This window comes from Pseudoalteromonas sp. GCY, from assembly GCF_016695175.1.
Lineage (GTDB): Bacteria > Pseudomonadota > Gammaproteobacteria > Enterobacterales > Alteromonadaceae > Pseudoalteromonas.
In genome coordinates, this window is the sequence record NZ_CP068023.1 from 2,031,201 (window position 1) to 2,492,573 (window position 461,373).

Consider the following 461,373-nt stretch of genomic DNA (forward strand, 5'->3'; position numbering starts at 1 on the left):
CCAAGGCAAACACTGCAAGAGGGTGATATCAATGCACAAAGCGCTGATGTGCCGTCGGTACTTAGCGTTAAAAATGTCGTAAGACCGAGCAAGTTACTTAATTCTCCTGATCAGGCTTTACATTGGCAGCTCATTAGCTTGTTGAATATGCGTTTTTCTCAGCTTGCGGAGCCAACCCAGCTGAAAAAGCTATTGGCGCTGTTTGATTGGTCGGAGCGCTCTGAAAATCGAAACCGTATTGAGAGTATTCAAGGCGCTGAATCTAAACCTATCTCATTGCTACAAAAGGGCGTGTTCGTTAAAGGGATAGAGATCCACTTAACCCTAAATGAAAAGAGCTTTGTTTGCACAGCCGATGCGTATCATTTTTGTGATGTGTTGCATCAGTTCTTTAAATTATATGCGCCAATTAACGAATGTTTAAAAACCAGAGTGACGCTGCTGCCAAGTTACCATGAGTGGGAATGGGACGTGACGGCAGGCGACAGTTATCAGGTGTAAATGATGGAGCAGCAAAACCAACCCATTTGGGCAAAACTGCCAGAGCCGATAGCTAATTTGATGGCCACACCTTGGCGCTTTAGCTTGTACAAGGCGCTAACGCTTATTGAACAGCACTGGGCGAGCAATAACGAGTTACAAAGTGGCCACAGTCATCGCGTTGAAATTGCACCGTATAAAGAACTTGGGTTTCCAGCGTCAGACGTTAGACGCTGCGAATTACAAGTAAGGCAACGAGGTAAACTAAGGCTTGAAACGTCATTTCTCGGTTTATATGGCGTTGACGCTGCGATGCCGCACTACTTATTAGAGCAAGCCGCAGGAGATGAAGAGATAGGTGCAAGAACACGCGCATTTTTAGATCTCTTTAATCATGTATTGTATTGCCAGCTATTTCAAAGTTGGAAGAAGTCTCAGATTAATCTCGCTGGCATTGGTGCGCAGCAATTTGATCAGATAGTTGCTGCGGTATTTGAAAATAACCAGTCGGATAAGAGCAAACTAAATCTTATTAGTGCCAAACAAACCAGTGCAGCAGGGCTTGAGCAAGTATTAAAGCAAGCGCTACAAGACGAAAGCTTAACGCTAAAAGACAATATCGTTGAGTGGGAAGATATTACCGAAGCGGGCAAGTTAGGCTCAAAACAAAGCGGCTTTTCATTGGGTGGTAATGGCGTATTGGGTAAACGCGTACTGGTCACCGGCAATCGTATTTGCATTGAGCTTGGTCCAATGGACGAGGCTGAGGCGCAGCTATATGAGCCAGGTGGTGTAAAGGCGAAACGTTTATCACAATTATTAAATTGGCACACCTCAACCAAAATGAATTGGCAACTGTTAGTGCAGATCAATCGCCAAGCGCGCGAGGGAACTCGGTTAGGGGCTGGCAAGCTTGGGATAAGTTGTGCGATAGGTAAAGTGAACGCACGCGTAGAGAAGAAAATATATTCACAATCACAGTTTTAATGCGAACGGGAATAGCAAGGATTAAAAGATGGACGCAACAGGCATAAAGAATCTCATAGACAAACTCAATCATCACAGCGCGACAGCGTTAGAAGCTGCGGCTGGATTCGCAGCGAGTCGAAAGCATTTTGAAGTGCTACCAGAGCATTACCTATTAAAGTTAATGGAAGAGCACAATGACGGCGATGTTGCGAAGATTTTACCTTTCTTCGAAGTTGATCAAGACGCATTGTGGAATAGTGCGCTCGAATTTATCAATCAACAAGATGCTGGTAACCCGAGCAAGCCGGTTTTCTCCCGTCGCCTCTATGAGTGGTTAGAAAAAGCGTGGCTCAGTGCAAACATGCGCCATCAAAATGATTGGATCACAGGAGCTGCGCTGATTGACTCGTTCAAAGACATGGCGATATACAGCCCTGCATTTGGACTGGCGCGCGAGTTCGACAAGATTGATACGCACTTCTTAAAGCAGAATTTAAATAAGATCTGTAAAGGCTCGACGGAGCGTCAAGTATTTAGTAAGCCAAATGCTGATAACACGGTGTCGAATAGCCGTTCACAAGGTGAAAGCGCGCTAGAAGCATTTTGTGAAGACCTCACTGAAAAAGCACGTTCTGGTGCAATTGACCCAGTCCTTGGGCGCAACGAGGAGATCCGTCTCGCAATTGATGTGTTGTGTCGTCGCCGTAAAAATAATCCAATTTTTGTCGGTGAACCCGGTGTTGGTAAAACGGCAGTGGTAGAAGGGCTTGCTCAGCGCGTTGTTGAAGGGCAAGTTCCGCCAGAACTTAAAGAAGTTAAGATCTGCGTACTGGATATGGGTCTGCTACAAGCCGGAGCAGGTGTAAAAGGTGAATTTGAGCGTCGTCTTAAACAAGTCATTGATGAAGTAAAGAGCTCAGCTACGCCCGTTATCTTATTTATTGACGAAGCGCATACCTTGATTGGTGCTGGTGGCGACGCTGGCATGGGAGATGCCGCAAACCTACTAAAACCTGCGCTTGCACGTGGAGAAGTAAGAACACTTGCTGCAACGACATGGAGCGAATATAAAAAATATTTTGAGCGCGATGCTGCGCTTGAACGCCGCTTTCAATTAATAAAAGTCGATGAACCAACCGAGCAAGCTGCAAAGCTCATGCTCACGGGGCTGAAAGATAAATACGAAAAGCACCACCAAATTCAAATCACAGACAGTGCAATTGAAGCCGCGGTTACTTTGTCTGCTCGATATATCACAGGTAGACAATTACCTGACAAAGCCATTGATGTACTAGATACCGCAGCTGCTATGGTCAGAATGGGACCGGCAACGTCGCCTGTGGTGATTGATAAAGCCAAAGAGCAGATCCGTTACTATCAAAGCAGAATTGAACGCTTGGCAATCGAATCAAAGCTTGGGATTGCAGATCAAACCTGTATTCAAAGTCTCACCGATGCGCTTACACAAGCCCAAGAGCAGCTTGCTGAGCTTGAACAAAGTCGTGAGCTGCAAATTGATACTTATAATGCCTTACACGGTGCGAGCGACGAAGAGAAACCTGCGATTAGACAAGCGCTCGCTGCGTTAAATCAAGATGACAATGCGATTTTCTCCGAAGTGACCAGCGATACGGTAGCGCAAGTGATTGCAAGTTGGACTGGGATCCCTGTAGGTAACATGGTGAAAGACGAGCTGGAGAACTTACTTCAGCTTGAGCAATCACTGGCACAAAGTGTTGTGGGGCAAAATGCAGGGTTGACTGCGATAGCACAAACCTTACGGGTAGCAAAAGCGGGTGTATCGGCCTCATCTGGCCCACTAGGCGTATTCTTATTAGCTGGTCCTTCAGGGGTTGGTAAAACCGAAACTGCAAAACACATAGCTGAACTACTATTTGGTGGCGAGAAGTTCTTAACCACGATAAACATGAGTGAATATCAAGAAGCGCACACGGTATCACAACTCAAAGGCTCACCACCGGGCTATGTGGGTTATGGTGAAGGTGGGGTGTTAACCGAAGCTGTGCGCCAACGTCCATATTCTGTGGTGTTACTTGACGAAGTGGAAAAAGCCCACGCAGATGTCATGAATATGTTCTACCAAGTGTTTGAAATGGGCGTAATGCGTGATGGTGAAGGGCGTGAAATCGATTTTAGAAACACGGTTATCATCATGACTTCTAATTTAGGGGCTGAGCAAATCATCAATGCTTGTACACCAGAAACCGAGCAGCAGGCCATGCAGCAAATGGTGGATGGGATCATTCAGCAAGGTGTAACTGAAGACGAAGAAGCACAAGACAGCAACGAAGAAGAAACACCGTTTGAGAGACCGAGCTTTCAGCAGCTAGTCAGCTTAATTAAGCCAAACTTGCTCGCGCATTTTGCACCTGCGCTTTTAGCGCGTATGCAGGTTGTGCCTTTCTTCCCGCTTGATACTGATGTGTTAAAACATATCGTGGCACTAAAGCTTGAGAAGGTCGCGGCGCGACTTCGTGACAATCACGCTATACAACTGCGCGTAGATCAAACGGCGCTAGATTATCTAGCCGATAAATGCGCTATGTCTGATAGCGGCGCACGATTGGTTAACGCAACAATTGAACAACAAATTTTACCTGGGATCGCTCGCTCAATTTTGGGCTTTATGAGCGAAGAAGATATGCCAGATCTGCTGACGCTGACACTGGATGAAAATGGTGAAATTGAAGCCGTATTCGCCGACTTAAGTTAACGGTAGATACGAGTAAGGAGACAAAAATGGAAATGTTCGCATCACTTGCCGATAAACTGCCTAAGGCAAACGAGAGTCACTTTGCAATCGAAATTGCGGGGTTGTCTGGGAGTTTATTTAAAGTATTGAGTTTTGAATCACAGAATGACAGCTTATGCAGTGACTATCGCTTCGATATTGAGGTGTTAAGTGAGGAACTAATTGAGCCTGATCTGGTGATTGGTAAAGATGTTACATTTTCCATTACGTGGGCAATGTCTGACAGAACGGTTTCGGGAATTATTACCGAATATGTCTGCCATGGTCGCAGTCATCAAGGCTACGTGTATACCTTATCCTTTCAATCACTTTTGGTGTTGCTCAAGCATCAACGATCTAATCGCGTTTTTACCGACATGTCTGCGGATGCCATCGTTAAAAGTGTGTTAGATAAGGCAGGGTTCCCGTCAGGAAAATTGCAACTAAAGGCATCATCACCTTCCCTTGCCATGACAGTGCAATACGACGAAAGTGACTTTGACTTTGTGACGCGTCTAATGCGCCGCTACGGTTTTGTTTACGGCAGCACAGAGTCAACCGGTAGCCAAGCCAACCTGTCGGTGTTTGGCAGCAGCAGTGATTTTTCGTCAGAGATGGAAGAGATCACTTTGCCTTATGCGTCACCCACCGGACAGGTTAGACCGAGCGAGTCTGTCTTTGCCTTTTCTAAAAAAGCGAGCCTACTAAATAGCGGCTTTAGGCTGTATGACGAAGACTATGAAAAAGGCTGCGCACTGTCTGTAAATAGTAATAATCAAACAGAGGTTGGCGGCTTTGGTGAAGACAGTATATTCGCTGAAAACTTCATGACTGAAGGAGATGGCGACGCACTTACCAAAGTACACCAGCAAAGCATTGATTGTCAGCGAAATCTTTTTGTAATCGATACTGACTGTCGAGCGCTTCGCCCTGGCGTAGCTTTAACCATAACCGATCACCTTAATTATAGTGGTCGTTACTTAGTGGTGTCCGTTGCCCACAAAGGCTGCCAAGGCGGTAGTGTTGAATACGGTTCCAAGGTAAAAGGCTTAACCTATAAAAACCAAGCGACGATTATCCCAATTGATGTGCAGTTTAAAGCGCCTGTTATTAAGCGCAAAAAGGTTTTTGCATCGTTTAACGCCACGATTGAGCAAGAAGTGGATGACAAAGGGCGCTATAAAGTCAAGCTTCCATTTAACCAAGATGGTGAAGGAGAAGAGAGTAAACCGACTCGACTTATGCAGCACTATGGTGGGCCTGGCGGGCACGGTATGCACTTTCCTTTAAACAAAGGAACCGAGGTTATGGTGGCGGGCGAAAATGGTGACTTAGACAGACCAGTTATTCTCGGTGCGCTATTTAACGATGAAGCACTAAGTCCGGTGACTGCAGAGAATGCCACCGAAAATAAATTGGTGACAAAGGCAGAAAACACTTTGTTGATGGATGACAAACAAGGCGAAGAGAAAATCCAACTGTTCACCAAAGCGCAAGAAAATATGCTCGAATTTAATGCCACAGAAGGCAGTGAATTTATCAAGCTTGAAACCAAAAAAGGTTACATCGATATTAAATCGAAAGAAGCGATGACGCTGCAATCACAAGCGAATATTGTGGCACAAGCCGACAAAGAAATAAGCATTCGCGCAGAAGATGCTGTATATATCCAAAGTATTGAGTCCAATATTGAGATCAATGCCAAAGAGGCTATTCAACTCACCGCAGACACCGACATTAAAATCCAGTCTGCTGACAGCAATATTCAATTTGAAGCACAACAATCTATCAATCTTGAGGCCGCGCAAGACATCAGTTACTTCAGCGTTGATGGTAATGTTGAGCTTGCGGCGCAAAATGGTAACTTCACCATCAATGCCGATAGAAACATTTCTATCGTTGGCCAAGGTAGTGGCTCAATTCAGCTTTCTCAAGGCGGCGGCAAAATAGAAATTGATGCGGCAGGTAATATTACCATTGATGCGAACAACTTGAACTTAAGCGCCAGCAACATTTCAGTGTCTGGCTCAGCAATTAGCCATAACTAAGCAGGGAGCAAAGTCTATGAAAACCAATGTCGTACAATTTCCACCATCGTTGAGTAACATCGTATGGCGTGTATCTGCCATTGATAAATTAGGCAAAGTGTTACGAGTGAAGTGTGACGAATCTAATGTAGAAATGAAGGTTAAAGGTCAATTAGACAGTGTGACACGCGTAAGTATTGACGATGAAGTGTTGCTACATAGCGTGGCAATGCCTATCGTTATTGGTCGCTTAGCTGCACCGCAAGACTTTCCGGCCGCGTCGGTGACAAATAACAACGGCACTGTGGTGTTAAATGGCGAGCAAAAAGTCTGTGTCAAAACCAAAAATGGCAGCATTGCAATTAACGGCAATGGTGAGATACAGCTTGAAGGTAAACTGCTAAACGCCGATATTGAGCAAGATCTCAGCCTCCAAGGCTGGCCAATTCGATTAAATTAAGCTGATACGGTGTGACTATGTTTTTAGCTGCAACCAAATTGGCCGTTCACCGTCAACAACTCAAGTCGCTTTGGCGTCATTATCAAAAGTTTAATGCACGCCAAGTAGTTGAAATTGGGCGTTTGCATGCCCTTGAAAAACAACTATTAAATCATGTGTATACCTTAGCTGCGACGGACGAAGAACACTGGATAAACCACTCACAACTAGATTGTATCGCGCATGGGTCGATTGATGATGTATTTACGTTAACTCAAGAGATTGACTCACCTCAGCTGTTGTTACTCATTAACCATCTCTTTGGGACAAGAGCACTTGAAGATCAAGCTAGTGTAATCATCACGGCGATTAACAGCGAGCCTGCGCTTGCAGAGCTACTCATTCATAACTTGTCAGCATGGCGCATTGATTTTGGTGATGCACTCAGGCAGCGAATTTTATCAACAGATGAAAATTGGCCTACGAGCCTTATCTATTTAGCATTTAGTACGGCTAACTTGTCGCGCCACCAACTCATGGCCGCACTTGATCATAGCAACCCTGAAATAGCCTACACGGCATTGGTAAATATGTGGTTGTGTAATACAGAGCAACTTTCAGAGCACTTAGTAAAGCGGTTTGCGATGACCGATGATGCCGCGCTAAAAGCAAAATTATTGCAGCTGGCAGGTTTACTCGATGAGCCCAAATGGGATGAACCATGCTTACTTTATTGCCAGCATAACCCAAGCTACATTGCAGAAGTATTTCCGTACTTTTCTCATATCCGCTCATTACAAAATCTAGTTAAGTTACTCGAAGTCCCCAGTACCGCTCGTCCGGCTTACGAGGCATGGAAACAAATCACCGATCGCGACTTGCCTGAAGAATTCGCAATAAGAGATGCACAAACTGGCGTTAAATCTCAAAAATCGCAAAAATTACCCAGTTTTAAGCAAGCAGAATACGAACGCCAAGCCCTAATAACAGCAAATACCCAACATCAACTCGCAGGGCGTAAAGTCTCTGAGCCAACGGCTTGGTTACAACAGGGATTGGCTGGCCTTGCTATACAGCGCAAGCTTTCCAAGATTTCCTCTCATGCACTTGGCGCTGCGCTTTTTTACATGCCGATGGCTTATCTTCAGTGGCAATCAGTGAAACAGGAGTTGAACCATGCTAGTGAATGAATCCGAGTGGCAAAGTAGCACGGTTGAGGCTTGGGATGAGGAAAAAGATCCCATCGTAGTCATCGCTGTGAAGCAAAACTTTGAATACGACGTAAATGGTAATGTGTATCCCGATCCAACTGGAGCGCCTGTTGTACTTGCTGATGACTTTGACGGTGAAGGGCTTGAAGCCAGCCTAACCGCCGTTAGCGAAGTTCAGCCCTATAAAACCGGTTTTGAAGTATATGGTGAATTGACCTGCTTTCCACCAACCGACAAGCAAGCGCGAGTGATTGAAGTAGGACTAAAACTCGGCTGTGACGACAAGGTATTTGTTGATAAATTACTGCGAGTTACTGGTGAGCGTGTGTGGAAGCGGTCTCTATTTGGACCTGTGGCGAGCGATCCACAAGTCTTATCGTCCTGTGTATTAAATTACCAACTTGCCTATGGCGGCACAAGTCCGTCGGATGAAGAACAAGTTTCGACCCAGAATCCCCTTGGTCGTGGTTATAAGCTCAAAAATAAAGAAGCGAAAGGCCAGCCATTGCCACAAGTGGAGTATGCTAATCAGGTATTAAAAAAGCCTAGTCACGACACTGCGGTTGCAAGCTTTGCAGCGCTCCCACCATTTTGGTCGCCAAGGGTGGATAAACTTCCTGAGGTTGACGAAGCCCATGCTTTAGCGGGCAAGTTCCCATTTAAAGAAGCAGTCCCCGCTGCGCATTATCAAGTCGCACCGCAAGACCAACAAACTCCAAACCCATTTAGTGATGGCTGGTGGATTGACATGATGGGCTTGACGCCTGATTTGCCTTATGGACAAAGCTTAAAACTGGCGTTACCAAGAGCTGTGCCTCGTTGTCGTTTAGTTAATGGCCCAGACGCCACGCCTATTGATATGCAGTGTGATACGCTGGTAATTGACTCGCAAACACAGCAGTTTTCATTAATATGGCGAGGAAGGGTAAAAAAGAGCCAAACAGGCAGTAACAGTGTGTTCTTAGTAGAAGAGGCGCAAGCGCAAGGAGTGGCACATGCAGTTTGAATTAATCGCGCTAGAAACCCCCGCCGGTAACCACCCCAGTGCTTTATATACCGCGGTCGCAAACAACATGCGATTTTGCACGCCAAGCAAAGCCATTGTTAGATACGATAGAAGCCTCGATGCCCCATATTTGCGCGCACAAATTGAAGACATCTCGGTCACACGACGTAAAGACCGCTGTTTAGCCATTCTAGAATCTTTATTAAGCCAGACTAAGCAACGGTTTGATGGCAGTGCCAACGCGTGGGATGGCACCATTAATCTAGTTACTGCCAACACAAAAGCAGAAGAGCCATATATAGAGCTGTCCGATATTAGGATGCTTTGTGACTACCTTGAGTTGAATGTTGACGACATTCAGTTGCATCAAACGCTTGATATTGATTCGCTCTCGCCAAATAGCCTCTATGTATTTGTAGATAGTTGCGTTGGTTATGATGAAGCGTCAAAGCCAAACTGGGTAGGCAAGCTACAGGTTGTTGGCGGTCCTGAAGGTGTTGTATTAAGTGAAGGCGGTTGCGTACTGCTTGGTACAAACGCGAGTAAAGATGGATGCCAAATTAAAGCATATCAGGGCGACTTAGGTGAGCTATTAAAAGAGCTGCACGCAGAGATAAACGAGCCTTATATTTCGACCCGCTTACTCAGTGAGCAGTGGCAAAGAGAGTGGCTTAATGCCAGCCGTGCCTTGTACCAAGAGCATGACGCGTTAATTGAACTCAACAACACGGCAAATACCATTGGTTATATTGGCGCTGGCCATAATGCAATGGGACTTGCGGTTGCCAGTAGTTATTTACATAACCCGTTAAATCGCCATATTGACAGAGTGTGGCTGATCACAGAGCAAGAAAAACCACAATTAATCTCAGTAACAAGGAGTGTGTTATGAGCTTTATCGCGGCAGTAAAAGGTAAAGAACCAGATTCAATTCAGTACGATCAAGATGCAATGTCGGCAACGCTTCGAGTAGGTGGGAGCGTGTCGTGGCGACATAATAATCCTGCATTGTTAAAGCTTACTATCGCAGCGAAAAATAATGGTGCCATTGGCTGTGTAAATGGGATAGCCGTATTTCCTGACAAAGCCAGCGGTGAAAACGCATTTATAGATGAGATTGCGCGCGCTAAATATGGCGATATGATGCTGGGTGAAATGATAACCGAGTTTGCCAGTGACTATATTGTCCCACCGCCCAAGTGGAACGACGAAAAAAACGAGCCAGTTTTACCTCATCAGGAACCAGAAACTGGCATGGATATGCACATGCCCATTGACAACCCTCGGGCATTTTTAGATTTGGTTGAGCGCAAAATCGGGTGGCAAGCTGGCACTGAGGAACAAATAGAAAAAGATGTAGATAGCGAAGCACAGCAAGTCGGTATCGTAAGCGGCCAAAACGTATTAATTAATGGTCGCACCGCAGTCCATAAAGACAGTGGTGGCATGCTAAATACCATAGATGTGTGCTGGACTAAGATTGGTAAGATTGTTGTGCCAATTCCTTATAGCAATCTCGCTAAGTCCGGTGATGCAGCGAGCACGGCAAGCTCGGTAAAAATTAACGGCAACCCTGCAGCCAATATAAAAAGTAACTTTTCAAAAAGCACAGGCGATCAGCCCGGCAGAAAAAAAGGTATCGCTAGCGGCACTATAAAAGGCAAAGCCGAATTTATTCTTGGCTCTTTTGATGTGTATATCGAAGGAAAACCCGCCGTTCGTCAAGGAGATCTTATGATCTCTAACAGTAAAAATACGCCGCCTTCTCCCCTTAATCAACCAGGCGGTGCTACTCCTAGCTCACTGTCAGTGGCAAAAAGAGATGCAACCCCCGATAAATCAGGAAGTAAAAAGTTAAAAGTAAGCGTATCAGGTAAAGAGTATTACAAGGATGGAGTGAAACTAGGATGAGTGATTTTACAGTACCAGACTTAACGAATCTTGAAACCGCTCACAGAGAGCTAGTTTTTGAAGGGCTAGCAAACGACCAAGAGAAAGTGTCTTTGATGGTTGCTGATACTAACCCAGATCTTGGCACCTCGGGATACTATAAAATACCACTTGGTACTTCTTCGGCGAATGACACTGCGCAAGATGCAGAAGTGGAGTTGGTCCATATTTATCCGTTGAGAATGGGGATAGAGGGAGAAGATCAGCTAAGAGAAGGGTTTATCTATATTTATGTTGACGGCCATTTGTGGCGAGAGCTGGAAGTACTTCCAAGGGAAAATGGTGAGGGTGTCGCGTTTAAAGATGTCAATTTAGCCTTTCAAAAAGGTCATAGAGTCATTCGTGTTGCTGAATATTCTTATAAAAAAGATAACTATGGCACAGCGTGTAGTGTAGATAATACAGAATTGGCACTTGAAATGGTCGACAAAGGTGAGCGAAAAGCCACCACAGAAGAGCTCAGTACCATCATCGTCCCAAACAAGTTGTATGGTCAACAGTGTAGTGTAGAAATTGCCTATTCAGAAACTCAATGGAGCTGGAAGCAAATTGAAGCATTTGGCGGTATGGCTGAAACGGATCCGCGTTTAAATTATGGACCAAGTGTAAAGCCCGGTCTTAACGGAGACCAAGCGACCAACAGACGTGCCAACAGAATGCAAAAACTCGATAAACTGGCAAGTTTTAAGCAGGGTTACGATAATTCGACATTACCCGATCACCTAGTTTTACCTGTTCCAGATATGTCAGGTGTGTATGTACCGGTACTAGCCGACAGTGTAGGGTTAGCCCGTGACACCAGCGCCAGGGTTGCGATATATCGCAAGGAGTTGTTAAGCCTTCCCGTAACGTCAATACAACAAGATCCTGAATTTAAAGCAGAGTCTAAGACTGAACGTTTCGAACCTAGTCCAAACCAATTGGCAAAGCATTCGTTAGCAACTGCAATTCAGAGCACTTTCTTTCACTATCCAAAAGGAATAGAAAAGAAGAAGGCGCTCGGAGTGGAAGTTGATGAAGACGCTGAGGATCTTGCACAGCAGTATCGGGAGTATATAGAAGATAGCTTCAGCACCACTGAATTTAGAAAATATCTTCACACTGACCGCGCCTTAGAACTTGGTCTATTAATAAACCAATCAAAAGCGAAGCTCTTTGAGATTATTAGCGACGAGCAAAAAAACAATTCTTTTTATTACTCCATTGAAGACTATGCCTACTACGATGATATACGCCGGTGCTTACTATACGCAGTATGCTCCGATGTACTCGGCCCAATAAAGGACTTAACCATTACCCTGATCAGTCATTTTGCGGTGTCAGACGATGATTTCAAAAAGTTAGATGAATTGGATGCGAATGACGTAGGGCAAGAGTGTTGGCTAAAAGTGATGGGGATGCATCCGACTGAAAGGCTAAGATTAATTGAGCTGCTCTATCCTAAAAAGATAAAGGATGAGATGACTGCGTATGAGTGCCGTCTTAAAGGTTCAAACGACGAATTTGACACGCGCTTTGATCTTACGCTTATGCAAGATAACTTGCAGCCCATGCATGACCAAGACGCATCATATACAGATGCGGTAATACAAGTACTCCGAAGAGCCTCACAGGCGATGTGGGGATTCTTGGTGATTGGTCTCGAGGTGCCAACTGGATTAAATGCAGCCCAAGGGCAGGATATCAAATCGGTATACGGAGACCGTAAAGCTAAAGCAGAAACGTTAGCGCTTGATACAAATGCACTAAAAGATGAAAAGGTGGCACTAGAGCGCTCTATTGAAGCTAAACAAGCGGAAATTAATGCTTACATTAAAGCGCGTAACCAAATTTTAAATGCGGCTGTTGCAGGAGGGATGAATCCTGACTCAGTAGTGGCACAGCTAGACTTACAAATAAAACGCCAAGAGCAAGCATTACGTGATATTAAAAAAACTGCCTCCAATGTGCAATATCAACTAACGAATGCAAAGAGAGAGCTTAGTGTATTGTCAAGCTCTATAGAGTATGCAAAATCAGCTAGATTTGAAAACAGTGTCAGAGGGGATCTCTTTGGTCGATTTAAGCAATTAGTAGATGTTTCGACAAATGGTTTGATAAAAGAGATTAACCTATCAATTGCAGACTATTTAGATGGCAATTTACCTGATGGATTTTTACCTCTGGATTTTCAGTCAAAAGCTGAACGAGCATCTAAGCGCCTGAATGAGCTGGAGAAAGCCGCAGAGGCATTTACTGATAGTCATCAGAAGAATCCTGTAGCACACCCTTATGTCAGAACTGAGTTAGGTGGAGGACAGATTGTTCAGCAACAGTTAGATCATATTTTGTCTCTAGACGGCACGTTGGGTGAAATTGAAAAAACACTGGAGCGACAAAAAATAAAAGCCGAATTTGCACAAAAACGCTTACAGCAAAAAGTATTGGTGTTGGATGCGAGAAAAGTTAAAGGCTTGACCGGTGATATAAATTCCGCTGAAGCAAAGATCAGAGACTTATTAAATGACATTGATATACAAGAGTGGCAGTTTGATAGTCTACAAAAGGAAGTTGAGTCATTGGAAAGACTCTCAAAGTTTAGTGTAAAACCTCGAACTTACAATATAGCGTTAAATGGGACACTATCTTTTATTGCTGCATTAGAAGTAATTAATTTATACGACACAATGACAAATGCTAACGCTAGTGGGCTTGCTAAAGTGTCAGCTGTATTTGACTTTGCCGATATTATGATCAACATCGGTGCGAATGTGGTAGAAAAAAAGGCAGGGTTACCCACCGCGAAACAGGTTAACGCTATTTTAAGGAATTCAGCGGAACATATATCCCCAATTGGGATGTTAAGAGGAATACTGGTTTTTACTGCAAATGCAGTAACATTAATTGCTGCAGCTGTTAGCGCTTATGTTGCGTTTAAGGATGCGATGTTAGAAAAGAAAAGCGGAGATACCGCATTATATTATGCCAATATGACGATGATGGTGGGCTTTTTGTCACTAACCGCTTCAGCAAGTTTAGTCGCTGCAACACATTTAATTTCCGCCTTAAGTGTTGGCGCTGTCGCAACATTTGGCGCTATTGCAAGTGCGCTAGGGTTATTGGGGTTGTTGATTATCTTGATTGGTGCTGGCCTACTACTGATTTTTCATGAGTCTGAAATTGAGGCTTGGCTAAATGCCTGTCCTTGGAGTAAAAAGCGCCAACAAAAATATAAAGACGATAGCAATAAGTCTTCAGCTATACGGGCGTCAACATGGCAGCAAAAAATGGAAAATGCGTTAACCGATTTTTATAGTATGTTGTACTCTCCCTCGATAAATATTCAAAGATTTTTAAGTGTGTTTAAGGTGCAGGTAAGCGCGCCACTAACCAATGAATCAGAAGGGTTTTCTGCTCGTTTCTATTGGTCAAAAGAAGGTGATGATAAAATACAAGAGATAAATCATCATCAGTTGGCCAAGCTTAGCAGTGGTTGGAAGCTATATCCTAATCGAACCGGTTATTACTTTGAGTTCACTGAAGGAAAGCTTTGCGAACTATTAAATCTAGAAGTTGGTAGCTCTATTGAGTTAATCATAGAAGTAGAAAGCTATCCCAATGGTAAAGGAAGAAAAGTGATAGAAAGTGCAACTAAGTTGTACTCTTTACCAACGGTGGTGACTAAAAAAGATGATGGTTATTTGATCACTAAAGGGGTTAGATACATAAAAGAACTATCCAGATTAAATCAAAAGTTCAGATTTCCTGAAAGGCCGCCAATTAGATAGAAGGAAACGAAGTATGAAAAAGATTGAAGATATGACTCAAGCAGAGTTAGATGAATACCTAGAGGAAAGAGCAAAAGAAAGAGAACGATATTATCGAGAAGAAGCTACCGAAGAAGAAAAAAGAGAAAGAGCGAAGAGGCATGCCTATGTAAATCGTAGGTCAGACTATAGACTTAGTGGTGTTTTTTATGAAGAACTATCCAAAGATCATCTTCATAACTTAAGCTATGAGGAACGCTTAGCCAAGGCTGAAGAACTAAACGGTTGTAAGTTTAAAGAAGCAAAACCCTGTAAAGACAGATTTGCGCCGAGAGACGACTTTAGTGGTGTAAGTTACTCTAGTAAATGTGATGGCCAGATTGTTTCTGTACCGCGCTCTCCAGGGCTATGGTCACTTAGATTGCTTTCATTGGTATGGGGTCCTTTGGCTGGAATAAGTTTATTAGTAGTTAGTATGACAGACGACAGTATGCCTGCTTGGCATTCATGGTTAGGGCTGTTTTTACTGACTGCATTCCCTTTAATAATGTACAAATTAGGGAATGCAATTCGTTTTATTGATGCAATAGAGTTTAATCGCCATACCGGTCTGGTAAAAACGCCTTACACCTTATTCAGAAAGCCATTTTATATCCCCATAGAAGATCTTGAGTATGTTGTTGGTCCAGAAGTAAAGAACGCACGAGGTAGCGCATCGATGCAAACGGGTTACTTAAGTTGTAGAAAATACCCAGAACATTATTGGTTTGGAAATCGTATTGGTATTGCTGGGGGAGGTGATGTTCACGATTGGTCACAAATGAATAGGTTTATGGATATTACTCAACCGATTGACGAGTACTATCACAAATCTATGGAGATCCAGTTTAAGAATAACAGGAATGCTCATGGCAACGGCCCATTTCCAGAGGTGATGAAAAAGTACTTTGATGCAGATGACTGTCAAATTAATCGCATGGAAGTGTGGTAAGCGGTTAATCACTACAGATGCTTTATAGTAGTCAGCTAAAAGGAGTTGGTGATGAAAAAGATTGAAGAGATGACTGAAGAAGAGCTAGATAGCTATTTGGCAAATAAAGCGAAGGAAAGAGAACGATATTACCGAGAAGAAGCAACTGAAGAAGAAAAAGAAAAGAAAGCACAAAGAGATGCATACTTGGCTAGTGTAGTGGTCAACTAATTTTGGCCACAGTTTTAGAATCTTGGTATCTAACCTCAGATTCATTTGGCGCTAAACCAGCATTATAATGATGAGGCCTAACGTTGTTATAATATCCGTTGATATAATCACTCACACCATATTTAGCATCTTTAAAGTTTTCGTATCCAACCTTTGGCATCCACTCCGTTTTAAAGCTTCTAAAAAATCGCTCCATTGGCGCATTATCCCAACAATTTCCGCGCCTGCTCATACTTTGTGTAATTTTATAGCGCCATAAACGTTGGCGGTACTTCAAGCTTGTATAATGGCTTCCTTGGTCTGAGTGAAACATCAATCCACTTGGTTTACCTCTGCTTTCATACGCGAGTTCAAGCGCTTTTAGCGTTAAGTTAGTATCTGGCGACAACGACATTGCCCAACCAACGACTTTACGTGCAAATAAATCAACAACGACCGCTAAATAGGCCCAGCGATTGCCTGTCCAAATATACGTCACATCACCGCACCACACCGTATTCGGCTCAACAACATCAAACTGCCTATCTAGCAAATTTGGGATTTCAAGATGCTCATTACCACCCCTTTTATATTGATGTTGTGGTACTTGGCAGCTCTCTAGTTTTAGTTTAACCATTAGCTTAGCGGCGCGATAACGGCTTAATTCAAAATCGTTATTCGTTGCGATTGCTGCGATTGTCCGTGCCCCAGCTGAACCGCCGCTCATTGCATGTATGGCTTTAACTTCAGCTTCTAGCCTTATTTGCTCTGGTGTTGGCGTTGTATCCCGTATGGCCCAATATTTATAGCTGCTGCGATGCACATTGAATACGCTACACAACACGCTAATTGGGTAACGCTCTCGTTGATTTAATTTCTCAATTAACGAGAATTGTTCAGGGAGTCTGACATCAAGAGAGCGGTAGCCTTTTTTAATATATCCTTTTCTAATTCAATACGTTGGATTTGCTTTTTAAGTTCGCGGATTTCAATTTGTTCGGGTGTCATTGGTGAAGCTAATGGGGACTGGCCATTCCGTTCTTGCTTTAATTGAGTTACCCACTTACTTACAGTTGATTTACCAACCCCCATAGCTTTGGCTGCATCTTCTTGCGTGTAGCCTTGATCAACTACAAGCTGAGCTGTTTCTAATTTGATTGCAGCAGAATACGTTGCGCGTTTTAATTTCGTCATTTTTTCACCCAAATTTGTATGCAAATAGCATAACATTTCTTTCTTAATGGGTGGCCAAATTAACTATGCCACTACAGGATGTGTGGTAGGGGTTAATCATTACAAGTGCTTTATGGTAGTCAACTAAAAGGAATTGGTGATGAAAAAGATTGAAGAGATGACTCAAGAAGAGCGGGATATTTATTTAATAGAAAGGGCTAAAGAAAGAAACAGAAAATACCGCGAAGAAGCTACCGAAGAAGAAAAAGAAGACTTTGCAAAAACTGACGCATATATAGATAGAGAAACAGGTTACCGTCTTAGCGGTATTTTTTATGAAGAACTACCAAAAGATCATCTTCATAACTTAAGCTATGAGGAACGCTTAAGCAAGGCTGAAGAACTAAACGGTTGTAAATTTAAAGAAGCAAAATCCTGTAAAGACAGATTTGCGCCGAGAGACGACTTTAGTGGTGTAAGTTACTCGAGTAAATGTGATGGCCAGATTGTTTCTGTACCGCGCTCTCCAGGGCTATGGTCACTTAGATTGCTTTCATTGGTATGGGGTCCTTTGGCTGGAATAAGTTTATTAGTAGTTAGTATGACAGACGATAGTATGCCAGCTTGGCATTCATGGTTAGGGCTGTTTTTACTGACTGCATTCCCTTTAATAATGTACAAATTAGGGAATGCAATTCGTATTGTGGATGCAATCGAGTTTAACCGTCATACCGGACTGGTAAGAACGCCTTACACCTTATTCAGAAAGCCATTTTATATCCCCATAGAAGATCTTGAGTATGTTGTTGGTCCAGAAGTAAAGAACGCACGAGGTAGCGCATCGATGCAAACGGGTTACTTAAGTTGTAGAAAATACCCAGAACATTATTGGTTTGGAAATCGTATTGGTATTGCGGGAGGTGGCGATGCTCACGATTGGTCACAAATGAATAGATTTATGGATATTACTCAACCAATTGACGAGTACTATCACAAATCTATGGAGATCCAGTTTAAGAATAACAGGAATGCTCACGGCAATGGCCCATTTCCAGAAGTGATGAAAAAGTACTTTGATGCAGATGATTGCCAAATAAACCGTTGGAAGGTGTGGTAGAAAGCCAATTGATGACGCCAGAGCGTTTTTAAACTTGGTTGAACGCAAAATAGGATGGCAAACTGGCACTGAGGAACAAATAGAAAAAGATGTAGATAGCGAAGCACAGCAAGTCGGTATCGTGAGCGGCCAAAACGTATTAATTAATGGTCGCACCGCAGTCCATAAAAACAGTGGTGGCATGCTAAATACCATAGATGTGTGCTGGACTAAGATTGGTAAAGTTGTTGTGCCAATTCCTTATAGCAATCTCGCCAAATCAGGTGATGCAGCGAGCACGGCAAGCTCAGTAAAAATCAATGGCAATCCCGCAGCAAATATCAAAAGTAACTTTTCAAAAAGCACAGGTGATCAACCCGGTAAAAAGAAAGGCATTGCCAGTGGCACAATCAAAGGCAAAGCAGAGTTTATTACCAGCTCTTTTGATGTGTATATCGAAGGAAAACCCGCCGTTCGCCAAGGAGATCTTATGATCTCTAACAGTAAAAATACGCCGCCTTCTCCCCTTAACCAACCGGGCGGTGCTACTCCTAGCTCACTGTCAGTGGCAAAAAGAGATGCAACGATTACTGAACAAGACCCAATCCAGAGTGCATTTGGTCTAAATAACCAAAGCAGCCGTAGTCTTATTTCACAGGGAAATTTCGTGATAAAGCAAGGCGCAAACAAACAACAAAAAAAACTAGAACAGGGAGGGCAATAAAGCATGGGCGCACATATTTTTAATACGGAACTCAACGACGAGCAAGCACCTTGTACGCTGGAATTGCAACTTCAAGGATTAAATGGCAAAGATTGTACAGTGCCACTTGGTTTTGCTGAAGTTCAACGAGCGTCATCACCAAAACCGGATGACCAAATTCCTTTTGTAGAGACGGTAGAGTTACGTGTATTCTCAGAAGCTTCGCTTGATATTAATAAAGCAAAGGCACCTGAATACGTGCCCATGTTTAAAGATCAAAAAGAATTTCAAGAAGATGAGCCGGTTGGTTACTACTACTTTTTTGTTAATGGTTATTTGTGGCGAGAAATAGCTGCCATTTCAGGTGGCATGCTCAGTGAAGTTGACCTTCGTGAGTATCACGGTCAAAGCTTCAGGCCCAACAACGGCACGCATATGCCAAGACTCACACTACCAATTCGCGCAAAAGGCCTATTCTCAAACTCAACTTCTGTCGAAACCATGACTTATCAAGTTGCCTTTTCGCGCGTGCAATGGTCGTGGGATTACATCAGCGCGCTTGGAGATATGAAACCTGATGACAGCCGCTTTGATAAAAAGCCAATGACGTCAAAGTGCCCAGACGAAGGTAAAGCCTCGACCTATCGTAGCGAGCGGATGCAAACCATCGATTTTTCATCAGCCCCCAATTGGGACAGTATTGAAAACCTAAAAGCCAACGAAGACGGTGAACCCTGTATTTATCTACATGACGTTTTGGGGATAGCGCAAAAATATTATTTAGAAGGGGAAGCTGCATTACATAGCCTGAGAAATAGACAAACTGAGCTGTCTAAAAATGGGTTTCAAAAGTCAGCATTAATTGCTCATAAGCTCCTTTTTGATGAGTCACTCTATGAAATTGATTACACAAAAATGAGAAACAGACTCGCAACAAACTTATATGAACAGAATGACAGTACTTCTAAAGTGCTCAGAAAGGCAGCAGCCTTAGTATCTGAGGATAAGTTAGAGCAATTTCTTCTAGGCGAAAAACCACAAGAAGTTGTTAACGAATTGCAGTCAATAATTGATGCTAGAAATAACTTGTATGATATCTACAATAGAAAAATTGAGGCTCATAACACTCCACTTTCTAATCTTTGTTCTAGAAATAATATTGCGAGCCCGCCTATCCAAAAATCTGTACTAATCGATTTTAGTACACTTGAACAATCGGCTTTTGATGATGGACTAGGACTAACATCCGAACATTTTTTACTGTTGACTATGCCCGACGATTCTATACCTTTATACATTGATTCAATGGTAAATAAAAAAGAGTTAACACGAATCAGAAAAGACCTACAGCTTCAACAAAGTAAAGCGCTAGAGTTTGTATGGCAACATTTTGACAATGAGAGTAGCTTTTTTAATGTTCTATTTTGTGCTCACCCAGATGCTTACGGAGATATGCTCAAAAGTTCCATTTATGACGAAGAATTGATTTCCTCTGAGCTTGGCGAATTCACACCGGAAAAGTTTAAAAGTAATATCCAAGGTAATCAGCACATCAATATGGGAGGATCCATTTTTAATATTGCTAAAGGAGGAGCTGATATTTCACTAAAGGGTGTACAAGAGTATGTTGCACTTCAGCAACAGTTAGCTGTACTGAAATTTGAGAAGATATCATCAAGTGAAAGACTATTACATATTGTTGGTGCAACGATAAAAGCGAGGTCTCCAAATTGGTTTGGTGAGTTAGAGATCCACTCTTTAGGAGCTATACCAAACGATAGAGTCGCAATTACTAAAGAATTCGTTGATTTGCCTGTTTTGCAGAAGCTTGTTACGGGCGAGGCAAAAAAACCTTTTCAGCGGATACTCAGACAGGCAAGTAACGGAAAGCAAGCAAATATAGCAAAAAGAGATCTTGAAATTGTTGCTGGTGCATTAAAGCTAAAAATTAAAGGGCCTGGAAACAAACCTCACAATGCTGAAATGTTAAAAAAGACCAAAGAGGTTATTATAGCTTTAGCATTGAGAGTTTCAGATATTAAGGAGGTTCAAGACACTGTGCTCAGAGGTAAAAGTGCGCTCACCATGCCAAAAACGTCACTTTATAAAGGTGGATTTGCTTTTAATGTGGCACAAGAGTTAGGCGGAGACTACTCCATAAACGGAATATCCTCTACAAAAGCAAACTTAGGTGCTCAGCTTATAAATAAATCCGTTGCCCATATTGTTTTTATGTTAGTTTCTTACAGTACCTATCTTGCTTATTCTGATTATAAAAAGAATTTTGAAGGCAAAGGAGATATATATGAGTATGAGAAGAACATCGCAATAATTGGAGCACAAATAGCGGCGTCGGTTTCACTTTTCAATGCTATTAAACAAGTTAAAGAAGTGGAACATACTGCTAAACTTTGGCGTTTTAGATTGTTATACACGAAACTCAGACTTTTTAGTGGAATCGTCGGATTTGTAGGAGCTGATATATTATTAAAAGACGCTTTGAAGCTGATTGAGAGAAATGATACGGTAGCGGGTACGACAATGTTAATAGCTTCTGGTGTGACATTTTTTTCGGCGATATATGGTATATTTGCTGCCACAATGGGGCCGGTAGGTTGGGCTTTACTTGTTGGGAGTATACTAGCTACTATAATAGCTGAGTCATTAATTGAGTCAAAGTTAGAAATCTGGGCTAAAAATGGTCCATTCTCAAAGGGTAGTGAAAACCTACCTGCTTTTACAAACCCTGAAAAGTATTATAATTATATTAACTCTATACTTTTTGAGCCGAAACTCTCAATTTCCAGCTTAGGTGACAATGCTTATTTGGTAAAGGTGTTAACACCAAGGTTTGAGGTTGGGCTATCTGACTTGAGCCTAGTTGTTAGTTATGAGTATCGACATAAAGTGACACTTAATAAACATAAAGGAACATGGGTTTATGGGACTCAAGATTATAATCCTACTTTTTCTAAAGAAAATGAGCACCTTTCAGGTGACTTCTATTTCAAGATTCCAGATGATGTAACTAGCATTAGTATAAGTCCTAAGTTGATTTTAGATGATTACATTACTCTCCCTGTAGATTATGAAAGTTATGAGACCGGTGGAGGTTATTGAAAGTGAGAAGTACACGTTACAATGGTTTTTTCGAAGAGTACAATATATTGCACTTTATGGGGGGGAGAAAAAAAGGGCTGGCTTTATTTGACAGTGAAACGGATGGAGAGGATTTTCAAACGATCCAGCGGGAAATGTGGCGATTTCACTTAGTGTTAGATGAAGGGGGGGTTAAACGATTTTTGATGTTTTTACCTCTAGGTTTATGCGGTGGACTATGGTTTCTCTTGTTATTTAATATTGTGTTGTATTTTTTTTTGGAAGATATCACTAATGAAGGGTTAATTGATCTTTTTTCTGGGCGATTTTTATTTAACTTAGTTATTTCGCTTTTTTTTCTGAATATTTATCCATACTTTTTGAGAATGTTGGGGCATAAATACGCTTATTTCGATAGAGTTACACAAACCGTTAGTTTTAGTTTTGATGTTGGCTCAGACGAGCTGGATGAGTTTGGCAATCAGTGTTTTCCATGGCTGGATATAGAAGCGGAAATTTTTGAGCAAATTGGCGATATGGGAGTCCCACGTTTTTTTGTCCGTTTAGTGCATAAAGAACGCGATAAATACCCAAAGGTAAGTCTTCGTATGGATGTCGTGGGAATACAAAACTCAGCTATGTACTGTCATTTAAGGTGGGAGCTGATAATTCGACATATGGATAATACTAAACCATTACCAGATATTCCTATTTATGAGCTCGATAGAAGCAAAGATGACTTAACGAGGGAGTTTGATAAGCAAAACAATCGACCAAAGCTTTTTTGGGCTGGGTTTAGTTTGGGAGAGCAGAGTCGATTAAAACGACTTTATGAAGAAGACGCTGCAGATTTTAACTTCACTTACGGCCCTGAACGTGAGGAAATTGTAAAGCCTTGGTTAAAGTGGAAACCAGATCTGACTCAAGAGCAGGTCAACAAAAAGCAAAGCTTTATAAAAGTCGCGTTAATACAGGTTCTAACAGGGTTACCATAACAGTTACTACAGCTTTTTCAGGGAGGAAAATAGTGAACACACTTCAGAAAAATAGTTTCTTTAATCGGTTTTATAGTGAGCATAGTTTTAAAGGTGGAATCGATGAAAATAGATTTGGGTTTGCAATTTTTAGAAAGTTTCATAAACCAAATGAAAGTAGCTACTTTAATTCAAAGCAAAGATATTTGTACATAGCAAATCCTCAAAGTTTAAGATTGATTCTGCTTCTTCTTCCTGCTTGGATTTCTGTCGCACTTTGGCTCTACCTATTTTTAAACTTATTGATTCTTATGGTCGAGGGTGAATCTTTTTTTTGGGGTATACTGGTTATCATACCAATGTATTCTATTTTAGTGCTAAATTTTACAGGTTTATTTTATGATCGAATAAAATATAAAGGAGCTTATTTCGACCGAGTAAATAGAATGGTGAGCTTTACATGGAATATAAGCAATGCTGAAGAATTTGATGGTTTTGGTAATCCAACATTCGATTGGGATAATATAGAATGCCGAATTAAAAATGAGTTTGGAGCGCTAGGTATTATGAAAGCGTTTATTGAAATCAGACATAAAGATTTCGAGCGTTACCCGAATGCGAAACTAACAATAAATGCCTCTGGTGATACGTCGAAGCCTGTGCGATGTTTTTTGGAATGGGAGTCGATTGTTAGGCACATGGAGCAAGATAAACCTTTACCTGATACACCAGAATACGAGCTGTATCGAGAACTGGATCCAATCACTAAGTCTTTTGATGAAAGCAATGGTCGACCAAAAGGCTTTTGGACACAATTCAGCCTTGAACAGCAAAGAGAAATTGAAGAGCAAATATTTCGAGAGGCTTTAAAATTTGACTGGTCTGAGGCCAAAGTTCAACCAGAAATTACAAAGCCGTGGGAAGTATGGACCCCTGATCCCAAACGGCCACCCAAGCCAAGAGGTATGTTCACCATGATAATGTTACAGCTAGTATTTTGCTATCCGGAATAGGAGTTGTGGATAGCTTTTAACTTCTGATGCTTTTATAGGCTCGGCAGCAACACCCGGTTGCGAGCGTATTTAGCCTCATACAAACCTAGATTGATTTAGTCTGCGCTCCGGGCGTCAACATGGCAGCAAAAAATGGAAAATGCGTTAACCGATTTTTATAGTATGTTGTACTCGCCAGCGATAAATATTCAAAGATTTTTAAGTGTGTTTAAAGTGCAGGTAAGCGCGCCACTAACCAATGAATTAGAAGGGTTTTCTGATCGTTTCTACTGGTCAAAAGAAGGTGATGATAAAATACAGGAGATAAATCATCATCAGTTGGCCAAGCTTAGCAGTGGTTGGAAGCTATATCCTAATCGAACCGGTTATTACTTTGAGTTCACTGAAGGAAAACTCTGTGAACTGCTAAACCTAGAAGTTGGTAGCTCTATTGAGTTGATCATAGAAGTAGAAAGTTATCCCAATGGCAAAGGTAAAAAAGTGATCGAGAGCGCTACAGAGTTGTACTCCTTGCCGACGGTGGTGACCAAAAAAGACGATGGTTATTTGATCACTAAAGGGGTTAGATACATTAAAGAACTTTCAAGATTAAATCAAAAGTTCAGATTTCCTGAAAGGCCGCCAATAAGATAGAAGGAAACGAAGAATGAAAAAGATTGAAGAGATGACTCAAGAAGAGCGGGATATTTATTTAATAGAAAGGGCTAAAGAAAGAAACAGAAAATACCGCGAAGAAGCTACCGAAGAAGAAAAAGAAGACTTTGCAAAAACTGACGCATATATAGATAGAGAAACAGGTTACCGTCTTAGCGGTATTTTTTATGAAGAACTACCAAAAGATCATCTTCATAACTTAAGCTATGAGGAACGCTTAAGCAAGGCTGAAGAACTAAACGGTTGTAAGTTTAAAGACACAAAACCCTGTAAAGACGCATTTGCACCGAGAGACGACTTTAGTGGCGTAAGTTACCCTAGCCAATGCGATGGTAGGGTTGTTTCCGTACCGCGCTCACCGGGATTATGGTCTATTAGGCTACATGGGTTGGTATTAGGCCCTATCATTGGGATTTGTCTGTTAGGGGTAAGTATGACAGACGACAGTATGCCAGCTTGGCATTCATGGTTGGGGCTGTTTTTACTGACTGCATTCCCTTTAATATTGTACAAATTAGGGAATGCAATTCGTATTGTGGATGCAATCGAGTTTAACCGTCATACCGGATTGGTAAGAACGCCTTACACCTTATTCAGAAAGCCATTTTATATCCCCATTGAAGACCTAGAGTATGTCGTCGGTCCAGAAGTAAAAAATATGCGAGGCAGCGCATCGATGCAAACGGGTTACTTAAGTTGTAGAAAATACCCCGAGCACTATTGGTTTGGAAATCGTATAGGTATTGCAGGAGGTGGCGATACTCACGATTGGTCACAAATGAATAGATTTATGGATACTACTCAACCAATCAACCGCTATTATTATAAAGCTATGGAGTATACGTTTAAGAAGAATAGGAATGCTCACGGCAATGGCCCATTTCCAGAGGTGATGAAAAAGTACTTTGATGCAGATGACTGCCAAGTAAATCGCATGGAAGTGTGGTGATACGAATTCTAAAAACTTTTATCTGTAGATACGCGGGTCTCAGCATGATAGCTATTTCAACAAGCAATCCAATTTAATATCAGTCTCCAATTAGGTGGATACCAAGGTACCAGTAATAAAGCGGGTATTCATTTTTGGCCGTCTAGAGTGCATGTTAAGTTTTTGTGGCAAAGCAGCTGCATGTACTAAATGAGCCAAAAATTTAGGAGATTATGTAATGGATAGAAAATGGTTATTACCATCATTATTGGCATCAAGTAGCCTTCTGGTCGCATGTGGGGGCGGTAGTGATGACGAACCGCAACCTGGCGATAACACCGGAGCCAAAGGTTCAATAAAAGTCATGGTACAGGGCTTACCCGCAGGTGCCGAGGCAGACCTAACGTTAACAGGTCCTTCAAACTATAGCGAAGATATTTCTACTACCACTACACTCAACGCGCTTGCTACGGGTGAATATAAGCTAACCGCTACCTCTCGTTCTGTAAATCAGGCACTTTATCAACCTAATGAAGAATCAATTACCGTTGATTTAAGCAGCAATGAAGAAGAAACGATCACCATCACCTACCGGACATCGGTCAATGCTGAGGGAACGGTAACGGGATTCGGCAGTGTGTATGTGAACGGTGTACGCTATGAAACGACACCAGAGCAACAAGCAAACCTTAAAGTCGGTATGCAGGTTAATTTACAAGGTAAACAAGGAGCTGATGGTGGCTTTGCGGTTGCAGACTCTATTACCTACGACGCAACCGCTAAAGGTGTAGTGACCGCAGTAGACTATGCAAATCAAACAATTACCGTTTTGGGTCAAGAATTTGGTGTTGATAAGCGCACAAAGCTCACTATCGCATTTACTGAGTTAAATACGGGAGACTTTGTTGAGATCAGTGCGCTGCATCAAGGGCAGGGTCAATACACCGCTACCCGTATCGATGTTGAAGAACTAAATGGAGAGTTTGAGGTTGAAGGCAAAGTTTCTGAACTAAACCTCGATGCCAAGACATTTAAATTAGGGGCGCTTATTGTCGACTACAGCCAAGCGACAGAGGTTGAAGGCACAATAGAAAATGATGCAATAGTAGAAGTGGAAGCATCAAACTTACCTGTAGAAGGCGTTTTACTTGCGGATAGCATCGAAGTTGAAAGCGCCAATTCAGCGCCTTCGGGAGCGGTGGCTAAATTCGAAGGCATAGTAACGCAAGTCAGTGACGATGCTTTTGCAATTGGCGGCCATAATTTTATATTGAGCGATGAGACTGACTTTAAGAAAGGCGACGATGACGACTTAAAAGTCGGTATGCGTGTATTTGTACTTGCCGTTGTTACAGATGATGGTCTGATTGCAAAAAAAGTACGCTTCGACAAACAGTCAGAAATAGAACTAACTGGTGTCATTGACGCAATTGATCTTGAAGCACAAACACTAACGGTATTTGGTAGCAGTTATTTTGTAGATAACTATACCCAATTTGAAGATGAGTCAGATGCTGAGGACAAAGAGTTAAAACTCGAGAAGCTTAATATTGGCGATGTCGTTGAAATTGAAGCTTTTGGCTTTGAAGATGCTTATGTCGTGAGAGACTTAGAGCGCATCTCTGCGAGTGATTTTAATGATCAGCAAGAGCATGAAGTTGAAGGAAAAGTTACTGCTGTGAATGCAGCTGAGCAGACAATCACTGTTGGTAAACTGGTCTTTGCTATCAATGGAGCAACCGAACTTGAGCTTGAGAGTGATGTTGATCTAACGAAATTTTTTGAACAAGTGGCAGCAGGTGATATCGCGGAAGTTGACTATGTGATCCAAGGTGATGCACTTATCGCCACGAAAGTCGAGGTTGACGACAAAGACGACGACTTTGATGACCGAACTTTTGAATTAACAGGTAAAGTTTCGGACTTTAACCCTGTCGATGCAACTTTTAGCCTCAATGGTAAAACCGTGTTTTTTGATGAAAACACCGAGTTTAAAAACGGCATATTTGTTAATGACGACTTCGTTGAAGTCAAAGCGATTCAGCGTGCCGACGGCTCAGTTTTTGCGCTTAAAATTGAAATCGAATCTGAAGACGGCATTGAGCTTGAAGTTGAAGGTGACGTCACCAACTTCGTCTCAGCGTCTGAGTTTATGGTGAACGGCATTTCAATTACCACGGATAACAATACTGAGTTTAAAGATGGAAGCAGTGAAAACTTAGCTAATGGCGTCTCTGTTGAAGTCGAAGGGGTGTTAACCGAAGATAACGTACTATTGGCTAAGAAAGTTGAATTTGATGATGACGATGCCGAAGAATTAGAGATTGCGGGGGTTATCGAAGACTTAGTTAAGGACTCTCCGTTTGATTATCAGTTCAATCTCGGCGCGCAACGTGTTCAAGTTAACGCAAACACAGAGTTTAAGCATGGTAATTTTGAAAAACTAGACAATGGTTTAGAAGTGGAAGTCGAAGGATACACCACAGATGGCGTGACAGTGGTTGCTAAAGAGCTAAAGTTTCAAGCAATAAAATATGTAGAAGTTGAGGGTTTAATCACGCAAGTTGATTCAGCAACCATGTTTTATGTACTTGGCCAAAAAATTAAAGTGTCTGAGCAAACTCAGTTTGAAGATGGTGGTCAGTCTGATATTGCAACGGGTAAAAACGTTGAAGTGGAGGGGTATTTAGTAACCGAGGATGGTGAAACTTATATTCAAGCTGAAAAAGTAGAGTTCGAAGACTAAGTATAACTAAATGTTAAGCAAGCAATTAAAGCCTCCAATATGGAGGCTTTCTTGTATATTTATCACTTTAAAGTTAATTCACTTCGCCTGACTTAGTACCGTCATATTTCTAGCACCTAACTGCCATAAAAGCTTAGCTTTCTTGACTTTTTTCCCTCGTATAGTGACACCCGCCACGCAAAACGCAACGGTTTATACTGACTCGCTGTGCTTCTAGGTTCAGCTTCTATGAAGTGGAATAAGAAGAGACGTGAATTGGTACTACTGAAATAACTAAAAGCATGCGCACGGGTATGCAAACAAAGTAAAGAAAGGACTTATGAAAACAAAACTACTTCCAATCGCACTACTGTGCGGTGCCACAAGCATTATTACTGGTTGCTCAGATTCAGATAACGATGTTGATATAAACGTGCCGAAAGGAACTGATATTCCAAAAGAGGGCACTGCGGTGTCTTTGCGTTTACTAGAAACCACAGATTTGCATGCGAACGTATTGAACTACAACTACTTTTCAGACAAGCAAGATGACAAAGTGGGTCTAGTGAAAACCGCGGCGTTAATCCATCAAGCGAGAAGCCAAGTTAAAAACTCCATGCTGGTAGATAATGGCGACTTAATCCAAGGTAGTCCTCTTGGCGACTATATGGCGAAAATCAAAAATCTCAAAGAGGGAGAAGTTCATCCTGTTTATAAGGCCATGAACACACTAGCGTACGATGTCGCAAATATTGGTAATCATGAGTTTAACTTTGGCCTAGCGTTTTTAGACGAAGCAATCGACGATGCGAACTTTCCCTATATTAGTGCAAACGTGTTTAAGGTTGATGGCGACGAAGATGAAACAAATGATGTGCCGTTATTTAAGCCTTATCTAATTCAAGAAAAGCAATTCTTTGACGAGAATGACAAGCTTCAGGTGATTAAAGTCGGCTTTATCGGGTTTGTTCCACCGCAAATCATGCAATGGGATAAGGCCAATCTTGAAGGCAAAGTGATCGCCAAAGACATCGTAAAAATGGCAAAACACTACGTACCTAAGATGAAAGCTGAAGGCGCGGATATTGTCGTTGCTATTCCGCACTCAGGTCTTGATGTATCAGCCGATAAGCCAATGGCTGAAAACGCATCTTATGCTTTGTCCAAGGTGGATGATATAGACGCCATTATGTTTGGTCACGCGCATGCAAACTTCCCAGGTTCGGGCTATGCAGACTTAGCGGCACATGGTGTTGATAACGATAAAGGCACAATCAATGGCGTTGCGGCTGTAATGCCTGGTTTTTGGGGCAATCATCTTGGTGTAATTGACCTAGATATCCAATTTAAATCAGGTAAATGGGTGGTGGTTGACTCACAGTCGACGCTGAAAGCTATCTATGAAACGGATGAAAATCGTAATACGGTATCGTTGGTAGAAAGCGATGCAGCAATTGAAGCCGCGGTACATCGTGAGCATGCTGAAACTCGCGCATGGGTGAATGAGCCTTTTGCTAAAATAACCAACACAGTGAACAGCTATTTTGCGTTAGTGAATGACGATCCCTCAATCCAAATCGTGACTGACGCACAAGCATGGTATACAGCAAAAATCGTGCAAGGTACTGAGCTTGATGGATTACCTATTCTGTCTGCGGGGGCGCCTTTTAGAGCAGGGCGTGGCGGGCCAGATGACTTTACCGCAATACCTGCAGGTGATATCGCCTATCGTAACGTTGCGGATATGTACATTTATCCTAACGTACTTAAGGTGTTGAAGCTCAAGGGCAGCGAAGTGCGCGAATGGCTTGAAATGTCTGCAGGACAGTTCAATCAAATCACACCAAATACTGAAGGCGTTCAAGCGCTGATCAATCCAGACTTTCCTTCATATAACTATGATGTACTAGATGGTGTGACGTACCAAATTGATGTCACTGAGCCTGCACGCTACGCGGCAAATGGTGAAAAAGTGTCAAACGGTAACCGCATTAAGGCATTGAAGTATCAAGGTGAATTGGTGAAGGACGACCAAGTATTCTTGGTTGCAACGAATAACTATCGTGCATCTGGTGGTGGTAATTTCCCAAATATTAAGGGAGATAAAATCGTTGTCGACTCGCCAAATGAGAACCGTCAGGTCGTTGCTGACTATATTACTTTTGTTAGCGACCAAAATGGTGCAGCAGGACTTGATCCGTCCGCCGATATGAACTGGTCATTTGCACCTGTAGTTGGCGCCAATATTGAATTCTTTAGCTCAACCAGTGCGGATGCTGAAACTTACAGTCAGCAATTTAATCATATTCTACCTACCGGCAAAACCGACGAAAGAGGTTTTGCACTTTATCAGCTGGATTTAACACAACCGCTGAACTAATACACTACGCCGCCATATTCTGGCGGCTTTTTTATTGCTTCTTTTTATAATTTTCAACGGGATTTGACGAATGAAACAAGTAAACTTCAAGCTTTGCAGCGTAGTTTTGGCTGCAGCTATATCCACATCTGTATTTGCAGCGCAGCCGTATGACTGGAATAACCACATTCCAGTCAAAACACCAAGCACAAACAACAATGGTAAGACAGTATTATTTGATGTGTCACACGGTGGCGTCGAAGGAAACGCCGATTGGGTTATTGATGGTGCGTTTTCAGATTTTGCGGATGCATTAGTTAATGAAGGGTATACCGTAAAAGAATATCGTGGTGTTGATTTAAACAATGACGGCAAGATTAGATTCTTTGACGACCGTACCTCTCAAAGCAATCAAAATGAAGCGGTTATCAGCTACGAGGCGATTAAAGGTGCAGATGTCTTTGTATTGGCAGAAACTAACCGTCCTTTCACTCAATCAGAGCAAGCGGCGTTATTGCAGTTTGTATCGGATGGAAAAGGGATATTTTTTATTGCAGATCATTATGACGCGGATCGTAATCTAAATACATGGGATGCCACTGAAGTCTTTAACGGCTACAACCGCTCAGATCTGGCCAAGTATAATCTAGGTGGTGAGTACGGTGACTGGCGTAATCCAAAGTCAGCAGACATGGGATGGCTTGCAGAAAATTTTGGGATCCGCTTTCGCTTTAATGCCGCTGACTACAAGCAAGGCGTAAGTGGTATTGAGTCTGCGAGCAAAACAGAAGGGATCACACTTGGAGTTACTCCTGTATTGATGGCCGCAGGCGCGACGCTTGCGATTGTAGATGAACAAAAAGCGAAGGGCTTGGTTTATTTTTCACCTTCAGATACACCAGCTAAGTGGCGTCATGCTAAAGATGATGGACTTTACTTTGGTGGTAGAAATGAAGGCCCGTATGTTGCTATCTCAAAAGCTGGGTTAGGCAAAGCCGCATTTATTGGTGATTCTTCCCCAATTGAAGACGCTACACCTAAGTACAAGCGTCAGGATAATGGCAATAGTAAAAAGACGTACCCCGGCTGGACGGACAGTGGTAATGCGGCTGTACTTTCGGTCAACATCATCAATTGGCTAGCAACGCCTGAGCCGTATCAGTACTTTGATGGTACTAACGGTCATGCGAGCGGTGAAGTAACACCAGTGCCAATGGCGCCGCAAGAAATGTCTGATCCAAACAATGGTCAGCCATGGGGGACGCCTGCATCGGGTTTTGATGCATGGAATACAGATAGCTATAAAAATAACTCTTTCAATGCGCCTTATGGTTCAGAGCAAACCAACCCAGATCCTAATCCCGATCCAGAGCCAACTCCTGATGGCGCGATTTCTGTAGCACAGGCACTTGCTGCTTCAGCTGGGTCTAAATTTGCTGTGTTAGGTAAAGTGACAGCCGAAGTAAACGGTATCTATGGCCTATTACTCACAGATACTGCCAACGCATCGTTAAGTATCAACGTAAAGCTTGAACCTGCTCAGCGCAGTGACTTTAACCCGCAACTCAATCCTGAGATCCTTGGTCAATCAGTCATAGTGACTGGTACTCGAGACAGTTATATGGGTGAGGCTGGTATTCGTTATGTAAGCGATATTCAGATTGCACCAGTGGCATTGTCGGTTGAGCAGGCGCTTGCAACCGCCGAGGGCAATGAAATTGAGCTTGTTGGGCGTGTTAAATCTGCACTTAATGATATCTATGCTTTAGTACTTGAGGACAGCCAAAATCCAAATCATACGATAAATGTTAAACTTGAAAGTCACCAGCGTGCTGCATTTAGTCCGCAGCTTAATCCATCCATTCTTGATTCTACTTTAGTTATCAAAGGTGTTCGCTCATCGTATATGAGTGCACCGGGGATACGAGAAGTAAGTGAGATACAAACCGTTGTTACAACGACAGAGCCATCTAGTGATATGAGTGTTGCTGACGTATTAGCGCTAAATAATGGCTCAGCAGTGGTAGTCAGTGGCAAAATCACAGCTGCTGTAAACGATATCTATGCGCTTGAATTAAGCGACCCAACAGTTGCTGGCAACAAGCTATATATTAAGTTGGAAGCAGCTCAGCGCGATGCATTTAGTCCCAAGCTTAACCCGAGTTTGATTGGTAAATCACTGAGAGTTGAAGGGATTAAAAATGACTATATGAGTCATCCCGGTGTTCGTAATGTTACTTCACTTGTATTGTTAAATTAAATCATTGTAATTGACCCGCCTTAAAGTAGGCATAGCAACGTTTATGTCTACTTTATTCCAAGCGTTATTTCTGTATATTCTTTGTTCATTCATTATTTCACAAACTACACTTTTGAGGTCATTTACCTAGTTTGGATGGTAATGATTTTTATTTGTGTTAGTGTGTCGGCGTTATAGTGACATAAACTCGCCAGCTGCAATGCTTAGTCGAGATCAGTAGGTGCTATTGCTTAGTGTTTACTGAAAGGAATAGTGTTTTTAATTTTGGAACAAACTACATGAAATGCGTTTGCTTAATACTCTCTCTTTTATCCTTTAACCTTTATGCTGCAGCGGTCAACGTTGTGGTCACTGATGTAAAGCAACAACAGCTTGAACGAACATTGTCTTTAACGGGCTCAATTAGTGCAGCACAACACGCACAAGTGTCAAGTTTAACCGATGGTGTAATAACTAAGATTTCAGCTGAAGCCGGTGATATTGTTGAAGCAAATACTGTACTGCTGAGTCTCGATGCCGCTTTAGTAAAAGCTGAGCTGAAAAGTGTAGAAGCTGCACTTGAGCGCGCCAAGGTCGATCGCAACAATGCGATAAGGTTGGTAAAAGAAGCACAGTCTCTGTCGCAGCAAAAATTATTTGCGCAAACTGAGCTTGCTGACAGAGAGGCTAAGTTACAAGCATCAGAAGCAACTCTTTTAGAAGCACAAGCTAAGATAGCTTATCAGCGAGAGCTCGTTAACCGCCATCAATTAAAAGCGCCTTTTACGGGGGTGATAGCAAGGCGCACGGTTAATTTAGGTGAGTGGGTGACGCGTGGACAAACGGTGTTTGAATTAGTGAGTAGTGATATTTTGTGGCTCGATTTGCAAGTGCCACAAGAGTACTTTCAGCTTATTAACCTTGGCCGCGTCGTTAATTTTAGTGTTGCAAGCGCGCCAAGCGTGCAGCATCAAGCTCATGTATTGGCAAAAATTCCTGTCGTTGACAAAACCAGTCGCTCGTTTCTATTAAGATTGGCAATCCCAAAAGATGCGCAGTTGCGTGTCGGCGCATCGGCTACGGCAAAACTGCCGCTAATTCGAGCACAAGACCACAGCGTGATTATTCCTAGCGATGCGATTTTGCGTCACCCCGACGGTGGGTTCAGTGTCTTTGTGGCCGTTGACGGTCAAGCAAAGCGGTTAAACGTAAAAATTGGTGAGCGAATTAATGGTCATATTGAAGTTCTATCCGGCTTAGAGGTAGGGCAACAAGTGGTGGTTGAAGGCAATGAGTTATTGCAAGAAGGCCAGGCATTAAACATTGTACCGGGTTTATAGGAGCGGGTGATGTTAAGAGCCAGTGTAAATCACGCCATTTTAGTTGCAGTAACGGTATTGATCTGTTCGATATTGGGTATTGTTGCCGCGTTTAAAATTCCGGTGCAAATGATCCCAGATCTTGAAGTAAGAACCATCACTGTAGTGACCAATTGGCCCGGTGCAACGCCACAAGATGTTGAAAAAGAGATACTTATAGAGCAAGAAAGGTATCTTCGCTCACTTGCGAATCTAACTCGCATGTCCAGTTATGCCAATACTGGTGAGGCAGAGATAGAGCTTGAGTTTCCATTTGGTGTCGACGTCAACGAAGCGCTCATAAACGTGAGTAATGCGTTATCTCAAGTGCCAAACTATCCTGAAAACGTTGACCAGCCGGTGTTATACAGCAGCGCGTTTTCGAGCAATGCCTTTATGTTTTTTAATCTAAAGCCACAACCGGGGAACCCACTCAATCTTGATATTGATATGCTTCGCGATTATGCCGAAGACTTTATTCGTCCAGAAATGGAAAGAGTCAGTGGAGTATCTCAGGTTGGTGTGCGCGGTGGTGCACTCTATCAAGTACAAATTTTGGTAGATCAAGAACAATTGGCGAGCCGTGGAATTAGCCTAGTTGATGTTAGAAATGCAATACGCAGCCGTAACCAAGACGCCTCAGCAGGTGATATAGACAGTGGTAAACGGCGTTATTTGCTGCGTATGGTCGGCCGTTTTGAGTCAGCTAAAGCGCTAGAAGAGCTGGTAGTCAGTCACCGTGCGGGCACCACAATTAAGCTCAAAGATATCGCTCAGGTAAAGCTTGATCATTATGAAGTGCGCGATATTGCCTATAACAATGGCGAGCGAGCCTTAATGCTCTCGGTGAGACGGGAAAGCGGCTCCAATGTGATGGCCATTAAAGAAGAAATGATGGAGGTAGTGGCTCGCATCAACCGTGACATGCTCGCAAGTAATGGACTACAACTGACGCTATTGAGCGATGATGTTCGTTACGTTAAAGGATCTGTTGAAAATGTTTGGACTAATTTAGCGCTAGGTGCGGTGCTTGCGACTCTGGTGATGTTTTGGTTTTTAAAGAGCCCACGCTCGACCTTTATTGGTGTGATGGGCGTACCAATTTGTACCATCGCGGCATTTTTGGGTCTGTTGCTATTTGACAGAACGATCAACGTGATTTCCCTCGCCGGTGTCGCGTTTGCCATTGGCATGACGGTTGATAACACTATCGTTGTACTTGAGAACATAGAGCAAGCCAGACGCCGAGGTCTCGACAAACTTCAAGCAGCCATTACTGGAGTTCAAGAGGTATGGCCTGCGGTGCTCGCTTCAACCCTAACCACAGTGTTGGTATTCGCACCTATTTTATTTATTCAGCAAGAAGCCGGACAGCTTTATTCCGATGTCGCAATTGCGATTTCTGCTGCAATCATCGCTTCTATGTTGGTGGCCTTGTTTGTGGTGCCTGCGGCAAATGCAAATTTTGCCTGTAAGGAAATCTCCAGTGGCATGTTGTCTACGCCTAAACTGCCAACGTTTATTCCGGCGATGTTATCAAGTGCGCGTGCTCGCATAGTGTGTATTGTATTCGGTAGCGTGTTTTTACTCGGTGGTGCGTGGTTATTTATGCCTAAAGCCGAATATTTGCCAGAGGGAGAGGAGCCAAAAGCGTTCTCTATGATGATAGCGCCACCGGGCTATAACCTCAGCCATATGCAAAAAATTAGCGATGAACTACTTCCTTATTTAAACGAGCATTTGGAAAACGATGACAGCGATTTTGTATCAGGTAAAACGTCGTTGCCACCTTTAAAGTATTATTCGATGTCTGTTGGTGTTGGTAGCATTTGGCTATTGAGTGAACCATACAACCGTGAATATATCGATGAAATGATGGAGGCAATCACGACCAAGTTTAGAAGTTACCCAGGAATGCGCGCATTTTCTTCTAGAGGCTCGATTATCTCAAGTAATGATGGCGGTTCAAGAGCGGTGGCTTTGGATATTAGCGGTACAGATCAAACGGCGCTCTACCGCTCGGCAGATGCAGTGTATCGGTTAGCGGGGGAGGTCTTTGATAATCCACAAGTGGATTCTGCGCCATCTTCTCTGACACTCGACCAACCGCTAATAGAGATTCAACCAAGGTGGCAACGGTTGGCTGAAGTGGGTATGAGTGCTGACGAACTCGGCTATACGGTCGCAGCCCTGAGTGATGGCGCGTATGTTGACGAGTTGATCTTAGACGATGACAAAGTAGACGTCTTTTTATTTTCTGAGTCGGGTAATCAGCAAAGTCTTTCGCAATTAGCGCAGTCACCTGTTGTCACGAAAGCTGGACTGATCCCGTTGAGCGCTTTGGCCGATCTACGAGAAAAAGCAGACAGTGATAGTTTGCGTCGAGTTGATGGTCGTAGAACCGTGACTGTATATATTATTCCTCCAAGAAATGTTGCGCTAGAGGAAGCGCAGGAATTAGTAAGAATGGAATTATTACCGCAGCTTCAGAGACAGGGCGATCTGCTCCCTGGTGTCAATGTGAGCATCGGTGGTGCTGCCGATCAGTTAGATAAAACCAAAGAAGCGCTGGGCAGTAATTTTATCGTTGCATTAGCGCTGTGTTATCTACTACTTGTCGCAATTTTCAAGCATTGGGGCTATCCGTTATTTATTATGGCAACAGTGCCGCTTGGCATGGCAGGGGGCTTAATTGGACTAATTGCTATTAATGGCATTGGTAGCATAACAGGCACTTTCCACCAGCCTTTTGACATGATCACCATGCTCGGCTTTTTAATCTTGTTAGGGACTGTGGTTAATAACCCTATTCTGATTGTGGATCAAAGCCGCAGAAACCTTGAGAGTACCGCGATGAGTGTTTACGAGGCGGTGATCTCAGCGCTACAAACGCGATTAAAACCGATTGTGATGTCAACGATGACAACCCTATGCGGTCTTGCGCCATTGGTGTTCATTCCAGGAGAAGGATCTGAGCTTTATCGAGGCGTTGGCATGATAGTGCTTTGTGGTATTGCTATGGCAACTATCGTCACACTCACCATTTTACCCGCGCTATTAGTCAGCTTTTTGAAACGGCCGGTAGAGAGTTCTGTAAGCAAACTCTAACCATATATTAATCACGCTGTGGATATTACGAATGCCTTGCTTGAAAGTTTCTATTCAGCAGGGCATTTTTTATTGCTAAGTGGTATGAAAGCTTGAATTTAACGGTTTTTGCCCACAGTAAAATAAGATGCGTACAGGTTTACATAACAAAAAGAGCACAACATGACAAATAACATACGCTCTGCAATTATCGCTGAGGGCGGAGGTCAAAAAGGCATTTTTACAGCGGGCGTGCTTGATGCTTTTCTTGAGAAAAAGTTTACGCCTTTTGATTTAAAAGTGGGTGTCTCAGCGGGTGCACAAAACCTCGCAGCCTATTGTGCTCGCGCAAGTCAATATGCGCAAACCGCTATCGAATCTCTGACGACGGAGCAACAGTTTTTCCGTCCTGCGCGATTTTTTACCGGTGGTAACGTCATTGACTTGGATTGGTATTTTCAACAAGTAGAGCACAGCGGCAAAGTACGGTTTCCAACTGAGCCTAATCACCTCACGCCGGAAAGTAACTTTTATGCGGTTGCAAGTCACTTAGACTCGCTTGAACCACATTATTTGCATACGTGGCACGATAACATGTTTACCCATCTAAAGGCTTCTAGTGCAATCCCTTTTTTATATCGTCCAGGCGTTAAAGTTGCGGGTCACGGCATGATGGATGGTGGCGTAGCCGATCCTTTACCCGTTCGTTGGGCACACAGTCAAGGGGCAAAGACGATTTGGGTGATCAGAACCATTGAGGCACATGACGATGGCAAAATGCCAGTTCTTGAGCGCTTAAAGCCAATCATGCGGCGCGTTAACCAATCTCCTCGAATGTTTGAAATGTATCATCACTATCAAAGTCGCTATGCCGACGCGGTGAACTTTATGAATTCACCACCAGAAGATGTTAATGTCATTCAAATAGCCCCCAATAGACCACTGGGATCTATGATTTTAGGCTCAAGCCCTGAGACCTTAAAGTCTGATTATAAATTGGGATTTGAACTGGGATTAAAAGCGGTAGATAAATGGCGTGATATGCTTGAAGTAAGTGTAATGTAACAAGCAAGTCTCAGGTTGAGACTTGCTAAGTATTTGTTTGCGTTTAAGACTTGCGAATTGAAATAGAAGTCGCTTCGATATCAATTCGGCCATCTTTAAATAAACCACCGATGGCTTTTTTAAAGTTAGCCTTAGAGGTAGAGAAAGTACGCTTGATGGCGTCAGGATCTGACTTATCGCCTAGCGGTAAATAACCGCCACTTTCCTCGAGCTTGCTATAAATGATTTCCGCAAGGTCTTTAACTTTACCGATCCCCGGCTTTTCTAACACGATATCAATCTTATCTTCGTCATGAACCGCTTTTACAAAGCCCTTCATGCGTTGACCGATATACATGCGCTTAAATACATCATTGAAAAAGACCAATCCAAAGTGTTTTTCATTGACGATCACTTTATAGCCAAGATCGGTTTTTGCCGCGACGATTAGATCTACTTCTTCGAATTTTTCGTACTCGGCTTTTGATTTACTTAAAAATTTACCCAACGCACTAGACGCACAAATACGCTTACTGGCGTTGTCTAGGTAAAGCCTAACCAAATAGCTATAGCCGTCGCGCATTTTCGGTTTTTGTTCATTGAAAGGCGCTAACACGTCTTTTTCGATACCCAAGTCCATAAAAGCACCAACCTTATTGATCTCTTTTACGCGAAGCAGGGCAAACTCACCGACTTGAGCAAGTGGCTTTTTGGTTGTTGCCGTTGCGTGTCCCAAGTTATCTAAATAGATAAATACTTCGACAGAGTCACCTTCTTCGGTGTGCTTTGGCACTTCTGCTCGAGGAAGAAACACATCACCAAGCTCACCACCGTTTAAATAAGCTCCTTCCGCGGTAAGCTCTTCAATGGTTAACATTTTGATTTGACCTAACATGGTTATTCCTCGTCAGTTTGTGGTTTTGGTTTGCGACGCATCGGCATAGTACCGTCAATATCAATCGGTGGCGGGACCACTTTTCTCGGTTGTGACTTTTTCACCGGCTTTTTCTTAGGTTTACTTGTTTGCTTTGGTGCAGACTCTGCAGGGCGATTTTTACTCTGCTGTGGTTTTTGCTTAAGTCCTTTGAATTTACCAACAAGACCAGGGACTTCTTCAAAACGTAGTGGCTCATCAAGATAGTTTTTGATTGCCACATAGCTATCCCAATCTTTAGGACCAACAAATGAAACCGCAGTGCCTTTAAACCCAGCACGTCCTGTACGACCGATACGGTGGACATATTCTTCTGCCTGCTTAGGCAAGTCAAAATTCATAACATGGGTAACAGAGAGCAAATCGAGACCACGAGATGCAACGTCTGTGGTAACAAGCACTTTATAGATACCACGGCTGAAGCTTTCCATGATGTCTAACCGCTTACTTTGCGGCATATCGCCCGACAACGATACCGCTTTAATCGACATCTCATTTAGCAGTTTGCTTAATCGGTCTGTATCGCCACGGGTTGCGGTAAAGATAATGCACTGTCCTACGTCATCTTGTGTGATGAAGTGCTTAAGCAGCGCTTCTTTATGATCTAAATGATCAGCAAAGTAGAGCGCTTGCTTGATGTCTTCATGCTGCTGATGGGCATTGCTCAACATAATGCGCTTTGGCGATTTAAGTAATTGACGTGACGATGCTTCAACTTGAGTATGGTCTAGCGTGGCTGAAAATAGCAGCGTTTGTCTTTGGCGGTGATCCGCAGAGTCGTTAATGACGTCTAACTGTTTTTCAAAGCCAAGGTCAAACATACGATCTGCTTCATCAAAAATAAGCAGTTCAAGACCACCTAAAAATAATGAGCGATTTTCAACGTGATCGGCAATACGACCAGGAGTCCCCACCACAAAATGCGGGTCGCGGCGTAACGCTTTTACCTGATCATTGTAGTTTTCACCACCCAAAATCTTACAGACTTGAATATTAGTGCCAGCACACAGTGCACGACACTCAGAGAATACTTGAGTCGCGAGTTCACGAGTTGGGGCTACGATAACAACGCGAGGATCGCGTTTGCTCAGCGCTTTTTGTTTCATTACACGCTGTACGGCAGGCAGCAAGAAGGCTAGGGTTTTGCCAGAGCCTGTTTTAGACTGCGCAAAAACATCGTGGCCAGCTAGAGCCGTTGGGATGGCATGCGCTTGGATCTCGGTCGGTTCCGTGATCCCTTGGTGAGCCAGTTGTTGTTCTAGGCGCGTATCTATCCCAAGTTCAGTGAATCTCAAGTCAATTTCTCCAAGTCTTGAATTTTAAAAACACGAGATTATACCAAAGCATAGACGCTATCGGATATAGAATTTGTGTTTTTTGCATTTTAATCAAAAATCCGTAAAATACGCGCCTCAGCGCCGGGTTTGCGACTCGGTTTTCGTGCTTTACACATCGTCATGCTTAATGTGTAAGCTAATCAAAGCTTAAATCTAGGAAAATACAATGTCAGAACAATACGTTGTTTGTGCTATGTACAAGTTTGTCTCTTTACCTAACTATCAAGAGATCAGGCTGCCACTTCACGATGTGATGGAAGCGAATGAAGTTCGCGGCACGTTATTACTTGCCGAAGAAGGTATCAATGGTACTGTCGCCGGTAAACGTGAAGGCATTGATGCGCTACTTGCATGGTTAGACAAACAACCGGGCCTTGATAACATCGTTTATAAAGAGTCGTTCGATGAAACTTGCCCTTTCTACCGCACTAAAGTCAAGCTTAAGAAAGAAATTGTGACCATGGGTGTACAAGGTATCAATCCTAAAGAAGTGGTTGGTACGTACGTAAAACCACAAGATTGGAACGCATTGATTTCAGATCCTGACGTTGTGCTCGTTGATACGCGTAACGACTATGAAATCGAGATCGGTACGTTTAAAAATGCCATCGATCCTAAAACCAAGACTTTCCGTGAGTTCCCTGAGTGGGCGCAAAATAACTTAAACCCGGAAAAACACAAAAAAGTGGCGATGTTCTGTACTGGCGGGATCCGCTGTGAAAAATCGACAGCGTATATGAAAGAACAAGGCTTCGAAGAAGTTTATCACTTGGAAGGCGGTATTCTTAAATACTTAGAAGACGTGCCAAAAGAAGAAACCATGTGGGAAGGCGAGTGCTTTGTGTTTGATAACCGTGTTGCGGTCGATCATGATTTAAACAAAGGATCTTATGATCAATGTCATGCTTGTCGTATGCCAATCACGGAAGCAGAGAAACAACTCGAAGAATATATGGAAGGGGTGTCTTGTCACCACTGCCACAAAGACTTAACAGAAGAGCAAATTGCAAGATTTGCTGAGCGTCAAAAGCAAATTGAGCTGGCTAAACAACGTGGCGAAGGTCATATCGGTCATGAAGCACAGGATGCTATTCGTAAGCGTAAAGAAGAAAAGCTAGCGCAAAAAGAAGCGCAACGTCAAAAGCGCTAAAAGAGATTCATAGTACTAAGAATACATAACAAAGGGACCGGATGGTCCCTTTTCTCTGCTAAACTTTCATTGCAAGCTATTTACGCAAGCGCCATTCGCTCTGCAAACTTTTCATATTAGGTGTGTAGCCTTTTCTAATTCCTGTTTTCAAATTCTTCGAAATCAAATTCTGAAATTAAATTAATTTATAATAATCAAAGAGATACTCTTTATTTTCAGATTGGTGTCTTCCTTGCTTATTCAAAGGCTATCGCTGTAAATCTACAAATTGATTTACGCCGTTAAATTTTTGAAGGAGCTTTATGATGTCAAATACGGTAACCACAATTAATCCTGCGACAGAGCAACCCGTTAATGAATATACGTTAATGAGCTTGGACGAGGCGCAAAAGTCGGTGGACTTAGCCAATGACTGTTATTCATTTTGGAAGAAAACCACATTCACGCAAAGAGCACAAAAGCTAAACAGGCTTGCTGACTTGATTGAGCAAAATAAATCCAAGTTAGTTTCACTGATGACCGAGGAAATGGGCAAAGTGACGGAGCAGGGTGAACAGGAAGTTTCCTTGTGTGCTGAAATTTGCCGATATACCGCTGAGCATGGCGAAAAAGAATTACAGGATGAGCATCGGGTATTTGAGCAGGGACACGCCATTATCACTTATCAACCAATAGGTGTGATCTTAGGAATACAACCTTGGAACTTTCCGCTTTATCAGGTTATCAGATACAGTGTTTCGAACGTGATGGCGGGCAATACCACGGTAATGAAACATGCCTCAAATGTATTTGGCATGGCTAAATACATTGAAGAGTTGTATTTAGAGGCCGGTTTTCCAAAAGGTTGCTACCAATCACTATTAATTGATGGTGAGACAGCAAGCGAGTTGATAAAGAATCCATATATTCGCGGGGTTACGTTTACCGGAAGCGATAAAGTAGGTAAACAAGTTGCAAAGCAGGCGGCTGAGCTTTCTAAAAAAACCGTCCTAGAGCTCGGTAGTAACGATGCCTTTGTAGTGCTGGCAGATGCTGATATTAACAAAGCGGTGTCGGCGTGTATTCAAGGTCGTATTGTCAACAACGGTGAAACCTGCGTTGCCGCGAAGCGCTTTATTATCGTTGATGAGATTTATGATCAATTTAGAGAGGCTTTTGTGGCTGGTTTTAAGCAGCTAAAGGTGGGAGATCCTACCGCAGCAGACACCGACTTAGGTCCTATGGCGCGTAAAGATTTACGTGATGAATTACACCAACAAGTTGAAGCGTCCGTTAAGGCGGGAGCGACTTGTCCACTTGGTGGAGAAATTCCAAAACAACAAGGCTTTTATTATCCAGTCACCATTTTGGAAGACGTTAAACCCGGTATGCCGGCTTATGATGATGAACTATTTGGCCCTGTGGCGTCGCTAATTCGTGTGCATGATGAGGCTGAGGCGATGATGGTAGCGAATGATTCACGCTATGGTTTAGGTGGCGGAATTTTTTCTGAAGACACACAACGTGCGACGGAGCTTGCTATCAAGGAGTTTGATACTGGCATGGTGAATATCAATGGCTATTCGCTGGCACAGCCAAACTTACCGTTTGGTGGTGTTAAAGACAGTGGCTATGGTAGAGAGCATGGTGGCTTTGGGATCAAAGAGTTTGTTAACGTGAAAACCGTAATGGTAGCAAGCGCTGAATAACCCACACTGATCCTGACGTTAGCTTATACGCAAAGAGCCAGTAATACTGGCTCTTTGCGTTTTAAATTGGTTATAATTCGCGTCCATTTTTTACAGCGAGAAAGACACGTGGGCGAAGCGAGCTTAACAACCTTACATTTATTGGCAACTGATCCAAGCGCAGTGGCGCAAGCGGCTGAACTTGCACGTGATGGTCACCTTGTTGCGGTTCCAACAGAAACCGTTTACGGCTTAGCAGCAGATGCAAGGCAACCCGATGCGGTAAAAAAAATCTTTGCAGCAAAAGGACGCCCAGCAGATCACCCGCTAATCGTACATCTCGCTGACAAGTCTTTGGTCACTGAGTGGGTGGAAACATTACCAGACTATTTTGACGCTTTAGCAGATACGTTTTGGCCGGGGCCACTGACGATCGTTGCCAAAAAACAAGCACATGTGAGCGATGTAGTAACAGGCGGCCACCCAACCGTGGGTATTCGTGTGCCAAATCATCCTGCAATGTTAGCATTATTGCAGCACATTAACTCTGGACTTGCTGCGCCTTCTGCTAATCCTTATAAAAAAATTAGTCCAACCACCGCTGAGCAAGTGTTGTTTGGATTGTCCGGCAAGATAGCGGCTGTGTTAGACGGCGGTCCGTGTGAAGTAGGACTTGAGTCTACGATTGTCGATATATCTTCAGCCACACCGAGGATCTTACGAGCAGGCCCTATTACTAAAGCTGCACTTGAAGCGGTGCTCAATATTGAAGTGGATGAGCCTGATGTACACACCGTAGCCGTCCCAGGTAACGTAAAAGCCCATTACCAACCAAGCAAGCCACTTACCCTGTTGTCAACGGAAGAGTTAGTTGCTCGCCTAAGCGGCCAGTGCGAAGCTAACACCGGTGTGTTGTATTATTCATCGCAAATTGAGCGAATGATCTCTGAGAATTCAGCAAACAACGAGCTGGTGGATCTCAAACTTGGTGCTGACAAAGCCAAGTATGCGCATGGCCTTTATCACGGTTTACATCAGTTGGATCAATCAAGTGCAACCGAGATTTTGTTGGAAGCACCACCAACTGCCCCCGAGTGGCGCGATGTTAACGACAGACTGATGCGTGCGGCCGCACAATAGTCATTATTTGGCGCGGTAGCCTATCGCGCCTCACCCTCCCTCAATCTTTACATAACTTTACCTTATTTTACATGGGCTTATCTTGCCTTTAAAACGCTGCAAGGCATACTGCATCTTATCGCACTTATACTGTGTGTTATCGAATAGTTTATCTTGATGTGAGTGATTAACTGTTACACTCAAATATAGCTAAGAACAATGGAAATTATTAAGGTTAATATGTGTAAAGTAACGCGCTTGGTGGTTTTTACGGCCACTATGCTGATAACCAATGCCGCTTTGGCGAAACCTTCGCAAGTGATTGCAGAGCCTATTCAATTTGAAAGCAGTAGCCAGCAAATTCAGGCTGTAGGTAATGCTGAAGCTATTCAATCGGTTATTTTGTATCCCGCAATTGGTGATAGGGTGACTGCGGTACATTTTAAACCAGGCGATCAGGTTAAAGCGGGTACTTTGCTATTGGAGCTAGACTCACGCCGCCAAAAAGCGGCGCTTGAAGAAGCTAAAATTCGTCTTGCAGATGCGCAGCGCACCGTCGACCGCCTAACCGATAGCCAAAAGCGTGGCGCCGTCCCAATTAATGAATTAGATAAAGCGGTAACGGACAGAGACTTAGCAAAGGTCGCTTTGATCCAAGCTAAGAATGAATTAGAAGACCGCCAAGTGATCGCCCCTTTTTCTGGCGTAATGGGACTCACCGACGTTGAGGTTGGAGATCGCATTACCACCCAAACCGCGATTGCGAGTATCGATAACTTTGACAAGTTGTATGTTCAATTTGCGGCACCAGAATCGGCGTATGGCATGCTTAAATCGACCGATAGCGTGCTGCTGACACCTTGGAATGATAATTCAACACGGATAGATGCAAAGATAGCGCAAATGGACTCTAGAATAGACCCAACAGCCCGCACACTAAAAATCAAAGCTATCTTTGAAAACCGCAATGACCGTTTTTTGCCCGGAATGAGCTTTAGAGTATCGCTAACGGTATTAGGTGAAGAGTTTGCGGTTATTCCTGAAGCTGCACTGCTCTGGGGCGCAACAGGTCCTTATGTATGGAAAGAAGTAGATGGCAAAGCTAAGCGTATTGATGTGAAAATCCAACAGCGTTTGCCGGGTAAATTGCTGGTATCAGGCGATTTGGCTGCGAGAGAGTTATTAGTTGTAGAAGGGGTGCAACGTCTTCGTCCTGGGCAAGAAATTGCGGTGACGAATGCACTAGCGAAGGAATAAATTGTGACTAAACCGGAGTTACCACAGTTACAAGATTTACCGTCGATGGCCATTCGCCGTCCGGTATTAATCGTTGTATTAAATTTATTGATTATTATTGCTGGTATTGCTGCTCTTGCCGGCGTTGAAGTTCGTGAACTACCCGATGTAGATAGGCCGCGTTTAACGGTGTCCGCATCGTTTCCTGGCGGCTCGCCTGAGACTGTCGACACCGAAGTAACGAGTAAGTTAGAAGGGGCTGTCGCGCGTGTCAGTGGTGTAAAGAGCATTCGTGCGCAAAGTGAAGAGAATAATGCACGGATTGTTGTTGAATTTCGTCCGGGCATTAACCTAGATGATGCAGCAAACGAAACACGCGAATCCGTTTCTCGAGTACAAAGAGAGCTACCTGAAGAAGTCGAGCGGGTGTCCATTATTAAAGCGGATAATGACGCAGAAGCCGTGGTGTCTTTAACTGTAAGTAGTGCCTCCTTAACACTTGAAGGATTGACCGAGCGAGTAGAAAAAGACTTAGCGCCGCAGTTTTTAACTATTCCAGGCGTAGCCGATGTGCGCCTGAACGGCGATAGAGAGCGAGTGCTGCGCGTAAGGCTGGATCCCCTAAAACTAACAAGCTTTAATCTAACCGTTCCGGATGTTGCTGCAGCGCTTAGACAAGCCCCGTTTGATGTACCTGCGGGCAGTTTAAAGTCAGACGATCAACAGCTGATTGTCCGTGCTGATGCCACTTCTGTAACCGCTGAGCAGGTGAGTGATATCATCATTCGTGGTGAAACTCGGGTGGGGGATATTGCCTCTGTGTATTTTGGACCGGCTGATCCTCGCTCTATGGTGAGGCTTGATGGAGAGCCTGTAATTGGTCTTGAGATCATTCGCCAAGCACAGTCCAATACCATTGAAATCTCAGACGAAGTGCTGCAGCTCGTTGATAAGATAAAAGTACGCTTTCCAGATCTGGAGCTATTCGTCACCTCCGATGATGCACAGTTTATTCGCTCATCCGTAGACGAAGTCTTAAGCTCTTTGGTGATAACCATATTGCTGGTGGTATTCACGCTTTGGGTATTTATTGGCTCGTGGCGTGCGACGCTTATTCCAGCTTTTGCAATCCCGGTTGCGCTTATCGGTTCTTTGGCGCTGATCTGGGCGCTTGGCTTCTCTGTTAATATTTTAACCTTGCTAGCACTGGTGTTGGCCACTGGACTTATCGTCGATGATGCGATTGTTGTTAGTGAAAATATTCAGCGTCGTCGTGGCGAAGGGATAGGTCGTCGAGCCGCGGCGGTTCTTGGGACAAGAGAAGTCTTCTTTGCTGTAGTTGCGACAACCGCAGTGCTTGCTGCGGTATTCGTACCGATTGCTTTTTTGCCTTCAACTGCGGGCCGACTGTTCAGGGAGTTTGGTGGCGTGTTAGCTGGTGCCGTGATTATTTCTTCATTTGTGGCACTGTCATTGGTGCCAGCATTAACGTCTAAGTTAAAAGTAAAGCAAGATAGCAAAAAGCACCTGTTTTCGAGTATTGGTGTGAAACTCGCAGAAATGTATCGTGGTACGATCCACTGGGTGCTTGATCATGCATGGCTAACCTTTGGTGTATTTGTGGTTATTGCGAGCCTATCTGGCGCGCTCTATTCGCAATTGGATAATGAGCTTTTGCCATCTGAAGATAGAGGTAAGATCCGTATTTTCGCAAGAGGGCCTGACGGTGTTGGTCTTAACTTTATGGATAGACAGGCCAAACAGATGGAGGACATCTTATTACCTTTTGTAGAAAGTGGAGAAATAGAGTCAATCTATACGGTTGTTGGTCAGTGGGATCCCAATATCGTGTTTATCACTGTGCCATTAAAGCATTGGGATGAGCGTCATTTCTCGCAACAGGAAATTATCGATAAGATCAGAGGACCGCTTGGTAATATACCTGGTGCACCTGCTCGTGCCTTTGGTGCAAATAGCTTAAACCTAAGAGGCCAAGGTGGTGGTATCGAGCTTGCGCTACTTGGTAACGACTATTTAGAGATCTTTAAAGCAGCGCAACAATTTGCGGCTTTGGTTGAAAAAGAAATGCCAGACGTGGCTCCGGTGCAAATCTCTTATCAACCCTCACAACCTCAGCTGCGCGTAAACATTGACCGCAGAAGAGCAGAAGAGCTTGGCGTTAGTTTGAGTGATATCTCAACGACACTTAGGGCAGCTATTAATGGCGATGATGTTGCTGATTTGAATGTCGGCGATCAATCCATACCAATTATGCTGCAAGCTCAAAACCATACCATCCGAGACCCAAGTGATTTGGCTAACCTTTATGTTGGCAGCCGCTCTGGTGCATTAGTTCCGCTAAGTAGCCTTGCCGTTATTGTGGAAGAGGGCGTAGCGGCCGAGCTTGAACGCCACGCTCAGCGTCGTAGTATCGAGCTGGATATGAAACAGCCAGAAGACATGCCTATGGCAGAAGTGGTTGAAAAATTACGAACGCTGGCAGATCAGAGTTTACCCGACAGTGTGACACTGGCGTTTAAAGGTGAAGCGTTAACGTTTGAAGAAACGGCCAACGAAGTGTTACTTACCTACGTGCTGGCGTTCTTAATTGTATTGCTCGTGCTTGCTGCGCAATTTGAAAGCGTGAATAGTGCCGTTGTAGTTATGATCACAGTTCCGTTTGGGATCACTTCTGCCATATTGGCGCTGTATCTTACAGGTACTTCGCTAAACATATACTCGCAAATCGGCTTAGTGATGTTGATTGGTTTAATTGCTAAAAATGCCATCTTGTTAGTTGAGTTCGCTGATCAGTTACGTGACAAAGGACGGTCAGTAAGACAAGCCGTTGAAGAAGCAGCGGTGATCCGCTTGCGTCCTATCATGATGACCTTAGTATCTACATTACTCGGTGCTTTACCGTTGATTTTATCGGTTGGCGCAGGTGCCGAGTCGAGAAATGCAATTGGCTGGGTTGTATTTGGCGGTTTAGGCTTGGCAGTATTCTTTACGCTTTACCTCACACCTGTCGTTTATCTCGGTTTAGCGAGATTTACAAAACCGAGGGCGGATGAAACCAAATTATTAGTGGATGAACTTGATAAAGCTGAAAGTTAAATTCCCCGGTTAAAAATAAAGTAAGGTGAGCGCAGCAATAGCTGCGCTTTTTTTATACAGTGATTAATGTTGTGGTAACACATTCTTTGATACTTTTTGTTGAACTTTTCATTATTTAAACTGTCACAACCGATGTGGTTGTTTTATGGCCAGTATGTTTGCTACTCTAAGACAGTAAATCCTGTTTTCTATAACAATAATAAAAATAACAAGCTAATTGAAAGAAGATGTGCCATGGGTAATTTATTTTTAAAAGAACGGGAAAATTGGACCGCTTGGATTATTTGGAGCTTGATTGGTTGCACGGCAACCGTTGCATTGTCGAGCTATACCAGTGAGATATGGATGGGGCTATTAGCGCCTATCTTGGTATTAGGATTACTAACAACATGGATGAGTTACACCAAGCGATTTGATTTTTCCAGAGCATTCAAAGTGCTCAGTACCGTTGTGTTGTTTTCATCTATTCCGGTTATCATTGAAAAAGTGCTGCCAGCAAAAAACGCAGTCATTGGTATGATTGATTCGGGGATCATCGTGATTGCGATGGTTATCGCAAGTTGTATTTTTGCTTACATTGCCAAAAGGCCAAAGCAATATTATTGATTATTCGGCTATTATTTGCGCTTTTGAATGCAAAAATCGAAATAGTGCTTTACAACCGATGGATAACTCCATAAAATGCGCGCCAACAACGGAGAGATGGCTGAGTGGTTGAAAGCACCGGTCTTGAAAACCGGCATACGTTAATAGCGTATCTAGGGTTCAAATCCCTATCTCTCCGCCACCTCATTCCCAAAACCGCCTCCAAATGGCGGTTTTTTTCGTTTGGAGGCGTGTATGTCTGCGGCTAGTAACATGGCAATAATAAAACATAGTTCTATTTGGATTGTATTTAGTTATTTTTATCTTAGTGGCCTAAACATGGCTCTAACGTTGTCGATTGACTCACAACAAGACCCTGATATTACGATGACGCTGCTGCATGTTTTTTTATTCAATTGCCTTGTTGGTCATCTGATCACTAAATATGAAAAATCCTGGCCAGAAATTGCCAGTGTGGTTATTGCATTATTTGGTGTGGTTGGATTTGGACACTACTTTGTTGGTAGTTTGGGAGAGTACAGTGATGAGCTTAATATTGGGCTTGTATTATTGCTGCCATTTGCAACCTTTGTAATGAAAAAACTCAAACAATATGCCGAAGAGAAAGCCGCTAGTTAGCGGTTTTTTTGTGTCCGACGAATAGCTCGACTGCTTGATAATCAAGCAGCTCCGGTATCTTGCCTATTTTGGCTGTGATACAATCTAAGGTTCTTGTTAATAAAAAATATGGAAAGACTATGTCTCAATTCAACACAGACGCAGATAAAGCGAGCTACGGTATTGGTTTACAAATGGGTGAGCAACTTAAAGCAAACCCTTTTGAAGGTCTAAACCTTAACTCTGTATTCGAAGGTATGAAAGACGCTTATGCTGGTGACAGCTTCCGCGTTGAGATCCCTGAAATTCAAGCGGCATTTGAGAAGATCAATGCTGAAATCCAACAGCGTCGTGAAGAAGAAGCGAAAGTATTAGCAGCTGAAGGTGTTGCATTTCTAGAAGAAAATGCGAAACGTGCTGAAGTAACAGTAACTGAGTCTGGTCTTCAGTATGAAGTAGTTGAAACTGGCGAAGGTGATAAGCCTGTTGAAGATTCAAAAGTACGTGTTCATTACCACGGTACTCTAATCAACGGTACTACATTTGACAGCTCTTATGAGCGTGGTCAACCAGCTGAATTCCCAGTAAATGGTGTTATCAAAGGTTGGACTGAAGCACTTCAAATGATGCCTGCTGGTTCAAAATGGCGTCTATATGTACCGCATGAGCTTGCTTACGGCGAGCGTGGTGCAGGTGCTGCAATCGCACCTTTCTCAACGCTAATTTTCGACGTTGAGCTATTAGAAGTTTTATAATAGCATCGCGTGATCAAAAAAGGCCTTCTTAATGAAGGCCTTTTTGCGTTTAGCTAAAGCTGCTGAGAATACAACTTTGGCTGTCCGACAAGACCTTAGTACGTTGCACTACCTTTAGTACGAGGGAAGGCAATAACGTCACGTACGTTGCCCATGCCAGTAACATAAGCAACCAAGCGCTCAAAGCCAAGGCCAAAACCTGAGTGAGGCACTGTTCCATACTTACGTAGGTCGCGGTACCAGCTGTAATCTTCTTTGTTTAAGCCCATTTCTTCAAGACGCGCATCTAGCACATCTAAACGCTCTTCACGTTGTGAGCCACCAATGATTTCACCAATACCAGGCGCAACGACGTCCATAGCGGCAACAGTTTTACCGTCTTCGTTTTGGCGCATGTAGAACGCTTTGATATCACGAGGGTAGTTTTTGATAACTACTGGTGCGTTAAAGTGTACTTCAGCAAGGTAACGTTCGTGCTCTGATTGTAAGTCGACGCCCCACTCAACAGGGAATTCAAACTCTTTATCACATGCTTTTAGAATTTCGATAGCGTCTGTGTAATCTACCTGAGCAAAGTCTTTATCGATGAATGATTCTAGGCGAGTAATGGCATCTTTTTCGATGCGCTGTGCAAAAAATTCCATATCATCACGACGTTCGTCAAGTACTGCTTTAAACACATACTTCAACATGTCTTCTGCAAGCGCTGCGATGTCGTTAAGGTCGGCGAATGCCACTTCAGGCTCAACCATCCAAAACTCTGCCAAGTGACGAGAAGTGTTTGAGTTTTCAGCCCGGAATGTTGGACCAAAAGTATAGATTTTTGAAAGGGCACTCGCGTATGTTTCACCGTTAAGCTGACCAGATACGGTCAAGAATGCTTCTTTACCAAAAAAGTCTTCTGAATAGTCTACATCGCCTTTGTCTGTGCGTGGTAGGTTGTTCATATCAAGTGTAGATACACGGAACATCTCGCCTGCGCCTTCACAGTCACTTGCGGTAATGATAGGCGTGCTGATCCACTGGTAACCACGCTCATGATAGAAACGGTGAATAGCTTGCGCAAGACAGTTACGTACACGCGTAACCGCGCCCATAACATTAGTGCGAGGGCGAAGGTGCGCATGTTCGCGTAAGTATTCAATACTGTGGCGTTTTGCAGCCATTGGGTATGAATCTGGATTCTCAACCCAGCCTAATACCTCAACGCTGTTCGCTTGGATCTCAAAAGATTGACCTTGACCTTGTGATTGTACAAGCACACCAGTCACCGCTACTGAACACCCAGCAGTAAGACGAGTCACTTCGTCATAATTATTCAGCGAATTAGGGACTACGGCTTGAATAGGGTCAAAACAAGAACCGTCATGAACGGCTAGAAATGAAATACCTGCTTTTGAATCACGTCGTGTACGGATCCAGCCCTTTACTGTTACTTGGCTGTCAACCGCAACGGTGCCTGCTAGTAGCTCCGTTATCGCTGTGTGGCTCATCTTTACTCCAAATGATTTATTTTTTATTTGTAAATTAAAAGACAGAGTGTCTTATCGTCATGTAAGCCGTATCTTACCTGCGATGAACAAATAAAAAAACACTGAAATGCAAAAAACTGGGCTGAAAAGAATGAGTAAAAGCCATGAAAAAACAGTCGGACTGTGGCATTATGAATGTTCGATGATAAAAATAGCTTTATTAATACTAACAGTGACGTTCAAAACTCGATGAAACAAGTTTTTATTTTGAGGGGTCTACCTGGCTCTGGAAAATCGCATTATGCGCAAACGCTAGCCGACGACCTCGTCTCCGGCGATGAAACACAGTATTTTATCTGTTCAACCGATGATTATTTTCTTAATGAAAACGGCGAGTATCATTTTGAAAAACAACGCCTTTCAGAATATCACAATTTAAACTTAGCTCGGTTTATTAATGCCTTAGCTGAAGGCATCCCTTTGGTCGTTGTTGATAACACCAATATCAAGAAATGGGAATTTGTTGCTTATGCGTCAGCTGCTGTGGCAATGGGTTATCAAGTGAAAGAAGTCATTGTTGGTGAAATTAAAGATAAGTCCTTACAGCACTTATATGCTAAACGTAATAGCCATGGCATTGGTTTGAAAACAATTTCAAAAATGGCCCACCTTTTCGAATGGTGATCAAGCTTAGGGTAGAGTAACCCTAACAACGCTCGTGCATGTAAAACAGGGTAGTATCATATCCGATCTTACAGTTAAAAAGAGCGAGTTTAGAATTCGCCTTCGAGCAAACAAGAGACGGTCGTCAATGTGAGCTTCATTTTACATAGCGGCCGTTTAGTCAACTCATTCCTGCTCCATTTCGATTCAGCAGTGAAATGTGCAACCAACTTTTTTAGCTTCAGTTGACCCAATTTTAGTAATGCTACTGAGTTTCGAAAGGGCTCTGACATTTATATAGTGTCTAACGGGCTAGTTGTACCTGCAAAATGTTGGCCAAGTACATGTGTATAGATTTGTGTGGTACTAACGTCATTGTGGCCCAGTAATTCTTGAACACTTCTTATATCACGACCAGCTTGAAGCAAAAAATAAGTGACATCCATCACAATTAACATATCACAATTAGCAACCAAGCTGAGGTAGTGAAGTAAAAAGTATAAAAATACTTCAATCACTGGGTACAAAAACGTTTTTCGGTAGGCCAATTTTTAGCGCCAAAGCGTATCTCTGCATCAAAACCGAGTTATCGCGCACGACAAAGTGCTGCAAATGCAGCTGTAAGAAATTCGAGAATTGAGAATGTGAGTTTTACTAAGCCAGCAAGCGCTCGCAGTTTGTTAGGTTTGTCCGTCGTCGTTTTTGCAGTGTTTCACAGTAAGCGGTTAGTGTCCGCTCTCGACCAACTGCACCGTGGAATACCCGTGAAAATTGCGTAGTAAGTTTTATCCAGTTCTCCGGTCCGATATTTAGTCGAGTGAGAATAGGCTGAGACTCAAAGATATAACCGTGTTTATCGGCTCGAATACACTGGCCCGTGAGCTCAACTAATTCAATATAGGACTTGAGTTCAAAAGGAAGGCCTTTAGGCATATGTTTTCGTGGGCTGCCTGCAAAGCGTAGTAGGCTTTTTGGTTGTTTGCCCAGCTTAGCGTGGTCTATGCGTTTTTTGATACTGGTGTAGTCTGAGGTTTCAGGCGTTGCGGCGATTTTGGCTCTAATGGGGTTTAAGTCTACATATGCCAAACAAGCAGCCAGTGCAGCTTCATCCAGTAATGCTTGGGATTTGAATCGTCCTTCCCAAAACCGACCTGTACAATTATCTTCTTTATTTGCTCGACGGGCGATGTCTTCGTTAAGTACCCGCATAAACCAGCTAATATCTGCGAGCCTTTCCCTGTACTTGGAGACATGCTCGTTGAGTATCAATTGCTCCGACTCATTGAGTGGCTCACCTTCTGTAAATTTACGGCTTATCCAATTACCTTTAAACAACTTTTGCCACCGTATCAAAATCGCTTCATCCGACAGACGCTTAGCCTTTGTATCATCAACATATAAAACAATATGAGTGTGATTACTCATCACGGCATAAGCACAAATATCAATACAAAACACGGAACCCAACATCAGGAGCTTTTCTTCAACCCAATCACGGCGGTGCTCGTATGATTTTCCAGTAAATTTATCTTCACCGCACAGAAAGGCGCGCCTCACGCAACGGGAGATACAGTGGTAGTATTTGGTGTCGGTTAAACTGATCTGTCTTTTACGGGCAGTTGCCATAGTTTGGTTTTCTCAATCCTTTGAGTGCAGAAATAAAGCTTAGGCGGTATCTTAGGAAGGTGCAAATTAGTGGTGGGTGTCAGCGATTTGTTCCTCGGATATCAAGGGAAATAATGAAAAAATTTTTGCGCGTTTACGCATGAATAAATTAAAAATATTATTGTTTATCAAAAGGTTATTTGTCTTCGATTTGAAATAATAGGTTTGGGAAACGCGCATGCGCATTTTTCCAGATGGTATATTTAGCAGAATGCTGATAAGTTCTTTACATACTGATAGTTAACTGCGCGCGTTTTCACTGGTCCAACGAGGTAAACGCGCATGCGCACGAATAAAATGTTAGCTTTACAAGGAGTAATCTATGTCACTCTCAATCAATGAACGATTAGATTTTTTTGAAACAAACTATGATCCTATAGCAACATATCACCTTGATAAGGGTGGAAAACTGTATATTGGGAATGATGATAAAAAATGTCGTTTTTGTGGAGAAACGGAGCCGAATGTAACGTTCAGTAATGTAGCCCATGCTGTTCCTGAGTTTCTCGGAAATAAGCAATTAATTCTTAAAAATGAGTGTGACACTTGTAATACATTCGTATCCGAAAACCTTGAAAATGATCTTGATAAATATACAAAGCCTTTTCGGTTGGCAGCTCAAATAAAAGGCAAAAAGAAAGTGCCTAGTTATAAAACCAAAGATAAAAAATCTAGGTTTGAATTTTCATCGTCCGAAGGAGCTAAAATTATAGATAGAGAAGATAGTAAATTTGCGAATCTTGATATTGAAAATAAATCAATCGAAACAAATTTTCATCTCGAACCACATAGACCGAGTGCCGTTTTTAAATGTTTGGTAAAAATTGCACTTTCAGTAATTGATGATGTTGAACTGTCTAAATTTACCAATACGATCTCTTGGTTATTGGAACCTGATCATTCAAAAACAATTTGCAAGCCACAAATTCTTCTTAATGCATTTATTCCAGGCCCCAAACCAAATAAAGCTGTTACGATTATAGTACTCAGAAGAAAGGCTGAGTCAGTTGTTGCCCCATATTGCCACTTAGTTATTTGTTTTGGGAATATTGCTTATCAAATAGTGGTACCGTCCGATGTGGATATTACTAATGGAACTCAAACAGTGAAGTTGTATCGCTTCCCTTTACCATTCGAAGATAACAGGAAATATGGCAACATTAAATTCGGACAAGAAGATATTACAAATCATGAAGTTGTAAGAGATAAAATGTTACCGATGAGTTTCAGCTTCGACGAAGCTATTAAACTCGACCCTTCGACTGTGAGTTTATAAAAGTAAAGCTAACAAGCAACTCAACGCGGATTCGGTTTACGGTCACGCGTTTTGCAAAAATACGCAAAACAACGTTCCAGCAAACCTCACCGGTTAGTTGGGCGTTAGCGCACCATATCTATAATCGAGACTTAAATGAGGAATAGTTATGAATTTAGATGAGAAAAAGGCAGTTAGAATTTTATATACAAATTACAGAGGTGAAACAGCTTTACGAGTCGTATATCCTGAGCGCATTGTCTTTGACTCAACGGATTGGCATCCAGAGCAACAATGGCTTCTTGAGGCATTTGATCAAGATAGGGGAGCAGTAAGATTATTTGCGATGAAAGACATTAAGGCGTGGGTCGAAATGGAGTAAAACCAATGTATCTCGCTGACAATGAAATAAGGAGTAAATTAGACGAGATTAATTTTGAGTCCGAGTCGAGGGCGCAAGAATTTTGTGCAGACGAGCAAATTCAGCCTGCCTCGGTAGATTTAAGACTCTCAAACTCTTTCTGGATACCGAAAAAAGGTGGCTCTATTGATTTGAGGAAAACTGCTTTGATGGAGCTAGAGCCTAGAAGGTTTTGGAGAAAGGTAGCTTTAAAGAGCAGTGACTGCATAACAATAAAGCCAAATTCACTTGTTCTAGGTCGAGTTGCAGAAAAGTTTTCTATTCCACCTGATTGTGCAGGGAAAATTGAAGGGAGAAGTAGTTTTGCCAGAATGGGGTTAACTATACATTGTAGTGCCGACTTTATTAATCCTGGTTACCGTGGGCACATGCCAATTCAACTCTATAATATTTCTCCGTATCCGATCAAGATATTCCCTGGCATTCCCATTTGTCAGTTAAAATTTATCAAATTGACTTCGATTCCTAGTCGGCTATACGGCGAACAAGAATTGCAAAGTAAGTATATGGATGATGATGGCGGGCCTTCATATTGGTGGCGCGATAAAAGAATAAAAAAACTTCAAAAAGCATTCACTGAATACAGCGTTGATTTAAAAACTCAAGAAGAACTCTTGGAACGAATTGGAATTCAAGAGCCGGAAATCATAGAAAGGTTCGAAGTCTACGTAAGTACGAACCCTCAATTAGCATCGGAAGGTGTTGATTTACTGCTCCAAGGTTTTACAAAAAAAGAAGATAAGTTGAGAATAAGAGACAAATTGATAAAAGGGATCTCATATTCATTATTTCCTATTTTGGCGTCTGTATTTTTAGGGGCTTGGGTTGCAGGCATTGTCGGCGCATCAATTTATTTGCTCAGTGTTTCTACGCTGGCTTCAGTATATCCATTTTGGCAAGTAATCAAAGAACTTCCAAAAACCTATTTTGGAAAAATCGAGCTAAATGAAGCAGAAAGGCGCTAACAAGGCCATCAAGATTGACGTCTTTTCCGTTGTTTGTTTTGTGGCTTAACGCTACGCTATCACAAATCAAGCAACTCCAAAGCCGCAACTTATGGCGGCGTTAGCACCATGGATGAATCAGGCCATAGATGAAATACGTTTTTCAAGAAAAAGTTTATTCGACACTGTCATCATGTTACGAAGACAATATAGATAAAATAACTGTCGGAATAGCAACTGTAAGGGCCCGATTAAAAAAGGGGTGGAGCTTAGAGAAGGCTTTGCTTCACCCTAAAGAAAAAACAATAACAACAAAATTAGGGGCTCACACGGTGGAAGGCAAAGTTTACGAAAATTTGCCAAGTATCGCAGATGAGTACGGGATGACTTTAAATACAATTTACAAGCGATACTCCAGGGGCTGTCGAGGTGATGATCTTGTACCACTTAAAAAAAGAAAGTCTTATGTGGAGCCCGCTAAGGAAGCTAACCATAAGTTCTATGCAGATGGAGTTGGATATAAAAGCGCTGCTGATGCATGTAGAAAGCTAAACGTAAAATACGTAACTTATAGAAAGAATTTGGAGCGAGGTTTCTCTGTTGAGCAAGCTTTAGGAATCGAGCCAGTAATTGATGGGAGGGCGGCTAGAGGAAGGAAGTTTGATGTCGACGGAAAGAAATATACGATAAAAGAACTATCTGAATTACATGATGCGCCTGAAATGACGATTAGAGATCGTTTAAAAAGGGGCGCTTCGATTCGGCAGGCTATAGGGTTAGATGAAATACCAAAAGGAACTCTCAAAAAGCAACGAGAGATTAAGAAAAAAAAGAGAAAGCCAATACATCTACCCGTTGAAGGAAAGATATATACAAGCTATCAAGCTTTAGCCGATGCATATGACTTGCCTCAATATACGGTTCGCCAGCGAATTGTTGATTATGGCTATACACCAGAGGATGCAGTTAAACTAGATGGAAAAAGTAAGCCATTGACAGTTGCTGGAGTTAACTATCCAAGTAAAGCGGCTGTAGCTGAAGCGTATGGGCTCACTCCTGCTGTGCTTTTAGCTCGTTTAGCTGGCAACGTTACTATTGAGCAAGCACTAGGAATCGAAATCAAAGAAAACTCAAGAACCATAACTTTTGCAGGTGAAACATATAAATCTTTGAGTGATTTGGCAGATAAAAAAGGTATTTCAGCAGGTGCGCTTAGGTCAAGAATCCAATCAGGGCTATCACTCGAAGAGGCAATAAACGCAGGTGATAGGATTAGGAATTCTGGAAGGTATAACTTGACTATCCTACAGAGAGATAGTGAATTATCTGCTAAACCAGCTTGGCTTTATTTTGTTCGTATTTTTATTAATAACAAGGAACGTTTCAAAATAGGAATTACAACTCAAACAGTAGATAAACGCTTGAAACAAGAAGCCTATGAATTTCAGACAATAAAGGTCATAGATGGAACTTTATTGGATTGCTTTGTATTAGAGCAGGAAGTTATCGAGCTTCTTTATGATAAACGAGATCCAGAAATAACTACTGATATGCTTGATGGATACTCTGAAATATTCATCCTCAATGAAAGCGATATTGAGGCAATAACTGAAATACTGGATATATAGTGCTAACAAGTAGCTGCACCGGAAAAAATACTCGCTACGCTCCTATTTTTCCAGTGAGCTAAGCGTTAGTAGCCAAAAGGAAATCCGTGGAACCTGGAAATATTTTGAAAATTGATACTCTTAATGAAGGATGGCGGGATAAAGATTCTGTCATGCTCCATGCTTGTTTTCAGCTACTTTCTGATTGCGTAGAAAAGGAAGAGTTATTAAGCGGTCATACTGATTGGGACGCTGATGATAAACATCGAGCAGCCAAGAAGGAACTAGAAGCGTTGTATGCTTGGTGGCAATCTCATGATGAAGACGATATTCCTTGTAGCGAAGAAAAGTATCAAGAAGAAAACCAGATGCTGATTCGTTTAATTCATATCAGGTGGGCGCTTTGGACATAGCTACTAACAAGGCCATTAACTTCGCGCCATAGAAATTTTTATGCGAAACTCACCTAATACAGACGTTCTCCCAACTCGTTTTGTCCAAATACGAGTCAGTCGAGTGTCCGTTATCGCAATTAGATTAAGATATGAAGTTGCTGTTGAACGGCCGAGTTTGGCCCTTATGCGACAGTCAGATTTGATTAAACCCTAGCAATCAAACCTGATTATAGTTAAGACTTATTCAAATTAATGCTTTTCGTAGCCAGTTATCCGTAAAACGCTCTGGCTAGATAAGGAATAATTTAATGTGATTTTAAAACAATGAGTTAGCCCACCTCTTATCTAAACCTCAGGTTATTTAAATGCGTCAAATAAAATAAAAGCCAGCAATTTGCTGGCTTTTTGATATTTTTACATTTACATGGCGTCGTACTCGTCTTGCCAGAAGAATTTTTCTTCCCCAAATGCAGGTTTTAAGTCATCCAGCCAGTGGGCATTTTCGTCGAACTTGGCAAAGAACGGACGCTGCACCCAGTCTGGGTTTCGTGCTTGAATAAAGCGCAGCACAAATACTTTTTCGCCTGCGACTTCTGTCACACCAGACACTTCAACTTTACCTGGACCCGCACTCATTGATGGTCCTCGAACTGTGCGGCTCACACCAGAGACTTGCTTATAAGCTTCACGGAATGTTTCCCACGTTTTGTGTAACGGGATTTCAAAGTAACGCTTAGCGCCGGTATCTCGTTCGATAAACATGTAGTAGGGGATCATGCCTAGCTGTGTTTGCTCTTTCCACATGTCAGCCCACATATCAGCGTCTACGTTTATATTATTTAAAAGTGGTGCTTGTGTTCTGATCTGTGCACCAGTTTTGCGGATAAGTTTAATCGCTTCACGCGTGACTTCAGTACGCAGTTCTTGTTTGTGGTTAACGTGCGCCATGATTGATACATGCTTTCCGGCATCAACCAGCTCTTTTAATAAGGTTAACAACTCTTGCGCGTCCGGATCGGTGACGTATCTAAACGGCCAAAAAGTGAGAGATTTAGTGCCGATCCTGATGGTACGAATATGGTCAAATCTTGGTTCTTTTAGTGCTTCAAGGTATTTACGCAATTTAACGGTGCGCATTACCATAGGATCGCCACCAGTCATCAATAGATCGGTCACTTCAGTGTGCTCGGCTAAGTAGTTGTGGAGCAGCTCGGCGTCGTTATTGTTAAATCGGGTAGCTTTGCCAACAAACTGCGCCCAGCGGAAGCAGAAAGTGCAATATGAGTGGCAGTATTGTCCTTGAGACGGGAAAAACAACACTGTTTCTTTATATTTGTGTTGGATGCCGTCTACGCGTTCACCTTCATACTCAGGAACATTTTTTTCCATTTGACCAGCAGGGTGCGGGTTTAACTTGTGACGAATTTCAGTGGCAAGGTTAAACACTTCTTCAGGTGTATGCTCACGACTTAATAAATCGGCCATTTGTTCGTAAGACTCATCGTCTAGCATGCCACGTTGTGGGAAAGTTAACTGAAAAACAGGGTCGTTAGGCACTTTATCCCAATCGATGAGCTCTTCAATGACAAAGTTATTAACGCGAAAAGGGAATACATTGGCGACGACTTTCATTTGAAAGCGAAGATGTTCAGGCAGTTTATCCAGTTGCTCAATCTTATCGATTTGGCGGTGTTGGTAAACAGTAAAACGAGGGGGCTGATAAGCTTCAGCTGGCTGCAATTTGACGGTTTGCTGCATAGATAATATGTCTCTTTTCTCACTTGCTAATAATAAAAACGGCCATGGTAACATGCCATTGATATCATTTCAGGTACAAAGCGAGGAAAGTTCGAAATAACGCAATTTTGTTGATTATGCGCCACCGTTTTAGATTACATTGTCGAAATTAGGTCATGAAATAGACCTAATTCCAAATTTAATGCGTTTTAGAAGTGTTCGCCTTCAATGGCAGCGTAAATCGCGTCAATGAGTGTTTCAATATCTTCATTTGAGGTGATATACGGCGGCATAATATAAATTAGCTTTCCAAATGGTCTTATCCATACACCTTGTTGAATGAAGAATTTTTGAATTTTTGCAACATCAACAACCCTTTCTACCTCGACCACACCAATCGCACCAAGGACTCTAACATCTGTTACTGCACTTAGATTAAGACGGCGTTTGAGTGCGTTAAGCGCGGTCGCGACTCGTTCAATATTGGCCATTGTTTCTTGGCGCCTTAAGATTGTGAGACTAGCTACAGCGGCGGCACACGCCAGCGGATTTCCCATAAAAGTTGGTCCGTGCATTAATACTTTCGCTTCGCCTTGGCTAATACCCAAAGCCACTTCTTCTGTTGTCAAAGTGGCCGCGAGCGTCATGTTTCCGCCAGTAAGCGCTTTGCCAACACACATAATGTCCGGTGCGATATCTGCATGTTCACAGGCAAACATTTTACCTGTACGGCCAAACCCCGTCGCAATTTCATCTAAAATTAGTAGCACCTCATACTTATCGCATAGCGCTCGAAGCGCCTTGAGATATTCTGGGTGGTAGAAGTTCATGCCGCCCGCATTTTGTACTATCGGTTCGATGATAAATGCCGCGACCTTTTCATGATGAGCAGCAAATTCGGTTTCTAACGCGTTAAGTTCATCTTGACTTTGGCTGCCGTAAAACTCACTTCTAGGGGCATCGACAAACACTTGCTCAGGTAAAAAGCCTTGGTACATGGCATGCATCGAATTCACAGGGTCGCAAACGCTCATCGCCGCGAATGTATCACCGTGATAGCCTTTTTTGGCTGTCATTATTTGGGTTTTATTCTTTTTGCCTTTACTCAACCAATATTGAATCGCCATTTTTATTGCAACTTCAACACTGACTGAGCCGCCGTCGGCTAGGAATACTCGATTAAGTGGGGCTGGGGTTAGCTCCACGAGTAGTTTGCATAATTCCACGGCAGGCTGATGAGTTAGCCCCCCAAACATGACGTGGCTCATCGTGTCTGCTTGATTTTTTATCGCCGTGATTATTTCTGGATGACCATAACCATGCACAGCACTCCACCAAGATGCCATACCGTCAATGAGAGTTTCGCCAGTTTCAAGCTCAATTTTGTTCTCGAATGTTCTTGCGGCTGGATAGACGGGCAGAGGGTCAATCATCGATGTATAGGGGTGCCATATATGCTTGCGATCAAATTCAATATCAATTGTGTGTTTATTACTCATTTGTAAACCTTGTGGGCGCATGTAACGTTGACAATACTAAGCTAAGAAGTAGACTAAGCCAATCACCGTCAGTTTGACTGCGCTAAATTTAATCACTAGAAAATACTCGTGTTGTAAATTTAGGCAAGAATAAAAAGAGAATGAAAATATGGAATTAGGCGCGCTAAGACACGATTGGACACATGAAGAAGTAAAAACACTGTTCACCATGCCTTTTAACGACTTACTTTTTTATGCAGCAAGTATTCATCGCAAAAACTTCAATCCCAATGAAGTTCAAATCTCCACTTTGCTGTCTATCAAAACGGGTGCCTGTCCTGAAGATTGCAAATACTGCCCACAGTCAGGTCATTACAAAACGGATCTTGAACGTGAGCGTTTGATGGAAGTGGAAAAGGTTGTAACTCAAGCTAAGTTGGCGAAAGAAAAGGGCGCGACGCGTTTTTGTATGGGCGCCGCTTGGTCTGATCCAAAAGACAGAGATATGCCTTATATCGCCAAAATGGTGAAAGAAGTTAAAGAGCTAGGCCTAGAAACCTGTATGACTTTGGGTAAACTGGATAATCAAAAAGCGCACACGCTAAGAGAAGCGGGCCTTGATTATTACAACCATAATTTGGACACCTCACCTGAATACTACGAGCAAATTATCACGACAAGAACTTATCAAGACAGACTTGATACCCTTGATCACGTAAGGGATGCAGGAATGAAAGTGTGCTCTGGTGGTATTGTAGGAATGGGAGAGCAGGCATCTGATCGTTATGGCTTGCTGATCCAATTAGCAAACCTGCCAAAACAACCAGAAAGTGTACCGATTAACATGCTTGTTAAAGTTAAGGGCACGCCACTTGAAAATGTTGATGACCTCGATCACTTTGAATTTATCCGTACTATCGCGGTTGCTCGTATCATGATGCCACACAGTTACGTGCGTTTATCTGCAGGTAGAACGGCAATGAATGAACAGATGCAGTCTATGTGTTTCTTCGCTGGCGCTAACTCAATTTTCTATGGTGATAAGCTATTAACCACGGAAAACCCAGAAGCAGACGCCGATATGAATCTCATCAGAAAACTTGGGATGAACCCTGAAAAACGTGAAGATTATTCGGATGAAGCCTATGAGGCATCGTTAAGCTCTGCAATTGCAGACAAAGCGACATCAGAGCTATTTTACGAAGCCAACTAATCAATGTCATTTGAGTATATTCAATCAGCTTTAGCAGCCCGTCACGCTGAAGGGTTGCTAAGAAAGCGCATTGTGGTTGAAAAGGCCTCTGCAAGTAGAATAAAAATTGCCGATCAGCAATATATTAACTTTGCCAGCAATGACTACCTGGGACTTGCAGACTCGTTGGAGTTTAACACTCTCGCATGCACTGAAGCCGGAAGCCGAAGTTCGGCGCTTGTTACGGGTTATCTTGATATTCACCGTCAGCTAGAAGATAAGCTTTGCAGCGTTTTGGGTTATGATGCAGCACTGTTATTTCCAAGCGGTTTTGCTGCTAATACCAGTGTGTTAAAGGCATTGTTCACGCCCCAAGAAAAGCAATTAAGCGCTGCGGTGTTCCAAGATAAGCTCAACCACGCCAGCCTGTTAGACGGTGGTTTAGCGGGCAGCGCTAAGTTTGTTCGCTTTAATCACAATGATTTGACGCACTTAAGGTCTCGATTAGAAAAAACCAAAGCCGACAGTAAACTCATCGTGACTGAAGGGGTGTTTTCTATGGATGGAGACAAAGCGCCAGTATCTGAAATCAGTGTGCTGGCTAAGTCTCATTCTGCGTGGCTCATGGTCGACGACGCTCATGCGTTTGGCGTTGTGGGAGCGCAAGGACTTGGCACGATTGAAAGTGGCATTAAACCTGAAATTTTGGTGATCACCTTTGGCAAAGCGATGGGCTGTCAAGGAGCTGCGGTATTAGCGAGTCATGATGTGATAAATTACATGATGCAATTTAATCGTGAGTTTATCTATACAACGGCGTTGTCGCCTATTATGGCAAGCGTTGCATTATGCCAACTAAATAAATTGCTTGTTGCATCTGAAGCGAGACACAAATTACAAGTAAACATCGACTATTTTAAGTCGTTAGTTGCTCAAACCAACTTATCTCCCATTCTAAGTGATACGGCTATACAGCCTCTTGTGTATGGTAGCAGTGAAAATGTATTAGCGGCGCAACATAAGCTTAAGGAAAAGGGACTTTGGGTTGGGGCTATTAGGCCACCAACGGTGCCGCAAAATACCGCACGATTGCGAATAACAATAACGGCACAGCACAGTCACGAGGATATAGAAAAATTAGTCTCGGCCTTAGTGGAGGGAGCATGAGCAAAGCACAGAAGACGCAAACAGCAAAGTGCTTTTCAAAAGCCGCGCAATCATACTCTCAACACGCCAACGTACAAAAACAGGCCGCAGATGTACTCTTTTCACGTTTAACACAGCAAAATAGCGAGCTTGGTGCGGTGCGTATGTTTCCTAGGTTGCTCGATTTAGGATGCGGGCCACATGAAAACTTTCATAGATTAAACGCCTTCACGAATCATTATGTTGGAGCGGATCTTAGCTTGGCTATGTTGGCAAGCGCTGAAAATACGACAAATAGTGTTTGCTGTGATATGGATAAACTCGCTATTCAGTCAAATTGTATCGATTTGATCTTTAGTAATTTTGCAATTCAGTGGTCTAATTCCCCGCAAGCGTTGTTTGCGCAATTGTATGAAGTACTAAAAAAAGAAGGACGAGTGTTGCTAAGCTCAGTGCTAGACGGCTCGTTAAACGAAATCGATAGCGCATGGCGAGCCATCGATCGGTGTGGCCATATCAATTCATTTTATTCGCTGTCTGCACTTAAATCTTTTGCTCTACAGGCCGGATTTGCTGTGACGTGGGCGGATGAAGCGTTATTGATTGATAGTTATGACACGCCATTAAAGGCGTTGCGCTCGGTAAAAAATATCGGTGCCAACGATGTAAAAACCGCTTCTCGCCGACAAGGTTTATTAGGCAAGTCAGCCTACGCTCAGCTGCTGAGCAGCTACCCTGAGAGTGAAAATGGTTTTGATGTAAGTTATCAAGTCGGATTTTTGGAGTTAAGGAAATGAATCAAGCATATTTTATAACTGGGACCGACACTGAAGTAGGTAAAACCTATATTTCTACTTTATTACTGAAACTGTTGGCCAAGCACGGCAAAAAGGCTTTTGGCTTTAAGCCGGTTGCGGCAGATGCTGAAGAGGCATTTGGTGAACTAGTGAACGTTGATGCTATCAGTTTGATGGAAGCTGCGACGGTGCACGGAACTTACGAGCAAGTTAACCCATTTTGTTTTGCACCTCCAATTGCGCCGCATATTGCAGCAAAACAGGTAAATGTTGACATCACAGTCGATAAGCTACATGAGCACTATAGTGAAATCCAGCAACTGGGTGCTGAGTATATACTGTGTGAAGGTGCAGGTGGCTGGGCACTGCCCATTAACGACAATGAATATCTGTATGATTGGGTCGCCAAAGCACAACTCCCCGTCATTTTAGTGGTTGGCATGAAGTTAGGCTGTTTGAATCACGCATTTTTAACGGCAGAATCTATCAAGCAAAAAGGACTGAATTTGGTGGGGTGGATAGCAAATCAGGTTGACCCTGAGATGTCTGTATTTGAAGAAAACCTTGAAAGTTTAAAGCTTCGTCTAGACTGTCCACTGCTTGCAACAGCGCCTTACAGTGAGAGCACGCCAAAGCTACAGCTTCGCTCTGCGTTACTAGAGTTGTTTGAGCTTAAATCAGGTACCAGTTAATATTAAATAACCTGAACTCGGGATAACAATTTGTTCTCTAGCAGCTGTTATTCCTTACTACTGCGTTAAATTTGCTTGCAATAGGCCAGCTATTGACGCACAAATTTGCCTTGTATTAAGAAATAACTTCTGACTAGAGTGATATTACGCTTTTGAACTTAGTGATTTTAGTGGATTAACTAACTTCTTATCCCGAGTTCAGGTTAAATAAAGCGGCTTCTAAAAGTAGCAAGCCGCTTTGAGTCTGCTAGTTACAACCTTTTTGAATGGTTTGTGTTGTCACGCTGACCTCAAAGTCATTGTAATCGTTATCGTTTTCATCTTCCCAACGTTGGTTGGTACCTGAGACTTGGTAGTTGGTTGATAGTGTACTGCTGTTACCATCAATAGCGAGCACATAGGTAAAGGATTGTCCTTGAAGGATGTCGTAGCTGCCGGCACTGCCGTATTCATCAAGCAATTTAATATACTGGCCATTTACTTTGATACCCCAGTCATTATTGAATAATGAGTCTTCTCTGACGAACGCGTAATTGATCCGCGTGTAGTTGTCAGGCACACATGCGGTTTCATTGTCGAGTATATTTCCCGATAGGGTTTCATTGCCTGAGGTATTGCTCACGCCTGTTACGCTCAAAGAGAGTTCCCGATCGCCAGTGTACTCAGTATCGTCTATTGTTGCTATTTGAATGGTAGCAGTTGTGCTGCCCGCAGGTATTACCAATGAAGTAGATGGTGCCACGTAGTCATTTGATTGCGTTGTCACATCATTAACCGCTACTGAAAAGCTGACGTCCTGCTCGAAGGCTTTACTTAAGGTAATTTGATAGCTAAGGGTACTTCCTTCATAAACCGTGTTATCAATACTCGTTAACGTAAAAGACGGTGGCGAAGGAGGGGTTGGTGTGCCGCCGCAACCAGAAACTGTATAGCATGTGCTGCTGCCATTTGGGTTATATGCAAGGTCATTTACTCTTATTGGTAGTGTATTGATATAACAGGTGCCTCCTGTATCAGGGTTTAACTTATAAATCGCGCTTTTGTTGGTGTGTCCGGCGTCATTAATGATAACGCGACTGATAATAAGCTCTCCGTTACTATTAAGGCTTGCTCCTGTAACGGCTGTTAGGTCGTGATCAGATAATTTAGTCACAGAAAAGTCGTTGGTATTAACTTGGTAGACGGCTGCACTGGTGACTAGGATTAAGCGGCCATTATAAAACTCAAGATCGCCGCGGTATTTTCCAGCCAATGAGGGGAGATCCGAGAGTTTAGTCGCGTCGCCTGTGTTTTTATCTATGCTGTAAATAGAATCGTAACTCGTTCCAATGAGTCTATCGTTTGTGCTGTCATATGCCAATCCCACCAAATAAGCCGTTCTACCGACAATGGTATGAGAGGTTCCATCAAAATATGCCAGTTGAATATAGCGATGTTTTTTACCTTCAATGGGAATATCCGCGTCAGCTGGTAAGTTTAGATGACTGGTATCAACTTTATAGTCGATTGGCCTTGGTGCGGATGCATAGTACCAACGCGCACTGCTAGTATCATAGGCTAGTGCCGATGAACTAAAAGCAGCTAGGCTGTTGGCGCTGGCTTGTCCTGCACCTTCATCTAGGCCAAACAAAATACCAATATCGCCACGGCCAGCGTTAATACCAAAAACCTGACCTGGGCAACTATCTGCATAGGTGTATGTGGAAAATAATGTTGAGAGTAAACCAAGTGTTGTGAGTGATGCTTTTATCATAGCAGGAACCCTAAAAAGTTTACGTCCTGTAACTTAAAACAACACAAAGCAATGTCTTCGCAATTGAGTCCAACTCAATGCGATGACTTAATCCTTTAAGGCGGGCGCTTCCATTATTGACTTTGCAATCTAGCGCTATAATTGATCATAATTTACACTTTTACAACAGTAAAATAATTAAAAAGTACTAATTATTTAATTTTTGCCTATTTTTAAAGTTTGGCAATAATGACTCAACGATTTCTTTTGCTGAGATGGTATAGCGTACGCCAGAGAACATCACTGATGCGTTTTCATCGATCCCTGTAATGCCCGTTAAAGTCCAGCCTTCACCTCTTTCTGGGCAATAAACCTTTGTCGTTGGGGGAATAACGGTGAACTCTTGACTCATATTCATTCTCCAAAAATGCTAAATTATCATAATATTGAAAGGTGTCTTTGCTGCTATAAGTGCTACCATTGCGGCAGACACTTAGACCTGAGCATTTTATGGAATTTGAAACACCAAGGCTAGTCATCAGGCCTATAAGGCACAAAGATAATCCGCAGTTATTAGCGCTACTTAATTTACCGCAGGTAAAAGCGTATAACGACTACGGCGACAACCTCACTGAAGTAGACCTTAAATGCATGATCCAAATGGATATTGAGCGTCAATATGAAAGTAGAGGTGGGCGTTTTTGCCTCGTGTGTAAAAGCACTAAAGCGGTGATTGGTTGCATTGGTTTCTATCACGAAGACGGAGATACTGAGGGCCTACATATTGGCTATGAATTACTGCCAGATTATTGGGGTAAAGGTGTGATGTTTGAAGCATTACGTTGTTTATTTTCAAACAAAAGTCAGATTGAGTTTGAGCTCAATGTGATTTTGGCGCATGTATCGGCTGATAATCACCGTTCATTAAACCTACTCAAGCGTTTAGGGTTTAGCGCTGTTGAAAGTAATCTGTATAAGATTGAGTTATAAAAAAGGGCAACTTAATCGTTGCCCTAGTATGAATGTGAAAAGAGTTACGAAAGTGCTTTAATTCTTTCATCAAGTGGCGGGTGAGAAGCAAAGAAGTCAGCAATAGACTTACCTGAAGCAATACCAAAAGCCATCATTGAGCCTTCTAATTGCGATTCATGGTTGTGCTTCAAACGTTCTAGTGCTGAACGCATTTTTTGCGCACCGACTAAATCAGCCGCACCTTTATCGGCTGCGAATTCTCGTTTACGGCTAAAGTAAGCGACAACAACAGACGCCAAAATACCAAAGAGGATCTGGAATATCATATCAAAGATAAAATATGTCCAGCTTCCACCTGACTCTTCTTCATCGCTATTCAAGAAGTTGTCAACAATACCTGCCAATACTTTAGCGAAGAATATAACAAAGGTATTTACAACACCTTGGATCAAGGTAAGCGTAACCATGTCGCCATTTGCAACGTGCGACACTTCGTGCGCAAGAACTGCCTCTGCTTGATCCTGATCCATGTTGTGGAGTAGGCCAGTACTTACAGCAACTAAGCTGTTATTTTTACTCGGCCCGGTTGCAAACGCATTCATTTCAGGGCTGTCGTAAATCGCAACTTCTGGCATTGCAATTCCTGCTTTTTTAGCTTGCTCTGCGACAGTAGAAACTAACCAATGTTCAGTTTCGTTTCGTGGTTGCTCAATAACATGGGCACCTGTAGATTTCTTTGCAATCCACTTAGACATGTAAAGAGAGATAAAAGAACCACCGAATCCAAATACGGCAGCAATAACCATAATGCCTGTATAGCTTCGGCTAGAAATACCAAACACAGACATTAAGATAGATAATACAATTCCTAACACAAGCATCACTGCTAAGTTAGTGATAAGGAATAAGATGACGCGTTTCATTTTGACCTCGTTAGACAAAAATAAGGAACTAAGTAACTTTTCCCAAGCACTTGCTTATTACACTAGTCCTAGATGCTTTATATGGTCAGAAGTTCAAAAGCACAAGTAAATTCGTATGAATATTCAAAAAAGAACACATCATACAATTTATTGACTAACCAGTTTCAACTTCTGAGATAGGGAATGCAGCATTTGCTCAACAGAGCTATGCTCATTGCTTAACCCTTCTAATAAGGTCATAAAGTAGCAGTCCATCATAACGGTTGCTTTCAACTCATTGTATTCCTGCTCACTGAATAACAAGCGCTTGAACAAATTGAGTTGTCCCGTAAAGAATTCGCTATGCCAAATAATCCCACAAAGCAGCTCTTTACTGAAATCTCTATTACTAAGATAAAAAGCAAATAAATACTTTGCATAGTGGCGTAACTTTAAGCTGGCACTATGCTGCTCATCTGATGTTTTCGCTTCATTAATTAGTTCATCTATTTGGTTATGCATTGCGACTTTGAGCATATCGAGCTTAGTGGGGAAGTGAGAGAAAACCGTTCCCGTCGCCACGTTTGCTGCTTGAGCAATTTGCCGAGTAGTGGTGTTTTCAAAACCATTGTCTTGAAAAAGCTGCCAACTAGCACTGAGAATTTTATTGTACGTAATTTCTCTTTTTTTCATATGGTTACCTTTTTATTTGCGAAGAGAGTGTAGCACAATTCCAGATTATTTAAGAGATAAAGTTTGCAAAAAATGAGCGTGCTCATTATTATAATTGAGCGCGCTCATTAAATTTCAATAGGAGTTGTTATGCAATATTTGAGCTTATTCATCGGATACATTCTATTCATCCCTTTTATCTTTTTTTACAGCTATATTCTTGGCCCAGCTTTAAAAATGGTGCTGATCCCAGGTGGTTTGGCGGTATTATGCTTAATTATGGGTCCTAAAACGTTTTTCTCTCACTTTAAGCGTGCGAAAGCATTAAGTATTGAAGAATTGGTAGTGTCTAAATAACTCAGGGTGCCATCGCGTGATAATTGCAATAAGTTGATTCTTCGCATTAAAGACGAACTCAGGTATAATGCCCGCAGCTAAGGTGTGAAGGACCTTAGCCCTGTATCGTTCAAAATTAGTCGAGGAATTATTATGACCGTTGGCATCATTATGGGCTCAAAATCAGACTGGCCTACAATGCAACATGCAGCTGAAATGTTAGATAAATTTGGTATTGATTATGAAACTAAAGTGGTTTCAGCTCACCGTACTCCACAGCTTTTAGCGGATTATGCTTCGACAGCAGCAGAACGTGGGATCAAAGTTATCATTGCCGGTGCTGGCGGTGCTGCACACCTACCGGGTATGGCGGCGGCATTCACAAGCCTGCCTGTACTTGGCGTTCCAGTAAAATCAAAAACGCTTAATGGCGTGGATTCATTGCTTTCAATTTGCCAAATGCCTAAAGGTGTTGCGGTAGGTACGTTAGCGATTGGTGACGCTGGTGCTGCAAACGCGGGTTTGCTAGCAGCTCAAATTTTAGGTTGTCAGCAGCCAGAGATTTTTGCAAAAGTAGAAGCGTTCAGAAAAGAACAAACAGAAACTGTACTAGCTAATCCAGATCCTGCGAAATAACATGAATATTCTTGTTTTAGGGGCGGGACAATTAGCCCGTATGATGAGTTTATCCTCAACTCATCTTGATATAAAAGTGTTGGCTTATGATGTTGGCAGCCAAACGGTAATAAACCCCGTTACCTTTGCATCAACACCAGAGTCATTACAGCAAGCCATTGACAATGCTGATGCCATCACTGCCGAATTTGAACATATTCCACATGATGTTTTAGCGCTTTGCGAACAAAGCGGTAAGTTCTACCCTGGCGCAGAAGCAATAGCCACTGGCGGTGACCGCGCGAAAGAAAAAGCGCTGCTAGATAAAACATCTGTACCTTGTGCTCCTTTCAAAATCATTACGGATAAAACGCATTTTCTCACAGCGATTGATGAGTTAGGCATGCCTTTGGTCGTTAAAACCTGTCAGGCAGGCTATGATGGGAAAGGGCAATGGCGAGTAAAATCAGAGTCTGAAATAGATAGTACTTGGGCCGAAATGTCCGAGTTTTTGCAAGCAGGCACTGAAGCACAGCCTCACTCTATCGTTGCTGAAAAAATGATACCGTTTGACCGTGAGGTGTCGATTATTGGTGTGCGCGCCAAAAATGGCGAATGTAAAATCTATCCGTTGACTGAAAACCAGCATACCAATGGTGTACTGACCCTATCAATTGCTGGTAAAGAGAAAGCCAATATTCAAGCGGAAGACGCATTTTCGAAACTTGCGAATGCACTCGATTATGTTGGTGTACTTGCTATTGAGTTTTTCGATGTTGAAGGTCAATTATTGGTTAATGAAATAGCGCCTAGGGTACATAACTCAGGACATTGGTCTCAACAAGGTGCCCATGTGAGCCAGTTTGAAAACCATATTCGTGCCGTTGCCGGTTTACCGATTGGTGATACAAGACTGCTTCGCCCAACCGCGATGATTAATGTGTTAGGGCAAAGTCACATTCCATCGCAAGTTCTTGCTGTCTCGGGGGCAACCAGTCACTGGTATGGCAAAGATGCGAAACCGGGCAGAAAAATGGGGCATATCAATGTTTCAGCTGACTCACTTCATAAGTTAGGTGAAGCACTGGCAGAGCTTGCTGACATCTTGCCTGAAGCAGACTACCCTGGGGTCATGGAAACCGCTCAGCAATTAATTTTGAATTAATACTACCGTTTGTAGCTAAAGAGGTCCATTGTCAACTAAAAACCTAAGCTTCTGATAATTATTGAGTTAGCTCATTCCTTATTGCAAAGCTCAGGGTAGATATAAAAAATTTATTTTTTTACTGTTATTTTTGGAACTCTTTTCTGATAGTGCGGTCTACTATTGTGAGGCGCGGATAGGCCTCATTTCATACTCGTTGTCCATCAACGACTATGTGAGCGCAGAGAGTATTTGGCCAGCATCCCTATGCTGGCCTTTTTTTGTCCCGCCCATAGTGCTTTTAATCTTAAATCTGTCGATATTCCGCTGGCTTTCTGCTTAAATTAGCCAAATTTAACTATTATAAGAAAGTCACATGTTGAAACTCTCTCTTATCTCGATGGCCGTCGCTTCAGGTTTATTCCTTTCTGGTTGTCAAACCACTGAAGTAAGCCCAAAACCACAACACATTGAAACCAACTCACCAGTCCAACAAGTCGTTGCTACTCCCGTTGATTTCGGTGGTGAGCAGATCACCTTAAAACAAGCAATGGCGCATCCTGATTGGTTGGGAAGACAACCAGAAAGCGCATACTGGGGAGCTGATAGCAAAACCGTTTTCTATAAGCGTAAGCAGGTTGGTTCAGAGTTAAGAGATCTATTTAAAGTCAGTAGCGCACAAACAAGCGAAACGGTTTCGCTGTCAGATTTGCACGCAGTTGGTGCTGCAAACGCGATTTATAATAAAGAAAGGACGCTACAATCTTATGAATTTAAAGGCAACATATTCATTAAAAACCTGAAGTCTGGCGCTTTAACACAAGTTACTCATTCTTCTAACTATGAGTATGCACCGCAATTCTTAAGTGATGACCGATTAGCTTACCGTTCAGGCAATACGCTGTTTGCGTTCGATTTAGCCACTGGCTTAACAAAAGAACTGGTAAAGTTACATTTAGCGGATAAGCCTGAAGGGGTGAAAGAGCCTAATGGATATATCGCTGAACAGCAACATGAGCTTATTCAATTCGTCGCGCTAACGCACAAAAACAGCAAAGATCGAGAAGCGAGAAATCAAGAGATAGAAGCGAATAACGCAAGCATCCAAGATAATCAGTTTTATCTTGGTAAAGGAAAAACGCTTATCTCAGTTAGCTTAGCACCTACAGGTGATAAGTTAATCGCCGTGATCACCGATGATAAACCAAGTCGTTCTGACTCTGACATCATGCCTAACTACGTGAGTCAAAACGGTGACATTGATCCGGTAAAAGCTCGCCGTCGCGTTGCAGACACTAAACCAATGAGTTCTGATGTTATTTTCATTGATTTAGCAAAATCAGAGCAAGTCACGCTGAGCTATGATACTTTACCTGGCTTTGATGAAGATGTACTAGCCGAGGTGAAACGCGAAAATGCTAAGGCAAAAGGTGAATCATATAAGAGTGAAAAAGCACCACGTGATATCAACCTGATTGACACATGGGGCTGGAGTCAATCCGCTATCCAATGGAATAGTGACGGTTCTCAAGTCGCGGTCATGCTCGGCGCCTGGGATAATAAAGACAGATGGTTAGCGACAGTTGATTTTGATAAACAACAATTCGTTTCTCAGCATCGCCTACACGATGAAGCATGGATCAATTATACCTACAATGACTTTGGTTGGTTAAGCAACCAAGACGCTTTGTACTATCTTTCAGAGCAAACTGGATATAGTCAGCTTTATGTTAAGCCGCTTAACGGTAAAGCAAAAGCAATGACTTCAGGGAAGTTTGTGGTTTCTGAGCCAACCTTAACCCACGATAGTCAATTTGTTTATTACAAAGCCAATAAAGATCACCCAGGTATATACGAAATTTATCGCGTCAATTTAGCAAGCGGTGAAGATGAGCAGTTAACAGATTTAGATGGTCTGACTGACTACCAGTTAAGCCCAGATGAGCAAAAGCTGTTGTTAACTCACTCAAAAATCATGATGCCTCCTGAACTTTATGTGGCGGATGCAGCGCCAAAAGCAGCGGTGTCACGACTCACTAATACAGTCTCTGATGCGTTTTTAAATAAGAAGCTAATTGCACCTAAGATTGTTGCGGTTCCTTCAAGCCATCAAGGTGAGCCTGTCTACGCAAAAGTATATTACCCGGCAGATTATCAAGAAGGTGAAACGGGTAAAAACCGTAAGGCTGTGATCTTTAATCATGGTGCGGGCTATTTGCAGAACTCACATATGGGCTGGTCGAACTACTTTAGAGAGTTTATGTTCCATTCACTCCTCGCGAGCGAAGGCTATGTCGTCATGGACATGGACTATCGTGGCTCAAAAGGCTACGGTAGAGACTGGAGAACGGCAATCTATCGTCATATGGGTAAACCAGAAATCGAAGATTTGGCAGACGGTGTTGAGTGGATGGTGAACAACGCTAACGTTGACCGTGGCGCTGTGGGTACTTATGGTGGTTCATATGGCGGCTTTATGACATTTATGGCGCTATTTACTCAGCCAGATCTATTCCAAGCAGGTGCGGCTTTACGTCCAGTTACCGATTGGGCCTATTACAACGACCCGTACACCTCAAATATCCTTAATCGCCCAGATGTTGACCCAATTGCATACAAACGCAGTTCGCCTATCTATCATGCTGAAGGTTTGAAAAACAAGCTACTGATCAACGCGCCTATGGTTGATGATAACGTGTTTTTCCAAGATGTTGTGCGCTTGGTGCAACGACTAATCGAGCTAGAAAAGGAAGATTTTGAAACGGCAATTTACCCGGTTGAACCCCATGGCTTTAGACAGCCATCAAGTTGGTTGGATGAATACCGTCGTATATACAAGCTGTTTAAAGAAAGTTTGTAATCAAAACAGTGGATAAACAGCCAGCTTAAGCTGGCTCAGATTGATGATAAACCCCGCTTTTTTAAGCGGGGTTTATTTTTCCCAGTTGTTGGAGCAGTTTTCTCTGCCGTAAGTTTCAGCGTTGGTTTTTTTGTGTTGGCTAGGCTAATTATTATGATTTGGTGTGTCCAAGGTCGTTTTGAGGGCTTTTAGGGGGGAGTTTTCGAGGTTTTTTGCTAGTGTGCAGCCATGAGCGCCATTTTCTTCATATTTTGACATGCCGCTGCTAACAAGCACTGCGCGGTCACTTTTGGCAGGCCTCTATATCTGCAGTAGCGATGTCCATGATGTTGTTTCGCATCAGCGAAGCTTCTTTCCACCGTTTCGGCTCGTCGTCGATAGAGCTTTTTACCCCAGTCGCTCAGCCTAATCGCATTGGCGTTTTCTACGCTTGATTGCCAAACATGCCGCGTTATAACTTTGGTTTGATTTTTACTGGCTGTGCATTGATTTCTGACTGGACAGCGTCCACATTTTCTTGAGTCGGAATGATAGTGACGATAGCCTGTTCGGCTTGTTGTTTTGTAGATTAGAGTTTCACCTTGCGGGCACAGGTAAGTATCTGTATCGGCTTGATATTGATACTCACGTTTGGCGAAGTAGCCTTTCTTTTTATTTGGTCTTCGGTATCCCAGCACGCCAACTAATTGCCTTTCTTCCAGATTGTGGCATACCGCGGCGGTAAAATAGCCTGCATCTAGCCCAACCGCGATAGGGTTTATCTCAAAGGTATCGAGCGCTCTGTCGAGTCGACAGATAATAGGTTGTGAGTCATGGACATTGCCTGCGGTGGCGTGTGTGTCAACAATAATGCCGTGTTTACCATCCACAATTCGATGGTCTAGATAGAAGAACCCTTTTGGCTTTTCATCCCGTACCATAAACCCGCTATCTGGGTCGGTGCGGCTGACTTTGGTTGGTTTTGTGCAAGGTGTTTCTTCCTTACACTTCAGGGGCTTTTTTCCTTCATCCTCCCGGTCTTGCAGTACCGCTTCGTTCAATTGCTCTACATACACTGAAGGACTGACTTTTAAGTCTTCTATGTCATAGCGCTTTTTATTGGCATTGGCTTTGAGGTGTGTACTGTCAGCAAATAAGCTATAGCCACCTATGAGTTTTTGCTTCATCGCTTGGCGGACAATGTTATCGAAGATGGATTGATAAATGTTGCTGTCTTTAAAGCGCTTTATGCGGTTTTGGCTTAGCGTCGAGTGGTGGATGACATCTTCAGCTAGTCCCATACCTAAAAACCAACGATATGCGACATTGACTTGGATTTCCTTAATCAAGCGACGCTCGCTTTGAATGCCAAACAGGTATCCAAGAAATAAAATCTTGAACATTCGCACTGGGTCAACCGCTGGGCGACCATTGTTTTTACAGTAGAGATGGGTGACTTCATCGCGGATGAATTCGAAATCAATCGCAAGGTCAATCAGGCGAACTAAATGGTCTTTTGGAACCAATTGGTCGATAGCGACCATTTCTAGTTCATATTGCTGAGGGGTTTTGTCTTTAAGCATGGTGAACTCCCTAAACTCACTACGCTTATTAGATCAAAGGGCTAGATCTGTGTCCAGCCCTTTTTCAACAGTCTGAGCCAGCTTAAGCTGGCTTTTTTGTTTTATAAAATAAATAGATAACAGCTAAAACCACACCACCAACTGCACCAAATAAATGTGCTTCAATGGCGACTCTCGAGTCTATCAGCTTAGCTACATCTGCGCTTGCACCCGCATATTGCTCCCAACATACCTTTGCCCACACACCAATAAACAACAGATATCCAGTTGTTAGCTTCCGCTTAATATCTTCAAGCGCTCCCCACACGATAAGCCCATGTAGTAAACCACTCAAGCCTGTATATACAATAATGTTTGGAGAAAATAGCAAGATCATAAGCCCAGTAAACAGACCAAGAAAAAGCACATTCAGCCAATATTTTCTTAGTGTTGTATATTCGGCATGTAATAACCAAATGAATAAGATACCAAGCAGGTTTAGCATCAAGTGATACCAATTACTATGGGTAAACTGACCGCTCAAAATACGCCATAATTCACCATCAGCAATTGCATTTCTGTCGAAATCTAAGTGCGGGCCAAGCCCAAACAACATAAGTATTGTTGACAATATCGCCAAAGACGCAGGGCCAATGAGGTATTCTTTGTTAGTTGGAAGTTCAAACATACGATTTCACGTTATTATTTTTGCATATTGTGCCTAATTGCTTTTATGATGCCAAATATAAGACGTAAGCAAAGTGGGTATTATGAAACATACACTTGCATCACTAACCGTGATTGCCGCATTCAGCTTTTCAACCAACACCTTAGCTGAACAACAAAAAATCGAAATTAGAGAGCCGGAAGCCGCAACAGGTTTCCAATCTAAAGAAGCACGCACCGCAGAAAAGTACATGGTCGTTGCTGCCAACCCCTATGCAAGTAAAGCAGGTCAATTGATGCTCTCAAAAGGGGGAAGTGCAGTTGATGCCATGATAGCGACTCAACTTGTGCTTACTTTGGTTGAGCCGCAATCTTCAGGCATAGGCGGCGGTGCGTTTATCCTGCACTACGACAAGAAAACCAATGAATTAATTAGTTTTGATGGTAGAGAAACCGCACCAAAGCTTGCAGGTCCTGATCTATTTTTAGATGATACGGGTAATGCGGTTAGATGGATTGAGGCTGTGGTGGGCGGTCGCTCTGTTGGCGTGCCTGGCATTCTGCACGCGTTTAAATCAGCACATGACAAATACGGTAAACTGCCATGGCAGGAATTATTCAAGCCGGCGATTGAATTAGCTCGAGACGGATTTATCGTCTCTCCACGTTTAAATATGCTGCTTGAGAAAAAACTCAACCCAGGTTTGACTAAGCTCAGTCCCGCAAAAGAATATTTCTATCCGGATGGTAAAGCACTACAACCAGGGACCCTTAAAAAGAATCTGCCTTTGGCAAACCTATACTACAAAGTAGCAACGCAAGGGATCCAAGCCTTTTATGAAGGGCAAAATGCCACCCAATTAGTGGAAGCTGTGCAAAAGTCTGAAATCGCACCTGGCAAATTGGCGCTGAGCGACTTGGAACATTATAAAAGCAAAACTCGAGACGCTATCTGTACGGAATATCGTGTATATAAAGTTTGCTCTATGGCACCGCCTAGCAGTGGTGGTATTGCCGTTTTGCAAATGATGAAGCTGTTGGAACCTTACGACCTAGGTAAGTATAAGGCAAATGACCCAGAAGCCTTGCACCTCTTTACTCAAGCGTCTCGCCTAGCGTTTGCCGATAGAGATTTTTACGTAGCCGATCCTGATTTTGTTGAAGTGCCAGCAAAAGCATTGCTTAACGAGCAATATCTATTAGGCCGTAGCAAACTTATTGGTGAAATGGATAATCACGACTTTCCGGTAGGCGACCCAACTTCGGGCACACTCGCTTATGCTATGGATGATAGTTATGAATTACCTTCGACCAGCCATGTGTCGATTGTAGATGCAGAGGGTAATGCCATTTCTATGACAAGCTCGATAGAAATGGCATTTGGCTCAACGGTGATGGTCAACGGATATTTACTCAATAACCAATTAACCGACTTTGCGCTTTCCCCAAAAGTAGGGGATAAATGGGTCGCAAACCGAGTAGAAGCAAACAAACGCCCAAGAAGTTCTATGGCACCCGTGATAGTGTTTAACAAAGACGGGTCGCTTAAATTGATAGTTGGCTCGCCTGGCGGCAGTCGTATTATCAATTACGTTGCTCAAACCTTAGTTGGCGTACTGGATTGGGGATTATCTGTGCAGGCTGCTATTGATTTACCAAAAATCACCAATCGCAATAAGTACACAACACTTGAAAAAGGCACTGAGTTGACAAAACAAGCCTCTTACTTTGAGAAAAAAGGCCATAAAGTACAGATCCGCGACTTAAACTCTGGACTACATGCCATTGAGGTTCGTGGAACACATTTAATCGGTGGTGCAGACCCAAGAAGAGAAGGTGTGGCACTCGGCGAAAGCAGCGAATAAGCCGTGGTTTCTTAAGTGCTTTTAGGCTATAATTTTGCGTTCCAGAAAAATGCGTTTAACGCGCTCTGGAGCGCGTTAATAATGGTCTGATGAGCACTAAATTCATTGTAATTTAATCCTTTTCGACAATAATGAACCCTTAGACTAAAAAATTAGTGTCAAGCTTGTAAATATGACTAAACAAACCGATCCAAATTATCTCTACATTCCCTATTCAGGTCCTACACTATTAGAAACGCCACTGCTTAACAAAGGGAGTGCATTCTCTCAACGCGAGCGTGAAAATTTCAACTTAGCAGGACTACTTCCTCCTCGTTATGAAACAATTGAAGAGCAAGTTGAGCGTTGTTATCAGCAATATTCAAGCTTTAGCGACAACCTAAACAAGCACATTTACCTGCGCGCTATTCAGGACAACAACGAAACGCTGTATTACCGTTTAGTACGTGATCATTTGGAAGAAATGATGCCAATCATCTACACCCCAACAGTAGGTGATGCATGTGAGAAGTTTTCTGATATCTATCGCAGCTCTCGTGGTTTGTTTATTTCTTATGAAGACCGCTATCAAATCGATGATATTTTGCGAAATGCCACTAAAGGCAAAGTAAAAGTTATCGTGGTTACAGATGGTGAACGTATTTTAGGCCTTGGCGACCAAGGTATTGGTGGTATGGGTATTCCTATCGGTAAGCTGGCACTTTACACCGTATGCGGTGGGATCAGTCCAGCTTATACGCTGCCTGTTATGCTTGACGTAGGCACAAACAACGAGAAGCTACTCAACGACCCAATGTACATGGGCGCAAGACACCCGCGTATCGGCCAAGCTGAATATGACGAATTCCTAGATCTATTCATTAAAGCAGTGAAGCGCCGTTGGCCTAATGTATTGTTACAGTTTGAAGATTTCGCACAACCCAACGCAATGCCACTATTGAAACGTTATCGTGATGAGATCTGTAGCTTTAACGATGATATCCAAGGCACCGCAGCAGTTACTGCAGGGTCGCTACTAGCCGCTTGTCGTGTTAAAGGCGCGAAGCTCTCTGAACAAAAAGTGGTGTTTGTTGGTGCAGGCTCTGCTGGCTGTGGTATTGCTGAGCAAATTATTAGCCAAATGATTTCAGAAGGGATAACCGACGAGCAGGCGAGAAGCCAAGTGTTTATGGTGGACCGTTTTGGCCTACTGACAGAAGGCATGGAAGGACTAAGAGATTTCCAAGAAGCGCTAGTTCAGCAACAAGCAAACCTTGTAGATTGGACATACAGTGGTGAATTTGCATCTTTATTAGATGTAATGCACTGTGCAAAACCAGACATCTTAATTGGTGTATCTGGTCAAGCGGGTCTATTCACTGAGCAAGTGATCCGTGCGATGCATGCAGGATGCGAACAGCCGATTATTTTCCCATTAAGTAATCCATCACGCCAGGTTGAAGCGCATCCAAAAGATGTGATTGAGTGGACTGATGGTCAAGCAATTGTTGCTACGGGAAGCCCATTTGAACCGGTAGTACATGGTGAGCAGACAATCATCATACCGCAATGTAATAACAGTTATATCTTCCCAGGTATTGGCCTTGGTGTACTTGCAGCTAAAGCAAATCGTATTACAGATAGCATGTTGATGGTATCGAGCGAAATGCTTGCGGAGTCATCACCACGTGCTAATACCGGCAAAGGTAGCTTACTACCAGCACTAACTGAAATTGAGCCGTTGAGTAAGCGTATTGCTTTTGCAGTTGCTAAAAAAGCAATGGAAGAGGGCGTTGCACTTGAAATGGAAGACGACGCAATTTGGGCAGCGATAGAGAAAAACTATTGGCTCCCTAAGTATAGAAACTACAAACGCTGTAGCGTCTAGTTGCTTTTGCTTTTAGCCAAAACAGAAATCGCCGCCAACTCATATTGGCGGCGATTTTGTTTATCAATCACGCACAAAATTTGAGAGCACTGCATATCACTTTTCAAAGTGACAATCGCTCATTTTGTTAAAGTTTGTTACCCTGAAACCCAATTCAGTAGTTGTTAATTGAAATATGCTTGAATATGCAGGTATCACATTTTAGGAGCAAAAGATGCGAATTTTAACTGGCTTACTGGCATTATGTTTATCTGGATTTAGCTTTGCAGGCGCATTGCCTGACTCGCCGCATTTATATGTTAAAGGCACTTCATTTATTCAAGTACAACCCGATATTGCAACCATCCGTGTTGCCATTACCGAAAAGCAAAAGTCGCTGCCGACAGCCAAAGAAAACGTCGATAAGATTATGGCTAAGGCCATCGAAATCGCTAAACGCTTCGATATTAAAGAAGACGATATTCACGCAGATCAGCTGAATGTCTACAGACAGACACGCTACAATCGTGAATCAAACGAAGAAGAGTTTGATGGTTTTCGCGTAAGTCGCAGTCTGACTGTAAAACTTAAGGACATTAAAAAGTACCCAGAGTTACTTCAAGAGTTTGTAGACAGCGGTATAAATCAGTTCAATAACACGGAATTTGGTGTTGAAAATGAAGGCAAGTATCTGCAAAGCCTCAAAAAATCCGCCATCAAAGATGCTAAGAAAGCAGCCAAAGAGCTAGCAGGCGAGTTTGATGTTGAATTGGCAAAACTGTACTCAGTTTCATTCCAACCAATGCAAACGCCAGTTCAGCCTTACGTGCGCTCTGCAGCGATGGCAATGGAAGCAGATCAAGGCGCATACAAAAATGCGTATAACACAGGTGCAATTACATTAAACGCGGAAGTTTATGCTGTTTACTTAATTGAGTAATACTGGCTGTGAACTAATTAAACTTATACACTAAGCCCTCCATTGGAGGGCTTTTTATGATCACCGGTTTATATGCGGCATTGCTGGCACTAATCTATATTAAACTCAGTTTTAACATAATATCACTCAGACACAGACACAGAGTATCGCTAGGAGATGGCGGTATCGATGAACTGCAAAGTGCAATACGGATCCACGGCAACTTTATCGAGTACACACCTTTCGTACTGTTAATGATGTTGTTACTCGAAATTCAACAAATCAACCCATATCTACTTCATGCTTTTGGCATTGCTTTTTTGTTTTCTCGAGTTGCACACTATGTTGCACTCGGTAAAACTAACTTTTCAATCAGAAAAGTAGCGATGGCGACAACATATGGAGTAATACTTATTTTAGCGTCACTCAACCTCGTGTATTACTTTATCTAAATATGACAAAACATAAATTTCTGGTAACGGGTTTACCACGAACGGGCACAACAAGTCTGTGTATTGCTGCATTAGGTGCTGGATACAAAACAGCACACACGGCATACACAAGGCAAGCATTAGACCGTGCTGAATTTATTGCTGACACTCCCGTTTTCGCTGACTATGAAAAATTATATGCTCTATATCCTGAAGCCAAAATAATCCAGTTAACACGAGATTTTGAGCAATGGCTTCCCTCAATTAAGCGTTTGATGACGGCAATGAAAGAAAACTTACTGTCACAAAGAGGGGGCTTTAACGACACCATTAAGCGTTGTTATTTGGAAACTTTTTCTGATTTTGACAAACATTTTGAAGACGATGGTTATTGGCGGAATTGTTATAGCAAGCATCATGATAGGGTGCTTAGATTTGCAAAAATGAATCATGTTCCTTTTATTACGGTCAACCTAACAGCTGCTGATGCCGAGCAAACGCTTGCCGAATTTATAGGCGTGACTCAAGAAAAAGTGACCATCCCGCATGTCAATATCGGTGGTAAAGTAACTGCATGGAAGTGGTTTTCTCACTCCAATAAAGTGGAATCGACACGTAATGGCAAAGCAGATAAAGACACAGCGCTCTTTAGTATGCAAGTTCGCTCGAGCGCGTGAGTTTGTTATACTCACTACAAGCTGTATATACAAGATAGAATTATGTTTGAATTAAAATATCACACACCTTTTAGCTGGACTGAAAAAGTCCTAGCCGACTTTGATACCTTTCTTCAAGATCACGCCGCTGCAGAAAAAAAAGCAGCTGGAATGGCGATGGCAATGCTTGGTCATTACCCAGACAGAATCAAGCTAGTAAAAGCGATGGCAGATCTCGCAATAGAAGAAATGATCCATTTTAAACAGGTACTTAAGATCTTAACCGAGCGTGGTACGCTACTAGGAAACGATCAAAAAGACCCCTATATAAAGCAAATGCGCGCATTGTTCCGCCAAGGCACTGACGAATATTTAATTGATAGATTACTGATTGGCGCAGTAATTGAGGCTAGGGGCCATGAACGTTTCTCTTTAGTTGCAGAAGCGCTTCCTGAAGGCAAAGAGAAAGACTTTTATGTTGCCATTGCCAAATCAGAAGAAAAACACAAAAATCTCTTTGTGGAACTTGGCTACGAGTACTTCGACAAATTAACGATAGATAACCGCCTAGAAGAAATTCTCATTGCAGAAGCGGATATTTGCAAAGGTATTCCATTTAGCGCAGCGCTTCATTAAAAGCAGCCACATGACTCGAGCCAATAAAGCCGTGTGGCTTTATTGTCTCCCATCTTTCTAGATACTTATTCAGTGAAGAGAACGGTTTCACTAGATACACCAATTAAGATTTGTAGTTTCGCCCAGTGCATTGTGCTCCATGCTATTCTCTGAATACTTTTGGTTTCTAAACTGTTTCAAAACAACTCATATTCGAAGCAATTAGTAATTAATATCGCAATAGTTTATAAATCAACCAGGCGAGCGACACTGAATCTTTGATTTTATAAGTGAGTAGACTTTCCTCATCAAAAATCCAACCTATTTAACATAACGTAAATTATAGGATGTAATAAATTGTGTGAGGAAACCATATAAAGTACCTTGTTAATGTCCAATACTAGACGGTATCGGACATTAATAAAAAGTTTACTGTATTTTCTATTGAGCTATGGTTTCGCTTTTTATAGTATGTGGTTGAATTTGTAATTTGAAGTATCGACATATGGAATTTGTAAGACCGCTAGAACCAATATTGATAATTGATGACGCTGTTGAGATCAGAGATTTTCTGACACAGATTTTGGAGAACTTAGGGTTTGAAGAAATTTATGGTTGTGAAGACTTTGATTCAGCAAAGCCGCTACTAAAGCATAAACAACCCAGTGTTGTCTTTTTAGATATTGAGCTTCCGGATACAGATGGCACCGAAATTCTTTCCTACATTAACGAAAACTTTCCAGTTGCTCATGTCATCATGTGCTCTGGCCATAATAGTATGGAGAATGTTCAAAATACTTGGGAGCTTGGTGCTAAGGGCTTTATTGCTAAACCTTTCAATGCACATAAAGTGGATTCGGTAATGAAGCGTTTAGAGCTGGTTACATGAATGAAGAAATAAAGAAACTTACCGATGCGCTCTCTACCGTTATTTTAGAAAAGCCTGAACAAATAAAGCTCGCGATCTGCAGTCTTTTGTGTCGCGGCCATCTTCTAATTGAAGATTTGCCAGGTATGGGTAAGACGACGTTATCTCATTCTCTTGCTGATGTGTTAGGTCTGACATATCGTCGAGTACAATTTACTAGCGATCTACTCCCAGCTGATATTACCGGTACTTCCATTTTTAACCGAGAGCATCAGTCATTTGAATTCCATCCTGGTCCAATTTTCAGCCAAGTTTTACTGGCCGATGAAATCAACCGCGCAAGTCCAAAAACTCAAAGCGCGTTATTGGAGTCCATGGAAGAACATCAAGTAACCATCGATGGCGTGAGCCATGAGCTCCCTAGCCCATTTTTTGTGATTGCAACGCAAAACCCTCAGCATCAATCTGGCACGCATCCACTGCCTGAGTCACAACTAGACCGCTTTTTTATGCGTATAAGCTTGGGATACCCCTCGGAAATGGCAGAAGCGCAGTTAATTAAATTAGCTGGAAAAGCGAGAAAACTGACTCAAGCACCACAAGTGATCGATGGCAAAACACTATTGGCGTATCAACAAGTTGTGCCTGACATTGTGCTAAGTGACGCCATTATTGATTACATCCTTCGCTTAGTTAACTACACACGCAGCTCGGGTCAATTTAGCGATCCTTTATCGCCAAGAGCTAGCATCGCGCTTGCAGCAGCAAGTCGTGCATATGCGTTTATTAGTGGTCGAGATTTCGTGATACCCGATGATGTTCAAGCCGTTTTCACTTCAGTCTGTGCCCACCGACTTGGCGTTACCACGACTAATGAAGCAGAAGTTCAGACACAGGTCTTTCAAAACGTACCGGTACATTAAGCATGATTAATCGCTTGAAACGGAAAGTTAAGCAGCATGTTTATAAACGACATCAACGCTCAGAAATACGGTTATCTCATAATAATATCTACATACTGCCATCTAAGGATGGCGGTTTTTTTATCGCTGTGGCTTTGCTTAATTTTGTATTGGGGATCAACTATCAGAATAATCTAATCCTTGCAGTGTCCTACATTATGGCTGTGATGATGATAGCCGCCCTATTTTTAGGTTTTTTCAACTTGAACAATGCAAATGTCCGATATTTGGGAAGTAATGCTAATTTTAGCCCATATAGTTCATCTATTAGACTCAATATTTCATCTAGCACAGAGATCCAATCACTCAGACTATCAAGTGAATACAACCGGACGGCTACTCATATTTCCAAAGTGAGTGATGAAAAAGTTATCGAGTTAAGCGCCCCTGAATTACCTCGTGGCGTATATGATACGGGCGTAATTAAAATCCTCAGCTACTTCCCATTTGGTCTTATTCGTACCTGGTCGTATATAAAACCAAACGATGCTTTCTACGTGTACCCTACTCCATTGCCCGTTATAGACACAGAGTTTAGCTTTGGCAGTGCCTCGAATGCCAGCCAAAGCATACAACAGAAAGAGCGTTCAGTTGAGTTCGACCATCTCTCGCAATATCAAAAAGGGATGAGTTTAAGCCGCGTTTCTTGGAAGCATTACGCCAAGACTGAGCAAATGTTAATTAAACAGAATGCACCGGAGTCTGCCGATTTACACCGCATTATTTTTGATTATTCTAAGCTTTCAGGCAGCAAGGAAGAACGTCTGAGTAAGCTCTGTACTATGGTGCTTGACGCCGATAAGCAACAAACAAGTTATGCCCTGTTACTTCAACAAAACAGGATCCCGTTCGGTCAGGGTGAAACCCATAAACTATGTTGCTTGGAGGCATTAAGTGAATTCTAGCTTCCCAAAATGGTACTACAGCACGTCACTATTTTTATGGCTGCTGAGCATTATTCTTATCGATGATTTTGGTATCGGCTTTGTCGGGTTATGTACCGTTTTAACGCTATGGCAAGCATCGAGATTGATGACTAAACCAAGCGTGTTAAGCATTCGTTTTATTAACTTGGTCACTTTACTCGGCGCAATTGCGACGGCCTCATTAATAGGTCTAAAAAACAGCGTGAATGTTTTCGTGGCTTTGATGTTGGTTGCGTCACTACTTAAGCAAGTGCATGCCACGCAAGCTCGCCAATTTACACAAATATGTATTTTGAATTTTTTTACTTATCCGTGCTTATTTCTTTTTACACAAAGTATATTTGCAGCATTTCTTGTATTGATTTTGCTGGCTGTCAATTTAGCTATCATGCTTAATCTCGAGCAAAACTTAAGGTTCAGAACAGCGCTTAAGGTAAGCTCAAAGGGATTGGTATTGGTGCTGCCTGTGGCTACTTTATTAGTCGTTTTTTTACCAAAACTCCCTGCATTTTGGCAGTTACCTGCACCGCAGAATCAAGCAAAAACTGGGTTATCTGAGAATGTAGATCCTTTCAATATCGCAAACTTATCCCAATCCAGCGACTTGGTGTTTCGGGCGTCATTTGAAGACACTCAACAAATGGGACCTTTCTATTGGCGTGCAATTATTCATGATGAATTTGACGGACGGCAATGGAAAGTCTCTGAGTATCAAGGTACCAATATCAGAGCGTTGCCCAAAGATCCGATTGGCGCAGCAACCATTATTGCGCAGCCAAGTCAACTTCCATGGTTGTACGGCCTGTCATACTCTTATTCGAAAAACGCTAAGTTGAATAGTAACGTGTTTGGCACGGTCTATTTGAAAAACCTATCAGCAAAACCTGTCGAGTATCAAATCGATTTCACTGATTTTGAACCCCAAGATTCGTTAAGGCCTTGGTATTATAGGCGTAACACCGCATTACCTGACGGCATTAATCAACAGGCAAGGCAACTGGCGCGTGATTGGGACAGTCAATCGACAACAACGAGCCAATTCATTGAATTAATGAAGCGCTATTTTTTGCAAAATGGTTTCGTTTATACCTTAACACCAACTACAACCCAATCGGACGATAGGATTGATGACTTTCTATTTAGCTCGTTTAATGGATTTTGCGGCCACTACGCCTCTGCCGCGGCATTTCTACTACGAAGCGCAGGGATCCCAGCTCGCTTGGTATCTGGTTATCTGGGCGGTGAAAAAAATGACAATCAAGGCTATTACAGCGTTTATCAATATGACGCACATGCTTGGGTTGAGTATTTCACACCAGGAATTGGCTGGCAACGCTTAGACCCAACCGCCTGGATTGCTCCAGAGCGTATGACAGGAAGTCTTTCTCAGTTAGAACAATTATCGAGCGAGTTCAAAAGCGGTTTGGGCTACAGCTTAATTGGGTTGTCTAATTGGCAATCTATTAATTGGTTGCGATTACAGCTCGAGGAGCTTGACTATCAGTGGACTCGCGTCGTCATTAATTTTGACAAAGAAAAGCAAGGCGCACTGTTTAAAGAGTGGTTTGGGAGTAATGGTCAGCTTTGGGCGGGAATATTTTCTCTGTTTATGCTGCTTTTGCTCTCAATTGCGCTATTTTACCTTAGCAAGCAGCTTACTCGGCATAAACGCCCTATCGAACTTGTCTATTACAATGCTATAGTGTCCGATTTCAAAGAGCAGCTAAGCGGCACTACGGCGAAACAACATATTGTCGAGTTATGTAAGTTATTTCCTGATTTAGATGCGTCGCTTTGGCAGTTTTATCAATTAATTGAAAAATCACAGTATCAACAAAAACCACTTAATAAACTTGAGCTTGGTGAGTTGAAGAGGTTGTATAAATCAATAAAAAGAAAGGCAAGAAAATAGTATGAATGCTGTTATTTTGGGCGTCTTGCTCATGCTGGGGTTAACCCTCTTTAGAATAAATGTAATTGTCGCCATGACCGTCAGTGCAATAGCTGCGGGCTTAGTGGCCGGTTTAGATTTGAAGACAACCTTAAACGCCTTTAATGATGGGCTATCTGGCGGCGCAGAAATAGCCTTAAGCTATGCCATGTTAGGTGGCTTTGCAGTTGCAATTTCAAAGTCTGGCTTAACTCAAATCCTCGCGCAAAAGCTGCTCAAATTGGTTAATGCTAATGATAGCGAAGGCTCAACGTTTTTAAGCATGTTTATAATGGTTATCATCTTGGCTTGCTCAATTGCGTCGCAAAACCTTGTGCCAGTCCATATTGCGTTTATTCCTATCCTCATTCCACCGTTATTAGTCGTACTGAACAAACTGACGATAGACCGCCGCGCGATTGCATGTATTTTAACGTTTGGCTTAGCGACCAGTTATATGGTGTTGCCATATGGATTCGGTGGCATTTACCTTTACTCTATTTTGCATAAAAACCTTGTAGACAATGGTTTAGAATTGGTTAAGTTCGACGTGCCATACGCTATGGTGATCCCTGCGCTTGGTATGCTGATTGGCCTGTTGATTGCCGTTTTCATTACTTATCGTAAAAAACGAGTTTATGAGGTGAGTCAACAGCAAAGTACTCAGTCAAACACAGTACCGGAAGGCCAAGAAGCAACCAAAGTGATGATCGTCGGCGGCGCTGCGGTGCTGGCTTCTCTCATTGCACAAAATAACAGTGGCTCAATGATATTAGGTGGGCTCGTTGGCGTGATGATTTTTAGCCTCTTTGGTATTGTGAAATGGGAACAAAACTCCGATGTTTTCAGTAAAGGTGTGGCAATGATGGCAATGATAGGTTTTATCATGATCTCTGCTCAAGGCTTTGCCTCCGTCATGAAAGCAACAGGCGATGTGGCAAGTTTAGTAGCAAGTTGTGCAGATTTTGTTGGCGATAATAAACCACTTGCTGCTGCGATGATTTTGCTTGTTGGCTTACTTATTACCATGGGAATTGGCAGTTCATTTTCAACCGTGCCAATCATTGCCACGCTATTTGTACCTTTGTCTCTAGAGGTTGGCTTTTCCGCTATGGCTACCGCCGCCTTGGTGGGAACCGCAGGCGCTCTAGGCGACGCGGGCTCTCCTGCATCAGATTCCACACTTGGACCAACTTCTGGCTTAAATGCCGACGGCCAGCACGATCACATATGGGATTCCGTGGTGCCTACATTTATTCACTTCAACATCCCACTACTCTGCTTTGGCTGGATAGCCGCGATGGTGTTATAGGTTTATCAATCATGATGGTATCAAGGCTCCCCGCCTTGATACCTTTAGCTCATAAACATACTGTATTTTCTTTGTCTCTAATGTCGCTTTTGTCTTATTAGTTTTCTTGTGCTATACCAATAGGTAAGAGAATTAAAGCAAAAAGACTATGCAAACACTTAAACCAAGCGAAATAGCCAGTTACTGTAACGTACACCAACGCAGTGTAAGTCGTTGGATTGCCAATGGCGAATTAAAAGGTCATAAGCTTCCTGGACGCGGTAACTACCGTGTCTTACTTGAAGACTTTTTATCCTTTTTAAACAAGCACAAAATCCCACTTTCGCAAGACTTTATTAGTGACTATCAAATTGCAGAAACTGGTCTACACTCTGAGAAAGAACGGGATTTAGCTAAGGTGCTTATCATTGATGATGAGCCCCAGTATAGAAAAGCGATACGACGAGTGATAGGCAACGATTATTTGATACAAGAAGCTGGTGATGGCTTTATGGCTGGCATTGCCATCTCAGAGTTTAAACCAAGTTTAATTACGCTCGATCTTTCCATGCCGGGTATGGATGGCTTTGAAGTGATCTCATTTATCCGCAAAAAAGAAAAATTTAAAACGATTAAGATTTTGGTGGTCTCTGCATTAAATGATCTTGAACTTGAAAAGGCCAAAGCGATGGGTGCCAACGATGCCCTTTCTAAACCGTTTGATAACTCTATTCTGTTAGAAAAAATTAATGCGCTAATACAGGGGTAGCTATGAATGCACCTATCATGTTGGTTGATGATGAAATTGATATTCTAAAGTCGCTTAAGCGCACTCTGCGTTTACTGCATTATGAAGTGGTATATACCGACGACCCAAGACAAGCGCTCGGTTTGATACAAGAGCACAAACCGCATGTGCTTATCACTGATTTCAGAATGCCCAACATGAATGGTCAAGAGCTTATCCAAGAAGTCAAAAAACACGACCCAAGAATTGAGTGTATTGTCCTGAGTGGTCAAGCGGATTATGACGATATGAAGTCGCTGATCAACGCCAATAATACCTTTAAGTTTTTATCAAAACCCTGGAATAACGAAGAGCTTTACACCACCATTGAAGCTGCACTAGCAAGCTACCATAAGAACGAATTAAAAACCCAGATCCTACGCAGCAATAATGCGCCTTTAGTAGAAGTAAATACCATAGGTAATGTCATCGATTGCAACTACGCCTACACAGAGTTAGTTTTGAATGAGGTAAATAAAGGCAATTTCTTTCAATTGTTTAATTTTGAAAGTGATAGATGCCTTGATGACTTTGCTGAACGCAGGATTGCTACGTTAAAAAGTTCAAAGGTTTTATGCCAAGTTGAACTCAAACTAAAAATGGAATCTAGCTACTTACTCATTATTAAACCCCTATCGAGTGAGCAAAACAAATATCCCAATTTCTATCAAAGCAAGCTTGGTTTTATTGAACATATTAATCGCACGGATAACTCTGTCATTATCTGCCTTAAGATCCGTGACTTACTCGTAAAGAATATTATTTCCAATACGCCCATACACTCAGATACCTTTAAAAAGATCATTGACCACACAGTGCTTAGCGAAGCTACGAATTTTTCTATGCTTGAAATCAGCTTTGATCAAGCTATCTTTTGGCTAGATTCAGTACAAAGTGAAATCGAAGTTCACAAATTTTTGGATGAGGTGCTCAACTCAATTAAACAATTTTTTATCAGGAAAAATATCCAAGTTAAGTTTTCAGTTTCATACACTATGATAGAACCTCAGCAACCACTCTCGGAAGCAATAGACAGCTTGGTGATTTATACGCAATTTGTTTGTGAGTCACGCACCGATTTTTATATGCGTTACTCGCCGTCACTGCTTTCGGAGAAGCTGAATGAACATAAAGTGTCTGAGGCGCTGTTCAATGCCGTTGATAATGATGAGTTTTATCTAAGATTTCAGCCTAAACTTAACTTAAATGAGCATTCAATTAATAGCTGTGAGGTGTTGATCCGTTGGAAGAACACACAGTTTGGCGCTAACTCACCGGATTATTTTATTCCATTGGCAGAAAAGGACGGACAAATCGTTAAGATAGGAAATTGGGTGCTAGAGCAAGCGTGTATCGCACTGTGTGAATGGCAAAAGGAAAAGCTAGACATTAAAAAAGTTGCAGTCAATGTCTCACCTTATCAGCTATCTGCCCCAGGTTTTGTTCAAACCATGTATTCAATCATAAAACAGCATTCGCTAAAGCCGGAGCAGTTCGAATTAGAAATCACCGAGAACTTTGTTTTAGAGAATCTCGAGCAAGCTAAGACTAAATTACTTCAATTAAAAGAGCTTGGCTTCTCCATTGCCATTGATGATTTTGGCGTGGGATATTCCTCATTGGGCTATATTTCAAAATTGCCAGTGGATGTTATCAAAATTGACAAAAGCCTGATTGAAAATATCGACAGCTCAAAATCGGCTCGAGATCTTGTTCAGAATGTTATTCGATTAGTACACGACCTAGAGTTGAAAGTTGTCGCTGAAGGCATAGAAACCGTAGAGCAGCTTGAGATTCTCGAGCAGTTAAAATGCGATGAAGTGCAAGGGTATCTCATCGGAAAACCTGTTTTGTTTGAGGAGTTTACTCACTATGTCTATTAAAAACCAAGTGCCACGGATTGTGCTCGTTGATGACGATGAGTTGATGTTGAAGTCGCTCCACCGCCACTTCAAAATCAGCATGGAAGGCGCTGAAATATTGACCTTTTCATCACCTAAACAATTCATTGAATCCCTAGATACGTTTGCGGGCATCGACATTTTAGTGAGTGACTACCTTATGCCATCGATTAACGGTGTTGAATTAATCAATATCGTGAGGCGCCGTTATCCACAAGTCCTCACCGTGTTGTTAACCGGCGATACCACAGGCAAGGTACTGTGTAAGTCTTCAATTTCTGCGACCTTTATCGTCGCTAAGCCTTTTCGAAGAGAAGAATTTGATGAGGTTATCACCGCATTTTATCGACTCAATGAGCTGCCATTAAGTGAAGCAATAAAGCGTGCGCTAAATGAAACTTTCATTGAAAACGAATTGCCTATCTTGCTAAGTAAAATTGAAGATATTGATTTAGATTTTCACAAGCTTGAAGCGATGTTGGAACAAGAGGTGCTCATTCAAGCCAAATTATTCCATCTATGTAACAGTGCTTATGTGGGGTTATCGACAAAGCAATACTCCCTTTCTACCGCAATTAAGACGCTCGGTGTGGATTTAGTTTCCGCAATTATTGTCTCTGTGTGTTATCACAATATGGTCGCAGCTAGATATGATATCGCGAACTGTGAGCAGTTAAGTGATATCAACTTTAGAAAGGTCAAGTTACTAAAGGAATTGGTACACAAGCTACACGACGTATCAATCGATTCTGAACGCGTTGTTTTTATTCAATCTCTATTGTTTCTTGGTGAGCTCGGCTCAGAAATCGCTCAGCTTATAACCGAAAGCCAATGTCATTCGCCAGAGAGTTGTTATACCGAGAAATTACATATTGCCCTTTATACCGCCACATTAATTGGCTATGAGTCGGCTATCACAGATCAACTGTATGCACTCATTAAGGCCCTAGAAACGGCCAACTCAGATTGCAATGCCACTAAGCTATTGTTGCTTATAGACACTATCACCAATAAAGAAGTCAATCAGACGGTGATCAACACCTTTTTTGATCAAAAGAGCCAAGATTGGTTGGAGCTTTTCTATGAACTCAGAAGCAAATACTTTAGTTAATTACAAAGTACTGATATTGGACGATGAAACGTCAATACTTAAGGCGTTAAAACGAGTCATACGGCTGCCTTCGGTAGAGGTTGTCAGTTTTGATAATCCTTTTGAAGCTCTTGAGTACATAGACACGCACCCCGTTCAGGTTATTATCTCTGATTTTAGAATGCCGCTAATGAATGGTGGAGATTTTCTAAAACGAGCCAAAAAAATAAACCCTGGTGCAATTGGCCTAATTCTTAGCGGTTATACCGACTCCGATATGCTTATTGATATGATTAATAGCAAGGTTGCGCATAAGTTTTTGTGTAAACCATGGGAGAACGACAAATTACTCGAAGAAGTTAATGCAGCAATAGACGTATACAATAATAATTATTTTAAAACGGTTTTACAGGAACAACTAAAAAAGCGTGATTGTCCACGGATATTAATCAATAATGAAGGCCAAGTTGTCGAGCATAATCTCAGCAAAGACATTGAATCTCAGATTCTTGCAGAGTTCTCGGCATGCTTTAGTGGTAATGGTATCTACCACACTCCTCTTGGTGTTTTAAGATGTGAGATCCGTAGCAATCCAAAAGACGAAGAGTTCTATCTGGTCACCATAGAAAAAGTCGAAGTAACAGACGAAATTAACGTCTATGAAGTTATCACCGAACTGCTATTATGTTACTCGATAAACCCCGTTCTCACTTACTATGCGTTGCCAACCTGCGAACTCACCACACCGAAATTGGCAGCTGCGGCTCAAGAAGTTTTCAGAAACTATAAAATATTGCCGTCACCGACATATAACTATCTGTTTGTACTGGATAACATTGAGCAATCCTTACTACCAAGAAAACACATAGAGCTAGAAATTCAGTTGGAAAAGTTACTCGATACCGCGCTACCTCACGAGATACAAAGTAATACCACTCAACTTGCTGCATTTTTAAATAATGGAGAGTAAGCGTGGATACTTTTGCAAAAGTTGAATTAACACAGGATTTAGTCGAATCAAGCTTTCCGCTCACCGACCTCAATACGCTACTCGCCTCCCTATCTGATTATTTTGAGGTACCAATTACTTTAGTCACTGTAATTGAAGGGCAATGGCAACACCTGATTGCCAAGCATGGGATCCTAGCTGATAGAACACCCGAGCAAGATGCTTTCTGTAAAAGCCTAATCAAACATAACAAGTCTTTACTTGTTCCAGATACCGCCTTGGATGAAAACTATGCCAATAACCCACTCGTTACTGGCGAGCCTTACATTCGCTCATACTTGGGTGTACCGTTTCGACTCGATGACAAGCCAATCGGTGGCGTATGTTTAATCGATACCAAACCGAAAAATTATGCCGAGCGAGATGTTCATTTACTTGAGACGATTAGTGGTCTTATCACCAATATTTTAGAGCTACAAAAGAACTATTCGTTATACCTCGAAGATCAAGAGTTAATCCGTTTTTCACCAATCGTGTTAATTAAGTGGAAGTATAATAATGGGCTTCGCATTCGCACGGTTTCTCCGAATATTGAACGCGTGATTGGTATTGACGCTTTCCACTTATGCTCTGGGGAATTGCATTTTGAAGACTTACTCACCGGGCCGAGTGTTGAGAAATTTCATTTTAACTTACAAAACCACTTGGATGGTTTAGAAGCGTCTGAAATTTTGCTAGAGATGGCATTAGACTCAAAACAGATCTGGATCCGTATGATCACCGTGGCGCACTTTAACCACGACGGCAGAATGACAAGCATTCAGGCTTTTATTACCGAAAATACTGCACAAAAGTACACCGAAGACAAACTCAATGAAACGAACCGACAGATGCGTCTATTGCTAGAAGCCTCTGAGCTAGGTACATGGGATTGGAATATTCCAGCAGATATCAACAAAGTTAACAAAAAGTGGTGTGATATGCTTGGAATTGAATTTGAATACGTTGAGACCAGCGTTAATTACTTCCGCCAACTTATTCATCCAGCCGATCGTAGTCACGTAGAAAGAGACCTAGCCAAGCACCTACAAGGGTTAACCGATGCCTACACCACTTCCTATAGAATGAAACATGCCGACGGCCACTGGGTGTGGATAGAAACCTATGGCAAAGTGGTTGAACGCGATAATAGTGGCAGAGCACTGCGCCTTGCTGGTACTCACCGGGATATTACCTACCGGATGGAAGCACAGTTGCAAGAGCGAAAGCAAAAGCAATTACTGTCTTTTATCAGTAAAGCACAGTCAGCCTATTTAAAGACAGGTGATCTGTCTAAATCATGCCGTGAAATTCTAGAAGAGCTCATCGACATTGCGGATAGCCAATTTGCGCTGATCGGCGAGCTTGAGCATACCGCCGGTGTACCAAGGCTCTTTATTCATGCCATTTCAGAAATGCAATGGAATGATTTAAGCTCTCAATTGGTACAGAGATATTATGATAACGATCTCTATTTTACTGACTTTAATAATCTGTTCGGATCAGTGATCCTAACGGGAAAAACCGTCATTAGTAATGAACGAGGCAAGCACCCCGCGTCGAAAGGCACGCCAAAAGGACACCCAAGGATCTCTAAGTTTTTAGGGCTGCCGATAAAGCTCAATGGCGAATTGGTCGGTATGATTGGACTTGCGAATAAGTTTTTTGACTATACCGAAGAAGATGCAAGATTCTTACAACCACTGGTCGATTCATTAGCGGGTTTATACTATGCGGTTAAACTCGATAAAGAGCGTCAAGAAGCAGAAAACAAACTGCTTGAACTCGCAATGACCGACACCTTATCAGGCCTGCCCAACCGACGTGCCTTTATGGAAAAAGCCGCCGAAGTTGGTGAGATATCCTTCCCCTATTTAATTGGTATGGTAGATATCGATAACTTTAAGTCAATTAATGATACCTACGGTCATGATGCTGGTGACAAAGCCATTAAGCTGATTGCTTACACCATAAAGGATGCGCTACGCAGTGATGATTTTACCGCGCGAATGGGAGGTGAGGAGTTTGCATTTGTATTGCTTGATGCCACACATGGATCATCTAGCGCATTGATTGAGACCATCAGAGAATCTATATCCAACTTGGAAATTACACTGTCAGAAGAAGAGAAAATACGTCTCACGGTCAGCATTGGTGTAAAAGCAGTACTTCCCGAGATGGAAAAAATGTCTATTACAGGACATTTAAATGATGCTGATAAAGCTTTGTATGAGGCTAAACATACTGGCAAAAATAAAGTAGTTTGGTTCGAATAACAAGATATTTCATATTGCTTGATATATGTTAATTACGCGTCAGACATAAAAATGGAAACATGATGAAACAGCTCTCACTTAACCTAGCTGCATTTGGATTTTTAGTCACCTCATCAGTTGCTTATGCAGATTATACTGCTGAGTTAGAAATTGACCGAATGCCGGACACACCGTTTAAAGAGTGTAACGACTACACTTTCCGCCAAGTTATGAATAATTTTTTACCGAACTCACTTGGGATTATCTTACAAGTGATTGGGGCACAAACTACATAAATATTGATGGTTATGTAGAAGAAGAAGGCGAAAAGTTTGATTTTCTTCTTCAATACGAAGTCAAATCTGATGGGACGTTTGAATTTAACGCAATGGAGTTCTTAGGAAAAGCAAAAGACGACTCGTTTATTATCATGATGCTCGACAAGATCTGCTATCATTCAGCGGGTGATTAGCGCTTCAACTCGAAGCGCTAAACTGCTTCTAAACTTAGTCTACTGTAACTTTGCACTGGATGGACTGTTGATAATAACCCCAAGTTAATATTGCTACATTACTTTGTACTTTAAGGTGATAATCGCCACCGCGGTAACGAGTATCACTGGCGGAGTTATCGATGAACATCAGCTTTTCACTGTCATTAAATTCAGCGACCATGCTTAGTGGCTGAGTATCGTAGTAAAAAACGGATAATAACTTATCGTTACAGAGATACGTCGTATGCCCGGTACTAGTCACTTCTTTTAATGGCTTCTTTTGGCATTCCAAATACAATGCTGGAGCTTTCATCTTGTGCATAAGTCTTCGCCCCGGATTTCTTCATTTCTAATTTTTTCACCTGTCAAAATTTGAACAATAATTTATTTTAACTATTTTTAAGTGGTAAAAATAAATTTAAAAACAGATAGTTATAAATCATTTTTCAGTATTGAGTATTGGGATTTTGACGGTTTGACTGTGGATTTTTTAATGATGACAGCGTCAGAAAGCTAAAGCCAACTGTGAGAACTGGATAATCAGAACAAAAACAATAATGAAGTACATGAATCTCAAATAAATGCTTACCTAATGAAGGCTAACTTTATTTATGAACAGGGTTTGATTAATTAATTATCCGTAAATTCGTCGGAGAAATCTGCTTCGCTGAGCTTAGGAAAGGATACCGTAAACGTTGTGCCTACACCGACTTGCGAGTCAACTTGAATGCTACCCTTGTGCTTGGCGACGATACTATATGATAGAGACAGCCCAAGGCCAGTGCCTTGACCAACAGGTTTGGTGGTAAAAAATGGATTAAAGATTTTATTGATGTCCTCAGCTGGGATCCCTTTGCCTGTGTCTTTGATGGCAATAATCACCTCGTTTTGTTTATCTTCGATAGAGATAGTTACCGTACCGCTTGACTCTATTGACTGCGCCGCATTGATGATTAAGTTTAAAAATACCTGATTAATTTGCATTGGCTGACAATATAACAACACTTCATCATCGAGGGAGTAAGTTTTGTTTATAACCGCATGATACTTAATTGAGTTGTTTGCTATTTTCAGCGTGCTTTCAATCCCTTTAATAAGATCTGCCTCTTGCCACTCCTGGTTATCAACATGAGAAAAGGATTTTAAACTCTCAACTATCTTGGAAACTCGGTCCAGCCCTTCTAAACACTCTTGCAGTAATTCAGGCACGTCATCCTTTAAAAAGTCGATACTATACTGACTTTGAAGCTGCTGCTCCTGTTGTGCTAAATCACTGTCGGCAAGTGTACTAAAATGCGTTTCATAAAAAGCGAGCATCGCAAACAATCCGCTAGCCTGGCCTTCTAAACTTTGAATATTGGAATTCACAAAACCAATTGGATTGTTGATTTCATGCGCCACGCCAGCGGCTAGTTGGCCAATTGCTGCCATTTTCTCAGACTGTAGTAGTTGGTTTTGTGCAGCTTCCAACTTAAGGTTGAGTGTTCTTAGCTCTTGCTTTTCTATTTCTAATGCTTCGGTTAGACGTTTTTGCTCTTGATAATAGCTCGCCAGCTCGGTCACATCTTGTATGATCACGCATACCTTTTTCACTTCTTCAGAATGCTCAAAAATTGGCACATATTGAATGTTCTGATACATTGAAGTTTCATCGCCAGTAACAGGACGGCTGCTGCTAAGTTCAAACACATGAGGACGATGCTCCCAGTAGCTAAAACTTGCTGCTTTTAAAGCAAAAACACTCTTCAATTTCCGCTTGATGATTTTTGCAGCTTCAGGAAATACCTCATCGATGGACATGCCCTCAATATTTTTGGGAGTGTTATCCGGTAGCCGGTTTTTCAAAAAATCATTCGCAAAAACTACCGTGTGTGCTTGGTCTAGTACACAAATGCCAACCGGAATATAATGCTGCAATTCGCTAAACAAAATCAGCCCTCTATTCCAAGCATGGCATTAAGTTTTTGGATCACTGTTTTAATGGAGTTTTCATCCAAACAAATAATCACTCTCGAATCAAAAGAAATAGGCTCGATTATAAATGCAATTTTCATCACCAATGTGGTTTTCCACTCGGCAATGTCGTCGGATAGTTGATGTTTATAAATTGTCGGCATAGTCAATGAGGTTTTAAGCTCTAACTGACTAGAAAAGCCGTTTAAACATGCACCAGCCAAGATATTAGATAAATCTAGTAGGACTTCATTGAGATCAGAGTCATCGAGCGGACTATCGTAGTCCATAAGCTCGGCTATTTCTTGTAAGCCTTGCGGTGACAACAGATTAATGACTTCACCTTTAATTTCCCCTAAAAATGACTGTCTCGTTCTGTAGACATGTGCGGTATTACAGATCTCATTGAGTTGATTTGGGCTTACCGAAGTAATTTCAGGAATAGATAAACTAATTTTCGTTTCAATTAATCGAGCTAAAGAGTTGGCTGCCTGGCCCATGGATATATTCATTAGCTCTTGCAAGCCATCCCTTTGCTCTTCACTAAGTGGCATATTCATAATAAACCTAGCTCTTGTAGCGTGTTATGTAGCTCTTTTTTTTGTAGTGGCTTTTGCAAAAAGCGAAATGCGCCGAGTTTATCTACCAACTTTTTCGCTTCAGGCTGGATATCAGCGGAAATAACAATAACCACGGTTTTTGCATGGTGTTCATGTAGATGCGTGAGAACTTCAAAACCATCCATTTCTGGCATAGTTAGATCCAAAAATAACACCTCAGCTTTGCCCTGCTCAACCATCACCAATGCTTCTTTGCCATTTTTTGCCTCACTGACCTCGACATCCCAGTCTTCAGGTATAGCCCTAAGCACGGCCTTTCTCGACATCATAGAATCGTCTGCAACGGTTACTGGAATTGCCATGAGCACCACTCCTATTTCACTATATTAGTAAAAAGTATGGTCTTTGGCTTTTTGACTGTCAAAAAATTATGAGTAAAAAATGACTCATTTGTCCTCTGAATGGAAGAGATTCGATTTAGGAATAACAAATGATGGCTCGATTAATTATCATAAAAGGGTTTTGGCCGTTATTGGCGAGTAGCAATTTTATAAAAATTTGTATGATGTGTTCTTTACCTGCTATTAAATATAGGGCTAAGCCCTATATTTGCTTTAGAGATTTTAAAAAATAAAATCTTAGCGAAAAACTAGCTATCAAAGCCGTTTAGCATTTTGTCACAAACCACTGGAGTCGGCCTATGATTGTCATCCACAGCAACAAAGGTAAAACTACCTGTAATTGCTAAGTGTTTATCATCTTTGTGCATTCTTTCAAGATAGATTTCAACATCAACCTTTAAGCTGGTATTACCAACATGCACTACTTTCGATACTAATTCGGCAAAAGTACCAGCAGGAATTGCCTCTTTGAAATCGACTCGATCTGAAGAGATCGTTACCAAAGGTTTGCGACAAAAACGCGTTGCAGCAATAAAGGCAACTTCGTCCATCCAAGCCAGTGCATCACCACCAAATAAAGTGTTATGATGGTTTGTACGGCCAGGGAATACGGTCTTTGTTACGTGTGTGATTGAGCTTTTAATGCGTTGCTCAACAATAGCTTGTCTTTGTTCGTCTGTCATTTTTGTACTGCTTTATCCGCTAGTGTATCTTTCATAAGTAGAGCTGGATCGAGCCGCTCCCCGAACCAATTAAAGCGCCAATCCAAATGCGGGCCAGTTACCCTGCCCGTCGCGCCAATTTCAGCGATTTTATCGCCTGTTTTTACCGTATCGCCAACCTTAACATCCAGTTTACTAAGGTGGATATACGTAGAGGTAATACCGTGACCGTGATCGATAATCAAAGTGCCGCCACTGTAATAAAGATCTGGATTTGCAAACACCACTTTACCCGATACCGGCGCTAAGACCGGCTCACCTGTTTTATTTGCGATATCTAATCCAAAATGTGGTCGTTTTGGCTCACCATTAAAATATCTTTGGCTACCATAAACACCTGAAATACGGCCCTTCGCAGGTCTGAAAACGGGGTCTTTAAAGAATAATAAATCCGAATTGCCTTGTCTTGCTTTTGACACGGCTTGTGCTTCTTCACGTATGCGCTTTAGCACCGACTCTGGTGGCGAAACATACTTTTTCGCAACCCCCGTGATCTTGTCTATATCGTAATCTCGTTTCGTGATCACTATCGCTTGGCGATGCTTTTGACCATCATCAGATTGCCAACTCAAGATGTGGTTAAGTTCAGCATCACGGCCAAAACCAAACACGAAATAGCCATCTTTAGAGCGCTTTAATTCTGTTTCGTTTAGCTTTATCTCAGTTGCATTCTCAAGCTTGCCGACGACCAAGCCACCTTGTGTCAGGTTACCTTTTAATTCAAGCGCCTCAGCAAATAATGTGGTGCTCGCTAGCAATATAACAATTGCACGTTTAAGCATACGCAATCGCTCCTTTTCCAACCCCTTCGTACGCTCTTACTTCAACCTTATCATGTGGATTTTGCGCCTTTATTTGGCCTGCAAGATAGTCCGCAATACATTCAACTGTTGTATCGCAAGGTAATATATCGCAACGTGATTTGCTGATCGCCAACTCAAAATATCCCTGCGACGAGGTATACGCGAACGCATAATCTTCATCTTGAGCGGTTACATACTGAAGCAAACTAGGATCAATCAAGTCTTCTTCACTGCCAAGATAAATATCTTGCCATTTATCCGCCCATTGTTTTTGTAATCTAGGCATGCTGATATCATTTAGCTTCACACCAATCAATGAACGGTGACCATGAATAATACGCTGACAGTTACCATCGTGTTTCTTTAAGCCATGGCTATAGTGATAATAGAAGCCAGTTGCGGCCTCTGGACGCAGCGTTATATCTAAATCTTTCACATTTTCAGGCATATGCGGCATAATAACAGACTTAAGGTAAGCGATTGCATTAGCTTCATTGATTTCATCCCCTTCCACTACACACACTGCTTCTTCAGGTGCATTCATGGCTAAGTGATTTCCATCAAATTGCATATCAAATTCAAATCGGCCTTCACTGTGTTTTGCATTACACGCAAACGCGCTGGGTACCGCTAATTTATGGTCCAGCTTTTCGTCGATAATACGTTTGATTTGCTTTTTAACTTTTGCAAAATCTAACACCATAGATTCTTCGTTTAGCTCACCATGCAACACAATGTCGGTGATCCAACTTTCACCTACCGCACCACGACGTGGGCAAAGGTACGAAAAATCAATTACGGTTAAAGAGTCAACAAAAAGGATCATAGATCACCCAAAATAGCCTGCTAAAAAATCATCCCCGATTATAATGATTTTCACATTATAAATCGCCCCCAATTGGAACTGATTTGCATTTAATCTCTTCAATTTTTTGAAATTTAATCAAATAGACATATCTTTAGCGCAAAATTTACAAGTCTCCGTACGGTTTTTAACTGTTCGGAGTTGTTTAGCGTACATCTGTACGCTAAAGTAGCGTCAATTTGCAAGTTAAGAAGAAGATTTATGGAACCAAAGAACAGCTATACAAAAGAAGAACTTATTTTATGTGGTCGCGGAGAAATGTTTGGTGAGGGCAACTGCCGCCTACCTAGCGACAACATGTTAATGATGGATCGCATCGTTCAAATTAATGATGACGGTGGTGAGCATGGTAAAGGTCAAATTATTGCTGAACTCGACATCAACCCAGATCTGTGGTTCTTCGACTGCCACTTTAAAGGTGATCCAGTAATGCCCGGTTGTTTAGGTTTGGATGCGATGTGGCAATTGGTTGGCTTCTTCCTTGGTTGGTCTGGTGGTCCTGGTCTTGGTCGTGCACTCGGTGTGGGTGAAGTGAAGTTTACGGGTCAAATCTTACCGACTGCTAAAAAAGTGACTTATCGCATTGAAATGAAGCGCGTTATCAAACGTAAGCTATTTATGGGTCTAGCAGATGGTATCGTCGAAGTTGACGGTCGCGTGATCTATGAAGCAAAAGATTTGAAAGTAGGTCTTTTCCAAGATACCAGCGCATTTTAACATTTTCGCTGTTATCGTTTTATAGCTTTAAAAACACACAAAGCCCCAGATGGGGCTTTGCTCTCCTAAAATTCGGTATCAGGTTTTAAAGATGTTGCGATTATCCATCGCTTCTCGCCATCCGCCTAACCATTCTGATCTGTGTTCTACTTGTTGATAGGGACAATTTTCTTTAGACCGACCGGCTAATCCAGCCTTAAATCCTTGTGAATGTGCTCTTTCTAAACGGTCTCTTTTCTGTCTCTTCATAGGTAATATCCTCACCTTTTTCTCGATCAGCATTAGCGTTTCTAATGCTGCGTAGTTCAAACTTGAACGAACGTCATTCAAAACGAAGATAGTGACTTACGATATATGACGATTCGTACTAACAATTTAAATTTAAGATTTTATTGAGAAAAGTTAAACACGAGCGACATTGTATTTCATACAGATGCGCTACTTACCGATGAGATTTGGCCAAACCCATACCTTCAATAAATCACATCTCAGCGAGTCATGCAACGATCAGAAATGTAATTCTTGTGCAGCCGAAATAAAAAAGCATAATTAATTTAATTAAATAGAAAAGTTCAGATGATTAAGATACGAAAACAACATTTGTGACTTTATTTTTCTACATTTTGATGTAAAAAAACATTCATAATATAGTAATAAAAAGAGGCTGGACGAATCCAACCTCTTTTCAATAACTTGAGTTTTTAAATCGAGCAAAGCTCAATTAAGCAGTACTATCTTAGCTTGCTTTAATAACCTCTACACCACCCATATATGGTTTTAATGCATCAGGCACAATAATTGATCCATCTGCCTGCTGGTAGTTTTCTAAAATCGCAACCAGAGTACGACCTACAGCTAAACCTGAACCATTAAGTGTATGAAGTAGCTCTGGCTTCTTCTCACCGCTACGGCGGAAACGCGCTTGCATACGGCGCGCTTGGAAATCCCACATGTTTGAACAAGAAGAGATTTCTCTGTAAGTATTCTGCGCTGGTAACCAAACTTCCAAATCGTACGTTTTCGTCGCACCGAAACCCATGTCTCCAGTACAAAGCACTACTTTTCTATAAGGTAAACCAAGAGCTTGTAAAATTTGCTCTGCATGACCTGTTAATTCTTCTAACGCTGCCATTGAGTCTTCAGGTTTTACAAGCTGGACAAGTTCAACCTTATCAAACTGGTGTTGGCGGATAAGTCCGCGCGTATCACGCCCATAGCTACCTGCTTCGCTTCTAAAACAAGGCGTGTGCGCCGTCATCTTAATCGGCAGCTCTTTTTCGTCATAAATAACGTCTCGAGCACAGTTAGTTAACGGTACTTCTGCCGTCGGAATTAGACTAAAGCCATCTTGGTCTTCAGATAATGCTTCTGTATGGAACAAATCTTCTGCAAACTTAGGAAGCTGGCCTGTGCCAAATAAGCTCGCTTTGTTCACAAGGTATGGTACATACATTTCTGTATAGCCATTTTGCTCAGTGTGGGTATCCAGCATCAGTTGTACAAGCGCTCGATGCATACGCGCTACGCCACCGCGCATCACTGTAAAGCGAGAACCACTTAACTTAACACCTGTTTCGAAATCAAGGCCCTTATCAAGCGCTTCACCAAGGTCAACATGGTCTTTAACTTCAAAATCAAACTGCTTTGGCTCACCCCAAGTGCTGATCTCAACATTCTCAGACTCATCAGCGCCTGCAGGTACCTCTTCAGCAGGGAGATTTGGCAACAACATTGCGTAGTCATTGAGTTCAGCAAGAATTTTATCCTGCTCTTCTTTTGCCGCACTTAATTGGTCGCCCAAGTTTGCAACAGCATCTAGTAAAGGTTGAACGTCTTCCCCTTTCGCTTTAGCTTGACCAATCGCTTTGGAGGAACTGTTACGCTCACTCTGTAATTCCTGAGTTTTGGTTTGTAGCGCTTTGCGCTTTTCTTCTAATTCGGTGATCTTAGCAACATCGAGTTCAAAACCACGCTTTTTCAAACGCGCAGCAGCTTCCTCGATGTCTTGACGAAAGTATTTAGAATCTAACATTGTTTTTTAACCTTTTTGCATGATGAGGCAGAGACCAACCCAGGCCATAAAGATACACGCCACCACGTTTAATGTGACGTTAAACGCCATTTTCACATATTGCCCTTGTTGAAGTAACAACAAGGAATCCATTGAGAATGTAGAAAAAGTAGTCAGCGCACCTAAAAAGCCAATACCTATCAAAGTTTTAGATGGAGAAACTGAAATAACTTCTTTTTCAATTAAACCGTAAAGCACACCCATCAATAATGAACCAAGAATATTAACGATCAACGTCCCAAAAGGGAATCCCTTACCTAAGAGTTTTATCGACATATCGCTGATAAAAAAGCGTAACATTGCACCAAACGCTCCACCTAGCGCAATTGTGAGATAAGTTATCAGCATCGCTACTTGTACCTCTTGGTGCTACTCTGCGCATTTTGCGTCTGTAGATAGTTGAGCTTGTCGGCGATTTGTTTCTCAAGTCCCCTGTCTGTGGGTTGATAATATTGTCGCTCTTGAATGGCCTCTGGGAAGTAATTTTCTCCGGCAGCAAAGGCGCCGGGTTCATTATGTGCATAACGGTATTCTTCGCCAAAACCCAGCTCTTTCATTAGTTTTGTCGGTGCGTTTCTGAGATGTTCAGGTACGGGGTAATTCGGATCACTTGCAGCATCGCGTTTAGCTTGATTGAACGCCATGTAGACCGCATTACTTTTTGGCGCACTCGCGAGATAAAGCGTTGCCTGTGCTATCGCACGCTCTCCTTCGCTTGGCCCAACACGATGAAATATATCCCAAGCATTTAACGCAACTTGCATCGCTCTTGGATCTGCATTGCCGATATCTTCAGTGGCGATCGCCAACAATCGCCTTGCAACATATAGCGGATCGCCTCCGCCTGCCAGTATCTTGCAATACCAATAAAGTGCTGCATCTGGTGCGCTGCCGCGAACTGACTTATGAAACGCTGAGATTAGGTCATAATATAAGTCGCCCTTATTGTCATAACTTGATAATTGACTGGGCAATACTTGTTTTAGTACGAGTTCATTCACCAAATGAGTGTTTGAGTTTGGCTCAAAACTTAAGTCAACCGCCTGCTCCAGCAGATTAAGTGCCTTTCTAGCATCTCCCGAAGCCGCTTTGGCAATGAGTTCAAGCGCGCTGTCATCAATGGTGATCGCTAATTTCGACAGCTGTTCATCGCGTGACAACGCATCTTTGAGTACTTGACCTAATTCATCCTCTACAAGCGATTGTAAGGTATAGACACGCGCGCGAGACAAGATCGCGTTATTCAGTGCAAAAGAAGGGTTTTCAGTGGTCGCGCCAATAAAAATAAAGGTGCCATCTTCAATATGAGGTAAAAACCCGTCTTGTTGGGATTTGTTAAAGCGATGTACTTCATCAACAAATAACAGCGTACGTCTACCAAACTGAGCTAATCGATTTTTAGCATCGACGACCGCTTCACGAACCTCTTTAATTCCCGCGCTGACAGCGGAAAGCTTGATAAGCTCTGCATCCGCATAGTTGGCAATGATCTCAGCAAGGGTGGTTTTACCCACTCCGGGTGGCCCCCAAAGGATTAGGCTATGACAGCGTCCAGATTCAATCGCACGATAAAGTACAGAGCCCTTGGACAAAATATGGCTCTGCCCAACATAATGCTCTAACGAGGTTGGCCGCATTCTTGCGGCCAACGGTCGTACATCTGGTGTAAAATCAAACCCTAAACTAGTCACTGCCTCTTTGGTCGTCAACGACCACTCCTTGTGGAATTGTAAACTCAAACAAACTCTCTTTTACTGGTACATTGACTTTGCTTTCCTTAAAGCTAAACGTAGAGACTTGACCTGAAATATCGTTCACTTTCAATAGTGCTAAGCCATCGCTTTTATCATCAAAACGCAGTGTTAATTGCTCTACCTGCGAGTCTACTTTGTTTTTTGGCGTGATCAGATATTCTTGACCGTTAAGAGCTACGTTGTACTTCAACCATTGACTGTCCTCTTGGGTCGTAAGTAGCACAAATGGCGTAGTATCAATAAGTTTAGTCGTATCTAGGATAGTCACTTGCTCAGCAAACGTATCGTAGTAATAGGTTGTTGCTCCGCTTGATACAAATAAAGTGTCATCCGGCATCTCTTGTTGCCAGCGGATTTTAAGTGGCTGCGCTAAGGTTATCTCCCCTTCGCCAGTTTGCAACTCATTGCCTTCTTGATCTTTAACGATTTGCTCAAACTTACCTTGAAAACTGGTTAATTCAGCCAGTCTTCCTTTTAGACTTTGCATCGCAGCTTCGTCAGCCCACACAGGCTGAATAAAGAGGTTTGACAGTACCGTTAGCAACACAATTTGCTTAAATTTTTTCATTAATTGGCTCCACCTTTTACCAATACATCTCGTGCACCATTATGACCAGGAGCACTTACCACTCCAGACATTTCCATTTGCTCAACTAATCGAGCGGCACGGTTATAACCAACCCTTAACTTACGTTGTACACTCGAAACAGACACTTTGCCTGTTTCAATAACAAACCCAACGGCTTCATCGTAAAGTGGATCAGACTCTTCATCCCCACCTTCCGGTGCTTCACCAGGTAGTAAAATATCCTCGGTTGCTTCACCGCATAAAATTTCTTCTACGTAGTTTGGTTTGCCTCTTGCTTTCCAGTCACTCACTACCGCATGTACTTCATGATCGTCAACAAACGCGCCATGCACACGAACCGGAACACTCGTTCCTGGCGGCAGATAGAGCATGTCACCCATACCCAACAGGTTCTCTGCACCTTGCTGGTCTAAGATTGTACGTGAATCAATCTTACTTGATACTTGGAACGCCATTCGCGTTGGTATATTTGCTTTGATCAAACCCGTAATGACATCTACTGATGGGCGCTGTGTTGCCAGCACTAAATGTATGCCTGCCGCTCGCGCTTTTTGTGCAATACGTGCAATTAACTCTTCTACTTTTTTACCAACAATCATCATCATGTCGGCAAATTCGTCTATAACGACCACAATACTCGGTAGTTTATCTAGCTCTTGTGGTTCATCCGCCATACCGTCTGTATCTTTAAAGAGTGGATCTAAAATTGGATGACCTGCTTCTTTGGCATCTTTAATCTTCTGATTGTAACCTTTAAGGTTACGGACACCGAGTGCCGACATCAGCTTGTAACGGCGTTCCATTTCCCCCACACACCAGCGTAGCGCGTTTGCTGCCTCTTTCATATCGGTAACCACTTCACATAATAAATGTGGGATACCTTCGTAAACTGAAAGCTCGAGCATTTTTGGGTCTATCATGATCATTCGCACATCTTCTGGCGGCGACTTATATAACAAGCTTAAGATCATGACATTAACGCCCACTGACTTACCAGAACCAGTGGTACCGGCCACCAGCAGATGTGGCATTTTAGCTAAATCAGCAACGACTGGCTGGCCCGCGATATCTTTACCAAGCACCATAGTCAAAGGTGATGGGTTTTGTTCAAACTTAGGGGCACCAATCACTTCAGACAAACGTACGATTTCGCGGTGTTTGTTAGGTAGCTCTAAACCGACATACGTCTTGCCTGGGATAACCTCAACTACACGTACACTGACTGCAGATAATGAACGCGCTAAGTCTTTTGCTAGACCCGTGATCTTAGCAACTTTAATGCCCGGCGCGAGATCTAACTCAAAGCGCGTAACGACAGGGCCTGGATACACACCAACTACCTGCGCCTGGACATTGAAGTCTAATAGTTTCGTTTCAACTAACCGCGAGACCTGATCTAACTCTTCTTGCGAAATTGGGTTTTTAGCCTTATCCGGTCTATCCAAGAGATCTAATGAAGGCAATGGATCCGCAGGTGGCTGAGCCTCTAGAAGAGCTTCAAATTGCTCTTTTGCGCTTGGTGGAGGCTGATAACCATTGGCCGCCTTTTCAGGTGCTTTAGGCTTAAGAGGCCTTGCCGGAGAAACCACTTTGGTTTCATGCACTGGTGCTTCGTCCAAGGCATTTAATGCCGCGACAGTATCCAGTGGCTCATCCTCTATCGCTGAAAAGTTGATTTCTTGCTCTAGAATATCATCTAGCTCATCGAACACCGACGGCTCTTTCTTCTCTTGTAAATCAGAGGGTGGTACAGACGTGGGTGCAGGTTCAGTGTTCGTTTTGCGGAACAATTTATCTTTTAATTTGCCAAGTCCACTGGGTTCTTCTTCAGCATCGAAATCTATATTAATTTCGGTATCGGTTTGTTGCTGAACAGCTTGCTCATGATCCTCTTTTCGCTCGGTAGCTATTATTGGTGTCTCACTTTCTACTCTATCCGTTTTGGTGCTAGCGCCCTCAGATTTCTGTGAAACTGACTGCGTTTGCTCTACATTGCGCTCTGCTGTCAGCCTATCGCTTAACCATCTAAAGCCGGCGAGTACCTTTTCACCCAAATAATCAACGAATTCAACCCAAGACACACCGGTAAGTAGTGTCATTCCGGCAAAGAAAAAGCACAGTAACAGTATAGAAGTACCGGTAAAGTTAAAAGCAGGCATCATTGCACCAGCAACCACATCCCCTACTACCCCACCAGATGAGAAATTATAGATATCATCGAAATTGATGCTGCTGATTGCGCTCGCAGAGGTAATAAACAGTGTCGCGCCAATAAGACGTAAACCTAGTGTGGTGTAATCTAGTTGCAGTAGCTTATGCGGCTTTTTAAACAGTAAATAACCAAGAAACTGAAGCGCCGCGGGGATCAAAAACGCCAGCCAACCGAAACTCAGCAGCATAATGTCTGCCAGCCAAGCTCCGGCAGCACCAGTTATATTGTTTACTTTTACGTACTCACCGGATTGAGTCCAAGCAGGATCGGCTGGGTCGAAACTTATCAACGCACACAACATAAATATTGCTGCAGCCGTGCTTACAATCAAACCTGTCTCTAAGAGGCGTTGCACACCATTTAAGCGCATTGTAATTAAACCTTTTTTCTGTTTCTTTTCTGGACTATAAAAGCCCAAAACGTCAGCAAATTAGTGATTTGCGTTAGTATTGCTGTATATACTTACACCTTACCAAGAAATACCTCAAGGTGCACAAGGTTTTATTACTTCTCCTTCTTCTCCTTTTACTTCCTCCATGACCACAAAAGTGCGACTTTCACTGATGTTTGGCAGTTTAAGTAAAATTTCTCCTAAAACTCCGCGATATTCTGACATGTCGGTCACTCGTGTTTTCAATAAATAGTCGAAACTACCGGAAACAAGATGACATTCAATAATTTCGTCATGCTGCTTTACTGCTTGATTAAATCTATCGAACACATCAGGCGAGTTTTTATTCACTGTAACTTCAACAAACACTAAAAGTCCCTGTCCAAGCTTAGCAGGATCGACTACGGCTTTATAACCTCGAATAAATCCTTCTCGCTCCAGCTTTTTAACACGCTCCAAGCAAGGCGTAGCGCTCAATCCTATGCGTTTGGCTAATTCTACGTTCGAAATTCTGCCATCTTTCTGAAGTTCGACTAAAATCTTTCTGTCGATTCTGTCTAGTTGTTGATACATAGTGTAGTTTTTTATCCTGAATGATTCATTAATTCAGAGTATATCACTACATTGAAATATTAAAACAGTGAGACACACTGGCTATAGGTAAATATAATAGTCAAAAATTTTACCCCGTTCTTATTTTGAGGCGAATATTATGATTATTGGTGTACCTAAAGAGATAAAAAACCACGAATACCGCGTTGGTATGGTTCCTGCGAGCGTTCGTGAACTAATCAATCACGGTCACGAAGTCGTTGTTGAAACAAATGCTGGTATCGGCATTGGTTTTACTGACGAAGATTATGTTCAAGTTGGTGCTAAAGTTTTAGACACAGCGGCAGAAGTTTTTGCTACTGCTGATATGATTGTTAAAGTAAAAGAGCCTCAAGCTGTTGAGCGCGCAATGCTGCGTGAAGATCAAATTCTATTTACTTACCTTCACCTAGCACCAGATCTTCCACAAACAGAAGATCTAATCAAGAGCGGTGCTATCTGTATCGCATACGAAACGGTAACTGATGCGCGTGGTGGTCTTCCACTGCTAGCGCCAATGTCAGAAGTTGCTGGTCGTATGTCAATTCAAGCTGGTGCTCAAGCGCTTGAAAAGTCACGCGAAGGCCGTGGTATGCTGCTAGGTGGCGTACCTGGCGTTGAACCAGCTAAAGTCGTTGTGATCGGTGGTGGTATGGTTGGTCGTAACGCAGCGCAAATGGCTGTAGGTCTAGGCGCAGACGTTACTATTCTTGACCGTAGCATTGATGTATTACGTTCTTTAAATGCACAATTTGGTAGCCAAGCTAAAGTTATCTACTCAACTGCTGATGCACTTGAAAAACACGTACTAGAAGCAGATCTTGTGATCGGCGGCGTACTAATTCCTGGTGCAGCGGCTCCTAAGCTTGTAACTGCAGAACACATCAAAGCGATGAAGCCTGGTGCTGCTATTGTTGACGTTGCAATCGACCAAGGTGGCTGTATCGCGACTTCTAAAGCGACTACGCATGCAGAACCAACATACATTGTTGATGACGTAGTTCACTACTGTGTAGCTAACATGCCTGGTGCTGTGCCTCGTACTTCAACGTTTGCACTTAACAATGCAACGCTTCCGTACATCATCAAGCTTGCAAACTTAGGCTACAAACAAGCGCTACTCAATGACAAGCACTTTATGGACGGCCTAAACGTTCTGAAAGGTCAAGTAACGTGTAAAGAAGTGGCAGAAGGCTTCAACATGGAATACGTTGACCCACGCGCTGCACTAGAAAATGCTTAATTTTGAATTTAAGTAGTAAAAAGGGCTTCAATTGAAGCCCTTTTTGTTTTCTGTTATACCAATTTGCTTAAAAGACTAAATGGTATTAGTTTGTCTCGAAATTCACTTCGATATCTTGCGTTAACGTAACGTCTTTTGTTTGATACAAACTAAAATCTGCATCTATCGTTTCGGCATCATCTAAATGACCTAAGCACGAATACCCTACTTTGTAATCTCCAGAACCAATAAATGCTATCTCATATTCACTCTCGGCATCTAAGTTTGCGGTTGCTACTGGCGCTGAATCTTCATCACTGATGTCGCTTGGCACTGCAACATCCGCTTTATAAAGATAAACAACATGTTTATATTCTCCGACTAGAGGAGCTAGGTCCGCGTTATCTGCCATACATGCATTTTTCACAGACTCGCTAACCATGCCCTCAATCTCAAAACTGGTTAACAGATTTTCCAAACGGACAGCTGTTGGTTTTAGATAAACGGTGTCATCATTTGTGCGCTTCAACAGCGCCTTATTTAAGTCAAACTCCAATACGATTTGGTTCTCACCTTCATTTAACGAGAAGTTATTGAGTTGGATTTCACCTACACCATCGTTACCTTTACGGGTTACGGCTAACGGTGCTTGACTACCATCTAAAAAACGCACGCTAGAGGTTAAATCAAAATTAGACCCCGCACTACCGTTTACAACATCGGCTCTGATCCACTCATAATCACCGGCATCAATCTCTTGGTCGTTTACAACTAGATAAATATCATCACCCGTATATTCAAGCAGATTAATTTTCATTGGATTACCCTGCGCATCCAAGGTATCAAATGTGACATCTTCTTTTCCAGATGCTCTAAATGTCAGCCGTTGAATAACAAGGTTTACCTCTGCAAGATTATTCACAGCAGCATCTGACACACCCACACTTACGGTGGTTTTTTGGGTTGGTTGCGTGGTGTTGTTGTCGTTTGAATCAGAACCTGAACCGCCACCGCATGCAGCGAGTATCATTGCCGAGGCAATTGCTGTTAAAACTGGTTTATACATGATGTTTTCTCCTCTTCTAAGTATTAAAGAATAGGAATTGCACCATGAATAAATAATTAATATAAATGCAATAATTTGAAATACCTTCAAATGCAGTGTAGAAGGTTTGGCATTTTCTTATTAAATGTCATAAGTTTAATGTATCAAACTTATTGGAGTGTGGCCGTGAAGTTTAAACACAAAGTCGTATCCGTCTCTGCGCTTGTGCTGCTTGCAGCATTACTGATCTTATCTGTTATTCAATACATTTCCGTGCAATCAGCAATCAAAGCGCAAGCCGAACAAAGTGTGAATGAAATAATTCAGGGAATTGGTAACACTGTCACTGCGCAAATGAAAGGAGCAACCGATCTCGCCGCTCTTGCTACCAATCTCGTTGCTTCCACTGACACTTTAGACGCAGCCTTTCCTATCCTCTCGCAGCCACAGCTCACAACTTCTTTCCTACTGATAGGTTATGGTGAAGAGCAAACTGGAAAATATGTCGCAAGCGATCCAAATTGGAGCCCTGGTGCAAACTGGGACCCGAGAAAACGACCTTGGTATACCGACGCAAAAACTGCACGAAAGCTCATTATCACAGCACCTTATGCTGATGCGGTAAGTAACGAAATCGTGGTATCAATCGGTGCACCAGTGTTTAAACAAGGCCAATTTAACGGCGCGATTTTTTACGACGTTAGTTTGGCAAAACTCGGCGAAATGATTAACTCGTTTAACCTGCTAGACGCGGGCTTTGCCTTTATGGTGAGTAAAGACGGGTCGACTATCTCACACCCTGATGTAAAACTAAATGGTAAGTCTTCTCGTACATTTCTCGGTGATATAAGTATTTCGGAAAATATCCAATACGTTGAAGTGAACGGCGAAGACAAATTAGTACAATTTAAAGAGGTCGAAGGCTTAGATTGGTATTTAGGGGTGATGCTGGATGAAGACACCGTTTTTGCCGCACTTTCACGACTGCAAAGAAATGCAGCCATATTTGCCTTTATTTCTGTGGCACTCGCGACTGTGCTACTTTCTTTTGTGATTAGCTTATTATTAAAGCCGCTTGATGAAATCAACACCGCCATGGCTGCTATCGCACGCGGTAATGCAGACTTAACCGTACGATTAAATACCGAGCATGAACCCGAATTTGCAGCACTGGCGCAAAACTTTAATGCGTTTACCAGCAGCTTACAGTCTCTAATAGCGAATATTCAAGGTCTAGGCCATGAAGTTTTAAACGATGCGCAACAAACATCTAAGGTTGCAAATAAAGCTAAACTATCGATTCAAGAGCAATTAGCGAGTATCAAAGTCCTTGATGAAGCAACAACACACATGTCTGCAACTGAACATCAAGTAACACAATCTGCCCATGAAGCCGCTGAAGCAATTAAAACCACCGATCAAGTTGCTCGCCAAGGTGAAAAAATCGTTGCAGAAACAACGGAGACGATTCAAGAGCTATCTAATCAAATCAGTTCGGCAATGACCGTAGTTACGGAATTAGAAAGCTCGTCTGCTGCTATTGAACAAATATTATCGGTTATCAACAGTATCGCAGAGCAAACTAACCTCCTAGCGCTCAATGCAGCTATTGAAGCCGCAAGAGCTGGTGAGTCTGGCCGCGGCTTTGCCGTCGTTGCAGACGAAGTGAGATCGCTTGCACAAAGAACACAAGAAGCCACAACTGAAATCCGTGGAATGATAAGTCAACTACAGTCAGGTTCAGAAAGCGCGGTTACTGTAATGAAGCAAAGCCAACATTATGTCGATAAAACGGTTGAAAAGGCAGAGCAAACTCGAGCAGCGCTTGAAGATATGCGTAGTGCCATTCGCCATATTGTCGATTTGAATTCACGTATTGCTGATATGCTGAACGAGCAAAATGACATTGTAAATAACGTGAATAGCAGTAGCTCATCAATTCGTGGTATTTCCGAGTCGGTGTATAGCGAAGCTAAGAGCGTTGATGCCACCATGCAGTCTCAAGTAGAAAAGATAACAACCCAAGAACAACTACTTGAGCAATTCAAAGTTTGATTATCGGTAAACTAAACCGTTACTATAGAGACAGTTGTAAAGCGGCGCGATGCCAAGAGATAAAACATGAAAGCGAATTTGCAGGATTTATTTGAACAGTATTTTCAGATAGCTGAACAGGTTCAGATCAACCTCTACCCGGTTGATGACAATATGGTTCCAGAAAATGAATATCAACTAGAAGCTGCAATTCCGCCGCTATTTAAGCTCGCGAACGAAATTAATGAGTTAGATCTTAATGCCCTGCGACCACTTCGTAATCTGGGTGATATTGCCAATGAGTTAGCTGCTTATTTGCAGGCGCAATCACGTAAGATTGATTTAATTATCAGCCATATTCTCGCAACCGAAGAACCTGACGACAGTCATCTATTTTGTGACAGCTACGGCGGCGGCGGCCTGACCGCAACGTTAGAAGCAAATTATGAAGTCGGACAATCATTACGAACTAAAATATTTTTGCGCAATGAAGCCAGTGCTATCTTTTGCTACTCAGAAGTCATTGCCAAGCAAGATGGTAAATTCACCCTCGCCTTTACCGCTATTAGAGAAGCAGATCAAGAGTTGCTCGTACGGGCAAGCCTACACGCCCAGACGAGACAACTTAAGCTAAAGCAGCAAAAAGACCAATAAGGCATTTAACGCATTAAGTGCCTCCTTTAAATGCTCAATTATCTTCACAAAACTTACTGACACACCTGAGGTTAATGATAAACTATAGGCTTATTATTATATGGTGATGATTTAATGAGTTTTACTTTACTCCCAGAATGGGCACCACAAGACGCAATCATGCTTACTTGGCCGCATTCTGATACCGATTGGAGCGACATTCTCAGTGACGTTGAACCTGTGTACGTTGCACTTTGCCAACATATTACCCAAGTTCAAGAAGTCGTTATCGTGGCGCATAATAAAGCGTTAAAACAGCATATCGAGAACTTACTCTGCACAGCTGAGGTTAGCTTAGCCAAGTGTCACTTTGTTGTTACGCCTTGCAATGACACATGGGCCCGTGACCACGGTCCACTTACGACGCAAACAAGTACAGGAAATCTATGTATCAAAGATTTCACCTTTACGGGTTGGGGTAACAAGTTTGCTGCGGATTTAGACAATAAGATCAATCAGCAGCTTGCCAAACAGGTCCTCAACCCAAACTGTACTTTTGAAAAGGTTGACGTGGTACTTGAAGGCGGCGGCATTGAGATTAACGAGTCCAATGTCTTATTGACCACTTCAGAGTGTCTGTTGAACCCAAATCGCAATCCACATCTAAGTAAAACCGAATTAGAACTACTGTTGCAAAAAGAGTTAGGTGCAGAGTCCTTCTTGTGGGTTGATCATGGATACTTAGCCGGTGATGATACGGATAGTCATATTGACACGTTAGTGCGTTTTGCGCCGGATAATACCTTGGTATATGTAAAGTGCGACGACAAATCAGACGAGCACTATGATGCCCTTAATAAAATGGAACAGCAGCTACGCACATTCCGCACCCCAAATGGCGATCCATACCGTTTAATTAGTTTACCTTGGCCTAGTGCTAAGTTTGATAACGAGGGTGAAAGATTACCTGCAACTTATGCAAACTATCTGATCTTGAATAAAACCGTATTAGTACCTATCTATGGCGACGAAAAAGATCAAGAAGCGCTGGACAAAGTCTCTCTTGCCCACCCAGAAAGAACGGTAATTGGCGTTAACTGCCTACCAATCATCCATCAATTCGGTAGCCTGCACTGTATTACGATGCAGTTACCAAAAGGTTTTTTAAGGTAAGTACCATGACTGAAAAAAACATCAAAGTTGGTATTGTTCAACATAGCAACTCTACAGATCTCGTAAACAACTTTGCAAAAACCTGTGACGGTATCCGAAAAGCCGCTAGTCAGGGGGCTAAGCTTATCGTGTTACAAGAATTGCACCGCAGCTTGTATTTTTGCCAGACTGAAGACACAGATCTCTTCGACTTAGCGGAAACCATTCCAGGCCCAAGCACAGACTCACTAGGCGCACTTGCAAAAGAGCTTAATGTTGTCATCGTTGCGTCGTTATTTGAAAAGCGTGCAACAGGGCTTTATCACAACACCGCAGTTGTACTTGAGTCTGACGGTACGATTGCCGGCAAATACCGTAAAATGCACATTCCTGATGACCCAGGTTTTTATGAAAAGTTTTACTTCACCCCTGGCGACATGGGCTTTACTCCAATTCAGACTTCTGTAGGCAAATTAGGCGTACTGGTGTGTTGGGATCAATGGTTCCCAGAAGGTGCGCGCCTGATGGCAATGGCGGGCGCTGAGTTTTTAATTTACCCAACGGCAATTGGCTGGGATCCTCGCGATGATAAAGCAGAACAAATTCGTCAACGAGATGCTTGGATAATTGCACAGCGTGCACATGCAGTCTCTAACGGAGTACCTGTGATTAGCGTTAACCGTGTTGGCCATGAATCAGACCCTTCAGGTCAAAGTGAAGGTATTCAATTCTGGGGCAATTCTTTTGTTACCGGTCCGCAAGGTGAAATGTTATTGCATGCATCTGAAGAAGCTGAAGAAATCTCGGTTGTTGATGTTGATCTTGCACGCAGTGAATCTGTTCGTCGCATCTGGCCGTATTTAAGAGACAGACGAATCGATCACTATCAGGATCTTTGCAAAATTTATCGCGATTAATAAATAGGAGTAATCAATGGCGAATGTGCAATGGAACAATTTACCTTGGGTAAAATCAAACAAGGATAAAATTTCGTGGGGTAATTTGGTTGGCAGTAGCTTATCACTGTGTTTGAGTGAGCACATCCAACAACATGACAACTTAGTTGTACTCGTCACCCCCGATACACCTTCCGCACTTCGCCTTGAGCATGAACTGGCGTATCTTTTAAAAGACACGCCTGTCATGATGTTTCCTGACTGGGAAACGTTACCCTATGATCACTTTTCACCACATCAAGACATTATTTCTCAGCGTCTTGCGACGCTAAATACACTCAAACAGGAAAAGCAATCCGTACTCATCATTCCTGTTTCAACCCTCATGCTACGTACCGCACCGCCTAGCTTTATCCACGGCATGAGTCTTCAGGTTAAAAAAGGTGACACAGTAGACGCACAAAGCTTGCGTGATACCTTAACTCAAGCGGGTTATCGTCATGTCCAGCAGGTCATGGAACATGGTGAGTTTGCCGTTAGAGGCTCCATTATTGATTTATACCCCATGGGTAGCCCACTCCCCTTTAGACTAGATTTCTTTGATAATGAGTTAGACTCAATTCGTCATTTTGATATCGAAAGCCAACGCTCAAATAATGAAATTGATGCTATCGATTTATTACCGGCGCACGAATTCCCAACCAATGCAGAAGACATTGAACGCTTTAGAATTAATTACCGCGAAGCGTTCGGCGCAAGTAGTGAAAAAGACAGTATCTATATGCAAGTCAGTAAAGGGAACTGGCCTGCGGGTATAGAGTACTATTTGCCGCTCTTTTTTGATTCATTAGCGACGGTGTTTGACTATTTGCCTGAAGATACCGTATTTATGCCTTTTGGCGACATTGAATCTGCAGCGCAAACCTTTTGGCAAGACGTATCTAAACGCTACGAAAGTCGCCGAGTTGACCCACTTCGCCCGCTACTTTCACCAGTCAAGCTATATCAGCCAATAGAGACCTTGTTTGAAGGCCTTAACGGCTTCTCTCGAATAAAGCTTAGTCAAGCGGCGCTTGGAACCAAAGCGGGCAATAACAATGTCGCTGCTGAATTAATCGATGATGTCCGTATTGAGCATAAACAAGCTAATCCATATCAAAAAATCCTCGATTACATCGCTGCTGAGAAAAAGCAAAAGTCTCGGGTGTTATTCAGTGTTGAATCAGAGGGACGACGAGAGTCACTGCTCACCTTATTAAAGCCAACAGGACTAAAACTTAAGCCCTACAAACGTATTTCAGAGTTTGTATCTAGCGACTCAGATGTTGGTGTGGTCGTCACTCCACTTGCTACCAGTGTTAAGCTACTGGATAAACAATCGCTGTCTATCATCACCGAGCAAGAACTGTTAGGTGTTAAGATTTCCCAAAAGCGCCGCCGTAAACATAAATACGAGCAAGGGCAAGACGCCCTGATCCGAAACCTCGCTGAGTTAAAAGAAGGTCAACCTATTGTTCATTTAGATCATGGTGTAGGCCGCTATTTAGGTCTAGAAACTATAGATGCAGCGGGTATTGCTACCGAGTTTGTGACTATCATCTATGCCAATGACGCTAAACTTTATGTGCCTGTCTCTTCACTCCATATGCTTAGTCGTTACTCAGGAGGTGAAGAAGCTTCTGCACCACTTCATAAACTGGGTAATGACGCGTGGGAAAAAGCAAAACGCAAAGCGGCTGAAAAAGTCAGAGATGTTGCTGCTGAACTCCTAGACATATACGCAAAACGCCAAAGTAAACCGGGTTATGCATTTAAGCTAGATGCGAGTGCCTATCGAGACTTTTCTGATAGCTTCCCGTTTGAAGAAACAGACGATCAACGTAATGCAATCACAGCCGTACTTGCAGACATGCAATCAAGCCTTGCAATGGATAGACTCGTTTGTGGTGATGTTGGCTTTGGTAAAACCGAAGTGGCCATGCGCGCAGCATTTGTTGCCGTCAACGATAGCAAACAAGTGGCTGTCTTAGTGCCAACTACGCTCCTTGCCCAACAACACTTCGAGAACTTTAAAGACCGTTTTGCCGATCTGCCTGTTGAAGTCGGTGTGCTTTCGCGCTTTAACTCAGCGAAAGAACAAAAAGAGACGTTACAAAAACTTGAAGAAGGCAAAATTGATATTGTGATAGGCACCCATAAGCTTATCCAAGAAAACATCAAGTTCGCCGATTTGGGTTTGTTGATTGTTGACGAAGAACATCGCTTTGGTGTGAGGCAAAAAGAAAAGATTAAGCAGCTAAGAGCGGATGTCGACATTCTTACCCTTACCGCTACCCCCATTCCGCGTACACTGAATATGGCAATGAGTGGTATGCGTGATCTCTCTATTATCGCGACACCGCCAGCCAAACGATTAGCAGTAAAGACCTTTGTGCGAGAGCGCAATGACGAGCTTATCCGCGAAGCAATTTTGCGTGAAATCAAGCGCGGTGGACAGGTTTACTTCCTTCATAATAATGTCGAGACAATAGACAAGATCACCGCTGATATCTCGGCGCTCGTGCCAGAAGCCAACGTCACCACGGCCCACGGGCAAATGCGTGAAAAAGAACTTGAGCACTTGATGGGTGAGTTCTATCACCAAAAGTATAACGTGCTTGTGTGTACAACCATTATTGAAACCGGTATCGATATCCCCTCTGCTAATACCATCATTATGGATAGAGCCGATAAACTTGGATTGGCACAGTTACATCAGCTTCGCGGCCGTGTAGGACGAAGCCATCACCAAGCATACGCATACCTACTCACGAAGAATAGCCAAGCCTTAACTAAAGACGCAGTCAAGCGCTTACAGGCCATTGAGCAACTCGAAGACCTAGGCGCAGGTTTTGCCCTTGCCACCCACGATTTAGAGATCCGTGGTGCGGGTGAGTTACTGGGAGACGACCAAAGCGGTCAAATTCAAACCGTTGGTTTTACGCTGTATATGGAAATGCTGGAACAAGCCGTTGAAGCCTTGAAAAATGGTAAAGAGCCGACACTCGATAACCTACTCCAGCAGCAAAGCGAGGTGGACCTTAAGTTCCCAGCACTGCTACCGGATGATTACATTCATGATGTAAATATTCGCCTTAGCATGTATAAACGCATTGCTAGCACAAAGTCGCTGGCGGAGCTTGATGAGCTGCAAATCGAATTAATCGACCGCTTTGGGCTACTGCCTGATGCGGCTAAAAACCTCTTTGCGGTGCAGTCTGTAAAGCTAAAGGCAACCCAACTAGGCATTAACAAGGTCGAAGCAAACCCCAAAGGTGGCTTCTTTGAGTTCAGTAGTCATACAAAAGTTAACCCAACATTCATCATAGGATTGATACAAAGTAGCCCGTCAACCTATAGAATGGAAGGCGCGAATAAGCTGAAGTTCCTGATCGAAGAAAAAAATGGCCAAGAGAGATTAAAACTGGTTAATGCGATGATTGATGACTTTGAAAAAAAGGCTGTAGCATGAAAACAATAAAAAGTCTGGCCATCCTAGCGGCTTTGGTAAGTAGCGCGTCTGCAAATGCCACCCGTTGGTTTGAAGTGGAAATGATAGCGTTTGAGCAAGAGCCTAGTTTCTCTTTGCGAGAAGATTTTAGTATTGAACCTAAACCACTCAATCGAAAAAACATCAAGTCACTATTGTTCGACGGTTTTAATACCACCGGCTATAAACTATGCTTGGAAGGCAGTGAGCAGTTTGCTGAGCAAGATTTTATTCGTGAATTAACCTCAGGCGCGCGCTCTAGTTCTTGCGATCCAGATGCAAACTATGTTGAAAAATTCGACACTTTGCCTCTTTCGCCGCAGGTTGAATCACAAGAGCATATGGACTCAATTTATTTGTTGAATGAGTCCCAGCTTAATTTTTCTAACAAAATTGCTGAGTTAAAACGTAAAGGACTCAAGCCACTGTTGCACACTGGTTGGCGATTCCCAGAACAAAGTAACAAGCGTGCTCCCAATATCGAAATTATTGCTGGCAAACAGTTTGCGCCACCATCCAGTTATAGCGTAACTGAAAATGACGATCTGTTTTCTTCATTGTCAAATCGCTTTAATATCGAAGAATCAAAAGAGCAAGTGCAATGGCAACTTGAAGGCCTGATTAAAATTCACGTGAGACACTACCTTTACGTGACCACAGATTTAGATTTAAAGTACGAAGACGGTAACGATATTCGTACTGCTCGTATGTCTCAATATACGCGCGTGTATAGCGGCGACATACATTACTTAGATCACCCCAAACTTGGGGTCATCTTTCAAATAAGAAAATACAAACATTAGACGGGCAACCCTATGAAAAAATTACTAACTGCTGCTGCGCTACTCACCCTAGTCGGCTGTTCTAAAGTAAGTTTAGAAAACTACAACAAGCTAGAAGTAGGCATGGACAAAGCTGAAGTTGAGAACATTCTTGGCTCTGCTGATAAATGTGAAGAGAAAACGCTACATACCAATTGCATTTGGGGAAGCGAAGACAAGCACATTAAAGTAACCCTGCTTTCCGATAAAGTAACTCTTTATTCAAAGAGAGGTATTGAATAAGCCTGAAACTTGTTATCGAGACTCAATAATAAATTGATTGAGTCTCATACCCTCCATCACGCTGTAGTTAAATAATGTTATAAAATTAGTGTCAAATAAGTTATCTCTCTTTGAACAAATATTCAATTCGTAAACTAATCAGTACAATTAATTTTTAATTTCCTCATTACAACAATAACAAATTTAACAATTAACAATTAACAATTAACAATTAACAATTAACAACAAAACACTAAAAAAACACGCAAATTCTAGCTGCGCAGTATAAAATGCAACAATTTAATTTTAAAAAAGTAAATTATCAATTGGGTGTGTAAATTTGTAATTAATCTAAATATAGTCGCTATTGCATACGTAGATATGCTAAAAAATAGGAATAATTATGAAAATCAATACACTCTCATCGTCAATCAAAGCGGCTTTAGCCGTAAGTGCGACAATCGCAGCGGTATCTCCAGCAGTATACGCAGAAGAACAAGACGCAAATCAAGCTGTAGTAGATAAAGTTGAGCGCATAGAAGTAACAGGTTCACGTATTTCTCGAGTTGATCTAGAGCCGACACAACCTATAGAAACAATTGACTCAGAATATATAAGTAAACGAGGTACAACTAACCTAGCATCAGTGTTAGAGTAAGTCCCTGGTATCGCGCTTGCAGCGACAGCAAACCTTTCAAATAACGAACAAGCCGCTTCCCAAGGGGTTGGTCAAAGTACCGTTAATTTGTACGGACTGGGTTCTCAACGTACCCTAACTCTTGTTAATGGTTCACGGTTTGTGTCAAGTAACTCACCTGTAGGTGGTGGTAGTGCACCAGGTAGTCAGGTAGATATAAACAATATCCCGGTTTCTCTTATTGAGCGAGTAGAAGTAGTTAAAGTGGGTGGTGCACCAGTGTATGGCGCCGATGCCGTTTCAGGTGTTGTAAACTTTATCTTAAAAACTGACTATGAAGGTGCCGAATTCTCAGCTGACGTAACGAATTATGATGAAGCAGGTAAGTACGATAAGTCATTCCGCGGTTTATTTGGCGGAAACTTCAATGAAGATAAAGGCAACTTAGTTTTTAGTTTTGAATACCAAGATCAGAAGAGTATCTTAGCATCCGAATTACCATCATGGGTTGATCAATGGAGTGGTTATACGCCTCTGGGATCTGACGCGGTAGTTGATGCCGATGGCAACCCTGTTGCAGGTCAACGTCGTTTATACCCAAATGGTAGAGCTGGAATTCTATCAAACTCTGGTCTTATCACTCTAGGACCGACAGAGCGGTAGTTAATGCGGGTTTAGGTGCGTGGCCAGATGGTTCATTTTTACAATTTGACCCAAGTGGTAACGGGCAATTAACCCCTTTCAACACAGGAACACCTACAGGTAATGCGGTTTGGTCTTCTGGTGGTGACGGCTTGGACCTTGCTGAATCTAATACTGCTCGAGAAGGGTTTGAGCGTTACAACTTTACTATATCAGGTAATTATAAGCTTACAGATGATATCAACATGTCTGTACTAGGCTTCTTTAACTCATCAGATGCGGTAAATGAAGGCTATCAACCAAACAAATATAGTTCTGGTCTATTCGGTGGCCTTGGCGCTGCACTTAAATTCGACACAGACTATGTTTACTTACCAAGTGAAACAAGGAATCGCCTTGAAAACTACCTTGGTGGTCCAGGTGAGTTTTATATGCACAAAGCTTGGACTTCATTGGGTAAACGTAAAATTACCAATGAATCTGATGTAAGAAGTTTAAAAATTGGCTTTGATGGTTATTTTGAACTGGGAGAAAACGAATGGAAATGGGATGTTTTCTATCAACAGGGTGTAAGCAAAATATTCTCTCAAGACTTTAACATCAACGAAAATCGCTTCTTAGCGGCTATCGATGTTGGTTATAACAATGGCGCTATTGACTGTAAAGCCAACTATGTTGACGGCTATCACGACAAATATACGACTAGCGGTTTTGGTGTAACAGAAACCCAATCGGTACTGGGTGAAGTTGGCAAGTGCGTTGCGTACAACCCATTTGGTCCTGCTTCTCAAGAAGTTCTTGATTATATCACCTAACCTGCAATGGGTTATTCACGTGTTGAACAAGATATCCTTCAAGCGTTCACCATAGGTGATATTATCGAATTACCTGCAGGTTATTTAGCTGCAGCATTTGGTTACGAAAGACGTACAGAAAAAGCAAGCTTTAGTGAAGATGGTACAAATGTGTTAAACAGTGGTTTGGCTAATGCATCTACTTCAGGTTCGTATACTACACAAGATTTATTTGCGGAAATCAGTCTACCGCTAGTTTCAAGCGATATGGATATTCCACTTGTAAATACGCTGAGCGTTGACGCTTCGTTCCGTAGAATTGACAATGATGCAGCGGGTAAAGACAATGTTTGGGCTGTAGGTCTAAATTACCAGCCAATCAGTGACCTAATGGTTAGAGCTAACTATTCAGAAACCGTTAGAGCACCGTCTGTTACCGAACTATTTTTACCTGTAATTCAAGACTCTCAATTCGGCACAGATCCATGTGATATCAATAATATAGATAAAGGTCCAAGCCCAGCGACAAGAAGAGCTAACTGTGAAGCTGCTGGTGTACCAGATGGTTATAAGGCGGTATCAGGAAATGCCTCAAGGGTTGGTACAACTGGTGGTAATATAGACCTTGAAAGCGAAAAAGCAGAAGGTTTAAATATTGGACTTGTTTATGCTCCAGAGTGGTTTGAAGGCTTCAGCTTTAAAATTGATTATATAAAGATCGATATTGAAGACGCGATTGTTGACTTCACTCTCACCGACATCTTAAATGCATGTTACGACTCTACTAATTACCCGAATGAGTTCTGTGGTAAATTTAGACGAGGCGCAGACTTCCAGATCCCTGCTGATAAAGCGTTTGAATCTGGTTATGTAAATGCTGCACTTCAAGAGTTTGAGACATATGAATATGAGGTCATGTTCAAGCGTCCATTGCACCAATATCCACTTATTGGTGGATTACTACCTGAAAACTCTGGTGAGTTAGGTATTCGTTCGCGACTATATAACCTTAAAAAAGACGCAAAATCTAATACCGGCTTCGACTTCGAAGACAATACAGGTGAATACGACAACCCTGATTGGCTTGGTGATTTAAGATTTGACTATACTCTCGAAGACATTAACGTGTATTTTGATGTTGAGTACCACGGTGAAGGTAATCGCAACAACGACTCTACTAATTTCTATGATTATATCGATCAAAACGGTAATCCGTATAACAAGATCCAATCACAGACGTTATATACTTTAGGTGGTTCATATTACCTGAATGATAATGCCGTTGTGCGTTTCCGAGTGGATAATCTATTCGATTGGTACCCAAGTGTTCGTGAGCTATCAGTTGCAAGATTCACTTATGGCCGCGTATTCAGCGCTGGTTTCACGTACAAGTTTTAAAATTTCTTAGTACGTTATAAATCTAGATGCCATTTCATGAGTGAAATGGCATATTTTTAAGGCTTCTTTTTGCTCCCGTGAACAGAGATCTTAACGGTACAACTTAATACTTGCTCAATTTGAAGGAGCAAATCTGACGCTAACTGCATTAAAAATTTCTCATTTAGAACAATTAAATAGCAAAATTTAAGCCTTGCCCACAGGATGTAGGTACCTTGGCGTAAGCAGGATGCGGAAGCGGTGTTATTGACAAGATCCTCTCGCCCCAAAATAGATCACTTAATTAAGCGCATTGGTATAAGACTTACAGCTACACACCTACTACACCCAAAGTACAATTCCAACGAAGCATATGGGAAGTAATTCAGATTCACTAATCAAATTGAACTACGTAAGATTTAAGGTTAAATATATAACTTGCAGGTATTTGGAGTTATGCAACCTTGTTAAGAATTGTCTCGCACATCAGAGATGGTGCGCCAATCAATCCAAGTAATTCACTCAGTAAAACTTACCTAGTTTTAAAGCTTTATAATTGATTGAATGGCTATTTTTATCGGCCAAATCATGTTCAGCTATTGCATTGACATAATTTCAGCATGACTTTCACAGTAATTTCCAATTCAATAATTTAAATATTACCGCTTACTACTGTTAAATTTTTACAAATAAAAAAGGGCCGTAAAGGCCCTTTACAACAAGTAGAAACTAGCAAAAACAAGGATTAGCGCATTGCCATCATCATTTTAGCCGGTTCCTCTAGGAAGGTTTTCCATAAATTATTGAAACGTGCGATCGTGCCACCATCGATAATACGATGGTCGCCAGACCAACTTACTTGCATGATAGAGCGCGAAACCACATTACCTTGTGCATCAAAGCGCGGTAACTGCTGCACTTTGCCAAGCGCAACGATAGCAACTTCTGGTTTATTAATAATCGGTGTAGCAACCGTGCCACCAATCGCCCCTATGTTTGAGATTGAGATAGTACCTCCTTTCAGCGATTCAGGAGATACTCGCCCTTCCCTAGCGGCTTCCGTCAGTTCAGTAACTGATTGGGCAACTTCAACAATCGATTTGCTTTGGCAAGATTTGATATTTGGGACTAAAAGACCCAACTTGCTGTCCACCGCCATACCAATATTATGGTCATCAAAATAAGTGATTTCTGTACAGTCATCATTTACTTTTGCATTCAAAATTGGGAATTCATTGATTGCAAGTGACAACGCCTTGATAAAAAATGGCATCATCGTCAGCTTCACGCCTTGTTTGGCATATTGCTCTTTCAAAGCACCACGAAGCGCTATTAAATCGGTTAAGTCAATCTCGTCACAGTAAGTGAAATGTGGGATCGTCGAAACAGAGGCCACCATCTGTTTGGCCATCGCCGCTTTCATACCACGTAGAGGCTCAACTCTTTTACCACCTTCTGAGGTAGGTGTCGGCTTTTGCGTTTGAGGCTGTACCGTTGTGCTAGCTTCACGCGATGTCGAAGCGCCACTTACACCGTGCTCAAGGAAATGTTCGATGTCCTCTTTATACACGCGACCATTTTTACCAGAGCCTGGCACTTCAGAAAGGTCAACACCAACTTCGCGCGCCTTGCGGCGTACAGCTGGAGAAGCAATTGCTTTACCATTTTTCGGCAAACTACGCGTAGCCTCATCGCTTGTAGTAACAGCTTGTGCTGTACTTTCTTTAGGTTTGTGGACATCAGCGATTGGATCGTTTGATTTTCCAGCGTGAGATGACGCCAACTTCATTTGGAATAGCGGATTATGCACTTGTGCTATCTCGCCTTTTTGATAATAGAGTTTTTCAACAATACCATCGTACTTGGCTGGAATTTGCACTAGCGCCTTGTCAGTCATTACATCACAAACAGCCTGATCTTCTTTGATTTCATCGCCTTCAGCAACAAGCCATTCAACGATTTCGCACTCAACAATGCCTTCACCAATATCTGGTAAGATGAAGTCTTCAAGTACAGCACTGGTTGAAGTAGTTGGCGAGGATTGAGGTGCTGATTGCTCTGGCTGAGCAGCTTGCTCGCCGGCAACATCCATTGCAAACAAAGGTTCATGTACCTTTGCAATTTCACCTTTTTCGTAATGCAGCTTAGTGATCACACCGTCATGTACTGCGGGGATCTGCACTAATGCCTTATCCGTCATTACGTCACAAATAGGCTGATCTTCTTTTACTTCATCACCAACAGCCACCAACCACTCGACGATTTCGCACTCTACGATGCCTTCACCAATATCTGGTAAGATAAATTCTTTAGCCATAACTTATCCTTAAAATTCCATAGAACGTTTGATAGCGGCGAACACTTTCAGTGCATCTGGCACATACTCTTTCTCAAGTGCTAGAGGATATGGCGTGTCTAATCCACAAACTCGCTCAATTGGAGATTCTAAATGCAGGAAACACTCTTTTTGTATGGTTGCTGCAATCTCAGCGCCAAAACCATTTGTGATTGGCGCTTCGTGGCTCACGACCAAACGACCCGTTTTAACCACTGACTTGGCTACCGTGTCCATATCCCAAGGAAGAATGCTTCTTAAGTCGATTATCTCACAGCTAATACCCGCTTCTTCAGCTTTTTGCGCCGCTTGTTCAATGATTTCCATCTGCGCGCCCCAAGCCAATAGCGTTATGTCAGTACCTTCTCTAATTACTTCGGCTTTACCAAGCTCGATGCTGTAATCTTCTTCAGGCACTTCACCAACAGAAGCGCGATATAAGCGCTTAGGTTCAAAGAAGATAACCGGGTTATCGTCTTTAATGGCAGCACGCAGTAGGCCTTTTGCTTGATACGGGTTACGCGGTACTACAATTTTAAGACCAGGTGTATGCGCAAAGTAAGCTTCTGGCGATTGCGAATGATATAGACCACCTGCGATACCACCACCGTATGGCGTACGAATTGTTAAGTTACCCACATCAAACTCATTACCTGAGCGATAACGGAACTTGGCCGACTCGTTCACGATTTGGTCAAATGCTGGGAAGATATAATCCGCAAATTGAATTTCAGCAAGCGCAGGGGCACCAAACGCTGCAAGACCATTGGCAAAACCCAAAATACCCTGTTCAGTCAATGGCGTATTAAAAACACGGTGTTTTCCGTATTTTTCTTGAAGGCCTGACGTTGCACGGAATACACCACCAAAATAGCCAACGTCTTCACCAAAAATACAAGCTTGCGGATGCTCCGCCATCGTGATATCTAGCGCCGAATTAATGGCGTGTAGCATGTTCATTTTAGCCATTATTTAATTCTCCCTGCTGTGACTGGGTATGCGTCTGGATAAGCTTTAATATGCGCTTTCAATTCATCATATTGTTTCTGCAGCGATGGAATTGGCGTGTCATAAACATCTGAGACCAGATCTTCTAATGTAGGCTTCTGTACCTTCTCTGCAACCTTCAATGCAGCCAAGATATCTTCACGGATTTTTTCTTTTTCCGCATCATCTTGGGCTTCATCCAACCAATTTTGTTTTAGAAGCCATTGCTTAAATCGATTTACCGGGCAACTATTTTTAAATTCAGCTTCTTCATCTTTAGTACGGTAACCAGACGGATCATCAGAAGTTGAGTGCGCACCCAATCGGTATGCAATAGATTCAATCATCACAGGCTCACCGTTTTCAACTGCAATTTTACGCGCAGCTTGTGTCGCAGCGTAAACGGCAAGCGCATCGGCACCATCCACACGGATAGTTTTTATACCATAGCCAACACCGCGAGCGGCAATACCATCACCTTTGAACTGTTCATCCGCAGGTGTTGAAATCGCATAACCGTTATTACGTGCATAGAAAATAACTGGTGAACCATGCACTGCTGCCATGTTTAGACCAGCGTGGAAGTCACCTTCTGACGCAGCACCTTCGCCAAAATAGCAAATCGTGACGTTATCGATTTCAGACGTTAGCTCGCCGGTTTCTTTATCAATGTGTTTTAACTTTTGGCCGTACGCATAGCCCGTTGCTTGAGGAATTTGCGTTCCTAGCGGCGACGAAATAGTTAGGTAATGTAATTCTTTAGAACCATAGTGCACAGGCATTTGGCGGCCTTTGCCTAAGTCCTTCTCATTCGAGAACAACTGATTCATGAACTGCTCAAGCGAAAAACCACGATAGTGAATTGCGGCTTGCTCACGGTACTGAGCCATGATCATGTCATCTTCTTTTAGCGCTGCAGCACTTGCCGTAACAGCGGCTTCTTCGCCAAGACATTGCATGTAGAAGCTAATACGTCCTTGACGCTGAGCACCTTGCATACGCTCGTCAAGTAAACGAATAAACCGCATTGTAGAGTAAATTCTTAATGCCGTTTCTTTATCAATATCTGGTGCTGTTGCACCGTCTAAAACATCGCCTTGGTCACTTAAAATCTTTAATGTAGGGATATTGAGTGCATGACCATCTATAAATTCCAGCGCGTGGCTGATATTTAAGGATATATTATTGGGGTTAGTCATAACCTACCTTCTCTTGTTGTCATAACAAACTTACGGAGTTCAAACCCGACTTTCTCATACGAGATCTGGCTTCAGATTGCGTAAGACGAAAAGAGTCTTAACTCACCTCGCATTTATGATTGTGTTAATTGGTCTTGATCACATTCGTGGTTAGTATGAATAACTGGTCTAACAACTTATCAAAGACTGAATAATATTTGCGATTTAAGTAAGTAAATTAAATTAAAGCGTTTCAACTTTACGTTAACGTAAACGGTTATTCAACTAATCCTAGATGAATAACCGTGAAAATGCATCAATGTTTTTGGAAAGATTTTGATACGAAGGCAAGTAGAATTTTACATCTATGATTTATATGAAGTTTTCATCAACCTCTAACGGTACAACGGTTAGTAATGCACGTTGCCCCAAAGCAACATTGGCATTTGGGAAGATAATAGCTTCGCCCTCAACCTCAGCGAAATACTGCTTATCTCCGTCCGTCGCTAGTAATTCACCTTTCGAAAAGCCTGTAAAATTCTCTGCAGAATCAGGGAATGGAAAAGAAAATTCGGCTTGAGTACGATTGATAGTACGATGAACCGTAAATAACTCAAATTCATCTGCATTAAATTCTTTATATTCTACCTTTTCTTGGCTAATTAATGCTTTTAGAGTTTCCTTGGTTTTTGCAAAGCTAGCCATGTTATTCTCACCAAATGGCTTCACCTGCCCAAGTTCGATAGTGAAAGCATCGGCCCCAAACTGGTAAGAAGAAAAGTAACTAAATGTTGTCGCCGCCGAGCGCATCATTAACACGGTATTGACACCGCATGACAATAAAAACTGCAGCTGTGATTTCTTCCACGGCTTACCATGTAAAAACGGATAAACTGCAAACTTTTCGTTTTTAGACCCTCGAATAGCAGTATGAAGGTCATAGTGACAACAATAGCGCTCGTTACCACCCTGTTCAAAAAATCTCCCAACGTAACCCTCTAATTTTTGTGCTCGGACCTTTTCGGGGTTATCTGTTTCTTGATTATGTGCACCGTTAAATAGGCGGTTTAGATTTTCATCGACAAAACGCTGGCCGATATTAATGGATTTCGGGTTACCAAAAATAAATAATACCCGCTGCGCCAACACTAGCTTGCCGGTAATAATATGTTGGATAAGCTCATCACATATCTCAATTGGCGCGGTTTCATTGCCGTGCACAGCGCTCGATAGCACAATATCTTTCGTTGTTTCACCTGCGGGCGTAAACTGGATCACACCAGTATCATGGACTTCAACCAAGGTACCGTTGTCTAAAGTGAAGTTTACGGGGTCAAGTGTAAATTCGTTATTTCTTGTGATAGTAAGAAAGTCACCGCTTTGTTTTAATTCTGCTAAGTACGTCATAATTCCAAATTGATGTTGTTGAGTAATTCGAATTGGGATACAAAAAAGCCATACGAGGAGTATGGCTTTTAGAAGCTTTTTGTTAACTAATCACTGAGTCAACCAATGTCTTTGCCTCATGTTCAAGTTCAGCTAAATGTGCTTCACCTTTAAATGATTCAAGATAAATTTTATAGATATCTTCAGTGCCCGATGGACGCGCCGCAAACCAACCGTTTTCGGTAACGACTTTAAGGCCACCAATAGCCGCGCCGTTACCAGGGGCATTGGTTAATATCTGAGTAATTTTATCACCTGCTAGGGTGTCCGCCTTGATATTGTCCGCGCTTAATGCCTTGAGCTTTGCTTTTTGCTCAGTATTTGCGGGTGCATCGATACGTTTGTATACAGGCGCGCCAAATGCTTGTTCAAATGCTTGGTAATGCTGAGATGGCGATTTACCTGTAACAGCTAGGATCTCAGCGGCAAGTAACCCCATGATAAAACCGTCTTTGTCTGTACACCATGTGGTGCCGTCTTTTCTTAAAAACGCTGCGCCAGCACTCTCTTCACCGCCAAACGCGAGCTCTCCAGCTGCTAACCCGTCCACAAACCATTTAAAGCCAACTGGCACTTCGTAAACTTCTCGGCCGTTTGCGCCACACACTTTGTCAATCATGGCACTAGATACCAGTGTTTTACCGATTTTTACTGAACTCTTCCAGCTTCGGTGTTTAATGAGATAATCAATTGCAACGGCTAAAAAGTGATTAGGATTCATCAGGCCATCGGGTGTGACAATGCCATGTCTGTCGAAATCTGGATCATTACCAATACCTATATCGTAGTCATCTTTCAGTGCTATCAAATTAGTCATTGCAAAAGGTGATGAACAGTCCATGCGCACCTTGCCGTCTTTATCAAGTGGCATAAAGGCAAAACTTGGGTCGACGACGTCATTTACAACCGTGAGCTTCAAGTCGTAGTGTTTGGCGATCACAGGCCAGAAATTAACACCTGAACCACCAAGTGGATCCACACCAATATTAACACCGGCTCGAGCAATGGCTTCCATATCAATTATATTACCCAAGTCTTCAACATATGGAGTGATCAGATCTTCATACTTGATAAATCCAGATCTTCTCGCTTTCGCAAACGGGAATAATTCAACTTCAACCAAATCTTCGAGTAGTAGCTGATTAGCTCTATCTTCAATCCATTTGGTGACATCGGTATCGGCAGGTCCACCATTTGGGGGATTATATTTAAACCCGCCATCTTCTGGCGGGTTATGTGATGGCGTAACTACAATGCCATCTGCAAGCTCGTGTGGATTGATTAAATTGTGCGAGACAATCGCGTGGCTGATCACAGGTGTTGGTGTGTAGTCATCATTTTCTTGTGTGATAACTTGTACTTCGTTGGCCACCAAGACCTCAATAGCCGAGTTAAAAGCGGCTTCCGACAACGCATGAGTGTCCTTACCAAGAAAAAGCGGACCGTAAATATTGTTGTTTTTACGGTAATCGCAAATCGCTTGAGTGATGGCCAGAATATGCGACTCATTAAACTTAAAATTAAGTGAGCAACCTCGGTGGCCACTTGTGCCAAAGGCGACACAATGCTCTGGATACGCTTCTAAATCAGGCTCATTTAAATAGTACGATGAAACCAGCTTAGGTACATTTACCAATAATTCTTTCGATACCTTCTTGCCAGCTTGCGGATGGATCGCCATAAGATTTCCTTACTTATAGGTAGTCTCTAATTTTCTCGGCAGCTTCATCTGTGTAACCTAACACCTTAGCTACTTCATGAAGCATCATTTTCTTTCTAGTCGTATTTGAATTTGTCATCACCCAATATTCGCTGTCTGCGATATTTTTCGGGTTCATACTGCTACCACTTTCGAGTAGTGCATTTTTACTCGTAGCGAAGTAAACTCTATCGCGGCCCTTAATTTCAAGCACACTATTAAATTCGGATTTATGTGTACGATGGAGCGCGGATAGGATAAACAAAAAGCGCCCGACTACACCCTTTTGCATGGCAAGCTCTTCTTTATTTAGAATATTAAAGACATTCGCTGCTGGCTTTACAGGTTGGCTTGGTGTTTTTGTTTGTGACTCAGCTGCCATTTCTTGTACTTGTTTTTCTTCCTGCTGTGCGACGGGTTTAGATTCTGTCCCAGGAGTAAGTTTTAATAAACGACGTAAAATCTCAGAAGCACTTTCTCCAATACTTTGTGTGTTACTTGCAATGTATTGATATAGCTCGTCATCTATTTCTATCTTTTTCATGCGTTTCCTGTCATCTATGCTAATTAGGAGCAACTCATTTCAATTGTCACTTAGTATATCCAAATTTAACTTATTACTCTATGGCTTTGCATTTTTACTCTTCAATGTCACAATTAGTGCCAAATTTGGAGGATTTATGCAGTTAAACTATCAACAAATTGGCGACCAAGCCAAACCTAGTGTATTTGTTATGCACGGACTATTTGGTTCTTTGGAAAATGTAAATGTCGTGGCAAAAGCACTTGCTGAACATTTCAATGTGATTAACGTCGATTTGAGAAATCACGGTCGCTCTTTTCATGATGAGCAAATGTCCTATCCAATAATGGCAAATGACGTCAAATCACTAATGGATGAGTTGAAACTGGATAAAATACACCTCGTTGGTCACTCAATGGGTGGTAAAGTGGCAATGCAATTCGCCCAACTATTCCCAGAAAGCATCAACAAACTTGTCGTATTAGATATTGCACCTGTTGATTATCACTCAAGACATGATGCAATAATTGCTGCGCTGAACGAAGTGCAAAAAAGTGATGTATCAAGTCGTAGTGAAGCAGATACCATCATGTCGCAGTATATTGAAACCCTCGGCGTGCGTCAGTTTTTGCTCAAAAGTTTAGCAAAAAATGAAGAAGGCAAACTTGCTTGGCGTTTCAATTTAGACGTAATTACTGAAAAATACGATACAATCACATCAAATATTAATGAAACTCATTCCTGTTTGTGCGATACTTTGTTCATTAAAGGGAATAATTCTGACTACATCCTGCCTGAGCATAGGGAAGCCATCGCTCGTTTTTTCCCAAATGCGCGAGCAAAAATAATACAAGGTGCGGGCCATTGGCTACATGCTGAAAAGCCCGAAGCGGTAAATCGCTCAATTATTGATTTTCTTCAATAAAACGAATCGAATTTACCGTTATAAACTTAATTTATGCATTTAGGTTATGATATAGTAGCCGCCGTTTAAATATTGAGTAGAGCTCAGATGGTCAGTCAATTTATAAATGAATTTGAAACACTAGGGCTGTGGTTTGCGCTAGCTGGTATATTCTTTTTCATCGGTATGGCGATTCAGGACGTACTGAAAAAAGGTGACGTGCCAAAGTTCGGACGCTATATCGTTTGGCTGGTGTTGTTTCTTGGTTGCTCTGGATTTATAGCAAAAGGCTTGATCCAAGTGTTTTGGCAAGGCGCAGGTGTTGGATAATGGCCAAGGCTGAAACAGATAGAACGACTATCGACCTATTTGAAAATGAAAAACGTCCCGGACGTCCTAAGACGAATCCACTGCCACGAGAAGTGCAGTTAAAGGTTAACAAGCGCAATCAAATCAAGAGAGATCGTGCTCGTGGCCTAAAAAGGGTAGAATTTAAGGTTTCATCAGAGTTGTATCAAGCGCTAAGTGATATGGCAGAGTCGCAAAACATTAGTCGAAGTGCACTCATCGAGACCATCTTACAAGAAAAGTTAGCGGTTAATAGATAGAAGGTAAGCAATTAATGGCAAGCGTAGGTATTTTTTTCGGCAGTGATACTGGTAATACAGAGCACGTTGCTAAAATGATTCAAAAAGAGCTAGGTAAAAAGCTCGTTGACGTAAAAGACATTGCTAAAAGCAGTAAAGAAGAGATTGCTGAATTCGATTTACTACTGTTCGGTATTCCAACATGGTACTACGGTGAAGCGCAATGTGACTGGGATGATTTTTTCCCTGAACTTGAAGAAGTCGATTTCGAAGGCAAGCTGGTTGCTATCTTCGGTTGTGGCGATCAGGAGGATTATGCTGAATACTTCCTTGATGCGATGGGCATGATCAACGACATCGTCACCGAACGCGGCGCTATTGTTGTTGGCCATTGGTCTACTGATGGTTATGACTTTGAAGCGTCAAAAGCTGTCGTTGAAGATGGTAAATTTGTTGGTCTTGGTATTGATGAAGACCGTCAGCCAGAGTTAACAGAACAACGTGTTAAACAATGGTGCGCACAAGTATATGATGAAATGTGCTTAAGCGAGCTGGAAGATTAATTCCATTTGCTTTGCACTTGCTGCCCGAGCAAGTTATTCTTAGGTATAGCGTCGTGAATATTGACCTAAGACAAATTATAACTAACAGATTGAGACAGATTTAATGACTGATCACAACTTAGAGCTTAAAAAGGCTGGTTTAAAAGTAACGCTTCCACGCATCAAAATTTTAGAGATCCTTCAGTCTCCTGATAATCAACACATCAGCGCAGAAGATGTGTACAAGATCTTATTAGACAAAGGTGAAGAAATTGGCCTAGCTACGGTATATCGCGTACTAAACCAATTTGATGATGCAGGTATTGTAACACGTCACCACTTTGAAGGCGGTAAATCTGTTTTCGAGCTGTCTGGCAGCACGCACCACGATCACTTGGTATGTTTAAAATGTGGCAAAGTTGTCGAATTTGAAGATGACGTTATTGAAACACGCCAAGAAGAAATCGCGAACAGCAATGGCATCAAACTAACGAATCACTCACTATATCTATACGGTGAATGTGAAGATAAAGAAGCATGCAAAAAGTACGCTGAGGAAAATGGTAACTAACCTACCTTTTCGCCAATTTAAGCATTAAGCCAGCAAATTGCTGGCTTTTTTAATTTGTTGCATAAACACCTCCTTCCATTTATTTGGTCACCTTACGGTAGAGTACAATTCCAGCTGATCTTTGTATGCTTTTTTAAAAGCTGATCTAGAAATACATTGCTCTAGATACTTTCGGCAATAGCTATATTGTTTTAGCCCATCAAACCTATCGACCAAACGAAGTACATCAGCCATCGCGATGTCTGCAACAGAAAATTGCTCAGCCAACCAAGTTTTTCCCCTAAGATATTCATTCATGTGTTTCAAGCGGCTATGTAAAAATCGCTCTATCGCTTTGCTGCTATCGCTATCAAAAGTATCTCCAGAAAATTTCAAAATTGTCCATGGAAGAGTTGCCATTTCTACAGAGTTGAGCGCGGCGAATAACCACTGTATTACCGATGACCTATTTTCTGTCGATATTAATTCATCGCTATGTTCAGCGATGTATAACAGACCAGCACCACTTTCGAATATCTCCTTATCTTCATGGCTAAGCCAAGGAACTTGGCCAAATGGTTGATGCAAATAATGCGCATTTTCTCGTTCATTGAAAGCGGTAAGTTCTATATCATAGGGTATGCCCGCCTCTTCTAGCGCCCAGCGCAAGCGAATGTCCCTGACATATCCTCTTGGCAGCTCAGGCACCCAATCAAACGTGGTAATGGTAAAGTTCGGCATATATCATCTCCATGTCAATTGGACTGATAACTCAGCCCAATTTAATAACTAAGGTTAACACTCTACTATTGTCTTAAAGCCACCATAGATAAGCCTTTTGCCATCAAACGGCATTGGATTAGCTTTTTGATCGCAAATAGGATCTTTGAATACTTCTGCCATTCCAGCATCACGCACTTCTTTTGAAGGCCAAGTGATCCAGGAAAACACCACAGTTTCATCGGGCTTACATTTAACAGCCAGTGGAAAAGAGGTAAGCGTTCCATCAGGAACATCATCCCCCCATGCCTCGACAACGCGTTCTGCTCCAAATTTTTTAAATACCTTTGCCGCTTTGCTGGCGTGCGCTTGATATTCTTCGCGCTTATTGGTGGGTACAGCGCATACAAAACCATCAATATAACTCATCTTTGACCCCTCTATTATCCACGTCTTTGTGCTTCATAGCTGACATTGTTCTCGTCTTGTAACTCGCGAACAGGCCGAATTTCGATGCTGCCATAGCGTGCAGGCGGAATTTTGCTAGCCGCTTGGATAGCCTCATTTAAGTCTTTAACATCAAGTAAATAAAACCCCGCAAGCTGCTCTTTAGTCTCTGCAAATGGACCGTCGGTAATATCGACTTTACCCGCTCGTATCCGCAATGTTGTCGCACTTTGAGTTGAGAGTAACGCATTACCCCCTATCATCTGCTCGCGCTCTTTTAATGATTCCCCACACGCGATGCATTCACGGTTAAGTGCGTCCCATTCATCTTGTGAGAGCTTTTCCATTGCTTGTTCATCGTAATAAACCAAAGCGACATATTTCATAGTGTGTCCAGCTCCTTATTAATTAGTATCTGAATAGCGAGCGTCTTTTGCTGCTCGCTTTGACTTAGCTATTCCGTGCTCAAGGTTAATTAGCATTACTAGGTAACATCACCATCCACGCAACACCGAATTTATCAATGACTTGACCATAAAGGGGGGACCAAAATGTTTCTTGTAATGGCATTCTGACCGTGCCACCATCGGCTAGCGCATTAAATGCTCGGTGAGCTTCTTGTTCAGAATCTATTGTTATAGACAAGCTAAATCCTGCAAACGGTGCATCATCACCACAGCCGTCAGATGCAAAAATCTTCATATCGCCAATGCTAAACTCACAGTGCATTACTTTATCTGAGAAGTTTTCTGGTATCGCACCATCAGGGATAGGATCTGGACTTTCGTTAAAGCGCATAAGCAGACCGACTTTGGCATATAGATGCTGTTGATAGTATTCAAGTGCCTCTTCGGTACGCCCTGCAAAAAACAAATAATTGCAAACATGTGCAGTTTGCATCGCAATCTTTTGTCTTAATTGTTCTTCGTCTTCGAGGATTTCGCCGCTGGGATCGATATCTGCAAAGTCAGCAATTTCATAAAACGGTCGAACTTCAATATCAGATTCCTCATTCATGGGATTAGGGCAGCGCTTAACCCATTCTAGCGCCTCTTCCATTGATGTTACTTCCCAAACCCAATAACCCGCAATTAACTCATTAGTCTCTGCAAAAGGCCCTTTAGTTACAATCCGCTCTTCGCCTTTAAAACGAACGCGAACTCCCTCTTTACTTGGCTTTAAACCATCACCAGAAGTCATAATTCCAGCATCAACTAATGCATTATTGAATTCCCCCATCGCAGTCATTAATTCCGCGGTTGGTAACTCCCCTGCTTCAGACCCTTCACTTGCTTTTACAATCACCATTACTTTCATCGTCAATTCTCCTGTTGTCTTTTGTAAATAGAGCTGAATAACCAAAGGTTACCTGCGGTTTTAATAAATAAAGTGCTCTATACACTCTAGTCGAATGCATTCTTTAGAGATCGACAAAGTAAGGAAAATTTTCTTAATTAATTTTCACCGAGCTTGAGAAGCTTTTGTTTGAGAACCCTTTGCTCTGGTAATTGCGTTGTTAAATTGAGAGCCGTTTTAAATGCATTAATCGCACTAGCCGTTCTGCCAGCACGAGATAATAGTTCGCCATAAGCCGCATGAGCCAAGTGATACCTTTGCATTTCTTTGTGCTCAAATAGCCGCTCTATAATGGTAATACCCGCATCAGGCCCCTCTTTCATAGCGATTGCAACCGCTTGGTTGAGCTCAATAACAGGAGACGGACTCACTTGGTGTAGCTGAGCATATAATTCAACAATCTGTGACCAATCTGTCGCCGCTGCAGTTGTCGCAACAGCATGAGTCGCAGAAATAGCCGCCTGAATGGTGTAAAAGCCATATTCACCGGCGCGCATTATTTCAGCGACCAACTGCGTACCTTCTGCAATCATATCTTTACTCCAAAGGCTTCGGTCTTGATCTTCCAGTAAAATAATGTCGCCGCTGGCATTGGTGCGCGCTGCCTTTCTTGCATCATTCAAAAGCATCAAAGCGAGTAACCCCGCCACTTCTGGATCTGGCGTTAGAGAATAAAGTAAACGAGTTAAGCGAATGGCCTCCGAAGTCAGTTCACTGCGTATTGCAAGTTCGCCTTGTGTTGCTGAATACCCTTCATTAAAGACCAGATAGATAACCGTGAGCACCGCATCAAGTCGGTTGTTAAAGTCAGTGTCGTCTGGCAGCTCGAACGGAATACGGGCATCACGGATCTTCGCTTTGCCGCGCACAATTCGTTGTGCCATTGTTGTGTTTGACACCAAAAATGCACTGGCAATTTCTTCTGTTGTTAGTCCACAGACCTCCCGCAGAGTAAGCGCAACTTGTACTTTTGGATCAATAGCCGGATGGCAGCAGGTAAAAATTAACCGCAATTGGTCGTCTTCAATTGCATTGGCGTTTTGCTCTTGAGCGTGGCCTGCGATGTCAGAAACCCCATCCACTTCAGTAGCAGCAACTTCTAGCTTTTCTCTTTGACGTTGCTGTTTACGTATTGCATCAATGGCTTTAAAGCGACCAGTAGAAATTAACCAAGGGACTGGGTTTTCTGGCATACCTTGAGTAGGCCAGTGTTTTAACGCCACATTAAACGCGTCTTGCAATGCTTCTTCCGCTAACTCAAAGTCACCTAGAAGGCGGATCAGTGTGGCGTAAATTTTCCGGCTTTCTTGCTTGTACAGCACTTCTATAGACTTACGAATAGCATTACTATCGCAAGCAAGTTGATTGCTCATCACTTTCCTTCGTCAGCTAGGTTATAGCAATTTGAATTGGTATAGTCACTATTTCATAAATCAGCTAGAGCCTCAATGACTGGCCAGAAGTGGTACTAACACCTAAGTAGCACCTAAGTGTTAACAACAAATGTTTTGGGGTTTTTGGGAAAGAAAAAGTCAGGCTGACGGTCGCATAGAGCAAACTCACGTGTATTTTTATAGGGCAGCTTCATAAACCCTGCTACGCCATAATCTTGAATACTAACCGCGTATTGCATGATCCGAGTCAGTAGTGCCTTAAATTGCGCCTCTTTGTTAGCATCAAGTAGCCGGTAGTAATAATGAATTTTCATCCTATCTTGCAACGATTCAAAAATGATGCAACCTGTATGGTGGATCTGATTTAACTCGAACACGCATTGAATTATCTGTCTTGGCAGCTGCAGTTGCTCGTCTGGATCTTTGCCGTCTTCAAAGTATGAATGCGGGCGTGTAATTTCATTGCTCGAAATATCGCTCACGCTAAACTCTAGTTCTGGCAGATGGTCAAATTGGAACGCACCGGTGCCGTCACGAGTCAATTGAATAGTTTGCCGCGCGTCGAACAAACAGCATTTAAACAAGCCTTTTTGTTTGATCCCCTGCGCAATCATTACGGTGGCGTTCAACGCGTCTTTAAATGCAAGACTCAATGTTTCATCGTGTAAAATAAGACTCGACTCAACAAATACCTGAGCGTCTTTCCAATGAAAACTAAGACCACCAACGACCGGATATTTTGCCAGTCTGCTGATTGAGGCCAAAAAGGCTTTCTCGGTATCGCCGGTATCAAACAAAAACTCTTTATAATATCTATCTAATTGCGCGTCGTTTACGTCTCTTAGATTGTGTTTATCGTCAGCACGACGCAAAAACTGCTTGCGTGAGCTATAGACGACCGTTTCAGGCTTAACTGTGGTTTCGTAGGTCCAAAAGGGAATGCGGGATTTTTTCTCTGACAGTGTTAAATCAGGTAAATACATTTTTGCCATTGCTGGCATATTACGAACAAAGTAATCCCCTGCGCTATCCCTCGTTGCTTTGTCTTTGCTAAGCATGCCATCCAGCACTTGCGCAAATACTTTTGGCAGCCCTAAGGCGCTAGCAGGAATGACCTGAGCACCAAAACGACATGATTGTGCACTAGCCAGTGCATAAATCGTCGATGCAACGCCTTGTTCATCGAAGCGAGGAGAAGATTGTGCACCCGACATTTGCTCATCGCCAATAAAGTACACATCTCCCATCCGAGCGTTGGTTGTACTTACATCTGATGACATCAAATCCATGATATTGCTGGCGATAGGCTCGCCATGTACATCCACCTGAGCATAGACTGAGCTTCCCCAATCAACCAAAGAGAAACCATCGGAAGCTTCATCCCAAACGATATTGGATGGCTTAATATCTCCATGAACGATAGGCTGAGGAGACATACCATTGCGACGCTCACGCAAATCAACCAACACATTCCTGAGTTTTAGCGCGAGGCTTACCAACTCATGCGCTTTAAAACGGCCCTTTTTGAGTGAGATCTTTTCTAAATCTTCACCAGGGGCACGCTCCATCATTAAAATGCCTTGCTTTTTTACTCGTTCGAAGGCATAGAAGTTTGGCACCATCGGGTTGTCAATTTGCGACAACATATAGCCTTCATCTTCAAGCCTATCACGCACACTTTGGGCAAGCGTGATCCGAGAAAATTTAAACACCCAGTCTTTCCCCATATCACTTGTACCAGCAAATACGAAGCCAAATGCACCGGAGCCAATTACCTCAACATGTTTATAGCCAAGTTGGCTCAATTGTTTTTTACAGATATTCAGCCATTGACGGTGCTTTTTTGCATCATGATGAGACAGTAAGTAGATAGACTGCTGTTCGTTGATATAGAAGTGTTGGATGGATTTTTCAGACATAATTGTACGCAGAAAAAGCAATAAAAAAGGTCGACATAAGCCGACCTCATTCAGTATTAACCTTGCTGTTCTATCTTAGCCCACGAATCACGTAGACCAACAGTTTGGTTAAACATTAGCGCTTCTGACTTGTTATCACGACAGAAGTAACCTAAACGCTCGAACTGATAACCTTGCTCAGGCTTAGCGTTTGCAAGCGCTGGTTCAAGTTTGGCATTTGCAATGGTTACCAAAGAGTCTGGGTTTAACACTTCCGTGAAATCGTCAGCAGCCGCTGGGTTTGGCACCGTAAATAGGCGGTCATACTGACGCACTGGCGCTTCAATACAATGTGAAGCAGATACCCAGTGAATTACGCCTTTCACCTTGCGACCATCTTCTGGGTTTTTACCCAAAGTATCAGGGTCGTAACTACAGTAGATTGTCGTAATATTACCGTTTTCGTCTTCTTCAATGCGCTCAGCTTTAATCACATAAGCATTACGAAGACGCACTTCTTTACCTAGCACCAAACGTTTGAACTTTTTGTTCGCTTCTACGCGGAAATCTTCTTGTTCAATGTAGACTTCGCGCGTAAACGGCAGCTCACGCTCGCCCATGTCCAATGTTGGGTGATTAGGCGCTTGTAGCATTTCAACTTTATCTGCATCAAAGTTTTCAATTACTAGCTTAACAGGGTCAAGTACCGCCATTGCGCGTGGTGCATTTTCGTTTAAGTCGTCACGGATACACGCTTCAAGCATGCCCATTTCAACCATATTGTCCATTTTGGTTACGCCAATGCGCTTACAAAACTCGCGAATTGCAGCTGGTGTATAACCACGACGACGAAGGCCTGCAATTGTCGGCATGCGCGGGTCGTCCCATCCTTCAACATGGTTATTAACAACCAAGTCGTTGAGCTTACGCTTCGACATCACCGTGTATTCAAGATTTAAACGAGAAAACTCGATTTGCTGCGGATGACACTCGATACTGATGTTATCTAGCACCCAGTCGTACAAACGGCGGTTATCTTGGAACTCTAATGTACAAAGTGAATGCGTGATCCCTTCAAGCGCATCGGAAATACAGTGCGTAAAGTCATACATCGGATAGATGCACCACTTATCACCAGTTTGATGATGGTGTGCAAAACGTACACGATAGATGATAGGGTCGCGAAGCACCATAAATGAGCTTGCCATGTCAATCTTAGCACGAAGAACACATTCCCCTTCTTTAAACTCGCCATTTCTCATTTTTTCGAATAAGGCTAAGTTCTCTTCAGGTGAAGTGTCACGATAAGGGCTATTTTTGCCAGGTTCAGTCAGCGTGCCGCGATATTCACGTGCCTGCTCAGGCGACAGGAAGCAAACGTACGCTTTGTCATTTTCGATTAGCTCAACTGCGTAGTTATAGAGCTTGTCAAAGTAGTTTGATGAATAGCAAATTTCGCCATCCCATTCGAACCCTAGCCACTGTACGTCTTCTTGGATCGACTTAACGTAGTTGATGTCTTCTTTTTCTGGGTTGGTATCGTCAAAGCGTAAGTTACACTTGCCTTGATAATCTTGGGCAATACCAAAATTTAAGCAAATTGATTTAGCATGGCCTATGTGTAAAAAGCCATTTGGCTCAGGTGGAAAACGTGTGTGCGTAGACGCATGTTTGCCACTGGCAAGATCCGCATCAATAATGTTGCGAATAAAGTTTGATGGGCGATTTTCAGTTTCCGCCATAGGAAATCTTTCCTCTGAATTATGCTCTTAGTTAACCTCGGCATTATTACAAAAACTCAGCCGAACTTACAGCAATTATCTGCGCTGTATCAGGATTTATTCATTTGGTTAAATGTTCATCAGATTTTTGTGACAAATTTTGTTCTAGCGCAATATTTCCGTCACAACTTCATCCTATAGTTGCGCCATCTCAGTGTTTATACCACAAACACTGCTTAAGTCACGTTACCGAGGAAAGGACAAAAGTAATGGCTTCAATGAATTTGAATCGTGTTTATATATCAACTAAGGCTAGAAACAATCATTATATTCTTGCTGAGTTTAAACCGGATGATGCATTCTATGCATGTTTTGACTCCAGCAGCGCGTGTTACGAGCGTTTGTCTCGCCAGCTCTTCGCACTGTGTGACGAATATGAACTGCATAATGTACATGTAATTGCGAACGATAAATTGCCGGTGGTGCGTTACCACGACGAAGCTTATACCATGCAAACAGAAAAGCAGATTTTGTTTTTCTATAATCCTAAGTTCCACGAAGCGCACCAAACTTATCTCAATGACGGATACCAAGCGCGTAAAATCCGCTTACTGTTTTTAGCCACGGGAAATGAATTACGCGCCAATGCGGCGACCTTCCACAGCAAAGTGAAAAAGGTGCTTGATGCACTTAAAGAAGGGTTTTCTCCGCTAGAACCTCAGTTTAGAGTGCGAGACCATCAACATTTAACCTATGACCTATTTGCCAAAGCGAAAGGCGACAAAGAGTCATATGGCTATAAGTTGCGTGCACTTTACCCACGTTATCAAGCCAGAAACTGCACGTTACCAGAAGAATATAGTGAAATGACTTACGCGACCTTTAACATTCCAGTGTCACGTGCAATAAAAACGGAGTTCCAAAGCCAAATGCGCCCTGGTGATTACGGACAATTCTATCGCACACTAGAAGATGCATTTCTTTCTTCTTGCGCCGATAAACAGCTCAATATGGTAGCAATGGTAGCCGATGGCCGTTTGCCTATCGTCAGAAGCGCCAAAATTGATAAGTCCGATACCAACCGAGAGCTACAAAAGCTGAGTTTTGATACCGGCTCCGGTGACAATCAAATTTACTCACTGTTTAACGAAGCAAACCTAGTGGACACCATTCGCTTTGTCATCGTTGCCAATGACAAAGACAAAAAAGACATGGGCTATGGTCGTTTTATGAATCACGTAGAAACGGCTATTAAACGCTTTGTCGCGCAACTTCCTGTTAATGTTGAAAAGCAAGACATCAACGTACGCTTCTTCCAACATATTAGTTACGACTACTAACCCTTAAATAAGGTTTGGGCGCTTCCTACACAGGTCATTGCGCCCTACTTCTTTAGGAGAATAATATAAGCGCCAATTTAAACTACAAGATAATTATAATTTTTTATACCAAGTGAGGCCTGAATACGGTTGCTGCTGTAAACTTTTTAACCGACTTTGCAAACTACCACTATGGATCTCGAGTTTGTGATGATCGGGGTCAAAAATATAGAGCGAGTCCCCTTCGCTGCAATTTTGTTGCCATACGCCAACCCCCTTTTCCAATACCACTTGAGAAAAAGTTGAAAAGTCTTCGGCAGCAATATTGAACGCTATATGACTGTAATCTGAGCTCGGAGATGGCTCACCTAAAGATAAACAAAGCCACACATCACCGAGGCTTAAATACGCGCCTTTATCCCAAGTTACCCAAAGTTCACAGCCCAGTAAATCGTTGTAAAAAGTAAGTGACGCTTCAAGATCGGATACCGAAATCGTAATATGATTTAAACCTGATAACATATTTATTCCTACCGCTTTTTATCCCAGACATGAAAAAAGCCGCGACCAAAGGTACAACGGCTTTAACAACCAGAATTATTTTTCTTGATGTAGGCTAGCTACAAAAAGAAGCGTTACAGTGTCTGTTCAAGCTCTGGTAACGCATCAAAGAGATCCGCAACAAGGCCATAATCAGCCACTTGGAAAATGGGGGCTTCTGGGTCTTTGTTGATAGCGACAATGACCTTAGAATCCTTCATACCCGCAAGGTGTTGAATAGCACCGCTGATCCCAACTGCAATATATAAGTTAGGCGCCACAATCTTACCGGTTTGGCCCACCTGCATATCGTTAGGCACAAAGCCCGCGTCAACAGCAGCACGCGATGCACCAATTGCGGCCCCTAGTTTGTCAGCAATACCATTTAGCAAGGCAAAGTTTTCACCGTTTTGCATACCACGGCCACCTGAAATAACAACTGGTGCGGCAGTTAATTCCGGACGCTCAGATTCAGTTTGTTCAATGCTCACAAACTCACTCACTTGAGAGGCAATACTTTGCGAGCGCTCCTCAATGTCACATGCAGCTTGAGTCTCTACCGCATCAAATGCTGATGCACGCACAGTGATAACTTTTTGTGAGTCTAATGATTTTACAGTCGCAATTGCATTACCCGCATAAATTGGACGCTTAAAGGTGTCTGCATCAAGCACATCGATAATTTCTGAGATCTGTGATTTGTCGAGTAGCGCCGCGACACGTGGCGCGATATTTTTACCTGTGGTAGACGCTGAAAACAAAATGTGTGAAAAGTCACTTGCTAACTCAACAACGAGCTCAGATGTGTTTTCTGCCAATTGGTGCTCGAAAGAAGCATCGTCAACCGCGACCACCTTTTGTACGCCAGCGATCTGAGCAGAGTGATTGGCAGCCTCAGTAATGTTGTAACCTGCAACTAATACGGTAACGTCGCTTGCGATTTTTGTCGCAGCAGCAACCACCTTAGCGGTTTCAGGCTTTAATACACCATTTTCGTGCTCAGCAATAACTAATACGCTCATGAGATCACCTTTGCTTCTGTTTTTAACTTGTTTACTAACTCTTCAACGCTCTCAACCATCACGCCACCAGAGCGCTTAGCTGGCTCTTCAACTTTCACCAATTCAATACGAGGAGCTAAATCAACGCCTAACGAATCCGCTGCGATTACGTCTAGTGGTTTACGTTTAGCTTTCATGATATTTGGCAGTGAAGCATAACGAGGTTCATTCAAACGCAAGTCTGTTGTTACGACAGCTGGAAGTGAAAGCGACACCGTTTGCAAACCGCCATCAACTTCACGCGTCACTTGCACTTTATCGCCTTCAACTACAACTTTAGAGGCAAAAGTGCCCTGAGCACGTTTAGTTAACGCCGCTAGCATTTGTCCTGTTTGGTTGTTATCAGAATCGATAGACTGTTTACCTAGAATGACCAGCTCTGGACTTTCTTGTTCCACTACCTTAGCCAGTAGTTTTGCAATGTGCAGAGATTCAAGCTTTGCGTCTGTTTCAATGTGAATCGCTTTATCTGCACCCAGTGCAAGCGCCGTTCTTAGCTGCTCTTGACAAGCTTTATCGCCAATTGATATGGCAATAACTTCCGTTGCGGTGCCCGCTTCTTTTAAACGAACCGCCTCTTCTACTGCGATTTCACAAAATGGGTTGATCGCCATTTTAACGTTGCTCAAATCAACATCACTGTTGTCAGATTTGACTCTTGCCTTTACGTTGTAATCAATCACGCGTTTGATTGGCACAAGTACTTTCATGGTTACTCCATCATCTGGTTATTCTCTAAGCTGACGTCTACGTCAACAAATTATTTTATTGGTTTCAGACTACTTCCTGTTGACGTAAACGTCAACCTCAAATAACCTTAGTTTAACGAAAATCAAACTAAAGCCTCTCTTTAGTTAATCTACCGTCAAATAGTGTGAGGTTAATAATGGTCGAACGTGAAACCATGGAGTTTGATGTTGTGATAGTTGGTGCAGGTCCTGCGGGCCTGTCTTGCGCTATCCGACTCGCTCAACAGGCTCAAGAAAAACAACAAGAATTAATGATCTGTGTAGTCGAAAAAGGCTCAGAAGTAGGTGCACATATCTTGTCGGGTGCAGTATTTGAAACCAAAGCACTAGATGAACTTATCCCTGATTGGGCTGCAAAAGGCGCTCCCGTGACAACGAAAGTGACGGGTGACGACATTTATTTATTCAAAAATGAAACCAATGCCACCAAACTGCCTCATCTAGTGGTACCAAAAACATTTAAAAACGACGGCAACTATATTGTTTCTATGGGGAATGTTTGCCGTTGGCTCGCTGAACAAGCAGAGCAACTTGGCGTTGAAATTTTCCCAGGCTTTAGCGCCCACTCTCTAATTGTTGAAGAGCAACAAGTTAAAGGTATTATTACCGGTGATATGGGCTTAGATAGAGATGGCCAACCTAAAGACAGCTACATGCCTGGAATGGAGCTTAGAGCGAAATATACCGTATTTGCTGAAGGTTGCCGTGGCCACTTAGGCAAACAACTTATAGCTGAATTTAAACTGGATAAAGACGCTTCCCCTCAACACTATGGCATCGGCTTTAAGGAAATTTGGCAAGTAGACCAAAGCAAGCATAAAGAAGGTCTTGTTGTACATGGCACAGGTTGGCCGCTCGACAATGATACACATGGCGGTTCATTTATGTATCATGCTGAAAACAATCAAGTCGTGGTCGGGTTAATCATCGACTTAAATTACACTAATCCACACCTAAGTCCATTTGATGAATTTCAGCGTATGAAGCATCATGACACCTTTGCGAGTGTACTTGAAGGTGGTGAGCGCATTGCCTATGGTGCTCGAGCAATCGCCAAAGGTGGCTTTCACAGCCTACCTAAAATGCACTTCCCAGGTGGTTTACTGATTGGCTGTGACGCAGGTACCCTCAACTTTGCCAAAATTAAAGGCAACCATACTGCAATGAAGTCCGGTATGCTTGCAGCCGATGCCATCATTGAGGTATTAGGCCAAGAAAGCGCTCCGTCAGACTTGGTAAGCTTTGCCGACAAATTTAAGGCTAGTTGGCTTTATGATGAGCTTTATCAATCTCGTAACTTTGGCCCAGCAATGCATAAGTTAGGTCGTATTATGGGCGGCGCCTACAATATGATCGACCAAAACATTTTCTCAGGTTCGCTACCATTTACTATTAAGGACGAACATCAGGATCACGCACAGCTTAAGCTTGCATCTGAATCGCAAACTATAAGTTACCCAAAGCCGGATGGTAAATTAAGCTTTGACAAACTTTCTTCCGTATTTTTATCGAATACCAATCATGAAGAAGTGCAACCATGTCATTTACAGTTAAAAGACTCAGATATTCCAATCAAAGTGAATTTAGCTAAGTTTGATGAGCCAGCACAGCGATACTGTCCTGCTGGCGTGTATGAAGTAAACGAAAACGAGCAAGGTGAGAAGCAGTTTGTTATCAATTCGCAAAACTGTATTCATTGCAAAACCTGCGATATTAAAGATCCGAGCCAAAATATAACCTGGGTCACACCAGAGGGTGCCGGTGGTCCAAACTATCCAAACATGTAATACCAATAAATCCTAAATTGCGGGGGCGAAATGCCCCTTTCTTTCCTATACTTAGCGTATATTTTTAAAATAGAGTTGAGTCTATGCCACAACAATCCGTTACCTTTCGATTTTTAGCAGAGCCCACCGACGTCAACTTTGGCGGTAAAGTACACGGTGGTATGGTCATGAAATGGATTGATCAAGCTGGGTATGCTTGCGCCGCGGGTTGGAGCGGCAGCTATTGCGTTACCGTTTCAGTAGCGGGCATGCGCTTCCACCGCCCTATTCTTGTGGGTCAAATTGTTGAAGTTTCCGCGCGGATTGCCCACACCGGGAACACCAGTATGCAGATTTTTATTCAAGTGCGCTGTGGCGATCCAAAAACGCAGCGACTTGTCGAAACCAATCACTGCATTATCAGCTTTATCGCCATGGACCAAGCTGGATATCCAATTCAAATTCCTCAGTTTAAAGCGAAAACCGAAGAAGAGAAAAAATTAGAAGCCTATGCGGTGAAAATGAAGGAAATAGCGATCCAGACTGAATCGCTATTAGAAGAAACCTTGTCCGATAGTAAATAACATGAAGGTCTGATAACAAAAATTGAAGTGTAGAAGTTCAGCTACGATTGAACTTCTATCAGTTTAAAGGAGCTATTCGGCTCACCAAAAACCAAGACATTACACTCACCCCAACTTTTCGGTATATTCCACTGCATATTTTCAGCAAATTTAAATTGTGAAAACTGGTTATCACATCTTACTTCAAGAGTATGAAGTGCGCCTGAAACCTCAGTGATAGCGAAATTTGGTCTGACCAATGCGTGCGTCCAGACATCATCATTTTTGATTTCAGCGGCTATAACAAGCATCTTGCTCTTATCTGCTATCAAAGCAACGATTTCATCTATGACAGGTTGCACTGCTGACTTATAAGTGTCTTGTCCATCTAATTCCATTAGTTTTTTATGGTTTTTCAGCGCTCCTTTATATTCCTGCAACTGGGTTTGGAGCTTAATTGCATTGATAAGGGCGTTGGCGTAAAGTTCAGATTTAACGATATCCTTGCCGTGCCAGATGATCCCTTTATGCGCCTCAAGTTCTTGTCTAGGTTCAGCTGTTAGTTGAAAGTATCGCGCTTTTACTAAGTTAAAATAGGCTTCTTCATATCGATTCCACCGACCTTTTTTTGCCAGTTTATCAATATGTTCTTTAGCTTCTTCTAGTTTACTTTCGTCAAGGAGGTTATTGATGTTGCGATAACTTCTCACAAAACCTCGAGATGCTCCTTCTTCCGCATCTGACATATTGAATGAAAACATCACACTATTTTTGCACTGCTTAATCGGCTTACCATCTTTTGTTGCTGGAGAATATTGCCAACGTTTGATTGCTCGAAGTGCAGCGCGTTCGAAGCCTTTCTGTCCAGATGAATCCTCCACTATCGGAGACGCCACTGAACCATCCTCATTGATGATATAGCTCAGCGTAACCCAGCCTTCCCCGCCGACTAACGCAACATTACGTGGATACTGAGGAGCAACTCTTTCAACAGCCGATGCATTTACGATTGTAGATAAATGTAAGTTTGGCTCGCTTTGCGCAAATGCGTCTGTTGTGAGTGAAGCGAATAGAACTGAGGTCATTAAAGTAGATTTAATAAAATTTTCCATATCAAATTGTCCATTATTAATAGCATCTTTAGTAATGTAGCACAGACTTTATATTCCCAACAACGCCCCTAAAATGGTACCTTGTTTTTATTTACAATTTAGCTCTGATAAGAGCCGTAAGGCCTTTGAAAAATGCGTGCCTTGCTGGTCCTGCACTTTAATGGAAGCGAGATAATGTAATGGCTGTAGAGCCTATGGAAACTGGAACTAAAGATACAAAATCATTCGGGAATATTGGCAATGGATTTGGCTAGTTAAGTCGCGCTAAAGCAAATTTCTTGCTAATGTAAATATGGCTTTTTCACTTGCAGCGAGCGCGTCGCGTTTGCTTAAGTTACCTTCTTTTAATAATTGTAAGCTTACTTTTTCCGCTTCTTGGCTGAGCAGTACATCCATTTTAGTTGGACTTACCGCCCCTTCTGTTAAGTCATTAATTATTGCTTGCAACGCTGCTCTGCGCTCAGATATAGCGCGGATCAAAATAGGCTTTAGAGGGGAAGATTTGCAGAGCGCTTCTTGACAGCTTTGGTCAACCTTTCTATGAAACTCCATTGTTTTTACTCATCTCGTTTCAGGCGATTAAATGCTTGTAATTTTTCTCTTAAGCCTTGAATTGGTTTTATATCTTCGACCAATTGCTTGTACTCGTATGCTCTAGTACCAATAATTTGTTCGTTATCTGTGCGTAAACTCGAACGTAAGCTATTTTGGGGCGAAAAAGTATGCCGATTCATGTTGCGATTTCCACCAATGTTCCATTGTTTACAAGGTTATGCGAAAAATCTGAATAAATGAATTACATGACATTACAGGGTTATTTACGAACAGGATTTTGTGAAAGTCAGGATCAATAGTAAACTTCACTCATCTTAATTAAAACAGAGACCATAGTGGAACAAATCACTATCGAGCCCATCGGCTTTATCCAATCTCCTTATAAACAGAAGTTCGCTATCCCGAGACAACCAAGGCTTGTCCCAGAGGCAAAAGCCAAGCTTAGATTTGTTGGTGAATTCAATCGCGAAGAATTTGTTCGTGGTATTGAAGCGTTCACGCATATTTGGTTGTTGTTTCGTTTTCATGAAACCGCTGATAAAGGCTACTCTGCGCTTGTACGCCCTCCGAGACTCGGTGGCAATGAACGTAAAGGCGTGTTTGCGACTAGAGCGACTTTTCGACCCAACGGAATTGGCATGAGTGCAGTAAAGCTCGAGGGCGTAGAATATAAAAATGGTCAGCTGGATCTGTTGCTCTCTGGCGTAGATTTATTGGACGGTACACCAATCATTGACATTAAGCCGTACCTTCCCTATTCAGATGCCTTGGTGGATGCCACAGCTGGCTTTGCTGATACTCGGCCAGAAACGCAAATGTCTGTTAGTTTCTCAGACGAGGCTATCATCTTTATCGAAAAACAAAAAAGCTATCCCGAACTGCAGCAATTCATTACCAATGTACTGAAGCAAGATCCTCGTCCGGCTTATAAAAAGAAACGCACATCACAGCAGGACTATGGTATGAGTTTGTATGATTTTAATATCCGCTGGACAGTAGATGGTGAGCATAACCATGTCACTGAAATTTCGTTAGCAAAATAGCAAATTCAGCGGCTTGCCAATAAACTTATAAATTATGAAGATGTTTAGGTATTAAAGCTTTTTAAGCGGCTACTGCACTGCTAGAATAGCCGCCAATAAGTAACTTATACTGGAATAAGAATGCGTACGAGTGAATATATATTAGCGACTCTAAAAGAGACGCCGTCTGATGCAGAGGTGGTAAGCCACCAGCTAATGCTTAGAGCGGGTATGATCCGTAAATTGGCTTCAGGTCTTTATACTTGGCTACCATCAGGCCTAAAAGTTTTCCGCAAAGTAGAGAGAATTGTCCGTGAAGAAATGGACAAAGCGGGAGCGATTGAGCTGCTAATGCCAGTGATCCAGCCTGCAGAGCTATGGGAAGAGTCAGGCCGTTGGGAGCAGTTTGGTCCTGAACTGCTTCGTATTAATGACCGTCATGGCCGTCCATTTGCACTTGGTCCAACGCATGAAGAAGTGATCACTGATCTTGTACGTCGCGAAATCAACAGCTATAAGCAACTGCCGATCACACTTTATCAAGTCAGTACGAAAGTACGTGACGAAGTTCGTCCACGTTTTGGTGTGATGCGCGCGCGTGAATTCACCATGAAAGATGCCTATTCATTCCACATGACTGATGAGTGTCTTGAAAAAACGTATCACAAGATGTTCCAAGCTTACTGTAACATTTTTGATCGTTTAGGCGTTGACTACCGTCCTGTTATTGCTGACAGTGGTTCAATTGGTGGTAACCTATCGCATGAGTTCCATGTACTTGCAGAGTCTGGTGAAGATGCAATCGCATTCAGTGATGAAAGTGACTACGCTGCAAACATTGAAAAGGCAGAAGCACTTGCACCAACTGAAGCTCGCCCAGCGCCAAGTAAAGAACTTAATACGTTTGACACACCAGAAGCTTTCACCATCGCTGAACTAAAAGCAAAACATGGCGTTAAACCACACCGTGGTGTGAAAACACTCATCGTGTATGGTACACCAGACGAAGATGGTAAACGCGGCCTTGTCGCGCTTATCGTTCGTGGCGATCATGACTTAAATGAGCTTAAAGCTGAGAAATTAGCACTTGTGGATTCACCGCTCGAGATGGCGAGCGAAGAAGACATTGTTAACGCTATTGGTGCAAAACCGGGCTCTTTGGGACCTGTCGGCCTTTCAATGCCTATCATTGTCGATCGCAGCGCAGCTGTCATGGCTGATTTTGTTGCCGGTGCAAACAAAGATGGTGTTCACTACAGTGGGATCAACTGGGACAGAGACGTAAGCGCTTATACTGTTGAAGATATCCGTAACGTGGTTGAAGGCGATCCAAGCCCTTGTGGTAAAGGTAAAATCCTTATCAAACGTGGTATCGAAGTAGGCCACGTGTTCCAACTTGGAACTAAGTACTCTGAAGCAATGAAAGCTGGTGTACTTGGCGAAGAAGGGAAAAACCAAACATTAACCATGGGTTGTTATGGTATTGGCGTTTCTCGTATCGTTGCCGCTGCAATCGAGCAAAATAACGATGATTACGGTATCAAATGGCCTGTTGCTATTGCGCCATTTGAGTTGGCAATCGTGCCAATGAATATGCATAAGTCTCACCGTATCCCAGAGATCGCAGAAAAGTTCTATGCAGATCTACAAAATGCGGGGATTGATGTGTTATTCGACGACCGTAAAGAACGTCCGGGCGTTATGTTTAACGATATGGAACTTATCGGTATTCCTTATACCCTAGTGATTGGAGAGCGTAACCTTGATGAAAATAAGGTTGAGCTGAAAAATCGTCAAACTGGCGAAAAACTGATGCTGGATATTGAATCTGCGGTTGAAACAATCGTTAATGCAATTAAAAGCAAATAAGTCTACTTAAAATTGCTTAATAAAAGAGCATACAGGTGTATGCTCTTTTGTCATATTAGCTTCTCCTAACTGCCCCGCCACTGTCATCTTTGCCTCTTAGCATTGTCATTATTACGCTAAAGAGCCAAGCTATGAAAACAACATACTATCCGAGTATTTGGATCTCAGACGTACACTTGGGCTACAAGGACTGTAAAGCGGAGTTCTTGCTAGATTTTCTCAACAAAACCGAATGTGATGTACTCTATCTGGTTGGTGATATCGTTGATCTATGGTCAATGAAACGCCAGTTTTTTTGGGATCCATCCCACTATCAGGTATTAGAATGCATACAAAAAAAAGCGGGATCTGGTACACGCGTTATCTACATACCGGGTAATCACGACGAAACCTTCAGAAACTACGTTGGACAAACGCTTTTTAAAGTCGAAGTGCATAAAACCTTTATTCATACCACTTCCGCTGGTAAGCGGTTTTTATTACTACACGGTGATGATTTTGACTCGGCAACAAGATACAACAAATTGATCAGTATCATTGGGGATGCCGCTTATGATTTTCTACTCTTCTTAAATCGCTGGACCAATCGCGTACGGCGCTTATATGGCGGTCATTATTGGTCGCTTGCATCTTGGCTGAAAAGGCGCGTGCATAAAGCCAGAGAGGCCATTGCCGCATTCGAGAACGCAGCAATTCATGAAGCGAAGAAGCAAGGTGTCGACGGCATTATCTGCGGACATATCCACCAACCGGAGATCCGTGTCGTAGATGGTATTGTGTACTGCAACGATGGTGATTGGATAGAAAACTGCACGGCATTGGTTGAAAACCAAGAAGGTCGTATCGAATTGCTGCATTGGTCAGATGTACAATCTGTCCTCAACGTAGTTGAAATTGACAATGTTAAAACCGACAGTGTTGAAGCCGCTTAGTCAGCGGCTTCAGTTCTTCCAGTCACTCTTCTTTTAATAGCTGATGCAGTAAATCAACGCGTTTATTGATACGCTTGTTTTGCACGTATGCCTCCGCGCTTAAGCTCATCATTAAAATCAAAAAGATGTATAAAACGGGTTGTTCAATAATTTCTGGGTAGCGATAAATTAAAAATACGACTGCCGTTAGCATAGCGATGATCTGGTAGAATCGTCGCTTATTATTAGGCCTCAGCGAATTAAACTCTTTTAGTATCGCTTCCTTTCGCGACATATCCTCAAACAGCGCCTGAGGACAATCCTGATTTTGCTTCATATATAGACCTTTTCTCTATTTTTTAGTGCTGGTTAACGTCCGCACTACACTTTACCTAAACAATACGGTTTCTTTATTAAACCATTTAACGCAGCACACGAGTAACCCTGCTGCTAAAACGGCAGAAGCGCCAAAAATTAATGCGACGTAACCATAATCAACCGTGCCTTTGATGATTTCTTTAATCGCTAATGCCACATTGGTAATTGGGATCAATGCAGTTTTAGCGGTTAACTCCATATTTGGCATTAAAGACATCACAATGGGAATGAAGATCCCCATGCTGAGTGGCCCCATGTAGTTTTGTGCTTCTTTAAAGGTTCTGGCGTAAATTGAGATGGCAAGTGTTAGCGACGAAAGCATCACAGCAACAGGAAGCAACAACGCAAAAATCAAGACAAAGTCTAATAATGCAACCGAAGAGAAGGCGTTTTTAATCACGTCTAGCTCGACAAAGCTACTGGCAATTCCTATCCACAGTGCCATGCTGGAGACCGTGATAAGCGCACAGAATATTGAACTGCTCAATACGGTTAAAAATTTACCTAACACCAGCTCTGTGCGTGAGATTGGTGTTAATAACAGCGTCTCTAAGGTGCCACGCTCTTTCTCTCCAGCGCCTAAATCAATAGCTGGATAGCTTGCCCCCATCAATACCAACGGAATCAACATGTAAGGGATAAACGCACCTAACTTCTCGCCTAAATTTTCGCGTTTGTCAGCAGTATCCACTTTAGTAATCGATATGGGTTGGAGCACTGCCGCTTGCTCCGCCTGCGACAATCCCAGTGAGGTTAACTTATCCGCTCTGAGTTCATCAGAAAACTTCTTAGCAAGTTTAGACAAGCGGTCGTATATAAAGTTGATAGATTGCGCATCGTTAAACACGATTTTCCATTCACTTTTTACTCCAGACTCCAGATTTTCAACCGGATCGGATGGAATAAAAACCCCAACATCGATCACGCCACTTCGTACCGCGTCACGCAGCGCTTCAACGCTATCAAGGCGGAGCTCACCAGCATATTTCTTAAAACTTTTATGATAAAAAACCTGCTCTGAAAACTTTTCAGCATAAGCTTCATTTACGATGTAATACGTATGAACTTCTTGCTTCGCTTCCATAGCGGCTTGTGAAGCCATAAAGCCAACTAAAGCCATAATCACGGGAAATACCAACATCGGCAGTGCAATCACAAAAAATAGTGTTTTGCGGTCGCGCAGCAGCTCTCTAATTTCTTTTAAAAATACCTCAAACATGCTGTGCTCCTGTTAACAAATTCAAAAATGCCTGATTTAGCTCTTCACTTTGCCCCTTTGCTTTAAACTCAGCCAAACTGCCATCAAAACAGGTGATCCCTTTATCGATAACAGACACCCTGTCGCACAATAACGCTACTTCATCTAAGTGATGGGTAGAAAATATAACGGGTGTACCACGTGCTTTGAGGTCGCGAATAAAAGAGATAACCGTTTGTGTGGTCATAATATCAAGGCCAGTCGTAGGCTCATCTAGTACCACGACTTTAGGACTATGTACTACCGCCCTTGCTATATTGGTCTTTTGTTTCATACCGGTCGATAGGTGTTCAGCCCTTTTATCTAAAAAGGTCTCCATCTCTAAGCGCTGAAACAACTCATCACATTTCGCTTTTAATGCTTTTCCTTTTAAACCATGAAGTCGTGCAAAATATTCAACATTTTCTTTGGCGGTAAGACGCCCATATAACCCTGTTGACCCTGATAAAAAACCGATGGCTTTGCGTGCAACAACAGGCTTTTTCACAATATCCTGACCATCCACTAAGATAGTACCGGCATCCGGCGTCAGCGCAGTTGATAGCATACGCAAAGTGGTGGTTTTTCCCGCCCCATTGGGGCCGAGCAATCCAAGTACTTCGCCTTGTCCACAGTGCAGGTTGACCTCTTCTACACTGTGAAAAAAACCATCACGCTCGCGAGGATCCGTCTGGCTCTTTTTCTTTTTGTGTTCGCGAGTCAGGGCGAAGCGTTTTTTTAATCCATTGATAGCTATCATGCTACTTCCTTCTTTTCGGCCTGAAATAGTCCGTATTTTGATAAAATTCTAAGTCTTGTGGCTCATGCCAGTTTGGGATCCCAAGCAGCGGAATGGGTGACATTTTGGTATTGTCTTCAAGCAGCCCATCATTGATCAGTGCGACCAATTTATCATCTAACCAACGATATTGTTCGCTTAATGAAAGTTGCCAAAATGCAGCATCAACATTGATACACACCAGTTTTCCCGTTAGCCCAATAAAGGGATTGGTTAGCATCTCGTAGTTTGCGTGGCCAAATACGAAAGGCTTTAGGTTTTGCTGCCATTCTGAGCGATTATCGTAAAATAAACTCTGCCATTGGTGTGATTTAAAGGCATCACGCCATTTATCATCATCGATTGCCAACACCAAACCACACTCATCAAAGAGTGTTAACGCGTTACGCTTTTTACTTCGCTGCTTTAAACCAAACTGTGCTATTTCTTCGATATGTAGGGCATTTAACAAAGCTTTTGTTTTTGGGAATAAACACCAAATCAACGCACCAAATAAGTCGTGCCAGTTTTGACTACGCGTCGGTACCTGATGGGTTTCAAAGATAATCTCTTCATAGTATTTATCGCCAAAATCTATCGTTTCATCGGCCACAAAGCGGGTATTATACTGTTGCAAGCTAATGCTGTTTACGTGCGAAGACAACCACTGGGGGCTTGGCCAGTCTTGTTGGCTTTTTAAGTCAAAAAGCTGATTTAAATGGGAAAATGGCTCAGCATGTAAACATGCAACCTGCCACGCCTCAGGCGCTGTAAACTTTTTCATTTGATTGAGATACTTATCATGCAATTAGCCGACTATTTTACTGAAGCGCCTGATACTTGGCAAAAGCCAATTGTAAATGAGCGTAACAGGCTAAATCGCATGCTAAAATTAAGGTAATTATTAAAAATTGTGCGGTGTTCTGTACCAGCTACGGATTTTCATTAATTTCTATCTTCTCTAGCCGTCTTGTCCCACTCGAACTTTTACGCATTTTATGTTACTACTTATGGGTTCCTAACAAGTAAAAGAAAGGCAATTATGAAACTTAAACTGACGCTCAGCGCTCTATCTATGGCGGTGCTGGCGGGCTGTGTTAGCACTAGCAATAGCCCCCAAGACATCGATACTGCATACAATAGTATTAATGATGCTCAACTCAGAGCCCATATTAAAACCCTTGCCTCTGACGAATTTGGCGGCCGTGCTCCGTCAACAAAAGGTGAAGAGCTAACGCTTGCCTATTTAACCAAACATTTTAAAGCGCTTGGCTATCAGCCAGGCAATGGCAACAGCTTCTTGCAAGAAGTGCCGCTTGTTTCGCTTGAAGCCGATCCTAATATGACGTTAACAATCGGTGGCAAAAACTACGAATATAAAAAAGACATGGTGATGGGTTCGGCCCGTATCAGTGAACTCGAATCAATTAAAGATTCGGAGCTGGTTTTTGTTGGCTATGGCGTAAATGCTCCGGAATACGACTGGAATGACTATGAAGGCCTAGACGTGAAAGGCAAGACAGTGGTTATGCTAGTAAACGATCCAGGTTTTGCTAATCCTGACTCGGGTAAATTTACCGGTGAAGCAATGACCTATTATGGTCGTTGGACTTATAAATACGAAGAAGCTTCACGCCAAGGCGCAGCAGGTGCGATCATTATTCATGAAACAGCGCCGGCTTCTTATCCTTGGAGCGTAGTAGAAAATTCTTGGAGTGGCCCACAGTTTGGCTTCCAAAAAGAAAATAACAATATGGACCGCGTTGCGGTTGAAGGTTGGGTAACGGTAGACGTTGCTAAAGAGCTGTTTCAAAAGGCAGGACTTGATTTTGACACGGCAAAGAAAAAAGCTGCTGAAGGTGCATATCACGTTGATATGGGCAACCTAAGCGCGTCAGTTACTGTCAAGAACACCATCAAAAAATCAACTTCGTATAACTTTATCGCCACCCTACCTGGTAGTAATAAGTCTGACGAGCACATCATCTACTCAGCACACTGGGATCATTTAGGTACCGATCCAAACCGTAAAGGCGATCAGATCTATAACGGTGCGCATGATAATGCCAGCGGTACAGGCGGTATGATTGAGGTAGCTGAAGCCTTTACTAAACTCCCTACTCGCCCTAGCCGTTCAATTACATTTTTGGCTGTGACGGCTGAAGAACAAGGTCTGTTAGGTTCTAAATTTTATGCTGCAAACCCTGTTATTCCAGCAGAGAAAACCGTTGCTAACATCAATATGGATAGCCTAAATTTATTGGGTAAAGTAAAAGACATCAGCGTAGTTGGGATTGGTAAATCTGAGCTTGATGAAATGCTAGAAACCGCAGCAAAAGTACAAGACCGTGTCGTTTCAGGGGATCCACGTCCTGCCGCTGGTGGTTACTATCGCTCTGATCACTTCGCATTTGCGAACATGGGCGTGCCTGCAATGTACGCCGGTGGTGGAACCGAAGCACGTGACGAAGAGACTGAAACCTACCGTAAACGTATGGGATTAGTATTGCGCGGTTGTTATCATCAGCCGTGTGACCGCTACCGTGAAGAGTGGGATTTAAGCGGAGCGATACAGGATCTACAGCTGTTCTTTAAAGTTGGCTATGATGTCTCTGAGCAAGACGCTTGGCCAAAATGGAAAGCAACGGCAGAGTTCCAAAGAAAATAATGCAAATGATATTGATTTTCATTTAAAATAAAATTAAAGTGCAACTTAGACAATACACGGGTTGCACTTTATGTTTTCATCTCTACTTCGATACTCTCAACCAGCACATGGCGATAAGGTTAGTTTATTGTTCAACAAGCGGCTGATTTTACCCCTTGTTATTATTGTACTTTTAGCATTTGAAACGGCGAGACCAATTGTGGTCAGCGCGCTGAGTGATGCATTCTTTCAAGTCAGCGTTTTTGTTGCCGCTACCCTGCTCGTGTACTACTTTCTTGTTGACAGAATTCCACAGCTTAATCTCAGTTATCTTAGTACCAAATCCCCTATTCTCGAAATAGCCATGGCGTCAATATTGGGCGCACTACCAGGCTGTGGTGGTGCGATTATCGTGGTCACCCAATTTACCAAAAAACAAGCAAGCTTTGCTTCAGTTGTCGCAGTGCTTACTGCGACGATGGGAGATGCTGCGTTTTTGCTACTCGCCAAAGAGCCCCTGACAGGCCTCACTATCATTGCGATGGGCGTTGGTGTGGGTATCGTGAGTGGGCTATGTGTGCACTTAATTCATAAACCCGATTTTTGTGTCCCGCAGACCATCAATGAGGTCGAAGAAGAAACCTTACACGCGAGCCGTGCGTTTAGTCTAAGCCGTAAGGTGTGGAAGCTGTGCTTACTACCTAGCCTTGCAATTGCACTCGCGATTGCTTTTAACGTCGACTTAACACCTTTTGATACAGAAATTGCTTGGCTTGGTGCAGCATTATGTCTTTTCGCTGTTTGCGTGTGGGCGCTTAATTCAAAAGGCGTTAGCTATAAAGACATCACCTGTGAAGAAGGTGAATGCGATCCGCCGTCAAAACTCACTAGAGTACTACAAGACACGCACTTTGTGACCGCTTGGGTCGTTGCAAGCTTCTTGTTGTACGAATTGTCTACAGCGTATTTGGGGCTTGATCTCGCAGTTTGGTTTAAAGACTATGCGCTGTATGCACCACTGGTGGCCATTCTTGTCGGATTATTACCAGGCTGTGGCCCCCAAATTGTTGTTACAACGCTTTACCTGCAAGGTGTCGTGCCATTTAGTGCCCTTGCAGCCAATGCCGTTGCTAACGATGGCGATGCGTTATTTCCAGCGATAGCATTGGCACCAAGGGCGGCGCTATTTGCCACCATCTACTCTGCAGTGCCTGCATTTATCGTGGGCTACGGCCTCTACTACATTAATTTGGCTTAATACTTGAGTACGTCGACGAAGTGATCGGACGCAGGCTCATACACGATCTGGCAGTTTAGGGTTATGAGTTCAACCAAATCTGACCGTTCGTAACTAATTAATGGCCGAAAAGAGCGAATAGCGGGCGGTCAAATAAACGTATTTTTGGACAAAAATGTTTTAGGTCGTCGGCTGTATTAGACGAATTTCGAATAAAAATTTCTATGGGCTAACGCCGCTTTAAGTAGTGAGAAACGCAATACAAAAGCCTCAGCATGCCACCTTAATCACTAAAATCAACGCATAGCGAAAATGCCACGCGTTGCGAATCACTCTTATACAGACTGTTAGGGCTGAAACTCTTTCATTTGCCCATTTTCCAATATATGCTCAATAACCCCATATGATTCAGATGCTGAGATTTTTACAAATCCACTTTCTTTCAGTTTAGTAATAGAAATATCGGCTGACATTTCTGCACTGATAGGGGAAAAGCACCCTCCGGTTCAGAATGCATAAAAAAGTCACCTAGTGGGGCTTTGCAATGTTGACAATGATTCATGTAGTAAAATGAATCGGACGTTGCAGAATAATCCAAGTAATAACTTTTGAAGTGTAGATCCAAGTATACTATCAGTCTCTCTGGGAGAAAGCTGACGTATAAATACTTGGTTATTCCTTCAGAGCGCTCATCACTTTCAGTGTCGATTGTGCCATGACTAGCAAAGGTAATGACTTCAGATGGTTTGTCGCACTTCCAGCAAGCTCTGTCGATTGAAGCAGATAAAATGGAGAGATAGCTTTTTGCGATGCACGATCATCATAAATCGGTAGCCAATTTTCGAATGGTCCCGTATCTAAACCTTTTGGAACGAACCACTTCTTTCTCTCTGAGTGCCAACGAGCGCCCAAAGACTTTACTTTCTCTTTATCCTCAAATGGAACTTCTAAATATGTTATTTCATCCATAAAAAGCTACCTATTTCGATAAGCCCTAACGCCGCGTAAAGGCGTGGAATAACGTTTGCTACGCTTGAGCGAAGCGAAATCGGCACACGTTATGGAATCGCTCTTAAACGCTTTGTTATGTACGTAGTTTGATATCTTGCGTTGAAAACAAAGGTTTTACTTGCTTGGCTTCATCTTGATAACGATTTCGTGTATCCCACAAGTCCACAGCATGTTGAATGTTAAGCCAAAACTCAGGTGTATTCCCAAGTGCAGCCGCTAACTTGATTGCAAGTGGAGCAGTCAGAGTACCACCATTAATTAAGTTACTGATGGTGTTCCTATGTACACCCATAGCTTCTGCTAATGTTTTTGATGTAATCTCCATTGGCTCCAAGAATTCAACTTTGAGCATTTCTCCTACACCAACTGGACGACGTTTAGTTCTGCGCATTATCCTAACCTCAGTACTTATGAGGGTCTAAATAGGTGTCTTCTGCTACACCGTCAACCCACTTAAAAATCAAACGATACTGTTTATTCACCCGTATCGAACACCAACCTTTCAGATTGCCTTCAAGATGTTCAAACCGATTACCCGGTGGAACTCTTAGATCTGATTCAACTTTTGCTGCATCTAGGATTTCAAGCTTTCGATACAGCGCATTCTCTATAGTTTTAGGAATCAAGCGATGACGCTTATCTTCCTCATAAAATGCTTCAAGCCAATCATCTTTAAAATTTACTGACATATCCTCGCACTGTTTTACTGTGCATCTATAGTGAAATACTATCGCACAAAAGAGATGTGCACAAGTTGGAAGGACAAGAAAGTACATAACGCCGCAAATAAACGGCAAAAATTAGTTGGTTAAAATTTGTGAGGCACGAACAAAGCCAACTGATTTTTGTCCGAGCTTTTAAGTTGCTTTGTTATATGACCAATAGCTTCTATTTTGAAAAAAGCTTTTTGAATAACTCTTCTGATTGCTTAATGCCTTCATCGGTCAATTGTACTGACTTTGCCTTACCAACCGGATCACAAATTAGACCTTTTTCATAAAGCCTATTCATAACTTCCCAGTCAATTTGTTTCCAAGCTCGGCCATAATCATGCAAGGTGAGATGTAATAAAGCTAAAGCTGCTTCATCTATTTTATTTTCATCTATATCCATTCAACACTCCAAAACCTGATGGGCATATAACGAGCCTGTAGAATAACTCGTTTCAAATTTGTTTTTGTAATCAACAAACGATAACTGAGTTCCTATTTTGATTCAATCGTTTAGTTGGGTGTGAGTTGTTATTTTAGGGCTTTTTTTAAGCTGGTTTGTTGTGGTTAGAGAAGCGCTTCGGAGCTGTTAAGTCAGGTTGTTCTTGGCTTACGACACCCTTTCTCGTAACTTTTCGATATTGTGAACAAGGCAGTATAGCTGCCATTGAGCATTGACTTTTACTTGGCCGCGTAATGTGAGCTTATTCATCCCTTTATTCACCGTGATGTTGCCGAATACAGGTTCGATACATCCAAGTCGTTTGCTGTATTGTCGTCGTCCTATTGGGCTGTCTATTTTTACTTTCATTTTGTCGATGTAACTGATTTTTTTGCGTGATTCATCACTCTTAAACTGTACTTGCCGCCACGTTTGTATCGGTGGTTTTCGCATACATTGCTGTTGCAGGGAGCAGACTTTACAGTCTTTTAAGTAACCGCAGAATCGTGTGTTTTGTTGATGATTGCTGTTTACATTGATACCACTTCGCCACTTCTCATTGCCTGCGGGGCAGCGGCAGGTTTGTGTTGCTTCATCATAATGGAAGTCGTCTGAGGTAAATAAGCGTGGCTTGCCTTTACTGCGTTTTAATCGCCGCTTTTCTTGCTCTGTTTCGTAGGTTTCGCTCTCTTTAAACAGTGGGTTGCGTTTTCTAAATTGGTTATCAGCTATGTAAGTATCAAAGCCACTTTGCGCCATGAATTCAAGGTTCGCTTCACTATTAAATCCACTGTCTGCGGTAAATTTAATGGCCTGTTTGTTAGAGAATTTATCACTGTTCAGTTTTTCAAGTTGTCGTTTTAATTGCTCAACGGCTGGCTGCAGTGTTTGTTGCTCGCCCACCGAGCCCCATGCCTGTGCTTGTAGTATAATTTGATGTTTATCATCGTTTATCGCTATCCCGTTATAGCCTTGAATTGTGCCTTTTGACGTGGTCATTTTCGCGCTGTCTGGGTCGGTAATATTACTTTTAACCGGCTTACCTTTACTGCCTGTTTTCTCTTCGTGAGTAGCTAAGAACGCGGTGATTTTATCTGCACTTTTATCTAGCTTTTCTTTTTGCTTTAAGTCTTGAGTGACCAGCTCTTCACTTAAGCCATCTTGCGCTTGATGGCGCTCAATTATGCGTTTGCTTGCGCGTTCTAATTTGGCTTCTTTACGGCCTAGCTCATCGAATGTACCGCTCCACTCCTTGCTCGCATTCGACTTCAATTTGCACCCATCAATGGCAAACATGTTGCGTCCTATCAAGCCTTCTTCATCACATATCATCAGCACTTGCGTAAATAGCGGTTCAATCTGCTCGTGCATTTTGGCCACGAAACTTGCTATTGATGTGTAATGCGGCTGAAGATCCCCTGACACACTCATGAACAGAATATTGTTCTCACAAGCCTTGGCTATTCGGCGGCTACTAATTAATCCATGAGCATAACCAAGTAAAATTATCTTTAACATCACCGTGGGCGGATACGCCGCAGCGCCCGATTTATCATTGTTATACCACGCGCAAAAGCTCGACAAGTCGAGTTTATGTTCGACAATATAACAAAGGGCATATTCAAATGTACCAGGCAAAATTTGCTCAGCGAAATTGATAGAAATGAATTTATTTTGGCAGGATAAGTCAGGCTTGTAGTTGGCCATAACAGTTTACCGTGGGTGAATAATATCTATTAGATCACAGTAACCAACTCGATTCAAGGTTAAGAAACTGTCAATCCAAAACCAACAATCCAGTACCTGAAAAGAGTAATTCTACAGCCTCAACGCCCTGCTAAACGGCACAAAATGCTTGGCTAAAATTTGCGAGGAACGAGCACAGCCAAGCTTTTTGTGTCCGCCCTTTAAGCACTTTGTTAAGTTACTAAAACTCTAAGCAATATACGCCTGCTTCACTAGCCCATTTTTTAATTTCAGATATGACACTATCGTTTTGAATGTAAAAAACATTCGGTAATCCCAACTTTCAAAATACACTGCATTAAATTCGGGTAGAACTAATTTGCAGAATTTATCTGACGAATCGTTATCACCCGCTGGTTGTAAGTAATCTAACATAGCTTCTTGAGAGCTAAATTTTCTAAAGCATGGGTAACACTTATCCCATTTGCCTTTGAACTTGAAATTAAGCACTTCAGTATTTGCTGCCATTATTTTAGCAAAATTGTACAACGCTTCATTTCTCTGCAAATGCACTTCTCTTGAAGGGTAATCATTTTGAAACTCTTCACGAGTTAACCAATGAGCAAAAACCGATACGGCTACTCTTTTATAGTGAGATGAATCTTCGGCACCGTAAATCTCAAATAGTTCTGGGAAATTGGAGTTAAGCTCTTTTTGCCTATATTTGCTTAAATTTATAAATTTACGCACGCACTATCCTAGTAACTTAACGCCGCAATATGGGGCGTATAAATGCTTGGCTAAAATTAGCGAAGAATAAGCGCCAACCAAGCGTTAGACGTCCCATTTATAATTGCCTTGTTAGCTATACTATGCACCAATATAAGAGTTGATTAAAACACCAGACATACCAACTACGATAAAACCGAAAAAGAAAATAACGACGGTTCGCTCTGGTATCGCATGCACAATTAAAGACGGCATTTGTTTAAAAATGACTAAAGGCGGAACAAACAATACAGAATGACATTCAAATTTTTGATATTGCTTCCATACTTTTAAAAGAAACAACTTTACGCCTGTTAAATACATTAATACAAAGGTAGAAGCACCCAGCACCTCGATTAAAGCCATTAACTCCATGCCCATCATGATTTCAGGGCCAGCCATTAAGAAAACAATAATTATTGCTAGTGAATGCCAAATGCCTTTTGACATTAAATCTTTGATTCGTTCAAACACTAACCCCTCCTTGTATAGCTAACGCCCCAAGCAGGGGCAACTTTTAAGCTGGCTAAAATTTAGGAGCGAAGCGACGGGAGCCAGCTTAAAATTGTCCCGTTGACTTGGCTTGTTAGGTGTTTTTATTACTCAAGAGGCTTATCTGGAAGTTTTGAGCCGCACCATGAACAAAATAGAATAATGTTATTACCACCAACTATATCTTCAGGAACCTCTATATACCAAGTGCTTTCGCCTGTGAATATAGTGTGTCTCACTTGAATTTCTCCATAGCCTTTAAGATCCTCAATTGCCGAGAATAACCGTACACAACAATACCTTTTAATTCTCTCTGCTCTATGTTTATCTATATTTGGAAATTCCATACTCACAAATCTGCATAAACACCTAACAATTTAATATCGACCCAATGGGTCGTTTTTCTAACGAGTCATGGGTCATTATTCTCATTGTACCAGCTTTATCACAATAACTAACTTGTTGCTACAGATATATTTTTAATCATTATAGAAACTATGAAAAAGATAAAAACGACCCAGTGAGTCGTTTTCTTGACTATAGGAGAAACACAACAACACTGTATATAAACACAGCAACCAGTTGGGGCTAGCTCAATGAGAACTCGTTCACCATTTTTAAACCACATCGCAGAGTTTATGCTGACTAAGCAATATTCGCTCAGAACCGTTGATACATATCTTAAGTGGATTTCTTCCTATATTCATTTTCATGATAAGCTTCAATGGGCGATAACGAGGTTGTCGAACATCTCGACTACCTTGTACTTAAATGTAATGTGTCGCCTAAAACACAAGCGACAGCGTTAAATGCATTATCTTTTCTATATAAGCAAATAATTAAACAGGATTTGTGTCCTAATCTAACCTTTGTCAGAAGCAAGCGTCAATCTAAGTTGCCAATTGTTATGACCCCCGAAGAGGTTAAACGTCTCATGTCGTTTTTAAGTAAACGATATTATTTAATTTCAGGTTTAATGTATGGTAGCGGCTTACGTGTAATGGAAGCTGTTCAACTACGAGTTCAGGACATTGACTACAAGTGCATTCGGATCTGGAATGGAAAAGGGAATAAACATCGGGTAGTTACACTTGCCACTGAACTTATACCTTTGCTAAGAAATCAAATTGCTCAGGTTAATGAATACTTAAAATTAGATTCCCAGAACGAATATTATGCTGGTGTTTAAATGCCAAACGCACTAGCAAGAAAATATCCTAGCGCCAATAAGGCAATTGCTTGGCAGTTTCTATTTCCTTCATATAAGTTAAGTGCTGATCCTGAAACTGGGGAGATCCGCCGGCATCATTTCCATCAAACAGGAGTACGTAAAGCGGTAAAAGAGGCAGCCAAAGAAAGCACAAATAACAAAACCTATAACGCCCCACACTTATAGACATTCATTTGCTACTCATTTACTACAAAGTGGTGCGGATACTAGAACCGTGCAAGCTCAACTTGGTCATTCCGATGGTGAAGACAACGCAAATATATACTCATGTTTTACAGCAAGGCGCAAACGGTGTTGTTAGCCCTTTGAGCAAAATTTTCTAGCTTGTTTTGGGACAGAAACATGTTAGTACCGCAGTCCGCACCTGACCAATAGCTGAAATGTCAGAATTCATAGAGCTCTATATTTGCACTCTATCAGGTCAAAAATTAGCGCTTATTCACTTAATTGTATTCACTTAATTTAATAAGTCACTTTATTCACTTGGATGATAATGGCGAATACCATTGTCATCCACCATGACGTAACAGCTATCGTGGTTTTGAAACGCTTTGTAAAACACCTCATCATAAAGCAGCTTTTCACTTTTCGTTTCGCCACCAACTCCTTGATAACTAACCAACATGTGACATTCGTGACAAATAAGCGGATTCACCAAGCGCTTATCAGCAGCTTTGACTACTGCGGTTACTTCATACACTTTACCGTGCTCTTTATTTTTGAACCAAGTCATACACTAATTTCGCTCCAATTAAATCACTTAATGCTGTTCCTACAGACTTAAACAAAGTAATTTCGTTCTCGTTACTTCGACCTAGGTTATTTTTAGTCATTTCGCTAAGCTCTGCAACCACCTTATCGGGGCTAAATTTACCTTCACTGATCGGTAACAACAATTCGCCCGCCTCGTTCAATACATTGGCGCGACTATCTACAAAAACGCGACTCTTAGTTACCGTTGTGGTATCAATTTCTCGACAATCTTTATGGTGATTGCCAATGCAATCTATATGCGTGCCATCGCTCAGCCACTCTCCATTGAACAAAGGCGTATGGCTGCCTGTTGCACAGCTGATCACATCTGCTGAAGCAATAACAGACGCTGTTGCCTCCTGATACAGTGCAAATTCAACCTCCGGATGCTGCGAGGACAATAGATCCAGCAACAGGCGTCCTTTTTCAGAATTACGTGCAATTATCGAAACTTTACTATAATTTCTAACACTTAAATGCGCATTAATCATGTAACTGGCTAAATTGCCTGAACCGAAAAAAATCAAATGTTTGGCATGCTTAGGCGCTAAATATTCCGCGGCTAACGCTGACACAGCAGAGGTTCTCCACAACGTCACTTCTGTGCCGTCCACAAGCGCGAGCGGCTCACCGAACTGCCTGGAGAACAGCATGATTTTTGAGTAAAGGCTGGCTTTATCATGCTGGTTGTTATCAGGGAAATAGGTAAACGCCTTTACGCCAATCACATCGGCATTCCAAGCAGGTAAAACAGCAAAAGCGTCATGATTGTTGTGACTATTATCTAGCTCAAAAACTTGCCGTGTTGGTGTACCTGCTGGTTGCGCGAAACCCTGTTTAAGCGCCTGAATTAAACTTGGGTAGTTGAGGCTATCCGCGACTTCTTGGCGAGTAATAATTTGCATCATCATTCCTTAGTTCGTAAGCTGAAATACTTGTGGCGCGTGGGTTAAGCATTCAAAACCATTTTCAGTCACTAATATATCTTCTTCCAAGCGCACACCACCATAATTTGGAATGTAAATACCCGGCTCTATGGTAATGATATTGCCAGCATCTAATTGGTGATCTACCCCAGGTTTAATAAACGGCTGCTCGTGTAGAAATAGCCCCACACCGTGACCAAGTCCCTCACCTGCGTATTGTGAAAAGTCACTATGACTTAACACATCGTGTGATGCGTTATTTAAATCTATGCAGTTAACGCCCGCTTTTATTAGCGCCAACGCAGCTCGCTGCGCATGTTGAACCGTGTCATAAATGGATTGTTGTTGCTTTGTAGGCTCCCCTAACACGTAACTTCGCGTCATATCAGAGCGATAGCCGCTTATCACCGCACCAAAGTCGATAAGTACCAAATCGCCTAGGTTAAGTTTTGTCTGTCCTGGGTTTCCATGCGGTAAGGAAGAACGTGCACCAAATAATAGGATTGTGTCAAAAGAAAGACCTTCGGAGCCTAGCTTTTGCATCTGATACTCAAGCTCAATTGCCGCCTCTCGCTCAGTGATCCCTACTTTTAACAAAGGCAGTGTATGGGCAAGCGCCGAGTCAGCTATCTCGGCGGCACGTTTAATACAGTTAATTTCATAACTATCTTTAACTTGTCTTAGTGATTCCACCCAAAGCGGCGCGGCAACAAGCGTGGTATTTTTTGCGCTGATGTTTAATGAGACATAATCTGCGTGACTGATTTGATGCGCTTCAAATGCAAGCTGTCGCGGCTCATCCAGTAATCTAAAAATACAATCAGGTAACGTTTCTTTATCACGATTTCTTAAAATAACTTCTACTCCCACCGCTTCATCGCTAGCACGCTCAAAGTAACGATAATCGGTAATGAGTCGGTGTTGCCCATTTGAAGACATCAACAATGTTGCTGCATGACCGGTAAAGCCAGTTAAATATACAATATTCTCGTAGCCATAAATAATGATAGCGTCACTTTGATGTTGTTGTAATTTATTGACTAAGCGTTGCTGTCTGGCTGCGTAATCTACATTCATCGTAATTAAAACTCTCTTTGTATTGCGTTATTTTGATTTAAGTTAAACGGATCCTTAGAACTAATACAGCTCCTTGCTATACTTTTTTGAAAATAAGCCAAACACTTTGCTTGGCTTAAACCAAGGGCTAGGTGCATGGCACCCAGTCTTGGCTATCACCAGGGAAACTAGAATGTAAACCTTGCAACCAACGACGCGTAACGCTCAGTTTGTCGTAACGTTGTAATGCCGTAGTCAGGATTAACGATTAAGCCATTTGCACCATCTAAAGATCGCTGTTCATTGATCCCAAGCGCTTTATCACTGTTTAGTAGGTTATAAACGGTGCCCTTGAGTAACAAGTCATGTCCCATGATATCGGTAGAGTAACTGAGTGATAAGTCTACCGTGGTTGCCCAAGGAAGATTACCTACACTACCACGAGGGGCTGGGTTACCATTTTCGTCGTAATGCGAAACATGGCCGTAATATTTACTCACGCAAGCATCCCAAGGGTTACCAGGCGCACAGCTATCTACACCGACAGGGTGTTTTGAGAAATAGTTAGTCGGGCGACCTGATGACGTTCTTGCAACCAGCCCTAGAGTTAACTCATCAGTGATATCGTAAGAACCTGATACTTTTATTGAATGGCGATGGTCGTTCGGCAAATTACCATACCCGTGATCCATCAGATCCGCGTAATCATAGGAAGTTGTCCAACCTGGATCTGCCTGATCGTTATCGGTTTTCACTAAACCTTCTGTATTACCATAGCTATGTGACCAAGTATAAGAAGAATTAATCCGTAACTTGTCGGTAATATTTCCTTCTAGGGTAAATTCCAGTGCCAGATATTTACGTACAGCTTGTTGCAGGGCAAGCTCTTCTGCACTGAGTGTCACTTCATCGACTTGGCCATCGCCATCAAAGTCATAACTCATGGTGATCGCTTCACCTGGGTTATTTAGTACATAGTAAGACCCCTGGCCGACATTATCTTGAATACCTAGTTCAGCCAATTTCTTTGCAAGTACAGGGCCGACATCCGTATCTTCGACACTGCGTCCAAGATCTCGATAAATCGCCCTAATCCCAAATGCCATGTCGTCAAAAACTGTGGTCTGATACCCTAAAGTCAATTCATCAGAATACATTGGCTTAAGGGTGGACGAAGCAATCAAACCGGGCTCTGTAATTCCGCGTTGGCGCCAGCGTCTATCTCGAAGCATGTCCCCTCGACTTGGCGAGCCATCACTTAATAAAACAGGATAGCCATCACTGTCTACTTGATCTAGGTCGAAATACTCAAACCACTCTACTGAAGCCGAGCCTTGAGTGATGTTCATGTTGGCAGACACAGGTTGAAAGTATCGCCCGTAAGTAAAGAAAACTTTGGATTCGCCATCACTATTTAGGTCATAAATCGCTTGAAATCTAGGCGCAAGTTGGTTATCCATATCAACAAACGCTCTGCCGTCGGTGACGGTATTTTCAAACTGACTATAACGCAGGCCTAGATTTAAAACGAGTTGGTCGGTGACTTGCCAAGAATCATTGACGTAGAAAGCAAGCGAGTTAACCTCAGAATCAACCGTCCTAGTCCTCACTCGGCGTTCAATATAATCTTGACCAAGCGCAGCACCGGAAATACTCCCTTCACCAGCGGTTTTAATAGTCCACCAGCCTTCTGCATCACCAAGACCATTTTGACCTTCAAAATAATCTACTGTGACTTTGGTATAATCGACACCAAACAGAATGGAGTGGTAGTCCAAATCGATATTAAAATCTATTCTCGCTTGGTCACGGATAAATTCTTGCTCAGAGACACCGCTTGCCGTGTGGCTCGATAAGGTAACGAACCCCTCTCTTTCATCCCAAACACCAGGCATAGTTGAAGCAACGATGTTTTCTACATTTTCTGTGACTCGACCAACTACCGCAGACACCGAGAAGAAGTCTGAAAAGTAGCCATTATAGTTGATGCTGTAAACCTTACCGCCATCTTCACCGGGAGCCGCTACACCTTGTTTATCACCAATCGCATCGCTTTCCCAATCATAGGCATAGGTTTGTCTCGTCCATTCTCTTTTGTTATTCATGGCTGAAAAGCCGATTGAGTGGTCTTCATTGATGAACCAATCTAGTTTTGCAAACCAGCGGTCTTCATCTCGGCTTCTGTCATTGAAGGTCGTTTGCCCAGCCCAGCGATTAACCTCTCGCCGAGGCGCATACAGGCCATAGTAAAATAAGCTGTCTTCAATGAGTGCGCCACTCGCCCAGATTTGCAGTTCTTTGAACGAGTCATAATCTTGCTCGGTATTTATATTGATGGTGCCATTATCTAGATAATTAGAGTCGTGATAACTATGACTTGATGAAGGATCGACCCTCACTTCCGCCCCTAAGTTAAATTCGTTATCACCAGATTTAGAGATTGCATTAACGATCCCCCCTAGTGCGCCACCAAATTCAGGGCTAATTCCCCCCGTTTTGATTTGGGTTTGCGAAATGGCTTCCCAAGGCAAGCGAATAGAAGCTAAACCCGTTTGAATACTCGTGACATTTAGGCCATTAAAGTAATAGCCATTTTCTGCTGACGAAGAACCGCCAAAGCTTGATGCACCACGAAATGAACTACCACCAGGTTCAGCAGTACCCGGTGCGAGTAACGCAATACTTTCAAAGCCGGTGTTTACTGGCATAACTTTAAGCTCTGCGTCTGTAAAGGTTACGCCAGCCGTTGACGAGGCCATATCAACACGTCGGATAGCCGTACCAGTCACCGCTATCCGCTCTATATCCTGTCCTTGTTGTAATAGTTGAGCGTCTAAGATCAGCGCCTGTCCAATATTAAGCTCAACATCCTCTTCAATAACGGTTTCAAATCCTGCTTTATTAATTGACACGCTGTAACGACCAACAGGCAGATTACGTAAAATGTATTCGCCCTTGCCATTAGTTTGTACAGCAAACTTCAGCCCCTTAGTTTTATGTGTAAAGGTCAATTGAGCCTGCGATAACTCAAGACCTTGACCATTAACGATGCTCCCTTTCACAGTGCTATTGCCATCTGCAGCAAATGCAGTAGTAGTCCCCAATGCTAGAGCAAGTGCTGATGCTGTGAGTGATTTACACAGTGTTTGCGCTGTTTTTTTGTTATTACGCATATTGTTGTCCTTTTGTTCCCATTGATTTGAGTGTTTTTTTGGTAACGAACAAACAATACACAATAGATATATTGTATACAATATTATTTATACAAAAATCACCTAAAAAGATAGTAACACTATGATTTAGATGAAGATTATTTATTAAATTTTTATTTCAGCCCGTTTTCGATACCGCTTGTACTCAGTGAGAATGGCTTGAAAAGTAGGTAGAGTCTCATCTAACCCAATGAATTATTTGATATATTCAAAGCTTAATCTAATTTGATTAATGTCTATACCAGTAAAATTGGATTCACTTCAACTCGGCTGCTAGCGAGAGCGTTTTACTCAGCCTTCAACTTACTCGTTTTACGTTTCATATATATTCGCCCTAGCCCAATCAAGTTACTCACCAAAAAAGTACTTTCTAACACAATCGCCATAGGTGATCCGATATAGCAATTATGTATCAGCCAGCACACCGTACCTAACATCATCACACACCGAAATACCACCTGCTCGCGAATAAATGCACCTAATGTCAATAAAACACTGCCAAAAACAGCATAAAGTTCGTAATTTGCATTTAAGTGTACTAAAGGTGGCACTGTATTGAGTAGTAGAAATCCAATAAGTAAGCGCTTTGACTGCGACTTGATAAACACCAGATATCTGAGGCTCGCAACCGCCATAAGCAAAGCACCAGCCGTAGCATCAAGTAGATAGAAGTGAATTGCGGTAAGTGCAGTCGACAAGCTTAGTGCCAATAACACCTGCTGCCGTTTCATAAATTGAAATGAGGCGAGATCGAGTAAAACAGCAACAGTAACCAAAACTTGAGATAATAAGAACATGACAAACTCCTAAAAGAAGCATTGTCACAGGCAGTTAGCTTGCTGTAATTCACCTAAGTTAATTTTCAGCCGTTATTTTCTTAAACGGTACTTTTATCGTAATTTCGACACCTTGTAATTTCGCCGTTTTACAGCGGATCTCGCCTTTTAAAAGTTGCGTTACCAAATTATAAACAATATGCATGCCTAATCCGCATCCGCCTTGATTACGTTTTGTGGTTACAAATGGCTCAAATAAGGTCTTTTGCATTGCTTCGTCCATGCCGACACCATTGTCCCGGTATACAATAGTCCAGTGGCTATCAGTCGCCTCGACTAACACGCTGACCGTGCCAGAGGCACTCCCCTCAAAGCCATGGATAACGGAATTGTTAAATAGGTTTGCCATTATTTGATAAACCGCGCCTGGATAGGTGGAGAGATTTACATCAGCATTCCCATCTATAGACAAATATACTTCTTTATTTTTAGCCAATGGTTTTAGTGAATCGAATACATCATTGATATATTCAAGCAGGTTAATATCACGCTCCGTCTCACTGGATTGATCTACTGCGACTTGCTTAAAGTTACTAATAAGGCTTTCTGCTCTTTGCAAATTGCGACTGATCAGCAGATAGCCTTCTTGCTGTGCATCGATGGAGGTGACCAAGTCTTTTTGCTTAAGGGTTTTATTCTCAAGCTTTTCTACCAGCTCAGATAAACAATCTTCATTATGCGAAAGTGCAGTGATAGCTATACCTAACGGGGTGTTGATTTCATGCGCGACACCCGCAACCACAACACCCAAAGAAGCCATTTTTTCACTTTCAATCAAGTCTTCTTGCGCTTGCTTTAACTCAAACATTGCTTGCTCAAGTTTCTGATTCTTTTTATAAAGCTCATCGGTTCGCATCGAGACTTTTATCTCAAGTTGCTCGTTTAACGACTGCAAGGCTTGTTGATGTGCTTTCAAATCAGCAATATCTTTCAGTGCCCCCGCTATCCGCGTTGCTCTACCATTGTCATCTCGGGCCACCACCTTTCCTCTATCTAATACCCAAATCCATTCACCCTGTTGATCTTTGACTCGAATAGACAGTTCATACACGTCTTCACGTCCGTCTACACAGGATTGCAGGCGCTCCTCAAGTAACACACAATCCTTAGGGTGTACAAACTGGTCAAGCTCATTGAGAATAAGTTTATCTTGGAGTTCACTAAAGTCGATCCTTGGATTCACGCTGTAGCGATAAATTTTACCCGACTCAACATGCCAGTCCCAAAGTTCATCACCACTCGCCCACAACGACAACTCCAACCGCTCTTGTAACGCTGACATTTTCTGATTATCCCGCAGTACTTGTTGATAGCGCCGTTGTCTCGCTCGAACAAATGCAGCGATGATCAGCACAATGACTAAGGTGTAAAGAGTTTTCGAGTATGCATTCCACCAAATTGGCGCGGCGATATAAATACTAAATTCATGAACGGGCGACTGCATATTAAAACGATTTATGGTATAGGTTTCTACTCGATAGGTGCCGGGTTCAAGCTGGAGTAAGTTTATTTGCCGTGCTCCATTTGCAAGTTTTAACCATTTGTCGCTTAATCCTTTAATACGGTAATAAAAGTTCAGCTTCTCAGAACCAAAATCTAAGCTTGAATATTGTAGCGATATAATATTTTGGTCATAGCGTAGCCGCAATGAACCCGCAAGCTCTGGTGCGACCGTGAGGATCCCATCGAGACTTGGCTTTAATGGCTCGCCCAGTAATTCGATTGTGGAGACCAAAATAGGTCGCGCGGTATTTGAAATTGATACATTCTGAGGAAAAAATTGATTAAAGCCTTTGGCCCCGCCCATAAAAATTCGACCATCAGGGGCTTTCCACGCGGCATTGTAGTTAAACTCATGGGCTTGCACACCGTCAATGGGTAGAAAATTATCAATGGCAAAATCCATAACATTAACGCGCGATAGCCCACCACTGGTACCAAGCCACATATATTCATAGTCATCATAAACCAGCCCCCATACGGCTTGGTTCCCGAGTCCTTCTTGCTCACCAATAGTACGAACAACTTTCATTTGTTTATCTACTAAACTAATACCCGCTTCACTTGCAACCCAGATACGTTGCCACGGATCTTCATCTATCATAAAAACCAAATTCGACTTTAAGCCATCCTGCGTGGTGAGGTTATGAAGCTGACCTTTACTAAATTTGAACAAGCCCTCACCTATAGAGCCAAACCATAAGTCCTGCCCGACCACTTTAAACGACGACACATGTGAAGGCGCATCTGAGCGATTTTCAAAAAACTGAACCAAAGTTTGAGACTCTTCGTCGTACCTCATTAGGCCTAGTGTCCTTGAACTCACTAAGATTTGAGACTGGTACTCGATGACATCATTGAAACTGAGTTCGGGGCCATTATCAGAGCCTGGCATCAAATGGCTGTATTCCCCTTGGGTTAAGACATATCTAACAACACCATCTCCTCTTGTTGTTACCCACAAGGTATCATCATAAATCTTTACTTGAGTGATAAAGCTTCCTTTGATTGCAGATAAACTCGGGAAAATTCGATGCGCTTCGATAAAGCTCGATTTTTGATAAATATATAAACCGGATGACGTACCTATCCAAAAACGCTCACTACTGTCTAATGCGAAGTTCCTAACATCAGGATGCCCCAATGGGGCGTGCGGAAAGTTTTGTTCACCAACATGCCCGAACGACTCGCTCAGTTGACTAAAAAAATGCAGCCCCTGAGATTCCGTACCAATCCATAAATCGCCATTTCTATCTCGTTGAACGCTCAAAACATTGTTGTCTTGTAGTCCATCATATTGCTCTGCACGACGATACCAATGGCGTTTGATATTGCCTTGCAGGTCTAAAATAAACACACCCGTATTGGAAGCAACGAGTATTTCATTCGCCCTTACTTTAATTTGATGAATGCTGAGATTTACTTTCGCGCTGACCGACTTTTGCCATTGCACTTTATTAAACTGAGTGTCGAAACTAATGATTTTATCATCCGCATCAACCACAAATATCCGTCCGTGGGAAAGCGACAATGTTTTAAACTCACCTTCCAACAAAATATTCGCTCCGACTTTGTCTTTTGGCTGACTGACTAAGCCATCTGCATTGAGGTAAACAAACGCATCCCTTGTTTCTTGGACTTCACGAACAAATTTACCGGTTAAATAGAGTTTTTCAGGCGTTAAGGTTTGGTAGTTAACTCGGTAAGCCTCGCCCTCTTCTGTTGATACAGTGACTGATTCACCATAACAGGCCACTTTTTTTACCCTATCGGAGCTAACCGCCTCATTCTGCGCCGCTAAGATAGAGCGAAAGATCCCTGCTTCAGTATCGTAAATGCTAAGCCCAGTACTTGTTCCAACCCAGATATATTTGCCACTGTGGCATAGTGAGGTAATAAAGCCACCGGAGAGATGATGTTTGGAGTTCTGTTTTACTTCAAATTGAACAAAATCATGACCATCAAAACGATTTAGGCCAGATTGTGTGCCAACCCAAATATACCCGAGTTGATCTTGCGTAATGGCAGTGATAGTGACCTGACTGAGGCCAGAGTTATAGTCATAGCGCCTCATAACCTGCGCCGTATCGCTAAATTCGGGAAAACTGGCGGCACAAGGAAAGCTCGGTAATAACAATAGCAGCAACACACAAAACCATTTCAGTGTGCTGTATGGTACAACGAACAAAGACATGCGCTTGAGTAGAGTCATATAGTCGAGATGTTAGCCCGCGTTATATTAACTATAGCAAAAGCGAAAAAGAGCATGTGTTTTTTGATGGGTTTAGCGCATCACGCAAGCTGATACGTGCAGCCAAGCTAAGCTACAAATAGCTGAAATCCGTTTATTCAATCCTCAAATCTATTACCAAGACTTATAACTCAAAATGACTGTGGATCCCCGTGCCGTGCAGTAGCTCATACTTTTCTAGTAAGCCGTTTTCAAGCGTTACTAAGCTAATCGCAGAATCAGACACCAAATAGCCATGTTTTTTTAGCGATGAAGGATGCTTACTTACAGATAGCTGCCAACGTTTCGTAAAGAGATTCAGAGGACTATATTTGGCATATAAAATCGTGTCCATCTTATCTAAAATATTGATAAGCGGCTTTGGAAATTCATTTTTTATCCCTGATGCAGTTAACTGCCAAATGCGGTTATCATGACGACCAAAACGTGCCTGAACCGAAAAGCAAAACGAATAATGTACATCGCCGGAGAGTATAATTGTTTCTTTAGGTGTATCTGGACGCTTAAAAATTTCAATGAGCTTTTTCGCAGCTCCTTCATGTGCCATCCAATTTTCCACATCCACCATCAATGGCTCACCACAGGTGTTAAATATGGCTTGTATGGTTTCGATTGCCTTTACCCCAAATACTGGCGCAGGGCTTACCATCAATACTGCATTGTGGTCAATAAGCGTGTCTTGCAGCTCCATCAACATTTCCCAGTCGAGTAAACCACTTGGTTCATTGAAATCCTGTTCATTACGCCAGCGATGTGTACGGGTATCTAACACCACCACTTTTGGAAAAGTATCTAAACAATAGTGCCAATGTGTGAATCGACGAACTTGTTTGTCAAACGCCGAAAAGTGCCATTCATTGTCAATCAGGCTTGAATTAAAACCTGATGTCAGCGCACCGCTATACTCAAACGCATCATTACCAATGCCTTGAAACAGCCAATAGCTAATGATGCCATTACTGATTATGCGGCGACTCACTTTGTGGTTTGCAATTGCCTGTTCCCATTTAGCCGTCAAGTTCCAATCATCGGTCACATCATGGTCATCAAACATCATCAGAACGGGCACGTTCGCACACAACCGCTCAGCACTAGGCAACGTATCAACAAAGCCTTTGAGGGCGTCAAGTTCGGACTCAAATATTCGCCTAACTTTGTCGTTGCCACCGTCATAATGAAGCGCATCAAAGTTAACCAACTGCCAAGCAAGATGAGAGAAGTTTAACAGATAACAGGCGACAAATTCTTCGAAGAAAATTAGGTGATTAAAGGCCTTAACACTAGAAAAGTGCGGTTCATCCTTTCGAAACCAGTAGCCCGGTGAAAACTTTGAGCGTTCCTGCCATGGCGTCTTCGGTAGATATAAGTGACGATGGTAAAGCTGGGCTTGTTGATCAGCAGGTAGGTGCATTGGCAATTTGGTTTCTTTAAACAAACCTAGCCTTGCTATAAGTTGGTGAATAGCCAACAACATGGCACCAGCAACATCATCTGCATAGATCTGATCGCCAGAAAAAATACACAAGTCAGCACCTAACTCACCAAGCTCGCGTTGCTGCTCCTGCCACTGATCCGCAGTATGTAGACTGTCTTTTGCATGGTGATGCGGGTTACGGCATGAGCCATGTAATATTTGATTCAGTTTAGCAGGTATCGCAAAGCTAAGCTCTTCTCCGTAGCGCAGATAATCTGGCTTATACGCAGCACCGTTAATGAGCACTTGATACTCGAGCAATTGCGCTGTAGGCAATGCCTCTTCGCTGCATATCATCAAAAAATGCAAAAAGCAGGCTGCACCGAGCTGAAATGTCTCAACCTCACATCGACATTGATGGGCCAATAGCGAAGCCGAGATGTCCACGGCTTCACAAGTAACAATCTGGATGCAAATTTTATTCTGCTCAGCTCGGCGAACCAGCGGGCCCATCAACACCTGAGGTAGCTGATTAAGTTGTGCTACCATCTTGGCGTTTCACCAAATTAAATAAAGAGTAAAAGTTATTCGTGGTTTGCTCTGCAAGCGCTTTGTAGCTCACTCCTTTTAAGTCAGCAATATAATATGCAACATCTTGTACATAAGCAGGCTGGTTAGTTTTGCCACGATGCGGTACAGGCGCAAGATAAGGTGAGTCGGTTTCAATAAGCAATCGGTCCATGGGGATTTGCTTAACGACTTCCTGAAGCGCCGTCGCATTTTTAAATGTCACGATACCTGAGATTGAAATGTAAAAACCAAGGTCTAGTGCCTGCTTTGCCATCGGCCAATCTTCGGTAAAACAGTGCAACACACCACCGCAATTTTGCGCATTGTGGGCACGCATGATGTCTATCGTGTCGGCTTTTGCATCACGAGTATGAATGATCAGTGGTTTTTGCAGCTGATTAGCCACATCGATATGTCCAGCAAAGCTTTCTTGCTGTACCTGATGCGTATCTTTTGAATAATAATAATCTAATCCCGTTTCACCAATAGCAACGACTTTATCATTACTCGCCAGTTGCATTAGCCTTTCAACATCCAATTTATCTTTTTGATCCAGAGGATGTACCCCACAAGATGCAGAAACATCATCAAAATGGGCTATTTTTTCTAACATGGATGGAAATTGGTCTAGCGTCACGCTAACGCATAAAAAGTGTTCTACTTGTTTTTGTCTCGCGTTGCTGAGTACTTCTTCAAGGCTTAGGCCTAACTTTTCAAAATCGAGTCTATCTAAATGACAGTGAGAGTCTACAATCATACTGGCTCTACATGGTGTAAGTTGGTTTATCTGAATGCAAAGTTGCACCCAAAAGCTTATTTATTTTATCGTTCAAAGCTGGCGCGTCAACAAACGCAACGCCAACCCCAGGTGGATTAGAATTTTGCGCGCCTTGCGGTGTTAACCAAGCAACGACAACTTCAACTTCGTCCGCTTCTAGGGCATCTGGTAGGGTGACTCTGAGCTTTAATTCTTGCCCCATATCAAAATGGGCATTGGACTTGATAAATATGCCACCGGATTTCAGAAATGGCATATAACAACGATATAGCTCATCTAAATCTTCAAAATCCGCAAGTAACTCTTGCATGCACCACCTCTTTATAGCTGTTTTTGTAAGGCAAAAAGTAAATTAGAAATGCTAAGGTTTTGATTTAACCCTAACACATTTTTCTGTTCGTACATAAACCGATGTACTAAGCTCACTAAGTCTTGATACTGGGTAAAACTCAAACCATTCCCTTGTGTCATCGCCCCTTTAAGACGGTTGAGCAAAAAACGGGCGAATACATCACTCATTGCGCTCTGCTTTAATAAAATCTTTTCAACCGTTTGCGCACTCTCTACCGTTAATTGATTCGCCGCATGATAAAGCGCAGTCACATCGTCAAGCGCACCTTCTTGTTGCCACGCTTCGATAATAAATGGCTGTAGAGAAAATTCATCAAACCAAGGAAAATCACAAGCGACATTTTTAGCAGCCAACCACTGCGCAGCTTCTGCTTGATTGGGCGAGTGAATCGCCACTTTATTACAACGGCTCAAAATGGTGGCAGGTAATTTACTGTCATCATCACTGGTAACGACCAAATAACGATTAGCATTTGGCTCTTCAAGTGTTTTTAACAGCGCATTAGCGGCTGAATGGGTCATCAAATGCGCTTGTTCAATCAACGCGACTTTATTGCCACCTTGCTGCGCAGAATGGTTCAAGAAATGCGTAATTTCTCGAATTTCATCCACCCCGATTGATTTTCCCTCTGGCACTACAGTCAGTCTATCTGGGTGATTACCAGCTAAGTTCAAGTTACATGGCTTACATTGCCCACAGGCAGTGAGATTTTGTGGATGTAAGCATAAAAGTGCATCTGCCAAGTGCGCCGCAAGCAGAGACTTTCCCACGCCTTTTTTACCCGATAACAACTGAGCATGGTGCAAACGACCATTGTGCTGTGCCCGAGCAAGATAACTCAAAGCGCCGCTGTGCCAACTTGGAAGCAAATTATTCATTGCCATCCACTGTAAGGTGTGTGGCTATCAAGCTATCAAGTAGTTCAATACTTTGCTCAAGCACTTGTGCTTTACTTTGACTGGCATCAATCACAGTAAATCGTTCAGGGTCATTCTTCGCTTGAACGAGATAACCCTCACGTGCGCGCTGCAAAAATTGTTGCTTTTCATCCTCGAGTCTATCTAGCCCCTCACCTCGCGATTTGACTCGCTTTAAGCCCTCTTCTGGGTCCAAGTCCAAAATCAAATTCATGTCTGGACGAAAATCGCCGAGCGCAAGCTGATTAATGGTTGTGATGGTGGCAAGATCTAGCCCTCTTGCATAATGTTGAAAACTAAATGTTGCAGCGTCAAATCGATCAGAAATAACGACTTTGCCTTGCTCAAGTGCTGGAATAATTTTTTCACGAACGTGCTGAGCACGCGCAGCCCCAAACAACATAAGTTCCGTCATGTCTGCCATTTCGGGGGTTGAGGGATCTAGAATGATTTCTCTGATCTTCTCTGAGATCTCTGTTCCACCGGGTTCACGAGTCATCACGACTTCAATACCGCGTTGTTTTAAATGCGCTTCCAATCCGGCAATAACCGTTGTTTTTCCAGCGCCATTGCTGCCATCGCAGGACAGCATAAACCCTTTTTTCATAGCAAGGATGTACTCATCATTCTTATTTGGCTGTCATTTTATCGTGTTTTAGTGAATTATTAAATTATTCACTAGTGAAATAGAATTGAATTGTCTAATAAATTGAATTTGTCATTCTGAAAAGAATTTAAAACAGTAAAATTTGGTCTACAATAACAAGCACATCCGATTAGTTTTATGTAAGAAACGCCCAATGCCGAGCAACATTAACATGCCTTTTAGGTCCATAAAGGAAGCGTACTGATATGCCGGGTCAAATGCTTTGCTTGGTGTTCATGTTACTTCTTCTGGTTTATAGCTCAGTCAATGCACATGCAAGTGAACCGCCAGAGATAGATGTCGCGGTAGGACTTGAAAACTTTGATTTTCAGCCATTATTTGAAGAATTTAGTGCAAAGACGGGTATTAAAGTTAATATTCTTGCCTTTAACAACAATCAGTTAAAAAGCGAGTTATTGTTGTATGCAGATGCCCTGCAACTACCGGATGCCGTTATTATTCCCAGCGATTATATGGGATTGTCGGAACTGCAATTTTCTCAGGTGCCAGAGTCTTGGCTAAGCAAAAAGCTCACACAAAAAGTCATTGAAAACAGCAAGGTCAATGGTGAGCTGAGGGGCGTGCCAATTATGTATGGCAACCATCTTGTACTCTATTACAACCGTGCACTTGTGCCACACCCTATTACCGACTTACAAACCTACGCACAGCAAGCGGTAGCAGACCAACCTACGCTCGGCTGGAATTTTTATGAAATGTATTGGTTTGTGACCTTTGCAAACGCCCTCCAGCCTAATCTCATTCAGGAAGGCGTACCACAGCTTGACACCAAAGCGATGCGCCTCGCAATTTCCAATTATCAATCATTACTCAACAGCGGCATCATAGACGCTGACTGTGTATACCAATGCTTAATGAATCGTTTTAAGACCGGCAAGCTCGATTATTTTGTGAATGGAATTTGGGCATATCGTCAACTTAAAGACAAGCTTAAAGACGACCTAGCCATCGCGCCTTTACCGAGGTGGGGTAATCATCAGCTGATGTCTCTAGCATCGTCTCATGTACTGGCTTTTCCTGCCAATGGCATAGAATCTAAAAAAGGTCCGCATCTAAAGCTGCTTGTTGACTTTATGCAAAGCCAGAAGGTACAAGATAAACTGTGGGATGAGCTCAATGCGCTGCCAGCAAACGGCGACAGCTTAGCTGAACTGACAAAACGCGGCGACAAAGCACTGTCTCAACTGATTGCATCTCTGCATGAAACCTATCCACAACCGAATGAACCTATTATGGCCTATATTTGGGAGGCTATGCTTAAGGGACTAACACGCTATTTAGGTGGTGTGTATAGTGTCGAAGAAACGACGCAATATATGCAATTTATTGTCACAAAGTCGGGACAGAATGAAAGCAAATCGCAGCATCGTTGATGAAATAAAAAGAAAAATTACGGCATTATTCTCTCTGTTCCTCGTTGTACTGGTTGCGATGGTTGGCTTTTCCCTGATGCAACAAAAGGCAACCTTAGAGCAAGAAGACGTTAAACGCACTGGCGCAAGTCTTATCAGCGATTTTAAAGCGCAAGTCAATGAGCTTATCTATCAAGTTGCACCATTAAGTGAAGACCACATTTTATCTACCTTACCGAGCGATCTACTGTTTACTCAATACGCGGTTAAGGCGCTAACTAACTTAGTCGACAATACCGACATGGTGAAGTCTGCGTTTATCAACGATGGCTCCGTGTTTACCGTAGAGGGATATCCTTTTGATACCCTACGTTGGAACAACTCCGTATTTAGCGAGCATGCTAACAAGGTCCTCTCGCAACAGCTACGCACTTTAAGAATCGACAAACTGGTTGTCCCAGTTGAAAGCATTGAAAAAAAACCGTCTGATCAGGCCAAGTTGTTTCTCGCCATTCCCCTTAGACAAAAATTATCATCGTTAATGCGTCCTTATAAATATACGGGTGTACTATTCCTCGAAGTCGATCTTGGACCATTTCTAGATTCCAATCAGGAAAAAGGCTCTATCTGGCTCACCAGTCAAGACCTTGTGCTTGAAGGAACACATTCCTCAAATGCCACTGAAGGTGTATACCGCAGTCCTATTTATTCACTAAAAGACGATTTTGTAGAACTTGATTTACAGCTACAACGAGAAGCCGAAGTATACAGTAACGACATTTTACGCGCGGTGTTATACATAGTGCTTATCGGGTTGATGCTGGTGGTATTACTTACCTGGTATTTACGCCGATTAGCAAAACGGTTGACCAATCCGATGCAAGCACTTGAACGCCATTGTGAACGACTGAAACGAGGACATTACGTTTCTGCGAAAAGCGATTTTGAATTTAGAGAATTAAGAACGCTCCAAGTGACCCTTAACCAACTTGCGAAACAAATCAAAGAGCAGATCAGCTCTCTTGAAAGTGAAAAAATGAAAGCGCAAAGCTCTGAGCGGGCAAAAAGTCACTTTTTGGCGAACATGAGCCATGAATTAAGAACGCCACTTAACGGTATTTATGGTGTATTTCAGTTAATGAAGCATCATAGAAATGCAGCAGACTCCAAAGAACTCATTGCACAAGGCATGACATCCACAGAAACATTACTTAGCTTACTCAATGATTTACTTGATTTCTCTAAAATTGAAGCTGGTGAATTAAAGATGGAATCAGCGACGGTGGATGTCAAAAGTATTGTCACTGAAGTAAAACAAGAGTTTGTCCATACTGCCAGTACTAAGCAAATCGACCTGATTATTCATACTGAGGAACTCGCAAACCCTTATCGACTCGGTGATTCGCTGCGTTTAAAGCAGATACTAAGAAATTTAATATCCAATGCCGTTAAATTTACCAGTGACGGATCTGTAACCGTTATACTCCAAGATGGCGGTAAGCATCTCTCCATCCGTGTAATAGATACTGGCGCTGGTATTTCCGAAATCGCGCTAAAGAAGCTATTTAATCGTTTTCAACAGGCAGACTCGTCGACCACCAGAAAGTATGGAGGAACTGGTCTTGGACTTGCAATTGTAAAACAACTCGCCGAGTTAATGGACGGCCGTGTTACGGTGACGAGTCAAGAAGGTATTGGCAGTGAGTTTACAGTTGAACTCGTACTCGAAATTTGCGACGCACCAGAACAATCTATCATGCAAGACTTGCAAGATATACCCGCCTTGAAAGATAAAAATCTGCTACTTGCTGAAGATAATCCACTTAATCAAAAAATATTTAGTGCCATGATTAAACCAACTGAAGCGAATCTTGTCATAGCTCAGGATGGTGAAGAAGCGATTGAGCTTTACCACGAATTGAAACCTGATATCTTTTTTGTAGATATTCAGATGCCAAAAAAAGATGGCCTAAAAGTATGTTCAGAAGTCAGAGAACAAGATAAAACAACCCCGCTTGTTGCCGTCACGGCCAACGTGATGTCGGGAGATTTAGAAAATTATCAGCAACTTGGATTTGATAATTGTGTTGCAAAACCGATAGATATGAAAAAGCTTTATGAAGTGATAAATACGATTGTGAGTTAACGGTCAATTTCGCCCCATTTTATGTGGCTAGATGTAATAAGCTAAATTGAAGAAAGTTCACCTAAGTTACAATTGAATAACATCGTAAAATTCTTATAATCTTAGCCTGTAATTAGGGCCTGTTGATCTTTCAAGTTTGTTTTTGCAGCAGTTTGACTGGTATTTATACAAGGCAGAGCCTGCGTAGCATAGTCATTCTATGTAAGTCTGGCGATAACACAGTAGAAATGCCAGTCAAGCGCTGCCCTTTGGGTTCACCTGAGTGCGCTTTGTTCATTGTTGCTCAACTTTTGCCTAGATTACTAGGCGGCAAGTCGAGCGTCGCGATCAAAACACACTCAGAAGAACAAAAATCAAACAGCAAAGGTCAACAGGCCCTAGTTAAAAGCGCAGACATTCACCTCAGGTAAACTTCTTCTCGTGCAACATTCAATTAGCATTCAAACCTTTATACCATCAGCATTTTTACCTGCACTAGTTGCATGGTTTCATCGAATTTATTTCATAGGAGTCAAAAGGAATGACAACCATCGTCTATAACGCGAAAACAGCAGAAATCGCCTGTGATAGTAGAACCACTACCGACAAGATCATCGTTACCGATAACGCCCAAAAGTGGTTTGATCATCATGGTTGGAGAGTGTTTTGCACTGGGCAAACATGCGATATATACAATTTGCAGCACAATTTTTCAAATAATCAATTTGATACGATTGAGAGTTTGGAGTTCATTAAATACCACCCCAAAAAAGGCGTATGGTATGGTTGTGTAAAAAGGGGCACCTGTAAATCTGAACCCTTAGCGCAATCTTATGCCATCGGCTCAGGCCAACAAGCGGCAATGTTTGGTTTACTCAATGGCTATAATACGGTGGAAATCGTTGAGCAAGTTAAACGTGTTGATTTTAGAACGGGCGGTGATATTCATTGCTTTAATGTCACCGACCCGTTAGAAAACACATAAGCCAGCGTCAAAATACGCTGGCTTTGAGTCGCTTGAGTGAGTTAAATAACTGAAAGCTCAACCGCGATATTGCCACGAGTAGCATTTGAATATGGGCAAACTTCGTGAGCTTTTTCAACGAGTGACTGCGCCGTGTCTTTGTCTAAGTCGCCAACCGATACCGCCAATTTCACCGCTATCCCGAAGCCACCTTCAATTGGCCCAATAGACACTTCAGAGTTAATATGTGTGTCTTCTGGCAACTTGATCTTTGCTTTGCCTGCCACCAATTTTAATGCGCCAATAAAACACGCCGCATAACCTGCTGCAAACAATTGCTCTGGATTAGTCCCTTGCCCGTCATCACCACCTAAGCCTTTTGGTGTCGAAAGCGCAACATCAAGACGACCATCGTCAGATTTCGCCACACCTTCTCGGCCACCTGTGGCAGTTGCTTTCGCCGTATATGCAATACTTTGTAGTTCTTTCATTTCGTTCTCCTAAGTTTGTGCTTGTAGAGTACTCACCTACACCCTAATGCAGCGAGGCTTTACTCTAGATGAAGTAAAATCAATTAAATACTTATTTTGCATGCAAAATAATAGAGTCAATTTTTTAGAATTGCAAATACTTTGCATGCAAATTAAAATATAGCTTAGCTACTTTGCAGGAATATGTAATGAACTACCCTCAACTAAAACTAGATGCCCAAATCTGCCACCGTCTCTACATGGCTTCTAATAGCATTGCCCGTGCTTACCGAACATCTTTACAAAAACTCGATCTAACCTACCCTCAATATGTGGTCATGATGGCTCTTTGGGAGAAAGATGAAATCAGCATTGCTGAGTTACTAGAGAAAACGGCCATAGATGGCGGTGCTATGACGCAAATCTTAAAAAAAATGACTGACAAAGCCCTGCTTTGTATCGTTAAAGACGAAAAAGATAAGCGCAAACGAGTGGTAAAACTACAAAGTAAGGGTCATGATCTGCAACATCAAGCTGCCACAATTCCCGAGCAGATCCGCTGTAAGTTTCCAAGTATCGACGATCAAAAAGCACAAGTACTTATTGAATTACTAGATTCGATCAATGGTGATTTGGCTTAAAGTATAAATCAATAGATGGTCATTGTAGCGCGCGTTCTAAATGTGCCAAAAACGCTGATATTTTTTTGGCCAGATGTTTACGGCCAGCATAGAACGCATAAAGCACAAGGTCTTCCGGTTGCTGCTCTAACTTGATTGGTATCAGCGCGCCTGACTCGATTTCTGCTTTACAGGAGTTCAGTGGCAAGATGGCAAACCCAACCCCAGATAGCGCGGCAGACTTGGCTATAAAGCCACTGTTTACCCTGAAGTTCGATTTAACATTCACAGTCGTTAATCTTCCTTCCTTGTTGGTAAATATCCAAGGTGTACCGTTTACGGCGGTGAGGGTTGAAATACAAGGGAGAGACTGTAAATCTGCTAATCTATACGGCGAAGAATGCTTCTCTAGCAAGCTGGGAGCTGCCACCACAACGCTTGGTAATCGAGCCAGCTCTTTAACCACCCAATTGCTATCCTCAAGCTTGCCACGATGAAAGTAGAGCACGACATCAAAGCCATCTAAAAGATTTTCTCTTGGGCTCAGGCTGGTATCACAGCTTATTGAAATTAATGGATGCGCAGCGCGAAAGCTTACCACCGCTTGGCCAAGTATTGGGATATCGGGCATCACTATACGCAAATGACCCATTGGCGTAGAGGCATGTTTATTGACCTCTCGCAACGCATCCGACAGCGAATCGATTAACGGCTTAGTACTCACATAAAGCTGCTCACCCGCCTCTGTAACTGAGATCCGTCTTGTCGTTCGTTCCAACAATCTTGCATCAAGCTTTTCTTCAAGTAATGCGATATGACGGCTTACGTTGGAGGTTGGGATATCCAGAAACTCAGCTGCTTGTTTGAAGCTTAAGCATTCATAGACACAGTGAAAACTGTTAAGCCACTGAGGATCAATCTGATCAATCATTTTATTAGCCCAAAATATGGGTTTATCAATTCAATAATAGACACTTTATTACCTAATTAAGGCTAATACAATCAAGGATTCTTTGTTTATATCAATTAAGGATGTCTATGTTTTCAGCTTCAATGACCACCTTAGCAAGCCCAAAAGCTAAATTTGGGTTATGTTTTGTCATCCACTTTTTAATCGCATTAGATGCATTAATCATCGTGCCCTTTAGTGCAGAAATGGTGCTAAGTTCAGGTACCAACCCATCAAATTCAGGACTACTCGTTTCAGCTTATGCAATTGCCGCTGCTTTCACTTGTTTATGGGTGCGTGGTACCGGCAACCTTTCAAAGGAGAAATACAAGGTCTTTATTTTTCTGTCAGCAACCACCTTGTTAACCTTGCTCACTTCAGCACTCGATAGTTTTTATATCCTACTTTTCGTACGTGCATTGACTGGCATTTGTGGCGGCGCACTGGTAGTACTCAATCTCAACTTGGTGATTCAGATAAGCCATGAAAACGACAAGAAAAAAGACACCGCGATACTGCTGAGTGCTTTTCCACTCGCCTTAGCAATTGGGATTCCTGCTCTTTTAGCTATCACAGCAAATCAAGGCTGGCAGTTGGGGTTCATGATACTGGGAAGTGGTTTAGCCATTACAGCGCTATTATTTACATTTATATTCCTCTCAAACATAAAGCAAGCTTCTCAAAGCAGCACTAACAGCGATAGCAACCCAATGTCAAGCAACGCATTTCACCCGACCAAAACCCTTAAATACGCTCTGTTCATTGCATTTTTTGTGGTGCTAAGTACATTTGCAATTTCAACTCAATTTCCGGTGATGCTAATTATCAACTTAAGCATCTCAAGCTCGATGCTGAGCGCATGCTATTTGTTAAGTGGTGTGTGTTCGTTTATTGCAGTTCAGCTATACGCTCGACGTAAGCTAAACAATCACACAACCTCATACTTAATTTACTTTCTTAGTGGCTTGATGATATTGGCGGCCTTGTTTGGTTTTACGATAAGTTCAGTTATTTTTGCAGCCGGACTTTTTACCCTGTTTGTGATTACAAGCGCTACCCGCTCTATGATCTTAGTGACAGAACTCATAACCTCACTTCACGCAGAAGAGCGCAGTACCTTTATTAGTCTGCAAAATGCGATACAGCACTTTGCGATAGCCTCTGGCGGCACCATTGCAAGTTTGCTAGTCATGCCCCACGAAAACCACTCGCTTAATTTTAATGTCTTGATTGTTGTCTCAACCCTATTGATAGTTATAACGGTTGTTATGTGGAGAAACTTTCAAAGAAAGCGCTTTTAATCGCGATTTATTGATTGTTCAATAGATAATTGGGCAGCTTGATAAATCAATAAGTGATGTCGCTTCCCCAATTATCGCTTTGTTCTGCTTTAATCACACAATCCGCCATAGTTACGCCTTACTCTAAGCGCGCCTCTATGCGATAATGCCTGTCTATCGTTAATCATATGTATCCGCATAGCGACAAGCAGCTTAGTTACCACGGTATACACACTTGTGTGAACTGATATACACAGTTGTCATACCATCACGACAAATATGATTAACCAAAACAAACAAAAACAGTAGAATAACTTTTTGATTTTATGACAAATACAAACCAATCAGATATACCAAATAATGCCCAGAACATCCCGACTATCTATTGGCACGACTAATCTAACCCATAACTAACCATTTGTTTTAATAGAACTTTTAAAATTAAAATCAATACCGTATACACAGTGATATACACACTTGACGTGCTCATTCAGTTACTGGCTGAAGATTCTCATGTAACGCATCAGCTTTGCTTTTAAAACCGATAAACTCAGCGGCGTTAATTGGGGGTGGCTTGGTGACCCCATGTTTGTGTGTTGCTATTTTTTCGTTAGTTTCTGCAACTACCTCGATTAGTTCTAAAAGAATTCTTATCGCATTAACTGAGTTGTCACCAACCCATACAGTCGCCCCCTCTACTTTTGCAAGATCAGTAGCTTTTGCATAAAGTGACTTCAGGCTTTGCAACTGCATATCACCATGTGCTTTTATTTCAATTTGTTTTTTGCTGCCAATCAATACGCCTTCGATCGCGGTTAGTAACGCCTTTTCACCCACAATTGTTTTCAGGGCACCCATCACCTCATTTATTTGGTTGCCATCTATCTTTGTTGTGTCATGACTCTCTATGTTGCACGTGCGCTCATGGTAGGCCTCATTTCTTGACCTCGCCATAACGGTGCTTGTGTCACTACATTGACTGATATCTCTATCCGTTTTCATATGCCAGCTTTCATCACGGCCTTGGATACTGCTGGTAGCACTTTGCAAAAGAGATACGTCTGTGTGTTTAGAGTTTGGCACTAAGCTTTGCCATGGCAAAATTGCAGTGATCACAGGTAGACTGTTGAGCCCATCAATATATTGCAATAGGCAAAGCATTCCGGGCTTGGGGTGTGAGATGACACCTGCATTATTTGGCTGTCCAATAGCTAATGTTACTTGTTGAAATACCGGTGCATCAGTTGGCTCAAGAGTCTGTGGGTTTATGAGCTGTATATCTGCAGCTTTGTATGGGCGAAACGGAGTGCTAGCTTTTGGGGTATCTGTAGGCAAATCATATATAGCAACAAATTTTGCCAGCTGTGGTAAATGTTTTCGCTCACCTAGTTCAGGAAAATACCTTAGTATGAGCCGTTTAATAGCTTGTTTGACCATCTTAATTGCATCCTGTCATTGTTTAGTGTCACTTCCGTGATGTATCGGCCATTGATTTTTATGCCAGGTCTTAACTTTGGTATTGCTAACACTCTGCCGCTTAAGCTGTTTATCGTTTTAATTGCGTGTTCAGGGAACTCACTAACCTCAGAGGTAGCCCACTTTGAATGCTCCCAACTGCCAACGTAGATTTTCCCATCAGGTCGCTGCTGAACTATGTAATGAGGTATTTGCCAAACAGTACCAATTTGGCGTAGCGCTTCAATGCCTGTTCCTGCATGGCAGAATGCTGGTACGACAGCTTTCGAATACATTACATTTGGTATGACAAATTCTAGCTGTCCTTGTGATAGCTCTGCCAATACCTTTTCAATCGTTGCATGTCTAATTGCCATAGGTATTTTAAAGCTTAGTGCGCCAATTAGCTCTCTACATGTTAAGTGCCACAAGCCGTTTGAATATAGCTTTGATTCAATCACACCCAAAAAGTAAGGCTCTAACGCGTCTAATTGATATCCTATATGCAGTTCAACTAGTCCGGTTGGCTCAAAGTCACAAACAACTTGAAAGCTTGCTCGGCCTGTAGAACCTATATCCAGCTGCACTAGCTTTTTTTCAATTGTGGTTACTGGCATCCCGCCTATTGTTAGTTGCTCATTTAATTTCAAGGCCCTTCAACCTCGCTAAATTGAGCCAATATTTTTTCATGTCCTGTCGTTGACTGCGCCGCAGCGTGTCGCTGTCCTTTGGAGTCTAGTTGCTGTTGCTGGCGCTCTGATACCGATCTCACTTCGAGCAGGTTAAAAGACACGAGCCACGCCCTCACGCCTTCATCTTCAGTTGCTTTTACATCGCCATCAAATTTGGCGCGGCGAATTTTATATGCTGCTGAAATTGGGCTGTTGATTGTGTAGGTTCTACGCGCGCCATTCTCATCGAGTGCCTTTGCCTTACTGATCAACGCTTCTAACTCCTGTTCTTCAGCGAATGGTATTTTTGTTTTTACAGTAAGCACCGCAGCCTTAATACCTTGGTCAAGTGACAATGCAAACGAGCCTAATCCCGATGCATCATCACCTTTAATTTTTACTGCCCCGCTTACCTTGGTCTCATAACCTGGCACACGCCACCCATCGATACTGATCATATTGCGTTGTTCATCATGGTTAAGCTTTCCAAATCACCAACGAGTAAAACAAAAGCCCAATGTTCATCGTTGTTTCCAAGCTGAGTTATGGCTTGCACTAGAGAACGTCGGCTTGAAGCATGTATCAACTCAGCGTTAAGTTCTGATGCTTTGTGTTCTTCCTTAGGAGCAAGCCTTTTATTTCGTTCAATCTTTAAGTTTTCAGTTTCTGTCATCGCACTATCAATGGATGTGATGAGGTTTACTCCCTCATCATTTATGAGTCCCTTGGAGTCATTGAGCCATTGTAAACTCAGAGGCTTTAATGATGTTGTAGTTAACGTTTGCCACTCCAAACTTTGCCCGTTTGTGATTGTAAACTTATCTTGCTCGACAGTAGTTAAGCTTTCTGCATAAGCTGCCGTGTGAATAAAATCAGCAATTGGACATGATTGATTAAAGTTCTCCAGCTGACTCCTTAAGGATTTTTCAGTTTGTCCAGAGCTAAAGAGTAGTAAAGCATCCCAACTGCTAGGGCTGTCAATTCTGGTTTCATCTTGTACAGCTTCCGCAAGTTCAGCGGCCCCTGCCGCGCTGGTTATGGTGCGTGACGTTTGATAACTGTAATGGCTGAGCTTATGGAGTGTTTTTATCCGTCTATTTAACGCTGCCCTGTCCATAGGTGTGATCCTTAAAAGCATTGGGATATTTTACTTTTTGATACCCGAGCACAAAAAAATACATAATGTGAGCTTTGAATTTACTCACACCACCAAGCTGTAAGTATTCTCTAAAATACTGATGCGCTTGTGGATTTCGCTTTCTTAGCTCATCATCATGAATGATCGCAGCAAGTAACCCATCTCCAAATGGGTTGTGAAACCACCATAGCCATCTCGGAATACTAAACCCATCTGTTACGAACCCAGCAGCCACCTCACCATATTTGTGTTTAATTGGCTCAAGCACGCGCGCTTTACCACACCCTATAAATTCCAGCTTTGGATTAGTTTGTAACATACGCATCAAACTCCATGGTTTCGAATTCGAGTCTAAACGGTGCACCTATTCGCTCCAGTCCCTTGTTCAAGCGTTTAGCTGTAATGATGTAATTGCCAGATTGTTCGAACTTGCCCTGCATAGTCACTTGGCCGTTTTCGATAGTGGCTACAAATCGAATATCATCAATCGGCTGATACCCATTGAGTACCCGCTCAACCATGACCATCAACCCACCATTAGGTAAACCATTTGCGGTTGCTGTAATGGTAAATGCCTCAGTTTTTGGCACCCACCATATTTTACCTATTAGTCTCGCATTGGCGCTGTTTACGCTAATACCGCTGAGCTGAATATTGGGTATTATTACAGGCGGCTCATCACCACAAAATGCTAACTCTGACTGATATTCGTCCCCAATTTGAAGCGTGCTTTTGGTGCTAATGAACTGTGCCCCAGCAATGTCGCTTAGCTGTGATACTTCAACTAGGTTGGTTATTACTCCATCTTTTACTAATGCAGCTCTCATTAAATACTCCACGCAATTTTAACCATTGAACGCCCACCATTTCCGACTTGGCGTATCCCACCAGTGCTCCATGTGTAATCATGACCAGAGTCTGAGCCACCACCGCCGCCATAGTTCGCGCCACTCAAGCGTATGTTTCCACCATCACCAAGCGCCGATGCGCCACCACCTCCGCCTCCACTCGAAGAGCCAGACTTTGGTTCACTTGTCCCTCCGCTTTTATCGTGAATAGACTCTCCGCTCGTACCTGATGTGGAGTTGTTGGGTTTGGTTGTTCCAGAGTTACCACCCTGACCACCATTGAATTCCTGACCGTTGGTTGTGTTTTTTAACACTCGTCCACCTGCACCACCTATTATTGGAGAAATAGAAGATGTTGATGTCGTGTTTAGCAAGTACGTCCCACCTTTCCCGTTTTTGCCTCCCTCAACTTCAATCCACTCTCCAAAAATAGTGTTACCCGCTGATGTTCCATTAGAGCCGTTTTTATTTTGAGGGCTTTGGTAGGTGTAGCTATAACCACCAATACCATTACTTCCGATAACGACGCTAATTTGCTGTCCTGAGGTAACATTTATTCTGGCGCCCAAAACCGCAGCGCCGCCACCTCCACCCGAGCCACCGCTGGCTATGTTTCTTGGACTTCCCGCTTCAGCGTTTTGCGCAACTGTTGCACCGCCGCCAGCACCACCTCCCGCTGCAACAACATCAACAAATATTTCGCTTACACCTGCTGGAACAATAAAGGTTTGCGACTCCGTAATAACTTTTACACCTTGCGTACCTGCAATGCTGCTTTCCGCTGTCGTCCACATCTGTTCGGGCTGCCAGTCTCTGCCATTAAATCTATACCTATGCACTAACTCCGAATTGTAAGAGTAATTATTTAGCTTGCTCCCATTGATAACCAACGGGTTATTTCTATCAAACGCCACTCTGTCAACAATTGAAAATAGTCTTGTGTTATCAATTATTTGTATAAGTATATTTACATTTTGCCCGATAGGAGGGATAACTTCTATCCAATCACCTATCTGTAATGTGTCTGATGGGGGCAATCGAGCACCTGCTATGTCATACCCAAAAACATACTTATTATTCGGCTCAAGAATTTGCCCTTCGATAGCTGGTATGGCATCTAAATAATGCACACCTAGTAACCCGCTGACTTTAGCGCTATTCATATATGCATCTCCCAATGACCCTCGTCATTCAAAATAAACGTCAGTGTGCAGTTTGCATCAAACAGCACTTCACTTTTTTCAATTGCTCGCCCTCGTCGGGTCATGATTATTTTCTCTTGGCTATTTGTTTTGATTAACGGAGTTGCAGACAAACGCTTAGAAACAACAATCACAGCGTCTTCTGGTGTTTCTGCAACTGGTGGTAGAATGAATGTCTCGCTCGTTTTTAGGTGCACATTGCTGTGCGCGGGTATAACACCACTTACCAGTGGCTTTTTCCTTTCTCCGACTAGGTACTCATCAACGTTACCAGAATGCAAAACTTCATAATTGTCTACATATATGTTCGTACCATTAATTGAGCTCAGTGAGCGCTTGTTTCTTTTTGTAGTGTGTATATGCTCTACTGTGAAACCATCAGTACTATAATTACCAATACTCACTGAGTCATTTGTATGCGATTGAATATTGCAAATTAAGGCTATTGGATTGCCAGATAAGGTTTTAACTTGAACTAAATACTTTTCATTACCATTACTGATAATACGTATCTGCAAGGCCGTATACCCGCCGTTTACAGCATCTACCAAAATACCCTTATGATGATCAACTAAAATTTCTGCTTTGACATTGACCACTGTGCTATTCACAGTTCCTTTTAATTGCAATGTGATACTGGAAGCTAAATCATGCCCACTAATTTTAGCAATTGTCGTGAATTCATTTTGGTTAACTGCTGATGTTGTTCCCCAATGTTGTTCAATCGCCCCAACATCGTTTGCCGTCGGTTTATGTCCCTCATGATAAACTCGTTGGTTAAAACTTGGGCCTGCGTAAATTTCCCCTTTTACGTGCACGGGTTTGCCAAAATAGAACTTTGGATTACTCGTATCAAAGTGACACCAATCTTGATTTTTAGGTCCAATATCAGCATTACCATGCGGTGTAACCACTCTCAGAGAGTCGCTATAGCCTTTAGATAGCTTGGTCTTGTAATCCCCAAAACGAATTTCGCTACGAAAACAAACCCATGTCGACGTCCAATCCATCTTCATAGCCCAGTTATTTGGTATATTATCTGAACCAAGCAGCCCCATGCCTATGTAACTAAGTCCATCTCCGGTGTAGGAGATATGTAACGCTGCGGCACTGCTCCTGCCACTTTCTCCAATTGATATTCCTGCTGCCTGCTCATCATTAACACTCCCTTCTGTATTGCTTTTGAGTGTTAACCATGGGTTGTTTTTGGTGATGGTGATATCACCTCCAAAGTTCCAGTCACCTTGAGCGTAAACCCGCTGCCAATCTGTACCATAATTGATATAGAGTTTATCTATAGCGCCTACCAACGCTCTTTTATCTCTAATCCTTAAGTCTTGACCAGCAGCATTAAAAAACGAGCTTTCATAACTTGCTAGCTTGGTGCTTTTAGGGTGATATTTAGCAGACAATAAAGTTCCGTTTTCTTCAAAGGTAGGAGCCTTAACCTTTGCCCTAAATTCCCAGTCATTGCTGGAAACAAAATTTCTGGCAGTCCAATATTCAGTGCCGTTTTCTCTTCTAAATAGAGTGAAGAAGTCTGCACCAGCACCAGTAGTGACAGGTGAATTATCACCATTGTACTCTATACCACCACCGTGAAATGGGGTTTGGCCGACATAGACTGTGCCTGTTGATTGAGAAGCCTCCGAGCAAACATTTAAAATTGCTCTGCCACCACTATCAGCTTGGATGTTTACTGTTGTGTTGGTGCCATTATCAAAGGTTGCGTTTCTGGTGGATAGTCCATACTTCCTTAGCGACATCCATTCAGAATAACTAGTTCCTGAGCGGTGCCTCCACTTAAAGTATTCATTAGAGTTATCGGATGTTTCAAAGAATAGATAACTATCGGCGTCTGAGTCAGCATCGTTCTTAAATCCAATTTTCGCACCATCACTATTGTTCGACCAAATAATATCTTGGTCTGTAAGATTTATAGACTCACCCTTGGCAACAGCACCAATATCTGCAGGTGTTGGTTTGTTATATGTCGAGTAAGTATTCGCGAAAAATTCAAATGGTTTAGCATTTCCACCAGATTGGGTCGCTATCCAGCATTTAAATGCGAATGGATATGAGTTGAAGCCATGGTGGTTTCTAAACGTAGGCACATTATCAATAATCTCTATTGACGGATGATTAGCCCCACTCGTGTTGCCATATATCGTATTCGCACTCCACGTCGAACCATACTTAGTAAAACGGCCAACAAAGTTTGTGCTCAACACGGTTCCATCAGTCAAGCCAAATATCAGAATATCGCAAGCGGAATCGGGCAAATCAGGAAATGGCTTAGATTCTCCAGCACCAAGCCAAAACTCAAACGTACGGTCAAAGAAGTTCGCTGATTGGTGGCTAATTTGAGTGCCAAGCCCAGCATCCTTTATATATTGTTCTAGACTCTCGATATCACTTTTTGTTGCAAATACACCTTCGTTAACCTGCCAGGGTAACGTAGGCAATGTTACATTGAGGGTCCCTGCTAGTTGCTGGCTTCTCCAAATTATCGACTTAACACTATAGTCACCGGTATTAGCTCCATCTGTACGTGTCTTGGTTTGCTCGTTTGTATGGACAATCGCAATCAGCACTTCAGTGCCATTAGCTTTTTTTGCTATCGCGCCAAACCAGTTAAATGTGAAATTGCCAACGTCGTAGCCAAGTACACTTGATATCACGACTGCATCACCGTCTAAGCTGCTGACTCGATCAATAGGTTGGTTATGTACAATGTTTGCCGGCACACTATCGCTTAAAATCGGCGAATCTGCATTTAATCCTGGTACATGAGCAAAAACCATCTTAGTTATATTGAGGGTTTCTGTTCCTGCAAACACATCATTTTTATATGCAATGCCTGCGCTTGTAATTTTTAATTGGCTCACCCAACTACCTCCTTGTTGTACAACACCAAGCCACATACTTCTGCTGTTGTGATTGCTGTCATTGCATTTAACACGTACCGCCTGCATGTCTTGCCATAACTCGCTATCAGCTCTAGTATCATTCGCTCTCTCCCTGCGAAATTCTTTTCTAGCATTGAGACTTGTACTTGGTCCCAGTCAAACCCGCTTACCCTTTCGTTGACTTCTGCTAATATTCCAAGACGCCTGAAAATCCTTTCAAGCCCAGCTGCGCTGCCCGCATCAATAGCATTTACATGAGCTAACTGAACTCGTTTTGCGTACATGCTCAGTGGTTCATCCGATAGCCGGCTAACGCCTCTTTCCCATGCAAGCAGATCTAATATTTTTTCGCTGGCGTCTGTGCTGTGTTGAATTGTATTCCACCATAGCAGTTGTGAATTGAGCTCGTTCCAAAAGTCCTCAGTGGCCTTTGCTAGCCTCTTCGCATCATCGCCATATATCCAACTTGGTAGGTTAGCCATGCTGCACCACCAGTTCATTTAACTTTGGTAACCAAAACCCTGTGCTTAAGCTGGTTTGATTAAACGATACTCGTGTTAACTCAGGGAATGCGTTGTGTAATTCTGCCGCCAATAAACTAAAACTAAATGCGGTATTTGGCATGACTCGAGTTGGAGAGTAAGCTGCGTTCTCACGAAAGACAGAGCGGATAAAAACACTGATGTCACTGCTAATATCTCGGGTCGCCTCATAGGTGACTGTCATATCAAATGACTGAGTTGGCATTGCAAACACTTTCATGTCATCGGCCAATCCATGATTACCAGCAGCAATATGGTTATTAATACTGTCTATAATCGCTTGGCTTATTGTTCCTACTGTTAAATAAACATACGCGTTTGCAGTGCCTGGACCTCGTGGCGCGCCTTTTTCAAGGGCGATATTTTCCATGGGGATCCCACCTGCTGTTGCGATAATATTTTTGTATACGTCATCCACATGGTATTTACCTAGGTGTGCGAATGCCGCTTTTATTCGCAATCGATAGTTCTCATCACTCTCTACGTACTGCCCGGCTGTGATCAACCAGTCCTCGTCATTTGTGATATTTACACCATCATATTCCCCAACGACACGAACATAATAGCCAGCACTTAAATTGTATTCATGACCATGAGATTCAGCGACAGCAGTCAGTGAAGCAGTTGATTGGCCTATTGCTAAGACACGATCGCTCTCTGTAACTAGGCGGTATACTTTTCCATTAAGCGGAATGCTTTCTACAATAGTCCCCGCCGGGATCTCTATTTCTTGTGATGCGTCTAAACGGCTTATTTTTAGTTGCCCTCTAGCAGTCACAGCCGTGAGTCTCTCAATATCACGGGCATTACCTTGAATGTCTAACCACTCTTCTTGAGCTAACATAACAAAGCTGTTTGGCATTACATGAGTAGTCATCTGTTTGACCAGTTGGGCGGCAGGCTCTGCAACTAACGCTTTTTGTAATCTAAAAAATGGGCTGTATGGACTTTGGTTGTTTACTACAAACCCCGCACTTTTTAGGTGCTCATCAAACTGCGCTGAAAAATCTTCCACGGAGACTGACATACCAGCAGCTCGCATCTCCTTTTCAAAAAGCGCTTTATAATCCATTAGGCTCAATCCTTCCGTAATCCCGAGTATCAGCCTTTACATTGATAAGGCCTGTATTCAATTGTGTGATTTTTATTGTGCCAGGAACTAAACGATCATCTTGTTCAACAATTAGCTCAATTTCAGTGAGTACTTTTGCAATGTGGTCTTTGTTCCTAAGGCCAATTAGCAGAGGGAGTTTTTTACTTTCAATGATCCGGTGCTTAATATCCTGTGCAACCACATCACGATCATTAATTTGTGACGGGTTTAATAGGCTATCTAGCTGAATATCTCCATCAACAATATTGAGGTCTATACGTATCATCCAGCTAACTCCATTAGCTCATCAAAATCTCTCTTCACGTTGTCTGACTTTATGGTGAGAGAGTCAATCATCACGCGCTTCGAGTTATCAGTCGATACTGCTTGGTTGTTTGTTGTGTTCTTGCTTAAGCTTTGTAAAAACTCAGACCTATGCGTTTTCACTTTATAGCTGTTATTTTGTTGCTGAAGCTCGCTTTTTTGTCTCTCTATTTCTAGCGCGCTATTGATTGCTGAGTTGGTAATATTTTGATCTGTTCTAACTGATTGTAGCGGCATAAGTATCGTAGGTTCTTCATTTATACTATTGCCTGAAGGCATGCCGATTGATTGGTTTTTTGTCCATGAATGAATTTGGCTATCATTTGCAGCATAGAACGCCGGTGAGTTAGTAGCATAAGCTAATTTATTAGTTGAGCTGATCAAATTGCTCTTCATGGTTAGCTGTGACGTTTGGGTATTTTGGCTCGCATAGTTAAAATCTGTGTTTGATACCGTCTTATTAATAACTCCGTTTACGTAGCTGTTGGAATGACTAAATGCACCGTTTAGTTCAGTTGCCGAATGCATGGCAACATTTTTACTTTGTAAAGCTCTATTGTCGTTTGCTGCGATGTAGAACGCACTAACTTTGCCATTTCCTACTTGCCCAGCATTGGTGATAACCTTTTGTCCGTAATCTCGACTAAACGCTTGCTCAGCGTTTTGCAATACATAATCTTTAGGTTGTGCGATTTCTATTGATTTTATTGCTTTTACTTTTGTTTCATCTTCACCAAAATTAAAAATATCTTTTATTGAATCGGCAATACCTTTCAAACCGCCAATCTTTTCACTTAACCAATCAAATGCCTTGCCATAACCTTCGATCATCAAGCCCATTGGCGAGTAGCCAAACACGGTAAATAGGAAATCAAAAAAACTGCTCAATGGTGCTTGTGCTGCATTCCACATCGAGCTAATAGCAACACCAATCCATGTGATACCGTTGACTAATTTAGTTATTAACCAGATCACGGCTTTTAATGGAAATAAAAGAACATTTAGTAATCCACCAAACACAAGACCAAACACTTGACCTGCCGACGTTATATCAGCCAGTGCCTCAGAGGACTGTTCAACTGGAGTAGATAAAGATGCTAACCAACTAAACACATTTTTAACCGCGTTAATAATAGGCGTGAATGCCTCTCCCAATTCTCTAAACACTGCTAGTACAGGATCAAAACTGTGTACAAATCCCTCCCAAAAACCACTCATAAATGCTTTTATCGGCTGCCAGAATTTATAGATAACGACTGCCAAGGTCGCAACAGCACCAACAATAAAACCTATGGGGTTTGCAAGCATAATTGCATTTAAAAGTCCCATTATTCGAGTCGTGTTAAACAGCCCAATTACAAATTTTCCAAGACTTGCAAAGCCCTTTGCCAACACTCTTGGAAACATTTTCATAGTGCCAATAAAACCCATAGCCCTAACGCGTGATAGTACTAATCCTGCAGGCATTAGAAGCCGAGCATTGAATAACTCTGACGCAATACGCGCCTTATTAATAGCTCCAGCATAAATCGTTGTGAGGAGCGAAGCGGATTTAGTGGCTTGATTTTGAGCCATTATTTGCGCAGTTGTTAATGCACTTGCTGTACGAGCTCTATTGGAGGCACCTGTTGTTAATGTCAGTGATGCTGCGAGTGATTTGTTTGTTGAAGAATAAAGCGCTGTTACATATTTAAGGCCTTTTATCACTGGCGTTAGTGTAAGGCCTGCAAATTTGAATAGCCCCATCGCTACGTTGGCAAGGCCAAACGCGGTCATTAGTCCCACAACAACAACGATACCTGTTGCTAATACACTAGATAAAACAGGGAACTGCTCAGTTAATAACACGATCCCCGCAAACATTGACGCTAGCACTTCAACAAATGGCTCTACCACTGGCAGTAAACGATTGCCCATTGCGGTAGCAGCGGCATTAAAAGAACCTCCTAAGCGATCCCATGGACTTGCAATAATATTTGCCATTTCCAATGCCTTGGAGTTGTCTTGCACGTTTTCAAAAACACTTATGCTATCTTTTAGTTTGTCTACTTTAGTGCTGAGTACATCAACTGCTTTTGCACCTTGTTTTCCAAATATCTGAGTGAGCACATCGCCACGCGCTACAGAACCCAGTGACGATAAACGATTATTTATCCGGCCTAGCACCACATCAATTGCGAGCATGTCGCCGTTATCGTCGGTTAGTTTTATACCTAATGCATCTTGCGCTTTACCTATTCCTTGTAATAAGGAAGCCGCTTGCGTGCCAGCCACTGATCCTGATTTAGCAACCAGTTGCAGTTCACCAACTAACGCAAATTGTTGAGCCGAGCTTAATCCAATATTTGTAGCAGTCGCTCCAAGGTTTGAAAACGCTGCTTGCATTTCTGCACCAGTGGTTTTGTAAAGCTGCACAGCGGTGGCGGTTTGACCTGCTATTTGGTTTACCCAATTCGCTTTGCCCATTTTATTGGCAGTCTTTTCAAAGATGCCATACATGGTGCCCATATAACTAGTAATGGTGGCCGCATCAGCCTTGGTCGCTACAGCTAATATGTTTGATGTTTTGGTGAACTCGGATAGCTCAAACCCATTTAAGCCGTTAATTGCGGATTGAATATCATAAGCACTGCGGACAAACTCTGCAGAGTTACCACCAAATTGAAACCCGAACTCATATGACGTTTTGCTCAGTTTTCGCAATGCTTCATCTGCAACTCCTAGTGATTGCACTTCGCCAAGCGCGGCCACATGATCAATCGCTGGCGCCAACGAGCGGGCAAGCGCATAACCACCTGCTACAGCTGTAGCGGCACCACGCATCATTTGATCTTGCGCTGTTGTAGTTTGCTGACTCAACTGATTTATTTTAGCCATAACTTTATTCACTGGACCTGTCACTTTATCGATGATCCCGATTGAATAAGTTAACTTGTCTAATTTGCTGAGTTTTGCCATTGAATTACTCGCCGCCTAATGCTGTGCAAATGCCGTTATTTACGGCGGTTACAAAGTTTTCTTGCTCGTTAGTGTGTAGATAAAGCGCCTGTGCCAAGCTCTCATCGGTTGGTGGCATATCCCCAAAATACTTAGTGTGATATGCCATCATCTGATCAAGCTTACTTTTTCCTATTTGCTTGGCTCGGCTTTCGATTTTTTTATGGTGAACTCAAACTCTGGTTGATATTCCTCAACGACTACCGATGCCAGCAAAATTGACGCACCAGGCTGTTTAACTAACTCTCTTAATTTTTTAGCGTCGGATTCTATTACGGTGTTTAACAAAAAGTTGGTAGCAGGTTGAATCCTGTTATTTGGCAACGATGAATTAATAAACTTGTTGTAATCTGCACCGTTAATATTGAATGTAATATCACCGTCTTGGGTTTCTACTGTTATCTTTTGCTCAAATGCCATGATTAATACTCTCTTTAATATCTGCTTGATCTAGCAGTGTGTATGTAAAATAAGGACCGTACTTGATTGCGGATTGCTCACATAAAGCAATAAACTCATCAAAGTCACTTGGGCTTGCAAACACTTGGCAACCAGCTGACCATTTATCAACTTGTGTAGATGTGGTTTTACTATTTGCGCGGTGGCAGTTAATGCCAAAGTAGCCTTGCTGTAGTTCTGCATGAGGCGTGGTATTGGTGTCCAACTCGTCGTCCTGGTTGTTATCCCGTAAGACAACTACTGGTTTATGTTGTACAAGTGCGCGGTACTTGCCTTGGTGATAGCCAAGTGTCCAAAGGCTTAGGTGTTGCCCAGCGATAAGCACGGCTGTACCGTCTACATTCATTGGATGTTTGCGCCAGTAAAGTCCCGCATCAGTTGTTGCTTTATACTGCTTTAGTTGCCATTCGCCACCTTGTTGGTACAGCACGCAGATCGCATCATTAAATGTATTTGCTCGTGTATTACTGTGACGAACACCGATGATATTGAGGTTTAATTCTCCCTCAAATATACGATGGCCACATGCACGCATGGTGTTTATCACCATATCTGGGTTTAAGTTTCGAATGGCTTTTGTCATCACAGATCCCTTGTTTCATCGTCAGTTAGATAAGGCACACCGTTGATTTTCACAAAATCAGGGCTTGTGATTGGACATTTAATTGTCGTGGTGTCTTCTTCACCACCATCGGCCTTGATGTTTAAAATCTCTTCTAATTGCGGTAAACACCCGAACGCCTCTACGTTCTTTTTACCCGCCGCGACTTCAGCGTTAAACGCAACGTCGAAAGGTTCAATCGCTTTCCAGCTCCCTGCTTTTTCCGCTTGAGCTTGCAATATCAACCAGTTCTCATGGTCAAGTTTTAACGTGACTTCACCTTCAACATCACCATCAATAAAGCCTTTTGGTATACCGCGAACCTTTTTAACCTTTCGGCCATCCGTGATTTTTACCGTGGCTTCCATAACATGGACCATTGAATTACCAATGAAGATATCAAAGTCCTTACCACCTAATACCTTTTGCATGTGCGCTCCTTACACTTCTCGGTCTAACATAATCCCAACGATAATGGTGCTCGGGGAGTCAATCGGTTTTACCTTCAGCACAACTTGTAAGGTTCGCTCGTCCATAAACGTTAGATTGATACTGTCGTCTTTCGGCGTGTCGATTAAACCAGGGAACTTATCTGCACCAATGTTTACTGACTTGCTCATATCGCGCAGTGGCTTACCCAGTGTGCGTTTGCCAAACTCAATACCGCTGGTACTGTTGTTTAAGCGGCGATTTTTGATATGTTTAATAGCAATGATGCGCACGGCGCGTGCGGCTTTATCAACAATGCGGCCTGTTTCGATTTGCTGAAAATCACCACCTTCAGCATCTAGCATGTTAACGTCACCAAAGTAAACACCATCATAATCAGCATAAAACTGTGTACAGCTAAATCGTAGCGTATCAAGTGCGGCGGTTGTTGCATTGGTTAACGGGTTGCCTGCTGCATCTTTTGGCAATGGCATGAGCGACATAGCGCCTGTAAGTACTCGCATTGGGCTGTCAGCAATCGTAACTTCTCGCTTACATAATCGACCAGTTACGGCGCCCAGCTCATCACCGAATAGCAGAGGAACAACGGCCACTCTATCGCCAACGATACCATTTGTTAACGGCTGTAACGCCGTAACTAAATCCGACCAGTTTTGACCATCAGATAAACCTGGTGCAGCAATAAGAAATCGAACTCGTCTAGCTTGGCTTGATAAGATTTCTAATGCCTTAGCTTGATAGCTCTCGATTTCAGCTTTGCCTGTGACTGGCGTACAGATCACAATGATTTCAGGGCTCACATCTTGGTTCATTGCTTTATCAATTAGCGCCATAACATCATCGCCAGCACCGTGTGGAATTGCATACCCACTCACCAGATCATCACCGTTACGCTGCCAGGCAGCAATTTGCGTTTTTAATGGTGAATCATCAGCTCCGAATAGATCATCGAAATCACTTTGAGCATTGATGGGTAGAATGCTGCCAATGTTTGCAGGTGCTTGTCCGATAAACAGAGCCGTGCGTTCCACTTCTTTCGTAGCGCCACTACCAGTTTGAATGGCGGCAACGGATACTTTTCCTTGTGCCATGGTCGTTCCTTATTTGCGCTACGCTACTTGCATAGCTTTGTTTAATATAAAATTCAGTTGCTCTTTTTCTTCGGCCTGTGTTTGACCTAAAAAGGAGCGGGCCGGCAAGTCAATTTGCCATTCGCTCTTACCTGAGCTGCCCTTTAACTCTCGGAGCAAAAAACCTGCTTGGGTTTTACTTAAATGCTCTGTGATCCACACAATACTTGCGCGCTTTGTGCCTTTGCCTTTGCCGCGCGGTATTTTGTAACCGGCGGCAATTAATGCCCTAGCTTGATTACGCGTTGCCAAACCGTCCTTGCGCTGCTCACCATTGTTTTTTGGCGCTTGCGCAGTAATGCTTATTCCCTCTTGCTGCGCTCTGGCTATTTTGCCAGTACGTGTATCTTTAAAATAAACGCTGGCGTTATTTGGTCCGTACCGCACTTTCATTCGACGCTTTAGCTTGGTGAGCATTTTTTTCTTGCGCCCGTTAGCTCGGCCTTTCCACGCTTTACCCGTTAAGTCTTTTTGTTGGGTTATTCGCCCTTTACTACTGCGGTTCGCGGCTCTTATCGCACCCCGCAACAAGTTACGTCGTTTATTTGGCTTGAGCTGTAAAAACGCTAACTGCTCTTTGCTTTGGCCTTCGTCAAATTTGACGTTAAGCACGGCTTACTTCACCATTCAGTGTGAATGCTTCAGCTATCCACAGGCTTTGCTCACCAAAGTCATAACGCTTGCCATTTAATTCAAACGGGCCATTGTCGGTTTGAATAAGCTCAATATCCTCACAAAGCTGCTCTATCGTTAGTTCAACTTCGTTGCTGTTGTAGTCATTAACGTCAGCGCTAAATTCAATGCCTGTGCTGTCATACTTACCGCCATTGGTTTGCAACCAAAATGATGCAAACGCACATATCAATGCAGCCGGTGCAGCACAGGGGTTTATGCTAATAACCCCTGAGTAATAAAATCGTGCAGCTAATAAACCGTTGCCATTGACAGTTTTACTGCTTGGCTCAATTCGCCCGCCTTCAATCCAACAATCAAATTGCGTTTCTAGCGCTAGTTTGTGGCCTTGGTATACCGCACTCACTAAGTGCTGCTTAAGCTTGGCTATTTTACTTTGGCTCATAGTAGTTCCACAGATAAGTTGGGGCTGAGCGCCTGCAATAGTCTCAGAGCATTGACGCATTCACTTTGCCAATATTCGTAATTATCAATGGCTGCTTGTGATTGCGCTGTTGCATTATCGCGGTGCGTGCTACCCAGTTTACTCACTAGCAAGTTGGCTTTGGCCTTGCTGTAAACAGCATTTTTGTAGAACAGCGCTTGCTGTTGGTGCAGTGCTTCAGCATTTGTTAGTACTATTTGCATCAGCTCCTGATTGACTTCGGCTTGAGCAAGCTTTAGCTTTTCAACCAGTAATTCGCTTTTATTGGCGTATTCACCGGCAACGGCATAATGCTCAATAAAATAAGCAGTACTTAAATCAGGGTAGTAACCATCGCCTGGGACAACCTGATCATCAATTTGCAAATCTGCTTTTGGCATTCCACTTAAGTTCATCACTTACCCTTGCTATTTGTGTGGGCGCCACTTAGACGTAAGCAGCCAATCAAATACTGTTAACTGGTTACGCTAAGTTGCCCACTGGCGTTGGAGCTATTTAGATCTTTTTTACTAGCTTTTCGACGAGCGTTTTTACACCCGCTTTCTCATTAATCTGTTGTGCAATCTTGCCAAACCGAATGGCATTACCATTGTTATGCAACGTGGCCTCTATTTTGGTAGCAATGGCATAGAGCTTGCCGCCCGCAATTTCGCTTCCAGTCCAGTCTTGATTGCGAGTGGCATAAATAACTCGCTGGAGTGTGAATGCCATGCTCGCCAATTCATCTACTGTGCAGCTATTTTGTAAGTACCAGTTAGCATCGTCGTACAGCTGATCGATTAAAAAGGTCGGCCAGTGCTTGGTGTTAAATTGTTTAGGTAGCGGTTGCTTTTGCTCGATCAGCAATGGCAATAGTTCAATCGCCTGAGACCATCGCTTTAAATCAACTAGCCAAATAAACACCCAAGCTAAAACTAGGTTTGGATGATTGTCACCACTTAACCGGTATTGGTTTAAGTAACCTATGTAATCATTCTTCTCGATTGCTTTGGCTTTATAGTCAGCTTTGTCGCTAATATCGCCGAATGTTTTTAGCTGAGCCAAGTCTGAGTCAATGGCCGCTTTAAAAAACGCGTACTCGGTATGCTCACTTTTGCGGTTTTGCGCTTTGCTTGTTGCTGGCGCACTACTTTCATTGCTTGTTGGCACTTCGCCTTTTGTTTTGGCTAACGCTCGTTTGACTAAGCTCATATAAAAACACTCTCTAAAAAACGCCGCTTGTAAACTGCAAAGCGGCGAAGCTCTACCTCAAAGGAATTTAAGACCAGTTACCGTCGGCATCTTTATGGATTTTTACGGAGTCAGACTCGATGAAGACGATTTTTTCTAGGTCTTCAACGTAATAACAGGCGTTACGCGACTCGTAATCTTCCACTCGCTTTTTCTTGGCATTGTTTTCAATGCTCATTCGTGTTGAGCCCGACTGAACATAGTGACTTAAATTGTCAAAGCTCGTGACCAAAATGCCGCGCGGTGGAAAGAACGACACTTGAAAACTAGGCAAGCCGCCGTAAGTGTTGATCACCTGTGACATTTCAACTTTTTCTTTTTCGCTTGGAGTGTGGGCGTTTTTGGCGTAATGCTTGCCCTTGTCTTGCGAAATGAGTTCATCACCAATAATGGCAACCAAACCTACACGCTTGTGCAACGGGATCCCTTGAATTAAGTCGTGCACGGCGCAGTCTAGGTTTTCGTAATCACCGCCTTCGCCAATGCGCACCTCTCCGGCAACTTCACCCTCTGTGATTACGCGCTCTGCCGCGTCGCGGCGAACCAATTGCAACCAACCAATGTTGACGTCTTGCATCATTGGGTGTTCGGTCAGATTTGTTACTGTTGCGACATGCGTGCCATACCAGCCGATTTTGATGATATCGAGTGCTTTTTGCTGGCGAACATGGTTACGATAACGATTATGAAAATCAGGGAACTTAGACCAGGCATCCATTTTTGCCCAGGTTAAATGCACGTCGATTTCTTCTTCATAACAACGGTATTCGCGTTTGGTTAAACCCGACACGTCTTTAGTTTTACGCTCGTTGTTACCGTCTTCGTCTACACCTGCACGGCCAGTAACACCTGAGCCCGCAGACATAAACACCGATTGACCCACTAAGTCATCAACTAACGCATGGTTAATGCGAGTTAAAAACTCAGCCGATTCATACACTGCATCATAAAGCTTTTGCTCAATTGTTGGTTCTACCGCAAAGTTATCAGACACACTTGCAACACCGTAATTGCTTGCAAGCGCCACACAAATGGCATTAAAGATTTGAGTTGTTTTAGGTCGCATTGCTGTTTCCTTACAATAAGTTGCTATATTTACCGTCGTCGCCGGTATGCTCGTCGTCGGCTTCGGTAGTGCCAGCGGCTTCCGTACTTGAGAGTTCAGTAAACTTGTTTTGAAGCGCATTAAACTTCTCTTCTTGCTCATCGAACTTTTTGTTTAGCTGGGTGAGCTGCTCCGTCAGCTCTAGGTTTGTGGCATCACTGCCTTGGCCTTCATCCTGTTGGCCCTGAGCTTCCTGCTCATTATTTTTCCCAAACTCTTTGATACTCGACGTAAGCTGAGTAAATGCAGGGGTAAGCGCCTCGGCAACTGCGTTACCAATTTCGGCTTTATCTTCTTTCGTTAATGGCATGGGTTCATCATCCTTGCTGAATAGGTTTCTAAAAAATGGTTTTTTAGCTGGCTTTTCACTTTGGCTATGTAGGCCAAGGTCTGCGCGTAAAAAAGAAACGTCCGTGTTATCTGCGCCCTTATTAAATTTGGCTCTTGATGTGTAGGTGCTTGCTGGGTAATCAGTGACGGCTAAACCTGTAAGGTAGGTTTTGCCAGTACCCATAAAATTGCGGTCAATTTCAATGGAAAAGTAAACGTGCTGATCGGCTTGGTTTAGTTGCACAAAGCTAGCATTTGGCGCTAGCACCGCTTTTAAAACTTGTACGCCATCTTCGTTAGTGCCGGTGCTCACCTCAATCACATCGCCTAGCATACCGCCCGTGAGCTTAACCGATGATAGTGCTTCTGCTTTCCAGCCAGACCAATCTGCATAATGGTCGATATTGATGCGGGCGCCATACTTTTTAGGATTGTACGTCTCAACAATATCGTTAATGTCTTGCTCTTCGATTTCTCGCCCATCTACTGTTAAACCAGCAGCTGCAATAGCAAGCGGTATTGTGCGTAATTGACCTGGCATTGATTAACCTGTTTAATGCGTTGCGTTATTAAGTTAGGCCAAGTTTGCACACAATAAATGATTAATTCTAATGGTTTAACTTTTTGAAATTCCTATATTTAGCTTTTAGGAATAGCTAGGATTTTAATTGGACGATTTAGCTACTTTTAGCCCTTAAACTGTACGAATTAAAGGATGAATTATGGTGCAGGATGCAACCAAAGTACGGGCCAGAGGTACGCAAGCAAGCGCAAGACTTATATGTGGTACAAGGCTACACGTTTGATGAAATAGCAGATTTGCCAAACATGCCGAGTGCGCGCAGTATTCGCCGCTGGGCTGATGATGGTAAATGGGCAGATATGTGCCCGAGCTACAATGCAGAAATGGCATTTAGCCGCCGTATTAATATCCTAACCGACAAACCTGAAAAGACCGACGCTGATTATAAAGAGCTAGAGTTTTGTACTCGCCAGCTCTGTGCACTAAACAAAAGTAAACTTGCGCCGGCACCTAAACAACGAGCAGCCAACGACGGGCAACCAGAAGGTAATAGCTCCGCAGCCGGTAGCAAAAAGAAGAAGAAAAAGAAGAACGACTGCTCAGCCATCACGGTTGAAATGCTCGACGAACTAAAAGAAAAGTTACTCTATCCGCACCAACTCCATTGGTTTGAGAACCAAGACCACCGAAGCCGCTTTATTTTAAAACCGCGCCAAATTGGGGCCACATTCTATTTTGCATTCGAAGCGTTTTATGATGCCGTTGTAAATGGCCGCAATAAAATTTTTATATCTGCCTCGCGCGACCAAGCAGAAGTATTCAAAGCCAATATTATCGCACTTGTTCGTGAGCACTTTAATATTGAGCTCACTGGCTCACCTATGGTGCTAATGCTCAAAGGTGGCAAAACAGTTAAGCTTATTTTCAAATCAACCAATGCAAGAACAGCACAATCGGAAAGTGGCGACCTATATATAGATGAAGTGTTTTGGATCCCCAAATACAAAACCCTTCGTGGCCTTGCTCAAGCAATGGCAACACATAAGCACTTACGCATTACTTACTTCAGCACACCCAGTGTTACAAGCCATGAAGCCTATGACCATTGGAATGGTAAGTGGTATCGAAAAACCAAAGCCTGTAACGACCCTGAGTTTGCAATTGATTGTAGTCATAAAGCGCTAAAAGATGGTCGCTTATGTGAAGACGGCATTTGGCGGCAAATGCTTAACGTGCATGATGTAGTTAATTCAGGCTTTGACCGCATTGATATTGAGGTACTTGAAAACGAATACTCACAAGACGAGTTCGACAACTTGTTTATGTGTAAATTTATCGACGATGCGCATTCTGCATTTAACTTAAAACAACTGATGGCCTGCGTGGGCGACTCAACAAAATGGGATGATTTTGACGATGAGTACGAGCGCCCATTTGGCTTAAAGCCTGTGGTAATTGGTTTTGACCCTGCACGCTTTGGAGATAAAGCCTGTGTTGCAGTGTTGAGCCTACCTATGAAACCAGGCGAAAAATTTAGGTTGCTAGAAGCGCTTGATTTGAGCGGGAACGATTTTGAGGCAATGGCACTCGAAATAGAAGAGCTCACGCACAAATACAATGTGCAGCACATCGGAGTTGACACCACAGGTATGGGTTATGGCGTGTGGGAACTAATAACCGCATTCTTTCCAAATGCTGAGCCAATACACTACAACCCGATCATTAAAAACCAAATGGTGATTAAAGCGCTAAACGTGATTAAAAATCGCCGCTTTGAGTTTGATAAAGATGCGGTAAACATTGCTAGCTCATTTATAAACATTCGCCGCAAGGTAGTTGGCGACCAAATCACCTATGCCACAAACCGCACTGAAACAACGGGCCACGCCGATATTGCATGGGCAATTATGCACGCCATGAAATTTGAACCTTTAGACGGTAACACGATGGGCCGTCAAACATCTGTAGGGATAGCAGCTTAATGGATAAGCCAAGGATAAATGTAAAAAGTGGCGAGACGCCAAACTATACAGCAATGAGCGATGTATTTAGTTTTGGAGATCCCGAACCATGTTTAGATAACCGGTTGACCGATTACACCGGAGTATTTGCAGACAGTAACGGCATTTACGCACCACCCGTTAGTTTACATGGACTGGTAAAGCTGTTGCGAGTTAATGCCCAGCATGGGCCTATTTTAGGCTTTAAGCGCAACATGATTTTAAAGTGGTTTAAACCCAATTCAGTGCTTAGCAACGAAGCATTTAAAAAATTCGCTTATGATTATTTATGGTCTGGTAACGCGTACCTGCAGATCATCAAAAACCCATTCGGTCAAATAATCCGGTTGCGCCACCTGCCAGCACTAACTATGCGATACACAACTGAGCGCGGGGTATATGCGCAGCTCAGTAATAACTACTTAGAACCCATTCACTTTAAAGCAGGTGAAATATTACATGTAAAGGAATACGACCCAGCCCAAGGAATTTACGGCATACCTGAGTATTACGGTGGAATTCAAAGCGCCCTACTCAATGAGGATGCCACATTATTCAGGCGCAGATACTACAAGAACGGCGCACACATGGGTTTTATATTTAGTATGGCCGATCCTAATTTAAGTACTGATGATGAAGCCAAGCTCAAAGATGCAATTAAAGATAGTAAGGGCGTGGGTAACTTTAGAAGCTTGTTCTTCAACTTTAGGAGTAATAAAGCCGACGCTGAGAAGTCTATTAAGATCACACCTGTTGGTGATATCTCTACAAAAGATGAATTTGAACGTATTAAAAAAATCACACTCAATGACATGCTGAGTATGCACCGTGCGCAAGAAGCATTGAGCGGCCAAAGCTCCGGCGATAGCCCGGGCTTTGGTGATTTGGATAAAATCACTCGAGCGTATTACAACAATGAAGTAGTACCTCTTCAACAAACGATGGCAGGCATTAATCGCTACTTGCCGTCTCATTTGCACATTGCTTTTGACATTCCGGAATACTCCGACTTATACCCTAACAAGGACAAGGCCGCATGATAGATATGGAATATCTAAAACACATTTTTCAGTTTGTGGTGATCAGCATGGTCGCTGCCGCAATACAACTTTATTTGAGCCCGCATGCGTTTACCTTTGCACGCTACTTTTTTAATGCGCTAATGGCATTGCTTGCGGCTTATTTGGTATCGAGCTTTTGCGATTTCTGGCAAGTGGCCGAAAGCGCTCGACCAGGCTTTATTGGTGTAGGAGCTTACTTGGCTCCCCACCTATTCAATGGATTAAATAATTTAGGTCAGCGATTCAGCAAGGATCCGCTTAAAGTTATAAACCAATTAAGGAGAAAGTAATGGGTTTGCTATCAAAAATCTTTAGCGTTGGAGCAGCAGAACCCGTAAACGCGATCGGCGATATTCTAGATGAACTGTTTACGTCTGATGAGGAAGAGCTCAAGCTTGAAGCTGTAAAACTCCGACTTTTACAAAAGCCACAATTAGCACAAACAAAAATCAATGCAGTTCAGGCAGCACACCGCAGCATATTTGTTGCGGGTGCTAGGCCATTTTTGATGTGGGTATGTGGGCTAGGATTTCTATTTGCGTTTGTCATTAACCCTATTCTTCAGTGGCTTTGGCCTGAGGTAGGCTCGCCAGCTCTTCCGCTTGATGTAATGATGGAACTTACCCTTGGTATGCTTGGTCTCGCAGGGCTGCGAACAGTAGAGAAGATAAAAGGCGTGTCTAAATAGTACTAAGTGTTCAATTGTTTTAATGGTAATTATAATTAGTTCAAACATGTTAGGAGTCCACAAAATTGTCGGACTCCCAATACTAAACATAGAAATAATACTTACACCAAAAAAGTTACTATTTACTTATTTTAATAATAAAGTTGTAGCATGTTCCTGAGCTAATTATTGTCGTCTCATATTCGTGAGTTTAGGATGGCTCTTTCTCTAATCTCAGATCGCTTGTTAACTTGAAAGTTGTGCCTTCTTGGTTTCCCGTAGTTTCTTTCGCTTTATTCTTGTATTCTTGAACAGTGCACCTTATATGGTAAGCAAATTGACTCAACCTCTCACCAAGTACTTTGTCGTTTTGAAAAGCTCGAAACAATTCTTTGTCTTCCTCGGTTGGATCAAAACAAACTTCATCAATAATTAAGTTGAAGTTTACATAAACACCTTTGTTCTTATCCCTGTAATGATGCATCGTCACTGAGGTTTGCGTTGGCCCAGCATGTTTATATAAACCTTCACTTTCCAAAATAGACTCAATAAAATTTAATACCGACATTGCTTATTCCTTTTATGTTCAATGGTTATATCATATTCACTCTTTAATCGAGCTGACTAGGTAAATCTAACTCCTTTATCCTTTCAATAACAGCTGCTTTTTCTTCTAGCTTACTGATAGCTGCGGAAAGGTTTGAAACTTCGACACTATTGATAGCAGCAGAAGCTTTCTTATCAATACCTCTTACCAAATAATCGCTGAGCGCATTGATAACACTTTCACTTTGAATTCGAGTAAGAGATAAAAGCAATTCAAAACGTTCTTGGCTCTGCATGCCTTTAAAAAGGTATTTCATAAAATAGTTATGAGTTAATTCATAATTATTTTAGTTTATTTTGATTTTCAGTTTTTACAATGATTTTTTCGATATTGTTGTCACTTTCATGTCAAAGCGTGTCACAACTTTGACAATCAGATCCTTTTAAGCAAATCGCTAGATCCTTTATTTACTTGGCTTAGCTCTAAGGCGGTTGTCACTAGGCTTGTCAATTTGACGCATTTTTTGTGCAAAAGCGGAAGGCGAGGAGGAGTGAATTCTGGGCGTTTTCGGTTTCCAGCAGCTGAGAAATCGTTTATTTGATAGCGCTCGAACTACTGTATATAATCACAGAAAAGAGTTGACTACTTTAAGGTGCAAAATATGCGGGTAAATTGTCCTAACTGCATGAATAAGGCGATTATTACATCGAGGGAAAACCAATCATCTGGCATAGCGGATCTATACTGCTCATGCACTAATAGTAAAGAATGTGGTGCTACTTTTGTAACCACCATCGCATTTAAGCATTACCTAAACCCACCACGAAAAAATACAGCGAGCATTGCTGCATCACTAATAAAGAACTTACCAAAAGCTGAGCAGCTAGAGCTACTCAGCAATGCTTGATCTTAGGCACAATGATAAAAAAGATTAATAGACAAGCTAACTAGCATGTTACTTAAGATCTTTTTAAAACATCTCTGAAGTGTCTAGTAGATGTAGTTGCTTAAGGTAAAGCTGGTACTTTCATTCCCGTAAATACCAATGAACCAAGTTCCAGTGCTTACTGAGCAACTTTCATTAATACCCCAAGGGTTATCAGAGTAACAGTCTTTTGCTGATTTTAAAGGTAAAGACCCATCCCTTAAATACAAATCTGCATTTCTTGACATCCCAGTTAAATCAACCTTCAGTTCTGCTCCTGGTGCTACGGAGAAGGATGTTCGATAGTATTTCCAATCACCCGCTTTGACTTCACCATAAATATCTTCAAAACTGTTGATAAAGGGAACTAGATAATCGATTGTATTCGATTCTGGATTGATAGTTGAAACAGCCCCACAAGCTGGCCCGGTCCTTTTCCCTTCCCTCACTTCAAAATGGACATGTTCTGCATCACCGGCTCCCACAGAACCTTGAACGCCAAGTCTGTCACCAACTTTAACCGTGTCTCCCACATTTACAGATATAGTTCTTGCATGTAGATATAAGTAGGTAAGATTCTTTTCTGCATTATAAATTGCTATCGTGTTATATTTATCATTGCCACTTTTTATAACCTTACCGGGACTTAGAGAATAGAACTTACGGTTAGCTGTCTTAGCGCCAGCTACGTCCTTTGTTTGCATATCAATACCTGAGTGGCCGCCATCATAACCCCAACACTTTCCATCCCAAGCTTTGTATGGAGCTTTCCATGTATTATAATCTATATTCAAGCCAATCCTTGAGTCGTCTATTTCATCAATAGCAACGTTAAAAAGCTTCGCTCCCAATACATCCCTTTCTACAAACTGGGCGTTTGCACTAACTGTAAAAAATGCGCTTAAACCTAAGATTAAATATTTTTTCATTACATTTATTCCTTTCTACGTTAAAAATATTCCATAACACGAACAAAAAACGTTATCACAGTGTGTTGTTTTTGCAACCAAAATAACAACTTTTCAACCTTTTAATAAGCTCGGATACGCTGGTTACTACTTTGGTATTCTTCTTTAGCGCTGTGAGCATTTTAATACGGCAACTTTGAGACGAAACAATAACGGCGACCATACAAAATTACGCCATACTAAACCCAATATCCCACCAATCATTCGTATTGATATCAGTGGCTAGTCCACTAACGATCAACCTGGCTAGCTCCATATCTCCAACTAACTGCAACTTCTTCTTGTATTTGCAGTTCGACGGCAAGCGTCGCTGTCCGGCTTCGGCCAAGCTGAATGCCAAATCAACAATTTCTCTTGCCTCACGCCAATGATCCTTTTCTGGTGTAGCTGCAATTGCTCGGTCCATATCGCTGAAGTCTAGTTGTTTAAACGAACGCAACTTATCACCCTCTTTATAGAACACCCGACCATGAGCCATAACAGTTCCATCTTCTTCTAACGCTTTGAGCTGATCATCTTCTAGGACATCCCAATACGCCAGGCTGTTTACAGCTTCGTCCCTGCGTTCATCAGCTTGTTTTTGGGCAAGCGTTTGCGCTACGTGAACCACATAGTCATGTTTGATCGCTTTATTCTGGTCTTTTTCATCCATAACGAGCAATTGACCTCCCCGAATTACATAAACTCGGCCATTGTGATGCACCTTTTTACCGTCCGCCAGATCCTTTTTAAACTCTGCGATCTCTTTTTCTGTATATCCGATCATATCTAGCAATAATCCGTCTCTATGCCCCGTAGGGCAAGGCGTACAATTATTCCCACTAGTCCAAGATAGGTCGGCTGCGCCGACGTTGTTAGCATCGTGCATACTCGCATCATAGGTGTTGTCGTTAGCTGCGGCAGTACCAATTGGTTGCTTGTCCCAGGTGTGAACTCGAGTTATTAGTGTGCATCTACTTTGTTTATCAACAACGCCTTTGAGCCGTTTTGTACACTCAGAATACGCATTGCCAAATTCAGTATGTTGATAGGCAGGTTTAAACCGCGCCTCACGGCCAATGCCAAAACCACCCATTAAGGTCACAAATGTCTTAAAGTCACCGCCATCAGCAGCTTTTCGCACTTGCTCTAGTTCTTCATTACCTTTGACTTCTTCGCGCACTCTGCGCAGTTCACGCCAGATGGTAATTGAGGGAGATTTTTGAAATTGAAATTGGCGAATGCCCCACGTACTCGCCCATGCTTTTACCGGGTTAACAGCCTTAACGAGCTTTTCACCAGTTTCCGCGTCGTATTCGTTGGCTAACGCAAACCCGTCTATATTCTTACTTACATATTTAGCGATGTATGCCGCGGCACCACCTGTTTTGTTGCCATCTTTATCAAGCTTTGGTGGCTCCATTCTAATGGCCGTATAGCGAGGGCCGCTTGGGGTGTAATCCTTTTTGGGTTCTCGGGTATACACTTTGCGCTTTTTATTCAGGCCCCATATTCTACGAGCGCGAACATACTTGGCACGCAGTGATTTACGCTTTTTGAACCGTTCAAAAAAGACTGCTCTATCGTCTTTGGTAAAGTACCTACGCAGTATGTGATTAACTTGATGGTAATAACGCTCTGGCATCCACAGCAGCATATGCCAATGAGTACAGCCGTCTGCATGTGGCTCAGCAACGCGTATACCAAAATATGGGATTTCTTCACGGTCCAATTTTGCACGTGCCTGTGAATACAGTTTATTTAAGTAATTGCTTGCTTCTTTCGGTGTTGAGCCGTCCCATTTAGGAGAGTTCGCATGGAACCGGCTCGGGGTTGTAATGTTAAAAAACCCACCTACATAGCCCATTTCGTCCGCAAGTTCTTCAGTCTCGCGGATCCGTAGCATTAATTCATTACGCATGTTTTCAGGGTTAGCCACACCCGCTTCAACGGCTTTCATCAACGAAATTACATCGTTATGCTCATTTACTAGCTCGAGGCTTTCTAGATATCGTCTACCCCTTTCACGGTCTGCTTGGTACTCTTTAAGCGCTTGTTTAGAGCAATAAGCATTAATCCCCTTTCTTTTGGTGACCGAGCCTGTCTTTTTGTTATGTGTGGTAAATAGGTCCCGGCCCACCTCTCCGGTAGCGATCTCTAAATGCTCTAGATATCGGCGCCTAATGGTTTTTAATTTGCGTGCCCACCACTTGTGGCACTGGGCTTTTAATAGTGCCACTTCTGCATCTGGCTCGGTTAAATACTCGCCTTTTTCCTCAAAAGGTAACGTAACGCCATACTGCTCAGTAAAGTCAGCAATGGCGTTATAAAAATCAACCATACCCCAGTTTGATTGCTCAGCGGCTAAGTCAGTTAATACTTCAGTCACTTTGGCCGCGAGTTCGCTTGCGTGCTTCTTGGTTTTTTCTGCATTGGCTAAAATATGCCAAGGCAATGGCATATTATCTGTAATCTTCTTGAGTGTTTTTAGGCGGGGCTTAAGGGTGTTTACAGCACGTCTAAGCCAAGCGTTGGCTTGGTATTGGCATTTTAAGTGGTTTTTAAAATCTTCTGGCACGCCCTGTTGTGTGTGCTTACCAAACTCATATAATCGCTTACTGATCTCTAGTAGCTCATCCTTACCAGCGCTTGCTAGGCTTTCAAGTGATGAGTCATATTTAACTATAAAGCGCTTAGCAAAACGTAGCTGTAGTGGCTTTGGTACTTTGCTTAAACAGTCATATACAAAGTCAATCTCAGCTTGGTCGCCCAATGCACTAACTAGGGCCATTGCACTGCTAGTTACCAAGCCGCCAGCTTGTTTTGCAATGACTTTCTCTGCGTCTAATTCTGTTTGTGAACGGTCACGCTCAAATAGCTCAACACGCTTTGCTTTTGCTGCCTCTGCTGCTTTTAGCGTTTGCTCCGTTTGCCTCACAAAGCTGGCCTGAATACTTCTGGCACGCTTGCTAGCTACTATGTCGGCAGCAATATAATTATGATGGCGGTTGTTGTGTACTTTATTTAAGGCCGCAACAGCCTGTTTACTCAAACCTAAACTGGTTAAATCTATTCTATGAGGTGTAGTTGCAAGCACGTTACAAAACCAAGCGTTAGCAGGTTCGCTTGGGTTTGTAGGCTCGTCTTGATACCAAGCTTCTGGCTCAGGTGTTATTTTAGAGATATATTGTTTGGCTAATTTGTACTGGATATAAACGGTAAATCGCTGCAAGCCTTTTAACAATGTCGCTCTATGCGCATTATCCTTTACTTGCTTTGTGATGGTTACTACAGCTTTGCAAACCTCAAATGTTTTTATTGGCCATAAGCTCACTGGCATGTTCCCTTAAAAAGGGGCTTTCGCCCCATACAACTTGGAGAAGTTGGAATTTGAATTTAACCGGCTAGTGCTTTATAAATTGCTGATACATATTTGGCCTGATGAATGGCGTCATTCAATGCGTTATGTTTGGCGCCTTCAAATGGAATATCATATTTTGGATCTATCCCTTTTAAGGTTCTGCCTAGATCAACAACGGTTCTAACGTCACGGTTATTTTGGAACGGCCAAGGCTGACTGGCATTTAATCGTTTAAAAGCATTGGCTAAAATCACGTTGTCAAAACTTGAGCCATTTCCCCAGACTATTCTGTCTTTGTATTCTTCTATTTGCTCAATCCAATCTGTGAACTCATGTAAAGTTCCAATAAGTATCCAAGCTTCACCATTTGTGATTTCTTTGCGTGCCTGTTCATTTTGTTCAAGCCACCAAAGCACCGTGCTTGCATCCATTTCGCCATACTTCACAGCGTCTTCTAGGTCAATTTGCTGGTAGAACGAAGCACCAATGGCTCCTGTTGTTGGTTCAAAAAATACGGCGCCAATTGCAACTATTGCAGCGTTACTGCCCTGTCCCATAGTCTCTAAATCAAGCATTACGTGGTTCATATTGCTTCCTCTACTTGTTCAATTGGTAACGGCTCTCCACCCATTTGGGCTGCATTTAGCGCTGTTTTCATTTGGTCGTAAATGGGGGAAAACTCGGCATGCTCTTCGCTGATCATTTCAATGATTGGGAGTAAATCAGTTAGCGTGTCTTCGCACTGCATTAGCATATGTACTGTGCTTCTTTGATTGAGCAAACGGATTGTAAAATTGGCCTGTTCAACCGCGTGATGAACAATATTGCTAATTAGGCGCTGTGTTTTAGATAGATCTTGGTCTTTGATAGGGAGCATTTTTACTATTCCTTTGGTAATTAAATTAGATTACGGCTAGCTCTGCTGGGAGCCTAAACCCCTTGCAAAATACAAAGTGGGCGTATTCGATGGAGTCGGTTTTATTTGGTTTTTCAGGGTTAAAAGCACCACGCTTGCTATGCACATATACCGAGGCAAGCGGCACGGATTGCCACATGGGTTTTCGCTTTATACTTCCTAACCAATTGAGACGCTGCAACATGACAACCACACCGCCATCTCTAACCATTTTTAATGATTGATAAACAAACTCTTGTGAGAGCCTAAAAGGTGGATTAGTGATGATCATGTCGTACTGGTTATGCTCTGGCCCTGCTGGTTGCTGTAAAAAATCAACCCCCTTACGTTCTGCGCGAGAGTCAGTTCTTATATCCCAACTCTCGGCTACAAGGCCGTGATGAGCTAGCACTGTTGGGTAACTCATTTCGTACTTTTCACAACCGCCAGTAGACTCAGCCCAACCAATGGTTTGTTCAATCGCACGGGTTAGCTTGTTGTTAAGCTCTAGCTGCTCTTGGTACAAACGGTTTAGTCTGGCCAACTGTCTAGGCGAAGACATAAAGGTTCTAACCGGTGCTTTTACCTTTGGTGTAGACACACGCATAACCACTCCTAATGTTGCTTTATCGGTGTAACTACGCTGTCTGCACTGTAGCGTGGTGTATTTGGCTTGGCGCCATGATAAAAGCACTCAGGCTGCATGGCGTTCGCGTCGATAAACTCAATCACAATGTTGTTCAAAAACATCAAGCCATTACGCACTTTGTCGCGCTCGTCTAGGGTCATATCATTCCAGTGCTTATCTAGGTCTAAACGGCTGAACCCTGCTGTAAACAGCACCAGTTGGCGTTGCTTTTGGCTAAGTACGTTTGTAAAAATGTAGCCAGGCTTTTTACGGTGGTCGCCAATCATTGCTCGTATTTCGAGTAAGCCCTGCGGCTCTGCATTTGCCATGTTAAGCCTCCTTACTTTCTATGTAGCTATCTCTAAATTTTATAAGTTGGGCACGTCGATAATGATTTGATCTACCAAATGGAATAGCCGGTGGAAATCCATCTTTTTTTGCAAGTTCCCAAAATTTCTTGCGGCCACATCCAAGGAGCTTCATTGCATCTATTGTGGGTAATAGTTCGTCTTTTAGCTCTGACTCCTGTTGAGCTAGTTGCTGCTTAAGCTGTACGTTCTCGTTAAGCAATGTCATAAGAATGGCTTGTGCATCTGGAGAGATATTTAGCTGAGTTATAGCTTGAGTATTCATGCTGCTTGCTCCTTGGCTTCAAGTATTTGTTTTCCATATCTAGCGAAAAACGACTCTGTAGTCATCGAACGCCAAATATCAATATCGCTTGCTAGCCAGACAGTGCATCGGTGAGATACCTTCTGCGGTAGTGGAAACTTTCCTTCTCCCATCAACTTGTAAATATTTGAGCGCGACATAGCGCACTTTTCCTGCACCTGCTGTCTTTTTAAGAACACCTCTTTTGGGCCAACAACTTCACCAAGCAGATTTGTCCTAAACTTTGCATCTTCCATAGATCACCTCGAAACTATTGTTAGCACCTTGCATGGTTCCTTTTAGTAACTCGCATGTGCTAATCTTGTTTATAGATACTTTGATTTAATTAATAAAAACTAAAAGCGACCTTATAAGGACTCAGTCAAACCCTTAAAAGGATGCACTAGGAATAATATAGATCCACAGGTGGATACATGTCAAATACTATTGGCGAAAAGTTTCGATTAATCCGTAATACAACAGGCTTGAGTCAGCCCAAGTTTGCTGAGCTAGTTGGTATCAGCGTAAGCTCATATAAAAAATATGAAGGTGGCCACTCTGAGGTTGGCTCACAGCCTTTATTAACCATTGCTAATCACCCTGAGTTTAAGAAGTATGCCCTCTGGCTTATTACTGGCGATACGAAGCCTGAAGCTGGGCAATATTCACCAAGCGACAAAATTGAATTAGCAAATACGATAACCACGGAACAATTTGAAGAAAAATTCGTAGAGACAGTTTCCCAATCACTTTTAATGTTCTGTCATTTAGATTGGTTTAAACCTAACGTTGAAAAGCAGGTCGACTTTGATGATTGTGGAAAGTTAATTCTAAAAGACGTTAAGCCCTTGTTAGCCGCAAGGTATGCAGACGAAGAAAATACAAGTAAAACAGCATAAAAAAGCCCACTTAAAGCGGGTTTTTTAGTTGAATAAGTTTTAACTTGATCTTTCAGATTTGATTGTTAGGACTTAATCAAATCTGAAAATTGCACATGTGCCAGATTTGGCTGCTCAACAGAAACTCAATATCTTAAATCCAACTGCTATAACACCCTGTTAAGGGGCGGAAAATAGTTGGCTAAAATGTGTAGCGAAGCGAAACCCAGCCAACTGTTTGGAGCTTGTAATACGTAAATTACTTTGGCTCTACAACAATTCTTTCTTGTTGCCCTTTAAAGCGATAAACACGTTTAGTAACTTTAGAACCTTTACCAGAAATACCTATGTTTAAGGCACCATCGCTTGCTTTGAGCCCTGCGTTACCTTCCCCTGTACCTTCGTAATACTCTTCTATTTCTACTTCTTGAGCAGATTGTATTCGTTGAGCTATAGCCATTTCCTGGGCAACTCTAGCTTGCATTTCAGCCATTAACAATTCAACTCTCTGACGTTCGGCTTCATCAGTTAAAGTTGTGAGATCATTTGATTCAGATGCCTTTTTACTTTCTTGAGAAGCTCTAAGTAATGCTACGGCAGATGGGCCAATTATTGGTGTCGCAGCAACAGCAGCTTCTAAAGCTACTTCCCAATAATTAATGCCCGACTTATCTTTTTGTGACTTTGTATTTGATTTGCTTTCTGCTGGTTTAGTCATGACTTCCTCCCTTTACGTATAACGCTTGCCTAACCGGCGCGAAATAGCAGGCTAAAATTAGCGACGAAGGAGCGCAAGCCTGCTGTTTTGCGTCCTTTGGTTTAGGCACTTGTTATATTTTTTCCAACGACTTTAAATTAACCATGTGTAATAAATAGTTAATTTCATGAAACACTCTAAAGGATTCAATTACTTTTTTACAGTAATCAATCAGTAAAATCTCTTTGCTTTCAACTCGGTTAAGCCCTTCTTTTTTAGGGTAGTATTTTATTAGTTGAGTAGATGGATCATACTCCCATTTATAATGAGCCGTAGAGTTTCTTAGTTGATTATCTGCAATATCACTGGAAATTTTTAACCAAGGAGAGTCAATAAAACTAAGTTTTCTACCAAAATCAAGATCTGCGTAATCTTTCAGAGACTTAGGTTCCAAGTGTTTGTTTTTTGCGGATAGAGTAACTTCAAATATATTATGGTCATTTCTTTTTAATAAATTATTTATACCAGCAACAATCACAAACTGCCTAGATAAGACCTCTGATATATCTTTAAATAAGTCACTCACATATTCAAAGTCTTTTGTCGAAAGTAAAAAAGGAAGTTTCTTATCTTCATGATGATCAACATGATCTAAGAATAACGATGGTCTGAATATCACTTCTTTTGACAATAACTTTCGATATATTTTCACGGCATCGTTTATTGAATATTCAGTAAACTTACTACTACTAATCTCATTAGTAAAAGACTTCAGTGCAGTACTTGATGCTTTTTCTATTTCATTAATTTTATCTATAAATAGGTCAATTGAAGTATTCGTTGATTTTTGAGAGTTAAACGGTTCAATAATTTCAAATAAATATTTAAAAAGTAGTGCTTCCGCTTGAATGCTATCTAGGCTCTTTTCTTCAATATTCAGGTAGGATGAAACTTTTCTTGAAAATGGTTTATATTTCTTCTTTAAATAAAAACCAAGTGAATTTTTTATATCCACTATATTGTTTGAAATAGAATTCAAAAGAGCCATATCATGAGCATGTTTCGAGGTGCCCATTTCTCCACCTAACATATGAGACATAATAAATGGAGATATTAGAGGATGCGTATCATGTTCAAAAACAGGAAAATCTAAATGAAGATCTATATGGTAACCAGGATCTTTTATGGATTCTTTTACACCAATCATTGATAGCTCCTGCATTTCAGAAATATTAAAAGTTGATAATGCTCCGCATTCTTTACAGCTCAAATTTAATTCTTGTTCGCTTCGATTAGATAAACCAATCCTACATGAGAATGCATTTTCACACTCCTGACACTCAATAGTTCCTAAGTTTAAATTTCCCATTTATTGCGAATCTCCATAAAAATAGAACAATTTAATATCGAGCGATTGGGTCGTTTTTCTACAGCAATCTGTCTCGTTATTTTCCTATGGCTATTGATAGCAAATTTAGGAAATACATACCAGCATTGAAGTTACATTACATTGATCTAAATGTGAACACGACAAAAATGACCCTCAGGGTCGTTTTCCTGACTATGGAAGAAACTCAATGATTATGGCTATATAAAAAAGTAATTTAGGTGGAAGGATGAACGTCAGCTTTTCGCTCAAAGCCACCCCTAAAGCATTTACGTTAACTCATTATGGAGCAGGAATAAGTTAGCTTAACGACCGTTCGTAACTAAGCTATACAATTAAAGCGATTCTATTTTACAGCTTTAAGCATTGGCCGTTCTGCTTTAGGCCGCAGCTCAATCGGCTTACCAGCCGTAGTTAACACGTAGTTTTTAACTTTATGATGTGCCACTACTGTTTTTTCGTATGAAAGTAATTTGTTAGGTTCTGTAATAGCATCGTGTACTTCAAGTAGGATGTTATGTGAGGTAAAAGCTATACTTTCTGGCTCTACTTTCTCCTCAAACGTTTCTAGCAACAAACTAACTTGCAGCCCTGCTTTTTGTTCAATACCTTGATTACCATGTCCCTCTGCTAACGTTAAGGCTGTGCCAAAAACCAAGAACACTTTGCAAATTAACATTGCTACTAACAATTCCATTTTATACTTCCTTAATTCTTTTTAGATTTGCCAATTTACTGATTGGGTAAACAGCAACAACTGCTAATGTCATTAGATTAAGCACGACAACGCCATACTTATAGAGTGGAGATAACAGGTCTGAGTCTAACATTCCTCTTGATACAAACTGCATTAGCTGCAACGAGGTCATTAAAAATGTAATGTACAAACATCTTCTGGCCGTTGGTGAAAAGCTACAACCCCTTATCTTATGGAGCCCAAAGAGAGTAACAGCAAATAACATCGAACAGATGAACATACTAAAATAGAAAAACTGCCTAAGCTCTAGTTTCTCCATTCCTTCAATTGTGACTATATGTTGCGCCAAATTGGAGCTGATGAAGTGAAATACCATTACTGTTAGTGCAGATAAAAAGCATGAGTGCAATTCGTGATCCTGAATAGTTTTTAGGCTACTTTTTCCGCCAAAAAACAAGCTCCACTTTCTATTTTTAAATTTAAATAGTAGGTATAAAACAATTAGGATTTCTAAAACTCTAATTGCTCCCCCAGTGAACACAAAAAAGTCTGTCATGCTTTTCCTTAAACTTCTTTATCAAATGCTACGGTAGGCTAGCTTAAAACTTTGGCGGTTCTATACCGCCGCCTCCACCACTACCATAACTAGCAGCAGTATAATTTTGTCTCTCAACTTTTGGCGGCTCAATGCCATCACCACCACCGCCATTGCCACCCATTACTTTTGAGAGCATTGAGTGTTCAATAACCGTTTTCGACTCAGCAACCTTAGCGATTTCTGCGCGCGTTATTGTGCTTTGGTTAGTGTAGCTTGGCGGCTCAATACCACCGCCGCCGCCACCGTTACCACCTGTTATGCATTTCAATTCTTTCACATCAAGTGATTTGGAGTTCATTTTAAATCCTTATTTATTAAAGTTGATTAATCCTTACACTTGTTCACGTTATGTTAATATAATTAACACTGCATGACAACAAGCAAAGTTAGTTTATCGCAATCAATAGGCGGGCTACAAGCCAAACACTGTTTAAAAAAACAGTGTAATTTTAGCTGTAGCCACACTCATCTTAATTGCATTACTCGGTAAATAGAAATGAATATCTATCGCCTAGCTTTGTACCCATCAATACGTACCAACGCATTTAAGCCCTTGTATCTTGCTTGCTTAAATTTATATGGATACCGCTTGGCAATTTGCACCAACTTTTTACAAGGCACGCCCGTTCTCAACGCCAATAAAATTATGGCTGTTGGCCGTTGCTCTGTTTGTTGAATTAAAAATGCGTACTCTTGGTTAGGCAAAAGTGTATCGCTGCTAGATTTACTGACGACTAGGGAAAGTAGGTTTTGTAAGTATTTCATCATTCATCCTTGGGTTATAGGGCGCATTCCAATGCCTACATAAATTTAGCCTCACAGGTAGTACTTTTCAAATAATTTAGATTTTTGGGTTGTAAATATAGACCCGCTTCGATTCTCATAGGTAGAATCAGGAAAAGCCAAATAAGGAGCTTGTTAATGGTTAATTTTAGTTTTGAAGAGTCATTCTGTAGCGAAGTCGATCACATATTCATCTTCAACTTTTTAGGTGAGGAAGGTAATGGCCTGATAAAAAGATTAGAAGACGATATAGTTTTATTAGTAAACAATAAAAAGGAAGAAACACTCGATAGCGATTCAATGATGACAAAACTTGATATATCGAGTTTGGCAGATTTCCAACGTAAATCGAGAGAGGTACTTAGTATTATTTCAAAAAATAGAGTTAACTCACTATTTCACCTACAGGGACATGGTTCAAAAACAGATGGTATCAAGTGTGAAGATGGTAATTTTGTTTGTTGGAGCACTCTTAAAAGCTTTTTGGCCGATGCAGTAAAAGCGGCCCAAGGTGAATTAACTGTTATCGCTGCCGCATGTCATTCATTTACTCTGGTGGATAAAGAAAGTTCAATACCGAAATTACTACCGTACTCATTTTACTATGGTTACGAAGAAAAAATCGAGTTTGGGCACATGGAAAACGATCTACGAACTTTGTATAAAAACCTATTGGTAAAAGGTGGAGATAATCGCGACTCCGAACTACGGCTTAAACTAAGTTCTGAGTTCGATAGTGTCGATTTCATTACTTCACCTATGATTATTCAATTTTATCCAGAGAAAGCACGTCAACTAGGTTTATCAAATAGGTTCTTTTTAAAATCTGTAAAATTGGACATTCCTGCTGCTGTTAACAGATATTTAGTAAAATCTCTTCTCAACGATACCCGATGGCTATCAATCCAATTAGCAAATAATTGCTTCCACGCAACATCCAGAAGAGAGAGGTTAATCTCAGCACTCAATAAATTTTATGAAGCAAACTCGGCCCCATCATCTTGATTTGAGTAACCTTAGATATATTAGCCACATCACTTTTTAATAAAAGACTAAAAATTAACTCCGTACCCATCCGCTGGGTACGGAAGATATGAGTTAACACAGCGCTACATCTAATTATTGTAGCTAGCAACTAACTTACAGTGATTTTCTAATTTCGTTAAAAAAGCGTCGATACTGGTTTGTGGTGTGCAGCTTCGATAGCTACCTTCATTTGCACGGCCTTCATCTGCTAATACCAGTGCAGCTGCTGTGTATAAGTTTTTAAGCATTAACCTCTTACATAAAAGATCATATCTTTCAACGTATGACAGCCCTTGAACTCGAGGATATTTACCTGATTCATCTGGTAAATATTCTGAGTCTCTGATCTTTTCGTCAGCCAAGAATCCACGCATTACCGGAAAGTAGTTCATTGAGATTTTTGCTGGGCCTCTTGTTTTATCCGAGTCTTCTAACACTATTAAGTAGCCAGTAAATATTTCTGCGTCTAAACCAAAGGCACTTTCTTCTATAGCAGTATGTAAATCTACACCACTACCCAAAACTTCTTCCGTTCTGTTATTAAAGTTATTACCGATTGAGCCAACCTGTGATTTTAGCTCTATCGCAGCAATTAAACGGCCATTAGATATTGCGACTAAATCCCATGATTTGTGAGGTCTAAAGTACCCAGGGAGTTGAGAAGCTTGTTTGCTTGTATGTATTTGCACATCAGACAAACCAGAGTTTTTTATAATATTTTCAAATATGCAAATGAAGCCATCTAAAGTTTTTCCTGATCGAACACCGCTGCCGCCTAGCCTTGAGCCCCAAAACTCTTTGATTGCGTTTGATATGTGTGCTTTATTTTCCATTTAACAACCTAATACTTGTTTTTCTTTTTCCGATAGCCCATACAAGACGGATACCAACTCTTTTGCAGCTCGAATATCATCCTGCTCCGCCACCTCAACCAACTGAGTTCTCATTTCTTGTGGCACGTCCTGCCAATGTGGCAGGCGAATTCTCCTAAGATGCTGTGCTTGGAAGCGAAGGTTTCCTCCTGATATTCTCGTCGAATATCTTTCCACGAATAATTGACCAACTCCCGATATTAAAACTGCCTTCAGCGCTTTAAGATCCCATAACGAAGAGATAATGTAATAGATTGAATTGTTCGGGTGATACTCGCCTTGATCATAAACAACTGTGAGCTCCGATTTAATATCAGGGATAAGTAACTTTTCTGCCACTGCACGTTCTGGGTACACCCTATCAATTGTCTTAAACCAATGCTTTGGAGTGTTCTTTGCAATATGGCGCACCTTTAGTTCATCAGCAAAGGATTCCAAGTACTCCTTTAGCTTAGGAAATTTTTCTAAGTTTATGACGCCATTTTCGTCATAAGTATTGATTATTGACGTTGATGTGTGGGTGATCACTCCCTTTCGAATATCTGCTGCTTTGATAACCGGGAGCTTTCTACAGGCTTCTATATTTAAATCGTTTTGTACGATATATGCTTTATTATTTCCCGTAGCTGCGCCGATATATACCTTACACCCAGCTTCTTCGATTGTTGGGAACATCGTTTCTAGTCTATGAATTAGCGCTAGCTCATCAGCTCCTCCAAATAGCCAGGGTTTGCTCCCGTTAACTACATCTTTTCTTTTAACTGCTTCGGGCCAAACAACGCTTTTATCGCTCAAGCTCCTGAGAACTTTCTCTCCAAGTTCAGGGTTGATATCAGGGTTATGTATTATTAATGTCTCGCCTAGCTTTCTTTTAGAAATCTGTGTGATCGCCGGATAGGTTAATACAGAGGACTGAAAGGCGCTTTGCCCATATAAATCAATATACATATCTAAACGAAAGCCATCAGCAATAAACTTTCTTAACGCAGAACCATAGCTATTTTTAACCCATCGATCAGTACAGATGTATGATAATGTTCCATTTTCTTTTAGCGAAGATAGTCCTTTCTCATAAAAAGCGATATATAAGTCCGCTCGCTCTTTCATCGTCACAAATGCATTCCGATATTTTTTTAAGAGCACACTAGGTATACTTTCTATACGTACATATGGTGGGTTTCCAATAACAAATGTATATTCTGGCAGCGTATCGCTAAGTAAGAAGTCTTCATTTACAAACCAGCTTTCAACAATTATCGATGTTTGTTCAAAGCTAAATATCTGGCTTAATATTTCACGCACACTATCTTTTGCGTGATAGATGTTAGACAAAGAAATATCAAAGGCTTTAATCAGGCTCTTTGTATGTTCAAATACAGCTGTTGGTGAAACATCCATATTACTTATTTGAGCTACGAGTGCTTTTGCTATCGCAATCACAAACTCTCCTTGCCCACAAGATGGCTCAAGAATACGAGTACCGTCGATCAGTAATGCACTACTCAATCCGGATGTGTCTAACATAAAAGAGACAATTTCTGGTTTGGTAAATACCTCACCTTTTTCTGCTCCAGAGTTTCCCCATGCTAAAGAAGCCTTGTGAGTCTCATTGTTTTGAATCGTAGATAGCACTGTTACGCTCTTACTTCTGAATTTAATGCGAATACTATCATTTTATGATTGTAAATCACTAATAGCATTCTCTATACATTGCCAATAGAGCTCGTATGCATCTCGCTGCTCATTGATGTAGTCATGCTTGTTGTATACGGCCATTACCCCACGCATTGCATGCCCCAGCATTTTTTCAGTTACATGCGGCAAAACGCCTTGCTCACTTAATAGCGTACTTAACGATCGCCGTGCATCGTGAGGCACAAACTTCTCTATTTGGTATTCCTCGTTTAAATGGCTCCACATTCGAGCACAAAACCTGTTTACCGCATGTGTACTTATAGCTTTTTTGGGGCTGCTACCTGGGCAAACATAGCCGCGTTTACCGTAGACTAAACCTAACGTGTTAAGTATTTCATGCATTTTTTTTGTTATTGGTCTACGTATGGCTTTATTTGTTTTAGAGTTCTCAGGCGGAACAATCCAGACATTATTTTCAAAGTTGATGTGCTCCCACTTGAGCTCTCGAATCTCCGACTGCCTTGCGCCAGTAATAAAAATGAGTTGTAAGCAAGCTTTATTGCTGGGCGTTGCTTTGGCTCGCTCTATTTGTCGCCAAAACAAGGCTATTTCATTAAATTGTAACCAACGCTGACCTTGCGTTGCTGGTTCGCCTACGTGCTTAGCTTGTAAATTAAATAATGTGTTATTGCTGTCAAGTTCACCGCGAGCTGCAGCCCACCTAAATGCAGTTTTTAAACGTATAAGCATAAGAGGTGCTAGTTTTGGTGAGCCTACTTTATATACATGATCAAAATACTTGTGCCAGTCGAGCGGTGTCATGTCTATGGCTGGCTTTTCATTTAGAAGCTCAGCCGGTGCAATCCACTTTTTTATGTGGTGTTCGTATAAATGCTGTGTTTTGGGTTTATATGTATTTTTGTTTTTTTCAAACCACTTAACGCAAATTTCTGCGGGAGTTGGTTGCCCAGCATTACCTAGCTTATGTTGTTTATATTTAAGTCTGGGGTCTTCACCTGCCGCAATCCAATCTTTAAAAAAGGGTACAAGGTCTTGAGCATCTTTTAAAGATATTGCTGGGTAGTAACCTAGTGTGATGACTTGTTGCTTTTGTTGATAACGGCAACGGTATTGCCAAGCAACCATACCATTATTATTGCGTTTTACCCTTAGGCCGTCTCTGTGAGATAATGTGACTGGGTCGTTTTTCTTGTTTACTAAATTTCGTAATTTTGCGTCAGATAACATTTACGGCTATACACACACTTGCGAGTTTTCATACACACACTTATATACACACTTGTGGATTATTGCAAGAAATATGAAAAAACACTAAGAAACATCAATCAAAGATAAAGCATTGATTTTATGAATGAAATAACACAAGTAGACACACCAAAAAACAAAGAAAATACACCAACGATCTATTGGCACGACTACGAGAGTTGGGGTGCGACGCCGCAAAAAGACAGGCCAAGCCAATTTGCTGGGATCAGAACGGATCTGGACCTCAATATTATTGGTGAGCCACTGATTGAGTATTGTCAACCAGCGCCTGATTATCTCCCGCATCCTCAAGCCTGTTTAGTCACTGGGATCACACCACAGTTAGCACTAAAAAAAGGCCTGACCGAGGCTGAGTTTATGGCAAAAATCCACGCTGAATTTGCAAAACCACAAACCTGTGTTGCGGGATATAACAGTATTCGGTTTGACGATGAGCTAACCCGCTATAGCCTTTATCGTAACTTTTATGACCCCTATGAGCGTGAATGGCAAAATGGCAATAGCCGCTGGGACATCATAGATCTGGTAAGAGCCTGTTATGCGCTTCGCCCTGAAGGGATTGAATGGCCAACCAGAGAAGATGGCAATCCGAGTTTTAAACTGGAACACTTAACTGTCGCCAATGGCATTGAGCACGGCGCCGCGCACGATGCATTGAGTGATGTTACCGCAACGATTGCGCTGGCAAAACTGATTAAAACCAAACAACCAAAACTGTATGAGTTTTACTTTAATCACAGACATAAAAAAGCGGTGTCGAGCCTAATCGACGTTTTCAATATGCAGCCTTTAGTACATATTTCTTCTATGTTTCCAGCACAACAAGGTTGCACCACTTGGATTGCCCCGATGAGCTTTCACCCGATCAATAGCAATGCCGTGATCTGCTTTGACTTAACACAGTCGCCGGAGGTATTGAATGACCTTGACGTTGAGGCACTCAAACAACGGCTTTATACAAAACGCAGTGAATTGGGTGATGATGAGCTACCGGTTGGATTAAAGCTAGTACATATCAATAAATGCCCACTGGTAGCACCCGCTAAGACCTTATTGCCAGAAAACGCAGCAAGGCTTGGAATTGACCGCGAGCAATGCCTTGAAAACTTAAAGTATCTTAAAGCGCGTCCAGAGCTAAGGGATAAGGTTGCGGAAGTATTTAGCGATGAAAAGGGATTCGAGAAACCAAGTAATCCAGATTATCAACTCTACGATGGTTTCACCAGCAAAGCCGATAAAGCCAAATTTGCAATCATTCGCAATGCATCGCCCGAAGAGTTAGCAACCATTGAACTGGATTTTGAAGACAGTAAATTTAACACTTTGCTGTTTCGCTATCGGGCAAGAAATTGGCCGCAGTCGCTCTCACCTGCAGAGCTTGATAAATGGCGTAAATATTGCCAAAACAAGTTGATGCATAATGAAGATAACCCTTCAATTTCAGCCGAAGATTTTATGCTGGAGCTTGAAAATTTAGTCGCAGAAAATGAAGGTAATGAGCGCAATATGCAGATCTTAAAAGCGCTTTATCATTACGCTCAAAGCTTGTAATTGGCGGGTTTTCGGCCTAGAGGTGTCGGCCCATTGGATGTCGGCCTAAAGGCCGACCTACAGTGCGTGTGTCATGGCAAATGAGATAAGGCCATGCCATGACGAATGTGCGTTTCGGCCCATAGGTGTTGGCCCATAGATGTCGGCCTAAAGGCCGACCTACGGCTCTAAATGTTACCCATTTCCCAGTACTTTGGCAGGATCCGTTTTGGTGGCTTGCCAAGCGGGATATAAGCTTGCGACGACTGCCATAACAAACGTCGTCACTAAACTGATATAAATATCTGTCCAAATAATTTTGCTCGGTAAGTATTCAATAAAGTAGACGCCTTCAAGCGGATTGCTATCACTCATATTGATCCAGGCTTTAAAAATATCGGGAATATTAATAGCAATAAAAATGCCGATCCCAGTGCCTAGCAATGCACCTATCCCTGCATACGTCACACCTTGTAGCGCAAAAGTCGAAAAAATCGTACTGTCCTGTGCACCCATGGTTTTCAAAATGGCGATATCCGCCCGCTTTTCTTTTACTTCCATCACCATAGAAGAGACAATATTAAAGCTCGCTACAGCGATGATCAGAAATACCACGAGATAGACGATAGTGCGCACCATCTGAATATCTTGATACAGCCCGCCTTGCGTTCGAAACCAAGACGATACGTACACTAAATCGGGTAATGCCCTACCCGCTGACGTCGCAATTTGTTGTGCCTGAAACACATCACTCACCTTGGCACGCAAGTCCGTTACTTGGTCTTCTCTAAAATCCATCGCTTCTTGCAGTGCGTTAAGTGGCACTAAGGCTAATGTTTGGTCAAGTGGCCCACCCATATCGATAAGCCCCACCACCGTCGCCGTTAATCGCTTTGGCGCAGCGAGTGGATTATCCGAATGTTTGTTAGCAACCAAGAGTTGGATATTATCGCCGGCCACGACGCCAAGCTTGTCAGCTATCCCTTTACCGATGATCACTTCACCCGGTTTTAGTGTTTTTAATTCCGAGCCTTTTATAAAATCACCTATGCTCGACACCGTATGATGCCTATTCGGTGCAATCCCTTTTAACTGCGCCGCTTTTAAGGTGCCTTTGTATTGCAGCATGGCTGTTAAGTTAATTTCAGCCGTCGCGCTTACGACGCCACGCTGACTCTCCAAGATCCCTACTTTTTGCTGCCACGCTTGAATAGGGTCGTAAGGTGCTTGATAACTCACTTGCGGTACCACCGACAACAGGCGCTGCTCTAATTGTTCTTCAAAACCATTAATCACAGAAAGTGCGACTATCAATACTGCCATACCCAGCATTACCCCAAGCGTAGAAGCACGGGTTAAAAAACCAATAAAGCCAAGCTGACGTTTAGACTCTCTAAAGCGTTTGCTTAAAAAATAACTAAGCATGCTGATACACACCTACTTTGCCATCGTCCAGTTGCACTGCACGACCAAGCTTATCTGCCAACTCTAAGTCGTGTGTTACAACAACAAAGCTGGTTTTTAGCTGCTGATTGAGTTCAGCCAGCAAGTCATAAATTCGCAGGGCATTATGCTTATCAAGATTGCCGGTTGGTTCATCAGCTAGCACCAAATCAGGTTCTGTTACTAACGCTCTTGCTATCGCAACACGCTGTCTTTCCCCCCCAGAAAGCTCTGAAGGCTTATGATCAGCACGGTGACTCAAGCCCACTTTATCGAGCATGAGTAATGCTTTTTCGCGGGCTTGTTTTGCTTTATTACCGGCAATTAATAACGGCATCGCCACGTTTTCAACCGCGCTAAACTCCATCAACAAATGATGAAACTGATAGATAAAACCCAAGTGCTTATTTCTAAATTCCGCCTGCTTTTTACGCGACAGCTTGCCAACTTCCACACCTTTGATTTTTACACTGCCCGTAGACGCTTTATCCAAGGTACCGAGAATATGCAGTAAAGTACTTTTACCGGAACCTGAGCTACCCACAATCGCAAGCATCTCACCTTGGGTTACAGATAAATCAACGCCTTTTAATACCGTTACTTCGGCTTTACCATCTTGGTAGCTTTTGACCAAGTCTTGGCAGTCAATGACTAAATCACTCATATCTTAATACCTCTGCTGGCAGCACACTCGACGCGCGTTTAGCTGGATACAAGGTTGCTAAAAAGCTTAGCAATATGCTGCCCACTGCCATAATCGTTAAATCTGTTAGTTCTATTTTGACCGGAAGTTCAGCGCCACCAAGCAACTGAAGGCCTGCGAGGTGGAGCACCTCATTAATGTTATTCGAAAGCAGTAAACCGCCAGCAACACCTATTAGTGTGCCAAAAACGCCGTTATACATCCCTTGCGCCATAAACACTTTTGCTATCATTTGTGGTGTAAAGCCAAGCGTTTGCAAAATAGCCACTTCCCCTTGCTTTTCACTCACCATCATAGATAGCGCTGAAATGATATTAAATACAGCCACTATCACAATAAGACCTAGTAGTAGCGACATAATGCGCTTTTCCATAGCAACCGCCGCAAACAATGTGCCTTGCTGAGTTTGCCAATCCTGTGTCTCGAGCCCCTGCAACAAGCTGTCCGCTTGCTGATAAAAATCTGGCAGGCTAAAAGCATCATATAAATGAATGTTAAGGTCGTATTGCTCTGGCTTCTTGCGCATTAACCGCTGCAAACTTTTCCCATCGGCAAATGCCAAATAAGTGTCAGCTTCGCTTTGACCATCATATATCGCAGCAACGGTGAATAAGCGCTGCGTCGGCGTGCGGCCAAGCGGTGTGTATGTGGTGAATTCAGGCATGATCACGCGGAGTTGTTGACCAACACTTACGCCAAGTTTATTGGCTAAATAGCGACTCAGAGCCACTTGGTATTTTTGCTCGTACAATCGAGTTAAACTGCCGGCACGCACTGCATCATCTAACGCTGTTTCATACCCTTGAAATAGTCCTTGAAGTTGCACACCCACCAAATCTTGATTGGTTTGTAGAATTACGTCACTTGCAACATATGGTGAAACTTGCTTAACCAACGGATGATTTTCAATGGCTTGTAATTTATTTTGATCAAGTTGCTCATTTTCCTTAATTTGTACATGCGGGATCAAATCAAGCATGGCGGCTTTTAAGGTTTGCTCAAAGCCATTCATCACTGAGCTGACGGTGATCAAACTCATCAAGCCAAGGGCGATACCCGCAATTGAGAAAAATGAGATAAACGATATAAATGCATTGCCTTTCGCAGCACGGCTATATCTTAACCCAACAAAGAGGCTAACTGGTTGAAACATAATCTATCTCGTAAAAAACTGCTGCACGGATACTAACATACTCAAAACCAGATTGATGGCAGGATTGCTATAAAAAGTGTGACAAACTATAAATTTGTTGACGTTTAGCTGCGCATTGCTGATCCCGTCAAAACTTTACTGCTCGCCATACTTTGCGATTACCTTTTGTGGATCTGATATGGCACGTTTCTACGTTTGACTATTGTTGATTTCACCACCGATGTGTGGGTATCACCCAGCGTGGAGACTTTATCCAGAATTTCGTCTAGCTTAGGCATACTCTCAAAACACAGCCTCACATAAAAACAATCCTCTCCCGTCACTTTGTCACATTCAATCACTTCAGGAATGTTTTGGATCATCGCTTCAAGTTGTTTTAGTTTACCTGGATGCTGACGAATCCGCACAATCGCTGTCAGTGGGTAATCAAAGCTTTCTGGGTCTAATTCAATACTGTATTTACGAATTACCCCATACTCTTCCATACGTTTCAAGCGCTCATTCACACTCGGTGAAGACATATTCACAACCCGGGCCATTTCAGCAATAGACACTCGGCTGTTGTTTTCTAACAGCGCTATAAGCTTGCTATCTATCGCGTCAAGCGACCATTTTTCATTATTAATTAGTTTTCGCATTTTTGCCTTTCATTTTTAGGAAATTAGAAAAATTAGCCTTTTATTTTCTATTAGTAATACGGCAAACCCCAAGTAATATGCAAGTATAGAATTGAATATGACAAGGTGTGAACAATGTTTGGCTCAGATAAAGAGAAAGGTTCAATAGAGATGATAATAGCTATGGTGCTATCTGGCACCATAGGATACTTTGTCGTCAGTGCAGAACAATCCTATTGGAATGTGGTATTTTTACGTTGTGTTATTGGCGCGTTGTGCCTTCTTGGATACGTGCTCGTAACAAAGCAACTGACAAAAGAGGTGTTTAGAGGTCCCGTGTTTATGACCATCTTGCTCGGCGGTATTGCGCTGGTCGGAAACTGGGTGCTGTTATTCGCCTCGTTTGACTATATTCCTTTTTCAATTTCAATCATCGCATATCATCTACAACCTTTGATGTTGGTATTATTAAGCGCGGTGCTTTATCGTCAGTATCCAAGTAAAGCAATCCTTTTATGGTTGGCCATCGCCGTGGTGGGGTTATGGTTGGTTGTTGGGATCCCGTATCAAGAAATAGTCGCGGTGATTTTTGCACAAGAGAGTAATCAAGCCGTTTTTGGTCTGCTACTGGCGCTCGGAGCAGCATTTCTGTATACCATTACAACGCTGATGACGAAAAAGGTAAGCCAAGTGCCATCCGGTGTGGTTGCTGTGATCCAAATCTTTTTTGGCGGTTTATTTTTGTTGCCTTGGGTTGACTTTGCACACTTCCCAGAGACTTCATCGAGCTGGGGTAATATCTTATTTTTAGGCGTCGTCAACACAGGGTTTATGTATGTGATCATGTATGACGCGTTTCAACGCCTAAGCACCACATTAATTGCTATTCTTTCTTTTATTTATCCGGTCGTGGCGCTGTTTGTAGATTTTATTGCATTCGAACACACGATTTCGATGCTACAAACGCTTGGGATTGTTTTAATCTTAATGGCCGTCAGCGCTGTAAAGTTCGATTGGAAATTAGGTAAGTTATTTAGCACACCGAAGCAAAAAGTCTGTTAATTTAGCTAATTTGAACTTCAAGAAAACACAGTGATAAAAGCAGAGTAAAGTGCAAGCACTTTGCTCTGCTGCTGTTGACTAGCTTACTGCTCTAAGTAACAAATAACCGCAGCTTGCTTAGGGTTGCTTTGCGTATCTTCAATTAGATAGCTCGCTTTTTTACTGTTTTGGCATAAACACATGTCGTAATGGCTGATCATGTAAGCGTTACCGACCGCATCCTCATCCGTTTTTTGGATGCTACAGGTAGGCTCTCTCCAAATTGGATCCCAGCCGCTTTGGCCAATGGCAACGATTTTAATGTTTTGTTGAGTAACGAGTGCTTTCGCTTCTTCTACTTCTTGAGCAGATACAGACAATGCGGTGAATGCAACGAGTGCGGTGATTAATTTTTTCATTTTTCATCCTTAATTAAAAAATCAGCGCTATAGAAAAACAGCAAAAAGCCGTAACAGCAATCAAAATATTGAATAAAAGCTCTATAGCGTTCGCTATTTTATTCATTAAGTATGACAACTCAAGAATAAATTCATTAAATTTATAAAAACAATTTACACCTTAAAGCCTAACTGCAAAAAATCTTGCCTACTTACGTAAAACAACACCTTTTAGCTCTCTCACCATTTAGAATAAATTTTTATAAAAATAAAAAACAAACAAACCAAATGAAATAAGGAAGATAAATTCCAATTATCTAAATAGCCCATTTTATGCAACAAGCCCAAGCAACTTAAAAGTTCACAATTTCATTAAACTAAATACCGTACCTTTTCTTAATTTCGAATAACACAAAACATAACCAAAGCAATAAAAAACCAACCATGATTACTAAGAGAAATTATTTTTTAGACATTCAGAATAACGACATATAGAGCATTTACACCAAGCTTAATTCAATAAAACTCAAATATTAAAACAAGCCAAACAGTATTAAAAATAACAAAAATTATTACTTCATAAAAAACAACAATGAAATTACCAGGGTTAATTTAGTCAAAATAAAATCATTAGCATCTCAATAATTTCAATGTTTGAATACGCAACTTGTGAACGCAGTGTAATTAAAATATGTACAAAAAATTTTAATTGCCTATTTATCATACTTCTGCATTAAGGTTTTTTGAGATGAATGACTTTTCTTCAAGCACTTGCTTTGAACTTGTCTCTGAAGCACTAGAGGATATCGAAGCTCTTCATGATGAGCTTCAAGGTATTGATGAGGATAAACATGCCAGCCACCGCGTTGTTGACATTGCACGGCAGTTAGTCGCATTTAAATCAGTCACGCCGGATGATGTTGGGTGTCAACTGTGGTTAGCACAAGAGCTGCGGACTTTGGGTTTTTCAATCAAGCACTTGCCTGTTCGTGATGTGAGTAACTTAGTTGCAAGCATAGGTAACAACAGCGATGCTAGGTTTGCTTTTCTTGGTCACACAGATGTTGTACCAGCCGGAAGTACACAAGATTGGCAGTTTAACCCTTTTAAGCTGACAGAACACAATGGCTGTCTCTTCGCCAGAGGTATTGCTGATATGAAAGGCGCTATTGCCGCATTTTTCTGTGCAATTGAGGCTTTAGTGACAGATTTTGGAGTACCGGAAAAAGAGCTTTGGTTGCTACTCACCAGCGACGAGGAAGGCGAAGCGGAACACGGGACCAAGCGGATCGCTCATTTTTTAAAACAACAACGCATTGCATTTGATTTCACCTTGGTTGGAGAGCCAAGCTCAGAAGCGCATGTAGCAGACACACTTAAAGTCGGTCGTCGTGGTGCTTTGTCTTTTACCGTCAATTTACATGGTAAGAGTGGACATGTGGCTTACCCCCAAAAAGCGACCAATGCCATCCATCTAGCACAAAATATTATGCAAGCACTATTGTCGAAGGATTGGCCTAAGCACTGTGATAACTTTGACTCAACCACGCTGCAATTCACCCATGTAAATTCAGGAGATTTTGTTGACAACATCATTCCAAGCCAATGTCAGCTAAATTTTAATATCCGTTATACACCCGCATACGACGAATATGAATTGGTCGAGCTGGTAAGAGAGACCATCGAAGAACATACGCTTAATTATGCATTAACGACCAGCAACCCCTGCCAACCCTATTACTGCTTAAATAATGATGAGATCCCTTCTCCATCCCTCGCTATCGTCTGCGATGAAATCAACAGTCAATGTCATTTCACACCAAAACTATCGACCGCAGGGGGAACGTCGGATGGCCGCTTTATTGCTGAAATATCAACCTCAGTACTAGAACTCGGACTGGTGAACAAAACCATTCATCAAGTAAATGAACACACAAAAACATCCGACTTAATCCAGCTTCAACAGCTTTACTACGGCATCTATAAACGCCTGCTCTACCCTACGCTTCATGTTCACTCAACCGCTCAAGATGAACTGCTGCAACTTCGCTAATTAATAGAAAATAGATAACTTCAAGGAATGCATTATGGCAATCGAAAATGAACGCTCTGTTCGCCCCGTAAACGACACGCTACCGATAGCAATTATTGGCATGGGTTGTCGTTTCCCAGGTCACGCGAATAGTCCTGAATTGTTTTGGGAAAATATTAAACATGGTGTCGATTGCATCATAGAAACCCCAGAATCTAGATGGAATACCGATACTCATTATTCGTCTGTAAAGGCGAATAAAGGCAAATTGAGCTCAAAATGGGGTGGCTATATCGATGGTATCGATAAGTTTGATCCAGCATTTTTTGGGATCACCCCTCGTGAAGCCGAGTTTATGGATCCTCAACAACGTAAATTGCTGGAGGTAACCTGGGAAGCGTTGGAAGATGGTGGGCAAAAGCCATCTGAACTCGCAGGAGAATCGGTCGGTGTTTTTATAGGTGGGTTTACACTTGATTATAAAATCATGCAATTCACTAACCCAGATTTTGACAACATAGATGCCCACACTGCGACGGGTGTCATGATGACGATGCTTTCTAATCGCATCTCCCATACTTTTGACTTTAATGGCCCCAGCATGTCCATCGATACTGCTTGTAGCTCCTCCATTGTCGCGTTAGATATGGCCTGTAAAAGTCTACAGATCGGGGCAAGTAATATGGCGCTCGCAGGTGGTGTGCTATTACATTTGGCACCACAATATACAGTATCCGAGTCTAAAGGCGGCTTCTTATCTCCGACTGGTTTTTCTCATGCTTTTGACGACTCCGCAAACGGCTATGTCCGTGCTGAAGGCGCTGGCGTTGTAGTACTCAAGCGCTTAGATGATGCGATTAAGGATGGCGACCCAATTCATGCGGTGATCTTAGCCACCGGTGTAAACCAAGACGGTAAAACACAAGGGATCACGGTACCAAATGGGGATGCCCAATTGCGCTTGATGAAAGAAACCTATGCTAAAGCGAATATTGCCCCTGGTAAAGTGCAGTACATAGAAATGCACGGTACGGGTACGCCTGTTGGCGACCCAATTGAAGCAAAGTCAGTTGGAACACTCCTTGGGATCAACCGTGATCAAGACGATAAATGCTACATTGGCTCAGTAAAAACCAATATTGGCCATACCGAGGCAGCCGCAGGCATGGCTGGTTTGTTCAAAGCAGTCAAAGCCATTCAAAACAAACAGATCCCACCGCATTTACACTTAAAATCAATTAATCCTAAGATTGATTACGTCAACGCACCATATGAGATCCCCACTAAACTTACCCAATGGCCTAAGCATGAAGGTTTAGCCGTTGCGGGGGTAAACTCCTTTGGTTTCGGTGGAACCAATTCCCACGCTGTTATTCAAGAATATGTTGCGCCAGAAGTGCCATCAATACCTCCAGCAAATGAGAATGGCTTAAAACTTTATCCATTGAGTGCAAGAGATCAACACGGGATCCATCGCTTTGCCAAAGCGCATAATGAATTTTTGCAAGACAGCGATGCATTACTCAGTGATATTATCTACACACTGGGTGAGCGCCGTGAACATCACCAATATCGTCATGCAATTTGTTTCAAAAATGCAGAAGATCTGCAACAACAACTGCAAACATTAAGTCATGATGCTGAATTTGCGGCGGCCAGTACATTGCGCACGCTGAAAAAAGATGAGCAAAAACTCGTGTGGGTTTTCACTGGCATGGGGCCGCAATGGTGGGCAATGGGCCGTGAGCTATATCAATCAGAGCCAACTTTTAAAGCAATGATCGATGAGTGTGATAGCCATATGTCAGCGCTTACAGATTGGTCATTGGTCGATGAAATGCTTGCCGATGAATCAGCGTCAAACATGCAATATACTTGGCTTGCTCAAACGGCAAACTTTGCCGTGCAAGTCGCACTTGCAGCAATGTGGCGTCAACACGGCATTTCGCCTGATGTCATTGTTGGCCACAGTACCGGTGAAGCAGCGGCATTTTATGAAGCCGGGGTCTACTCATTAAAAGATGCTTGCACCATCGTAGTCCATCGTAGTCGCTTACAGCATCAATGCCGCAACACAGGTAAAATGATGGCGGTAGGACTCTCTGACAGTGATGTCACGCCTTATCTCAACGACCAAGTTGAAATCGCAGCGATAAACAGTCCAAACTCTGTCACCCTCGCAGGTGAAGAAAATGCATTACATCGTATTGAAGCACAACTGAACGAAGCTGGTGTGTTTTGCAAGTTTCTCCGCGTTGAAGTGCCCTATCACAGCCAGTTTATGGAACCGATTAAGGCCGAATTGCTCGAGTGTTTAGCTGGTATTCAAGCTAACACCGCACATACTCCATTGTATTCAACGGTAACAGGAACACTTGCTGAGGGGCCTGAACTTGATGCTAACTATTGGTGGCTCAACGTCCGTCAAGCTGTGCGCTTTGTTGATGCCATCCGCGCAATATTACAACAAGGTTATCAAGCATTTTTGGAACTGGGTCCACACCCTGTGCTTGGCGCATCTATTGCCGAAACCGCAGAAGAACAAAGTTGCTCAAGCGTTGTCGTCTCGAGTATGCGCCGTAAATCCGACGAACAACACACCTATTACCACGCTGTAGCTCAACTGTTTGGTTTAGGCTTTGAATTAAATTGGTCAGCCATAAATGGTCGAGGTAAGTTCACTACCTTGCCAACTTACCCGTTCTTGCAAGAACGCTTTTGGACCGAGCCCGAGTACTTTAATCAAGTCCGTTTAGGGCAAAGTAACCATGCATTCTTGGGCCGTAAACGCAGTGAAGCTGAACATGTTTGGAACGCGGTAACCGACACAAATCGCGATAGTTTTTTACGTTGTCACCAAATCCAAGGGAATACCCTTTTCCCTGCTGCTGGCTTTATTGAAATGGCGTATGCTGCAGCCAAAGAGACTTGGGGCAATGGTAGCTACGCACTCGACCACTTTGTCATCGATAAAGCGTTATTTTTGAATAATGAACACGCTCCCAATGTGCAATTCATTTTGCACCATGATGAACCGAACTTTAAAGTGGTGAGTCTTGAAGATGGCAAATTGACCCGCCATGTTCAAGGGACAATCCGCCGAGTACAAAGTGCCAACCTTGCTGAGCCTATTGATCTCAATGCTATTCGTAGTACCGCCACCAGCGCGCAGCAGCATGATGAGTTTTATGCACATCTAAAAGAGTTTGGTTACGAATATGGCCCATGTTTTAGCGCCATTGAACAGATCTGGGCAACAGACAACGGCGTGCTTGCCAAGATTTCTTGGCCTACTCAACTTGAGCGAACGGCACAATTTACCCTACACCCCAGTCTATTAGATGCGTGCTTCCAAACGTTAGTATTTACGGAACTTGCAGGTGCTAATGCGCAGCAATTTTCTATCCGCTTACCTGTGATGCTAGAGCAGATCCTGCTTAGCGAGCAGAACAATACTGATTTTTGGTGTTATACCCAAATCACCCATCGTGACGACGAAAAAATGGTCGGCGATTTATACCTGTGTGATGAGTCTGGTCAAGTCTTTGGTGTTATTAAAAACTTTATTGCACAAAGCGTTGACTCCGCAGCAAGTGGGATCACCACCAGAACCATAGATAGCTGGCTTTATCAGGTTAATTGGCTTGCAGAGCCCGAGCGGGAAATACAAGAAACCGACACGTCGGGGCGTTGGCTGCTCCTCGCAGATCAGTCAGGAACAGCTGAACAGGTAGCCGACCGTTTAGCAAAGCTTGGCCACTCTAGCTGTATCGTTAAGCCTGGAGAATACTTTGATATCGACAGAGACCAATGCCATGCATGGCTGGTTCCCGATTCACGGGATCACCTGTCACAACTTATCGAGACTTTGGGCAAACAAGAAATTCGTGGCGTTGTGCATTGCTTTAGTTTAGATAACAGCGCGATAGAATCACTAACTCTTGCTCAGCTGCAAAAAGAAAAACGTCAGTCGCTGCATTCATTGTTGAACCTGGCCAAAACCATAATAGAACAAGACTGTAAATTCCCGCTTTACGTGGTAACACGCAACGCTAGCCTCGTTAATAGCGAGCAACTTACCGCGGTGATGTCCGCTTCGTTAACTGGATTTAGCCGAGTGCTCGCACAGCAAGAACTGGTTGATAATTGGGGTGGCCTCATCGATATTGATGGTCAAAATGATGCCGAACATATCACAGCCAGATTATTAAGTGACCGCCAAGAAGGGGAAGTGGCCTTTAGGGAAAATCAAGCTTATGTTGCTCGTTTAGAGCTGGTAACGTCACTCCAACCCGCCTTCCCGACTCGCGTACAAAGCCATAAAGCACAGTTGATCACGGGTGCATTTGGTTCAATCGGACAGTTAGTTTGTCAGCTACTCGTCGATAGAGGTGCACGAAACCTCATTTTGCTTGGTAGGAGTCAATTACCTGAGCGTAAGAGTTGGTCAGAGCTTACCCCAAGCGACCGTAACTATGATCGCGTTCGGTTTATTCAACACCTTGAGAGTCAGGGCGTTAATGTCTCGTTATGGCAGACAGACTTAACTCGAGAGCGTGAACTTAACGCGGCCCTTGAGTCTTATCATCTAAGTGCACAAGCACCGATCAACGGATTATTTTTCTGTGCTGGTATCGTGAATGACACCTTACTTGGCAATATGGATACCAGAGCATTTGACGGTGTGTTTGACACCAAAGCGATTGGTGCGTTGATGCTTCACAAAGCACTCAGTAAAGTTGACCTTGAACATTTTGTGCTCTTCTCTTCTGTCGCGGCTCAAGTCACTACCGCAGGGCAAACAAACTATGCTTCTGGCAATGCTTTCTTAGATGCCCTCGCCCACTACCGTCGCAATCAAGGTCTTCCGGCGCTAAGCATCAACTGGGGCCCTTGGGCTATTGGTATGATTGAAGAGCTGGGTCTTGCCGAACATTACAAGAACCAAAGGGGTATGAACTGCATTTCACCAAGTGCGGGGATGGCCGTGCTTGAACGTATTCTAGACCAAGAGCAACCTCAACTCTTAGTGTGTGACGCCGATTGGTCCAAAGTAACCAATTGGTATGCAGGAAAGCCGAGTTTATTTAGTCACTTGGCTACCCAAGAAAACGATAAGCAAAGCCACCAAGAGCAAGAATTTGCTCCTTTATACCAGCAAACAGACAGCGCGCTTCGATTACCGCTTGTTGCCGATCATCTCGCTAATGCTGTCAGCCAAGTATTACGCTGTAAACGAGAGCAAGTGGAATTAGATCTATCGCTCGGTAATCTCGGTATTGACTCTATTATGGCGACAGAGCTGAGAAATAAGATCACCACCCATTTTGGCGAAACCCTAACGATTGTGCGTCTTCTAAGTGGCGCATCTATCAACGAATTAAGTATCGAGCTTAATGACAAACTCGTGGAGTCGCTTGGCTTTGAAGTCATAACCACAGAAACATCACAGGTTCAGCCGGTTTCCGAAACCAAGGTTAATTCTATCATCGTATCTGATGCCAATGTGGAAGCTGAGTTCCCACTTTCCTATGGACAAAAAGCGATTTGGTTTATCAATCAACTCAACCCAACTAGCGCTTCCTACAATATCGGCGGCGCGATGCACATTCCTAGTGCACTTAATATCGACGCGCTTAAAAAAGCCCTTAGTGCTGTAGTAGCTCGCCACCCAATGTTAAGAACAAACTTCTTCTTTAGAGATGGCGAACCCTATCAAAGAGTCTGGACTCATCGCGAGGATGCACTGCAAGTCATTGATGTACATGGCAAGTCTTGGGAAGATATTCAACCAATGATGATTGCAGACAATGAACAGCCTTTCGACCTTGAACACGATCCGCTGTTTAGACTGTATTTATACAAGCAAAATGATCAAAGCTACTACTTTGCAGTGACGATTTATCACATCATCTCAGATGCATGGTCAAATTACATGTTTATCGATGAAATGCAGTCACTGTATGCGCATTTCGCAAAAAGTGAACCGTTAGCACTCAGCGAGATAACGTCAAGCTATGAAAGATTTGTTGATTGGGAAACACGCTTTGTTCACTCTCCACGCGGCGCGGCAAACTATAAGTTTTGGCAGAATCACTTACCTGCTGAGATCCCCGTATTAGACCTTGCAACCGACAAACCTAGACCTGCGGTACTCACCAACGTTGGTGATTCATATCATTTTGAGTTGGATAAAGCCCTTACGTCGTCGTTAAATGCCCTGGCAAAGGCACAAGGTTCCACCATGTTTATGGCGTTGCTTAGCATCTATTACGCAGTCATGCATAAATATACTCAGCAGGATGAAATCATTATAGGCAGCCCCGTGGCCGGTCGTACAAATCCAGAGTTTTCAAACGTCTACGGTTACTTTGTGAATCCCCTACCGCTATGCGCAAGGTTTGATCCTGAAACGCACTTTACTTCGCTTTTAGCGCAGGTTAAAGACATTACCCTCAACGCACTAGATCACCAAGAATATCCGTTTGCGCTGTTAGTGGATAAGCTTGGTATTGAACATGATGCCAGCCGCTCTACGGTATTTCAGGTCATGTTTGTGATGCTCAATCACCGCGTTGAGCAATCACATATGGATGAAAATAATGTCGCGTACTATAAGGGCTTTCCTATGCAATTCATGGAACTGCCTGAAGAAGAAGGTCAATTTGACATTACGCTTTCGACCTATGAAGAAAATGGCGTGTTCAAAGGCACATTAAAATATAATACCGATCTATTCGAAACCGAAACGATAGCGCAGCTGGCTCGGGACTATATCGCACTGGCGCGAATGGTCGTTGATAGTCCAAATCGGCCACTTTCGGAGCTTGCCTTAACAAGTCCAGACGCAATAGATGCCTTGGCGACATTTGCTGAAAGTCAACAAAACGCACCTGCATTACCGACTTTGGTCAGCCAAATAGAAAGTGCGGTGCAACATAGCCCTGAGCTTCCTGCCCTTAGCATTGCCTGTGAAACAAATGCTGGAGAACTGGCTGCTACTTTAAGCTATCGTGAACTCAACAATCTGGCAAACCAGTTAGCGCGACTAATCAATTCGCAGCTAGATAATCAACCTAGTCAAACGATTGCCTTACATTTTGAAAAATCTATCGCGTTAGTTGTTGCTTGTATCGCTACGTTAAAAGCAGGTCATCATTTTGTGGTAATTGACCCGCAGCAACCCAATGAACGCAAGCAGCTGTTGCTTGAGCAAAGTCGCTGCGCGTTACTACTTTGCGAAGAAGCGCTAACATCAGATCACCCTACACTACTTTGGGAAAGCTTCCAAAGCCAACGAGATGAAATCAGCGAGCACAATTTGGCGTTAAATTATCAGCCAAATGACATCGCGTATATTGTCTTTACTTCTGGCTCTACAGGTACGCCAAAAGCTGTCCAGGTTAGCCATCAAAACTGGGCTACGATCGCTGTGGACTGGTTAGCCCAATTTGATTTAGCACCTACTTCTCATCATTTACAATTGGCTAGCCCAACCTTTGATGTGTTTTGTGGCGATCTTGCGCGCGCATTTTACAATGCGAAGCACTTAGTGTTGTGTCCTAAAAATATGATGCTGAACATGCCGGTATTGTATGATCTCATTGAGACACAGCAGATTGATACGGTTGAGTTTGTACCCTCTGTGGTTCGTAATCTCATCTTATTCGCAAAGCAAAGTCAGGTTGGTTTTACCAGCTTACGTAGAGTGATTGTTGGCTCTGAGCAATGGCAAATCGCTGAGTACCGCGCACTCAAAGGATTGTTACAAGAAGATGCACGACTATTTAGCTCCTACGGCACATCTGAAGCAACCATAGACAGTAGCTTCTTTGAGGAATCAGAGCAGTACTTAGAAACCAGCGCAACGGTGCCAATTGGCAAGCCTTTCAATGCAACGCAACTTATCTTGCTCGATAAGCAAAACCAATTAGTATCCAGTAACGCAGTCGGCGAAATTGCAATTGCAGGGCAAGGCGTAAGTCTTGGCTATCTCAATAATCCAGAGAAAAATGCCTGTCAATTTATTCAACTTCCTGTGTCAGAAAATAGCACCATACGGGTGTATAAAACGGGTGATTTAGGTAAGTGGGACAAACACGGCAACCTACATATTCTGCAACGTATCGACAACCAAGTAAAAATACGAGGTCACCGCGTTGAGCTAGGAGAAATTGAGTCCAGCATCAACCAGATCCCAGGAATTAAGCGAAGCTATGTAAAAGGAATAGAAGTACATGGGCAAACCCAATTAATTGCCTACTTTGAATCTGAGCTTGCGATTGGTACTGAGTTTGTCCTCGAACAGTTAGAAAACCAGCTACCAAGCTATATGGTACCTAGCAAGCTGGTTGCCATTGGTCAATTTCCATTACTGAACAACGGTAAAATCGATGCAGCGGCATTGCCAGAGGTTGAGCTCGCCGAGTTGGTAAGAACATTCGTAGCTCCTGCCACCTTATTTGAACAGCAGCTCGCTGAGATTTGGTCCAATATGCTAGGGCAAAAATCCATTAGTCTTCATGATGACTTTTTTGCCCTCGGCGGTAACTCTTTATATTTGATTGAGCTAATGGTCAGGATCCAGTCAGCCTTCAGCATCAAAATGGAAGTTAATCAGCTATTTAGATTTACAACCTTACATGGCATGGCCAGTGCAATTGAAGATGTAGTAACAGGCAAAGAAACAGGCGCGTCCCCTTATCTTATCTTCAATGCAGGCCAATCTACTCGTTTATTTGCGCTACCACCAGCGGGTGGTTACAGCATCGTTTACAAGGCATTTGCAGACGCATTGCCCAACACTGAAGTGATCTCTTTTAATTACCTCGAAAGTGACACTAAGGTTAGCGACTATGCCGACCAAATTATGCAAATTCAACCTCATGGCCCCTATACCCTATTTGGATACTCCCTTGGCGGTAATTTAGCCTTTGAGATTGCGAAGGAACTGGAAAGCCGAGGTCAACGTGTCGGGGATGTGGTGATCTTAGACTCATTCAGGATCACCGAAACAATCAAAATGCGGGAGCAAGACTTCGCGCACTTTGAGCAAGAGTTAAAAGCACATTTCGCCCGCCACACCGGCTCAAATACGGTACACGAGCATACACTGGCACAAGCGAGAGACTATATCGATTGGTGTTATGAAGTGAAAAACCTAGGTCAGGTTCACGCCAAACTGCACTTTATCGTCGAGCAAAATGCACATGCAGAAGCTGCTCGTCTAACCAGTTGGGATGCAGCATCAGACGCCGAAGTCATTACCTATCAGGGAGTTGGTAAACATGAGGAAATGTTGATGCCCGATATGATGCAGGCAGGCAACGGCGCAATTATGCAAAGTATTCTGCAGGATACCCAAAGCCAGGCGGTAATAGCAACAAACGTGGAGTAACAGCTTGCCCCAAAGCCATCGCTTTGGGGCTTTCTAACGACTTTAAGGACAGAATTATGACCACACAAAGACAATCTATGATCATCATAGGTGCCGGTATGGGTGGACTCTCAACCGGTAGCTATGCACAAATGAACGGCTACAAAAGCGTGATCTTAGAGCTGCACGATATTCCCGGCGGCTGCTGCACATCGTGGGAACGTAGAGATTATATTTTTGATTGGTGTATTAGCTGGCTACTGGGTAGTGGCTCAGGCAACGGCATGAATCAAATCTGGCAAGAGTTAGGTGCGCTGGATGATAAAGAAATTAGAGACTTTGAAATCTTCAACTCAGTTATTGATGAAGAATTAGGAGAAGTACATTTCTACGCAGATCCAGATAAACTCGAAGCCCACCTCTTAAGTATTTCTCCCGCTGACAAGAAACTCATCAAACAATTTTGCGATGGCATTCGCGAATTCGTCAAAATGATAGACGCTTATCCTTTTCTGGTGCCAGTGGGCATTATGTCACGCTGGCAAAAGCTGAAGATGATGTGGCCGTTTATCAAAAAATTCAATTTAATCCGCAAATCTATGGCGACATTGATGTCGGACTTTGCTGCTAAGTTTTCACACCCGCTGCTGCAAAAGGCATTTAACGTTATCTTTTATGAGCAACATCCCAGTTTCCCACTGCTACCTTTCTACTTTAATTTGGCCTGCGCGGCGAAAAAAAATGCAGGTGTGCCCGAAGGTGGCTCGCTAGGTCTCGCGCAATCAATGGCAGCAAGATATAAAAAGTTGGGGGGTGGCATCATATACAACACTCGAGTACACAAGATCTTGGTCGAAGACAACAAAGCTATCGGTGTCGAGCTCAGCGATGGCCAAAAAATGTATGCCGATATCGTGATCTCAGCATGTGACGGTACGGATGTAGTAAAAAACATGCTTGATGGTCAGTACTCCAGCCCAGTGTTAGACAAGCTATACGACGAATTAAGGGAGACCGATGGCCAAATGTTCCCAGGATACGTTTCGGTTTTTTTGGGGGTAAACAAAGATTACACCCATCAGCCCCATTGCCGCACCCACTTGTTAGAACAACAAGACCTTGCCCACTGCCCTGGTATGACGCACCCTGGGATCAACGTGCAAGTACGCAATGTACACTACCCGCATATCGCACCAGAGGGTAAATCCGTGCTTTATATCACTTACTTCTCGACTTATGAGCCGTGGGCCGAATTAAATAATTTTCAAGAAACAACCGCGACTAAGCGCCATCACACCCGGGTCAAGCGTAGCGTTCAATACCGCCTCGCTAAAAAGAACTTAGGTGAATTTCTAATCGATAAGCTTTCCACTCATTTTGACGGGCTAAAGGAGCATATCGAATATATCGACATTGCTACCCCCTTGACCCAAGTTCGCTATACCCGCAACAGCAAAGGAACGGTATTGGCGTGGCAACCATTTTTGGAAAGTGGTGAAAGTTTAGAAGATGAAATAAACGCCAACGGGACAACGGGACTGCCTGGCCTTAGCAACTTTTATATGGCTGGTCACTGGGTGACAACGGGCGGATTGATCCGTGCAGCAGCAACAGGCAGACATGTTCTGCACTTTGTATGCCGTGATGATGACAAGCCGTTTCAGGCTTGGATCGGTGAAAACCCATTACATCAACCTCAATCTTATAGAGAACAAAAGCAGCATGTTGCTTAACCAATAGAATTAAAAGGAAATATTATGAGTACTCGTATTGGCCTATTTTATGGCAGCACAACAGGTAACACTGAAGCCGCAGCAGAATTAATAAAAGCAAACCTAAACCAATTTACCGTCGACCTTTTTGACATAGCAGAAACCGAATTAACCTTGACCGAAAACTATGAGTTTTTGATTTTTGGTATTTCAACGTGGGAATACGGTGGTTTACAGGACGATTGGGAGTCTCGTTGGGAAAGCCTAACACAGCAGGATTTCAGCGGAAAAATCGTGGCTATTTTCGGCCAGGGCGATCAGGTTGGATATGACGAGTGGTTTCAAGACGGCATCGGGATCTTACACGATAAATTAACCGAACAAGGCGCCACAGCAATTGGTTACTGGCCAAATTCAGGTTACCACTTCACTAAGTCAAAAGGGCTAAGTGAAGACGGCAGCGAGTTTCTAGGCTTGTCGCTTGATGACGATAACCAGCCAGAGCTCACCGAGCAGCGCATCGACGACTGGTGCCAAGAGATTGCCGCCGTGCTTCAAGAGCTTGCCTGCGAAACAGCTTAAGACGCACTTTGTGTTTTCGCTCGACGGGCCAAACCGTTATTTAAAATGGCTTGTCGGGCATCACTAAAAGAACAAAACTATGTCCGAACAACAAAAGTCTGTGATTATTATTGGTGCTGGCATGTCTGGTCTTGGTACCGCGGCCTATAGTCAAATGAATGGCTATCAATGCACCATCTTTGAACTGCATGAAACGCCGGGAGGGTGCTGTACCTCATGGCAACGAAAAGAATACACTTTCGATTGGTGTATCAGCTGGTTAAACGGCACGGGAACCAACAATGAAATGGCAACCATCTGGGATGAGCTAGGCTGCCTTGAAAACGTGCCTATTTACAACACTGAGATATTTAACTCGGTCGTCACGGCTAACGGCGAAAAGATCCGCTTTTATGTGGATCCAGACAAGTTAGAGTCCACCCTGATTGAGCGCTTTCCTGAAGATAGAAAACTAATCATTGAATTTTGTGGACATATCCAGAAGCTGCGCAAGTGTATGCCGTATTTCCCTTTTCTTAAAAGTGGCGGCTTGATGACATGGTGGGAAAAAAGCAAAATGATGTGGCAGCTGCTACCCTATATGCGCACCTTTATGAAAACGCTCGCTGTCACTATGGAAGACTTTTCTAAGCGTTTTTCAAATCCCACGCTTGCTGAAGCGCTCAACTGGATTATTTTCGACCGCCATAGCGAGTTACGATTAATGCCCTTTGTCTTTAATTTAGCCTGTGCAGCAAACCAAAATGCTGGCGTGCCGAGTATTGGTTCATTAGGCCTTGCGAAGCGATTGGCAAATAGGGCAAAAGAACTCGGTGCGAGCATTCACTATAAAAATAAAGTCGAGCATATTCTCACCGACAATGACCGCGCTGTTGGTGTGCAACTAGCCGATGGCTCTGTTCATTACGCTGATTATGTTGTCGCCAGTTGTGATAGCTACAAACTCACTCGTAAGATGTTGCAAAATCGCTACCCTCATCCTGTGCTAGATAAACTGCTTACAAAGTTAGAAGAAGATGCAAACAGCGTTGTATTTCCGGGCTGTGTCGCGGTATTTATTGCCGTAGATGCAGACTATTCCGACCATGACCCCTATACTTCATACATATTACCCAAGTCGATTTCGAACCAACTGGTTGGTAATTATCATAGTGGGATCGGAGTGCAAATCCGTAATACGCTGTATCCAGAACATGCGCCAAGTGGCAAGTCGGTCCTATACGTCACTTATTTATCAAAAAGTGACGCATGGCAAGCGATGGAGCAAAACGTCGTGCAATCTACCTCTTCAGGTCAAAGTCGTAATCCATATACACGTAAACGCCGCTCATCCGAATATAAGCAAGCAAAGAAAAAAGTGGGTCATGCGATAGTCGAGTTCCTTGACCAATACTTTGAAGGTCTTAGCGACAAGGTTGAGTTTATAGATGTCGTAACGCCATTAACCAGCGAACGTTATACCGAGAATCACAATGGGACTGTTTTAGCTTGGCATCCTTTTGCGCCACTGACAGAAGAATTAGAGAATTACCAAATCAAGCATGGTCCCACCTTCCCTAATCTAGAAAACTTTTATTATGCGGGGCAATGGAGCACATTTAGCGGCGTAACACACTCAACGGCCAGTGGCCGTTATGTTGCACAATACCTTTGTCGGCAAGATAAAAAACCATTTAGGGTTTGTTATCCAGAGCAGCACAATACGCAGCAGCACCTCACCAATGAGGCAGACAATTATGCTTAGCTCAGTCAAAAATCAACTTCGCAGGCTTTTTCCATTTACCTGCTACCCCTTAATTGTTTTGACCCTTATTGGTTACAGTATTTTTGTCTTACAACAGGGTATTGATCTTGGATTAGCGGCATTCACTAGTGTGCTCATCATCATTGCCTATTTTATTATCATGGAAAGAGTGATCCCATTTAAGACGCGATGGCACCCAAGTAAAAGGGAATGGAGCAGAGATGGCCTGTGTTTTATTCTCGTCATCGTATACGGGGCGGTTAGTGAGACACTAGTACGAGTGGCTGCACTCCATATCGCCCCCCTCGAAAATACAATGAGTTTGGCGCAAAACACCCTACTTGCCATTTTAGTCGGCTCGTTTATTGGGTACTGGCTACATAGGTTAGAACATCGGCATCTGCTTCTTTGGAGCTTTCATGGGATCCATCACCGGCCTAACAAAGTTACGGTAAGTAATAACTCTGTCGTTCACTTTCTGGAAGTATTGTTGAGTGCGCTAGTCATACAAACCACGTTTCTATTGCTTGGTTTTTCAGCCGAAGGAATGTTCATTGCCGGTCAATTTACTGCACTGCACGGATATTTCATTCATGCCAATGTAAACATTCGTATGGGATGGCTAAACTACATCGTGGCAACACCAGAACTCCATCGCTTCCATCATAGTATCGAATTGAAAGAGGCGGGAAACTTTGGTTCTGATTTGAGTCTTTGGGACCAATTATTCGGGAGTTTTTTTTACCGTCCGGATCGTAGTCCAATTCAAGTTGGGGTTACTAAGCCGCATTTATTTCCAAGTGCCTTTGAGGTTGCCAAAGGAATTCTTCACCCATTTCGGTGGTTCATTAGTAAACATGGAAATAGACCTAGATATACCAGAGCAACTCAGCTATTCCAAGAATATGACAACGAGCCTCGTTCCACTCCCTCAACAATGGATATTAGAAAAAGGTAACTGCGTGAAAGATTTAACTCAAGGTTCTTTACCTAAGCATCTAATGGCTATGGCCCTACCTATGTCGATTGGGATGTTTGTTCAAACACTTTATGTGCTTACCGATCTCTATTTTGTTTCAGACTTGGGCAGTGCTCCAGTCGCAGCGCTCAGTTTAATTGGCAATATTATGTTTTTGATCTTCGCCGTCAGTCAGATTTTGAATGTCGGAACCGCCACATTAATTGCGCATGCGGTAGGAGAAAAGGATCAGTCCAGCGCCAATCTTGTATTTAACCAAGCATTATTCGCTTCCGTGGCTCTTGGTACAATGTTATTACTAACTGGTATCTATGGCATCGAATCTTACCTTCAAATCACGAGCGAAGATCCAGCAACCTCAGAGGCTGCGCTAACCTATTCGTACTGGTTTTTACCTTGTTTAGTACTACAGTTCGTTATGACTACAATCGGTGCTGCACTGAGAGGAACCGGTGTAGTAAAACCAATGATGGCCGCGCAAATCGGATCTCTTATCATTAATATTATTCTGTCGCCAATCCTGATCTCGGGATGGCTATTTGGTATAGAAATGGGCATTGCAGGTGCGGGGCTGGCAAGCTCGATTTCTGTTGTGATAGCCGTGCTTTCACTTTGGTTATATCTCAATCACGACAAGCGTTATTTAGTGCTAGATAGCCAGTTGTTTCTAACGTTTCATCCCCACACCATAAAACGGCTATTTTCAGTGGGGTTCCCAGCAGGTGCTGAACTGATTCTGATGTTTGTTTATATGTCGACAACATTTTGGGTATTAAAAGACTTTGGCACCGATGTACAAGCCGGGTTTGGAATTGGCTCGAAAGTGATCCAAGCTCTGTTTTTGCCCGTGATGGCCGTCGCATTTTCACTGCCTGCAATAGCAGGGCAAAATTACGGCGCAGGGAACTTCAAACGATTTAGGCAGGCATTCTATTGGTCGCTGTTAGCGACTTGTAGCTTGATGTTGGTAACCTCCTTACTCGCAATCCACTTAGGCGCTCAATTCGCCATGCCATTTTCAGAAAACCCAAAAGTCATCGGACACACCCGTTACTTTCTAGATATCGTCGCTTGGAGCTTTATCGCAACGGGGGTTATTTTCACCTGCTCGGGATTGTTTCAAGCCTCAGGTAATACGTGGCCACCACTTTACAGTAACACCACGAGACTATTTACCTTTGTACTGCCAGTCATCTGGTTAGTAAAACAACAGCAGCTTACGATTACTGAACTGTGGTACCTCACGGTATTAAGCGTGATCGTTCAAGCCATCGTGAGCCTTACGTTTGTTTCTTTCTCGCTACGCGCGACCTACAAGCTGCCAGCCACTTTCACTGCAACCAAAAAGAACCTATTGAGTTAATAATGAGCCAAGTCGCATTACAAACATGTAGAGATAGCATAGATTCAAAGTGGCTAGTGTTATTAAATAAGCCAAGCACTATTCGCAAACAACTCTTTTGCTTTCCTTTTGCTGGCGCAGATGCATCTGTTTACCAAAATTGGGCAGGAAAACTGCCAGAAGATGTCGCTTTATATGCACTCCAAGCACCTGGGCGAAAGGATCGGAGTCATGAAGCTGCAATTGATAACATTCATACCTTGGTCAGAGAAATAGCACCTCTTTTTGGCGAGGCAACGCCATTACCCACCGTTTTTTACGGTCATAGCAATGGGACTTATATTGCGTATGAGCTTGCCTTAGCACTTCAACATAGCGGCTGTAATATCGTTAAACACCTTTTTATTGCAGCAAGGAAGGCACCACAATATGCGATAAGAAAATCGCCCTACCATACTCTTGACGATCAGAAGTTCATTGCGGCGGTAAATTTAATGGGCGGATTACCCCCCGCTTTACTCAACGATATCGAACTGCAACAACTGATGCTACCAACGTTAAAAGCAGACTTTAAGCTGGGAGAGACCTATCAATACGACTCGGCTTGTAAACTCGACGTGCCTGCAACCGTGTTGTATGGTACTAGGGATAAAGCAGCAACAGGGACGGATATGCAACATTGGGAAAGTTGCTTTAAACAAGGTATAACGCCTAAAGCAATACCCGGTCGGCACTTTTTTATGCTGGACTCCTCGGCTTTGGTGCTAAAAGAAATCAACGCGGTGTTGGAAACACAGAGCCCCTTATAATTGGGGCTCTTTGGTTACTTCAATTTGTTTAATGGCCAACCCTTGAATTTCCATCACTTTAAACTTAAAGCCTTCGACTTCTAAAGACTCTCCTTCGACGGGAAAATGCTTTAATCTATGGATCACAAAACCGGCTAAGGTTTCTATGGCTTCAATCGGTTCAAATTCGTACTCAATCACCGAAGCTTGAAAGTCCTTAATCGACATATCGCCTTGCACTAACCACCGGGTATTATCTTTTTGCCTAAATTGGGCTTCTATTGCTTGGTCGTCTTTCAGTGCAATTAAATTCAAGATACTAGATAACGTTACCATCCCAACCACAGTTGAGAATTCATTAATCACCACCGCACAGTTGCCTTCATGACTTTTAAGCCCATCTAGCGCATCGGAGAGGCTTAGGGTATCAAGTAAAATTACCGGCTTATGGAGTTCTTGATGTTGACCATCCAGTAACGGCTTTTTCGCTAAAATATTGCTAAGCAGCTGTTTGGCTTCAGGCGCGGCAATGACTTTGTCTAGCGAGCCGTCACAAAGCAAATACTGCTGAAAACTGTGCGCTTGAATTAACGCGCTCAGATTTTCTTCTGATTCTTGAATGTCTAACCACACAATTGCATCGCGATTGATCATCGCTTGGGTAATATTGGTCTGGTTAAGGTCGAGCACATTGCCAATGATATTGTACTCGTGCTCGCACAGCTCACCCTGCTCAGCACTTTGGTCAACCACCGCATAAATATCATCACGCGTTACTTGTTCATCGCGTTCATTTGGTAAATTGAATAACTGAATGATCCAATCGGCAAATACGTTAAATAGCCAAATAATAGGCTTAAAAATCCAAACACTGGCAAGCATAAGATGGATAAATCGCATCGCGATAGTTTCAGGGATGACCATGGCTATTCGTTTTGGCAATAAATCAGCAAACAATACAAATAACGATGTGATCAGTAAAAACGACACCACTGTGGATATTTGCAATAACATCGAGGCATGAGCCGTAACATCAGCAAACATAAAACTTGCAACCCAGTTTAGTAGTTGCAATACATAAGGGGTAAAAACCGACTCGCCTATCATACCCGCGACAATTGCCAAAGCATTGAGTACCACCTGTACCGCAGCAAAAAACTGATGCGCATTGGCTTGCAAATACAATACTTTCTTGGCTCTTATGTCACCAAGATCAAATAAAGTTTGTAATTTAACTTTGCGTGCCGCTGCCAATGATATTTCACACAGCGCGAAAACTGCACTCAAGCTAATGAGTAACAACACCCAAAAAAAGTCCACAGATACACCTAAGAAAGAAAGCGAGAATTCGACGCGATGTATACGCCTATTTTATGACTTTAGCAATGTAATTCGCGTCAAATAATTAAATTTTCGGTGCTGATCACGTACCGATTATCTTTACTATTCGCTATTAATAAAAAAGTGCGTCAAGGAAAAAAAATGACAAAATTGATACATACCCACTCGCAATCCATTTTAGCGTTGCACAAAGTTTTTCAGAAAAAGCATCAGCAGCGATTACGACACCACTATGAGATACCACAGAAGGCGCTATTTTCTTATTAGCTGTCCCTGTCATTGCAATATTATGCATGGGTGAAAAAGGTGCTTACACTAGGGCCTGTTGACCTTTGCTGTTTGATTTTTGTTCTCCTGAGTGTGTTTTGGTCGCGACGCTCGACTTGCCGCCTAGTAATCTAGGCAAAAGTTGAGCAACAATGAACAAAGCACACTCAGGTGAACCCAAAGGGCAGCGCTTGATTGGCATTTCTACTGTGTTCTCGCCTGACTCACATAGAATGACTATGCTACGCGGGCTCTGCCTTGTATAAATACCAATCAAACTGCTGCAAAAACAAACTTGAAAGATAAACAGGCCCTAAACACTTTACGAAGGCTAAATTCAGCCTTCACATTATCTTTTCGCTGAATACCCTAACTAAATCATCAATATCTTTGACAAAGTACAAAAATGTAGTGCGATAAAAAACCACCCTGAAAGATATTTCCATGATAATAATTCAGGTCAAGCTCATCTATCTCTGTCGGTGTAATCCCGCAATGTCAGTGATTACATTACTGATTGGACTAAATTCGCTTCACTTGTCCGTGTACTTAACTTTCCCATGTTTAACGAAAGTGATAACCAAAGTCACCAACACTTGGTAATACATTATCTCCTGATTTATTTTTTGCCTGACGAACGATACAGATAATTACATTGGCTCAACGGGCGATATAGCCAGCCTTTACGCCCTCACTTAAAGTAAAGCTGTCCCCCACAGAGCCCACCACCATTTGCTTACGGTTTGACTTCATCAATTCACGCAGCACGTATAGCGAGTTAATACCAGTACAATGTGCACCCATCATATTCTTTAAGCCAAACTGCTGTAATTTACTTGCGGTCCACGCCAAGTGCTTATCATCCGCATTCATTAAATGGAATCCGCCTATCGCCGTCGTAATATCTGCGGAGTGGATCGTTTTTACTATGTGTTCCATCGTGTTGATGATGCCCGCGTGCCCGCAACCGGCTATCAATACAAAGCCATCTTTGGTATTTATCACCAGTGACATATCTTCTGGAATGTTATCTTCTACATGGCCGTGCTTACCTTCAATTTTGCTATTTCCACTCCAATTATGTTCGGGGTGAACGCGCTCAACATTGCCTGTTAACCAAACACCTGGGTAGATCTCTTGCGCCTCACTGTACTTTTTGAAAACCACGCCTTGTTTTTCAAGCGCGAGCTTCATCGCGTGCATGCGGTTTTCTCTACCAGCGCGTTTTGCGAAAATACCGTGACCAACATGAACGCGAGACATCGCTTTTGGATTCTTTTTACTCAGCTCGGTCCTTAACGTTTCTAGTCCACCGGTGTGGTCGCCATGATTATGACTTAAAATTACGTCTTCTACGTCGGACAAATCGATCCGCAAGTCTCGCGCATTTTGCAGCACCGTTTGCGGTCGATTACCAGTATCAAAAAGAATTTTTCGGCCATCCACTTCAACCAATGCAGCATATCCCCACTCGCCAATGCCACGATCCGCAAGCATGGTCGACAACGTAGTGATCTTGAGTGCGTTGACTTGGTGAGGAGTTTCATTGGCACCCGCTGTAGGCGCTATAATTAAGTACCACAAGCAAATTAAACATAGGGTATATATACGGGGCATGGGAATTCCTTTCGCGTATTTTGAAGTTAGGTATTGACGAAACTAACTGGATATTGAATGAAAATCAACCTGTTAACATCAAAATGCAAAGGTAAGTTGAATGACCGAATACTATGGCGATTAAGGCGTTCCTATAACATTTTACACATCAATGGCAGCTAAAAAATTGGGGGAGCAACCAAACCTTTAGTTTTTTGATTGGTGTTTTTCGATACTTCGACAAATTGCGTCAGCTCGGCGCTTGCAAAGTGCTTGCGCTTCACCGTAGAGATCTTTACATCGATCAGTACTTTGAACGCCCATAATACTCCTGATCACTTCAGCATCATACTCTGCTGCATTGGCAATCAGTGAAGGATTTCTTACCGTCCCTGAAGCGGGCGTAAACAGTGCTAAGCTCATACCAACCAAAGTACAGCCATTTAATAAAGTTGAACCCAATAATACCGTGCAAACAAACATGTTTCTGTATTTCATAAAATCCTTTATCACTTTGGTCAACCAGCTTTCAAAGTTAAGCCAAACCTAACACAATTTACAATAAAACGAATGTAAAACATGTAACCTCAAATTTGCTCAAAGCACGACTTAGGTTTACGTCTGGCTCCGAAGCAAAAGGTGGCTTTAGGCGTAATGCCTAAAACGCTTCTCTCGCTTTAAACTCAAGTACTTGAGCATTGATACAATAGCGGTCTTGACCCTTTGGCCCTTCATTTTTAAATACATGGCCTAAATGAATGCCACTGCTTTTTGAGCGTATTTCGGTTCTTACCATTCCGTGGCTTAAATCTTTGTGATAGGTCACGCTGTCTTTTACCGGGTGAGTAAACGACAACCACCCAGTGCCTGAGTTAAATCTATCTCGGGTGTCAAAAAGAATCTTGCCGCTTAATTTATCGATAAATACGCCATCTGGTGTGTTTTTAAAGATATCATACTGCTTGCAAAATGGTCGTTCTGTGCCTTTTTGAAAGGCAATGTCAAAAGCTTCTGAGCGACCCAGCTTAAAAGCACCGAGTGCCTTGTAAAACTCTTCTCTCGCCATAAAACCTTGAAAGCCAAGGGACTCAACACCATTTTCAATAAATAAGATCGTTGGCGTCGCCCAAGTCGCGGTTTTTATCATTAGCCCCTCTAGTTGATCTGCATAGCGAAAATGAAGTGGGATATCACCTTGATAGTCGTTTAACACCTCTTTTTTTAGCTTTTCACAATAAGGGCAATAGCTTTTAGCATCAACAATCACAATATGCTTACCTTGGGCTATCATAGTGTTATCTGTTTTATCTTTCGCCACCTTATCAAAGGTTACTCCCGTGCTGTGATCTGGGCAGTATCCCTTGGGATTCTTGGTTAAGTAGTTTTGATGATACTCTTCCGCTGGGTAGAATTTTCTAAGAGGCTTAATCTTGGTTTGAATATCGCCATAGCCTTGCTCAGATAATAAATGTTGATACCGCGCTTTTAATGTGAGGGCCTTGCCACTTTGCTGCTCATCTGTGTAAAGAATGATCGAACGATACTGCGTTCCAACGTCATTACCCTGACGGTTTTTTTGGGTTGGATCATGACTTTCAAAGTAATTCTTTAACAGCTCCTCTGTGGTAATAAGATTTGCGTTGTAGGTTACTTTTACGACCTCAGCATAGTTATCTTCATCAAATCGCCGAGTCGATTTAATGATCTCTTTATAACTTGGCTTAAACCCTTTACCGTCGGCATAGCCCGATTCGGCGTCTATCACACCCGTCATTTTCTCATAGCGTTTTTCTGGGCCCCAAAAACAACCAGAGCCCAACACTAACGTTTTAATATGGTTACTCGCGCCATCCACTTTAGGCTTTGGCATATCTGTACCAGCAAGTGCTGATACACCCACACCAAACATCATGATAAACCCTATCGACGCGGCTACCTGCAATGCTTTCATTACCGACCTCTCAATGCTGTGTGTTGCAACTAAATATGGTTACAACTTCATACTTATTGAATGAGACCGTTGAAAGTTAATTCTCATTTCATCTAAAGTCGTTCATGATAGTAAAACAGTGTTGTCAGCGAAACCGAAGGCAAAGGAATAGGTGTGAGTAAAATAAGTGAGAATATCTATCAAAAGTTAACCAATGATGACGAAGCTCGTGCGTGTAAGGCGATTGACGATAAGGCTTGTAAAGAAGTTCCCGGTAATTATGTGCTTATTTTATTGAGTCAGCTATTGAGCGCATTGGGGGATGCCCTACTCAATCCAAAGATAACGCTACCTTGGCTGATGCAATCACTCGGCGCTCCTGCTTACATGATTTCGGCTCTGGTACCCATTCGCGAATCCGGTTCACTGATCCCACAATTGTTCATTGGGCAATGGGTGCGCAAGCACGCTAAGCGAAAGCACCTGTGGTCGCTCGGCACACTTATTCAAGCTATTTGTGTACTACTGATGGCACTGCTTGCATGGCAACAAACTGAAAATCAATTATACGCTTGGTTAGTACTTGGGTTACTGGCGATTTTTAGCATCGCTCGCAGCTTAAGTTCTGTGTCGTCAAAAGATGTCATCGGTAAAACTATCCCTAAACAAAAACGCGGCCAGCTTAGCGGCCAAGCCGCCTCTGTCAGTGGACTTATAACTGTTACATTTGGTGTTGGGCTTTTTATCGCTGCCACTCAAGTAAACAACGTCAATTTTGTGATCACATTGGTGCTAGCTGCAATCTTTTGGCTGGTAGGCGCGTTGACGTTTTCAAAAATCAATGAGTACGAAGGAGCAACCGAAGGGGGTGAAAGCGGATTAGCCAGAATAAAACAAGATTTTGCGCTGTTAAAAACCGACCCAACACTTAAAAAATTTATTTTTGCACGTGGTTTGCTGTTGAGCTCCGCGCTTATTCCTCCCTATTTTACCGTGATGGCGCAGCAGAATATTGGCGGCGGTGCTTGGGTGTTGGCAATTTTGTTAGCAGTGTCTGGGCTTGCAAGTTTAGTCAGTGGTGCCTTTTGGGGTCGCCTTGCCGATCAATCAAGTAAACGCGTGATGATATATGGCGCGACAATAACCGTGTTGATCACGGCAGTGCTGCTAACAATATCTTTATTTTATTCCTCGCTGCTCGAAAAAATGTGGTTTATTCCACTTTGCTATTTTGTCATTGCTATCGCCCATCAAGGCGTGCGGGTGGGCCGAAAAACCTATGTTATCGATATGGCCGAAGGAAACAAACGCACCAGTTACGTCACGCTCAGTAACACAATTATTGGTATTATACTTTTATTGACGAGTGGTCTTGGTGTGGTTGCGTCGGTATTTTCAATTAATGTGTTACTTGCCCTCTACATTATGATCACGATATTAGGCATCGTCATGACAAGTCGCTTACCTAATGTCACTGAACGGTAAAACCTGTTACTTCACCGACAAATTGTGTCTAAATTTCTCTGATTGCGGTAAAAACGCCGCAATTTTAGTTATCTGAGGATAAAATTATGTCATTGACTACGCGTTTTTCTGCTTTAGCGCTGGCGGTTGCCAGTATGACTTCTGCAAATGCCGCTGACTTTGAGTTCAATACCAAGCTTGCAGACGCTGATGCACTGGTACTTTTTCAAGCTGGTGAAAACCAAAGTAACCTAAAGTTCCTTGATAAAGACACTCGCAAACAATTGGAGCGCGCAATTGCTGCTGAAGACTTTAAAGGGGCATATGGCAAAACAGTTGAAGTATTAGCGCCGGTAGACTCTGATTATAAGCGTATCTTCATTGTTGGTTTGGGTGATGCAGGCGCACTCAACGCGAGCAAAATGACCAAACTTGGCGGTAACTTACACGCTAAATTTGAAGGTAAAAAGCTGGAGAATGTTGCAGTTGCATTCGAAGACGTTGAGGGAGCGCTCTCAAATGCAGAGTTAGCAGCACAATTTGCACACGGTGCAAACCTTCGCGATCACACCTTCGAAGTATACAAAAAAGAGCCAAACACTTTTAACGTAAGCTATCACTTCGACGTTGCTGATAAACAAGCAACACAGGCTCAGTACAAGGCACTACAACACATTCAAGCTGGCGTGTTTTTAGCGCGTGACTTAACCTCTGAAGTCGCAACAGAAATGACTCCGGTAGACTTTGCAAAAGCGGCAAAGGAACTTGAACAATATGGCGTTGAAGTAAAAGTACTAGCACCAGCTGAACTTAAAGAACTTGGCATGGGCGCACTTGAGGGCGTTGGTCGTGGTAGTGAACACGGCTCTCGTTTAGTTGTTGCACACTATAAAGGTAACAGCGAGACACCGATCGCCCTGATCGGTAAAGGTATTACTTTTGATTCTGGTGGTTATAGCATCAAAACCGGCGCTTCGATTGCACGCATGAAATCTGACATGGCTGGCGCGGCTGCCGTGCTTGGTACAGTAAAAGCAATGGCGCTGAGCAAAGCAGACGTAAACGTGGTAGCTGTGATGGGGATGGCTGCAAATATGGTGTCTCAGTATTCAATCGCACCGGGTGATGTACTGCGTACTGCAGAAGGCATTAGCGTAGAAGTTGTCAACACTGATGCTGAAGGCCGTTTGGTACTGTCTGATGCGATGTGGTATGCACGTAAACATTACAGCCCTGAGATCATGATTGACGTAGCGACATTAACTGGCTCTAAAATTGGTGCTGTCGGTAACGAGTATTCAGCGATTTTCTCTGAAGATGATAGCTTAATTACAGAATTTACCAACGCCGGTAAAGTTGTGAACGAAAACGTATGGCGTCTACCACTTGGCTATAAAGACAAACTAAAATCAGACATCGCCGATTTCCAAAACGTAGGTTCAGGTGGTCCTGGTGCAACAACTGCTGCAACTTTCCTACAACAATTTGCAGGTGACACCCGTTGGGTTCATATCGATATTGCAGGTAACGCACTTTCAAGCTCAGCCAAAGACGAAGTACCAACTGGTGGTACAGGCTATGGCGTTCGCCTTCTGAGTCAATGGCTATTAACTGCTAAATAAGTCCTCAGATTTTAAGCCGTGTTTAAACACGGCTTTTTTGTGACTGCAACAAAACGGCAACTGATAGCAATAACTTCGTTTCAATTGCGAGGTGTGTTATAAGAAATATAACGTTTACCAAAGCAACCAACTGTTATTGTCTATGTCCGATGTGAGTTGTTATTTATTAGGTGAGCAAGCGATTGTTGTAGATGCAATGTGTTTGCCTGATAGCAAAAGCCCAATTAATCAGCGATTATTCGCCCTCAAGAAATGGCTAGATAATAGCGGTGACTTTATTGATGTGGTGCCTGCCAAGTCTTCAGTTACTGCCTATTTAAAAGACCCCCGTAAGGCCGATGCTTGGCAACACAAAATCCAAGCACATTGGCAAGACCTAGAAGTGGCAGAGGTAAAGCCAACACACCATCATATTGAGGTGTTTTATGGCAAAGAATTCGGACAGGATTTTGAACGCATAGCGGACGAATTACAACTGACACCAAAACAGCTTATCGAGCTACACTCAAGCGTTGATTATCAAGTACAATTTATTGGCTTCTTGCCCGGTTTTGCTTACTTATCAGGGTTACCAATCGCACTTCAATTACCCAGAAAATCCACACCAATTACCAAAGTCCCCAAAGGCAGTATTGCCATCGCAGACAGCTACAGTGCAATTTACCCGAGTCAATCTCCCGGTGGCTGGCATTTACTTGGACAAACCAATACTACGCTATTTAACCCAAATTCAGCATCAGCAAGCTTGCTGCAACCCGGAGATATCGTGCGTTTTGTGGAGAAATCATGCTAGAAGTTATTAAACCTGGGCCACTTTCAACTATTCAAGACTGTGGCCGCCAAGGACTTCGCCACTTAGGAGTAAGTCAAGCAGGTGTCATTGACCCAGTTGCGCTTAAACTTGCAAATACACTCTTGTCAAATGAGGATGATACCGCAGCTATTGAAGTGACCATTGGCTTATGCGAATTTCACTTCCACGCCCCCACTAACTTTGTTATCACAGGTGCAGATCTCAATGCTGCTTTAAACGATGAAGCGATATACCCTTGCTGGCGCTACAGCGCTAAAGCTGGAGATAAGCTGACATTTAAACAAAACCGCGATGGTTTACGCGCTTATTTGGTGGTCGAAGGTGGATTTACCAACATAGACAAGCTGCTTGGGAGTTATTCAACCGATCTCATGGCAGGCTTTGGGGGAATAAGCGGCCGAGCTCTTAAACAAGGGGACAAACTGAGCTATACGCCAAGCACTGCCAAAGGCGCCGTTGGTGGCCTGCAGCCCAGCTACGAAAAGCTCATTCATTTCATCCCAGGCCCTCATCTCGAGTTAATTTCCAAACAGACACTGAGTGTATTAAACGACACCATTTGGAAAGTAAATCCCAGCAGTAATCGTATGGGCATTCGCCTAAGCGGCCATAGCAGCCTAGCGCATGAACATAATATTGCAACCCAAGCTGTCCACCCAGGCGTTATTCAGCTCCCCCCCAGTGGCGAGCCCATTATCCTATTGAATGACTGCCAAACCACAGGCGGTTATCCAATTATTGGTACTATCATTCAAGCCGATATGCGCCACTTAAGCCAATTGGGCGCGGGCGATTGTATCCATTTAAAATCAACATCCCTTACAGATGCGGCGAAGGAATCTCACAGAGTACAGGCGCATCTCAATCAGCTAAGGTTAGCGCTTAAAAATAAAGAACAACAAAATGACTGAGCTAAATCTCCTACCCCTCTCGGGCATTGCCGTGATTGTTATTGGCTTTGCTCTGAGGTTTAATCCCTTATTGGTTGTCACCTCGGCAGGTCTAGTTACTGGTTTTGCCGTTGAGATCGACTTTGTTGACTTAATTGCCACCTTTGGCGAAAAGTTTATGAACTCTCGCCAGCTTGCGAGCTTTTTACTTATCTTACCCGTGATTGCAATTTTAGAGCGTTACGGCTTACAGCAACGAGCTAAAGCTTGGGTTGCGGGCATAAAAGGGGCGACCACCGCTCGAATTTTAAGTATGTATTTTGTTGTCCGTGAGTGCTCCGCAGCGCTGGGGTTAATCAATTTAGCGGGCCAAGCGCAAACCGTTAGACCACTGCTTGCTCCGATGGCGATAGGCGCTGCGGCAAACCAATACGGCGACCTGCCACAAGATGTAAAAGACATGATAGGCGCACATGCTGCCGCCTGCGATAACATCGCCGTCTTCTTTGGTGAGGATATTTTTATCGCTTTTGGTGCTGTACTACTGATGGATGCATTTTTAAAAGAAAACGGCATTGCCGGAATTGAACCGCTGCATATCGGACTTTGGGCAATACCAACTGCAATTGCCGCGCTCATTGTTCATCTCTTCCGTTTAGCGCGATTTGAAGCAAAAATCCGGGCAGAAATTGCGCGCTGTCAGCAGCAACAAAACGAAGAAGAACAAACACCTAGCAACACAAATTCAGCGCTTAAGGAGGAGTCATTATGAGCTTAATGAACACTTCTGACGCGCAACCTAGCTTACTTTCAATTGACAACATCTATTTATTGATTGGTTTTATCGTGATGTTTCTGGTGGTAAAAACGCTACAAGATAAGGCCCATCCTAAGCGCCTCACCACCGCCCTATTTTGGTTTTTATTTGGCTCTGTTTTTATCTTTGGCGATGCTTCTATCGCGTTGATTGGTGAGCAAAAGACTTATTTATGGATTGGCATCAACGTGGTGATCATCGCACTGCTTGCAGGTATGAATATGGTTTCCATGGGAAATTACGAAATGCCGTGCGAACGAGCCAAGACAGAAGATGCAAATCGGTTTGGTAATAAATTGTTTGTTCCTGCTGTACTTATTCCAATAGTTACCGTTATCTGTACTATCATCTTAAGTGAGATCCAGCTCGGCGACTTTTATCTATTCGATCAGGATCACGTAACGCTTTCAGCACTGACACTCGCTTGCACCATCGCTTTGCTGGTGAGTTGGAAGATAACCAAAGGCAGTCCTTTACAAGCACTTTCTGAGTCTCGTCGCTTAGTCGACTCAATAGGCTGGGCAGCAATATTACCACAGATGCTAGCAATGCTTGGCGGTGTATTTATCGTCGCCAACACTGGCACTGCCATCCAAGACTTAGTGACATTGTTTATTTCGCCAGATAACCGTTTTATGCTCGTTGTGCTGTATTGTGTGGGCATGGCACTCTTTACCATGATTATGGGCAATGCTTTTGCCGCATTTCCGGTAATGACGGCGGGTATTGCGCTGCCATTTTTGATCCAAGGGCATGGCGCTGATCCTGCGCCGCTCGTCGCAATTGGCATGTATTCGGGTTATTGTGGAACACTGATGACACCGATGGCCGCTAACTTCAACATTGTACCAGCGGCACTGTTAGATCTAAAAGATAAGTACCAAGTCATTAAAGTGCAAATACCAACCGCTATAACGTTATTGGTGATTAATATTTTTCTTATGTACGGAGTCGTTTTTTAATGTCCAGTTACAGTAAACCTTGTGTTCTCGTGACCGGGTTCACCCCATTTGGTGGTGAGTCCATCAACCCTTCATGGCAATTAGCGCAGCTATTAGAAGGTGAAACCATTGAAGGTCACCTGATCCACACAAAAGAGTTACCTTGTGAATTTGACAAAAGTATTGAGTCTTTAACACAAGCGATAGATAAGTATCACCCAAGCATCGTGATCTGTTTAGGTCAAGCAGGTGGACGCTGCGATATCTCCATCGAACGTATCGCGATTAACGTCAACGATGCAAGAATAGCCGACAACGCAGGAAACCAGCCGATAGACACACCGGTCGTTACACACGGACCCGATGCTTACTTTGCCTCTTTACCAATAAAAAGTATGCTTAGTAGTGCACTTCAGGCGGGAGTTCCATCAAGCATTTCAAATACTGCTGGCACTTACGTGTGTAACCATGTGATGTATGGATTACTACACTATCTTAGTACACATGACTTAGCGTGCCGTGGTGGCTTTGTGCATATCCCATACTTGCCCTCCCAAGCGGCGCACCACCCTGGTGCACCCAGTATGGACATTGACACCCTAGTTAAAGGAATAAAAATTCTATTAACCAGTGCCATTACACAAAAGCAAGATATTAAGCTTGTCGCTGGAACGACACACTAATAGGTAATGCCCCGCAATGGTGCAAGATTGCACCATTGAGCATCACAAAAAATTCACATTTTCTCTATTTCATTGTGTGACTTATCAAATTATTTTTGGTAGAACTTAAACTATCTCATGGTAACTATGCTTCCGTGAGCAATAATAATTTGTTGATATTATCAACACATCAATAGGAATGAGGAAATATGTGTTCAATTTTCGGCGTACTTGACATCAAGACCGATCCCCTTGCACTTCGTGAGCAAGCGATCGAAATGTCAAAAAAATTAAGACACCGTGGCCCCGACTGGTCAGGGGTCTATTCAAGTGAAAAAGCCATTTTAGTTCATGAGCGTTTGGCAATTGTAGGCGTTTCTAGCGGCGCACAACCATTATTTAACCCTGAAAAAACACATATTTTGGCGGTAAATGGTGAAATTTATAATCATAAAGAGCTTGCAAAAGCACTGACCGTTCCATTTGAATTTCAAACAGAGTCAGACTGTGAAGTGATCTTGGCGCTATACAAGCAAAAAGGCCCTGAGTTTTTAGATGATCTCAATGGAATTTTTGCATTTTGTTTGTACGATGAAACGGAAGATGCCTTTTTAATTGGTCGTGATCATATCGGTATCATTCCACTTTACACTGGCCGTGATCAAAGCGGTAACCTCTATGTCGCCAGCGAAATGAAAGCGCTCACACCTATTTGTACACAAATTGAAGAGTTTCCTCCTGGCCATTATTGGTATTCAAAAGAAGGTGGTCCAAGAGAGTATTACCAACGCGACTGGCAAGCGTTTAGTGCTGTAAAAGACAATGAGGCAAGCCCCGAAGCGGTTAAAAATGGGCTAGAAGCTGCAGTAAAACGCCAATTGATGTGCGATGTGCCATATGGCGTGTTGTTGTCTGGTGGTTTAGATTCTTCTGTGATTTCCGCTATTACACAAAAGTTTGCAGCAAAGCGTATCGAAGATGATGATGCATCCGATGCTTGGTGGCCAAAACTTCACTCATTTTCCATTGGCTTGGAAGGTTCACCCGATCTCGCTGCAGCACAAAAGGTAGCGGATAAAATCGGCACAGTTCACCATCCTATTCACTTTACCGTACAACAAGGGATCGATGCTCTGAAAGAAGTGGTCTATCACCTAGAGACCTACGATGTCACAACCATTCGCGCTTCTACTCCTATGTACCTTATGGCACGCTACATTAAAGCAATGGGCATTAAAATGGTGCTATCGGGTGAAGGGGCTGATGAACTATTTGGCGGCTATTTGTATTTCCACAAAGCACCAAATGCTGAGGAGTTTCACAACGAGCTAAACCGAAAGGTCTCGAAACTTCATATGTTTGATTGCCTACGTGCAAATAAGTCGATGGCAGCTTGGGGGGTTGAAGCACGTGTTCCCTTCTTAGATAAAGAATTTGTCGATATTGCCATGCGTACCAACCCAGACTACAAAATGTGTAGAGATGGCCGTATCGAAAAACACATTATCCGCGAGGCGTTTGATGGCTATTTACCCGATGACGTATTGTGGCGCCAAAAAGAGCAATTTTCTGATGGCGTAGGCTATAGCTGGATCGATTCACTAAAAGAATATGTCAGTCAGCAAGTGAGCGATTCGGATCTTGAAAACGCCCACTACCGCTATCCAATCAATACACCGGATAGCAAAGAGGCCTATTATTATCGCACCATTTTTGAGTCGCATTTCCCAGGAGAAGCGGCAGCCAAGTGTGTTCCTCACGGCAAGTCAGTGGCGTGTTCAACACCCGAAGCGCTTGCTTGGGACGAGTCTTTCCAGCGCAATGCCGATCCATCAGGTCGCGCAGCAAGCTCACACAACGAAGCATATAATCAAAAATAAGAAAGTAAAAAAGGGACGCTCGTCCCTTTTTTAAAATTATCAGTTCTTGCGTTAAATAAAACGCTTGATAATAAAGTCGACTTTCACACGCTTGGCCTGGCCAAGGAGTTTTTTCACAGGTGCTGGATAATCCCTCAACGTCTCGAGATCATCGTGGCTTTCGATGCGACGGCAATGTTTTAATATCTCTTGCTTTTCTAACTCGATTTGAGGCAACAATGCTTTGTCGGGATCTTCTATTAGAATGCCATTTTCAATATCTAACCCCCACGCCCTTGGATTGAGGTTATGACCACTCATTAAATGCGTAGCGCCATCTTTGCTCACTCCCTTCAAGTGGAATGAGTTGTTTCCATCTTGCCACAGATACACATCCAGTAATCCGGCAGTTATGAAGCGGCGTTGCGACTTGATAAATTTATACAAAATGGTTTCGTACAAATAAGGAAGCGCACCAATTCGGCTAAATGGCTGCTCTGGACTGATATAGAAATCATTTGCCGTTTTATCCCCCACCACTATTGTCACCTTTTTACCTGTTTTCAGTAAACGACGTAGCGAGCGAAGTAGAGGAGCCGGAAAATTGAAGTAAGGAGTGTAAAGTACTAACTCTTGTTCTGTGGTATCGAAAAGCGCCTTAATAAGACGGTTTAGCTTATTAGTTCTACGACCAAAACCTAAAAATGGACGAACTGTTAGACCTTCTCGACTGTTCGCCTTTGAAATATCATAACTGGCCTTTTTCAACTGTTTCATCAGCTGTTTTTGCTCAGTACGAATGTCGAGTAAGGTAGGTAATGGGCGGATGTCGAGTCTAGGTACAGCGTCGGACGCTATCAGCACTTGATCGGTAAAGTGGCAAAAGCTATCCGCGAGCTGTGCTTGTTTAATCACAAAATAGCGGTCTAGGCGGTATTTCTCATCATGATGCAAATAGACATTATTTAAACTAGCACCGCTATAAAGCAGGATATCGTCAATAACAAAGCCTTTTAAATGCAACACGCCAAAAAGCTCTTTTGCTTTTACCGGCACACCATACACTTCAACTTGAGTGCCCAGTTGCTCTTTTAAATCACAATATAGCTTGGCGTTGCCTTCTGACTTTTCAGCACCAATGAGGCCACGTTGCGCACGGTGAAAATCAACCAACACTTTTACCGTTAAGTCTGGATTTTGCTGTGCAGCCTCGTGCAATGCGTGCAATATCTCGCGACCCGCCTCATCATCTTGAAGATAAAGTGCGGTGATATAAATACGCGTTTTTGCCTGTGAGATCAGTTGTAAAAGCGTCTGATGATATTGCTTAGCACCAGTTAACACCTCACAATCTTGTGCACTTAACCCAAAGCCTGGGGTATTCTGCCAAAATGCCATATGTACCTTTTCAATTAGGCTATCAACTCTTGATAGCAAAACAAAATTCTCTAAAACATATCAAAAAAAAAACCTGAGGTCATGAAATACTGCTGTTTTTTGTTAGTACTGAACAAGATTGCTCAATGTGTAGTCTATTTAAAACAAAACAGTACAAATTTTTTGACAACTTGCCAATTTATACCAAATCAGATTACGGTTTTTTATTTACTTCCCTATTGAATTACATAGAATCGAACAAACTTTTGCTTAATAGCATTTTTTAGAATTTAGTTAGGAAAATTACATGAGCGATGCAAAACACTGCAAACTGTTGATTTTAGGTTCGGGTCCTGCAGGCTACACTGCCGCGGTATACGCAGCACGAGCAAATTTAAACCCAGTATTAATCACAGGTATGCAGCAAGGTGGTCAGCTGACTACAACAACTGAAGTCGAGAACTGGCCTGGTGATGCACATGGTTTAACGGGTCCAGCACTTATGGACCGTATGAAAGAGCATGCAGAGCGCTTTGAAACTGAAATCATTTTCGATCACATCAACAAAGTTGACGTGACGAAGCGCCCTTTCACACTCACTGGCGATCAAGGTACTTATACTTGTGATGCGTTAATCATCGCAACAGGTGCATCAGCTAAATACCTTGGTCTTGAGTCTGAAACAGCGTTCCAAGGCCGTGGCGTATCTGCTTGTGCGACTTGTGATGGATTTTTCTATCGTGGTCAAAAGGTTGCGGTTGTTGGTGGTGGTAATACCGCGGTTGAAGAAGCACTTTATCTATCAAACATCGCTGAAGAAGTACATGTTATTCACCGCCGCGATTCTTTCCGAAGTGAGAAAATTCTTGCCGATCGCCTATTGGATAAAGCAGCGAACGGTAATGTTGTGTTACACCTAAATCGCACACTTGATGAAGTGCTAGGTGATGATATGGGTGTTACTGGTATTCGTATCAAAGATACTGATTCCGAAGCGACAGAGCAACTTGATCTTGCTGGTGTTTTCATCGCGATTGGTCACAAACCAAACACTGATATGTTTGAGGGCCAGCTAGAGATGAAAGATGGTTATTTGGTTGTGCAGTCGGGCCTAAATGGGAACGCAACACAGACCAGTGTTGAAGGTGTATTTGCAGCAGGTGATGTGTCTGACCACATTTACCGTCAAGCAATTACCTCAGCAGGCACAGGCTGTATGGCAGCACTAGATGCAGAGCGCTTCTTAGACAGCCAAAAATAATAGATAAATGGGTCGGTCTAGACTGACCCTCTTCCCTCCTTGCCTTAATTTGCTATATTGAAATAAATAACAATCTTGTAGTTTGTTCAATGATCCAACAACTGTTCCATCTTGCCCGCGATGACTTTCGATTTCCGCCAAACCACTATGCTTTATCTGAGCCAGATGGACTGCTTGCCATTGGTGGTTGTTTGCAGATAAAACGCCTGAAAAACGCTTATGCCAATGGGATCTTTCCTTGGTTCAATGAAGGAGAGCCAATCATGTGGTGGAGCCCGAGCAAGCGCGGCATTTTGGAGCTTCAAGATTTCCATTGTGGTAAAACCCTAAGAAAAGCCCAACGCAAACTCAATCCGACCGTCACTATCAATACTGCTTTTTCACAAGTGATTGAAGCTTGTAGAAATCAACGAATGGCCGCTGAAGGAACTTGGATCACAAATGCGATGTTGACTGCGTATCAGCAAGCGCACATTCATGGGTTAGCACATAGTGTGGAGATATGGGATCAAGGCAAACTCGTTGGCGGGCTCTATGGCATCATGCAGTCTGGTGTATTTTGTGGTGAATCTATGTTCCACACCTTACCTAATACGTCCAAAATGGCGATGTGGGCACTGGTAAATTGGCTCAAAGCCCATCAGGCACATTTTATTGATTGCCAACTCGAAAATCCTTATTTAACAAGTTTGGGATTAAAAGTTGTACCAAGGAGCGAGTTTTTGACTAGACTTAATTTGGCGGATCGATTTGAGATCCCATCATCAATGTGGCAGCCTCAGGAGTTGAAAGCTATCTATGAATGAACACTTTCCTTCTAAAATCGGACTGAGCCAGCAATTTAGTTGTAGCTATTTACCTGAGCAGAAGGAACAGTTACTGGTTATTCTAGACCCAAATTGTTACAGCCCAGATAGATTTGAACAATTGTTAGCATTAGGGTTTCGCCGCAGTGGAGACCAGATTTATCGTCCACACTGTCCCGCATGCTCAGCTTGTCAATCAGTAAGAGTATTAACTCAAGAATTTAAACCGAGTAAATCTCAAAAGCGCAAACGCAATAAATTAAAACAAGATTATCAGCTAATTATTAGCCATCAGGAGCGGCCTGAATACTATCCGCTATACGAGAAATATATCAGTTTACGCCACAGCGATGGCTCTATGTACCCACCTAACCGTCTCCAGTACGAAAGCTTCTTATTTTGCCGTTGGATGAACATCGTCTTTATTGAGCTATGGCACAAAGATAAGTTAATTGCAGTAGCGGTCACTGATTCAATGCCTTATTCATTGTCTGCTATTTATACCTTTTTCGATCCTGAGTATGAATCACTAAGTATCGGAACTGTCATGATCATGGCTCAGCTAGAGCAGGCAGCGAAACAGAATAAACCTTACTTGTACTTGGGTTATCAAATCGACGAGTGCAAGAAAATGCGTTACAAAACTCAATTTGTTCCAGCACAAAAGCTAGTTAAAGATATTTGGCAAGATATTGATCCAGATCCCCCACAATCTTGTGCTTAGTACCGAGTTTTCCTGCATACGTTTGCTCAAATGCAGGAATACACCTCCTTTTACACCGCAATTATCCTATTGCATGGACAAAAAACATGCGTTACTAGCAGACTTTCCTATGCTAGAATGTCACCCTCGCCTATCAACAAGGCTCCAGATTTTGAAATGCGTTAGGAATAGAAGCAAAAAACTTTGGTAAAACTGGCTGAATAAACGACCAAATTAACAAAAAATCGGCTTGTAACTTTACTTATTCCCCGCTTTTGGGCAAAATCTGCATCGTTTAATTTAACCAAGAGGTGATACGCTACACATGGCGAAAGAAGACGTAATTGAAATGCAAGGCACGGTCCTTGACACGCTACCAAACACAATGTTCCGTGTTGAACTAGAAAATGGTCACGTGGTTGTTGCACATATTTCTGGAAAAATGCGCAAAAACTACATCCGTATTTTGACTGGTGACAAAGTTACTGTTGAAATGACGCCTTACGACCTATCAAAGGGACGTATTGTCTTCCGTGCTCGTTAATCTGCGTGTGTAGATTTATACTAAGTTGATGCCGTAAACTCGTTGATACCCAAGCGACTTCAAAATGCTGATGTTACTTAGGTATACCAAGTTCATTCAAGCAATTAGTATACACGAACGACTAGCACTGAGTTTAAGAGACGGTAATACCGCATCAAACTCAGTGATAACAAAAAGCCCAGCTATTCTGGGCTTTTTGTCGTTTGAATTTATTATCTAGCCCTAACCTCAGCGTTCAAAGGGAGCACCATGGTCATCCGTGCTCGTTACTCTGCGTGTGTAGATTTATACTAAGTTGATGCCGTAAACTCGTTGATACCCAAGCGACTTCAAAATACTGATGTTACTTAGGTATACCAAGTTCATTCAAGCAATTAGTATACACGAACGACTAGCACTAAGTTTGAGAGACGATAATGCCGCATCAAGCTGAGTGATAACAAAGAGCCCAGCGATGCTGGGCTTTTTGTCGTTTGAAGTTATTATCTAGCCCTAACCTCAGCGTTCAAAGGGAACACCATGGTCTTCCGTGCTCGTTACTCTGCGTGTGTAGATTTATACTAAGTTGATGCCGTAAACTCGTTGATACCCAAGCGACTTCAAAATACTGATGTTACTTAGGTATACCAAGTTCATTCAAGCAATTAGTATACACGAACGACTAGCACTAAGTTTGAGAGACGATAATGCCGCATCAAACTGAGTGATAACAAAAAGCCCAGCTATTCTGGGCTTTTTGTTGTTTGAAGTTATTATCTAGCCCTAACCTCAGCGTTCAAAGGGAGCACCATGGTCTTCCGTGCTCGTTACTCTGCGTGTGTAGATTTATACTAAGTTGATGCCGTAAACTCGTTGATACCCAAGCGACTTCAAAATACTGATGTTACTTAGGTATACCAAGTTCATTCAAGCAATTAGTATACACGAACGACTAGCACTGAGTTTAAGAGACGATAATGCCGCATCAAGCTGAGTGATAACAAAGAGCCCAGCGATGCTGGGCTTTATCAAATACTTCACAAAGGCTTTATGCTGATACCGCTTCCGTTTGGTAATCAAAGGACAACTTGTTGTCTTTCACTGTGACTTTTACCGTCCCGCCATCAGACAAATGACCAAACAAGATTTCATTGGCAAGTGGCTTTTTCAGGTTGTCCTGAATAACTCTCGCCATTGGACGAGCCCCCATAGCCTTATCATAACCAAGATCTGCTAGCCAATCTCGTGCTTGAGCCGTAAGTTCCAGATTAACGGACTTCTTATCAAGCTGCGCTTGTAATTCAACAATGAATTTATCAACAACTTGCAAGATAACTTCTTTCTCTAGATGGTTGAACCAAATGATGTTATCCAAACGATTTCTAAACTCTGGTGTAAACACCTTATTGATTTCTACCATGGCATCATGAGAGTAGTCTTGCTGCTGGAATCCAATCGATTGACGAACAGTCTCTTGCACACCCGCATTTGTTGTCATCACCAATACAATGTTTCTAAAGTCTGCCTTACGACCATTGTTGTCTGTTAGCGTACCATGATCCATAACCTGCAATAGAATGTTGTAGATGTCTGGGTGTGCTTTCTCTATTTCATCGAGCAACACCACTGCATGAGGATGCTTGATTGCAGCCTCAGTCAACAGTCCCCCCTGCTCAAAGCCAACATATCCCGGAGGCGCACCAATTAGGCGGCTAACGGCATGGCGCTCAGAGTACTCCGACATGTCGAAGCGAATAAATTCTATGCCCATACACTTAGCAAGTTGCTTAGTTACTTCGGTTTTACCAACCCCTGTAGGACCTGCAAACAAGAATGAACCTACAGGCTTGTCTTCATTAGCAAGACCAGAGCGTGATAAGCGAATTGCTGATGTTAACGCATCAATCGACTCATCTTGACCAAACACCAACATCTTCAAGTTACGATCAAGGTTCTTAAGTGTTTCTTTATCACTAGATGACACGCTTTGCTGTGGGATACGTGCCATTTTAGACACAATCGCTTCAATGTCCGACACGTTAATCGTTTTCTTGCGTCTTGAAGTTGGCTGTAGTCTTTGACTTGCGCCCGCTTCATCAATGACATCGATTGCTTTGTCAGGCAAGTGGCGCTCATTGATATATTTAGCACTCAGTTCAGCAGCCGCTTTTAACGCTTTTTGCGTGTAACGAATACCGTGGTGCTCTTCATAACGCTCTTTCAAACCATGTAAGATCTTAGTTGTATCTTCGACACTCGGTTCAACCACATCGATTTTCTGGAAGCGGCGCACTAATGCTCTGTCTTTCTCAAAAATATTCTTGAATTCAGAGTATGTTGTCGACCCCATACAGCGAAGCTGCCCACTCGATAACAGTGGCTTAATTAGGTTCGACGCATCCATCACACCACCTGAGGCGGCACCAGCGCCGATAATGGTATGAATTTCGTCAATAAATAATATCGCATGAGGTTTCGATTGAAGTTCTTTCAGTAGCGCTTTAAAACGCTTCTCAAAGTCACCGCGATATTTTGTACCCGCAAGTAATGCCCCCATATCCAGTGAGTAAACCACTGCATCGGCAATTACATCGGGTACCTGATTATTGACTATTCGATACGCTAAACCTTCAGCAATCGCGGTTTTACCAACCCCCGCTTCACCAACGAGTAATGGGTTATTTTTCTTACGACGGCACAGTACCTGAACCGTACGCTCAACTTCCTCATCACGACCAACCAGCGGATCAATACGACCAGATTCTGCTTGAACATTTAGGTTAGAAGTGAAATTTTCCAGCTTTGTTTTCTCTTCCTGCTGCATTTCACCGCTTTCGTCTTGCATCTCTTCATGATCGTCTTGCTCGTGATCATCTTCAATCTTAGAGATACCATGACTAATGAAATTAACGATATCCAAGCGGCTCACGTCAGCCTTTTTCAGTAAATAAACAGCTTGGCTTTCTTGCTCAGAAAAAATTGCGACAAGTACATTTACCCCAGTCACTTCTGAGCGACCGGATGATTGAACATGGAATACAGCGCGTTGTAGCACACGTTGAAAACCAAGTGTTGGTTGTGTCTCTCTGTCTTCCTCTAAATCTGGAATAACAGGCGTAGTTTCATCAATAAACTCTGATAACTCGCGCTTCAAGGTATCCATATCGACACCACAGGCATCTAGCGCCTCACTAGCAGAGGGGTTATCGATCAATGCAAGTAATAAATGCTCAACCGTCATAAACTCGTGACGGCGAGAACGGGCCTCGCGAAACGCGGCATTAAGAGTAAGTTCTAAGTCTTTGTTTAGCATTGGCAACCCCCAACAAGAAATTTATAGGTCATTCCTGCTCACAACTACAGAGCAGCGGGTGCTCGTTGTCACGAGCATATCGGTTTACCTGCTCAGCCTTGGTATGGGCTATGTCAGCAGGGTATACTCCACATACCGCTTTTCCCTTGTGATGCACTTCAAGCATCACCTCAGTTGCTCTCTCGCTATCCATATTGAAGAATGTCGTCAATACCTCGACAACAAAATCCATGGGCGTGTAATCATCATTATTCAAAATCACTTTATATTTTCGCGGCGGCTGAAGCTGCTGCTTCTGTTCCTCACGAACGGCGTCCAATACACCAGAATCTTTTGTCCCACTCATAATAAATATAGTCTTGTCTTATATACTCAAGCAAATAGATTTGAGAAATAAATAAAATGTTAAAAAAAAGAGCAAAAAACTTGACTGCTTGCTCATATAAACTACAGTCTTACATGACTGTCTAATCTATGGGCAGTTTAGCAAAATTAAAAGAGTAGATTAACTTTAATTTAGTCAACTTATAGAAGGATGTAGAAGTATGGCTTGCGGAAAAGTCAAATGGTTCAATAACGCCAAAGGGTTTGGTTTCATCGTAGAAGACGGCAGTGACGAAGATATCTTTGCTCATTACTCAACGATTGTAATGGATGGATACAAGACGCTTAAAGCTGGTCAGGATGTATCATTCGAGCTACAACAAGGACCTAAGGGTCTACACGCAACCAACATCGCTCCAATTACGGAAGATGTTGTATAAGTGTTAAGTAGTTTTTGGCTAAAGCGGGTTACATGAGTGCTCGCTTATTCCTCTCTTTGAATCGCTCCACCAAATCTAAAAGTAATTTTCAGCCTTTCCTTTATCACGTTTGTTATAACTTTTCACTTTTGCACTTTAAATTTAATAATTAGCCCCCATATGCAAACACTGTTAGACTAAAGCACGCTTGCAAAGTCAATTTCAGGTTGGTTAGATATTGCTACTTTGATGCATTTCAATGCTGAATGAATACCAGTTATTGTAATAAGCCAAAAGTATTAATACCTAACAAACTTGCTAATGCTGCGCTACCTAGGCATCGATTCTAACGAGGATTGTCGAGGTTTTTTGCATCTTTCATTAATCGCTTAGTGAACTGGTCTCATTTAAACCGGCTACAACAACATGTTGTTGAGTGTGAAAATTGCGTTGCTTAGTCCTATTAGCAATTGTTGAACGGCTTAAAAGCCCACAACTATCTAGGAATGATGATGACATCGAAAATTATCTATACCAAAACAGATGAAGCCCCGGCTCTCGCAACTTACTCGCTATTGCCAATCATCCAAGCATTCACTAAGCCTGCAAATATCGAAGTTGAAACTCGCGATATTTCACTTGCAGGACGTATCATTGCGACTTTCCCTGAGTACTTAAAAGAAGAACAACGTATTGGTGATGCACTCGCTGAGCTAGGTGCACTTGCTAAAACGCCTGAAGCTAACATCATCAAGTTACCTAATATCAGTGCTTCAATTCCACAACTTCGTGCAGCGATTAAAGAATTGCAAGCCAAAGGTTACGCGCTTCCAGAGTATCCTTCTGAAGCCAAAACAGACGAAGAAGCCGATGTTAAAGCACGTTATGACAAAATCAAAGGTAGTGCGGTAAACCCTGTACTTCGTGAAGGTAACTCAGACCGCCGTGCTCCAACTTCAGTCAAAGGCTACGCTCGTAAAAACCCGCATTCAATGGGTGCTTGGTCTAAAGACTCTCAGTCTTATGTTGCATCAATGGCTGACGGTGACTTCTTCGGTTCTGAACAGTCGGTAACAGTTGCTGAAGCAACTGATGTTCGTATTGAACACGTAGCAAGCAATGGTGACATCACCGTACTTAAACAAAGCACGCCACTACTTGCAGGTGAAATCATTGACGCCTCTCGAATGAGTGTACAAGCACTACGTGAATTCTTAGCAGCACAAGTACAAGAAGCAAAAGATAAAGGCGTTTTGTTCTCGCTACACATGAAAGCAACCATGATGAAGGTGTCAGACCCAATCATCTTTGGTCATGCTGTAAAAGTATTTTACAAAGACGTATTCGAGAAGCATGCGGCGACATTTGCTGAAATCGGTGTTGATGCAAGCAATGGTGTTGGCGACGTGTACTCTAAAATTGAGTCGTTAGACGACGCAAAGCGCAAAGAAATCGAAGCTGACCTTGCTGCAGTTTACGAGACAGCACCTGATATCGCAATGGTAGACTCTGACCGTGGTATTACAAACCTTCATGTGCCTAGCGACGTGATCATCGATGCATCAATGCCTGCTGCAATTCGTTCAAGTGGCCAGATGTGGAACGCTGAAGGTAAACAACAAGATACTGCTTTTGTGATCCCTGATCGTTGTTACTCAGGTGTGTACAGCGCGACTATCGATTTCTGTAAAGAAAATGGTGCATTTGACCCACGAACAATGGGCACTATTCCTAACGTCGGTCTAATGGCACAAAAAGCAGAAGAGTATGGTTCACACGACAAAACGTTTGAAGCGCCATCAGCTGGCACAATCCGTGTTGTCGATGCTGCGGGTAACACCTTACTTGAACACACAGTCGAAGAAGGCGACATCTGGCGTATGTGTCAGGTGAAAGATGCACCTATCAAAGACTGGGTAAAACTAGCAGTTAACCGTGCTCGCGCGACAAATACGCCAGCAGTTTTCTGGTTAGACGAAGCGCGTGCTCACGACGCTGAACTTATCAAAAAGGTAAACGCATATTTGCCTGAGCATGACACTGATGGCCTTGAAATCTTAATCAAAGCACCAGTAGATGCAACGCTATACTCACTAGAGCGCATGAAAAAAGGCGAAGATACCATTTCGGTCACGGGTAACGTGTTACGCGATTACCTCACTGACCTATTCCCAATTTTAGAGCTTGGTACTAGTGCAAAAATGCTATCTATCGTTCCACTAATGAACGGCGGTGGCTTATTTGAAACTGGTGCGGGTGGTTCTGCGCCTAAACACGTACAACAGTTCGAAAAAGAAAACCACTTGCGTTGGGACTCGCTTGGCGAATTCCTTGCACTTGCTGCTTCTTTTGAGCATTTAAGCCAAACAACGGGTAATGCTAAGGCACAAGTACTTGCAGATACACTGGATGCAGCAACAGCTAAGTTCTTAGATGAAAACAAGTCACCTTCACGTAAAGTGAAAGAGCTTGATAACCGTGGTAGCCATTTCTACCTTGCAATGTACTGGGCTCAAGAGCTGGCTGCACAAGACAAAGATGCAGAGCTTAAAGCTAAGTTTGAAAATGTTGCTGCGGAACTGACAGCAAAAGAGGCTGATATTGTTGCTGCACTGAATGAAGCACAAGGCCAAGCAATGGATGTTGGTGGTTATTACCAGCCAGAAGACGACAAAGCGTTCGCAGCTATGCGTCCATCAGCGGTATTTAACGACGTACTAGCGTCACTGTAATCTTCCGATAACAGTCAAAAAGCGGCCCGAGGGTCGCTTTTTTGCTTTCAGGCGACACTCGCGAGCAATTGCGCTAAAATGCCATTTTTCGTGAATCTTAGGAATGTGGCGATGAACACAAGTAGTAGAGCCAACACAAATAACAAAAGAAAATCATATGCTAATAAGCCCGCATTCTCTAGACACACCACAACACGGAAAAAGCCAATAACTAACCGACAGTCAAAACCCGCCCTACCACCAGAACAAGTAAAAGTCGTTCTATTTAATAAGCCTTTTGATGTTTTGTGTCAGTTTACTGATGACCAAAATCGTCAAACATTGGCTGATTTTATTGATATCAAAGATGTGTATGCTGCAGGTCGCTTGGATAGAGATAGTGAGGGGCTATTGCTACTTACCAACTGCGGTAAATTACAAAACACCCTAACTTCTCCTAAAAAATCGACATATAAAACCTACTGGGTTCAGGTCGAAGGCGAGCCGAGTACCGAAAGCCTAAATGCGCTTAGAAACGGTGTAGCACTAAAAGATGGTCCAACTTTACCCGCTAAAGTAGAAGTAATGACTGAGCCTAATGTTTGGCCACGTAATCCGCCGATTAGAGAACGCAAAAATATCCCGACAACCTGGCTTTCTATTTCCATCAAAGAAGGACGTAATAGACAAGTTCGTCGTATGACGGCGCATATTGGTCATCCCACGCTTAGACTTATTCGTGCACAAATAGGCAAATATAGTCTGGGCGATCTTAAAAACGGTGAATATCGAGTGCTTTAGCATTTCCTACTAGGACTTTTCTCCTGCGCTTGAACGCCTCACGGGCGTGCAATTTAAAGAGATTTGAGTATAATAAGCGCTTTCTATCTGAGCATTAAGATTAATAGCGAAATTATGAGCGATAATAGTCACATTAAAGTCATTGTCGGAATGTCCGGCGGTGTAGATTCTTCTGTATCTGCCTACCTTTTAAAACAACAAGGCTACCAAGTAGAAGGCCTGTTTATGAAGAATTGGGAAGAAGATGACAATGATGAGTATTGTGCAGCAGCTGAAGATCTAAAAGATGCTCAGGCAGTGTGTGATAAGTTAGGTATTGAGCTACACACCGTGAACTTTGCTGCTGAATACTGGGACAATGTGTTTGAACACTTCCTTGAAGAATACAAGGCTGGCCGTACACCAAACCCAGACATCATGTGCAACAAAGAAATCAAATTTAAAGCCTTTTTACAGTTTGCAGCAGAAGCGTTGGGTGCGGACTATATCGCAACTGGCCACTATGTTCGTCGCGCAGAGCTTGACGGTAAATTCGTTATGCTTCGGGGAGATGACGAGAACAAGGATCAAAGCTACTTCCTTTACACATTAAGCCATGAACATATTGCGCAAACACTCTTCCCTGTTGGTGAAATTGAAAAGCCAGAAGTGCGTAAAATCGCAGAAGATCAAGGCCTAATCACGCACGATAAAAAAGATTCAACCGGGATCTGCTTTATCGGTGAGCGCAAATTTAAAGACTTCCTTGCCAAATTTTTGCCCGCGCAGCCTGGTGTGATTGAAGATTGTGAAGGTAATCATGTTGGTGAACATGAAGGCTTGATGTACCACACGCTAGGTCAACGTAAGGGCCTATTAATTGGTGGTTCTAAAGAAGGCAACGGCGAACCTTGGTATGTGGTAGATAAAGATATCGAACGTAATGTACTGGTTGTTGGTCAAGGTAAAAACCACCCTCGCCTTTTCAGCAACGGTCTAAACGCAAATCAGCTACATTGGGTTGACCGCGTAGGTCCACAAGGTACAACTCGCTGCACGGTAAAAACACGTTATCGCCAAACCGACATTCCTTGTACGTTATTAGTTGGCCAAGATGGTATGGCACGTGTGCTATTCGATGAACCACAAAAAGCCGTAACTCCCGGACAATCTGCGGTATTCTACGCGAATGACGTGTGCCTTGGCGGCGGTATTATTGAGTCGGTGATTAAATAATGCAAAACCAATACGTAATGCCTCTGGCGGCAATGTGTCAGATCAGTAAACTGGTACAAAAATGTGCGCGTTACGGCACCTTCAATGAAAACGAAGTTGATGGCTTTTTAAAAAGCATTATTAACACTTCTCCTGAACGTCCTGAGGACGTTTACCCAGACAAATTTGCCATCAAAACAGGCTGTCGAACGCTGATCGAGCAACTTTCGGCTGGCGGCGAAAAAGACGTTGAAATGGTTAAGTATGTTGGCGCTATGATGCAATTAGAGCGGGTGCTAAGTAACGATAGCAAATCTCTTGATTTGTTAGCCCAAAAAATTCAGCAAGTAGAGCGCCAGTTATTACACTTTGATATCTGTGAAAGCCAAGTTGTTGCAGCACTTGCCGACATTTACGGCGAAGTTATCAGCCCTTTAGGCCCTAAGATCCAAGTATTCGGTAAGCCAGAATTACTAAAACAAACTGCAACACAACAAAAAATTCGGGCGCTATTACTCGCGGGGATCCGTAGTGCAGTACTGTGGCGCCAGCTCGGCGGTAAACGTCGTCATTTCTTTTTTGCGAAAAAGAAAATCATTACTGCTGCAAAAAGTTATATGTAATACCAATTTGTCTTAATACTTGCTCAATTTGAAGGAGCAAATCTGACGCTAACAGCGTTAAAAATTTCTTATTTAGAACAACTAAATAGCAAAATTTTTGCCTTGTTATCGACTAGATTTTCTCGCCTCAAAATAGATCACTTAATTAATCAAATTGGTATAAAATTCGTAGTGGCTCTTATGCCACTATCTAAGTATCGTTCAAAAACAAATAGTTAGGAGTTATTATGGAGCTTTCAGCGTTAACCGCTATCTCTCCTGTGGATGGTCGCTATGGTAGCAAGACCAAAGAGCTGAGAAGCATCTTCAGTGAATTTGGCTTGATCAAGTACCGCGTCATCGTAGAAGTTCGTTGGCTACAAGCGCTAGCGAGCAGCGACGCCATTAAAGAAGTACCCGCTTTCAGCGATGAAGCCAACGCACTTCTTGATAGCATCGTTGAAAACTTCAGCGAAGCAGACGCTGCGCGCGTAAAGGAGATTGAGCGCACCACTAACCACGACGTTAAAGCTGTAGAATACCTTCTTAAAGAAAAAGTAGCTGACAATGCCGAGCTAAATGCGGTCAATGAATTTATTCATTTCGCATGTACTTCTGAGGACATCAACAACCTTTCTCATGGCCTAATGCTAACCGAAGCGCGTGACACGGTATTACTACCATATTGTGATGAGCTATTGAGCGCAATCAAAGACAAAGCGATTGAGTATAAGTCAATTCCAATGATGACTCGTACACACGGCCAACCTGCCTCACCATCAACCATGGGTAAAGAGTTTGCAAACGTGTATGTTCGTCTGCAACGTCAACGTCAGCAAATCGCTAACGTACAAATGCTTGGTAAAATCAATGGTGCCGTTGGTAACTATAATGCTCACCTAAGCGCTTATCCAGATTACGATTGGCATGCACACAGTGAACGTTTTGTATCAAGTCTAGGTTTGACTTGGAACCCGTTCACAACACAAATCGAACCGCATGACTATATCGCGGAGCTATTCGATGCGATTGCACGCTTCAATACTATCTTAATTGACTTTGACCGTGACGTTTGGGGTTATATCGCGCTAAACCACTTCAAGCAAAAAACCATTGCGGGTGAGATTGGTTCTTCAACAATGCCTCACAAAGTTAACCCTATCGACTTTGAAAACTCTGAAGGTAACCTTGGAATTGCTAACGCTATCTTTGCTCATCTTGCACAAAAACTACCTGTTTCACGCTGGCAGCGCGACCTAACTGACTCAACGGTTTTACGTAATTTAGGTGTTGGTATGGGTTATGCGCTTATCGCGTATCAAGCAACGCTTAAAGGTGTCAGCAAGTTAGAAGTCAATGCTGATCGTTTACTTGCTGAGCTTGATGATAACTGGGAACTACTTGCAGAGCCAATCCAAACGGTAATGCGTAAGTACGGTATCGAAAAGCCATATGAAAAGCTAAAAGATCTTACTCGTGGTAAACGCGTAAACAAAGAAATCATGGCTGACTTCATCGATAACCTAGACTTGCCAAATGAAGTAAAAGCACAGATGAAAGAAATGACGCCAGCAAACTATATTGGTCGTGCTGAAGCGTTCATTGACGAACTAAACTAAGTAACCTGAACTTCGGTTAAGTAAAAAGCGACACTAGTTTTTATACTAATTAGTATAGAATAAGCGAAAGAGTGCACTCTTTCGCTTTTTTATTACTGGAATTTCCCTATGTATCAATTGCAAATAAATGACCTTACCTTCGAACAATTTCTTGCCCTGTATTGGCAAAAGAAGCCACTACTCATCAAACAAGGATTCCGAGGCTTTGAAGACCCAATTGAGCCAGATGAACTTGCCGGCCTTGCAACTGAAGAATGCATAGAATCTCGAATTGTCACTAATCACAATGATAACTGGGAAGCCCATCACGGCCCTTTTGAACAATTTGATTTACTCACCGATAGCAACAGCACCCTATTGGTTCAAGCCGTTGATCACTGGCACCCACAAGCCGCAGAATTAATAGAAGCGTTTAGATTTATACCAAATTGGCGTATAGACGATTTGATGATCAGCTTTTCGACGCCTGGTGGTGGTGTTGGTCCACACTTAGATCAATATGATGTCTTTATAATTCAAGGACAAGGTAAACGTCATTGGCGAGTTGGCGAACGGGACAACAGCCTAAAGCAATTTGCGCGCAACAAGAGTCTATTGCAAGTAGAACAATTCGAAGCGGTTATTGATGCGGTTCTTGAACCGGGTGATATCTTATATATTCCGCCGGCTTGTCCTCACGAAGGTTACGCAGTTGAGGATGCTTTAAACTACTCAGTTGGCTTTAGGGCACCTGATCAAAAAGACTTGCTTTCTAGCTTTGCCGATCACGTTATTGATATGGAAGCTGGCAAACGTCGTTTTAGCGATCCAGAGTTACAACTCAGAGCGTCTATTGGAGAAGTGACCTGCGACGACCAACAGCAGATAAAGTCTCTGCTCAGCGCTTTAATTGAAGATAAGGCACTATACAGTCAATGGCTTGGAAAAACACTCAGCGAACCAAAACATGAGATGGATCTCGCGCCATTAGACCCCATAATTGTTCCTCAGGAACTTGTCGAGATCGCCAGAGAAAATCCATTGGTTTATCGCGCAGGTGGAGTGCGTGCTATTTACCAAATCTGTGACGATCATATTTTGTTCAGTGTTAATGGTGAAAACTATGAATTAGACCATCATTGTTTAGATGCCGTAAAGCAGCTAAGTGATCACGTTGTGTTTGAGTTTAATGCAATAATTCCTGCATTAAATAGTTTGGAATTTAAACAAACGTTAACTAAACTGATTAATGATGGGACCTACTTCGTTGAAGACAGTGATCCAGCCGATGCTGACTTCGATGAGGATTGGGAGTAGAGCCTGTTAGAACAAGATAGCCGCGTTCACAAAAACAACAATATGCCGCGAAATCCTTGATCTTCAAGGTTTTTGCAAGCTCTAGCTTGTCGCTAAACAGGGAATGCAGGTGCAATCTGTAGATGGGGGCAGTATGAGTTATAGGATCAGTAGAGTAACTTGGCAGACCAAAAAATTGGAGCTCAAAGCGATACGCGAGCGCGTATTTGTGTACGAACTTCACATTCCTAAAGAAGTTGAGTTTGATCAGCAGGATATCACTGCTGAGCACTTAATCATTATTGACGAATTAGATGGGCCAGTTGGCACAGGACGACTGTGTGAAGACGGCTTATTAAGCCGTATCGCGATATTCAAATCTCACCGTAATCGAGATGCCTACGCTTCGTTGATTGGGGGACTTGTTGACTTGGCAAAAGACAAAGGCTTTGAAGACGTTTTTATCCAATGCATTTTGGATGAAGTGCCCGAATTTTTACAATCGGGGTTTTCCACGCATGGACACGTATTTATGGAAGCTGGCATTCCAAGACAGCGCTTGAAATGCCCTATTCAATCACTCAAGATGGAGCCGTTTACGATGCTTCATTAGCCCAAAGTTCGTCTTTAGCGAAAAGGTCATATAAACCATGAGCTCGGTTTACCAGTAGATTAGCAAACTGGGCTTGTGTTTTTTCTACTGGCTTTGCAGACATAATTTCTTCCGCTTTCATCTGCCAATGGAATGAAAAATAGCGCAGTGCTTCACGTGCTGTAGCGGCTGCTGATGCCTCAATATGATCCGTCGGTAGATTACCTGTGATCACCCAATACTTTTTGCCGTTTTGACCTTTGATTTTCCAAAGCGCAACCAATGGCTCAATATAACGACATTCTTTTTCAATAATACTTTGCGGTAACACCCCTTTATCCGCGAGATGTTTTTGTGCAGCTTGCACGCAGCTACGCTGCCATTGTATTGATCGTTGCTGCTGTTGTTCTGGTGTCAACGCCTCTTGCTGCGGTTGGTTTTGTTCTTCACTCATTGTTCACCCTTTTATTCTTTTTAGATTACCGAATAGCATTTTACTTTATCGTTATTTACGCGGTGCGTTTCATAGCAAATTATTCAGCAAATCGGTTTTGATTCTTATACACCAAGCACTCAAACGCTTGCGAAGTTACCTGATACTAAGCTTTTGCAGTCATAACGGCAATACGAACGAAGGAATTTTGAGTTTATATGATTAATTACTGAGCTGTAAGTTTCGAGAAAGTTTCTTTTTCTATTCTAGCCACATCAACATGATTACTTAAACTCAAGGAATACTGACTATGGCTAGATTACTATTAACTATCACTACTTCCCTTTCATTCTTTTGTTGTTCGTCAGCGTTTGCTGAACAGCAACCCCAATCAGAAGCGCTAAAATGGGGGATCGGCGGCGCTATTATTGCTCAGGATCAAGGTTATATAGATATTGGAAATGAAACAGAGTTTGTACCGGCCATCGCCATACAATATGGCGACTTCAACCTACTAGGGCCAAGAGCAACCTATAAACTATATCAAGCCGAACAATTTGAAATCAGTGTGGGTGCTCAATTACGGTTAGATGGATTCGAGGCAGCTGATAGCAAGTTCTTTACTGGCATGGAAGACAGAGATATGAGTATCGATGCTGGATTTGAAGCGGAATATGATACTAGCTTTGGTGAATTTGGATTCGAGTTTATGCATGACGTAAGTAGTACACACAAAGGCTATGAAGCCAGTGTAAGCTATGGCGTACCATTTAGATTTGCTGACGGCAGAGTATACCCGTATATCGCTGCGAACTTTCAAAGTGAAGACCTTGTTGATTATTACTATGGTGTCAGAGTAAACGAAGCATTAAGTTCTCGACCCTATTACCTTGGTGAATCCAGCACAGCACTCGAAGTCGGTATTCAAAGCGATTGGTTTTTTGGTAAACACCATATGCTTAAAGCTGATGTTAGTTACACCAGTTACGGTGATGAAATAAAAGATTCTCCTCTTATTGATGCCTCTGGCAACGTACAAGTTTTGCTTGGGTATGTGTATGTTTTTTAGACTATTAATAATAACGATCACCTTAACGCTTCAGGGCTTCGGTGATCCTTCAAACGTAGAAACTACTGCAGAAAAACGCTCAACGACGCTTACTTCAGTACCTGTAGAGTTAGCTACAACTATTCCGATGAAGCATTTTTATAGTCGAATCACAGGTAGTGATGTTGTCTATGTTGCTTCCCTGTCACAAGGGAGAATTGAGTCTTTATATGCCTATTCAGGTCAATTAGTTAAAAAAGGAGACGTGCTAGCGTCCCTCTATTCTCCAAGACTTAGCGCCCAGCTGCGTGAAAAACAAGCGTTACTAGCCAGTTCTAAACGTACTGAGCGAAAGACACAGCTTGATTTCGACCGAGCTAAAAAGCTCTTTACGGAGAAGCTTATGGCAAATTCGGCGCTTGAGTCCGCTAGGCTTGCGTTTAATATTGCAACCCAGCAAGTCCAAGCAGCACAAGCTCAGGTTGAAGAGGCAAAAAATGCACTGAATGAGAACAAAATATTCGCTCGAGAGGAAGGTATCGTCACCAATATTTACGCTCGTTCAGGTGATGTTGTCTCTGCGGGACAGCCAATTTTCCAACTCCAGACATTGTCTACGCTAAAAACTGAATTTCAGCTACCTGAACAAGAATTTATTGCTTTACAGCTTAACCAAGCCGTTCGCATATCCATTCCTTCGCTAAGCAAAAGCCTAGACGGTAAAATTATAGAGAAAGGTTTACCTTCTAATGCCGTTGGTAAGCTTTTTAAACTTATCGTCGATTTGGAGGTGAGTGGCTCTGAACTAGTTGGCCTGCATAGTCGGCTTGAGCTCCCTATCACCAATACACCACTCTATAAAGTGCCAACCAACGCAATCCACTATGATGCCATGGGGCAAGCCTATGTGCTGGTTACTGAACCCAAGGTCCAACGACGCGATGTGACTATTTTTGACAATGATGATAACCAAGTCATAGTCACTGCACCAAAACTGATGGGTAAAAACGTGCTCATCACATCGGAGGCTAAGTTAAATTTTAACTTGGCGTTATTGGAAGGTGAGTCTCATGAGCAAAAGTAAAAGCTTATTAGTCCTATTCTCACACTTTGTATTTAACCGACCTCTGCTGATCTTATTTACAAGCACTATTGGCAGATCTACCTATAGGTTACAGGAGGAGGTTTATGGATAAGCTTCTCTCATCTAATTATCTCACTCCACGTTTAGTACTCGGGCTAACTTTGCTGCTTGTATTCACAGGTATTGTAGGCTGGTTTAAAGCAAAAAGTCAGGAGGACCCCAGTTTTCCCTATCGAAATGGTTTTATTCAAATTGTAAATCCAAGTGCTAGTGTAACCCAACTCAATGATGTCGTTGTTAAGCCACTTGAGCGACGTTTAGCAAAAATTGATGAGATTAATACCATTCACGCGCGGATAAAAGCAGGAAGTGCCGTTATCAATATCGAGCTTAAAGAGCAAGTGTATAATACCGCTTTAGTTTGGCAACGCATCAAAGATGAAGTGGCACCACTGGGTGCAAGCTTAACTGATAGCCAGATCTATGTCGTAGATCGAGCACAAGATACTCAAGGGATAGTCTTAACCGTGCGCACAGGAAAAGGATTAACAGCAGATAGAAAGCTCGCCCTCGAAGTGCGTGATGAGCTTGAGTATCTCGACGTTGTGAGAAGTGCCTCGCTAGTAGGCGACCCCGGACTCGAATTAGCTATTTTCTATTCTCAAGAGCGGATGCTCGCTTTTGGCCTTTCGCCAGCAGAGATTGCAAAACAACTACAGGATGCCAATCAGCAAGATAGTCTTGGCGTCTTGTCGCAAAATCAAAGTGCGCTATCGCTATTGCCAGTCAATCACCTGCGTAACGACGCTCAGTTAAAAAACGTACAAATAACAACACCTGACGGGTCAAAAATCCCACTCAGCACTATCGCTGATATTGGCTATAGAACAGTCCCGGCTTCAAGCGAGCAGTATTGGCAAAATGGTCAACGAGTCATCGGTATTGCGTTATCTCTACCGCCCAACCAGCATAATATCGCTGACGCTGGAGATACCATAAAACAAGCTATTGCCGACATTAATGCGCGATATGCAGATGATCCCATTAAAATTGATATTTTCCAGCCCGACTGGTCTCAAAAACGCCGCGAAGGATTAGTAAATTCTCTAATTCAAAGCTGTATCGCTATTTGCGTTGTTTTATTACTATTTCTCTCGGTGCAAAGTGCGATTGTTATCAGTTTAACCGTACCCGCTATCGTGTTTTCGTCACTGGCGTTATTTACTACTTTCGATGGTGTTATTCACCAAATGACTATTGCTGGCTTGGTACTCTCATTAGGTTTGATGGTTGATAATTGCATTATCGTAGCTGAGCGCCTGAGTTATTTATGCAGCAAAGGGTTTACGATGAGATCTGCCTTGGCGCACTCTGTAAACGAATTGAAAAAACCGCTTGCGGCGGCAACAATGACTACTATCGCAGCATTCGTTCCCATGCTATTGGCAAAAGGAAGTGTCGCTGATTTCATTGCTACTATCCCAGTGCTCGTTATCATCTGCATCTCATTGAGTTATATTGCAGCATTACTACTGCTTCCTGTACTTTTTGTTTATTTCCCTATTTCCATCCCTTGGCTAGAAAGGTGGCAGGAAACCGTTACTCAGAAACTTTCAACATTTGGCTATCAGCTAGCTCATAAAACATTACAAAATCCCGTATACACGATAGTGGCCGCTACTGTCACGCTATGCACTTTACTTTCGCTACCCAATGCCAACGGCAAGTTTTTCCCAAACGCTAACCGCAATCAGATTTATATCGACGTCCAATTGCCGTTAGCTAGCCACATAGAAACAACAACCAAGACTGCAAATCAAATCGCCGAGTATGCCCTTCAGTACCCTCAAGTCAGTGAAGTGATGGTGTTTAGCGGCTTTTCAGGTCCAAGGTTCTACTATAACCTTGCACAAAAACCAAATGAATCCCATATTGCTCGAGTTGTATTAACGCTGCAGGATGATGTCAACCCGCCTGAATTTTCACGTTTCATAGATAGCAATTTAAGCAAGCAATTTCCTGAAATCTTAATCAGCACCCGAGAGCTTGGACAAGGTCCACCTATTGAGAGTCCGATTGAGTTGAGGTTGAGTGGCAATGACCGCAATGCACTATTCGCAAGCGCTGAAGCTATGCTTATGCACCTCAGACAGCACCCTAAAATCACCTCCCCATATCGTAATTATAGTTTGGGCGCTCCTACCATTAACTTAGAAGCCCAGCAACTTACCTTATCAGCCTTGGGGCTAACTCGCAGCGATATTGCTGAATATATCGCATGGCGTAGCTCTGGGCTAAAAGTAACAACCCTTGATTATAATTTCGAGCCGATAGATTTAGTGATAGTTGATACTACTTCTAATCAAAGTAGTTCTGATATTTTAAATACTCAAATCATGCTGCCCAACCAATTAAGCATCCCCCTATTTGCTGTCTTGAATTCCGAGGTTATTGGCACACCACCATTTATTGAAAGGCGCGATGGCAAGTTTGTAATGTCTATAAAAGCGGATGTCGCTATGGGAAGTGACGAAGAAGAAATCCTCGAAGCGCTACAACCGACCTTGCTAACAATCGCGCAGCAACATCATGTAACGTTAATGTTTGGTGGAGAATTGGAAGAATCAGAACAGGCTAATGGCGCTTTACTACAAACACTTCCTTTTGGAGTCGCATTGTTATTTGGGGCATTAATGTTGCAGTTTAATTCATATCGTTTAGCAATATTGGTGATGTTCACTATTCCCCTCGGCGTTGTAGGAGCGCCGGCTATGTTATCTATCGTCGGAGTACCATTTGGTTTTATGTCAATATTAGGTGTACTCGCGCTTATGGGTATTGTGGTGAACAGCGCAATTTTGCTGATTGAGCATACACTTGAGCATTTAAATCAAGGCACAAAGCTATCGCAGGCAATTTGTTTATCGGTACAAATGCGTCTTCGTCCTGTTATAGTAACTACATTAACAACCATAGTTGGCATGTTGCCGCTAACTTCCAGTGCAAGCCCTTTGTGGCCACCATTAGCCTTTGCAGTAATTGGAGGTTTGCTGACTTCAACTTTGCTTACGATGCTGGTGTTGCCGCTCATACTAAAGTTTTTACTATCAAGTAAACGTTTTCAAAAACCAAAACTAGAAATAGAAAATAAGGAAATATTAATTCAATGAGAGTGCTAATCACCGAAGACAATCAGCAGCTTGCTACATTTATACAGCAAGCAATCACTCAAGACGGTCACGCCGCTGATATTGCTGCAACTGCTGCACAAAATGAACAATTAATGCAAAGCTGGCAGTATGATGCCCTCATATTAGATTTAGGCTTGCCAGATAAAGATGGTTTAGAGGTTATTCGCTCAATTCGAAAACAACAAAACGCATTACCAATTTTGATCCTCACCGCGCGTGGTAGCGTCGATGATCGCATCAAAGGACTTGATTTGGGTGCGGATGATTACCTGAATAAACCCTTCGCGATTGACGAGCTTAAGGCAAGACTTCGAGCTCTACTGCGCCGCCCAAGTACCTACACCGGAAATCTATTAACACATAACAATCTTGCTGTTGATACAAAAGCACGCCGTGTCACCGTTGGCTGTGAAAATTTAGCGATGGGGAAAACGGAAGTTGCTATTTTAGAATATATGATCAGAAATGCCGGTTTAACCGTGGGCAAAGATGCGCTTTACGATGCGATTTATGCCATGGGTTTCGAAGTAACGGATAATGCAATCCAAGTTGCAGTACACAGGATCCGCAAAAAACTAGAATCGTCCAATGCACAAACAACGATCAATACACTGCGTGGTATAGGATATATTTTAACATGAAGCAACTTTCTCTCGCGAAAAAGATATTTCTGCATTTTTTTATTATTGGATCTGCAGTATTCAGCCTGATTGGGGTTAGTTTATATTTATTTTCCACAAATTATGCCAATCTTGCTGTTGAGCAAAGCATGGTTGGTATGAGTGAAGACATTCAAGAGCAACTCTACTTTGATAATACGAATAAGTTAATATATCAATCTGACAGCGTGGCCGAGAAATGGGGCTATGATGCTTTGTACAATAACCTCGTGTTTCGAGTCACACACGCACAAACTGGTGCTGTTTTGCTGCAGTCTACAACCAATGAGAGTAGTTCCTTGGCGTTGCAAGCATTGATTGATACTAAAGATATCCCCCTTGGATATTCTCACCTTAATGGCATTGATCGTTATCGCATCGAAACCAACATTGACACTGTCCCGGTGTTCATAGATTTGGGCAGGAATGATCTTATTGGCGAGCTTGCCAATGAAGCAGTCATGCCCGTACTGAGCCAAGTCTCTATTTTTATCATCAGCGCGGCATTTTTAGTATTTATGGTTGTTGGATATCTGTCTATTCGCTCTATTGTTCGGCCCGTGAAAAGCGTTGCGGAGCAACTTCAAAGGATAAGACCTGAACAGCTCAATTTTAGGCTAAGTGAGCAAGGTCTCCCTGTTGAGATCGTTCCCATTGTGCATTCGTTGAATCAAGCGATGGCAAGAGTCGAAACAGGTTTTGATGAACAAAAGCGATTTGTTGCTAACGCAGCCCATGAGTTAAAAACCCCGCTTGCAATTCTCAATACCCGTGTTGAACTCGCCCAGTTAGATAAACACACCCACTCTGGTATTTTGGCGGATGTAAGTTATATGACACGTGTTGTACAGCAATTGTTAGACCTGTCTCGTGCACAGAGCCTTAATGCTTACGAAAAGCATTCGCTCAGTATTGTACCGTTAGCAAAAGAAGCCTGTATGATGCTGGCGCCATTATCTGTCACCATGGATAAACAGCTAGAACTGGAAATTGATGATACTGGAGAAGTAATTACAGGCGATCAGTCCTCCATTCATATCATGATAAAGAATCTCATCGAAAATGCCCTACGCCACAGTACTGAGCAAGCTCAGATTAAAGTAAAGGCCTCTGGAAAATGTATCGAAGTTATGGATAGCGGCCCTGGGATCGATATCCAAAATTATGAAAAAATCTTCGAGCGTTTTTGGCGCAAAGAGCAGTCATCAATGACTGGCAGTGGTCTTGGTCTCGCTATTGTAAAAGAGGTAGTCGATTTACATCACGCCACATTAGATGTTACATGTCAAAATTATATGGGTGGTGCGACCTTTTGTGTCACCTTTAAATGACCTGCTCCAAACAGCGCCGTATTTATTGTCAAAAATTTTAATCGGTAGATTGAAACCTCAAATCAATAACCAAAGAAAACCAAAGCTTTGTGGTTTTGAACTGCTGTATCGAAAATGAAGTTTACCGTTTCTATATAGGAAGTTTCCTTAGTATATGGTTCGTCACTACCAAGAAAAACCTGTCGACCCAGCTCTAATTCTTCAAGAGGGACGCTGTAGAATTCAGGCCAGTCATCGTTTTTGGGAATAGGAATAAATGCTTTATGATTAGATGGCGTCACATCTTCCATTATGTCTAGAAAGTCATCATGGCGAACCATCTCACCAAATTCTTGGCATAGCATTTCATATAGATACCCGTAAATAAAGTTGTCTTCGTCGTCCTCATCTGTACTCGTTCCATTTATAATATTCGCCATGCAAGCGGCATATCCCTTAACATCCAGCTCTTCTTCTTGCCCTGCAATTTCATCTCGATATTTGGATAAAAACCTATCCAAAAATTGCTGATCTTTACTTCCCCACACCGCTTTTACTTTTTCTGCATCAACTTGGTATGCAGTGACATTATAACTCATTAAAAATCTCCTTTTTGAGTAAAATAGCTGGTTAACTTCTTTGCAGCTGCTACAAGCGCGAAGTTAAACCAGCAAAAAACAACCTGCCAGCGCAATAACGATTACACTGGCGGCAAACGTAATTACTTTGCCAGAGCTAGCACTTCCTTCTTGACTGTCTTTGCTACAATCTTCTCTTACATGGGCAATCACTGAAGACTCTGATCGTAAAACCGTTGAAGCTGGACTAACATGGTCATTTGTTAAATCAACATCGCTATCGCCAGTTTGAGTACTAAGAGGGGGAGATTCATTTTTAAGCTGTGTATCAATAACCGTGCTATCGGTTGCTTCGACTGCCGCTATATCTTTATGAGCTTCTAAATTATCGCATGTAGCCTGATGAGAAGGCCTATTAAGCTCGACCAGCTTAGAAGGTTCATTATCCAAAGCTGGGTCTAACAATACTTGAGCTATTAAGACATCAATATTATCTTCTTTCGATTCAGGAAGTGTAGTCTCAGGCGCAATATACTCGGGGTGATACAAAGTGACGATCGTTTCACCTGCAACGACTGCTTGCTCAAGCTTTTTGATAAAGTCGCACACTACGCCATCATTGGGAGCACAAACTTCGAGGATGACCTTGTCAGTATAAACATCGCAAAGCCTATCGCCACAAGCAACCATATCTCCTTCTTTAACATAGATTTCAATAATCGTTGCACTCTCGACAAAATCGGGTAATACATCGATCTGCACGTCAATATTGCCTTTTCCTTTCAACTCATGGTCAGTAGTGATGTCTTCATTACTGAGCAGCTGATGAACTCTCTTCGGTTCAAGTGCAACTAAGTGGTTTAATTCTGGATCAGGAATGATTGACATAATAAGCGCATCTGCTTTCAAAACATCGCCTTCGTTTACCACGATTTTACCGATACGGCTGGCTTCTGGCGCTCGTAGCTCCAATGCGACCTTATCCGTTTCGATATCACATAAGACTTGATCTTTTGCAACTTGATGTCCTTCGGCTACATAGAGTGTTGCAATTTTTGCAGTATCTATTAACTCAGGCAACACGGGCACTTTCATTTCCATCGTCATAATTTCCCTATTACGTTTAAGTATCCAATTAAGAGATGAGGCTCGAAACCTCAGATGAAAATCACTGATAATATGTCTGATTTAGTCGATTAACGTATTACAAAAAAGGGACAGGTGCAAGCTTCTCACTGCTCCAGAGGAAAGGAAATAGTAAACTGACTACCCACTCCTTCTTGGCTATGAACATCAATTTTTCCTTTGTGTTCTTTTACTATCGCTTGGGTGACGGCAAGTCCCATGCCCGTACCCTCGCCTACAGGCTTAGTCGTAAAGAAAGGATCGAATAATCTAGGAAGCACATCAGCATCAATTCCTACTCCGTTGTCGCTAACGCTTAAGATAATATCTTGAGCGTTACCCGGTGCAAGTAGCACTTCTATTGATTTATGCGATTTATGGCTCATGTCTACCGCATATTTAGCATTCACCAAAAGATTGATGATAGCTTGTTTTAGCGCTCCCTCCTTACAATAGATAGTTGGTACATCTTCGACCGCGACGGTTAGCTCGTATCCCTTCAATTGACCATGAAGTAAACGAAGCGTGTCTTCAACAATAGGCTTTAGAGACGCCCTACTGAAACTATCGTTATTGGAGCGGGAGAAATTCATTAAATCGTTTACTATGGTTTTAATTCGCTCACAGCCGTGCAGCGTATCATAAACGAGATCCGGCAAATCATTCGTAATCTCGTCAACACGTTGCCTTAAATATATATCAATAAGGCGAGCTTCCAATTGATCTCCTCTCAATTCATTTTGCTCAAGTAATTTTACTGTCTCAAGTAACTGCAAGATTGGCGAGATATAGTAATTAAGTGACTCAAGGTTACCTGCCACATATGCCAACGGGTTATTTAACTCATGCGCAACGCCTGCTGATAGTGTCCCTAACGTTGCCATACGTTCGTTGTTTATTAGTACGGCTTGTTGATTCTTAAGCTGTTCTAATTGACGTTCAAGTGTTTGATTAGCCAAATATAACGCACGGGTTTTCTCTTCAAGTAATGACTCAACTTCATCACGTGCACGACGCTCTCTTAGATACGCCTTTTTATAGTCGTTATATTCAGACATCGAATTAATCCAAATGAAGAATGAGTACGCAATGTTCAGCGCCGCTGTGCATGCACTGTGGATGTTCAATTTTTAGTTTGCGACTGTAAAACTGTGCGGCACCATAAAGTAGCCCTTCCGCACAAAAACACAATTTACGATTCGAGCAGTACTCTAATACGATAGTTTTGTCATCTTTCACTATCGCCGAAATTGAGGGTAGGTTAGGTTCGTCGTAAAGCTTTTTTACCTCCATGTGTATCACACTATCGATAGATAAAACCAACTCTTCAAACGACGTAAATTTTGATGAGATACCTTTATGCTTTTCCGCCAAAAAACCAAATAATGATTGTCCGAAAATGGCCAATACATCTGTCAATGGCTTATTCAATTTGTCAGCGACGCCTTGTGCTAACGCAAATAACTCTGCATCTGGATAGGATGTAGGGGAAACATAAACCCTCCCCTCAGGCGCATGTGCTTCGAGTAACTCATCCCAAGCTTGCATGCCAATCGCTTCTACAACTAATTCTTCTAAACCTCTAAATATCACGCCGCGCATTAAACTCTCCCTTAACAAAGTTGCTGCGTTATATAGTCAAGACTCACCTCGAAACAAGCCTTTGAATTAACTAACTTGTTTCGTTCTTAATTAAGTGTAGAACAATATTTGGGATGTAATAGATCTTTCTCTATTCAGCTAAAGGAGTTTGTTCGTCAAGTTCAATTGTATCGAGTTCAATTCTTTCAAGCATAGACATATTGAGAAAGTTATCTAACTCCTCATTATGCGCAAATACCTTTTCTTTTATGCCTTGATAGTAGTCATTTACAATTTCAGTTAAATTGCGCTCCATCCAAGTTTCGACAGAGTCTGAGCGTTTAAACGCATCGGGGTTTTCTTCCACATCTTCTAAAATAGATAGCCACATATTGAGTTCAGCTCGCACTGGCATACCTTCTGACTGCTCCATTACGTCATTCATCCAACCGAGTCCCTGATTTTCGTAGGCTTTTATCAGCTGATTGTATAACCTACTTTTTTCGTTATCGTCAGCTGGTGCACCTTTAAATTTAACGTATTCTCGATTGTCAGTTCTAAAGTATTCGGTGTTCTCATTTTCGTAATTGAGTTTGCTCAATCTTGCGAACAGGTTATTCGGCTCTCGCGTATCCACTTCGTTTAACATTTCAATAAAAGTAGTTCGGTCATTTGCCTTAACCAAGGTTGCCATATCTAGCATGCCACGACTCGTATCAAAATCAGAATTTGCTAAATGCGTGTTCAGGTCTAAAAGATCACCATCTGAGAATTTGTTATCAATGATAAATTTTGCATAGTCATTTAATAACTGGTTGTTCATGTCTCCATACGCATTAAATTGGTCGAAAAGATCTGCCTCTCGTACAGTTAAGTCCATGTCTGCTCTACCGTCTTCATCCAATAGATAAGCTGGCAACGCTGGATCTGAAAAAACTTTGTTTTCAGCCTGTTCCATTAAGCTAGACATGGTTTTTACGGTATCTTTTAATAAGTCATCAGACATACTGCTCAGTTTATCAATCAACTTTTCTGAGTAGTCTTCACCCCTTTGACCAAAGCTGTTAACACTAAGTGACTGAACGATAAAATCGGTGAGCTGACCAAGCTCTTCATCAGTTAATCTGTTAGCCACGTCTAGAAGCGATTCTGTGGGCTTGAAGTGTGCAAATTTAATCTGTTGTTCTTCATTCAAACGGTCAAAGATTGCCAAAAATTCATCAATTTTTTCTCGGCCTTCAAAGTCACCGTAAGTATCTTTATAGATACGACCATTTTCATCCGTCCCTATGTGCTCTCGGTGAATACCGTAACTTTTCATGCCTAACATTCTGAATTCAAAATTACGCATAAAGTCTCTATCATATGAGACAGGTGATTCGGTGTAGGAAAAATCAATTGTGAACTCACTATTCACATCTGGAAATTGGGATACCTCTTCATCAGGTCTATCTTTTGCGAGCGTTTTGAGTGCGTCTTGCATTTCTTTCGACGAAGATGGAACACCAACACTGCCATGGTTGGTGTGAAATTGTGGCTTTATATTCATAACCTATATCCTTGTTACAAATTCAATTTACCGCGGAGTTATTAAACGTTATCGACCCACATAGAATAAACTTTACCCAATTTTGCTCCTATTTGAGAATTACCTAATGTAGCTCGCCAAAATGTCAAACCCACTGACGCTATCTTCAAAGTATCGCGCTTTTACCTCTACATATTCAGCATCACTGAAGAAGGACTCCATTGAAGCTTGATCAGGAAAGTATATGGTAAAAAGTCGATTAGCTTGGCACTATCCCTCGGTTTGAAGGGTTTCTGCAATATGAAAATCGTTACTAAATCCACCACCATATTGTCTTAAGATCGGCTTCATCGCTTCACGATATTTGGCATATCGCTCGCTGTTATGAATTTCCATCGCCACTAACATCTCATACATAATTTAGCCCTTTTAAAGTAGTTATTATCTTAACATTGCTCATAAAGCTCCAGCGGCAAACCATCAGGATCGCTGAAAAAGGTAAACCGTTTGCCTGTATATTCATCTATTCGAACAGGCTCTACAGCAACTTGATACTGCAAAAGGTGTGCAATACAAGCATCGATATCTGATACGCTAAATGCTAAATGTCTCAGCCCTTGCGCCTCTGGATGTGATGGTCGTTTTGGAGGATTTGGAAACGAAAACAACTCAATCTGGCTCCCATCAGGCAACGCAAGATCTAATTTATAGGACGCTCTATCTTTTCGATAGTTCTCATTGAGTACGCGCAAACCAAGTACTTCGGTATAAAACGCCTTTGATCTTTGGTAGTCAGAACAAATAACAGCGACGTGATGTATCCTAGATAACTTCAAGCGCTTCTCCTAACTAATTAAATGTCTTTCAAATAAAAAAGCGGCAATTTGCATTGCCGCTTCACACACTCAAGTAGGAACTTGGACTACACATTGTAAAACCAAGCCTATTTTTTCATTACAAGCGAATGCCGCCGTCAATCTCAACGACACGTCCCGTAAAGAAATCGTTTTCAATAATATATTTTGCAGTATGGGCAATTTCTTGCGCTTCGCCAAGACGCCCAACTGGCTTCATTTTCACTAGACGCTCTTTAGCTTCAGGCTTCATTGCATCGGTCATTTTTGTACGGATAACACCTGGTGCAATTGCGCCCACGCGAATACCAAAACGACCTAACTCTTTAGCCCAACTGGTAGTCATCGCAACGACACCAGACTTTGCCGCTGAATAATTGGTTTGTCCCATATTACCAGCGCGTGCAACGCTCGACATATTAATGATCACGCCACCATTACCCGCTTCTACCATTTTGACAGCAGCTTCGCGGCCGCACAGGAACACACCTGTGAGATTGACATCAATAACGGATTGAAATTGCGAAAGCGACATTTTATCGATGACTAGCCCGTCTTTTGCTTTGAGTAGCAAACCGTCACGCAAAATACCCGCATTATTAATTAATACCGAAATATCTCCGAAGTCATTTACGATGGCATTAAACACATTTTCCACGTCTGATTCTTGACTAACATTAGCGACATACGTGTTAACTTGTGTGCCAAATTGAGCAAGCTCGCGCTTCGCTTCTGCCAAAACGTCCTCTTGCATATCAATCAGGGCAAGTTTTGCCCCATGTTTTGCCATTTCAGTCGCCATGGCAAGACCTAAGCCTTGCGCACCACCGGTGATCACAACTGTTTTATTGTTAATATCCATAGTGTCCTATTTCTCTGAATAAAGCTTAAAAATCGCACTAAAGTCTTCACTGCCTTTACCTTGATTTTGCATCAAGTTATACAGATTCTTCGCCAGCGCCCCCATGGGCGTCGCAGAATTCGTTTGCTGCGCAGATTGCATCGCAAGGCCAAGATCTTTAGCCATTAAATCAACCATAAAGCCCGGCTTATAACCGTTCGAAGAAGGCACATTTTCTAGTACATCAGGACATGGGTTGTATAGCTCTAGCGTCCAGTTACGACCAGAGCTGTTTAGCATAATTTCGCTCAATACTTTAGGATCTAAGCCATGATCTACACCCATTTGCAGCGCTTCACTTGTGCCCGCCATAAGTATTGATAACAGCATATTGTTACATATCTTAGCGACTTGTCCCGCACCAATATCTCCAGCATGGAAGATATTCTTACCCATATTGGTCAGTACCACATGTGCACGTTCAAAGTCTGCTTTATTACCACCGACAATAAAAGTTAAGGTACCGGCCGCTGCACCTGCCACACCGCCAGACACAGGCGCATCGACAAATGAAATACCTGACTCTGCCAACTTGTTGCCAACAAACTGAGCGGATCCAGCATCAATGGTCGAGCAATCAATTACTTGTGTATTTTTACTAAGGTAGTTAATTAATCCGTCATCGCCTGTATACACTGCTCGAACATGTTTGCCTGCAGGCAGCATACTGATCACATAATCGGCTTCGCGACATACATCGCTCACAACCGTCGCTTTCGTCGCGCCACTTGCTTCAAGCGTGGCAACGGCCTCAGGGTTCAAATCGAATACACATACTTGGTGGCCAGCCTTTAATAGGTTAATGGCCATTGGACCACCCATATTACCTAAGCCGATAAATCCTACTTGTGCCATTTAAGTCACTCCTTATAAGTCACGCAATGGGTGATCGTTTTCATCCCAGCGAGGTGCAAAAAAGCGTTCTATCGCATCGTCTGTAACCTCGGCGACAGATTTAAATCGCCAATTTGGCTTGCCATCTTTATCAATAAGCAACGCACGAACACCTTCTTGAAACTCACCAAACTCGCCAGCCGTTACCGACATTCCTAACTCCTGCTTAAAACAGTCTCTTAGTGTTTTGCCTGCACTTCTAGTGAGCTGCGCTTTAACCAATGCTGCACTTAATGGTGAACCATGCTTTAATGCTGCCTGTGCCTTGCTTAGCCATTTGTTGTCAGTGCTATCCAACGCCAAAATAAACTCAACCTGCTCTGATAACTCACTTTTCTCATCAAGCGCTTCGAATACTTTGATAAGCGGTTTAATTTCGCTTTTTGGCGGCGCATGAGACGCTTCATCTAGTGACAACAGCAACTGAGTAAGCTTTTCATGATTTAATACATTGGTTTTGCCCCAGTTCACTTCAACTAGGTTTTGTAACAGTAAGCTCAGCTTTTCTGAGTCCATAAAATGGTCGGCGAGCCCAACCAGCTTGGCATCCGCAGCGTTGATGTTTGCAGCGGTGAGACCTAGGAATAGTCCAACGCCTTTTGGCATCTTATTGAGGAAATAGCTCCCACCAACATCAGGGTATAAACCAATGGTGATTTCCGGCATAGCGATGCGCGACGTTTCTGTCATCACTTTATGGCTTGCGCCAGCCGTTAAGCCCAGTCCGCCACCCATGATGATGCCATTACCCCATAGTAGGATTGGCTTATCATAGTTATGGATTTGATAATCTAACCGGTACTCTTCACTGAAAAAGGTTTCGATTAATGCGTTACTCGTATCAGACGACATTTCGCGATATAAACTCACGACATCGCCGCCGGCACAAAACGCCTTCTCTCCAGCACCTTTTAGCATAACCATTGCTATTTGCGGGTCGTTTGCCCAAGCGTCTAGTTGTGGCGCGAGCAAACGGATCATATCGAGGTTTAAGGCATTTAACGCTTTTGGTGCATTTAATGTCGCCAGCGCTATTTTCATCCCGTTATGGCACGTTGCCTGTTCGAATATAACCGGCGCCTCTTCGTGATTTATTAGCTCAAATTCAATCATTAGCCATTTACCCAATTCGCTTTGCGCTTCTCTAAAAACGCGTTTACGCCTTCTTTTTGATCTTGCGTATCGAATAGTGTTACGAAGAGTTCGCGTTCAAGTGGCAGTGCACTATTGATCGTGCCAGAGCGGCCTTTTTGAATGAGGGCTTTACAAGCCGTCACCGCAACTGGACTTTGATCTTCTACTTTCTTAGCAAGTTCAAGCGCAGCTTCCAGTGCTTTACCCTGCTCGACCACTTCTTCAACTAAGCCAATTTGCTGTGCTTTATCGGCTTTTAAGCGTTCACCGCATAAAATCATACGTTTTGCCCAGCCTTCACCCACAAGCCAAGACAAGTTTTGTGTACCGCCAGCACAAGGTAATAAACCGACTTTCGCTTCTGGGAGTGCCATTTGTGCTTGAGCTTCGGCGATGCGGATATCGCATGCCAGCGCCACTTCTAAGCCACCACCCATTGCAAAACCATTGATAGCAGCAATAGATACGCCTCTAAAGTCGCTGAGTGTTTCAAACGCTTCACCAAATACTCGAGACATATCCGCAGCGACTCCTTTGTCGCCGTCAGCAAATACGTTTAGATCCGCACCTGCTGAAAAGAACTTTTCACCTTCACCAGTGATCACTAACGAATAGATTTCTTTATCTGCGTTCAATTCGATTACTAGATTTTTAAGTGCAGTTAGTGTGTCTTTTGTCCACGTATTCGCGGGTGGATTTGACATAGTAACAACGGCAGTATGGCCTTGTTTTTCGAGTTTTAATTGTGCAGTCATGATGCTCTCCTTATAGGACGCTTGCCGCGCCTTCAGCTAAGATCCGACGTGCAATAATTACACGCATGATTTCGTTTGTACCTTCAAGGATCTGATGAACACGTACGTCACGTAGATGACGTTCAAGTGGATATTCTTTGATATACCCGTAACCACCATGGATTTGCAGTGCATCATCACACACCTTAGTGCCAACATCAGTGGCAAAACGCTTCGCCATTGCGCAATAAGTGGTCTTTTCTGGGTCATTGCTATCAAGCTTAAATGCCGCAAGTCGAACCATTTGGCGCGCAGCCACAAGTTCTGTATTCATATCTGCGATTTTAAATTGCAATGCTTGGAATGCCGCTAACGGCTTACCAAACTGAGAACGCTCTTGCATATACTGCTTGGCGGTATTGAGTGCTTGCTGGGCTGTACCAATCGAGCAAGTCGCAATATTAATACGGCCACCGTCAAGGCCTTGCATCGCAAATTTGAAGCCTTCACCTTCTTGGCCTAGCAGGTTGGCAGCTGGGATACGGACATTTTCAAGCGTGATAAGGCGCGTAGGCTGAGCGTTCCAACCCATTTTTTCTTCTGCTTTGCCATAAATAACGCCGTCAGCATCGGCAGGGACAACAAAAGCTGAAATACCTTTTGGACCTGCTTCACCGGTTCTTGCCATTACCACCAATACGTCTGTTTCACCCGCACCTGATATAAACATCTTAGAGCCAGATAAAACGTACTCGTCGCCTTCTTTTGTTGCTTTTGTTTTCAGCGATGCGGCATCAGAGCCAGAACCAGGCTCTGTTAGACAGTAAGAAGCCAGTAGCTCACCTGTTACTAACTGATCCATATATTTTGCTTTGGTTTCTTCCGTTGCAAAGCTCGCTATCATCCACGTTGCCATGTTATGGATAGTCAACATGGCAGTAGTCGCTGTACAACCCATAGAAAGTTGCTCAAAAATAATACTTGAGTCAAGGCGAGATAAACCCAGACCACCTGTCTCTTCTGGCGTATATAGACCGCAAAAACCAAGCTCACCTGCTTTTTGAATTACGTCTTTTGGAAAAATGTGCTCTTGATCCCATTTTGCTGCATGTGGAGCAAGCTCGCTCATTGCAAATTGGTGCGCCATGTCGGCAAATGCTTGTTGATCTTCGTTTAGGTTATAGTCCACGCTAGACCTCTCTTGCTGTTCTGACACCCTGAATGTGTGTCGGTAATTCTTATCGTTTTGGTAAAAAATAGCGTGCTCCCCCTGCAGAGCACGCTATGCAATATGAGTTATCTAAGGTTGATACTCATATTTGGACCACTGACAGCCTCATCGTCAAACCAACGTGAGGTAATCGTTTTAGTTTCTGTATAGAAACGCACGCCTTGCTTACCATAGGTGTGTTGGTCGCCATAGAATGAATTCTTCCAACCGGTAAATGAGAAGAACGGCAATGGCACTGGAATAGGAATATTAATGCCTACCTGACCCACTTCGATTTCACGCTGGAACTTACGTGCTGCGCCACCGCTTGCAGTGAATAATGAGGTGCCGTTACCGTATGGGTTGTTATTAATAAGCGTAATTGCTTCATCTAAACTATCGACAAAGACACAGCAAAGGACTGGGCCAAAGATTTCTTCTTTGTAGATATCCATTTCAGTTGTGACATTTGAAAACAGGGTGGGACCTACCCAGTTACCATTTTCATAACCCTCAACTGTAAAATCAGAGCCATCTAGCAAACAAGTTGCGCCTTGCTGCTTACCACTGTCAATCAGCGACAGAATACGCGCTTTAGCCTGCGACGTTGTTTGCGGACCATAAGCGGCTTCAGGATCATCCCAAACGCCAGGACGAACCTTCGCCATTGCGTCTTTAAGTTCCTCTACCCACTGTTGTGATTGCCCAACAAACACGGCAACTGAGATCCCCATACAGCGCTGACCACCCGCGCCAACCGAAGAGCCAACCAGGTTATTGATCACTTGTTCTTTTTTCGCATCGGGCATAATAACCATGTGGTTTTTCGCACCAACACACGCTTGAACCCGTTTGAGATTTTGCGTACCTTTGCTGTAAATGTACTGACCAACACCACAAGAACCCACGAAAGAAATCGCGCGAATTTCCGGCGCTTCAAGGATTTGGTCAACCTGATCCTTACTACCGTGTACTACCTGTAGTACGCCTTTTGGCGCACCGGCTTCTTCAAACAATTCAACCAAGCGCATTGGCGTTAGTGGATCTTGCTCTGATGGCTTAAGTACAAAGGTGTTACCACATACAATTGCCATTGGGAACATCCACAGCGGGATCATTGCAGGGAAGTTAAATGGCGTAATACCCGCACAAACGCCCAGCGGTTGGGTATATGAATAGGTGTCGATATTGCGGGCAACGTTTTCTACCGTCTCACCCATCATCATTGAAGGGGCATTACATGCTTGCTCAACCACTTCAATACCACGCCATACATCACCTTTCGCATCTTCAAAAGTTTTGCCTAGTTCATGGCAAATGATGGTTGCGATTTCTTCTTGGTGCTCTTTAAGAAGCGCCGCATAACGCATCATAATTCGCGCACGCTCAGTTACCGGAACATTACGCCACGTTTTAAATGCTTCTTGAGCTGAATGAATTGCAGCTTGTACTTCTTCGTTAGTAGCACAAGGTACTTTTGCTAATACTTCTTGATTAGCCGGATTAACAACGTCTAACCATTTGTCAGACTGAGACTGTGAAAATTCACCGTTGATGTATAAAGGTACTTGGTGCATGAAGCACTCCTCCCCATAAAACGAGTTTATGCGCTGCGTGAATGATTAGAATTATGGAAAACGCAGCGCCCCTTGAACGAAATAAATTGCAGTAACTTACACTTCTACCGCGAGCGCTACAGCTTCACCACCACCGATACATAGTGACGCTACGCCTTTTGATAAGCCGCGGTTTTTTAGTGCGTGGATAAGTGTAACTAAGATGCGTGCACCGCTTGCACCGATTGGGTGGCCAAGCGCACAAGCACCACCGTTGACGTTGACTTTGTTGCTATCTAACTGCATTTCGTTGATAGCCAACATAGTCACCATGGCAAACGCTTCGTTGATTTCCCAAAGGTCAACATCTGCTGTCGACCAACCTGCTTTTTCAAGCAGCTTATTCATCGCACCGACCGGCGCAACGGTAAATTCAGCAGGCGCTTGTGAGTGTGTTGCATGGGCAACAATCTTACAAAGTGGTGTCAAACCGTGCTTTTTCGCTTCTGATTCACTCATTAAAATCAGCGCTGCTGCACCGTCAGAAATAGAAGACGAGTTGGCAGCAGTGATAGTGCCGTCTTTTTTAAATGCTGGGCGAAGTGATGGAATTTTGTCTGGACGCGCATTACCAGGTTGCTCGTCGGTATTTACCTCAACATCCCCCTTACGCGTACTCATGATATGAGGGGCAATTTCATTGGCGAAACTGCCATTTTCGATTGCGGCGTTTGCTTTGCTTAATGAGCCAAGTGCAAATTCATCCATGTGCTCACGGGTAATGCCATATTCATCAGCGGTAGCTTGTGCGAAACAACCCATCGCTTTATTATCATAAGCATCTTCTAGACCATCAGCCATCATATGGTCTTTGATTTCGCCATGGCCCATACGCATTCCGCCACGGGCTTTTGGAATAAAGTAAGGTGAGTTAGTCATGCTTTCCATACCACCCGCGATAGCAGAATTAATGCTACCTGAGCGGATAAGATCGTGCGCGAACATCGCCGCTTTTAGACCTGAGCCACATACTTTGTTAATTGTCGTCGCTCCCGTCGAGCGCGCTAAACCTGCGTGTAGCATTGCTTGACGCGCTGGCGCTTGACCAAGGCCTGCAGGTAAGACACAGCCCATGATAACTTCGTCTATACTAGCGTCACTAAGACCTGTTTCATTCATTACTGCTTTAATTGCAGTCGCACCTAAGTCTGTCGCGGTTGCGTCAGATAGGCTTCCCATAAAGCCACCCATTGGTGTACGCTTAGCAGCGACGATGACAACAGCTTCGTTACTCATTGCAAAACTCCTGTTTACAAGCCAATCTTGGGCTTGTTAAAAATTAACTCTGTATTCGAGCATACATAATATTTACGTTTACGCCAACGTAAATCTAAAATCAAGCCAAACGAGATCAGTGAAAGTGTAAAGCTAACTTGCACAAATTTGTTTCCAAGGCTTATTTTCTCTAGCTGTAATGAAGATTTGATGACAATTCGAACGGACAGATTATTCCTTTTATAAGACTAAAGAAGGATCTGCTATTCTTACTTTACCTTTACGTAAACTTCACTTATATTGGTCTAATCAGTGACGTTGTAAGTGTAAATAAAAATGCAAGAAATTAATGAACCTACCTATTCAATCAGCGAGTTAGCTAAAGAATTTGATATTACTACTCGCAGTATTCGTTTTTACGAAGACCAAGGACTCCTTTCTCCTAGGCGCCAAGGACAAACGCGTATTTACTCAAAACGTGACAAAGTTCGATTAAAACTGATCCTTCGCGGAAAACGCCTTGGTTTTACACTTGCTGAAACTGGCCGACTATTTGAGCTTTACGACGCCGACAAATCGAGCGAAAAGCAACTTAAAACCATGTTGCAACTCATTGAAGAGAAAAAAGCCGACTTAAGCCAACAGATGGACGACATTAAAGTTGTCTTAATGGAACTAGTGACGGCTGAGCGCCGTTGTCGCGACACCCTACACGAGCTCGAAAAATAAACTCTCACAACAGGATGAATACCGATGAGCACAGTATCTTTATATAAAGAATTAAACTTTGGACTAGGCGAAACAGCAGACATGATCCGTGATCATGTGAATAGCTTTGCGACCAGTGAAATTGCCCCACTTGCTGAAAAAACAGATCAAGAAAATGCATTTCCAAACGAAATGTGGCCAAAGTTTGGCGAAATGGGCCTACTTGGGATCACCGTCGCTGAAGAATTTGGCGGCTCAAACATGGGTTATCTTGAACACGTTATTGCAATGGAAGAGATAAGCCGTGCGAGTGCATCAATTGGCTTAAGCTACGGCGCACATTCAAACCTATGTGTGAACCAAATTAACCGTAACGGTAACCAAGCCCAAAAAGAAAAATATCTACCAAAACTTATCAGCGGTGAACACATCGGTGCACTAGCAATGAGTGAGCCCAATGCTGGCTCTGACGTGGTTTCAATGAAACTGCGTGCTGAAAAGCAAGGTGACAAGTTCATCCTAAACGGTAATAAAATGTGGATCACCAATGGTCCAGATGCCGACGTTTTTGTGATTTACGCAAAAACGGATACCAATGCAGGCCCTCGCGGGATCACGGCCTTTATCGTCGAAAAAAGCTTCCCTGGTTTTTCAACGGCACAAAAGTTAGACAAACTTGGAATGCGTGGTTCAAACACCTGTGAGCTGGTATTCGAAAACTGCGAAGTGCCTGCAGAAAACATCCTTGGCGAATACAACGAAGGCGTTAAGGTACTCATGAGTGGCCTAGACTACGAGCGTGTGGTATTGGCAGGCGGCCCGCTTGGTATTATGCAGGCTTGTATGGATGTGGTAGTACCTTATATTCACGAGCGTAAACAATTTAACCAATCCATCGGTGAATTCCAGCTGGTGCAGGGCAAAGTTGCTGACATGTACACGCAAATGAACGCCGCACGTTCATACGTTTATACCGTGGCAAAAGCCTGTGACCGTGGCGAAACCACTCGTAAAGATGCTGCTGGTGCAATTTTATATGCCGCAGAACTTGCAACCAAACTTGCACTTGATGCCATTCAGCTACTAGGCGGAAACGGTTATATCAATGAATATCCTACAGGTCGACTACTTCGCGATGCCAAGCTGTATGAAATTGGCGCTGGTACGTCTGAGATCCGCCGTATGCTTATCGGACGTGAGCTATTCAACGAAAGTCGCTAGGAGTGCTACATGACGGTACTAAATTCTGCGGTTAATCCGCATGATCCTCAGTTCAAGGCAAACAGCGATGCGATGGCATCGCTGGTTGCTGATCTTAAAGATAAAGTCGCCACACTGAGCCAAGGTGGTGGTGAAGCGCTTATTGCCCGTCACCAAAGTCGCGGTAAATTATTTGTACGTGACCGAATTGAAACCTTGCTTGACGAGGGCTCGCCGTTTTTAGAAATTGGCCAATTCGCCGCGTTTGGCGTTTACGAACAAGACATCCCTTGTGCTGGTGTGGTCGCCGGGATCGGACGCGTTAAAGGCGTTGAATGCATGATTGTGGCAAATGATGCGACGGTAAAAGGGGGAACCTATTTCCCTATTACCGTAAAAAAGCACCTACGAGCACAAGAAATCGCCGAGCGCTGCCATCTTCCTTGTATTTATTTAGTGGATTCTGGCGGTGCGAACTTGCCAGAGCAAGATGAAGTATTCCCAGACAAATTGCATTTTGGTCGAATTTTCTACAACCAAGCCCGTATGTCTGCAAAGGGGATCCCACAAATTGCAGTGGTCATGGGGTTATGCACCGCCGGCGGCGCGTATGTACCAGCAATGGCCGATGAAAGTATTATCGTCAAAGAACAAGGCACCATTTTCTTAGCTGGGCCACCACTTGTTAAAGCAGCTACAGGTGAAGAAGTGAGTGCAGAAGACTTAGGCGGCGCAGATGTTCATTGTAAAGTCTCTGGTGTAGCCGATCACTATGCAGAAAATGACGAGCATGCGCTTTCTATCGCAAGACAGTGCGTGTCACGCCTTAATCATCAGCGCCCTACTCGCCCGTTCCTGCAAGATGCCAAACCACCACGTTATGACATTAGTGAGGTGTATGGCATTGTCGGTACGGATCTGAAAAAGCCATTTGATGTACGCGAAGTCATTGCCCGTATCGTGGACGATTCTCAGTTTGATGAATTTAAACGCTACTTCGGCGAAACACTCGTGACTGGTTTTGCTGAAATTTATGGTCATCCTGTGGGGATAGTAGCAAACAACGGTATTCTCTTTTCTGAATCCGCGCAAAAAGGCGCACACTTTATTCAACTCTGTGCACAGCGCAATATTCCGCTGCTGTTTTTGCAGAACATTACTGGATTTATGGTTGGCCAAAAATACGAAGCGGAAGGTATCGCTAAGCACGGTGCAAAAATGGTAACAGCCGTTTCCTGTGCTGATGTGCCTAAGTTTACAGTATTGATTGGCGGCTCATATGGTGCTGGTAACTATGGCATGTGTGGTAGAGCGTACGAGCCAACCATGATGTGGATGTGGCCAAACGCACGGATCTCCGTAATGGGTGGTGAACAAGCTGCAGGCGTATTAACGCAGGTTAAACAAGATGGTTTAGCGCGTAAAGGCCTTAGCATGAGCGATGCCGAAGTGAGCGAATTTAAAAAACCAATCATCGATCAGTACGAAAAGCAAGGACATCCATACTATGCCAGCGCAAGGCTTTGGGACGATGGCGTTATCGACCCTGCGGATACGCGCACAGTACTTGGTCTTGCCTTAGAGGCTGCGAGCAATGCGCCGCAAAAAGAGTCTAAATTTGGCGTCTTCAGAATGTAAGGAGCACTTATGCCTGTCACTTTAAATATAACAAAAAGCAAAGTGGCGATTTTAGAGCTAAGTCGCCCAGAAAAACATAATGCCTTCAATGCGGAGGTGATTGCCGAACTCATTAAGAATATCGAATATGCCAGCGGCCTCGATGTCAGAGCGCTGGTATTAAAAACCGAAGGTAAACACTTTTCAGCGGGGGCTGATCTGGCGTGGATGAAATCCATGGCAGACAACGACTACAACGAAAACGTCGCTGATTCTTTAGAGCTTGCTAAATTAATGCAAGTACTGGCTACTTGCCCTCACCCAACGCTGTGTTTGGTGCAAGGTGCTGCTTTTGGCGGTGCGCTTGGGTTAATCGCCTGTTGCGATATCGCCATTGCAGAGCACAACTCTAAATTTTGTTTAAGTGAAGTCAAGCTTGGTCTTATTCCGGCAGTGATTAGTCCTTATGTCATTAAAGCCATTGGGGAACGCCAAGCGCGACGCTATTTTTTAACAGCCGAAGTATTCGATGGTGAAAAGGCGCTAGAAATGGGTTTAATTCACGAATTGAGCGATGATTTAGCAAAAAGCGAAGCGGATTTTCTCGATACCTTGCTTAACAATGGCCCTGCTGCTGTGAAAAGTGCCAAAGCACTGATCAGCGAAGTTGCTGGTAAAGAAATAAATGAAGCGTTGATCGCCCATACCGCAAAGCGTATCGCTGAAATTAGAGTAAGTGACGAAGGCCAAGAAGGTCTTAGCGCCTTTTTCGATAAACGAGCACCACGCTGGCAAACCGCCGCAAGCGAATAGGAGTCAACATGCTAACTAAAATTCTAGTCGCGAACCGTGGTGAAATTGCCTGCCGCGTGATGCGCACCGCAAAGAAATTGGGCCTAACCACAGTGGCAGTTTATTCTGATGCAGATGCCAATGCGATGCATGTAAAAACAGCTGACGAAGCCTATCATATCGGTCCTGCACCCAGTAAAGAGTCTTATTTGGTTGCAGACAGAATTCTTGAAGTCGCAAAAGCGGCGGGCGTCGATTGCATCCATCCAGGTTATGGTTTCTTGTCTGAAAATGAAGTTTTTGCAAAAGCGTGCGAAGCGGCAAACATTGCGTTTATTGGTCCGCTGGCAAGCTCTATTGAAGCGATGGGTTCTAAGACCCGTGCCAAGGAAATCATGCATGACGCTAATGTGCCTTTAGTCCCAGGGTATTATGGTGACAAACAAGAAGATGATTTCTTGCAAGCAGAAGCAGAAAAAATCGGCTTTCCGGTACTTATCAAAGCCGCTTACGGCGGTGGTGGTAAAGGGATGCGCGTGGTACGAACAAGCAGCGAGTTTTTATCGGCACTGCATGGCGCTAAACGTGAAGCTGCAGCGAGTTTTGGCAATGACTTAGTACTGCTTGAGCGTTTTGTTGATAAGCCTCGTCACGTTGAAGTACAAGTTTTTGCCGATAGTCACGGTAACTGTGTTTACCTCGGTGATAGAGACTGTTCACTACAGCGTCGTCACCAAAAAGTGATTGAAGAAGCTCCCGCGCCAGATTTGAGTGATGCAATGCGCAAAGCCATGGGTGAAGCGGCTGTACGCTGTGCGCAGGCGATTAATTATCGCGGCGCAGGTACTGTAGAGTTCTTATTATGTGGCGACGAGTTCTTCTTTATGGAGATGAATACTCGCCTGCAAGTAGAGCACCCAGTGACGGAAATGGTGACTAATCTCGATTTAGTCGAGTGGCAACTGATGGTCGCTGCGGGTGAACAGCTACCGCTGACTCAGGAGCAGGTTTCGTTATCTGGTCATAGCTTTGAAGCGCGCATTTACGCAGAAGACCCTGAAGAAAACTTTATGCCGTTTTCTGGTGTACTTTCACATCTTAGCTTTCCTGAAGCCAAAGATGGCGTAAGAATTGACACTGGCGTGCAGCAAGGCGATGAGATCAGTCCATTTTACGATCCTATGATCGCCAAGCTTATTGTTCATGGCAAAAATCGTGAACAAGCCTTATTGAAGTTAAAATCCAGTTTAGAACAAGTGCACTTGTGTGGCTTGAAATCTAACATCGCATTTTTGCATCACTTAGCAGGCCACCCTATTTTTACAGCAGGTGCGCCTGATACCCACTTTATCGACACGCAAACTGAGGTATTAACTCAATCGAATACGCCGCTGGATAAAATGGTGTTATTAGCAAGTGCGGCCTACCTTAGCCACCAACAACCATGTAAAAACAAGGTGTGGGGAAACTTAGGCTTTAGGCTTAACCAAACCGCGAAAGTGGATTTACCATTTGCAGATCATGTCGCCTCGGCCTATCAATCTCAAGGTGGTTGGCAGGTTTCGTTTAACGAGCAAATCCACCAAGTTGAATGTGAATTAAATGAACACCAGTTAACAGTGGTGATTGATGGTGCACGGTTACACGCCAGTGCCATTGTTACCGAAACCGCGATCACTGTTATGTATGGCCCGTATCAACATACCGTTGAACTCAAGTCAAAGCATTACATTAGCGATCATGAGCACGAAGCCGCACCACTGGCAGCGCCATTGAACGGCACCGTGGTTAAGCACTTGTTGGCCGTCGGTACTCAAGTTAATAAAGGCGATGCCGTTGTGATAATCGAAGCCATGAAGATGGAATATACGCTCAATGCACCATTTGATGGCACGCTCACTTCATACTGCTTTGCAGAAGGCGAGCTGGTCAGTCATGGCGATATGCTGGCGATTGTTGAGGAGCAAGACTAATGTCTCAGTATCCGGCTAAAGTCAAAATTGTAGAAGTAGGCGCACGGGATGGCTTACAAAATGAGGTCAGTGTTGCCACAGAAGCTAAAATCTCGCTGGTTAACGCATTAAAAGACGCTGGTCTCAAGCACATAGAAGCAGGCGCGTTTGTGTCACCCAAATGGGTGCCGCAAATGGCCGATTCTGCTGCGGTGATCCAAGGCTTTGAGCGTAGTGAAGGCGTTGAAATAAGCGCCCTAACGCCAAACCTTAAAGGCGCAGAGCTTGCATTAGAAAATCAGGTCGACGAATTTGCCATTTTTACTGCCGCCAGTGAGGCATTTACTCAAAAAAACATCAACTGCACGATTGAACAAAGTATTGAACGCTTTCGCCCCGTTGTTGAACTTGCACAAAAAAACAACATAAAAGTAAGAGGTTATGTTAGCTGCGTGGTTGGTTGCCCATATCAAGGTGAAGTACAACCAGAGCAAGTTTTAGCGGTATGTAAACAATTGTTGTCACTTGGTTGTTATGAAATCAGCCTAGGAGACACCATAGGGGTTGGTACACCTAAAAAAGTCCATCAGCTGCTTACCTTGTTACTGCAACATATCCCTGCTGACAAGCTTGCGGTGCATTTCCATGATACCTACGGACAAGCGTTAACGAATATCCACACGGCCCTGCAAATGGGGATCGCAACTATCGATAGTGCCGTTGCAGGTCTCGGTGGTTGCCCTTACGCCAAAGGCGCGTCAGGAAATGTTGCCACTGAGGATGTAGTTTACTTGCTGCAAGGACTTGGCATTGAGTGTGGAATTGATTTAGAAAGGCTAGCAAAAGCAGGATGGACAATTTGTGATGCGCTAGGCAAGACACCAAGCAGTAAAGTGTCGTTAGCACTCAAACAAACTTGTCAATCTTAAAACAATAACATTATTAGGAGTGGGCTTATGGCCGGTTTCGATAAAGTCGTATCAAGCTACAGCGAAGCGATGGCGGGTCTTAAAGACGGCGATACCATCATCGCTGGTGGCTTTGGTTTGTGTGGTATTCCAGAAGGCTTAATTGCAGAAATTAAGCGCCTGCAAACAAAAGAACTTACCGTGGTTTCAAACAACTGTGGGGTCGACGACTTTGGTTTAGGTATTTTGCTTAAAGATCGTCAAATTAAGAAGATCATTGCCTCTTATGTTGGTGAAAATGCGCTGTTTGAACAGCAACTTCTCGATGGCATTATTGACGTTGAATTAACACCACAAGGTACGCTTGCAGAGAAGATGCGCGCTGGTGGCGCTGGGATCCCAGCTTTTTACACGGCAACAGGGTACGGTACTCCCGTTGCTGAAGGTAAAGAAGTAAAAGAATTTGATGGCCGACCATATATTTTGGAAGAATCAATTACCGGTGAGTTTGCTATTGTTAAGGCTTGGAAAGCAGATCGCTATGGCAACTTGGTGTTCCGCCACACAGCAATGAACTTCAATCCAATGGCGGCGACTGCCGGAAAAATCACCGTCGCGGAAGTTGAAGAAATTGTGGAACCGGGTGAGCTTGAGCCAAGTCAAATCCACACCCCAGGTATTTATGTCAATCGCGTGATCAAAGGTGACTTTGAAAAACGTATTGAACGTGTCACAACGCGCAAATAGGAGGCAATCATGGGTTTAAATCGTGAACAAATTGCGATGCGCGTGGCGCAAGAGCTTGAAGACGGTTACTACGTTAACTTAGGCATAGGTATTCCAACCTTAGTGGCTAACTACGTGCCAAAAGGCATCGAAGTGATGCTGCAATCGGAAAATGGCTTGTTAGGTATGGGTCCCTACCCAACCGAAGACCAAGTTGATGCCGATATGATCAACGCGGGTAAAGAAACCGTGACAGCAGCGACAGGTGCAGCAATTTTTAATAGTGCGGAAAGCTTTGCCATGATCCGTGGTGGTCATGTAGACTTGACGGTACTAGGTGCATTTGAAGTTGATCAACAAGGCAATATCGCGTCTTGGATGATCCCGAAAAAATTAATCAAAGGCATGGGTGGTGCAATGGACTTAGTTGCTGGTGCACGCAACATCATAGTGACCATGACCCATGCTAGTAAACACGGCGATTCTAAATTGCTTGAATCATGCACATTGCCGCTAACCGGCGTAAATTGTGTAAAGAAAATCGTAACAGATTTAGCTGTGTTAGAAGTAAAAGACGGCGCATTCCATTTGCTAGAACGCGCACCGGGTGTTAGTGTTGATGAAATAATCAGCAAAACTGCAGGCAAACTTATCGTCGACGGTGAGATCCCTGAAATGCAGTTTGAGGCGTCGTAAGACACCACCCTAACTTACAAATGTACCGACCTCATTCCCAGTGCCAAAGGCGCTGAGTTACCCAAAACCCCTCGCAAGAGGGGTTTTTTTCACATCCCATCAAAGGAAAACTCTTTACTCTACATCACTCTTCATGTCTAGTTGATGAATGTGATGATTTTTAAATAAAAAATTCAGTAGCCATTTACTTTTCAATCTCACCCCCTAAACTAGTAGAGATAGTTTTGGTTGGCGTTGAATATTCACCTGCCAGTACAACTTAAAACTAAAAAGTTGCTGCTTTGAAGCATCGACTGAATATCAAGTTGACACAATATATTGATACCATAGCTTAGTAGCATAACGATTCGGTTGGTTTATCTTAATTACAAGTATTGAGGCAGTATACTGTCGCTGTAACTAACATAAACCCATCATATATTTAGATAGTCATTCGGCTGATGTGATTGAAACGCATAAATCGAATGAATACGCTAAATAATCTAAACTAGACTAAGTAGTTTTTGTGGCTTATGGCTAGCATATTTTATGGCTGATAAAGTCATTCTAAGCCGCTAGTGATCAGCATTAATAGCCAGATTACATTTTGCTTTGTTGCGTAGTTAGTTTATGTCGAATTGTTATCAACCATTGTCTAGCAATTAATTCAGTATATCAGCTTGGTGTCGTATCACGATGAGAACAACAAGAGGATATCATGGGCAATCACCACGATAAGTACAGCATCGATAATACAGACTACACCGTTGGACAAGACAATGTTCAGAAGTGGGGGTTTGATGTACATAACCCTGTATTTGGTGTAAGTGCAGGATTAATACTGGCGTTTTTAGTCGCCGTATTATTAGTTGATGCAAACACAGCTAAAACCACTTTAGACGGCATAAAGTGGGATATCATAGGTAACTTTGATGCCCTATTTATGTGGTCTGGTAATTTCTTTATCCTTTTTTGTTTGGTGCTCGTTTTATCGCCTTACGGTAAAATTCGTTTAGGTGGTGAAAACGCTAAACCAAGCTACACTCGGGCGTCATGGCTGGCGATGCTATTTGCAGCAGGTATGGGTATTGGTCTGATGTTTTGGGGCGTTGCTGAGCCTGTAGCATATTATACAGGCTGGTATGAAACACCATTGAATGTTGCAGCTAACACCCCAGAAGCGGCAGAACTTGCTATGGGTGCAACCATGTACCATTGGGGTTTACACCCATGGGCGATTTACGCAGTTGTCGCGCTTTCTTTAGCATTTTTTGCCTACAATAAAGGGTTACCGCTTTCTATTCGCTCAATCTTTTATCCTATTTTGGGAGACAGAGCCTGGGGTTGGCCTGGCCATATCATCGATATCCTCGCTGTTCTCGCTACCTTGTTTGGTCTAGCGACGTCACTTGGCCTGGGCGCACAGCAAGCTGGTGCTGGGATCCAACATGTATTTGGCATAGAAGCAGGTCTCGGTCTGGAAATTGCCGTGATTGTGGGCGTTACTGCCCTTGCGATTATTTCGGTTGTTCGCGGTATCGATGGCGGTGTAAAGCTACTTAGTAACGTTAATATGTTAATTGCATTTGTGTTATTAGTATTCGTTGGAATTGCAGGTTTTGCGATTGCCATGGGTAATATTCCGACGACTTTAATGGCCTACGTTGAAAACATCATTCCGCTGAGTAATCCGCATGGTCGTGAAGATGAAGCATGGTTCCAAGGTTGGACCGTATTTTACTGGGCATGGTGGATTTCTTGGTCACCGTTTGTCGGTATGTTTATCGCACGCGTTTCTGAGGGTCGCACCATACGCGAGTTTATTACCGCAGTATTATTAATCCCGACATTGGTAACCGTGATCTGGATGTCAATCTATGGTGGCCTTGCTATCGATCAGGTAAAAAATGGCATTGGCGCTCTAGGTACTGATGGCTTGACTGAAGTGCCACTGGCGATGTTCCAAATGTTTGAAAACCTACCGATGAGCGATTTACTCTCGTTCACGGCGATTGTACTTGTACTGGTTTTCTTCATCACCTCGTCGGACTCTGGCTCTTTGGTTATCGATAGTATTACCGCTGGTGGTAAAATAGATGCCCCAGTACCACAACGTATATTCTGGGCGAGTATTGAGGGTGCAATTGCGGCAGCACTACTGTGGATCGGCGGTAAAGAAGCAATTGAAGCACTGCAAGCTGGTGCTATCTCAACAGGTTTACCGTTTACTTTTGTACTACTACTAATGTGTGTAAGTTTGATCCTCGGGCTTAGAACTGAGCCTAAAAGCTAACGGCCGTTAATCTCATTACAGGCGGAGCTTGCTGTATGCTCCGCCTTTTTGTTATCTGGGTTTAGCTCCACCAGCGTTTCACCATGTCTGATGGGTCTAAACAATATTGAGCTTGAGCTTGAAATAGCTCCGCCGTTGCTAACGCATCGGACAAGGCATGATGTGGCTGATAATAAGGAAGCCCATAGCGCTTTCTGCAGTCAGCTAAGCGTACCGAAGGAATGGGTTTACGTTTGAGCTTATCGAGCCAGCTTCTGGCGTTGTTTATCGCTGACTTTTCAATTTCCATCGTATCTATTACTGGAAACTCAATTCCCTCACCCAATCTTGCTTTTAGCGCAGAATTGAAAAATGACTTCTCGACAAACTGATAGTGCACCACAATGACTTTGCCGTGCAACGAAGCAAACACTTCCTCAAGAATATCTTGCAGATCTGGCGCGCTTTCGACTTGTGAGTGTGTGATCCGGTGCAGTACCACAGACTCCTCAGCCAGCGGACTGGTTGGCTTGACTAGCCAATGCTTCGCTTGAGCCAAGCGGATCCGTCGTAAATCAAATGGCACGACGCCGACACTCACAATGTCATCGGTGTTTGGGTCGAGCCCTGTAGTTTCAAAATCAAGGGCAACAAACTCACACTGACTCAATTGCTGGTAAGGATCTACCACGCCTTGCTGGTAAAATGCTTGAATTCTCGGGTCTTTCGACGTTTCTACCAAATGCTGAAAGCGATTTGGCCATGACATAATCTCGCCTTGCATGTTACACCACTACTTCATCATGGATTTGTTTTGATAGCGAAACTTTAAAAAGCTCTGTGCTTTGTCTAACACGCCAAAAGCTTCTTTAAGATTACGCTGTTCAAAATCAGAGAGTGTTTCTGGTGGCAAGCTGTTATCGGGCTTTTCGCCCTGCTCAATTTGCCATGCTTGGTGACGAATACGCATGATGGCGATGTATTCAAGCGCAGCTTGCAAGTCTAACACTTTGCCCTTTGGCAGTATATTTGCCTCGTCAATATCTTCTAATCGTTCAAAGGAGTTTTGTTTTTTAGAGCCAACACCAAGGGCATGCACTCGAACCAAGTCTGAAAGCGGTGCTGTGCCACGGCGCTTAATGTTCATCGAGCGCCTGTGCTCACCGTCTTGCTCAAGGACAAAACCATTAAAAAAGCCCAAAGGCGGTGTTCTTCTTAGCGCATTATGCGCCATCGCGGCCAAAAATTTCGGGGTGTTTTTGGCTTTTTTACTGATAAAAGCAGTAAGTTTCTCAGCCCATTTTGTTTCACCCCATACGCCTTCCAAATCAAAGAAAATTGAACTATTGAGTAATGCCTCAGGGCTTGGGTTTTCTATCCAGTCTTCAAATTGTGCTAACCATTGACTATAAGTTAGACGCCAAGCAGGATTGCTTGCCATGATCCCACCATCGCAATATTTGTAGCCGCAATTAGCTAGACCATCACACACAAACTTCGCCAGCTTTTCGAAGTAAGCGCCATGCTCAGCGGGTTGATAACTGTCATCCAAGATCAGTGCATTATCCTGATCGGTCACAATTAATTGTTCGTCCCGAGCCATTGAACCAAGGGCAATAAAGCAGTAAGGGATTGGTGGCGGGCCTAATTTTGCTTCCGCGAGTTCGAGTAACTTGTGTTTAAACGTTTTGCCTATAATCGACATCGCAGAACCAATCATGTGTGAGTTGGCATCTTCGTTCACCATACGAGTAAAAATTGCGGGAAGTTGTTTGGCGTAACTACTCAAGTCTTCAACACTTTGCTGGTCCATTAATCCTCTAACAAACAATAAGCTGCTTTGAGACTCGTAGCGCAAAATATCGGATAGCGCGACCACTCCTATCGGCTTACGCTTATGTACAACGGGCAAATGATGCACATTGTCTCTTAGCATCAGCATCATGGCTTCGAAGACATAGGCATTGGAATCAACAATAATAAGATCGGTCGACATGATCTCAGAGACCGGAGTTTGATAATCTAGCCCCTCAGCGACTACTTTTGTGCGAAGATCTCTGTCACTGATAAGGCCAACCACCTGACCATCATCTTCATCTGGATCTTCGACAACAGGTTTCTCGGGATCGTAGATAAGTAGTGATGACACATGCTCTTTTGCCATCACTTTAGCTGCCTGCTGTACCGTGGCGTTGCGTTCAACGTATACCACATCGCGTAGCAATAGTTTACGCACTTTGGCCGTGGTTAAATCATTGCTGTCGGCTTGCTCAGAAACCGTGATTTTTAGTCTAGCATTATCGTCAGCTTCAAAATAATCAGCAAACGCTTCATAAACATCACAATACTCATCAAAAATGCCTACAGGAATACAGTAAACCAACGTATCTTCAAGGCTTTGAGCGCCGAAACGAACTTTGCGATTCATCAATAAACCACGCTGGCCAAAGATCCCTCCTGTAGAAATACGATTGTATAACTCGCCTGATCGCCGATATAGCTCGACAGCACCAGATCGGATCACATACAGGTAAGTGATCTGCTCTCCATATTCCAAAATGCCACTGCCCGCTCGGTAATAACCTACTTCGACTTGGCTTGCGAGTTTATGTAGTGCCTCTTGAGGCAAATCCGAAAATGGCGGGTAAGCTACTAAAAAATTGGCAATTTCCTGATGTTCAACTTCCATGGTTTGCCTTGATATAAAAAGGAATTTAACCCTATTGTGGGCAACGAGGGATAAATTTGCAATGAAAGCAGGCTTAACTAGGGTAATAAACTAAGGCTGCAGCCATTGTTTTTTCCACTGTTCACCACTACGCTCATAAGACTCTCTAAGATGTAGCCGAGTCTCGGCAAAAGTGAGAAACTCAATGGAAACAGGATTGATGCAATAGCCGCCCCAATTTTCGGGCCTTGGAATTGGATTCGTACTATATCTTAATTCCGCAATTCTTAATTTTTCAGTCAGATCTCTTTGATCTCGCATTATTGCACTTTGGTTAAATGACGTTGTGGTTAGCTGAGCATCTCTAGAGCGCCCTTGCCAATATGTATCCGCATCTGTATCTGAAATCTTCTTTGCTATGCCAACAATACGGACCTGATACCCAACATGATCCCACCAAACTGTCATCGCGATGTTAGGAACATTTTCTAAATGCTTGCCTTTCGCAGAATCGAAATATGAACAAAATACAAAGCCACCCTCATTAACCGCTTTCAAATCAACAAATCTACCTGTAGGAAACCCATTTTCATCAATTGTTGAGACACATACCGCATTGGGCTGATTTAATGGATTGTTTTTTAGAGCTTGTTGCCACCAGGATGTAAACTTTTCTATTGGATTATTCATTATTGTGATCCCATCTATTTTTACCGTTTTCATCGATTTACTTCTAGCCATCGCGTTAGCTGACAGTTTATTCCACGACTGTATTTGTTTTACGCGGTAATGCCTAAGAGCATACTGCTAGAACTTATCAGCAGCAATATCAGAAGGTACAGCGAGTTCACCCTTTAACCTGAGTAGTAAAGCTAAAGACAATTAAGTTTTAAGCAAAAAGCCACCCTCTTATTTTTGATTTATATCTCTTTAAAAACCAGCGAAACCGCCTCATACTAGTTATCTATAACTATTCGCAACAGGAACCGCACTCATGACTTATGAAGTCAATTTCGACGGCTTAGTAGGGCCAACACATAATTATGCCGGATTATCTTATGGTAATGTCGCGTCACTTTCTAATGCTACCAGTGTCTCTAATCCAAAAGAAGCGGCATTGCAAGGTCTTGAAAAGATGAAAGCAATGTATGATATTGGTCTAAAACAAGGGGTATTCGCACCTCATGCACGCCCGAGTTTAACCCCACTACGCCGCGTTGGCTTTTCAGGCACCGATGCACAGGTACTTGAAAAAGCGTATAAACACGATCCTATATTGCTTCGAGCTTGTTACTCTGCCTCTGCAATGTGGACGGCAAATGCGGCGACTGTATCGCCTTCTATTGATTCCAGCGATGGTAAAGTACATTTCACAAGTGCCAATTTAAACTGCAAATTCCACCGTTCAATAGAGCCAGAAACCACCACGAATTTACTTCGAGCTATGTTCGCCAATGCGCAATATTTTGCACATCACCAGCATTTGCCTGAGCAGCCTTTTTTTGGCGATGAAGGTGCGGCGAACCACACTCGCCTCGCCGATAGCCATGGCAGTAAAGGTCTACAATTATTTGTGTACGGTTCAAGTGGCTTTAACAGCGATATAAAGGGTCCTACTAAATATCCTGCTCGACAAACATTAGAAGCAAGTCAAGCGATTGCAAGGCTACATCAATTAGATGATAAGCAAGCAATTTTTATCCAGCAAAATCCAAATGTGATTGATCAAGGTGTGTTCCATAATGACGTTATTGCGGTGGGCAATGAGAATGTGCTGTTTTGCCATGATCAAGCCTTTATTGATCAAACCTCCAGTCTAACCAAAATTAGGCAAGCGTATATCGGCGAAAAGCCTTTGCATATTGTAGAAGTTCCGACGCATGCAGTGAGTGTTGAAGACGCAGTAAAAAGTTATTTATTTAACTCACAATTGATCACCTTGCCATCCGGCGAGATGATGCTGGTTGCACCGGAAGAATGTGCGAAGAATGATAACGTTGCTGCGTATATCGAATATATGCTCGGTGCAAAAAATCCGATTTCGCAAGTACGCTTTTTTGACTTACGCCAAAGTATGCAAAATGGTGGTGGGCCTGCATGTTTGCGATTACGTGTAGCACTCAATGAAGCTGAGCTAAAAGCGGTAAATCCAGAAGTGATGATGAGTGAAGATAAATTTATTCAACTAAGCGCGTGGGTCAATAAACATTATCGCGATAAAGTGACAGAGCAGGATTTAGCTGATCCGGGCCTACTGCAAGAGTCCTATGCTGCACTGGATGAACTCACGCAATTACTCAATCTTGGTAGCGTATACGAATTCCAACGCGCCTAATTGCAAGTTTTGCTTGTCGAACTGCAATTAATAAAGGGAGTGCTTTCACTCCCTTACTTTTTAGCAAGTACATTAACTGCCCACGTCTCAAGCATACCGTCGCTATTTAGCGTTACTAAGGTGTCTGGGTTTGGGACAAACATATCGACTACCGTTGCCCCCTCACTCTGAGTATGAATAGACCAAGTACCTAATTCTTCCCCGCTCTCATAGCGCCAGATAGAGAGATGAGACTTTGACGATGATGTCGCGAGTAAGCCTGAGTCAGAAATAAACTTGGCCTTTCTAAACATCTTAAAACGGGCCATATACTTTAGCTCACTGAGCTGCTTTCCAGACTCAAAGTCTAGTACATGTTGCGCATTCAACCCATCAGAGACGAATAAGTGCTTGCCATCATGGCTCACTGTTAAACTGGTAACACGATGACTAAATTGATGCTCATATAAAGGTTCTGGTGAGGCAAATTGCCAAAGGGCAACTAACCCATCTTGTGCGCCTGTAACAAAATAGTCGCCACTTTTATCAAATGCCAAGTGCTCTATTGGCCGAGTATGTGGCATAAAACGATTGTTTAACTTAGTGAATAGATCCGCCATATTGAGTGAGCCATCATCCATCGCAACAAGCAAACGCTGATTGTTATGGGAAAGCGCTAAAGCAGAGATTGAAGCAAGTGGACTCACCCCTGCAAAAGGTACGTTCGTTATCAACTTTTGCTTTGGAACAGACCAAATTGAGATAAGGTTTTCACCTGCCACGATGAGCATTTCCTTATCATCTGACAATAAAACTTCTTTGACTGGTGTTTTTATTTTGTCTTTGGGTACTGAGAATATGACAGACTGATTGGCATTGTCATAAATATGGATTTCAGCATTACTGTCTAATGTTACGCTCCACTTTCCATCTTTAGAAAAGTATCCAAGTATTATGCCATTTTGCGTCAGCTGGCTTGTTACCCCTTTACTAATTTCAGGCTGCGATCCACACCCTACTAAAAATAAAGCGAAACAAGCTAGTGATATTAAACGAGACATCTTAAACCCTTAGCACATAATACATTTATTTCATTTACTGGCTTTACATATCGGCCGTTAGCAGACAAACTTAACTTATTGTGAATAATTTTAGACTGCATATGATGTATTTTAGCATGACAAAGTCACTTATTAAGCAAGCTTTCGTTGCCTTAGCCGCAATGATTTTACTCTCAGCGTGCGGCTCAGAGGATAATGTCAGTGGTGACAAGGACACTCCTGGATATGCCGCAACAATGTATTTTGACGCACTCTATAATCAAAAAGATTTAGACGCTGCAATGAAAATCGCCACTCCCCGTCACGCGCGTATCATGCGCTCTTACGGTACTGCGTCGCAATTCGCCAGAAATTTAGTGAATATGCAATACGATGAAGTCACCATAGAAGTTGATATGACCAATCAAAGTCTGCGCGAACAGTATGGCGACAGCGCAAAAATTAATTTAATTTTTACAGGTCAGCTCCACGGTGAGCAAGTAGACGACATGCGTAGTGTCAGTATGGTGCGCAAAAAAGGCAAATGGTACGTAGACAAGGTACTAGCCGACCCCTTTGCACGTTAACTCAAGAATAAGAAAGGAAAGCCCCGTTGTCGGGGCTTTTTTTAACAAATTAGCCAATATCCTCGTCACGACAAATTAGTTGGGCGCTTTTGCATCAACAGCAATCGCTTTTGCAACCAGCGTTTCAATACAAAAGATGGTTTCAGAACTCTTATCATCAATCACCTTGTCGTCCATTGCGATACTAAGCTTTTCATTCAATGTCTTACCCACCAGTTTCACGCTATTTTGTTTACACCACTTACGATATTTTGCCATTAGTGGAGCATGCGCCTTTTCCAGTAAATAAGCATGCTCAACCGTATCTATCGCAGAGTGTTTTACCACGGCGCACAGATGCGAGATACGTTCTCGGGTCGAGTTGTGATCAGAAACATTGCTACATACCTGCACCGCCAATTTGTCGCTTGGCGCTTTGAGCCACTTACCAACAGGAAACGCCAAACGTTTTAACAAAAATGCCAGAGGTGCTGCGGTAAAGTTATCGCAAAATGCATAAATAGCCTTACTTGCTTCGTTAAGACAGTGATCTAAGGCAAACTTTACCAGCGGTAAGTCCCCTTGCTGACGGCCATCATCTTCGTATTTTTTTAATACGCACGAGGCGATATAAAGAAAGCTCAGGACATCTCCTAATTTTGCAGAGAGCATTTCTCTACGTTTTAGTGAACCGCCTAGCTTTAACATAGCGATATCGCTATACACAGAAAGCGCTTGGCTCAACCATGTTAGGCGTCGGTAATACGCCGCCACATCACCACTAACTGGCGCACGTTCGAAACGCGCAAGTGTGAAGCCATTAAAAAACGCCTTAAGCCCATTCACAGAGGTATGTTGCAAGTGTTTGCAAAGCACTTCATCAAACTCTTTCAATGCGATTAATTGATCTTCTTGCTGTACGATACTCATTTCTTTCAGTATGAAAGGATGGCAACGCGTTGCACCTTGACCAAAAATCATCAAGCTTCGAGTTAAGATATTGGCGCCCTCAACGGTAATAGAAATCGGCATCCCCATATAATTGTGGGCAAGATAATTCATTTCCCCCATTTGAATGGCTTTGCCGCCATGAATATCCATCGCATCATTTAATGCCACCCTTGCATGCTCAGTCAGATGATACTTGGCAATCGCAGTGACTACCGAAGGACTTTGCTTTAAATCAATTGCTAACGCAGTGGTTTGTCTCACCGCTTCAATGAGATAGCTATAGCCGTAAATTCTGGCTAACGCGCTTTGCACTCCCTCAAAGGCAGAGATAGGTACACCAAATTGACGACGGACACCGGCGTAAGCCGAAGTCGCTCTGGCACTTAATTGAGCGGTTCCCGCGCTCAGTGCAGGCAAAGATATCCCCCGCCCAGCACTTAAACACGACACCAGCATGCGCCACCCTTTCCCGATACCTGCCTGTTCGCCTATCACCCAAGCCATTGGAATAAAAACATCTTCACCACTGGTTGTACCATTCATAAAGGCTTGCCCCAGCGGGTTGTGTCGATCTCCAGTTTTTACGCCTTCATGTGCAGTCGGAATAAGTGCACAAGTGATCCCAAGCTCTACTTTATTTGAAAGCAATTGATCCGGATCGTAAACCTTAAACGCAAGTCCTAATACATCAGCGACGGGCGCCAGCGTGATGTATCGTTTTTGCCAAGTTACCGCAAGTCCAATTTGCTTTTCTCCCTCAAATTCACGCTCACACACAATCGCAAAGTCTTGAATACTACCAGCATCCGATCCCGCCTCTGGAGAGGTCAATGCAAAACAAGGTAGCGCCTCACCGGAGGCAAGCTTTGGCAGCCAAGTATTCTGCTGATCATTGGTACCGTAATGAAGCAGCAGCTCCGCAGGGCCTAAACTATTTGGCACCATCACGGTCACTGCCGTAGACAAGCTACGGCTGGCTATTTTTGCAACGATGGTGGAGTTCGCCTGAGCACTAAATTCCCGACCACCAAAAGCCTTTGGAATAATAAAAGCAAAAAAACCCTTTTCTTTTAAAAATTGCCAAACTTCTTCAGGCAGGTCTTGAGCCTCAGATATTTTTTCTTCATCAAGCATTTTCAGCAGCGTATGTAATTCGTTATCTATAAATGCCTGTTCTTCATCGCTCAACTTTGGCTTATCATTACTCAGCCACTTTCGCCAATTCGGTTTACCTGAAAACAACGCCCCATCCCACCAGATACTCCCCGCTTCCATCGCTTCTCGCTCGGTTTGGGAGAGTTCAGGTAATGACGTTTTGAAATAATTAAAGAGCGGTTTAGTGATCAACTTAACCCTGATATCACGGACACAAAATACCACCACAATTGCCAATATCACCAATAAAACTAAAGTCATATGCACTCCTTTTTGCAGGCTTCAAATACGGCCTTTTGATACAATTGACTGCCTTAATTATGGTTAATAATCACACTAACTCAACTTTTATCTGCGCTCGCATCTCATTGTTTGTCCATCGCAAAATTGTCGTTTTAAAGTCGTCCTGCTATTATTCTTGCCACCACAGCAAAAAATGATGCTTTGCTGCGCGAAAAAGCCGCGCTCACTACGATTAGTTGTTCATACGACTAATACTAATTGGATTAATTTACCTGCTGATTTTTAGCAATTAACCCAATTAGTGTAGCTGGCTATAGATACTAAAATGCCGTCTAGCGTTAAGTCGGCTCGTGTATTAATTAAAACAACAAGTGAACCCTATGAAACCAAGATTTAAGTTAAGTGTTGGCGCACTCATCGTTGCCAGTACTTTTGCACTCTCTGCCTGCAAATCCACTGAAACTACAAATAAAGCGCTATCAGAAGCCGATGCAGTTGCATTTTTAGATAAGGCGTCAGAACAGCTGGTTGACCTTAACTTCCGCTCTAGCCGCTCAGCTTGGATTTATGCAAACTTTATTACTCACGACACCGCTTCACTTGCTGCGGACGTGAATGAGGAATACACCGCTGCGCTCGTAGAGCTTGCTAACCAAGCAGCACAATTTGATGGCTTGACGCTAAGCGAAGATACCCGCCGCAAACTTGACAAATTGAAGCTAAACCTAACACTACCAGCACCAAAAGATGCTGACAAAACAGCGGAACTTGCAAAGCTCACTGCAGAGCTTGATGGTATGTACGGCAAGGGCAAATACTGTAAAGATGATGGCACTTGTCTAAGCCTTGGCGACATGACGGCTAAGATGGCGAATAGTCGCGACTATGAAGAGCTTTTAGACATCTGGCAAGGTTGGCGTGAAGTGTCGAAGCCGATGCGTCCACTCTATGAAAAGCAAGTGGTACTTACCAATGAAGGTGCAAATGAGCTTGGTTATGCAGACACGGGCGCAATGTGGCGTAGTAAATACGACATGCCAGCGGACGACTTTGCAAAAGAACTTGACCGTACTTGGAACCAAGTAAAGCCGCTATACGATTCGCTGCACTGTCATGTTAGAGCCAAGCTTGGTGATAAATATGGCGAAGATAAAGTGCCTCAAGACCAGCCTATTCCTGCACATTTGCTTGGCAATATGTGGGCACAAAGCTGGGGCAATATCTATGACTTAGTCGCACCAGAAAACGCAGATCCGGGTTATGATGTAACGGCGCTACTGGCTAAACACAATTACGACGAAATCAAAATGGTAAAAGGTGCAGAAAAGTTCTTCACCTCTATGGGTTTTGCCCCGTTACCTGAGACTTTCTACGAACGTTCTTTATTTATTAAACCACAAGATCGCGACGTACAATGTCATGCATCAGCTTGGAACTTAGATGCCAAAGACGACCTACGCATCAAAATGTGTATCCAACGCACAGGTGAAGAATTCTCAGTTATCCACCATGAACTAGGCCATAACTTCTATCAACGTGCCTACAATCAGCAGCCTGTGTATTACCAAGAAAGCGCCAACGACGGCTTTCACGAAGCTATCGGCGACACTATCGCGCTATCTGTAACACCTGGCTACTTAAAGCAAATTGGTTTGTTGGATAACGTACCGGATGAGTCAAAAGATATCGGTCTATTGATGAAGATGGCACTCGACAAAGTTGCATTTATTCCATTTGGTCTACTTGTCGACCAATGGCGCTGGAAAGTATTCTCTGGTGAGATTTCTCCAGCAGAGTACAACCAAGCATGGTGGGAATTAAGAGAGAAATATCAAGGTGTTAAAGCACCAATTTCACGTACTGAAAATGACTTTGACCCAGGTGCAAAATACCACGTACCAGGTAATGTACCTTACACTCGTTACTTCCTAGCGCATATTTTGCAGTTCCAGTTCCACAAATCACTTTGTGAAATTGCTGGCAGCAAAGAAGCCATTCACCGCTGTTCTGTTTACAACTCGAAAGCAGCTGGTGAGCGTTTAAATGCCATGCTTGAAATGGGCAGCAGCAAACCTTGGCAACAAGCACTTAAAACGCTAACAGGTAAAGATGAAATGGATGCAACAGCAGTACTTGACTACTTTGCACCATTGCAAAAATACCTAGATGAGCAAAACAAAGGCCGTAATTGCGGCTGGTAATTGCTAGCAAATACAGGCTAAAAAACGGGCACACTCAATCGTGCCCGTTTTTTATTGGTTTAATTTTGTTACAGTTCAGTAACTTCCTTTTTTAGCGCCAATCATATACGCTCAAATCAAAGTCAGCCTACCGCTCTAGCGGTGAAAGTCTGTGTTGTCACTTGCAAGGATCCTTATGAATATAAAAAGAATTGGCCTAATAGCCATCTTTGAATTGCAACGCTTGTTTGCAACGAAACGCGGATGGATAGCCATCGCCGCATTTGTTTTGGTTTGGTATGCCATTTTGCGCTACGCCATTGCAGAGGCGGTATCCATTGTCAGCGACCCCAACTTCAAAAATATGATCCAGAGTTTTTCCGGCGCCGTTGGTATGCATCGTATTGCCCAGTGGCCTGAAATGGAACTTGCACTGTACTTAGTTTGGTCAATCTTTTTGTTTCCTCTTTTTGTGATCTTTTCAAGCGCAGATCAAACCGTAGAAGATAGAACTCGCGGCACACTGAGATTTCTAACTCTGCGCACATCTCGCGCGGAAATTGTTGTTGGCCGCTTTGTTGGACAGGTATTCAATACGTTGCTGCTCATAGCGATTTCTGCTGTAGGTGCTTGGATATTAATGGTGGTGCGCGACCCAAGCTTATGGCTCACAGGGCTTACCCGAGCGACATTAATTGTTTTAGAGCTAACGCTTATTACTGCACCTTTTATTGCCCTGATGTCTGTGGCTAATCACTTTGCTAACTCAAGCAAAATGAGCATGATTTACGCGATTTTGACCTACTTAACACTCGCCACTTTGGTCGCTTTTGCACTTGAGTACAGCCCTTACGCAGAGTACCTTTTTTATCTTTTTCCTGGATTCCAAGGCTCAGAAACCATCGCACAGAATATCAACCTCACTCGCTTTGCTACACCGGTGCTGCATAGCCTCGTATTGATTGCAATTAGTTGTGAACTATTAAGAAGGCGCGCGCTATGAGTTGCATTATTGAAGTTAATAATTTAGTGAAAGCATATGGACGAAAGCGCGCACTAGATAACGTATCTTTCACCCTAAACGCAGGTTCACCCATTGCACTTGTCGGCCCGAATGGTGCGGGTAAAACCACCCTTTTTAGCACACTTTGCGGATATCTAAATGCCGATGCTGGCAGTGTTCAAATTTTGGGCTACAAGCCTGGCAGCGCTGCGCTTTTTGGCCGACTTGCGGCACTTCCACAGGATGCTCAGCTTGATCCAAGGTTTTCTGTCAGTAATCAGCTACGTTTATACGGACAACTTCAAGGTTTAGATGCGAAAGCGGCCGAGAGTGAAACGCACAGAGTGCTTGAGCTTGTCGACCTCAAAGACTGTTATCACGCCAAACCTCATGAGTTATCTCATGGCATGCGAAAACGTATCTGTATTGCCCAAACGCTACTTTCAAAGCCTGAAATTGTACTACTTGACGAAGCCACGGCTGGATTAGATCCCGTGAATGCTCGTGAGATCAGAAACCTAGTAAAAAGGCTTCAATCTGAAACGACCTTTATTTTGAGTTCACACGATTTAGTAGAACTCGATGATTTGTGCGATCAGGTATTACATTTACAGCATGGTAAATTAACCGCTGTTGACCGCATCCAAGAAACGGAGCTTGCCACGCTGACTGTAAAACTTAAAGAGTCTGGCACCAGTAGTCACATAGCGCTTTTGAGGACCTTACAAGGCGTTGAAGAGGTGACGGTAAATGCCAGTGGCGCCCTGCTTATTGAGTATCGTAGCGGCCAACAGGTTGATATTGATGTACTCAGGCTTTGCCGTGAACAAGGCTGGCGTTACAAGTCTTTAGTTAACGGTAAAACACTAGAAGATGAACTGTTCGGCTAGCGCACGGTTAGTTTAGTAAATTAAAAAAGCCTGCATCTTACAGGCTTTCTTAAATGATTTATAACTTCGCCAGTAACAAAGAACCTGGTCGAGGTAAACGAGGTAATATTGCTGGCGTTTTCGCATAATCCGCTGGTAAACGCTCTTTCAACTCGTTCACCTTTGTTTGGTTATTCAGTTTTTCGTATGCATAGTATCTTAGGATATCTTGATATGTTTGATTTTCAGCACTGGTTACAACATCACTGTTTAATACAGCTAATGCTTTATCGTAGTCTGCCATTTCAATGTAGGCGCGTGCCAAATCAGTAGCGCTACCGATTTGAAAGCGACTTTGCATTTTTTCAGATAAACTCTCTAGTTGCTCTGCTGCCTTCTGATATTGCCCAAGGTGCATATAAGCTGATGCCAATCTGTTTTTTAAAAATGGCGGTTGAGTAGAGCCTTCAGGAAACCAATTATTGTAAGCGGTCAAGATTGCTTCGTATTGACCTAGCTTATGATAGGTTTGGTCGAGCAAGGTAAAGCTTTTTACTTTTATATCCAGCTCTTCAAAACCATTTAACGAACCGCGGTTACTATGCCAATTTAAAATGTGTGAAACCGCTGCTGTTAGCTTTGCTTCATCATCCGATTTCGCACCTTTCGCCCCAGCGAGTAGCTCCCTCAATTGCTGTTGATATCGCGCTGACTTTTCACTCTTTTGTTTACTAGCTCCTTGTGTTACCTGCTTTTCAGAGACGATTTGGTTAGCAGCTAAGGCACTACAAGACAGCGCCGCCGTGATAATCATTAAGTGGGATAATTTCATTTTCTTTTCCTTGTTTAGTGTTTTAACTCTTTGAATATTGAAACTTTTCGAGTGAGATACGGCTAATACTGAATGACCTAATGACACATGTTCATACCGGTATTGATGTTCGGACAACAGTAAGCTGGCCAAATCGTATCTATATTTATCACTCAGTTTTTCCATACAGCTTTCATCGCAGCTGAGTTCGATTTGTTGTCGCGCCAAATTTGCTAACAACAAACAGAGTGGATTCCAAAAGAAGACGCTTTCAGTCGCACATATTAGCCATAACCAATATGTGTCCTTATGCCTGATGTGCGTTAACTCATGCTCAATCACGGAATCGAGTTCTGGTCGACCTTTCATCTTAAAATCTAACCAAATGGTGTGCTGTAATGGGCCTGTCGTAATTGCTGGGGTACTCAATTCTGTAAATTTTACGGTGCAAAACGAGTGTAGATATTGATGCTCTTCACTGATGTAGGCACCTTTTTCTATGCCACTTAGCAACCTTTTATACGACTGTACTCTCGCTAGAAATAATCCTCCACCTACCACTGTCAGAAATACAAACAAATTTGAAAACGCTTGGTTTATGGTATAGCCAGAAAGCCAGTTTGATTCGGTTTGCAAAGTGGTTTGCTTGATGCTGTTCGGTGGAGTTGACCCTGAGTCTGAAATAGAACTCACCTCAATAGTGTAAAGCTCGAGATTTATTAAAAAAGGGGGTGGGGAAAGTTGCTGCCATGGAATTAACCAACTCAATAACCCTACTACCAACACATAAAAGCGCGTTCGTGCAGGCGCAGTTTTCAGAAAATAGCAGCTAGTCAAACTAAACATGCTGAGCAAGCTTGCGGTGAGTAAGTAATCAAACATTAGTCGCTCTCTTTCTTCTGTTTTTTGCTCTTAAGTAGGTTTTGTAAATACTCAATATCATCATCGTCTAAACTCTCTTCTTTAATGAAATGAGCTATCAGGCTGCGTGAACTGCCTTTAAAAAAGCGATCCATAAAACGCGGTGTAACCTGCTGTGAAAGCGCTTGCTGAGTCACTTTTGCTTGATAGACGATTGACCTCCCCTGCTGACCACAGCGCTCGACCGCACCTTTTTGCTCTAGTCGATCTACGATTGTTTTGACTGTGTTATAAGCCACTTTTTTTGCTCTTGTATCATCTGCAAGAAGATATTTATGAAGCTCACTGGCAGTACATGCATTTTGTTGCCAAAGTAACTTCATCACGTCTAATTCAAATTCACTTAGTTTCACTTATCACCTCTATTACTACATTTGTAGTTTTAAACCACTACAAATGTAGTTGTTAGTACCCATGAAGTCAACTAGAAATTTTTGGTGGGACACAGAAGGTGAAACCTTTACATGAAAGCAGCATTACCTTGAAGGAAAGTGAAGGCTGTGCAACAACTCCCCCAAGGAGCCAGGGTGAGAGCATACTTCGTTAACGACCATTAACCGAAGATAAGCTCTGCTCTGAATTCATCGTCAAAGCTGGCCCGAACACACTTACCACGTATCGAATCTTTACGGCCTGTGTGCTGTTTTACCAGATTGCGAACGACCCGTCTGAACAGCGCCATGTTTTCCGCCGAAATCGGCTCACTGATCTGGCAAGCATCTTCCTTAAACACCACATCCAGTACCCAATGCTGCTGGTTCTCGATGTGCCAATGGTGGCGGATAGCTTTTTGTAACATCTGTGCATCAGGCTCAACTGAAGTGACATAAAAGTGCGTGTCTATTTTTGTTATCGACTCGGATTTTTTGTGTCTTTCAACCGCGACTAGCGAAGTGAGTTCAGGCCATTTTTCTCTTATCTCTTCAGGCAGATTGCCTGTGTTTAGAGCATAAGTGATGCGTGTTTCCTGACGTCCATGACCATTGCTGACTTGTACATCTTCAGGCAAATTCTTTTCTTCTTCAAAGGCTGTTTCAAAACATGAAGTGACTGCTTTATAGAGTGTTTTCTGATTTGCTTTGACCTGAACCAGATAGTCAGCCCCTCTTGAAATCAATGCTGAAAGTGTCGCTTTCTGACAATGTAGTGCGTCTAGTGTGACGATAGAATCTGAAATATCGAGCACATCTAATAAGGCCCTAACTGCCGGTATCTCATTGGACTTATTTTCTACCGTTCGCTGATACAAAGTTAAACCAGACTCGCAATCAAAAGCAGACACCAAATGTAAGTTATCCTCACGCTTTTTACTGGCACCGCGCAGAGTTTTACCATCAAACGCAATGATTGGCTTACCAGACTGAGAGCGCTGTTCGTTGACCCAACTGAACAAGGCCAAAACCAGAGAGTCAGTTTCTACTGTTTTAAGAATACGTGCAATGCTATGTCGCGTTGGAATACCGTGCTTAAATGCTCTGAACTGCCTGAGCCAAGGCAGTTTACTGTGCCCGAACACCTCGATATCTTTCCAGCCTTCACAACCAGATAAAACCGCCGAGATGATAAGAAACAAAACATCAGTAAGATCATGATGTTGATTGATAGAAGAACGCTTATCTTCAACAAGTTCAAGGTGGCTAAATAACGACATAATTAACAAGTAGATAGTGATAATGTGGGCGTTATTAGATCAGAAAAAGACCGAGTGTTAAAGCCTTTTTACAAAGTGTGATCCCGCCGTGCCCAAGGAGCGCATTTTGCGTTCCTTGGTTAAAGCCTTTGTATGAATAATAACAACTCAAATTAGGGTAAAGTGAGACTCAAGTTTTAGCTACAACTAAAGCTCTCTATGTTGTAGTTCTATTGAACGCTGAAGGACGAATCGCTGATTATGAACGCTGATTATGAACGCTGATGTGATGAACGCTGATGTGATGGACGCTGATGTGATGGACGCTGATGATGGACGCTGACACCCACCGCTAATGTATTTAAGCGTTTGTATAGTATAGATTACCCGTGGTGTCGACGAATGTGCGTAATTAAGCCCTCTTTATTAAACTCAAGTGAAACAATATTGGTTTTACTATACTCAATCGCTTTATCTAAATGAGTAGGCTTTACTTTACCTGATTCGGTCATTTTTACAAAGACGACATTAGCGCCAACCATTACCTCATTTATTTCTATTGAACTATGGATGATTTCATCTTTTAATTTATTAATCATATCCTCTCGGAGTTTAGATTTATCTGTATAAGTAAATTTAAATTTGACGTGTTCATCGATAAAGTCATCAGAAAGCAATGAGATATAGTTTTCTATCTCTTTAATTGTTGTATTGGGTTGTTGACGCGCGTTTTTTGCCGCTACAAATACTTTTGCTTTCTCAATTAGTTGCTCTGATGTGAAATTATCATTTGCACTACTAGAAAATGAAAAAAGAAAACAAAATAACACTAATATAAATTTATTCACGGTTTTTTCCTTCCTGCTATGCCTAGACATAATGAATCCTACACGATGCTAGCCTCCGCTTCTTCGTGAGTTAGCTTAAAGCCAGTGCCATACTTAGTTTGTCAAATAACTAAACAGTAGAGGCTAGCATGAATGAACAAACATAACATACTTTTCATTGGCATAGGTACTTATAAAGAGCTTGTTAAAGTCGCTTATGGTGAAGAATAACGAGGCGCTCAAACCGTTCATTTTGGTCAAGAAGCCAAATCGCAGCAAATCGCTGACACCCACCACTAATTTGCACCTTCCTAAGATACCGCCTACGCTTTAATTCTGCACTCAAAGGATTGAGGAAACCAAACTATGGCAACTGCCCGTAAAAAACAAATCAGTTTAACCGACACCAAATACTACCACTGTATCTCCCGTTGCGTAAGGCGCGCGTTTCTGTGCGGTGAAGATAAATTTACTGGAAAATCATACGAACACCGCCGGGGTTGGGTTGAAGAAAAGCTCCTGATGTTGGGGTCTGTGTTTTGTATTGATATCTGTGCTTATGCTGTGATGAGTAATCATACTCACATTGTTTTATATGTTGATGATAAAAAGGCTAAGCGCCTGTCGGATGAAACGATTGTGATACGATGGCACAAGTTGTTTAAAGGCAATTGGATAAGCCAAAAATTTATTGAAGGAGAGCCACTCAGTGAGTCGGAGCAATTGATACTTGATGAGCTGGTTGGGGCCTCGAGCCCGAGTGGGTGTTTATGAGCCCTTGATAGCCATATTCTCATTGCTGTAAACATAACGATGAACAAAAGGTCAAACCTACCTAGTTAAACCCGTTATAGGCAAGGCATTCAATGCCGCGTGGGTGTATTCTACTTTTTGGGTGACTAGGTTCGAAACTCATTAGGGGCGCTGAAAGTCAGTTAAGCCCGAATATATGTCAGAGCAGCACCTTATTTAGGGTGACTCAAAGTGACTGTTTATCAATACATACAAATAGTAAATGAGAGATAAATAAAAGAAGCAACAAGGCTGTTAAAACAACCTTGTTGGATGAGTATTACTTGACAGCAGCTGAGCGTCCATATATGTCATCAATGATTTGTGGCATTCAAGGCAAGTATTCAATATTAAAGAAATGGCAGCTATCACTGCTAAGCATTTTTAGCAGACCTATAAGAGAAACACGAGAACTGTTACCTCGATATGCAGTCGACAACATATTTGTATCAGATAAATTTAAGCAGCGCTCTACGGAGTTTGAAATTACCACTTACCGAGATGGACTAACAACAACTCTCAAGGAATGACGACGTTATTTAATACCTAGATCATTAGGCGTTAAGTTAAGTGCTACAACTAACACACGCTTTGGCGAGGAACAAACACTTAAATTGCTAAACTTGGACTCTGTACGGGAAATTGCCCCGCACAGAGTTGATGCTTTTTATCTCATCCCTTTAAGAATTTCGACAATTTCTAGGGTGTTTTCAAGTACCCTGATGACCCTACCTTCAACGCTTATCGTTACGAAATCCCGATCTCTGTCGCGATAAATCACTTTGCCATGGTCGTAGATATCTGGATCTAAGCGATCCCCAACTTGGAGCTTCTTTTGCCAACCCGGCGGAAGTGACTTGCCCTGCTTCAACTTTTTCTCAAGGCCCGGCGGTAACTTCTCCGGTTTTGCATTCGCCTGATTTAAACCTAAAGTCAGACTAAAGGTAAGTAGAGAAAGTACAATAACTTTATTCATAACAACCTCTCTTTTAGAGCGCGGCGTCATGCGCTTTGTGAACACAACGCCGTCTATAAAGTATTGTTAATAGTTTGAAATAAAGCTTATTGATATAAACTGAACAACAATCACTAATATTTAGATTGATTTAGTTTTGTTAACGCTTTAACGGAGAAACGTTCAATGGCGAGCCCCAACTGAAGTCCAAACTTCTCAGCAACGCCTTTTTTAGCCTTATAAGCCACCTTATAAAGCTGGTGACTTTCATTTAGTGACATAAGTAAATCATCACTGGTTGAGATTTCATCGACTAGTTTAAGTTCTAACGCTTGTGTACCAAACCAATGTTCTCCAGTGGCCACTTTCTCAATATCGAGATCGACACGATTATCAGAGACAAAGTGTTTGAACAGACCATGCGTTTCTTCAATCTCTTCTTTAAACTTTTCTCTGCCTTTATCCGTATTTTCACCAAACAGCGTGAGTGTACGCTTATACTCACCAGCGGTTACCATTTCAAAGTCAACGTTATTCTTTTTCAATAAACGATTGAAGTTGGGGATCTGCGCAATCACACCGATTGAACCAATAATTGCAAATGGCGCTGCAATAATCTTATCTGCAACGCAGGCCATCATATATCCGCCACTTGCAGCCACCTTGTCTACACAGACAGTTAGAGGAATACCTGCTTGCTTAATGCGCGTAAGCTGCGATGCACCAAGTCCATAACCGTGAACAACCCCACCACCACTTTCTACCGACACAACAACCTGATCCTTTGCTTTATCTGCAATCGTTAAAATAGCATTGATCTCTTCTCTTAAACCCGCGACTTCGTGAGCGTCCATACTTCCGTTAAACTCAAGATAAAAAACGTTTTTCTCTGCTTCTTTATCTTTATTCTTTTGCGCTTTTGATTGCGACTTATTTAGGGCTTTTAGCGCCTTTTTATCAAGCGTTTGCTGCAAAAACTGCTGTTTAGATTGCGCCAGACTGTCGCTTAAATCGGTAACTTCAATTTCACCCTTTTTCGATTTTGGTTTTGAGCTTGCTCCCACCATCAAAATAATGACTACTGCAATACCAAAGATAATGGTTACTGTCTTGGCTAGAAATAACCCATATTCAAACAAAAATGCCAAGTCGTTCTCCTCATTTAGCTCATAAAGGGGCCCATTTAACTCAATATTAAATAGACACAAAAAAGGCCGCTAGCTGCGGCCTTTTATAGTCTCGAAAAATGTCTTAGTTTGCAACAACATCCGGGTTAGATACTTGTAAAACCAAACCCTTTGACTTCAAGAAGCTTGCAACTTGTGTTTGCATTTCGATTGACGCCGCTGCGTGTCCTGCTGCTGTGCCACCGGCTTTTTCATCAAAACCTGTCGTCAAGATTGAACTATGGTGACCTTGAGAAAACTTCACCACATAACTTCTAGGTGTTCCGTCTTGACTCATTTGCGTTTCACTTGCAGGCATTAAGCCCATGAAACCAGCAAGTGGTAAGCTACCAGACAAGAAGCTACGTTCTGTTGTTGGAGGGATAACCAAGTCAGCTGCATTGCCATCAACACCACCCGTAACAACGCTCATATATACTGGTGTTTGTAGCGCTTTCACGGAAGCTGCATAGTTAAGTGGATCGGCACTACCTAATGCGGTTTGTGCTGCAAAACCAAACTGCGTCACCGTACCATCAATCAGTTCTAATGTCGCGGTGTCTCCAGCCGCTTCTAAATTCGCTCTAAACGTTCCATATGCACAAGAAACATATTTGCTTTGATCCGCAGCAAACGTACCACAGTCAGCAATTGCGCCTTCTTGCAGATAGGCATTAAATGCTTGCGATGCTAGGTTACCTGCAGAGCTTAACACGGAGCCTTGAACAAACGGGCCAAATGATTTTGACTCAATCAAGAAATTAGCAATGCCCGAGCCACCACTTGCAAGTGCTGCTGACTCAACTTTAAAGAAACCATCAATTGCTGGATTTAATGGTGCATTAGTTTGAGCGAGGAAGCTTGGGCCTACAACCGAACCAAGCGAGTGACCTAAGTAACTAACTTGCTGGGTATTAAAGTTAACTTGACCGCCAGATGCCAGATTAATAAAGTTTAAGCCTAAACGTAAACCTATTAAATCTGCTGCTGATTGCTTTAAGTTATCACGCGCAACCAACAACGATGTTAGATTCATGTATGACAACACGCTACCTGTCGAAGCATTAAAATCATCTGTGCCATCACCATCGATATCTAAACCGCGAGCACCGTGCATTGGGTGATCAATCGCAACTGTGGCAAATCCAGCTTGTGTTAATGACAACGTCAAGCCAAGCATGTCTTCTTTTTTACTCGTGATACCATGTTGCAAGATAACAACAGGCCAGCCGCCTTCTGGGCGCTGAGACTCATCCGCAGGCATTGTGATTTGCACAGGAACATTAGCAAGCCACTGCTCTTTAGGGATTGGATTATACTTAGTCAAGAACTTAGTACCATCTAAACCTAAATCTCTCAACTTTCCACCCGAAAGTGTATTACAAGCGATATCATTTGGTTCTGTTGGCTCTGGTAAACCACCAGCTTGCGCCGCATATCCAGCGACAGCCACCGCGCTGTCGCAGCGTGCTTGCCAATAGGTGTCAGCTAGCGCAGAGATATCTTTATTTTTTGGTTGTGATAAGTACTGAGGTAGTTGTATTTGACCTTGCAATAACCGCACGCTTCTAAAAGCAGGTAAAATAGCATCAGGCACTTTTCCTGCAAGTGCATCTGCAACGGTGATCACAGGTTGTGCAGGTACAGCGACAACAGGGTTAGCACCGCCTTGTAGTTTAGCGGCTAACAATTGCTTAGTCGCCGCCAATGCGTGACCAGTCGACTGTGTCGTCATTGCAGCAGTATATATAATCTCTTCTTTACTCACCGAGCCCGCTGCAGTTACCGCCCCTTCATAGCTACGAATCACAGCCTGTAGAGACTTCTGAGCATCTGTTACCAATGGCGCGTCTTGGCGCAACAACGTATAAGTTGAAGAAGCATCTACACTTTGGCCTTTTGAGTCTTTAAGAGCTTTGGTCAAAACGGTGATATACGTAGTTTCTGGTTTGAGTGGTTTTACTGGGATAATAACTAAACCGTTACCTGTGCTATTAGCCATGGTAACGAAATCACCATCAGGGCCAAATTGTAATTCAGCAATTGGCTTACAAGCGATACCTGAAGGCACCTGAGCACAGTCTTCGTCGGTTTGTAATGGTCCACCCATTGCAACTTCAAAAATTCGTACAGCGCCCGGAGTTATGACGCTTTGCGCATCAAGTGTCAAACCATTCGGTGTCGTCATGTCGATAACATAAGGCATTTGTGTCGACCAACCATCTAAGGCGCCAATCACAATACTTGGGTTGGCGTAGCTTGCACGCGTTACCAGAGGGTTACCTTCACCATCTTTCACTCCTAACATTTCGTCAGGTAGATTTAAGGTACCGTCTTGAGTGCCGGATAAAAGGATATCGTTTGGAACTGAGATCACACCACCTGATGGATCAAATTTAACAGAAATCGTTGGAGAAACGGGTGTTGTATCATTTTTTACATCTTCTAACGTTTCACCGCCTCCACAGCCAGCAAGTGCTGCTGATACTGCGAGTGAGAGTAGCATTTTTTTCATTTTATAGGCTCCGACATAATCTTATTATTATTGTGATAATTCTCGTTAAATCTATGTAATTGCATTTTTAATAAGACATTAGACCAGTTAAACTTAACTCAAACTTTGTTATTTCGCCAGCCATATTTACAATAAATTCGCTAACTTGCTACCGCATTGTGATAAAATAGCCCAAACATCTTAATTGGAGTCCAGAATGCAGACTTATCAAGCTCCTGAAAACGCACTTGCGAATAAAACGATACTAGTAACAGGTGCTGGCGACGGCATCGGCCGTGTTGCGGCAATTAATTACGCCAAATATGGTGCAACGGTTATTTTATTGGGCAAAACCACCAGTAAACTAGAAGCCGTTTATGATGAAATTGTTAACGCCGGTTACCCACAGCCTGCAATTGTACCTTTAGATTTACGTGGTGCAACCAAACAACACTTCCGAGACTTGGCTGCCACTATCGAGCAGCAATTTGGGAAGCTTGATGGCTTGCTAAATAATGCGTCTATTTTAGGCTCTTTAGGTCCAATGGAACACTTTTGCGTTTCAACCTTTGAAAACATAATGAAGGTAAACGTAACAGCCCAAGCGGTGATCACTAAATCGCTATTCCCAGTAATGAGAAAAGCACCTAACGCTTCTATCGTCTTCACTTCATCGGGTGTAGGACGTAAAGGTCGTGAGTTTTGGGGAGCATATGCAATTTCTAAATTCGCAACCGAAGGTATGATGCAAACTTGGGCCGAAGAAGTGGGTAAAACCAATATTCGTATCAACTGCATTAACCCAGGCGCGACAAGAACAAGTATGCGTGCATCAGCATTCCCTGGTGAAGATAAAGATAAACTAAAAACACCTGAAGAATTAATGCCAACATACCTGTACTTGATGTCTGATGACTCTATCGGGGTTAATGGCCAATCTTTAGATGCCCAAACCTACTAACTAGTACTTTAAAAGGCTGCAAATCCACAATTGCAGCCTTCTATATTATTTAAGTTAATCTCTCGGCAAGGTTTCAAACGCCAGCACTTGCTCTAATTTTTCATCCCACTTCGCTTTGCTCGCGATAAATAGGTGTGCAGTTGGCGTTAGGCTCGGTGCATCATCTAAACTACCGGCAGGTACCACTAAACCAACAGGCTGCTGGTTTGGTAATGCCGAGCCACAACAAGCACAAAAGGCTTTAACGTGCTTAGTATTCGGTAAAGTAAAGCGTGTAATTAACTTTTCGCCCGTAAGCCAAGTTAGCACTGCATTTTGAAAAAATAAATTCGCAGCATGTGCGGAGCCTGTGTCTTTTTGACAATACTTACAATGACATAAATAAAAGCCCTGTGCATTGCCCTCTACAAGATATTTAACCTGACCACACAGACAACTACCAGAAAACATCTCTTTCATTTGCATCTCCTTATCAAATACAAAAACACCAGCTCACTAGGCTGGTGTTTTAAAAAAGCTTAAATTACTTTCTTCTTGGGGTTTTGACCCTTTGATTATGCTTTTTCACTGCTTTGCGGATCTTATTGATTTTCGCGCGCTTGTCTTTGCGCTTTTCTGGCATGACCGACAACTTAGTTTGCTGCTCGGCTCTCATGCTTACCGATTTACGTAAGTAGTTAACATCTTCTAATTTTAATTCTTCCCATCCACCTTGTGGCAAGCGCTTGTTAAGCTCCAATTTACCATAACGGATACGGATCAAACGCGACACTTCAACATCTTGCGACTGCCAAAGACGCCTGACTTCACGATTACGCCCTTCGGTCAGCGTTACATTGAACCACTTATTCAGACCTTCACCACCAAGTGGCTTAATCTTAAGGAATTTTGCAGGACCGTCTTCTAGCTCAACGCCTTTGGTTAATGTACGCAACGTTTGGTTTGTTACTTCACCAAATACCCGGGCAGAATACTCACGCTCGACTTCGTATTTTGGATGCATCAAGCGATTAGCGAGCTCACCATCATTGGTAAAGAGCAACAGGCCTGATGTATTGATATCTAATCGCCCAATTGCTATCCAACGGTCACCATCTAACTTTGGTAGCCTATCAAATACAGTGCGACGACCTTGAGGGTCGCGACGAGTACACAGCTCACCTTCAGGCTTATGATACATAAGTACGCGACAGATGCGCTCTTCTTGCTGCTCTATTTTAACAATATGTCCATCTACACGGATCACCGAAGTCTCTTCCACTCGGTCTCCTAGTTTGGCAACTTTTCCATCTACACTTACGCGGTTAGACTCAATATACTTTTCCATTTCGCGTCTTGAGCCAACGCCAGCTCTTGCCAATACTTTTTGTAGTTTTTCACTCATTCAGATGGTTCTCTCACAGAAGGATCGTTTAATAACTGTTCTATTTTCTCATTATGTTGTTCAGGTAATCGTGGTAGTTCCCCAAGACCAGATAATGAGAAGTAATCTAAAAATTGTTTTGTCGTTGCATACAATGCAGGCTTACCTGGTACCTCTTTATAACCCACCACTTTTATCCACTCGCGATCTATCAAGCTTTTGATAATATTAGAACTCACGGTAACGCCGCGCACTTGCTCTATTTCGCCTCGAGTGATTGGTTGTCGGTAAGCAATCAATGCCAAAGTCTCAAGTGTAGCACGTGAGTATTTTGGTGCTTTTTCCTGCCACAGTTTACTTAGCCAAGGGCTCAAGCTCGGGCAAGCTTGAAAACGGTATCCGGTACCAACCTCAACCAGCCTTACACCGCGAGTTTGATAATGATTTACCAGTGTTTCCAGTGCCTGATCAATACGCGGTGATGACACGCTGATATCTTCCAGCACAGTTTCTTTTAAGCGCTTTTTAGATAACGGCTTATCTGAAACGAAAATCGCTGCTTCAACTAATTCAACCAGTTGTTCATCGCTAACGCGTCTTTTCATATTTTATGCTTGAAGATAAAAATGCGGAGTATAGCAGAGGCTGCAGCCATCCCCTAGCCTTTTAAATGCAGGTAAATCGACGCTGCCGTTGCTGACTGAATATAGTCAACCAATTGCTCCTTAATGAGTTCGAGCATGGCAATAAAAGTAACCACCACACCACTGCGCCCTTCGTCCAAGGTGAAGAATCGCGCAAATTCTACCGGCTTATTCTGTTCTCGTAGCAATTGCAATATAAAGCTCATACGCTCTCGGGTTGAAAGTGCTTCTGCGGATATATGATGGTGCTCAAAGGTCTTGGCTCGGGCCATCACTTCCGACAGCGCCAAAAGTAATTCCCTCAGTTCAATGTCTGGGAATTCTGGCTCAGTGTCGGTACTACTGTCTACCAACGCATGAGCGACAAAGATATCACGCTCAACACGAGGGATCTCATCTAAGTTCTCAGCGGCTTGCTTAAATTGCTCGTATTCCTGCAAGCGCCTCACCAGCTCTGCTCTGGGATCTTCCTCTTCCTCTAACTCTTCGTGTTTTGGTAGTAGCATTCTTGATTTTATTTGTGCCAGCAAAGCTGCCATCACTAAGTATTCACCCGCAAGTTCGAGCTGCATGTCCTTCATCATTTCAACATACTGAACATACTGCTGAGTAATACTAAAAATCGGTAATTCTAGAATATCTAATTTATGTCTTTTAATAAGATAAAGCAGTAAGTCCAACGGGCCTTCAAAGGTCTCTAAGATAACTTCTAAGGCTTCGGGGGGAATATAAAGATCTTCCGGCTTTTCAATTACCGCTTCACCGTGTAAAAATGCCAGCGGTAATTTCTGTTGGAGTGCTTCTGTCATCTCAACATGCGTTATTCAAAAGGCGACGTATCGCCACAGCCACGACGCAAAATTTCAATGGTGTCTTCGGACATATCAATAACTGTGGTTGCTTGCTCGACTAAATAGCCACCATGAATGATCAAGTCTACGTGCTTCTCAAGACGCATACGGATATCATCGGGGTCGGACTCAGTAAACTGCTCTCCTGGCAAAATCAAAGAGCATGACATCAAAGGTTCACCCAGTGCTTCCAACAACGCGCAAGTAATTGGGTTATCAGTAACACGGATCCCGATGGTTTTTTTCTTCTCATTGAGCAAACGACGAGGAACTTCTTTCGTCCCTTTAAAAATAAACGTGTACGGACCGGGCGTATTATTTTTAATCATCCTAAACATTTGATTATCGACACGGGCATAGGTCGAAAGCTCCGACAGATCACGGCATAAGAGAGTGAAGTTATGGTGCTTTTCGATACCGCGGATCCGCTCTATCCGCTCCTTAGCTTGCTTATTACCGAGGTTGCAACCAATAGCATAGCCGGAGTCGGTTGGAAACACCACCACGCCACCTTGCTCAATAATATCAGCCGCTTGGCGAATTAAACGCGTTTGCGGGTTATCTGGGTGAATATGAAAAAATTGACTCATAAGCTTATTCCTCTTTGCCTCCCCAATGACGCCAAACTCCTTGACAATCTTTAGGTAAATACAAGTTACGACCAAGGTCGACCCAAGGCATTGGGAAGTGGAAATCTGACCCTTGGCTTGCTAACAATTCAAACTCTTGACTTAGTCGTCCCAAAAACTGGCGCTCAGTAGGCGCTTGCTGCGGCTGTGCAACTTCCATCGCAGCTCCCCCAACCGCTTTAAAATCAGTAATTAACTTTCTTAGCCACTTATTCGACATCTTATATCGAGCAGGATGCGCCAACACACTTACTCCACCCGCTGCGTGAATAGCAGTAACGGCCGTTTGTATATCGCACCACTGACTTGGCACATACCCAGTTTTGCCACGTGCTAAAAATTTATTGAAAACGCTTTGCACGTTTTTAGCCACGCCCCGCTCAACCAGCACTTGAGCAAAATGCGCTCTGGTGATCTGCGCAGTTTGGGCAAGTGCAAGGGCATCTTCGTAGACATGCTCATAGCCCTTTTTGGCTAATCGCTCGCCGATTTCTTTTGCTCTGGCTTCTCGCTTTTGCTGCTGCTCGTGCAGCAACTTTGTTAATGCATCATGCTCAGGGTCAAAATTTAATCCAACGATATGGATCTCAAAGCTTTCCCATTTTGTGGAAATTTCAACGCCATTAATAAGTTCTAACGTGAGATTATTTTGGTTAATGTAGTCACGGGCAGGCTGGATCGCATCTATCGTGTCATGATCTGTAATTGCAAGAATATCAACGCCTTTTTCCGTTGCTCGCTCAAGCAATTCATCAACAGCTAAGCGGCCATCGGAAAAAGTAGTATGGCTGTGGAGGTCATATTTAATCAAAATGTATTAACTATCTCTATGAATTATCAACGTTTTGATTATATCACAAGTTAACTGATACGACCTTAGGTTATTTTCTGATATTTGCCCTTGACACTTGTAGCAAGAATAGGGTTTACTGTAGCTAATTTAGATTAAACAACGAAATATTCACAAATGAACAAACAAATTCAAAAAAACATTTGGTGGTGGCACTCGAACTAAGCGGGTGTGTTTCGTTATATCTACGATTTATCAACCCGCGCAATGTCGCGGGTTTTTTTATACTTTTTAGAGGCTTATATGAACAACAATATCACAGTAAACACAATTTGGTGGTGGTGGATGCCCTAGCGGGACGGTATTGTTGTGTCTGAACAATAACCCCCGCAGAGCTTAGCTTTCGGGGGTTTTTTATTTTCTAAACAGAATATCTAGAAATTAAGAGGAATGAGGTTTGATTTTTAGTCATATAACGACCACACCAGGTGAGGTCACCAGCATAAGACAAAGGCGCGATTATATTGCCAGCCCACTGTCTTTATACGCAGGTTTAAACAAAGCAAACTCGTTACTGCTCGAATCAGCAGAAATAGAGTCTAAAGACAATGTGAAAAGTATCGTGCTTGTGGATAGTGCAATTCGATTCGAATGTAACGGCGCCCAAGTCATTGCCAAAGCCTTGTCTAACAATGGTGTTCAGTTGCTGCCGTATCTTGCACAAAAGGTCACAAACTGTGACGTGATCCTCAATGATAATACCTTGACGCTCACGTACAACGCATTTGAAAGTGACATTGATGAGCATACAAAACTAAAAGCGGATAACGCCTTTAGTGCGCTCAGAACTTGTATCAATGAAATCAAACGTAACTCAGACACGCCATTTTCCGTCTTTTTAGGTGGTGTATTCGCCTATGATATGGTGGCAAACTTCGAGCAACTTCCTGAAGTACCAGATGGGGACAACGACTGTCCCGACTATGTTTTCTATCTCGCCGAAACCTTAGTTGTGATCGATCATCAAGCACAAACCACTGAGCTCATTGGCAATGTTTTCAATGGCCCTGAGGTTCACGCCAATTGTTTTGAAGTAGGCAAACAGTTGGAAGAGCTAAACAGTCAGTGTGACCAAATCACTGAATTTCAGTTTGAGCCGCAATGTGGCGGCGCAGAACTCAAAGTCAATGTGAGTGACGACGAATATTGTCAACACGTTGAAAAGTTGAAAACCAACATTATCAACGGTGACATCTTTCAAGTCGTTCCCTCTCGTACTTTTTCACTCCCTTGCCATAACTCACTCGCCGCCTATAAACAGCTCAAACTACAAAACCCTAGTCCTTACATGTTTTATATGAAGGATGAACGCTTTGTGCTATTTGGCGCATCTCCAGAGTCGGCACTCAAATACTGTGAGCAGAGTAACCAAGTTGAAGTCTATCCCATCGCAGGAACGAGACCACGAGGTAAGTTTGCTGATGGTAGTATCAATCCGGATTTAGATAGCCGCATTGAACTTGAACTGCGCAACGATCAAAAAGAGCGTGCAGAGCACCTTATGCTGGTTGACCTTGCCCGTAACGATGTCGCGCGGATCAGTATTGCAGGTACTCGACACGCAAAAGAATTATTGAAAGTGGACCGCTATTCACAAGTCATGCATTTAGTATCACGCGTCGTTGGCCAATTAAAGCCGGATTTAGATGCGCTTCACGCCTATCAGGCTTGTATGAATATGGGCACTCTCGTCGGCGCGCCAAAAGTTAAAGCCGCAGAACTTGTTCGCCATACAGAAAAGCAGCGTCGTGGTAGTTACGGCGGCGCGGTAGGTTATTTGATGGGCAATGGCGCGATGGACAGCTGCATCGTAATTCGCTCCGCGTTTGTAAAAAATAACGTTGCTTACGTGCAAGCGGGCGCGGGTGTTGTGTTTGACTCAAATCCACAAAGCGAAGCAAATGAAACTAAAGCTAAGGCCATGGCAGTGATTAAAGCAGTGCAGTCCACGTATGAAGGAGCAAACCATGACTAAGGTATACTTTTTAGATAATTTTGATTCTTTCAGTTATAACCTTGTGGATGAGCTTAGTTTGTTAGGACTCGACTTGGTCGTTTATCGTAACAATATCTCTGCCGAAACCATTTTCAATAAAATGTGTGCAGAGGTTGATCCTGTGATCTTAGTTTTATCACCTGGACCTGGCGCGCCATCGGAAGCAGGCTGTTTGCTCGAGTTAATTGAGCTATGTAAAGGTAAATTCCCCATGCTTGGGATTTGCCTCGGTCAACAAGCCATAACCCAAAGTTATGGTGGTGAAGTTGGCAAAGCGGGTGAGACGGTACATGGCAAATCTTCTATTATTGAAGCGGATGAGCATCCGGTATTTGCCGGACTTGGGACACAATTCCCCGTGGCGCGTTATCACTCTCTGATGGCAACAAGCGTACCACCAGCACTACAAGTGATCGCGAGATACCAGGCCATTCCGATGGCTATCTATCACAGTGAACACAAAGTGATTGGCTATCAATTTCACCCAGAATCAATATTGACCCCCAATGGCGCTCAGCTATTACAACAAAGTATCGCGTACCTTAGCGCTTAGGAGAGCACGATGGAAAAGTTACAACCTCTATTACAGCAACAAGATTTATCGTTCGACGCCGCCAAATCCTTGTTTAGCGATATTATGGCTGGACAACTGAGCGACATCGAACTTACCGCAGCGCTGCTTGCGCTAAAGTTTAAAGGTGAAACAGCGGCGGAAATAGCCGGAGCAGCTCAGGCTATGCGTGACCATGCCACCGCATTTGACAAGCAAGACCTACTCGCAGCAGACAGCTGTGGTACGGGTGGCGATGGCACAAATACCATCAACGTGAGTACCACCGCCGCCATTGTCGCCGCAGCATGTGGTATTAATATGGTCAAACACGGTAACCGCAGCGTGAGCAGTAAATCAGGTTCCGCGGATTTACTAAAAGCACTTGGGATCAACATTGATATGACTCCCGCACTTGCAGAAAAGTGCTTAGCAGAGACGGGCTTTACCTTTTTGTTTGCACCGCATTACCACGCTGGTGTAAAACATGCCATGCCAGTTCGCACGCAACTAAAAACGCGCACGATATTTAATATTCTGGGGCCATTGGCAAATCCAGCCAAGCCAGAGGTGCAATTACTCGGCGTTTACGACCCTGCCCTTGTTTTACCCATGGCTGAAACGTTAAACCGCTTAGGCACGAAACGAGCGATGGTAGTTCACGGTAGTGGCACAGATGAAATTGCCCTACACGGCGAAACGCTAGTCGCAGAAGTAAAGCATGGTGAAGTGACGCAATACACCGTTACCCCAAGCGATTTTGGACTAGAAAACTATTCACTTGAATCTATTGCTGGTGATACGCCAGAATATAACGCGAAAGCGAGCCTTGCGATTTTAAATGGTGAAGGCGAAGCAGCACACAATGCAGCGATCATTGCAAACGTTGCAGCCTTGTTGGTATTAACCGATAAGGCGTCAGATTTTAAAACCGCAAGCCAGCACGTACGCGAAGTGCTTGCAAGCAAGAAAGCCATGACAACCTTGGCTAACATTGTAGAGGTGAGTAATGGCTAACGTATTAGAAAAAATTGTTGCCGATAAAGTCGAAGAATTAAAAGCGCGTAAGGCGCAGCGTCCGTTAAGTGACTTTATCGATGAAGTAACCCCCACCACGCTTAACTTCACCGCTGCGTTGGCGCAAGCTGGGACACAATTTATTTTAGAGTGCAAAAAGGCGTCGCCTTCAAAAGGCCTTATTCGCTCACATTTTGATTTGACTGAAATTACCAGTGTTTATCGTAAGTACGCGACGTGTATTAGCGTGCTAACCGACGAAAAATACTTTCAAGGCAGTTATGAATACCTTGCCACGGTAAGAAAGCTGGTTGATCAGCCTCTGATCTGTAAAGACTTCTTTATTGATGAATACCAAGTTTATCTCGCCCGCTTACACGGTGGCGATGCCATTCTTTTGATGTTGTCTGTATTAAATGACGAAGAATATTTGGCACTAGCGAGCGTGGCCAAATCACTTAATATGTCGATTTTAACGGAAGTAAGCAACGAAGAAGAAGTGACAAGAGCGCTAGCGTTAGATGCTGAACTTATCGGTATTAACAACCGTGATCTGAGAGACTTATCAACGGATTTAGCAACTACAGAGAAACTAAGAAAGTTAATCCCCGAAGACAAAGTGGTGATTTCGGAGTCTGGCATATACACACACCGCGATGTGAAGCGCTTATCACCGATTTGTGACGGCTTTTTGGTCGGCAGTTCATTGATGGCTGAGCAGGACTTAGAACTTGCTTGCAGACGCTTGATTTTGGGCGAAAACAAAGTGTGTGGTCTTACTCGAAGCCAAGATGCGCAAGCAGCTTATGAAGCTGGAGCGGTATACGGCGGTCTTATCTTTTATCCAAAATCGCCTCGTTATGTCGACATTGATTGTGCAAAGGCCGTCGCCGATAGCGCACCTCTAAAGTACGTTGGTGTGTTCGTTAACGCACCACTTGAGCAAGTTGCAGAGTATGCGCAAATATTAAAACTGAGTGCAGTGCAATTACATGGCAATGAAGATGAACTGTACATCGATACCCTGCGAAAACAACTTCCAGTTACCTGTCAAATTTGGAAAGCACAGGGGGTGGACACAACACTGCCAAGCCCCTTCGCTGGCGTAGACAAACAGTTGTATGATACCAAAACCGATACTGCATTTGGTGGCACGGGGCAAGTGTTTGATTGGCAGCTATTAAATCGTAGTTCGAGCAATTATATGTTGGCTGGCGGCCTAACCCCCGACAACATTCACGGTGCCGTCAATATAGGTGCCGATGGACTTGACCTAAATTCAGGTGTTGAGCAATCGCCTGGTAAAAAATGCGCTCAAAAAATCGCTAACGCGTTTACACAAATTCGAAAATATTGAGGTGGACATGAGTAATTCAGCTTATTTTGGTGACTTCGGAGGCATGTTTGTGCCCGAGTTACTCGTACCTGCGTTAAAGCAGTTAGAACAGGAATTTTATAAATCACAAAAAGACCCAGAATTTCAGCAGGAGTTTTATCAACTTTTGAATGAATTTGCGGGTCGACCAACACCACTGACCAAGACACGCAACTTAGTTAAAAACCCTAAGGTTAAACTGTACTTGAAGCGTGAAGATTTACTTCATGGTGGTGCACACAAGACCAACCAAGTGTTAGGTCAGGCGCTCTTAACCAAACGTATGGGAAAAAAAGAAGTCATCGCTGAAACCGGCGCTGGACAACATGGTGTTGCAACCGCCCTAGCCTGCTCCTTACTCGGCTTAAAGTGCCGGGTATACATGGGGGCTAAAGATGTTGAGCGTCAGCAACCAAACGTATTTAGAATGCGTTTGATGGGTGCGGAAGTTATCCCAGTTACTGCCGGCTCAGGCACATTAAAAGACGCGGTAAATGAAGCATTACGTGACTGGTCTGCAAACTACAAAACGGCGCACTATTTACTCGGAACGGCTGCCGGTCCTCACCCATTCCCGACGATTGTCCGCGAATTCCAAAAAATGATTGGTGAAGAAGCTAAACAGCAAATACTAAAAGCCGAAGGTCGTTTGCCAGATGCGGTTATCGCATGTGTGGGCGGCGGCTCAAATGCTATTGGTATGTTCGCAGACTTTATTGATGAAAAAGACGTTAAATTAATTGGCGTGGAGCCGGCTGGTAAGGGCTTAGATACCGATGAACACGGCGCTGCATTATGTAAGGGTACTAAAGGTATTTTGCACGGTGCCTATACCTATATCATGCAGAACAAAGATGGCCAAATCGAAGAGTCTTACTCTGTATCTGCGGGTCTTGACTACCCAGCTGTTGGTCCACAACACGCCTACCTTCATGAAACGGGCCGCGCGCAATATGTTGGCATTACCGACACTGAAGCATTAAATGCCTTTCAAGCGCTTGCTAAACACGAAGGTATTATTCCAGCCCTAGAGTCAAGCCATGCTCTGGCATACGCACTAAAATATGCAGAAGCGCAAACCGAAGAAACGGTGATTGTTGTTAACTTAAGTGGTCGCGGAGACAAAGACTTAGCTCACGTCCACCAGGTACTATCTGAGCGAGGTGAACTATGAGACGTTATGACGCGATGTTCGCGCACTTAAATGAAAAAAACCAAGGTGCATTTGTTCCTTTCGTGACGATTGGCGATCCCAATAAGGCTCTCAGTATTGAGATCATCAAAAGTCTGATTGACGGTGGTGCTGATGCATTGGAGCTCGGTATTCCGTTTTCCGATCCCATCGCCGATGGTCCTGTTATCCAAGCTGCTAACATCCGTGCATTAGAGCAAGATGTTAATACGCAAGACTGTCTTGAGATCATCGCTGAAATTCGTCGTTACAATAGCGATATTCCAATTGGTTTGTTGCTTTACTCAAACTTGATTTTTGCTCGGGGTATTGAGCAGTTTTATCAAGACGCCAAGACTGCGGGTGTGGATTCTATCTTAGTTGCTGATGTGCCACTGCACGAAGCTAAACCGTTTAGGCTCACTGCAATGGCAAATGACATCGCGCCTATTTTCATTGCCACACCGAATGCCTGTGATGATACGTTACGAGAATGCGCCACCCGAGGTCGTGGCTATACTTATTTACTTTCGCGCGCAGGTGTTACTGGCACAGAAACGACGGCACAAATGCCAGCAACAGAGATGATAACCAAACTTATCGAGTATCATGCTGCGCCGCCCCTGCTAGGGTTTGGTATTTCTGAACCGGAGCATGTAAAACATGCGATTAGCTCAGGTGCGGCAGGTGCAATTAGTGGCTCGGCGGTGGTAAAAATCATCGAAAAACATTTGGATGACCCTAGCACCATGTGCTTTGAGCTAAAAACCTTTGTTGAGCGAATGAAAGCTGCAACGCAGAAGTAATATTACTGTCAAGCCAGTGTTAGACACTGGCTTTTCTAATATTAACGCAAGTTATCTTTCAAGGCTTTAGCTGGCTTAAACAATACCTTGTTTTGTCCCTCAATGGTGATAGTCTCACCTGTTTGAGGATTACGTCCTTGCTTTGGGGGATGATAACTTAACGCGAATGTTCCAAGTCCATTGATTTGCATCTGATCACCTTCTGACAAGCGCTTTTTAGTGACCTGTAAAATGACATTTAACACCGCCTGTGAATCTTTCTTTGTTAATCCACTAATTTCCGCCATTTTTGTAACTAAATCGCTCTTATTCATGCAAATACCTCTGAACCATTGAATGAGCGCAGCAGGCTATGGGTTTCATCAAAGAAAGTCAATGTTGATGTTCTCGCCGTATCTTGGTAAAACCCTTACAACCAACTTTGTTAGGATAAAAAATGTCATTTTTAATTGAGTACTTACCGCTCATCTTATTTTTTGCGGTTTATAAGTTTGTCGATATTTTTTGGGCAACGGGAGTGCTAATCATCGCCTCTCTAATTCAGGTCGCACACCAATACATCACTAAGCGCGAAGTCGCAAAGCGTCATTGGGTATTCCTAGCGATTGCATTGATCCTTGGTGGGATGACGATTTTCTTCCATGATGAGCAGTTTATTAAATGGAAAGCCACTATTATTTATGCCATTTTAGGTGCGGCACTACTCATATCCAGATACCTGTTTAATAAAAACTTGGTAAAAGGCGCACTCGAAGGCGTGTTAAAGTCAGTTGCTGAGAAAGAAAAAAGCGAGATTGATATTGATTTACCTGCCAAAGACTGCGACCAATTAAATCTATTTTGGGCAGTATTACTTTTCTTCATCGCAGGCCTAAACCTTTACGTTGCGTACCATTTCTCTCTTGATTTTTGGGTGAACTTTAAAGTCTTTGGTTTAATTGGGATCACCTTCGTAGCACTCCTCTTTACCATGTTTAAAATTCAAAAATATTTACCTGAAGAGTAACCATTCAAGGTTCATCTGCAGCTGCTATAGTTAACGAGTGAGAGCTAACTATAGCGGCTTGTAGCCGCCAAATATTTTGGGGAACCAATCTTGAACGCAAGCCAATACCGGTGGTGTGAACTCGTATTTGTATTCTTTGTCCTGCCCATTGTCGCTTATCAATTCCGTGATCACCTCAACAATTGGCTTTTTCCAGCACTGATCATTTTAATGGCAGTCTGTACCCATTTACTACTAACCGATCCCCATTTCAAACGCTTTAGATTAACCAGTTTGGGAGAGTTTTCGTCCGTCAAAAAACGATTATTTACCACATTTTTCGCAGGTGCGATGTTTTCAGCCATGCTCTATGGTTTAGTTAGTCAAGGAAATTGGTTTTCCCTGCCGCTCAATTCACCCAGCGACTGGTTATTATTATTAATTGCCTACCCTATTCTTTCCGTCTTACCACAAGAGTTAATTTTTAGGAGCTACTTCTTTCATCGCTATAAAAGGATTTTACCGAATAAGAACAATCGAGTTTTGCTAAGTGCATTAGTGTTTGCGCTTGCGCACTGCGTCTACGACAACTGGATAGCCGTGGCGTTATCTTTTGTTGGAGGGCTACTATTTTCTTATACCTACGCACATAGTCGCTCGCTTGCGGTGTGTGTGTTAGAGCATAGCCTGTGGGGGCTGTGGATGTTTACAATAGGAATTGGGCAGTACTTAGATTCGGGCGTAAAATTTTAGTGGCTTAGTGGAGAATAAATATCGGCGCATTAATACGCCGATATCATCGTGCCCAAAACGAATGTCCTGCAGCTAGAAGCCAAAGATACTGAATGCAAAATATTTAGTTGCAACGGTATTAATGAAAATAGCCAACAGGATCACTGGGATGAATGTAGATAGAGAGAAATTAATATATTTCTCAGTAAAGCTACCTACGTACCCCTCTGCGCCTTGTGCAAGTTCCTCATTCAAACCAGATTTTTTCCAGCGATAAGTAACGAATAGACACAACAGCAAACCATTCAACGGTAAAATAGTGTCGTAAAACACGTCGTAGACTAGGTCAAAGAAGCTCTTCTGAGCATCGCCATAACTTACAAAACTTGTAAGCCAATCCACCATTCCAAAGGACATAGTAGATAGCACAGTTAAAATACCTGTGGTCAACGCTAAGATAATCAATGCCTTTTTACGTGAAATACATTTTTCTTCCATCAAAGTCGCGGTAGGCACCTCGACAATTGACACTAATGACGTTATCGCGGCAAAGAAAACCAGCAAAAAGAAAGTACCAGCAACGATTGAGGCACCGACATAACCAATATCATCTTGTAAAGCCAATAACAATTTAGGTAAGTAATCGAAAATCATAGATACTGAAGAGTCCGATAACTTACTTGGATCTGTATTCGGATTGAAACTAAAGATAGCTGGAAGCACCATCAGACCTGCGATGAATGCCACTAATGAATCTGTAATAGCGACCATTTTAGAGCTGCCAACAATATCGTCTTTCTTGGAAATATATGAAGCATAAGTTATCAAAATACCCATACCCAAAGACAGTGAAAAGAAAGCCTGTGACAGTGCGCCATTTAGCACACTTGCATTCATCTTTTCAAAGTCAGGAACGATATAGTAACGAACACCTGCCATTGCGTTATCAAGGGTTAGCACGTAAGCAACAAGGCCAATCAACATGACAAATAGCGCTGGCATGAGTAACTTAGCCGCTTTTTCGATCCCTTCTTTTACACCACCAACCAAGATAAGATTAACGATAACGCCCACAATCAACATATAGATAAAGACGTTGGTATCATTGATAAACGTACCAAAGTACTTCGGGGAGGCAAGTACATCTAAGTTACCTAAAGCTGTTTGCGCCAAAAAGCCAAAAATCCAAACGGTAATAACCATATAGAAGACGGCAATCATAAACGGCGTGAGTACAGCCAAAAATCCAGCTATTGACCACTTTTTATCATGATTAGATAGCAGCTTATATGCGCCAAACGGGTCTTTTTGAGCCTTTCTACCCATTGCCATTTCGGCCATCATGACAGGTAAACAGATAAACACTACAAATAGTGCATAGATTAGTAAAAATGCCCCACCACCATTTTTTGCGGCGGAAACAGGAAAGCCGACTAAGTTACCAATACCAACAGCAGAACCCGCAGCGGCAAGGATAAACCCTAATCGGGAGCTAAAATGCTCACGGTTTGCACTCATTGCAATCAACCTTATTATTATTTTCTACAAATATCCGAAGGACTCTACCAGTCAAGCTGAGTGTTTTTCAAGTTTAAATGTCTAATCACCGAAAAACTCAGTGTACATTTACTTTTGCACTGAGGGCGTTTTATCATAGTATTGATAAACGGCCCTGAAAAGCCGACAAAATACGTAAAAATAACAATAATAACCTAGAAACCAATCCGGAACTAATACTTATGCTTTACATGATCTATTCAACCGACGCTGAAAACTCATTAGAAAAACGTCTTGCTACGCGCCCTGCTCACTTAGCTCGTTTAGAAGAATTAAAACAACAAGGTCGATTGTTTGCAGCAGGTCCGTTACCAGCTATAGACTCAGAAGATCCTGGTGAAGCCGGTTTTACGGGGTCTTTGGTTATTGCTGAGTTTGAAAACTTAGAGAGTGCGCAGCAATGGGCGAGCGTCGATCCCTATATTGATGCTGGTGTCTATACTGCTAGTATTGTAAAACCGTACAAGCGAGTTCTGCCATAGAAGTTTACTGAACGTTAAGTTCAGCAAAGGTTAATTACAAAAGCACTAAATTTGTTTGAGATTTATGAAGTTTAGACACTTAGTATCTATGAAACTGTGGAGCTTAAAATGCGATTGCAACTCACTCTCTTAGCGTTGTTCTTGGTGTTCGCTTCGAGTGTAGCAGACGCCAATAGCCGCAATGATAAGAATGTAAAGACAATTACAAAAAAAGAAGCTGTGTCTCTGGCGCTAGATAAGTACGCTGGGAGGACACTTAAGATTTCTGAAGAAAATCAGTTTTTTGTGGTAAGAATTCTCCAACCAGATGGTCGAATTGTTGACTTAAAAGTAAACAAGAAGACAGGTGAAGTAAATAAGGACTAAGGATGCGTATTTTAGTTATCGAAGACGATATTCAATTAGCAGAAAACCTGCGAAATGCATTAGAGAAAGAAAAATATAGCGTTGACTTGTGTCATGATGGTGAATCTGGATTATTTCACCTCGAAGAATACCCGTTAGATATGGCAGTGATCGACCTCGGTTTGCCAAAACTTGACGGTATTGAAATTATCCGTAGAGCTCGTGCTAACGGCGTTAAGATCCCTATTTTGATCTTAACGGCACGTGACCGCTGGCAAGACAAGGTAGAAGGCCTTGATGCGGGTGCTGATGACTATCTCACTAAGCCGTTTCACGTTGAAGAACTGATTGCACGCTGTAACGCACTTATTAGACGTAGTGCTGGACAAGCGAACCCTGAAATTAGCATCGGTCCAATTAAAATCCATACTCGTTCACAGCAAGTTTGGGTTAACGATAACGAGCTATCATTAACAGCCTACGAATATAAAGTTTTAGAATACTTGATGGTTAACCCGCAAAAAGTCATTTCTAAATCTGAACTCACAGAGCACATATACGATCAGGACTTTGACTTAGACTCTAACGTCATTGAAGTGTTTGTCTTAAGACTGCGTAAGAAGCTAGATCCTGATGGCACTCTGAACCCTGTTGAAACCCTTAGAGGACGTGGATATAGGTTCAAAAATCAGTGGTAAACAGCTCTCAAATTTCGCTTAAAATAAGACAAGGATTTATCCTTGTCTTTGTGCTTATTATTGCCCTTCCCGCGCTGTTTTTCTCCGTGGGCAGGGCTTATTATTCTTCTTTAGTCGATGCGACTGAAAAAACATTGGAAGCCCACCTCTATTCACTTATCTCTGAAGTCGAATTTGTCTCGAACGGACTCGAAATGCCTCGCAGTATTCTTGCACCTGAGTTAAACAGACTGAATTCTGATACTTATGCACTGGTCTATCAGGATAATTCCCTAGTTTGGTATTCCGAGTCGGCCGTAAACCTCTCAATTTCACCTGACTTTTCAGAAAATCAGGCTGGAGCATCTGAGTTTAAGCGAGTTGAATATAATGGCGTACTGTTTTGGCAACTTAGCCTGACCGTTATTCTCGGAAATGCAGAGCAATCGCAGCAAGCCCGCTTTGTACTTTTAAAGAAAAATGACGCGCTGATGGAGTTAATGTCAGGGTTTAGAAACACCTTGGTCAACTGGATGCTGGTTATGGGAGTGGTGATAGCCGGATTGATGGCATTTGGGTTTGTCTGGAACGCAAGGCCGCTGCAACGACTCGATAGAGAAATCAAAGAAATTGAGGCAGGCGAGCGCGATAAGATCACGGGTCTTTACCCCGTCGAACTCCTAACAATCAAATCCGACTTAAACCTACTACTGGAATCTCAAAAGCGTCAAAAAGAGAGATATAGAGCTTCACTTAGCGACCTTGCGCACGCGTTAAAAACTCCCCTTGCGGTGATCAAATCCAGTCCACTGGCAAAAGATGCAGACGCTCAGGAGCAACTAGACAGAATCAATGCGATGATCGAACATCAATTGAAACGTGCTGCAACGGGCGCATCCGATACATGGAAGAAACAAACATCAGTAAAACCCGTACTAGACTCAATACTCAACGCCATGACTAAAGTGTATCACGACAAGCACATTCAATTTTCATCCGAATGTGGTGAGGAGGTCGCATTTCTTGGCGATAAAACGGATTTAATGGAAATTCTTGGTAATATTATAGATAACGCCTGTAAAGCATGTGGCTCCTTGGTCGATATAAAAGTAAGTGCACCTAAAAAGCGCCTACTAATCATAGAAGTAGAAGATGATGGTCCAGGCATTCCAGAGCATAGTCGCTCAGAGCTGCTGACCAGAGGTGCAAGATTAGACACCTATGAAGCTGGCCACGGCGTAGGAATGGCTATCGTATCTGATTTAGTTAAGTCGTATCATGGCTTGATGCAAATCGGTACTTCCAAACATGGTGGCGCGAAATTTACGATAGAGTTTAACCATGAAAAGAATAATTAGCAGTCTATTGGTATCGGGATTAACCTTTTTTGTGATTGCAGACGACGATGTCACACTACAAGACTGTACGAAGTATGAGTCAACGCATCCGGAAAAAGCAAAAAAATTCCTCATGTGTCTTGATAGTAATATCAACTTACTTGAACGTCATCGTCAAACCTGGATCACTAAGTTATTGCTTGATACTAAAAAGTATCAAGCGGACACTGGTAATACTCAGATCTTGCCAATTATGGAACGTGCCCTTCGCAATCAGGAGGAATATATGGAAGACAGTTGCCGGTGGCGATACTTACTAGACATGCCAAACGCGACGCGCTCAGCGACAGCTTATAAAAATTGCAAAATTGCATTTTTAAAAGCGCACATCATCGAGCTAAAAAGCAGTAAAGTATTGAAAGAAGATTTGAATCTCTAGCGACATTTTTGATTGGATTATTAGGTGGCGAGCCTTAATAACCTGAGCTTCAGGTAATAACGAATAAAATGCTTAGTAAAGGAGCTACTTGTAGCTCCTTTTTATTTGCCGAGTATCAGCGTTGTTAAGATGGTCTATTATCGGGTTGTTCTGAACCGAGAAGAATTGCAAGCCATTTACCCTCTTCACTGGTTTCAAGGGCAATTTTCACAACCATGGTAAGTGGAACAGAGAGCAGCATTCCCACAGTTCCGAGTAACCAGCCCCAAAAGATTAACGAGAGAAACACTACTAAGGTCGATAAACCTAACCCTCGACCCATAAACCTCGGCTCAATAATGTTGCCCATTAAGGTATTAATACAAATGTAACCCACCGCAACAATGCCACTCACCAATGGTCCTTGTGTCACTAAGGCCAGTAAAACGGGCGGTACTGCTGCAATGATTGAACCTATGTTTGGTATATAGTTAAGCAAAAATGCAACTACGCCCCAAAGCACGAAGTAATCAACGCCTAACGCCCATAAAAAAACAGCCGCTACGACACCTGTCGCCAATGACACAAGCGTTTTAATCGCCAAATAGCTATTGATAGAATCTAAAAATCTATCAATTTGCTGCATTTTCATCTCTGGATCGTCTAGGGCAAGATGCACTTTGTGGCTCAAAGAAGGTGCCTCAAAAAGCATGAAGACGACGATAAGCAAAATTAAAAAGCTATTTGCCATCACACCACCAAAGCCAGTCAGCATGTTGGTGGCCACATCGATTAGCTTATTTGGGTCTAGCATGCTAATAAGTTGTTGTTTATCCAATAAGATATTGTAGTTCGCCGCAGTACTGACCAACCAAACGAACTTTTCTTGTAAATCTTCTTTATAAGTTGGCAGCTGCTTGGAGAAATCATTGACTGATTGCCCAACAAGCCCACCAATACTTGCACCTATTAAAATCACAAGTGCGATAATCACCAGAATGGCCAGCCCTTTTGGTATTTTAAAGCGAGCCAAAAACTTGAGCATGGGATTACAGATAATCGCAATAAATGCAGCTAATATAAACGGCACGACAATCTCAGACGCGAGCTTGATACCACCTAACACTAAAAATAGCGAGGCCAAAACCACCAGCGTTTTGTTAATTCCAGTCAGTGAAGACACAGTTCACTCCTTTTGCTTTTTTACCATTCTAAAACAAACCACCTATAATGAAAATGAGTGATCTAACTCCTTGCTAAAACGTAGGTTTATTTGATTACAATAAAGAGTATTGATAATGAATATATTCATAACAGGCGCAACAGGATTAATTGGTAAAAAGTTATGCCAATTTTTAATACACAAACATAATCTGATTGTACTGACCCGTTCGCCTTCAAAAGCAGCAAGCCTATTACCCAGTGGGGTTAGCTGCGTCACCGATACCGATGATGTTGACTTTAATGAGCTTGATGTGGTCATTAATCTTGCGGGTGAACCAATAGCCGATGGCCGGTGGAACAAAGAAAAAAAACAAGAGATCTACAATAGCCGGATAAAAATCACTGAGCAAATCGTTGCAGCGATAAATACTGCGACGTCACCGCCCAAGGTGTTTATTTCAGGTAGTGCAATAGGTTTTTATGGACGCCAACCGGATAACTTGACCATCACTGAAGATTTCAAAGATTACCATGATGAATTCTCTCATAGGCTATGCAAAGATTGGGAAGATACCGCCTTTAGAGCCGAGTCCAGCCATACTAGAGTCTGCATATTAAGAACAGGTATTGTGCTTTCAAAATCGGGGGGGGCTTTGGCAAAGATGTTGCCGCCTTTTCAATTTGGCGTTGGCGGTCCGATTGGTTCAGGAAGACAAATGATGTCTTGGATCCATATCGACGATATGATTCAGGCGATACTGTATATCCTTAAACATGACGAGATCTGCGGTGTTATTAATGCAACAGCCCCTAATCCAGTATCTAATAAGCAACTTTCTCAAGCCTTAGCAAGCGCAATCTCACGCCCTTGCCTATTTACAGTACCACCATTTGTCCTCAAATTGGCATATGGCGAAATGTCAGAATTGCTATTGTACGGGCAACGCGTCGTACCAAAAAAGCTTCTCGATGCAGGTTATCGATTCCGCCACGATCACATTGAAGGTGCCTTGAGCGCACTTAACTTATAACTTTTGTGCAATACCTTCTTCTGGCGCTATATAGAGCTTTTCTCGCGTTAAGACTTTGTCCAGATAATGTTTGGTTTCATCATACGGTAAACTTTTGTCTAGCGCCGCTAGTACGTTTTCTGGCGAGAGTGAATTAATGATCTTTGCTGCTTTTGTGATTGATCTCGAGTCATCCGCATTAAACACACGGGCAACATTGCCAGCTCCCGTATTGTAAGCCGCAATGATGCAATACTTACGACTAATTGGATTCTGTATTTTACTCAGGTAGCGTTTATCGAGAATATTCAGGTAAGCTGTCCCCGCTTCAATATTATTGTCCGTCACATATAAATAAGGCGCCGACATAGGTTCATCGCGATTGTACAACATACGATTCACATCAACGCCCGCACTCGTCGGTACTATCTGCATCAAACCAAACGCTGGAATGTGTGACTTTGCCATTGGGTTAAAGTGGCTTTCGGTGTGCATAACCGCAAAAATTAAACTTGGCTCAATGTCAAAGCGCTTCGCTTGTGCATTCACTTGGCTAACATAACGTTCTGCTCGATGCTTGGAAAGTTCAGTATGTTTGGGTAGTTTAAGCACGATTTCAGATACGACTGTTGCTTCACTCTTACCGGTATTACTTGCAGTTTCTAATAGCTTTTTAAGACGTTTTTGCTTTAACAATTCAAGCTTTTTCTGTTGCGCTTGTTGTTGAGCCTCTGCTAATTTTGTATCTTCGCCGTCAATGATGGCCTCATCCGTCTGGCGTTCTATATAACGTTGCTGTTGTTCGAATTGGCTATCTATTTGCTTTTTCGCTGCGATCAACGCTTTTGCACGAGCAGCGTTATCCACTTCTCGTTTTGTTGTTTCACTTTGGTTTATCGCGAGCGTATCAGCATTAAATACATCAATTACTGCACGGTCTTTAGCAATAAATTCTTTATATAGGGCTTGAAGTTGAGCCTGAGATACCTTTTCATCTTCCGCATGCCTAATGCTTACTACCAACTCATTGGCTTCAAAGTCGACAACCATTCTGGATGATAAATCGTCACTGTAGGTGACAAATGCAGCTTGATCAGAAACAGTTATATCTCCCCATTGTTGGATCACGTTATCACGAAAGGCATCGTACTCTTCAAAATGCTCTTCGACATAATCAGCAAACTCACTTAATTGTTGGCGTTTATATTGCTCAAACTCGCTTAGCTCTTCATCACTAGGTTCGGAGGTTTGCCAACGTGACATTTTCTCTGACAGCTCTTCAAAAAGCTGGGCTTGACTCGCCACCGCACTTGGAATGGCACTTAACGCCATGACTAAAAATGAGTATACCGATTTGCGCATAGAGCGTTCCTTTCAAAAAATTAAAGCGTGAAACTCACGCTTTAATTAGTTAGCCTTGCAATTTCCTTCTCAAGATCTTTTTCCGCTTTGTAAGCTTTAAATTCTTGATATAAAAACTTTTCATCCTGAGGGTTTACACTGCGCTTACTTTCTTTGATCAAATCTTTGAAAAGCTCTTTAGTCTGATCAGGTGATAACGTCGTCAATGCACAGAAGTAGTCTTTACCAGAAATATCGATAACATCGGCCTTAACGATACGAGAGCCATTTAATGTTTGTTTGGTAAGTTGTTTGGATACAGAGCTAAAGGTTGCGCCTACCGTTGTGTCCTCGTTTGCATCTGTACGGTTCGCGAATGTCTTATCAAGGCCTTCGATGCGTGTTTCAATCTGTTGAGCAAGAGCAAGACGTGCATTTGCAACCGCCATTTTTTGATCGATTGAAATATTGCCCGAGTATTTCACACAATCTGCTGCCGCTATACCATCTTCGATTGTTGGATTGAGAACCCATTCTGGAATATTAACTCTTGGACTTGAAGCCGCATCGTCTTTACTTGAACTACAAGCCGATAGTATCCCTATAACGGCCACTGATATAAGTAGTTGTTTTGCTTTCATGTTGGGTTCCTTAATTGCCCTGATTACGGAATAAAATTTATCAAAAAAATCATTGATTAACAGTAATAAATTGTAAAAACGATTTTTAACAATTTAGCACTTTCAATTCAATTTTTTACTATTTAATTTATTGTTATATGATTGAACACAACAACACTGCCATTATAAGAACAAGTATGCAAGGAATGCGATTCCAAATTGATTTATATAACTTCATGATAAAACTCTTGATCTTTACAGGTTGCTTGATGCTGAGCGGCTGTAACTTGACCCCTAAAGCCAACAAGCAGGCAATAGAATACGCGGAGCAAGGAGATTTTATTTCAGCCCAACAGCGTATTGACTATGCCTATAAAAACTCATCTCGTGACGAGCTATTGTATTATCTTGAATCCGGTATGTTAGCTCATTTACAACACCATTATGAATTAAGTAATCAACATCTTTCTCACGCAAAGGAAATCATTGAAGCCGCCTACACTGTCAGCATCAGCGACCAGCTTTTTTCTACTTTTACTGGTGCAAGTTACAAAAAATATACTGGCCGCGCTTTTCATAAACCCATGATCCATACATTAATGGCGCTTAATTATGTGTCGTTGGCAAACGCGTCGAAGGTAAACCGTGTTGCTTTGTATGACTCTGCACTGACAGAAATGCGGCAACTGGACTTATATCTCTCTCAATTACAGCAACAAACCGGAGGCTATGTAAATCAACAAAAAGCTGGAAGTAATATTGAGCAAATTTTTAAAGCTGTTTTTAATCAACCATTTATCAGCAGTGAACTTGAGTATAAAGACGATGCATTTGCACAGTATTTAAGTGGCGTTTTATATGAGCAACAAGGCGAGCTAGATAGTGCTCGGATCCAATATGAGCGAGCGGTGAGCGCATACAAAAATGGCTTTAGTAAACAATACAAACTAGGTCAATATGCAGGTCAACAAGCACAGCTAGATCTCAACAGAATGGTTGCAGACAAGGAAGAAAACTACTTCACATTAGTTCAAAGCTTAGGTGTATCACCGCAGCGCAAAGAGTTTAACCTTTACCTTAGACCTGATGAAGAGGCACAAGCGATAGTGATTACACCGATTTATTGGGGAACAAAAGAAGAACGCCAAGCCCAGTTCGCATGGTTTAATTTAATGTTTGCTGATACCAGCTTGTTTGATCTCATTCAAAACTATGCAACAGGTGACTTTAGTGATGTTGTACTGGGCACTGTCACAAAACGCTTACCTCTCGGTGATAAATTATGGCAAAAAGCCGTTGACGAAGGGGTGATTGATGCACTCAAGTATGGCAGTAGAATTTCCGTTACTTACTTACAACCTCATAAAAACGATATCCAACATGTTGCGCTTTTCGCTAACGGACAAAAACTTACAGAATTGCACCCCTTTTATTCGGTAAACTTACTCACACTGTATGACGCGCTAGGTAATGCCAATATGGAAATTTACACCGCTATTTCTCGAGAAGTATTAAAAGCAGTCACAGCAAGTAAAGCTATAACGCAAGTTGGCATCCAGCAGAACTCGCTGTTGGCAGGGCTTGCTCAGCTAACATCGTCTGTCACCAACGCTATTACAGCGGCTGCAGACACAAGACAATGGCAATCTTTACCAGGTGAAATTAGAGTGGCTCGAGTGAAATTACCCGAAAATACCACTCACCTGCAATTGCAAACCCAATTAAGGACTGGCAGAGTGATTAAACAGGATATAGCGCTGTCTCAAACAGCACCGTTGCTTAGCCACATTCGCACCTTCACAGGTGTAGCTGAACCAGAAAAACAAAATTATTTATCATCTTTAACTAACATGGACTGAATACATGAAGCCTAAATTTGCAGTTAAATTAGTTGTCCCAATGCTCATCGCGTCTAGCGCAGCGATGACGGGTTGTTCTTCAACAACCAAAGTGAGTCGCGTGGACACCAATGAAGAAATAGCGCTTTCGGATAAATGGAATGCCAAAGACTCTCAGTTAGTTGCTGAAGCAATGATAAGCGATATGCTCGGCTTCCCTTGGGTACGTGAACATCGTGCCAAAGAAGGCACTCGACCCGCTATCATTATTCAATCTGTTCGTAACAAGTCGCACCAGCATATTGCAGTTGACACTTTTTTGAATGACCTCAAGCGCGCCATATTGCGAAGCGGGCAAGCTGACTTCGTCGCAAACCGCTATGTACGAGATGAAATTCGTGAGGAAAGGCGAGACCAAGAGCTTAATTCAAGCCTCGAAACTCGTAATGAGATCGGCCAAGAGCAAGGTGCTGATTATGCACTATCCGGCACGATTAACTCATTTGTTGATGAACAAGGTGGTAGTCGAGTCACTTTCTACCAGGTAGATCTTCGATTAATAGATATGACGACTAACCGAGAGGTGTGGAATGGACAGAAGAAAATTCAAAAACTTCAAGAGCGCAGCGGGTATGGTTTCTAAGCGTCTAGCCTTACCTCTGTGTATTCTACTTAGTTTATCTGCCTGTCAGTCTACTAAGCAGGCTGTTGCAAAGGAAGAAAGCTTACCCACTTGGGCTACACAGCAACCGAGTTCCGATTATCTAGTGTATGGCGTGGGTTCAGCAAGTCATATTGTAGATAGGACAGAAGCCAAACTTGCTGCCCAAGAAGCAGCTAGATTGGCGATAGCCAAACAGTTAAATGTGGAAATTGAAGGAGCGACACAAGTTGCTCAAAGTCAGGCTAACGGCGATTTTTCGTATCGAGTGGATGAGATTTTATATTCTCGAGTCCCAAGCATACAATTACAGGGGGTGAATATTGAGCAGGAGTTTTACTCCTCAGAGCAAAAAACAGCCTATGCCCTTGCCTCATTTAACAAGGTTGAGTCAAGAATGCACGCGGAGCTTGATATTAGACAACTTGACGAAGAGATCAGTAACGCGACTATTTCGGCACTAACCAGTTCAGAAAAATTAAAAGAAGCGATGGCAATTAAGCGACTAATTGCCAAAAGACGCAAAGCAAACGAATATCACAAGCAATTAGGTGGCGGTAGTATTGCCATACCAACCTCTGTGAGCAACAAAAACAAAATGCTGAATGATTTTATTCAGTCATTAACTTTTAGTATTTCATCAACGTTTTGGGGGCAGGAGTCTATCCGCAACCAGTTAGCCGAAAGCTTGACTAAGCAAGGTCTTACTGTTGTGGGTGAAAAACAAAGTGCAGACTTTCAAATTGACTTTAGCGTAGATTTCGAAGACGTAAAGAAAAACAGCACTTATTATGTTTTTGCCTACTCGAGCTTAACACTCATGGAAAACGATAAAGAAAAGGCGCATGTTTCTGCACAAATAAAAGCTGCGTCTAGTTTTGAGAACATGGCTAAGTCTAATGCTGAAGAAAAGTCAGCAAAAATGCTAAGCAAAAAGCTGACGATGTTAATCATTGATAGCAAAATCTAAAGTAAGGCCCTTTTATAGGGCCTTACTTATCTCTTCCTAAAATGACTTCACCACTTTAACGCTGCTATCTGCGGCCCCCGAAGACACAAACCCAATTAGGTTAGGGTTACTCGCAACGAGTTTAAGTACCTCAGCATCATCGGCGGCTTCTTTTGGCGGTGTCCCTTTTCCCGTAAATACTAATTTTGACCAATAAGCTTTAAGTTGACTTGATGACTTATTAAGTACCTTTTCATTAAACTCATCGGTTACCGCCGAGCCATCAGCCTGTGTTATCGGAAGTGCTTTAGAGCCATCGGAGAATGACTTTGATTTACCGATAAAAATTTGCTTAATTTCGTTTTCATCAAGTGTAGAAGTATTGGCAGGATTGACAATGACATCCACGGCTAGGCAACTAAAAGAGCTGCAAAGTAGAGTAAGTAAAAATAATTTTTTCATGCTTCTCTCCTTAAAATACCATGTCGATGCCAATTGTAATGGCTTTACTATCACCTGCGACCGCTAAACCAACGGAGTTATCCTCTACCTCATCGTACTGAATCTTGAAAGCGGCGGAGGAATGGAAATCCCAACGAACCCCAAACGAAGTGGTTTCATGGCTTTCGGCATCCTCGCCCTCCCCTTCAAAATCTGCGTAAGATACAAATGGCGTGATATTGTCAAAGCGATAGCCCAGTGTCAGCATCTTGGTGTCTAGATTGCCGTCTAAGTCCAACCGATTTAGCTCAGATAAAATAAAGAAATTTCCCCAATCTGCATTTACTGCTAAACCATAAAACTTACCATCTCGCTCATCACTCCCCTCCCATAAAACAGGCTCTCCAGAGCGATACCGCTGGTTGGTGTAACGCATATGGGTTAAACGCACTTCAAGCCAATCATTACTGGTTTGAATTACGCCGCCTAGGATGTCTTTCCAGATTTCTCTAGTTGGCTCTTGAAAGAAAAACTCGCTCAACAGCTTATTGTCATCATCGTCTTCTTTACCGGCGTAAATATTCCCGCTCAATGACCAGTCGCCTATACTGCCGCTGTAGAGCATATTGATGCCATTATAATTAAAGATTTGCCAGGTGTAGTTGTCCGCGGGTGCACGCATCCAAATATAGGCGTAACCCACATCATAAAAGTCGGAATAATAGAATAGCGGTAAGCGCTTTTTACCTGCTTGGAAAGTCCAATTCTCATTAATCTCATAGGACAAATAAGCCCACTCAAACTTTGCATCAAAATCGTCTGCGCCGCGCGCAACAATTTGACCAGTAACACTTAAACCTTCGGTTAGATCAGCACTAAATTGAAGGCCCATCAGTGTTTCAGGTTCAAATGAGATATCCTCGTCGTAAACACTGACGATAGGATAATCGGCGAGAAATATTGGATCGTTTATTCCGAATTGTGGAACACCACTTCCGCTCAGCACCTTACCAGCATTGATACTTGCGAATCCGGAAAAGTTAACCTCTGCATGCCCTGAAAAACAGGCAAGGCAAAGGGTACAACCTAAAGCTAGTTTCATCTTCATTGTGATTCATCCCAATTGCTTGCTCTACAAGTACTACATTGCAAGTATAGTTAAATTTAAAAAAATGCTAGCAAAAGCAGAAAATTAATAGAAATCTTTGCATAAAAAGGGATAAAATAGGAACAAAAAAGCAGCTTACGCTGCTTTTTAAAAACTAAGATTCGTCATTATAATAACGTTCAATTTGGTCCTTTAAGTTAGGCGGTACACCTTTAATCGTAAGCGTATCAGTCGCAGCATCATAAATAACCCGCTCACCCAAATGCTTACGTTCAAAACCAACGCTTACTCCACCGCCAAGCCCAGAAAATTTCACCATACTCGTTACTGTCTTTTTATCGACAGGAAAGCTTTCTTCCAGCTCATAGCCCTGCTCTTTATAAAAGTCTTCAAATTTTACGTCTGAAGACTTAGAAAGCGTCTCGGACAGTGTATTAACATCTGCGTCCTCGCCGCTTGAAACACAGTCATTACAGTAATCAAAAATCTCCTTGCGGATGTCGTCTTTTTCAGACTTTTCAAATTGCTGTGTAGACAAATAATCCTCAACCGCGTGTAACATAGTTTGCGATTGCTGCTTTGGATCGATCCCCTCTTCACAACCAAGAAAATCTAAAAAGAAATCAGCAACTTTTCGACCAGCACGCCCCTTAATGAAGGAAATATAACGGTTTTCTTCTGCGGCCGTATCCCAAGCATCTAAATCGATTCTCGCAGCCAATTGCATACGTGAAATATCTAAGTGTTTTGCTGCGGATAAGTCTAAGTCTGAGGTAATTGTGTAATGTTCTTTAATATTAATCAGTGCAATCATAATAAAATTGCTGGCAACATACTGATAATGACAAAACACTAAATACCCAGTTTCATGAAATGCATATTTATTAAGCTCTTCTTTAAGCACATTGGTTGCTTCTTGGGTTAAATTCCAAAAGTTAAGCTCATTATTTCTATAGCTCTGCATCGCAGACGCGACCACACTGCTTTTTTCACCACTAAAAGCACAGAACCCTTTACCCGGTTTGCCATTGTAGGCATGATGCAATTGTTCAATGAAAACATTAACTTTGTCATTGATTTGCATTTCATCGTCACGTAGATGTATTTCGGTATCTTCGTCTTGTTTGTCTACATAGTGAACAACTAGTTTTTTTACCTCAACGCTCATCTTTGTTTTTCACGCCTCTAATGTTAAAATGTAAAAATTATTGCTTTTATAAATTGAACCAACTGATGCCTATCCAATCAAAGTATTCCAATAAACAAGTAGAAGAAATTGTTGACCAATTAGTTAATGTATTAAGCTCGCAAAACGCACCAGTTGATCTCAGCTTAATGTGTTTGGGTAATTCTATCACGCACATTCTAAAAGAACATGTTCCAGAGAGTAAGAGACAATCTGTTGCCGAAAATTTTGCCAAAGCACTTACACAATCAGTAAAGTAACGGAATGAATCTTACACCGCACAGCCCTTTTTCATCAAAAGCAAGTCAATTACTCAGCTGGGGACACTGGTTTACCTTTGCTAACATTGGCTTGGTTTTATTGATTAGCTCAGTTTATTTGTTCGCCGACAAAGCGCCAAGTACCTTTGTTGGTTGGTTTTATATGCTGATCACGTGGATAAGCCATACCAGCTTCATCACTTTTTGTGCGTTTGTATTAACTATCTTTCCGCTTAGTTTAATATTCCCTTACCCGCGACATATTCGCGGGATGGCTGCTATTATTGCCTCGGTTGGTATTGTTGTACTAACAGTGGATGCCTTTGTTTACCTACAACTTGGCTACCATATAAACCCAGCTTCGCTTTCCGATATTTTCGTTTTATTGTGGGAAACCTTAGTCGGATCATCCCTAGTTAATCTCATCGTTACCATTGCAATGCTTGGACTGGTGCTCACTTTTGAACTACTCGCAGGCAATTATGCTTGGCGTCATTTGGCCGAGCTTAAATCCTATAAATTCCCTCGCTATGCAACGGGGACCATTGTTACCTGCTTTGCGCTCAGTCACAGCCTGCATATTTGGGCCGATGCGAATGCCTTTTTCGATATCACTAAGCAAGATAATGTATTACCCCTCTCTTATCCTACAACCGCAAAGAGCTTACTCGCCAGACACGATTTACTTGATATCGAGCAGTATGAAGAAGCGCACTCACTAAGCATTGGTGATACGCATTCAAAATATAAAGCCCCTGTAATTTCGGCGGTATGCAAAGAAAAGAAAGATACAGCAGAGCAACCTATCAACGTTTATGCTTACACAGATGAGGCGCTGTTCCAAAAAACAGCAACAGCACTTCAGAGCAACGGTAAAAATAACGTGTTCCGAATGGATTCTGTTTTACGCGCAGGAAATAGCAGCGATGCGCTATTCAGCCTGATATACGGTCTACCGAGTTATTATAAAGAGTCTGTCCTGCTACAGCAGCAAGTTCCGGTATGGTCAATTAATAATGACTTAATGAGTGTTAATGCTAACGGCGAGTTCTCTTTTGTTCCTTCTCATCAAGCAAGTAAATTAACAATCATTGAAGTAAGTGACGAAATTGACATTGATAGTTCAAAGCCGTTCGTGGCAATTGATATTAGTGCACAGCAAGCGACGGTATTAACCAGTTCTGCGGTAACGAACATTGAGCTGTTTGCTCAGGCTTCTGGTCTTGTGCAGCCCAATGACATCACCTACACCCTGTTAAGCTCTTATCTAGGCTGCGATCCCCTTGCTCAACAAAGTATGCTGGCATCGAACATTAAAACTCGCTCTCATGCAGAAGGCGTTAACTTTACGCAAGGTGTCTTAGTTGCATTCAAAAAAGACAAAATCACCTTAGTCAATCAAGATGGTAGCTTCAAGCAGATGTCAGCAAAGGAAGGCTTTGTGTTAAACGGTAATCTAGATATTCCATTTTTAATACAAAGTATTAAGACATTAAAAAAATTCACAGTCCCTGAAGCGCAATAACCTTGAACAAAGTGGGATGTCATCTATGGTTAAGTAGATATTAACTGTTACAGCAAGGATGCCACATGCAATTATATCTAAAACTACTTGTACTGATTTTTGTCTCTACTCATTGTTTCGCCGCAACAACGGTAAAATACTTCAAATGCACTACCGACAGAGGCATCGTTTTTAGCCAATTTCCCTGCTCGGCCAATGCGACCCAGCATACGATAACTACATCCGACCCTAAAGCCTCGGCTCCCTCAGAACAGCACTATAAAACGCTAAACAATTTGGAACGTAACCAAATTGCGAAAAGGACAAAGCGTGCACTCAGAGCCAAACACCATGAAAAAGCCGTGCTCAATCGCAAAAGAGATACCGCAGTTAGAGAGCAACAAGATAAATTAACTAAACTGATGAATGAAGACAGGCGCAAAAAGGTCGTCAGGCTAGTTAAAAAGGAAATAAAGGCCATTAATAAGGCACATGCTAAAGCGATTAAAAACCTAGAGAAAGAGATTTCAAAATTAGAAAAGCAACTCAAAGAATATGAGTGATATAGCCGCTCAATTACATTGATTGCTTTTTGAGAATCACACTTGATCAATGAGCATTCTCTATAGTTATGCAAATGCCTTAACTGGTATTACCAGATGACTTTTCGCACATTACCTTGTAAAGTGAAACCACTCCGCGTGGATAATTTATGAGGGATGTAGATGCAAGCACAGCAGTTAGCAGAGCGAATTTTATCAGGTTTTCAAAACCACTATCACGCATTTGTAAAAATTACCAAACTGGCACCCATCGCTTTTGCTTCTCAAAATTGGGGAGAGATAGAGCGAATAAGTAAAGCGAGGATCAGCCAATACGATAGTAAAGTTGATGAAACCGCACAGAAGTTAATACAACTCTATGGCTCGACGCAACTGGATGAATCGCTATGGTACCAAGTAAAACAGGCTTACCTTGAGCGTCTTACCTTTCACCCTCAACCAGAGCTTGCTGAAACTTTCTATAATTCAGTTTTTTGTCGCCTCTTTCACCGCCGATATTACAATAGCGATTTCATTTTTGTTGAAACCCAACTTGCTAACGCCACGTCACTCCCTGTAGAAGCTGAGTATCGAAGTTATTTTCCAGTCGTCAATGGCCTCAAGCCCACCATCAAAAAAATCATTGAACACATTGACTTCCATTGTGAATTTGAAGATTTAGATAGAGATATTCGACTACTCGTTAAGGCGTTTCTTAAACAAGCACCTAACACGCATCATCAGGCGCATTTAATGCGCTTCGATATCCTCAGCGCACCTTTCTATCGTAATAAAGGCGCCTATATTGTCGGCCGAGTGGTATCTAAATCTGGTGTACAGCCGTTTATCATTTCGGTATTACACGCACAAACTGGGGGCTTACTGATTGATGCTCTACTTACCAACAGCTCGCAAATGCGGGTGATTTTTGGTTTTGCACGTGCTTACTTTTTAGTAGAGACCCATGCCCCATCAGCGCTAGTTAAGTTTTTAAATCAACTCATGCCAAATAAAACAAAGGCTGAGCTTTATAACGCCATCGGCTTTCATAAGCAGGGGAAAACCGAATTTTATCGTGAGTTTTTGCACCACTTGGCTAATTCCGAAGAACAATTTGAAGTCGCACCAGGTACACCCGGTATGGTGATGATGGTATTCACTCTGCCAAGCTTTCCCTATGTTTTTAAAGTGATCCGTGATCAATTTCCAGAAAGTAAGCCATTTACAAAAACAACCGTTCTAGAGCGCTACCAACTCGTAAAACGCCACGATCGCGTAGGTAGAATGGCAGATACGATTGAATATTCCGATGTGGTGATCCCACTTGCACGTATTTCACCAGCCCTTTATCAGCTATTGCTGGACTCTATCTCTCAAAGTATTCGTATTGAGGGGGATAATATGGTGATAAAGCACTTGTACATTGAGCGCCGCATGACACCGCTCAACCTCTTTGTACAGCAAGCCGATAAAGAAACGTGCGAACAAGTCATTAGAGATTACGGCTATGCACTCAAAGAAATGCTCGCTGTAAACATTTTTCCAGGAGACATGCTGTTAAAAAACTTTGGCGTGAGTAAACACCATAGAGTTATCTTCTATGACTATGATGAAGTGCAATATCTCACAGAAATGAACTTTAGAGCGCTGCCAAAACAAGGGCTTGATAATATGTACGACTCTGGAGATATTTCCAGTGCACCACAAGACGTCTTTCCTGAACAGTTGTGTACATTTGTTCTGACAAATCCTACACTAAAGGAAATGTTTCTGCGCCATCATGCTGATTTGGCTGAGGTGTTGTTTTGGCAGCAAGCACAACGAGATATTCGTGAGAGAGTCGTAAGACATATTTACCCTTATCCACATGAAAATCGCTTTCTCCAAGATGCCAAAAAAGAAGAATAATACAAAGGAAAACTGAGTGAACATTAGTAAAATTGACCTTAACCTGCTGGTTTACCTCGATACCTTACTTCGAGAATGCAATGTAACACGTGCCGCAAACCAGTTAAGCATTACCCAACCGGCAATGAGTAATGGTCTTAAGCGTCTCAGAAACCTCTTTAATGACCCCATTTTAGTGCGTACCAGTGAAGGCATGGTGCCAACAGAGCGCGCGCTTGAGCTGCAGCCTGTGATCCGTGGCATACTCATGACTTTGGAAGAAACCTTGGCCCCTAACAGGGAGTTTGAAGCGGCGAGTAGTAATCGAGTATTTAGGATTATGGCCAGTGACTATGCTGCGAGTACGCTTGCACCGAAACTCCTTACTAAACTTCATGAAGAAGCCCCAGATACGACCCTTGATATTCTCACACCTAGTGATGTTACTTTTCATGATGTGGAAAATGGCAAGGTAGACATGGCAATTAACCGCTTCGAAAATCTACCACAATCGTTTCACCACAAACGGATCTGGAAGGATAGTTTTTGCTGTCTCGTGAAATCCGACAATCCAGTTATTGCCAACTTTACGCTTGATGCCTATTTAAAGTCTCGCCATATTTGGGTAAGTAAAACCGGATTTGGTGTTGGGGTCGGAATGGATCCCGCAGATGTACAGAAGCTTGGCTGGGTTGACGAAGCGCTAGCTCACTTTGGAAAGCACAGAAACATCGCAACTTTTACACGTAATTATCATGTTGCAATTCACTTGGCAAAAGAGCAGAACTTAATTGCAACATTGCCGTCAAAAGCCGCGAATATCTATCGTGATGACCCGACCTTAGCGGTTCTGGAGCCGCCATTCCCTATTCCGCCGTTTGAGTTAGATATGATCTGGAGCCCGCTGTTACACCGCGATGCGAGTCATATTTGGTTGAGGCAAAAAATTGCTGAGGTAGCTGAAGAGCTAGCATAACGATATAACTAACCAGCAGCTTTGCCTAGGTGCGCTTTTGAAATTGGTATCGCCAGCTAATTGAACTATCCTTTTATCTATATGCATAAAAGGTGCAATAGAGCATGGCGAAATTCTCTTATAGAGCAACGGTTGATAGTAAAGAGAAACTTATCCACGCAGCCGCATACGGGGAATGCGTGGAAGCCAATATCATCGAGATGTACAAAAATTTAGGGCTTGCACTTAAGTCTAATCAGCTAAAGAGTTTAGTTATCGACGTCTCTCAATTACATATCACCTACGACTACCCAAGCGTGCTAGCCGTTTTACAAAAACTCAATCAATTTGTCGATGGGATTGCTCTTGCCCGAGTTATCTCCCCCTCAGACACCAAAAGTGGATTAATTGAAGCATTTGCTGACAAGCACGGCTTAGCGATTAAGAACTTCGAGAACTACAACGACGCAGTGGCTTGGGTACATACCGTAAATGCAAAAACATAAATAAAATTAAGTGAATATTCAGAATAACGTCATGAAATCAGTGATATTATTTGCTGTTGGTCCATAACAGATGGCCAATCATAAGCAATTTGTGAACAACCTTTATTTCATAATAGGGAACTATGGAACACTATATCTCAACGTTCATTTTTTTCTTTGCGGTCATCGACCCCATTGGCACTATTCCGGTATTTATTGCAACCACCACAGGCTTTGATATAGCCACAAAACGAAAAATAGCGGTTAAAGCAACACTGGTTGCTGCCATTGTGTTGCTGTTTTTTATTATTGCGGGCGAAATCATTTTAAACGCTATTGGTATTCCCCTACCTGCATTCGCGATTGCCGGTGGCATCGTACTGTTCATCTTTGCCATGACAATGATTTTTGGCGAGGGCAAGCCAAGTGAAGAGATTAAGTTAGACAGTAAAGCATCCGACATCGCTATTTTCCCTTTAGCGATGCCTTCTATCGCAAGTCCTGGTGCAATGTTGGCAGCCGTTTTGCTTACTAAAAACAGCGAAAACAATGTATTTGAACAACTCCAAACGTCGTTTATTATGCTCAGCGTATTAGCTATCGTATTGATATTTTTACTGGTTGCAACAAAAATTCACCAATGGATTGGTGATAGTGGCGCAAGTATCGTCAGCCGAGTAATGGGACTTATTTTAGCTTCAGTTGCAGTATCTAGTGTATTGGCGGGTATTAAAGAATATTTTATGTTGTAATAGAGAGTAACGAGAGGGTTAGCCCTCTCTTTCAACGCCAGCTCTCTTGCAATGTCATTGTTTCAGAATAAATTTCTTCACCGCTTTATTATGTTCAGTCAGCGTTTTCGAAAAGTGATGTCCACCATCTCCTGACGCAACAAAGTAAAAGTATTCGGTTGTTGCTGGATTAAGTGCCGCATGGATAGCAGCACGAGACGGCATTGCGATGGGTGTCGGTGGCAAACCATCAATCCGATAAGTGTTATATGGCGTCTTTTCAAGGATATCTTCACGTTTAATGTCACCATCAAAGTGCTCGCCAATACCATAAATAATGGTTGGATCTGTCTGTAAACGCATGCCCTTACGTAAGCGATTGATAAAAACGGAGGCTACTTTATCTCTTTCTGCGACTACGCCCGTTTCTTTCTCAATAATCGAAGCCAAGATCAAGGCTTCATAAGGCGTGTTTAAAGGAAGATCTGGCATTCTATTTTGCCATTCCTTTTCAAGCACACTCTGCATTTTTGTATGGGCACGTTTAAGTATGCGCAGCGCTGAGTCATTTCCATGATAGTGGTAGGTATCGGGGTACAACCATCCTTCAGCTGAACTTTGCGATATATTCAGTTGTGCTGTCAGCTTATCAATGTCTTGCGTTAAGTAGGGGGCGCTGAGGAGCTTGTTTTTGACTTCCCAAATGGGCATCCCTTCAATGATTGTAAAGCTAAAGTTGTGTTGTTCCCCGCGACTAATTTTGCTGATGGCATCTAGCACAGTTAGCCCTTTAAGATCGTAAAAGCCCGCTTGTAACGCGAATAACTTAGGCTCTAACTTACTATAAAGTTGATAAGGAAAGCAGTTAGATAATGCCTCGCTACGCTGCCATAGATGACATAGCTGATTAAATGTTTGCCCAGCCTTTATCTCAACTAATAACTCAGAGATATTAAGTGGTTCAAATTTAACCTTATTTATTTGTTGAGATAACCACCATGACGCTGCTGCTATCAAAAATGCGACTATGATAAACAGTTTTTTCATTTATATTACTTCCCTAAAAACCGCCTTTTCAATTCATGTAAGTCGGCGATATCGAAATGTTTATTCTCAATTCTTACTACAGGTACCAACTGCATTAAGCTATTACAAATAAATACACCATCAGCTGCTTTTAACTCGTCAAAAGCAATATTTTTGACCCTAATATCGTGTTTACTTTCAAGTGCGGTTAAAAACACGCCTTTAATGCCTGAGCCACTAAGATCTGGTGTATACAACTTGTTGTCTTTAATCATGATGATATTTGCCGCTGACGCTTCAATCACCATATCATTGATATCCGTCACAATGACATCGTCGCAAACCAATGTCTGTGCATCTTGTTTAATAAGTACTTGTTCTAACCGATTCAGTGTCTTTAATCCAGCTAGTAACGGCTGAATACCCAGTTTTACTCGGCTTAATGCGACCTCAATCCCATTCTGCTGCCAAGTTGTATAGTGTGAAGGAAAAGGTAATACCTGAATACTCACACTCGGCTGAGGCGTCTCAGGAGCTTGATAACCACGGCCTCCTTCCCCTCGAGTGATAAGGATCTTTAGCACCGCTTCCACTTTATCTTTAACTTGCTCTTGAACCAAAGACTCGATTTCGTCTAGTCGTAACTCAGGAAAGCCCAAGCGCAGCTGACATTCCACCAGTCGGTTTCTATGAAGTAGCCACAAATCAACATTTCCATCACGGACTAACGCAGTGGTAAAAAAGCCATCACCATAGGCCAACCCTCTGTCAGTGTTAGAAAAAAGCTGTTGATTATCCACATCACCTTCCTTTTTAAGGGTATCCAAAACATAAAAAAACTCGGCAATGCCGAGCTTTTTTATCATAACCTACTTTGCTATCGGATTACCAAGGCTGATCTACACCTTTTTAAATAGCAACGAACCGTTTGTTCCACCGAAACCAAACGAGTTACACAAAGTGTACTCCAGTTTCGCATCACGGGCAGTATGAGGCACATAATCTAAATCACAGCCTTCATCTGGGTTATCCAAGTTAATGGTCGGCGTTACTTTTTGGTCTTGCAGCGCAAGAATCGAAATAATTGATTCAACTGAGCCCGCAGCACCAAGTAAGTGACCCATCATTGATTTAGACGAGCTCACCATCACATCTTTTGCCGCAGAACCAAATACCGACTTAACAGCATGCGTCTCTGCAACGTCACCCGCTGGAGTGGAAGTGCCGTGTGCGTTGATATAGCCAACCTGCTCTGCATTGATCCCTGCGTCGTTCAATGCATTAACCATGGCTTGTGCAGCGCCAGCACCATTTTCTGGTGGTGATGTCATGTGATATGCATCGCCACTCATACCAAAGCCAACCAGTTCAGCGTAGATCTTCGCACCGCGTGCTTTCGCATGCTCATACTCTTCCAGTACGATCACACCGGCTCCATCAGCTAGCACAAAACCGTCACGGTCTTTATCCCAAGGGCGAGAAGCCGCTTGCGGATCATCGTTACGCGTAGAAAGCGCACGAGCCGCGCTAAAACCGCCCATACCAATTGGGGTTGACGCTTTTTCAGCACCGCCTGCTACCATCGCATCCGCGTCTCCGTATGCAATCATACGGGCCGCATGACCAATATTATGAAGGCCAGTTGTACATGCAGTAACAATCGAAATATTTGGACCTCTCAAGCCATGCATGATAGACAAGTGGCCAGAGATCATATTGATAATGGTAGAAGGAACGTAAAACGGAGAAAGCTTGCGTGGACCGCTATTTAATAGCTTAACGTGGTTTTCTTCAATTAGCGTCAAACCACCAATACCAGAGCCAATGGCTACACCAACTCTAGCGGCATTCTCTTCATTGACTTCAAGACCTGAGTCTTTTAATGCCTGTACACCTGCAGCGATACCATACTGGATGAAGACATCCATTTTCTTAGCATCTTTAGGGGAAATGTACTCAGTGACATCAAAGTCGTTAACTAAACCAGCAAACTTAGTTCCGAAACCTTCTGTGTCAAAATGCGTGATATTGCGAATGCCACTACGGCCTTCTAATAAGCCCTGCCAGGTAGATGCAACATCATTACCCAGCGGCGTCAACATACCTAAGCCAGTTACTACGACTCGACGTTTAGCCACGGTGTCCTCCAAAAAGGGATTATTATAATAATTGGGGGGTCTAGAAAGAGTTAGGGCAGCGAGTGCTGCCCTAATAGAAAAGCTAGTTACTCAGCGTGAGCAGTAACGTAGTCGATAGCTGCCTGAACAGTAGTGATTTTCTCAGCTTCTTCATCAGGGATCTCTGTATCGAACTCTTCTTCTAGCGCCATTACAAGCTCAACAGTGTCTAGAGAGTCAGCACCTAAATCATCAACGAAAGACGCTTCTGATTTAACTTCTTCTTCTTTAACACCTAGTTGTTCAACAATAATTTTCTTTACGCGTTCTTGGATGTCGCTCATTCTTCTTTCCTTTATTTAAACGCTACTGCGTTAATTTTCAGATTGCGGCGCAGTTTACGACGCATCATTCTGGGATTCAAGGATTGACCCGTACTTTTTTTTCTGGTCAAACCTGTTACAAAGCTTTGGATCTTTTTATCGCCTATTTTCGCGACGATTTCAAGTACGTTGTCGACAAGATCACAAAAATTTCAATTGATTTGTGATCTTAGCGGGTTAAACCATGTACATCGCACCATTTACGTGCAAAGTTTCACCAGAAACATAAGCTGCCGCATCTGATGCTAAATAAACCACAGCCGCTGCGATTTCTTCAGGCTGACCTAAACGACCTGCAGGTACATTCGCCAATGTTGCTGCTTTTTGCTCATCGGTTAGCTCATCAGTCATGTCTGTCTGAATGAAGCCCGGTGCTACAGTATTTACCGTAATACCACGAGATGCAACCTCACGCGCCAATGATTTTGTAAAACCAATTACGCCCGCTTTTGCAGCAGCATAGTTAGCTTGACCCGCATTACCCATAGTGCCCACGACTGAACCAATGTTAATGATACGACCATTTTTCTTCTTCATCATTGGGCGAAGCACAGCTTTTGATAAGCGGAAAATGGATGACAAGTTAGTATCAATGATGTCATCCCACTCTTGATCTTTCATGCGCATCAGCAAGTTATCGCGAGTGATACCAGCATTGTTTACTAATACTTCGATATCACCTAAGTCTGCTTTGATTGCATCCAAAGTTGCTGCGATTGAGTCGGTATCTGTCACGTTTAGCGCGTAACCTTTACCATTGTCGCCTAAGTACTCAGAAATACGCTCGGCACCAGACTCACTCGTTGCAGTACCTGCAACTTTTGCACCTTGTGCAACCATGGCGTTAGCGATTGCTTTACCAATACCACGGCTAGCCCCCGTTACTAGTACTACCTTACCTTCTAAAGAAAATAAATTACTCATAATGCTCTCGTTATTATTCTGCTGCAGCAATGGCAGCTAAATCATTTACCGAAACACACGACACTGAGCGGTCGATGCGTTTGACAAGACCCGAAATCACTTTACCAGGGCCGAACTCAAAAGTTGTTGTAACACCCTCTTTCGCAACCGCTTGTACAGTTTCGGTCCATCTTACAGGACTATAAAGCTGACGAATAAGCGCATCCTTTATTGCTGCAGCATCTTTTGCAACAGCAACGTCAACATTGTTGATCACATCAAACTTTGGCTCTGAAAATGCGAGTGCTTCCAGATCTTTTGCTAATTTATCAGCAGCAGGTTTCATTAATGCGCAATGAGATGGAACGCTGACTGCAAGCGGTAATGCGCGCTTAGCTCCTGCTTCTTTACAAGCTTCAGAGGCTCGATTTACTGCTTCAACGTGGCCCGCAATCACCACTTGACCCGGTGAGTTGTAGTTTACCGGCGAAACAACGTCACCCTGTGCAGATTCGGCACACACCTTAGCAATCACGTCATCATCTAAACCAATAATTGCCGCCATTGACCCCGTGCCAGCAGGAACTGCTTCTTGCATATATAAACCACGTTTTTCAACTAACTTAACAGCATCAGTTAGGGTTAATACTTCTGCACACACTAATGCAGAGTATTCACCTAGACTATGGCCTGCTAGTGTCAATTCAGCTTCAACACCTTTCTCTTGCCATGCTCTAAAGATAGCAACACTTGCGGTTAATAATGCCGGTTGAGTGCGGTGCGTTTGGTTTAATTCTTCTTCAGGACCATTTAGCACAAGTTCGGCTAAATCGTAGCCTAATGCTTCTGACGCTTCAGCGAAAGTCGCTTTAACGATGTCAGAAGATGCTAATAATTCAGATAACATGCCCACGCTTTGTGAGCCCTGTCCTGGGAAAAATAATGCGATTTTTTGTGACATATTGTGCTCTTATTTTCTCTGTTGTCGCCACGTCCTCATGTCACTTAGCAGTGTTAGGGATGCGGACCTGACGGTTGTTTTTCTGTGTCGACCTGAGCAAACACCGCTTGGATCTTTTCAGGGATCTTGCGTTGTACTTCTTGCGCAGCTTCTTCAATCGCGGCTAAAAATGCCTTCGTTGTAGCATTTCCGTGACTTTTCACAACAATACCGCGCAATCCTACCAGACTTGCGCCGTTATACTGGTCGGGGTTCACCCTTCTATACAATTTTTTTATAACGGGTCGAAGTAAAAAGGCCAACGCTTTATAAAAAAAGTGCTTTTTTAACGCTTTGCTAAACTTATGCATGATGAGTTTGGCAATCCCTTCACAGGTTTTCAAGGCGACGTTACCGACAAATCCCTCACACACAATTACATCAGCTTTGCCAGAGAACATATCGCTCCCCTCACAATAGCCTTGATAATTAATAACAGATGAGGATTTCATTAATTTTGCAGCTTGCTTGATACCATCATGGCCTTTGATTTCTTCAGAGCCAATGTTTAGCAAACACACTTTAGGTGAAGGAATATTTAATGCCTCTCCAGCAACGATTGAGCCCATAATACCAAACTGATAGAGGGTTTCAGGGTCACAATGCACATTCGCACCAAGATCAAGCAAATAAACGGGCTGCTTTTTCTCTGTTGGAACGGCTGAAATTAACGCGGGGCGCTTGATACCGGGCAACATTTTTAACACATAGTGGGCCATAAAAAAGAGCGCACCTGTATTTCCTGAACTAACACAAGCCTGCGCTTCGCCAGATTTCACCAAATCAAGCGCAATACGCATTGAAGACTGCTTTTTATTTCTAAGTGCAGAAGCAGGTTCACAACCGTTAGTGACGACTTCTTTACAGTGTTTAATTATGAGTCTTGGATGATCCAGCATATTTGCTTTAGTCAAAGCACTTTCAATAACTTGCTGATTACCACAGAGGATTAAATTTAGATTTGGGTGCTTAAGCACAGCAGCGATAGCTGCGGGGATAGATGAACGGGGGCCGTAATCGCCCCCCATCATATCTAACGCAATGGTTAGATCGGTCAGCATAAAGTAATCTCTTACTTAGAAATTACTTTAACGCCTTTGTAGTAACCGTCAGCAGTCACGTGGTGACGACGATGAGTCTCGCCAGAAACCTGATCTACAGTTAGAGCTGGTCCACTGATTGCATCGTGTGAACGACGCATACCACGACGTGCGCGTGACTTCTTGCTTTTTTGTACCGCCATTAGCCTTCTCCTAAGAATCTTTCTTAAGTTGTTTCAAAATTTCAAATGGATTTGGTTTGCTATCTTCTGCTTCAATTTCACCAAAGCTCTTTGGCTTATCAGAATAAGAGCATAGTGCTTCATCATGCGTCGGGACTATCGGAATCGCGAGTAGTAGCTCATCTTCGACGATTTGTCTCAGATTTACTTCACCCTCTTCATCCAGTTCCAACACATCATAACGCTCGGGAAGATCATCCGACTCTGCACCTAATCCGACTGGCGAATACGCAAAGTCTTGTTCCAAATCCAACCCTAATTCATCATTACAACGCTGACATACAACGGTTAGATGGGCTCGGACTTTGCCTTGCACAACAACCAAACCTTGTTCGTCGATGTTGAAATGAATGTCTACCGCTATTTCACTATTTTGATCACGCACAACTTGCTGCAATCGAGAAAGTTCTTCAAGCATTACAACACCGTCATAAGATGCTCGACGTTGCGCTGCTCTGCATGGATCAATAGTGATGGGAATTTTCACCTTTTGCATAGGGGCTGCATCATATAGATAGTTACTGTGTTAGTCAAAGTAAAAATACACTTTCCCTTTGTTTTTCGCGTTATTGCGCATTATCCTGTTGGCAATGTTATCACAAAGATAAAAATCTCATGAAAACGCCCCTTATTCTAGCCTCAAGTTCACCATTTAGGCAGTCAATTTTGAAAAAATTAATGCTTCCTTTTGTATCTTTTTCACCAGATGTAGATGAGCAAGCACTCGAAGGAGAATCAGCACGGCAACTTGTTGCACGATTGAGCGAATTAAAAGCCAAAGCAGCGATAGCAAAATATCAACAAGGTGTGGTGATAGGTTCAGACCAAGTTGCACTATTCAACGGTGAGATCCTAGGAAAGCCACATAATAAAGAAAACGCGATTAGGCAACTAAGCCTATTTAGCAATAATCGCGTAACTTTTTTGACTGGTTTAACCGTTTTCGACATTGAAAGCGGAAAAACGGTCACTGAAGTGGTACCGTTCCACGTTTACTTTCGCCAACTTACCCAAGCCCAGATCAGTAACTATTGTGATGCGGAAGCACCTTACAACTGTGCTGGAAGCTTTAAAAGCGAAGGATTAGGGATCTGTCTGTTTGATAAGCTTGAAGGAGAAGACCCCAATACCCTGATTGGTCTTCCCCTTATCCAACTCACTAAAACACTGCTCGAGTTTGGTATTGATGTGCTCGCTGAGCAATCAGGCCAACAATAGGTGAGATAAATCTCGATAGTTATCGCAAATATGGACAGCCGATGTTTGCGATAACTGCTCTCTTGTTGCAACACCCATAGTAACACCGATCGCATCAATGCCTGCGTTCTTCGCTAAATTCATATCAATTAGCGTATCGCCTATCATGACAGCCTCTGTAGCTTCCACATTTAGTTCAGCCAGAATCTGAAGTAACATATCGGGATGCGGTTTAGACTCCGCCTCACATGCAGTCCGTGTCGTAACGAAAATATCGCTCAACCCGCTTTCTGCCATCAAACGGTCAAGTCCTATTCGGCTTTTTCCTGTTGCGACCGCAACTTTGATTCCATTGCTATTTAATTGTTTTAGAAGTGTTTCAGCGCCTTCAAATAGAGGCGCTGGAGTTTTGTCTTGATGCTTATAGATATATTTATAAGCCGCTATTAAAGACGCTAATTTGTCTTCATGATTTGGAAAAAGTGTCAGTATCGCTTTATCGAGAGACAGGCCGATAATACTTTTCGCCGCTTCATTACTGACTGGTGCAATTCCACAAGATTCAGCAGCTTTATGAATAGTATTTACGATTTTTGGCACAGAGTCCATGACGGTGCCATCCCAGTCGAAAATTACACACTTATACTGCATGTTACTTCCTTAGTTTAATTAAGCATGCTTCCAAAGCCCCATCCAATGGCGCTTCTACATGATGTGTCGTTTCTGTTTTCGGGTGCATAAACCTGAGCTCTTTGGCATGCAAAAACAGCCTATTTAATCCCACTTCACGCATTTTGGCATCAAACACCTGATCGCCATACTTATCATCACACGCAATTGGATGTCCTTTACATTGAGTATGTACTCGGATCTGGTGCGTTCTGCCTGTTACGGGTGACGCTTGCACTAAAGTTGCGGACTCAAAACGCTCGACGACTCTAAAACGAGTATGAGAAGGTTTACCTTGCTCATGGTCCACTCGCACCACTCGCTCACCTGACTTTAAGGTATTTTTACGTAGCGGTTCGGTGACATTTTTATGTTTGGCATCCCATAGCCCTGAAACTAGCGCAAGGTAATTTTTCTCCATGGTCTTTTCTCTTAGCTGCTCATGAAGTCCTTTAAGCACAGCGCGGCGCTTTGAAATCAACAAACAACCCGATGTGTCGCGGTCCAAACGGTGAACTAACTCCAAGCTTTGCTCTTGCGGACGTAATGCTCTTAATGCTTCAATTAAACCATAGCTTAAGCCGCTGCCACCATGTACCGCCATACCGGCTGGCTTATTTATAACTATCAGATACTTATCTTCATAAAGAATGGCATCTTCTAAGTTTGCGACTTTATCTAGGTTTTTAGGCACAAACTCTGTTTTCTCTGCAACACGCACAGGTGGGATACGGATTTCATCATTGATTTGTAGTTTATATACAGGCTTCACCCGCTTTTTGTTTACGCGCACTTCCCCTTTACGAAGAATTTTATATACGGCGCTTTTTGGCACCCCTTTCAAATGCGTAACTAAAAAGTTATCGATCCTTTGACCTTCTTGGTCTTCAGTCACGGTAACGAAGCTAACTTGTAATGCGGGTTTCTCTGACATTGCCTAATCACTGATTTGAGTAATAATTTAGTTGCTATCTCGACATTATTAGTGGGATAATCAGGCCGCAAATTTTTGCGAGGTGCTTTTTATCGCAAAAACAATGTCGTGATGCACATCTTGGATGGCAGATCATACAGATTAGAGCTAATATTTCCAAAGCTTTTATCATGCATCTAAGATAAACACGTGCGAACAGTCAGTGCGAAGCGCGTAATATTTCGTTTAATGACTGGACACGATGAACAAACCAAAAAGCAAGAAATTAAAATTTGTCTGATACGTTTACCACAGTTGCAGTGATACCCGTGCATAGCAGGCCGCAACTCGTGAATAACCACAAAGCAATCAAGTTAAAAGATGGTGATAGCCAAGCTTGGCAAACCAAGCTCAACTTACCCCGTGCATGACTACTTTGTGAAACGAATAAACGTGCAAAAAGCGAACGATGGATCAGTGATTTTACCCTGATTTAAAGTGGAAACTGTGAATATGTTCCCTTTCCCCCAGTCGTGAGACTGCATCATTTAATAGGAACATCCAAGGTGTAGCACGCTGTCGCTGGCAAGACGTATCAGGCGCTGTAAATAATTAAGTAGAGAATTACAATATGAAACGTATGCTGATCAATGCAACGCAGCAAGAAGAAATGCGCGTGGCACTGGTTGACGGCCAGCGTCTATACGATCTAGATATAGAAAGCCCTGGTCACGAACAGAAAAAAGCCAATATCTATAAGGGTAAAATTACCCGTATCGAACCATCCCTAGAAGCCGCATTTGTTGATTATGGCGCTGAGCGTCACGGATTCCTTCCTTTAAAAGAAATCGCTAAAACGTATTTCCCAGATGGCTATACATTCAATGGTCGCCCTAACATCAAAGACGTGATCAAAGAAGGTCAAGAAGTCATCGTTCAGGTTGATAAAGAAGAACGTGGTCAAAAAGGCGCGGCACTCACAACGTTTATCAGCGTCGCTGGTAGTTACTTGGTATTAATGCCTAATAACCCAAGAGCTGGCGGTATTTCACGTCGTATCGAAGGTGACGAGCGCATTGAGCTAAAAGAAGCATTGAGTCGCTTAAACGTACCTAAGGGTATGGGTCTTATCGTTCGCACCGCGGGCGTAGGTAAATCTTTCGAAGAACTAGAGTACGACCTTAAGGCGCTACTCGTTCATTGGGACGCAATCCAAAATGCTGCAAATAGCGGTAAAGCACCTTTCTTAATTCACCAAGAAAGTAACGTGATCTTCCGTGCAATTCGCGATTATTTACGTCGTGATATTGGTGAGATCCTAATTGATAAACCGCGTGTTTTTGAAGAAGCGAAGGCGCATATCGAGCGTTTCCGTCCAGATTTCATCAATCGTGTTAAGCTTTATCAAAACGATGTGCCGTTATTTACGCATTATCAAATTGAGAGTCAGATTGAGTCAGCTTTCCAGCGTGAAGTGCGTTTGCCTTCAGGTGGTTCTATCGTTATTGATCCTACAGAAGCACTCACTTCTATCGATATCAACTCGTCAAAAGCGACGAAAGGTGGCGATATCGAAGAGACGGCGCTGAACACTAACTTAGAAGCGGCTGACGAGATTGCACGCCAGTTACGTTTACGTGACCTAGGTGGCCTAATCGTTATCGATTTTATCGATATGACTCCGCCTCGCCATCAACGTGAAGTAGAGAACCGCTTGAAAGAAGCCGTTCGTACTGACCGTGCTCGCGTGCAAATCGGTAAGATTTCTCGTTTCGGCCTATTAGAAATGTCGCGTCAACGTTTGCGCCCGTCTTTAGGTGAAGCGAGCCAACATACGTGTCCACGCTGTGACGGCCAAGGCACCATTCGCTCAAACGAATCCATTGCTTTGTCTATCTTGCGTCTAATCGAAGAAGAAGCGATAAAAGATAATACCGCTCAGGTCAACGCCCAAGTGCCTGTCGCGGTTGGTGCTTACTTATTAAATGAAAAGCGTCGTTCTGTGCAACGCATCGAAAAGCGCCACGAGTGCCACGTTGTTATCATTCCTAACCAACACTTAGAAACACCGCACTATGAAGTGGTTAGATTGCGTAAAGATGAGACAACAGAAGCTGCAAGCTATGAGCAGATCACCGCGCCTGAGCCTGAAGTCGTTGAAATTGCTCGAGCTCAAGCGATTGTAAAAGAGGAGCCTGTGTTAAAAGGTGTCGTTATGCCTGATGCACCAGCGCCTGCACCCGCACCGACTCCAGCTCAAGCAGCAAAACCACAAACTCGTAAGCCACAAGCACAACCAGCTCAAAACGGCATCAGCCTGTTTGCGAAGATTGGTCAATGGTTCAAGAGCCTATTTGCTACTGACAGCGATAACCAAGAAGAAAACAAATCTTCTGAAGAAAAATCATCACGCGATAACAACCGTGATAATCGCCGTCGCAATAATAACAATCGTCGTCGTAACAATAACCGCCGTCGTAACGATCAACAAAAAGAGACAACGGTTGAATCGAAAGACGAAAACAGCAGTAACGAGCAACGTGGTGATAACCGCAAACGCCGTCGTCCAAATAACAGAAAACGCCAAGATCAGGACAAAGCAAACCGTCCAGCTAAGGAATCTGTAAACGATAACGTTGAAGCGGTCGAGGCTAACGACGCGCCAGTTAAAGAAGCGACATTAAAACCACGCAGACAAAGACGTAATCTTCGCAAGAAGGTACGTGTGGAAGAAACCAACGCACAGGATACTAACACATCAGAGCAAACTAGCACTGAAGAAGTGAAAGTAGAAGCAAAGCCGCTTGAACAACCAGCGAAAACGGCATCTGAGTCTAAAGCTGAACAAAAGCCAAGGCAAAGAAAAGCGAAACCTGTCGCGGATAAGTCAGAACAAGAGTCTGCAACTAACGAACAAGTAGCAGCACCTTCTGAACAAGCTGACGTACACGCTCAAGCAAAGCAGCAAGAAACTGCTAACACTGAGCGCCACGAACAAAACGATGTTACCGAGGTAGTATCTGCTGAACTTTCAGAATCGCAAATTGATGACGAAAATAAAGAAGGCCGCACTCGCTCTAGACGTTCTCCGCGTCACCTGAGAGCGGCAGGTCAACGTCGCCGTCGTCAGGATACGCCTGAAAAAGGTCAAGCTGCCGCATTTGTACCCGTAGCCGATCAAGCCGCTGCAGAATACGAAGCTGAGCTAAAAGCGAAATCTTCTTTTGACAGTGAAACTCAAGCGGAAGTGCAGCAAGAAGCAAGCACAGTTGAGACTCAGTCATCACCTGAAACGGTAACTGAAGACAATGCACCAGCGGCTGAAGCGACAGTTTCTGAGACGCCAACTGATGCAAAGCAAGATGTCGAAGCTAAGCCAGCCGAATCACCGGTTGACGAAAATAAAGCGCAACTAGTGGAGCCTGTAAACGAAGTTGAGGCAACCACTGCTGAAGCACCATTGCAACAAACTGCACAGCCAGAAACGTCTGCAAGCGCTGACAAAGTGGTCGCAGAAGAGCTAGACGTCGCGCAGCCAGAAGAAGCAAATGTGGTTAAAGCTGAGCCAATCGCTGACACAGTAGAGACTGAACAAGTTGAAACGGCGAAGGCTGAGGATGAAGCTGCGACTGAAACTGAGACTGAAACTGCAGTTGTAGAAGAAACTCAGGCTTCTGACGCGGAGGCAACACCAGAAGTTCAGGAGCCAGCAGTCGAGACACCGGCAACAGAAACGGTTGTGGAAACAACAGCAGCTGAAGCAGCTACTGAATCTTCAACTGAAGAGACACCAGCCGTTGACGCTGTTGAAGCACCTACTCAACAGGTCGTAAACGGTAATTCAGTACAAAGCCGTGTACGCTTCAACCAAACGGCTGCCGCGCCAATGACAAAAGCACAAAGCGTGATTGAGGATGTTGTGGTAGAAACACCATCTGCGATGCCACATGAACTACGTCAGGCTGTGGCGAATAGTGGCTTGGGTGTTGGCTCTAAGTCACCAACAGGCAGAGCAAGCGCCGACATGGCCTCTCCTGCTCAGGTTGACTAAGCAGTAATTGAAAAGCCAGTCTTTTTAGACTGGCTTTTTTGTGTCCGAATTTTACTGAGCAGACAAATGGTAATACCAGTCCTTCGTAGCACTCCGTGCTATTTATCAGTAGAATGCCGTCAATTCTTTGATCGTTAAAGTCAAAAGTATGATCACACTTAAGAGATTTAAAAACGCCTCTTTAAAAGGTGACCTATTCGGTGGTGTAACCACTGCAATTATTTCTTTACCACTCGCACTCGCTTTTGGTGTTGCCTCTGGCGCTGGCGCAGAAGCTGGGATGTGGGGCGCAATTTTAGTTGGCTTATTTGCCGCGCTGTTCGGTGGTTCAACCTCCCTCATTTCTGAACCAACCGGCCCAATGACTGTTATCATGACAGCAGTACTCACCGCCATGATGAGCAAGTACCCCGAAAATGGTCTTGCGATGGGCTTTACTGTTGTCATGATGGCAGGTGCTTTTCAGGTTTTACTGGGTACGCTCAAGTTAGGTAAATACGTTACCTTGATGCCTTACAGCGTCATCTCCGGATTTATGTCTGGTATTGGTGTTATCCTCATTATTTTGCAGCTTGCTCCTTTACTTGGACATCAAGCGCCTGCTGGTGGTGTTGTTGGCACTTTGTCTAACTTGCCTAGCCTGCTGATGGACTTACACTTTTCTGAGTTGTTCCTCGGGGTGATCACGCTTGCAATCTTATTCAAAATGCCAAGTAAGTGGCGCCAGTACGTCCCCGCTCAACTGGTCGCACTCGTCGCCGTTACACTGCTTTCAATCATTATTTTTGACACCGATAGTATTCGCCGCATCGGAGAAATTCCAAGTGGCCTGCCAAGTATTGTGTTTCCAGTATTATCACCAGAGCTATTAGTTGAAATGCTTATCGACGCATTGGTACTGGGCACTTTGGGTTGTATAGATACGTTGTTAACAGCAGTAATAGCCGACAGTTTAACGCGAACCGAGCATGATTCTGATAAGGAACTCAGAGGCCAAGGTATTGCCAATATGATAGCTGGCCTTTTTGGTGCATTGCCAGGTGCTGGCGCAACGATGGGAACTGTGGTCAATATTCAAGTGGGCGCTCGCTCGCCAATCGCTGGCATATTCAGGGCACTAATTTTGATGGCCGTAGTCTTTATCGCGGGCAGCCTGACCGAGCCAATCCCAATGGCGGTGCTTGCTGGTATTGCAGTGTATGTTGGTTTTAATATTCTGGATTGGAGTTTTATCCAGCGTGCTCATAAGCTTAGTGTCAGTCAAATGGCGATTATGTATGGCGTAATGCTACTTACCGTTTTTGTTGACCTGATTGTTGCCGTGGGCCTTGGTGTATTTATCTCTAATGTGATGATCATAGAGAGATTAAGCCGAGTGCAAGCCAATCACGTTAAAGCAATTAGCGACAGTGATAGCGATGAAGATGTGCCACTAACGAAAAAAGAAAGCGAGCTGTTAGATAAAGCCAACGGTAAACTATTATTCTTTTATCTTTCCGGGCCAATGATTTTTAGCGTCTCAAAAGCAATCGCAAGACAACACCGCAAGATTAGTGAATACAAAGCCATGGTATTAGATTTAAGCGACGTAGCTATGATTGATGTCACCGTGGGCTTAGCCATTGAAAATGCGATTACAGATGCGCTTGATGCGAACTGTAGCGTGTTTATCTATTCACCGAATTTGGAGACCACCGATAAACTCAAGCGCTTAAACATTCATGACCGTCTAGGCGACCGTGCATTTTGTGATAGTCGCGAGATAGCGCTCAGTCAAGCCATTGATACTATGGCTAAAACTTATTAAAGTGCGCACTCAAGTGATCCAGTAATAACCGTAAGCTGGTGGCGACAAATTGTCTGGGTGGATACAGCGCCCAGACGCCTTCTTCTTCAGGTCTAAAGTTGGTTAGTACCTCTGTTAACTCACCACTCTCTAGCGCCTCCTGCACGTAATAATGTGGTAATTGTACCAAACCTAAGCCTTGCTTTGCTGCTTCCAAGAGCCCCCAACCACTGTTGCAACGAAGTGGCCCCACCACTTTAATTTGCCGCGCTTTACCGTGCTCAACAAAGCGCCATTCGCTACTATTACCAATCAAACATTTATGATTGCTAAGCTCAGCGAGCGTATGCGGTTGGCCAAATTGATTTAAATAGATATTTGCACCACACACCATGGTTTTACGTGTGGTTAGCCGTTTGGCGCGCAGAGATGAATCTTGTAACTTGCCGAGTCGAATTGCCAAGTCAAAGCCCTTATCGAGCAAGTCGACTTGGTTGTTCGTCAAATGCATTTCAACCTCAACTTTTGGATACAAACGCATAAAGTCAACCACAGCAGGCATGACATAAGACTCGCCGTACATCACCGGTGCGGTGAGCTTGAGTTTACCTGTTGGCTGTCTGTCACGTTGACGGATTGCTGCAGTGGCGTCATCTAACCCATGTTGTAAATGCTTTGCGTAAGATAAAAACACTTCTCCTTCCTGGGTCAGTGCCAATTTTCGGGTGGTGCGCGTCAAAAGTTGTATGTTGAGCCGCTCCTCTAACATTTTCACTCGACGACTAATTTGCGCAACAGACGTATTTAACTGAGTTGCAGCCCCACTAAAAGAGCCATTACTCACTACCGCAACAAACTCATCGATGCCAATCCATCTATCCATTATTACATATACGTAAAAGTCTTTATGATTTTTATAGATTATCAAAAATAATAATGTAGTTATACTGCTACCAACTTTTAAGAAAGGAACAAACCATGTCTGAATTTATTAAATCTAAAGCAGCAATCGCTTGGGGCCCAGGTCAACCGCTTAGTATTGAAGAAGTTGATGTTATGCCACCGAAAAAAGGCGAAGTTTTAGTTAAAATCACCGCAACGGGCGTATGTCATACCGATGCTTTCACTTTGTCTGGCGACGATCCTGAGGGCGTGTTTCCTGCAATTTTAGGTCATGAAGGCGCAGGTATTGTTGAAGCGATTGGTGAAGCCGTTACCAGCGTTGCCGTTGGCGACCACGTGATCCCATTGTACACACCGGAGTGTGGCGAATGTAAGTTCTGTAAGTCTGGTAAAACGAACCTTTGTCAGCAGATCCGTGAAACCCAAGGTAAAGGCTTAATGCCTGATGGCACAACCCGCTTTTATAAAGACGGCCAACCAATTTATCACTACATGGGCACGTCAACGTTCTCTGAGTACACTGTGCTGCCAGAAATCTCTTTGGCTAAAGTAAACAAGTCCGCGCCCCTTGAAGAGATCTGCTTGCTTGGCTGTGGTGTTACCACGGGGATGGGCGCAGTAATGAATACCGCTAAAGTGCAAAAAGGCGATACCGTCGCCATTTTCGGCCTCGGTGGTATCGGCTTGTCCGCTATCATTGGCGCTACAATGGCTGGCGCTAGTCGTATCATAGGTATCGACATCAATGAAGATAAGTTTGGGCTTGCCACAAAGCTTGGGGCAACCGATCTTATCAATCCGAAAAACTTCGACAAACCTATTCAAGAAGTTATCGTTGAAATGACAGATGGCGGTGTGGATTTCTCGTTTGAATGCATCGGTAACGTGGATGTCATGAGAAGCGCCCTTGAGTGCTGTCACAAAGGTTGGGGTGAGTCCGTGATCATCGGTGTTGCAGGCGCTGGACAAGAGATTTCAACACGCCCATTCCAACTTGTTACTGGTCGTGTTTGGCGCGGTAGCGCTTTTGGTGGCGTAAAAGGTCGCTCAGAGCTTCCTGAGATTGTTGAACGCTATATGGCTGGTGAATTCAAGCTCAACGACTTTATCACCCACACGATGAAGCTCGAAGATATTAATGAAGCCTTTGATTTGATGCATGAAGGCAAGAGTATCCGCTCGGTGATCCATTACTAATATCCGCTCAAGGACGCATAGGTTGCGTCCTATTTCGCTTAATTAAGGAGCACTTGATGGAACTAATTTCTAGCAACAAAGTATCCGGCGGTTGGCATAAGCGCTACAAACATACTAGCCAGTCGACGCAGTGTGAAATGACATTCGCCATTTTTTTACCTGAAGTCGTCAATGAAGGGCAACGAGTCCCTGTTCTATATTGGCTTTCAGGGTTAACCTGCAGCGATGAAAACTTCATGCAAAAAGCGGGCGCGTTTAAAAAAGCCAACGAGCTTGGGATAGCGATTGTCGCACCAGATACAAGCCCGCGCGGAGAAGGCGTTGCAGATGACAAAAATGGCGCTTATGACTTTGGTCTAGGTGCGGGTTTTTACGTCAATGCGACACAGACACCATATAGTCAACATTATCAAATGTATGACTATGTGACAGAAGAATTGCCTCAGTTAATCGAAGCCCACTTCCCGGTTAGCCAGCAAAAAGCCATTAGCGGTCACTCTATGGGTGGCCATGGTGCGTTAATTATCGGGCTTAGAAACCCTGACGCCTATACGAGTATCTCTGCGTTTAGTCCAATCGTTAACCCAAGTAACTGCCCTTGGGGACAAAAAGCGCTAACGGGATATTTAGGGGATGACAAACAGCGCTGGCAACAATACGACGCAACCGAATTATTGTCGAACTATGCTAGTCCAACAAAACGTCCGATACTCATTGAGCAAGGTTCAAGTGACCAGTTTTTAGATGAGCAGCTAAAACCTTGGTTATTCGAACAAGCGGCTGAAAAAGCAAGTTACCCCATCACGCTAAACATGCATGAAGGTTATGATCATAGCTATTTCTTTATTTCGAGCTTTATTGAACATCACCTTGAGTTTCATGCTAAATATATGAGATATGCTTGATCGTTCGTATTACTGCCGTTAGTGCATTTGAGCGCTAAGCTAAAAATAAAAAAGGCGTACTCCCTGTACGCCTTGCTTGCTTAACATTATTCTTTACATCAAATCATCAGATTAAATCACCGTATGGATTCTTTGGACAAAGCTGTATGCTCTGCTCAAATCCTGGAATGGCTAACTCTTGTTGACTTAAATTCAATTCAGACTCATCAATCATGCCATTACCAAAGCGGTAAATGAGTTCGTACTGGCCATAATCGGCCGCCTGCTGATATGCAATTTGTCTTTGTGTTGTAATGGCAAGTTGTTGCTCATAATTTGCAAACTCAAATTGGCTATAACGCTTGCTTAGTAACTGCTTCGTAAGCGTTGGAGAAAGTACCGTTGCTGTCGCATTGTTACCGCCAAAGCCCTTTGAGTTAATAAAGGCGATATCCATTGGGTCACACTCATAGTGCTCAGTGCGAATATCTAAATGCTCGACGTGAACATCCTCTGCTACCGCATTGATTGTGGTGATCCCTGGCATAATATTGTATTCAAACACCCCTAATGCCATCGCTAGCTGATCGCCAGACGCAGGTGCTATGGTATGACCAACATAAGCTTTTGGCGCCGCTACTTTCCAACCATTAATCGCAAAAGTCTCGGCAATTTTGTGGTAGATAAGCGACTCAGTGACGCGGTTTTGTGGTGTGCTTGAGCCATGTGCCAAAATAAAGCTGCGTTTTACTAATGCCTCTGTGCCTGCAATTTGCTGAGCCAGTGCGACCGATTTTGCCATGGTAATGTAGTTACCTGGTCCAGGTGCCGTGATCGACTTTTTCACGCCATCTGCGTTTACATATACATCGGCCACCGAGCCCATGATCTGCGCTCCAAGCTCAAGCACCAGCGCATCATCCATCAAAATCGCTACTTGTGCACCTTCACCAATCGTAAAGCCACAGTTTTCACCGAAAGGACGACTGGTTTTACGATAATCTACACGCTCGGTGCCATCAAGTTTACGTAAGCCTTCTTCATTTGCGAGTGCGCCCATATTACCGAAGCCTTCGATGATCTCTGGTGTAATAGCACATTCAACACTGGCTACAATCGCCACACGAGTACGACCAGCCTGAATATCATTCACTGCAGCGCGAAGGTTATATAGAAACGTAGCGCACGCACCCGATGTCGTAAACGTTGTGCCAACGCTGCCAGTAACATAAGCATTGATAAAGTCAGTGGACATGGTGTTGAGTCCTAGCGCCAACTGCTTGGTGCTTACTCGGTCGCCACGTAAACGGCTACGCACTAGTCCACCTAAGCCCTCATCATTCATTTGCCCTACAACAGAAGCGGAATAAGTGCCTATTTGATCAGGTCGTACGCTGTTCATCACCTTCTCCCACTCAAGACCCGTTGAGCGGATAGCGTCGGTTGCAGCAAAAATCGTCGCCTGAAGGCCGCGTGGTTGGTAACGGCTGTTATACATGAGCGACGGCTCAAAGCCGGTTGGTAATTGACCTGCGGCTTTAATTGGGTTGTCTCTAAAACTATCGTGCTTAACTTCAATCTGGTCCGCTATGGTTACTTCAACCGTTTTTGGATCAAGCTCAATCACTTGCCAAGCTGCAGGAACTGGCTCAGGTAAGTCACGCTTACGACAACTGAATACTATCTTGCTGTCATCATTTGCTTTCATTGTGAGCTTTTGCTGCCAAGGGGTCGCATCTACGTCAAAATGGTTTTTTTCAATTTTACGGATCAACGTCCCCGCTAAGATCTGCTCACCAAAGCGCGACTCAATCTCGGCCTCTTGAATGACTTGGTCGTTTTGGTCAATCAGCTGACCCTCTTCATAACGTACTAAGTTCATTAAACTCGCAAGGCCCAAATAGGTCTCTTGTCGGTCTTTAGCATTTAGCTTATCCAGTACAATACGTTTGTAGCCTTGATGGAAAGAGGTGCGCCCCGCGGCGTTAATCCCCCCCATTCCTACAATAATTGGCAATGCTGTCATGTCGTTCCTACTTCTGAACTAAGATAATGACTTGATTTTAATTGCATTCGAATTTAAGTTTTTACAAAATACGCCACATATAAATCATTTTTCGCCAAAACAAAGAGGTCGGAGCAGATGAAATCCTGTACAAAGGTCGCCATTGTGCTTTACAAGCATATGCTCGTCACCAGTGTTACCTTACCGCTGGAAATGCTCAAAGCTGGACAAGCCTTTGCTAAAGTGCACCTAAAAGCAGCTTATACTCCTTTAGAAATTATGCTTTGCAGCAGCCAAGGCGAGGCAATTAATGCCGATAACTACATGACACTTGAGGCACAAAGCGACTTCAGTTCATTACCTTTGTATGACTACATTATTGTGCCAAGCATATGGCGAAATCCAAGACCTATCGTAAGACAAAACCAAGCGTTGAGTGAGTCGCTTGCCGATGCGTGGGTAACAGGAAGCACACTGATAGGCGTTGGCACAGGCGTTTGCTTTTTAGCAAATTCTGGCCTGCTTGACGGACATTCAGCAACGACCCATTGGCATTTTGCCAAACAATTTTCTCAGCTATATCCCAATGTCGAATTAAAACCGGATTACTTTATCACCCAATCAGAGCGGATCTACACCGTAGCCAGCTTAAACGCTCTTGCTGATGTTATTGTTCATATTATTGAGTTACTTTACGGTATCGACGCTGCACACCATGTTCAGCAAAACTTTTCTCATGAAATTCGTAAGCCTTACGAAGAGCAGCGTTACTTAGAAGGCGCTGTGGACCGTCATGCCGACGAGCAAATTGCCGCGATTCAGTTTTGGCTGAAAAATAACGCCGCATCGGAACTCTCTTTACCCGCTGTCGCGGCGCAATTTGATTTGAGTTATCGCACCTTTAACCGCCGCTTTAAACAAGCAACTGGACAAACCGCCGTTGCCTACTTGCAACAGGTGCGTATTGAAATGTGTAAAGAGCTACTCGCGAGCAGTAATCTCTCCATTCAAGATATCGCCCTCGCTTCTGGATTTAATTCACAAGGGCAATTAAGTCGGGTCTTTCGGCAATTGATGGGAAAATCACCAAGCACATATCGGGCAATCGTAAGAAAGAAATTGTTCTCGTAGCAACTCGTAGCAAAACGAGAGCAAACCACCCTACAGTATTTGCATCACAGTTAACGTTTGCTGTTGGCCGTTGAAGAAAAATGAAATATCTTGATCTACAGTTAACCCCTTAAGCCGTTTGCCAAGTGGAGCTTCAAACGTTAACACCAGCACAGGTGTTTCTTTATATTGGATTTTTAATCCGCCTTCGCAAGGCGCAAAATAGAACCAATGACAGTTACCCTGCTCATCTTCAATTTCAACTAGTGCGTTATGTGTAATTGTATTGCTCACAGCTAGAGCCAACTGATTCAATATTGTTTGTTTTGCCAAATGCATGGCATCAACGCGCTCACTTTGTCCTTCAGCCAAATACCCATATTCAATACTCAACGAGTCGTATTGTGTTTCAGCAGCACTTTGTTCATGGGTAGCATCAGCACGTGCACTGTTTGCCGCTTCAGTGGCTTCAATCAGCTTTTGTTCAAGTGCAAACTTGAGATATTCGATAAAAACAGATTTATTCATTGGTAATTTACAGCTATTGGATGACTGGTAGTTACAGACTGGCCGTTAACAGTTAGCGCTAAACGTAAAATCCAACGCATAGATTTATCCGTGCATACACCAACCATGGTTTTTGCTATCAGTGTGTTTTTGTCAAAGAACACGGGAATTCTTCCCATGTTCATATTTTCTCCCTCAAGCCATGCCGAAACGACCTCTACTTTAGTCGCACTTTTTAGCCCAATGGTAAATTCTGTTTCAGGTTGAACCTGCTCTGAGCCCAGATAAATCTGCACTTGTGAAGTTAACTCACAGGGCGCTGAAAAATTACAGACATTTCTTGTTACTGAACTTTCACTTTTTTCTGAACTTTCATGTATAATAATAGTCGGGTCTGAACAGGCCACGAGGAAAACACCTAGCAACCCGATTGTTAATTGCTTTGCAATCATGAGGGATTTACCGTCACTTCTGAATCCTGCGCAGTGTACGCAAGTTTCAGGGCAAATGCTAGGTTGCTTAAGAAGCGAACAAAAAGCGCGTGAAAACTTGATTGATGTCATAATTTTAGGCGTTTTAGGTATCTTTTCATAAGCAAAAAAATTATCATTTCCTCGCAAAAATAAAGGTTTCTCGGGCTGGTTAGGTTTTCACTCATCTTTTGAGTTAAAACATGACGGGCTTGAAGAAATATAACTAGGGCCTGTAATTCAGGTAATTCATTTCTAATCGCAATAAATTGCAGCGGAATCCAGAAAATGAGCCAAACAGTAGCATCACAAACTGAGTACAATTATAAAGTTGTACGCCAATTCGCTATCATGACAGTGATTTGGGGCATTGTTGGCATGGGTGTAGGTGTATTTATCGCAGCGCAACTTGCGTGGCCTGCGTTAAACTTCGACATTCCATGGTTAACTTACTCTAGACTTCGTCCGTTACACACGAACGCAGTAATCTTTGCATTTGGTACAAGTGCACTATTTGCAACCTCTTACTATGTTGTTCAGCGCACGTGTCAAACGCGCCTGTTCTCTGACAAACTTGCCGCATTCACCTTCTGGGGTTGGCAAGCCATTATCGTAGCAGCGGCTATCACGCTTCCTCTAGGTATTACTTCTTCAAAAGAATACGCTGAACTAGAGTGGCCGATTGATATCGCAATCGCGGTAGTATGGGTTACTTATGCTGTAGTATTCTTTGGTACTCTTATCAAGCGTAAAGTGTCACACATCTATGTAGCAAACTGGTTCTACGCTGGTTTCATTATCACTGTTGCAGTGCTTCACATTGTAAACAGTATGGCTATCCCTGTATCACTTACTAAATCTTATTCAATCTACGCAGGTGCAGTAGATGCGATGGTTCAGTGGTGGTATGGTCACAACGCAGTAGGCTTCCTACTTACCGCTGGTTTCTTAGGTATGATGTACTACTTCGTACCAAAACAAGCAGGTCGTCCAGTTTACTCTTACCGTCTATCGGTTGTTCACTTCTGGGCACTTGTTTCTCTATATATTTGGGCAGGCCCTCACCACCTTCACTACACAGCACTACCTGACTGGACACAGTCTCTAGGTATGGTGATGTCAGTTATCCTGTTCGTTCCTTCTTGGGGCGGTATGATCAACGGTATCATGACGCTGTCTGGCGCTTGGCACAAACTACGTACTGACCCAGTACTGCGTTTCTTAGTTGTATCTCTATCGTTCTACGGTATGTCTACTTTCGAAGGCCCAATGATGGCTATTAAGTCTGTAAATGCGCTTTCACACTACACAGACTGGACTGTAGGTCACGTACACTCTGGTGCACTAGGCTGGGTTGCAATGATTTCTATCGGTGCAATTTATCACCTAATTCCTGCACTATTTGGTCACGGTAACATGTACAGCATCAAGCTAGTTAACACGCATTTCTGGCTACACACAGTTGGTGTTGTGCTTTATATCGTTGCAATGTGGATCTCTGGTGTTATGCAAGGCCTAATGTGGCGCGCAGTAAATGCTGACGGTACATTAATGTATAGCTTTGTTCAGTCACTAGAAGCTTCTAAGCCTTTCTATATCATGCGATTCCTAGGCGGTGTATTCATCGTAGTTGGCATGCTGGTAATGGCTTACAACGTATTCCGTACGGTTACTGCAAAAAGTGGTCAACTTGCCACTGATGCAAACCCGCAAGTGGCTTAAGGGGTATTGAGTATGAGCAACAATAACTCAACAAACAAACACGAAATCGTTGAAAAGAACGTTGGCCTGATGGCTATCCTAACGGTATTCGCGATTAGCTTCGGTGCACTAGTTGAAATTACTCCACTAATGTTCCAAAAAGATACCACTCAGCCAGTAGAGGGCTTGCGCCCACTAACTGCGCTTGAAATGGAAGGCCGCGACATCTATGTCCGTGAAGGTTGTTACAACTGTCACTCACAAATGGTTCGTCCATTCCGTGATGAGGTTGAGCGCTACGGTCACTACTCTGTAGCAGGTGAGTCTGTATGGGACCACCCATTTCAGTGGGGTTCTAAGCGTACAGGTCCAGATTTGGCACGTGTTGGTCAGCGTTATTCTGACGACTGGCACTATGCGCACTTAATGGATCCTCGCTCGGTGGTACCTGAGTCAAACATGCCTGGCTACCCTTGGCTTGATAGCACTAAAGTAGATACCACGTATACTCTGAAAAAATTACAAGTGTTCCGTGATGCATTTGGTATTGACAAGTCGTCAGACCGCTACAATGGCAAAGGCTACGGTGATGATGCTGAACTGCAAGCACAGGTGGATGAAATCCACGCGATGAACGGTGGCGAAGGTGCAACAGAAATGCAAGCACTTATCGCTTACTTACAGCAACTTGGCACACACTTGAAGTAATTGTTATGGATTACGGCACATACAGAGGCATTTTAACTCTGGTAATTTTGGTACTGTTTTTAGTGATTGTTGTGTGGGCATATAGCAAGCGGTCTAAGCGCCGTTTCGACGACGCTGCTAATGCCATTTTTGAAGACGAGAAAAAACACAACAACACTATCTCTAATGAGGAAAAGGAGTCTGAAAAATGACTAGCTTTTGGAGTATTTGGGTTATCGTACTAACCCTAGCATGTCTAGCTCTGATTTTCGGCCTGCTGATTTGGAACCTGAAAAACTATGTGGGTGTCAAAGAAGGCGAAAGCTGTGGTCACGAGTTCGATGGAATTGAGGAACTAAACAACCCACTACCTAAGTGGTGGACTTACATGTTCTTCGCAACTTTTGTTTGGTCAGTATATTACCTAGCTGCTTACCCAGGTCTTGGTAATTTTGCTGGTTTCTTGAACTGGACCAGCTCTAACCAGGGTATTACTACCTTGGCAGAGTCTAAGAAAGCAGTTGCTGAAGCACATGAAAGTGGCCAGTGGGTACAACTTGATAAAGAAGTTGAAGCGGCACAAGACCGTTTTGGTCCTATCTTCCAAGAATTTGCAAAACAAGACGTACTTGCGCTTGCAAAGAATGAAGAAGCACTTGAAATCGGTCAGCGTTTATTCTCGCAAAACTGCGCTCAGTGTCACGGCTCAGATGCTCGTGGTGGTGCAGGCTTCCCTAACCTAACTGACAAAGACTGGTTATATGGCGGCACGCCTGACAAGATCAAAGAAACACTGCTTAACGGTCGTGTTGCCGCGATGCCACCTTGGCAAGACGCGCTTGGTGATCAAGGCATAAAAGAAATGACTGCTTATGTGCTAAGTCTTTCTGGACGTACTGTTAACCAAAAAGATGCTGACGCAGGTAAAGCTAAGTTTGCAATGTGTGCAGCTTGTCACGGTATGGATGGTAAAGGTTCTGTTGCACACAACCTACCATTCGGTGCACCAAACTTAACCGACAATATCTGGCTATATGGTGGTTCTCAACGTGCAGTTGAAGACACGCTTCGCCACGGTCGTGCGGGTGTAATGCCAGCATGGAAAGATATCTTAGGTGAAGATAAAGTACACCTTCTAACAGCGTATGTTTATAGCTTGTCACAAGACCAATAAGCTTAGCTTTTAGAACATTATTTGAGATCAAAAAAGCCTCCATTTGGAGGCTTTTTTTTAGGTATTTACCGCAACTTACGGTAGAATACGAGCAAGTTTTATAGCCATGTGAGCAACTATGAACCCTACCCCTTGGTATAAGAATTTTTGGCCTTGGTTTTTAATTTTTTTCCCACTTGTTACTGTTGTTGCCTGTGTTTTTCTCATCACGTTTGCAGTCGGTAATGGTCCTGATATGGTCGTTGATGACTATTACAAAAAAGGTAAAGCAATCAACCTTGAACTGAGTAAGTTTGATAAAGCAAAAGCGCTCTATTTACATGGTGATCTGCAAGTAGCAGAGCAAAAAGTCACCTTTAAATTTACTAAGGGCGACGCTTCTAAAGTTCATGCATTAAAGCTCTCGTTTTACCACCGCACTATTGAGAAATACGATTTTGCAGTCACACTGACTAAAAATGCCAGCGGCGAGTTTACTGGCTTATTTGATGAACCACATAGCGGTGTGTTCACGGTATTTATAGAGCCTATGGACAACAGTTGGAAAATGAAGGAAAAAATCCAACTGCCACATGATGGTATTATCGCGGTCACTCCACAGTATAAGTAAGCTGCCATGGCAAATTCGTGTTTTCATTGTTTGGAGCCTATTCCTAAAGGGTTTGTAGGCTCGGTTACCTTTGAGGGTAGCGCACAACCGGTTTGCTGTATTGGCTGCCAAGCCGTTGCCGAAACCATTATTTCTCAAGGTATGAGTGACTACTACACTTACCGCACCGAAAGTGCAGGTAAAGTTGAAGAGCTTGTACCTGAGCAACTCAAAATGCTACTCAGCTATGATAACAATGAAATCCAAGAAGATTTCGTCGAAATTAGCGGTGAGCACAAAGAGGTACTGCTCAGTGTTGAAGGGATAAGCTGTGCAGCTTGTGCTTGGCTTATCGAAAAGCAACTGCTGGCGCTTGGCGGTATCGTTCGTGTTGATGTTAATACCTCCACCCATCGCGCCATGATTGTATGGCAAGATAAACACGTTAAGCTAAGCGATATCATCAAATCCTTGATGGAAATCGGCTATAAGGCCTACCCGTTTCAAGCCGATGAAGAAGCCGCACAGAAGCAAGCCGTAGCGAAAGCGTATATCCGTCGTTTAGGTGTTGCTGGCCTCATGACTATGCAAGTGATGATGTTTGCATTTGCCATGTACTTTGGCATGTTTTCTGGCATGGAAGAAGACTTTGAACAGTACTTTCGTTGGATAAGTCTCGTGCTTGCCTCCCCTGTTATTCTATATTCAGCGATGCCATTTTTAACGAATGCGGTTAAAGGTCTGAAAGCTAAACAACTGAATATGGATCTCCCTGTTTCACTTGCCATATTCGGAGCCTACGGCGCCAGCACTTACGCTACTTTTATGGAAGTCGGCGAAGTCTATTTTGAATCCATCTGTATGTTTACCTTCTTGCTGTTATTAGGTAAATATCTTGAGTTTAGGGCCAGACTCAAAGCCAGTGAGTTTACTGCAAATCTACAGAAATTGCTGCCATTGACCGCCAGAAAGGTTGATGAGAATAACAATGAGCAACATATTGCCGCCAAAAAACTAAAACTGAACGATCTTATATTAGTTAAGGCTGGAGAAACTATCCCTGCGGATGGCTTAGTGATCAAAGGCCATACTACCGTTGATGAGTCGATGATGACAGGTGAACATTTGCCAGTTAAAAAATATCAAGGCCATCAAGTGTATGCAGGAACGGTGAATCACGACGGTGTAATTACGCTAGAGATCAATAAAATTGGGCAAAACACCCTGCTCAACCAGATTATTCGACTGCAACATAATGCGCTCACCAAACGCCCTAAGTTGGTGGAAATCACAGATAAAGTCGCTCAGTGGTTTGTTGCCTGTCTATTAGTTTTTGCCTCAATCACCGCCATTGGCTGGTACCCAATTTCACCAGATAAGGCTTTTTGGGTCACTATCTCGGTGCTTGTGGCGACCTGTCCATGTGCATTAAGCCTTGCTATTCCAACTGCGCTTACCTGTGCTGTCGCGTCTCTCACAAAGAAAGGGATCTTGATTAAAGAGTCCCATGTTTTAGAAACGGCGACCAAATTAACGCGTGTTGCCTTTGACAAAACGGGCACACTGACCGAGGGCCGTTTCTCAATCAAACATATCGAATTGCTGCAAACGGAATATAACGAGCAACAAGTCTTGGATTTCGCCGCAGCGTTAGAGCGCTTTTCTGAGCACCCTATCGCTCGCGCATTTGCGCATATCACCCCAACCGAAAACCTAGTCCAAGACGTTGAAGTTGTGGCAGGTTCAGGTATCCGTGGTCACTGGCAAGGAGTCACCATTGCCCTTGGGAAAAGCCATTGGTTTGATAACCACGCGTCATTTGCTCAAGCAACCTTGTTCATTGACAACAACGCAGTCGCTGACTTTTACTTCAATGACAAAGTAAAAAGCAATGCTGAAACAGTTGTTGAACAGTTACAACAAGCTGGCCTTACATGCCACATGCTAACCGGGGATAGCTCAAATGCGGGCAAAGAGTTATCGCAGCAGTTAGCATTAGATAGCTACCAAAGTGCTTGCACACCAGAGATTAAGCAACAAGCTGTTGAAGCTTGGTCCAAACAAGGCGAAATTGTCGCTATGGTTGGTGATGGCATTAATGACAGCCCTGTGTTTAATAGCGCTCACTTGTCTGTTGCGATGGATACCGGCGCTGATATCTCAAAAAATACCGCTGATGTGGTGTTGTTAAATAGCGATTTGAATGCCATTCTAGCCCTTCAGCAAGTAGCTAAACAAACGCGCAGAATAGTAAAGCAAAACTTAACAATATCACTTCTGTATAACGGCTCAATTCTGCCACTCGCTGCGCTTGGACTAATTCCACCTTGGATCGCAGTCATTGGCATGTCAGCCAGCTCGATCATCGTGATCGGTAATTCATTAAGGTTATTAAAGCTATGAGTATCATCTACGTATTAATACCTATCGCCATTTTATTCGTCATTATTGCTATTGGTATTTTCTTTTGGGCAGTAAAAAGCGAACAATTTTCAGATTTGAATAAACAGGGCCACAGCATCTTATTCGATGATGATAAAGTGCAAACGGGTGATAAGTCCGTAAAACCATCAAATGACAAGAGTAATAACGACAACTAGCATGAATGAGATAAGCTTGCTAAGTGCATTTGTGATGGGGCTTGCGGGAAGTGGTCACTGCTTGGTGATGTGTGGCGGTATTGCCAGCTCGCTGCAACTGGCGAGCAAGCAGCTTTCTGCTGTGGTTGTTACCCTATTGTATAACATCGGACGTATCTCCAGCTATGCGCTTGCTGGCAGTCTTGTCGCCCTGCTTGGAGCAAGTCTCGCCAAGCAAAACACATCACTCGCCATTATATTACAATTGATGAGTGGTATTTTTATGGTGCTTGTCGCTATCTACGTAATGCGCTTAGCCAGCACCTTAAAATGGCTAGAGTCGTTTGCTAAAAGCTTAATTTGGCAACATATTGTTAAGCTCAATCGCTACTTAGTTCCTGTCAATACAAAAGCCAAAGCGTTTTGCTATGGAGCCTTATGGGGATGGCTACCCTGTGGCCTAGTTTATTCTGCTTTAACATGGACATTACAAGCGAAATCAGCAACTGAAGGCGCACTCATTATGCTCGCCTTTGGTGTCGGCACAATGCCTGCACTGATTGCAATAGGACAATCGGCTCAGCTGCTACAAAAGTTTATAAATCATTTAGTTACACGTATTATTATGGGTAATTTATTGATTTGGTATGGTGTTTATTTAATTATTATTGCAACTGATAAGTTAGTACATTAACCTATCCTTATCTAAGCAAACTCATCATTTAAGATTATTGGTTAGCGCTTTGAGATTAGGAGCTCCAATCGATAACCAGATTTTCTTTTGCGTGTCATATGAGTTTGTGGCGATCTGTAGTACCAAAACCGTTATGCTTTGATACTAGGTTGCCTTCACGTGCGTCATAGACTTATGGAAATTTTATGGACTTAAGTAATCAAAACCGCTCAAAGAGCCAATGCACAATCAGCTGCAATAATTGCAGTATCAGTCAACTTTGCCTCCCGTTTTCGCTCAATGGCAGCGAAATGGACAAGCTAGATGAGATCATTGAACGTAAAAAGCCGCTTCATAAAGGGGACTTTCTCTTCGAGTCAGGTACACCATTAAATGCCATCTTTGCTGTTCGTTCTGGTTCATTTAAAAGCTACACATTGTCTGAACAAGGTGACGAGCAGATCACTGGGTTTCACCTTGCGGGCGATCTTGTGGGTTTTGATGCCATCAATAAAATGCAACATCAAAGCTTCGCACAAGCTTTAGAAACTTCTATGGTGTGCGAAATTCCTTTTGATACCCTAGATGAATTAGCCGGTAAGCTACCTAAGTTACGTCAACAGATCATGCGGTTAATGAGCAGTGAAATCAATTACGACCAAGAGATGCTGTTATTATTGAATAAAAAGACAGCTGAAGAACGCTTGGCAACTTTTATCTATAACCTTTCAAATCGCTTTGGCGAGCGTGGTTTTTCTCGTAAAGAGTTCCGCTTCACGATGACGCGCGGTGAAATTGGTAATTATCTGGGTTTAACTGTAGAAACCATTAGCCGTTTACTCAGCCGTTTTCAAAAAGCAGGGATTATCAAGGTTGAAGGCAAGTTTATTACCATTATTGACGCTGCAGCCCTTGCTGAAACAGCCGCGATTGCATCTTGATTTAGAACAAACTATTTATCGTTAAGACTTTATCCTTAGGTAGGATCGGTTACACTCAATAAGGTCAGAGGTGAAAAAGCTTCTGATCTTATTTGTATGCCGTTTTAAGGAGATAGTCGTGGATAAAATCAAAAGTATACTCACCGTAATTGATCCAACTAAAGAGCGCCAAAATAGCTTAGAACGCTCTATTAATCTTGCCAAGCGTACCGGTGCAGCCATCACTGCATTTATGTCTATTTATGACTTCTCCTATGAAATGACCACGATGCTGTCTAAAGACGAGCGTGAGGCAATGCGTGAAGCAGTAATTAAAGACAGAGAAGCATGGCTTGCCGATATGGTTAAGGGTTTTTCTGATGTGAGTATCCAAACTAAAGTGCTGTGGCACAACCGCCCCTACGAAGCGATTATCAAAACCGTGCTCGCGCATGATTATGATTTGGTCATTAAATCCACGCATCAGCACGATACCCTGAAGTCAGTGATCTTCACCCCAACCGACTGGCATTTAATTCGCAAATGCCCTGCGCCTCTATTGCTTGTTAAGGATCACGCTTGGCCAGATCAAGGCAACATTATTGCAGCAGTGAACTCTGTCAGCGATAACGAACAACATCAACAACTCAATAAACGTATCATTACAGATGCTCAGTTTTTATGTGAATTGGCCAATGCCAAATTGAGCCTTGTAAATACCTACCCAGCAACGCCAGTCAATATTGCCATTGAAATTCCCGAGTTTAACCCATCGCAATACAATGAAGCCGTGAAAAAACATCATGAAGACGAAACGTTCGCACTCGCACAAACTTATTCAATAGATAAAAGTGATTGCATCATCAAAGAAGGTCTACCAGAGGACGTTATTCCCTACGTTGCTAAAGAAAAAGACGCTGAGTTAGTGGTCATTGGCACTGTCGGTCGCACTGGACTGAGTGCAGCGCTTGTTGGCAATACTGCTGAGCATGTGATTGATAGCTTAGACTGTGATGTCTTAGCACTAAAGCCAGATGGCTATAAATCCCCATTAGAAGACTAACTCAGCGCTCAAGTTAATTTAATGTGCGGCAAATCCACAGCCGCACATCCCCTTTATATATATCTGGCGAGCCAAAAATAAAAGTAAAATGCTGATAAACAAAATATCGGCAATGTTGCCAACTGTGCGCTCGTTATACTTTTAGACTTAGTGCGCTTGTATGTCATCATCACGCCGGTAAACGACAGCCCGGTTAACGCAAGGCCAAACACAAACCATATGAGCTTAGAGGTGATCCCTGCAAAATAACCAAAGTGTAACGGATCTGCATATTCGTTAAGATAATTGCTCCACGCCATATTTTCAGGTTGCTGTATTGCTAAAACCTCTAGCGTTGTTGGATCCATATAAACTTTGTGCGCTCTATCCCGAAGTAAAGGGTTTGTACTCATTCCTTGAAAACGCAGCACCGCAGTATCTGCTCTTGGCAGCTGTACGGTTGTTATCGTCCAATTGGGAATGGCAAGCTGCGCTTTCTCAAAAGCGCTTTCAAACCTCTTTGCAGAGAGCATGTTGACGTCTTTTACCGCTGTAACATGCTCAACTTTTGGAGCTGGAGGCTCCAAACTAAAACCGACTACCCGTGCAGAAAACTCAAACAGATACCAAATACCTGTGATAATAATAAGTGTACTAAACCACAGTCCCCATAAGCCAAAGGCCTTATGCAAGTCACTCAAAAATACTCTTGTACCTTGCGCCACTCTCACTCGCCACAGCGCGACTTTCCAATTGCGTGTTGTTTTCAGCCCAGTGTAGAGAGAGATCATTAAAATGAAAGCAAAAGCGGTGACGATTGGCAGCCCGGGCATTGCCGGCATAAATAGGTAGCGATGCAAATCTCTAAAAAATCGTTGAATTGTGAGTAATGGTATATCGCCCGTTACTTCATAAGTCCATTGATCGACGTGCACATACCTATCACTTTTAGCCTCGAAAACCACCCGTGCTCGATAGGTAAAGTAGTCGCTCCCCATTGTACCTAAAGTAGTAATACGACCTTCTGGATAGCGCTCAGCTATCGACGCATACATGTTTCTCCAAGATGCAGCCGTTTGCTCTTTTACCTCTTTGGGCTTTTGGCTCGCACGCATTTGGTCAAAAACAAGCCAATCTAATTCATTTGAAACAGTTGCGATTGTGCCCGTTGCGAGGATCACAAACATAACGGCCGCTAATTGAAAGCCTACCCAGGCATGTAAATCATATAGCTTGCGTAGCCGCTTTCTTTGTTTAGCTTTGTCAGCCATCTTGATCCTCATAAAGGTAGACTTTCGTTTCCACAAGCTCGGATAATTCACCGAGCCTCAGATTAACTTAAGCATTACCAGTTGTAGGTAAACTCAAGGAAAGCATTTCTTGGATCGCCCGGAAAGTGCCCTGTGCGGTCTAAAAAGCCCGACTCTGCATATTCTTTATCGAATACGTTTTCAACTCTGAATAGCACACTGTAGTTATCTAATTCCCAAATAATTGAGGTGTCAGCGACGAAATAGGAATTTAGTGTTTGGCCAGATAAACTAAGCTGCTCATCCACATAGTTACCGCCAACTGCGAAAGCCAAATTCCACTCAGGGATCTGATATCGAGTCCACACCCCAAACTGATTTTCAGGGGCATTGGCAAATTTATCGCCAACACTATTGCGGATCCCACCTGCGCCATTGTCAGCGGTGATAGTCGCATCATTATAGGCATAGGCCAGGCTTACTACCCAGTCAGGGGTCACGTCGGTGATCAACTCGATTTCTAGGCCTTTACTCGTGATTTCTCCGATTGGCGCTAAATTATCAACACCATCTTGCTCAGGATCTGTACCTGTATTTTGTAGCAAGTTTTGCCTTGTTATCTGATAACCAGCCACTTTTAGCAATGTACTTCCGTCAAATAACTCTGCGTTAAGCCCAACTTCAATGATATCACCCGTTGTTGGTTCAAATGGACCACCCGCTTTTTCGTCCTGACTGGATACGCCTTGAGGTTCGTAAGAGTCAGCCCACTGTGAATACAATGAGATATCATCAGTTAGCTTGTAGATACCACCAATTCTGAAGCTAACATTGGTATCATCAAACTTACTGCCATTGGCATCGTCTTCAAACTGGTCATAACGTATGCCAGCTACAAACGTTACTTTCTCCCAAGCGAGTTCGTTGAGTACATAGGTGCCATTACGCTGTTGTTTCGTTGTACTTTCTGGCGCAAACTTCACATTGTATTGATTTGGCTGCGTTTCTCCATAATTAGGATTGTAGAGAGACAAAGGCAAAATGTCCGAGTCTAACGACGTACCATTTAGATAACGAGTGACAAAGTCATTAGATGCTGACGCTCGACCCAACAACGCATCTTCTTCACCAGAATATATATCTAGTCCAAACGCGGTACGCTGCTCAGCACCAAACATCTGTGTTTCATAAACAAAGTTAGCTGCAAGAGAGAGTTGAGACTGGGCTCTTAGTTGATCTCGGAACTCACGTGCGACCAAATCGATTTGACCATCTTTATTGCTATCGATGAGTGCTCTTGGTTCATGATAATTTTGCTCTTGCTCATTATCTATATAGCGAAGCGCAACGTTGTAACTTAGCGATGGGCTCAAATCCCCAACAACACTCGCTTGCAATACATCTGAGGTTAGATTTAAAAAGTCTGTAGGCTCATTATGATTCCACGATGGTGTAGTTAGAAACTCACCGTCATCGCCAGCGGGGACACCGCGTAAGCGATTCGCGTCCAAGTCCTGTTTGTAGTGCGTGTATTGCAAAATCAAGCGAGCATCATCAAAATCATAAGCGTAACCTGCATCCAAAATTGCCACTTCGCTGGCACTATTATCACGGTAGGTATCTTGTTGTTCGTAAAAGGCTCCGAGACGAATGCTTTGTGCTTCTGCTACTTCACCAGTCACTTCGCCAGAAGCTCCGTAACGGCTATCTGTGCCCGCAATAATACGAGTATTGGCACTAAACTCAGATTGCGGCTTTTTAGTTATATAGTTGAATAATCCACCAGGTGCCCCGGGTCCATACAGCATACCGGCGGGACCTTTCAAAAAGTCGACACGCTCGACATTAAATAGCTGTGGGACATTAAACCCAACATATGGATCGCCTCTTAGACCATCAAAATAGATTTCTTCTTGACGAAAGCCACGTGCAGTCACCCCCGCGTAGCTAAATTGGCTGACCCCCGCGATATTACGATAGAGATCTTTGGCATCTCTTGCCGCTAAATCACGGATCAGATTTGCATTGAGAGAAGTTACCATCTGGGTCGAGTTAAGTGGGTCAACCGCAAGCTTTCCCGTTGAAGACTCACCATTGCGATATAAATTTAATGTTCGGCTAACGACGGTTATTTTTTCTATGTCTTGGTCTTTAAGCTTATCTTCTGATACTTGCTGCTGAGCTGATGCATGCAAAGAGGGATACATAATCGCTAAAGCGATAAGGGATAGTTTTGATATTGTTTTCATTTAGAGCCACAACTTGGTTATTATTAAAGCGCAGACAAATGATAACAATTATTAATTACATTTAAAATAACCAACCTACATTTAATTGCGTTTTTTGCAAAGTCGAGAGCAAAAATATCTCATGAGATCATTTTCCCGACGGCATGTATAAGTTAGGTGCGTAGTGTTAACAGGTAATTTAAAGTGAAAGATGTTGGAGAGCAAAAGTAGTTAAGTAATAAAATACCAATTATTGAGTTTTAGACTAGGCCTATCAGACCTAGTCTGGAAAAATCATTGCTGAGAATTAAATATTGGTTACATCAATAAACAATGATTCATCAATGTTTGTCGAGGAAACCACAGCTTCATTAAAATCATAAGCTTCTCGCTCACCGTCTCTATCAAGAGGCAGACTTTCGAAGTCAAAGAGTTCAGTGTCAGCCAGTTGGCTTGGACTAACATTTTGAATTGATTTGAAAATATTCTCTACTCGACCAGGTGTTTTCTTATCCCACTCTACCAACATAGATTTAATGTTTTGACGTTGCAGATTTTCTTGCGAGCCACATAGGTTGCACGGAATAATAGGAAAATCTTTATGCTCTGCGTATTGAATGAGATCTTTTTCACGCGCATAAGTGAGCGGGCGGATCACCACATTACGACCATCATCAGAGCGTAGCTTGGGTGGCATCGCTTTCATTCTTGCGCCGTAGAACATGTTTAAAAACAGCGTTTCAACGATATCATCTAAGTGATGACCCAGTGCGATTTTAGTTGCGCCAATCTTTTCCGCAAATGAGTACAAAGTACCACGACGCAAGCGTGAACAAAGGCCACAAGTCGTTTTGCCCTCTGGTACTTTCTCTTTTACGACTGAGTAAGTATCTTTATCAATGATGTAATAAGGAATGTCTAACGTTTCGAAGTACTCAGGCAAAATATGCTCTGGGAACCCAGGCTGCTTTTGATCCAGATTGACCGCCACCACATCAAAGTGAATTGGTGCCGCCTTTTTTAGGCTAAGTAAAATATCCAGCATGGCGAATGAATCCTTACCACCGCTGATACAAGCCATCACCACATCGCCTTCTTCGATCATATTATAATCTTTGATGGCGTTGCCGACATTACGGCGCAGACGCTTTTGCAGCTTATTAAACTCTAAAACTTCTTTGCGATTATCTTGCTCTGTCATGGTGTTAGGTGCCGTATTCATACTTACTCAACTGTGTACTGTGGGCGTTATCACGCTAGTACATTACTACATCAATTATGGGGCGCCGATTATACGTGAAATTAAGATGAGGTAAAATACAAAAATGGCGCCGCTCTGGGCGCCATTGTTGGGAACTAATAAATTAAAGGCCGAACACTACCTTTTCACTTTTTAGCATACGACTACTCAGGTAGGTGAAAATAGCAAACAACCCTAGCGTTACCGCGCTCGACAATAATAGTTGTGGTACCGGTATCGCATTGCCTTTGATGATTTCAATCATTGCGTTTTGCTGCGCTGCGATCGGCATCCACTGCATAATGTCGGTAGCAATATCATAGGTCGTTGCCATACTCATCATTACCGGAATGAACAGCGCCATCGCTACATAAGATTGCGCTTCTTTAAATGATTTAGCTAAGAAAGAGATAAATATCAATAAACTGGCTGACATTAGCGCAATAGGCAGGCCAATTATAATTGCCGAAATAATGAATTTAGGACCAATAATCACCGTAAAGCCCATCATTTCCCAAGGCACCATATTATAGGCGAACTTAGATACTATGGTGGTTAACACTAAGGCAATGATAGAGAAACCTGCAATTGCCCCCACTTTAGCTAATACAATATGCATAGTACTGATCGGGTGGCTAAGTAATAGCTGTAAAGAGTTGCGTTCACGCTCCCCTGCACTACTGTCAATTGCCATACCCATCGCCGCATAAAATAGTGAAATAATAATAGATAACGTTGCAATACCTAATACGAAGCCCCCTTTCGAGGCCGGTGTCGCTTGGTCATGAGTTTGGACATCTATCGCACGTGCAATTGTCGGATCGATACCACGCGCTACTAAACGCAATGAAGCAACTTCGCTGTTGTATAACATGAGGTTACGCTCTAGTCGGTTAATTGATGAACGTAACTTTTGCTCCGATTTATCAGCGATGATAAATACCGTCGCGCTCTTACCTTGCATCATATTTTCTTGGTAATCTTCGCTGATCTCCAAGGTAATAGCTTTAGCCTCTTCGCCTTCACCATGTTCAATTTCTCTACTCGCTAAAAATTGTACTAAGTTGGGCGCATTCTCCGCATTATTAATGGTGATTTTGAGTGCATCAGGCGAAGCCATTTGCTTAAACATGACGGTAAATAATACACACATTAGAATAGGTGCACCGATGCAATAGTAAAGGCCAGCCATCACCGAACGTTTGTCGCGACTTGCGTCTAACACTTCTTTTTTAAATAAAACTGAGATTAATTTCATCATGCTGCAATTCCTTCATCTGTACCTATCAGGGTAATGAAAGCTTCCTCAAGCGACGCTTTACCTGTTTGTTCACATAGGGCCTCTGGAGAACCTTCCGCGACCACTTTGCCTTTCGCCATGACCACCACATGATCACAAAGTGCTGCAACTTCTTGCATCACGTGGCTAGAAAATAAGACACAGTGACCTTGCGCCTTAAGCATCAACAACAAATCCCGTAACACTCTGGTACTCATTACATCTAAACCACGTGTTGGCTCATCAAGTACAATGTTTGTCGGTTTATGCACGATTGCCTGCGCCAACGCCGTTTTCATTCTTTGGCCTTGTGAAAAGCCTTTACAGCGTCTATCCGCGATATCCAACATTTGTAGTTTTTCCAATACTTCTTGCGTCGCGGCAGCGGCCGATTTTGCGTCCATGCCACTTAGTTCAGCGTAAAACTGGGTATATTCACGCGGTGTCATGCGCTCGTAAAGCCCACACGGGTCTGGGAACAATCCTAATTGTTGTTTTGCTCGGGTTGGCTCTTTGGCAACATCAATACTATCGATAGACGCCATACCTTGATCAGCTTGGAGCAGGCCAAATACGGTCCGTAAACAAGTCGTTTTACCAGCCCCATTGGGTCCCAATAGTCCCGTAATTTGACCATCACGAGCGGTAAATGACAGCCCGTCTAGCGCGTTCACTTCACCAATCTTTTTATATAAGTTATCTACTTGGATCATGAGTTACTCCTTATCAGCGGTTGCTGGGCCATTGATGTTCATAAAGAATTGTTTACGTGTATCTTCTTCAAGACAGCTAGTATCAAAGTCTCCCACTGTCTTTTCATCGTAAAACTTAGCAATAAGCTTATTAGCACAGCTTTGCCCTGCGACAATATGCGTAGCCGTTGGTGCAACTAAGTGTGTGGCATTGCTTAGCTTTTCCATCGCAACTTCTGCCCACTTAGCAGGCGTTGCTGGATCTAATCCGCCAGAAAGCAGTAAGGTTGGAATGTCGGACGCAACGGGTTCATAGTAACTACTTGGCACCGGGCTCACATTCCAAATTGGGCATGTCGCATCCAGTCCTGTGATCATCATCTTACCCATATAGTTTTCACTATATTTGGCTTTGTCCGCAGCCGTTAATCGTGGCCAATCTTCCCCACATACAATCGCCTGATGCATCCCCATGGCCAATCCCAGACCGTCTTCACTTGGTGCCATCATGCCAGCTAGTGGAGCAAGGTTACCGTTAGTCGCTTCACTAATCGCAAGCGGCACCAATGCACGGAAGGAATGAGAGTAAAGCGCCATCCTAATCGCGCTAAATAGCTTCATTTTGGTCATCGTCATCGCAAGCGGTTTGCTGGTTCTTGGATGAAGTACAGAAACTTCTATCGGCGTTTGCTCTACTTGATTAAGCAAGCTTTGCCATTGCTGCTTTAGATTCGGATAACTATTTGCACATTTTTTATCGGCCTCACATTGTGCAAAAAGGGCATTCAATGAGCCTTCTATCGCGCCACCAATCGCCATTAAACTTTGGTTATTGGGTGCAAGACCATCTAACACGGCCGATGCAACACTATCAGGGAACTGTCTCATATACTCAAGTGCGATGCGTGTTCCATATGAGCCACCATATAGGTGTAACTTGCTATAACCAAGCGCGACTCTTACCGCATCAAAATCTTTTGCAGCTGCAACCGTCGTATAATCGGAAAGATCTGCGTCTAGTTTTTCTTTACACTTAAGGGCATCTTCTTTGTAAAAATCGAGACCCAACAAGGTATCATTTAGCGCAAACTGTTGCTCAAGATCATCCATATCGCATTGCAATAGATTTGATTTTCCAGTTCCCCGTTGATCAACAAGTATAATGTCTCTATTTTCTCTTGCGTATTTAAGAATTCTTTCAAAGTTTGCTGCAATTTCAGTGGCCGATTGTCCAGGTCCCCCTGCAAACGCAATAATCGCTTCTTGTGGGTAAAGCGGCTTTATTGCAGGAATAACCATAAAATGAATATCAATTTTTTGTTCTGTTTTGGTTTCACTTAATGGTTGCGAGATTTTTCCGCATTGCGCTCTGTCACTGAGACCTTTTGCATAACAAGCGGATAATTCTGCGGTTGATGTTGCCGCTTGTAATGGCAGCACAGTTCCTAAAACGAGAGGAAGCAGCGCTAGCTTTACTAAGCTTTTCTTAAACTTAAATGGCTTTTTCATAGTTATTTCCTTGTTGACTCACGGTCAGTATGCTAACTTTAAGTGAGTGTATCAGTGTATTATTGTATTAATACAGTAGAATTAGAGTAATGCTAGATCTTATTCATGTCAACCCCAACAGCGCAGAGCCGATTTATAAGCAGCTATTTGATCAGATAGTGCGTTTAATTGTGTCTGGTAAAGCGCAAGCCGGAGAAGAGCTACCTTCTGTAAGAAAGCTAGCTGAGCACTTCTCGGTAAATCCGATGACCGTCTCTCGGGCTATCGGGCAACTTGTCGATCAAGGTTGGCTTGAACGAAGACGCGGCCAGCCGACACGCGTTGCACAGCAGCAAACTACACAACAGACCGATAATCTACTCCATAAAAACCTAGATATTTTAATTAGTGATGCGAAACAGCTTGGGATCAATAAGACTGAATTGATATCATTGATTGATAAAAATTGGGGACAAGAATAATGACAAGCCCACTACTACAATTCACTAAAATCCATAAACAATTTGCCGACAAGCCGGTTCTTGAAGACATAAATCTTATTATTGAACCTGGCATGGTTATGGGTTTACTAGGACGAAACGGGGCCGGTAAAACGACACTACTGCGAATTGCACTTGGGTTAATCGAACAAAATAGTGGTGAGGTTAGCTGCCTCAATAGTAGCAACCTCGAGCTGAGCCCTACGTGCAAAAGCCAAATTGGCTATGTGCCACAACAGCCCTGTGGCTATCAAGGTTTTAAAGTCAAAGAGGCCCTCGTACTGCACCGCAGCTTTTATCCAAATTGGGATATTACACTTGAGCAAGAATGGCTTTCTCGCTTCGAGTTAGACGAAAACAAGCTGGTAAGTAACCTTTCAGTTGGCCAACAACAAAGCTTAGCGTTGATAATGGCGATGTCGTACCGACCTAAGTTACTGATCCTTGACGAGCCAGTGTCAAGTCTCGACCCCATTGCACGCCGAGAATTTATGTCGGACTTATTCGAGTTAGCACTTGAGTCCGGCTCTGGTGTACTTTTCTCCTCGCATATTACATCTGACGTTGAGCGTGTTGCGAGCCACATTGCTATTATTAAAGATGGTAAGGTTTTGGTTACTGGCGAATTAGATACACTAAAGGAACAAATTAGGCTTGTTCCACATCATCTTACAAGTAATCTGCCATCAGGACGCTTACTTCATCAATCTGAACGTTTTAGCATTTATCAAACTCACGACAGTGCAAACTGGTCAGCAGACCTACAGCAAAGCCATAACAACCTTGAGCAGCTCTTTGTGGAGCTACACGCATGAGTACATTAACTCAGCGCAATTGGTGGACAGGATTTTCCGGGTTTTGGCTGCGAGAGTGCGGCTCAGCAAATTTTTTCATTCCAGGGGCCTTAGCGTCTATCGCTTCACCGTTGTTAACCTTGATAGAAGATCAAAATATACAAACATTTAGTTTGGTCTTTTCAATCAGCGCTTTATGGATGGCTTTTTGTTGGCAGTTAGTGAAGTTGCAAGCACAGGAAAGCGCATTACTGTTCCCTGCAATTAAACAGCACATATACTTGCAAGGTACGGTAATTCTGATCATTGGCTACCTACTCAATGCCCTTGCACTTCTCAACCGCCCCGCACCTGAAGTTGCCTATGCCATGTTATTTGCAACGAGTTTTGGCGGTAGCTTCTTTTTACTATGTATTCGAAATAGTGTGTATTTCAGACATAATAGTTACGTTTTTATGCTCGCACTCGTGCTCGCTATGTTTTTTGGCGATACCCCACAAATTTTAGCACTGCTTGCCGTTCCCCTTATGGTAATGGGAACATACCTGTTAGTGACACGGACCCATCACTGCCAATGGCATCATTTGGCATATCAAACCTACATAAATAATATTCAAACAGGGTGGCTCCCAAGCAATACCTTCGCACCAGACTTCCTCACTCAGGGGTTTAGACAATTTTTTATGCCAATGAGCTATTTTGCGGGTAATCTGTTGATACAAACCTGTCAGATATTGCTTGTCTCTGGGCTATTAGCGATTGTGGCAAGTGGTTTTTTTGGTGTCACACTCCATTTTGTTATCGGCTTTACCGATATGCTTGTTCTGATGGTCGCTATTTTTGTCTGTTGGTCCAAACTACAAACGAAAATGACATGGGATCAACTATACCTACTCCCCATCTATTCAAGCCTTAAAGCGATAAAGCAGGCTTACCACGCCTCTGCGGTTAAACTTGGGTTTTGCTTAGCCTTGTTTCAACTTTTAGTATTGCTAGCTTGTAGCTTCTTTTCCACATTCGAGACTGTGGCTTTCTACTTAGTGATATTTACAGGCTCTGTAGCGGGGTTTGTTCTTTGCGTAGCGCTAGGAAGCATGATTAAAAGCGCCCTTGCGTTGTCGCTTTCATGCATGTTCGTAGTTATTTTGCATAGTGCGTTTAAATCTTACCTGTTAAATCACGAACAATCAGCAGCCACCCTATATCTATTATTAGGTTACGTTGTGATAGCTACTTCACTGCTTTTTTATAGTAATAAGCAGTTTGATTAAGAAGTGCTCGGATCCGAGATGTCGTTAGTAGAGCCGTGACGCTAGCGCTTGAACCATCAGAGACCGTGCTGGTAAGAATAAAGGAGTGATAGTGAGCATAAGTCGATTATCACTCTTTTAAAACAGCTATATTTAATGGGAGTGGGTTCGACTATTAATAAAATCGGTGACCGAAAACAACACCCCAGAGATCACGAAAGTAATGTGTATGCCTACTTTCCAAGCAAGCTGTTCACTGGTTAAATCTTGAGAATGAATAAAGACCTTGAGCAACTCTACGGCAGATATCGCCACGATGGCGCTGATCAGCTTGATTTTAAGCCCTGAGAAGCCAACTTTCCCCATCCAAGTCGGTTTGTCTTCTTGTGGTTCGACATTAAGCTTAGAAACAAAATTCTCGTAGCCACTAAAAATAATGATGATCAACAACCCGGCCAGTAAAGCCGTATCAACCAATGTTAAGATACCAATGAGTAACTCTTGATTTGTCGCTGTAAGCGCACTGATGGTCATCACATAAAGCTGTTTAAAGAACTTAAGTAACAGCAACACAATCGCGAGTAGTAGGCCAACAAAGAACGGCGCTAACAGCCATCGTCCTTTAAATAAGGTTCTTTCTAAGAGATGTTCATAACGATTAAATTGCTCATTCTCGGACTTTGTTTCTTGCTCCATGTTTTTGATTTTCACCATCTTTAGTAAGTTTGACTGAACCTATAAATGTAGCATCAACGCTTATATTTCTCACCATTTATTAATGTAAATTTGAATCAATTTTCTGCTCTTAAAGAGAAAATTAATTCGTTTTCCTTATTTTAAATTTTGCTTTAAAACATGCTTGTTCTTTCAACTAATAGGTAACACGAATGAAAACCTTAGTTTCATCATTAATCGCTCTATCTCTTTTTGCTTGTGTACAAGTACAAGCCGATGAAGAGTTACCAGTAGCGCCTGCAGATTTGGTTCAAGAGTTAACTCAAATGTGCCTTGATTGGGCAAAAGATGATGATGTACAAGCATCTGAGATGAAAAAATATGTTTTGAATTGCGTTAACGACGAGCTAGAAGCAACTGGCTATCAAAAAGTCAAAGACGTAAACATTAAATAATACCAGTTCGCTTAATTAAGTGATGGCATTCATGATGAAAAGGCCGCTCAATACGTTGAGCGGCCTTTTGTTTTTAATAACATTTTGGACAAAATATCCATTGCATCCGAAGACGCTTATCGATGTTTAGCTAGCTGTTAAGCTTTCTTTTTCTTGGTAGTTTTCTCTTCTTCTACCCATTTACCATTGCTATACGTCGCTTTCCAACCCGTCGCTTTACCATCCACTTCTGTCATCACATATTGTGTCTTGGTTTTTCTAGAGTAGCGAACAATCGCAGGATTACCATCCGAGTCTTGCTCAGGCGCATCAGCCAAATAATAGAATTTAGGTGAAATTCTATCTCTAAAGCGTTTTAGCTCCGATACTTTAGGAGCACGCGTTTCACGTGACTTAGGGAATGTGTGCGCCGCTAAGAAAATACCTGAAGCGCCATCTCGAAGCACAAAATGCGCGTCCGATTTTTCGCATTCTAGTTCCGGTAGCGGAACTGGATCTTCTTTCGGTGGTGCAGCTTCACCGTTTTTCAATAGCTTACGTGTATTTTTACAGTCTTCATTTGTACAACCAAAATACTTACCAAAACGGCCAGATTTAAGCTGCATATCCGAACCACACTTGTCACACTCAATCAGTGGTCCATCGTATCCTTTGATCTTAAATGCACCTGTCTCAATAACATAGCCCTTGCACGCGGGGTTATTACCACATACATGGAGCTTTTTCGTTTCATCAATAAGGTATGAGTCCATTGCCGTTTCGCAAATTGGACAACGTTTCATATGACGAAGTGATTCAGCTTCCGCCTCTTCATCCGCATCCGCGGCAACCGCTTCATCACCAGACACCAAATTAATTGTGGTGGTACAACGTTCTTTTGGCGGCAAGTTATAGCCTGTACAGCCAAGGAATACTCCAGTAGAAGCAGTACGAATACCCATTTTGCGTGAACATGTGGGACAATCTATGTCTGTTTCGACCATCACATTTTGTCGCATACCGCCTTCACTTTCATCGCCAGCTGCAATTTCTAGCTGGTTAGAAAAGTCGGCGTAAAACTTATCAAGTACCTGCGTCCATAAACGTTCGCCCTCTGCGATATCATCAAGGCGACCTTCCATTTTTGCGGTAAAGTCAAAGTCCATTAAATCGTTGAAATTCTCAACGAGTCTGTCAGTTACGATCTCGCCCATTTTTTCAGCGTAAAAACGGCGGTTTTCAACTCGAACATAACCACGGTCCTGAATCGTCGAAATGATAGCAGCATAGGTAGATGGACGACCAATACCACGCTTTTCTAATTCCTTAACTAAGCTTGCTTCGCTGAAACGTGCTGGTGGTTTAGTAAAGTGCTGCTTAGGATCAATCGCAATAAGATCAAGCTTGTCGCCAACTGAAACACTTGGAAGCGCCTGCTCCTCTTCATTTTTCTTACGAACAGCCGGCTGTACACGTGTCCAACCATCAAAACGTAGCACGCGACCTTTCGCTTTTAACGTGTAATCTTCCGCGGCGACGGTCAGCGTCGTTAGGTCATACTCTGCGGGCATCATCTGACACGCCACAAACTGACGCCAAATAAGCTCATAGAGCTTCTTAGCATCTGCCTCTATGCCGTCTAAACGACCTGATAAGATCGTCACATCAGAAGGACGAATTGCTTCGTGCGCTTCTTGTGCGTTGCCTTTTGCGGAATAACGCAGTGGTGCTTCTGGAAGATACTTACTGCCAAATTCACTATCGATATAGCCACGACACATTTCTAACGCGTCATTTGATAAGTTCGTCGAGTCCGTACGCATATAGGTGATGTAACCCGCTTCGTATAGACGCTGCGCTAACATCATGGTTTTCTTTACGCCATAGCCTAAACGAGTACTTGCCGCTTGCTGCATTGTCGAGGTAATAAATGGCGCACTTGGCTTACTCTTGCTTGGCTTTTCTTCAACCTTGACCACTTCGTAAGCACTGTTTTCAAGCACTTGTACGGCAGTATCAGCCTGCGCTTTATTTACTGGCTTAAATGCTTCGCCTTTAAACTTAGTAACCGCTAGGCGAATATCATCTTTTGTTGCTTTAACATCGGCGTGAATATCCCAAAACTCTTCTGGAATAAACGCTTTAATCTCACGCTCTCGCTCAACAAGTAATCTCACAGCAACAGATTGTACGCGACCTGCCGATAACCCTCTTGCTACTTTTTGCCAAAGCAGCGGGGACACCATAAAGCCAACAACACGGTCAAGGAATCGTCTTGCCTGCTGCGCATATACCATGTCGGTGTTAAGGTCACCAGGCGCTTCAAACGCTTGGGTTATCGCGTTTTTGGTGATCTCGTTAAAGACTACACGCTTATATTTGCTCTCATCGCCACCGATAATCTGCTCAAGGTGCCAAGCAATGGCTTCCCCTTCTCTATCCAAATCGGTTGCGAGATAGATATGGTCAGCATCCTCAGCAAGTTTCTGTAGTTCTTGAACTACTTTTTCTTTACCCGGCAAAATTTCGTAATGCGGTTCCCAACCCTTCTCAGGATCAATCCCCATCCTCGCAACTAAATTTGCATAATCTTTTTGCTTTTTATATTGCGCTTTTTCTTCAGGTGACATTTTACGTACTTCAGCTGGCGACTTAGTTGCCAAGCCTTTCGTTTTACCTGCCCCTGAGGTAGGAAGATCTCGAACATGACCTACACTGGATTTAACAATGTAATCCTTGCCGAGGTATTTATTGATTGTTTTTGCCTTCGCGGGAGACTCTACAATTACTAGCGATTTGCCCATAGCTGCCTATTTTTGACCGATTCTGTCTGATGTTTGCCCTTACTTGGGCGTTAAATTATTTATAGGTATATCTACAAACACCTATTGTTACAAGCTAAAAATACTAACTTTTCCCTGATCACCGAATTATTATCCAATTTATGTACAATATTCAGCCAATTTAGGGACGCATTCATATATATAAGGTTAAGGCACGGGAATATAAAGGAATAGAAACAAAAATGCCAACCCGAAAGTTGGCATTTGTTGAATTATCCAGCGTCTGTAACGCTTATTCCGATTGATTGTGTCTTTCGTTCGTCATCATCATCTCCCAAAGCTGGGAAAGTAAATTTGATCCCTAATACGCCAGAAAGTTTGTTGTTTGGCTCAGCTTCCCTCGCCAAAGTAACGTTGAAGAAGTTTGGCTTATCACTTGTGTAGTTCCCTAAGGTGCCAGACACACTTCCACTGGTCAACTCACCGTTATTTGTTGAAATCTCGACTTCTGTACCTGCAGGAAGCGGATTACCAAACTCATCAGTGAAATAAATTGTAATAGGAATAGCTGACGGGCTGCCTGCCGCCGTGAAATCTACACTGGCGAGATCGCACACACCGTCTACGCCAGATGGTTCAAGCACTAGGCCATTTCCACTTGGACACGCATTAGAACCAGCAAGCGAAGCCGGCACTGTAAACCGCACAAAAGCATTATCTCCAGACATTATCAATTCAAATTGTCTGTATACATTAACTAGCTCTTTAGTACATTCTCCTGCGGCTTCGGCGGCTTCTGAACAAAGCAAACCATTATATTTGCCGTCCCCTTCATAAATATTGTTGCCATCGATATCAAAATCAAAGCGACCATTATTATTGCTATCCACCCACCAGTCGTCATGACCGCCATTTACAGTTCCCGTTGGAGAACAAGGTCCAGTGTTTGCGGCAGAATCACAATTCTCTTTGTCAAAACGACCGTTTTCATTGGTATCTAGGAATGCTTCTGTAAGGTCAAACTCTTGGCGATATTCGCCAATGTCGAACCGACCATTACGGCGCTCTACTCCACCGCTTGATTGCTCATCTCTGAAGTTTTCTTGGCCTTTAACAAAAGCCAACACACTTACACGCCCACCCATAACAATTCGTCTAAGTGCAGTTGTAGCGCCATCGTTCGACGAAGCGTCTTTTTGTCTTAGCATGCCATTAATACATGGTGCAGCATTACCAAAATATGGGTCACAGTTCCAATTAGCTGAGCTTTGCTTTTGAGTATTTGATAATGTAGCTGCTAGTCTAGGTGCTACCGCTTCAAAGGTATTCACATTACCGTCTATATCACCAATGCGGTTACCCCAACGATATTCATAGAAAGGTCTATCTCCTTGGCTACGCCACACCACAGTACAAGCAGCATTATTCGTTCTACAATCGTAAGTGTCCTCAGACTCAGTACTACCAATAGCACCGGCTTCAGCAATCACAGTTGCAGCAACGCCATCAGCATTAAACTGATTGAATTGATCACCAAAGAACAAGGTAATATTTGTTGTTACCCCATTATAATTAAGCGAGTTGGTATTGAATGTAACAGGGGAAGCGTCAAAGGTATCCTGATCGGTGACACCTGAGCTTAAAATTAATCCTGACGATACACCAAATATCTGCTCACTTAATGGGATAGTATGCATAACACCTGCGGGACAGCGGGCATCGTCGTTTGATGCATCTGCATCATTACATGCTTTGGCGATATCCGTCCAACAGGTAATCGCATCACCTTCAGGTAAATTCACGTAAGATTCTTCTGGGATATAACACGCACTGACAACGAGCGGACCTGGCACAATACCAGACTTAACCGTTGTTCTTACAATACCATTTGCATTGGTGTTTCCGGTAATTTGCGTCAGCGATGCAAGACCTTGCTCATCTGACAATCTAAAGTCGACTCGCGCTCGTGGAATTGCAAGGTTATCTTCATCTACCAGTTTAAAGCTCACAACAGATTGGGTTGGTAAGCCGCCTTCACCAGGGGGTAAAGCAATAAACTGATTAAACCCATCTTCCTCAGGTAAAAACTGTACCGCTTGTGCAAGCGCGCTATCCACTTCAATAATCGTTTCTTGATTTATTGGAGAGCTGCCGTTTTGGATAGTAACAGAAATTCTATCTTCGCCTTGGCAACCTTTAGCACGGTATGTAGAACGGGCGATACCATTTGAGGTATTTACCGTTTCATCTAATTCTGCAAGCGCAGGGGTTGCTGCGGAACAAGCTGAGCTAAATGCAACTTCAACAGCGCTATTGATTAATGCCCCATTCTGATCCTTTAGCGTCACAGTAATAACCGTACTCCCACCTGCGGAAAGCTTTTGTTGGACACCATTACCATCAACCAAACCGTTGTCAATCGTAACATTCAACTGAGCAACACCAACATTAAAATTGATAGTCTGAGTGACATCGACATAATCTGGAGAGTTTACGGTAATAGTACCTGCGCCACCTTGGTTACCAGGCTGAAACTTTAGGATTGCAATACCAAAAGAATCCGTTAACGCGGTGCCTGTCGATGGTAAAATAGCCCCTAAAGTAGTCTCAGCGCTAATTAACGCGTTGGCAATGGCATCACCAGTTTGGCTAGATGTCATTTTGATGAATACATCAGCCGTCTCGTTTGATGATACTTGATTGACGCGAGTACACCCAGCAGCGATCGGATCTATCATTGCCTGATCTCGGCTATCATCCCAACCTGGAGGGCATTTACTTAATAACATGACCTCAAGTTTTGCTGACGCGGTTACATTACCGTCATCACCACCACCTTGAGAGGTAAAATCAAAAGATCTCGTCGCAGTATTATCACCCTGAGTGTAAGTCGCCGTAATACGTCCAGCACCTACAGTAGCCGTTACTTTTAAAGTAATTGACGCCTTACCCTCAGTATTTGTAAGCACAGACCCTGAGCTGGGTTCCATGGTTGCAAATTCGTCGCTCTCAAAAACGACTCGACTATTTGCCAGAGGGCTACCATCTTTTGTTAACGTGGCAGTGATTACTAGAGGAGATGAAGATGAAAGTGTATTCGTTGAATTACCACTAGTATCCGCTCCAGCAAGCGTAATGGCATAAGTACCATCGCTACCATCATCACCATTACCATTATCTGTATCTTTTTGGATACTGCCGCCGCCACCGCACGCGGTCAGTAAGAATGCTAGCATCAGCATGCTAAAATAGCGCATCAAGGGCATTCACCTATCTCCCTAGCTAAGTTAATTTTATTATTGTTCAATAGTAACTCAATTTTAGCGATAAAATCACAATTTTTTATTAGATTAGGTAGATTTTCTGTCGTGAAATGCTGTTCATCTGCGCCAAGCCTGTTAAGCTTTAGCAGTTTTAAGATACATAGTGTTAGGACAATGTCAGAAAATCAAAAAATGGGCCTAACGGCGCGAATTATGATAGGCATGGTGTTGGGTGTTGTATTAGGCCTCACTCTTCAAGCCATCCTAGGTAAGAATAAAGAAATACTTATTCCTTTAGGTCTCTTTGACCTCCCCATTAAAGGTTTTTTCGTTGACGGTTTATTCCACATAGGTGGGCAAATCTTCATTGCAAGCTTAAAAATGCTTGTTGTTCCTTTAGTGTTTATTTCCCTAGTATGTGGCACATGTAGCCTTAGTGACCCAAAGAAATTAGGCCGCTTGGGTGGTAAATCCATCGGCTTATACCTAATCACAACAGCAATCGCAATCACGGTAGCAATCACCCTCGCATTGCTCATTGCACCGGGCGGTGGCGTTGAAATTCCAAGCAGCGCGTCATTTGACGCAAAGCAAGCGCCGACACTTGTGCAAGTCATAATCAACATGTTCCCGACCAACCCAATTGACGCGATGGCCAATGGCAACATGCTTCAAATCATCGTCTTTGCGCTACTATTTGGTATCGCTATGGCGCTCAGTGGAGATGCCGGTGCTCGCCTAGCAGCCGTATTTGAAGATCTAAATACAGTAGTGCTTAAGCTAGTGACTTTATTGATGAATGTCGCCCCATATGGCGTATTTTGTTTGATGGCTAAGTTGTTTACAACCATCGATATGGGGTTAATCGCCGAGCTCGGCAAATACTTTATGGTGGTACTGGCAGCTCTGCTAATTCATGCATTTATTAACTATTCAATCTTATTTAAACTGTTAACGGGTTTGAGTCCAATCATCTTCCTGAAGAAGATGAAAGACGCGTGCATGTTTGCCTTTAGTACTTCAAGTTCTAGTGCAACTATGCCTGTAACACTGGAGACTGCTACTAAGAAGCTAGGTGCACACAACTCGGTTGCTTCTTTCACCATCCCTCTGGGTGCAACCATTAATATGGATGGCACAGCTATCATGCAAGGTGTTGCAACGGTCTTCATCGCTCAGGTATTTGCCGTAGACCTCACCATCAATGACTATCTCATGGTTATCTTGACCGCTACTCTTGCCTCAGTTGGTACGGCAGGTGTGCCTGGCGTTGGTTTGATCATGCTTGCAATGGTGCTTAACCAAGTTGGATTACCAGTTGAAGGTATCGCGCTTATCATTGGTGTGGACAGACTGCTAGATATGACAAGAACGGCGGTTAATATAACAGGTGACTGTATGGTTACTTGCGTTGTTGCTAAGTCTGAAAACGAATTTGATATTGATGTTTTCAACGACCCAGATGCAGCAAAAGAACTGGAAGAAACCACTTCGAAAAAAAATATCTAGATTAGCTATTTAGCGCGGCAATCCTAATTGCTGCGCTGACTTCGTGTTACATAAATACTACGCCTCGCTTTACCTCAACACTAACTTTCCTCTGAGCCTTTATGCGACACTTACTTGCATTTCACCTTACGCTAACTAACCTTGATGAACACATAGTTCAGATTAAAGGAAAATAATCTGTGAAACCAATTACGATTGTTATAGATGATCGGGAACCAGGAGATATGCTATATCTTCTTCAAAAACATCCGCAACTTCGGATATACAAAAAGCGTTTAATTTGTGGCGATTATCTCATTGACGACTGGCTGGTTGTTGAAAGAAAACACCTCAGAGATTTAATAGTGTCGATTATAGGCGGTCGACTCTTTACCCAGTGCGAAAGGTTAGCAAACTCTTCATACACTGCAATTATCGTTATTGAGGGCAGTTCAGCTGACCTATCAAAGACTAGAGTTGACCGTAGAACAGTGCTTGGAGCACTCGCTTGTGTAAGTTTAACTTTTGGTATACCAGTACTTCGAACTAAGACTCAAGAAGAAACCGTTAACCTCATGACATATTCAGCTCAACAACATATTAGAAAGCGTAGCGAAGCAATTGAGCGAAAAGGATACAGAGCAAAAACACTATACGGTAAGCAGCTTTTCTTTTTACAAGGAATTCCGCAAGTCGGAAGCAAGCTTGCAAAAAAGCTACTCCATCATTTTGGTTCCATTGAAGCGCTAGTAAAGGCGAGCGATGCAGAACTCAGAGAAGTAGATGGAATTGGAGCAAATATAGCAGAGTCTATACGCCGACTACTCACAACAAAAGTGTATTAACTAACGGTATTTTATAAATCTACGTAAAAACCGCGCTATAAAGCGCGGCTTTCATCTTAATAAACGTTAACGTATTAGAATTGGTATGCAAACTTCACGTATGCTTGACGACCAAGGATACTGTGGGTTTTATTGTCAATTCCCATAGACTCTGAAGGAGCAAGCGGCGCTTCCTCATTAAACAAGTTAGACGCACCCAGTGTTACTGTCAGCTTTTCTACGCCAATATAACTGACGCTTGTATCAACGGTAGTCCATGAATCAATCTCATATTTATTGCCATCACTATCGGCAAGGTCTTTATACGAATCGACATAGTTTACGCTGATATTTGCAAGCCAATCGTTCTTGGCCCAGTCCATGCCTGCGGTCCAACGGAACTGTGGATGCTGGTATTCTCCATTGAGATCTTCTGCAACATTGAATGTGTTACCTTGATCGTCACTTTCAAATGACTGCTCTTCAAAGTTAAGTGCGTAAGTTAAGTTGTAATTGAACTTAAACTCACCCATTTCACGTGTAGTTAATGCGTAGGCTAAGTTAACATCGAAACCGTCTGTTTCACGACCACCAATGTTAACAAAGGTGTCGTTAATAGTCAGAATACGACCAAGTGTACTACCTTGATTAGGCGCACGTACCACCAAATTAGGATCGGTACCACAACAATCAACTAACTTTTGTGCACCAATTTTCTTAATGAGATCTTCCTGATCATAGTTCCAGTAATCCACACCGATACTAAAGTCATCGGTCGCTTGCCACACAACACCTAAGTTGTAGTTTTCTGACTCTTCTGGTTGTAGGTTTTTGTTACCAGACACAATCGCAGTGTATTCATACGGGCTACAATCATCATCAGCGCCAGTTTGGCGACAACGCTCGCGGTCTATCACGCTTGGAGATTCGTCTGTTCTACCTAGATGTAGCTGCACAAGAGAAGGTGCTCTAAATGCTGTACCCCAAGAACCACGAACCACAAGGCTATCAAGAGGTGACCAACGGAATGCTACTTTTGGATCGGTTGTTGTCCCAAAGTCACTATAGTCTTCATAACGCAATGCTAATTGTAGCTCTAGCGTATCTAGCACTGGTACGCTAAATTCTGCGAATATCGCAGTATTATCACGATCACCGTTCGCTTGCGTCGCTTCTGTACCAAAAATTTCGCCTCTGATGTATTGGCTATCTGGGTTATCTTCGATTTTCTCGTAGCGATGTTCGAAACCAAACGCTGCAGCAACGTAGCCTGCACCCAATTCAAACAGTTCACCTGAAATGGTACCGTCTAATGATTGCATGGTTGATGCGCCATAACGTGTAGTCGTGGTCTCAAAAAACGCCAGACCTGCTTCTGTATTGGTGCTTGGTTCAAATGGATTCCAAAGACCCTCATCAATCGCTTGCTGCGCTCTTAGCTTGTTAGGAAAACCATCAAAACCCTTTTCAACGGCACTTGAACGAATGGCAGAATATGCAATTTCCCAAGACCACGCATTCCACTCACCACGAGCACCAAGGACTGCGCGGTAGTATTCAGAATCAACATCTTTTTTACGGTTACCGATATCAACCGTACGACGACGCATTGAAATATCTACACCATGTAAGAAATGGTCTGGATCGTTAAATAATGGATGGTTTGGGTTATCACCATCCATAAATAGTTCTGTAAAGCTTGGACTACCAGCACCTTGAATGAAAGTTGTAGAGTGCTGCGCCGAAATTTCTGCAAAACCTTCAATACCGTCGGTGATTTCTTGTACACCGTTATAGTTAAAGCTAATACGCTCTGTCGATGGAATTGCGGTCATGTGTGGCGCGTAGTCGTAGCGACAAATATCACCAATATCTAAAGCAGGATCGCATTTATCATTACCCCATACGTCCGTAAAGATAGTCTGTCTTACCTGAGTGCCATCGTCTTCAACACGAACAACGGGTAATCTCGCCCACTGCTCGTCTGTTAACATGCTTCTCATCACTTCAACACTGCCAGGAACACCAGCAGAACTTAATGAGTTATTACCACCACGAAAACGCTGATCAGCAGATGCCGTATAGTCACGATCTGCATACGTTAAGTGACCACGTTTGAAATAATCGAGTGAGAAATTATGGTGGCCATTTTGTGTTGACGACCCCCAAAGAAGGGTAAAGTTTTGTTCTTCAGCACCACCATCTGCGGTGTCTGAGATTTTACCTGCAACTTCAAAACCGTCGATATCATCACGAAGAATGATGTTAATAACACCTGCTACCGCATCAGAACCATAGGTTGCAGAGGCACCATCTTTTAGAATATCTATACGTTTAACCGATGAAACCGGAATGGTATTTAAGTCCACAAATGATGTTTCGATATCTTTTGCAAATGGGCTAACCGCAACACGGCGGCCATTGATTAATACAAGCGTCGATGATGCCCCTAACCCTCTTAGAGCAACACTAGAGCCGCCATTTGCTGTGTCATCGCTGGAGTTACCTTGCGTACTAAAAGTACCAGTACCCGATACCGGCAGCTTTTGCAACGCGCCAATAAGGTCAGTTGATCCCGTTGAAGCTAGATCAGCAGCTGATAAACTTTGGATTGGTGACGGGCCTTCTAAGTCTGTTCTTTTAATGTGAGAACCGGTCACTTCAATACGTTCAACTTGCTTCGTTTCTTCGGCCTTAACTTGTTGATTCATGCCGATTAAAACGGCAATAGAGAGCGCACTGAGTGGTAATTTATAGGTCATCCTGTTTCCCCTTAAGTTGATAATTACACTGTAGTTTTTTTAATAATCCAGCCATTATTAGCACACCAGAGCAACTTTAACAATGCATTTATTTAACATTAAGTTTCCAATTTGGGGGTCTAATGGCAGAAATTCACGACGAATAGATATCGCTGTTTGTCAGTATGAATTATTGTCAAAAGAAGGATTAAAGGTGATAAGAGAGGGTTTTTATCTGTAAGAAATGCAAGGATGAAGTAACGTCCAACGAATTTGGTTAGTCTGAATAGCTCCGACTAAAGTCTATAGACGTTACTTTATATTATGATGGGCTAATTATAGTGCTAGCCAAGGTTGCACTGACTTCACATTAGCAGAGTCTGCAAAATGTGTATTGTCGTTTGACCATGCCTTCGGGACGCTGATTTGACAGACTTGCGACTCACACTTCATTGTAGCGTCGGTGACAATTTGACTTCTGCCAAAGGTCACAATGACTCCTTGTTGCTCAGGCAGCAAAAATGACAGCAGGTTTTTAATAAAAAAGCCAGAGAGATCAGCCAGTAGCTCTTCAAATTCCTGTTGCATTTTATAAAGGTCAGCTCTGCTCAAAGATGTTGTGTTAAATAACTCAGCTTCAATCTGCATTTTTAGCTGGCAGTCCGAGTCTGCGCCCTTCGTTTCAATCACTACTTTTGCTTTGTCTTTGTCCAAATCTTTGTCAAATGGTAACAAAAGTTGCGCTTCATCAGTGTACGACAGTGGAAAGCTCGCTTCCTCGGTCACAATATTCCCCGTCGTAATTTTACAGGCTTGCATGCTCACTGTATCGACAAGGTAAAAACCCACACGTGCAAACTCAAACTCGCCTTTATTTACCACTTTTAGTCTGTCGTAAAAGCTGTCATATGCAAAGGTGACCGTTTTAGCTGAGGCTATCGCACTCCAAAGTGCCATTATCAGGACAAGTACAATCTTACTCTTCATCAAAATACGCTCGGTTATGCCTTATCATATCGTTAAGTTCGTTCACGTAGTCTTCACCACGCTCTGAATAACTCAAAAGACCACTTGTTAATACTGTCGCGTCAATCGGTGCTTTTTGAGCTCGCAGCTCTGCTCGTACCGAACGCAACTCCCTGTATGCATCATTGGTGTTAATATTTCTAAAGTATGACTTGACCGCGGCTCTTACCGACTGAAATGCTCTAACTTCGTGATCGGCCGCATCTTCTCGCCGCTTCGGCACCATACCGCAGCCTTTGGTGTAACACCATTGACCAAAAAAGTTTAACCCAATTCGTGCAAACCGTGACGTACCCCAGGCAGATTCATTAGCAGCTTGCATCAGCGCCAGCTCTTTAGGAATAATATCCACTCGGCGCAATGCTCTTTTGAGCGAAGATTCATTAATGGCTTCGCCTTTTAAATCATACTTTGTGAAAATCATCGCAATCTTTTCTATTTGTTTGCGTGTTAGCGTTTCATCAAATTGCACCATCATCAGAGCGATTTCAAGCGTTGCCCGTTGCTCTAAGATCTGTTTATTTTCGGCTTCTACATGCGGTTTAATAAAGTCGAAAAACGCCGTTTTCTTTTCCTTAATGTCACGAATGGCTGAGAAATTGGGTAGCTTTACGCTATGGAGTGGCTTTTCCGGCACCTTAGGTACAACCTCTGCCCCCGCATCCTCTTGATCTAAGGTGGAATCTTGAGGGCTTTTATCTTGGATAAAAGGATAAATTAACGCCCAAATGGTCACTAGGGCAACAATGAGTTTAATCAGTTTAGCTTGCATACTTCTCCTCGCAGTGGCGTTGTTCTGGAAACGGAGTCTCTTTCCCTAAGTCTCTAAGAACTTTTCTCAAGCCCGCTCAATAACAGTTTTATTCTGTTACTATAGTTTGATAGAGCATTGATAAATTGCGCCAAAATAACAGTATTCAAAAATAGCGGCTGATAATATCAAAAGCCGCAATTAAACGCGAATTTTCGTTCAGTTATCGTACATAGTTTAGACGAGTTTGAGATATAAAGAAAAAGGAACAGAAGTATGACGTCTAACGCTTGGCAGCAGCGTCTGCTATCGCAGCAAAAAAACCGCCCTAACGACAATCGCTCAGCATGGCAAATAGATCGTTCTAGGATCATACATGCCGCGGCTTTTAGGCGCTTGCAAGCTAAAACCCAAATTATGGCAATCGGCGTCAACGACTTTTATCGGACTCGCCTAACGCACTCTTTGGAAGTGTCGCAAATAGGTAGCGGTCTACTGCGCCATTTAAGAAAACAGCACCCTGAATTTGAACATTTTCCTTCGACAAGTCTTATTGAAACTTTGTGTCTAGCGCATGATATCGGCCACCCGCCTTTTGGCCATGGTGGAGAAATAGCGCTTAATTACCTTATGCGTGATCACGGAGGGTTTGAAGGAAACGCTCAAACCTTGCGCATTGTCACCAAGTTGGAACCATACACTAAAGGTTATGGCATGAACTTAACGCGCCGCACCTTATTAGGTTTTATTAAATATCCTGCATTAATCGACACACTTTGGTATCACCAACCAACGCAAACACAAAGTCGAAAATATATATTGTCTAGTGATTGGCTGCCTGCTAAAGGCATTTATCAATGTGACCAATCGGTATTTGATTGGATCCTTTCGCCATTTTCTCAAAACGACCAAATAAAGCTGCAAGAAACCGAGATAAAAGATACCTTCCGTCGTAAGACAAAGTTTAAATCGTTAGATTGCGCCATTATGGAATATGCCGATGATATCGCCTATGCAGTTCATGATTTAGAAGATGCGATAGCAACTGAGACCCTTAATGAGGCTGCATGGCATGATTTTGCTCTGCCTGAATTACAAAAGTTAGACTCTGCTTGGTTAAAACAAAACTTACAGCGCGTGAGCGAGAGTTTATTTTCAGAAGATGAATCTAACCGTAAAGATACCATAGGTGAGCTCGTCAACCTGTTTATTGTGCACTGTAAACTCACCGTTCAAGACTCAGATTTTGACTCCGCCCTACTTCATTTTACCGTTGAGATGGCACCCGAATTTCAGGAAATCCTGCAAGTATTAAAAGTGTTCGTATATCGCAGATTAATTCGTGAACCTAAAATGCAGCAAATTGAGTTTAGTGGTCAAAACCTGCTTATTGATTTATTTGAAGTTTTTGCCAGTGATCCCATGCGATTATTGCCGTATACAACCCAAACATTGTACCAGCAAGCAACCGATGAAAAGCAGCAAATGCGCGTGTTAGCAGACTATCTTGGTGGCATGTCTGATGAATATGCACGAAAAACGCATCGACGCTTATTTACCGGGGAGCTGTAAATAACCTGAAGTTGACAGCTGGGAACTTGGTTTATCAGTGGAAACTCACTTTTAAATAGCGCCTCAAAGGGTCAATGTAAAGGTGATGGTGCTCCCTTCCAACGCAACAGTGAGTTCCGCATCAATGGCTTCAGCAAAGGCCCTAGCAATAGGCAACCCTAAGCCAAAGCAATCATTCGCGCTTCTCGACTGGTCGCTTTGCCAAAGTGGTTCAAATAATTGTGCTAGATTCACGTTTTCGAGCTCGCCTGAAACCCGATTGCTCACGCGAACACTTATCCCATTTGTCGCCCCCTTTTCAACGACAATAAGTGCTTTGGAACCCAGTACACGGTGGCGCTTGGCATTTTTTAGTAAGTTACCAATGATGCTCTCGACTGCCATTAAGTTGGTCTGAATTGGACATTCTGAACGAGTTGTCTGAATCTCAACGTTATCAAGTGCGATCTCACCAATCGAACGGTTGACGACTTGCAATACATCAACAACATCTTCTTTTGGTAGCTTTATCTGCTCGTATTTATGTAGCAACATCACATTGGTGACGATGCTTTTCATCCGCTGACTTATTCTTAATACTTCTGGCACAAAGTCATCCATCAGTTCATTGTCTTCAGGGAAACGTGAAATAACTTCCGCCAAATTAATGAGCTCCGTAATGGGCGTTTTTAATTCATGCGAAATATCTGAGGTTAAGCGCTTTTCTCGCAAGTACAATTGTCTGTTTTCAACAATAAAACGGTTTAAGCTTTGCTCAACGGGTAATAGCTCAGAGACTGGCTTTTCTAATACTATGGTGTCTGAATCTTTAGAGAAATTTAGTTTGGCTATCTGAGCGTTCATGCTATTCAACGGCGCGAGACCAACATCGACCGTTTTACGCACAAAGACACGAATAAATACCACAACACATACAATAGTCACGATAAAAACAATATCAATGAGCCAAAGAATAAAGTCCAGCCCCTCCGACGAGGCCGCGTAGGCAATAACAAGTTCGTCGTCAAAAGATTTTTTTTCCCCTTTTAGGGTATGGATCTGCGGAATAAAACGGGTATATATGATCCGTCCCGCACGACCATCTGGCAGGGTTTCATTTACCACTTTGCTCTCACCAAGTGATAACGACAAATAGGGTAACTCGTGTTGCGAAAAAAGATCTAAGCTGTCAGAGCGTGCAAAAACTCGGTCGTTCAACCAGATTTGATAATATTCGGGCTCGATATTGCCAGTAAACTCAGGTAAAAACTCACCGGAAAAATGTAGTTCAAGATGCTCTTCATCTTCAGAGACTAGCGTCATCAGCATGCCAACTTTTGTATGCATCGCTTTGTCGAATTGTGAGTCAATCCAAGAGTCAACAGCCAAATCTGTTGCGAGTAAAATGGCGACCACAACACCTGTGATGGTAATTGATAATGTTCTAACTAAGTTCCCTCGGATCGACTTCATGGTAGTTGCTCAACATAATATCCAAACCCGCGTTTAGTTTTAATTGGCAAGCATTGACCCAGCGCTTTGACCTTTTTGCGTAGCGAAGAAAGGTGAGCTTCGATGGCATTTTTCGACACGCTATCGAAATTGCCGGTAATATAAGTGCTCAATTTTTCTGGTGTAATAATCTTATTTTGATTAGTAAACAAACATTCCAAAATTTTATACTCATTGGGTGTTAAGTCTATCCGCTGCCCCGCAATTAACGCCAACTTTAGCTGCAAATCAATGGTTAAGAAACCATGCACGATTTCATCACCATCTTGTTTAAATGCCCCTCTTCTCATTAGCGTTAATAGCCGTGCATGCAGCTCATCAAACGAAAAGGGCTTGGCGAGATAGTCGTCTGCACCACTTAATAAACCCAGCACTCGGTCTTCAGGTTGTGACTTTGCTGACAACACCAACACTCGAGTGTCATTCTTCTGTTGTCTTAGCGCTTTAAGCACACTTATGCCATCCAAACTGGGCAACATGATATCTAAAATAATTACATCATAGTGATCCATCAGCGCCATACTCAAACCGCTAGAGCCGTCCGCCGTATCATCTACCGTAAAGCCCAGTTTAGAGAGCCCTAAGGTTAAGCTGCGACGCAAGGACTCGGAATCTTCTATCAGTAATACATTCATAAATAAACCTTTGGCTAGTGCTTAATGTCACATAGCTTAGTTGCTCAAACTTAAGATCCGCTAAAGAGAACTTCAACTTTCATCAATTCCGAAGGATTTCCTAAGCTTTTCTTAAGTTTCGTCGGATAGTCTTGTGATAAATGCAGCTATTCTTAACATTCTATGAACAAAGTACACTTTTCGACTCCTTATGCAAAACCTTTCATGGTGTTTTTCCTTTCCTTGTTGATGATTTTGACGCTTAGCCGTTTAGGACTATCGGCTTGGATGTTAGAGAGAATGACTGGCTCTGACCCTTTGACCTTTGTGATATCGGGCCTGCGAGTTGATTTGAGTACTACCGCTTATCTCGCGATACCGCTCTTATTGTTAATGGTCACGCACTATTTTATACGCAAACCATTGAAGCCTTTACTTACTACGCTAGTAACGGGGTATATTGCATTGGGTATTACATTTGTCCTACTACTCGAAGCTGCAACTCCTGCATTTATTTTGCAATACGACATCAGACCGAACCGTTTATTTATTGAGTATCTGATTTACCCCAAAGAAGTTATTTCAATGTTGTTGAGTGGTCACTTGGGCACTGTGATATTCACCCTACTTTTATGTACTTTGGCTTTAATAACCACCTTGAAGTATTTTCCTCGCATTGGCAACGATGTGCCATCAAAACGGAATATGGCTATCTCTACTTTTTGTAGTCTTATCTGTTTAGCGCTATTAGCGAGAGGTACTCTGGGTCATAGACCACTAAACCCTGCTACCGTCTACTTCTCACAAGATGCATTGGTTAATTCGTTGACCATCAACTCTGCTTATAGTGTTGCGTTCGCAGCAAAAAATATGAGCAGCGAAAAAAGTGCCAGTGCGCTTTATGGTTCGCTATCCAAAGAAAAGGTTTTTAATACAGTAAGAAGAGCAAGTTACAGACAAGGTTTTATCTCAAATACACTTCCTACCCTAGCCACTAATCCGGCATACCATCAGGGTAAAAAGAAAAATTTAGTGATTATCTTAGAAGAAAGCTTAGGCGCGCGTTTTGTAAGCTCGCTAGGGGGAGCAAATCTAACCCCAGAGTTAGATAAACTGTATCAAGAAGGCTGGGGGCTGGAGAACCTCTACGCAACGGGCACCCGATCGGTTCGCGGAATTGAAGCCGTGATCACCGGCTTTGTACCCTCACCGTCACGCTCCGTCGTTAAGCTTTCAAAGTCTCAGCAACAGTTTTGTACGTTGGCGGATATTTTAGCCAAAGAAAACTATACCACACAGTTTATTTACGGTGGCGAAAGCCACTTCGATAACATGAAAAGCTTCTTCTTAGGAAATGGCTTTCAACGTATCGTTGACTTTGATGATATTGAAAACCCGGAATTTGTTACGTCTTGGGGCGCCAGCGACGAAGATCTGTTTAATCAAGCGGATAAAGAACTAACTCAGCTGAGTGAAGAAGAAAAGCCATTTTTTAGTTTGATCTTTACATCTAGCAATCACGACCCGTTTGAAATTCCTGACGGAAAAATAATGTTACCAACAAATCACCAAAGTGATAAACCTGCGCGAGATCTCGCTATCAAGTACGCTGACTATGCACTCGGAAAGTTTATTTATAAAGCCAAGCGAAGTCGTTATTGGCAAGATACTGTCTTTTTAGTCGTTGCAGATCATGATGTCAGGGTGTTTGGATCCGAGCCCGTCCCCATTAAGTCTTTTCATATTCCAGCCGTTATTTTGAATTCAGACTTTAATCAAAAACAAGATAAAAGATTGGTTAGCCAAATTGATTTACCTGTCACTTTGCTTTCTTTAATAGGGGTTGAGCGCCCAACGCCTATGCTTGGTTTTGACTTAACCAAACAATACCCAGTGCAAAGAGCGATGATGCAATATTACGATAATTTTGCCTATATTGAAGATGACAAAGCCGCCATTTTGATGCCAGGAAACAAAGTGAGTTATTGGCAGTATGACACGGCGACTAAGATGCAAAAACCACTGGTGAATACAATGCACACCGCTGATTTGAAAGAAAAAGCACTATCTCATGTATTATTTAGTAATTTGGCCTATCAGGAGCAAATTTATCGATTAAAAGAGTAAAGCATAAGGTTCTCTTAAGTATTTCTATAGAAAATAAAGATAACTTAGTTTTTATTTTCTCGTCAGGAGTTGGATATGTTTAAATTTTTAAAACATATCTCCCCATCAAGCTATACCAGCCTGATGGTTCTCGCCACACTTTATTGTACCATTGCTTTTAATAGCCTATTTATTATCAAAGTCTTTAATGTTTCTACAATACAGGACTGGTCCGATTGGCTATTTTTAGCGTCTGTCCCTATGCTTTTGTTTTTCATGACACTGTTACTATTTAGTTGGTTTTCTTTAATCACCTTTGTACGGCCTTTTTTATTTATCACCATTGTGCTATCCAGTGTGTTGCTATACGCATCAATAAACTACGGCGTCATATTTGATAAAAGCATGATGCAAAACGTTATTGAAACAGACACGGGGGAAGCATTTTCATATTTAAATATAAATCTAGTTCTTTTCGTACTAACTTTGGGTTTAATTCCTGCTTATTTAATGACAAAAAACAAAATCAGGCAGCCACTAAAGCAAAGACTAAAATCCTTTATTCTCATTAATTTTGTTTCAATTACCTTCATCTCTTTGATAGCCTTTAGCTTTTATCAAAACTATGCCTCCGTTGGTAGAAACAATAAAGAAGTCGCAAGCTATATCACGCCATTTTCATTTTATATTGCAGGATATAAATACCTGAGAGATAACTATTTTTATCCTCCATTACCATTTCGATTACTAGATAAAACACCTGCTTTAGCTTCCAAGTCAGGTGCTAATATTACCGTTGTCGTTGTTGGTGAAACTGCACGTGCAAGCAACTTTTCACATGGAGGCTATAAAATAGATACTAACGAATACACTAAACAGGACGGCATCAAATATTTCAGTAACATGTCATCTTGTGGCACAGCGACAGCAATTTCAGTACCCTGTATGTTTTCACGGCTAGATAGAGCACATTACAATAGCCGTCTTGCTCAGAGCCAAGATAACGTGCTTGATGTGATCCACAGGGCTGGCGCCGAAGTGTTTTGGATAGACAATAATAGTAGTTGTAAAGGTGTATGTAATCGGGTTGAGAATTATCGGATTGATACTAACAAGGATAACCCGCTGTGCGACGGTAAGTATTGCTTTGATGAGGTACTAATCCCATCACTTATGACTACCATAAACAACGCGCAAACAAGCAATATTGTTGTTGTCTTACATATGATTGGCTCGCATGGCCCAACTTATTACCGCCGCTACCCTAAAACGCAGCAAAAATTCCTCCCAGATTGCCAGCGTAGCGATATCCAAAATTGTACGCCTCAAGAATTAGTGAACACCTATGACAATACCATCGCTTACACAGATTTAGTGTTGCACAAAATCATTACACAACTGTCTTCGTTAGACGCAGAAACAGTCAACATGCTCTATGTTTCCGATCATGGCGAATCACTTGGTGAAACCGGATTATATTTACATGGCTTTCCATATCGTCTAGCACCTAAAGAGCAAACTCAGATCCCGATGATTTACTGGAGTAACCGCCTAACAAATAAAAACTATAGTGGTTGCATTGACGCTGTAAAACAGCAACCCCTTTCCCATGACAATATCTACGATACGTTACTTGGCTTAACCCAAGTTAATTCGAAAACCTATCAGTCTAAAAATGACATATTCGCAACCTGTCGAACTCAATTACTCGCAAATAATGGAGAAACTAATGCATTTTGATAACACCAATAAGCCGACTGGAGCAAAACGACTATTGCTGGCGCTTGGACACTCATTTAGAGCGTTTAATTGGCTCACAAAAAATGAATCCGCCTTTCGGCAAGAGCTTATTCTACTGCTGGTTACTATCATTTTGCTATTTACACTTGAACTTTCACTCTATGAGCGCGTTATGTTGTTTTGTGCAACGCTGTTTGTGATGTTTGCAGAGATAGTGAATACCGCTATTGAAGCAACAATTGATAGAGTCGGTTTAGAAATCCATCCACTGTCGGGGCTTGCCAAGGACTTGGGCTCTGCTGGCGTGTTGATCGCGATTATCGTTTTTATCTGCATCTGGGGCAGCTGTTTATATCAAAACCTCTACTAGCAAATAATGGCCAATGAAGCTTATGTTTGGATGAGAGAAGCCAAACATAAGCTTTAGCGCTAAGCCATTACTTCCTTCTACGTTTGCTTCTTGTTCCTAGAATACGCTTTTTGTCTCTTTGCTTCTTAGACTTACCAGAATTACGGCGAGTGTCTTTAGGCTCTTTGGTTAAATCAGGTTCATAGCCTGGCAGCCATTGCGGCGCAAATCGCTCATCTAAGAAAATTTCTATTTCTTCTAGTAGCCACTGTTCATCAATACTCACAAGCGAAGTAGCTTGGCCGTTTTGTCCAGCACGACCACTACGGCCGATACGGTGCACATAGTCTTCAGCAACATAGGGTAACTCAGCATTGAAGACATAGTTTAGCGAGTCAATGTCAATGCCACGAGCTGCTACATCCGTTGCGACCAAGACGCGAATTTCACCTGATTTGAATTGAGATAGCGCTTTGTCACGCGCACCTTGGGACTTATCACCGTGGATCGCTGCGGTTTTAAGGCCATCCTTATTCAATTCTTTTGCGTAGCTATCAGCACTATTTTTTGTGCGAGTAAACACCAGTACCTGATGCCAATTATTTTTGCCAATCAAGTGGGAGATCAATTCACGTTTGCGATCTTCGTCTACCGAATAGAAAGTTTGCGTAACTGTGCTTGCGGTGCTGTTCTGGGATTCAACACCTACTCGTTTAGGGTCGTTCAACCAAGGCTTTACTTGGGATAACACAGCATCGTCAACCGTAGCTGAAAATAGCAACGTTTGACGCTTAAGCGGCATAGTGCGCATGATCCGCTTAATTTCCCCCATAAACCCCATATCTAACATGCGATCTGCTTCATCGAAGACCAAGTGTTGAATATTTTTGAGTGTTAATGTGCCTTTGATTAGGTGGTCAAGTAAACGCCCTGGCGTCGCAACCACTATGTCAACACCCGCTCTTAAGCGCTTTTCTTGCGGGCCAATATTTGCACCGCCATATAAGCACACGACATTTAAGTTGGTGTTCACCACTAACTTTTCAGTATGCTCTGCAACCTGCTGTGCCAGCTCACGAGTCGGCGTTAGTATCAATGCCCTAACCGATTTCTCACCTTGCGTGGCGCCTATCAGCATGGAGTGCAAAATAGGTAGCATGAAGGCAGCAGTCTTACCGGTTCCAGTTTGGGCACTTGCAATTAAATCAAAACCACTGAGCAGAAGTGGAATACTCTTTTCTTGAATTGGCGTGGGTGAGGCAAATCCAAGCTCAGTAATTGCGCTTAGTAGGTGCGGGTGAAGTTGTAACTCGCTAAATGTCATTGGAGATCAGTGTCTATTATCAAAATTGTGCAGATTATAGCAAAGGATTGTAAGGAAAAAAGTGGGAGATAGTTTTATTAAGCTAAACAGTAAAGGCTATTAACTGATACTATTTTAAGAATCTAATTAAAGTAAACAACTCATTATTAGATAAAAAAGAACAAAACTATTTATAGCTTAGACTTGACAAACGCTCATCTTGAAACAAAATTGTAAACCAGGTTAACCAGAAGTTCTCCTATTTAAATATTACGATTATTAATTTAAAAAAGGATTTAATATGAAATATCTGTTTTCACCTGTCATTATGGCAGCACTTTTGTTCTCTAGTTTGACCTTCGCTATGAATGATAATACTACAATTTATCTCACTGAAAACGGGATTAAAGGAGTTATTCAGACTCAACATAGCGTTAAAACAGAGTCGTTTGATCAGAAAGGCATGCATTCTCCAATCGAGTTTTCAGTATCCAATAACTTGCTTGATACTATTTCCGCATCTATCAAATATCAAGGCAATCACTATGCTTTGTTACTCAATCAAGTTAAAAAACAAGTTAAGATAACTGGTACTGATATCAATAATAAACCTCTTATTAATACCCCAGCACTTCGTGCCGACATAAAGAATATGCTACATGACGTAGAGCTTAATAGTGGTTTGATTATGAAAAGCCAATCAACTCTAGATAACGAGTCGAAACTTACACTCTTAAAATTCTTCGAATTTTTATCTACCTATCCATTAGGTGAATCAATTGATCAGCAAATAGAGAGCAAAATCAGTGCACAAGACTGGACTGATCTCTGTGCGTATATGGGTAAATCAAAGACTGCTGTTTGGGATATTACCAACTCGTCTGTAAAGACAAAAAATTATATCGTCGGTGGTCATGGCTTTTGTGCAGCTAGATGTGGTGCGGGTTGTCCAATGTTTGGTGATGGTCAATATACCCAAGATTGCTTGAATCACGATGCCTGTGCCGATGTTGAAGGTGAGCAACTAGGTGTATGTGCCGACGAATGGACTTCAGCCTCAGACGACTTTTGGTTTTCTCCTGACTGTACAACTCCACCACCCTCATTACGTTAAAATAATAATTTTTGGCTGGTTTCTGTCTGTTTTGCAAGCGAGATAACTACATCCATATAGGCAAGGAAAAAATTTTGCTATTTAGTTGTTCTAAATGAGAAGGTTTTAATGCAGTTAGCGTCGGATATACGCCTTCAAATTGAGCATGTATTAAGTGAAATCGGTATTATCAGCTTAGGTTAATCTATCGGGCGCACAATCACCTGAAATGACTAATAAGGAAATGTTCATGTCACAACAAAGATTGAAGCTATTAACGATAAGCCTTTGCTTAATAGCCTTTACACCTTTGCTTGGTTTACTTTTTGCGGAGCTTATCGTTGAAATTCTTCACTGCCATGTTGCAGAAAGTGCTAGTTCAGATTGTATCGTCGCCGGCTATGATTTTGGTATGCCACTGGCCATTTTATACACAGGTGGTTGGGTAAGTATGATTACTACCCCTGTTGCGGGCTTGGCTGCTTTAGTTTGTTACATCAAATACCGTGATGCAAAACTAAATAACAACCAATAAAAAAGGGGCTGAACGCCCCTTCTATTCGCATCAATTTGATTAAATTGCTGCGTTTCTGAATTCTTTAACAAATTGCTTAACAGGCATATCATTACAACGTAAGTTGCGAACCTGTTGGTTATTCAAACGTAGGTGATTAACGCCGTGACGTACTGCATCTAAGCATAACTCAGTTGCGGTATCTGATTTTTCAGCGATTAGCTCCACTTTCTTTTCTTGCTTTTGCGAGCGCTTTGCCGCTTTTGCAAACTCACGAATATCTTCACCATTGCAGTGGATGCTTGGTGAGAAGCGAGAAATAAATAGGCCTAGTGATGCAGCTTCTTTACGTGCTGCACTGAATCCTTGCTCTGCTGCAACAGCACATACTTTCGTCGCTGGTGATGCGTCAGCTTGAGTGAACTCAACCTGTGAAGCGAAAGCCGTTGTAGAAACCAAAGAAACAAGACCAAAGAAAGAGAGAGATTTAAGCATAATATACCCCAATTGAACGATTCGGCGCGGATTATAATTACAACGACGAATAAGTAAACAGCTAAATCATGCAATTTTGGTTATTTAATGATCTATTTACACTAAACTAAAATCCTCGTTATCCTCTCGCTAAACTTGTGCAAAATTTAACAACTGCCAACATGCTTCTCAGCTGACTAAAGAAGTAATTTCACCCAAGCGCTGACCCTCTCGTTTTTAAGTGATAAACTTTGCCAAATAACAGCAAGAATCTAAAGAGAGCGCTATGAAAATTGTTTCGTTTAATATAAACGGCCTCAGAGCTAGACTGCATCAATTACAGGCATTGATTGAAAAACACCAACCTGATGTTATTGGACTGCAAGAAATTAAAGTCCATGACGAAGCTTTTCCTATCGACGATGTAGAAGCACTTGGCTACCATGTTTACTTCCATGGTCAAAAGGCGCATTACGGTGTGGCACTACTCTCCAAGAAACCTGCAAAAGCTATCCAAAAAGGCTTCGCAACGGATACTGAAGAATCACAACGTCGCATGATCAGCGGTACGTTTGAAAGTGATTCAGGTAACGAAGTTACCGTTATGAATGGTTACTTCCCTCAAGGTGATAACATCAGCCATGAAACTAAATTTCCGTATAAAAGACAATTTTATGCAGATCTCATGACCCACTTAAATGACTTTGCCGATCCTCAATCTAACCTTGTTGTCATGGGCGATATTAATATTTCTCCACTGGATGCGGATATTGGTATTGGTGAGCAAAACCGCAAGCGTTGGTTAAAGACGGGTAAGTGCTCGTTCCAACCAGAAGAGCGCGAGTGGTTAAAAACACTGCTAGATTGGGGCTTTAAAGATACATTTAGAGTGCTGACACCTGATGCAACCGAAAAATATTCGTGGTTTGATTACCGCTCAAAAGGGTTTGATGATAACCGTGGTCTACGCATAGATGTGGTTTTAGCAACCGCTCCATTAACTGCGAAATGTATCGAAAGTGACATAGATTACGAATTGAGAGGAATTGATAAGCCCTCGGATCACGCACCAATTTGGGCAACTTTCGACATTTAATCGTCTGCTTTTTCCGCCGAGACTGTGAATACAGTGCTCGGCATAGAGCAAAATCACTAATTTTAAAAACTGGATAGAAACGTGACGTTTATCGCTGCCCTTGGGTTATTTTTACTCAGTTTTCATCGCAAAGAATACCAGCAATTACTACAAGTCCCAGCCAGACAAACCGGCGTATTAAGTTGTGCGGTTGTCCTCACGCTACTGTGGCAAATAAAAGCAGGCATTTTACCTGAGCTGAACATTCATATTCTTGGAATAACCGCAGTAACGTTAATTTTAGGTTGGCGGCTGGGTGCGTTGAGTGCGACTTTGGCCTGTCTCGTCCATAGTTACTTTAGTGCTTTTACCTTGGTGGAGTTTGGTAATTTTTGGCTGTTCACAGCACTGATACCTGTCTACTTAAGCTATGGACTTTTTGCCCTTTGCTATCATCATTTACCGCGGCACTTTTTCGTTTATATTTTTGTTTGTGCGTTTATTTTCGCAGGTACGGTGGGCTGTTTAAAGATACTTCTAAGCGCGTTCTATTATTATGCAATCGATGCCTATACTTGGTATCAGTTGGCAGACAATTATCTCCATTTTGCCGTAATAATGTGGTTCCCTGAAGCCATGTTAAATGGCATGGCCATCACCTTACTCATTACATATCGCCCACATTGGGTAAAAACTTTTTTTGATAGGGAATACTTAGACAAATGATCTCCCACTACCGCTGTCCACTGTGTAAACTGCCTTTATATCAAGGCGGTGCAAGCTACAGCTGCAATAATAATCATCAATTTGATATTGCCAAAGAAGGCTATGTCAACTTACTACCCGTGCAAAATAAAAAATCAAAACAGCCGGGCGACAACCAAGAAATGGTTGCAGCGCGTCGGGCATTCTTCGAAACCGATAATTATCACTTTCTACGTGATAGGCTTGCACAAATTGTCTCTGAAAAAGCGCCGGCTACCCTGCTGGACTTAGGATGTGGTGAAGGCTTTTACACCCATGAAATCGCAAATCGCTGCGAGAATGCCAAAGTCTACGGGGTCGATATCGCAAAGCCTGCTGTCCGCTATGCAGCTAAACGCTATCCTCAAGTAGAATTTAGCGTAGCCTCCATCAAAGAGGCTCCTTTTGAAAATGAATTTGCAGATGTGATTGTGAGTATTTTTGCGCCAGTGTTCGCCGAGGAACTCGCCCGCCTATGCAAACCATCAGGCAGTTTGTATGTCGTCTCACCTGGTGAACACCATCTATTCGAACTCAAGTCGCTTATTTACGACAATGTAAAGCTACACAAGGCACCAGAAATACCACAAGGGTTTGAATTGGTTGAACGAACTAAATTACAACAAACACACAAAATGGAATTTGAGTGTGTTGAACACTTAATCATGATGACGCCATTTGCATGGAAATTTAAGCAACAACACATGGACAGGTTACAAAAGATGGATCATATCGAAATTACGCTCTCGTTTTTGATAAACGAATATCAGCGCAAGTAACACAGCATCAGATCACCAATTATGATCAAATCGCTGCCTACTAGCTTGGTAGGCAAGCAAACAGAAACTACAGATTTTCTTGCGTAAACGCTTTGTCCATTTTATCAAACATATCTTTTAGCAATCTCGCTAAATCTCTGTATCTAGGCTTTCTTGAGGACAGGGGCGCATCGTAGCCATTGGCAACCATCTTTTGATGCAGTTCTGTATACCAAGAGTATAAAGCCGGATTTAACGGCGTTTCAGCTCTTTTACCAAGCCACAATAATCCTTGGACAGGAAGCGATAAAAAGAATAAAGCAATCGCAATGGCTTGCGGCAAATATTGAAAACCCAATTGGCTGGTCTGCAAAAACAGGGTAAACACCGCCAGCATAGGCATTGTATTTAAAGCAAGTTCTGTCGCCTTGATCACCCTAAATTCGGGGAACAACGGTGCTAATTCCTTGCGCATAGGCCACTCTTTCGAGTATTGACGTCCAAGTTGCACTTGCGAAATAAGACTTTTTTGCATCATAACTCCTAGGTGCTAACTTTTATATAAAAAATGAGGTAAAATCGACGTCTTTACTGTCAACTATACCTTAGTCTAAATGCGTAGCTTATATGCGCTATAGCTTTAAGCTTAATACGCAATAACTGTTATTGTCAAAACGGAAAGTCATTATGTCATCTCAGCATGTTTTGGTTCTTAATTGTGGAAGCTCCAGTCTTAAGTTTGCGATCATCGATAACGCAACGGGAGAGGAGATATTATCAGGTCTGGCTGAACGCCTAGCTGAACAATCACCACAAATTAAATATAAGTTCCAAGGCAACAAGGAAATCGTGCCCCTCAATAGTGGTGACGCGCACCAAGTTGCGATCACAACGCTTGTAAAACTCATTAAAGATCTCGCGTTAGACGCAAATCTTGTTGCTGTCGGCCACCGCGTGGTACACGGCGGTGAGCGCTTCACACAATCTGTCATTATCGATGACTCCGTTATCACTGCTATCCAAGAAACGGCTAGTCTGGCACCTTTACACAATCCAGCTAACCTACTTGGGATCCGAGCAGCCCAAGCCGCATTTGCGCACCTACCGCAAGTTGCTGTCTTTGATACGGCTTTCCATCAAAGTATGGATCAAACGGCTTATCTTTATGCCCTACCTTATTCACTATATCGTGAACATGGTGTTAGACGCTACGGTTTCCACGGCACCAGCCATGCTTATGTATCGGCGCAAGCCATTGAGATTTTAGGCTTAAAAGATAAGCCATCTCGTATTATTACCGCACACTTAGGCAATGGTTGTTCCGTTACCGCGATTAAAGACGGTAAATCGGTGGACACCAGCATGGGCTTAACTCCATTAGAGGGTCTAGTGATGGGCACCCGAAGTGGTGATATTGATCCGGGCTTGTTCTCGTTTTTAGTTAACCACCTGAACTATTCAACACAGCAAATTGACACTTTGTTGAATAAACAAAGTGGCCTTTTAGGTATTAGTGAGCTTTCTAACGATTGCCGAACGATTGAAGAAGCTGCGCAGGAAAACCACCCCCAAGCAACACTGGCGCTTGATATTTTCTGTTATCGTTTAGCCAAACAAATTGCTAGCTTCTTGGTACCACTAAACGGTTTAGATGCACTTGTATTTACCGGTGGAATTGGCGAAAACTCTGACGTTATCCGTGAAAAAGTAGTGAACCAGCTTAACTTCCTTGGCATGCATATCAATAAAGAGCGTAATCTCAACGCACGCTTTGGTAATCAAGGTGTGATCACTGATGAATCTCACTCTCCTGTCGCCATGGTCATCCCAACCAATGAAGAATGGGTGATTGCTAACGACGCAGCCACGCTTGCTAAAGGAGTGTAATGATGGGTCGTCGTATTATGCTTATTCCTATTTCAACGGGCGTTGGTTTGACGTCGGTGTCTGTGGGAATAGTTCGAGCACTGGAACAAAAAGCAGTAAAAGTAAACTTCTTTAAGCCAATCGCACAACCTCGTAAAGATGAAGTTGGCCCTGAAAAGTCAACACTCATCGTTCAGCAAGGTTCTACCATTGCCCCACCCACGCCATTTGAGCTGAGCTACGCTGAGCAAATGATAGGTGATGGTAAAGGCGATGACCTGTTAGAAGAAATTGTGGAGCGCTTTGAAGGCACTGTACAAGACGATGAAGTTGCCATCATTGAAGGAATGGTTCCCACCCGTCGTCAACCTTACGCTGGCCGTGTAAACCGCGAGATTGCGCAAACATTAGGTGCAGATATCGTGTTTGTCTTAACGCCGGGTAATGACTCTATCGACGAGCTTGAAGACCGCTTAGAGATTGCCGCTGGCAATTATGGCGGTGTAAACCACCCTCGCGTATTGGGTTGTATTTTCAATAAAGTGAATGCACCGCTGGATGAAGATGGCAGAGCGCGCGCTGATCTGGTTGATCAATACAAACCAGAAGAGCTCGAAAACGAAATGAACCGTTTGGCATCGCTGCCTATTTTCAGAAAACATCCATTTCAACTTTTAGGTGCCATTCCATGGGACTTTGACTTAGTAGCACCGCGAGTTATCGACTTAAGCAATTATTTAAAAGCCGAAATCATCAATGCTGGTGATATGGAGCACCGTCGTCTGCGCCGTGTTACTTTCTGTGCAAGAACGGTATCGAACATTCTTAACCACTTTACGCCAGGTGCCCTGTTGGTTACTCCGGGCGATCGGTCGGATATCCTAGTCGCAGCGTGTTTGTCGGCCATGAATGGCACCAAGATTGGCGCTATCTTGTTAACTGGTGGATTCAAACCAGAAGAGAAGATCATGACCTTATGTGAGCAAGCGATGGATACAGGTCTGCCTATCCTTGCTACTGAGGCTGATACTTGGCGCACTTCTTTGCTATTACACAATTTCAATATGGAAGTACCAAGCGATGATGAGCAGCGCATCGAGCGCGTAAAGCAGCACAACGCCCGTCACATCGATAGCGAGTGGCTGGAAAGTTTGGCCAAAGGGGTCGCAAAAACCCGCAAACTCTCCCCTCCTGCGTTTCGTTACCTGCTAACTGATTTAGCTAGACGAGCAAGCAAAACCATTGTGCTGCCTGAAGGTAATGAGCCTAGAACGATTAAGGCTGCTGCTATCTGTGGTGCGCGAAACATCGCTAAAACCGTACTACTTGGAGACAGAGAAGAGATTGAACGTATCGCCCAACAACAAGGTGTTGAGCTTAATGAAAACGTAACTATCTTATCTCCTGAAGAAGAGCTGCAAAAGTACATTGCGCCTATGGTTGAGCTACGTAAAAACAAAGGCCTAACCGAGGTTGTTGCGGCAGAGCAACTGCAAGATAACGTCGTGCTCGGCACCATGATGTTAGCCGAAGGCCAAGTTGATGGCTTAGTATCTGGTGCGGTAAATACCACAGCTAATACTATTCGCCCACCATTGCAGTTAATCAAAACGGCACCAGGCGCGTCGTTGGTAAGCTCAGTATTTTTCATGTTGCTACCGGACCAAGTGCTAGTATACGGCGACTGTGCAATTAATCCAGATCCAACGGCAGAGCAGTTAGCAGATATTGCAATTCAATCTGCAGATTCCGCTGCAGCATTCGGCATTGAGCCTCGCGTTGCCATGATCAGTTACAGCACAGGAACATCTGGACAAGGTGCAGATGTAGAAAAAGTGCGAGAAGCCACAGAGATCGCACAAAAGAAACGCCCTGATCTCGATATTGACGGGCCGCTGCAATACGATGCCGCCATTATGGAAAATGTCGCACGTAAAAAAGCGCCAAACAGCAAAGTTGCTGGTAAAGCAACGGTATTTGTCTTCCCAGATTTAAATACAGGTAACACCACATACAAGGCGGTGCAGCGAAGTGCTGAACTTGTCAGCATCGGACCTATGTTACAAGGTATGCGTAAGCCTGTTAACGACCTAAGTCGCGGGGCTTTGGTTGATGACATAGTATACACCATTGCCTTGACTGCTATTCAGGCAACACAAATCGAAGAATAATCTTTATACCAAGGGCTCAATGCGTGAGCCCTTTTCTTTTGCACCTCACTAATCCTTTCTTTTGCCTAGAATTCGGGCGAACGCTCTGGTCTTTAAATTGACTTCGCTATAATATGAATTATACCAATTGGTATTTTTCCACAAACAAGGGTTGGTAATGTCAAAGCAAACGCTGCAACTGCTCAAACAAGAATTTACGATACATAGCTTGGATTGCGATGATGCTGTTCCGCAAGCGGTGTTAAACAGTGAAATCTTTTTTATTGCCAAAACTGAGGATGAACTCTCTATCGTTTGCGCGTCAGATATCGCAGTCAGTAGCCTCGCGGCAGAAAGCCATTGGAGAGCACTAGAAGTCGTTGGCCCGCTGGGGTTTTCGCTGACGGGGATTATGGCAAATCTTTCTGGTGTGCTAGCAAAGTCCAACGTCTCTATCTTCACCTTATCAACATACGATACCGATTACATTCTGGTAAAAGAAAGCCAAATCCAGCAGGCAATGCAAGCGCTTAAAAAAGATGGGTATTTATTACTTTGATTGAACTCTCACCACAAATCCAATATCGGCCAATATCCCAAATCGCGAACCCTATTGCGCATATTCCAAGTCCTTTTTCTGGCAAAGTCTTACCGCTAAGTACGCATCCAAACGCGGCGATTGCGTCAGGTATGTTAGGGATTGGCGTTTGCGTGCAAATGCGCGTACCTCTGTTGCTATCTCCTTGTAATGGAAAACTTATTCAGATCAGGAAAAATAACTGCGAATACATTTTACACGCCAATAACGGCTTAAAAATGTTACTGAGCTTAGAAGTCGGCAATGAGTTTGCCAAGCCCGAATATCTCAAAGCAAACAGCTTTGGCAAAACCACGATAAAGCTTGGAGAGCCGCTATGCTTTTATGATATTCCTCTCAGTGAAGCAAAAACTATGGCCGCCATTGTGCTACTCAATGCACAAAAGCTTGGTGCGTGTTATTATCCTTTAAAACAAGTATCTGCGGCCAAAGAGCCGATAATCACAATTGCAAGGGCGTGTGCTTTATGACAATTACCATGTATGGGATCAGCAACTGCGATACCATTAAAAAAGCCAAAAAATATCTTCAAGACAACAATATCGAATTCACCTTTCACGACTACCGCAAAGATGGATTAGACGAAGCTCTGCTCACCGCTTTTATTGACCAGCTAGGCTGGGAAAACGTGTTAAACAAGCGCGGAACGACTTACCGAGCCCTTAGCGAAGAACAAAAACAAAACCTTGATGCGCAATCGGCGAAACAACACCTTTTGGCGGCACCAGCCATGATAAAGCGCCCTATTTTGCAGTACCAAGGTCAATATCACTTGGGTTTTAAAGCTGCACAGTATGATGAGATTTTTGCCTAATGAGCGAAGTAGTTAAGCTCGCTCAAGCTCTGATCCAAAGGGCTTCTGTTACACCTGATGATGCTGGTTGCCAACAATTAATGAATGAACGCTTGGCAAAGCTTGGCTTTACCATCGAAGAACACTTCTTTGTTGATACGCTCAATACGTGGGCACGAAAAGGCGACCGCGGACCACATTTTTGCTTTGCTGGACACACAGATGTAGTACCGGTTGGCGACGAGAGCCAATGGCAGCACCCGCCATTTGCTGCAGTGATTGAAAATGACATGTTACATGGCCGCGGGGCTGCTGACATGAAAGGCTCACTTGCAGCTATGGTCGTGGCAACGGAGAGATTTATCGAAAAGCATCCCAACCACAAAGGATCATTGTCTTTTTTGATAACCTCTGATGAGGAAGGCCCTTTCGTGAACGGCACAACTCGAGTTGTAGATTTATTAGAAGCCCGAAACGAAAAAATTGATATGTGCTTGGTCGGTGAACCTTCATCACGCCATGAGCTTGGCGACGTAGTAAAAAATGGTCGTCGCGGTTCACTCACCGGACACCTAAAAGTGATTGGAAAACAAGGTCACGTAGCTTACCCTCATCTCGCTAAAAACCCCATTCACTTGTCTGCGGCGGCGATTGCTGAACTCAGTCAGACCGAATGGGATCAAGGGAATACATTTTTCCCCGCAACAAGCTTCCAAGTTTCCAATATCAATGGCGGAACTGGGGCTGGCAATGTGATACCAGGCTCCCTGCAAGTACAGTTTAACTTTCGCTTTAGCACCGAAGTTACAGCCGATGAGCTCAAACAACGTGTTATTACTATTCTAGACAAGCATCAACTTGATTATGAGCTTAATTGGATACTGAATGGCTTACCGTTTTTAACTGAGCCAGGTCCATTGCTTGATGTGACGATTGCAGCCATCAAAGAAGTGACGGGAAGGCAAACCACACCGGAAACTTCTGGTGGCACATCGGATGGCCGATTTATTGCCCAAACGGGATGTAAGGTGATTGAGCTTGGCCCCATCAATGCCACAATCCATCAAGTCGATGAATGCGTGAGTTGCAAAGACCTAGATCAATTAGCCTTAGTCTATGAAAAGATCTTGGAGAAGTTACTTGCCTAGCAGCTATATGCTTACAAGCGCTGAATGTAGCGCTTGTGGCGTCAACGAATCACATCTGGCTTTTTACCATGGTCGCCATGTGCATAGCGCGATAGTATCCGATCTCAATGCCCTCTCACAAGCTGCAAAAAAGGCAGGTTTTGAGTTTTACATGGCGTCCGCATATCGAGGATTTGAAAGGCAAAAAGCGATTTGGAATAGCAAGTTTACGATGCGCCGTCCTGTTTTTGATATCACTAACCAAGAGATAGAACTGAGTAATCTCTCAGACATCGACAAAGTAAAAGCAATTATGTTGTTCTCCGCTCTACCTGGTGCTAGTCGCCACCATTTGGGTACTGATCTGGATGTGTTCGCCAAAAACCTTGTACCTACAGGACAATCACTACAACTAGAACCATGGGAGTACCAGCAAGATGGACATCAGCACGAATTTTCGCTGTGGCTTGATGCGCATTTAGCAACTTTTGGTTTCTACCGGCCTTATGATTGTTATCGAGGGGGAGTTGCTGCGGAGCCTTGGCATATTAGCCACCAGCTAACGGCATCAAAACTTGCCACGTTGCAGTCCGTTGATGCGATTGATGCCGTGCTGAAACGCAGCGATATCAAAGGTAAAGACGCAATACTGACAAATCTAAGCGCACTACATCAGCAATTTATCACCAATGTAGCGCATCCTTAACGACTGATCCGAGCTTAAGTTACTTAGACTAGAAAGGAAAGGTTATTTGTTTTTGTCGTGGATAGCGTCAAGCCTAGCCAGTAGACTTGAGGTATCAAAACGGTTGCCGCCAAGCGCTTGAACATCCGCATAATATTGATCAACCAGTGCAGTAAGCGCCAAATTTGCACCGTTACTTCTTGACTCGTCTAGCGCAATGCCTAAATCTTTTCTCATCCAATCGACCGCAAAACCAAAGTCATATTCGCCCGCTAACATGGTTTTATAACGATTCTCCATTTGCCAAGAGCCAGCTGCACCCTTAGCAATCGTTTCAATCACTTTTTCACCATCAAGACCCGCTTTCTTGGCGAAGTGCAAGCCTTCTGCGAGCCCTTGCACCACGCCTGCGATACAAATCTGATTGACCATTTTACACAACTGCCCTGCACCCACTTCTCCAATTAATTGGCTAAAACGAGCAAACGCGGCCATGATTGGCTGCGCTTTAACAAACGTACTTTCGTCTCCTCCAACCATCACCGTCAACACGCCATTTTCTGCACCAGCCTGACCACCAGATACTGGGGCATCTAAAAATTCAACTTGTAATTTCTTGGCTTCTTGCGCTATTTCACGGGCAACTTTTGCAGACGTTGTAGTATGGTCAACTATCACAGCTCCCGGCTTTACTCCCGCTAATACGCCACTTTCGCCATATACGACTGAGCGTAAATCGTCATCATTGCCAACACACATAAACACAAAATCACAATCAGTCGCTGCATCTTTAGGTGTAACTGCAAAGTTGCCAGCATACTCAGCGGCCCATTTTTCGGCTTTGCTGGTGGTACGATTGTATACCGTGACTTGGTAACCCGCCTTCTGCAAATGCCCAGCCATTGGATACCCCATGACGCCTAATCCTATAAATGCGACTTTCACTGACATATTTCTGTCCTATTTCGTTGTTATCTTAATAAGAATGGAGTTTTTATACCCGAGCACCTCTGTCATAGCAAATGAAAAAACCGCTTTGATACCGAATAACATGAATAAATCACACGGAGCCTGAAAGGATGGAGAATATTTATCGTTTTAGTGCACAACTTATTGATGGCCAAGTTTTGCCATTACAGTCTCTGGCGGGAAGACCGCTATTGATCGTTAACATTGCGAGTAAATGTAGCTTTGCTCCGCAACTGTCTGCACTTGAAAAGCTATACAGCAAATACAAACCTTTTGGATTTGAGGTATTGGCCTTTCCTTGTAACCAGTTCGGTCGCAATGAACCACTTGAAGATGAAATGCTTAAAGAGTTTTACAATACACATTTCAATTTAAGCTTTAAGATCTTTACTAAAACACAAGTCAACGGACCTGATGCACACCCATTATTTAGCTATTTAAAATCTCATACCCGTGGTATCGCGCAAAACCGCGCAATTAAATGGAATTTTACCAAGTTTCTAATAAACTCTGAAGGCATGCTAATATCAAGATATGCCCCAAGAACAAAACCAGAAACGCTTAAGTCAGTGATAGAGAGCCACATTAATCATGAGAATCGCCCTATTCAGTTCGCAAAACTATGAAGTGCCGTTTTTTGAGCAAGCCGTAAATTCCTACTCTGAACTTGAAATAAGTTTTATTAGTGAGTCACTCAATGAAAAAACGGTTTCGCTGTGCCAGCACTATGACGCGGTTTGTGTATTTGTAAACGATACTGTAAATGCGCAAGTGATTGATAAACTGGCTGACTATGGCGTTAAAACCATCGCCCTACGCTGCGCAGGTTTCAATAACGTTGATATTCAACAGGCAAAACAGCGTGACATAAATGTTGTCCGTGTTCCAGCCTACAGCCCAGAAGCGGTTGCAGAGCACTGTATCGCATTGATGCTAACGCTCAGCCGCAAGACACATAAGGCCTACAATCGAGTTCGAGAAGATAACTTTGATCTCAACGGCTTACTTGGTTTTAATATTTATAATAAAACGGTCGGTATTATCGGCTGTGGCAAAATTGGCCAAGCCTTAGTCAGCATCTTGAACGGCTTTGGTGCCAATGTGCTGGTTTATGACCCGAACATAGGAGAAGGCCCCTATACTTTGGTCTCTCTAGATATCTTACTAGCACAATCGGATATTATTAGCCTGCACTGTCCACTTAATGAACATACCCATCATATTATTGATGATGCTGCGTTTGCCAAAATGAAAGTGGGTGTAATGCTTATTAACACCAGTAGAGGCGCCTTGTTAGATAGCAAAGCCTGTATCGCCGCGCTCAAGTCTAAACGACTCGGTTACCTCGGCTTAGATGTGTATGAGCAAGAGTCAGAGCTATTTTTTAAAAACCACAGTGAAGAAATAATTCAAGACGATGTTTTCTCGCGTTTGGTTAGCTTCCCCAATGTACTAGTTACAGGGCATCAAGGCTTCTTTACCAAAGAAGCACTAAAACAAATTGCAACAATAACCTGTGAAAACCTCGACGCAGCAAGACTTGAAAAACCACTGATAAACCAAGTAGTCTGATTTCAGAACCAAAAAAAGAGCATATCAATCATGATATGCTCTTTTGGTTACTTCAAAGTCGGGGGAAGTAATTTGATTTATGCTTTACTCTTCAATTCAGCCGTAACCTGAGCTAAACCTACTTCTGAAATTCTCATCGTGATCTCTTTTTGCTTAGCACTCAATAAAGAAATACCTTCAGCAACCATGTCATATACCTTCCAGTCTCCATCTTTGCTTTGACGAAACTTGAAATGCATATCTATATCTGGTTTTGACTGCTCTCTTATTACCACCTTAACCGTCGCAAAATCAGCACCATCAGAAACCGGTAACTCTTCAAACAATACGTCTTGGCCTTTGTACTGTAAAAGTGCATTAGCGTAGGTAGATACAAGATAGTTATCAACCGCACCAATAAACTCGATGGCTTCGTCTCTTTTTAGCCCTTTAATATGTTTACCAAGCAATTTAAAAGATACAAACTTCACATCGATGTGTGGCATCAAGCGACTACGTACTATACCCTTCATCTGAGTTTCAGTTGCCTTGCCATCTTGATTAACCGTTTTTATATCAGCAAATAGCTTATCGCCAACTTGGTTAATTAACTCATAAGGTGTGTCATTCGCAAACGCGACACCTGAGAAGATGAGAAAACTGAAGATAACAAGTAACTTTTTCATTGTTTAATCCTTATTAAACTGATGACACTAGTCTATCCAATTTGACGAGTGCAAATAAACATATCAATTCGCACCAAATTGATGCCCCTCCGACATCAATTAACGCAATGTAAAATTTCGCCTTGCGATGACAATGACTCTTTATGAAGTCGTAAAGAAAAGACGTATTCCCTTCATGGCGAGGCCTGCAGGAAAGTATACGGTGTTCAAACGATGAAAAATGTCAGAAATTGTATCAATTTATTTGGACGCTGAGCCTAGCGAATACAGCCAAGCTCAGTATTGTTGCGTAAAGGGGATAAATTATTGTTGCTAGTGGGGACTACAGTTTCATATCCGCCGCAAAAAACGTGATGTTATCGTTGCTTTCTAGCTTTTTCAGCGTTTCAATTAACGCATCA

The 461,373-nt window shown here is 42.8% G+C and carries 420 protein-coding genes, 1 tRNA gene and 4 pseudogenes (2 of these 425 running past the window's edge); 222 read left to right on the forward strand and 203 right to left on the reverse strand.

Annotation, left to right across the window (positions count from 1 at the left end; translation table 11 throughout):
* The 12 genes in view from tssF to JJQ94_RS14280 are tightly spaced (at most 51 nt apart) and all read left to right on the forward strand, a layout consistent with a single transcriptional unit that may run on beyond the window.
* Positions 1-501 carry the 3' portion of a type VI secretion system baseplate subunit TssF gene (gene tssF / locus JJQ94_RS14225; protein WP_039495808.1) on the forward strand. Its footprint begins 1,224 nt before the window's first position, so only the last 501 of its 1,725 coding nucleotides appear in the window; its start codon lies beyond the left edge, outside the window; it ends in the stop codon at positions 499-501.
* Positions 502-1,467, forward strand: coding sequence for a type VI secretion system baseplate subunit TssG (gene tssG / locus JJQ94_RS14230; protein ID WP_236596618.1), 966 nt, complete (start codon positions 502-504; stop codon positions 1,465-1,467).
* Positions 1,468-1,495: 28 nt separating this feature from the next.
* Entirely contained in the window at positions 1,496-4,183 is a 2,688-nt protein-coding gene (gene tssH / locus JJQ94_RS14235) for a type VI secretion system ATPase TssH (RefSeq protein WP_099031745.1), read from the forward strand.
* 26 nt (positions 4,184-4,209) lie between these two features.
* Positions 4,210-6,249 carry a type VI secretion system Vgr family protein gene (locus JJQ94_RS14240; protein WP_099031746.1) on the forward strand — a complete coding sequence of 680 codons (2,040 nt, stop codon included), beginning with the start codon at positions 4,210-4,212 and terminating at the stop codon, positions 6,247-6,249.
* 16 nt (positions 6,250-6,265) lie between these two features.
* Positions 6,266-6,688, forward strand: coding sequence for a hypothetical protein (locus tag JJQ94_RS14245; protein ID WP_045963381.1), 423 nt, complete (start codon positions 6,266-6,268; stop codon positions 6,686-6,688).
* Positions 6,689-6,705: 17 nt separating this feature from the next.
* Positions 6,706-7,857, forward strand: coding sequence for a hypothetical protein (locus JJQ94_RS14250; protein WP_099031747.1), 1,152 nt, complete (start codon positions 6,706-6,708; stop codon positions 7,855-7,857).
* Positions 7,844-8,884, forward strand: coding sequence for a DUF2169 family type VI secretion system accessory protein (locus tag JJQ94_RS14255; protein ID WP_236596619.1), 1,041 nt, complete (start codon positions 7,844-7,846; stop codon positions 8,882-8,884). The genes JJQ94_RS14250 and JJQ94_RS14255 overlap by 14 nt, the downstream gene beginning before the upstream one ends.
* Entirely contained in the window at positions 8,874-9,776 is a 903-nt protein-coding gene (locus tag JJQ94_RS14260) for a hypothetical protein (RefSeq protein WP_099031749.1), read from the forward strand. The genes JJQ94_RS14255 and JJQ94_RS14260 overlap by 11 nt, the downstream gene beginning before the upstream one ends.
* Positions 9,773-10,795: a DUF4150 domain-containing protein gene (locus JJQ94_RS14265; RefSeq protein WP_099031750.1), complete on the forward strand. Its 1,023-nt coding sequence runs from the start codon at positions 9,773-9,775 to the stop codon at positions 10,793-10,795. The genes JJQ94_RS14260 and JJQ94_RS14265 overlap by 4 nt, the downstream gene beginning before the upstream one ends.
* Positions 10,792-14,601 (forward strand): hypothetical protein, encoded by a 3,810-nt coding sequence (locus JJQ94_RS14270; RefSeq protein WP_099031751.1) that lies wholly within the window; start codon positions 10,792-10,794, stop codon positions 14,599-14,601. The genes JJQ94_RS14265 and JJQ94_RS14270 overlap by 4 nt, the downstream gene beginning before the upstream one ends.
* Positions 14,602-14,614: 13 nt before the next feature.
* Positions 14,615-15,571: a hypothetical protein gene (locus JJQ94_RS14275; protein WP_099031752.1), complete on the forward strand. Its 957-nt coding sequence runs from the start codon at positions 14,615-14,617 to the stop codon at positions 15,569-15,571.
* 51 nt (positions 15,572-15,622) lie between these two features.
* Positions 15,623-15,781 carry a hypothetical protein gene (locus JJQ94_RS14280; RefSeq protein ID WP_172439983.1) on the forward strand — a complete coding sequence of 53 codons (159 nt, stop codon included), beginning with the start codon at positions 15,623-15,625 and terminating at the stop codon, positions 15,779-15,781.
* On the opposite strand, the gene JJQ94_RS14285 is transcribed toward JJQ94_RS14280, so the two are convergent.
* Positions 15,774-16,954 (reverse strand): IS3 family transposase gene (locus JJQ94_RS14285; RefSeq protein ID WP_201435417.1). Its coding sequence is split into 2 segments (ribosomal slippage): positions 15,774-16,696 and positions 16,696-16,954, totalling 1,182 coding nucleotides; the frame shifts between segments, so codons are not numbered across the junction. The genes JJQ94_RS14280 and JJQ94_RS14285 overlap by 8 nt on opposite strands.
* Before the next feature lie 139 nt (positions 16,955-17,093).
* Between JJQ94_RS14285 and JJQ94_RS14290 the strand changes: the two genes are divergently transcribed.
* From JJQ94_RS14290 to JJQ94_RS14350, 13 genes and pseudogenes are all read left to right on the forward strand, one after another.
* Positions 17,094-18,050 carry a hypothetical protein gene (locus JJQ94_RS14290; protein ID WP_201435460.1) on the forward strand — a complete coding sequence of 319 codons (957 nt, stop codon included), beginning with the start codon at positions 17,094-17,096 and terminating at the stop codon, positions 18,048-18,050.
* Position 18,051: 1 nt separating this feature from the next.
* A pseudogene (locus JJQ94_RS14295) lies at positions 18,052-18,753 on the forward strand (DUF4150 domain-containing protein); the annotation flags it as partial.
* A 3-nt stretch (positions 18,754-18,756) separates the two neighbouring features.
* Positions 18,757-21,852 (forward strand): hypothetical protein, encoded by a 3,096-nt coding sequence (locus tag JJQ94_RS14300; protein WP_099032041.1) that lies wholly within the window; start codon positions 18,757-18,759, stop codon positions 21,850-21,852.
* The gene (locus JJQ94_RS14305; protein ID WP_141557636.1) at positions 21,849-22,826 is read left to right on the forward strand and encodes a hypothetical protein; all 978 of its coding nucleotides are present in this window, start codon (positions 21,849-21,851) and stop codon (positions 22,824-22,826) included. The genes JJQ94_RS14300 and JJQ94_RS14305 overlap by 4 nt, the downstream gene beginning before the upstream one ends.
* Positions 22,827-22,858: 32 nt before the next feature.
* Positions 22,859-23,818, forward strand: coding sequence for a hypothetical protein (locus JJQ94_RS14310; protein ID WP_099032043.1), 960 nt, complete (start codon positions 22,859-22,861; stop codon positions 23,816-23,818).
* Positions 23,819-23,950: 132 nt separating this feature from the next.
* Positions 23,951-24,451: a hypothetical protein gene (locus JJQ94_RS14315; RefSeq protein WP_236596620.1), complete on the forward strand. Its 501-nt coding sequence runs from the start codon at positions 23,951-23,953 to the stop codon at positions 24,449-24,451.
* 13 nt (positions 24,452-24,464) lie between these two features.
* The gene (locus JJQ94_RS14320; protein ID WP_201435461.1) at positions 24,465-25,421 is read left to right on the forward strand and encodes a hypothetical protein; all 957 of its coding nucleotides are present in this window, start codon (positions 24,465-24,467) and stop codon (positions 25,419-25,421) included.
* A gap of 217 nt (positions 25,422-25,638) precedes the next feature.
* A complete protein-coding gene (locus tag JJQ94_RS14325; RefSeq protein WP_099031634.1) occupies positions 25,639-28,146 on the forward strand; it encodes a DUF5666 domain-containing protein in 2,508 nt (835 codons plus the stop codon).
* Between the two features lie 319 nt (positions 28,147-28,465).
* Entirely contained in the window at positions 28,466-30,505 is a 2,040-nt protein-coding gene (locus tag JJQ94_RS14330) for a bifunctional 2',3'-cyclic-nucleotide 2'-phosphodiesterase/3'-nucleotidase (RefSeq protein WP_099031633.1), read from the forward strand.
* 70 nt (positions 30,506-30,575) lie between these two features.
* The gene (locus tag JJQ94_RS14335; RefSeq protein WP_099031632.1) at positions 30,576-32,744 is read left to right on the forward strand and encodes a DUF6359 domain-containing protein; all 2,169 of its coding nucleotides are present in this window, start codon (positions 30,576-30,578) and stop codon (positions 32,742-32,744) included.
* Between the two features lie 278 nt (positions 32,745-33,022).
* On the forward strand, positions 33,023-34,063 hold the full coding sequence (locus JJQ94_RS14340) for an efflux RND transporter periplasmic adaptor subunit (protein WP_099031631.1): 1,041 nt from the start codon (positions 33,023-33,025) through the stop codon (positions 34,061-34,063).
* 9 nt (positions 34,064-34,072) lie between these two features.
* Complete coding sequence (locus JJQ94_RS14345; protein WP_099031630.1) at positions 34,073-37,189, forward strand: efflux RND transporter permease subunit; 3,117 nt, start codon at positions 34,073-34,075, stop codon at positions 37,187-37,189.
* 162 nt (positions 37,190-37,351) lie between these two features.
* Complete coding sequence (locus JJQ94_RS14350) at positions 37,352-38,233, forward strand: patatin-like phospholipase family protein (protein ID WP_099031629.1); 882 nt, start codon at positions 37,352-37,354, stop codon at positions 38,231-38,233.
* 43 nt (positions 38,234-38,276) lie between these two features.
* Here the strand turns inward: JJQ94_RS14350 and JJQ94_RS14355 are convergent, their stop codons facing one another.
* Together JJQ94_RS14355 and JJQ94_RS14360 are read right to left on the reverse strand one after the other, a co-directional pair.
* Complete coding sequence (locus JJQ94_RS14355; protein WP_010379092.1) at positions 38,277-39,107, reverse strand: CvfB family protein; 831 nt, start codon at positions 39,105-39,107, stop codon at positions 38,277-38,279.
* A gap of 2 nt (positions 39,108-39,109) precedes the next feature.
* Positions 39,110-40,441, reverse strand: a complete 1,332-nt coding sequence (locus JJQ94_RS14360) for a DEAD/DEAH box helicase (RefSeq protein WP_099031628.1) — start codon at positions 40,439-40,441, stop codon at positions 39,110-39,112.
* Between the two features lie 208 nt (positions 40,442-40,649).
* On the opposite strand from JJQ94_RS14360, the gene trhO reads away from it, so the two are divergent.
* The 9 genes from trhO to JJQ94_RS14405 all read left to right on the forward strand — a co-directional run bounded on the left by trhO (position 40,650) and on the right by JJQ94_RS14405 (position 50,730).
* Complete coding sequence (gene trhO, locus JJQ94_RS14365; protein ID WP_099031627.1) at positions 40,650-41,633, forward strand: oxygen-dependent tRNA uridine(34) hydroxylase TrhO; 984 nt, start codon at positions 40,650-40,652, stop codon at positions 41,631-41,633.
* 305 nt (positions 41,634-41,938) lie between these two features.
* Entirely contained in the window at positions 41,939-43,321 is a 1,383-nt protein-coding gene (locus tag JJQ94_RS14370; RefSeq protein ID WP_099031626.1) for an NAD-dependent succinate-semialdehyde dehydrogenase, read from the forward strand.
* A gap of 108 nt (positions 43,322-43,429) precedes the next feature.
* Positions 43,430-44,440, forward strand: a complete 1,011-nt coding sequence (locus JJQ94_RS14375; RefSeq protein ID WP_099031636.1) for an L-threonylcarbamoyladenylate synthase — start codon at positions 43,430-43,432, stop codon at positions 44,438-44,440.
* A 198-nt stretch (positions 44,441-44,638) separates the two neighbouring features.
* Entirely contained in the window at positions 44,639-45,676 is a 1,038-nt protein-coding gene (locus tag JJQ94_RS14380) for an efflux RND transporter periplasmic adaptor subunit (RefSeq protein WP_010604799.1), read from the forward strand.
* 45 nt (positions 45,677-45,721) lie between these two features.
* Positions 45,722-48,772: an efflux RND transporter permease subunit gene (locus tag JJQ94_RS14385; RefSeq protein WP_172439979.1), complete on the forward strand. Its 3,051-nt coding sequence runs from the start codon at positions 45,722-45,724 to the stop codon at positions 48,770-48,772.
* Between the two features lie 234 nt (positions 48,773-49,006).
* Positions 49,007-49,378 (forward strand): hypothetical protein, encoded by a 372-nt coding sequence (locus tag JJQ94_RS14390; RefSeq protein WP_010379077.1) that lies wholly within the window; start codon positions 49,007-49,009, stop codon positions 49,376-49,378.
* Between the two features lie 90 nt (positions 49,379-49,468).
* A tRNA-Ser gene (locus JJQ94_RS14395) sits at positions 49,469-49,559 on the forward strand.
* Between the two features lie 53 nt (positions 49,560-49,612).
* Entirely contained in the window at positions 49,613-49,996 is a 384-nt protein-coding gene (locus tag JJQ94_RS14400; protein ID WP_010604797.1) for a hypothetical protein, read from the forward strand.
* Positions 49,997-50,115: 119 nt separating this feature from the next.
* Positions 50,116-50,730 (forward strand): FKBP-type peptidyl-prolyl cis-trans isomerase, encoded by a 615-nt coding sequence (locus JJQ94_RS14405; RefSeq protein ID WP_010379072.1) that lies wholly within the window; start codon positions 50,116-50,118, stop codon positions 50,728-50,730.
* Between the two features lie 95 nt (positions 50,731-50,825).
* Here the strand turns inward: JJQ94_RS14405 and asnS are convergent, their stop codons facing one another.
* Positions 50,826-52,223: an asparagine--tRNA ligase gene (asnS, locus tag JJQ94_RS14410; RefSeq protein WP_010379069.1), complete on the reverse strand. Its 1,398-nt coding sequence runs from the start codon at positions 52,221-52,223 to the stop codon at positions 50,826-50,828.
* A gap of 228 nt (positions 52,224-52,451) precedes the next feature.
* Between asnS and JJQ94_RS14415 the strand changes: the two genes are divergently transcribed.
* Entirely contained in the window at positions 52,452-52,886 is a 435-nt protein-coding gene (locus JJQ94_RS14415) for an AAA family ATPase (protein ID WP_026000942.1), read from the forward strand.
* Positions 52,887-53,158: 272 nt separating this feature from the next.
* Here JJQ94_RS14415 and JJQ94_RS14420 read toward each other — a convergent pair.
* Positions 53,159-53,293: pseudogene (locus tag JJQ94_RS14420) on the reverse strand (tyrosine-type recombinase/integrase); the annotation flags it as partial.
* A 226-nt stretch (positions 53,294-53,519) separates the two neighbouring features.
* A complete protein-coding gene (locus JJQ94_RS14425) occupies positions 53,520-54,491 on the reverse strand; it encodes a transposase (RefSeq protein ID WP_099031624.1) in 972 nt (323 codons plus the stop codon).
* A gap of 361 nt (positions 54,492-54,852) precedes the next feature.
* On the opposite strand from JJQ94_RS14425, the gene JJQ94_RS14430 reads away from it, so the two are divergent.
* The 5 genes from JJQ94_RS14430 to JJQ94_RS14450 all read left to right on the forward strand — a co-directional run bounded on the left by JJQ94_RS14430 (position 54,853) and on the right by JJQ94_RS14450 (position 59,170).
* The gene (locus JJQ94_RS14430; protein ID WP_099031623.1) at positions 54,853-55,806 is read left to right on the forward strand and encodes an HNH endonuclease; all 954 of its coding nucleotides are present in this window, start codon (positions 54,853-54,855) and stop codon (positions 55,804-55,806) included.
* A 148-nt stretch (positions 55,807-55,954) separates the two neighbouring features.
* Positions 55,955-56,167, forward strand: a complete 213-nt coding sequence (locus JJQ94_RS14435; RefSeq protein ID WP_099031622.1) for a WYL domain-containing protein — start codon at positions 55,955-55,957, stop codon at positions 56,165-56,167.
* Between the two features lie 5 nt (positions 56,168-56,172).
* The gene (gene dcd, locus JJQ94_RS14440; protein ID WP_099031621.1) at positions 56,173-57,171 is read left to right on the forward strand and encodes a dCTP deaminase; all 999 of its coding nucleotides are present in this window, start codon (positions 56,173-56,175) and stop codon (positions 57,169-57,171) included.
* Between the two features lie 128 nt (positions 57,172-57,299).
* Positions 57,300-58,778: a GIY-YIG nuclease family protein gene (locus tag JJQ94_RS14445; protein WP_099031620.1), complete on the forward strand. Its 1,479-nt coding sequence runs from the start codon at positions 57,300-57,302 to the stop codon at positions 58,776-58,778.
* 86 nt (positions 58,779-58,864) lie between these two features.
* Positions 58,865-59,170 carry a hypothetical protein gene (locus tag JJQ94_RS14450; RefSeq protein ID WP_099031619.1) on the forward strand — a complete coding sequence of 102 codons (306 nt, stop codon included), beginning with the start codon at positions 58,865-58,867 and terminating at the stop codon, positions 59,168-59,170.
* 402 nt (positions 59,171-59,572) lie between these two features.
* On the opposite strand, the gene JJQ94_RS14455 is transcribed toward JJQ94_RS14450, so the two are convergent.
* Positions 59,573-60,910 carry a KamA family radical SAM protein gene (locus tag JJQ94_RS14455; protein ID WP_099031618.1) on the reverse strand — a complete coding sequence of 446 codons (1,338 nt, stop codon included), beginning with the start codon at positions 60,908-60,910 and terminating at the stop codon, positions 59,573-59,575.
* Positions 60,911-61,098: 188 nt separating this feature from the next.
* Positions 61,099-62,388, reverse strand: coding sequence for an adenosylmethionine--8-amino-7-oxononanoate transaminase (bioA, locus tag JJQ94_RS14460; protein WP_099031617.1), 1,290 nt, complete (start codon positions 62,386-62,388; stop codon positions 61,099-61,101).
* Positions 62,389-62,536: 148 nt separating this feature from the next.
* On the opposite strand from bioA, the gene bioB reads away from it, so the two are divergent.
* From bioB to bioD, 4 genes are read left to right on the forward strand one after another with little or no spacing between them, the layout of a single operon-like run.
* The gene (gene bioB, locus JJQ94_RS14465) at positions 62,537-63,580 is read left to right on the forward strand and encodes a biotin synthase BioB (protein WP_010379433.1); all 1,044 of its coding nucleotides are present in this window, start codon (positions 62,537-62,539) and stop codon (positions 63,578-63,580) included.
* A gap of 3 nt (positions 63,581-63,583) precedes the next feature.
* The gene (locus tag JJQ94_RS14470) at positions 63,584-64,726 is read left to right on the forward strand and encodes an aminotransferase class I/II-fold pyridoxal phosphate-dependent enzyme (protein WP_099031616.1); all 1,143 of its coding nucleotides are present in this window, start codon (positions 63,584-63,586) and stop codon (positions 64,724-64,726) included.
* Complete coding sequence (locus tag JJQ94_RS14475; protein WP_099031615.1) at positions 64,723-65,502, forward strand: methyltransferase domain-containing protein; 780 nt, start codon at positions 64,723-64,725, stop codon at positions 65,500-65,502. The genes JJQ94_RS14470 and JJQ94_RS14475 overlap by 4 nt, the downstream gene beginning before the upstream one ends.
* Positions 65,499-66,194 carry a dethiobiotin synthase gene (gene bioD, locus JJQ94_RS14480; RefSeq protein ID WP_099031614.1) on the forward strand — a complete coding sequence of 232 codons (696 nt, stop codon included), beginning with the start codon at positions 65,499-65,501 and terminating at the stop codon, positions 66,192-66,194. The genes JJQ94_RS14475 and bioD overlap by 4 nt, the downstream gene beginning before the upstream one ends.
* 247 nt (positions 66,195-66,441) lie before the next feature.
* On the opposite strand, the gene JJQ94_RS14485 is transcribed toward bioD, so the two are convergent.
* Together JJQ94_RS14485 and JJQ94_RS14490 are read right to left on the reverse strand one after the other, a co-directional pair.
* A complete protein-coding gene (locus JJQ94_RS14485) occupies positions 66,442-67,947 on the reverse strand; it encodes a hemolysin (RefSeq protein WP_099031613.1) in 1,506 nt (501 codons plus the stop codon).
* A 187-nt stretch (positions 67,948-68,134) separates the two neighbouring features.
* A complete protein-coding gene (locus JJQ94_RS14490) occupies positions 68,135-68,338 on the reverse strand; it encodes a hypothetical protein (RefSeq protein WP_099031612.1) in 204 nt (67 codons plus the stop codon).
* A gap of 98 nt (positions 68,339-68,436) precedes the next feature.
* On the opposite strand from JJQ94_RS14490, the gene JJQ94_RS14495 reads away from it, so the two are divergent.
* The gene (locus JJQ94_RS14495) at positions 68,437-68,916 is read left to right on the forward strand and encodes a GNAT family N-acetyltransferase (RefSeq protein ID WP_099031611.1); all 480 of its coding nucleotides are present in this window, start codon (positions 68,437-68,439) and stop codon (positions 68,914-68,916) included.
* A gap of 44 nt (positions 68,917-68,960) precedes the next feature.
* On the opposite strand, the gene htpX is transcribed toward JJQ94_RS14495, so the two are convergent.
* Both htpX and JJQ94_RS14505 read right to left on the reverse strand, forming a co-directional pair.
* Positions 68,961-69,821: a protease HtpX gene (htpX, locus tag JJQ94_RS14500; protein WP_099031610.1), complete on the reverse strand. Its 861-nt coding sequence runs from the start codon at positions 69,819-69,821 to the stop codon at positions 68,961-68,963.
* A 147-nt stretch (positions 69,822-69,968) separates the two neighbouring features.
* Complete coding sequence (locus JJQ94_RS14505) at positions 69,969-70,493, reverse strand: TetR/AcrR family transcriptional regulator (protein ID WP_099031609.1); 525 nt, start codon at positions 70,491-70,493, stop codon at positions 69,969-69,971.
* Between the two features lie 129 nt (positions 70,494-70,622).
* Here JJQ94_RS14505 and JJQ94_RS14510 point away from each other — a divergent pair, with 129 nt between their 5' ends.
* The 4 genes from JJQ94_RS14510 to JJQ94_RS14525 all read left to right on the forward strand — a co-directional run bounded on the left by JJQ94_RS14510 (position 70,623) and on the right by JJQ94_RS14525 (position 75,427).
* The gene (locus JJQ94_RS14510) at positions 70,623-70,829 is read left to right on the forward strand and encodes a hypothetical protein (protein WP_039495859.1); all 207 of its coding nucleotides are present in this window, start codon (positions 70,623-70,625) and stop codon (positions 70,827-70,829) included.
* A 132-nt stretch (positions 70,830-70,961) separates the two neighbouring features.
* On the forward strand, positions 70,962-71,444 hold the full coding sequence (gene purE, locus JJQ94_RS14515; RefSeq protein ID WP_010372883.1) for a 5-(carboxyamino)imidazole ribonucleotide mutase: 483 nt from the start codon (positions 70,962-70,964) through the stop codon (positions 71,442-71,444).
* A 1-nt stretch (position 71,445) separates the two neighbouring features.
* On the forward strand, positions 71,446-72,588 hold the full coding sequence (locus JJQ94_RS14520) for a 5-(carboxyamino)imidazole ribonucleotide synthase (RefSeq protein WP_099031608.1): 1,143 nt from the start codon (positions 71,446-71,448) through the stop codon (positions 72,586-72,588).
* A gap of 355 nt (positions 72,589-72,943) precedes the next feature.
* A complete protein-coding gene (locus JJQ94_RS14525; RefSeq protein ID WP_099031607.1) occupies positions 72,944-75,427 on the forward strand; it encodes a S9 family peptidase in 2,484 nt (827 codons plus the stop codon).
* A gap of 215 nt (positions 75,428-75,642) precedes the next feature.
* Here JJQ94_RS14525 and JJQ94_RS14530 read toward each other — a convergent pair whose 3' ends face one another.
* Both JJQ94_RS14530 and rrtA read right to left on the reverse strand, forming a co-directional pair.
* On the reverse strand, positions 75,643-76,989 hold the full coding sequence (locus tag JJQ94_RS14530; RefSeq protein ID WP_099032057.1) for an IS1182 family transposase: 1,347 nt from the start codon (positions 76,987-76,989) through the stop codon (positions 75,643-75,645).
* A gap of 82 nt (positions 76,990-77,071) precedes the next feature.
* On the reverse strand, positions 77,072-77,656 hold the full coding sequence (rrtA, locus tag JJQ94_RS14535) for a rhombosortase (RefSeq protein WP_099029079.1): 585 nt from the start codon (positions 77,654-77,656) through the stop codon (positions 77,072-77,074).
* 82 nt (positions 77,657-77,738) lie between these two features.
* Here rrtA and ggt point away from each other — a divergent pair, with 82 nt between their 5' ends.
* The 17 genes from ggt (at position 77,739) to JJQ94_RS24210 (ending at position 97,260) form a co-directional block, all read left to right on the forward strand.
* Complete coding sequence (ggt, locus tag JJQ94_RS14540; RefSeq protein ID WP_099029080.1) at positions 77,739-79,499, forward strand: gamma-glutamyltransferase; 1,761 nt, start codon at positions 77,739-77,741, stop codon at positions 79,497-79,499.
* A 172-nt stretch (positions 79,500-79,671) separates the two neighbouring features.
* Positions 79,672-81,366, forward strand: a complete 1,695-nt coding sequence (locus JJQ94_RS14545) for an NAD-dependent malic enzyme (RefSeq protein WP_099029081.1) — start codon at positions 79,672-79,674, stop codon at positions 81,364-81,366.
* A gap of 214 nt (positions 81,367-81,580) precedes the next feature.
* Entirely contained in the window at positions 81,581-82,285 is a 705-nt protein-coding gene (locus JJQ94_RS14550) for an SIMPL domain-containing protein (RefSeq protein WP_099029082.1), read from the forward strand.
* A 56-nt stretch (positions 82,286-82,341) separates the two neighbouring features.
* A complete protein-coding gene (locus JJQ94_RS14555) occupies positions 82,342-82,716 on the forward strand; it encodes an MAPEG family protein (protein WP_099029083.1) in 375 nt (124 codons plus the stop codon).
* Positions 82,717-82,718: 2 nt separating this feature from the next.
* On the forward strand, positions 82,719-83,372 hold the full coding sequence (locus JJQ94_RS14560) for a sulfotransferase family protein (RefSeq protein ID WP_099029084.1): 654 nt from the start codon (positions 82,719-82,721) through the stop codon (positions 83,370-83,372).
* Between the two features lie 42 nt (positions 83,373-83,414).
* Complete coding sequence (locus tag JJQ94_RS14565; RefSeq protein ID WP_039495868.1) at positions 83,415-83,987, forward strand: tRNA-(ms[2]io[6]A)-hydroxylase; 573 nt, start codon at positions 83,415-83,417, stop codon at positions 83,985-83,987.
* Positions 83,988-84,471: 484 nt separating this feature from the next.
* Positions 84,472-84,855 carry a response regulator gene (locus JJQ94_RS14570; protein ID WP_088530653.1) on the forward strand — a complete coding sequence of 128 codons (384 nt, stop codon included), beginning with the start codon at positions 84,472-84,474 and terminating at the stop codon, positions 84,853-84,855.
* The gene (locus JJQ94_RS14575; protein WP_017217407.1) at positions 84,852-85,757 is read left to right on the forward strand and encodes an AAA family ATPase; all 906 of its coding nucleotides are present in this window, start codon (positions 84,852-84,854) and stop codon (positions 85,755-85,757) included. The genes JJQ94_RS14570 and JJQ94_RS14575 overlap by 4 nt, the downstream gene beginning before the upstream one ends.
* A gap of 2 nt (positions 85,758-85,759) precedes the next feature.
* The gene (locus JJQ94_RS14580; RefSeq protein ID WP_099029085.1) at positions 85,760-86,701 is read left to right on the forward strand and encodes a DUF58 domain-containing protein; all 942 of its coding nucleotides are present in this window, start codon (positions 85,760-85,762) and stop codon (positions 86,699-86,701) included.
* Positions 86,691-88,634, forward strand: coding sequence for a transglutaminase family protein (locus tag JJQ94_RS14585; RefSeq protein ID WP_099029086.1), 1,944 nt, complete (start codon positions 86,691-86,693; stop codon positions 88,632-88,634). Before JJQ94_RS14580 ends, JJQ94_RS14585 begins: the two co-directional genes overlap by 11 nt.
* A 1-nt stretch (position 88,635) precedes the next feature.
* Complete coding sequence (locus JJQ94_RS14590) at positions 88,636-89,964, forward strand: Na+/H+ antiporter family protein (protein WP_010372843.1); 1,329 nt, start codon at positions 88,636-88,638, stop codon at positions 89,962-89,964.
* Between the two features lie 148 nt (positions 89,965-90,112).
* Entirely contained in the window at positions 90,113-90,712 is a 600-nt protein-coding gene (locus JJQ94_RS14595; RefSeq protein WP_099029087.1) for a response regulator, read from the forward strand.
* A 2-nt stretch (positions 90,713-90,714) separates the two neighbouring features.
* The gene (locus JJQ94_RS14600; protein ID WP_099029088.1) at positions 90,715-92,613 is read left to right on the forward strand and encodes an EAL domain-containing response regulator; all 1,899 of its coding nucleotides are present in this window, start codon (positions 90,715-90,717) and stop codon (positions 92,611-92,613) included.
* Positions 92,603-93,742 (forward strand): response regulator, encoded by a 1,140-nt coding sequence (locus JJQ94_RS14605; RefSeq protein WP_099029089.1) that lies wholly within the window; start codon positions 92,603-92,605, stop codon positions 93,740-93,742. Before JJQ94_RS14600 ends, JJQ94_RS14605 begins: the two co-directional genes overlap by 11 nt.
* Positions 93,714-94,691, forward strand: a complete 978-nt coding sequence (locus tag JJQ94_RS14610; protein ID WP_099029090.1) for a response regulator — start codon at positions 93,714-93,716, stop codon at positions 94,689-94,691. The genes JJQ94_RS14605 and JJQ94_RS14610 overlap by 29 nt, the downstream gene beginning before the upstream one ends.
* A gap of 2 nt (positions 94,692-94,693) precedes the next feature.
* On the forward strand, positions 94,694-96,985 hold the full coding sequence (locus tag JJQ94_RS14615; RefSeq protein WP_099029091.1) for a sensor domain-containing diguanylate cyclase: 2,292 nt from the start codon (positions 94,694-94,696) through the stop codon (positions 96,983-96,985).
* A 59-nt stretch (positions 96,986-97,044) separates the two neighbouring features.
* Positions 97,045-97,260, forward strand: coding sequence for a hypothetical protein (locus JJQ94_RS24210; protein WP_236596484.1), 216 nt, complete (start codon positions 97,045-97,047; stop codon positions 97,258-97,260).
* Positions 97,261-97,470: 210 nt separating this feature from the next.
* On the opposite strand, the gene JJQ94_RS14625 is transcribed toward JJQ94_RS24210, so the two are convergent.
* From JJQ94_RS14625 to JJQ94_RS14660, 8 genes are all read right to left on the reverse strand, one after another.
* Positions 97,471-97,719, reverse strand: coding sequence for a hypothetical protein (locus JJQ94_RS14625; protein WP_330873156.1), 249 nt, complete (start codon positions 97,717-97,719; stop codon positions 97,471-97,473).
* Complete coding sequence (locus JJQ94_RS24370; protein ID WP_442960341.1) at positions 97,712-97,804, reverse strand: chemotaxis protein CheB; 93 nt, start codon at positions 97,802-97,804, stop codon at positions 97,712-97,714. Before JJQ94_RS24370 ends, JJQ94_RS14625 begins: the two co-directional genes overlap by 8 nt.
* A gap of 283 nt (positions 97,805-98,087) precedes the next feature.
* Positions 98,088-99,386, reverse strand: coding sequence for a sensor histidine kinase (locus JJQ94_RS14635; RefSeq protein ID WP_099029092.1), 1,299 nt, complete (start codon positions 99,384-99,386; stop codon positions 98,088-98,090).
* A gap of 2 nt (positions 99,387-99,388) precedes the next feature.
* Positions 99,389-99,970, reverse strand: a complete 582-nt coding sequence (locus JJQ94_RS14640; RefSeq protein ID WP_099029093.1) for a chemotaxis protein CheX — start codon at positions 99,968-99,970, stop codon at positions 99,389-99,391.
* Complete coding sequence (locus tag JJQ94_RS14645; RefSeq protein WP_099029094.1) at positions 99,967-100,332, reverse strand: response regulator; 366 nt, start codon at positions 100,330-100,332, stop codon at positions 99,967-99,969. Before JJQ94_RS14645 ends, JJQ94_RS14640 begins: the two co-directional genes overlap by 4 nt.
* Positions 100,333-100,619: 287 nt before the next feature.
* The gene (locus JJQ94_RS14650) at positions 100,620-101,054 is read right to left on the reverse strand and encodes an acyl-CoA thioesterase (RefSeq protein ID WP_010372783.1); all 435 of its coding nucleotides are present in this window, start codon (positions 101,052-101,054) and stop codon (positions 100,620-100,622) included.
* The gene (locus tag JJQ94_RS14655) at positions 101,051-101,875 is read right to left on the reverse strand and encodes a M23 family metallopeptidase (RefSeq protein WP_099029095.1); all 825 of its coding nucleotides are present in this window, start codon (positions 101,873-101,875) and stop codon (positions 101,051-101,053) included. Before JJQ94_RS14655 ends, JJQ94_RS14650 begins: the two co-directional genes overlap by 4 nt.
* Entirely contained in the window at positions 101,868-102,722 is an 855-nt protein-coding gene (locus JJQ94_RS14660) for a 6-carboxytetrahydropterin synthase (protein ID WP_099029096.1), read from the reverse strand. Before JJQ94_RS14660 ends, JJQ94_RS14655 begins: the two co-directional genes overlap by 8 nt.
* A gap of 240 nt (positions 102,723-102,962) precedes the next feature.
* Here JJQ94_RS14660 and fabA point away from each other — a divergent pair, with 240 nt between their 5' ends.
* Positions 102,963-103,478, forward strand: coding sequence for a 3-hydroxyacyl-[acyl-carrier-protein] dehydratase FabA (gene fabA, locus JJQ94_RS14665; protein WP_010372774.1), 516 nt, complete (start codon positions 102,963-102,965; stop codon positions 103,476-103,478).
* 78 nt (positions 103,479-103,556) lie between these two features.
* Here fabA and rmf read toward each other — a convergent pair whose 3' ends face one another.
* From rmf to lrp, 7 genes are all read right to left on the reverse strand, one after another.
* Positions 103,557-103,727 carry a ribosome modulation factor gene (rmf, locus tag JJQ94_RS14670; RefSeq protein ID WP_010372771.1) on the reverse strand — a complete coding sequence of 57 codons (171 nt, stop codon included), beginning with the start codon at positions 103,725-103,727 and terminating at the stop codon, positions 103,557-103,559.
* A gap of 487 nt (positions 103,728-104,214) precedes the next feature.
* Complete coding sequence (gene serS / locus JJQ94_RS14675) at positions 104,215-105,510, reverse strand: serine--tRNA ligase (RefSeq protein WP_099029097.1); 1,296 nt, start codon at positions 105,508-105,510, stop codon at positions 104,215-104,217.
* 6 nt (positions 105,511-105,516) lie between these two features.
* Complete coding sequence (gene crcB, locus JJQ94_RS14680) at positions 105,517-105,897, reverse strand: fluoride efflux transporter CrcB (protein WP_099029098.1); 381 nt, start codon at positions 105,895-105,897, stop codon at positions 105,517-105,519.
* A 2-nt stretch (positions 105,898-105,899) separates the two neighbouring features.
* A complete protein-coding gene (locus tag JJQ94_RS14685; protein WP_017217429.1) occupies positions 105,900-107,240 on the reverse strand; it encodes a replication-associated recombination protein A in 1,341 nt (446 codons plus the stop codon).
* Positions 107,233-107,871, reverse strand: coding sequence for an outer membrane lipoprotein chaperone LolA (gene lolA / locus JJQ94_RS14690; RefSeq protein WP_099029099.1), 639 nt, complete (start codon positions 107,869-107,871; stop codon positions 107,233-107,235). Before lolA ends, JJQ94_RS14685 begins: the two co-directional genes overlap by 8 nt.
* Positions 107,871-110,474 carry a DNA translocase FtsK gene (locus JJQ94_RS14695; protein ID WP_099029100.1) on the reverse strand — a complete coding sequence of 868 codons (2,604 nt, stop codon included), beginning with the start codon at positions 110,472-110,474 and terminating at the stop codon, positions 107,871-107,873. The genes lolA and JJQ94_RS14695 overlap by 1 nt, the downstream gene beginning before the upstream one ends.
* Before the next feature lie 114 nt (positions 110,475-110,588).
* The gene (gene lrp, locus JJQ94_RS14700; protein WP_010372754.1) at positions 110,589-111,068 is read right to left on the reverse strand and encodes a leucine-responsive transcriptional regulator Lrp; all 480 of its coding nucleotides are present in this window, start codon (positions 111,066-111,068) and stop codon (positions 110,589-110,591) included.
* Between the two features lie 139 nt (positions 111,069-111,207).
* On the opposite strand from lrp, the gene ald reads away from it, so the two are divergent.
* Positions 111,208-112,329, forward strand: coding sequence for an alanine dehydrogenase (gene ald, locus JJQ94_RS14705; RefSeq protein WP_010372751.1), 1,122 nt, complete (start codon positions 111,208-111,210; stop codon positions 112,327-112,329).
* Positions 112,330-112,414: 85 nt separating this feature from the next.
* On the opposite strand, the gene JJQ94_RS14710 is transcribed toward ald, so the two are convergent.
* On the reverse strand, positions 112,415-113,374 hold the full coding sequence (locus JJQ94_RS14710; RefSeq protein WP_099029101.1) for a DUF4382 domain-containing protein: 960 nt from the start codon (positions 113,372-113,374) through the stop codon (positions 112,415-112,417).
* Between the two features lie 165 nt (positions 113,375-113,539).
* On the opposite strand from JJQ94_RS14710, the gene JJQ94_RS14715 reads away from it, so the two are divergent.
* The 11 genes from JJQ94_RS14715 to JJQ94_RS24230 all read left to right on the forward strand — a co-directional run bounded on the left by JJQ94_RS14715 (position 113,540) and on the right by JJQ94_RS24230 (position 126,111).
* On the forward strand, positions 113,540-115,408 hold the full coding sequence (locus tag JJQ94_RS14715; protein ID WP_172439894.1) for a methyl-accepting chemotaxis protein: 1,869 nt from the start codon (positions 113,540-113,542) through the stop codon (positions 115,406-115,408).
* Positions 115,409-115,474: 66 nt separating this feature from the next.
* Entirely contained in the window at positions 115,475-116,041 is a 567-nt protein-coding gene (locus JJQ94_RS14720; RefSeq protein ID WP_099029103.1) for a PilZ domain-containing protein, read from the forward strand.
* Positions 116,042-116,155: 114 nt separating this feature from the next.
* Positions 116,156-117,193: an agmatine deiminase family protein gene (locus JJQ94_RS14725; protein WP_099029104.1), complete on the forward strand. Its 1,038-nt coding sequence runs from the start codon at positions 116,156-116,158 to the stop codon at positions 117,191-117,193.
* 5 nt (positions 117,194-117,198) lie between these two features.
* Positions 117,199-118,089 (forward strand): carbon-nitrogen hydrolase, encoded by an 891-nt coding sequence (locus tag JJQ94_RS14730; protein ID WP_017217436.1) that lies wholly within the window; start codon positions 117,199-117,201, stop codon positions 118,087-118,089.
* A gap of 16 nt (positions 118,090-118,105) precedes the next feature.
* Positions 118,106-121,579 (forward strand): transcription-repair coupling factor, encoded by a 3,474-nt coding sequence (mfd, locus tag JJQ94_RS14735; protein WP_099029105.1) that lies wholly within the window; start codon positions 118,106-118,108, stop codon positions 121,577-121,579.
* Entirely contained in the window at positions 121,576-122,400 is an 825-nt protein-coding gene (locus tag JJQ94_RS14740; RefSeq protein ID WP_099029106.1) for a CsiV family protein, read from the forward strand. Before mfd ends, JJQ94_RS14740 begins: the two co-directional genes overlap by 4 nt.
* A 12-nt stretch (positions 122,401-122,412) precedes the next feature.
* Positions 122,413-122,661, forward strand: coding sequence for a DUF3862 domain-containing protein (locus JJQ94_RS14745; protein ID WP_099029107.1), 249 nt, complete (start codon positions 122,413-122,415; stop codon positions 122,659-122,661).
* Between the two features lie 382 nt (positions 122,662-123,043).
* Complete coding sequence (locus tag JJQ94_RS24215; protein WP_236596486.1) at positions 123,044-123,298, forward strand: hypothetical protein; 255 nt, start codon at positions 123,044-123,046, stop codon at positions 123,296-123,298.
* A gap of 9 nt (positions 123,299-123,307) precedes the next feature.
* Positions 123,308-123,940 carry a TonB-dependent receptor plug domain-containing protein gene (locus JJQ94_RS24220; protein WP_236596630.1) on the forward strand — a complete coding sequence of 211 codons (633 nt, stop codon included), beginning with the start codon at positions 123,308-123,310 and terminating at the stop codon, positions 123,938-123,940.
* Positions 123,941-124,071: 131 nt separating this feature from the next.
* Positions 124,072-124,734 carry a hypothetical protein gene (locus JJQ94_RS24225; protein WP_236596487.1) on the forward strand — a complete coding sequence of 221 codons (663 nt, stop codon included), beginning with the start codon at positions 124,072-124,074 and terminating at the stop codon, positions 124,732-124,734.
* 6 nt (positions 124,735-124,740) lie between these two features.
* Entirely contained in the window at positions 124,741-126,111 is a 1,371-nt protein-coding gene (locus JJQ94_RS24230) for a TonB-dependent receptor (protein WP_236596488.1), read from the forward strand.
* A gap of 724 nt (positions 126,112-126,835) precedes the next feature.
* Here JJQ94_RS24230 and JJQ94_RS14755 read toward each other — a convergent pair.
* The 6 genes from JJQ94_RS14755 to seqA form a co-directional block, all read right to left on the reverse strand.
* Positions 126,836-128,407: a dihydrolipoyllysine-residue acetyltransferase gene (locus JJQ94_RS14755; RefSeq protein ID WP_099029108.1), complete on the reverse strand. Its 1,572-nt coding sequence runs from the start codon at positions 128,405-128,407 to the stop codon at positions 126,836-126,838.
* Positions 128,408-128,416: 9 nt separating this feature from the next.
* A complete protein-coding gene (locus tag JJQ94_RS14760) occupies positions 128,417-129,394 on the reverse strand; it encodes an alpha-ketoacid dehydrogenase subunit beta (protein ID WP_099029109.1) in 978 nt (325 codons plus the stop codon).
* The gene (locus JJQ94_RS14765) at positions 129,394-130,611 is read right to left on the reverse strand and encodes a thiamine pyrophosphate-dependent dehydrogenase E1 component subunit alpha (protein ID WP_099029110.1); all 1,218 of its coding nucleotides are present in this window, start codon (positions 130,609-130,611) and stop codon (positions 129,394-129,396) included. The genes JJQ94_RS14760 and JJQ94_RS14765 overlap by 1 nt, the downstream gene beginning before the upstream one ends.
* 351 nt (positions 130,612-130,962) lie before the next feature.
* The gene (gene astE / locus JJQ94_RS14770) at positions 130,963-131,997 is read right to left on the reverse strand and encodes a succinylglutamate desuccinylase (RefSeq protein WP_099029111.1); all 1,035 of its coding nucleotides are present in this window, start codon (positions 131,995-131,997) and stop codon (positions 130,963-130,965) included.
* Positions 131,998-132,079: 82 nt separating this feature from the next.
* Positions 132,080-133,717 carry a phosphoglucomutase (alpha-D-glucose-1,6-bisphosphate-dependent) gene (pgm, locus tag JJQ94_RS14775; RefSeq protein ID WP_099029112.1) on the reverse strand — a complete coding sequence of 546 codons (1,638 nt, stop codon included), beginning with the start codon at positions 133,715-133,717 and terminating at the stop codon, positions 132,080-132,082.
* Between the two features lie 13 nt (positions 133,718-133,730).
* Positions 133,731-134,279 (reverse strand): replication initiation negative regulator SeqA, encoded by a 549-nt coding sequence (seqA, locus tag JJQ94_RS14780; RefSeq protein ID WP_099029113.1) that lies wholly within the window; start codon positions 134,277-134,279, stop codon positions 133,731-133,733.
* A gap of 136 nt (positions 134,280-134,415) precedes the next feature.
* On the opposite strand from seqA, the gene JJQ94_RS14785 reads away from it, so the two are divergent.
* The 5 genes from JJQ94_RS14785 (at position 134,416) to fur (ending at position 136,862) form a co-directional block, all read left to right on the forward strand.
* Positions 134,416-135,183 (forward strand): alpha/beta fold hydrolase, encoded by a 768-nt coding sequence (locus JJQ94_RS14785; RefSeq protein WP_099029114.1) that lies wholly within the window; start codon positions 134,416-134,418, stop codon positions 135,181-135,183.
* Between the two features lie 87 nt (positions 135,184-135,270).
* Positions 135,271-135,492, forward strand: coding sequence for a DUF2788 domain-containing protein (locus tag JJQ94_RS14790; RefSeq protein ID WP_010372701.1), 222 nt, complete (start codon positions 135,271-135,273; stop codon positions 135,490-135,492).
* The gene (gene ybfE / locus JJQ94_RS14795; RefSeq protein WP_010372698.1) at positions 135,492-135,770 is read left to right on the forward strand and encodes a LexA regulated protein; all 279 of its coding nucleotides are present in this window, start codon (positions 135,492-135,494) and stop codon (positions 135,768-135,770) included. The genes JJQ94_RS14790 and ybfE overlap by 1 nt, the downstream gene beginning before the upstream one ends.
* Before the next feature lie 14 nt (positions 135,771-135,784).
* A complete protein-coding gene (fldA, locus tag JJQ94_RS14800; RefSeq protein WP_010372695.1) occupies positions 135,785-136,312 on the forward strand; it encodes a flavodoxin FldA in 528 nt (175 codons plus the stop codon).
* 103 nt (positions 136,313-136,415) lie between these two features.
* Positions 136,416-136,862: a ferric iron uptake transcriptional regulator gene (gene fur, locus JJQ94_RS14805; protein WP_010372691.1), complete on the forward strand. Its 447-nt coding sequence runs from the start codon at positions 136,416-136,418 to the stop codon at positions 136,860-136,862.
* A gap of 87 nt (positions 136,863-136,949) precedes the next feature.
* Here fur and JJQ94_RS14810 read toward each other — a convergent pair whose 3' ends face one another.
* The 7 genes from JJQ94_RS14810 to glnS all read right to left on the reverse strand — a co-directional run bounded on the left by JJQ94_RS14810 (position 136,950) and on the right by glnS (position 144,398).
* A complete protein-coding gene (locus JJQ94_RS14810; RefSeq protein ID WP_099029115.1) occupies positions 136,950-137,582 on the reverse strand; it encodes a glutathione S-transferase family protein in 633 nt (210 codons plus the stop codon).
* A 54-nt stretch (positions 137,583-137,636) separates the two neighbouring features.
* A complete protein-coding gene (locus JJQ94_RS14815) occupies positions 137,637-137,990 on the reverse strand; it encodes a DUF1428 domain-containing protein (protein WP_099029116.1) in 354 nt (117 codons plus the stop codon).
* Positions 137,991-138,004: 14 nt separating this feature from the next.
* Entirely contained in the window at positions 138,005-138,394 is a 390-nt protein-coding gene (locus JJQ94_RS14820; protein ID WP_099029117.1) for a YciI family protein, read from the reverse strand.
* Positions 138,395-138,479: 85 nt separating this feature from the next.
* A complete protein-coding gene (locus JJQ94_RS14825; protein ID WP_099029118.1) occupies positions 138,480-139,325 on the reverse strand; it encodes a YciI family protein in 846 nt (281 codons plus the stop codon).
* 137 nt (positions 139,326-139,462) lie between these two features.
* Entirely contained in the window at positions 139,463-140,737 is a 1,275-nt protein-coding gene (locus JJQ94_RS14830; RefSeq protein WP_099029119.1) for an RNA polymerase sigma factor, read from the reverse strand.
* Positions 140,738-140,850: 113 nt separating this feature from the next.
* Complete coding sequence (locus tag JJQ94_RS14835; RefSeq protein WP_039495951.1) at positions 140,851-142,677, reverse strand: protein kinase domain-containing protein; 1,827 nt, start codon at positions 142,675-142,677, stop codon at positions 140,851-140,853.
* Between the two features lie 56 nt (positions 142,678-142,733).
* Positions 142,734-144,398: a glutamine--tRNA ligase gene (gene glnS / locus JJQ94_RS14840; RefSeq protein WP_099029120.1), complete on the reverse strand. Its 1,665-nt coding sequence runs from the start codon at positions 144,396-144,398 to the stop codon at positions 142,734-142,736.
* 248 nt (positions 144,399-144,646) lie between these two features.
* Here glnS and JJQ94_RS14845 point away from each other — a divergent pair, with 248 nt between their 5' ends.
* Positions 144,647-145,717, forward strand: coding sequence for a DUF3083 family protein (locus tag JJQ94_RS14845; RefSeq protein WP_099029121.1), 1,071 nt, complete (start codon positions 144,647-144,649; stop codon positions 145,715-145,717).
* Between the two features lie 93 nt (positions 145,718-145,810).
* On the opposite strand, the gene fos is transcribed toward JJQ94_RS14845, so the two are convergent.
* The 3 genes from fos to JJQ94_RS14860 form a co-directional block, all read right to left on the reverse strand.
* Positions 145,811-146,218 carry a fosfomycin resistance glutathione transferase gene (gene fos / locus JJQ94_RS14850; RefSeq protein WP_099029122.1) on the reverse strand — a complete coding sequence of 136 codons (408 nt, stop codon included), beginning with the start codon at positions 146,216-146,218 and terminating at the stop codon, positions 145,811-145,813.
* 113 nt (positions 146,219-146,331) lie between these two features.
* The gene (locus tag JJQ94_RS14855; protein ID WP_099029123.1) at positions 146,332-147,258 is read right to left on the reverse strand and encodes an electron transfer flavoprotein subunit alpha/FixB family protein; all 927 of its coding nucleotides are present in this window, start codon (positions 147,256-147,258) and stop codon (positions 146,332-146,334) included.
* Positions 147,255-148,007: an electron transfer flavoprotein subunit beta/FixA family protein gene (locus JJQ94_RS14860; RefSeq protein ID WP_010372654.1), complete on the reverse strand. Its 753-nt coding sequence runs from the start codon at positions 148,005-148,007 to the stop codon at positions 147,255-147,257. The genes JJQ94_RS14855 and JJQ94_RS14860 overlap by 4 nt, the downstream gene beginning before the upstream one ends.
* A 176-nt stretch (positions 148,008-148,183) precedes the next feature.
* Between JJQ94_RS14860 and JJQ94_RS14865 the strand changes: the two genes are divergently transcribed.
* Complete coding sequence (locus tag JJQ94_RS14865) at positions 148,184-149,833, forward strand: electron transfer flavoprotein-ubiquinone oxidoreductase (protein WP_099029124.1); 1,650 nt, start codon at positions 148,184-148,186, stop codon at positions 149,831-149,833.
* A gap of 83 nt (positions 149,834-149,916) precedes the next feature.
* Positions 149,917-150,396 (forward strand): acyl-CoA thioesterase, encoded by a 480-nt coding sequence (locus JJQ94_RS14870; protein ID WP_010372647.1) that lies wholly within the window; start codon positions 149,917-149,919, stop codon positions 150,394-150,396.
* 41 nt (positions 150,397-150,437) lie between these two features.
* On the opposite strand, the gene JJQ94_RS14875 is transcribed toward JJQ94_RS14870, so the two are convergent.
* From JJQ94_RS14875 to JJQ94_RS14885, 3 genes are all read right to left on the reverse strand, one after another.
* The gene (locus JJQ94_RS14875) at positions 150,438-151,487 is read right to left on the reverse strand and encodes an energy transducer TonB (protein ID WP_099029125.1); all 1,050 of its coding nucleotides are present in this window, start codon (positions 151,485-151,487) and stop codon (positions 150,438-150,440) included.
* A 264-nt stretch (positions 151,488-151,751) separates the two neighbouring features.
* The gene (locus JJQ94_RS14880; RefSeq protein WP_010372642.1) at positions 151,752-152,039 is read right to left on the reverse strand and encodes a hypothetical protein; all 288 of its coding nucleotides are present in this window, start codon (positions 152,037-152,039) and stop codon (positions 151,752-151,754) included.
* 5 nt (positions 152,040-152,044) lie between these two features.
* Positions 152,045-152,221, reverse strand: coding sequence for a hypothetical protein (locus tag JJQ94_RS14885; protein ID WP_172439895.1), 177 nt, complete (start codon positions 152,219-152,221; stop codon positions 152,045-152,047).
* A 156-nt stretch (positions 152,222-152,377) separates the two neighbouring features.
* On the opposite strand from JJQ94_RS14885, the gene tsaA reads away from it, so the two are divergent.
* The 3 genes from tsaA (at position 152,378) to JJQ94_RS14900 (ending at position 155,865) form a co-directional block, all read left to right on the forward strand.
* Positions 152,378-153,085: a tRNA (N6-threonylcarbamoyladenosine(37)-N6)-methyltransferase TrmO gene (tsaA, locus tag JJQ94_RS14890; RefSeq protein ID WP_099029126.1), complete on the forward strand. Its 708-nt coding sequence runs from the start codon at positions 152,378-152,380 to the stop codon at positions 153,083-153,085.
* A gap of 120 nt (positions 153,086-153,205) precedes the next feature.
* Positions 153,206-154,933 (forward strand): proline--tRNA ligase, encoded by a 1,728-nt coding sequence (locus tag JJQ94_RS14895; RefSeq protein WP_099029127.1) that lies wholly within the window; start codon positions 153,206-153,208, stop codon positions 154,931-154,933.
* Positions 154,934-155,064: 131 nt separating this feature from the next.
* Positions 155,065-155,865, forward strand: coding sequence for a UDP-2,3-diacylglucosamine diphosphatase (locus JJQ94_RS14900; protein ID WP_099029128.1), 801 nt, complete (start codon positions 155,065-155,067; stop codon positions 155,863-155,865).
* A 22-nt stretch (positions 155,866-155,887) separates the two neighbouring features.
* Here the strand turns inward: JJQ94_RS14900 and JJQ94_RS14905 are convergent, their stop codons facing one another.
* The 4 genes from JJQ94_RS14905 to JJQ94_RS14920 are packed head-to-tail and all read right to left on the reverse strand — an operon-like array spanning position 155,888 to position 159,021.
* Positions 155,888-156,181 (reverse strand): hypothetical protein, encoded by a 294-nt coding sequence (locus tag JJQ94_RS14905; protein ID WP_099029129.1) that lies wholly within the window; start codon positions 156,179-156,181, stop codon positions 155,888-155,890.
* 51 nt (positions 156,182-156,232) lie between these two features.
* Entirely contained in the window at positions 156,233-157,441 is a 1,209-nt protein-coding gene (locus tag JJQ94_RS14910) for an ABC transporter permease (RefSeq protein ID WP_099029130.1), read from the reverse strand.
* Complete coding sequence (locus JJQ94_RS14915) at positions 157,434-158,219, reverse strand: ABC transporter ATP-binding protein (RefSeq protein WP_010604694.1); 786 nt, start codon at positions 158,217-158,219, stop codon at positions 157,434-157,436. The genes JJQ94_RS14910 and JJQ94_RS14915 overlap by 8 nt, the downstream gene beginning before the upstream one ends.
* Before the next feature lies 1 nt (position 158,220).
* Positions 158,221-159,021: a DUF3025 domain-containing protein gene (locus tag JJQ94_RS14920; protein ID WP_099029131.1), complete on the reverse strand. Its 801-nt coding sequence runs from the start codon at positions 159,019-159,021 to the stop codon at positions 158,221-158,223.
* Between the two features lie 258 nt (positions 159,022-159,279).
* Between JJQ94_RS14920 and JJQ94_RS14925 the strand changes: the two genes are divergently transcribed.
* Together JJQ94_RS14925 and JJQ94_RS14930 are read left to right on the forward strand one after the other, a co-directional pair.
* Positions 159,280-160,905, forward strand: a complete 1,626-nt coding sequence (locus JJQ94_RS14925) for a M28 family metallopeptidase (protein ID WP_099029132.1) — start codon at positions 159,280-159,282, stop codon at positions 160,903-160,905.
* Positions 160,906-160,975: 70 nt separating this feature from the next.
* Positions 160,976-162,142, forward strand: a complete 1,167-nt coding sequence (locus JJQ94_RS14930; protein WP_099029133.1) for a putative manganese transporter — start codon at positions 160,976-160,978, stop codon at positions 162,140-162,142.
* 651 nt (positions 162,143-162,793) lie between these two features.
* Here the strand turns inward: JJQ94_RS14930 and JJQ94_RS14935 are convergent.
* From JJQ94_RS14935 to JJQ94_RS14965, 7 genes are all read right to left on the reverse strand, one after another.
* Positions 162,794-163,090: a DUF5710 domain-containing protein gene (locus JJQ94_RS14935; RefSeq protein WP_099029134.1), complete on the reverse strand. Its 297-nt coding sequence runs from the start codon at positions 163,088-163,090 to the stop codon at positions 162,794-162,796.
* Positions 163,091-163,205: 115 nt separating this feature from the next.
* Entirely contained in the window at positions 163,206-163,523 is a 318-nt protein-coding gene (locus JJQ94_RS14940; RefSeq protein ID WP_099029135.1) for a HigA family addiction module antitoxin, read from the reverse strand.
* A 10-nt stretch (positions 163,524-163,533) separates the two neighbouring features.
* Positions 163,534-163,821 carry a type II toxin-antitoxin system RelE/ParE family toxin gene (locus JJQ94_RS14945; protein ID WP_099029136.1) on the reverse strand — a complete coding sequence of 96 codons (288 nt, stop codon included), beginning with the start codon at positions 163,819-163,821 and terminating at the stop codon, positions 163,534-163,536.
* Between the two features lie 199 nt (positions 163,822-164,020).
* On the reverse strand, positions 164,021-164,245 hold the full coding sequence (locus JJQ94_RS14950; protein ID WP_099029137.1) for a DUF6429 family protein: 225 nt from the start codon (positions 164,243-164,245) through the stop codon (positions 164,021-164,023).
* Positions 164,246-164,452: 207 nt separating this feature from the next.
* Complete coding sequence (locus tag JJQ94_RS14955; protein ID WP_099029138.1) at positions 164,453-165,991, reverse strand: transposase; 1,539 nt, start codon at positions 165,989-165,991, stop codon at positions 164,453-164,455.
* Between the two features lie 228 nt (positions 165,992-166,219).
* Positions 166,220-166,720 (reverse strand): hypothetical protein, encoded by a 501-nt coding sequence (locus tag JJQ94_RS14960; protein WP_099029139.1) that lies wholly within the window; start codon positions 166,718-166,720, stop codon positions 166,220-166,222.
* Between the two features lie 120 nt (positions 166,721-166,840).
* Positions 166,841-167,212, reverse strand: a complete 372-nt coding sequence (locus tag JJQ94_RS14965; RefSeq protein ID WP_099029140.1) for a hypothetical protein — start codon at positions 167,210-167,212, stop codon at positions 166,841-166,843.
* Positions 167,213-167,826: 614 nt separating this feature from the next.
* Here JJQ94_RS14965 and JJQ94_RS14970 point away from each other — a divergent pair.
* A pseudogene (locus tag JJQ94_RS14970) lies at positions 167,827-168,784 on the forward strand (integron integrase).
* Positions 168,785-168,936: 152 nt separating this feature from the next.
* Here the strand turns inward: JJQ94_RS14970 and JJQ94_RS14975 are convergent.
* The 11 genes from JJQ94_RS14975 to tmk all read right to left on the reverse strand — a co-directional run bounded on the left by JJQ94_RS14975 (position 168,937) and on the right by tmk (position 183,633).
* Positions 168,937-169,194 (reverse strand): hypothetical protein, encoded by a 258-nt coding sequence (locus tag JJQ94_RS14975; RefSeq protein ID WP_017217477.1) that lies wholly within the window; start codon positions 169,192-169,194, stop codon positions 168,937-168,939.
* Positions 169,175-170,119 (reverse strand): ornithine cyclodeaminase family protein, encoded by a 945-nt coding sequence (locus JJQ94_RS14980; RefSeq protein ID WP_099029142.1) that lies wholly within the window; start codon positions 170,117-170,119, stop codon positions 169,175-169,177. The genes JJQ94_RS14975 and JJQ94_RS14980 overlap by 20 nt, the downstream gene beginning before the upstream one ends.
* Before the next feature lie 9 nt (positions 170,120-170,128).
* Positions 170,129-171,217, reverse strand: a complete 1,089-nt coding sequence (locus JJQ94_RS14985; RefSeq protein ID WP_099029143.1) for a M24 family metallopeptidase — start codon at positions 171,215-171,217, stop codon at positions 170,129-170,131.
* A 167-nt stretch (positions 171,218-171,384) separates the two neighbouring features.
* Positions 171,385-174,369: a TonB-dependent receptor gene (locus JJQ94_RS14990; RefSeq protein ID WP_099029144.1), complete on the reverse strand. Its 2,985-nt coding sequence runs from the start codon at positions 174,367-174,369 to the stop codon at positions 171,385-171,387.
* A 326-nt stretch (positions 174,370-174,695) separates the two neighbouring features.
* Positions 174,696-175,205, reverse strand: a complete 510-nt coding sequence (locus JJQ94_RS14995; protein WP_099029145.1) for a YgjV family protein — start codon at positions 175,203-175,205, stop codon at positions 174,696-174,698.
* 58 nt (positions 175,206-175,263) lie between these two features.
* The gene (locus JJQ94_RS15000) at positions 175,264-178,893 is read right to left on the reverse strand and encodes a sensor histidine kinase (RefSeq protein WP_099029146.1); all 3,630 of its coding nucleotides are present in this window, start codon (positions 178,891-178,893) and stop codon (positions 175,264-175,266) included.
* A 226-nt stretch (positions 178,894-179,119) separates the two neighbouring features.
* Positions 179,120-180,958, reverse strand: coding sequence for an alkaline phosphatase D family protein (locus JJQ94_RS15005; protein ID WP_099029147.1), 1,839 nt, complete (start codon positions 180,956-180,958; stop codon positions 179,120-179,122).
* The gene (locus JJQ94_RS15010; protein ID WP_099029148.1) at positions 180,942-181,736 is read right to left on the reverse strand and encodes a TatD family hydrolase; all 795 of its coding nucleotides are present in this window, start codon (positions 181,734-181,736) and stop codon (positions 180,942-180,944) included. The genes JJQ94_RS15005 and JJQ94_RS15010 overlap by 17 nt, the downstream gene beginning before the upstream one ends.
* Positions 181,737-181,743: 7 nt before the next feature.
* Entirely contained in the window at positions 181,744-182,067 is a 324-nt protein-coding gene (locus JJQ94_RS15015; RefSeq protein WP_010372542.1) for a PilZ domain-containing protein, read from the reverse strand.
* Positions 182,068-182,078: 11 nt separating this feature from the next.
* Entirely contained in the window at positions 182,079-182,987 is a 909-nt protein-coding gene (gene holB / locus JJQ94_RS15020; RefSeq protein ID WP_099029149.1) for a DNA polymerase III subunit delta', read from the reverse strand.
* On the reverse strand, positions 182,980-183,633 hold the full coding sequence (gene tmk / locus JJQ94_RS15025) for a dTMP kinase (RefSeq protein ID WP_099029150.1): 654 nt from the start codon (positions 183,631-183,633) through the stop codon (positions 182,980-182,982). The genes holB and tmk overlap by 8 nt, the downstream gene beginning before the upstream one ends.
* Before the next feature lie 245 nt (positions 183,634-183,878).
* On the opposite strand from tmk, the gene JJQ94_RS15030 reads away from it, so the two are divergent.
* From JJQ94_RS15030 to JJQ94_RS15040, 4 genes are all read left to right on the forward strand, one after another.
* A complete protein-coding gene (locus JJQ94_RS15030; RefSeq protein ID WP_099029151.1) occupies positions 183,879-185,066 on the forward strand; it encodes a sugar ABC transporter substrate-binding protein in 1,188 nt (395 codons plus the stop codon).
* Positions 185,041-187,191, forward strand: a complete 2,151-nt coding sequence (locus tag JJQ94_RS15035) for an ATP-binding protein (RefSeq protein ID WP_099029152.1) — start codon at positions 185,041-185,043, stop codon at positions 187,189-187,191. The genes JJQ94_RS15030 and JJQ94_RS15035 overlap by 26 nt, the downstream gene beginning before the upstream one ends.
* 227 nt (positions 187,192-187,418) lie before the next feature.
* Complete coding sequence (locus JJQ94_RS24375; protein ID WP_088530756.1) at positions 187,419-187,601, forward strand: hypothetical protein; 183 nt, start codon at positions 187,419-187,421, stop codon at positions 187,599-187,601.
* A 110-nt stretch (positions 187,602-187,711) separates the two neighbouring features.
* Complete coding sequence (locus tag JJQ94_RS15040; protein WP_099029153.1) at positions 187,712-188,155, forward strand: hypothetical protein; 444 nt, start codon at positions 187,712-187,714, stop codon at positions 188,153-188,155.
* 41 nt (positions 188,156-188,196) lie between these two features.
* Here JJQ94_RS15040 and JJQ94_RS15045 read toward each other — a convergent pair whose 3' ends face one another.
* Positions 188,197-188,625, reverse strand: coding sequence for an organic hydroperoxide resistance protein (locus JJQ94_RS15045; RefSeq protein ID WP_039497861.1), 429 nt, complete (start codon positions 188,623-188,625; stop codon positions 188,197-188,199).
* 188 nt (positions 188,626-188,813) lie between these two features.
* Between JJQ94_RS15045 and JJQ94_RS15050 the strand changes: the two genes are divergently transcribed.
* Positions 188,814-189,245, forward strand: coding sequence for a MarR family winged helix-turn-helix transcriptional regulator (locus JJQ94_RS15050; protein ID WP_099029154.1), 432 nt, complete (start codon positions 188,814-188,816; stop codon positions 189,243-189,245).
* Positions 189,246-189,264: 19 nt separating this feature from the next.
* On the opposite strand, the gene JJQ94_RS15055 is transcribed toward JJQ94_RS15050, so the two are convergent.
* Positions 189,265-190,155: a LysR family transcriptional regulator gene (locus JJQ94_RS15055; protein ID WP_099029155.1), complete on the reverse strand. Its 891-nt coding sequence runs from the start codon at positions 190,153-190,155 to the stop codon at positions 189,265-189,267.
* Between the two features lie 107 nt (positions 190,156-190,262).
* Here JJQ94_RS15055 and JJQ94_RS15060 point away from each other — a divergent pair, with 107 nt between their 5' ends.
* Complete coding sequence (locus tag JJQ94_RS15060) at positions 190,263-191,474, forward strand: MFS transporter (protein ID WP_099029156.1); 1,212 nt, start codon at positions 190,263-190,265, stop codon at positions 191,472-191,474.
* Between the two features lie 465 nt (positions 191,475-191,939).
* On the opposite strand, the gene JJQ94_RS15065 is transcribed toward JJQ94_RS15060, so the two are convergent.
* The 23 genes from JJQ94_RS15065 to JJQ94_RS15175 all read right to left on the reverse strand — a co-directional run bounded on the left by JJQ94_RS15065 (position 191,940) and on the right by JJQ94_RS15175 (position 211,595).
* Entirely contained in the window at positions 191,940-192,890 is a 951-nt protein-coding gene (locus tag JJQ94_RS15065; protein ID WP_099029157.1) for a hypothetical protein, read from the reverse strand.
* Entirely contained in the window at positions 192,857-193,525 is a 669-nt protein-coding gene (locus JJQ94_RS15070; protein WP_099029270.1) for a hypothetical protein, read from the reverse strand. Before JJQ94_RS15070 ends, JJQ94_RS15065 begins: the two co-directional genes overlap by 34 nt.
* A 29-nt stretch (positions 193,526-193,554) precedes the next feature.
* Positions 193,555-194,037 carry a baseplate complex protein gene (locus JJQ94_RS15075; protein WP_099029158.1) on the reverse strand — a complete coding sequence of 161 codons (483 nt, stop codon included), beginning with the start codon at positions 194,035-194,037 and terminating at the stop codon, positions 193,555-193,557.
* On the reverse strand, positions 194,034-194,696 hold the full coding sequence (locus JJQ94_RS15080) for a hypothetical protein (RefSeq protein ID WP_099029159.1): 663 nt from the start codon (positions 194,694-194,696) through the stop codon (positions 194,034-194,036). The genes JJQ94_RS15075 and JJQ94_RS15080 overlap by 4 nt, the downstream gene beginning before the upstream one ends.
* Entirely contained in the window at positions 194,674-195,042 is a 369-nt protein-coding gene (locus JJQ94_RS15085; protein ID WP_099029160.1) for a DUF1353 domain-containing protein, read from the reverse strand. Before JJQ94_RS15085 ends, JJQ94_RS15080 begins: the two co-directional genes overlap by 23 nt.
* Positions 195,023-195,544, reverse strand: a complete 522-nt coding sequence (locus tag JJQ94_RS15090; RefSeq protein ID WP_099029161.1) for a DUF4369 domain-containing protein — start codon at positions 195,542-195,544, stop codon at positions 195,023-195,025. The genes JJQ94_RS15085 and JJQ94_RS15090 overlap by 20 nt, the downstream gene beginning before the upstream one ends.
* Positions 195,544-196,728 (reverse strand): glycine-rich domain-containing protein, encoded by a 1,185-nt coding sequence (locus JJQ94_RS15095; RefSeq protein ID WP_099029162.1) that lies wholly within the window; start codon positions 196,726-196,728, stop codon positions 195,544-195,546. Before JJQ94_RS15095 ends, JJQ94_RS15090 begins: the two co-directional genes overlap by 1 nt.
* Entirely contained in the window at positions 196,725-199,655 is a 2,931-nt protein-coding gene (locus JJQ94_RS15100; RefSeq protein ID WP_201435426.1) for a phage tail-collar fiber domain-containing protein, read from the reverse strand. The genes JJQ94_RS15095 and JJQ94_RS15100 overlap by 4 nt, the downstream gene beginning before the upstream one ends.
* Complete coding sequence (locus JJQ94_RS15105) at positions 199,652-200,158, reverse strand: phage tail protein (protein WP_099029163.1); 507 nt, start codon at positions 200,156-200,158, stop codon at positions 199,652-199,654. Before JJQ94_RS15105 ends, JJQ94_RS15100 begins: the two co-directional genes overlap by 4 nt.
* Positions 200,151-201,290, reverse strand: coding sequence for a baseplate J/gp47 family protein (locus JJQ94_RS15110; protein ID WP_099029164.1), 1,140 nt, complete (start codon positions 201,288-201,290; stop codon positions 200,151-200,153). The genes JJQ94_RS15105 and JJQ94_RS15110 overlap by 8 nt, the downstream gene beginning before the upstream one ends.
* Positions 201,280-201,597 (reverse strand): DUF2590 family protein, encoded by a 318-nt coding sequence (locus tag JJQ94_RS15115; RefSeq protein ID WP_099029165.1) that lies wholly within the window; start codon positions 201,595-201,597, stop codon positions 201,280-201,282. The genes JJQ94_RS15110 and JJQ94_RS15115 overlap by 11 nt, the downstream gene beginning before the upstream one ends.
* Positions 201,594-204,593, reverse strand: coding sequence for a phage tail tape measure protein (locus JJQ94_RS15120; protein WP_099029166.1), 3,000 nt, complete (start codon positions 204,591-204,593; stop codon positions 201,594-201,596). Before JJQ94_RS15120 ends, JJQ94_RS15115 begins: the two co-directional genes overlap by 4 nt.
* A gap of 4 nt (positions 204,594-204,597) precedes the next feature.
* Entirely contained in the window at positions 204,598-204,744 is a 147-nt protein-coding gene (locus JJQ94_RS15125) for a DUF6890 family protein (protein WP_172439893.1), read from the reverse strand.
* A 20-nt stretch (positions 204,745-204,764) separates the two neighbouring features.
* Positions 204,765-205,052 (reverse strand): putative phage tail assembly chaperone, encoded by a 288-nt coding sequence (locus JJQ94_RS15130; RefSeq protein ID WP_099029167.1) that lies wholly within the window; start codon positions 205,050-205,052, stop codon positions 204,765-204,767.
* Entirely contained in the window at positions 205,042-205,674 is a 633-nt protein-coding gene (locus JJQ94_RS15135) for a hypothetical protein (RefSeq protein ID WP_099029168.1), read from the reverse strand. The genes JJQ94_RS15130 and JJQ94_RS15135 overlap by 11 nt, the downstream gene beginning before the upstream one ends.
* Entirely contained in the window at positions 205,674-206,123 is a 450-nt protein-coding gene (locus JJQ94_RS15140; protein ID WP_099029169.1) for a phage protein, read from the reverse strand. The genes JJQ94_RS15135 and JJQ94_RS15140 overlap by 1 nt, the downstream gene beginning before the upstream one ends.
* 9 nt (positions 206,124-206,132) lie before the next feature.
* Positions 206,133-207,233 carry a DUF2586 domain-containing protein gene (locus JJQ94_RS15145; protein WP_099029170.1) on the reverse strand — a complete coding sequence of 367 codons (1,101 nt, stop codon included), beginning with the start codon at positions 207,231-207,233 and terminating at the stop codon, positions 206,133-206,135.
* An 18-nt stretch (positions 207,234-207,251) separates the two neighbouring features.
* The gene (locus JJQ94_RS15150; RefSeq protein ID WP_099029171.1) at positions 207,252-207,884 is read right to left on the reverse strand and encodes a phage virion morphogenesis protein; all 633 of its coding nucleotides are present in this window, start codon (positions 207,882-207,884) and stop codon (positions 207,252-207,254) included.
* Complete coding sequence (locus JJQ94_RS15155; protein ID WP_099029172.1) at positions 207,877-208,350, reverse strand: phage tail protein; 474 nt, start codon at positions 208,348-208,350, stop codon at positions 207,877-207,879. Before JJQ94_RS15155 ends, JJQ94_RS15150 begins: the two co-directional genes overlap by 8 nt.
* Positions 208,347-208,784 carry a head completion/stabilization protein gene (locus JJQ94_RS15160; protein WP_099029173.1) on the reverse strand — a complete coding sequence of 146 codons (438 nt, stop codon included), beginning with the start codon at positions 208,782-208,784 and terminating at the stop codon, positions 208,347-208,349. The genes JJQ94_RS15155 and JJQ94_RS15160 overlap by 4 nt, the downstream gene beginning before the upstream one ends.
* Positions 208,785-208,884: 100 nt before the next feature.
* On the reverse strand, positions 208,885-209,580 hold the full coding sequence (gene gpM / locus JJQ94_RS15165) for a phage terminase small subunit (RefSeq protein ID WP_099029174.1): 696 nt from the start codon (positions 209,578-209,580) through the stop codon (positions 208,885-208,887).
* A gap of 67 nt (positions 209,581-209,647) precedes the next feature.
* Positions 209,648-210,685, reverse strand: coding sequence for a phage major capsid protein, P2 family (locus JJQ94_RS15170; protein WP_099029175.1), 1,038 nt, complete (start codon positions 210,683-210,685; stop codon positions 209,648-209,650).
* Between the two features lie 10 nt (positions 210,686-210,695).
* The gene (locus JJQ94_RS15175; RefSeq protein WP_099029176.1) at positions 210,696-211,595 is read right to left on the reverse strand and encodes a GPO family capsid scaffolding protein; all 900 of its coding nucleotides are present in this window, start codon (positions 211,593-211,595) and stop codon (positions 210,696-210,698) included.
* A 191-nt stretch (positions 211,596-211,786) separates the two neighbouring features.
* Here JJQ94_RS15175 and JJQ94_RS15180 point away from each other — a divergent pair, with 191 nt between their 5' ends.
* From JJQ94_RS15180 to JJQ94_RS15195, 4 genes are read left to right on the forward strand one after another with little or no spacing between them, the layout of a single operon-like run.
* Entirely contained in the window at positions 211,787-213,559 is a 1,773-nt protein-coding gene (locus tag JJQ94_RS15180) for a terminase large subunit domain-containing protein (protein WP_099029177.1), read from the forward strand.
* On the forward strand, positions 213,559-214,617 hold the full coding sequence (locus JJQ94_RS15185) for a phage portal protein (RefSeq protein WP_099029178.1): 1,059 nt from the start codon (positions 213,559-213,561) through the stop codon (positions 214,615-214,617). Before JJQ94_RS15180 ends, JJQ94_RS15185 begins: the two co-directional genes overlap by 1 nt.
* The gene (locus tag JJQ94_RS15190; protein WP_039497804.1) at positions 214,614-214,928 is read left to right on the forward strand and encodes a hypothetical protein; all 315 of its coding nucleotides are present in this window, start codon (positions 214,614-214,616) and stop codon (positions 214,926-214,928) included. The genes JJQ94_RS15185 and JJQ94_RS15190 overlap by 4 nt, the downstream gene beginning before the upstream one ends.
* A complete protein-coding gene (locus JJQ94_RS15195; RefSeq protein ID WP_099029179.1) occupies positions 214,928-215,326 on the forward strand; it encodes a 3TM-type holin in 399 nt (132 codons plus the stop codon). The genes JJQ94_RS15190 and JJQ94_RS15195 overlap by 1 nt, the downstream gene beginning before the upstream one ends.
* 190 nt (positions 215,327-215,516) lie before the next feature.
* Here JJQ94_RS15195 and JJQ94_RS15200 read toward each other — a convergent pair whose 3' ends face one another.
* Positions 215,517-215,873 (reverse strand): hypothetical protein, encoded by a 357-nt coding sequence (locus tag JJQ94_RS15200; RefSeq protein ID WP_099029180.1) that lies wholly within the window; start codon positions 215,871-215,873, stop codon positions 215,517-215,519.
* 43 nt (positions 215,874-215,916) lie between these two features.
* Positions 215,917-216,168 carry a PapB/FocB family fimbrial expression transcriptional regulator gene (locus tag JJQ94_RS15205; protein WP_099029181.1) on the reverse strand — a complete coding sequence of 84 codons (252 nt, stop codon included), beginning with the start codon at positions 216,166-216,168 and terminating at the stop codon, positions 215,917-215,919.
* A 369-nt stretch (positions 216,169-216,537) separates the two neighbouring features.
* Here JJQ94_RS15205 and JJQ94_RS15210 point away from each other — a divergent pair, with 369 nt between their 5' ends.
* Complete coding sequence (locus JJQ94_RS15210) at positions 216,538-216,759, forward strand: ogr/Delta-like zinc finger family protein (protein ID WP_236596631.1); 222 nt, start codon at positions 216,538-216,540, stop codon at positions 216,757-216,759.
* 83 nt (positions 216,760-216,842) lie between these two features.
* On the opposite strand, the gene JJQ94_RS15215 is transcribed toward JJQ94_RS15210, so the two are convergent.
* The 8 genes from JJQ94_RS15215 to JJQ94_RS15250 form a co-directional block, all read right to left on the reverse strand.
* A complete protein-coding gene (locus tag JJQ94_RS15215; RefSeq protein ID WP_099029183.1) occupies positions 216,843-217,706 on the reverse strand; it encodes a peptidoglycan DD-metalloendopeptidase family protein in 864 nt (287 codons plus the stop codon).
* Between the two features lie 208 nt (positions 217,707-217,914).
* Positions 217,915-221,058 carry a replication endonuclease gene (locus JJQ94_RS15220; protein ID WP_099029271.1) on the reverse strand — a complete coding sequence of 1,048 codons (3,144 nt, stop codon included), beginning with the start codon at positions 221,056-221,058 and terminating at the stop codon, positions 217,915-217,917.
* A gap of 62 nt (positions 221,059-221,120) precedes the next feature.
* On the reverse strand, positions 221,121-221,672 hold the full coding sequence (locus JJQ94_RS15225; RefSeq protein ID WP_099029184.1) for a 3'-5' exonuclease: 552 nt from the start codon (positions 221,670-221,672) through the stop codon (positions 221,121-221,123).
* Positions 221,669-221,962, reverse strand: coding sequence for a hypothetical protein (locus JJQ94_RS15230; protein WP_099029185.1), 294 nt, complete (start codon positions 221,960-221,962; stop codon positions 221,669-221,671). Before JJQ94_RS15230 ends, JJQ94_RS15225 begins: the two co-directional genes overlap by 4 nt.
* A 25-nt stretch (positions 221,963-221,987) precedes the next feature.
* Positions 221,988-222,587: an SAM-dependent methyltransferase gene (locus JJQ94_RS15235; protein ID WP_099029186.1), complete on the reverse strand. Its 600-nt coding sequence runs from the start codon at positions 222,585-222,587 to the stop codon at positions 221,988-221,990.
* An 8-nt stretch (positions 222,588-222,595) separates the two neighbouring features.
* On the reverse strand, positions 222,596-222,937 hold the full coding sequence (locus tag JJQ94_RS15240; RefSeq protein ID WP_099029187.1) for a hypothetical protein: 342 nt from the start codon (positions 222,935-222,937) through the stop codon (positions 222,596-222,598).
* A 1-nt stretch (position 222,938) separates the two neighbouring features.
* On the reverse strand, positions 222,939-223,241 hold the full coding sequence (locus JJQ94_RS15245; protein ID WP_099029188.1) for a helix-turn-helix transcriptional regulator: 303 nt from the start codon (positions 223,239-223,241) through the stop codon (positions 222,939-222,941).
* The gene (locus JJQ94_RS15250) at positions 223,238-223,516 is read right to left on the reverse strand and encodes a helix-turn-helix transcriptional regulator (protein ID WP_099029189.1); all 279 of its coding nucleotides are present in this window, start codon (positions 223,514-223,516) and stop codon (positions 223,238-223,240) included. Before JJQ94_RS15250 ends, JJQ94_RS15245 begins: the two co-directional genes overlap by 4 nt.
* Positions 223,517-223,693: 177 nt before the next feature.
* On the opposite strand from JJQ94_RS15250, the gene JJQ94_RS15255 reads away from it, so the two are divergent.
* The gene (locus tag JJQ94_RS15255) at positions 223,694-224,158 is read left to right on the forward strand and encodes a helix-turn-helix domain-containing protein (RefSeq protein WP_201435427.1); all 465 of its coding nucleotides are present in this window, start codon (positions 223,694-223,696) and stop codon (positions 224,156-224,158) included.
* A gap of 238 nt (positions 224,159-224,396) precedes the next feature.
* Here JJQ94_RS15255 and JJQ94_RS15260 read toward each other — a convergent pair whose 3' ends face one another.
* The 6 genes from JJQ94_RS15260 to JJQ94_RS15285 all read right to left on the reverse strand — a co-directional run bounded on the left by JJQ94_RS15260 (position 224,397) and on the right by JJQ94_RS15285 (position 228,284).
* The gene (locus JJQ94_RS15260) at positions 224,397-224,855 is read right to left on the reverse strand and encodes a hypothetical protein (RefSeq protein WP_099029190.1); all 459 of its coding nucleotides are present in this window, start codon (positions 224,853-224,855) and stop codon (positions 224,397-224,399) included.
* 112 nt (positions 224,856-224,967) lie between these two features.
* Positions 224,968-226,203, reverse strand: a complete 1,236-nt coding sequence (locus tag JJQ94_RS15265; RefSeq protein ID WP_099029191.1) for a hypothetical protein — start codon at positions 226,201-226,203, stop codon at positions 224,968-224,970.
* Between the two features lie 364 nt (positions 226,204-226,567).
* The gene (locus JJQ94_RS15270) at positions 226,568-226,918 is read right to left on the reverse strand and encodes a hypothetical protein (RefSeq protein ID WP_099029192.1); all 351 of its coding nucleotides are present in this window, start codon (positions 226,916-226,918) and stop codon (positions 226,568-226,570) included.
* Position 226,919: 1 nt separating this feature from the next.
* The gene (locus JJQ94_RS15275; protein ID WP_099029193.1) at positions 226,920-227,474 is read right to left on the reverse strand and encodes a hypothetical protein; all 555 of its coding nucleotides are present in this window, start codon (positions 227,472-227,474) and stop codon (positions 226,920-226,922) included.
* Between the two features lie 43 nt (positions 227,475-227,517).
* Positions 227,518-227,814 carry a hypothetical protein gene (locus JJQ94_RS15280; protein ID WP_099029194.1) on the reverse strand — a complete coding sequence of 99 codons (297 nt, stop codon included), beginning with the start codon at positions 227,812-227,814 and terminating at the stop codon, positions 227,518-227,520.
* A gap of 206 nt (positions 227,815-228,020) precedes the next feature.
* Positions 228,021-228,284, reverse strand: coding sequence for a hypothetical protein (locus JJQ94_RS15285; RefSeq protein WP_141557597.1), 264 nt, complete (start codon positions 228,282-228,284; stop codon positions 228,021-228,023).
* 153 nt (positions 228,285-228,437) lie between these two features.
* On the opposite strand from JJQ94_RS15285, the gene JJQ94_RS15290 reads away from it, so the two are divergent.
* Positions 228,438-229,304 (forward strand): hypothetical protein, encoded by an 867-nt coding sequence (locus tag JJQ94_RS15290; protein WP_099029196.1) that lies wholly within the window; start codon positions 228,438-228,440, stop codon positions 229,302-229,304.
* Between the two features lie 110 nt (positions 229,305-229,414).
* On the opposite strand, the gene JJQ94_RS15295 is transcribed toward JJQ94_RS15290, so the two are convergent.
* The 3 genes from JJQ94_RS15295 to JJQ94_RS15305 are packed head-to-tail and all read right to left on the reverse strand — an operon-like array spanning position 229,415 to position 233,080.
* On the reverse strand, positions 229,415-230,158 hold the full coding sequence (locus JJQ94_RS15295) for a PaeR7I family type II restriction endonuclease (protein WP_099029197.1): 744 nt from the start codon (positions 230,156-230,158) through the stop codon (positions 229,415-229,417).
* A complete protein-coding gene (locus JJQ94_RS15300; protein WP_099029198.1) occupies positions 230,159-231,829 on the reverse strand; it encodes an Eco57I restriction-modification methylase domain-containing protein in 1,671 nt (556 codons plus the stop codon).
* A 42-nt stretch (positions 231,830-231,871) separates the two neighbouring features.
* A complete protein-coding gene (locus JJQ94_RS15305; protein ID WP_099029199.1) occupies positions 231,872-233,080 on the reverse strand; it encodes a tyrosine-type recombinase/integrase in 1,209 nt (402 codons plus the stop codon).
* Positions 233,081-233,200: 120 nt separating this feature from the next.
* Between JJQ94_RS15305 and sbcB the strand changes: the two genes are divergently transcribed.
* A complete protein-coding gene (gene sbcB / locus JJQ94_RS15310) occupies positions 233,201-234,670 on the forward strand; it encodes an exodeoxyribonuclease I (RefSeq protein ID WP_099029200.1) in 1,470 nt (489 codons plus the stop codon).
* A gap of 174 nt (positions 234,671-234,844) precedes the next feature.
* On the opposite strand, the gene JJQ94_RS15315 is transcribed toward sbcB, so the two are convergent.
* The 4 genes from JJQ94_RS15315 to JJQ94_RS15330 form a co-directional block, all read right to left on the reverse strand.
* Positions 234,845-236,074 (reverse strand): lipoprotein-releasing ABC transporter permease subunit, encoded by a 1,230-nt coding sequence (locus JJQ94_RS15315; RefSeq protein ID WP_099029201.1) that lies wholly within the window; start codon positions 236,072-236,074, stop codon positions 234,845-234,847.
* Positions 236,067-236,756: a lipoprotein-releasing ABC transporter ATP-binding protein LolD gene (lolD, locus tag JJQ94_RS15320; protein ID WP_045990679.1), complete on the reverse strand. Its 690-nt coding sequence runs from the start codon at positions 236,754-236,756 to the stop codon at positions 236,067-236,069. The genes JJQ94_RS15315 and lolD overlap by 8 nt, the downstream gene beginning before the upstream one ends.
* Positions 236,749-237,948, reverse strand: a complete 1,200-nt coding sequence (locus JJQ94_RS15325) for a lipoprotein-releasing ABC transporter permease subunit (protein ID WP_099029202.1) — start codon at positions 237,946-237,948, stop codon at positions 236,749-236,751. Before JJQ94_RS15325 ends, lolD begins: the two co-directional genes overlap by 8 nt.
* A gap of 158 nt (positions 237,949-238,106) precedes the next feature.
* Positions 238,107-238,586 (reverse strand): Lrp/AsnC family transcriptional regulator, encoded by a 480-nt coding sequence (locus JJQ94_RS15330; RefSeq protein ID WP_099029203.1) that lies wholly within the window; start codon positions 238,584-238,586, stop codon positions 238,107-238,109.
* Positions 238,587-238,700: 114 nt separating this feature from the next.
* On the opposite strand from JJQ94_RS15330, the gene JJQ94_RS15335 reads away from it, so the two are divergent.
* Positions 238,701-239,627, forward strand: coding sequence for a DMT family transporter (locus JJQ94_RS15335; protein WP_099029204.1), 927 nt, complete (start codon positions 238,701-238,703; stop codon positions 239,625-239,627).
* Positions 239,628-239,710: 83 nt separating this feature from the next.
* Here the strand turns inward: JJQ94_RS15335 and JJQ94_RS15340 are convergent, their stop codons facing one another.
* Positions 239,711-240,025, reverse strand: a complete 315-nt coding sequence (locus JJQ94_RS15340) for a hypothetical protein (protein WP_010604891.1) — start codon at positions 240,023-240,025, stop codon at positions 239,711-239,713.
* A gap of 727 nt (positions 240,026-240,752) precedes the next feature.
* On the opposite strand from JJQ94_RS15340, the gene dapE (JJQ94_RS15345) reads away from it, so the two are divergent.
* From dapE (JJQ94_RS15345) to JJQ94_RS15380, 8 genes are all read left to right on the forward strand, one after another.
* On the forward strand, positions 240,753-242,057 hold the full coding sequence (dapE, locus tag JJQ94_RS15345) for a succinyl-diaminopimelate desuccinylase (protein WP_099029205.1): 1,305 nt from the start codon (positions 240,753-240,755) through the stop codon (positions 242,055-242,057).
* Positions 242,058-242,091: 34 nt separating this feature from the next.
* Complete coding sequence (locus JJQ94_RS15350) at positions 242,092-251,433, forward strand: hybrid non-ribosomal peptide synthetase/type I polyketide synthase (protein ID WP_099029206.1); 9,342 nt, start codon at positions 242,092-242,094, stop codon at positions 251,431-251,433.
* Positions 251,434-251,489: 56 nt separating this feature from the next.
* Entirely contained in the window at positions 251,490-253,145 is a 1,656-nt protein-coding gene (locus JJQ94_RS15355; RefSeq protein WP_099029207.1) for a phytoene desaturase family protein, read from the forward strand.
* Between the two features lie 24 nt (positions 253,146-253,169).
* On the forward strand, positions 253,170-253,706 hold the full coding sequence (gene fldB, locus JJQ94_RS15360; RefSeq protein ID WP_099029208.1) for a flavodoxin FldB: 537 nt from the start codon (positions 253,170-253,172) through the stop codon (positions 253,704-253,706).
* Positions 253,707-253,785: 79 nt separating this feature from the next.
* Positions 253,786-255,450, forward strand: a complete 1,665-nt coding sequence (locus JJQ94_RS15365; protein ID WP_099029209.1) for a phytoene desaturase family protein — start codon at positions 253,786-253,788, stop codon at positions 255,448-255,450.
* Positions 255,428-256,408 (forward strand): sterol desaturase family protein, encoded by a 981-nt coding sequence (locus tag JJQ94_RS15370; protein WP_236596490.1) that lies wholly within the window; start codon positions 255,428-255,430, stop codon positions 256,406-256,408. Before JJQ94_RS15365 ends, JJQ94_RS15370 begins: the two co-directional genes overlap by 23 nt.
* 4 nt (positions 256,409-256,412) lie before the next feature.
* Positions 256,413-257,792, forward strand: coding sequence for an MATE family efflux transporter (locus JJQ94_RS15375; RefSeq protein WP_172439896.1), 1,380 nt, complete (start codon positions 256,413-256,415; stop codon positions 257,790-257,792).
* A gap of 2 nt (positions 257,793-257,794) precedes the next feature.
* Positions 257,795-258,580 carry a thioesterase II family protein gene (locus tag JJQ94_RS15380; RefSeq protein WP_099029212.1) on the forward strand — a complete coding sequence of 262 codons (786 nt, stop codon included), beginning with the start codon at positions 257,795-257,797 and terminating at the stop codon, positions 258,578-258,580.
* Here the strand turns inward: JJQ94_RS15380 and JJQ94_RS15385 are convergent.
* The 4 genes from JJQ94_RS15385 to msrA all read right to left on the reverse strand — a co-directional run bounded on the left by JJQ94_RS15385 (position 258,575) and on the right by msrA (position 263,714).
* Entirely contained in the window at positions 258,575-259,879 is a 1,305-nt protein-coding gene (locus JJQ94_RS15385; protein WP_099029213.1) for a hemolysin family protein, read from the reverse strand. The two genes, JJQ94_RS15380 and JJQ94_RS15385, sit on opposite strands and share 6 nt — an antisense overlap.
* Before the next feature lie 948 nt (positions 259,880-260,827).
* Positions 260,828-261,784, reverse strand: coding sequence for an MBL fold metallo-hydrolase (locus JJQ94_RS15390; protein ID WP_099029215.1), 957 nt, complete (start codon positions 261,782-261,784; stop codon positions 260,828-260,830).
* Between the two features lie 186 nt (positions 261,785-261,970).
* Entirely contained in the window at positions 261,971-262,261 is a 291-nt protein-coding gene (locus JJQ94_RS15395) for a hypothetical protein (protein WP_141557598.1), read from the reverse strand.
* Positions 262,262-262,421: 160 nt separating this feature from the next.
* Positions 262,422-263,714, reverse strand: a complete 1,293-nt coding sequence (gene msrA, locus JJQ94_RS15400) for a peptide-methionine (S)-S-oxide reductase MsrA (RefSeq protein WP_442960326.1) — start codon at positions 263,712-263,714, stop codon at positions 262,422-262,424.
* Between the two features lie 153 nt (positions 263,715-263,867).
* On the opposite strand from msrA, the gene JJQ94_RS15405 reads away from it, so the two are divergent.
* The 8 genes from JJQ94_RS15405 (at position 263,868) to asnB (ending at position 272,783) form a co-directional block, all read left to right on the forward strand.
* Positions 263,868-265,178 (forward strand): MFS transporter, encoded by a 1,311-nt coding sequence (locus tag JJQ94_RS15405; RefSeq protein WP_099029217.1) that lies wholly within the window; start codon positions 263,868-263,870, stop codon positions 265,176-265,178.
* A gap of 86 nt (positions 265,179-265,264) precedes the next feature.
* Positions 265,265-266,779, forward strand: a complete 1,515-nt coding sequence (locus JJQ94_RS15410; protein ID WP_099029218.1) for a leucyl aminopeptidase — start codon at positions 265,265-265,267, stop codon at positions 266,777-266,779.
* A gap of 142 nt (positions 266,780-266,921) precedes the next feature.
* A complete protein-coding gene (gene pxpB, locus JJQ94_RS15415; RefSeq protein ID WP_099029219.1) occupies positions 266,922-267,572 on the forward strand; it encodes a 5-oxoprolinase subunit PxpB in 651 nt (216 codons plus the stop codon).
* Positions 267,566-268,504, forward strand: coding sequence for a biotin-dependent carboxyltransferase family protein (locus JJQ94_RS15420; protein ID WP_099029220.1), 939 nt, complete (start codon positions 267,566-267,568; stop codon positions 268,502-268,504). The genes pxpB and JJQ94_RS15420 overlap by 7 nt, the downstream gene beginning before the upstream one ends.
* On the forward strand, positions 268,497-269,255 hold the full coding sequence (locus JJQ94_RS15425) for a DUF969 domain-containing protein (RefSeq protein WP_099029221.1): 759 nt from the start codon (positions 268,497-268,499) through the stop codon (positions 269,253-269,255). The genes JJQ94_RS15420 and JJQ94_RS15425 overlap by 8 nt, the downstream gene beginning before the upstream one ends.
* Positions 269,252-270,262 carry a DUF979 domain-containing protein gene (locus JJQ94_RS15430; protein WP_099029222.1) on the forward strand — a complete coding sequence of 337 codons (1,011 nt, stop codon included), beginning with the start codon at positions 269,252-269,254 and terminating at the stop codon, positions 270,260-270,262. The genes JJQ94_RS15425 and JJQ94_RS15430 overlap by 4 nt, the downstream gene beginning before the upstream one ends.
* Positions 270,262-270,924, forward strand: coding sequence for a pyroglutamyl-peptidase I (gene pcp / locus JJQ94_RS15435; protein WP_099029223.1), 663 nt, complete (start codon positions 270,262-270,264; stop codon positions 270,922-270,924). Before JJQ94_RS15430 ends, pcp begins: the two co-directional genes overlap by 1 nt.
* A gap of 188 nt (positions 270,925-271,112) precedes the next feature.
* Positions 271,113-272,783 (forward strand): asparagine synthase B, encoded by a 1,671-nt coding sequence (gene asnB, locus JJQ94_RS15440; RefSeq protein ID WP_099029224.1) that lies wholly within the window; start codon positions 271,113-271,115, stop codon positions 272,781-272,783.
* 51 nt (positions 272,784-272,834) lie between these two features.
* Here the strand turns inward: asnB and pssA are convergent, their stop codons facing one another.
* Positions 272,835-274,160: a CDP-diacylglycerol--serine O-phosphatidyltransferase gene (gene pssA / locus JJQ94_RS15445; RefSeq protein WP_099029225.1), complete on the reverse strand. Its 1,326-nt coding sequence runs from the start codon at positions 274,158-274,160 to the stop codon at positions 272,835-272,837.
* 286 nt (positions 274,161-274,446) lie between these two features.
* On the opposite strand from pssA, the gene trxB reads away from it, so the two are divergent.
* From trxB to infA, 4 genes are all read left to right on the forward strand, one after another.
* Positions 274,447-275,400: a thioredoxin-disulfide reductase gene (gene trxB, locus JJQ94_RS15450; RefSeq protein ID WP_099029226.1), complete on the forward strand. Its 954-nt coding sequence runs from the start codon at positions 274,447-274,449 to the stop codon at positions 275,398-275,400.
* Positions 275,401-275,489: 89 nt separating this feature from the next.
* Positions 275,490-276,206, forward strand: a complete 717-nt coding sequence (gene aat, locus JJQ94_RS15455; RefSeq protein ID WP_099029227.1) for a leucyl/phenylalanyl-tRNA--protein transferase — start codon at positions 275,490-275,492, stop codon at positions 276,204-276,206.
* A complete protein-coding gene (locus JJQ94_RS15460; RefSeq protein WP_099029228.1) occupies positions 276,199-276,930 on the forward strand; it encodes an arginyltransferase in 732 nt (243 codons plus the stop codon). The genes aat and JJQ94_RS15460 overlap by 8 nt, the downstream gene beginning before the upstream one ends.
* A 304-nt stretch (positions 276,931-277,234) precedes the next feature.
* Entirely contained in the window at positions 277,235-277,453 is a 219-nt protein-coding gene (gene infA / locus JJQ94_RS15465) for a translation initiation factor IF-1 (protein ID WP_002962494.1), read from the forward strand.
* 1,027 nt (positions 277,454-278,480) lie between these two features.
* Here infA and clpA read toward each other — a convergent pair.
* Together clpA and clpS are read right to left on the reverse strand one after the other, a co-directional pair.
* The gene (gene clpA / locus JJQ94_RS15470) at positions 278,481-280,745 is read right to left on the reverse strand and encodes an ATP-dependent Clp protease ATP-binding subunit ClpA (RefSeq protein ID WP_099029229.1); all 2,265 of its coding nucleotides are present in this window, start codon (positions 280,743-280,745) and stop codon (positions 278,481-278,483) included.
* 28 nt (positions 280,746-280,773) lie between these two features.
* Positions 280,774-281,091, reverse strand: coding sequence for an ATP-dependent Clp protease adapter ClpS (gene clpS, locus JJQ94_RS15475; RefSeq protein WP_010379297.1), 318 nt, complete (start codon positions 281,089-281,091; stop codon positions 280,774-280,776).
* Positions 281,092-281,290: 199 nt separating this feature from the next.
* On the opposite strand from clpS, the gene cspD reads away from it, so the two are divergent.
* From cspD to JJQ94_RS15515, 8 genes are all read left to right on the forward strand, one after another.
* Positions 281,291-281,509 (forward strand): cold shock domain-containing protein CspD, encoded by a 219-nt coding sequence (gene cspD, locus JJQ94_RS15480; protein ID WP_010379294.1) that lies wholly within the window; start codon positions 281,291-281,293, stop codon positions 281,507-281,509.
* Between the two features lie 491 nt (positions 281,510-282,000).
* Positions 282,001-284,220 carry an NADP-dependent isocitrate dehydrogenase gene (locus tag JJQ94_RS15485; RefSeq protein WP_099029230.1) on the forward strand — a complete coding sequence of 740 codons (2,220 nt, stop codon included), beginning with the start codon at positions 282,001-282,003 and terminating at the stop codon, positions 284,218-284,220.
* Positions 284,221-284,331: 111 nt separating this feature from the next.
* Complete coding sequence (locus JJQ94_RS15490; RefSeq protein ID WP_099029231.1) at positions 284,332-285,000, forward strand: pseudouridine synthase; 669 nt, start codon at positions 284,332-284,334, stop codon at positions 284,998-285,000.
* A 114-nt stretch (positions 285,001-285,114) separates the two neighbouring features.
* Entirely contained in the window at positions 285,115-286,215 is a 1,101-nt protein-coding gene (gene mnmA / locus JJQ94_RS15495; RefSeq protein WP_099029232.1) for a tRNA 2-thiouridine(34) synthase MnmA, read from the forward strand.
* Positions 286,215-286,817, forward strand: coding sequence for a high frequency lysogenization protein HflD (gene hflD, locus JJQ94_RS15500; protein WP_099029233.1), 603 nt, complete (start codon positions 286,215-286,217; stop codon positions 286,815-286,817). The genes mnmA and hflD overlap by 1 nt, the downstream gene beginning before the upstream one ends.
* Before the next feature lie 227 nt (positions 286,818-287,044).
* Positions 287,045-288,415, forward strand: coding sequence for an adenylosuccinate lyase (gene purB / locus JJQ94_RS15505; protein WP_099029234.1), 1,371 nt, complete (start codon positions 287,045-287,047; stop codon positions 288,413-288,415).
* 108 nt (positions 288,416-288,523) lie between these two features.
* Complete coding sequence (locus tag JJQ94_RS15510) at positions 288,524-289,711, forward strand: ribosomal protein uL16 3-hydroxylase (RefSeq protein ID WP_099029235.1); 1,188 nt, start codon at positions 288,524-288,526, stop codon at positions 289,709-289,711.
* 133 nt (positions 289,712-289,844) lie between these two features.
* A complete protein-coding gene (locus tag JJQ94_RS15515) occupies positions 289,845-290,303 on the forward strand; it encodes a GNAT family N-acetyltransferase (RefSeq protein WP_017219473.1) in 459 nt (152 codons plus the stop codon).
* On the opposite strand, the gene JJQ94_RS15520 is transcribed toward JJQ94_RS15515, so the two are convergent.
* Positions 290,287-290,736, reverse strand: a complete 450-nt coding sequence (locus JJQ94_RS15520; protein WP_017219474.1) for a DUF4826 family protein — start codon at positions 290,734-290,736, stop codon at positions 290,287-290,289. The genes JJQ94_RS15515 and JJQ94_RS15520 overlap by 17 nt on opposite strands.
* Before the next feature lie 289 nt (positions 290,737-291,025).
* On the opposite strand from JJQ94_RS15520, the gene JJQ94_RS15525 reads away from it, so the two are divergent.
* From JJQ94_RS15525 to JJQ94_RS15545, 5 genes are all read left to right on the forward strand, one after another.
* Positions 291,026-291,784, forward strand: coding sequence for a MipA/OmpV family protein (locus JJQ94_RS15525; RefSeq protein WP_099029236.1), 759 nt, complete (start codon positions 291,026-291,028; stop codon positions 291,782-291,784).
* A complete protein-coding gene (locus tag JJQ94_RS15530) occupies positions 291,774-292,847 on the forward strand; it encodes an efflux RND transporter periplasmic adaptor subunit (RefSeq protein WP_172439897.1) in 1,074 nt (357 codons plus the stop codon). The genes JJQ94_RS15525 and JJQ94_RS15530 overlap by 11 nt, the downstream gene beginning before the upstream one ends.
* A gap of 104 nt (positions 292,848-292,951) precedes the next feature.
* Positions 292,952-296,017, forward strand: coding sequence for an efflux RND transporter permease subunit (locus JJQ94_RS15535; RefSeq protein WP_099029238.1), 3,066 nt, complete (start codon positions 292,952-292,954; stop codon positions 296,015-296,017).
* Positions 296,014-296,679 (forward strand): response regulator, encoded by a 666-nt coding sequence (locus tag JJQ94_RS15540; RefSeq protein ID WP_099029239.1) that lies wholly within the window; start codon positions 296,014-296,016, stop codon positions 296,677-296,679. The genes JJQ94_RS15535 and JJQ94_RS15540 overlap by 4 nt, the downstream gene beginning before the upstream one ends.
* The gene (locus JJQ94_RS15545; protein ID WP_099029240.1) at positions 296,676-298,028 is read left to right on the forward strand and encodes a sensor histidine kinase; all 1,353 of its coding nucleotides are present in this window, start codon (positions 296,676-296,678) and stop codon (positions 298,026-298,028) included. The genes JJQ94_RS15540 and JJQ94_RS15545 overlap by 4 nt, the downstream gene beginning before the upstream one ends.
* Before the next feature lie 62 nt (positions 298,029-298,090).
* Here the strand turns inward: JJQ94_RS15545 and JJQ94_RS15550 are convergent, their stop codons facing one another.
* The 14 genes from JJQ94_RS15550 to JJQ94_RS15615 form a co-directional block, all read right to left on the reverse strand.
* Positions 298,091-298,606 carry a DUF7691 family protein gene (locus JJQ94_RS15550; RefSeq protein ID WP_099029241.1) on the reverse strand — a complete coding sequence of 172 codons (516 nt, stop codon included), beginning with the start codon at positions 298,604-298,606 and terminating at the stop codon, positions 298,091-298,093.
* Between the two features lie 63 nt (positions 298,607-298,669).
* Complete coding sequence (locus JJQ94_RS15555; protein ID WP_099029242.1) at positions 298,670-299,692, reverse strand: biotin/lipoyl-containing protein; 1,023 nt, start codon at positions 299,690-299,692, stop codon at positions 298,670-298,672.
* A 125-nt stretch (positions 299,693-299,817) separates the two neighbouring features.
* A complete protein-coding gene (locus JJQ94_RS15560) occupies positions 299,818-300,768 on the reverse strand; it encodes a sensor histidine kinase (protein ID WP_099029243.1) in 951 nt (316 codons plus the stop codon).
* Positions 300,769-300,772: 4 nt separating this feature from the next.
* Complete coding sequence (locus tag JJQ94_RS15565) at positions 300,773-301,312, reverse strand: heme NO-binding domain-containing protein (RefSeq protein WP_099029244.1); 540 nt, start codon at positions 301,310-301,312, stop codon at positions 300,773-300,775.
* A 130-nt stretch (positions 301,313-301,442) separates the two neighbouring features.
* The gene (locus tag JJQ94_RS15570; protein WP_099029245.1) at positions 301,443-302,840 is read right to left on the reverse strand and encodes a hypothetical protein; all 1,398 of its coding nucleotides are present in this window, start codon (positions 302,838-302,840) and stop codon (positions 301,443-301,445) included.
* Between the two features lie 249 nt (positions 302,841-303,089).
* Positions 303,090-303,236, reverse strand: a complete 147-nt coding sequence (locus JJQ94_RS24235; RefSeq protein ID WP_236596491.1) for a hypothetical protein — start codon at positions 303,234-303,236, stop codon at positions 303,090-303,092.
* 29 nt (positions 303,237-303,265) lie between these two features.
* Positions 303,266-303,655 (reverse strand): SMU1112c/YaeR family gloxylase I-like metalloprotein, encoded by a 390-nt coding sequence (gene gloA2 / locus JJQ94_RS15580; protein WP_099029246.1) that lies wholly within the window; start codon positions 303,653-303,655, stop codon positions 303,266-303,268.
* A gap of 118 nt (positions 303,656-303,773) precedes the next feature.
* A complete protein-coding gene (locus JJQ94_RS15585; protein ID WP_099029247.1) occupies positions 303,774-304,535 on the reverse strand; it encodes an SDR family oxidoreductase in 762 nt (253 codons plus the stop codon).
* A 6-nt stretch (positions 304,536-304,541) separates the two neighbouring features.
* Positions 304,542-305,429, reverse strand: a complete 888-nt coding sequence (gene mmsB / locus JJQ94_RS15590) for a 3-hydroxyisobutyrate dehydrogenase (RefSeq protein ID WP_099029248.1) — start codon at positions 305,427-305,429, stop codon at positions 304,542-304,544.
* A 12-nt stretch (positions 305,430-305,441) separates the two neighbouring features.
* Positions 305,442-306,581, reverse strand: a complete 1,140-nt coding sequence (locus tag JJQ94_RS15595) for an enoyl-CoA hydratase/isomerase family protein (RefSeq protein ID WP_099029249.1) — start codon at positions 306,579-306,581, stop codon at positions 305,442-305,444.
* Entirely contained in the window at positions 306,581-307,357 is a 777-nt protein-coding gene (locus JJQ94_RS15600; protein WP_010378634.1) for an enoyl-CoA hydratase, read from the reverse strand. Before JJQ94_RS15600 ends, JJQ94_RS15595 begins: the two co-directional genes overlap by 1 nt.
* A gap of 10 nt (positions 307,358-307,367) precedes the next feature.
* Positions 307,368-308,525: an acyl-CoA dehydrogenase family protein gene (locus tag JJQ94_RS15605; RefSeq protein ID WP_099029250.1), complete on the reverse strand. Its 1,158-nt coding sequence runs from the start codon at positions 308,523-308,525 to the stop codon at positions 307,368-307,370.
* 107 nt (positions 308,526-308,632) lie between these two features.
* Positions 308,633-310,123, reverse strand: a complete 1,491-nt coding sequence (locus tag JJQ94_RS15610; protein ID WP_099029251.1) for a CoA-acylating methylmalonate-semialdehyde dehydrogenase — start codon at positions 310,121-310,123, stop codon at positions 308,633-308,635.
* 96 nt (positions 310,124-310,219) lie between these two features.
* Entirely contained in the window at positions 310,220-311,398 is a 1,179-nt protein-coding gene (locus JJQ94_RS15615; protein WP_099029252.1) for a thiolase family protein, read from the reverse strand.
* A 315-nt stretch (positions 311,399-311,713) separates the two neighbouring features.
* On the opposite strand from JJQ94_RS15615, the gene JJQ94_RS15620 reads away from it, so the two are divergent.
* The 9 genes from JJQ94_RS15620 (at position 311,714) to JJQ94_RS15660 (ending at position 322,248) form a co-directional block, all read left to right on the forward strand.
* Positions 311,714-312,106, forward strand: a complete 393-nt coding sequence (locus JJQ94_RS15620) for a MerR family transcriptional regulator (RefSeq protein WP_010378624.1) — start codon at positions 311,714-311,716, stop codon at positions 312,104-312,106.
* 24 nt (positions 312,107-312,130) lie between these two features.
* Complete coding sequence (locus tag JJQ94_RS15625) at positions 312,131-313,306, forward strand: isovaleryl-CoA dehydrogenase (RefSeq protein ID WP_010378622.1); 1,176 nt, start codon at positions 312,131-312,133, stop codon at positions 313,304-313,306.
* A 9-nt stretch (positions 313,307-313,315) separates the two neighbouring features.
* On the forward strand, positions 313,316-314,923 hold the full coding sequence (locus tag JJQ94_RS15630; protein WP_099029253.1) for a carboxyl transferase domain-containing protein: 1,608 nt from the start codon (positions 313,316-313,318) through the stop codon (positions 314,921-314,923).
* A 9-nt stretch (positions 314,924-314,932) separates the two neighbouring features.
* Entirely contained in the window at positions 314,933-315,715 is a 783-nt protein-coding gene (locus JJQ94_RS15635) for an enoyl-CoA hydratase-related protein (protein WP_099029254.1), read from the forward strand.
* Positions 315,716-315,723: 8 nt separating this feature from the next.
* Positions 315,724-317,667, forward strand: coding sequence for an acetyl/propionyl/methylcrotonyl-CoA carboxylase subunit alpha (locus JJQ94_RS15640; protein WP_099029255.1), 1,944 nt, complete (start codon positions 315,724-315,726; stop codon positions 317,665-317,667).
* The gene (locus tag JJQ94_RS15645; RefSeq protein ID WP_099029256.1) at positions 317,667-318,575 is read left to right on the forward strand and encodes a hydroxymethylglutaryl-CoA lyase; all 909 of its coding nucleotides are present in this window, start codon (positions 317,667-317,669) and stop codon (positions 318,573-318,575) included. Before JJQ94_RS15640 ends, JJQ94_RS15645 begins: the two co-directional genes overlap by 1 nt.
* A gap of 27 nt (positions 318,576-318,602) precedes the next feature.
* Positions 318,603-319,301, forward strand: coding sequence for a CoA transferase subunit A (locus JJQ94_RS15650; protein WP_010378612.1), 699 nt, complete (start codon positions 318,603-318,605; stop codon positions 319,299-319,301).
* Positions 319,302-319,310: 9 nt separating this feature from the next.
* Complete coding sequence (locus tag JJQ94_RS15655) at positions 319,311-319,976, forward strand: CoA transferase subunit B (RefSeq protein ID WP_010378611.1); 666 nt, start codon at positions 319,311-319,313, stop codon at positions 319,974-319,976.
* A 697-nt stretch (positions 319,977-320,673) separates the two neighbouring features.
* The gene (locus JJQ94_RS15660; RefSeq protein WP_099029257.1) at positions 320,674-322,248 is read left to right on the forward strand and encodes a BCCT family transporter; all 1,575 of its coding nucleotides are present in this window, start codon (positions 320,674-320,676) and stop codon (positions 322,246-322,248) included.
* A gap of 61 nt (positions 322,249-322,309) precedes the next feature.
* Here the strand turns inward: JJQ94_RS15660 and JJQ94_RS15665 are convergent, their stop codons facing one another.
* From JJQ94_RS15665 to JJQ94_RS15675, 3 genes are all read right to left on the reverse strand, one after another.
* Positions 322,310-322,996: a 3'-5' exonuclease gene (locus JJQ94_RS15665; protein WP_099029258.1), complete on the reverse strand. Its 687-nt coding sequence runs from the start codon at positions 322,994-322,996 to the stop codon at positions 322,310-322,312.
* 24 nt (positions 322,997-323,020) lie between these two features.
* Positions 323,021-324,916, reverse strand: coding sequence for a DUF294 nucleotidyltransferase-like domain-containing protein (locus JJQ94_RS15670; protein WP_099029259.1), 1,896 nt, complete (start codon positions 324,914-324,916; stop codon positions 323,021-323,023).
* A 90-nt stretch (positions 324,917-325,006) separates the two neighbouring features.
* A complete protein-coding gene (locus JJQ94_RS15675; RefSeq protein ID WP_099029260.1) occupies positions 325,007-325,618 on the reverse strand; it encodes a pyridoxine/pyridoxamine 5'-phosphate oxidase in 612 nt (203 codons plus the stop codon).
* Positions 325,619-325,889: 271 nt separating this feature from the next.
* Between JJQ94_RS15675 and astB the strand changes: the two genes are divergently transcribed.
* The gene (gene astB, locus JJQ94_RS15680; protein WP_099029261.1) at positions 325,890-327,230 is read left to right on the forward strand and encodes an N-succinylarginine dihydrolase; all 1,341 of its coding nucleotides are present in this window, start codon (positions 325,890-325,892) and stop codon (positions 327,228-327,230) included.
* Positions 327,231-327,283: 53 nt separating this feature from the next.
* Here astB and JJQ94_RS15685 read toward each other — a convergent pair whose 3' ends face one another.
* Positions 327,284-328,270: a WD40 repeat domain-containing protein gene (locus JJQ94_RS15685; RefSeq protein ID WP_099029262.1), complete on the reverse strand. Its 987-nt coding sequence runs from the start codon at positions 328,268-328,270 to the stop codon at positions 327,284-327,286.
* A 116-nt stretch (positions 328,271-328,386) separates the two neighbouring features.
* Between JJQ94_RS15685 and JJQ94_RS15690 the strand changes: the two genes are divergently transcribed.
* Positions 328,387-328,836 (forward strand): hypothetical protein, encoded by a 450-nt coding sequence (locus JJQ94_RS15690; RefSeq protein WP_099029273.1) that lies wholly within the window; start codon positions 328,387-328,389, stop codon positions 328,834-328,836.
* A gap of 75 nt (positions 328,837-328,911) precedes the next feature.
* Here the strand turns inward: JJQ94_RS15690 and JJQ94_RS15695 are convergent, their stop codons facing one another.
* Positions 328,912-331,182: an acyl-CoA dehydrogenase gene (locus JJQ94_RS15695; RefSeq protein ID WP_099029263.1), complete on the reverse strand. Its 2,271-nt coding sequence runs from the start codon at positions 331,180-331,182 to the stop codon at positions 328,912-328,914.
* 362 nt (positions 331,183-331,544) lie between these two features.
* On the opposite strand from JJQ94_RS15695, the gene JJQ94_RS15700 reads away from it, so the two are divergent.
* From JJQ94_RS15700 to JJQ94_RS15710, 3 genes are all read left to right on the forward strand, one after another.
* Complete coding sequence (locus tag JJQ94_RS15700) at positions 331,545-333,365, forward strand: M2 family metallopeptidase (protein WP_099029264.1); 1,821 nt, start codon at positions 331,545-331,547, stop codon at positions 333,363-333,365.
* A 175-nt stretch (positions 333,366-333,540) separates the two neighbouring features.
* Positions 333,541-334,347: an ABC transporter permease gene (locus JJQ94_RS15705; RefSeq protein ID WP_099029265.1), complete on the forward strand. Its 807-nt coding sequence runs from the start codon at positions 333,541-333,543 to the stop codon at positions 334,345-334,347.
* A complete protein-coding gene (locus tag JJQ94_RS15710) occupies positions 334,344-335,237 on the forward strand; it encodes an ABC transporter ATP-binding protein (RefSeq protein WP_099029266.1) in 894 nt (297 codons plus the stop codon). The genes JJQ94_RS15705 and JJQ94_RS15710 overlap by 4 nt, the downstream gene beginning before the upstream one ends.
* A 58-nt stretch (positions 335,238-335,295) precedes the next feature.
* Here JJQ94_RS15710 and JJQ94_RS15715 read toward each other — a convergent pair whose 3' ends face one another.
* From JJQ94_RS15715 to JJQ94_RS15730, 4 genes are all read right to left on the reverse strand, one after another.
* Positions 335,296-336,909, reverse strand: coding sequence for a M56 family metallopeptidase (locus JJQ94_RS15715; RefSeq protein ID WP_099029267.1), 1,614 nt, complete (start codon positions 336,907-336,909; stop codon positions 335,296-335,298).
* Entirely contained in the window at positions 336,909-337,301 is a 393-nt protein-coding gene (locus JJQ94_RS15720) for a BlaI/MecI/CopY family transcriptional regulator (RefSeq protein ID WP_099029268.1), read from the reverse strand. The genes JJQ94_RS15715 and JJQ94_RS15720 overlap by 1 nt, the downstream gene beginning before the upstream one ends.
* A gap of 200 nt (positions 337,302-337,501) precedes the next feature.
* Complete coding sequence (locus JJQ94_RS15725) at positions 337,502-338,599, reverse strand: ISAs1 family transposase (RefSeq protein WP_201435428.1); 1,098 nt, start codon at positions 338,597-338,599, stop codon at positions 337,502-337,504.
* A gap of 362 nt (positions 338,600-338,961) precedes the next feature.
* On the reverse strand, positions 338,962-339,426 hold the full coding sequence (locus tag JJQ94_RS15730) for a hypothetical protein (RefSeq protein ID WP_099028695.1): 465 nt from the start codon (positions 339,424-339,426) through the stop codon (positions 338,962-338,964).
* Positions 339,427-339,771: 345 nt separating this feature from the next.
* Here JJQ94_RS15730 and JJQ94_RS15735 point away from each other — a divergent pair.
* Positions 339,772-340,149, forward strand: a pseudogene (locus tag JJQ94_RS15735) (transposase); the annotation flags it as partial.
* Between the two features lie 715 nt (positions 340,150-340,864).
* Here the strand turns inward: JJQ94_RS15735 and JJQ94_RS15740 are convergent.
* The 3 genes from JJQ94_RS15740 to JJQ94_RS15750 all read right to left on the reverse strand — a co-directional run bounded on the left by JJQ94_RS15740 (position 340,865) and on the right by JJQ94_RS15750 (position 344,833).
* Positions 340,865-341,173, reverse strand: a complete 309-nt coding sequence (locus JJQ94_RS15740; RefSeq protein WP_099028696.1) for a hypothetical protein — start codon at positions 341,171-341,173, stop codon at positions 340,865-340,867.
* A gap of 113 nt (positions 341,174-341,286) precedes the next feature.
* Complete coding sequence (gene sohB / locus JJQ94_RS15745) at positions 341,287-342,300, reverse strand: protease SohB (RefSeq protein WP_099028697.1); 1,014 nt, start codon at positions 342,298-342,300, stop codon at positions 341,287-341,289.
* Between the two features lie 103 nt (positions 342,301-342,403).
* Positions 342,404-344,833, reverse strand: coding sequence for a VolA/Pla-1 family phospholipase (locus JJQ94_RS15750; RefSeq protein WP_099028698.1), 2,430 nt, complete (start codon positions 344,831-344,833; stop codon positions 342,404-342,406).
* A 196-nt stretch (positions 344,834-345,029) separates the two neighbouring features.
* On the opposite strand from JJQ94_RS15750, the gene JJQ94_RS15755 reads away from it, so the two are divergent.
* A complete protein-coding gene (locus tag JJQ94_RS15755; RefSeq protein ID WP_010604961.1) occupies positions 345,030-345,773 on the forward strand; it encodes a YciK family oxidoreductase in 744 nt (247 codons plus the stop codon).
* Between the two features lie 54 nt (positions 345,774-345,827).
* On the opposite strand, the gene JJQ94_RS15760 is transcribed toward JJQ94_RS15755, so the two are convergent.
* The 6 genes from JJQ94_RS15760 to rnm all read right to left on the reverse strand — a co-directional run bounded on the left by JJQ94_RS15760 (position 345,828) and on the right by rnm (position 350,071).
* Positions 345,828-346,232 carry a GFA family protein gene (locus JJQ94_RS15760; protein WP_099028699.1) on the reverse strand — a complete coding sequence of 135 codons (405 nt, stop codon included), beginning with the start codon at positions 346,230-346,232 and terminating at the stop codon, positions 345,828-345,830.
* A gap of 64 nt (positions 346,233-346,296) precedes the next feature.
* Positions 346,297-347,157 carry a 23S rRNA pseudouridine(2605) synthase RluB gene (rluB, locus tag JJQ94_RS15765; RefSeq protein ID WP_010604963.1) on the reverse strand — a complete coding sequence of 287 codons (861 nt, stop codon included), beginning with the start codon at positions 347,155-347,157 and terminating at the stop codon, positions 346,297-346,299.
* On the reverse strand, positions 347,154-347,741 hold the full coding sequence (gene scpB / locus JJQ94_RS15770) for an SMC-Scp complex subunit ScpB (RefSeq protein ID WP_010378581.1): 588 nt from the start codon (positions 347,739-347,741) through the stop codon (positions 347,154-347,156). The genes rluB and scpB overlap by 4 nt, the downstream gene beginning before the upstream one ends.
* 53 nt (positions 347,742-347,794) lie before the next feature.
* Positions 347,795-348,589, reverse strand: a complete 795-nt coding sequence (locus JJQ94_RS15775; protein ID WP_099028700.1) for a segregation and condensation protein A — start codon at positions 348,587-348,589, stop codon at positions 347,795-347,797.
* 11 nt (positions 348,590-348,600) lie between these two features.
* Positions 348,601-349,221 (reverse strand): L-threonylcarbamoyladenylate synthase, encoded by a 621-nt coding sequence (locus JJQ94_RS15780; protein ID WP_099028701.1) that lies wholly within the window; start codon positions 349,219-349,221, stop codon positions 348,601-348,603.
* A 4-nt stretch (positions 349,222-349,225) separates the two neighbouring features.
* Positions 349,226-350,071 (reverse strand): RNase RNM, encoded by an 846-nt coding sequence (gene rnm, locus JJQ94_RS15785; RefSeq protein WP_099028702.1) that lies wholly within the window; start codon positions 350,069-350,071, stop codon positions 349,226-349,228.
* A 436-nt stretch (positions 350,072-350,507) separates the two neighbouring features.
* On the opposite strand from rnm, the gene JJQ94_RS15790 reads away from it, so the two are divergent.
* From JJQ94_RS15790 to trpA, 6 genes are read left to right on the forward strand one after another with little or no spacing between them, the layout of a single operon-like run.
* Complete coding sequence (locus JJQ94_RS15790; protein ID WP_099028703.1) at positions 350,508-352,085, forward strand: anthranilate synthase component 1; 1,578 nt, start codon at positions 350,508-350,510, stop codon at positions 352,083-352,085.
* On the forward strand, positions 352,078-352,659 hold the full coding sequence (locus JJQ94_RS15795) for an aminodeoxychorismate/anthranilate synthase component II (RefSeq protein WP_099028704.1): 582 nt from the start codon (positions 352,078-352,080) through the stop codon (positions 352,657-352,659). Before JJQ94_RS15790 ends, JJQ94_RS15795 begins: the two co-directional genes overlap by 8 nt.
* A 9-nt stretch (positions 352,660-352,668) precedes the next feature.
* On the forward strand, positions 352,669-353,673 hold the full coding sequence (trpD, locus tag JJQ94_RS15800; RefSeq protein ID WP_099028705.1) for an anthranilate phosphoribosyltransferase: 1,005 nt from the start codon (positions 352,669-352,671) through the stop codon (positions 353,671-353,673).
* The gene (trpCF, locus tag JJQ94_RS15805) at positions 353,666-355,030 is read left to right on the forward strand and encodes a bifunctional indole-3-glycerol-phosphate synthase TrpC/phosphoribosylanthranilate isomerase TrpF (protein ID WP_099028706.1); all 1,365 of its coding nucleotides are present in this window, start codon (positions 353,666-353,668) and stop codon (positions 355,028-355,030) included. Before trpD ends, trpCF begins: the two co-directional genes overlap by 8 nt.
* Before the next feature lie 7 nt (positions 355,031-355,037).
* A complete protein-coding gene (gene trpB, locus JJQ94_RS15810; RefSeq protein WP_099028707.1) occupies positions 355,038-356,222 on the forward strand; it encodes a tryptophan synthase subunit beta in 1,185 nt (394 codons plus the stop codon).
* Positions 356,219-357,025: a tryptophan synthase subunit alpha gene (gene trpA / locus JJQ94_RS15815; protein WP_099028708.1), complete on the forward strand. Its 807-nt coding sequence runs from the start codon at positions 356,219-356,221 to the stop codon at positions 357,023-357,025. Before trpB ends, trpA begins: the two co-directional genes overlap by 4 nt.
* Positions 357,026-357,066: 41 nt before the next feature.
* On the opposite strand, the gene JJQ94_RS15820 is transcribed toward trpA, so the two are convergent.
* Positions 357,067-357,339, reverse strand: a complete 273-nt coding sequence (locus tag JJQ94_RS15820) for an HU family DNA-binding protein (protein ID WP_099028709.1) — start codon at positions 357,337-357,339, stop codon at positions 357,067-357,069.
* Positions 357,340-357,461: 122 nt separating this feature from the next.
* On the opposite strand from JJQ94_RS15820, the gene JJQ94_RS15825 reads away from it, so the two are divergent.
* Together JJQ94_RS15825 and JJQ94_RS15830 are read left to right on the forward strand one after the other, a co-directional pair.
* Positions 357,462-358,031, forward strand: a complete 570-nt coding sequence (locus tag JJQ94_RS15825) for an inner membrane-spanning protein YciB (protein WP_010374069.1) — start codon at positions 357,462-357,464, stop codon at positions 358,029-358,031.
* A 90-nt stretch (positions 358,032-358,121) separates the two neighbouring features.
* Entirely contained in the window at positions 358,122-358,763 is a 642-nt protein-coding gene (locus JJQ94_RS15830; RefSeq protein WP_021032635.1) for a CPBP family intramembrane glutamic endopeptidase, read from the forward strand.
* A gap of 72 nt (positions 358,764-358,835) precedes the next feature.
* On the opposite strand, the gene JJQ94_RS15835 is transcribed toward JJQ94_RS15830, so the two are convergent.
* Positions 358,836-360,260, reverse strand: a complete 1,425-nt coding sequence (locus JJQ94_RS15835; protein WP_099028710.1) for a sodium-dependent transporter — start codon at positions 360,258-360,260, stop codon at positions 358,836-358,838.
* 221 nt (positions 360,261-360,481) lie between these two features.
* On the opposite strand from JJQ94_RS15835, the gene JJQ94_RS15840 reads away from it, so the two are divergent.
* The 5 genes from JJQ94_RS15840 to JJQ94_RS15860 all read left to right on the forward strand — a co-directional run bounded on the left by JJQ94_RS15840 (position 360,482) and on the right by JJQ94_RS15860 (position 363,579).
* Positions 360,482-360,781, forward strand: a complete 300-nt coding sequence (locus tag JJQ94_RS15840; protein WP_099028711.1) for a YciI family protein — start codon at positions 360,482-360,484, stop codon at positions 360,779-360,781.
* A gap of 108 nt (positions 360,782-360,889) precedes the next feature.
* Positions 360,890-361,147 carry a PepSY domain-containing protein gene (locus tag JJQ94_RS15845; RefSeq protein ID WP_099028712.1) on the forward strand — a complete coding sequence of 86 codons (258 nt, stop codon included), beginning with the start codon at positions 360,890-360,892 and terminating at the stop codon, positions 361,145-361,147.
* Between the two features lie 2 nt (positions 361,148-361,149).
* Entirely contained in the window at positions 361,150-361,824 is a 675-nt protein-coding gene (locus tag JJQ94_RS15850; protein ID WP_099028713.1) for a response regulator transcription factor, read from the forward strand.
* Positions 361,818-363,161 carry an ATP-binding protein gene (locus JJQ94_RS15855; RefSeq protein WP_099028714.1) on the forward strand — a complete coding sequence of 448 codons (1,344 nt, stop codon included), beginning with the start codon at positions 361,818-361,820 and terminating at the stop codon, positions 363,159-363,161. The genes JJQ94_RS15850 and JJQ94_RS15855 overlap by 7 nt, the downstream gene beginning before the upstream one ends.
* Positions 363,145-363,579: a hypothetical protein gene (locus tag JJQ94_RS15860; protein WP_099028715.1), complete on the forward strand. Its 435-nt coding sequence runs from the start codon at positions 363,145-363,147 to the stop codon at positions 363,577-363,579. Before JJQ94_RS15855 ends, JJQ94_RS15860 begins: the two co-directional genes overlap by 17 nt.
* Before the next feature lie 124 nt (positions 363,580-363,703).
* On the opposite strand, the gene JJQ94_RS15865 is transcribed toward JJQ94_RS15860, so the two are convergent.
* Positions 363,704-364,741: an AI-2E family transporter gene (locus JJQ94_RS15865; protein WP_099028716.1), complete on the reverse strand. Its 1,038-nt coding sequence runs from the start codon at positions 364,739-364,741 to the stop codon at positions 363,704-363,706.
* Between the two features lie 115 nt (positions 364,742-364,856).
* Here JJQ94_RS15865 and JJQ94_RS15870 point away from each other — a divergent pair, with 115 nt between their 5' ends.
* Positions 364,857-365,753: a TIGR01777 family oxidoreductase gene (locus JJQ94_RS15870; protein ID WP_099028717.1), complete on the forward strand. Its 897-nt coding sequence runs from the start codon at positions 364,857-364,859 to the stop codon at positions 365,751-365,753.
* Here JJQ94_RS15870 and JJQ94_RS15875 read toward each other — a convergent pair.
* Together JJQ94_RS15875 and JJQ94_RS15880 are read right to left on the reverse strand one after the other, a co-directional pair.
* A complete protein-coding gene (locus JJQ94_RS15875) occupies positions 365,748-367,094 on the reverse strand; it encodes a transglycosylase SLT domain-containing protein (RefSeq protein ID WP_099028718.1) in 1,347 nt (448 codons plus the stop codon). The two genes, JJQ94_RS15870 and JJQ94_RS15875, sit on opposite strands and share 6 nt — an antisense overlap.
* Before the next feature lie 41 nt (positions 367,095-367,135).
* Complete coding sequence (locus tag JJQ94_RS15880) at positions 367,136-367,714, reverse strand: LPP20 family lipoprotein (RefSeq protein WP_039497557.1); 579 nt, start codon at positions 367,712-367,714, stop codon at positions 367,136-367,138.
* A gap of 176 nt (positions 367,715-367,890) precedes the next feature.
* Between JJQ94_RS15880 and JJQ94_RS15885 the strand changes: the two genes are divergently transcribed.
* The 3 genes from JJQ94_RS15885 to JJQ94_RS15895 are packed head-to-tail and all read left to right on the forward strand — an operon-like array spanning position 367,891 to position 371,162.
* Entirely contained in the window at positions 367,891-369,552 is a 1,662-nt protein-coding gene (locus tag JJQ94_RS15885) for a hypothetical protein (protein WP_099028719.1), read from the forward strand.
* A 4-nt stretch (positions 369,553-369,556) separates the two neighbouring features.
* Positions 369,557-370,174 (forward strand): penicillin-binding protein activator LpoB, encoded by a 618-nt coding sequence (locus tag JJQ94_RS15890; protein ID WP_017219134.1) that lies wholly within the window; start codon positions 369,557-369,559, stop codon positions 370,172-370,174.
* Entirely contained in the window at positions 370,122-371,162 is a 1,041-nt protein-coding gene (locus JJQ94_RS15895) for a hypothetical protein (protein ID WP_236596492.1), read from the forward strand. The genes JJQ94_RS15890 and JJQ94_RS15895 overlap by 53 nt, the downstream gene beginning before the upstream one ends.
* A 36-nt stretch (positions 371,163-371,198) precedes the next feature.
* Here the strand turns inward: JJQ94_RS15895 and JJQ94_RS15900 are convergent, their stop codons facing one another.
* The 3 genes from JJQ94_RS15900 to yejK all read right to left on the reverse strand — a co-directional run bounded on the left by JJQ94_RS15900 (position 371,199) and on the right by yejK (position 373,858).
* Positions 371,199-371,603 (reverse strand): phosphate ABC transporter substrate-binding protein, encoded by a 405-nt coding sequence (locus JJQ94_RS15900; protein ID WP_099028721.1) that lies wholly within the window; start codon positions 371,601-371,603, stop codon positions 371,199-371,201.
* A 10-nt stretch (positions 371,604-371,613) separates the two neighbouring features.
* Positions 371,614-372,690 (reverse strand): porin, encoded by a 1,077-nt coding sequence (locus JJQ94_RS15905; protein WP_099028722.1) that lies wholly within the window; start codon positions 372,688-372,690, stop codon positions 371,614-371,616.
* A gap of 154 nt (positions 372,691-372,844) precedes the next feature.
* Positions 372,845-373,858 carry a nucleoid-associated protein YejK gene (yejK, locus tag JJQ94_RS15910; RefSeq protein WP_039497545.1) on the reverse strand — a complete coding sequence of 338 codons (1,014 nt, stop codon included), beginning with the start codon at positions 373,856-373,858 and terminating at the stop codon, positions 372,845-372,847.
* Between the two features lie 65 nt (positions 373,859-373,923).
* On the opposite strand from yejK, the gene JJQ94_RS15915 reads away from it, so the two are divergent.
* The 7 genes from JJQ94_RS15915 (at position 373,924) to JJQ94_RS15945 (ending at position 380,261) form a co-directional block, all read left to right on the forward strand.
* Positions 373,924-374,136, forward strand: coding sequence for a DUF1414 domain-containing protein (locus JJQ94_RS15915; protein ID WP_010374035.1), 213 nt, complete (start codon positions 373,924-373,926; stop codon positions 374,134-374,136).
* Positions 374,137-374,140: 4 nt separating this feature from the next.
* Positions 374,141-375,661 carry a DUF3413 domain-containing protein gene (locus JJQ94_RS15920; protein WP_099028723.1) on the forward strand — a complete coding sequence of 507 codons (1,521 nt, stop codon included), beginning with the start codon at positions 374,141-374,143 and terminating at the stop codon, positions 375,659-375,661.
* Positions 375,662-375,726: 65 nt separating this feature from the next.
* Positions 375,727-376,203 carry a hypothetical protein gene (locus JJQ94_RS15925; protein WP_099028724.1) on the forward strand — a complete coding sequence of 159 codons (477 nt, stop codon included), beginning with the start codon at positions 375,727-375,729 and terminating at the stop codon, positions 376,201-376,203.
* A 162-nt stretch (positions 376,204-376,365) separates the two neighbouring features.
* Positions 376,366-378,090, forward strand: a complete 1,725-nt coding sequence (aceK, locus tag JJQ94_RS15930; protein WP_099028725.1) for a bifunctional isocitrate dehydrogenase kinase/phosphatase — start codon at positions 376,366-376,368, stop codon at positions 378,088-378,090.
* A gap of 16 nt (positions 378,091-378,106) precedes the next feature.
* A complete protein-coding gene (locus JJQ94_RS15935) occupies positions 378,107-379,045 on the forward strand; it encodes a LysR family transcriptional regulator (protein ID WP_099028726.1) in 939 nt (312 codons plus the stop codon).
* Between the two features lie 104 nt (positions 379,046-379,149).
* Positions 379,150-379,530, forward strand: coding sequence for a hypothetical protein (locus JJQ94_RS15940; RefSeq protein WP_099028727.1), 381 nt, complete (start codon positions 379,150-379,152; stop codon positions 379,528-379,530).
* A gap of 122 nt (positions 379,531-379,652) precedes the next feature.
* On the forward strand, positions 379,653-380,261 hold the full coding sequence (locus JJQ94_RS15945) for a MarC family protein (protein WP_099028728.1): 609 nt from the start codon (positions 379,653-379,655) through the stop codon (positions 380,259-380,261).
* Between the two features lie 54 nt (positions 380,262-380,315).
* Here the strand turns inward: JJQ94_RS15945 and mltG are convergent, their stop codons facing one another.
* The 9 genes from mltG to yceD form a co-directional block, all read right to left on the reverse strand.
* Positions 380,316-381,287 carry an endolytic transglycosylase MltG gene (mltG, locus tag JJQ94_RS15950; RefSeq protein ID WP_099028729.1) on the reverse strand — a complete coding sequence of 324 codons (972 nt, stop codon included), beginning with the start codon at positions 381,285-381,287 and terminating at the stop codon, positions 380,316-380,318.
* Positions 381,288-381,292: 5 nt separating this feature from the next.
* A complete protein-coding gene (gene pabC, locus JJQ94_RS15955) occupies positions 381,293-382,132 on the reverse strand; it encodes an aminodeoxychorismate lyase (protein ID WP_099028730.1) in 840 nt (279 codons plus the stop codon).
* Positions 382,133-382,165: 33 nt separating this feature from the next.
* Positions 382,166-383,404: a beta-ketoacyl-ACP synthase II gene (gene fabF / locus JJQ94_RS15960; protein WP_010374022.1), complete on the reverse strand. Its 1,239-nt coding sequence runs from the start codon at positions 383,402-383,404 to the stop codon at positions 382,166-382,168.
* 86 nt (positions 383,405-383,490) lie between these two features.
* Positions 383,491-383,727, reverse strand: coding sequence for an acyl carrier protein (gene acpP / locus JJQ94_RS15965; RefSeq protein ID WP_010374019.1), 237 nt, complete (start codon positions 383,725-383,727; stop codon positions 383,491-383,493).
* A gap of 216 nt (positions 383,728-383,943) precedes the next feature.
* Positions 383,944-384,690 (reverse strand): 3-oxoacyl-ACP reductase FabG, encoded by a 747-nt coding sequence (fabG, locus tag JJQ94_RS15970; RefSeq protein WP_099028731.1) that lies wholly within the window; start codon positions 384,688-384,690, stop codon positions 383,944-383,946.
* A gap of 13 nt (positions 384,691-384,703) precedes the next feature.
* The gene (gene fabD / locus JJQ94_RS15975) at positions 384,704-385,630 is read right to left on the reverse strand and encodes an ACP S-malonyltransferase (protein WP_099028732.1); all 927 of its coding nucleotides are present in this window, start codon (positions 385,628-385,630) and stop codon (positions 384,704-384,706) included.
* 53 nt (positions 385,631-385,683) lie between these two features.
* Positions 385,684-386,730, reverse strand: a complete 1,047-nt coding sequence (gene plsX / locus JJQ94_RS15980; RefSeq protein ID WP_099028733.1) for a phosphate acyltransferase PlsX — start codon at positions 386,728-386,730, stop codon at positions 385,684-385,686.
* 11 nt (positions 386,731-386,741) lie between these two features.
* Complete coding sequence (rpmF, locus tag JJQ94_RS15985; RefSeq protein ID WP_010374010.1) at positions 386,742-386,912, reverse strand: 50S ribosomal protein L32; 171 nt, start codon at positions 386,910-386,912, stop codon at positions 386,742-386,744.
* Between the two features lie 10 nt (positions 386,913-386,922).
* Positions 386,923-387,447 (reverse strand): 23S rRNA accumulation protein YceD, encoded by a 525-nt coding sequence (gene yceD / locus JJQ94_RS15990; RefSeq protein WP_010374009.1) that lies wholly within the window; start codon positions 387,445-387,447, stop codon positions 386,923-386,925.
* Positions 387,448-387,566: 119 nt separating this feature from the next.
* On the opposite strand from yceD, the gene JJQ94_RS15995 reads away from it, so the two are divergent.
* Positions 387,567-388,169: a Maf family protein gene (locus tag JJQ94_RS15995; RefSeq protein ID WP_099028734.1), complete on the forward strand. Its 603-nt coding sequence runs from the start codon at positions 387,567-387,569 to the stop codon at positions 388,167-388,169.
* On the opposite strand, the gene JJQ94_RS16000 is transcribed toward JJQ94_RS15995, so the two are convergent.
* Both JJQ94_RS16000 and rluC read right to left on the reverse strand, forming a co-directional pair.
* Positions 388,155-388,799 carry an HAD family hydrolase gene (locus JJQ94_RS16000; protein ID WP_099028735.1) on the reverse strand — a complete coding sequence of 215 codons (645 nt, stop codon included), beginning with the start codon at positions 388,797-388,799 and terminating at the stop codon, positions 388,155-388,157. The two genes, JJQ94_RS15995 and JJQ94_RS16000, sit on opposite strands and share 15 nt — an antisense overlap.
* Before the next feature lies 1 nt (position 388,800).
* Positions 388,801-389,751, reverse strand: coding sequence for a 23S rRNA pseudouridine(955/2504/2580) synthase RluC (gene rluC / locus JJQ94_RS16005; RefSeq protein WP_099028736.1), 951 nt, complete (start codon positions 389,749-389,751; stop codon positions 388,801-388,803).
* A 272-nt stretch (positions 389,752-390,023) separates the two neighbouring features.
* On the opposite strand from rluC, the gene JJQ94_RS16010 reads away from it, so the two are divergent.
* The 3 genes from JJQ94_RS16010 (at position 390,024) to JJQ94_RS16020 (ending at position 395,588) form a co-directional block, all read left to right on the forward strand.
* Positions 390,024-390,161 (forward strand): hypothetical protein, encoded by a 138-nt coding sequence (locus JJQ94_RS16010; protein WP_201435429.1) that lies wholly within the window; start codon positions 390,024-390,026, stop codon positions 390,159-390,161.
* A 200-nt stretch (positions 390,162-390,361) separates the two neighbouring features.
* Positions 390,362-393,781, forward strand: coding sequence for a ribonuclease E (gene rne, locus JJQ94_RS16015; protein ID WP_099028737.1), 3,420 nt, complete (start codon positions 390,362-390,364; stop codon positions 393,779-393,781).
* Positions 393,782-393,929: 148 nt separating this feature from the next.
* Positions 393,930-395,588, forward strand: a complete 1,659-nt coding sequence (locus JJQ94_RS16020) for a SulP family inorganic anion transporter (protein WP_172439880.1) — start codon at positions 393,930-393,932, stop codon at positions 395,586-395,588.
* Here JJQ94_RS16020 and JJQ94_RS16025 read toward each other — a convergent pair.
* The gene (locus JJQ94_RS16025) at positions 395,575-396,450 is read right to left on the reverse strand and encodes a LysR substrate-binding domain-containing protein (RefSeq protein WP_099028738.1); all 876 of its coding nucleotides are present in this window, start codon (positions 396,448-396,450) and stop codon (positions 395,575-395,577) included. The two genes, JJQ94_RS16020 and JJQ94_RS16025, sit on opposite strands and share 14 nt — an antisense overlap.
* A 95-nt stretch (positions 396,451-396,545) precedes the next feature.
* Between JJQ94_RS16025 and JJQ94_RS16030 the strand changes: the two genes are divergently transcribed.
* Positions 396,546-397,667, forward strand: coding sequence for an S-(hydroxymethyl)glutathione dehydrogenase/class III alcohol dehydrogenase (locus JJQ94_RS16030; protein WP_099028739.1), 1,122 nt, complete (start codon positions 396,546-396,548; stop codon positions 397,665-397,667).
* A 56-nt stretch (positions 397,668-397,723) separates the two neighbouring features.
* Positions 397,724-398,572: an S-formylglutathione hydrolase gene (gene fghA / locus JJQ94_RS16035; protein WP_099028740.1), complete on the forward strand. Its 849-nt coding sequence runs from the start codon at positions 397,724-397,726 to the stop codon at positions 398,570-398,572.
* A 106-nt stretch (positions 398,573-398,678) separates the two neighbouring features.
* On the opposite strand, the gene JJQ94_RS16040 is transcribed toward fghA, so the two are convergent.
* On the reverse strand, positions 398,679-400,577 hold the full coding sequence (locus JJQ94_RS16040; RefSeq protein WP_099028741.1) for a beta-ketoacyl synthase: 1,899 nt from the start codon (positions 400,575-400,577) through the stop codon (positions 398,679-398,681).
* 117 nt (positions 400,578-400,694) lie between these two features.
* On the opposite strand from JJQ94_RS16040, the gene JJQ94_RS16045 reads away from it, so the two are divergent.
* Entirely contained in the window at positions 400,695-401,687 is a 993-nt protein-coding gene (locus tag JJQ94_RS16045) for a GlxA family transcriptional regulator (RefSeq protein WP_099028742.1), read from the forward strand.
* A gap of 30 nt (positions 401,688-401,717) precedes the next feature.
* On the opposite strand, the gene JJQ94_RS16050 is transcribed toward JJQ94_RS16045, so the two are convergent.
* On the reverse strand, positions 401,718-402,194 hold the full coding sequence (locus JJQ94_RS16050; protein ID WP_099028743.1) for a transcription elongation factor GreAB: 477 nt from the start codon (positions 402,192-402,194) through the stop codon (positions 401,718-401,720).
* Entirely contained in the window at positions 402,191-402,625 is a 435-nt protein-coding gene (locus JJQ94_RS16055; protein ID WP_099028744.1) for a hypothetical protein, read from the reverse strand. The genes JJQ94_RS16050 and JJQ94_RS16055 overlap by 4 nt, the downstream gene beginning before the upstream one ends.
* Positions 402,626-402,931: 306 nt before the next feature.
* Here JJQ94_RS16055 and ccoN point away from each other — a divergent pair, with 306 nt between their 5' ends.
* The 10 genes from ccoN (at position 402,932) to uspE (ending at position 412,029) form a co-directional block, all read left to right on the forward strand.
* Entirely contained in the window at positions 402,932-404,365 is a 1,434-nt protein-coding gene (ccoN, locus tag JJQ94_RS16060; RefSeq protein ID WP_099028745.1) for a cytochrome-c oxidase, cbb3-type subunit I, read from the forward strand.
* 12 nt (positions 404,366-404,377) lie between these two features.
* Positions 404,378-405,052: a cytochrome-c oxidase, cbb3-type subunit II gene (gene ccoO / locus JJQ94_RS16065; RefSeq protein WP_099028746.1), complete on the forward strand. Its 675-nt coding sequence runs from the start codon at positions 404,378-404,380 to the stop codon at positions 405,050-405,052.
* Between the two features lie 5 nt (positions 405,053-405,057).
* Positions 405,058-405,243 carry a cbb3-type cytochrome oxidase subunit 3 gene (locus tag JJQ94_RS16070; protein ID WP_099028747.1) on the forward strand — a complete coding sequence of 62 codons (186 nt, stop codon included), beginning with the start codon at positions 405,058-405,060 and terminating at the stop codon, positions 405,241-405,243.
* Complete coding sequence (ccoP, locus tag JJQ94_RS16075; protein ID WP_099028748.1) at positions 405,240-406,205, forward strand: cytochrome-c oxidase, cbb3-type subunit III; 966 nt, start codon at positions 405,240-405,242, stop codon at positions 406,203-406,205. Before JJQ94_RS16070 ends, ccoP begins: the two co-directional genes overlap by 4 nt.
* A 118-nt stretch (positions 406,206-406,323) precedes the next feature.
* Positions 406,324-406,815 carry a FixH family protein gene (locus JJQ94_RS16080; RefSeq protein WP_010605013.1) on the forward strand — a complete coding sequence of 164 codons (492 nt, stop codon included), beginning with the start codon at positions 406,324-406,326 and terminating at the stop codon, positions 406,813-406,815.
* A 6-nt stretch (positions 406,816-406,821) separates the two neighbouring features.
* The gene (locus JJQ94_RS16085) at positions 406,822-409,197 is read left to right on the forward strand and encodes a heavy metal translocating P-type ATPase (protein ID WP_099028749.1); all 2,376 of its coding nucleotides are present in this window, start codon (positions 406,822-406,824) and stop codon (positions 409,195-409,197) included.
* The gene (gene ccoS, locus JJQ94_RS16090; protein ID WP_099028750.1) at positions 409,194-409,394 is read left to right on the forward strand and encodes a cbb3-type cytochrome oxidase assembly protein CcoS; all 201 of its coding nucleotides are present in this window, start codon (positions 409,194-409,196) and stop codon (positions 409,392-409,394) included. Before JJQ94_RS16085 ends, ccoS begins: the two co-directional genes overlap by 4 nt.
* A gap of 1 nt (position 409,395) precedes the next feature.
* Positions 409,396-410,067: a sulfite exporter TauE/SafE family protein gene (locus JJQ94_RS16095; protein WP_099028751.1), complete on the forward strand. Its 672-nt coding sequence runs from the start codon at positions 409,396-409,398 to the stop codon at positions 410,065-410,067.
* A gap of 185 nt (positions 410,068-410,252) precedes the next feature.
* Entirely contained in the window at positions 410,253-410,987 is a 735-nt protein-coding gene (locus tag JJQ94_RS16100; protein ID WP_099028752.1) for an FNR family transcription factor, read from the forward strand.
* Between the two features lie 118 nt (positions 410,988-411,105).
* Positions 411,106-412,029 carry a universal stress protein UspE gene (gene uspE, locus JJQ94_RS16105; protein ID WP_099028753.1) on the forward strand — a complete coding sequence of 308 codons (924 nt, stop codon included), beginning with the start codon at positions 411,106-411,108 and terminating at the stop codon, positions 412,027-412,029.
* Positions 412,030-412,082: 53 nt separating this feature from the next.
* Here the strand turns inward: uspE and JJQ94_RS16110 are convergent, their stop codons facing one another.
* From JJQ94_RS16110 to JJQ94_RS16135, 6 genes are all read right to left on the reverse strand, one after another.
* Entirely contained in the window at positions 412,083-413,279 is a 1,197-nt protein-coding gene (locus tag JJQ94_RS16110; protein ID WP_099028754.1) for a PepSY-associated TM helix domain-containing protein, read from the reverse strand.
* Between the two features lie 74 nt (positions 413,280-413,353).
* The gene (locus JJQ94_RS16115) at positions 413,354-415,507 is read right to left on the reverse strand and encodes a TonB-dependent siderophore receptor (RefSeq protein ID WP_099028755.1); all 2,154 of its coding nucleotides are present in this window, start codon (positions 415,505-415,507) and stop codon (positions 413,354-413,356) included.
* A 286-nt stretch (positions 415,508-415,793) separates the two neighbouring features.
* Positions 415,794-416,687, reverse strand: coding sequence for a tRNA 2-thiocytidine(32) synthetase TtcA (ttcA, locus tag JJQ94_RS16120; protein ID WP_010373971.1), 894 nt, complete (start codon positions 416,685-416,687; stop codon positions 415,794-415,796).
* Between the two features lie 163 nt (positions 416,688-416,850).
* Positions 416,851-417,987: an ABC transporter permease gene (locus tag JJQ94_RS16125; protein WP_099028756.1), complete on the reverse strand. Its 1,137-nt coding sequence runs from the start codon at positions 417,985-417,987 to the stop codon at positions 416,851-416,853.
* Positions 417,984-418,718, reverse strand: a complete 735-nt coding sequence (locus JJQ94_RS16130) for an ABC transporter ATP-binding protein (protein ID WP_099028757.1) — start codon at positions 418,716-418,718, stop codon at positions 417,984-417,986. The genes JJQ94_RS16125 and JJQ94_RS16130 overlap by 4 nt, the downstream gene beginning before the upstream one ends.
* A 3-nt stretch (positions 418,719-418,721) precedes the next feature.
* Positions 418,722-420,206, reverse strand: a complete 1,485-nt coding sequence (locus tag JJQ94_RS16135; RefSeq protein WP_099028758.1) for an alpha/beta hydrolase — start codon at positions 420,204-420,206, stop codon at positions 418,722-418,724.
* Positions 420,207-420,295: 89 nt separating this feature from the next.
* Between JJQ94_RS16135 and JJQ94_RS16140 the strand changes: the two genes are divergently transcribed.
* From JJQ94_RS16140 to JJQ94_RS16150, 3 genes are read left to right on the forward strand one after another with little or no spacing between them, the layout of a single operon-like run.
* Positions 420,296-420,667, forward strand: coding sequence for a GntR family transcriptional regulator (locus JJQ94_RS16140; protein WP_099028759.1), 372 nt, complete (start codon positions 420,296-420,298; stop codon positions 420,665-420,667).
* Complete coding sequence (locus JJQ94_RS16145) at positions 420,667-421,500, forward strand: ABC transporter ATP-binding protein (protein WP_099028760.1); 834 nt, start codon at positions 420,667-420,669, stop codon at positions 421,498-421,500. Before JJQ94_RS16140 ends, JJQ94_RS16145 begins: the two co-directional genes overlap by 1 nt.
* Positions 421,497-422,750, forward strand: a complete 1,254-nt coding sequence (locus tag JJQ94_RS16150) for a hypothetical protein (protein WP_099028761.1) — start codon at positions 421,497-421,499, stop codon at positions 422,748-422,750. Before JJQ94_RS16145 ends, JJQ94_RS16150 begins: the two co-directional genes overlap by 4 nt.
* Positions 422,751-422,882: 132 nt before the next feature.
* On the opposite strand, the gene JJQ94_RS16155 is transcribed toward JJQ94_RS16150, so the two are convergent.
* Positions 422,883-423,425: a TIGR00645 family protein gene (locus JJQ94_RS16155; RefSeq protein WP_010373955.1), complete on the reverse strand. Its 543-nt coding sequence runs from the start codon at positions 423,423-423,425 to the stop codon at positions 422,883-422,885.
* A gap of 191 nt (positions 423,426-423,616) precedes the next feature.
* Between JJQ94_RS16155 and JJQ94_RS16160 the strand changes: the two genes are divergently transcribed.
* Positions 423,617-423,859 (forward strand): hypothetical protein, encoded by a 243-nt coding sequence (locus JJQ94_RS16160; protein ID WP_010373953.1) that lies wholly within the window; start codon positions 423,617-423,619, stop codon positions 423,857-423,859.
* A gap of 137 nt (positions 423,860-423,996) precedes the next feature.
* Here JJQ94_RS16160 and topA read toward each other — a convergent pair whose 3' ends face one another.
* Both topA and JJQ94_RS16170 read right to left on the reverse strand, forming a co-directional pair.
* Entirely contained in the window at positions 423,997-426,642 is a 2,646-nt protein-coding gene (topA, locus tag JJQ94_RS16165) for a type I DNA topoisomerase (RefSeq protein WP_099028762.1), read from the reverse strand.
* 251 nt (positions 426,643-426,893) lie between these two features.
* The gene (locus tag JJQ94_RS16170; RefSeq protein ID WP_236596493.1) at positions 426,894-429,878 is read right to left on the reverse strand and encodes a hypothetical protein; all 2,985 of its coding nucleotides are present in this window, start codon (positions 429,876-429,878) and stop codon (positions 426,894-426,896) included.
* A 180-nt stretch (positions 429,879-430,058) separates the two neighbouring features.
* Between JJQ94_RS16170 and JJQ94_RS16175 the strand changes: the two genes are divergently transcribed.
* Both JJQ94_RS16175 and JJQ94_RS16180 read left to right on the forward strand, forming a co-directional pair.
* Positions 430,059-431,393, forward strand: a complete 1,335-nt coding sequence (locus JJQ94_RS16175) for a dicarboxylate/amino acid:cation symporter (RefSeq protein ID WP_099028764.1) — start codon at positions 430,059-430,061, stop codon at positions 431,391-431,393.
* A gap of 179 nt (positions 431,394-431,572) precedes the next feature.
* On the forward strand, positions 431,573-432,217 hold the full coding sequence (locus JJQ94_RS16180; RefSeq protein WP_099028765.1) for an ERCC4 domain-containing protein: 645 nt from the start codon (positions 431,573-431,575) through the stop codon (positions 432,215-432,217).
* 74 nt (positions 432,218-432,291) lie between these two features.
* Here the strand turns inward: JJQ94_RS16180 and JJQ94_RS16185 are convergent, their stop codons facing one another.
* The 3 genes from JJQ94_RS16185 to JJQ94_RS16195 all read right to left on the reverse strand — a co-directional run bounded on the left by JJQ94_RS16185 (position 432,292) and on the right by JJQ94_RS16195 (position 436,735).
* On the reverse strand, positions 432,292-434,958 hold the full coding sequence (locus tag JJQ94_RS16185) for a TonB-dependent receptor plug domain-containing protein (protein WP_099028766.1): 2,667 nt from the start codon (positions 434,956-434,958) through the stop codon (positions 432,292-432,294).
* Positions 434,959-435,273: 315 nt separating this feature from the next.
* Positions 435,274-435,924, reverse strand: coding sequence for a DUF2987 domain-containing protein (locus JJQ94_RS16190; RefSeq protein ID WP_099028767.1), 651 nt, complete (start codon positions 435,922-435,924; stop codon positions 435,274-435,276).
* On the reverse strand, positions 435,914-436,735 hold the full coding sequence (locus JJQ94_RS16195; protein ID WP_099028768.1) for a glucosaminidase domain-containing protein: 822 nt from the start codon (positions 436,733-436,735) through the stop codon (positions 435,914-435,916). The genes JJQ94_RS16190 and JJQ94_RS16195 overlap by 11 nt, the downstream gene beginning before the upstream one ends.
* Before the next feature lie 255 nt (positions 436,736-436,990).
* Between JJQ94_RS16195 and JJQ94_RS16200 the strand changes: the two genes are divergently transcribed.
* The gene (locus JJQ94_RS16200) at positions 436,991-438,286 is read left to right on the forward strand and encodes an anti-phage deoxyguanosine triphosphatase (protein WP_099028769.1); all 1,296 of its coding nucleotides are present in this window, start codon (positions 436,991-436,993) and stop codon (positions 438,284-438,286) included.
* 63 nt (positions 438,287-438,349) lie between these two features.
* Here JJQ94_RS16200 and JJQ94_RS16205 read toward each other — a convergent pair whose 3' ends face one another.
* Positions 438,350-439,738, reverse strand: a complete 1,389-nt coding sequence (locus JJQ94_RS16205) for a histidine kinase dimerization/phospho-acceptor domain-containing protein (protein ID WP_099028770.1) — start codon at positions 439,736-439,738, stop codon at positions 438,350-438,352.
* On the reverse strand, positions 439,735-440,412 hold the full coding sequence (locus tag JJQ94_RS16210; protein ID WP_099028771.1) for a response regulator transcription factor: 678 nt from the start codon (positions 440,410-440,412) through the stop codon (positions 439,735-439,737). The genes JJQ94_RS16205 and JJQ94_RS16210 overlap by 4 nt, the downstream gene beginning before the upstream one ends.
* Positions 440,413-440,574: 162 nt before the next feature.
* On the opposite strand from JJQ94_RS16210, the gene JJQ94_RS16215 reads away from it, so the two are divergent.
* The 3 genes from JJQ94_RS16215 (at position 440,575) to JJQ94_RS16225 (ending at position 444,607) form a co-directional block, all read left to right on the forward strand.
* Positions 440,575-442,518, forward strand: a complete 1,944-nt coding sequence (locus JJQ94_RS16215) for an LTA synthase family protein (protein ID WP_236596494.1) — start codon at positions 440,575-440,577, stop codon at positions 442,516-442,518.
* A gap of 75 nt (positions 442,519-442,593) precedes the next feature.
* On the forward strand, positions 442,594-444,237 hold the full coding sequence (locus JJQ94_RS16220) for a phosphoethanolamine transferase (RefSeq protein WP_099028773.1): 1,644 nt from the start codon (positions 442,594-442,596) through the stop codon (positions 444,235-444,237).
* Positions 444,227-444,607 carry a diacylglycerol kinase gene (locus JJQ94_RS16225; RefSeq protein WP_069022338.1) on the forward strand — a complete coding sequence of 127 codons (381 nt, stop codon included), beginning with the start codon at positions 444,227-444,229 and terminating at the stop codon, positions 444,605-444,607. Before JJQ94_RS16220 ends, JJQ94_RS16225 begins: the two co-directional genes overlap by 11 nt.
* Before the next feature lie 67 nt (positions 444,608-444,674).
* Here JJQ94_RS16225 and JJQ94_RS16230 read toward each other — a convergent pair whose 3' ends face one another.
* On the reverse strand, positions 444,675-445,910 hold the full coding sequence (locus tag JJQ94_RS16230; RefSeq protein ID WP_099028774.1) for a DEAD/DEAH box helicase: 1,236 nt from the start codon (positions 445,908-445,910) through the stop codon (positions 444,675-444,677).
* 280 nt (positions 445,911-446,190) lie between these two features.
* On the opposite strand from JJQ94_RS16230, the gene JJQ94_RS16235 reads away from it, so the two are divergent.
* Both JJQ94_RS16235 and JJQ94_RS16240 read left to right on the forward strand, forming a co-directional pair.
* On the forward strand, positions 446,191-447,003 hold the full coding sequence (locus JJQ94_RS16235; protein ID WP_099028775.1) for a hypothetical protein: 813 nt from the start codon (positions 446,191-446,193) through the stop codon (positions 447,001-447,003).
* Between the two features lie 229 nt (positions 447,004-447,232).
* Entirely contained in the window at positions 447,233-447,517 is a 285-nt protein-coding gene (locus JJQ94_RS16240; RefSeq protein ID WP_099028776.1) for a hypothetical protein, read from the forward strand.
* Positions 447,518-447,556: 39 nt separating this feature from the next.
* Here the strand turns inward: JJQ94_RS16240 and JJQ94_RS16245 are convergent, their stop codons facing one another.
* On the reverse strand, positions 447,557-447,991 hold the full coding sequence (locus tag JJQ94_RS16245; protein ID WP_099028777.1) for an exonuclease III: 435 nt from the start codon (positions 447,989-447,991) through the stop codon (positions 447,557-447,559).
* Between the two features lie 265 nt (positions 447,992-448,256).
* On the opposite strand from JJQ94_RS16245, the gene xthA reads away from it, so the two are divergent.
* The 3 genes from xthA (at position 448,257) to rlmA (ending at position 450,568) form a co-directional block, all read left to right on the forward strand.
* Complete coding sequence (xthA, locus tag JJQ94_RS16250) at positions 448,257-449,066, forward strand: exodeoxyribonuclease III (protein ID WP_010373922.1); 810 nt, start codon at positions 448,257-448,259, stop codon at positions 449,064-449,066.
* A gap of 81 nt (positions 449,067-449,147) precedes the next feature.
* Complete coding sequence (locus JJQ94_RS16255; RefSeq protein ID WP_045989339.1) at positions 449,148-449,771, forward strand: energy-coupling factor ABC transporter permease; 624 nt, start codon at positions 449,148-449,150, stop codon at positions 449,769-449,771.
* Positions 449,768-450,568: a 23S rRNA (guanine(745)-N(1))-methyltransferase gene (gene rlmA / locus JJQ94_RS16260; RefSeq protein WP_099028778.1), complete on the forward strand. Its 801-nt coding sequence runs from the start codon at positions 449,768-449,770 to the stop codon at positions 450,566-450,568. Before JJQ94_RS16255 ends, rlmA begins: the two co-directional genes overlap by 4 nt.
* A gap of 67 nt (positions 450,569-450,635) precedes the next feature.
* On the opposite strand, the gene yfbV is transcribed toward rlmA, so the two are convergent.
* The gene (gene yfbV, locus JJQ94_RS16265) at positions 450,636-451,082 is read right to left on the reverse strand and encodes a terminus macrodomain insulation protein YfbV (RefSeq protein ID WP_010605045.1); all 447 of its coding nucleotides are present in this window, start codon (positions 451,080-451,082) and stop codon (positions 450,636-450,638) included.
* Positions 451,083-451,234: 152 nt separating this feature from the next.
* Here yfbV and JJQ94_RS16270 point away from each other — a divergent pair, with 152 nt between their 5' ends.
* The 7 genes from JJQ94_RS16270 (at position 451,235) to JJQ94_RS16300 (ending at position 457,787) form a co-directional block, all read left to right on the forward strand.
* Entirely contained in the window at positions 451,235-452,434 is a 1,200-nt protein-coding gene (locus JJQ94_RS16270) for an acetate kinase (RefSeq protein WP_099028779.1), read from the forward strand.
* A 2-nt stretch (positions 452,435-452,436) separates the two neighbouring features.
* The gene (pta, locus tag JJQ94_RS16275; RefSeq protein ID WP_026001076.1) at positions 452,437-454,584 is read left to right on the forward strand and encodes a phosphate acetyltransferase; all 2,148 of its coding nucleotides are present in this window, start codon (positions 452,437-452,439) and stop codon (positions 454,582-454,584) included.
* A 157-nt stretch (positions 454,585-454,741) separates the two neighbouring features.
* The gene (locus JJQ94_RS16280) at positions 454,742-455,122 is read left to right on the forward strand and encodes an ACT domain-containing protein (protein ID WP_099028780.1); all 381 of its coding nucleotides are present in this window, start codon (positions 454,742-454,744) and stop codon (positions 455,120-455,122) included.
* Positions 455,119-455,631: a PTS glucose transporter subunit IIA gene (locus JJQ94_RS16285; RefSeq protein ID WP_099028781.1), complete on the forward strand. Its 513-nt coding sequence runs from the start codon at positions 455,119-455,121 to the stop codon at positions 455,629-455,631. The genes JJQ94_RS16280 and JJQ94_RS16285 overlap by 4 nt, the downstream gene beginning before the upstream one ends.
* Positions 455,628-455,975, forward strand: a complete 348-nt coding sequence (locus JJQ94_RS16290; RefSeq protein ID WP_039497426.1) for an ArsC family reductase — start codon at positions 455,628-455,630, stop codon at positions 455,973-455,975. Before JJQ94_RS16285 ends, JJQ94_RS16290 begins: the two co-directional genes overlap by 4 nt.
* Entirely contained in the window at positions 455,975-457,102 is a 1,128-nt protein-coding gene (gene dapE, locus JJQ94_RS16295) for a succinyl-diaminopimelate desuccinylase (protein WP_099028782.1), read from the forward strand. The genes JJQ94_RS16290 and dapE (JJQ94_RS16295) overlap by 1 nt, the downstream gene beginning before the upstream one ends.
* Complete coding sequence (locus tag JJQ94_RS16300; RefSeq protein WP_099028783.1) at positions 457,095-457,787, forward strand: M15 family metallopeptidase; 693 nt, start codon at positions 457,095-457,097, stop codon at positions 457,785-457,787. The genes dapE (JJQ94_RS16295) and JJQ94_RS16300 overlap by 8 nt, the downstream gene beginning before the upstream one ends.
* 42 nt (positions 457,788-457,829) lie before the next feature.
* Here the strand turns inward: JJQ94_RS16300 and JJQ94_RS16305 are convergent, their stop codons facing one another.
* Complete coding sequence (locus JJQ94_RS16305) at positions 457,830-458,717, reverse strand: NAD(P)-dependent oxidoreductase (protein WP_039497421.1); 888 nt, start codon at positions 458,715-458,717, stop codon at positions 457,830-457,832.
* Positions 458,718-458,845: 128 nt separating this feature from the next.
* Between JJQ94_RS16305 and JJQ94_RS16310 the strand changes: the two genes are divergently transcribed.
* Both JJQ94_RS16310 and JJQ94_RS16315 read left to right on the forward strand, forming a co-directional pair.
* Complete coding sequence (locus tag JJQ94_RS16310) at positions 458,846-459,361, forward strand: glutathione peroxidase (RefSeq protein ID WP_099028784.1); 516 nt, start codon at positions 458,846-458,848, stop codon at positions 459,359-459,361.
* Positions 459,327-460,307, forward strand: a complete 981-nt coding sequence (locus JJQ94_RS16315; protein WP_099028785.1) for a 2-hydroxyacid dehydrogenase — start codon at positions 459,327-459,329, stop codon at positions 460,305-460,307. Before JJQ94_RS16310 ends, JJQ94_RS16315 begins: the two co-directional genes overlap by 35 nt.
* A gap of 77 nt (positions 460,308-460,384) precedes the next feature.
* Here JJQ94_RS16315 and JJQ94_RS16320 read toward each other — a convergent pair whose 3' ends face one another.
* Together JJQ94_RS16320 and JJQ94_RS16325 are read right to left on the reverse strand one after the other, a co-directional pair.
* Positions 460,385-460,972 (reverse strand): MlaC/ttg2D family ABC transporter substrate-binding protein, encoded by a 588-nt coding sequence (locus JJQ94_RS16320; RefSeq protein ID WP_010373895.1) that lies wholly within the window; start codon positions 460,970-460,972, stop codon positions 460,385-460,387.
* 322 nt (positions 460,973-461,294) lie between these two features.
* Positions 461,295-461,373, reverse strand: partial view of a zinc-binding dehydrogenase gene (locus JJQ94_RS16325; RefSeq protein ID WP_236596496.1) — the end only. 902 nt of this gene lie beyond the right edge of the window; only the last 79 of its 981 coding nucleotides appear in the window; its start codon lies beyond the right edge, outside the window; it ends in the stop codon at positions 461,295-461,297.

Excerpts from the sequence above, each read along its gene's own strand:
- tssG (WP_236596618.1), top strand. The coding sequence starts at position 502 with ATGATGGAGCAGCAAAACCAACCCATTTGGGCAAAACTGCCAGAGCCG.
- tssH (WP_099031745.1), top strand. The coding sequence starts at position 1,496 with ATGGACGCAACAGGCATAAAGAATCTCATAGACAAACTCAATCATCAC.
- JJQ94_RS14240 (WP_099031746.1), top strand. The coding sequence starts at position 4,210 with ATGGAAATGTTCGCATCACTTGCCGATAAACTGCCTAAGGCAAACGAG.
- JJQ94_RS14245 (WP_045963381.1), top strand. The coding sequence starts at position 6,266 with ATGAAAACCAATGTCGTACAATTTCCACCATCGTTGAGTAACATCGTA.
- JJQ94_RS14250 (WP_099031747.1), top strand. The coding sequence starts at position 6,706 with ATGTTTTTAGCTGCAACCAAATTGGCCGTTCACCGTCAACAACTCAAG.
- JJQ94_RS14255 (WP_236596619.1), top strand. The coding sequence starts at position 7,844 with ATGCTAGTGAATGAATCCGAGTGGCAAAGTAGCACGGTTGAGGCTTGG.
- JJQ94_RS14260 (WP_099031749.1), top strand. The coding sequence starts at position 8,874 with ATGCAGTTTGAATTAATCGCGCTAGAAACCCCCGCCGGTAACCACCCC.
- JJQ94_RS14265 (WP_099031750.1), top strand. The coding sequence starts at position 9,773 with ATGAGCTTTATCGCGGCAGTAAAAGGTAAAGAACCAGATTCAATTCAG.
- JJQ94_RS14270 (WP_099031751.1), top strand. The coding sequence starts at position 10,792 with ATGAGTGATTTTACAGTACCAGACTTAACGAATCTTGAAACCGCTCAC.
- JJQ94_RS14275 (WP_099031752.1), top strand. The coding sequence starts at position 14,615 with ATGAAAAAGATTGAAGATATGACTCAAGCAGAGTTAGATGAATACCTA.
- JJQ94_RS14280 (WP_172439983.1), top strand. The coding sequence starts at position 15,623 with ATGAAAAAGATTGAAGAGATGACTGAAGAAGAGCTAGATAGCTATTTG.
- JJQ94_RS14290 (WP_201435460.1), top strand. The coding sequence starts at position 17,094 with ATGAAAAAGATTGAAGAGATGACTCAAGAAGAGCGGGATATTTATTTA.
- JJQ94_RS14300 (WP_099032041.1), top strand. The coding sequence starts at position 18,757 with ATGGGCGCACATATTTTTAATACGGAACTCAACGACGAGCAAGCACCT.
- JJQ94_RS14315 (WP_236596620.1), top strand. The coding sequence starts at position 23,951 with ATGGAAAATGCGTTAACCGATTTTTATAGTATGTTGTACTCGCCAGCG.
- JJQ94_RS14320 (WP_201435461.1), top strand. The coding sequence starts at position 24,465 with ATGAAAAAGATTGAAGAGATGACTCAAGAAGAGCGGGATATTTATTTA.
- JJQ94_RS14325 (WP_099031634.1), top strand. The coding sequence starts at position 25,639 with ATGGATAGAAAATGGTTATTACCATCATTATTGGCATCAAGTAGCCTT.
- JJQ94_RS14330 (WP_099031633.1), top strand. The coding sequence starts at position 28,466 with ATGAAAACAAAACTACTTCCAATCGCACTACTGTGCGGTGCCACAAGC.
- JJQ94_RS14335 (WP_099031632.1), top strand. The coding sequence starts at position 30,576 with ATGAAACAAGTAAACTTCAAGCTTTGCAGCGTAGTTTTGGCTGCAGCT.
- JJQ94_RS14340 (WP_099031631.1), top strand. The coding sequence starts at position 33,023 with ATGAAATGCGTTTGCTTAATACTCTCTCTTTTATCCTTTAACCTTTAT.
- JJQ94_RS14345 (WP_099031630.1), top strand. The coding sequence starts at position 34,073 with ATGTTAAGAGCCAGTGTAAATCACGCCATTTTAGTTGCAGTAACGGTA.
- JJQ94_RS14350 (WP_099031629.1), top strand. The coding sequence starts at position 37,352 with ATGACAAATAACATACGCTCTGCAATTATCGCTGAGGGCGGAGGTCAA.
- JJQ94_RS14355 (WP_010379092.1), bottom strand. The coding sequence starts at position 39,107 with ATGTTAGGTCAAATCAAAATGTTAACCATTGAAGAGCTTACCGCGGAA.
- trhO (WP_099031627.1), top strand. The coding sequence starts at position 40,650 with ATGTCAGAACAATACGTTGTTTGTGCTATGTACAAGTTTGTCTCTTTA.
- JJQ94_RS14370 (WP_099031626.1), top strand. The coding sequence starts at position 41,939 with ATGTCAAATACGGTAACCACAATTAATCCTGCGACAGAGCAACCCGTT.
- JJQ94_RS14380 (WP_010604799.1), top strand. The coding sequence starts at position 44,639 with ATGGAAATTATTAAGGTTAATATGTGTAAAGTAACGCGCTTGGTGGTT.
- JJQ94_RS14385 (WP_172439979.1), top strand. The coding sequence starts at position 45,722 with ATGGCCATTCGCCGTCCGGTATTAATCGTTGTATTAAATTTATTGATT.
- JJQ94_RS14390 (WP_010379077.1), top strand. The coding sequence starts at position 49,007 with ATGGGTAATTTATTTTTAAAAGAACGGGAAAATTGGACCGCTTGGATT.
- JJQ94_RS14400 (WP_010604797.1), top strand. The coding sequence starts at position 49,613 with ATGTCTGCGGCTAGTAACATGGCAATAATAAAACATAGTTCTATTTGG.
- JJQ94_RS14405 (WP_010379072.1), top strand. The coding sequence starts at position 50,116 with ATGTCTCAATTCAACACAGACGCAGATAAAGCGAGCTACGGTATTGGT.
- asnS (WP_010379069.1), bottom strand. The coding sequence starts at position 52,223 with ATGAGCCACACAGCGATAACGGAGCTACTAGCAGGCACCGTTGCGGTT.
- JJQ94_RS14415 (WP_026000942.1), top strand. The coding sequence starts at position 52,452 with ATGAAACAAGTTTTTATTTTGAGGGGTCTACCTGGCTCTGGAAAATCG.
- JJQ94_RS14425 (WP_099031624.1), bottom strand. The coding sequence starts at position 54,491 with ATGGCAACTGCCCGTAAAAGACAGATCAGTTTAACCGACACCAAATAC.
- JJQ94_RS14430 (WP_099031623.1), top strand. The coding sequence starts at position 54,853 with ATGTCACTCTCAATCAATGAACGATTAGATTTTTTTGAAACAAACTAT.
- JJQ94_RS14435 (WP_099031622.1), top strand. The coding sequence starts at position 55,955 with ATGAATTTAGATGAGAAAAAGGCAGTTAGAATTTTATATACAAATTAC.
- dcd (WP_099031621.1), top strand. The coding sequence starts at position 56,173 with ATGTATCTCGCTGACAATGAAATAAGGAGTAAATTAGACGAGATTAAT.
- JJQ94_RS14445 (WP_099031620.1), top strand. The coding sequence starts at position 57,300 with ATGAAATACGTTTTTCAAGAAAAAGTTTATTCGACACTGTCATCATGT.
- JJQ94_RS14455 (WP_099031618.1), bottom strand. The coding sequence starts at position 60,910 with ATGCAGCAAACCGTCAAATTGCAGCCAGCTGAAGCTTATCAGCCCCCT.
- bioA (WP_099031617.1), bottom strand. The coding sequence starts at position 62,388 with ATGAGTAATAAACACACAATTGATATTGAATTTGATCGCAAGCATATA.
- bioB (WP_010379433.1), top strand. The coding sequence starts at position 62,537 with ATGGAATTAGGCGCGCTAAGACACGATTGGACACATGAAGAAGTAAAA.
- JJQ94_RS14470 (WP_099031616.1), top strand. The coding sequence starts at position 63,584 with ATGTCATTTGAGTATATTCAATCAGCTTTAGCAGCCCGTCACGCTGAA.
- JJQ94_RS14475 (WP_099031615.1), top strand. The coding sequence starts at position 64,723 with ATGAGCAAAGCACAGAAGACGCAAACAGCAAAGTGCTTTTCAAAAGCC.
- bioD (WP_099031614.1), top strand. The coding sequence starts at position 65,499 with ATGAATCAAGCATATTTTATAACTGGGACCGACACTGAAGTAGGTAAA.
- JJQ94_RS14485 (WP_099031613.1), bottom strand. The coding sequence starts at position 67,947 with ATGATAAAAGCATCACTCACAACACTTGGTTTACTCTCAACATTATTT.
- JJQ94_RS14490 (WP_099031612.1), bottom strand. The coding sequence starts at position 68,338 with ATGAGTCAAGAGTTCACCGTTATTCCCCCAACGACAAAGGTTTATTGC.
- JJQ94_RS14495 (WP_099031611.1), top strand. The coding sequence starts at position 68,437 with ATGGAATTTGAAACACCAAGGCTAGTCATCAGGCCTATAAGGCACAAA.
- htpX (WP_099031610.1), bottom strand. The coding sequence starts at position 69,821 with ATGAAACGCGTCATCTTATTCCTTATCACTAACTTAGCAGTGATGCTT.
- JJQ94_RS14505 (WP_099031609.1), bottom strand. The coding sequence starts at position 70,493 with ATGAAAAAAAGAGAAATTACGTACAATAAAATTCTCAGTGCTAGTTGG.
- JJQ94_RS14510 (WP_039495859.1), top strand. The coding sequence starts at position 70,623 with ATGCAATATTTGAGCTTATTCATCGGATACATTCTATTCATCCCTTTT.
- purE (WP_010372883.1), top strand. The coding sequence starts at position 70,962 with ATGACCGTTGGCATCATTATGGGCTCAAAATCAGACTGGCCTACAATG.
- JJQ94_RS14520 (WP_099031608.1), top strand. The coding sequence starts at position 71,446 with ATGAATATTCTTGTTTTAGGGGCGGGACAATTAGCCCGTATGATGAGT.
- JJQ94_RS14525 (WP_099031607.1), top strand. The coding sequence starts at position 72,944 with ATGTTGAAACTCTCTCTTATCTCGATGGCCGTCGCTTCAGGTTTATTC.
- JJQ94_RS14530 (WP_099032057.1), bottom strand. The coding sequence starts at position 76,989 with ATGCTTAAAGACAAAACCCCTCAGCAATATGAACTAGAAATGGTCGCT.
- rrtA (WP_099029079.1), bottom strand. The coding sequence starts at position 77,656 with ATGTTTGAACTTCCAACTAACAAAGAATACCTCATTGGCCCTGCGTCT.
- ggt (WP_099029080.1), top strand. The coding sequence starts at position 77,739 with ATGAAACATACACTTGCATCACTAACCGTGATTGCCGCATTCAGCTTT.
- JJQ94_RS14545 (WP_099029081.1), top strand. The coding sequence starts at position 79,672 with ATGACTAAACAAACCGATCCAAATTATCTCTACATTCCCTATTCAGGT.
- JJQ94_RS14550 (WP_099029082.1), top strand. The coding sequence starts at position 81,581 with ATGCGAATTTTAACTGGCTTACTGGCATTATGTTTATCTGGATTTAGC.
- JJQ94_RS14555 (WP_099029083.1), top strand. The coding sequence starts at position 82,342 with ATGATCACCGGTTTATATGCGGCATTGCTGGCACTAATCTATATTAAA.
- JJQ94_RS14560 (WP_099029084.1), top strand. The coding sequence starts at position 82,719 with ATGACAAAACATAAATTTCTGGTAACGGGTTTACCACGAACGGGCACA.
- JJQ94_RS14565 (WP_039495868.1), top strand. The coding sequence starts at position 83,415 with ATGTTTGAATTAAAATATCACACACCTTTTAGCTGGACTGAAAAAGTC.
- JJQ94_RS14570 (WP_088530653.1), top strand. The coding sequence starts at position 84,472 with ATGGAATTTGTAAGACCGCTAGAACCAATATTGATAATTGATGACGCT.
- JJQ94_RS14575 (WP_017217407.1), top strand. The coding sequence starts at position 84,852 with ATGAATGAAGAAATAAAGAAACTTACCGATGCGCTCTCTACCGTTATT.
- JJQ94_RS14580 (WP_099029085.1), top strand. The coding sequence starts at position 85,760 with ATGATTAATCGCTTGAAACGGAAAGTTAAGCAGCATGTTTATAAACGA.
- JJQ94_RS14590 (WP_010372843.1), top strand. The coding sequence starts at position 88,636 with ATGAATGCTGTTATTTTGGGCGTCTTGCTCATGCTGGGGTTAACCCTC.
- JJQ94_RS14595 (WP_099029087.1), top strand. The coding sequence starts at position 90,113 with ATGCAAACACTTAAACCAAGCGAAATAGCCAGTTACTGTAACGTACAC.
- JJQ94_RS14600 (WP_099029088.1), top strand. The coding sequence starts at position 90,715 with ATGAATGCACCTATCATGTTGGTTGATGATGAAATTGATATTCTAAAG.
- JJQ94_RS14605 (WP_099029089.1), top strand. The coding sequence starts at position 92,603 with ATGTCTATTAAAAACCAAGTGCCACGGATTGTGCTCGTTGATGACGAT.
- JJQ94_RS14610 (WP_099029090.1), top strand. The coding sequence starts at position 93,714 with ATGAACTCAGAAGCAAATACTTTAGTTAATTACAAAGTACTGATATTG.
- JJQ94_RS24210 (WP_236596484.1), top strand. The coding sequence starts at position 97,045 with ATGATGAAACAGCTCTCACTTAACCTAGCTGCATTTGGATTTTTAGTC.
- JJQ94_RS24370 (WP_442960341.1), bottom strand. The coding sequence starts at position 97,804 with ATGAAGAAATCCGGGGCGAAGACTTATGCACAAGATGAAAGCTCCAGC.
- JJQ94_RS14640 (WP_099029093.1), bottom strand. The coding sequence starts at position 99,970 with ATGAATATGCCACTTAGTGAAGAGCAAAGGGATGGCTTGCAAGAGCTA.
- JJQ94_RS14645 (WP_099029094.1), bottom strand. The coding sequence starts at position 100,332 with ATGGCAATTCCAGTAACCGTTGCAGACGATTCTATGATGTCGAGAAAG.
- JJQ94_RS14650 (WP_010372783.1), bottom strand. The coding sequence starts at position 101,054 with ATGACAGACGAACAAAGACAAGCTATTGTTGAGCAACGCATTAAAAGC.
- JJQ94_RS14655 (WP_099029095.1), bottom strand. The coding sequence starts at position 101,875 with ATGCTTAAACGTGCAATTGTTATATTGCTAGCGAGCACCACATTATTT.
- JJQ94_RS14660 (WP_099029096.1), bottom strand. The coding sequence starts at position 102,722 with ATGATCCTTTTTGTTGACTCTTTAACCGTAATTGATTTTTCGTACCTT.
- fabA (WP_010372774.1), top strand. The coding sequence starts at position 102,963 with ATGGAACCAAAGAACAGCTATACAAAAGAAGAACTTATTTTATGTGGT.
- rmf (WP_010372771.1), bottom strand. The coding sequence starts at position 103,727 with ATGAAGAGACAGAAAAGAGACCGTTTAGAAAGAGCACATTCACAAGGA.
- serS (WP_099029097.1), bottom strand. The coding sequence starts at position 105,510 with ATGTTAGATTCTAAATACTTTCGTCAAGACATCGAGGAAGCTGCTGCG.
- crcB (WP_099029098.1), bottom strand. The coding sequence starts at position 105,897 with ATGCTGATAACTTATCTCACAATTGCGCTAGGTGGAGCGTTTGGTGCA.
- lolA (WP_099029099.1), bottom strand. The coding sequence starts at position 107,871 with ATGAAAAAATTTAAGCAAATTGTGTTGCTAACGGTACTGTCAAACCTC.
- JJQ94_RS14695 (WP_099029100.1), bottom strand. The coding sequence starts at position 110,474 with ATGCGCTTAAATGGTGTGCAACGCCTCTTAGAGACAGGTTTGATTGTA.
- lrp (WP_010372754.1), bottom strand. The coding sequence starts at position 111,068 with ATGTATCAACAACTAGACAGAATCGACAGAAAGATTTTAGTCGAACTT.
- ald (WP_010372751.1), top strand. The coding sequence starts at position 111,208 with ATGATTATTGGTGTACCTAAAGAGATAAAAAACCACGAATACCGCGTT.
- JJQ94_RS14710 (WP_099029101.1), bottom strand. The coding sequence starts at position 113,374 with ATGTATAAACCAGTTTTAACAGCAATTGCCTCGGCAATGATACTCGCT.
- JJQ94_RS14720 (WP_099029103.1), top strand. The coding sequence starts at position 115,475 with ATGAAAGCGAATTTGCAGGATTTATTTGAACAGTATTTTCAGATAGCT.
- JJQ94_RS14725 (WP_099029104.1), top strand. The coding sequence starts at position 116,156 with ATGAGTTTTACTTTACTCCCAGAATGGGCACCACAAGACGCAATCATG.
- JJQ94_RS14730 (WP_017217436.1), top strand. The coding sequence starts at position 117,199 with ATGACTGAAAAAAACATCAAAGTTGGTATTGTTCAACATAGCAACTCT.
- mfd (WP_099029105.1), top strand. The coding sequence starts at position 118,106 with ATGGCGAATGTGCAATGGAACAATTTACCTTGGGTAAAATCAAACAAG.
- JJQ94_RS14740 (WP_099029106.1), top strand. The coding sequence starts at position 121,576 with ATGAAAACAATAAAAAGTCTGGCCATCCTAGCGGCTTTGGTAAGTAGC.
- JJQ94_RS14745 (WP_099029107.1), top strand. The coding sequence starts at position 122,413 with ATGAAAAAATTACTAACTGCTGCTGCGCTACTCACCCTAGTCGGCTGT.
- JJQ94_RS24215 (WP_236596486.1), top strand. The coding sequence starts at position 123,044 with ATGAAAATCAATACACTCTCATCGTCAATCAAAGCGGCTTTAGCCGTA.
- JJQ94_RS24230 (WP_236596488.1), top strand. The coding sequence starts at position 124,741 with ATGGGTTATTCACGTGTTGAACAAGATATCCTTCAAGCGTTCACCATA.
- JJQ94_RS14755 (WP_099029108.1), bottom strand. The coding sequence starts at position 128,407 with ATGGCTAAAGAATTTATCTTACCAGATATTGGTGAAGGCATCGTAGAG.
- JJQ94_RS14760 (WP_099029109.1), bottom strand. The coding sequence starts at position 129,394 with ATGGCTAAAATGAACATGCTACACGCCATTAATTCGGCGCTAGATATC.
- JJQ94_RS14765 (WP_099029110.1), bottom strand. The coding sequence starts at position 130,611 with ATGACTAACCCCAATAATATATCCTTAAATATCAGCCACGCGCTGGAA.
- astE (WP_099029111.1), bottom strand. The coding sequence starts at position 131,997 with ATGACGTACTTAGCAGAATTAAAACAAAGCGGTGACTTTCTTACTATC.
- pgm (WP_099029112.1), bottom strand. The coding sequence starts at position 133,717 with ATGGCGATCCATCCGCAAGCTGGCAAGAAGGTATCGAAAGAATTATTG.
- seqA (WP_099029113.1), bottom strand. The coding sequence starts at position 134,279 with ATGAAAAAGATAGAAATAGATGACGAGCTATATCAATACATTGCAAGT.
- JJQ94_RS14785 (WP_099029114.1), top strand. The coding sequence starts at position 134,416 with ATGCAGTTAAACTATCAACAAATTGGCGACCAAGCCAAACCTAGTGTA.
- JJQ94_RS14790 (WP_010372701.1), top strand. The coding sequence starts at position 135,271 with ATGGTCAGTCAATTTATAAATGAATTTGAAACACTAGGGCTGTGGTTT.
- ybfE (WP_010372698.1), top strand. The coding sequence starts at position 135,492 with ATGGCCAAGGCTGAAACAGATAGAACGACTATCGACCTATTTGAAAAT.
- fldA (WP_010372695.1), top strand. The coding sequence starts at position 135,785 with ATGGCAAGCGTAGGTATTTTTTTCGGCAGTGATACTGGTAATACAGAG.
- fur (WP_010372691.1), top strand. The coding sequence starts at position 136,416 with ATGACTGATCACAACTTAGAGCTTAAAAAGGCTGGTTTAAAAGTAACG.
- JJQ94_RS14810 (WP_099029115.1), bottom strand. The coding sequence starts at position 137,582 with ATGCCGAACTTTACCATTACCACGTTTGATTGGGTGCCTGAGCTGCCA.
- JJQ94_RS14815 (WP_099029116.1), bottom strand. The coding sequence starts at position 137,990 with ATGAGTTATATTGATGGTTTTGTATGCGCTGTACCCACCAATAAGCGC.
- JJQ94_RS14820 (WP_099029117.1), bottom strand. The coding sequence starts at position 138,394 with ATGAAATATGTCGCTTTGGTTTATTACGATGAACAAGCAATGGAAAAG.
- JJQ94_RS14825 (WP_099029118.1), bottom strand. The coding sequence starts at position 139,325 with ATGAAAGTAATGGTGATTGTAAAAGCAAGTGAAGGGTCTGAAGCAGGG.
- JJQ94_RS14830 (WP_099029119.1), bottom strand. The coding sequence starts at position 140,737 with ATGAGCAATCAACTTGCTTGCGATAGTAATGCTATTCGTAAGTCTATA.
- JJQ94_RS14835 (WP_039495951.1), bottom strand. The coding sequence starts at position 142,677 with ATGTCTGAAAAATCCATCCAACACTTCTATATCAACGAACAGCAGTCT.
- glnS (WP_099029120.1), bottom strand. The coding sequence starts at position 144,398 with ATGGCGGAAACTGAAAATCGCCCATCAAACTTTATTCGCAACATTATT.
- JJQ94_RS14845 (WP_099029121.1), top strand. The coding sequence starts at position 144,647 with ATGGCTTCAATGAATTTGAATCGTGTTTATATATCAACTAAGGCTAGA.
- fos (WP_099029122.1), bottom strand. The coding sequence starts at position 146,218 with ATGTTATCAGGTTTAAATCATATTACGATTTCGGTATCCGATCTTGAA.
- JJQ94_RS14855 (WP_099029123.1), bottom strand. The coding sequence starts at position 147,258 with ATGAGCGTATTAGTTATTGCTGAGCACGAAAATGGTGTATTAAAGCCT.
- JJQ94_RS14860 (WP_010372654.1), bottom strand. The coding sequence starts at position 148,007 with ATGAAAGTACTTGTGCCAATCAAACGCGTGATTGATTACAACGTAAAG.
- JJQ94_RS14865 (WP_099029124.1), top strand. The coding sequence starts at position 148,184 with ATGGTCGAACGTGAAACCATGGAGTTTGATGTTGTGATAGTTGGTGCA.
- JJQ94_RS14870 (WP_010372647.1), top strand. The coding sequence starts at position 149,917 with ATGCCACAACAATCCGTTACCTTTCGATTTTTAGCAGAGCCCACCGAC.
- JJQ94_RS14875 (WP_099029125.1), bottom strand. The coding sequence starts at position 151,487 with ATGGAAAATTTTATTAAATCTACTTTAATGACCTCAGTTCTATTCGCT.
- JJQ94_RS14880 (WP_010372642.1), bottom strand. The coding sequence starts at position 152,039 with ATGGAGTTTCATAGAAAGGTTGACCAAAGCTGTCAAGAAGCGCTCTGC.
- JJQ94_RS14885 (WP_172439895.1), bottom strand. The coding sequence starts at position 152,221 with ATGAATCGGCATACTTTTTCGCCCCAAAATAGCTTACGTTCGAGTTTA.
- JJQ94_RS14895 (WP_099029127.1), top strand. The coding sequence starts at position 153,206 with ATGCGTACGAGTGAATATATATTAGCGACTCTAAAAGAGACGCCGTCT.
- JJQ94_RS14900 (WP_099029128.1), top strand. The coding sequence starts at position 155,065 with ATGAAAACAACATACTATCCGAGTATTTGGATCTCAGACGTACACTTG.
- JJQ94_RS14905 (WP_099029129.1), bottom strand. The coding sequence starts at position 156,181 with ATGAAGCAAAATCAGGATTGTCCTCAGGCGCTGTTTGAGGATATGTCG.
- JJQ94_RS14910 (WP_099029130.1), bottom strand. The coding sequence starts at position 157,441 with ATGTTTGAGGTATTTTTAAAAGAAATTAGAGAGCTGCTGCGCGACCGC.
- JJQ94_RS14915 (WP_010604694.1), bottom strand. The coding sequence starts at position 158,219 with ATGATAGCTATCAATGGATTAAAAAAACGCTTCGCCCTGACTCGCGAA.
- JJQ94_RS14920 (WP_099029131.1), bottom strand. The coding sequence starts at position 159,021 with ATGAAAAAGTTTACAGCGCCTGAGGCGTGGCAGGTTGCATGTTTACAT.
- JJQ94_RS14925 (WP_099029132.1), top strand. The coding sequence starts at position 159,280 with ATGAAACTTAAACTGACGCTCAGCGCTCTATCTATGGCGGTGCTGGCG.
- JJQ94_RS14930 (WP_099029133.1), top strand. The coding sequence starts at position 160,976 with ATGTTTTCATCTCTACTTCGATACTCTCAACCAGCACATGGCGATAAG.
- JJQ94_RS14935 (WP_099029134.1), bottom strand. The coding sequence starts at position 163,090 with ATGGATGAAATAACATATTTAGAAGTTCCATTTGAGGATAAAGAGAAA.
- JJQ94_RS14940 (WP_099029135.1), bottom strand. The coding sequence starts at position 163,523 with ATGCGCAGAACTAAACGTCGTCCAGTTGGTGTAGGAGAAATGCTCAAA.
- JJQ94_RS14945 (WP_099029136.1), bottom strand. The coding sequence starts at position 163,821 with ATGTCAGTAAATTTTAAAGATGATTGGCTTGAAGCATTTTATGAGGAA.
- JJQ94_RS14950 (WP_099029137.1), bottom strand. The coding sequence starts at position 164,245 with ATGGATATAGATGAAAATAAAATAGATGAAGCAGCTTTAGCTTTATTA.
- JJQ94_RS14955 (WP_099029138.1), bottom strand. The coding sequence starts at position 165,991 with ATGGCCAACTACAAGCCTGACTTATCCTGCCAAAATAAATTCATTTCT.
- JJQ94_RS14975 (WP_017217477.1), bottom strand. The coding sequence starts at position 169,194 with ATGACTTGGTTCAAAAATAAAGAGCACGGTAAAGTGTATGAAGTAACC.
- JJQ94_RS14980 (WP_099029142.1), bottom strand. The coding sequence starts at position 170,119 with ATGCAAATTATTACTCGCCAAGAAGTCGCGGATAGCCTCAACTACCCA.
- JJQ94_RS14985 (WP_099029143.1), bottom strand. The coding sequence starts at position 171,217 with ATGAATGTAGATTACGCAGCCAGACAGCAACGCTTAGTCAATAAATTA.
- JJQ94_RS14990 (WP_099029144.1), bottom strand. The coding sequence starts at position 174,369 with ATGCGTAATAACAAAAAAACAGCGCAAACACTGTGTAAATCACTCACA.
- JJQ94_RS14995 (WP_099029145.1), bottom strand. The coding sequence starts at position 175,205 with ATGTTCTTATTATCTCAAGTTTTGGTTACTGTTGCTGTTTTACTCGAT.
- JJQ94_RS15005 (WP_099029147.1), bottom strand. The coding sequence starts at position 180,958 with ATGGTAGCACAACTTAATCAGCTACCTCAGGTGTTGATGGGCCCGCTG.
- JJQ94_RS15010 (WP_099029148.1), bottom strand. The coding sequence starts at position 181,736 with ATGATTGTAGACTCTCACTGTCATTTAGATAGACTCGATTTTGAAAAG.
- JJQ94_RS15015 (WP_010372542.1), bottom strand. The coding sequence starts at position 182,067 with ATGCAAGAGTTACTTGCGGATTTTGAAGATTTAGATGAGCTATATCGT.
- holB (WP_099029149.1), bottom strand. The coding sequence starts at position 182,987 with ATGAATAATTTGCTTCCAAGTTGGCACAGCGGCGCTTTGAGTTATCTT.
- tmk (WP_099029150.1), bottom strand. The coding sequence starts at position 183,633 with ATGAAAAAAGGGTTTATGCTGTCCTGCGATGGCAGCAATGGCGCTGGA.
- JJQ94_RS15030 (WP_099029151.1), top strand. The coding sequence starts at position 183,879 with ATGCCGGGTCAAATGCTTTGCTTGGTGTTCATGTTACTTCTTCTGGTT.
- JJQ94_RS15035 (WP_099029152.1), top strand. The coding sequence starts at position 185,041 with ATGAAAGCAAATCGCAGCATCGTTGATGAAATAAAAAGAAAAATTACG.
- JJQ94_RS24375 (WP_088530756.1), top strand. The coding sequence starts at position 187,419 with ATGCCAGTCAAGCGCTGCCCTTTGGGTTCACCTGAGTGCGCTTTGTTC.
- JJQ94_RS15040 (WP_099029153.1), top strand. The coding sequence starts at position 187,712 with ATGACAACCATCGTCTATAACGCGAAAACAGCAGAAATCGCCTGTGAT.
- JJQ94_RS15045 (WP_039497861.1), bottom strand. The coding sequence starts at position 188,625 with ATGAAAGAACTACAAAGTATTGCATATACGGCGAAAGCAACTGCCACA.
- JJQ94_RS15050 (WP_099029154.1), top strand. The coding sequence starts at position 188,814 with ATGAACTACCCTCAACTAAAACTAGATGCCCAAATCTGCCACCGTCTC.
- JJQ94_RS15055 (WP_099029155.1), bottom strand. The coding sequence starts at position 190,155 with ATGATTGATCAGATTGATCCTCAGTGGCTTAACAGTTTTCACTGTGTC.
- JJQ94_RS15060 (WP_099029156.1), top strand. The coding sequence starts at position 190,263 with ATGTTTTCAGCTTCAATGACCACCTTAGCAAGCCCAAAAGCTAAATTT.
- JJQ94_RS15065 (WP_099029157.1), bottom strand. The coding sequence starts at position 192,890 with ATGGTCAAACAAGCTATTAAACGGCTCATACTAAGGTATTTTCCTGAA.
- JJQ94_RS15070 (WP_099029270.1), bottom strand. The coding sequence starts at position 193,525 with ATGCCAGTAACCACAATTGAAAAAAAGCTAGTGCAGCTGGATATAGGT.
- JJQ94_RS15075 (WP_099029158.1), bottom strand. The coding sequence starts at position 194,037 with ATGATCAGTATCGATGGGTGGCGTGTGCCAGGTTATGAGACCAAGGTA.
- JJQ94_RS15080 (WP_099029159.1), bottom strand. The coding sequence starts at position 194,696 with ATGGACAGGGCAGCGTTAAATAGACGGATAAAAACACTCCATAAGCTC.
- JJQ94_RS15085 (WP_099029160.1), bottom strand. The coding sequence starts at position 195,042 with ATGCGTATGTTACAAACTAATCCAAAGCTGGAATTTATAGGGTGTGGT.
- JJQ94_RS15090 (WP_099029161.1), bottom strand. The coding sequence starts at position 195,544 with ATGAGAGCTGCATTAGTAAAAGATGGAGTAATAACCAACCTAGTTGAA.
- JJQ94_RS15095 (WP_099029162.1), bottom strand. The coding sequence starts at position 196,728 with ATGAATAGCGCTAAAGTCAGCGGGTTACTAGGTGTGCATTATTTAGAT.
- JJQ94_RS15105 (WP_099029163.1), bottom strand. The coding sequence starts at position 200,158 with ATGGCTAACCTACCAAGTTGGATATATGGCGATGATGCGAAGAGGCTA.
- JJQ94_RS15110 (WP_099029164.1), bottom strand. The coding sequence starts at position 201,290 with ATGGATTATAAAGCGCTTTTTGAAAAGGAGATGCGAGCTGCTGGTATG.
- JJQ94_RS15115 (WP_099029165.1), bottom strand. The coding sequence starts at position 201,597 with ATGATACGTATAGACCTCAATATTGTTGATGGAGATATTCAGCTAGAT.
- JJQ94_RS15120 (WP_099029166.1), bottom strand. The coding sequence starts at position 204,593 with ATGGCAAAACTCAGCAAATTAGACAAGTTAACTTATTCAATCGGGATC.
- JJQ94_RS15125 (WP_172439893.1), bottom strand. The coding sequence starts at position 204,744 with ATGATGGCATATCACACTAAGTATTTTGGGGATATGCCACCAACCGAT.
- JJQ94_RS15130 (WP_099029167.1), bottom strand. The coding sequence starts at position 205,052 with ATGGCATTTGAGCAAAAGATAACAGTAGAAACCCAAGACGGTGATATT.
- JJQ94_RS15135 (WP_099029168.1), bottom strand. The coding sequence starts at position 205,674 with ATGACAAAAGCCATTCGAAACTTAAACCCAGATATGGTGATAAACACC.
- JJQ94_RS15140 (WP_099029169.1), bottom strand. The coding sequence starts at position 206,123 with ATGCAAAAGGTATTAGGTGGTAAGGACTTTGATATCTTCATTGGTAAT.
- JJQ94_RS15145 (WP_099029170.1), bottom strand. The coding sequence starts at position 207,233 with ATGGCACAAGGAAAAGTATCCGTTGCCGCCATTCAAACTGGTAGTGGC.
- JJQ94_RS15155 (WP_099029172.1), bottom strand. The coding sequence starts at position 208,350 with ATGAGCCAAAGTAAAATAGCCAAGCTTAAGCAGCACTTAGTGAGTGCG.
- JJQ94_RS15160 (WP_099029173.1), bottom strand. The coding sequence starts at position 208,784 with ATGAACTTAAGTGGAATGCCAAAAGCAGATTTGCAAATTGATGATCAG.
- gpM (WP_099029174.1), bottom strand. The coding sequence starts at position 209,580 with ATGAGCTTAGTCAAACGAGCGTTAGCCAAAACAAAAGGCGAAGTGCCA.
- JJQ94_RS15170 (WP_099029175.1), bottom strand. The coding sequence starts at position 210,685 with ATGCGACCTAAAACAACTCAAATCTTTAATGCCATTTGTGTGGCGCTT.
- JJQ94_RS15175 (WP_099029176.1), bottom strand. The coding sequence starts at position 211,595 with ATGCCAGGTCAATTACGCACAATACCGCTTGCTATTGCAGCTGCTGGT.
- JJQ94_RS15180 (WP_099029177.1), top strand. The coding sequence starts at position 211,787 with ATGCAACCAAAGTACGGGCCAGAGGTACGCAAGCAAGCGCAAGACTTA.
- JJQ94_RS15185 (WP_099029178.1), top strand. The coding sequence starts at position 213,559 with ATGGATAAGCCAAGGATAAATGTAAAAAGTGGCGAGACGCCAAACTAT.
- JJQ94_RS15190 (WP_039497804.1), top strand. The coding sequence starts at position 214,614 with ATGATAGATATGGAATATCTAAAACACATTTTTCAGTTTGTGGTGATC.
- JJQ94_RS15195 (WP_099029179.1), top strand. The coding sequence starts at position 214,928 with ATGGGTTTGCTATCAAAAATCTTTAGCGTTGGAGCAGCAGAACCCGTA.
- JJQ94_RS15200 (WP_099029180.1), bottom strand. The coding sequence starts at position 215,873 with ATGTCGGTATTAAATTTTATTGAGTCTATTTTGGAAAGTGAAGGTTTA.
- JJQ94_RS15205 (WP_099029181.1), bottom strand. The coding sequence starts at position 216,168 with ATGAAATACCTTTTTAAAGGCATGCAGAGCCAAGAACGTTTTGAATTG.
- JJQ94_RS15210 (WP_236596631.1), top strand. The coding sequence starts at position 216,538 with ATGAATAAGGCGATTATTACATCGAGGGAAAACCAATCATCTGGCATA.
- JJQ94_RS15215 (WP_099029183.1), bottom strand. The coding sequence starts at position 217,706 with ATGAAAAAATATTTAATCTTAGGTTTAAGCGCATTTTTTACAGTTAGT.
- JJQ94_RS15225 (WP_099029184.1), bottom strand. The coding sequence starts at position 221,672 with ATGAACCACGTAATGCTTGATTTAGAGACTATGGGACAGGGCAGTAAC.
- JJQ94_RS15230 (WP_099029185.1), bottom strand. The coding sequence starts at position 221,962 with ATGCTCCCTATCAAAGACCAAGATCTATCTAAAACACAGCGCCTAATT.
- JJQ94_RS15235 (WP_099029186.1), bottom strand. The coding sequence starts at position 222,587 with ATGCGTGTGTCTACACCAAAGGTAAAAGCACCGGTTAGAACCTTTATG.
- JJQ94_RS15240 (WP_099029187.1), bottom strand. The coding sequence starts at position 222,937 with ATGGCAAATGCAGAGCCGCAGGGCTTACTCGAAATACGAGCAATGATT.
- JJQ94_RS15245 (WP_099029188.1), bottom strand. The coding sequence starts at position 223,241 with ATGAATACTCAAGCTATAACTCAGCTAAATATCTCTCCAGATGCACAA.
- JJQ94_RS15250 (WP_099029189.1), bottom strand. The coding sequence starts at position 223,516 with ATGGAAGATGCAAAGTTTAGGACAAATCTGCTTGGTGAAGTTGTTGGC.
- JJQ94_RS15255 (WP_201435427.1), top strand. The coding sequence starts at position 223,694 with ATGTCAAATACTATTGGCGAAAAGTTTCGATTAATCCGTAATACAACA.
- JJQ94_RS15260 (WP_099029190.1), bottom strand. The coding sequence starts at position 224,855 with ATGACTAAACCAGCAGAAAGCAAATCAAATACAAAGTCACAAAAAGAT.
- JJQ94_RS15265 (WP_099029191.1), bottom strand. The coding sequence starts at position 226,203 with ATGGGAAATTTAAACTTAGGAACTATTGAGTGTCAGGAGTGTGAAAAT.
- JJQ94_RS15270 (WP_099029192.1), bottom strand. The coding sequence starts at position 226,918 with ATGGAATTGTTAGTAGCAATGTTAATTTGCAAAGTGTTCTTGGTTTTT.
- JJQ94_RS15275 (WP_099029193.1), bottom strand. The coding sequence starts at position 227,474 with ATGACAGACTTTTTTGTGTTCACTGGGGGAGCAATTAGAGTTTTAGAA.
- JJQ94_RS15280 (WP_099029194.1), bottom strand. The coding sequence starts at position 227,814 with ATGAACTCCAAATCACTTGATGTGAAAGAATTGAAATGCATAACAGGT.
- JJQ94_RS15285 (WP_141557597.1), bottom strand. The coding sequence starts at position 228,284 with ATGATGAAATACTTACAAAACCTACTTTCCCTAGTCGTCAGTAAATCT.
- JJQ94_RS15290 (WP_099029196.1), top strand. The coding sequence starts at position 228,438 with ATGGTTAATTTTAGTTTTGAAGAGTCATTCTGTAGCGAAGTCGATCAC.
- JJQ94_RS15295 (WP_099029197.1), bottom strand. The coding sequence starts at position 230,158 with ATGGAAAATAAAGCACACATATCAAACGCAATCAAAGAGTTTTGGGGC.
- JJQ94_RS15305 (WP_099029199.1), bottom strand. The coding sequence starts at position 233,080 with ATGTTATCTGACGCAAAATTACGAAATTTAGTAAACAAGAAAAACGAC.
- sbcB (WP_099029200.1), top strand. The coding sequence starts at position 233,201 with ATGAATGAAATAACACAAGTAGACACACCAAAAAACAAAGAAAATACA.
- JJQ94_RS15315 (WP_099029201.1), bottom strand. The coding sequence starts at position 236,074 with ATGCTTAGTTATTTTTTAAGCAAACGCTTTAGAGAGTCTAAACGTCAG.
- lolD (WP_045990679.1), bottom strand. The coding sequence starts at position 236,756 with ATGAGTGATTTAGTCATTGACTGCCAAGACTTGGTCAAAAGCTACCAA.
- JJQ94_RS15325 (WP_099029202.1), bottom strand. The coding sequence starts at position 237,948 with ATGTTTCAACCAGTTAGCCTCTTTGTTGGGTTAAGATATAGCCGTGCT.
- JJQ94_RS15330 (WP_099029203.1), bottom strand. The coding sequence starts at position 238,586 with ATGCGAAAACTAATTAATAATGAAAAATGGTCGCTTGACGCGATAGAT.
- JJQ94_RS15335 (WP_099029204.1), top strand. The coding sequence starts at position 238,701 with ATGTTTGGCTCAGATAAAGAGAAAGGTTCAATAGAGATGATAATAGCT.
- JJQ94_RS15340 (WP_010604891.1), bottom strand. The coding sequence starts at position 240,025 with ATGAAAAAATTAATCACCGCACTCGTTGCATTCACCGCATTGTCTGTA.
- dapE (WP_099029205.1), top strand. The coding sequence starts at position 240,753 with ATGAATGACTTTTCTTCAAGCACTTGCTTTGAACTTGTCTCTGAAGCA.
- JJQ94_RS15350 (WP_099029206.1), top strand. The coding sequence starts at position 242,092 with ATGGCAATCGAAAATGAACGCTCTGTTCGCCCCGTAAACGACACGCTA.
- JJQ94_RS15355 (WP_099029207.1), top strand. The coding sequence starts at position 251,490 with ATGACCACACAAAGACAATCTATGATCATCATAGGTGCCGGTATGGGT.
- fldB (WP_099029208.1), top strand. The coding sequence starts at position 253,170 with ATGAGTACTCGTATTGGCCTATTTTATGGCAGCACAACAGGTAACACT.
- JJQ94_RS15365 (WP_099029209.1), top strand. The coding sequence starts at position 253,786 with ATGTCCGAACAACAAAAGTCTGTGATTATTATTGGTGCTGGCATGTCT.
- JJQ94_RS15370 (WP_236596490.1), top strand. The coding sequence starts at position 255,428 with ATGAGGCAGACAATTATGCTTAGCTCAGTCAAAAATCAACTTCGCAGG.
- JJQ94_RS15380 (WP_099029212.1), top strand. The coding sequence starts at position 257,795 with ATGAGCCAAGTCGCATTACAAACATGTAGAGATAGCATAGATTCAAAG.
- JJQ94_RS15390 (WP_099029215.1), bottom strand. The coding sequence starts at position 261,784 with ATGCCCCGTATATATACCCTATGTTTAATTTGCTTGTGGTACTTAATT.
- JJQ94_RS15395 (WP_141557598.1), bottom strand. The coding sequence starts at position 262,261 with ATGAAATACAGAAACATGTTTGTTTGCACGGTATTATTGGGTTCAACT.
- msrA (WP_442960326.1), bottom strand. The coding sequence starts at position 263,714 with ATGAAAGCATTGCAGGTAGCCGCGTCGATAGGGTTTATCATGATGTTT.
- JJQ94_RS15410 (WP_099029218.1), top strand. The coding sequence starts at position 265,265 with ATGTCATTGACTACGCGTTTTTCTGCTTTAGCGCTGGCGGTTGCCAGT.
- pxpB (WP_099029219.1), top strand. The coding sequence starts at position 266,922 with ATGTCCGATGTGAGTTGTTATTTATTAGGTGAGCAAGCGATTGTTGTA.
- JJQ94_RS15420 (WP_099029220.1), top strand. The coding sequence starts at position 267,566 with ATGCTAGAAGTTATTAAACCTGGGCCACTTTCAACTATTCAAGACTGT.
- JJQ94_RS15425 (WP_099029221.1), top strand. The coding sequence starts at position 268,497 with ATGACTGAGCTAAATCTCCTACCCCTCTCGGGCATTGCCGTGATTGTT.
- JJQ94_RS15430 (WP_099029222.1), top strand. The coding sequence starts at position 269,252 with ATGAGCTTAATGAACACTTCTGACGCGCAACCTAGCTTACTTTCAATT.
- pcp (WP_099029223.1), top strand. The coding sequence starts at position 270,262 with ATGTCCAGTTACAGTAAACCTTGTGTTCTCGTGACCGGGTTCACCCCA.
- asnB (WP_099029224.1), top strand. The coding sequence starts at position 271,113 with ATGTGTTCAATTTTCGGCGTACTTGACATCAAGACCGATCCCCTTGCA.
- pssA (WP_099029225.1), bottom strand. The coding sequence starts at position 274,160 with ATGGCATTTTGGCAGAATACCCCAGGCTTTGGGTTAAGTGCACAAGAT.
- trxB (WP_099029226.1), top strand. The coding sequence starts at position 274,447 with ATGAGCGATGCAAAACACTGCAAACTGTTGATTTTAGGTTCGGGTCCT.
- aat (WP_099029227.1), top strand. The coding sequence starts at position 275,490 with ATGATCCAACAACTGTTCCATCTTGCCCGCGATGACTTTCGATTTCCG.
- JJQ94_RS15460 (WP_099029228.1), top strand. The coding sequence starts at position 276,199 with ATGAATGAACACTTTCCTTCTAAAATCGGACTGAGCCAGCAATTTAGT.
- infA (WP_002962494.1), top strand. The coding sequence starts at position 277,235 with ATGGCGAAAGAAGACGTAATTGAAATGCAAGGCACGGTCCTTGACACG.
- clpA (WP_099029229.1), bottom strand. The coding sequence starts at position 280,745 with ATGCTAAACAAAGACTTAGAACTTACTCTTAATGCCGCGTTTCGCGAG.
- clpS (WP_010379297.1), bottom strand. The coding sequence starts at position 281,091 with ATGAGTGGGACAAAAGATTCTGGTGTATTGGACGCCGTTCGTGAGGAA.
- cspD (WP_010379294.1), top strand. The coding sequence starts at position 281,291 with ATGGCTTGCGGAAAAGTCAAATGGTTCAATAACGCCAAAGGGTTTGGT.
- JJQ94_RS15485 (WP_099029230.1), top strand. The coding sequence starts at position 282,001 with ATGACATCGAAAATTATCTATACCAAAACAGATGAAGCCCCGGCTCTC.
- JJQ94_RS15490 (WP_099029231.1), top strand. The coding sequence starts at position 284,332 with ATGAACACAAGTAGTAGAGCCAACACAAATAACAAAAGAAAATCATAT.
- mnmA (WP_099029232.1), top strand. The coding sequence starts at position 285,115 with ATGAGCGATAATAGTCACATTAAAGTCATTGTCGGAATGTCCGGCGGT.
- hflD (WP_099029233.1), top strand. The coding sequence starts at position 286,215 with ATGCAAAACCAATACGTAATGCCTCTGGCGGCAATGTGTCAGATCAGT.
- purB (WP_099029234.1), top strand. The coding sequence starts at position 287,045 with ATGGAGCTTTCAGCGTTAACCGCTATCTCTCCTGTGGATGGTCGCTAT.
- JJQ94_RS15510 (WP_099029235.1), top strand. The coding sequence starts at position 288,524 with ATGTATCAATTGCAAATAAATGACCTTACCTTCGAACAATTTCTTGCC.
- JJQ94_RS15515 (WP_017219473.1), top strand. The coding sequence starts at position 289,845 with ATGAGTTATAGGATCAGTAGAGTAACTTGGCAGACCAAAAAATTGGAG.
- JJQ94_RS15520 (WP_017219474.1), bottom strand. The coding sequence starts at position 290,736 with ATGAGTGAAGAACAAAACCAACCGCAGCAAGAGGCGTTGACACCAGAA.
- JJQ94_RS15525 (WP_099029236.1), top strand. The coding sequence starts at position 291,026 with ATGGCTAGATTACTATTAACTATCACTACTTCCCTTTCATTCTTTTGT.
- JJQ94_RS15530 (WP_172439897.1), top strand. The coding sequence starts at position 291,774 with ATGTTTTTTAGACTATTAATAATAACGATCACCTTAACGCTTCAGGGC.
- JJQ94_RS15535 (WP_099029238.1), top strand. The coding sequence starts at position 292,952 with ATGGATAAGCTTCTCTCATCTAATTATCTCACTCCACGTTTAGTACTC.
- JJQ94_RS15540 (WP_099029239.1), top strand. The coding sequence starts at position 296,014 with ATGAGAGTGCTAATCACCGAAGACAATCAGCAGCTTGCTACATTTATA.
- JJQ94_RS15545 (WP_099029240.1), top strand. The coding sequence starts at position 296,676 with ATGAAGCAACTTTCTCTCGCGAAAAAGATATTTCTGCATTTTTTTATT.
- JJQ94_RS15550 (WP_099029241.1), bottom strand. The coding sequence starts at position 298,606 with ATGAGTTATAATGTCACTGCATACCAAGTTGATGCAGAAAAAGTAAAA.
- JJQ94_RS15555 (WP_099029242.1), bottom strand. The coding sequence starts at position 299,692 with ATGACGATGGAAATGAAAGTGCCCGTGTTGCCTGAGTTAATAGATACT.
- JJQ94_RS15560 (WP_099029243.1), bottom strand. The coding sequence starts at position 300,768 with ATGTCTGAATATAACGACTATAAAAAGGCGTATCTAAGAGAGCGTCGT.
- JJQ94_RS15565 (WP_099029244.1), bottom strand. The coding sequence starts at position 301,312 with ATGCGCGGCGTGATATTTAGAGGTTTAGAAGAATTAGTTGTAGAAGCG.
- JJQ94_RS15570 (WP_099029245.1), bottom strand. The coding sequence starts at position 302,840 with ATGAATATAAAGCCACAATTTCACACCAACCATGGCAGTGTTGGTGTT.
- JJQ94_RS24235 (WP_236596491.1), bottom strand. The coding sequence starts at position 303,236 with ATGTATGAGATGTTAGTGGCGATGGAAATTCATAACAGCGAGCGATAT.
- JJQ94_RS15585 (WP_099029247.1), bottom strand. The coding sequence starts at position 304,535 with ATGGATATTAACAATAAAACAGTTGTGATCACCGGTGGTGCGCAAGGC.
- mmsB (WP_099029248.1), bottom strand. The coding sequence starts at position 305,429 with ATGGCACAAGTAGGATTTATCGGCTTAGGTAATATGGGTGGTCCAATG.
- JJQ94_RS15595 (WP_099029249.1), bottom strand. The coding sequence starts at position 306,581 with ATGATTGAATTTGAGCTAATAAATCACGAAGAGGCGCCGGTTATATTC.
- JJQ94_RS15600 (WP_010378634.1), bottom strand. The coding sequence starts at position 307,357 with ATGACTGCACAATTAAAACTCGAAAAACAAGGCCATACTGCCGTTGTT.
- JJQ94_RS15610 (WP_099029251.1), bottom strand. The coding sequence starts at position 310,123 with ATGCACCAAGTACCTTTATACATCAACGGTGAATTTTCACAGTCTCAG.
- JJQ94_RS15615 (WP_099029252.1), bottom strand. The coding sequence starts at position 311,398 with ATGAGTAACGAAGCTGTTGTCATCGTCGCTGCTAAGCGTACACCAATG.
- JJQ94_RS15620 (WP_010378624.1), top strand. The coding sequence starts at position 311,714 with ATGCAAGAAATTAATGAACCTACCTATTCAATCAGCGAGTTAGCTAAA.
- JJQ94_RS15625 (WP_010378622.1), top strand. The coding sequence starts at position 312,131 with ATGAGCACAGTATCTTTATATAAAGAATTAAACTTTGGACTAGGCGAA.
- JJQ94_RS15630 (WP_099029253.1), top strand. The coding sequence starts at position 313,316 with ATGACGGTACTAAATTCTGCGGTTAATCCGCATGATCCTCAGTTCAAG.
- JJQ94_RS15635 (WP_099029254.1), top strand. The coding sequence starts at position 314,933 with ATGCCTGTCACTTTAAATATAACAAAAAGCAAAGTGGCGATTTTAGAG.
- JJQ94_RS15640 (WP_099029255.1), top strand. The coding sequence starts at position 315,724 with ATGCTAACTAAAATTCTAGTCGCGAACCGTGGTGAAATTGCCTGCCGC.
- JJQ94_RS15645 (WP_099029256.1), top strand. The coding sequence starts at position 317,667 with ATGTCTCAGTATCCGGCTAAAGTCAAAATTGTAGAAGTAGGCGCACGG.
- JJQ94_RS15650 (WP_010378612.1), top strand. The coding sequence starts at position 318,603 with ATGGCCGGTTTCGATAAAGTCGTATCAAGCTACAGCGAAGCGATGGCG.
- JJQ94_RS15655 (WP_010378611.1), top strand. The coding sequence starts at position 319,311 with ATGGGTTTAAATCGTGAACAAATTGCGATGCGCGTGGCGCAAGAGCTT.
- JJQ94_RS15660 (WP_099029257.1), top strand. The coding sequence starts at position 320,674 with ATGGGCAATCACCACGATAAGTACAGCATCGATAATACAGACTACACC.
- JJQ94_RS15665 (WP_099029258.1), bottom strand. The coding sequence starts at position 322,996 with ATGTCATGGCCAAATCGCTTTCAGCATTTGGTAGAAACGTCGAAAGAC.
- JJQ94_RS15670 (WP_099029259.1), bottom strand. The coding sequence starts at position 324,916 with ATGGAAGTTGAACATCAGGAAATTGCCAATTTTTTAGTAGCTTACCCG.
- JJQ94_RS15675 (WP_099029260.1), bottom strand. The coding sequence starts at position 325,618 with ATGAAAACGGTAAAAATAGATGGGATCACAATAATGAATAATCCAATA.
- astB (WP_099029261.1), top strand. The coding sequence starts at position 325,890 with ATGACTTATGAAGTCAATTTCGACGGCTTAGTAGGGCCAACACATAAT.
- JJQ94_RS15685 (WP_099029262.1), bottom strand. The coding sequence starts at position 328,270 with ATGTCTCGTTTAATATCACTAGCTTGTTTCGCTTTATTTTTAGTAGGG.
- JJQ94_RS15690 (WP_099029273.1), top strand. The coding sequence starts at position 328,387 with ATGACAAAGTCACTTATTAAGCAAGCTTTCGTTGCCTTAGCCGCAATG.
- JJQ94_RS15695 (WP_099029263.1), bottom strand. The coding sequence starts at position 331,182 with ATGACTTTAGTTTTATTGGTGATATTGGCAATTGTGGTGGTATTTTGT.
- JJQ94_RS15700 (WP_099029264.1), top strand. The coding sequence starts at position 331,545 with ATGAAACCAAGATTTAAGTTAAGTGTTGGCGCACTCATCGTTGCCAGT.
- JJQ94_RS15705 (WP_099029265.1), top strand. The coding sequence starts at position 333,541 with ATGAATATAAAAAGAATTGGCCTAATAGCCATCTTTGAATTGCAACGC.
- JJQ94_RS15710 (WP_099029266.1), top strand. The coding sequence starts at position 334,344 with ATGAGTTGCATTATTGAAGTTAATAATTTAGTGAAAGCATATGGACGA.
- JJQ94_RS15715 (WP_099029267.1), bottom strand. The coding sequence starts at position 336,909 with ATGTTTGATTACTTACTCACCGCAAGCTTGCTCAGCATGTTTAGTTTG.
- JJQ94_RS15725 (WP_201435428.1), bottom strand. The coding sequence starts at position 338,599 with ATGTCGTTATTTAGCCACCTTGAACTTGTTGAAGATAAGCGTTCTTCT.
- JJQ94_RS15740 (WP_099028696.1), bottom strand. The coding sequence starts at position 341,173 with ATGAATAAAGTTATTGTACTTTCTCTACTTACCTTTAGTCTGACTTTA.
- JJQ94_RS15750 (WP_099028698.1), bottom strand. The coding sequence starts at position 344,833 with ATGAAAAAAATGCTACTCTCACTCGCAGTATCAGCAGCACTTGCTGGC.
- JJQ94_RS15755 (WP_010604961.1), top strand. The coding sequence starts at position 345,030 with ATGCAGACTTATCAAGCTCCTGAAAACGCACTTGCGAATAAAACGATA.
- JJQ94_RS15760 (WP_099028699.1), bottom strand. The coding sequence starts at position 346,232 with ATGAAAGAGATGTTTTCTGGTAGTTGTCTGTGTGGTCAGGTTAAATAT.
- rluB (WP_010604963.1), bottom strand. The coding sequence starts at position 347,157 with ATGAGTGAAAAACTACAAAAAGTATTGGCAAGAGCTGGCGTTGGCTCA.
- scpB (WP_010378581.1), bottom strand. The coding sequence starts at position 347,741 with ATGAAAAGACGCGTTAGCGATGAACAACTGGTTGAATTAGTTGAAGCA.
- JJQ94_RS15775 (WP_099028700.1), bottom strand. The coding sequence starts at position 348,589 with ATGACAGAAGCACTCCAACAGAAATTACCGCTGGCATTTTTACACGGT.
- JJQ94_RS15780 (WP_099028701.1), bottom strand. The coding sequence starts at position 349,221 with ATGAGTCAATTTTTTCATATTCACCCAGATAACCCGCAAACGCGTTTA.
- JJQ94_RS15795 (WP_099028704.1), top strand. The coding sequence starts at position 352,078 with ATGACTAAGGTATACTTTTTAGATAATTTTGATTCTTTCAGTTATAAC.
- trpD (WP_099028705.1), top strand. The coding sequence starts at position 352,669 with ATGGAAAAGTTACAACCTCTATTACAGCAACAAGATTTATCGTTCGAC.
- trpCF (WP_099028706.1), top strand. The coding sequence starts at position 353,666 with ATGGCTAACGTATTAGAAAAAATTGTTGCCGATAAAGTCGAAGAATTA.
- trpB (WP_099028707.1), top strand. The coding sequence starts at position 355,038 with ATGAGTAATTCAGCTTATTTTGGTGACTTCGGAGGCATGTTTGTGCCC.
- trpA (WP_099028708.1), top strand. The coding sequence starts at position 356,219 with ATGAGACGTTATGACGCGATGTTCGCGCACTTAAATGAAAAAAACCAA.
- JJQ94_RS15820 (WP_099028709.1), bottom strand. The coding sequence starts at position 357,339 with ATGAATAAGAGCGATTTAGTTACAAAAATGGCGGAAATTAGTGGATTA.
- JJQ94_RS15825 (WP_010374069.1), top strand. The coding sequence starts at position 357,462 with ATGTCATTTTTAATTGAGTACTTACCGCTCATCTTATTTTTTGCGGTT.
- JJQ94_RS15835 (WP_099028710.1), bottom strand. The coding sequence starts at position 360,260 with ATGAGTGCAAACCGTGAGCATTTTAGCTCCCGATTAGGGTTTATCCTT.
- JJQ94_RS15840 (WP_099028711.1), top strand. The coding sequence starts at position 360,482 with ATGCTTTACATGATCTATTCAACCGACGCTGAAAACTCATTAGAAAAA.
- JJQ94_RS15845 (WP_099028712.1), top strand. The coding sequence starts at position 360,890 with ATGCGATTGCAACTCACTCTCTTAGCGTTGTTCTTGGTGTTCGCTTCG.
- JJQ94_RS15850 (WP_099028713.1), top strand. The coding sequence starts at position 361,150 with ATGCGTATTTTAGTTATCGAAGACGATATTCAATTAGCAGAAAACCTG.
- JJQ94_RS15860 (WP_099028715.1), top strand. The coding sequence starts at position 363,145 with ATGAAAAGAATAATTAGCAGTCTATTGGTATCGGGATTAACCTTTTTT.
- JJQ94_RS15870 (WP_099028717.1), top strand. The coding sequence starts at position 364,857 with ATGAATATATTCATAACAGGCGCAACAGGATTAATTGGTAAAAAGTTA.
- JJQ94_RS15875 (WP_099028718.1), bottom strand. The coding sequence starts at position 367,094 with ATGCGCAAATCGGTATACTCATTTTTAGTCATGGCGTTAAGTGCCATT.
- JJQ94_RS15880 (WP_039497557.1), bottom strand. The coding sequence starts at position 367,714 with ATGAAAGCAAAACAACTACTTATATCAGTGGCCGTTATAGGGATACTA.
- JJQ94_RS15885 (WP_099028719.1), top strand. The coding sequence starts at position 367,891 with ATGCAAGGAATGCGATTCCAAATTGATTTATATAACTTCATGATAAAA.
- JJQ94_RS15890 (WP_017219134.1), top strand. The coding sequence starts at position 369,557 with ATGAAGCCTAAATTTGCAGTTAAATTAGTTGTCCCAATGCTCATCGCG.
- JJQ94_RS15895 (WP_236596492.1), top strand. The coding sequence starts at position 370,122 with ATGGACAGAAGAAAATTCAAAAACTTCAAGAGCGCAGCGGGTATGGTT.
- JJQ94_RS15900 (WP_099028721.1), bottom strand. The coding sequence starts at position 371,603 with ATGAAAAAATTATTTTTACTTACTCTACTTTGCAGCTCTTTTAGTTGC.
- JJQ94_RS15905 (WP_099028722.1), bottom strand. The coding sequence starts at position 372,690 with ATGAAGATGAAACTAGCTTTAGGTTGTACCCTTTGCCTTGCCTGTTTT.
- yejK (WP_039497545.1), bottom strand. The coding sequence starts at position 373,858 with ATGAGCGTTGAGGTAAAAAAACTAGTTGTTCACTATGTAGACAAACAA.
- JJQ94_RS15915 (WP_010374035.1), top strand. The coding sequence starts at position 373,924 with ATGCCTATCCAATCAAAGTATTCCAATAAACAAGTAGAAGAAATTGTT.
- JJQ94_RS15920 (WP_099028723.1), top strand. The coding sequence starts at position 374,141 with ATGAATCTTACACCGCACAGCCCTTTTTCATCAAAAGCAAGTCAATTA.
- JJQ94_RS15925 (WP_099028724.1), top strand. The coding sequence starts at position 375,727 with ATGCAATTATATCTAAAACTACTTGTACTGATTTTTGTCTCTACTCAT.
- aceK (WP_099028725.1), top strand. The coding sequence starts at position 376,366 with ATGCAAGCACAGCAGTTAGCAGAGCGAATTTTATCAGGTTTTCAAAAC.
- JJQ94_RS15940 (WP_099028727.1), top strand. The coding sequence starts at position 379,150 with ATGGCGAAATTCTCTTATAGAGCAACGGTTGATAGTAAAGAGAAACTT.
- JJQ94_RS15945 (WP_099028728.1), top strand. The coding sequence starts at position 379,653 with ATGGAACACTATATCTCAACGTTCATTTTTTTCTTTGCGGTCATCGAC.
- mltG (WP_099028729.1), bottom strand. The coding sequence starts at position 381,287 with ATGAAAAAACTGTTTATCATAGTCGCATTTTTGATAGCAGCAGCGTCA.
- pabC (WP_099028730.1), bottom strand. The coding sequence starts at position 382,132 with ATGATAAAAAAGCTCGGCATTGCCGAGTTTTTTTATGTTTTGGATACC.
- acpP (WP_010374019.1), bottom strand. The coding sequence starts at position 383,727 with ATGAGCGACATCCAAGAACGCGTAAAGAAAATTATTGTTGAACAACTA.
- fabG (WP_099028731.1), bottom strand. The coding sequence starts at position 384,690 with ATGAGTAATTTATTTTCTTTAGAAGGTAAGGTAGTACTAGTAACGGGG.
- fabD (WP_099028732.1), bottom strand. The coding sequence starts at position 385,630 with ATGTCACAAAAAATCGCATTATTTTTCCCAGGACAGGGCTCACAAAGC.
- plsX (WP_099028733.1), bottom strand. The coding sequence starts at position 386,730 with ATGCTGACCGATCTAACCATTGCGTTAGATATGATGGGGGGCGATTAC.
- rpmF (WP_010374010.1), bottom strand. The coding sequence starts at position 386,912 with ATGGCGGTACAAAAAAGCAAGAAGTCACGCGCACGTCGTGGTATGCGT.
- yceD (WP_010374009.1), bottom strand. The coding sequence starts at position 387,447 with ATGCAAAAGGTGAAAATTCCCATCACTATTGATCCATGCAGAGCAGCG.
- JJQ94_RS15995 (WP_099028734.1), top strand. The coding sequence starts at position 387,567 with ATGAAAACGCCCCTTATTCTAGCCTCAAGTTCACCATTTAGGCAGTCA.
- JJQ94_RS16000 (WP_099028735.1), bottom strand. The coding sequence starts at position 388,799 with ATGCAGTATAAGTGTGTAATTTTCGACTGGGATGGCACCGTCATGGAC.
- rluC (WP_099028736.1), bottom strand. The coding sequence starts at position 389,751 with ATGTCAGAGAAACCCGCATTACAAGTTAGCTTCGTTACCGTGACTGAA.
- rne (WP_099028737.1), top strand. The coding sequence starts at position 390,362 with ATGAAACGTATGCTGATCAATGCAACGCAGCAAGAAGAAATGCGCGTG.
- JJQ94_RS16020 (WP_172439880.1), top strand. The coding sequence starts at position 393,930 with ATGATCACACTTAAGAGATTTAAAAACGCCTCTTTAAAAGGTGACCTA.
- JJQ94_RS16025 (WP_099028738.1), bottom strand. The coding sequence starts at position 396,450 with ATGGATAGATGGATTGGCATCGATGAGTTTGTTGCGGTAGTGAGTAAT.
- JJQ94_RS16030 (WP_099028739.1), top strand. The coding sequence starts at position 396,546 with ATGTCTGAATTTATTAAATCTAAAGCAGCAATCGCTTGGGGCCCAGGT.
- fghA (WP_099028740.1), top strand. The coding sequence starts at position 397,724 with ATGGAACTAATTTCTAGCAACAAAGTATCCGGCGGTTGGCATAAGCGC.
- JJQ94_RS16040 (WP_099028741.1), bottom strand. The coding sequence starts at position 400,577 with ATGACAGCATTGCCAATTATTGTAGGAATGGGGGGGATTAACGCCGCG.
- JJQ94_RS16045 (WP_099028742.1), top strand. The coding sequence starts at position 400,695 with ATGAAATCCTGTACAAAGGTCGCCATTGTGCTTTACAAGCATATGCTC.
- JJQ94_RS16050 (WP_099028743.1), bottom strand. The coding sequence starts at position 402,194 with ATGAATAAATCTGTTTTTATCGAATATCTCAAGTTTGCACTTGAACAA.
- JJQ94_RS16055 (WP_099028744.1), bottom strand. The coding sequence starts at position 402,625 with ATGATTGCAAAGCAATTAACAATCGGGTTGCTAGGTGTTTTCCTCGTG.
- ccoN (WP_099028745.1), top strand. The coding sequence starts at position 402,932 with ATGAGCCAAACAGTAGCATCACAAACTGAGTACAATTATAAAGTTGTA.
- ccoO (WP_099028746.1), top strand. The coding sequence starts at position 404,378 with ATGAGCAACAATAACTCAACAAACAAACACGAAATCGTTGAAAAGAAC.
- JJQ94_RS16070 (WP_099028747.1), top strand. The coding sequence starts at position 405,058 with ATGGATTACGGCACATACAGAGGCATTTTAACTCTGGTAATTTTGGTA.
- ccoP (WP_099028748.1), top strand. The coding sequence starts at position 405,240 with ATGACTAGCTTTTGGAGTATTTGGGTTATCGTACTAACCCTAGCATGT.
- JJQ94_RS16080 (WP_010605013.1), top strand. The coding sequence starts at position 406,324 with ATGAACCCTACCCCTTGGTATAAGAATTTTTGGCCTTGGTTTTTAATT.
- JJQ94_RS16085 (WP_099028749.1), top strand. The coding sequence starts at position 406,822 with ATGGCAAATTCGTGTTTTCATTGTTTGGAGCCTATTCCTAAAGGGTTT.
- ccoS (WP_099028750.1), top strand. The coding sequence starts at position 409,194 with ATGAGTATCATCTACGTATTAATACCTATCGCCATTTTATTCGTCATT.
- JJQ94_RS16095 (WP_099028751.1), top strand. The coding sequence starts at position 409,396 with ATGAATGAGATAAGCTTGCTAAGTGCATTTGTGATGGGGCTTGCGGGA.
- JJQ94_RS16100 (WP_099028752.1), top strand. The coding sequence starts at position 410,253 with ATGGACTTAAGTAATCAAAACCGCTCAAAGAGCCAATGCACAATCAGC.
- JJQ94_RS16110 (WP_099028754.1), bottom strand. The coding sequence starts at position 413,279 with ATGGCTGACAAAGCTAAACAAAGAAAGCGGCTACGCAAGCTATATGAT.
- JJQ94_RS16115 (WP_099028755.1), bottom strand. The coding sequence starts at position 415,507 with ATGAAAACAATATCAAAACTATCCCTTATCGCTTTAGCGATTATGTAT.
- ttcA (WP_010373971.1), bottom strand. The coding sequence starts at position 416,687 with ATGACAGAGCAAGATAATCGCAAAGAAGTTTTAGAGTTTAATAAGCTG.
- JJQ94_RS16125 (WP_099028756.1), bottom strand. The coding sequence starts at position 417,987 with ATGATGAAATTAATCTCAGTTTTATTTAAAAAAGAAGTGTTAGACGCA.
- JJQ94_RS16130 (WP_099028757.1), bottom strand. The coding sequence starts at position 418,718 with ATGATCCAAGTAGATAACTTATATAAAAAGATTGGTGAAGTGAACGCG.
- JJQ94_RS16135 (WP_099028758.1), bottom strand. The coding sequence starts at position 420,206 with ATGAAAAAGCCATTTAAGTTTAAGAAAAGCTTAGTAAAGCTAGCGCTG.
- JJQ94_RS16140 (WP_099028759.1), top strand. The coding sequence starts at position 420,296 with ATGCTAGATCTTATTCATGTCAACCCCAACAGCGCAGAGCCGATTTAT.
- JJQ94_RS16145 (WP_099028760.1), top strand. The coding sequence starts at position 420,667 with ATGACAAGCCCACTACTACAATTCACTAAAATCCATAAACAATTTGCC.
- JJQ94_RS16150 (WP_099028761.1), top strand. The coding sequence starts at position 421,497 with ATGAGTACATTAACTCAGCGCAATTGGTGGACAGGATTTTCCGGGTTT.
- JJQ94_RS16155 (WP_010373955.1), bottom strand. The coding sequence starts at position 423,425 with ATGGAGCAAGAAACAAAGTCCGAGAATGAGCAATTTAATCGTTATGAA.
- JJQ94_RS16160 (WP_010373953.1), top strand. The coding sequence starts at position 423,617 with ATGAAAACCTTAGTTTCATCATTAATCGCTCTATCTCTTTTTGCTTGT.
- topA (WP_099028762.1), bottom strand. The coding sequence starts at position 426,642 with ATGGGCAAATCGCTAGTAATTGTAGAGTCTCCCGCGAAGGCAAAAACA.
- JJQ94_RS16170 (WP_236596493.1), bottom strand. The coding sequence starts at position 429,878 with ATGCGCTATTTTAGCATGCTGATGCTAGCATTCTTACTGACCGCGTGC.
- JJQ94_RS16175 (WP_099028764.1), top strand. The coding sequence starts at position 430,059 with ATGTCAGAAAATCAAAAAATGGGCCTAACGGCGCGAATTATGATAGGC.
- JJQ94_RS16185 (WP_099028766.1), bottom strand. The coding sequence starts at position 434,958 with ATGACCTATAAATTACCACTCAGTGCGCTCTCTATTGCCGTTTTAATC.
- JJQ94_RS16190 (WP_099028767.1), bottom strand. The coding sequence starts at position 435,924 with ATGAAGAGTAAGATTGTACTTGTCCTGATAATGGCACTTTGGAGTGCG.
- JJQ94_RS16195 (WP_099028768.1), bottom strand. The coding sequence starts at position 436,735 with ATGCAAGCTAAACTGATTAAACTCATTGTTGCCCTAGTGACCATTTGG.
- JJQ94_RS16200 (WP_099028769.1), top strand. The coding sequence starts at position 436,991 with ATGACGTCTAACGCTTGGCAGCAGCGTCTGCTATCGCAGCAAAAAAAC.
- JJQ94_RS16205 (WP_099028770.1), bottom strand. The coding sequence starts at position 439,738 with ATGAAGTCGATCCGAGGGAACTTAGTTAGAACATTATCAATTACCATC.
- JJQ94_RS16210 (WP_099028771.1), bottom strand. The coding sequence starts at position 440,412 with ATGAATGTATTACTGATAGAAGATTCCGAGTCCTTGCGTCGCAGCTTA.
- JJQ94_RS16215 (WP_236596494.1), top strand. The coding sequence starts at position 440,575 with ATGAACAAAGTACACTTTTCGACTCCTTATGCAAAACCTTTCATGGTG.
- JJQ94_RS16220 (WP_099028773.1), top strand. The coding sequence starts at position 442,594 with ATGTTTAAATTTTTAAAACATATCTCCCCATCAAGCTATACCAGCCTG.
- JJQ94_RS16225 (WP_069022338.1), top strand. The coding sequence starts at position 444,227 with ATGCATTTTGATAACACCAATAAGCCGACTGGAGCAAAACGACTATTG.
- JJQ94_RS16230 (WP_099028774.1), bottom strand. The coding sequence starts at position 445,910 with ATGACATTTAGCGAGTTACAACTTCACCCGCACCTACTAAGCGCAATT.
- JJQ94_RS16235 (WP_099028775.1), top strand. The coding sequence starts at position 446,191 with ATGAAATATCTGTTTTCACCTGTCATTATGGCAGCACTTTTGTTCTCT.
- JJQ94_RS16240 (WP_099028776.1), top strand. The coding sequence starts at position 447,233 with ATGTCACAACAAAGATTGAAGCTATTAACGATAAGCCTTTGCTTAATA.
- JJQ94_RS16245 (WP_099028777.1), bottom strand. The coding sequence starts at position 447,991 with ATGCTTAAATCTCTCTCTTTCTTTGGTCTTGTTTCTTTGGTTTCTACA.
- xthA (WP_010373922.1), top strand. The coding sequence starts at position 448,257 with ATGAAAATTGTTTCGTTTAATATAAACGGCCTCAGAGCTAGACTGCAT.
- rlmA (WP_099028778.1), top strand. The coding sequence starts at position 449,768 with ATGATCTCCCACTACCGCTGTCCACTGTGTAAACTGCCTTTATATCAA.
- yfbV (WP_010605045.1), bottom strand. The coding sequence starts at position 451,082 with ATGCAAAAAAGTCTTATTTCGCAAGTGCAACTTGGACGTCAATACTCG.
- JJQ94_RS16270 (WP_099028779.1), top strand. The coding sequence starts at position 451,235 with ATGTCATCTCAGCATGTTTTGGTTCTTAATTGTGGAAGCTCCAGTCTT.
- pta (WP_026001076.1), top strand. The coding sequence starts at position 452,437 with ATGGGTCGTCGTATTATGCTTATTCCTATTTCAACGGGCGTTGGTTTG.
- JJQ94_RS16280 (WP_099028780.1), top strand. The coding sequence starts at position 454,742 with ATGTCAAAGCAAACGCTGCAACTGCTCAAACAAGAATTTACGATACAT.
- JJQ94_RS16290 (WP_039497426.1), top strand. The coding sequence starts at position 455,628 with ATGACAATTACCATGTATGGGATCAGCAACTGCGATACCATTAAAAAA.
- dapE (WP_099028782.1), top strand. The coding sequence starts at position 455,975 with ATGAGCGAAGTAGTTAAGCTCGCTCAAGCTCTGATCCAAAGGGCTTCT.
- JJQ94_RS16305 (WP_039497421.1), bottom strand. The coding sequence starts at position 458,717 with ATGTCAGTGAAAGTCGCATTTATAGGATTAGGCGTCATGGGGTATCCA.
- JJQ94_RS16310 (WP_099028784.1), top strand. The coding sequence starts at position 458,846 with ATGGAGAATATTTATCGTTTTAGTGCACAACTTATTGATGGCCAAGTT.
- JJQ94_RS16315 (WP_099028785.1), top strand. The coding sequence starts at position 459,327 with ATGAGAATCGCCCTATTCAGTTCGCAAAACTATGAAGTGCCGTTTTTT.
- JJQ94_RS16320 (WP_010373895.1), bottom strand. The coding sequence starts at position 460,972 with ATGAAAAAGTTACTTGTTATCTTCAGTTTTCTCATCTTCTCAGGTGTC.